Consider the following 461,373-nt stretch of genomic DNA (forward strand, 5'->3'; position numbering starts at 1 on the left):
TAAATAATCAATAGAACAAAAATTTTTTTTTCAAATTTAAAAATGAGATATTTGTCTTCCCACCAAATCTAACCACTGGAGGGAAAATTGCAGTACGAAAATGGATGAAAATTTAACACTTATTTGGGAAAAGTGTCTTCAGTTTATGAGGGATAACCTTAATGCAGCTGAGGATAATACTGATCTAAAAAAACTTGAGAATTCTTTTGATTTATTGTTCGATAATGTTCGCCCAGTTTCCTTGGTAAGCAATAATCTTACCCTTTTGGTTCCGAGTGATTTTTACAAGGAATATATTGAAGATAATTACCTTTCATTACTTTCTGCTGCGCTTAAAAAAAATATTGGAAAAGGAGTAAAACTTTGGTATTCTGTTATGGAAAATAAGCCTTCCGGACAGGAAAAGCCCATTACTTTAAATGTAAAAGGCAAAAGTGTTCCGACGCCAAAAATGCAGGAAACTTTACCACCCTCTTTTTCTGCGAACCTCATTAATCCATTTGTGGTTCCTGGAATGAAGAAAATTAATATTGATTCAAACCTTAAAGCTGATTTTTCTTTTGATAATTATGTTGAAGGTGAAAGCAATAAATTTGCCTCAACGGTTGCAAAATCAATTGCGAAAAGACCGGGCGCAACAGCTTTTAATCCCTTATTTTTATACGGAGGTTATGGTGTTGGAAAAACGCATTTAGGACATGCAGTTGGATTGGAAGTTAAACATGCTTATCCAGAGAAAGTGGTTCTTTATTTATCATCCGAGAAATTCATTCAGCAATTCGTTTCCGCAGCGAAAGCCCATAAGCAGACAGAATTTGCAAATTTCTACCAAATGGTTGATGTTTTAATAATTGATGATATTCAGTTTTTATCCGGCAAAAAATCTACACAAGACAGCTTTTTCCATATTTTCGATTACTTGCATCAAAACGGAAAACAAATTATTCTAACTTCTGATAAAGCACCGGTGGATATTTTAGATATTCAAGACCGAATCGTTTCTCGATTTAAGTGGGGTCTTTCGGCAGAAATTAAATCTCCGGATTTCGATACACGACGAAAAATCATCGTTGATAAATTAAGCCGCGACGGAATTGTGCTGACAGAAGATATGTTAGATTATCTGGCGTCAGAAGTAAAAACAAACGTTCGCGAACTGATCGGGGTAATTAATTCAGTGATTGCATATTCGACAATCTACAAGTCTGATTTATCATTGGAACTCCTGAAAGAAACCATCAGTAAAATTGCCGCTAATCAGAAAAAAGTCATCAACATTCCTTATATTCAGGAAGTGGTTTGTGAGTATTTTGGGATTCAAAGAGAGCAGTTGTTATCAAAAACACGTAAAAGAGAAATTGCTTTACCGAGACAGTTAGCGATGTATTTCGCAAAAGAGTTCACCAATGCAACTTTTAATAAAATTGGAGAGGAAATGGGCGGTAAAGACCATTCTACGGTAATGTATGCGTGCGATACGATAAAAGATGTTTCTAAAATAGACAAAGAAGTTAAGAAATACGTGAAAGAATTAACGGAGAAAATTAAGCAGTAAAATTTTACATATTTAATATATAAAAGGAGTTTTTTTAAAATTCCTTTTTTTATTTGTAATTTGCCCAAAACGAAAGAAAGTAGATGAAAATATTAATGGTTTGTCTTGGGAATATTTGCAGAAGTCCTTTAGCGGAAGGAATTTTACAGTCAAAATTGTCAGACGATTTTACGGTCGATTCGGCGGGGACAATAAACATGCACGAAGGAAAAAGCCCCGATCACCGAGCGGTTTCAATAGCCGATAAATACAATATTGATATTTCTGAGCAGCAATCCAGACCTTTTAGCGCTTCAGATTTTGAAAAGTACGATAAAATCTACTGCATGGATCGAAATAATTTAAAAGATGTTTTATCCTTGGCAAAAACGGACGAAGACCGAAATAAAGTAGCCTTATTTTTGGAAAATGCCGAAGTTCCCGATCCCTATTGGGGTGATATGAAAGATTTTGATGAAGTTTTTCAACTTTTAGAAACTGCTTCTGAAAGGGTCGCAAAAGATTTAAAGTCTCGGGTAAAAAGTAAAGAGAGCCACGTATAGCGTCTTTATGTATTTTTAGCAATCCAACAACATTTATAATCCAAAAATCAAATCGCGCAATGTTATTCCTCATTCCTGCCTATTTATCTGAAAATTCACCCATCGATTATTTCGCACCAGCGGTTAAAGAATATATTTTAAAGACTGATTATTTTTTTGTGGAAAATGAAAAAACTGCCCGAAAAGTGGTTAAATTTTTTGCACCCGAAAAGAAACAAGCCGATTTAAAATTATTTCTCCTGGATAAAAATACAGAAAGAAAAGATCTGCAGGAAGCACAAATGCTCATGAAAAAAGGCCAGGATTTTGGCTTGCTTTCAGAGGCCGGTTTACCTTGTCTCGCTGATCCCGGAAATGTAATGGTAAAGTGGTGTCATGAAAATAATGTGAAAGTAATCCCTATAAATGGACCTTCTTCTATTATTATGGCGTTGATTTCTAGTGGATTTAATGGTCAGGAATTTACTTTCCATGGCTATCTACCTATCGATAAAACGGAAAAGAAAACGAAAATCAAATGGTTAGAAAATCAAATGAATCAAACAGGATATTCCCAAATCTTCATGGAAACACCTTATCGGAATAATCCGCTTTTTGAAGATCTTTGTAAATTTTTAGCGCCGACTACCAAACTATGCATCGCTGCAAATATCAATGACCCGGAAAATGAATTCATCAAAACATTAACCATAAAAGACTGGCAGAAAAATAAGCCGGAACTTCATAAAATTCCTGCGATTTTTGTTTTAGGGAAATAAAGTTTAACAACCGTTAACAGCACGTTTGCACCATTGTTGATTTCAACTTCGAAAATAAATTATTATGTCAGAGAAAAAATTAGCAGGAATCTGGATGGATTCCGAAAATGCAACCGTTGTAAAAAATCACGATATTGAAAGTGCTTATAAATTTTTCGTTTGTGATCCCGTAAAAAGAGACGTTCAGCATGGCAATTCAAGCGAGAAAAATGCGAACAATGTAGAGCAAACCAATACCGCAAAGTTTTTTAAAGATTTGGAGCATTTGATCACCAACACGCAGGAGCTTTATTTAACTGGAACCGGAACGATTCAGGAACAATTCAAAAATCATCTTGCCGAAACTGCTCAATTTAAAAATTTAAAAGTAACACTGGATACGGATCAGAAAATGAGCGACGAACAATTTTTAGAGAAAGTTAAAAGTCACTTTGGTGAATAATAACATTTTAGAAAGATAAAAGGTCAGAAATTTCTGACCTTTTTTTTATTTTGAATAATGATAGGTAAACGCGTCAGAACTGTCATTCGCTAAATACAAATCTGAAGCGGTTATCTGAGAAACGATAAAATTCGAATAATTACTCAGTTTTAAAAACATTCTTTCCGAATGGTCTGTATTGGTCACATCACGACCTAAAGTGTAACTTCCTTCCTTTACAATCTCATTGTTTTCTTTGATGGAATAGGTATAATTATCATTAATGGTAAGGATTCTATCGATTTTAGTATTTTCAGGTGTTTCATGCACGTTCGCGATACCGCCATCCGTAGAAACCCAGTTCCATACACCGACATACTGTTCGTTATCGGATTCGTCTGCTCGCGTTCCACAGGCGATTATAAGCAAGAATAAACCAGCCAAAATTCCTATTTTCTTCAACATTTTTTTTATTTAAAATTTATAATACTCAAAACTAAGATTTAAAATAGAGCTTTCATCAATTTGCTTTGTGTTAAATCAGATACCTGATTCAAATCATTTTAATATTTGATGTTCCATTTTTTCAAAATAAAAGAAAGCAACCATATTGGTCCGATAAGTAAAAACTGTAAATCTTTTAGAAAACTTGGTTTTTTACCTTCTATTTTATGGCCGTAAAATTGTCCGATCCAGGAGAGAACAAAAACGACTACAAAGAAAATCCAGGATTGGTGTTCAAATTTAACATTGACAAAATAAACCAGATGTTCCATCAACATCATTATAAAAATCATGATGACGGCAATTCTCCACGACAGTCTGAAATAAAATATGGTCACCAAAATAACTGCAATGATACTTACAATGCTGATGCAACCGAAATATTGAACACAAAAATGTGGCGTTGGAATTAATGAGATAAAACCTAAAATCGACCAAAATATTAAAGGAACACAAATCCAGTGAATTAATTTATTGGTTTGATTCTGATGACTTTCCGCGTATTCGGCAAAAAGAAGATCTATTTTTCTCATTGTTTTTACATTTTTGGTTAACTAAATTTAATCATTCTTTTGCTAATTAACTGCAATTTTTCATGCCAGATATTCTGATATTTTACTACTGCTCAATATTTACTTATTTTTGCTGAAATTTAAAAGGAATGAAAGATCTAATGGGGCAGGCGATTTGGGATTTTTATCATGACGAAAGTCCTGAAAATTTATTGACCGAAACTTCTATTTCTGAGATGGATGATCTGCCAGTAGACTATCTATTTCGAGATTTTGAGGAGATGAATATGGTGGAACAAAAAGCTTTGGAATTATCGAAAGGTAAAGTTTTAGATGTTGGCGCTGGCGCCGGTTCACACAGTTTATACCTTCAAGATGAAAAAGGTTTGGATGTTTTGGCCTTAGATTTTTCTCCGAAATCAATTGAAGTTTGTAAACTACGTGGTGTTAGAAATACAGTATGTTCAGATATTCTTCAGTTTTCTGGTGAAACTTACGATACAATTTTGTTGTTAATGAATGGAACCGGAATTTTCCAGTCTCTTGATAAAATTGATGTTTACTTAGAAAAATTACATTCACTTTTAAAGGACGACGGTCAAATCTTAATTGACAGTACTGATATTCTCTACATGTACGATCGGTCCGACGATGGCGGAGTTTTAGTCCCGACCGAACATTATTATGGGGAAGTCGATTATTTTGTTCACTATAAATTGGATACAGAAAAACCGATTAAGTGGCTTTATTTAGATTTTGAAACCATGAAAAGAGCCGTTGAAAATAATGGATTTAAAATTGAAAAAATTCTTCAGCAGGAAGATTCATATTTAGCCAGATTAACAAAAAAGACCTGAATTAATTTCAGGTCTGTTTGTCTTCGCTAAGTGCAACGCTTTTGCGTCCTTAAAAGCAGCTCAAAAACATTCGAATTGGAAAAATTTGCGTCTTTGCGTTAAAAAACAAATCATCCATAAATTAATTATCCGATCTCAATACCGTTTTCTACTTGCTTTTCAGGTGTTACAAATACTAATTTTCCTTCTGCATCATTGGTTAAAAGCAACATTCCCTGAGATTCGATTCCTCTGATTTTACGTGGAGCAAGATTTAATAAAATCATGACCTGTTTTCCTACACATTCTTCTGGCGTGAAACTTTCAGCAACTCCCGAAACAACCGTCCTGACATCAACTCCAGTATCGACGGAGAATTTCAATAGTTTATCTGCTTTTTCTACTTTTTCTGCAGTCAGAATTGTAGCAGTTCGTAAATCGATTTTGGTAAAATCATCAAATTGAATTTCTTCTTTCATCGGGTTCGCTTTAGGATTGGTTTTTTTGTTGGATTCTTTCGTGTTCTCTAATTTCTGAATTTGAAATTCAATCGTTTCATCTTCAATTTTAGAAAATAATAATTCTGCCGGATTAATTTGATGTCCAGTTTTGATCAATACTTTTTCGTTTTTAATGTCTGACCAGTTGAGTTGAGAAACATTAAACATTTTCTGTAATTTCTCTGCACTGAATGGCAAGAATGGTTCACAAATCTGTGCTAAACCAACGGCGATTTGAGCGGCGATAAATAAAGAACCTGCGGCTTTTTCCGGATTATCTTTAATGGTTTTCCAAGGTTCTTCAATCTGAAGATATTGATTTCCGAAACGCGCCAGATTCATCATTGCCGTTAAAGCATTTCTGAATTCGTAATGTTCTAAGAAATTTTCAACTTCGGTAGCGGCTTTCGCAATTTCCTCAAGTTCGTCTGCATTTTCATTTCCAGCCGGAACCACGCCGTCGTAATATTTATGAATCAAAACGGCAACTCTATTAATAAAGTTCCCGAAAATCCCCACCAATTCAGAATTGTTTTTGGTTTGGAAATCTTTCCACGTAAAGTTATTGTCTTTGGTTTCCGGCGCGGAAGAAAGTAGGGCATAACGCAAAACATCTTGCTGACCCGGGAATTCCTGAACATATTCGTGGGCCCAAACTGCCCAGTTACGCGAAGTCGAGATTTTGTCGTTTTCTAAATTTAAAAATTCAAAAGCAGGAACATTGGTCGGCATAATGTAATCACCATGCGCTTTCATCATCGCCGGAAAAATTATACAGTGGAAAACAATATTGTCTTTTCCGATAAAATGGACCAAATCTGTATTTTCATTTTGCCAGTAATCTTTCCAGTCTTTGCCGTTTTTCTCTGCCCATTCCTGGGTGAAAGAAATATAGCCAATCGGCGCATCAAACCAAACGTAAAGGACTTTTCCTTCTGCATCAGGAAGAGGAACAGGAACGCCCCAGTTCAAATCCCGAGTCATCGCTCTTGGTTTCAAACCATCGGTGAGCCATGATTTTACTTGGCCGTAAACATTCGGTTTCCAATCATCTTTATGTCCTTCGATAATCCATTCATTCAAGAAATCTTCGTAATCATTTAAAGGAAGATACCAGTTTTTAGTTTCCTTTAAAATGGGAACATTTCCGCTTAACATTGATTTTGGATTAATCAATTCTGAAGGCGAAAGGGTAGAACCACATTTTTCGCACTGATCACCATATGCGTTTTCATTACCGCAATTTGGGCAAGTTCCTACAATATAACGGTCTGCGAGGAATTCATTAGCTTGTTCATCAAAGTATTGTTCGGAAACTTCTTCGATAAACTTTCCTTTATTATATAAGGTCTTGAAAAATTCCTGACTAACATCGTGATGTCTTTTTGAAGTCGTTCTGGAATATTCATCAAAAGAAATTCCCAAATCTTCGAAAGATTGTTTGATGATTTCGTGGTATTTGTCAACGATATCTTGTGGAGTTACGCCTTCTTTTTTAGCACGAATAGTAATTGGAATTCCGTGTTCATCAGATCCGCAAATAAAAGCGACTTCTTTTCCTAATCTTCTGTTGAACCTCGCGTACACATCTGCAGGAATATAAACTCCTGCGAGATGGCCAATATGAACTGGTCCATTAGCATAAGGCAAGGCTGCCGTAATCAACTTTCTTTCTGACATCATATAGTCTAAATTTTTGCAAATATAAGAGTTATGCAACGGAATCGAAAATATGCGTATTTAAATCATTTGTAAGAGAAGAAAATTTTTATTTTTTATGAAAATCAGTCCCTTGATGCCTAAAAAAGGCTAAACATCTGTTTGAATTATTGTTAAAATTTTATAAAAATTTCCATTTTAACGTTTTAATTAAGTTGTTGATAAATAATAACTTATGTAAAATCGGAACTATTAATTCATGATACTTATCATCGATAATTAACAATTTGCATTATAAATTTATGATATCTGAAAAAAGAGTTAAATTGCATCGCTCCTTTTAAAGAGCACATTGTGCATTTTTGAATATAAACCTCAAATTTTATTTTTGTGAGAAACTATACTAAAGTTTTAAAAATTGCTCCCGCATTTTTATTGGCCGGATCAATATTACAGGCACAGACAACAGATTCTGTGAAAACGGCCGAAATCGAGCAGGTCGTGCTTATTGGTTATGGTAAACAGAAGAAAGAAGATCTTACAGGATCAATCGCTTCTATTACATCCAAAGATTTTAACCCGGGTTCTACTTCCGCAGATCAATTGATCCAAGGTAAAGCTCCTGGTGTAACGGTAACGGGGAATGGTGGAAATCCTGGATCTGGAGCAACAATCCGTATTAGAGGTGGTGCTTCTTTAACAGCGAGCAACGATCCATTAATTGTAATCGATGGAATCCCAATGGATTTTGGCGGAATTAATGGAGCGTCGAATGCATTAGCATTAATTAACCCGAATGATATTGAGTCTTTTGACGTTTTGAAAGATGCTTCAGCAGCGGCAATTTATGGTAACAGAGCATCAAACGGTGTTATCTTAATTACCACGAAAAAAGGTTCATCTGGAAGAGTGAAAGTAAATTTCTCTACTTCAGGTTCTGTTTCTACAAAAATGGGGAATCAAGATGTTCTTACAGCGGATCAGTTTAGAGCTTTTGTTCAGGAAAACGCTTCCCAAAATTACGTCGATAAGTTAGGAACTGCGAATACAAACTGGCAAGATCTTATTTATCAGCAAGCTTGGGGTACCGATAATAATGTTGCCATTTCTGGTGGTATTAAAAAGTTACCGTACCGTTTATCTTTAGGCTACAACGAGCAAAATGGTATTGTAAGAACAAATGAATTTAAAAGAACTTCAGCCTCATTAAACCTGACGCCGAAATTTTTTGACAATCATTTAAGTGTTACTGCAAACTTAAAAGGTTCCATGACGGAAAATCGTTTTCCAGCTGGAGTAATTGGAGCAGCTCAGTTTTTTGATCCAACTCAGGATGTTTATGATTACACCGCACAAGGTGATAAAGTAAACAACTATTGGGAGTGGTTTTTAAATCCTGACAATGTGAATGTAAATGCAACTAGAAATCCACTGGCGTCCTTATATGGCAGACGTGATGTTTCTACCGTTTTCCGTGGGATCGGAAACTTGCATTTAGATTATAAATTGCATTTCCTTCCAGATTTACATTTGAATGTAATTGGTGGTTATGACTATCAGAAAGGAAATGGTGCAACTACACAATATCCTGGATATGCAGGAATGTTGGCTTCTGGTGATGTAAGTACAAGAAGAGATTATACGCAAGAAAAAACCAACAAATTATTAGAAACTTATTTAAACTACGTAAAAACAATTACTGCAATTAATACGAAAGTAGATTTATTGGCAGGTTATTCTTACCAGGAGTTTCATAATGATGTTCCATCTGCAACAACTTACTACGGTAATCCAGACCGCGTTTCTACACCAAGTAACCGTTACGAAAGCAATTTGGTTTTATTAGGATTTTATGGTAGAGGTATTTTTTCCATTGCTGATAAATATATCTTAACAGGATCAGTTAGAAGAGATGCTTCTTCTAGATTTTATAATGGAGTTGATTTAAAAAATAACTGGGGAACCTTTTATGCAGCTTCCGGAGCCTGGAAAATTAAAAGTGAAGATTTCCTAAAAGATTCCAATGTGATCTCTGATTTAAAACTTCGTGCAGGTTGGGGAGAAACAGGACAACAGGAAGTAGGAGGTCCTTACAATTCATTTGCATCATATAATGTGTCGGAACCAACTGCACAATATGGTTTTGGTGATCAGTTTTATTTCATGTACCGACCAACTCAGTACAATCCGAATTTAACTTGGGAAACTACAGAGACGGTTAATGCAGGTTTAGATTTCGGTTTCTTTAATAACAGAATTTCTGGATCATTCGATTGGTTTAAGAAAAACACCAGAGACTTATTAGCAGAAGTTCAGGTTCCAGCAGGGGAATTCAGTAATAAGAATATCAAAAACATTGGTCAAATGGAAACTGATGGTCTTGAATTCTTAATTAATGTCACTCCGATCAAAACTGAAAATACGAAATGGGATTTCAGTTTCAACGTTGCCCATTACAACCCGAAAGTAACAGATTTTACAGACGTTGCTGAAGGTTATGTAATTCAACAAGGTGGAATTTCAGGAGGTGTTGGTAATACGATTCAAGCGCACAGTGTAGGTTATACACCGTTCAGCTTTTATGTATTCCAACAAACGTACGATAACAGCGGAAAACCTTTAGAAGGCGTTTACGTTGACAGAAATGGTGATGGTAAAATAACTGCATCTGGTGATAAATATTTTTATCAATCTACCACACCTGATGCAACATTTGGTTTCTCTACAAAATTCGCTTACAAGAACTGGGATTTCTCCACTTCATTACGTGCGGTTTTAGGAAATTACGTGTATAACAACTTTGCATCACAATCAAACATTCAGAGTATTGCTACCAATGAATACTTGCAGAATATTTCTACCACAACAGCCAATTACGGATTCGGAACTCCACAATACTGGAGTGATGCATTTGTCGAAGACGCTTCATTCTTAAGAATGGATAATCTTACTTTGGGATATAATTTCGGTGATGTATTCAGCCAGGGAAGCAATCTAAGAGTGTACGGTATGGCACAAAATGTATTTGTAGTAACAGACTACTCAGGTGTTGATCCAGAAATTTTTGGAAATATTGATAATGGATTTTATCAAAGACCAAAAGTATATTCATTAGGATTAAACTTTCAATTTTAATAAATTACAATAATGAAAAATTTCAGACTAAAAAATATTTCTATAGCTGTAGCTATTTTTGGCGCATCGCTTACGATGAGCTCGTGTATAGATGACTTAAGACAGGAACCGATTACAGAGGTTACTGCTGCAAGTCTCTACAAAGACTTTGGTAATTACAAAGGACTTTTGGCAAAACTTTACGGCGGATTAGCTGTGGGTGGACAATCTGGAGGTGATGGTAACGGTGATATCGCAGATATTGATGGTGGTTTCTCAAACTACATGAGACTTCTTTATATCATGCAGGAAATTACAACCGACGAAGCAGTGATTGGTTGGAATGATGGTACTTTACCAGAATTTCATAAAATGACCTGGACTCCTACAAATGAGTTCAACAACGCCATGTATTACAGATTGTATACAGAAATCGCTTTCTGTAACGAGTTTATTAAAAATACAACTGATGAGATGCTTAGCCAAAATGGTATCGCTGGCGCTGACTTAGATGAAGCGAAAGTGATGAGAGCGGAAGCTAAATTCCTAAGAGCACAATCTTACTACCATTTACTAGACCTTTACGGAAATGTACCGTTTGTTGACGAAACTACTTTTGGAACGTTGCCAAAACAGATTTCTAGAAAAGATCTTTTCACTTATGTTGAAACTGAATTAAAAGCTGCTGTTGAAGGTTTAAAAGCGCCAAAAGCAAACGAATACGGGCGTCTTGACAAAGCTGCTGCGTGGACATTGCTTTCAAGATTATATCTGAATGCTAAAGTGTACACAGGTACAGAAAGAAATGCAGACGTAATTGCAAACACTGAAAAAGTAATCAGTGCGGGTTACCAACTTAATCCAAAATATGCTAATTTATTTTTAGCCGATAATAATCTAAACAATCCAGAAAATATTTTTTCAATTGTTTATGATGGATTGAAAACGCAAACCAACGGAGGTACAACATTTATGGTTCACGCAGCTGTAGGTGGTACAATGAAACCTGCAGAGTTTGGGATCAACGGTGGTTGGGGCGGTATTAGAACGACCAAAGCTTTTGTAAATAAATTTGAAGCGAACGATGTAAGAGGCCGATTCTATACAGACGGACAATCACTTGAAATTAATGACTTAGGTAATTTTAATGATGGTTATGCTTTCATTAAATACAAAAACGTAAAAAGTACAGGTGCTAACGGTGCTCACGATAACTGGGTAGAAGCTGACTTATCAGTTTACCGCTTGGCAGATGTTTACTTAATGTATGCTGAAGCAGTTCTTAGAGGAGGCGGCGGTAGTATGGCGACAGCAGTTTCTTACGTGAATGCAATTCGTACAAGAGCGAAAGCAACGCCAGTTACTTTCATCGATCTAAACTTTATTTTAGACGAAAGATCACGTGAAATGTCTTGGGAAAATACGCGTAGAACTGACTTGATCCGTTTTGGTAAATTTACTTCTGCAACTTATTTGTGGCCTTGGAAAGGTAATGCCAAAGATGGTATTGCTGTAGGTGAGTATCGAAACTTGTTCCCAATTCCGAACAATGACCTGGTCGTTAATCCGAACTTGGTTCAAAATCCTGGTTATTAATATCTAAATATAGAAAACAATGAAAAATAATATCTTTAAAAATATTTTTTTACCGCTAATAATGATCTTAGGTCTGGCTTCATGTCAGGATCGGGACATTGTTACGATCGACAATGAAACGTCGGCAACGGTGATGGACCTTTCGACGAGCAGTCTGTTCTTAGATAAAAACTTTCCGGCAAATCCGGCACTTACAGTATCGTGGAAGCCTGCTTCTTATACAGTGCCTACGGAAATTACGTACAAGATTGAAGCTTCAGGCGACGATAAATTTACAAAACCTGAAACATTAGCTACCGTTTCAAGTTCTGAGAGATCAGCTTCTTTCACGACTCTTCAGATGAATGATGCAGCGGCAGCAATCGGCTTGAAACCAGGTGTGGAAGGTAAAATGTTTATGCGTGTTATTTCCTACGTAGGAACCGCACAATCATTGGCCACCGTATCTAATGTAACTTCATTAAAGATTACACCTTATGTGTTGACGTTCCCGAGCTTCTACATCGTAGGTGCTGCCTCTTATGTAGGTTGGACTCCAGATAAAGCACAGGTTCTCTACAAAAGCGAAAGTCTTTCTTACATTTATACCTATTTAAAAAGTGGTGAAAAATTCAGATTCTTAGGTCAATTGGCTTGGGATGGTAAAAATTACGCGCTGAATAGTCCTTCAACTAAAGCTTCCAATCAATATTTCAATCAGTGGAGTGATAATCTTACTCCCCCGACTGATGATGATGAAAACATCAAGTTTACAGGAGCTACAGGAATTTATAAAATTACGATCAATGCTGCTCAAGGTGTTCAGACAATCGACGTTAAACCATCAGCTATTCCAGCTTTCGATTTCCCTGAAATTTATTTGGTAGGAAACATCGCAGGAAATGGTTGGAGTCCAGAAAATGGAGTGGCAATGACTACGGTTGGAGATGGCGTATATGAATATACGACAAAACTTGCTGGAGACACTGAATTTAAAATTATCGGTCAAAAATCTTGGGGTGATCTTGATTGGGGAAATATCTCTGGAGATGGAAACACTGGTTTCGTTGGTCCGAAGGGAGACAATGGAAATATTAAATTCGTAGGCGATGGTGGTTCTTATAAAATTACCGTGAATTTGAAAGCCGGAATTTATACAATTGTGAAACTATAATTTTTCAAATCCAATCTTTAATTAAAACAAATGAAAAATATTTTTAAATTATTAAGTATGCTTCTCTTGCCATTGCTTTTGGTAAATGCATGTAGAGAAGATGCTGACCGAAACTGGACGTCGCCAGAGCCGTCGTTCAAGTTATACGATACGACCTTGGGAAGTAATGTTCTTTACCCAACGATGGAAAGTAATCCGTTTATCCTGAACTGGGACGATGCTGTTTCTGGTTCTGGATCTTACACGGTTGTGCTTTCGTCAACTGCAGATTTCAAGAATAAAGTTGAATTGGGTAAATCTGATACCAACACGTTGAAAACAAGTATTGGAGCATTGAACAAAGCCATGCTTAAAGCAGGTTTAAATCCTTACTCTTCTCAGACTGCTTTTGTACGAGTTGAAAGAGGAACTGAAGTTTCTAACATGGTCTCTTTTGCAGTAACTACTTACCCAGCTGATGGACCGATGATTACCAATCCAGCTGCAGGATCAACTTTGGTCTTAGATAAAAATAATCCTGACGCAGTTGCAACAACAATTAAATGGAACGATTACACTAAATATGGCGTAAAAGTGACTTATTTAGTAGAAATTGCGGGAGCGAGTGGTGAGGTCTATTTTCCTTTGGGAACTGTAGAAAATGCGAATTCATTAGCAGTTTCTAATGTAGCAATGGATCAGGCAGTACTAAAAGCGGGAGCGGTAGCAAATGTTGCCAGCGACATCAAGATTAGAGTAACTGCAACTTCTTCCTCAATTGGAGGTACGATTGTTAAAGTTTCCGATGTTGTAACATTTAAAGTGACACCTTACCAATTAGAATCATTCCTTTATGTTCCGGGAGCTTACCAAGGTTGGAATCCAGAAACGGCGGTAGCGATTCGTTCTGCAACAACTAATGGAATCTATATCGGTTACATTAATTTTACAGATGCAAATTCTGAATTTAAAGTAAATCCAGCGAGAAATTGGGACAATAGTTATGGGTCCACAGGCGGTAATAATATCACGTACAATTCAGGTGGTAACCTAGTTGCGCCAAATACAGGATACCAAAAACTAACGGTTGATTTAAATGCAATGACTTATGCTTTAACCGCATATTCTTGGGGAATTATTGGTAGCGCATCGCCAGGAGGTTGGGATAGTGATACCGATATGGTATTCAACAGTACCACTCAGAAATGGGAAATTGCAAGCATTGCACTTTCTGTTGGAGAGATTAAATTCAGATTAAACAATGATTGGGGAACCAATTTTGGAGATGATGGAAATAATGGAACTTTAGAGGCAGGAGCAGCTAATATTCCAATTACTGAAGCGGGTAATTATAAAATTACTTTCGACGAAGAAAATTTACTATGGACTAAAACAAAATTGTAGAAGTCACCTAAATATAACTAGTGAAACTGTTGCTTTATAGCAACAGTTTTTTTATTTTTAAGAATTCAAAATATAGATAATGACAAAATTCACAATATCCGCACTTTTCCTGGTGATGGGAAGTTTCGCTATCAACGCACAATCTTTAAAATCTCCCGATGGAAAGTTTGAAATGAATTTTCAGTTAAAAGCTGGAGTTCCGTATTACGATCTTAAATACCAAGGTAAAACAGTCGTTGAAGATTCTAAATTAGGATTAAGATTACTTCGTGATGGTAATATTCAATTCGCCTCCGAAATTGAAAATAAAGATCAGAAAGGAAAAGATCTAGATAACGGCTTCACCAAAACTGCCGAAAAATACGATTCCAAAAAAGAATCTTGGGATCCGATAATGGGTGAGAAGAAATCGTATTTGAATCACTACAATGAATTGGCAGTAACTTTAAACCAAGATGCAAACGACAGACATATCATCGTTAAATTCCGTTTGTTCGATGATGGTTTAGGATTCAGATATGAATTTCCCATGCAGAAAAATCTGAATTATTTCATTATTAAAGAAGAAGATACCGAAATCGATTTGCCAACCGATATGAAAGCTTGGTGGCTCGCCGGAGATTACGATTCTCAGGAATATCAAACTCAAACTACAAAATTGTCAGAAGTTCCCGCAAAGTGGCCAACATCTTACGATGGAAATGCTTCTCAAACTTTAATTAAAAATGCCGTTCAAACGCCATTAATGTTGAAGAAAGAAGGCAAAGATCAATTGTATTTGAATATTGCCGAAGCAGCGGTGATTAATTATCCAGCTTCCAATTTAGAACTCGATGCGGCAAATTTTAAATTCAAAACACATTTAACACCTGACGCTCAAGGTGCCAAAGGTTATATTCAAACCCCAGCAGTTTCTCCCTGGAGAACGATTATAGTTTCTCCAAAAGCAGAAGAAGTGATGGCTTCGAAAATGCTTTTCAATCTGAATGAACCGACTCAATACAAAGACACGTCTTACATCAAACCCACAAAATACATGGGCGTTTGGTGGGAAATGATTATCGGCAAATCACAATGGGCGTATTCAACCGCCAACAACGTTCATATCGGAAAAACAGATTTTTCTAAATTAACGCCGAACGGAAAACACGCCGCCAACAATACCAAAGTAAAAGAATATATCGATTTCGCTTCAGCGAACGGTTTTGACGCTTTACTCATCGAGGGCTGGAACACCGGTTGGGAAGATTGGTTCGGTCACAGCAAAGAATTCGTTTTCGATTTCATCACGCCTTATCCGGATTTTGATATCAAAATGTTGAATGATTACGCCCATTCAAAAAACATGAAATTGATGATGCATCATGAAACTTCTGGTTCCGCCACGAACTACGAAAGATGGGCAGATGAAGCTTTCAAATTGATGAATAAATACGATTACCCAGCAGTGAAAACAGGTTACGTTGGGAACATTATTCCACGTGGCGAACATCATTATTCGCAGTGGACCATCAACCATTATTTAAGAATTGCTGAAAAAGCCAATGATTACAAAATCATGGTCAACTCTCACGAATCGGTGCGTCCATCTGGTCTGTCACGCACCTATCCAAACTGGGTTGCGGCAGAGGCAGCACGTGGAACAGAGTTCGAAGCATTCGGTGGAAATAATCCGGATCATCAAACCATCTTGCCGTTTACCCGTTTTATGGGTGGACCAATGGATTACACACCGGGAATTTTCCAAACCAAGCTTGATTATTATTTCCCGGGCGATACAAGATTCGTGAAAACCACTTTGGTGAAACAATTAGCACTCTATGTGGTGATGTATTCTCCGCTTCAAATGGCGGCCGATTTACCGGAAAATTACGCCAAACACATGGATGCTTTTCAGTTCATCAAGGACGTTGCGGTAGATTGGAATGACACCAAAATTTTATCAGCAGAACCGGGCGATTACATTCATACTGCCAGAAAAGCCAAAGGAAAAGACGAATGGTACGTCGGCGGAATCACCGATGAAAACGCCAGAAATTATACGGTAGATTTCTCATTCCTTCCAAAAGGTAAAAAATACGAAGCGACCATTTACGCAGATGGCGACGATGCCGATTACATCAAGAATCCGCAATCCTATAAAATCTATAAGAAAACGGTGACCAGTAAATCAAAACTTCCAATGAAGTTAGCAAGAAGCGGTGGATACGCAATTTCTGTAAAACCGATAAAATAATTTAAAGGAAACTCCGAAGGAGTTTAACGACAAAAGCCCCGTGTGAAACTCGGGGTTTTATATTCAAGTATATAAGATTTAATGAACATGAAAAAACATTTTACGTTTCTCTTTCTTTTATTCGTAGCGATTTCTTTCGCTCAAATCCAGAAAGTAGAACCCGCCTTTTGGTGGCACGGAATGAAAAATCCTGACCTCCAAATTTTAGTTTACGGAAAAGATATTTCAAAATATCAAGTTGAACTTTCCGATAATATTAAAGTAAAAGACCTAACGAAAACGGAAAACCCAAACTATGTTTTCATCACCATAAATACCGATGAGGTTCAGAAACCTTCTTTTAAAATCAATTTTAAAAACGGAAATAGAACGGTCGATTCTTACACTTACGAACTCAAGAATAGAAAGCCTGGTTCTGCGGACAGAAATTCATTTTCCTCAAAAGACGTCATGTATTTAATTATGCCTGACCGATTTGCAAATGGCGATCCTTCCAACGATTCACAACCGAATCTCACCGAAAAAGCAAACCGCAGTTTACCAAGCGGAAGACATGGCGGCGATTTGCGTGGAATCATTAACAATTTAGATTATCTCCAGAATTTAGGAGTTACAGCACTTTGGCTCACGCCGGCAAATGAAGACAACGAAAAAAATACTTCGTATCACGGTTACGCCCAAACTGATTTATACAAAATCGACGGCCGTTACGGAAGCAATGCAGAATATCTCGAACTTTCCCAAAAACTTAAACAGCGTGGAATGATGTTGATTCAGGATTACGTCACCAATCATTGGGGAATTTCACACTGGCTGATTCAGGATTTACCGACCAAAGACTGGATTCATCAATTCAAAGACGGCGAAGGAAAATTCGGCTTTAAAAGATCGAACTACAGAACAACTTCTCAATTCGATACCAACGTTTCAGAAATCGATAAAAAGGAAGCCCTAAACGGTTGGTTCGATACGACAATGCCGGATCTTAATCAAAGTAATCCTTTGGTCTTAAAGTATTTGACCCAAAATGCAATCTGGTGGATCGAATATGCTGAGCTCGGCGGATTACGCGTTGATACTTATCCGTACAACGATAAAGTGGCCATGGCAAAATGGGCTAAAGCGATTACCGATGAATATCCAAAATTCAATATTGTCGGTGAAGCGTGGATGTATAATCCGGCGCATATTTCTTATTGGCAGAAGGATTCTAAGATTGGAGCCATTGATGGTTACAATTCCAACCTTCCGTCGGTTATGGATTTTACGCTTTTCACAGATTTGCCCAATGCGCTGAAAGAAGAAGAAAGTTGGGACAAAGGAATGATCAAAATTTACAACTCTTTTGGTAACGATTTCCTTTATCCGGACATCAATAATATTTTAGTATTTTTTGAAAACCATGATACCGAAAGATTTAACGAGATTTTTAAAGGTGATGTACGGTATTACAAAATGGCGATGTCTTTAATGGCAACCGTTCGCGGAATTCCACAAATTTATTACGGCTCCGAAATCGGAATGCAAGGTGATAAGAACAAAGGTGGCGACGCCGATATCCGACGAGATTTTCCGGGAGGTTGGAAAGGCGATTCTCAAAATGCGTTCAATCCTGAAACCCAAACTTTAGAACAAAAAGAATTTCATAATTATACCCAGGAATTATTAAACTGGCGAAAAGGAAAAGAAGTCATTCACACTGGAAAAACCAAACATTATATGCCAAAGGAAAAGGTCTATGTTTACTTTAGATATAACGACAATGACAAAGTAATGGTCATTATTAACAACAATGAAAAAGACCAGACCTTAGACCTAAACCGTTTCGCCGAATCATTAAATGGCGTTTCAAACGGTAAAGATGTTATTTCAGGAAAAGAATTTTCTTTTACACCACAAAATAAAGTCACGGTTTCAGGAAAATCTTCATTAATTTTAGAGCTTCAATAATAATACTTTAAAAAATGAAAAAGAATATCGCTTTTACAATATTCGCGTTAACGTTATTTTTCACGACCTCTCTTTTCGCCCAGAAAAAAGGTTTTTACGAAAACGTCCAGAAAAAAAATATCAGCAAAGTTTTAGATGATTTGAATTTATATGCCTCTACGGCAGATTTTACAAATTACTTTAATCTTTACGCAGAAGAATCAACGTTTATCGGAACTGATGCCAATGAAATTTGGAACAAAAAAGAATTCATGGCCTATTCCAAACCGCATTTTGACAAAGGAAAAGCCTGGACTTTTACTTCTCTAAAAAGAAATATCACTTTCAGCGCCGATGGAAAATACGCTTGGTTCGATGAATTACTCGATACTCAAATGAAACTTTGTCGCGGAAGTGGCGTTTTGGAAAAAATCGGGAACCAATGGAAAATCAGACAATATGTTCTATCAATGACTGTCCCTAATGATGTCAGCAAAGAAATCATCAAAATAAAAACACCGATTGAAGATGCTGTAATTTCTGATCTGAAGAAGTAATATTTTCAATTGTCAACTATCAACTATCAACTAAAATTATGGCTCAAAAAATAAAACCAAACCTTTCTATTTCTCAGATTATCAACATGAGTATGGGTTTCCTGGGAATCCAACTGGCATTTGGTTTACAAAATGGAAATGCGAGTAGAATATTTGCAAATCTAGGCGCAAATGTGGAAGATCTTTCTTTGTTTTGGCTAGTTGCGCCCATCATGGGTTTAATTGTACAGCCCTTAATAGGGCATTTTGGTGACAATACGTGGTCTGAAAGGTGGGGAAGGAGAAAACCTTACTTTTTAATCGGTGCAGTTTTGTGTGCAATCGGCTTAGTTTTACTTCCCAATGCTCCCTCGATGTCCCACCTTTTGGCAGGGAATGCGCTAATATTAGCGGTGATTTTCATGGCGATGATGGACGGTTCAATTAATGTGGCGATGGAACCCTTCCGCGCTCTTGTTGGTGATATGTTGCCGAAACACCAAGGAACTTTAGGATTTTCCATCCAAACGATTTTGATCGGTATTGGCGCCGTTATCGGATCTTATCTGCCCAGTGCCCTTACTTACTTTGGTGCTTCAAACGTAGCTCCAGAGGGATTTGTTGCAAATAATGTGATTTACTCCTTTTATGTTGGTGCCGCAGTTTTAATTATATCAATTCTATATACAATATTTACAACCAAAGAATATTCTCCAAAAGACTTCGCAGATTTTGCTGGAGATGATGAAGTAGCAGAGCGGTCAAAGTTCAGCGATATTTTCAAAGATTTTGCCAAGATTCCCTCTAAGATGAAAAAACTTGGAGTAGTTCAATTTTTTTCCTGGTTTGCCTTATTCACAATGTGGGTTTTTACCACAAGTGCTTTGGCAACTCACCATTTTGGCCTTTCGCCGGAAGATACCAATTCAGTAGGATTTAGTAAAGCAGGTGATTTAACCGGTAGACTTTTTGGAATGTACAATTTCTGGGCAATTCCTTTTGCATTTCTGTTAACGCCTATAGCAACAAGGATTGGCAAAAAACAGACGCACGCTCTAGCACTACTTTGTGGAGGATTAGGTTTGATTTCAATGTTTTTTATTAAAGACACCAGCATGCTCTGGATTTCAATGATCGGGCTAGGATTTGCCTGGGCAAGTATTTTAGCAATGCCGTATGCGATGTTAATTGATGCGATTCCACAACGTAAAATGGGAATTTATATGGGAATTTTTAATTTCTTTATTGTAATGCCGCAGATTATCAATGGTCTTTTCGGAGGGATGATCGTTGCTAATGTTTTTGGTAAAATGGCTATTGATTATGTAGTTGTGGGCGGAGTTTGTATGTTGATCGCTGCTGCTGTAACCATGTTTTTAATTAAAAATGATGAAGATGAAACGCCGAAAGAAATAGCGGAAGAGATTAAGCAGGTTCATTTTTAAATTGTAATAAAATGATTAGAAAAGTTTGATTAATCTTTAACATTTTTAGCGCTAAATTTGGTCAAGAGATATTTTTACAAAAGAAACTCAAAACAAAGCCGTCTCTATATTGGGGCGGCTTCGTTCATTTAAATTCTTCTGAAAAGTTTTACTGCGCTTCTTATCTTAAATCAATGTCTATCAATCATTAAGATGGTATTTTTGTTTAGTAATTAAAAGTAAATATTTAAACTTAAAAGAACAGATATGAAAACAGTTTATCACAAAGCAGATTCCCGTGGTTATGCAGATCATGGTTGGCTAAAATCTCACCATACCTTTAGTTTTGCAAATTATCACAACCCTGAAAGAATGAACTTTGGAGTTTTGCGGGTTCTAAATGATGATCAGGTTGCTTCAGGAATGGGTTTTGGAACGCATCCGCACCGCGATATGGAAATTATTTCTATTCCACTCGAAGGTGATTTAGAACACAAAGACTCAATAGGAACAACTTCAGTTATTAGAAAAGGTGAAATTCAGGTGATGAGCGCCGGAACTGGTGTGCACCACAGCGAATACAATAAAAATAAAGAAGAAATCGTGAAGTTTTTGCAGATTTGGATTATTCCAAACAAAATGAATGTTGAACCACGTTACGACCAAATCAGCATTAAAGAAGGTGAGAAAATAAATGATTTTCAGCAAATTCTTTCGCCAAATCCAGATGATGAAGGAGTTTGGATTTATCAGGATGCCTGGTTTAATATGGGAAAATTTGATCAAAAAACCGTCAAAAATTACGATTTACATAAGCCTGGAAATGGTGTTTACCTATTTGTGTTGAACGGTTCCGCAAAAGTTGGCGATCAGATATTAGAAACCAGAGACGGTCTCGGCATTTGGGAGGCCGAAAATTTTACTATCGAAGCTGGCGAAAATTCTGAACTATTATTGATGGAAGTTCCGATGGAATGATAATTAATAATTTCAAAATGTAATCTAGACAATGTCGTTATCGATGAGGAATAAATAAAAAAGCGGACGAAAGCCCGCTTTTTTTTACACTTAAAATTTTATTATTTTTTAATCAATGAAATTGCTTTACTACCCAATTTAAAAATCGGAATTGCAATCAAGCCACCAATAAGTCCTGCTAAAGCTTCCCTTAAAGTTGCATTCAAATTTGGAATAAAATGATGGTGAATCCAATCGATATTATGTACAAAAATGCTTCCGGCAACCAATATCAATGCAATCGTACCTACTACGCCCAAACCTTTAATCACCCAAGGCAAAGCATTTACGAGAAAATTTCCTAAAGTAACCAAAAAGCCACTTTCTGTTTTCGATCTTTTAATGAGTTTGTAGCCGGCGTCGTCCATCCGCACGATGAGTGCGACAATCCCGTAAACTCCTACCGTTGCAATAATTGCTACAATGGAAACGGTCACGATTTCAACGAGCAGCGGATTGAATTGTGATTTCAGCGTCCCGTAACCTACTTTGGCAGAAGCTAATGCAATGATTACGATTTCTAGGGACAGAATAAAATCTGTAGTAATGGCAGATTTAACCCTGGATTTTTCCAGGTCTGCACCATTTTCAGCAGTTTGGGCAGCTTCTTTAATTACTTCATGCCCTTTTTTCCCACGGTGAAATAAATATTCGATTATTTTTTCCATTCCTTCATAAGCGAGATAAAATCCCCCAAATATTAAAATGATCGTAATTGCAGGTTCATAAAGCCATTGTAGCAAAAAAACAATCGGAACAATGATCAGTTTATTGATGAAAGATCCTTTCATAATGTTCATAAGAACAGGAATTTCCCGAGATTCTAAGAAACCAGTAGCTTTCTCGGCATTTACGGCAAGATCATCACCTAAAATCCCGGCAGTTTTTTGGGTAGCTAATTTTGCGGTAACTGCCACATCATCCATTAGCGCTGCGATATCATCTAAAATTGCAAAAAATCCTGAAGCCATAAATTGTATTTAAGGGCAAAAATAGATAATTTAAGAGAATCTCACTTCATTTAATTTCCGAGCATGAATTATTTTACCTTATAAAAATATTAAAAATAGTGGGTCTAAATTTCACCATCATCTTAAAAATCATTATTTTTGCAAAACCAAATTTTTAGAAGTGAAAACGCATCAATTATATTCACCAAAAGAAATATTCCAAAATTTTGGAAATGTAATCGACGCTGAAAAATAATTAAAAAGCCGACGGTCAATATGACGGTCGGCTTTTTTTATTTCCGTAACTTTTAAAACTGTTACTATTGAACAAATTTTTAAAATCCAACAATGAGCAATACCTATAAATCTGCTGGTGTCGATAAGGAAGAAGGTTATAAAACCGTCGATAAAATAAAAACTGCTGTTGCTGAAACGCACAATGCCAATGTTTTAAATAATTTAGGAAGTTTTGGGGCTTTCTATGAAATTGCGGGCTATAAAAATCCGGTTTTGGTGAGTGGAACCGATGGAGTAGGAACAAAGTTGAAAGTTGCGCTCGATTCTAAAAAATATGACTCTATTGGTGTAGATTGTTTTGCAATGTGTGCCAATGATATTATCTGTCACGGCGCAAAACCGTTATTCTTTCTCGATTATTTGGCCTGCGGAAAACTGGATGCTGATATCGCCGCCGAAATTGTGATGGGAATGGTGAAAGCTTGTAAAGACAATAATTGCGCACTCATCGGGGGAGAAACCGCAGAAATGCCGGGAATGTATAAACCTGGAGATTATGATGTTGCTGGTTTTTGTGTAGGAATTGTTGAAAAAGATCAAATCATCGATGGTTCCGCAATTAAAAAAGGCTGTAAAATAATTGCGATTCCAAGTTCTGGATTTCATTCCAATGGTTTTTCATTGGTGAGAAAAATATTTACCGATTTCAATGAAGAGTTTGAAGGAAAACCTTTGTATGAAACACTTTTAGAACCTACGAGATTGTATTACCAACCGATTCACAAAATCTTGGAAGAAGTAAATCTTTGTGGAATTGCGCACATTACAGGGGGCGGAATTATTGAAAATATCCCGCGTATTATTCCCGAAAATCTTTGTGCAACCATTGATACTTCCAAAATTAAAATTCCATCCGTTATGCTGGAATTGGAAAAGCGTGGAAATATCGATCGCCTGGAAATGTATGGTACTTTCAATATGGGCGTAGGAATGGTCGTAATGATTGATGCACAACATGCTGAAAAAGTGATCAACTTAGTGGATGATGCCTATGAAATTGGTGAAATCACAGTTGGCCCTGAGAAAATTAATTTAATTTAGAATAAGATAGCAGAATTTAAAATCAAGAAATAACAACTTGATCTTGCCTTTCATCATGAAAAATATTGTTGTCTTAGTTTCCGGTGGTGGTACTAATCTGCAAAGAATCATCGACTGCATCGAAAGTGGAGAAATTACAAATGCTCAAATTTCTTTAGTTGTGGCTGATCGAGAATGTTTCGGCTTGGAGCGTGCTGCAAAACACGGCATCAAAACTCAGCTAATTCCGAGAGGTACATTATTTTCATCAAAATTAAGCCAAATTCTACCGGAAAATACTGATTTGATCGTGCTTGCTGGATTTTTATCAATTTTAAATAAAGAATTCTGTGAATCATTTAAAGGAAAAATTATTAATATTCATCCGGCGTTATTACCTAAGTTTGGAGGTAAAGGCATGTGGGGACATCACGTTCACGACGCAGTTTTAGAAGCTGGTGAAAAAGAAAGTGGCGCAACGGTTCATTACGTAACATCTGGAATTGATGAAGGAGAAATCATCCTGCAAAAATCTTTTCCAATCACTGAAAATGAAACTGCCGAAACTTTAGCACAAAAAATTCATCAGGTTGAATTTGAAATTTTTCCGAAAGCAATTAATTTAGTTTTAAATAATTATTAAATAAATTGGGAATCTAGATTCTTGATTCTCATATCTAAATAAAACAAAATGTCAAAAAAAAGAGCGCTTATCTCTGTTTCCGATAAATCTGGACTCATTGATTTTGCAAAATTTTTAGAAGCCAACAATTACGAATTAATTTCTACGGGCGGAACTTTTAAACATTTAAAAGATGCTGGATTAAATCCGATTCAAATTGATGAAGTCACCGATTTTCCCGAAATGTTAGATGGTCGCGTGAAAACACTGCATCCAAAAGTACACGGAGGTTTACTGGCCGTTCGGTCCAACGAGCAACATATGAATACGGTCACAGAGCACGAAATTATTTTAATTGATATGGTCGTGGTTAATCTTTATCCATTCTTCGCACATGCAAATACCGACATTTCATTAGATGAAAAAGTAGAATTTATAGACATTGGTGGACCTTCTATGTTACGTTCTGGCGCGAAAAACTTTCAGTCAGTTGCAGTCATAACAAATGTGGAGGACTATGAAATCGTTCAACAGGAAATGGAACAAAATGGCGAAACTACTTTGCAAACCAGAAAAAAATTAGCCGGAAAAGTTTTCAATCTTACTTCGGCATATGATGCTGCAATTGCACAGATGCTTTTAGATGAAGAATATCCACAATATTTAAACGCCTCTTACCAGAAGGTTTCTGATCTGCGATATGGTGAAAATCCGCATCAAAGTGCCGCCTATTATGTTTCAACCACCGAAAATGGTGCGATGAAAGATTTCGAGATTTTAGGAGGAAAGGAATTATCTTTTAACAATCTGCGTGATATGGATTTATGCTGGAAGGTTGTTAACGAGTTCCAGAACGAAATGGCGTGTTGTGCAGTAAAACATTCTACACCTTGTGGAGTAGCAATTGGCACGACGGCGGTAGAAACCTATACCAAAACATTTGAATGTGATCCGGTTTCTATTTTTGGTGGAATTATCGGCATGAACTTCACTGTTGATGTGGCAACAGCGGAAGAACTCAGCAAAACTTTTCTAGAAATTGTAATGGCACCAGATTTCGATGAAGCTGCTCTGGAAGTTTTAAGAAACAAAAAAAATCTGCGGATTATCAAAATAAAAAATCAAGTTTCGGATCACCAAACTTGGGTTAAGATAGACGGCGGAATGCTTGTTCAAGCCAATGATAATCAGTTTTCTGATGATATTAAAACCGTAACAACGTGTCAACCTACGGCTGACCAGGAAAAAGCATTGCTGTTTGCACAACGCGTCGTGAAATATGTGAAGTCAAATGCGATCGTTGTTTCCAACGGGGTTCAGGCTTTAGGAATTGGCGGGGGTCAGGTGAATAGAATCTGGGCCACTCAACATGCTGTAGAAAGAGCAAAAGAAAAATTTGGCGGTGAATTGGTGTTAGCTTCCGATGCATTTTTTCCGTTCCGTGATGTTGTTGATTTTTGTGCAAAAGAAGGCATTAAAGCTATTATTCAGCCCGGCGGCAGCATGCGTGACGAAGATAGTATTCAGGCAGCCGATGAATATGGAATTCCGATGATGTTAACAGGAATGCGCCATTTTCTGCATTGATTTTGCGGTAGACAGAAAAAAACAGTTTTTTTTAAGGTAAATTTGAAATACACTTTTCAAATTAGTAATTTTGTAGAATTCAAAACAATCAAATAAAAATGAAAATATTAATTGTAGGAAACGGCGCCAGAGAATCTGCCATCGCGATGAAGCTAAAAAGCGATCGAAGAATTTCTAAAATGTATTTCGCCAGAGGAAATGCAACCACAGATTTACTGGGGCAAAATGTATATGAAGACAGCATTGAAGGATTACGGGATTTTGCGATTAAAGAAAGAATTGATCTTACCATAGTTGGTCCAGAAGCACCTTTGGTAGCCGGAATCGTAGATGAGTTTAAAAAACACAATCTTAAAATTTTTGGTCCGCGCAAAAGAACAGCAGAATTAGAAGGAAGCAAAGCTTTTTCTAAAAAATTCATGCAAACCCACAACATTAAAACAGCCAGTGCAGTTGTTTTTGAAGCTTATCAGGACGCCATCGATTATGTAAGAACAAAAGATTTCCCTTTGGTAATAAAAGCTAGCGGCTTAGCCGGTGGAAAAGGCGTGGTCATCGCCGATGATTTGGCAGAAGCAGAATCTACCATTCATAAATTTATGATTGAAAGAATTTACGGTGACGCTGGAATTCAGTTGGTAATTGAAGAATATTTGCGAGGTTTCGAGGCTTCCATTATCGCTTTTTCCAACGGTTCAAAACTTTTCCCATGTATTCCTGTAAAGGATTATAAAAAAGCCGGTGCAGGCGATGTCGGTCCAAACACTGGTGGAATGGGAAGCGTGGCACCAAGTCCGGAATTTACGGAAGAGCACCAGCGTGATTTCGAGGAAAATATCTTAAAACCCACTTTAGAAGGTTTGCATTCGTATAAAATTAACTTTAAAGGATTTATATTCTTTGGCTTGATGGTTACTGACAACGGAACTTATCTTCTAGAATACAATATGAGATTGGGAGATCCAGAAACACAAGTGATTATGGCACTTATGGAAAATAATCTCTACGATGTGATCATGGATTGTTTAGATGGAAACGATATTAACCTGAAGTTTAGCGACGAAAAAGCGGTTTGTTTGGTCATGTGTTCCGGTGGTTATCCGCGAAAGATTGAAACAGGTTTCGAAATTAGAAATACAGAAAAAGTGACCAACAGTCAGGTTTTATTTGCCGGTGCTAAAATGCGCGGAAATAAGATGGTGACAAGCGGTGGCCGTGTTTTGAGTTTGGTAGCAACAGGCGCTACATTCGACGAAGCCCGTAAAAAAGTCTACGACGATGCAAGTATCATTCATTACGACTACGAATATTACCGAGAAGATATCGGTAAATTTTAAAGATAAGGCGTGGTTTTTCCACGTCTTTTTTTAAATGATCAGGAGCCGGGAACCTGCTCTCCGGTACAATTCCTCATTTCACCGCGCTCCGCCGCGGCGGAGCGCGCCTCATTCCGGGATTTCCCCTGCGATCAGGGCTAGGGAAACAGCGTGAAATAAAAGAACAATATAAAAATTAAGAAGACGCCCTCGTAAATGTCTCTAGAAATTTAATCATCCAACATCAACAAAATATGCAAAACGGAATTATCATCCTCGACTTTGGATCCCAATACAATCAATTGATCGGCCGACGAATTCGCGAACTCGGTGTATACTCCGAAGTTCTGCCCTTCAATACACCTTTGCAGGAAATTCTCGATCGCGAACCGTCCGGAATCATTCTTTCTGGCGGACCAAGCTCTGTAAATGTAGAAAATGCCAATACGGTTGATAAAGCTTTGTTTGAGAAGAATATTCCAGTCTTGGGAATTTGTTACGGAATGCAGTTGACCACCCATTTATTGGGAGGAAAAGTACAGAAAGGCGTAAAAGGTGAATATGGCAAAGCAAAATTGCAGATCCAAAAATCCAACAGATTACTTTCAGGTGTGGGAAGATTTTCCACTGTATGGATGAGTCATTTTGATGAAGTAGAAACAGTGCCGCCAGGCTTTGTGGTCAATGGAACAACGGATGTAATTTCCGCGATCTCCGACGAATCTAAAAAAATATATTGCGTACAGTTTCACCCTGAAGTATCTCATACCGAAGAAGGGTCGCGAATGATCGAAAACTTTGTTTTCAACGTTTGCGAATCACCAAAAAACTGGAAACTAACCAATTATATTGATACGACAATTGCACATATTAAAGAAACGGTAGGCGATCAGAAAGTAATTCTCGGACTTTCGGGTGGTGTAGATTCTTCTGTCACAGCAGTTTTAATTCACCGCGCTATTGGCGATCAGCTACAATGTATTTTTGTGGATACCGGACTTTTACGAAAAGACGAAGGCAGAAAAGTCATGGAAAATTATGGGGAACATTTCAATTTAAAAATTGATATGGTAGATGCCGGCGAGCGATTTTTGTCTAAACTTGAAGGAATTTCTGATCCCGAAGAAAAACGCAAAGTGATTGGTAATGAATTTGTCGCTGTATTCGACGAGGAATCTCATAAATTCGAAGGTGCACAATTCCTGGCTCAGGGAACTATTTATCCTGATGTTATCGAAAGTCAATCCGTAAAAGGTCCTTCTTCTGTTATCAAATCGCATCATAATGTAGGCGGACTTCCCGAGCATATGAAACTGAAATTGTTGGAACCTTTGCGGGAGCTTTTTAAAGATGAGGTTCGCAAAGTAGGCGAGGAGTTAGGCATTCCCCATCATTTGGTCCACCGTCATCCTTTCCCGGGTCCCGGGTTGGGAATAAGAATTTTAGGCGCTGTCGATGCCGAAAAAGTTCGTATTCTTCAGGAAGCGGATGATATTTTTATCGAAGAATTATATAAAAACAAATTATACGATACAGTTTCGCAGGCTTTTGTAGTGCTACTTCCTGTAAAATCTGTAGGTGTGATGGGCGATGAAAGAACTTACGAATTTACCGCTGTGGTTCGTTCCGCAAATACAACCGATTTTATGACGGCAACATGGAGCAGACTTCCTTACGAATTTTTGGATACCATTTCAAACCGGATTATTAACGAAGTTCGAGGTATTAATCGCGTAACTTATGACATTTCAAGCAAACCACCAGCGACAATTGAGTGGGAGTAAAGCAAACTCAAAATATTAGAAAGTTGAAGGAATTAATTAATTTTAATTCCTTTTTTTTCTAATTTGAATTTGGAGTACGGCTTCTCAAATTTCAACGTATCAGGATATTTGTAGTTTTTTACGCGACCTTTTTTAAAATTGTATTCCATTTTAAACGGCACTTTTTCGTAGGAATTTCCCAGTAAAACAGCAACTGAATCACCTTTCCAATAAGCGTTTTCAATCCAGTAAGAAGGTCCGAAGAATGCGATTTGTTCAGCTTTCTTATTTTTATAGTCAACCAACACTACTTGCTGATCTGCCTCGAAGCTGGCACTTCCGTCCGGACCTAAAAACCATTGGTAGCTGTCGAGATCCAGATAATGATCTTTACTTTCATTAAAAATGAGGAAAGGCTTGTAAATTTCATTAAAGCCTTTTTGGTTTAAAATAATAACAGAGGTTTCTGTATAAGAAATCGGCGAAGTTTGCTGAAGGACAAATTTTTCCGGCGAAAAATCGGGGTTTTCGTTGTGGTAATACTGAAACCAGTCATTTAACACGAGAGAATCTACCGGTTTCGTAGGAGCAGTTCGGTTGACTTCATAATCTCTTGTATCTTTTTCCAGTACAGGATTTTCTTTTTTTTCACAGGAAAAAAGAAGAAGTAAGAGAAGAAAATTGAAACCTTTCATTCTTCCAAATTACAAAATATTCTAATCCTGTCAAAAAAACTATCTTTGCAAAATGGAAAAAATGACTTTTGCCGATTTCGAACTTCCGGAAAAAATTCTTGATGTTTTAGCAGATTCTAATTTATTTGAACCGACACCGATTCAATTGAAAACATTGAGCCCAATTCTTTCAGGTCGCGATGTAATGGGAATTGCTCAAACCGGGACCGGAAAAACTTTGGCCTATCTTCTTCCAGTTTTGAAATCATGGAAATATAATAAAAGTGGAAATCCAACTGTTCTGATTCTTGTTCCAACGCGTGAATTAGTTGTTCAAGTTGCTGGTATTGTGGAGAGTTTAACGCAAAATATTACCACGCGCGTGATCGGAATTTATGGTGGAAAAAACATTAAAACTCAAAAATTACTTTTTGCTGACGGTTGCGATATTTTGGTCGGAACTCCGGGTAGAGTCATGGATTTGGCAATTGATAATGCAATTTCCTTAAAGGAAGTGAACAAATTAATCATCGATGAATTTGATGAAATGCTGAATTTAGGTTTCAAAGCGCAGTTGACTCATATTTTTCAAATGATGAAAGAAAAAAGACAAAATATTCTTTTCTCTGCAACCATGACCGAAGCAGTTGATGCTTTGCTTTATGAATATTTTTCCGGTCCTGTCGAAATTTCTCTGGCCAAATCGGGAACACCATTAGAAAAAATTGAGCAAATTGGGTATAAGGTTGAAAATTTTAATACCAAAATAAATTTACTGCAAAATCTTTTAGAAACCAGTACTGATTTTTCCAAGGTTCTTATCTTTTGTAATAATAAAAAACATGCGGATTATCTTTTCACCAAAATTGATGAATTATTTCCCGATCAGTTTGACGTCATCCATTCTAATAAATCTCAGAATTACCGTTTGAATGCCATGAGAAGCTTCGAAGCTCAGAAAGTTCGAGGCTTAATTACAACCGATATTATGGCGCGAGGTTTAGATATTTCTGATATTACCCACGTAATTAATTTCGAAATTCCAGAAGTTCCGGAACAGTATATTCACAGAATCGGTCGAACGGGGCGTGCGGATAAAAACGGTATTGCCGTTTCTTTCATTACAAAAAAAGAAGAAGATTTGTTGTTGGATATCGAACTTTTGATGGACAAAGCGGTGACGGTTAAAGATTTCCCGATGGAGGTGAAAGTTAATCCTGTCAAAATTGCTTCAGAGAAAGATGAAATCGTGATGAAAAATGCCCACACCGTGAAATTAGAAGAAGGTGGTGGTGCTTTCCACGAGAAAAAAGACAAGAACAAAAAAGAAAACTGGGGTGGTCCACATGCCCGAAAACTTCCTAAAAAAGTAGGAGCAAACCGAGCGCACGAAAAAGCAAAATCTAAAGCCAAGAAAAAAAAGTAGTTCTCTGGCTTTAGCTTTAATTCATTATTATTTCCAGAAAATATCGTCATATTCCGGTTCTTTTAATTCCGGATAATGCTGTTCAAGCAGATTTTGTAACTGTTCATTAGTAGCCTGTTTTTCTATTTCGGGAAAAATCTGTCTTTCTTCCGTGCGGATATGAAGTTCAAGTAATGCCCGAAACGTTTCAATTTGATCTGGCGTAGTAAATCCGTCTTCAATCATTTTCTGAAAAGTTCGGTGTTGCGAAATGGCTTCTTTGATCATAGGATGATCTTCTCCCAAAACTTTAAATATGGTTTCCTCTTCTTCATTAAAATGTGGTTTCAGATTGTGAAGGTAAAAGAGTTTGATATACTTTTCCATTCTTTCTACGGAGACTTCTCTCTTTAAACCTTCTTTTAGTTTCCAACCGAGCAATAATCCAAAATGGTGATCGCGACTGAGTTGTACTAATGCTTCGTGTCTTTTCATAAATATTTTTATTTTTAAATTTTTAATGAGTTACTTTAGATAAGGACGCATCTCTTTTGCCCAGATTTTATAACCGTTCGGTTTCATGTGCAGCATATCTTCTAAGAATAAATCTGTTCGAATAGTGCCCATTTCATCCTTCATTCCGTGAGTAATGTCGATGTAATCTGCATTTTTTTTACGCTTCATAAATCTTTTAATTAAAGCATTTGTTGTGATAAATTGAGGCCACAGACTTTCCCGGCTGGGTGATAATTTAATAGATATGTAATCTACAGGAATCTCCGGATAGTACTTTCTAATTTCAGCATATAAATCTTTGAAGCGATTAAATACTTCTCGCGGTTGCAGGGATTCATTTTCGGCAAAATCATTTTCACCACAATAAATAAGGATTTGCATTGGTGAATAAGGTTCTAAAAGTTCCGCAGAATAAAAATTCAAATCATTAAGACTTGAGCCACCAAAGCCGCGGTTTACAATCGTCTTTTCGGGAAAATAAGCTTGAACATCTTTCCACATGGTAAATGATGAACTTCCCAGGAGCAATATGGCATTTTTCGGCGTTGGATTTACTTTGTCAAGTTCTTTAAAATTTTCAATTTCTTGCCAGAAAGCGGGTTTATTTTGCGCCGTAATACTCTGCAACCAGAAAACCGTAAAAAACAGGAGCAGAATTTTTTTCATTTTTGCTTATTTCCCTAAAAGTACCAAAATTTATATAATTTCAAAACATTCCAAAAAGAAAACTCCTCAACCAGTAAAGGCTGAGGAGCAAAAAACATCATTTGTGTTAAAGAATCGCTTTTTATTTTTCCATGGTTATTTATTATGGGGTTATTTTCTATTATGGCAAAGTGGTATTTACCACTCCGTAATCAATGACAAGAATCGGTTCGTAGAAATACAATGGCTGATTTGAACCACTTCCCAGATAGAGTGCAATACCATAATCAATTATTTCCTGCGTCACTAGAATAGGAGATAAAATGAGTTCATCTCGTACATAACCCGCATCGGAAGTTGAAGTTTTGGTCGTGGTAAACATTATATCTTTTATTTTTGTACCTCCGGTGTAAGTCCCGTCTGATAGATTAACTACTGCATTACCCGTAAAAGCAACAAATCGGGAAGATTCTGAATTAGAAGTTACCTGTTTATACTTTAAGGACAGATTTACTGTGATGGTATAACCAAGCAGTTGCTGTGGAACTTTAATGAGTTTGTTAGTGTAGTCCCACATGATAAAATTGAGTGGATCGCTCTTTACAATGATATCACCCAATGCGGTACTGTAAGTAGCATCAAATCGGATCAAAGCTCCGCCTCCTGGTGCAATAATAGCGTTAACGCCAGGCAGATAATTGTGGCCGTCATTCAGCATAATGTTCATAGGTTTTACAAATGCGCTATAGGAATTTGAGATCGTGGTTAAATTCACCATAGAAACCCATTTTGCACCGTCCCAATAATAAAATCCCTTTCCGGTGAGATTAACACCCACTCCTGTTTGGTTTGTGGCTGCAGACGTTGCATATACGAGGTTAGACTCATTTGTTGTGGTGCCCGAAATAGGCATGCTGAAAATCTCATCACCCGTAAATCTTGGAATTAAGATTCCCTCTACTTTAGTGGCTGGTGATAATCCTACTATATCTAATGTTGTCGTAGGAACTGTGGTATTAATGCCAACCTGTGCGCAGAGCACATTAAAGGCAAATAATAAGCTTAATAAAAATAAATTTCTTTTCATGTTGTGTGTGTGTTTTATTTAAAAGTGCGAATCTTTGATACAAAAGTCCCCAAATAAGTATCTCAATAGCTATCAATTTCACAATTTGTTCCTTCAAATCGTAAAAATTATCAGTCGAATTGACAATTAAACAAGCAAAAAGTAAAATTAAAAATGCTGCGATCAATGCCGATATCTATTAATATTCGATTTCTTTAAATTTCAAACAACTTACCATTTGTTTAAAAAATATTTAACTAAATATGAAGTATTTAGTGAAATTAACATGCAATTTTTAATTTTAAGAAAATATTTGTAACTTGGTTTTATAATTTGATATCGTGTTTTTTGACCAAATTCCATATTTTCTTCAGGGAATGCTTCAGATGTTTTTCATTTTTGCAGCGATATTCTTATGGGTAATTCCGAATAAAACCCGTGCGCAGAAATTGTTATTTTATGCCGTCGCTTACTGGGCATTTGTTCAGTTAAAAGAATTTATATTTTATGACAAGGCAAATGTCTTCGTGGAAGATCGAATATTTATAGACTTGCTTGGTGTTCCGTTCTCTGTATTTTATGGCTTAGAGATCATTTTTCCGGGAAAAGTGACGCCAAAGTATATGATGAAAACATTAACGCCGTTTGTAATTTTCAATATCATTTACTGGGGCCAGAGAATATTTATTTCACCCCTATATTTTGAAACGATTTCTGATGTTTATCATCATATTTCTACCGCTTCTATATTAACCGCTCTTTTTTGCACGTACACTTTAGGATATTCATTGTTTAACTTGCTTTTGGTGATTCGTTCCAGCAATGTCTTTAAAAAATCTAATCGAATTTCCGACATGCATCACGGTTATCAGAAGTGGATTGTAAAGATTATCTACATGTTTATGATCTGGCTCCTTTTGTATTTTGTGTTATTTGTATTCGGTTTTCAGTTCTACCTCAGTAAAGTGCTCTTCTTATTGGCTTCCCTAATTATACAGTCTTACGCTATTGTAAAAATTTTCCGACATGAAAGTCCAAAGATTATTAAGAGTTTTTGGAAGATCGTGCAGCAAGAGAATTCAGCTAAGGAAAAAGAATTGGAGCACTTGAAAGTTAGCAGTCCTGAAAATAAAGTCTACCGTAACATTGCCAAGAGGCTTGAAACAGCTTTTAATGACAAGAAAATGTATTTAAACCCAAAACTTACGATCCTAGATTTGGCAAACGAATGCCAAACGAACCGTACATATATTTCAGATTTTTTAAACACGGAATTGAATACTAATTTTAATGATTATGTAAATTTGGCACGAATTGAACGTGTGAGTCAGCGAATGCTAATGAATAATGATTTGGATTATTCGATAGAAGAAATTGCGGTTGCGTCGGGATTTAACAGTGTTTCTACATTTCGCAGAGCCTTCGAAAAATTTACAGGAGAAACTCCACTTAACTTTAAAAATAGCAATAAAGATGAAAACTGGGTGGTTGGGTAAAAAGAAATTCTAAACTGAATAGTATTAATCTCTCAAACAAAAAAAACGCCCCAAATTAGGGCGTTTACTTATTTTAAAAAAACTTTCGTTTTCTATCTAATATCTATAGTATTCAGGTTTAAAAGGACCTTCAACTGTTACTCCAATATATTTTGCTTGATCTGGAGTTAAAGTTTCCAATTCTACACCTAATTTTTTCAGGTGTAAAGCAGCCACTTTTTCGTCCAAATGTTTTGGTAAAGTGTAGACTTCATTTCCGTATGCTTCATTATTGGTCCACAATTCAATTTGTGCTAATGTTTGGTTGGTAAATGAATTACTCATCACAAAACTAGGGTGACCAGTTGCACAACCTAAGTTGACCAAACGGCCTTCTGCTAAAATGATGATTTCTTTCCCGTCGATATTGTAAACATCAACCTGTGGTTTTACTTCGTATTTTGCATCGCTGTAATTTTTGTTTAACCACGCCATGTCGAGCTCATTATCAAAATGTCCGATATTACACACGATGGTTTTATCTTTCATTTTTTTGAAATGCTCACCTCTAACAATATTAAAGTTCCCAGTTGTGGTAATAATAATATCAGCATTTTCTACGACAGAATCTAGTTTTTTAACTTCAAAACCTTCCATTGCGGCTTGTAAAGCACAGATTGGATCAATTTCCGTCACGGTAACAATTGAGCCAGCGCCTCTGAAAGAAGCGGCAGTCCCTTTACCAACATCACCAAATCCACAAACTACGACTCTTTTCCCTGCCAACATAATATCGGTAGCTCTTCTTATCGCGTCAACAGCAGATTCTCTACAACCGTATTTGTTATCGAATTTTGATTTTGTAACCGAATCATTTACGTTAATTGCAGGCATCACCAATGTTCCATTCTGCATTCTTTCGTATAATCGGTGAACTCCAGTTGTGGTTTCCTCGGAAAGTCCTTTTATTTCAGCGGTTAATTCAGGGTATTTATCGAAAACCAAGTTGGTTAAATCGCCACCATCATCTAAGATGAGGTTTAATGGTTTTCTGTCTTCACCAAAAAATACCGTTTGTTCGATACACCATTCGAATTCCTCTTCAGTCATTCCTTTCCAGGCGTAAACTGGAATTCCAGCAGCAGCAATTGCCGCAGCGGCGTGATCTTGAGTAGAGAAAATATTACAAGACGACCAGGTAACGTCTGCACCAAGGGCAACTAACGTTTCGATTAAAACCGCAGTTTGAATAGTCATGTGAAGACAACCTGCGATTCTTGCTCCTTTTAAAGGTTGAGCGGGACCGTATTCTTCACGAATTGCCATTAATCCTGGCATTTCAGCTTCCGCCAGATTAATTTCTTTTCTGCCGTATTCGGCTAATGAAATGTCCTTAACTTTATAAGGAACGTATTGTGTTTTGGTTTCCATCTAAATTTACAATTTTGGCAAAGGTACCGAAAATAACTAAAATTGATTTTACGTTGTCACAGATATTACCTATGGTCTCGATTAATGTTTAAATATAGATTTAATTTTTTTTGCGGTGTACCGTGCATTATTGATGTACAAGAAAATCTCTAGAAGATATTTCTGCATGAATTTTCTTCTTTCCATTTAGTTTACCGAAAATAACAGAATCTTGATACTTTTACAAATGAAAGCTCTATAAATATGCGTTATTTCGATTTCATCTGCTCTTTCTTGACCGGCATCAAAATCGGAATCATTTTACTAACTCCTTGAAGATAAACTTCGGGGTTAGAATTTCCGCGGTGACAAGTGATACAATAAACGGTAGTAATTTGTTTCGGTTTTGGATCTGGCACGTGAGGCAGAAAATAATTGGCATTGATGTCATTCGTCATCACCAGCATTCCGCGGGCTATTTCCTTATTTAATTTAGAATCAGACGGGAAATCCAGTTTTTCGGGATTGTCTTTTTGTGCACTGTGGCAATGCGCGCAGTCTACACCCAAGGAACTGTTAAATGTATTCATAACAAACATCAAACTGTCTTTCGTTATGTTCTGTGGCAAAACTTTAAGGTTTTTCCACTCGCCTTTGTTTTCATTTATTGGATGATAGGTTTTCGTAGAATTGGTTGTTAAAGTGATAATAACACCAATCATTCCCAAGAATCCTACAAAGGATAAAAAGGATTTTAATTTGTTGGTTTTCATGATATTTTGTGTTTTTAATGGACATCTAAGTTATAAACTATTCATCTATAAACTTGACTAATTTCTAAAAAAGTTTTCAAATCTCTTTGAAATTGAGATGTTTACAGAAATGAAGATCATTTTTTCAAAACTTGCAAATAAATGTAACGGGTGGTAGAATGGTCATAAAAAAGGTGAGCAAAACACAAAAAACTATTCTTTAACGCTCCTGGTATTTTCAGTAAATGAGTATCTTTGTTAAAGTACAAAAGGCAGCTTTTAAGAGCATAGGTTTTATGAAAACATCGCAATCTTCTATTTTGTCTCCCAAACTATAACCGAAATATTCCGATACCAAATATGCCGCTCTACAGAGATTTTTCAGATGATAAGGCCACTATTCTTCTTTGGAAATTTGACGAGACTGAGAACCTTGATCCCAATATTCTTCTTGAAAAGGAAAATTTTGAAAAGGTGAAGGATTATCATCCCATTAAATTAAAGGAGTTACTTTTGGTGCGTAAAATATTGAAGTCCATTTTACCTGATCACCAGATTCTCTATAAAAATCGGGAGCCATTTCTTTCGCCCCGAGATTACGAAATATCGGTTACCCATTCTTTTCCCTACGCCGCATTGGCAATTTCGAAAAATAAAATCGGAATCGATATCGAACCTTTCAATTCTAAGATTGTAAGAATTCAACACAAATTTATCAATGAAGAGGAAACTGAATTTATTGAAAAAAAGAAGGAGATTGCCTATTTGACGGTGATTTGGTCAATCAAAGAAAGTATGTATAAAATTCACCACTCCAATTATTGGTCATTAAAAAAGCATTACGAAGTAAAACCATTTAATCTTAATTTTCCTTATAATATTCAGTGCAGAGTGCATGATGAAAATGTATCCGATCTATTTAAGGCAAGGGTAGAGTTCTTTGAAAATTATTGTTTTACAATCGTTGACTGAAGTTCGGGATCCAAATTTTCTGCAACCTTTCGCTGTTCTTTTGCAACGTCGTAAATGAGTTCCAGAATCTCTTTTAAATTTTTCAGCTCGGTCAGATGACTGATTTTATTCGGATCGCGTCGGTCAAAAAATTCATTTTCCTGAAGCTCTTTTTTACGGTTTTCTAAGAGTTTTTCTACTGAATCGTCGGGTTCCAATTTGCTTTCCAGTAAAATATTCTGGTCTGCACTTTTCTGATTGAGAAGTAAATTCGTACGCTGCAATTCGGCTGAAATCTTAAGATCCCAACTGTTAAAATCAATTTCAGAATAATTTTCTGCATTAACGGAATATTGCGAAAATGACGCGATATAAGCTGTAATAAGGTGCGAGGTAATAACGAACTGATGCAGATGTTCCAGTTTTTTCTGTTGATTTTTCGGATCAGAAAGCATTCGCTGAAAATTATCGGATAAGTTGGCCAAATCGATAATCGCATTTTTTCTACTGAGTTTATAATCCTGCGTTCCCACGGACTCCTTTTTGAAGTACGCCATCGCGGCCGAATAATAACTAAAATTACTTTCTGCAGACCTTTTCATGAAGTCTAAATTTTTGGTATGTTCCCAAACCGGAAGCACAAAATAAGAAACTACGAATGCTACGATTCCCGCAATGACAGTATCTAAGACCCGATCTTTAAAAATGATATTTAAATTCCCAGGTTTTAAAATGTTAAAGGCCAGGAATACGTAAATTGTCATAAAGAAAACGGCCCAGGAATATTTGGTTTTCAGAAAGGTGAAACACAAAATCATGGTCGATAGAAAAAGGAAAAAGAGTACATTTTGATTGTTGATAAAGTAGATCATCGCATAAGCGACCAATGCGCCAGCAACAGTTCCGTACAACCGCAAAAGGTTACGGTGTTTCGTTGTAGCGTATGCAGGTTTCAGGATGGCAACAATGGTAATGAACACCCAGTAGGAGTGCCCGATTCCTAAAAATTCCAGCTGAGAAATAAAGTAACCGACCACCAATGCCACTGTAATTCGGATCGCGTGGCGGAAATGAGACGATTTGAGAGAGAAATTGGTTAATAGAATTTTGCTGTTTAGTTTCTCATCCGCAGTTACAAATTTTTGATAATCAAGACCTGTAGAAAGGCTTTTTGCCAGTTTTTGATCCTGACTGAAAACCTTGTAGATGGTTTTTATTTCATCTGAAATTCCGGTGATCCGGTTTAATATCAATCGAAGCGTCATAAAATCGCCCAAAGTGTCGGAAGTCAGTTTGCTATTTCGAAGGTCAAAATATTCATTATAAATATTCTCCAGCAATTCGTCGATATTTCGCAGGGGTTTTGCTTTGCCTCCACTTTGCAAGGCGATTCCGATATTGGTCATTTCCTCCGAAAGTTTCTGCAGATAATCACCCAGAGAAAAAAGAAAACCAGTCGCGCCGAAATTTTCTTGAACTTTCCGATAATCACTTTCAGAAGTCATTAATTTTTCGTGTAAATCGATGGAATTTAAAAACATCAACATCAATAATCTACTCGTCGTGGTCGACTCATTCACTATTTTACGCGTTTTAAAAACGGTTTCCCGTGTTTCTTCCTGCAAATTTTTAATTGAAATTTGCTGAGAAATCATCTGGGAGTAAAGGTTGTCGAAATTCGGATCTTTAAAATAAAATTTAGATTTTAAAGAAAGATATTTTGCCAGTTCCAAATAGTTCTCGCCAATCATCTGTCCCGCCAGTTTGTACGGTTGAATTTTAGAAACTACCAGAAATATGAGAAAATAGCAGATAGAACCCGCTAAAAATATCAGGGAACTTTTAATAATATTTCCGCCCGTTAAATGTCCGTCGATGAAAATTCCCAGCACGACCAGCGAAAGCGAACCTACTGCAGCAAGTCGCTGACCATAAACACCGATCATGGTGAAAAAGATTCCAAAAATTATTATTTCGGGATAAATTAAAAGGGGATAATTTTTTATAGAACTGGCAACAAGAGCCACGATGAAAAATGAAACGATTGCTAAGATTAGCGCGTTTCTTCGTCGAATGTAAGGTCCGGCCTGATCGGTTAAACCTACAAAACTGGTTGCTAGCGGGAAAAGAAAATATTCCTTCAGCAAACCAAAGTGCGCCAAAATAAGACTTGGTAAAACAATTGCGACTGAAATGCGCACGGCCGAGTAAATAGACTGGCTGGTGGCAAATTTTTTCAATTCAGTAGCGTAATTCATGACACAAAATTAAGCTTTTAAGTCAAAAAAAAGCCTCAAAAAAATTTGAGACCTTTTAATAAATATTTTATAAATTTTAGTAATCCTGCGAATTCGAAGATTCTTCTCCAATGTTCCAGGTTAAACCGAATCTTAATGTATTGTCTAAGGCAGAATTAATTTTAGAAGTGTTTATAAGATACGACATATCTAAGCCAAACGACTGGTATTTCAATCCTACACCAACAGTTGCATATTGTCTGCCACCTTGTTCCGGACTTTCCTGGAAATAACCAGTTCGCAATGCAAAAGCGTTGTCATATTCATATTCCAATGCGCCGCTAATCATGGTGCTTTTTGGATTGCTGAATGACTTACCGATTCCTTCAATTACCGCTACATTGGGAACATTCCCTGTATTATCAGGACCTGGGACCAATAACTTTGACGCTTCAAAATTAATACCCACTCTGTTCAGATCATCAATATATAAATCGTATCCAGCTCCTATTCTAGCCATGGTCGGAAGGTAAGATCTTGATTCTTCGTCACCGGTATAATCCAGTCTAGGACCTAAGTTTTGAATGGCAAATCCTCCACGCGCACGACCTTCATAATCACCAAATGAATCGTGTTTTTCAGACATAAAATATCCAGAAACGTCGACTGCAAATGAGTTTGCTGGTTTTAAAGTATTGTCAGAACCAATCCCGCCTGACAAATCTGATCGGATATATCGACCTGTAACGGCCATAGAGTAGTAGTCAGATAATTTTAGTCCATAAGCAACATCAAATGAAAATTCATTGGGTTTTACTGTGCCTCCTTGTTGAATTTCTCCACCGATAAAACTGGTAAGATCTACAGATCCCATGTTAAAATAGTAAATACTTGCAGAAATGGTAGACCGCTCTTCTTCCCCCAAAAACTGATGATACGCGCCGTACAAAAGAAAAACATCGTTTGTAAGTTTACTCATATAAGGCGTATAAGTAACCCCGATCGCTGAGGTCGTTTTGCTGAAAGGATATTTTGCAGCATTCCAAAACTGAGAAAAAGCATCACTGGTTGTCGCAACTCCCTGATCACCCATTCCACCTGCGCGAGCGTCAGGAGAAATCCGTAGGAAGGGTGCGCCCGTAAGCACAGGCTGAATGTTGCTAATCTGCTGCCCGTAAGCTAACATGCCTATTCCCAGTCCCAATCCTAAAAATACTTTTTTAGTTATTTCCATATACTAGTTTTTAACGTTTATTTTATTTTAATAAAACCATTTTTTCAACTGCGGTGGCGCTTCCTTTACATTTATCCTGATTTTGACTGCGCGCATAAATTTTAAATATATAAGTGCCTTTTCCTACAGCGTCACCAAAATCATCGTTTCCGTCCCATTCTATCGCAGTTCGAGGTGTTCTAAAACCCTGAAAAAACGGTTCAGCAGATACCATTGTACTTATTGTTCTAACCAATTTCCCCGTGATGGTATAAATCTGAACATTGACATCTAGAAGATCGTCACAATTATGTTCAAATTGTACATACGTTTTATCAGTAAAAGGATTCGGCCAATTTAACAATTTATTAACAACTAAATTTTGATTGGTTTCATCCTTAACTATAAAGTTTAACGTGGTCGTGGTAGAATTATTGTTGATGTCCCAAACTTTAAAAGTAATCTGATGTTCACCCGGTGTAAGGTTTCGAAAAGGATAACTTACATTTCCTTTCTGATAATCGGATAAGGCAGGGTTCGTACACCCATTTCCATCACCTGAAAAATAGAAGTCATTGAGGACTACCGTTTCTATAATTTTGCCATCAAGTATCACCGTAACGTCGTGGCCAATTCCGGACCCCGTTGAATTTATTCCCGTATTATCGGTAACACAAGCTAAGAGTAAAGGGTTCTGATCGGTAATTCCGCCATCCGCAAAATTGATATTATTTAGAAATAATCGCACTTTCGGTGGATCCTGATCATTGATTCCTTCGGGATTAATTCCGCCTATTTTTTGTACTTGATTTTCGAAAACATCAAATATTTTATTATCAGCATAAACCAACATTCTACCGTTCCCGTCTTCATAATTAATGTCTTTCGGAACATAAAATTCTACAGTAAATTCGCCATTGGTCGCAATTCCAGATGATTTTACTATTGGGCTGCCTTCTTCAGTGTACGTTAATACAGGATTTAGTCTAGCATCACCATCGTTATTAAGTGTCTTCTTTTGAAGTCTTTTGTCAAAAATATTGATGGCGACTCGGCCGTTGAAATTGGTGTCCACGGTTCCGTTAGCTTTATTGACGTGGCCTTTAACTTTTACAAAATCCAGAGCGCGAAGTTTTCCTTTAATGGGAGAATCTATATCGTCGATGGCGATTAATCTTTGCGGGCGACTTAATTTCATTGCGGGATCACCGAGGTAATTCACTTTTAGGTGATCTGAGGAAGGTCCTTTCTCGATCTTAGCTTGTAAAAAGGAATCACCCAGATTTAAGAAGTCGTCCTGATTCAATTCAAATAAATGTTTTGTAAAAAGGGTAGTAAATTCCTCACCATAGCTTACGCCGATTGCTCTACTAGACGTAATCATCGTAGCAGCGCCACCTTGTTTCAATTTAATGACCTGTTCTCCTGCCGAATAGGTGCCTGGATCATCCCACAACGTAAATTCACAAGTAATGGTAGAAACGAGCGGGAAACGAGAGTACACATTATTATAATTGCTGAAGTTCTGAATTTGATCGATCGTTAAAACCCGTTCCTGCGCCCAACCATTAATTCCGCCGTGTCCGAAATAAAAGAGGTAAAGACTGTTGCCAACATCATTTGAAATGGCTTGGTTAACCTGCGGATAGCGTTGTCCACCAGCCGAAGTTTCTGCCGGGAAAGCATCCAGATATAATTTACGAATGTTGTACTCGCTTCGTGTGCCTTTTTCAAAAACGTTGACTAATGATGCGTTCATGGTGTTGTGAAATGGCGTACCATTATCGGCATCGTCATCAACAACAAAATCTAATTTCATGCGCCATTCACCGAATGGAGTTGACTGTCCATCCAAAGCATTGTAGTAGGCTAAAGTTTTGTCTATGAGGAGTTTCGCTTCTTGAAGGTTTGCGGCCGGCAAGCGTCCGATCGGTAAATCAGGAAGTGTGGAGGAAAGTACAGTTGCAGTTCGCGTCTGCGGACTTGTCATTACAAAATAATCATCGGTAACAAAGGAGTCGGTATAATTGCCACTTTCTTCACTTTGATAACTTGGGACGACATCAGATCCAGGATGATTTTTACCTTTAAAATCGTAAGAGGTATCGCCCAGAAGAAAAACGTATTTTAAATTTTTTCCCGCGTTAAGTTTCGTCACAAAATCTCTAATTCCGGTAATGTCTTTGCTTCCGCTACTGAATTCATTATAAACTTTATTAATATCAACAACCGAAACATTGTATTTTCCTTCATAAAATTTTGCCAGCCTTTGTGCCTGACCCATCATTTCCGGAACAGTTAACATTAAATAATTAATATTTTGAAGACCTGATAAATCCTGATTATCAATCTTTCCGACAAATAAGGGAGTGTACGCTTCAACATTTTTAAAAGCCACAAACTCATTCGTAAATTGCGGATCAGCAGCGAGGTATGAAAAATTAAAAGTTGCGCCACTAGATTTGTTCAGTTTCTTTTTTGCATTTGTAGGATCTGAAACTTCCCAAATCTGATCAATACCGCTGGCATCTGCAAAGCTAAAAGTATATTTCGTGTCGCTACCTTCCGCTATATCATAGCTGCGGAAATTCATCTGAGTATTATTGAATTTTAAATCTTCTTTGTACTGCACTTCCGCATAATCGAAGTAAAATTTGCCATTCGGATTGCTCGAAGTATCTGGAATATAATTAAAGTTAAGCTGATTCCCCTGCAAATTGGTAGCTATTCCTGAGTACACTAAAGGCGTAAATTCTCGACGATCTCCAGCGCCAAGCGTAAAAGTTCTTTCATTTTGATTGTTCAGGTTGACCGTTATTTTATTTCCCTGCGATTGGTAAGCGATGGTTCGGCTTCGAAATTTAATAATATCTGTAGATTGAATTGGCGAGTTGGTAGTGAACGTAAGTGTTTTGTTTCCACTAAAAGGATCGCCAGCCCAAATTCTACCAATTTTCATCAGATTGAATTTCTCCTCATTAATATATTGAAATGCGTCGTATCTCGTGATGAGTGTCGCGTTTATTTCCTGATTATCTTCCTGAACTCTTTTTCCGGGTCCTTTATCAAAATTAATGAAGTAATACGCAAAATCCTCGTAGATATTGATCACATTGGCAGATGCATCTGTTCGCGTTTCTATTCTTTTATTTGCGGTACTATTAGAATTTGTCGCGGTTTTGTACAGATTAAAGCCGTGGGGTCCCTGCGCATAAAAAAGAGCATAGTCATCTTCATTCCAAGCTCCGTCATCTTCACCAATAACTTGTATTGGATTTTCCTGAAGACCATCGTATCGAAAATCTTGGTTATGTTCAGGTAACATGACGCCGCCATTTCCGTACACTCGAAAATTCTTCGGATTTATATTGGTGGGATTTATTCCATTATCGCGAAGAAACTTCGACGTTATTTTAAAAATACCCGATTTATCTACTTTAATTTTATAAAATGTACCCGATTTCAGAGGATTTTCAGAACTGAAATATTTTGCCGAGCTGATCTTTGCCGTTTCTTTATTAGAGTCATCAATTATAGTAAAGGAAATAAGTCGGGAAATTATCCCATTCTCAAATTTTAAAGCTTCAACGCGAAAATTAGTAGTTTTCTCCCCAGAATAAGGATCGGTATAGTAACTAACTTCAAATTTATTTTCCGTTGGTAAATTGTAATATTGAATATCAAAAAGATTTTTTGACGAAATTTTCTCCCAAACTAAATTAGAGATACTTTTTTGTGATCCGGTAAAAGGTTCTTTAAATCTGAATGAAACACTGCCATCTTCATAAGAAAATCCTTTTTCCTTGAAAAAAGGAACGGTATATTTTTCAGTGCCGTAGTCGATAATCGACTTTCCTTCCCAAGTTATTTTAACCGTTTGTGAATAAATTCCAACATTCCACAGAAAGATAAGAAATAGTGTTAAAAAGCGTTTCATCAACAGTTTGTTTACCTGCTACAAATTAAACAAAAAATTATATATAATAATATGATGCAATAAAATAAAATTGTTTGCGTTTTCCAAAAAAAAGCAATTGATAATTTGATTTATTAGATAATTTCTATTTTCTTTGTGCATTGATAAATTTAAAAATGACTATGAACAAAATAAAGTTGTTTTCATTAATGGCGATAACTTCTACAATGTTATTAGTAAGCTGCGGAAGTGGTGGGAATACTAAAAACGGTGGAGGAACAAAGCGCTTTACAAGTAAAACCGGATGGAAACCAAACGATCAGAAAGGGTGGTTTTTTACGGGCAAACAACAAAAACAAAAAGGCTGGCCAGGAATGGTTTACGTTGAAGGTGGAACCTTCACAATGGGCTTGGTGAAAGACGATGTGATGCACGATTGGAATAATACTCCAAAAAGAATGCAGGTAAGTTCTTTCTTTATTGGCGAAACCGAAATCACAAACTACGAATACAGAGAGTATACAACGTGGTTGAAATTTGTTTTTCCACCATCAGATCCTAGCTATAAAGATATTTATGCTGGAGCTTTGCCTGACACTTTGGTGTGGAACAACGAACTTTCCCGAAATGATTTTGCTGAAACGTATTTCCGTTCTCCGGAATTTGATTACTATCCGGTAGTAGGAGTTTCGTGGTTGCAAGCTTCACGTTACTGTGATTGGTTGACTGACCGTGCAGCAGAAAAAACTTTGATGGATCAGGGTGTTATTTCGAAAGATTTGTACGTTAATGATGCTAATAATCAAGGAGCCTCCGCTTTTAATTTAGATAAATTTAAAAGTAGTGATCCTGAGATGGACGCCTATCTGAATCAAGAAAGATTAAAGCAGAAATCCGGTATTAAAACGAGCAATGAGCGAATTTTAGCAGCGAACAGAAACGCCAATGCCAGTGTTGTTACTAAGTTCCGTCTGCCAACTGAAGTTGAGTGGGAATTTGCAGCCTTAGGAATGCAGAAAGAAAGAGAATATAATCTTTATACCAATAAACAACCTGAAATTCAGAAATTGAAAGGTACAAAAGGTAGAAATAAAGGAATGTATCTTGAAAACTTCAAACAAGGACGTGGTGATTACTCAGGCGTTGCTGGTTGGAAAAACGACGGATCTCCTACAACTGCAGATGTGAAGCAATATCCATCAAACAATTTAGGTATTTACGGAATGTTCGGTAACGTATCTGAATGGACCGCCGATGTTTACAGACCGATTATCGATGAAGAAGCAAGTGATTTTAACTATTTTAGAGGAAATGTTACCCGAGAAGTAGTGAGAAATGAAGATGGTTCTATCAAGAAAATTGAAGAAGTAAAATATGACACTTTAGCAGACGGACGATTGATCTACAGAGGATTGCCGGGACAGTTTGAAAGAGAAGTTACAGCAGACAGCAAAAACTTTAGAGATGGAGATTTCCAATCTTCTTTGGATGCCGGTTACGGAAGAGCAGAAGACAGTTCAACGGTTGGATATAACATGTACAACTCTAAGCAGAAAAAATTCTTTGTTGATGACCGCGGTCGTGTAATTGTGGAAAAAGATGACCATATGAGAACGACTCGAGTTTCTAATGAAGTTCGTGTTGTGAAAGGTGGTTCTTGGTTAGATGCAGCTTATTGGCTTGATCCAGGACAAAGAAGATACAGAGATGAAGCGAAAGCTTACGGATGGGTTGGTTTCCGCGTTGCACAAGATGCAAAATCAAATTCTAAAGGAAGAACCAAAAGATAATTAGTTCTAATATTTTTAATAATCCTTCTGTTAATACAGAGGGATTTTTTTATTTTTGTTTTATGAATGCAGCCTCTTTTTATTCGACATTTTTGCAGTGTGATAAAGTAACCATCGACAGTAGAAATATTTCAAAGAATGACATCTTTTTTGCCTTTTCTGGAGAAACATATAATGCCGCATTAAAAGCGGAAGAAAGCATCAAAAATGGGGCTCTTGCTGTAATTGTAGAAGACAAAGAATTCGAGAACGCTGAAAAAAATATATTTTATGTTCCTTCAACACTTCAATTTTTACAGGATTTAGCAGTTCATCATCGCAACCATTTGAAAATTCCCATCATCGGTTTGACGGGAAGTAATGGCAAGACAACAACTAAAGAATTGATTCATGCGGTGCTTTCTCAAAAATACAGTGTACAGTACACTTTTGGGAATCTAAATAACCATATTGGGGTTCCTTTGACGATACTTTCCATCAAACCAGAACATGAAATTGGGGTTATTGAAATGGGTGCAAATCACCAGAGAGAAATTGAGTTTTTATGCACTTTAGCACAACCGAATATAGGATACATTACCAATTTCGGCAAAGCTCATCTTGAAGGTTTTGGGGGTTATGAAGGTGTAATTAAAGGAAAATCAGAAATTTATACGTATTTAAAAACAGAGAATCAAACGATACTCATTAATGAAAATGATGCGTTGCAAGTAGAAAAGATAGAAAGTTATGAGCCAAAAATTACTTTTGGATCAAAAACTTCAGACTATTTTTTCAGTCATTATTCTTCAGATAATTTTGTTGGATTGCAATATGGTGATGAAAAAGTACTTTCTCAGTTAACAGGTGAGTATAATTTTACGAATCTTTGTGCGGCGGTAGCGCTGGGTTTTCACTTCGGATTGAACTTCGACCAGATGAAAACTGCAGTTAAAAGTTATACACCAACCAATATGCGGTCGCAGATTTTAGAAAAGAACGGGAAAGTGTTGGTTTTGGATACCTATAATGCGAATCCCAGTTCGATGGTGGAATCATTGAAGAACTTCGCCCAATTTGAAGGCAGCAAAACAATAATTATCGGTGATATGTTGGAGTTAGGTAAGGAATCGGAAGTTGAACATCAGAAAATAATGGATTTAGCCCAAACCCTTAAGTTTGATGAAATCATAACGGTCGGTCCGATATTCAAGGGAGTAAACAAAAATTTGGGAGCTTACGAATCTTCTGTTCAGTTGGGTGAATATTTAAAAATTAATCCCATTTCCTCAAAAAATATATTGCTCAAAGGGTCGCGCGGGATCGCCTTAGAGAAAGTTTTGGAATTTATTAATTAATTTAAACTCCAATACTGATTCAGAATCAGTTTAATATTTTGAAAAGTCATTCCTAAAACCGAGCTCTTTATTTCTTCTTCATCTTTCCAGCTCACCTCAGAAATTCCCTCTTCAGTTTGAGGAATGGGTTCTGCAGTTCCCACGTATTCCACTTTAAACCAGTAAGTCGTTTTCAAAATCCGGTCCCCATTCCGTTCGGTATAAATATGAAAAGTAGTATTCAGAAACTCTTCCAAAATTAATTCTTTAAGTCCAGTTTCTTCTTCAATTTCACGCAAAGCAGCTTGTTCCAGGGATTCCCCTTTTTCAATTTTTCCTTTCGCTAAATCCCATTTGCCCAATCGTCGTATAAAAAGAATTTCATTTTTGCTATTTCGAACGATGCCGCCAGCAGCTTCAACGACTTTAAACATATGGGTAAAATCTTCCCAAATCTCGTCGATTTCTTCCCCATAAATATTCAGTTCCGGGCAAGAAGTATTTTCTAAAAGGTCTACCGCAATTTCCAGGCTCGCAAAGCCTTCAAATCTTAACTTTTTTTCAATATCTTCGGGATATTTACTAATGGTTAATTTTTTTTCATTCACAAAAACTTTATACATTTGTAAGGCTTTAATTAATACAAAAATATAAAAATGAATTTAGAAGGACGAAAGATTATCGTAAATAAATCGACCAGCGAATTGGTCAAAATGTTAAAAAATCCAGAGGATTATCGGGGATTGATGCCCGACACTCTGCAAAATTTTGAAGCCCGTGATAACGGATTTAAATTTGGACTTAAAGGTATGCCGGAAATTGCTTTAAATATTGATGAAGTTAGCAAAGATCAGGTCGTTTTAAAATCTGCAAGCTCTAGTCTTGATTTTTCTTTAAAAGGAGTGATGAATGCTATCAATGAAAATCAAACCGAGGTTCAGCTTTTGTTTGAAGGAAAATTTAATCCTTTTATTAAAATGATGGTTGAAAAACCTTTGAATACTTTTATAGATAATTTAACGGACAATCTGGAAAAACTTTAATAAAAACTTTTTATAAAGTGAAAGACCTCAAAATTATATTTTGAGGTCTTTTTATTAGTTGGTATATGTGGCAAAAGCTTCTTCTAAACTGGCATATTTTCCTTTAAATTCGTCGATCGATGAATCCTGAATAATATTTCCATGATGAATCAGAATTATCCGTGAACACAGCGCTTCAACTTCCTGCATGATGTGCGTTGATAGAATGACCGTTTTCTCTTTGCCAATTTCTTTAATTACATTTCTAATTTCAATTATTTGGTTCGGATCGAGACCATTTGTTGGCTCATCTAAAATCAATAAATCTGGTGAATGCAGAATTGCCTGCGCCAGACCAACTCTTTGTTTATAACCTTTAGAAAGCTGTGATATCTTTTTTGATTTTTCCGGCGTAATTCCTACCAAATCAATTACTTCATCAATTCGATCGATATTTACATTGTGAATGTCAGCCACGAAAGCCAGGTATTCTCTAATATACATGTCATTGTAAAGCGGATTGTTTTCCGGTAAAAATCCCATCTTTTTTTTAACCTCAATTTGATTTTCTTGAATATCTTTCCCATTGAACAAAATCTGTCCTTCTTCAATTTTTAAAGCGCCAACAATCGATTTCATGAGCGTAGATTTCCCGGCGCCATTTGGACCTAAAAGTCCTATGATTTCGGTGGAATTAATGTCGATATTAATATCGTTCAGCGCTGTTTGGTCGCCAAATTTTTTCGTTAGATTAATGATTTGTAAAGACATGAATGTTGAATAATTTTATGCAAATTTAAGAAATCGCACCCATTAAAAATTGAAGTATAGAAATAAAATTTATAGCCTTTCAATAAAGAATAAATGAAGGTTGATGTTAAGATCACCTCTTTCTAAATCCATCTTCTAACTTTTGATTGGTACATTTTATATTGTTCGCCAAATGCTCTTCGTAGATAAGCTTCCTCTTTTGATATAATATATTTTTGAACGGTAAATATTAAAAACGGAAGCAATATCAGCATCCAAAAATTGCCAAAAAGAAAAGTTGAACCTGTATACATACAAAGTAAACCTAAGTACATTGGATTGCGCGTAATGCTGTAAATTCCTTTCGTTTGTAGCGCAGATGCGGGTTTCATCGGAAGGATTGTCGTCTTATTTTTCAAAAAAGTAAAAATTGCACTCAATAAAAGTAGAATAGCAGCGATCAGGAAAAAAATACCAATAATTTGCGAGGTAGAAGTCTTGAAAAAATGACTTTGAAGAATGATAAATTTCTGTAAAATCATTCCGACCGCAAAAAAAATCAAATAGAATAGCGGCGGTGGAATATGAATTCCTGCATTGTCTTTGGGATTTTTCATAATGTAACTTTATAATGAATTATTAAAACATCTATTAAAGTTACAATATCATATTAAATTGGTATGTATTTATTGGCAAAATTACAAGAATGACTGGACTCATTCTGCTATGTTATCTTCAATAATAGATAGGTGAAAATTTCAAAAAGATTTAAAAAGTAGAATGGGCAACATTAGTTTACGAGCAACATTTTGAAAATTACTGCAATAAAAAAACTTCACAATAAATTGTGAAGTTAAAGTGAGCGCGACAGGATTCGAACCTGTGACCGTCTGCTTAGAAGGCAGATGCTCTATCCAGCTGAGCTACGCACCCTTACATTTTTTTTAGTTCATTCTGTGACCGTTCCGATTTGGATCGGAATGCTCTATCCAGCTGAGCTACGCACCCTTAAGTTTTGGGTTTTGCGAACTTGTCGTTGGGAAGACGAATTCTTTAAAAAAGAAAACTCTCGAAAGAGTTTTCTATAAAGTCGGGGCGGCAGGATTCGAACCTGCGACCTCCTGGTCCCAAACCAGGCGCGATGACCGGACTACGCTACGCCCCGAGTAATTTTTTTGTGGAAGTTGCGGAGAGTAAGGGATTCGAACCCTTGGTACAGTTTCCCGTACGCTTGTTTAGCAAACAAGTCCTTTCGGCCACTCAGGCAACTCTCCTTTGCAATGTTTATAAGAGCTTCTATTCCGTAATTGCGAGTGCAAATATAAAAGAGTTTTACTAATAAACCAAAGATTTTTCCTAAAAAATATTCGTATTTTTACGTCTAAATTTAAATCATACCGAAATTTATGCGTAAATCGTTAGCTATCATATCCTTAGGTTTTTTAATTATTTCCTGCGGAACGCAGAAAATCCCACAAAAAACGGCGCCTCAACCTACAATGTCCAAAGTTGCTTCTGCAAAGCCCGACTCAAAGGAACCAAAACCTAAAATTCACCGCGAAAGTGGAGCTGAATTTTTTACCGATAATATAGCAGATGCTTCAAAAAATGATAATACCATCAGTTATGGTTCTATCGTTACGGCAGATCCCGCGAGATTTAAAGTAGTTAAAACATTTTTCCCTGCAGTAGCTCAGAATTTCCGACAAAAGTATATCATTCTTCATTATACTGCCTTAGATGAAGATAAATCAGTGATGGTGCTCACCCAACAAAGTGTAAGTGCCCATTATCTTGTAAATGATATGGATGATAATGAAATCTATCAGCTTGTCGATGAAAATAAAAGAGCTTATCACGCCGGAATTAGTGCTTGGAGAAAAGATAAAATGCTTAATGATACCTCCATCGGAATTGAAATTGTAAATTCTGGATATGTGACTGATGCTGATGGGACGAAGATATTTCCTGATTTTTCACCAAAACAAGTTCGAAAAATTGCTGCTTTGGTAAAAGACCTTGCGGATCGTTATATGATCGCTCCAACCAATATTTTAGGCCATTCAGATATTGCGCCAACCAGAAAACAGGATCCAGGTCCCAAATTCCCTTGGAAACAGCTTTATGAAGATCATCAAATCGGTATGTGGTACGATGAAGGAACGAAACAGGTGTTTTATGATACCGCAATTTTAGAGGATTATACCATGCAGATGACTGTTCCGTCTTTTGTATTTAAAATTCAGACGGCGCTAAAAGATTTCGGATATGATATATTTCCAAACGGAATCTATGATGACGCGACCATCAAAACAGTAGAAGCTTTTCAGTATCATTTCCGTCCACAAAATTATTCCGGAATGATCGATGCCGAAACTTGGGCAATTTTACAAGCATTAAATCAAAAATACCCGAGCAAGTAATAATCTTTAAAAATATAGTCTGCTGATTTATATAGACTTACGGTCAGTAAATAATCTCAGAAACCAATTTATTAAAATAGTAATAATCTAAACTTTTCAACAATTATAGTTATGGAAAATTTCAGAAATGAAAGTGATTTGTTAGGCCCACTACAAGTGCCGATTAATGCATATTATGGAGTTCAAACTCAGCGTGCCATTGATAATTTCAAAATTTCGGGACAGAAGCTTTCTTCTTATCCACATTTAATTAATGCTTTAGCAGTGGTAAAAAAAGCGGCGGCGAAAACCAATTATGAGCTCGGGCTACTGGACGAAAATTTATACCGACTTATCGCTGAAACCTGTGATGAAATAATTGCAGGCAATTTACACGAGGAATTTCCTATTGATATGATTCAAGGCGGCGCCGGAACCTCTGTAAACATGAATGCAAATGAGGTCATCGCAAACCGTGTTTTAGAAAAATTAGGGAAAGAAAAAGGAGAGTATCAATTCTGTTCTCCCAACGATCACATCAATTTGTCGCAATCAACAAACGATGCTTATCCTACGGCCCTAAAAATGGCATTATTGTCAATGAATGAAGATCTGGTAACGAAACTTGTAAAGATCGTTGCTGCCTTTCGGGAAAAAGGAAAGGAGTTTTCATCGGTCATCAAAATGGGTAGAACACAGCTTCAAGATGCTGTTCCCATGAGCTTAGGTCAGGAATTTGAAGCGTTTGCCGCTACATTAGAAGAAGATATTTCTAAATTAAATAGCAATGCAAATCTTTTTGTTGAGATTAATATGGGCGCCACTGCCATTGGTACTGGCTTAAATGCGCCCGTTGGTTATGCGAATTTGTGTGCTAAAAATTTAGCTCAAATCACCGGTCGTGCTATTATTTCTGCACCGAATTTAGTAGAAGCAACACCTGATACAGGTTCTTATGTAATCTATTCTTCAGCTTTAAAGAGATTAGCCGTAAAACTCTCGAAAATTTGTAATGATTTGAGATTGCTATCTTCTGGTCCAAGAGCTGGTTTTTTTGAAATTAATTTGCCAGCGATGCAGCCCGGCTCCTCCATTATGCCAGGTAAGGTAAATCCAGTGATTCCAGAAGTTGTAAATCAGGTTTGTTATAAAGTTTTTGGGAATGATCTTACGGTAACTTTTGCGGCCGAAGCCGGACAATTACAGTTGAACGTTATGGAGCCCGTACTTTCACATTCCATTATGGAAAGTATTAATTTTTTAGGAAATGCTTTAGATACGTTGCGCGAAAAATGCATTACCGGAATTACGGCAAATAAAGATGTTTGTTTGAATATGGTAAGAAACAGTATCGGTATCGTTACTGCTTTGAACCCTTATATTGGATATAAAAATTCGACCGAAATTGCCAAGGAAGCTTTGGAAACAGGAAGAAGTGTTTACGATTTAGTTCTGGAACGTGGTATTCTGTCGGAAGAACGTTTGAACGAAATTTTAGACCCAGAAAATATGTTGAAGCCTCATCAGCCGATGTAGGTTATCCGTTTTTAAAATAACGCGCCGCATTTGTATCAGTTATTAATTCTGAAACGAATACTGCGCGTTTTCTCATTTTATAGAATAAAAATTTAATTTGTGAAATCACCACTCATCAAATATATCATTTACTTTTGGTGAATATTATTAACGACTTACTTATGATTGAAGAAAGCAGCAGCAAGCAGAAATTTCAAACTTTAACATTGACTGATAATGCAGGTTATCAATATGAGACAGTTGCCAATGATAAAGCTGGAGTCCGAATTTATACCCTTAAAAATGGATTGAAAGTGTTTCTTGCGCAAAATGATGACGCACCAAAAATTCAAACATATATTCCCGTAAAAACAGGCAGTAACAATGATCCAGCCGATAACACGGGACTGGCGCATTACCTGGAACACATGATGTTTAAAGGAACTTCAAAACTTGCGAGTGCTAACTGGGAAAAAGAAAAACCACTTTTGGAGCAACTATCCAATCTTTACGAGAAGCACAAAGCAGAACAAGATCCCGAAAAAAAGAAAGCGATTTATAGAAATATTGATGAACTTTCTCAGGAAGCAAGCAAATTCGCCATCGCCAACGAATATGATAAAGCGATTTCTTCCCTCGGCGCTTCTGGTACCAATGCGCACACTTGGCTGGATGAAACCGTTTATAAAAATAACATTCCAAATAACGAATTGGAAAAATGGCTGAAAGTTGAAAAAGAAAGATTTTCGGAGTTGACTTTAAGGTTATTTCATACTGAATTAGAATCGGTATATGAGGAGTTTAACCGTGCGCAGGACAATGATGCACGCCTCGTAAATTACGAACTTATGGATGCGCTTTTTCCGAACCATCCGAACGGGCAACAAACTACACTCGGAAAAGCAGAGCATTTAAAAAATCCATCGATGCTCGCGATTCATAAATATTTTGATGAATATTATGTTCCCAATAACTATGCAATGGTACTAGTCGGCGACTTAGATTTTGAGAAGACTATTAAATTAGTTGATCAGTATTTCGGAACTTTTGAATATAGAGAATTGCCGAAAAAAACAGCAATTAAAGAACTCCCTCTCACTAAAATTGTCGAAAGAACAGTAAAAAGTCCATCTGCCGAGCGGTTACATCTGGCTTGGCGAAGTTATTCTTACGGAACTCAAAATGCCAGACTTGCCGATATGGTTGCCAATATACTCACCAATTCCGGTGAATCGGGGCTGATTGATATTAACATTAATCAAAGTCAAAAAGCCCTGCGTGCAATGGCTTACGATTCTGCATTTAAAGATTATGGAAGTTTTTCCCTCATCATTGTTCCTAAAAACGATCAGACCTTAGAAGAAGCCAAACAATTATTGCTTGATCAGATTGATTTGTTAAAAAAAGGAGAATTTCAAGATTGGCTGATTCCAGCCATTGTCAATGATATGAAGATACAGCGGATGAAAATGTTTGAAACGGCCGATGGCCTTGCAACAGCTTTGTACGGCACATACATTAACGATATTACGTGGGAGGAAGAACTCAATGAGATTAATGAATATTCGAAAATAACGAAAGCAGATATTGTAGAATTTGCGAATGAATTTTTTCAAGATAATTACGTCGTTCTTAAGAAAGAAAAAGGAGTTAATGATAAATTAGTCCGTGTTGAAAATCCCGGAATTACACCAATTAATCTGAACAGAGAGGAGCAATCTATATTTTTAAAGGAACTTTTAGGGGAAAAATCTTTTGAAATAGAGCCTCATTTTATTGATTATCAAAAATCTATTGCTACTGACAAGATTGGCGATAAAAAAGTAAGTTTCGTAAAAAATAAATATAATGATATCGCGCAGGTTCATTTTATTTTTCCATTTGGTGGTGATCACGATAATAAATTGGGGTTGGCAACCCAGGTTTTACAGTATTTAGGTACAGACCAATTGAGCGCAGAAGACCTGAAAAAAGAATTTTTCAAATTGGGAATTAGCAATGATTTTAGAACTTCGCAAGATCAACTTCGCATTTCCTTGAGTGGTTTAGAAGAAAATATGCCTGCCGGAATTCAGTTATTGAAAAGTTGGATGCAAGATGCAAAACCCGATCAGGATGTTTATGAAAAGAACGTAGAAACCATTTTAGAAAGTAGGGAAGTTGCAAAAAAAGACAAAGGCCGAATTATGGCAGCACTGAGTAACTACGCGAAATATGGTAAGCTTTCCAGATTTTCTGATGTACTTTCAAAAGAAGAATTAGAAGACATCAATTCAGTGGACATGACGGATAAAATTCAGAATTTACTGCAGATGCCTTATGAAATCTTCTTTTATGGCGAAGATTTTAACGCCTTTAAAGAATATGTAAAACCATTTGTGAAAGATGCCGTTTTACCTATTCCTGAGAAGAAAATATACCCGGAACCACCTACAAAAGGTAAGGTGTATTTTACCAATTATGATATGGTTCAAACTGAAATGGGTCGTGTCGCAAAAGGTCCGAATGTAAACATGAAAAATTTTGGGAAAATTAATGTGTTTAATGAGTATTTCGGAAGAGGATTATCTTCAATTGTTTTCCAGGAAATTCGGGAAAGTAAGAGTTTGGCTTATTCCGCGTTTGTTTCCTATGCCGCAAGTGGCGAACTGAATCATCCCGATTATGTTACAACTTACATCGGTACACAAGCGGATAAACTTCCGGAAGCTATTGAGGCGATGGATGAATTAATGGCGAATTTACCACAAATACCCAATCAGTTTCAAAATGCAAAAAATTCGGCTTTGAAGCAAATTGCCGCTGGAAGGATCAACCGAACAAACCTGTTTTTCAACCAATTGAATCTGAAAAAGTTAGGAATTGATTATGATTTGAGAAAAGATATGTATGATGAAATTCAAAATTTGACCTTAAAGGATCTAACCGATTTCTACAATCAAGAAATAAAAACCATGACCTACAACACGGCGATTATGGGGAAAATAGAAAATCTTGATCGATCATCTTTGAAAGGTTTGGGGGATTTTGAGGAAGTGACTTTAGAAGAAATATTCGGTTATTAAATGAAGATTTATTCAATTTAATAATAAGAAAACCACGATCTGTGGTTTTTTTGTTAGGTATAAAAGGGGTGATTTATCTTTAAAAGTTGGGTGATTTACACCGTTGCACATTCACAACTTTCCTCATATTTGCATTGCAATAGATGATGTTATTAAATTTTCTATGGTAGAAAACACAAACTAATAATGGTGAAGACCCCAATTCCGGATTCTCTTCCGGAATTTTTTTCGTCCTATTATTTAATAAAATTAAATCTGTGAAAGATTGCATTATAAAAAAACCTTGAAGCGTAAATTCTTCAAGGTTTAATTTATAAAAGCAAAAAGTGCTTATTTCACAATCTTCATTTCTTTAATCAGCCATTTTGCGTCGGCATATTTATCAACAATAAACAAAATATATTTCGTGTCCACCATAATATTTCTGCTGAATCGCGGATCAAAATTGATATCACTCATCGTTCCTTCCCACTGTCTGTCAAAATTCAAACCGATCAGGTTTCCGTTTGCATCCAATGTTGGACTACCGGAGTTTCCACCAGTGGTATGATTCGTAGCGGTGAAGTTTACCGGAACGTCACCTGTTTTGTCTTTGTACATGCCGTAATCTTTCGCGTTGTGTAAATTCACGAGTTTTTTCGGTACATCAAATTCATAATCTCCCGGTACATATTTTTCCATCACGCCTTCCAAATGCGTCTGATATCCATAATAAACGGCATCTTTAGGATTCGAACCTTTCACTTGACCGTAAGTAACGCGAAGTGTAGAATTCGCATCAGGGAAGAATTTTCGATCTCTATCGGTTGCCATTTGCTGTGCCATAAATTTCTTTTGCAACACGTCAATTTTATCCTGAATTTCAGCATATTTACCTTCAGTTGTGGTTGTATAAGAGTTGCGCAGTGCAGAAGCCCACTGAATAATCGGGTCATTTTTTAGGTTTTTGATGAGTTCTTGTGGATTCTCAAAAACTTTATTAATGTCTGAAATGGTCGTTGCGCCGTTCAGGCTTCCACGTCCTGTTACAACAGAATTTTTTGACCAACCTTCTACGATTTCAATATTTCGGTTTACATCTTTTAACTGACTGAAATTATTAGGAAGGAATTTTTCTGGCGTTTTTGCTACATACAATGCTAGTAATTCTGCGGTCACTTTCGCATCGAGTTCGCCACTGTAGTCTTTGTAAATGTTTGACAATCTGTTTTTAAAGGCAGTTATTGCCTGGTCGTTCATTTTACCAGCTTCATAACTTTGCATAAAGTTGATATAATGATTTGCCAGCGACAACGTTTCTGCATTCCGGAAAACTTCAGAATAATAGGCTCGGTTCAAAGCATAAGGTCCTTGTTCAGTATACAACTGATTCAGTTGGTCTATTGTCGTTTTAATTTGTGGATTTTTAGCGATGAGGCTTTGCTCATACTTTTTCTTCTTCCCTACGGCATCAGATTTCTTTAAACCTTCCACTTCTCCAATCCATTTTTTCCAGTAATTCGCTACACCTGCATATTTGGATGCGTATTTAATTCTGGTTTCACTATCGGTACGCATTTTTTCATTCAGCGTTTTCAGAGCTACTTCCCGTACAGAAATCATTGCTGGATCAATTTCCGTCATGATTTTTTCTACTGCAATTGCAGGTAAGTATTCCGTGGTTCTTCCAGGGAAACCAAAAACAAATGTAAAATCGTTTTCCTGCTTATCTTTAATAGACACAGGTAAGAAATATTTCGGTTTGTAAGGAATATTGTCTTTCGAATATTCTGCTGGTTTATTATTTTTATCCGCATAGATTCGGAACATGGAGAAATCTCCGGTATGTCTTGGCCAAACCCAATTGTCTGTATCTGAACCAAATTTACCAATGGAACTTGGCGGTGCTCCAACCAATCGAATGTCTTTGTAAGTTTCGATAATATAAGCGTAATATTTGTTGCCATAATACACGGGTTTTACAACAACTTTTTGCCAAGGTTCAAGTTTAAAACCTGCTTTTACCTGCTCGATGTTTTTATTAATCAAATCTTCAGAAGCTTTACCTTCCAAATTTTGTGTTCCTGCAAGAACGGGTGCGGTTACTTCTTTAATATCTACAATAAAATCTACTGTTACTCCAGGATTTGGCAGTTCACCGTTCATATCTTTTGCCCAGAAACCATCAGTCAGGTAATCATTTTCTACGGAGGAATGTTTCTGAATCTGTCCATATCCACAGTGGTGATTGGTTAATAATAAACCTTGTGGAGAAATAATTTCTGCCGTACAACCACCGTTAAACTGAACTACAGCATCTTTAATACTTGGTTTAGAAGGATCGAAAATTTCTTTCGCAGATATTTTCATTCCTAAATCTTTCATTTCCTTTTCATTAAGTTCTGTGGGAATCCACATTCCGCCGTATTGTTGGGCAAATGCCATCACGGCTGGAAACAGTATCGCAGAGAGCAAAATATTTTTTCTATTCATTTTTAAAAATTTTCCTAAAAATAAGCAATTTTAATTTTATGGTAATTAATGATATTGAAGGATAACTGTTTTAAATAAAAACGAACTAAAGGATTAATATTTATGTTTTAAGTGTAATTTTATGACCATTTTTAAGAATTGATCACTGTTTTGCACAATAATTGGTTCGGCAAGAAATAAACTATTCATCTAATTTAAATTCTGAGAGAACATGACAGAACATTTGCCTCAAATTGTTTGGCTTTTTATATTGGCAATTCCGATTGCCTGCATCGCCTGGACCGTGACGCACGAAGAGATTTTTCGGGAACCGCGGGAATTTTGCGCGAAAAAATCAAAGGAATGTGATACACTTCTGAAAAGAAAATTCTATTATCTATTTACCTGTGAGTATTGCTTCAGCCATTATGTAACGGTAATTTTTTTATTTATTACCCATTATAAGTTGATGTTTGATGATTGGCGCGGGTATTTAGTTTCACTTTTTACCCTTGTATTTGTGGCTAATATTTACATGACTTTATTTGGTCTTTTACGCCAAAATTTAAAGTCAGAAAAAATAAAAGCAAAACTGAAAGATAACGAGTGGCACGAGGTGAAAGAAGAAAAAGATCGCTAAATTGATGAGGGTTGAAATTTGAAAGGTTTTTTCCCTGTAAACCTGCCTTATTTTAAATATATTTGATGTTACAATTAAAGTTGTAAACCATTAAGCCTCTTTTCAGCAGAAATTAACACCGCCAAACACAAACGAATGGAAAATGTTCTTCCTTATTCCTTATTTACAGAAGACGATATTTATCTTTTTCGCGAAGGAACGCATTATAAATTATATGAAAAATTTGGCTCGCATTCTTTGACTTTAGATGGAGTAGAAGGCGTATACTTTTCGGTTTGGGCACCTTTTGCGAAAGAAGTTTCTGTAATTGGAGATTTTAATGGATGGCATTCTGAAACTCATAAATTATTACCACGCTGGGATCACTCCGGTATTTGGGAAGGTTTTATTGCAAGCCTAAAATGGGGCGATCCTTATAAGTATGGAATTCGTACAAATCAAGATGTTTTGCTGGAAAAAGGCGATCCATTTGCGCTGAGTTGGGAACAGAATGTACAGGCAAGCTCTTTAGTTTCTACTACTTTTTTCGATTGGACGGATGAAAAATGGCTGAAAGGGAGATCTAAAAAAAATTCCTTAAAAGCGCCAATGTCCGTCTACGAAATGCATTTAGCTTCCTGGATGCGAGGTACTGATGATCCTGACCGCTTTTTCAACTACCGCGAAATTGCCGAAAGACTCGTGCCTTATATTAAAGAAATGGGCTTCACGCATGTAGAATTTATGCCCGTCATGGAATATCCGTATGATCCGAGTTGGGGTTATCAGGTGACTGGTTTTTTTGCTGCGACTTCCCGTTTCGGTTCTCCGCAGGATTTGATGTTTTTAATTAATGAACTGCATAAAAATAACATCGGTGTTTTACTGGATTGGGTTCCTTCTCATTTTCCGGGCGACGCAAATGGACTTCACTTTTTCGACGGGACTTTTCTTTACGAACATGAAGATCCCCGAAAAGGTTTTCATCCCGACTGGAAATCATTTATCTTTAATTATGGCAGACCAGAAGTTAAATCCTTCCTAATCAGCAATGCCATGTTTTGGCTTGATCGTTATCATGCAGATGGCTTGCGGGTTGACGCCGTAACATCAATGCTGCATTTGGATTATTCCCGAAATGAAGGTGAATGGGAACCCAACATTTACGGCGGAAATGTAAATCTGGAAGCCAAAGCATTTCTACAGGATTTCAATAGAGCGGTTTATCAAGAATTTCCAGATATTATTACCATTGCGGAGGAAAGTTCAGATTTTCCCTTGCTTACAAAACCGGTACATGAAGGCGGAGTAGGTTTTGGTATGAAGTGGATGATGGGCTGGATGCACGACACGCTGGATTATTTTAAAAATGAAGCTGCCGAGCGGAAATTTGAACATCACAAACTCACTTTTGGGTCCATGTATGTTTTTAATGAAAATTATATGATGCCGCTTTCTCATGACGAAGTCGTTCATGGTAAAGCGAGTTTAATCTACAAGATGCCGGGCGATGAGTGGCAAAAATTCGCCAATCTCCGGGCTCTATATTTTTATATGTTTACGCATCCCGGTGCAAAACTTTTGTTTATGGGAAATGAATTTGCACAGACTGGCGAGTGGAAATTCCGTACTAGTTTAGATTGGCACTTGCTGCAATATCCACTTCATAAAGGAATGCAGACTTTAGTAAAAGATCTTAATCATCTTTACAGAAATGAAACAGCACTGTTTGAAAACAATTATTCACCAGAAGGTTTTGAATGGGTAGAAGCCAATGACGATGATAATTCCATCTATATTTATTTAAGAAAGTCCAAAAAAAATGAAGAAGTGATGATGATCGTTTTGAATTTAACGCCGCGGGTATTTCCGTATAAAATTGGCGTTAATGAAGGAACTAATTGGCAAGTTGTCATGAATTCGGATGATAAAAAATATGGCGGAAGCGGTGTAGAAGCTGCCATTTTAGATGAACAGGATGACGAATGGATGTTCAGGCCAAATTCAATAATTTTAGAATTGCCACCACTTGCAGGTGTTATTTTAAAACAAAAATCTTTTGCAAAACCGAAAATAAAAACGGAATCCAAAAAGAATTTAAAATCTTAATTTTTAAATCTCAAAAATAATTTCTGACGTTACACTATGAAAATTTTCAACCTTTCTATCGAATGTTATCCGGTTGCCAAAGTTGGCGGACTGGCTGATGTAGTAGGAGCTTTGCCAAAATATTTAAATAAAATCGAAGGGGTGGAAGCCAGTGTAATTATGCCGTGGTACAATAAACCTTTTGTGCATGAACATCGTTTTGAAGTTGTATTTGACGGTTGGATTCACCAATTCGATCAGACTTTGCAGGTGATTGTAATGAAGGAACGAACAAAGGTGTTGGGATTTGATTTGTACCTTGTCAAAATTCCAGGGCTTCTTGACCGCGATAATCCTTACGGATATTGGGATGAAAGTCAGCAGTTTATTGCTTTTCAGCATGGTGTTTTGCATTGGCTTTCTGCAATGAAGATTCGGCCGGATATTTTACATTGTCACGATTACCACACTGGTTTAGTTCCCTTTATGGTTGAAAATTGTCCGGAATTTTCCTTTTTGAAAGGCGTAAAAACAATAGGAACAATTCATAACGGAGAATATCAGGGACAGATGAGTTGGCAGATGGCCAAGTATTTACCGTGGTTTGATGGATCAAAAAAAGGGTTGCTGGACTGGGATGGTTTTATCAATCCATTAGCATCAATGATTAAATGTTGCCACGAATTCAACGCTGTTTCTGGAGGATATATGGCAGAACTTTTCGAGAATTTCCGCGGCTTAGAATCTTTGGTTCAGCAGGAACATCAGAAAGCGCACGGAATCATTAATGGAATTGATACTGAAGTTTGGGATCCGATGACAGATTCTTTTTTAGATTTTAATTACGCACAGAAAGATGCTGCAAAAGGAAAATTGAAAAATAAAATAGAATTATGTGAAGAATACGGGCTTGATCCGAAATTACCGCTTTTTTCTTTTATTGGGCGTTTCGCTGTAGAAAAAGGTGCAGATTTTCTACCTGAAATTGTTCGAAAAAGTATTCAAGAAACCTTTGGTGCAATTAATATTATCATTCTTGGTTCGGGTGAAAAAGGTATTGAATATCAACTCTCAGATTTATCTTATCACTTTTCGAACTTTGCTTTAGACTTGGGTTACAAGGAATATTTATCTCACAAAATTTACGCCTCTTCAGATTTTCTTCTAATGCCTTCCCGCGTAGAACCGTGCGGGCTAAATCAAATGTATGCGATGCGATACGGCACAATTCCGATCGTACGTTATACTGGAGGTTTACGGGATACAGTAGAAGATATTTCTACCGGAGGTAATGGTTTGAATTTTACGGAAGCTAGCGCCGATGCAGCGGTTCATGGGATTCATCGTGCACTTCATATTTATTACCAAAAAGATTTAATGAAAGATCTTGTGCAATCAAATATGTCCCTGGATTTTTCCTGGGAGAAATCTGCTGAAACTTATCTGGATTTGTACAAAATGTAATTTGAAAAAATTAATCAGTACTTCTAAATCTCGTTTTGAATTTTTTATTTTATTAAAGTCCCTAACTATTGCAAATAAAGCCTGACTGGTACTATAATTGCAAACCGTAAGCAAATTTTGAAAATGCCTAATATTTCTTCTAAAACTTTCTTCACTTCCTTCTTTTTTATTCTTCTACTTTCTGTCACTTGGCAATGTAAAAAAGATGAAGCTCCGACTCCAGAAGGTAAAGGAATTAATTCTGATTCATTGAAGGCAGCCGAAAAAGCAGCCCGCATAAAAGATTCCCTCGAAAAAAATAAAATCACCTATACTACTTTTCTTTTTCCGCAAAAGAAAAAAGATTCCGCAATGAACGTTTTTACTGAAAAATTTTCAAAAGACGAGCAGTATATTATATTAGCATTGAACAGACTGGATACTAAAAATAAATGGCGTGCGGATACACTTTCTATTCCAGATAAATTCGATAAATCACTAATGATATATTCGCCATTTCCTGGCACATTAGATATATTAAAAAAAGTAGATAAAATAGTACTCTTTTCTTATCCGATACAAGCGTATGCGTTGTATGAGTACGGAAAATTACTAAAATGGGGACCAACAAGCTTAGGTAAGAAAACTGCGCAGACCAAACGTGGGCTTATGTTCGCCAATTGGAAAAAAGAACTCGCAATTTCAACAGTAGACAGCGATTGGAAATTACCTTACAATTTTAATATTCATAATACCTTGGGAATCGGGTGGCACGAATATGATCTTCCGGGATATCCGGCTTCGCACTCTTGTTTACGTTTGTTACGAGAGGACGCCAAATATCTTTATGAATGGGCCGATCAGTGGACGCTTACAAAAGGTGGCGCTGCTGTAAAAACAAACGGAACACCTGTAATTGTTTTTGGAGATTATAATTGGGGCGGGAAAAAACCCTGGAAATACCTGGAAGCTGATTCAAAATCTAACAATATTTCAGCTGAAGCTCTAAATGAAATTATTGAACTTCATCTTGAAAAAATTATGACAGAGCAACAAAAGCGCGAAGATTTAAAAGCGACTCAGGAAACATCCGCTTCCGGAATCTGATAATTTTCAAACTTGCGGATCGAATCTTCTGCAAAGTTTCTCAATTGTTTCATTTCTTTCTTAGCCCGAAATTTCCCGATTCTTGCCGCGAAAAAAGTGAGAGCCAAACAGGCCAACATCACGAAGGAGAATGTGAGTGACCAAGTGAATTCGGTGCTTTTAATCTGTTTTTCCACATACCAAAGCGTAATGGCAATCATCCATAAAATTCCGAATATAAAATTGAGGAACATAAAAAATGTCCACACTGCTGAAGTTGGACCAAATATACCTCTAACTAATGTTTTATTTTCATCTGGATCAATTTCTGTTCGTAAAGCCAAGCAAGGTTTCCAATAGTGATCCTGCTCGCTTTTTACCGTAATTATTGCAGCTTCATTGTTAATATTTCCTTCATACAAGTCGGCGTTTTCTTTTAAAAAACCTTTTAAATAAACGGTATATTCGTCCCGCGTGATATCGGTAAATATTTTAAATCGTGGACGAGAGCGAATATGATCAATGACTGTTTCTTCGATTTTCATTCTTGGTAAGGTATGGGATCGATTAAAATAATTACAAAATTCATTTTCTGACCCTCGCGTTCTATTTCTAAATTCACTTTGGTGCCGTCTTCTTCTTTAAAATAGCTGTTGATTGTTTCTAAATTTAAATCACCCACTTTTCTTTTATTGATGGAGATGAGTTGATCATTTTTCCGAATTCCCGCCGTGTAACAGGGAGATTCCGGTCTGCATCCCGCTACGGAAAACTTGGGCTTCAGTACAAAATTATAACGAAAACCTTCTGATCGATCCAACACGCGAGTTCCTTCTGTCGTAGTTATTGCTCTTTTCGTTTCTACATTAACCAGATCTTTTTGCCATTCCATTCCATTATGCTGAATATCGAGGCCGCTGCTGTTAAAGAGAAAGGGATCATTAAAATGGCTGTTTTTACGGAGAAAGATTTGATTTCCGGGATAATCAAAAATTACCGTGAATCGCCGTATAATATCATTTCCAATAGATCCTTTTCGGTCTGGGACCAACTTTAAACTTTGTATAGAATATTCATCAGGCATGGCAGTCAAAGGTTTTTTAAAAACAAAATCTCCCAGATTAAGTTCATGAATACGGCTGCGTTTTCCAAAAATATCACCATTAAAACCTCTTCCTAAATAATCGTCGATATTTGGTCGGTTGTATTCGAAATTTTTAATCAGTTTGGGAAAAAGCCAAACCGCATCACTATTTCCGAGATCCAAAAGCATTTTTGAACTTACTTTTTCGGAGTTCATTTCCACGTCGGCCATGATGTATGGTTTATTTCCTTCAATGGTAATAGGAAATGCGGTGAATTTTCTTTGACGTTTTTTAAAGAGTTTTTCACTTTTATAAACGGTGATTTTTTTATTGATATAATTGATTTCAATTTTATGATCCTTGAAAAAGTTATACCCTATAATTCCGTTTACAGGAATGCCAACATGAGACGAAAAATTAATGCTTTCATCTAAAATGATAAAGATGGTATGGGTGAAATCAGTGTATTCTTTGCCAATTCGTACGATATTGTTTTCAGCTCTTAAACCTTCAATTTTTGTGGTGCCACCAAGACCGGAAAACTTCATCTTCTCCACGTCATTGAAGTTGATTTCTTTATTATCAAGACTGAAAAGAATGGTTTCATTAACTCCAGAATCCAGTAAAAATGTTAAGTCTATTCCGTTAATGTTAACTGGAATAAAAATTAGATTATTTATTAATTGAAAAGGAATGACTGTTTTTTTTGGATTTGTAACTTCAAATCCAGTTTGCCCAAACGAAAAGGAAAATAGAAACAGAAATATTATCTGGCATAATTTCATCTAATGAAGATACGATTTTCCTACGAAAATGATAATTTTTTACTTTAAATTTTACATTATAACGCGATTTTTTACCCTAAATTTGTTGGATGCTACACGAAGAAAAAAAAGAAAAATTTCGCCAGTTGGTGGAGAATAAGTTTCAGATTTACAATTCACTCTTTATGAGTTTGCCGTACGACAAGATGTCGAATATCGGGATGTTGTTACCTTTTTTATACGAGGAAAGCAAAGCAGGCTACGACGCGGAGAAAAGTCCGGAAGAAATTGTAGAGGAATTTTTCAGCAAGCATACTGATTTGAAAACTGAAGAGCAGAAAACAGAATTACTATTCAAAATTATTCAATATATCGAACGTCAGGTCGTTTTATATGACAGTATTGAGGACGCGGCATTTCCCCAGCTTCATGCGGAAAGTGATGCGGGGACAGTACTGCAACTTCATGAGCGTGCACTTCAGGAACATCAGTTGGAAGCAACGCGTAAAAAACTAAAGGATTTTGCGATTAAATTGGTTTTCACGGCGCATCCGACCCAATTTTACCCCAATTCAGTACAGCGAATTTTACATGATCTCCGATCCGCGATTATGAATGATTCCATTACCGAAATTGATACTCTTTTGCAACAGCTCGGTAAAACACCTTTTCTTAACAAAGAAAAACCTACTCCATTAGACGAAGCATTAAGTATTATTTTTTATTTGCGCTATGTGTATTATGATACCATTGGTGAGCTTTATAAAAAAATTAAAAACTCTTTTGGTACGCCTAATTTCACGCCTGCAGAGGATTTAATTCAAATGGGTTTCTGGCCCGGCGGCGACCGCGATGGAAATCCTTTTGTCACCGCAGAAATTACCCAGCAAGTGGCTCAGGAACTACATCTTTCAATTTTAAAATCTTACTACGCCCATCTGAAAAAAATACGACGAAGATTAAGTTTCCGAGGAGTTTCGGAGATTTTAAATCGTTTGAGCGATGATTTATATGAGGCTATTTTTAAAGAAGAGTCTGATATTTCTGACGTACAAATATTAAATAAAATCAAAGAAGCTGAAAAAATTCTGGTCGAGCAACACAATGGACTTTTTAAAAATATTTTAGATGATTTTAAAGACCGCGTGAAAATTTTCGGAACGCATTTCGCGACGCTGGATATTCGTCAGGACAGTAGAATTCATCAGGAAATTATTGATGAAATTATCGCTAAAAAATCTGATTTAGACTTAGAAAACGCAAGTACTGAAGAGAAGTTAAATTGGTTAATGACTACTGATGTGGTATTGAGTCCAAGTGACTTCGAAGGAATTACAAAAGACACGCTTCAAAACGTATATAATATTAAAGACATTCAGCATAAAAACGGTGAGCGTGGCATGCATCGGTATATTATTTCTAACTCTGAAGCCATAAAAGATGTACTGAATGTTTTTGCATTATTTCGCTTGTGTGGATACCGTGAAGACGAAATCAATATTGATATCGTACCGCTCTTTGAAACCATGGAAGGTTTAGACCGGGCGCAAAAAGTGATGAAAGATCTTTATGAGCTTCCTGTATATAGAAAGCATTTGGATCGCAGAAAAAGTATACAAACTATTATGCTTGGTTTTTCCGACGGTACGAAAGATGGCGGTTACCTGAAAGCCAACTGGGAAATTTATGAAACCAAAGAGCAGCTTACAAAGGTTTCTGCGGATTATAAAGTAAAAGTGGTATTCTTTGATGGCAGGGGCGGTCCGCCCGCGCGAGGTGGTGGTAAAACCCATGATTTCTACGCATCACAAGGAAAGACAATCGCCAACCATCAAATTGAGCTCACGGTTCAGGGACAAACAATTACAAGTGTTTTCGGCAACAAAGATCAAGCAAAATATAACTTTGAACAGCTATTGACCGCCGGAATTGAAAATGATGTTTTTAAAAATTCAAAAAAAGATCTCACTGATAAAGAACGAAAACTCATTGAAGAACTCGCCGAGCTGAGTTTCAAAAAATATTCTGATCTGAAAGCGCATCCGCGGTTTGTACCGTATTTGCAAGAAATGAGTACGCTGGAGTTTTACGGGAAAACCAATATTGGAAGTCGGCCCACAAAAAGAGGCGCAGGTGGTGAGCTGAAATTTGAAGACCTGCGCGCGATTCCATTTGTGGGATCATGGAGTCAACTCAAACAGAATGTGCCGGGATTCTTCGGTTTTGGTTTTGCCCTGAACGAGCTGAAAAATGCAGGAAGATTTGAAGAGGTGAAAAATCTCTACAAAGGTTCAGATTTTTTCAAAACATTAGTCCTTAATTCCATGATGAGCATGAATAAATCCTACTTTCCGCTCACTTCTTACATGAAGAAAAATGAAAAATTTGGAGAATTTTGGACCATCCTTTTTGAAGAATATAACCTCTCAAAAGAATTGATGCTCGAACTTACGGGCTTTCAAACATTAATGGAAGAGGAACCGCTATCACGTTTATCCGTTAAAATCCGGGAAAAAATTGTTCTTCCGCTTTTAAGTATTCAGCAATATGCCTTGATTAAAATTCAGAAGGAAGAAGGAAATCGCAGTGCGTACGAAAAACTCGTCATGCGATCGCTTTTCGGTAATATTAATGCCAGCCGAAATTCAGCGTAAAGTAAAAAGACCTTCAATTGCGAAGGTCTTTTTTAGTAAATATCAATTTTAAATTTATTCCTTAATCAACTTTTCAACATATCGATTTTTTTCAGTTTCGATTTTTAGAAAGTAAACACCGCTCGATAATCGTTCGATATTGTTTGATTTTTCATTGTTAAAAGTTTGGACTTTTCTGCCCAGCATATCATACAATTCTACTGATTTCAGTTTTTCATTTGTTTTAATGGTAAATGATTTGGAAACAGGATTCGGGTAAATTTGAAGTTGTCCTTTTTTCATTCCCTCTGATGTGGAAAGACTGGCATCCAAAGTTTTAGAAAAGTTAAGAATTCCGTATCCCAATTGCGGTGTTGAATCTGGATAAATTGAAGAATTTTCCCGCAAGAGTTGACTGATTTGGTCAACAGATTTTTTCGGTAGGGCCTGAAGGAGACACGCCACCCCTCCAGCTGCCAAAGGTGTGGCGAACGAAGTTCCACTGCTGGAAACCACCGAATTATTATAACCCATATACGCTGCTGTTCCTCTCGCACTTGCATCGGGCTTTACATGTCCCAAAGCATTAGGTCCAAATGAAGAAAAGGTTGAACTTGTCCCTGATTCTGTGACGGCGCCAACCGTAAATACTTTTTCATTATCCGCCGGAGTAATAATATAATGCCAGGGTTTTTGAGCCTCGTTGCCTGCCGCCGCTAACACAAAAATTCCTTTTTCAGTGGCGATTTGTGAAGTTCGTGCGATAAAAGAAGTTTTGCCATCCATATCGGAATAAAGCAAATCATAGCGGGAATCATCAAATTCGTAATATCCGAGCGACGTGCTGATAATATCAACGCCTTTTCGGTCGGCTTCTTCTGCAGCTTCGGTCCAATAAAGTTGTTCTTCGGGGATTTCGTGGGTATCGTCTTCGGTTGCGTAAAGGTAGAAATCTGCGTCTGGAGCAGAACCTACAAACTTATTTTCAACATACGCAGCAATTATTCCTAACACATATGAACCGTGATCATTTAAGGTGTTGCTGTAAATGAAATCATTCTTGCTTACAAAATTATATCCGCCTTTTATCTGACCGTTATTTCGTATTCTCGCGTACACAGAACCGGTATCAACCTGGGGAAAACCCGTGTCGATTACCGCAATAGTAATCCCTTTTCCCGTAAAACCAGCAACGTGCAAAGGACGAAGATTGATCTGATTAATCTGTGCTAAACTTAAACCATAATTGAAATCTGTTTTGGCTGCAGTCTTATTAAACTCTTCGTATTTATTTACTTTTTTATCTATTAATTTCGTGGGGGCTGGATGTTTAATGAATCTTTCAACTGATTGAACGTAACTTTCTGATGCCAAATTTGTAATCTGTTCTGGCGTGGCATGAACCGCAACACCATTCATCCATTTAGAAAAATCGATGACGGTGAAACCTAAATTTTTTACATTTTTTATATAAGTAGTTTCAATAGGTGCGTCTTGATCATTCAGTGCAATGCCCATTCTTGTACGGCGATCTAACGATTTTTGAGAAAGTTCGGCAGTTGGATTGGCATAGAAGGCCGCTTTATTTGGTTTGTCTTTGAAGTAGACAAATACCAATTCGGTCTGCGCGGTTACAAAACTGAATATCAGAAGTATAAAAATGAATAATGCTTTTTTCATAGGTAAAATTTAGGGATTAAAATTAATTAAAAAGTTTGCTTTATTGCTTAATTTTTAATAATTATTTTCAATTTCAAAATATTATTGTCAAATCAATATTTATTTCTCATCAGTTTTATCTTTTCCTTATCGTATTAACTTTGTGTTTTCTACGTAGAAAATCGACTTTCTAATTTTAATATAATTTCGCAAATCATTTATTCGCACACCTTTAAAACTTGATGAGAATAAGAAGGTGTTTGCTTTTTTTGAAAATTTAATTTTGCTAAATTTGAGGAAATATTTTTTATGAAGAAAATACAAATGGTTGACCTTCAAAGTCAATACTATAAAATAAAATCTGAAGTTGATAATGCAGTTTTGAATGTAATCGACTCTGCGGCTTTTATTAATGGTCCTGAAGTAAAATCTTTCCAATCTGAATTAGAAACTTATCTCGATGTAAAACACGTTATTCCTTGCGCAAACGGGACTGATGCTTTACAAATCGCCTTGATGGCTTTAAAACTTGAAGAAGGCGACGAGATTATCACTGCTGATTTTACCTTCGCTGCTACCGTAGAAGTAATTCATTTATTAAAATTAAAAGCCGTTTTAGTAGATGTAGATTACGATACTTTTACGATGGATACTGAGAAATTAAAGGCTGCTATTACCTCAAAAACGAAAGCGATTATTCCTGTTCACTTGTTTGGTCAGTGTTCAAATATGGAAGAAATTCTGAAAATTGCGAAAGAACACAATATTTACGTAATTGAAGATAATGCGCAAGCAATTGGTGCTGAATTTTCCTTTTCTGATGGAACCACGAAGAAATCGGGAACGATGGGTATTTTGGGAACAACCTCATTTTTTCCTTCTAAAAATTTAGGATGTTACGGCGACGGTGGTGCGATTATTACAAATGACAATGATTTAGCGCATCAGATCCGCGGTATCGTAAATCATGGAATGTATGAAAGATATTATCACGATGAAGTTGGCGTAAATTCCCGCCTAGACAGCATTCAGGCTACTGTTTTAAGAAAAAAACTTCCGTTATTGGACAGTTATAATGAAGCCAGACGAAAAGCCGCTGATTTTTATGACGAAGCTTTCGCCGACAGCAAAGATATTTTAACACCGAAACGAGCGGAGAATTCCACGCACGTTTTTCACCAATATACTTTAAGAATTCTGAATGGTAAGCGAAATGAGCTCCAGCAGTTTCTGACTGAAAAAGAGATTCCAGCGATGATTTATTATCCGGTAGCTTTAAGAAAGCAGAAAGCCTATTTCCAGGAAAGTAACGATGCGGATTTTAAAAATACCGATAAGTTGTTGGACGAAGTAATTTCACTGCCGATGCATACCGAATTAGATGAAGAGCAACTGAAATATATTTCGGATGCCGTTTTGGAATTTATGAATAAAGATTAATTACATTTATGAAGACAATACTCGTTACCGGCGGTCTCGGTTATATTGGTTCCCACACGGTGGTAGAACTTTTACAGAATAATTTTGAAGTGATCATTGTTGATGATTTATCAAATTCTGAAAAATTTATTTTAGGAAATATCGAAAAAATTTCTGGGAAGAAACCTATCTTTTATCCATTTGATTTAAAGCGTAGAGAACTGCTTACGCAACTTTTTGATGCACATCAAATCGATGGTTGTATTAATTTTGCAGCTTTTAAGGCAGTTGGTGAAAGCCAGGAAAAACCGTTAGATTACTACGAAAACAATCTGTTTTCTTTAATTAATATTTTGCAGGAATTCAAAGCTCGAAATCTTTCAAACTTTATTTTCAGCTCTTCTTGTACCGTTTACGGCCAGGCAGATGAGCAACCGATTGATGAAAATACTCCGCTGAAAATGCCGGAATCATCTTACGGGAAAACCAAACAGATGGGCGAGGAGATTCTAAAAGATTTTGCAACAGCCTATAAAAAGAAAGTTTCTTTGCTTAGATATTTTAATCCAATTGGGTCGCATCCGACTTCATTACTGGGAGAATTGCCAATCGGTGTTCCTAATAATTTAGTTCCTTATGTTACGCAGACGGCGTCTGGCATCCGGGAAAAACTTTCTATTTGGGGAAATGATTATCCGACGGAAGATGGCACGGCAATTCGCGATTATATTTATGTTGTAGATTTAGCAAAGGCGCACGTAAAAGCTTTGCAGAAATTGATGGCAGATTCAAGAGAAACGGTTATTGATATTTATAATTTAGGAACTGGAAAAGGTTCTTCAGTATTGGAAGTTGTTAACGCTTTTGAAAGTGCAAACGTTGTAAAAGTTCCTTATCAAATTTGCGAAAGAAGACCAGGAGATATTACAATCGCTTATGCAAATGCCGACAAGGCAGAAAGAGAACTGGGTTGGAAAGCAGAAACATCTTTAGAAGAAGCTTTAAGAACAACGTGGGAATGGCAGAAATATCTGGAAACCAGAAAGTAATTAACCTACAAAATAAAAATCCTGAAAATTAATTTTCAGGATTTTTTGTACTTATATAAGTCAACTTCTTACATTGGTGGACCTTGCTCGTCGTCACCACTGGAATTGCTGTTGATATCTTTTTTACGTTTTGGTGCATCTATTTTTTCACCTTGTTTAAATCGGTAAGTCAAAGAAACATTAAAACTTCTTGGGCTCCAACGCATATAGGAATCTCTTTCGTAACCTGGGCCGAAACTGGTGGAGTTTCTCCCTCTGGTTCCCAGAATGTCCTGTATATTAAAAGCGATAGTTCCATTGTTGTTCCAGATGGTTTTATTTGCACCGAAATTTAAAACATACATGTCTTTACTTTCACTTGAAGCGGTTTTTTGTCCACCTCGGTAAAAACCTTGCAATTGCATATTCAATGTTTTGTCAATTTTAAAACTGTTTGTCAATCTCAATCTTGTAGAAAAACCTTCACCGTCAAAAGAAAGTGGTTTTACCATTCTAGTTGGATCAAAATAGGAACCCTCTGATTTGTACCCAAAAACATCGGCGCTTGCCATAATTTTATACCACGGGAAAAGATCAGCAGTCAAATTTAAATCTAAACCGTAACTCGTTTCATTTCCTACGTTATAAGGACTTGTCACCAAAACATCAGATCCAATCGCCTGACTCAGTAAAACAAATTTTACATCGTCTGTCGTTTGTCGGTAGTATAAAGTTGGATTGATGGTAAATTTCTTTTTCTGAATGGCATATCCTAACTCAAATGAATCAATATAAGAAGGATTTAAATCTTCATTACCACGAAATAAGTTCTGACGGTTTGCCAATGAGGTTGGGTAAGGAATTAAGAACCAAGAACGAGGTCTGTTAATCCTTCTGGAGTAATTCAATAACAATTGATTATTAGAACTTCCTAAGTCATAACTTAAAAATACACTTGGAAAAAATCCGGTATATTCTTTCTTTTTGCTCGAAGTATTTCCACTTAAACTTTGATATTCAATATTAATCTGTGAGTTTTCTGCTCTTACGCCCAACTGATAGCCTAATTTATCAATTTTGCTTTTGAACTGAGCGTATGCTGCATTGATGGTTTCGTCATAAACCGTATTTCCACTGTATTCATCTACGACGCCGTAATTCAGATTAAAATCATTTTCACGGTTTAGGAAATCGTAATCATTAACATTGTTATCGATTCGATAGCCTGCTTCGATTTTTGATTTCTCTCCGATAGGCAATTCGTAATCAACCTTTCCGATGACGGATTTGTTCACCGTATTATTATTTCCTAAAGTACCATATCTAAAATATGAATCTTCAAATTCTCTTGAATCTTCGGTTGATTCGTTGTCACTTTTTTGCAGACTTAAAGATAACGCGATGTTGTGCCCCGCATCATTAAATTTATGATCCAAACCAATGTCTCCTTGTAAAGAAAGATTAGAACTTGTTCCTAGAGCCGAAGTTTGCGTGTAATTATTTAAAACTCTTGATGCATCATAATTAATATTATCTACTTTGTTATTGCTTTCGTTAGAAAAGTTTCTAATCATTCCCGATAAATTAAAAGAAGTTTTCTCCGTTAAGTCTACGGCAAAACCTGCAGTTGCATTATAGAATTTACTGTCACTATTGTTTCGGGAATTTTGCTCGAAATATCTTGTTGTTGCACCAGTTGTGGTATCAAAGAAGCGCGTTTCGCTATCGCTTTTTCCTTCACCTTCACGATAACCGCCGCCACCATTCAGAAACCAAGTCCAGCTTCCTTTTTTCCAGCTTAAGTTCGTATTTAAATTTGTGCTTGGTAAATAACCTAAACTTCCGGTAACGCTTCCGTTGAAGCCCATTCCTTTAGATTTCTTTAAAATAATATTTAAAATACCTGCAGTTCCGCTGGCTTCAAATTTTGAAGATGGATTGGTAATCACTTCAATTCTTTCGATTTGATCAGCTGGAATTGATTGCAGTGCATTCGCGCCACTATCGATCCCAAGTAGTGAAGAAGGTTTTCCGTTGATCAAGAATTTTACGTTTGAGTTCCCACGCATAGAAACCGTACCATCTGTTTCTACCGAAACTGAGGGAACATTCGCCAAAACATCTTGTAAGTTTCCACCTTTGCTGATAATGTCAGTTGATGGATCGTACACTTTTTTATCTAATTCAACACGATAAGGTTTTGCCGCAGTTGCAGTAATGACGACGCCTTGAATGTCAGATGTTTTGGTATTGGTTATAGAAGCTTCCGGCTGAACGGTCAAGTTTCCTAAGTTCCCAGCAGTTGCGATTTGCTTGTTTACAGTAGATTTTTTAAAATCAATCGCCTCGATGATGATGTCGTAATTTCCGGGTGTCAGTGCGAGCTTGTATTCTCCTTTTTCATCACTTAAGACTGCGTCACTGAAAAGTTTATTGGCCTTATTGCTAAAAGTTACTGAAGCGTAAGGAACGGCATTGTTTTGTTGATCTACAATTTTCCCGCTCACGTCTACCTTCTGTTGTGCAAAAGCCAAACTGGCTGCACCTAAAACGAAAACAAGTCCTAATGTTCGTTTTTTAATAATGGATGAAATCTCAATCCTGTTCGTCATAATTTTAATTTATCCTGTACTGATTACTTAATTCTTTAAAAGTTAAAATAAATGTTTGTTTAACTTTTTATTCTTCAAAACGATTCTTATAAAGGTATTTTGAATATATTTTTAAATTTTACTTAATGTTTTTCGAATTCAACCATTGCTGATAATCTTTCGCATTTTTTGCGTGTTCAATATCACTTGCGGTGAAGCGGTGAAATCCAAATTTATTAGGGTCTGCTGCCATAAAAATGAAGTCATTTTTTTCTGCATTTAAAACCGCGTCTACCGAATTTTTATCCACCATACAAATCGGTCCTGGGGGAATTCCCGCGGAATAATACGTGTTATATGGCGAGGGTTCACGCAGATGTTTAAAGAAAACTCTTTTGATCGGATCTCCCTGAAAATTATTGGCTTTACTAACGGCATAAATTACCGTTGGATCACTTTGCAGTTTCATGCCTTTTCGGAAACGGTTTAAATATAAACCTGCAACTCTTTTCATTTCATCGGGTTTGCCACCAGTTTCTTTATAAACCAAAGAGGCCAAGGCATAAATTTGATCACGGCTTAAGCCTAATTGTTTTTCCTTACCATTTCTTTCAGCAGTCCAGAAGTCATTATATTCTCCTTCAAATTTCTTGAAGAATTCTTCAGGCGTAACCGTCCAGAAAAAATTGTAGGTGTCGATAAAGAAATATTTCTTGAGTTCTTCCGCATTGCTTAAACCTTTTGTGGTTGCTATTTTATCTAAATCTGTCGCAAAACGCAAAGAATCCAATTCTGTTTTTTTGGCGACTTTCCCAACCATTTGATAAACGGTGAAAAAATCCCCAATTCTAAAGGTATTTTCTGTTTGGTTTCCAGCTTTAATCATATTGACCAAATCTGTATTATTCGTTCCTGATTTAATTCTATATCGTCCGGCGCTGAAAAACTTATCCATATTCTTGCTTTTCGCAACTTCCGCAAACTGCTCCTTATTTTTAACATAAGGTGAAATGGAATCTAAAATAGAATTGAAATTGGCAGAATGCGGAATTAAAACGTAACCTTCTTTAGCAACATTATTCCCATAAAATTTCTTGTAATACTGATATCCAAAAAAACTTCCGACTGCAAAAATCAGAAACACGATTACCAAAACAATTCCGAAGCCTTTTTTCATATCTAAACGATAACTATTTTATAAACTGATTTTTCCTTTGAATATCTGTTTTGCAGGACCTTCTAACCATATGTTTTTGAAAGAATCACCATCCTGTTCTGCGTATACTTTTAGATTGCCACCCAGAACTTTTACTTTTACCGAAGGTTGATTTTTATCTTTCAGGAAAACCAAAGCTGAGGCTGTAGCTCCAGTTCCACAACTGAAAGTTTCATCTTCAACACCACGTTCGTAGGTTCTAATGAAGATTTCATTTTCAGAAATTTCTTCCACAAAATTCACGTTTATTCCTTCCTGACAATAAGACGCCGAATTTCTGATTTTGTTACCATTTTCGAAAACTTTATAATCCTTTAACATTTCTACGAAAGTCACATAATGGGGCGAGCCAGTATTTAATTCAAAATTTCCATCAATGTTTTTAATGGAATCCACGTCGATCATCTTCAGTTTGATAGTACCATTATTAATCGCAGCTTCGTGTAAACCGTCAATGGCGGTAAAGGTTGTTTGATTTTCAAAAATGTCTAGAAAGTGAGCGAAGGCAACAAGACATCTGCCGCCGTTCCCGCACATCGTGCTTTCGTTTCCGTCGGAATTATAATAAACCATTTTGAAATCAGCAGTGATGTCGTTTTCCAAGAGAATAAGGCCATCGCCACCGATTCCAAATCGTCGGTCGCATAGTTTCTCTATGATTTCTTTCTCTTTTGGAAACAGCAAATCACGATTGTCAATGATTACGAAATCATTTCCCGTGCCCTGATATTTAAAAAATTCGATGGTATTCTGCATAAAATAAAAGGTTTTTACCCTCATAATTTTGGGACTGCAAAGATACTCAAATCTTTATCATTAGTTTAAGAGCGCAATAGTTTATATCATTTACGGTGATGGAGTTGATGACCTTTTTTCCACTCAAAATAACCGACAAATGCCATGGCTGTAAACACCATATATTGAATGGAGGTAATTCCTAAACCTTTATAGATCATCATCGGAATGCAAATTAAATCACCGATCATCCAGAAAATCCAGTTCTCGATTTTACGTTTCGCCATTAACCACATTCCAACCAGGAAAATTGCCGTGGTGAAAACGTCTAACCAGTTCGCCCAATCCAAATGATACAAACCGAGTTGTACATTTTTCATTGAGAAATGATTGTCGATAAATGGTTTATAATAATAGACGATAGTGACTAAAATTAAACTAATGAAAAACAGAATCCCGGAAAAAATCCATTCTTTTTTTGTAGCCCAGGAAACTTCTACGTGAATATGGTCTTCGGAACTTTTGGACCATAAAATCCAGCCATAAATGCTCATGACCGTGTAATAAAAATTAATCATCATGTCGCCGAGCAAGCCGAAATTAAATAGAATGTAAACGTACAATGCCGTGGAAACAATTCCTGTCGGGTAAACCCAAATATTCTTTTTAATTGAAAAATAGACACTCAAGATTCCAAAAATAGTAGCAATCGCTTCGAGTGCAATTTGAAAAGTGTCGTAGGATTCGTAAGGTTTAAGGAAGAGTTCGTAGAAATTCATGAGTTCAAAGATAAGTTTTTCTGAAAATAAAAGTGAGTGTAACTTTAGTCACAGATGTTGTTGAAAAGTCGTCCTATCTTTGAATAAAATTAAGACGTATGAAATCGCTATCTACAAAATTGATAATCAATTACAACTAAATATTTGCGATTCCATTTGCCCTTAAAAAAATAAAAATTTACAAATGAAAAAAGTTTTGGTATTAACTAGTTTCGCATTTCTATTTCTGCAGTGCGGAAATAAAATCGTTCATGAGGAAACTTCAACTAAAGAAGTCGCAACAATCAGCTCTGATTCACTTCACAGTTATGCGACCGAAACCAAGAAACTTTTGATGAAAAATGTAGCAGAACAAATGCAGAAAGGCGGACCGGAATCGGCTTTGGAGTTTTGCAATATCGAGGCAATGCCTTTAACAAAATCGATGTCGGATAAACACGGTTTGGTGATTTCCAGAGTATCTGATAAAAGGCGTAATCCGAAAAATGTTGCCAACGCAGAAGAGTTGAAGTTGATTGAACAGTACAAAAAACAATTGTTAGCAGGTGAACTTTTAAAACCAGTTCGCACTGAAACTCATTACTATGAACCTTTGGTTACGAATGCGATGTGTTTGCAATGTCATGGCGAATCAGGAAAAAATGTTCAGCCAAAAGTGGCCGTGAAAATTGCCGAATTATATCCAAACGATTTAGCATTAGGTTATAAAGAAAACGAAGTCCGTGGACTGATCAGTATTAAAACTAAATAGTTTATTTCCATATTTTTATTTGTTAAGATAGACCGTCGCATTTTGTGGCGGTTTGTTTTTTTGCTTTTGGAGAAAGGTTTAGTTTAGTATATTTTCGAAAAAAGTATATAAGATATAATATCAAAATTATTTACATTTTTAATATAAAAAAATGATATACCTTTGTGATATTAATTTTAAGTTTATGAAAACAATATCACTAAAAATAGACGAATCGATTTTTGTAGAAACAGAAAAAATTCTTTCTAAAATAAAAATCTCCAGGAATAGATATATCAATGAAGCTATTGAGTATTACAATAATGCGCAGAAAAGACAAGTTTTAGAAAAACAACTAAAAGCAGAATCGGAATTAGTTAAAAATGAATCGATGTCTGTTTTGAAAGAATTTGAAAAACTGGATTATGCAGATTAATCAATACGAAATTTGGATTGCAGACCTCAATCCTCAAATTGGAACTGAAGCAGGAAAAACACGACCTGTACTTATCGTACAAACCGATTTGATGAATAAAATCCCTCATCCATCTACAATTATTTGTCCTATAACTACAAAAGTTCAATATAATTCCACGATCTTGAGAGTGCATCTTCAGAAAGGAATGGCAAATCTACATGAAGATTGTGATGTAATGATTGATCAAATTAGAGCAATTGACAACAAAAGATTGATTAAAAAAGTAGGTAAACTACCGACAGGTTTGATAGAAAAAATAAAGGAAAATATTGCAATCGTTATCGATTTGTAAAAATACTCTTACCACTTTAGAGTATAAAAAAATCCCCGCAAAATTAATTGCAGGGTTTTTTGCGATTAACCTTGACAAGGTTTACAATAGTTTCTACAAATTTAAACTCCACAAGAATCACCTTTATTGCTAACTCCTAATTTTCCTAAAATCTTATCCAGCAAACACCAATTCGTTATCGATGATTGTAGTAAATTAATTCCCACAAATCCAGTTAGCCACAACCAATTTTGGTTGACATAAATGGATAAAAGGATACTTGCCCAAATCATGGTCCCGGCGAAAGCGTGTATTATTCTAGTTTTCATTTTATTTATTTTAATATTTATTTCTTTAAAATTGCTGTTCCAAGTTGATTAAAGCAATGTGAACTTTGGATAATGTTTCTTGTTCTGAATTAAATTCTTCAATTTTTTTTAGGATTAAAGGCGTGTTTTCTTCCGGTACAAAAACTGTGAATAATAGAGAGTCTGTTTCTGCATATGAAGAAGCAAACCAATTATCGACGACGTTGCTTTGAGCGTCATTTTTAAAACCTTTGACTTCGTTAAAAGTAAAAGATTTAGAGCCAGATTTAACTAAGATATTTTTGACTTCTTTTTCAAATTCCTTGATTGCGGTGATGAGTAATAATTTCATTTGTAATAGTTTTAAAATTCTCCGCCGAAACAATTTCCGGCAGAGAAATAAGTTAATTAGTCCTGAAGATCTTCTTCAATGGAATTGGATTCTGCTTCGATAACTGCAGGTTCGTTGTGAATCCATTTTTTCTTTTCAGACATATAATAAATCAATGGAATCACAATCAATGTTAAGAGCGTCGAAACGATCGCTCCAAATACCAATGAAATTGCCAATCCTTGGAAAATAGGGTCGAATAAAATTACGACAGCTCCAATCACAACCGCTCCGGTTGTTAAAAGAATCGGTGTCGTTCTCACTGCTCCGGCTTCGATGATCGCTCGTTTTATGGGCGCTCCTTCTTTCAATCGAATTGCAATAAAGTCAATCAAAAGTATCGAGTTTCGCACCATAATTCCGGCTAAAGCAATCATTCCAATAAACGATGTTGCGGTAAAGAAAGCGCCTAACAGCCAGTGTCCGAGTACAATCCCAACCAACGAAAGTGGAATAGGGATCATCATCATAATTGGCGTTTTGAAGTTTTGGAACCAACCCACTATCAGCATATAAATAATCAGGATTACCACTAAAAATGCAACACCCAAATCTCGGAAAACTTCCAACGTAATTTGCCATTCACCGTCCCATTTCACGGTGTAATCTGATTCGTCTTTTGGCGCGTTCATATACAATTCGTTCAAGGAATATCCCGCTGGAAGTTTGATGTTTTTTAATTTTTCATCCATTCCGAGAATCGCATACGCCGGACTTTCTAATCCTCCCGCCATATCTGCCAGAATATAAACCACGCGTTTTTGGTCTTTTCTGTAAATTGATTTTTCTAAAGTTTCGCGTTGAACTTTTACAATATCACTCACCGGAACCATTCCTGCCTGACCTTTCACTTTTAAATCAGTAATGTCAGAAATGCTGGTTTTATCACCATCATTCAGTTTCATTACGATGTCAACCGCGTCATTTGATTTTGGGTCAAATAGATTACCGACCGAATGTTCGCCAATCAGATAAGTAAGATTTCCAACAATTTGTTGAGGTGCAATACCGTTCAACATTGCTTTTTCTTTATCGGCTACGATTTTAAATTCTGTCTGTGGAGATTCAACCATCCAGTCTACGTCAACGACATCATCGGTATTGATTAGGATTTTCTTAACTTCATCGGCAATTCGAACTTGCTCGTCATAATCTGGTCCGTAAACTTCCGCAACAATAGTTGATAAAACGGGTGGTCCAGGTGGAACTTCTACGATTTTCACATTTGCGCCATATTTTTTAGCAATCTTGTGAATTTCTGGACGAATAATTTTCGCCACATCGTGACTTTGATTTTCTCGATCTTCTTTATGCAAAAGATTCACCTGAATATCTGCAGTATTGCTGCTTCCACGCATATCGTAATGACGAACCAAACCATTAAAGGTAATCGGCGAAGCGGACCCAATATAAGATTGGTAATTCACTACTTCCGGCACGGTTTTCAGATATTGTGCAATGTCTTGAGTTACTGCAGCAGTCCTTTCTAAAGTCGTTCCTTCCGGTAAATCGATCACAACTTGCACTTCATTTTTATTATCAAATGGAAGCATTTTCACCGCCACCCATTTTGCCGCAAATGCAAACATCGAAATCATCAATAAAACACCCGTAATTCCGAGCATGGTCCATCTTTTTCTTTTATTATCAAGCAAAGGCTGCTCAATCTTTTTGTAAATTTTATAGATGAAACCGGTTTCTAAACCTTGCTCTTCTTTATGTTCCTCGCTGTCTTTTACTTTTAATAAATGGAAACCCAAATAAGGGGTAATCGTTAAGGCCACAAAAAGAGAAAGCAACATCGCAATCGAAGCACCAATCGGCATCGGCGACATATAAGGTCCCATCATTCCGGATACAAATGCCATCGGTAAAATCGCTGCAATTACGGTGAATGTTGCCAATATCGTCGGGTTTCCAACTTCATTAATAGCGAAAATTGCGGCTTGCTTAAACGGTAATTTCTTCATGTGGAAATGCCGGTGCATATTTTCCGCAATAATAATACTGTCGTCGACTACGATTCCCACTACGAAAACAAGGGCGAAAAGTGTAATTCTATTCAGCGTATAACCCAACATGTAATAGGCGAAAAGCGTTAGTGCAAATGTTAATGGTACTGAAAAGAACACAACTAAACCGCCTCTCCATCCCATTGCAAGCATCACCAAGAGCGTCACTGCAACAATCGCAATTCCCAAGTGGCTCATTAATTCAGATACTTTATGAGAAGCCGTTTCACCGTAATTTCGCGTCACTTCTACATGCACATCATCTGGAATCAAAGTTTTCTTTAAAGTTTCAACCTGATCCAAAACTTCCTCCGAAATTTTCATCGCATCGGCACCTTTTACTTTACTAATAGAAAGCGTCACGGCAGGATATTCTGATAAAAAACTCTTGCCTTTTTCAGTTGCGTTTCCGTAACCGAAATTCACGTAATTTTTTGTTGAGGAAGGTCCATCTTCAATTTTTGCCACTTGTTTTAAATAAACCGGCATATTTTGAGAAGTCCCAATGACCAGGTTTCCAACATCTTCCGCAGAATTTAAAAATTCGCCCGTCGTTACCAAATATTCCTGATCGTTGCTCGCGAAACTTCCAGATTGCGAACTACCATTATTGGCCTGAATCATCTGCATAATTCCCAATGCATCAACATTGGATTCTGCCATTTTATCTTTGTCAACGATTACTTGCAACTGTCGACTTCTTCCGCCAATCACGTTGGTTAGGGAAACGTCTTTAATTTTTTTGACTTCTGAAGCAAGTTCTTCGGTCATTTGTCTTAACTGAAAATCGCTGTATTTTTCACTCCAAAGCGTCAATCCCAACATCGGCACATCGTCGATGGAACGGGTTTTAATTAAAGGTTCGTAAACTCCTTTTGGAAAGATGTTTTTATTTTTCATCATCTCATCGTAGAGTTTCACGTAAGAACGCTCGGTGTCTTCACCCACGTAAAACTGCACGATAATCATGGCTTTTCCATTCATCGCCATACTGTGAACGTGCTCGACTCCTTTGATGTTTGAAATGATTTTTTCCAAAGGTTTCACCACGCGATTTTCTACTTCCGTAGGATTTGCGCCGGGATAACCAACCATTACGTCGGCCATCGGAACAATAATTTGTGGTTCCTCTTCTCTCGGTATTAATGTCGAACTGTACATCCCAATCGCCATCAACGCGACCATCAACAGAATTGATAGTTTTGAATTGATGAAGACTTCGGCAATACGTCCTGCTATTCCTTGTTGCATAATTTTAATTTAAATAATTGAGGAGATTATTGTTTTACTTTGGCTCCGTTATAGAGTTTTCCGTTTGCTGAGACGATGTAAGGTTCCTTGGAAGTAAGTCCAGATAAAACTTCGACCTGATCACCAAAATCTTTTCCTATTTTCACCCAGCGAAGAACTGCCGTATTTTTTGAACTTATAGTGTAAACTCCCGTCAACTGACCTTTTTCTACCAATGCAGATTTAGGAATCATCACGCCTTCCTGAAAATCCTGGTTCACTTTTCCAGAATTTTTAAATGGAAATTGAATATTGACAAACATTCCCGGCAATAAATTTTGACTGCCCGAAACATTGACTTTCACCATATATTGTCCACCCGTATTCGTGGAAGATTTGCTGATTTCTGCAACCGTTCCACCCACTTCCTGGTTCGTCGATTTCAAAGTAATTTTTACCGGCATTCCTTGAGTGATTTGGGTAATGTTTTGTTCCGAAACCAAAACTTGTGCTTGTAAAGCAGAAGGTGATTCGATTGTAAGTAAAGGCATTCCCGGACTTGCCATATCGCCTTGTTCTGCATATTTCGCCGTGATTACTCCGGAAATGGGTGCCGTAATATTCGTGTAGCGATACTGAGAATTCACTTCGCTTTTCATCGCTTGTGCGGCTTGCAAACCGGCTTGAGCCATTTCGTAGCGCGCTCTCATATCATCGAGTTCTTTTTGAGAAGCACTTTGATTTTTATATAAATTCGAGAAACGCTCGTAATCTTTTTTAGCAATATTAAAACTTGCCTGTGCTTGAGAAATTTGCGCATTGGCTTGTCCGCCTTTTGCCTGAATATCTGTGGAATTAATGCTTACCAATAATTGTCCCGCACTTACATTTTGTCCAACTTCGGCTTTCATTCCCGTGATGTAACCCATCATTCTGGTGCTTACATTCACGGTGTTCTTCGCGACTAATTTTCCACTTGCGCTTGCATAACCACCTTCGGAATTATTCCCGGATTGATTCACGGTTACTTGAATTGGAGTCTGCTTCAGTGTTGCATCTTTTTCGTCTGCCGAGCAACTCATGGTTAATCCTAAAAGTAGGACGGAGTAAACTAATATTTTCATTTTATAGATTTTTGAGGTTAGATTTTAGAAGTTAGATGTGAGAAAACTATAGGTTAGAATATTGTCTAATGTCTAATTTCTCATATCTAAGTTCTATCGTAAAAATTTAAAGTATTCCAGCGCCGAATTATATTCGAAAATCGCCTGTTGATATTCAAGTTTTTTCTGAGACATTTGAGTTTCTGCAGAAAGTAAATCAGAAGATTTTTCTAAACCTTGATCGTATCTGTTTTTACGGATTCTGTAGGCTTCTGCACTTTGATCCCAAGATAATTTGGTTAAGGAAACCTTGTTGTCCGCATCTAAAACTTGGCGATACGATTTGTTGAGTTCTAACTGATTTTGTTTTTGATATTGCTGAATTTCGGTTTGTGCTTTCGAGAGATCTGCTTTGTAAACTTCTTTTTCGCTTTTGGCTTTATACCCATCGAAAACATTCCAGGATAATTGTAATCCGACCAAGTAGCCATTACCGTTGAATTCGTAGACTTTATTATCATTTAATTCAAAACTTCCAAAGGCATTTAATTTGGGTAAAAACTTTGCATCTGCAGATTTCATCATATAATCGTAGGCTTCCAAAGATTTCTCGTAGGCTTGCAAATCTTTTCTGTTTCCGTTGAGTTTTGGATTTTGCTCTAAGATATTTTCCTGATAAAAAAACTCGTCGATTGGTTTGAACACTTTATTTTCGGAATCTTCATTCAATAAAAAATAGAGATAATCTGAAGCATTTCTCACATTCGATTTTGCATATTGAATTTGACTTTCAATCTCAGAAACTCTTACGTTCATGTACAAAACTTCAGATTTCTGGATCATTCCGTTTTTGTAATAATTATCAATCACTTTTTTGTTGGCAAGCGTTGTATTTTTGGCTTCTTCTAAAACTTTCACAACTTTATATGCCATTTGTAATTGCAGATAGGCTTTATTCAAATCAAACTGGAGATATTCTTTGGTGCGTTCTGCTTTTATTTTCAAAACATCCACTTTCACTTCGCCCGCTTTTTTCTGATAAATGGCATCTTTATTAAAAATCGGTTGCTGCACTTCTAATTTTGTCGCAAAATTGAAAATGTTATCAGGATTATTTAATTGTTCTGGATCGAAATCCATCATCGTAATTCTGGATTGATTGAGTTTTGTTCCGAAAGCCATTAAAGGACTATTCGTCGCAGTTCCCGTGTAAGACGCAGTTACGTTGGGTAAATATATGGCGCGAGTTTGCAACAAACCGGCTTGTGCAGAATTCACTTCATCATTCGCCAATTTCACGGAGAGGTTTTGACCTTCAATTCTGGATTCTAAATCTTTTTTAGAAATCTGAATGGTATCCTGAGCGAAAAATTTTGTTGATATAAATAGTAGAAATAATACTTTTTTCATGTGTCATTTATTTGATGACAAAAGTATTGCAGTAAATTATCGTGCACAGTGACAAATGTTACAGTGAATCTATTAATAGTGAAAATTAGCGGTTATTGTGTCGCACGGATTTCACAGATTTACACGGATGAATCTTTTACTTTAGAAGACAGAATTTTACTGATTATAAAATCTGTGCAAATCCATGTAATCCGTGTGCGTAAATATTTTAAGAATAAATTTTCCCGTTTCGTAGGAAGTGATATCTTTAACATCAATTTAAATCATCTAAACTTTTCACTTTCTTGAACTGTGGAAACTTTTAAAATAGTAAATCTTAAAATGACAAAAAATATCATGAATAGACTCATTAGATCAACGTTCTTATCATTCCTTCTAACGGTTCCTTTCCTTTCTGCAAATGCACAGACTACGGTGAAAGCCGTCCCTGTTTTTGAAAATGGACAGGCTCAAATTGTTCCAGAATTTACCGATGCTGAAAAATGGATCAGAACTGATCTTTGGGTGGAAACTTCATTTGACACCGATGGTGATGGCAAGAAGGATCGGATGTACGTGGATGTGACGCGACCTTATCAAACCGAAACAGAGGGATTGAAACTACCAGTAATATATGAATCGAGTCCTTATTATTCTGGGGTCGCACCAGATGTAGAAGGTGGTTTTTGGGATGTTAATCATGAATTGGGACAAGCTGGAAAAGCGCGTGTTCACGCAGAAGTGGTTCGAACAGGTAAACGTCCAATTATTTCAAACTCCCAAATTGCAACTTGGGTTCCAAGAGGTTTTATTGTGGTTCATTCCTCCTCTCCAGGTACTGGTTTATCGCAAGGTTCACCGACCGTTGGAGGCGAGAACGAATCTTTAGCTCCAAAAGCGGTTATCGACTGGCTCAACGGACGCGCAAACGGATATACCTCTGCGGACGGAAATGAAAAAGTGAAAGCCTACTGGGCGACTGGAAAAGTAGGCATGACGGGAACTTCTTATAATGGAACCATTCCACTTGCCGCAGCGACGACAGGAGTAAAAGGTTTAGAAGTGATCATTCCGATTGCTCCAAACACCTCTTATTATCATTATTACCGGTCCAATGGATTAGTGCGTTCTCCCGGAGGTTATCTAGGTGAAGACATCGATGTTTTGTATGATTTTATTCACAGTGGAGATGAATCGAAACGCGCTTACAGCAACGCGAAAATTCGGGACACCGAAATGAAAAACGGTCAAGATCGGATTACGGGCGACTATAATGATTTTTGGGCTGGACGTGATTATCTTAATCAGATGAAACCCATGAAAGCTGCCATGTTAATGACTCATGGCTTCAACGACTGGAATGTAATGCCGGAGCATAGTTACCGCATTTATAAGAAAGCCAAAGAAATGGGTTTAGAAACCGCAATTTATTACCACCAAAATGGTCACGGCGGACAGCCACCATTGGAAATGATGAATAAATGGTTCACCCATTATTTATTTGGGATTGATAATGGAATCCAAAAGGAAGAAAATAAAGCCTTTATCGTTCGGGAAAATGATGATGTTAATAATCCAACTCCGTACAAAGATTTTCCAAATCCGGAAGCGAAACCAGTTTCTTTTTATTTAACGAAAGGTGCACCAAAAGTTGGTGGTTTAACAACCATCTCATCATCCAATCAAGGGAAAGAAACCTTAGTTGATAATTATTCATTTACGGGTGAAAGTTTAGCCAGAGCAGAAAATACCGATCACCGTTTATTTTATGTTAGTCCAAAACTCACAAAAGATGTTCATCTATCTGGAGTTCCTCAGATCACCATTAATTTAGCCAGTAGCAAACCTGCAGCAAACTTATCGGTTTGGTTGGTTTCACTACCGTGGAATGAAGGAAGACAAACAAAAATTACGGACAATATCATTACCCGTGGTTGGGCTGACCCACAAAACCATGCATCAATTAGAAAAGGGGAACCGTTAATTCCAGGAAAATTCTATAAAGTTTCTTTCGATTTACAACCCGATGATCAAATCATTAAAAAAGGCCAACAAATAGGATTATTGATTTTTTCCAGTGATAAAGAATTCACCTTACACCCAGAGCCAGGAACCAAATTGACAGTTGATTTGGAAGGCACTCAATTAACATTACCAATTGTGGGTGGCCAGAAAGCGTTTTCGGATGCAATCAGTACTAATTAAATTTAGTACGTCTATTAAAACAAATGAAACCTCGAGTAATCGGGGTTTCATTTTTTAATATATGAGGGTTTGTTTTTAAATGGTAACAATCGTTGTATTCATCGTGATTTTCGATTTAATCGAATTCGAAATCAAGCAATGTTGTTCTGATTTTTGCAAAACGCGTTCTGCTTTTTCGCGATCACTTTCATTGATGATTGTAACGGTTGGTTCTAAGATAACTTCTGTCATTAAAAACTTCCCTTCTACCTGTTCCAATTTTCCGCTGGATTTACAAGAGAAACCAGTAAATTCTAATTTAGAGTTTTCCGCGATGGATAAAAAAGTCGTCATCAGACAACTCGCAACTGCTGAAGTAAATAAATGTTCCGGAGACCAAATTCCTTCCACGCCTTTTGGAAATTGTGGCGGAGTTGCAATCTCTACTTTAGTTAACAACTCTGGCGAAGACATTTCTCCTTGTCTGTCTTTCGTCCACGAAATATTTACGTTATAAAAATGTGCATCCATGATTTTATATTTTACCGTTTAAACTTCCCCAACCGCCGCCATTATGAACGTCGGTATAACCGTTATTCAAAAGAATCGTTTTCGCAGATCCACTTCTCATTCCAGAAGCGCAACACGTAATAATGGTTTTGTTTTTATCCTTTAATTTTGAAAGATTATTTTGAAGTTGATCCACCGGAATATTGATGGAACCTTTAATATGTCCACCCGCAAATTCGCCTTTGCTGCGAACATCAAGGATAACTGCGCCTTTTTTTACAAGGTCTGCGTAATCTGTTTTTGTGAAGCCAAAAAATTGATTAATAGTATCTAACATAATTTTGAGTATTTGATTGATTTAATACTGCAAATTTAGGTCAGCAAAGTTCTAGCTACAGTAATCTATATCACAGAAGCTCAATTTTATTTCGGGAAAGAATAAGAAGATGGTCTTTTTCCATTTGTTTCAAAACTCGGCTTGTTGCTTCACGTGTAATTCCAAGTTCATCCGCCAATTGCTGATGAGTTACCGAAATTTCTTTGGAATTGTATAATTGAGATTTCTGTTTGATGAGGTGTAAAAGTCGGGTATCAATTTTTTGAAAAGCCACAGAATTCACCACGTCGAGTAATTCCTCAAAACGTTTTTGATAGAGATCAAAAATAAATTCCGTCCAGTCTGGATATTTTTTTACCCATTTTTTGGCTTTATCAGCGGGAATCAACATGATATCTGCGTCTTCTTCTACGATCGCTTTTATTTTCGAAGTTTCGTTCTTCATTCCTGAAAGAATAGAAACAATGCAGCTTTCGCCAGGCGTTAGATAATAAAGGAGAATTTCGCGACCGTCTTCTTCAGTTCTAATGACTTTAATACTTCCGGAAATAACCACCGGAATATGTTTGATATACGAATCCATATTGACGATGGTTTCGCCGGCTAGAAAATGTTTCAGGTTGCCGGAATCTTCAATTTCTTTAACTAAATCAGACTGGAAAATATCATTTAAAATCATAACTTAAAGGTAATAAAATATACAAAATATATCATGTCAATAAAAGGGACATTGTCATTCCAATTCTATGGCTATAATTATATAATAAAAATGGGAGTTCGTTTTTCTTCTATATTATGAAAGTCAGCTTTTTACCCATTTTAAAAGTGTTTATTGAAAAATTTTTGAACTAAAAACGTTAATAATTACTAAATTTTTATATTTTTGGGAATCTTAAACAAATAAAAAATGTCAAATCTTTGGAAAACGAAATCTCTAAGCCAGCTTTTGGAAACGGCAGAAGACTCCGAAAAGGGGTTGAAAAGAACGCTGAGCGCCACTTCTCTTGTAGCTTTGGGAATTGGAGCGATTATCGGAGCGGGTTTATTTTCTTTAACAGGTATTGCGGCTGCAGATAATGCAGGACCTGCCGTAGTATATTCCTTTATTTTAGCCGCTCTCGGGTGTGCATTTGCAGGTTTGTGTTATGCAGAATTTGCCTCTATGATTCCTGTCGCAGGTAGTGCATATACGTACTCTTATGCGACAATGGGTGAATTTATGGCCTGGATTATCGGGTGGGATTTGGTGTTGGAATATGCGCTTGGAGCCGCTACAGTAGCAGCTTCCTGGTCGCAATATGTGGCTAAGTTTATGTTGAGTTTTGGAATCACTTTGCCAAACGCATTATTACATGGACCTTGGGATGAAACTCCAGGTTATGTTAATTTGCCTGCAATATTAATTATATGTCTACTTTCCTTACTTTTAATTAAGGGAACAAAAGAATCGGCTTTAATAAATAATATTTTAGTAATCCTGAAGGTTACCGTAGTTTTAGTATTTATCGCGCTAGGATGGGGTTTTATCAATCCTGCAAACCATACACCTTTCATCCCAATTAATCAGGGAGAAGTTTTAATGGACCAAGGTAAAATGAGCTTTTTTGAATTTTTCAAAAGTGACTATTTCGGCCATTACGGGTGGAGTGGAATTTTGAGAGGAGCAGGTGTTGTATTCTTTGCGTTCATCGGTTTTGATGCGGTAAGTACCGCAGCCCAAGAAGCGAAAAACCCGCAGAAAGGAATGCCGATCGGTATTATCGGTTCATTGATTATCTGTACCATATTATATGTCCTGTTTTCTTATGTACTCACAGGTTTAGAAAATTATGTAAACTTTAAAGGAGACGCAAGTCCAGTGACTACCGCTTTTGCTAAAACGGGTTATACATTCCTTAACTCCGCTTTAACCATCGCAATTATTGCAGGATATACCTCAGTAATGTTGGTAATGTTAATGGGGCAAAGCCGTGTTTTCTACAGCATGAGTGTTGATGGATTATTGCCAAAATTTTTCAGCGATGTAAGTGAAAAAACGCACACGCCGTGGAAAACCAATATTATCTTTATGATATTTGTAAGTCTTTTCGCAGGATTTGTACCGGTTTCGGATCTGGGTCACATGGTAAGTATCGGGACTTTGTTCGCCTTTTCCCTAGTATGTATCGGTGTGATCGTGATGAGAAAAACAAATCCAGATGCCGTGCGTGGTTTCCGCGTTCCATTGGTTCCGTTTTTACCAATTCTTGGGGTAATCATCTGCGTCGCTTTGATGGCTGGATTACCGATAGAAAGTTGGGAGCGTCTAGGAATTTGGCTCGCGCTTGGATTGCTTATTTATTTCTTCTACAGTAAAAAACATTCTAAAATGAATGACCATAAATAAATTAAATCCCACCTTTATGGTGGGATTTTTATAATAGGTAATACTATGAAAAGATTTCTTCTCTTTAATTTCTTTCTCCTCAGTTTTTGGAATTTTGCCCAAAAAATAGAAATTCAAACTTTATTAAAAGATAATATCTCAATACGCGCTTTGCAGATTGATGATGGTAAAGTTTGGTATTCCGGCACGGAGTCTAAATTTGGGTTCGTCAGTTTAAGTGATTCTGCAGATAAAAAGCAGATGAGATTGTCGGAGAAGAATTTACAGTTTCGAACCTTAGCCCAGAACAATACTGATTTTTACGCTATTAATATAGAAAGTCCTGCTTACTTTTTTAAAATTAATAAGTCCACGCTTCAGTCAGAGATTATGCATACTGATTCTTCTAAAAATGCCTTTTACGATGCCTTATATTTCCACAGAAAATATTTTTACGCGTTTAGCGATCCGGAAGACAATTTAAAATTGAAATTTGCGAGATTCTCGGATTGTAAAAATTTTAAAATCAAATTTCTGGATAAAGAACTTTTAGAATTGAAAAAAGGTGAAGCCGCTTTTGCCGCGAGTAATACCAATATTGCATCCTCTAAAAAAAATATGTGGGTAGCAACGGGTGGAATGGCTTCCAGAATTATTAAAATAAATTTAAGAACTGGGAAAATGAAGTTGATAGACACTCCGTTCATACAAGGAACCTCCTCGCAGGGAATTTATTCCATCGACTTCTATAATGAAAATTTTGGAATCGCAGTTGGCGGTGATTACACCAAACAGGCAGAAAATATTAATAATATTGCTACTACAATTGATGGTGGGAAAACGTGGCAAATTCAGGCGTCCGGAAAAAATGGCGGTTACAAGACCTGCGTCAAATTCAGACCGAGATCCAAAGGAAAAGACATCATCGCAGTTGGTGATCAGAATATAGAATTTTCTAATGATTATGGTAAAACCTGGAAAACGATTTCCGAGGAACAAGGTTTATATGTTTGCGATTGGGTTGATGAAAACACATTGGTTTTCGCGGGAAAAAATAGAATCATCAAAATGAAGATTGATACTACATTTCTGTAAAATTATATCGAAGATCATTTCTTAAAACCTGAGAAAACTCATCATAAGTATTTAGAACTTCTATGTCTTCATTTCAGCACTCCTAACTTATTTCGTATTTTTGCAAAGTGAAATTTCAAAATGAATTTCTGAAATCTTTCTAAAAAATATAATTCGAAATGAATTCTTTGATCGATAAATATAATATTCCCGGACCTCGATATACCTCTTATCCAACCGTTCCTTTTTGGGATGATGCCAGTTTCACGAGCGATCTTTGGCAACAATCTGTTCTCCGTACCTTTAATGAAACCAATGATTCTGAAGGAATTTCCGTTTATATTCATTTGCCATTTTGTGAAAAACTTTGTACGTTTTGTGCTTGTCATAAGAGAATTACGAAACAACATTCCGTAGAAACGCCGTACCTGGAATCTGTTTTAAAAGAATGGGCTTTATACGTGAATTTATTTGGCAGAACTCCGAAGATTAAAGAACTCCATTTAGGTGGCGGAACACCCACTTTTTTTTCGCCGGAAAATTTGCGAATATTATTAGAAGGTATTTTTGCCAAAGCAGAAATTGCCGAAAATCCAGAATTTTCTTTTGAAGGACACCCGAATAACACGACCAGAGAGCATTTGCAGACTTTATATGATTTAGGTTTCCGACGTGCAAGTTTCGGTGTTCAAGATTACGATCCGCAAGTTCAGAAAGCCATCAATAGAATTCAGCCTTTTGAAAATGTAAAGAATGTGACTGAAATGGCGCGTGAAATTGGTTATAAAGGAGTTTCTCACGATTTGGTTTTTGGACTTCCTTTCCATACTTGGGAGAAAATGGAATTTACGATTCGAAAAACTTTAGAATTAAAACCAGACCGATTGGCGTTCTATTCCTACGCGCACGTTCCTTGGATTAAAGGCGTTGGACAAAGAGGTTTCGATGAAAATGATTTACCAAGTGGCGAAGAAAAAAGAAAGCTTTATACCAATGGAAAAAAACTGTTGGAAGAGTTAGGCTATATTGAAGTGGGAATGGATCACTTTGCGTTGCCGCACGACGATCTTTACCAGTCGATGGTTTCGGGCGATATTCACCGTAATTTTATGGGATATTCCTCCAGTAAAACCAAGTTAATGGTTGGTTTGGGAATGTCGGCGATTTCAGATTCCTGGTATGCTTTTGCGCAGAGCCATAAAAGTGTGGAGGAATATCAGAAAATCGTCGAAGAAGGAATTATTCCAGTCGTAAAAGGTCACGTTTTGAATGATGAAGATTTAATCATCAGAAAACATATTTTGAATTTAATGTGCCGTTTAGAAACTTCGTGGGATTTACAAAATAGTTTTCCAGAAATCGAAAATTCCTTAGAATCATTGAAAGAAATGGAAGCTGATGGTTTGGTTGAGATTTCAGACAATACCATAAAAATTACGGATAAAGGTCGTGCGTTCACCCGAAATGTCGCCATGACTTTTGATTTAAGAATGCTGCGAAATAAACCCGAAACGCGAATTTTTTCGATGACGATATAATACAGAAAGCGACTTGAAAAAGTCGCTTTTTTTGTTTAATAATTGATGAAGTTCGTTACCTCATTGATTTATAATTTCTCATCATATTTTACTATCTTTAGGGGAATAAAGTATTTTAAAACTTCCTTTTTATGACCATTTCCAACAGTACGCTCGACGACATTCCAGAAATTTTCCGACTCTACGATCTTGCAACGGATTATCAAAAAACTGCATTTCCCGGAAATGTCTGGCCAGAATTCGACCAGGATTTTATCGCGACAGAAGTCATTGAAAACAGACAGTTCAAAATAGTGATCGACGATAAAATTGCCTGTATTTGGGCGATTACGTATAATGATGAACAAATTTGGGAAGAGCGGGAAAACAATGATGCGATTTACCTTCATCGCATTGCTACAAATCCAGATTTTAGAGGTAATAATTTTGTTCAGCTTATCGCCGACTGGTCTAAAGATTTCGCCAAAAAAGAAAATAAAAAGTTCGTGCGAATGGATACATGCGGACAAAATGATCGCCTGATTAACCATTATAAAAGCTGTGGATTTAATTTTTTAGGAATGAAAAAACTGAAAAATTCTTCTGAATTGCAAGCCCATTATCATGACGCAGATGTCTGCTTCTTTGAGATCGAGATTCACTAATGATCAAACATCGTCTTCTTCAATTTAGAGTGAACATCAGTATAAACTTAAAAATTAATGATTGACTTTATCGGCGACATTCACGGACATGCAGACAAACTCGAAGAATTACTGCTGAAATTGGGATATTCGAAACCCAATAATTTCTACGTGCATTCAGAGCCAGATAGGACCGTTTTGTTCGTTGGTGACTATATCGACAGAGGTCCGAAGATCAGAGAGACTTTAGAAATTGTAAAATCGATGGTTGAAAATGGAAGTGCCATTGCATTAATGGGTAATCACGAATACAACGCAATTTGTTTTCATTTTCAGGAAACTGACGGTGGACATTTAAGAAAGCATCTCATTAAAAATATTGTTCAACATTATGAAACGCTTAAGCAATTTCAAAATCGACAAAAAGAATACGAAGAATATTTAGAGTGGTTTAAAACGTTGCCACTCTTTTATGAAACTGAAAAATTTCGCGCCGTTCATGCTTGTTGGGACAGGAAAATAATTGATTATTTAAAAACCAGATTGGTGAATAATTGTTTGACAGATGAATTAATAATCGAATCGGTAAAACAAGGTACGGAACTGAATGAAGCCATTGACCAAACCTTAAAAGGCAAAGAGATTAAGTTGCCAGAAGGATTATCTTTTACTGATAAAGATGGAACGGAACGAAATGAAATCAGAATAAAATGGTGGGAAGATCCGGCAGAAATGACTTATAAAGAAATCAGCGTTGAGCCTCTGGAAAATCTACCTGACACCAAAGTTGATTTGAATTTTTTAAAAAGTGCGGATTATTACAAACAAGATCAAAGGCCAGTTTTCTTTGGACATTATTGGCTGAAAGGGAAACCTTTATTAAATAAGGAGAATGTTTGCTGCTTAGATTACAGTGTCGCGAAAAACGGCTATTTAGTTTCCTATAGGTTTGCGGGAGAATCTAAATTGAGAAAGGAAAATTTACAGTTTGTCTAAATTTTCTATTTTATAATCGTAAATTTATACGTCATGTTATTAATAAATCAACCATCGGAATTCTCATTATGAAAACAGATATCAACATCGACAATTATCTAGATTCCCATTACATTCACCGCAGCAATTGGTTAAGAGCCGCAGTTTTGGGCGCAAATGACGGAATAATTTCCGTATCCAGTTTAGCCATCGGTGTGGCAGCAGCAAGTACAACAACAGAACCCATTGTTTTGGCAACGGTTGCCGCTTTGGTTGCCGGAGCTTTATCAATGGCAGCCGGCGAATATGTTTCGGTAAGTTCCCAAACTGATATTGAAACTGCAGATATAGAGCGAGAAAAGCAGGAATTAAAAGACATGCCGGAAGAAGAACTGAATATGTTGGCGCAAATCTATGAGCAACGTGGTTTGAAAAAAGAAACTGCGATGCAAGTTGCCTTAGAATTAACGGAATTTGATGCTTTAGGCGCGCACGTTCGGGATGAATTGGGGATCAACGAAATTAGTCAGGCAAATCCAATTCAGGCAGCTTTAGCATCGGGAAGCTCTTTTGTTGCCGGTGGTGTTTTACCGCTTTTGGTCGTACTTTTCGCACCGCTCCAAGGAATGGAATACTGGCTTTACGGTTTCACCATTGTTTCGCTTATTATTTTGGGAGCCCTTGCCGCAAAAACTGGGGGTTCAAGTATATTAAAAGCTATCCTACGAGTGACGGTTTGGGGGACAATTGCCATGGGATTATCTGCATTTGTAGGTTATCTTTTTGGTGTTAATGTTTAATTTTTCCGCACTATAATATTCATTCCTTCTCAAACTTTGCAAGGAACTAATTTATTGAATTGACTTTTTTGTTGAAAAATTAACTGATATTTTTAGACTTCTGTGCGTATTACCATCCCTAAAAAATTAAATCATGAAACAATTTATTCTAATTCTACTTGTTTTTGCAATCAGTTCCTGCACGCAGCAAACCGATGAAAATAAGATTTTACAAGAGCGTGTTAATCCATTAGATAAAAAAGTTGCAGACAGTTATACACCCGGTTTCGGCGAGTTTATGAGTGGGATCCAGATTCATCACAATAAATTGTGGTTTGCAGGTCAAAATGAAAACTGGAAACTGGCTGACTTTGAAATTCATGAAATCATGGAAGCCATCGATAATATTAAAAAATACCAACAGGAAAGAAAAGAAAGCGAAATGATCGACATGATTAATCCCGCGTTAGACAGCGTTAATTTTGCAATTAAGAAAAAGAATCCGGCACTATTTAAACGCAGTTTTATTTCCCTCACACATACCTGCAATCAGTGTCATCGTACTACCAATTTCGAATTTATTGTCGTAAAGATTCCGGATCAGCCACCATTTAGTAATCAAGATTTTATGAATCAAGTGGGAAAATAATGGGCGAATTGTTTTAAATATAATTAATGAGTGAAGAAGGTAACTTAAGGGAAATCGCAAAACTTTTTCTAAAACTCGGAATTATTGGTTTCGGCGGTCCTGCTGCACACATTGCCATGATGCAGGATGAAGTAGTGGTCAAAAGAAAATGGTTAACAGAGCAGCATTTCCTTGATTTGATCGGAGCTACCAATTTAATTCCCGGTCCCAACAGTACCGAAATGGCAATTCATATCGGCCACGAGAAAGGCGGTTGGAAAGGATTAATAATCGCGGGACTTTGTTTTATTCTGCCTGCTGTTTTTCTTACCGGCATTTTTGCCTGGCTGTATAAACTGTACGGGCAACTTCCGGAAGTTCAACCATTTATTTACGGAATAAAGCCAGCGATCATCGCGATTATTTTGGGGGCTGTTTATCCTTTAGCGAAAAGATCTCTAAAATCGATAGAATTAGGAATTATCGGACTCGTAGTTTTACTGGGTTCACTCTTTAATTTCTATGAAATCTACCTCATGTTTGGAGCAGGATTTTTGGCTCTATTTCTGGCGTACATTAGAAATAATAAATTAAAAAATATCCACAATTTCCTTCCATTAACATTTTTAGAAATCGTCAATACAGGTTTTCTATCGGCTACCAATGCAAAACTCTTTTGGATATTTCTAAAAATTGGTGCGATCCTTTACGGCAGCGGATATGTGCTTTTTGCGTTTATTGATACTGAATTGGTTTCGACCGGAATTATTACAAGACAACAACTCATCGATGCCATCGCGGTTGGACAGTTTACGCCGGGACCAGTTTTTTCTTCCGTAACATTTATCGGGTATCAAATCAACGGATTGTCTGGTGCGATAATTTCAACGATTGCTATTTTTCTGCCGTCTTTTGTTTTTGTGGCGTTCCTTAATCCTTTGGTTAAAAAAATGCGAAGTTCTGTATTGTTTTCAGCATTTTTAGATGCGGTAAATGTGGCATCGGTTGCCATAATTATTTCGGTTTGTTTCGCGATGGGAAAAGATTCTATTAATGACTGGCGCACAATTGCAATTGCAATTTTAAGTATTGCAGTTACTTTTCGCTACCGAAAAATAAACAGTGCATTCATTGTTTTAGGCGGTTCATTGATCGGATATTTATTGACATTTACTTAGAATAATAAATCACGATTTATGGAAAAACAGCAATAGATTTTGGTTTTGAATTGGATGTAGAAACATTTTCCTTAAATTTCGCACATTAAAATTTTAATACATTAAAATTTTTATTTTATCGTTTTTAAATGCGTTTGCTCGTCGTTTAAAAAAAAATTAAGAATTAAAATTCCCTCTAATATTTCCCCATAAATTATGTCAGCAGAAAAAAAAACTCCAGAAAAAGTAAGGCTTCATATTCGAAATAAAAACAGAGAAAGATATGATTTGGATGCATTGATAGTTGCTCAACCTGATTTAAAAGATCATATAAAACCCAACAAATTCGGGGAGAATTCCGTTGATTTTGCAAATCCTGAAGCGGTGAAATTATTAAACAAAGCGCTTCTCAGTCATTATTATGGCATTAAAAACTGGGATTTTCCAGATGAAAATTTGTGTCCGCCAATTCCGGGAAGAGCAGATTATATTCATTATATGGCAGATCTGCTGGAGCAGAGTAACTTTGGAACTCTTCCTGAAGGTGCTCAAATTACCTGCCTTGATATTGGTGTTGGGGCGAGCGCCGTTTATCCACTCATCGGAGTTTCCGAATATGATTGGAATTTTATCGGATCAGACGTTGATCCAAAATCGATAGAATCTGCAACAAAAATTGTGGATGCAAATTCAACCTTAAGTGATAAAGTGACGCTGAGAATTCAAGAAAATTCAGATCAAATTTTTAAGGGAATAATTTCTGAGGACGAAAAAATCGATTTATCGATTTGTAATCCACCTTTTCACGCATCGGTTGAAGAAGCCGAAAAAGGATCTCGGCGGAAAGTTCAGAATCTCTCCGGCAAAAAAATTATAAAACCAGAACTTAATTTTGCAGGCCTCAGCAGCGAACTGGTTTATGAAGGCGGCGAATCTGCTTTCATTCACCGAATGATTTCCGAAAGTAAAGATTTCTACCAGAACTGTTATTGGTTTTCAACTTTAGTTTCAAAACAATCAAATTTGAAAGGAATCTACAAAGCACTGAATGATATGGAAGTTACTGGACTTAAAACAATTCCGCTTGGCACAGGCAACAAATCTAGCCGAATTATCGCCTGGACTTTCCTCTCTAAAGAAGACCAAAAAGAGTGGCGGGAATCCCGTTGGAGAAAGAAACAATAATTTAGTCAGGAAACGACAATTTTCCTTTTAACAATTAATATTTCATTAAATGATCATCATAATTGGCGCGGGTTTGTCGGGCCTGTTGACGGCATATCGCTTAAATAAGGCGGGAATTGCCTTTAAAGTTCTTGAAGCACGCTCAAGATTGGGTGGCAGAATAAATACCGTTTTTGGGAGTGAAGATACCCCTGTAGAAATGGGTGCCACATGGTTTAGTTCACCACATACAAATTTGATTTCACTTTTAAACGAGTTGGGTTTAGAATACTTCGAGCAACATATGGATGAAGCCGTGTTTTTACAGCAAAATCCTCAGTTTCCTGTGCAGAAGATGCAAATTCCGAAACAGCAACCGAGTTATAGAATCTCAGGTGGAACGTCGAAACTAATTGAGACGTTGTATAAAAACCTGGAAGTTGAAGATGTACTATTCAATCAAGCGGTAGAACATATTCATTTTCAAAACCATGCAGTTCAGATTATTGCAGATGATACTTTTATAGGAACACATGTTGTGCTCGCAATTCCGCCAAAGTTGTGGGCAAAAATAGATTTTGAACCAAAATTACCTTCGGAATTACTTGCTATTGCAGCGCAAACCCACACGTGGATGGAAGATTCGATAAAAATTGCTTTGACTTATGCGCGACCTTTTTGGCGAGATGAAAATATACCGGCAACTTTCTTCAGCAATTCCGGACCTGTAACCGAATTTTATGATCATTGTAATCATGAGCGTTCTAAATACGCACTTTGTGGTTTCATGAGTTCCAATTTTAAAAATCTCAATTCTGAAGAACGCCGTAATTTGGTGATGAAACAACTAAAAAATGTTTTTGGAATTCAGGCTGAAGGATTTTTAGATTATCAGGAATGCATTTGGAGTCGCGAAGAATATACTTTTTCATCTTCTAGTTATTCAATTTATCCGCATCAAAATAATGGAAACCCGATTTTCTCTCCCTCTTATTTTGAAGATCGAATGGTAATTTCTAGTTCCGAGTCCTCGGCAGAATTTCCTGGATATATGGATGGCGCGGTCTATTCTGGAAATTTAGCGGCAGAAAAATTAATTTCAGCATCCCAAAAATAGATCATGGTTTCAGTAGAATTTGATAACGTAATCTAGAAAAATCCTTTATTAAATTCGATCTACTTAAAAGTTTTTAGGGAATTATTTCAGTAAATTAGTTCCTCGGAATTTTAATCATTTCTTATAAATCAAACTGATAAATCACCTTAAAAATGGAATCCAGAATAAACGTCTCAAAAGTAGATCCCAAAGCCTACGAAGCCATGATTGGTTTAGAAAAATATCTCGCTCAAAGTGGATTGGATAAGAACCTTTATGAACTGATAAAAACCAGAGCGTCGCAGATCAACGGTTGTGCTTATTGCATTAATATGCATACGCGGGATGCCATAGAACTTGGAGAAACACCACAGCGTTTATATTTATTAAATGCCTGGCGGGAAACAGAACTTTTTACCGACAAAGAAAGAGCGGTTTTAGCCTTGACCGAAGCCATGACTTTAATTACAGATGGGAACGTTCCCGACGATATTTATAAAGAGGCTGAAAATCATTTAACTCCAAATGAATTATGCGCTGTTATCATGGCCGTAGTCGCCATCAATGGTTGGAACAGAATTGCGATTACGACCAGAATGCCTTTAGATTAAAGAATTTAATTTCTTGTATTTTAAATTTTTAATAATTTCTAAAAAATACAAATCCTTTCCCGAGTAAAACGTTTCTGCGAACGTAATTTATTGGCATCAATATTAAAACTCTTTGCGCTGTTTTGTGTTTAAATGGATTTTTATTAAAAGTGCAGATGCCTTTATCATAAATAATTAACAATCTTTATTGTGAATACCGACGAAATATTATTAAAACTAACCGAATTAAATAAGACCAGTCAATTACTCGAAACGCCCGAATCCGAACGTTTAGAAATGATTGAAAACGTAACCGATTACGCCAATCAATTTATCGCTGGACTTTCTTCTGTTAAAGCGTTTCAAGATAAAGAGGCCACGTCTTTAGAAATAACAAATCAAAAAAGATCGCTCCCAGAACTTCTCGATTTGTATCAAAAGCAAGTTGCAGAAACCGGCATCAACGCAGCCTCGGGAAAACATCTCGGTTATATTCCGGGCGGTGGCGTTTTTACTGCAGCACTGGCTGATTTTATTGCTGCCATTACCAATCCATATGCCAGCGTTCATTATGCGTCTCCCGGTGCAGCAACGATTGAAAATGAAGTCATTAATTGGCTAAAAAACGTCTTCTCATTTCCCGAAAGTTCCGTCGGTTGCTTGTCTTCTGGAGGTTCCATTTCTACCTTGATTGCATTCACTGCCGCACGAGATCACCATAAAGTGAAGAATGAACTTATACCAAAAAACGTGGTTTATTTAAGTGAACAGGTTCATCATTCCACGCAAAAAGCCTTACGAATTATCGGATTGGAAGATATTGTTATTCGTTATATTTCTCTGGATTCTCATCATAAAATTAAAACAGATTCTCTAGAAGAACTCATTCAAAAAGATATCGCTGCTGGACTTCAACCTTTCATGGTCGTTGCGACCGCGGGAACTACTGATACCGGGGCGATTGATCCTTTAGACGAAATTGCCGACATCGCACAAAATTACAAGATGTGGTTTCATGTAGATGCGGCTTACGGTGGATTTTTCATCCTGACTTCTAAAAAAGAACTCTTCAAAGGAATCGAAAGAGCAGACTCTATGATTATCGATCCGCACAAAGGATTGTTCCTGCCGTACGGTGTTGGGGCGGTTTTGATTAAAAACAGTACTGCCGTTTTACACTCCAATTATTATACGGCGAATTATATGCAAGATGGAGCACAAGAAGAAATGCTGAAGAGTCCCGCCAATGTTTCCCCCGAATTGACCAAACATTTCCGTGGACTTCGCGTTTGGTTGCCTTTGCAAATGCATGGGATTGAGCCTTTTATCGCGTGTTTGGAGGAGAAATTATTACTCGTTCAATATTTTAGAAATCAATTGGCAGAACTCGGTTTTTGTTTAGGACCAGATCCCGATTTGTCGGTCAGTTATTTTTGGTATCCTTTCGAAAATGAGGCTGATGAAAAAAATAAACGACTGATGGATGCAATTCACGCGGACGGTTCTGTCTTTTTATCTTCCTCAATCATCGATAATCGTTTCGTTATTCGGATTGCGATTTTGGCTTTTAGAACGAAGAAAGAGATTATTGACGAAGCTGTAGAAATGATTAAAAATTGTTTGGCGAAAGTAAAATAGTTCAATTTAACACATCTAAATAATACCTCTCTTGAATATTTTTAAGAGACGTTTTTTATAAGTTTTTTGGGCGTGTCTTTTCTTTTTTTTTGCCAGCGCAATCCCCTCAAAAAAAAAGAAAAGTCGGTATCCGGTTCCCACTTTTTTGCTCCACTTCGTTCCGCAAAAAGAGTTCCACCTTCTCCCTCACGCGAGGGATTGTATTTTATCTTAAAGTGAGGTGTAAACCAAGGATCGCTGATCAAATTTGTGTAAGCGGTTAATTAATAATAACTTGTATCTCAAACTTATCATGATGAAAACACAAATTCCGTTTTATGCTTTAATTTTTGCATTGGTTTTATCTTCCTGCAAATCTGTAAATACAGCGTCAACTGTGCCTAAAGATGATGGTAAAATAACCATCACTTTCGTCCAAATCAACGACGTTTATGAAATTGCTCCCATGCAAGGCGGTAAAATTGGTGGAGTAGCGCGCGTAGCCACTTTGAAGAAGCAAGAACTCACCAAAAATCCCAATACGGTGATGGTGATGGCAGGCGATTTTCTAAGTCCGTCTGTTTATAACAGTCTGAAGTATGACGGCAAACGTATTCGCGGAAGACAAATGGTAGAATCCTTAAATGCTGCAGGTTTAGATTTGGCAGTTTTTGGAAATCATGAGTTTGATATTAAGGAAGATGAATTGCAGGACAGAATTAATGAGTCTACATTTAAGTGGATCGCTTCCAATACTTTTCACAAAACAGCTACTGGTGTTTTGCCGTTTGTAAAAATAACTTCCTCGGGCAAAGAACCTTTTCCTGAAACCTATATTATGAATATTCAGGATCAAGATGGTACCAAAGCAAAAATTGGATTTATCGGTTTGACCATTCCGTTTAATAAAGCAGATTACGTAACCTATACCGATAAATTTGCAGCTGCTGAAAAATTGTACAATCAACTCAAGAATTCCTGCGATGCAGTTGTCGCCATCACGCATCTTGCGGTAGCCCAAGATAGTATTTTGGCACGCCGATTACCAGGTTTAGCTTTAATTATGGGCGGGCACGAACACGATATGCAGTTTAAAAAAATAGGTGACATTTATATCACAAAAGCGCACGCCAACGCCAAGTCAGCTTATGTTAATTACCTCACGATTGATGTGAAAAATAAGACCAAATCTGTCATTCCAGAATTACGGATGATTGACACCTCCATTGCAGAAGATCCCGCGACAGCACTGGTGGTGAAAAAATGGATGAATATTGGGGAAACTAATTATGAAGCACTTGGTTTCAATGCGCAAAGAGTAGTCCGAGAAGCGGGCGAACCTTTAGATGGCCGCGAAGAAATGATCCGAAGTGGAAAAACAAACTTAACACGAATTATAGTTTCAGCGATGGAGAAAGCGGTTCCGACTGCTGATGTAGTGCTTCTTAATTCCGGCTCAATTCGCGTGGATGATGTTCTTCAAATGCCGATTACCGAATATGATATTATCCGAACTTTACCTTATGGTGGATCGATTATGGAAGTGGATATGAAAGGAAGTCTCCTCATTAAAGTTTTAGAAGCTGGCCGTAATAATGTTGGTTCCGGCGGTTTTCTTCAATATTCTTCCGCAGTCAATTATAATCCGGCAACGAAAATCTGGACTTTGAAAGACGCGCCAATTGATTTGAAAAAATCTTATCATGTAGGTTTAGCGGATTTCTTAATGACCGGTGGTGAAGCAAATATGGGCTTTTTAAACAAAGACAATCCTGATATTAGTAAAATTTATCCGGCGCCCACAAGTTCTTCTGATATAAGATCTGATTCAAGACTCGCAATCATTAAATATCTATCAGAAATGGGGAAATAATTTTAAGTTATTTTCCAGTTCAAATTCCTATTTTTAAATCGGTCATTCTTCTAAAAAATATTATTATGAAAGCTTTTTTCATTACTAAATATGATAAAAAAACACCTTTAATCTGTGGTGAAATTCCATTGCCTATTTTAGGTGAAAATGATGTTTTAATTGAAATGAAAGCTGCCAGTTTAAATCCTATTGATATTAAAGTAAAGCATGGCGACATGAAAATAATTCTGTCCTATAAATTTCCTTTAATTTTAGGAAATGACGGGGCAGGAATTGTATCTAAAATTGGTTCGAAAGTAACACTTTTTCAACCTGGAGATGAGGTTTATTTCCGTCCGGATAAAAGTAGCGGTATTGGAACACTGGCCGAATTTTTCGCTTTAAACGAAAATGATGTCGCTCTAAAACCAAAGAATTTAACCATGGAAGAAGCTGCCTCAATTCCTTTGGTTGGCCTTACCTGTTGGCAGATTTTTAAAAGAGCGAATCTTCAGAAAGGGCAGAAGGTTTTCATTCAGGCCGGATCAGGCGGTATTGGAACTTTTGCAATTCAGCTTGCAAAATATCTAGGTTTAACGGTTGCTACAACGGCGAGCACCAAAAATTTTGAAATGTTAAAAAACCTCGGAGCTGATATCCTTATCGATTACAAGACTCAAAAGTTTGAAGATATTCTGAAAGATTACGATTTGGTTTTGAATACGCAAGATGAAGAAACATTAATAAAATCGATGAGCGTTTTAAAGCCAGGCGGAAAAATCATCTCTATTTCTGTAACGCCTGATCCCCAATTTGCCAAAGAATGGGGAATGAACTGGATCATGAGAATGGGCGTAAAATTTATGAGTGCTAAGGTTCGGCGACAGGCAAAAAAACATCAGGTTGATTATTCTTTTTTATTGATGGATTCCAGTGGAAGTCAGTTGGAAGAGATAGCGAGATTAATAGAAGCAGACCTTATAAAACCGGTTATTGACAAAATTTTTCCTTTTGAAAAAACCAATGAAGCTCTTGCTTATTTAGAAAGCGGTCACGCCAAGGGAAAAGTCATAGTGAAAGTGAACTAAAATCTCTAAAAACGACCATCTCATTCTATAAAATTGTATTTATGAATTCGTAATGGGTTTGTTACTTAGCCGTAGGGTAATTATAAATCCGATTCCTAAAAATAGCGTTCCTGTAAGATACGTTCTCGACCCAATTAATTCTGGATTCGAGCTGTAAAAATCACGGATAAAAGCGGCTACTTGTGGCCCGACAATTCCACCAAATGACCAAGCGGTTAAAATAACACCATACATTACAGGCATTAATTTCTCATGGAAAACATCAAGGATGTAAGATGGCATTGCGCCGAATGCTCCGCCGTAGCAAAGTAATATATAACATACTAAAGCTCCGAAAATATAAGGATTGTTGATGAAGATTAATAAAATGAAAACCAAAATCTGCGAACCTAAAATCAAGCGGAAAACCTGAATTCTTCCCAGCTTATCAGAAAGGCCGCCCCAGAGAAACCGCCCAATTCCATTAAATAAAGAACTGACCGCAATTAACGATGCACCTGCAACTGCTAAACTTTCTGTAGTCATGGTTGAATCTTTCTGAGCGAACAAATCCTGAATCATCGGTGACTGCATGCTGACAAACATAATTCCTGCTGAGATATTTAAAAAAAAGACGAACCACATGCCGATGAATTTAGAAGAAAATAAACTCTGTTTTAGGGTCAATTCATTCTCAAATTTCTGATTTAAAAGATTATCCGCAGGACTGATATAACCTTTAGGACTGAAATCTACGGGTGGATTTTTCATGGATAAGGCTGCGGGAATCCCAATCACAAAAAGTGCAATTGAAATATAAATAAAAACGTGCACCATATTTCCATCCGTCAATTTTATAAAGATCGGCGCAATCATTTTCGACATGAGCAAAGCGCCAATTCCAAAACCCATTACAACCATTCCGGTAATTAAACCTTTTTTGTCTGGAAACCATTTTGAAACAGTTGCAACTGGAGTCACATAACCTAAGCCCAGACCGATTCCACCTACGACACCGAAGCCAAGATAGAAAAGAGGCAAATTGCTGATGGACATTGCATAAGCGCTGATTAAATAACCGAAACCGTAAAGCATGACGCCGATTGTGGCGAGTTTTTGAGGTCCAAAACGAGGCAGAATTATTCCACCAACCGCAGCAGACAAACCCAGAAAAAGAATAGCGATACTGAAAATCCACATCGTTTGAACATTGGTCCAGCCATATTCGGTCATGATGGGTTTTTGAAAAAAACTCCAGGCGTAAACCGTTCCCAAAACGACTTGCAACAGCGTTCCCGTTATTGCGATGAACCATCGATTAGAGTCTGTTCTATGCATTTTCTAAGCTTTATTTGGCTAATATTTCGAACTTTAAATTTACCCTTATTTATGTCATTCAGTATGAATTTACACCACTATAAAACATGATATTTACCCATTGATTAACAATTCTTCCAACTTTAAATGCGAATGTCATCATTAATAAGATTTAGAGAAATCAACTGCAATATTATTGAGGTAAAAGACAATAAATCGTTAAGAAATAGAAGCTGATAAAATATAGAAAGTTCAATCCCAAATTTTTCTATCTTTACTTCAAAGCAAACCAAATTAATTAATATCCAAACTTTCCTCTATGCAAAAAATAAAAATATTCCTTATTCTTCTTCTCTTTTCAATACTTGGTCAGGCGCAAAATCATCGTTTTATTTATGAATATTCCTATATAATGGATTCTTTAAATCGAGAAAATATTGATAAAGAATTGATGATTTTAGATGTTACCGCTTCCGGTTCAAAATTCTACAGTAAGGAAAAGGTTATTTATGATTCGCTCGTGGAGGCGAAATTTAAGCAGGCAGAAATGATAAAGTCCAGTAATATCAATTTGTCTTCAATTAAAAATAAGTCGAAGGTTGAATACTCGGTTTCTAAAACATATCCCGACCTAAAAGCAATTTTCCATACGAAAGTGGACGGAAGTAGGTACGCTGTAAACGATTCAAAAAAAATGGACTGGAAAATTCTTCCGGATAAGATGGATATTCAAGGTTTAACTACGCAGAAAGCTGTTACTAATTATGGGGGAAGAAAATGGACCGCTTGGTTTACACCCGAAATTCAGGTGCAGGACGGACCTTATAAATTCAGCGGTTTGCCTGGTCTAATATTAAGACTTGAAGATGACAAAGCAGATCATGTTTATCAATTCGTCGGCAGTCAAAAACTTGCCGTTTTGCCTAATTTAACAGCTGATGAAGATGAACCTGAAATAGAAATTTCGCCCGCTCAGTTTACGAAAGTCTGGAAAGCTTATCTGCAGGATCCCGCAAAGAAAATACGGGAAATGTTAATGAGGAGCGATACCACGATAAAAGTAACTGATGCCAGTGGAAAAGAACTTTCGCAAGCGGAAATTATTAGAAGTAGAGAACAGCGGGCGAAGGAAAAAATGAAAAAAATAAATAATTTTCCCGAATTGGATCTTTATCGGTAATAGTAACTCAGTCTCATAATCAATTTGAGAAAGACTTTAATTCAGGAGTAATACCCTTTAAATAAATTTTTGAGAACGAATATAAAAGAGCGCACTAAATTTCATAATGACCGAAATTTACTGAGTGGTGATCGGCCTCTTTTTATATTTTTATTTGCACGGTAATTGCAATATTGCAGATGACTTACCGCTGTAGTGTTTTATTTATTTAAAATTTGAGCGGTTTTTCAATGTAAATATTAACATTTAAAATATATCATTATGAAAAAGCAAAGCTTATTTTTACTCGGATTTATTTCTCTTTTTTTAATGTCTTGTATGGCAACAGTCACAGGAGATCAGAAAAAACTGTATGATAACGCGTGGGAACTTGAATATATTACGGGACCAAGAATTACCTTTCAAGGATTATTTCCCAATGAGAAACCCATGATCATGTTCAATAAAACTCCCGGAACTGTTACCGGAACTAGCGGTTGTAATGTGTACGATACTACCTATACACTGACTGGAAATATGATTAATATTGAGAAACCAACCATGGCAACTACGGCATATTGTGGTGACGGTGAAGTTGTATTTTTGAAAACAATGGAGGAAGTGACCAAATTCAGAATTGAAAGCGATGGAAAATTAACATTGTTAATGAATGATATACCGATGATGAAATTTAAAAAAGCGATGATCAACTAATCATTTTACTGAAAACTTTTTTAGAATTCAATACAAAAAGCAAGAATAATCTTGCTTTTTTTCATTTTGATAGTAAAAGGAAATGTATTTTTTCTGGCTTATTTAATAGCTTTGTTTTTACCTGATTTCTTTTTATTTCCGGAGTTTAGAAAAAGAAATCCAATCGCAAAACCTGTCGCCATCATCATTATTGTTTGCGTTTTTTTCGATGGAACAGGAATCGCAAGTTCACCATAAATCCGGTGGGGTTCTTTTGAGGGATATTTTACATTTCCATCGGTATCAGTTTCTGCATTGGGTTTCATTGCAAATCGAAGCGCCGCAGAAGCCGTATTAATAATGGTTTCGGGAAAAAGACCGTACATGATTTTCATCATTCTCGCATAACCGTCGGTGATAATGCTTTTCTTTGGATTTTTTGCGGCGGCAACCATCTGAGCTGCAAGATCTCTTGGATCCACAGAAAAGGGTGGGATCTTAAAATCAAGACCGCTGTATTTTGCAGAATGCATATTTCCAGTAGATCTTTGAATTCCAGGATAAAGTCCTACGATATGAATATTTGGTTCATCGGAAAGTTCTCCCTGAAGTCCTTCAACCATTCCGCGAATTCCAAACTTGGTACTGGAGTACGCTGTAGAATATGGTGCTGGCATCCAGCCACCAATAGACACATTATTTATTAATATTCCTTCTTTTTGTTTTTTGAAAATAGGTAACGCTGCATAAGCGCCATGCATATAACCTAAGAGATTTGTTTTTACAACTTGATCTGTGGTTTCAATCGGAATATCCTCGAATTTACCGCTTGCCATTACACCTGCATTATTCACCCAAATATCAATTCTGCCGTTGAACTGTAAAGCTTGCTCGGCCAAGTGTTGTACCTGCGCAGCATCGGAAACATCGGTTGGCACGCCGAGGCCGATTACACCTAAATCATGACAAAGGGAAACCGTCTCATCTAATCCGTCCTGACCGCGAGCCGCAATTACAATATTGCATCCTTCCAAGGCAAAAGCTTCTGCTGCTGCTCGACCAACGCCACTTGTTCCACCCGTAATGACAACTGTTTTACCGCGCAAGGCGCCGTATATGATATCTTTATCTTTCATAATAATAGATTTTGTTTGTTTCAAGTGCATCAATTTTTATGCAAGTTTCCATTTTAAAGGTTTTGTGGAAGTTTATTATTCATTAATCCAGTACAACTCAAGATTTATAATTTTTATTTTTAATAATTTTCGATGCCTAAAAAATTTAAGGAGAAATCAACAATTATATAAAAAGTAGTAGCGATTGAATTTAAATGATGTTGTAACTAAATTATTTAACAAGAATTTAGGGACATTATTAATGATCATTCCGACTGAAAATTTAAATATGCTTCCCGGCTTTGTTAAATTTAAAAATGAATTCTTAAAACATTCTTAATTATATTGAAAATCATTATATTTGCCGACTATAATTTTAATGTTGTAAACTATTAACAATGCAAGGAAAAGGACTTATTACGCTGGTTGCGATTATTCTGGGACTTATTTGTCTTAATGAATTGTTACCAACATGGTATGCTGGTAAAATCGAAAAGCAAGCAACTGCACTGGCCGGCGATAACCAAGTAAAATATCAGAAGGAACTCTCGCGCCTTTCAAAAGATACTTTAAATCTAGGATTTACGAAGCTGTATTATTCCAGAGCTAAAGAAAGAGAAATGAAGCTGGGTCTGGATTTGAAAGGAGGTATCAACGTACTTTTAGAAATCAACCAGAGAGATTTGGTTAATGATTTAACGCAATATTCTACAAACCCAATTCTATTGGAAGCTCTTGACCGAACTGATCAGGCGCAGAAAAACTCGACCAGAAATTATATCGATAATTTCTTTATTGAGTTTGACGCTGTAAATAAAGAAAAAGGTACGAGTCTTAAACTGGCTGATCCAGAAATTTTTGGAAATACAAACCTTACTGAAATAAAATATAACACTTCCGATGATCAGGTAAAAGAAATCATCCGTCGTAAAATAAATGCTGCTGAAGGATCTGCTTATGAAGTAATCAGAACCCGTATTGATAAAATGGGAGTTACACAGCCAAATGTGCAGCGTGTTCCCGGAACTGGTCGTATCTCTGTAGAAATGCCTGGTATTAAAGATATTGACCGCGTAAAGAAAATGCTTGCAACTTCTGCAAAATTGCAGTTTTGGGAAGTGCAAACTATTCAAGAAGTTATTCCTTATTTGGAGCAATTATCAACGGTGGTAGCAGTAAAAGCAGATTCAATCGGTGTGCCTAAAAACACAAACCTGATGAATATGTTGCAGTTAAATTCACTGCGTGCAAGTGGTGTTGGTAATATTAAATTATCGGATACTGCTGCGATCAATAAAATTTTAAATTCTAAAATTGCTAAAAATCTTCGTCCCGCAAATATTAAGTATACCCAATTTATGTGGGGTTACAAACCAGAATCTGGTGACGAGAATAATCTTGTACTTTATGCAATTCGCGGGAATATTAACCAAAAAGCACCTGTAGATGGAGCGGTTGAAACTGCGAGAGTAAATTATGATGAGTTAGGAAGAGTAGTGGTTGATATGCAGATGGATTCGAAAGGATCGAAAGACTGGAAAGCATTAACTGCGAAAAACGTAAATAAATCAGTAGCGGTTTCTTTGGATAACGTGGTTTACACTGCGCCAAATGTGGTGAATGAAATTCCGAATGGGAGAACCCAAATTTCTGGAAACTTCTCTCAGGAAGAAGCGCAGGATTTGGTAAATGTTTTAGGAGCCGGTAAACTTCCTGCAAGTGCTAAAATTGTACAGGCAGATGTTGTTGGACCTTCATTAGGACAACAGTCAATTGATGCTGGAATGCTTTCGTTCTTTATCGCTTTCCTTGTAATTGTTGCCTACATCATTTTCTATTATGGTGGAGCTGGAATTTACGCCGTAATCGCGATGGTCATTAACTTATTCTACATCTTTGGAATAATGGATTCTGTGGATGCCACCTTAACTTTGCCTGGTATTGCGGGTATTGTCCTCTCTATGGCGATGGCGGTGGATACCAACGTAATTATATATGAACGAACCAAAGAAGAACTCTTCGCCGGTAAAAATATTCTAGAAGCTTATAAAGACGGTTTCAAACACGCACTTTCTGCGATTATCGACGGTCACTCGACTACCATTCTTACTGCAATTGTTTTGTATATTTTCGGAACAGGACCGATCAAAGGATTTGCTGTAACCTTAATTATTGGTATTTTGATGACGTTCTTTACTTCTGTATTGTTGTCTAGAGTAATGATTTTTGCAAGATTGAACAAAGGAAAAGGACTTTCAGTTTGGACGCCTCCAACAAAGAATTTATTCAGAAATGTTTGGATTGATTTTATTGGAAAAAGAAAATACGCCTACATGATTTCTGCATTCCTTACCGTAGCAAGTTTAATTTCGATTGCGGTTAATGGATTTAAATACGGAATTGACTTTACAGGTGGCCGTAACTTCGTCGTAAAATTCGATAAACCTGTTGATGCCACGAAGACTGAAGAAGCATTAATTAAAATGTTTGCAACTGCAGATGGTAAATTATCAGCGGTAGAAGCGAAAACTTTCGGAACCGGAAACCAGTTAAAAATATCTACGGATTATTTGATTGATGACGAATCTTTGAAAGCAGATCAAACCATTGAACAAAAATTATACGAAGGATTACGACAAGATCTTCCAGCAAATTTAACGTTGCAGGATTTCAAATCTGCCGATAAAGATCACGCGGGGATTGTTTCTTCCACCAAAGTGGGACCGACCGTTGCTGATGATATTAAAACCGGTGGAATGTTTGCGTTGATCGCTGCATTAACTGGTATTTTCCTCTATATTTTGATGAGGTTTAATAAATGGCAGTTCTCCTTAGGAGCCATTGTCGGCCTGGCACATGATGCAATTATTATTCTTGGAGTTTATTCCTTGTTGCATAAATATATGCCGTTTAACATGGAGATTAATCAGGATTTCATTGCCGCCATCTTGACGGTTCTGGGTTATTCCATTAATGATACGGTGATTGTATTTGATAGAATTCGGGAGTATCTAAGAGAGAAGAAATCATTGACATTAGCTGGTCTTTTTGATGATTCAATTTCCAGTACTTTGGGTAGAACGTTTAATACCTCGTTTACAACGATTCTCGTAATCTTAGCCATCTTTATTTTCGGTGGTGAAAACTTAAGAGGATTTATGTTTGCGCTATTATTGGGTATTGCCTTTGGTACGTATTCTTCCATCTTTATCTCTTCCGCGATCGCTTATGATTTCTTAAAAGGAAAAGGAAAAGAAGAAAAACTACACGGCAGAACTTCCGTCGATGTAGAAGTTATTGATAAAAGAACTAAAAAATAAATTTTCACTATAAAATTTTAATGTCCTTCTCACGAGGGACATTTTTTTGGCCAAATTCTAAAGGTAATTTTCCAAAAAAACTATCTTTACTTCCGCAATGAAAAAAAATCAGAAATCTGCCGCTGTTGGTTTTATTTTTATCACCCTGATTATTGATATCACGGGATGGGGAATAGTGATACCTGTGGTTCCAAAACTTATTCAAGAGCTGATTCACACTTCCGATTTAAGCGTTGCTTCTCGCTATGGCGGCTGGCTCAGTTTTGCCTACGCCGGCATGCAATTCATCTTTGCTTCTGTCTTGGGCGGATTAAGTGATAAATTTGGTAGGCGGCCGATTATACTTTTTTCCCTCTTGGGTTTTTCTTTAAACTTTATGATTCAGGCTTTGGCTCCAACGATATTTTGGCTTTTTGTGGGCCGCATACTTTCAGGTGTTACGGGTGCCAGCATTACAACGGCGAGTGCATATATTGCTGATGTATCCACTGATGAAGACCGCGCCAAAAACTTCGGCATGATCGGTGCTGCATTCGGGATCGGATTCATTGTGGGACCTGTTATCGGTGGTTTTTTAGGGCAGTATGGGGCACGAGTTCCATTTTATGCAGCTGCGATACTATGTCTGATTAACTTTCTTTATGGCTGGTTTATTTTACCCGAAAGTTTAGACAAAGAAAATCGACGCGAGTTCAACTGGCGCCGCGCAAATCCTGTCGGCTCGCTTCTTCAATTGAAAAAACATCCTGAAATTTTAGGATTAATCTCAACACTTGTATTTGTTTATATCGCGGGTCACGCGGTACAGACAAACTGGACATTTTTCACCATGTACAAATTTGGATGGAGCGAAAAAATCGTAGGACTTTCCTTAGGAGCTGTCGGATTTATGGCGGCTTTGGTACAAGGATATCTGATCCGTTTTATACAACCAAAATTGGGCAACGAGCGTACAATTATATATGGATTATCGCTCTATGCGGTCGGCATGATTCTCTTTGCATTTGCTAGTGAAAGCTGGATGATGTTTGCGTTTTTAATACCGTACGGTTTAGGTGGAATTGCTGGGCCGGCCTTGCAATCAGTAATATCTGCCCAAGTTCCTAAAAATGAGCAGGGAGAACTTCAAGGTGCACTCGCGAGTTTAATTAGTTTTACGGCGATTATCGGACCACCTTTGATGACCAATACTTTTTATTATTTCACACATGATGATGCTCCCTTTAAATTTCCAGGTGCGCCATTTTTTCTAGGTTTTATTCTAATGTCTATTAGTGTTGTTCTCGTTTATTTTCTTTTTCCACGGAAAAGAAATTTATAAAATGACAATAAAAAAATCGAAATTTAGATCTGAATACCCCAATTTACTCGTAAATCTAATTAAAATTCATCCAGATATTTTTTAACAATAAAATTTAAAAATGAAAACTGATATCATAAACTTTTGTAATTTTACGCCATGGAATTAAGTATAGGTGAAATGCTTATGATTGCTTTGGCGATCGTTGTTTTGTTCGGACCAGATAAATTACCGCAAATTGCGCGTGATTTAGGTCAGGGAGTTCGCAAGATGCGTGGCGCAATGGAAGATGTAAAAACCGAAATCTTAAAAGAAACCGATAATCCCGTTGCTGAAATTAAGCGCGAGATCGACAAAGTTAAAAAAGCAGCTCAGGATTACAATCCAATGGCTGATCTTGAAAAAGATACTTTTGCCCAAAGAGAAGAACCAAAAATAAATCTTGCAGAAGATGATTCTCACGATGGTCCTGTAAGCCGCTAAAATGAACGAGCTTATTCAGGAAGATAGAAGTTTATTTCTGGAACTCAATAATTTGGGTTCATCATCCTTTGATCAGTTCTGGATTATGATTTCCGGAACTTGGATATGGATACCGCTTTACGTGATCTTTCTTTATCTTTTATTCAAAACGTTTTCCCTCCGTAATCTTATTTTTATTTTAATATTTATCGCATTAGGCGTTACCGTTTCCGATCAATTGGCTGGGCTTTTCAAATCAGGAATTGGGCGTTTTCGTCCTTGTCATGATCCTTCGCTTTCTGGGCTGATGCGCGTTGTAAAATGCGGTGGCCAGTTTGGGTTTTATTCCAGCCACGCTTCAAATACATTTTTTATTGCCACATTGATGAGTTTTTTACTTCATCGAAAATTGCGATTTTTGCCGTACATTTTATTTTTATGGGCAGCCGCAGTTTCCTACAGCAGAATTTATTTAGGCGTTCATTTTCCACTTGATATTTTTATGGGAGCCGCTGTAGGTTTTCTTTTAGGTGGGTTTTTCAGTACGCTCTGCCTAAAGGTAATCCATCGTCAGCGCACAGAATCAGCATAAACTCCTGCCTTTTTAATATCAAATTTATCATTTACGTTTTTAAATTTTCTCTGCAAGGTTAGGCGATTCTTTCTTTTTCCTATCTTTGCTTCTATGTCAGAAAATAACGATAAACGACTTTTCCTCATCGATGCCTACGCCATGATTTTTCGTGGATATTACGCTTTAATTCGCAGTCCACGCATCACCAGCACGGGTAAAGATACTTCAGCAATTTTTGGTTTTACCAATTCTTTAATTGAATTGATCCGTCGTGAAAGACCTACACATTTAGCGGTAGTTTTTGATGTCGGTCAGGCGAGTATCAGAACGGCAGATTATGCCGATTACAAAGCCAATCGAAATGAAACGCCCGAAGCTATAAAAATTGCAATTCCGTACATTCACCGGATTTTAGAAGCAATGCATGTTCCTATTCTCGGTTTAGAAGGATATGAGGCTGATGATGTTATTGGAACAATCGCCTGTAAAGCCGAAAAAGAAGGATATCAAATTTTTATGGTAACGCCAGACAAAGATTTTGCGCAGTGTGTTACTGAAAATATTAAGATTTATAAACCCGGTTTAAAAGGAGCGGAATTTGAAATTCTCGGCGTTGAAGAAGTCAAAGCGAAATATGAAATTGAAGATCCAAAACAGGTCATCGATTTTCTCGCAATGATGGGTGACGCTGTAGATAATATTCCCGGCTTGGAAGGCGTTGGTGAAAAAACAGCCAAGAAATTTCTGAAAGAATATGGTAGTATTGAAAATCTTTTGGCCAATACCGCAGATTTAAAAGGAAAGTTAAAGGAAAAAGTAGAAAACTCGGCCGAACGTGGCATTCTTTCTAAAAAGTTAGCCACCATAATTTGCGATGCCCCAATCGAATTTCACCAGGAGCAATATGATTTAGATGAACCTGATTTCGAGAAAGTAAAAGAGGTTTTCGATGAAATTGAATTCCGAAGATTATACGAAAATTTATACCGTGCTTTCGCGCCTAAAGCAGAAGTTGCTTCACCAAATGGCAATTCTACACCACTAAAAAGTCAGGCCGTAAAAAGCGGAGATCAGTCTATGCAGTTGGATTTGTTCGCCAATTTTGAAGAATTGGATCAGGCAATGACCACCAAGGAAACCGTGTCTGATAATGACCATCTTTACCAATATATCGATTCACCGAAAGCACAATATATTTTGGTTAGAAATTTAATGGCTCAAAATGCCGTTGCTTTCGATGTTGAAATGACATCATTAGACGAAATGGAGGCAGAACTCACTGGAATGAGTTTTTCCTATAAAAAAGGTTTGGCATATTATGTTCCTTTGTCAAAAGACCGTGAAGAAGCTCTACAAACCTTAGAAATATTCCGTCCATTTTTTGAAAAGAAAGAAATTGTTAAAATTGCCCATCATCTTAAGGTGGATTATAAAATTTTGAAATTATACGGAATTTCAATTGAAGGAGCCATTTTCGATACCATGATTGCTCATTATTTGTTAAATCCTGACGGAAGACATACGATGGAATATCTGGCAGAAATGTATTTAAATTACAAACCCATTACGCTCGAATCATTAATCGGTAAGAAAGGAAAAAATCAGGGGAGTTTTGAAACATTGTCTGTGGAAGAACAGACCCAGTTTGCCGCGGAAGATGCGGATCTTACTTTTCAGTTGTATCAACTTTTTGCACCGCAGCTGAAAATAGAAAATCTCGAGAATCTATTCTTTACAGTAGAAATGCCTTTGATGAAAGTTCTTGCTAAGATGGAATTGGAAGGAATAGCGCTTGATAAAAAATGGCTGGAGCAGGAAAGTAAAGATTTAGAAAACGATTTGCGCAACCTCGAAAAAACAATTTTTGAAATGTCTGGCGAAGAATTTAATATGAATTCACCGAAACAGTTGGGTGAAGTTTTATTTGAAAAAATGCAACTGGATCCGAAAGCCAAGAAAACAAAATCCGGACAATATGCCACTTCTGAAGACATTTTGCAAAAATTATCTTCAAAGCACGAAATCATTAAACATATTTTAGAATACAGAACATATCAGAAATTGAAGTCAACCTACGTCGATGCTTTGCCTTTACAAATCGATAAAGATGATCATCGCGTTCATACTAGTTTTTCACAAACAACTGCGGCGACAGGGCGCTTAGCAAGTGTAAATCCGAACCTGCAGAACATTCCCATCCGTACATTACGAGGACAGCAGATTCGGGGCGCATTTGTTGCCAATCCAGGTAACAAGATTATCGCAGCAGATTATTCTCAAATTGAATTGCGCTTAATCGCAGCAATTTCTGAGGAAGAAAATATGATTAAAGCGTTCCAGAATGGGGAAGATATTCACGCATCTACAGCCTCAAAATTATTTGATGTTCCTTTAGAAGACGTTACAAAAACCCAACGTTCTCAAGCGAAAACCGTCAATTTCGGAATACTTTATGGCCAAGGCGCATTTGGTTTAGCTGAACAAACTGGCCTTTCCAGAAAGGAAGCTAAGGAAATGATTGAATCTTACTTTCAAACCTATCCAAAGTTAAAAAAGTATATGGCAAATCAGGTGGTGAAAGCGCAAGAAATGGGTTATGTAGAAACGATATTAAACCGTAAGAGACATTTAAAAGATATCAATTCAGCCAATTTTGTGGTGAAAGCTCACGCGGAAAGAAATGCCGTAAATGCACCAATTCAGGGAAGTGCAGCCGATGTCATTAAATTGGCGATGATTAAAATTGACCAGGAATTAACCGAACAAAATTTAAAAACGAAAATGTTATTACAGGTGCATGATGAACTTGTTTTCGAAGCACCCGAAGAAGAACTGGAAATTGTAAAAACTTTAATAAAAAAAGAAATGGAATCTGCTTACGAAACAACTGTTCCTTTATTGGTTGAAGTTGGAGTAGGTGATAACTGGTTGGAAGCGCATTAATTTTACTCAAAATCTTAAATCAATTATTATGAAAACTGTAGTGCTTTATGAAAATCCCGAATCTACAATGGAGCAGTTTATGGATGCATTGCCCAGACATCAGGCAGTGGAAGACCAGTTTGTGAAAGAAGGAAAAGTATTGGGAATAGGTGCATTTGCAAATCCTGGAGAAGGTGCAATGGCGATTTTCATTGATAAAATTTCTGCTGAGGAATTTGTGAAACAGGATCCTTTCGCTTCTGAAAATCTTTACACAAAAGTGACCATCAAAGAATGGAACGATGAAATGAAATAGATAATGAAATTCCTGATCATCATTCCGACGCACAACGAAGAGAAGAATATTCTTTTTACTTTGAAATCGCTGCAACTACAGACCTTTCAGGATTTTTTCTGCGTAGTTGTTAATGATGGTTCTACGGATAAAACACAGCAGATTGTTGAGGAATTTATTAAAAATAATTTAAAATTTAAAATTCAAAATTTAGAATTATCCAAGCATGAGCCAGGTGCTAAAGTAGTTCGTACATTTAACAAAGGTTTGGAATCTGTAGATTTAAGCAAATTTGATATCATATGTAAATTTGATGCAGATATTATTTTTCCACACGATTATTTAAAAAGAGTAAATCAGGTTTATGAAATGCAGCCAAAAGCAGGAATGGTTTCTGGAATTGTTAAAATAAAGAAATCGATCTTTGAAAAATCCTTGGCATTTGATTTTAAAGATGAAAAGCATCAATGGAAATTTGAAAATCTATCTTCTAAAAATCATATCCGTGGCCCTATAAAATCCTATCGTAAAGAATGTTTTCAGGAAATGAATGGTTTGCGCCCCGTTTTGGGTTGGGACAACATCGATGTGATGCTGGCGAATAAAAATGGTTGGGAAACGCTCACCATTAAAGATTTATGGGTGAAACATTTGCGACCAACGGCCTATCAATATCAAAATCAGAAAGCTGAGAAACTTGGCGAGTATTTTTATAATATCGGGTTGAGTTTACCATTAACAATGATTTCTTCGGGAAAATCATCCTTTAAAAATAGATCATTTGCAGAATTTTTCAGCACCATGAAATCATTTTTGAAACAAAAAGGAAAGCGCTCATTATCAAAGGAAGAAATACGATATATCAGAAATTTACGCTGGCAAAAGATGTTCAATAGAAAATAAAAATAATCATGAAAAAATTAATTTCCATTTTAACGGTGTGTTTATCGATCGTTTTGATTGCCCAAAAAAACGCAGATCTCATCATTACCAATGCCAAAATCTACACGGTCAATCAAAATTTTGATACCGCGCAATCGATGGCAATTTCAAACGGAAAAATTATTGCAGTGGGTAAATCTGCTGATATTTTGAAAAATTACAAATCTTCGAAAGTTCAAGATTTACAGGGAAAGACGGTTTTTCCTGGACTGATTGACGCGCATTGTCATTTCACTGGTTACGCGACCGACAAGTGGAAATGTCCACTTTGGGGTACGAAATCTTGGGAAGAGATTATTGCGAAAATTTCAGATTATGCCAAAACTGCACCTAAAGAATGGATTTACGGTCGTGGTTGGGACCAGAATGATTGGGCGATAAAAGAATTCCCAAACAAAGAAAAACTCGACCAATTATTTCCAGACCGCCCGGTTTATTTAAAAAGAATCGATGGTCATGCTGCAGTGGCAAATCAAAAAGCATTAGACATCGCAGGAGTTACCACAAAAACCAAAATTCAAGGTGGAGAAATTGAAGTGAAGAATGGAAAATTAACTGGAATTTTAGTGGATAATGCGATGACTTTGGTTGAAAAACATATTCCGGAAATTGAGGATAACGAGGCTATTCAATATTTTTCAGATTTACAGAAAGAATGTTTTTTCTACGGCTTAACTTCTCTTCACGATTGTGGAATTACCGAAAGAACGTTGGGACTTTTAGAAAAAGCACAATCACAGAATGCCTTACAAATGAAGGTTTTCGCTTTGATGGAAGATAATCCCGATTATTATGACCGTTGGATTAATAAAGGAAGATATACCAATAAGAATATTACTGTAGGCGGATTTAAAGTCTATTCTGATGGAGCGCTCGGTTCGCGTGGAGCTTGCCTTATTCACGATTATTCCGATAAAAAAGATTGGAAAGGTTTCCTTTTAAGCGATCGCAAACATTTTGAGAATTTAGCAAAAAAGTTAAAAAACAGTGATTTGCAAATGTGTACGCACGCCATCGGAGATTCTGCAAACAGAACAATACTTCAAATTTATGGCGATGTTTTAGGCGTTAAAAATGATCGAAGATGGAGAATTGAGCATGCGCAAATTGTTGATAAAAACGATTTCGATCTGTTTGGGAAATATTCGATTATTCCTTCAGTTCAACCTACTCATGCGACTTCGGATATGTATTGGGCAGAAGATCGATTAGGGAAAGAACGTTTGAAATTTTCCTATGCGTACGAAGATTTATTGAAACAAAATGGCTGGCTTCCCTTGGGAACAGATTTTCCCGTTGAAGAAATTAGTCCTTTAAAAACATTTTATTCTGCGGTGGCAAGAAAAGATTCAAAGCATTATCCTGCAAATGGATTTCAGATAGAAAATGCGTTGACCAGAGAACAGGCACTTCGCGGAATGACAATTTGGGCAGCAAAAGCCGCTTTCCAGGAAAATGAAATAGGAAGTTTAGAAGTGGGAAAATCCGCGGATTTTATTATTGTTGATCAAGATTTGATGACCATTCCTGAAATTAAAATTTTAGATACCAAAGTTTTAGAAACTTACAGCAACGGAAAGAAAGTATTTTATAACAAAGAATACTATGATGACTTAGCGAAGAAATTATGAGGAAGATCTTTTGGAATGTAATCTACAAAATAATTTCAAAAATTTCTTAACCTTAACCTCGCCCTTGAAAAAAATCGCCTACATAGAACTCGATACGCATGCTGAAATAGCAGGAAATTTCATGGAGTTAATGAATGGTTCCACAGATTTTCAGGTGGATTATTATTTGTCGGAACGTATTTTTAAACAAATCGGAAAGCATCATTCTAATATTTATCTGAGTGAATATACCGCACTCTTAAACCAGTTAAAAGATCCGAATTACGATCTTATTATCATTGGAACTGTTCATCGGTATTTTAATCTTTTTAATGCAATTGCGGAGAAATACAACACTGCAGTCATTGTGCACAATCTAAACTTTAATACAATATCTAAACTTCAACTCTTCAAAAATATTTTTAAAAAAGACTTTGCATACCGATTGAAATTATGGTTAAAAGAAGATTTACTTTCTGCACCAGAAGTTTTTAAGAAGGCAAAAAATCTCTTGGTCTTAGATCAAAGTTTATCGGATCATCAATTTCAATATTTACCGGTTTTTTATAATCGGTTTCATGAAAATTTTAACTCGGAAAATTTCACCATTGTAATTCCAGGGGAAGTTTCGCAGAAAAGAAGAAATTATAAAAAAGTATTAGAGAAACTAACTGAACGAAATTCTGATCGATTACTCACTATTATTTTTCTCGGAAAAGCACGCGGCAAAGAACTTCGCTGGCTGCAAAATTTTGAAAAAAAGAAATTAGAAAATATTTCCCTGCAATATTTTACGAAGAAAGTTCCACAAAATAGGTTTGATGAATTGATGAATAAAGCTGATGTTTTGTGGTGTCCAATTCAAAACGAAATTGAATTTTTTAGCAATAAAGAAATTTATGGCAAAACTAAAATGAGTGGCAATATTGGCGATGCGATTAAGTATGGAAAATTCGCCTTCTTTCCGCCGAATTATCCATCTAATCTGGAGTTTATTATGAATGAAAAAGAAAATTCCGCACAGGAAATTTTCGATTTTAAATCGGTGGATTCTTATGATTTTCAAAAGGAATATAACCGAAAGAAAGTGTCTGCTGAATTGGAAAAAGTTTTGACTTCTTTACTTTAAAGTTTAAAATTTAAAGAGACTTTTAAAGAATTTTTTATTCAAATAATCTTCAATGGGGAAAATTTTCATGATGTGATTTGCGCCTAAGATAACCAGTAAAACAAATGCTGGTTTGTAAGTCAAATTGAGCAAATTACTCTTCGTTTCTGGCAACATGATGGCGACGTTGATGGCCAAAGTGCAAATGATAAACACGTACATCATTTCGATGGTTAGAGGAAAGACCTTAAATTTTACATAATTAAAGTAAATCTTAATTAAGTTAAATAAGGTGAGAGAAATACCTGTTGCCATTGCAATTCCGATAATTCCAAATTCTGTTTTTGTGAGGAAAAGGTAATTCAAAACAATTGTTGTAATTGCCAAAAATAGCATCACCACAATATTGAAGCGGTAATGTTTAGAAAGGGATATAATATGTCCATTAAAGCCAGTCGCTAAGTCAAAAACCATGGCGAATCCTAAAATCCAAACTACGGGTTCGGCTTGTCGCAGCTGGTCTCCATTCTTGATGAGATTACTCAAATAAGGAAATCCTACCAGAATGCAGGAAAATAAAACCGCACCTAAAAAGAATAGCGTTAATGACGTTTTTTTATGGAAACGGTCCAATTCATCGAAATCACCATCCGCAATATTTTTGTTGATGATCGGCGCAGATATATTAAAAAGGCCCATTTGCGGAATCAGAATAAATGAAAGTATGGACAAAATAATGCTGTAAACTCCATTTTCCTCGAAATTCAAGAATTCTCCGATCATAAAATTATCAACCCGAAAAGCAATATAATTTCCGATATTACCAAGAAATCCGTAAAAACTATAGTTTAAAATTTCCTTCCACAAGTGGTCTTTTTTTACATAATCTGTACTGAAATCGGGCTTTATTTTCTCCAGGTTATTGGCGTAGTAAAAATAGCCGATCAATGATAATATAAACATGCCCATAAAAAACCCGTAAGAGCCTTTTTCCGTAACTCCCAAAAAGAAGAACAAGCAAAACGCTCCTAAATTAGCGATTTTAGGAAAGAGATTATCAAATATATTAGGAACTACAATTCGTTTAAAGTTGGTAATGTATTTATTAAAAATAGCGGAAAGCGCCATTACCAAAATCAGGGGAAGAATTAAAAGTTTCATTTTCCACAGCTGTAAACTTTTGAATTGCGGGAAAAAATGAAAAAAGAGGAAAAATAGGAGGCTAAATAATAAAAAATTGAATACGATTCCTAATAATGAAAGCGATAGTAAATTTTGGTTTTTGCCTGCACTTTGCGCATGATGAAAAAACTTAACATTAGAAAAAGAAAGTCCAAAAACCACGATAGGCAGAAGCATTTCTGCGGTCGGCATAATGTAGCGCAACTTTCCGTAAAATTCCATATCGTACGGAAAAATAAAAATTGCAGAAATTGTTCCGAGTAAAAAACCGAAATATCCTATTAAGGAATACTTAAATCCTTGTCTCGCAATTACACTCATGTTGTTGCTCTAATTTTAATTTGCTGAACAGTATAAATGCAGAAATTCAACCCTTGTGAAAACAATTGTCGTAGAGTTTGAATTGGAATTAAAGAATTAATATTTTTATGGGACATCAAACCATGTTTCAAATAGCGAAAAACAAATATAGTAAAATATGTTAAATAAATGTTAAAATTAACCATATCACCTAAATCATTTCATGGTAAAGGTCATTTGTTTTACATTTAAGCTTTTAAAAAATACATCCCAGATACTGATTTATAGAGGTTTTAAAAAAAGATACGCACATGAAAAAATATATAATTTTATTTTTTGTAGGACTTTTAAGTTCCTGTACCGCGCTTAAAAATGTTAATGAAAAACCATTTCTTTGGGAAGGTGCCAATGTTTATTTCCTCTTGACAGACCGTTTTAAAAATGGCGATACCAAGAACGATATCAATTTCCAGAGAACGGAAAAACCTGCTGTTTTAAGAGGTTTTGAAGGTGGTGACCTACGAGGAATTATTCAAAAAATTGATGATAATTATTTTTCAGATTTAGGAATTAATGCAATTTGGATGACGCCACTGGTGGAGCAAATTCATGGTGCCACTGATGAAGGCACTGGAAAAACATACGGTTTTCACGGCTATTGGGCAAAAGATTGGACCGAACTTGATCCTAATTTCGGGAGAAAAGCAGATTTAGAAGAGCTTGTTGAAAAAGCGCACAAGAAAGGAATTCGAATTGTCTTAGACGCGGTGATTAATCACACGGGACCCGTAACTACTACCGATGCGGTTTATCCAAATTCTTGGGTAAGAACATCGCCAACCTGTACTTATAACAATTACGAAAACACGACTGCCTGTACTTTAGTAGCGAATCTTCCAGATATTTTAACGGAATCAAATGAACCCGCAGCATTGCCGCAAATGCTTGTCGATAAATGGAAAAAAGAAGGGAAATATGAGGCTGAAATGAAATCACTCGACGCTTTCTTCGCCCGAACTGGATACCCAAGAGCGCCGAAATACTATATCATGAAGTGGCTGGCTGATTATGTTGAAAATTATGGCATCGATGGGTATCGCATAGATACCGTAAAACATACAAACGAAGATGTTTGGAAAGATTTTCAGAAAGTATGTCAGGAAGCCTTTGATATTTATAAACTGAAAAATCCGTCAAAAGTACTCGACAATAATTTATTTTTTACGGTTGGTGAAGTCTACGGATATGGAATTTCTCAAAAACAAGATTATGATTTCGGGGATAAAAAAGTGAATTATTATCAAAATGGTTTTAAATCACTCATTAACTTTGATTTTAAAGGAGATGCCAATAAACCGTATGAGGAATTATTCTCTAAATATTCAAATATATTGAACGGTGATTTGAACGGAAAGACGGTGATGAACTATTTGACATCACATGATGACGGTTCACCCTTCGATAAAAACCGAAAAAGAACGTACGAAGCGGGAACTAAATTATTGTTGACACCGGGAATTTCACAGGTTTATTATGGCGATGAAACTTCCAGGACTTTAACCGTTGCAGGCGCAGAAGGTGATGCGAATCTTCGATCGAATATGAATTGGAACGATGAGCAAAATAATCTTGATACTCAAAAACTTTTAAAACATTACCAAAAATTAGGGCAGTTCAGAGCAAATCATCCAGCCGTAGGCGCAGGTGTTCATCAAATGATTTCTGATAAACCTTATTATTTTTCCAGAATTTTAGCGAAGGGGAATTTTACCGATAATGTTATTATTGGACTTGATCTGAAGGATAAGTTGAAAGAAGTAAATGTAGCAGGCGTTTTTGCGGAAGGAACTCAATTAAAAGATTTCTATTCCGGCGCGTCGATTCCTGTTATTAAGGGAAAAGTCTCTTTCTATTCCAATTCTCCAGTGGTATTATTAGAAAAAATCAAATAAAAATTAAAATGAAAAAAATTAGTATATTATTATTGGCATTAATTTCCTTTGGACTTTTCGGTCAAAAGGTTCCGGAAACCAATAAAACCGAATTTTCCAAGGAAGCTTTAGCCCAGAAAATTTCTTCACTTGATGGCAAAAAGCTTCAGATTTCAGAGGTTTTGAAAAAACATGAAGGTCGAATCTTGATTATCGATTTTTGGGCGAGTTGGTGTCAGGATTGTATTTTAGCACTTCCTGCAACAAAGGAATTTAAAGAAAAAAATCCGAATGTAGATTTCGTTTATTTTTCGCTGGATCGCTCGCACGAACAATGGAAAAGGGGTTTAGAGAAATACGATATTACGGCTCAGGAAAACTATTGGTTTGACGAAGGTTGGAAAAATAATTTCAATAATTATATCGATCTAAACTGGGTGCCGCGCTTTATGGTGATTGATCAGACTGGAAAGATTGCTAAATATTACGCGATTCATCCGAATGATCCAGATATTCAGAAGATAATTGACGAATTAAAATAATTAAAAGAGAGGAAAATTGTTCCTCTCTTTTTTTGCTTTACTTCTTTCTGAAATTATATTTCGGACCATCAATGTATGAACGATCTAAAACCAAAGTGGAAGAGGCAGGATAATAAAGGACTGGATATTTTAGGCCAATGGTCTTAACCATATAAAGTTTAGTTTCTGTCGGTGATGGATAACCGCTTAAATAATCCATTTTATATTCGTAGTTATAATTTCCATTTTCAAAACTCGGGGGCTTGGCGCCACTTACGGTAAGCACATTATTTTCTTGAAAATTATAGATGATATTATCAGCAGAAAAATCGTAGATTTTAAGGTAAGATTCTACTTTTACTAAGTGCCAGGATCCCTGAATATTTTCAATGATTTCTGTCTTTTCTGGCGGTTTAATAATTTCTTCCTCTACGTTTTCAGTACGCGAACAGGAAATGGAAACCATTAGAAAAAAAATTAACATAAAATTTTTCATAATTTGTCTTTCAATTATCTAAGTTAATATTTTTTACCTTAGGTTTTATGGGACATTACAAAAAGGGCAGACTTAAAAATTTATTTAAAGGTTGCATGGTCCTATAAATTTTAGCAAAATCTTTCGCTGCGCTTTCCTTCGTCAAATCTTCATCAGAGATTGGGTGACTAACAGTAAAACTCTTTAATTTGAGGTATTCCGCCATCGGATGATCTTTCTCAAAACCATTGGGAACTCTTTGGAGTTTGTATTCAATGCTCAATCCACGGAAATTATTTCTAAAATCTTTCTCTTCTAAAATCTGAAGCAGGTCTTCGCCGCTTGCAACAATCTCTTTTCTAATTTCTTTTAAAGTTGCAGATTCAGGCTGATAAATTCCACCGGCTAAAAAAGATTTTCCAGGTTCGATATGCAGATAATATCCTGCGTTTTTACCTTTCCCCATTCCCAGACTGATTCCAAAGTGGGATTTGTACGGCAGTTTGTTCTTAGAGAAACGCACGTCTCTGTAAATTCTAAAAACCGCTTTTTTGGCGTCGAGCTTTAAAATAGCATCATCGAACTTCCCGATTTCCTGAATTAATTCATCCACGAATTCAACCACGTTTTCCTTCGCGTGCACATAGCGTTCTTTATTTTCATTAAACCACTCGCGGTTATTATTCAGTTTCAAAATATTTAAAAAGCTTAAAGTAGAATTTTCAATTGAATTCATAACAGATTATATTTTACAAAATTAAAGAAAATAAAATGTTAGTCAGAATAGGCGTTTCGGAACTTTATTAAAAATTGAAGAAAAGACCTATAATATTATCAAAAATAAAAAACGTATCTTTGCACCCAATTTATAGACGATCTTTTACATGAATTTATTTACGGAGACCAATTTAAGTCCTGAAATCTTGAAGGCAATTGGCGAACTGGGCTTTGTGAGCCCAACAGAAATCCAAAAACAGACTATTCCTTTTATCTCTACAGAGATACGCGATCTAATCGCACTTGCGCAGACGGGAACAGGCAAAACAGCAGCTTTTACGCTTCCGATTTTGGATATGATTGACGACGGGAGTCGCAAAATCCAATTATTGGTGCTTTGTCCAACCAGAGAACTTTGTTTGCAAATTACCAAAGACATTACTAATTATTCGAAATACATGCGAAACATCAAAACTACAGCAGTTTATGGTGGGAGCAGTATCAGTGATCAAATCAGATCATTACGGGAAAAACCGCAAATTATTGTGGGAACTCCAGGACGTGTTATTGACTTGATTAACAGAAAAGCACTTGATTTCTCTGAAATCAGATGGATGATTCTTGATGAAGCTGATGAAATGTTATCAATGGGTTTCAAAGATGATTTGGAAACTATTTTACGCGAAACACCAGAAATTAAACAAACTTTCTTGTTCTCGGCAACGATGAACAAAGAAGTTGAAAGAATTTCTAAAAATTATTTAACAAATCCGCACCGTATTGTTGTTGGTTCATTAAATGAGGTGAAGAAAAACATCAAACACGAATATTACGTGGTTGGTTACAGAAACAAAAAAGAAGCTTTGAAAAGATTGATCGATGCAAATCCAAATCAATATTCAATTCTTTTCTGTAGAACCCGTATGGAAACGCAGGAAGTCGCCGATTTTTTGATGCAGAACGGGTACGCTGCAGATGCACTTCACGGTGATTTGTCGCAGGCACAACGTGACACGGTAATGAAAAAATTCCGTTTGAAAAACATTGATATTTTGGTTGCGACTGATGTTGCGGCGAGAGGTTTAGATGTTGATTCATTAACACACGTAATTCACTTCTCTTTACCAGATGATCCAGAAGTTTTTGTTCACCGTAGTGGTAGAACTGGACGTGCCGGAAAAGATGGAATTTCAATATCTTTAATTAAACCGGAGGAATCCCGCAAATTGAAGCAGATTAAACAATCTACGAAGATTGAAATCGTTGAGAAGAAAATACCTACTGGAAAGAAAATTATTGAAGCACAGGTTGCTGGCGTATTTGAAAAATTATTTACCGAGCACGAAAACCTTGTTGAATTCGACAATGAGTTGATTCCAGATTTGTCTGCCTTTACCAAAGAAGAATTGGTACACCAAATGTTGCAGTTGCAATTGCGAGATATGGCTCTTTATTATAAAGATAAAGATGATTTGATCGATCAAAAATTCAACAGTGATGACCGCGACCGCGGAGGTGATAGAGGTAGAGATCGTGGCAGAGACCGTGACGGAAGAGGCAGAGACCGCGACAGAGGTGGTGACCGAAGAGATGGTGGAAACAACAGATTCTCCGGCAACAGAGATGGTGGAAGCCGTGATTTCGGGAGAGACCGTGACGGTGGAAACAGAGATTCCAGAGATCGCGATGGTGGCAACAGAGAATTCAAGGAAAGAAAACCAAGAAAAAATAGTGAGGACATGGTCCGATTTTTCTTCAACCTTGGAAAAAGAGATAATTTAAAAAAGATAGATATGTTGGAAATTATCAACAAATCAACTGAAAAATCTAGAAAAAGACCAGATATTGGAAATATCGAGATTTTAGAAAAATTCTCTTTCTTTGAAGTCGAAAAATCATTTAAGGATGAAGTTCTTAAGGGATTAGAAACTCAAAAATTTAAAGGTAAAGATATGAGAGCTGAAGAATCTAATTAATTTTTCATTCTACTCAATTATAGAAACCAGCGATCATCATTCGCTGGTTTTTTTGTGTTTATAATTTTATTTTCAATGTTAATGAAACTTAACATTGAAACGAAAATGGTATCAGTCTTTTTCCGAAATTTGCAGCACTAATCTCTAAATGAATAACAATGGGAATCGGAAATATTTTTAAAATGTTCCAGCCGAAAGACAAAGTGTTTTTTGTACTGTTTGAAAAAGTTGCTGCAGAGCTTGTAGCCATGTCTAAAGAATTTCACGAAAGTTTATTAGACTTCGATATCAACGATGATACGATGTTGCAGCACATGAGTGATTACGAACATAGAATGGATGATTTAACCCACGAAATTTTCGTACAGTTGGGTGAAAATTTCATTACACCATTCGACAGAGAAGACATCAGCCATTTAGCAAGCGGATTGGATGATATTGCAGATTTTATGTATGCTTCTGCGAAGTACATTTATCTGTACAAAGCGCCTCTGGATCCTGCTTATACCGAATTTACACTTTTGATCTATAAGTCTTGTCTTGAAATTCAGGTAGCTCTTAGAAACCTAAATGATTTCAAAGATCCAAAAGCAGTAAAGGAATCTTGTATTAAAATCAACTCTTTCGAAAATATTGCTGATGATGTATTAAGTCAGGCGATTGTAAAATTGTTTGAGAGCAATGATGCCATTAAGATTATGAAAATTAAAGCAGTTTTAGAATATCTGGAAACAGTAACTGATAAAGCTGAAGATGTTGCAAATACGATTGACAGTATTTTGATTAAATACGCATAATCTATTCCCTAATTTATTATAAAAAAAAGAATGGATTTACCAATTCTATTAATCATCATCATTGTATTAGCCTTAATATTTGACTATATCAATGGTTTTCATGATGCCGCAAACTCGATTGCGACCATTGTTTCCACAAAAGTTTTAACCCCATTTCAGGCAGTTCTTTGGGCTGCAGTCTGGAACTTTGCTGCTTTTTTTATCGCTGCTTATGTTATCGGCGAATTTAAGATCGGTAATACCATAGCAAAGTCGGTCAACGAGAATTTCATTAATCTTGAAGTTATATTTTCCGGGTTGATCGCCGCTATTTTATGGAATTTATTAACGTGGTGGTTTGGGATTCCTTCATCCTCATCGCATACCTTAATTGGTGGTTTTTTAGGTGCAGCTTTAATGTATGCACTCGTTTCAGATTTTCACGTTATAGCTCTGGCAAATCCAGACATGGGATTTTTTGATCAGCTGATACTGGCCTTTAAGCAATTATTCACGCAGAATGTAGTGAAGTACGAGAAGGTAATTCCTATTTTCTTGTTCATATTCTTAGCACCTTTAATCGGATCCGTGATTTCAATTATAATCACCTTGTTTATCGTAAATGTTTCGAAAAACTCGAGTCCCCGTAAAGCTGATAATGTTTTCAAGAAATTACAATTGTTTTCTTCTGCTGCATTCAGTTTAGGTCACGGTCTAAATGACGCTCAGAAAGTAATGGGAATTATTGGTGCGGCGATTATATTTCATCACACCAAAACTTTACAGGATCCTGTTTATCTAGCTTTGGACAGTTCGCATCAGTTTAATTATTTCGTAGAACATTACTTTTGGGTGCCCTTTGTATCATTCTTAATGATTTCCTTAGGAACTATGAGTGGTGGCTGGAAAATTGTTAAAACTATGGGAACGCGAATTACGAAAGTAACACCACTTGAAGGAGTTGCTGCTGAGACCGCCGGTGCAATTACGCTCTTCATTTCTGAACATTTCGGTATTCCGGTTTCTACAACACATACCATTACCGGTGCAATTATCGGAGTTGGAGTAACAAAGCGAGTTTCTGCAGTTCGCTGGGGTATTACTGTAAGCTTACTTTGGGCGTGGATTTTAACCATTCCAATTTCTGCCTTTGTGGCGGGAGTAACTTATTTAATAGTTTCTTTCATTAGATAAATTTTCTTAGATATTAATAGAGAGCCATTTCAACCGAAGTGGCTCTTTTGTATTCATTAAAATAGACAAAGAATTATTTTAAATCGTATTTTTGCACAAACAAGAAATTTATGCAGTTTTTAGATGAATATCAGGATATGGTTGCAAAGGGAATCGAGAAATATATTTTCAAAGATAAACCTGAGGAACTTTACGCGCCCATGAATTATATCATTTCGCACGGTGGTAAAAGACTACGTCCGATGATGGTTTTAATGGCGTGTGAAATGTTTGACGGTGATTTGAAAAAAGCCCTAAAACCTGCGTTGGCTATTGAGTTCTTCCATAATTTCACCTTAATTCATGATGATATTATGGATGAGGCACCGCTTCGCCGTGGGAAACCAACTATTCACACTTTACATGGCATCAATGTCGGAATTCTTTCCGGCGATGCTTTAATGTTTAAAGCCATTAAATTTTTCGAAAATTTAGAACCCGAATTGTACAAGGCTTGTATGCGTGTTTACATTCACACCGGATTATTGCTTTGCGAAGGTCAACAATATGATATCAATTTCGAAACACAGGAAGAAGTAACTTTTAACGATTATATCAGAATGATCACCTATAAAACGGGAATTCTGAGTGCATCTTCTTTTGAAATCGGAGCACTAATTGCCGGAGCAGATTTCAAAGATGCGAAAGCCATATTTAATTTCGGAAAACATGTCGGAATTGCCTTCCAGATTATGGATGATTATTTAGATGTTTTTGGGAATCAAGAGCAAATCGGTAAAAAACATGCGGGAGATATTTATGAAAATAAAAAGACCGTTTTATATCTTTTAGCGAAGGAGCACGCAACTGAAGAAGAAAGAAAAGAACTCGAATTCTGGTACTCCAAGAAAACCGATAATGTGGATAAAGTCTACAGTGTAGAAAAGATTTTCCGTCGTACGAAAGTTGATGAAAAAGCATTGCATCTTATTCAGGAACACAATGAAATGGCTCAAAAATATCTCAACAAAATCAGCGTGACCGATGCCAAGAAAAAACCATTTATCGAATTGGCGAATTATTTATTACGTAGAGAAAGCTAAGCGGCGCTTCTGCATTAATCAAGATTCACATTACCAAAACGCCACAGAGAAAAATGAAATTCCGGACCGAAGTAGAAATTCCAAATTCCGTACATAAAATAGAAATTGAAGATTATTTATTTTCGATGGGTTCCTGTTTCTCAACGGAAATGAGCGACTTGTTGCAGACCGGTCAAATGCAAACTTTAAACAATCCTTTCGACACGCTTTTTAACCCTTTCTCCATTAATACTGCCGTAAAACGATTGCATAACGCCCAGTTTTACGAAGAAGTAGATTTAATTAGTTTTAATGAAGAAGTGATTTCTTTGGATCATCATTCATCATTTAATTCACGATTTCTGCATCAGACATTAGAAAAAATTAATTCCCAAATCGAACTGGGAAATCAGTTTTTGCAGAATTCGAATTGGATTGTCATCACCTACGGAACTTCCTTTATTTATGAATTTCTTCCGAAAAAAAAGCTCGTAGCAAACTGTCATAAAATTCCCGGTAAATATTTTGAAAAAAGATTGTTAACGCATTTAGAATTAACGGATTCTATTTATGAAACAATCGTTAATTTAAAAGATATTGCAAAACCGAACGTTCAGATTTTGTTTACCGTTTCTCCCGTTCGACATACGAAAGATGGTTTCGCAGAAAATAATTTGAGTAAATCGAAGTTAATTACGGCACTGCATGAAATTTTACCTCAGTTCGAAAACTGCCATTATTTGCCTGTTTATGAAATTTTAATGGATGATCTGCGGGACTATCGATTTTACAAAGAAGATTTAATTCACCCCAGTAACCAGGCGATTATGTATATCTGGGAAAAGTTTGGAAACGCTTATTTTTCAGATGAAACCATGGATTTCATCGAGGAGAATTTAAAAATAGCAAAATCTCTGGATCATAAAACCGCAGATGAGAAGAACCCAAAATATCAGGAATTTTTAGAGAAATTGAAAGCAAGAATCTCAGTTCAGCAAGCAAAAGTGAAGCATAAAATATTTTAAAAAAATTTGAGCAGATAATTCCGCCTTCCGTTCCCGCTATTTTTTGCCGATGCAGCTGCCACCGCAAAAAAAAATGAGCTCCACTCAAGTCGGGCTGCGATTTATTTTTATCTGGAAAGATAGGTTACAGATGTAAGATTTCAACTATTAACTATCAATTATCAAGAAATATGATCGATACACATACTCATTTATACTCCGAAGAATTCGACCAAGATCGACATGAAATGATCGAAAGAGCCATCAATAAAGGCGTTTCTAAATTTTATCTGCCAGCCATAAATTCGGAAACGCACGAGAAGATGCTCGCTTTAGAAACTGAATATCCCAATCAGATAATTTCAATGATGGGACTTCATCCCTGTTATGTAAAACCGGAATCTTGGGAACAGGAATTGAAATTGGTTGAGAATTATTTAACCAAAAGACCGTTTGCCGCCATCGGAGAAATCGGAATTGATCTTCATTGGGATAAAACCACTTTAGACATCCAGGTCAAAGCTTTCGAGCAGCAAATAGATTGGGCTATTGAAAAAGATCTTCCAATTGTGATTCATACCAGAGAAAGTTTCGATGAAGTTTTTGAAGTTTTAGACCGAAAAAAACATCCGAAATTACGTGGAATTTTCCATTGTTTTTCCGGCAATTTAGACCAGGCAAAACGAGCGATTGATCTGAATTTTATTTTGGGCATCGGTGGAGTAGTCACCTTTAAAAATGGAAAGATCGATCAATTTTTAGGGGAAATTCCTTTAGATAAAATCGTCTTAGAAACCGATTCTCCTTATTTAGCTCCTGTTCCACATCGCGGAAAAACAAACGAAAGTTCTTATTTGGATTTGGTTGTTGGGAAACTTGTAAATATTTACGGAAAGGATTTTACGGAAATCGATAGAATTACAACAGATAACGCTAATCTTATTTTTAATAGGTAAAGAAAGATCATGATAGAGAAATTCGACAGCATAAGATTTTATCATCCTGAAGAAGTGAATCCTGCGATACGCTTTATAATGCGACATCCTATGATGAAGCTTCTTTTGCATTATAGTCTTCCCAATATTTCAGATGAAGAAATACAGCAAATTGTTGGCGATATCCATTCTATCGAAGATTTTCAGAAAGTCATTATTTACCCAAGTATCAAGAATGTTTTAAATGCAAGTTCTGATGGATTTACTATTTCCGGAGCAGAAGATTTGAGTAAAAACGAATCTTATCTTTTTATATCCAATCACCGGGATATTCTTTTAGACACCTGTTTGTTAAATTTTGCTTTGTTAGAGAAAGGTTTAAACCTTACAGCATCGGTTATTGGAGATAATTTGGTGCAAAGAGATTTATACCTTATTTTGGCAAAATTAAACCGGAATTTTTTTGTAAAACGGAGTGCTGCGCCACGGGAGCTTATAGAAAATAGCAAACTTTTATCTGAATATATTTTCCAATTATTAACCAGTGAATATCGCTCGGTTTGGATTGCGCAGCGGGAAGGTCGTGCTAAAGATGGTAATGATTTCACCCAAGCTGGCGTTTTGAAAATGATTTCTATGTTTGATGCGCAAAGTAAACCTTGTCAATATTTTAAAAAATTAAAAGTAGTTCCTGTTTCTATTTCGTATGAGTTAGACCCGACAGACAAACTGAAAGTTGAAAAAATGTGCGCTGATGATCTGAATCAAGAAAAGCACAAAAACGAAGATTTTCTTAATATTATGACGGGAGTTTCTGGCCAAAAGAAAAGAATTCACCTGCATTTTGGCAAGATTGAAGATGAGATTTACACGGATATTGAAAACTCGGTTTCCAATTCTAATAAGCAAATACAGAAGTTGGCAGAGGTTTTAACCAAAAAAATTGTAGAGGGTTACAAACTTTGGCCAAGTAATTATATTGCTGCAGATTTACTGAAAAATAGCACCCTATATTCTAAATATTATACTGAACAGGAAAGGCAATTCTTTATTAAAAGAATGAATTTAAGCATTGGTGAAAATAATCATTGTATGAATCAAGCATTTTTGGAAATGTATGCAAATCCCGTTTTTAACAAAAACAATCTATAAAAAAATTGCCACGAATTCACAAATGATTTATTCGCGAGTTCGTGGCAAATGTTTTTTAGCAACAACCTATTTCCCTCTCGAAAAATTACTCTTATTGTTAGGCTTCTTACTATGACTGTTACTTGCATTCCCTTGGCCTTGAGGTCTTGGTCTGAAAGGTTTGTTATTAGAATCTCTTTTCTCCGCAACTAAATTCTCAGTATGGAAAGGATGTTCTTTTTCAACCGGAATTTTCTTACCGATTAGTTTCTCGGTGTTCTTTAGATTTAATAAATCAAGACCGTCAACGAAAGAAATTGAACTTCCTTCGGCACCGGCTCTTCCTGTTCTACCAATACGGTGAACGTAAGTTTCCGATACATCAGATAATTCAAAATTCACGACATATTTCAATTCATCAATATCGATTCCTCTGGCTGCAATATCGGTGGCAACTAAGATTCGTGTTTTTCCAGATTTGAAATTTGAAAGCGCATTTTGACGTTGATTCTGTGATTTATTTCCATGAATCGCTTCGGCGGATATTTTATGACTCTGTAGCTTTCTTGCGATTTTATCAGCGCCGTGTTTGGTTCTTGAAAATACAAGCACAGATTCTTTAATGTCTTGCTGAAGAATGTGCGTCAAAAGGTCCAGTTTATCGTTTTTATCAACGAAATAAACCTTTTGTTGAATGGTATCTGCAGTTGCAGAAACTGGTGCAACTTCAACCTGAATCGGATTGGTAAGCATTGAGCTCGCCAATTTGTTAATCTCTTCCGGGAACGTTGCCGAGAAGAATAGGGTTTGTCTTTTTGGTGGAAGTAATTTAATAATTCTCTTCACATCGTGGACAAATCCCATATCCAGCATTCTGTCGGCTTCGTCTAAAACGAAAACTTCTAAATGCTTTAATGAAATAATTCCTTGAGATATAAAATCCAGTAATCTTCCTGGTGTTGCTACTAAAATATCTACGCCTCTTCTCAAAGCGTTTTCTTGAGCTGCTTGTTTAACACCACCGAAAACAACTAAATTTCTCAGTTTTAAATGTCTTCCGTAAGATTTAAAACTTTCATCAATTTGAATGGCTAACTCTCTTGTTGGAGTTAAAATCAAAACTTTGATGTGATTATTTTTTTGGTTTTTTACAGCTAGATTTTGAAGAATGGGAATTGCAAATGCTGCAGTTTTTCCGGTTCCTGTTTGGGCAGTTCCTAATAAATCTCTGCCTTGTAAAATATGCGGAATCGATTTTTGTTGAATAGGTGTTGGTTGGGTGTAACCCTCTTCCTTAAGCGCTTTTGCGATAGGATCAATTAAGTTTAAGTCGGTAAAGTTCAAATGAAATGTTTTTAATTAAAATGAAACTCGTGTCATTCTATATATGAAACGAAGAAAATGAAGTAAAAAAACCTTTTAAGTTTTCAGTTCCGCAGGGAAGCGGATTCATCTAGAATGACTACGTCCATAAAAAAACCTTCCGCGAAGAAGGAATTTAGTTCTGCAAATATAGTTTAATTATTTTTAGTAATGTTTATTTGTGAATTATTCAATTTTAGACCAGCTTTGATTGGTCTTAATATCATCAAAAATAATTTATATTCTGTGGATTTTGATCTAGGGAGATCTCACTTCGCTAATTTGATATTTTATCTAAAAAAAATAGACTTACCAAAAGTAAATCTATCATCATTTTATATAAATGAAATACTATCCGTGAAGTTTCTTCCATATTGCATCTTTCAGTTCGACTAAACCTTCTTGGGTTACTGCTGAAAAGAAAAGGGGCTGTCTGTTTTCGGGAAATTCTTTCGCAACTTCAACTTTTAATTCGTCATCCAGCAAATCTGCTTTAGAAACAGAAATTATATAATCTTTATCAACAAGTTCTGGATTGTATTCTTTCAATTCATTCTCTAAAATTTTAAATTCCTGAAAATGATCTTCCGAATCGGCCGGAATCATAAATAATAAGATCGAATTTCTTTCAATATGTCGCAAAAATCGGTGTCCGAGACCTTTTCCTTCTGCAGCACCTTCTATAATTCCTGGAATATCTGCCATTACAAAAGATTTGTAATTTCGATAATCTACAATTCCTAAATTTGGTGTCAGCGTTGTAAATGCATAATCGGCGATTTTTGGTTTTGCAGCAGAAACTGCAGCAAGTAGTGTTGATTTTCCAGCATTTGGAAATCCTACTAAACCAACATCAGCCAATAACTTTAATTCAAAAGTAATATAACCTTCTTCCCCCGGCAATCCCGGTTGTGCATATCTGGGAGTTTGATTCGTTGATGATTTAAAATGCTCATTTCCTTTCCCACCTTTCCCGCCATGCATCAGAATAATTTCCTGACCGTGTTCTAAAATTTCGGCAACAACTTCTCCATCTTCGTTCTTTGCAATAGTTCCTAAGGGAACTTCAATATAAACATCTTCGCCGTACGCGCCGGTTAACTGGTTTTTGCTTCCGTTTACGCCCCGCTCGGCTTTAATGTGTCGTGTATATCTTAGGGGAAGTAAAGTCCACTCGTGTGAATCTCCCTTCAAAATTACGTGACCACCGCGGCCACCGTCTCCACCATCTGGTCCACCTTTAGGAACATATTTTTCCCGGTTAAGGTGCGCTGATCCTGCACCTCCATGTCCACTTTTACAATGGATTTTTACGTAATCTACGAAATTTGACATTTTATTTCTTTGTTTGTTGCTGAATTGGAATTTCTAAAAATTTAAGAAATTTCCTTAATTCTGCAAAGACGATTTGTTATTTAATTTTGCAACTTCCGCAAAAAGTTTCTCGGAGATTTCTTCAATATCGCCAACTCCATTAATTTCTACATATTTGCCCTGCTGCTTATAAAGTTCTGCAACCTCCGCAGTTTTAGCGTAATACTCTTTGATTCGGTGAGTGATGATTTGTTTATTAGAATCATCTGTTCTTCCGCTTGTTTCCCCTCTTTTTAAAAGTCTTTCAACCAACATTTTATCATCAACCACGAGAGAAAGGCAAATGTCGATTGAACTGTTCAAAACTTCCTTCACAATATTTTCCAAAGCTTCAGTTTGATTTGCGGTCCTGGGAAATCCGTCGAAAATAAAGCCTTTTGCATTACATGGTTTTCTAAGTTCATCAGTCAGCATATCAATAGTTACTTGATCTGGAACGAGCTCTCCTTTGTCGATGTATGATTTTGCCAGTTTGCCCAACTCGGTATCATTTTTCATGTTGTAACGAAATAGATCACCAGTTGAAATTTGCTTTAAATTAAATTTTTCAATTAAATTCTGCGCTTGTGTACCTTTTCCGCTTCCGGGAGGACCGAAGAGAACGATGTTTATCATTGTATCAGATTTTTTAGTGATTAATTCTTCCTTCTGCCAGTTGATATAAATCGGGAAGGTTTCTTCCTAATTCATCATAATCAAGGCCATAACCGAGGACGAATTTGTTTGGAATTTCTTTCGCAACATAATCGATCTTGAATTTTTTCTTATAAACATCTGGTTTCAGAAGTAAAGAGGCAATTCGTAACGATTTTGGGCGCTGCGTATTTTTAAAATATTCAAACAGACTTTCTATGGTATTTCCGGTATCCACGATATCTTCCATGAGGATAATGTGACGGCCTTCAACTTCTTTCGTTAAATCCATTTTTTTATAAACTATTCCCGTAGAAGTAGTTCCTGAATAAGAACTCATTTGGATGAAAGCGATTTCGCATTTACCTGGATAGTGCTTCAGAAAGTCAGAGAAAAACATGATAACTCCGTTTAAAACTCCGATGAAAACTGGCGTCTCATCTTTGTAATCTTCATAAACCTTCAGGGCGAGATCTTTTATGATCGATTGAATTTCGTCGTTTTTAAGATAGGGTACGAATTCTTTATCGTGAATTTTAACTACTTTCATATGGTTTTCTAAAGCGCAAATTTACGGAATTTATTCGAAAGTGAAGTTCCTCGAAGGTATTCACTTACAGCTATTATCAGAAATATCATGTTTAAATTTTGTTCACCTTTATTTTTAAATCTATTTTTGTAGAAATCTAATAAAAAAGTAAAATATGGCAACTTATGTTGTGGTTGGTCTTCAATACGGCGATGAAGGCAAAGGTAAAATTACGGATGTTTTATCAGCAAAATCTGATTATGTTGTGCGTTTTCAAGGAGGCGATAACGCGGGACACACTGTTTATGCAGGTGAAGAAAAATTTGTTTTGCATTTGCTCCCTTCGGGCGTTTTGCAATGTAAAGGTAAATGCATTATTGCGAACGGAGTTGTTGTAAACCCTAAAGCATTTTTGAAGGAAATCGGCCAACTCGAAGCAAAAGGAATGCGAACAGATCACGTTTTTATCAGCAGAAGAGCGCACGTGATTATGCCGTATCATATTTTACTCGATACTTATCGTGAGGAAGAAGAGGAGGGAACTTACATTGGCACCACCAAAAAAGGAATCGGCCCATGTTACGAAGATAAAATTGCTAGAGTCGGCATTCGCATGGTTGACTTGCTGAATCCTGAAGTTTTGTCCGAAAAGATTAGAAAGAATCTTAAAAGCAAAAACTCACTTTTTGAGAAGTATTTTGAAAAACCCACTTTAGAATTTGATGAAATTTTTAACGAATTTTTGGAATTGGGGCAAAAACTGAAAGATCGAATTGTTGATACTGAAGTTGAATTAAACCAAGCCATTCACGACGGCAAAAATATTTTATTCGAAGGGGCGCAAGCTGCCATGCTCGATATTGATTTCGGGACTTATCCTTATGTTACTTCATCTTCGCCCACAACTGGTGGCGTTTGTTCCGGAGCAGGTGTTCCGCCCACAAGTTTACAAAATCTGATTGGCGTAGCAAAAGCCTACACCACAAGAGTCGGTGAGGGACCATTCCCAACAGAATTAGATAATGAATTGGGTGAAAAAATTAGAAAGATTGGTTTTGAATTTGGTGCGACAACAGGAAGACCACGAAGAACGGGTTGGTTAGATCTCGTTTCATTAAAACATGCAACTATGATTAATGGAATTAACAATTTAGTTATTACAAAACTCGATGTTCTTTCAGGAATTTCACCGCTAAAAATTGCTACAAAGTACAAAACTGAAGACGGGAAAATAATCGATTACTTTACATCTTCAACTACAAAATTATACAACTACGAACCTATTTATGAAGAGTTGGAAGGTTGGGAAGAAGATATTACCCACGCCCGATCGTACGATGAACTTCCTGTAAATGCTAAAAAATATATAGAATTTATCGAAAACTATTTGGGAATTAATGTGTATTTGGTTTCTGTTGGTCCGGAAAGAAGTCAAAATATTATTAGAAAAGAATTATTTTAACTAAAAAGTAATCTTTTCGAGTTTTTAACAATATTAGCCATTCTGTTTGAGTGGCTTTTTTGCGTTTTAAGTTAAAATTATTTATATGCTATGTTTTGAATTACTTTACTTAATTATTGTTAAAGTAATGGCCTAAATTTTGATAATTTATTAATAAAGTTACATATTTATTAAAAACTAACAATCATAAATTATCAATTTCCTAACCCTTTAAAATAATTTAATGATGAACAATTTACTTCAAAACAAAGAATTCCAACTCGACGAAATCCTCTTCGAGAACCGAAACAAAAATTACGGCGCTTATGTGCTGAGAAATGATGCCGACCGAATATTAACCAAATCCATGTTTTTGGGAATAGGTCTATTTGCACTCTTAGCAATCACGCCTTTGGCAATCAACGCTTTCAAAACTCCCGAGATTGTTAAGACACCAACATTTTTGCCCCCAGGAGATATGCACAATGTTGATCAGTTTGACGAACCACCGGTCATAGTTCAGGTAAAACCACCGGCTCAATCTTTGGTTAATACGATTGATTCAAGAATTGCGACGCCAACAAGAGATGCTAAAGTGGAAACCGTAATGCCGAAGCAAAAAGACTATGAGACCGCGATTGTTGGAACTGAAAATATTGTTGGAACACCGCCAGAAATCAACTATCAACTTCCCACCATTACGACAGTTCCGGGAAAAAGTCCCGATATCGCAGCGCCAAAACCAGTGGATAATACCCCAAAGACACATGTTGATGTGGAAGCTGTTTTTAATGGTGGTATTAACTCTTTTCGGAATAAAGTTGTAAATAATTTTGACACGTCGGTAATGGAAGGAACCGGCGAAGTAGTACGAACCACCGTTATTTTCATTGTGGAAAGAGATGGTACTATCAGTGAAGTTAAAGCGTCCGGTCCAAATGCTGACTTCAATCGTGCAGCTGAAAAAACGATTAAATCGGTGAAAGGAAAATGGGTTCCGGCTAAGATTAATGGCGAAAATGTGAGGAGCTATTTTAAATTCCCCATTTCAATGCAATTTGAATAAGAGAGCAATAAATAATTTTATAAGACTTATCCACAAAAGATTCACTTTTGTGGATAATTTTTTGAGGGGATAAAGCACTATTTAGCAATACTTTAACTTTATATTCACGTTTGTCATCCCTTAAAAAATGATAAAAAAGTGTATTTTTGGAAATTAAATTTTTTATAATGGCGAAAATCATAGGAGTTGCAAATCAAAAGGGCGGCGTAGGAAAAACCACCACGGCTGTAAATCTGGCTGCAGCTCTCGGCGTCTTGGAGAAGAAAATTCTTCTGATAGATGCAGATCCACAGGCAAATGCAACTTCGGGTTTGGGTATCGAACAATCTAAATTCTCAACATATAATTTATTGGAACACAGCGCGGAAGCCGAACGGTGTATTCAAAAAACTGCTTCACCAAATCTGGATATGATCCCTTCTCATATTGATTTGGTCGCTGCAGAAATTGAATTGGTTGACCGCGTGAGTAGAGAATATATGCTCAAAAAAGCATTGGTTTCCATTCGGGATCAATATGACTACATCATTATCGACTGCGCGCCGAGTTTAGGGTTAATTACGATAAATGCTTTAACAGCTGCAGACTCTGTAATTATTCCGATTCAATGTGAATATTTCGCATTGGAAGGTTTAGGTAAATTATTAAATACCATTAAAAATGTACAGAAAATTCACAACAAAGATCTGGATATTGAAGGTTTACTATTGACCATGTTCGATTCGCGATTGCGCTTATCAAATCAGGTTGTAGAAGAGGTACATCTGCATTTCCCGGAAATGGTTTTTGAAACGATTATCAGCCGAAATGTTCGTTTAAGTGAAGCGCCCAGTTTTGGAGAAAGCATCTTAAATTATGATGCCGAAAGCAAAGGTGCCATTCAGTATTTACAATTGGCAGAAGAGGTTTTACTCAAAAATGAAAATTTAATTAATACTTAAAACTATTTTGTACGTTGGATTCTGGTATTATGCAGGAGTTCACAAAATATTATATAATGAAAGACAAAAAAAGAGCAATGGGACGCGGTTTAGGTGCAATTTTAAGTGCAGAATCTAAAGCGTCAGTAAACTCGGCCACAGATGAGGGTGCAGATAAATTTGTGGGAAATATCATGGAGGTTTCTCTGGACGACATTGATCCAAATACGTCGCAGCCACGTACTTATTTTGACGAGAAAGCTTTAAGTGATTTAGCACAGTCTATAAAAAATCTTGGTCTAATACAGCCGATTACTTTGCGAAAAGAAGGCAATCGGTTCATCATTATTTCTGGTGAAAGAAGATACCGCGCAAGTAAATTGGCAGGTCTTTCTAGTGTGCCGGCTTATATTCGGTTGGTTAATGATCAGGAATTGCTCGAAATGGCTTTGGTAGAAAACATACAGAGAGAAGATCTTGATGCCATCGAAATTGCTTTAACTTATCAGCGTTTATTAGAAGAAATTGGGTTAACACAGGAAAATTTAAGTCAAAGGATTGGAAAGGAAAGAAGTACCATTACAAATTCTATCCGATTATTGCGGTTATCACCAGATATTCAGAATGCGATACGAAGTGGAGAAATCTCCGCAGGCCACGGTCGCGCGTTGGTTAGTATTGATGAACTTGCGCTTCAGCAGAATTTATTTAAAAAGATTTTAGCCGATAATTTAAGTGTTCGCCAAACTGAACAAGAAGCGGCAGGACTTAAAAATCCGAAGACCAGTATTCAAAAAAAAGCTTCTGTTTTACCAAATTATTATAAGAAAGCTGAGAAAAACCTTTCTGATATCTTAGAAGTGAAGGTTGAAATTAAAACTGCAGCAAACGGGAAAAAAGGTAAAATTGTGCTGGATTTTAAAAATGAAGAACAGCTGGAACAAATTCTTTCACATTTTAATTGATGCAAAAATCCATTGTCTTTTTTCTCCTTTTATTTTCCACTTTTATTTTCGCGCAAATCAGCCCGAAGGATACAATTCGTGTAGAAAATTATCCTACGGATTCTGTTTCCACAGTGAAAACGCCGTCTGAGATAGAAGTGTATTCAGATATTAAAACTTCGAATGCTCCACAAAAAGCAATGAAATTTAATCCTACACGAGCTGGTTTATATTCGGCAGTTTTACCAGGTTTAGGGCAATATTATAACAAGAAATACTGGAAAATTCCCATCGTTTGGGGAGCAATTGGAACTGGCGTAGGAATCACACTTTGGAACCAGAAACAATATAACAGATACCGAAATGCTTTTATTGCCGAATTAAATGGTCAGCAACACGAGTTTTCCGACATTCCCGGCGTAACAAAAGAAGTTTTAGGCCGCACGCAAGACCGCGTAAAAAGGCAGCGTGATTACGCAATTGCCGTTACGAGTCTGGTTTACATTTTAAATATTGTTGATGCAGTAGTTGATGCTCACCTTTATGAAGGTAGAAAAGATCCAGATCTTGCGGTGAAGCCTACAATTATCTTCGACGAGTTTGGAAAAGCGAGTTCTAAACCAGGTCTTAGTTTAAGTTATAATTTTTAATTGATTAAAATTGAAAAGCATGAAAATAGCATTAGTTGGTTACGGAAAAATGGGAAAAATCATTGATGAAATTGCAACGCAAAAAGGTCATCAAATTGTTGCGCGCCTCAATGAAACACCATCTGCGGAAAATCTAAACAGTCCTGATGTTGTCATCGAATTTTCAAATCCCGAAGTTGCTTTTAATAATATTAAAATTTGCCTTGAAAATCATATTCCTGTGGTGTGTGGCACAACAGGTTGGCTTGATCATAAAACTGAAATCGACGAGATTGCCTTACAAAATAATACCGCATTTTTATACGGTTCGAATTTTTCTTTAGGCGTGAACTTGTTTTTCGCTTTAAATGAGAAACTTGCAAAACTGATGAAAGATTTCCCTGAATATAATATTCAACTAGAGGAAATTCATCACACCCAGAAAAAAGACGCGCCAAGTGGAACGGCCATTACTTTAGCAGAGGGAATTATAAAAAATAATCACCGGTTCGATGCGTGGAAGCTCGATGAAACTCAAAATAAAGAATTGGGAATCTTTGCATTACGCCAGGAAGAGGTTCCGGGAACTCATAGTATTTTTTACCGTAGCAATGTAGATGAACTCGAAATTAAGCACACCGCTTACAACCGAAATGGTTTTGCAGTTGGTGCTGTAATAGCTGCGGAATGGATTATTGAGAAGGCGGGAAGCTTTTCGATGCAGGATGTACTCTTTAATAAATAGTTTACTTCTTAAAATTGGCGAATTGTAACAAAAGTTCTCATTTCTAAACTAATAGCGATAAGCAAAACAATATGAATTACTTTCTTACTTATTTAATTTACGTCATTATCCTGTCAGTTTTGATGGGAATTTCTACGTGGAAACTCTTTAAAAAAATGGGTTATAATCCTATTTTTGCTTTTGTACCTTTTTATAATTATTATCTGATTCAGAAAGAAACTGGTCATCCCAAATGGTGGGTCGCATTGGCTTATCTGCCTATCGTTGGACCAATAATGATGACGGTTTTCCATTTATTCTTAATGAAGCATTTTGGCAAATCAAGTTTTGTGCAAAAACTTCTTACGGTGATTCTGCCATTCATCTATATGGCTTTTGTGAATTATGTAGAGAAAGTTGAGGTTGAGAGTGAAGATGATCTATATCTGACAACCGAAGAAAAAGAATCTAAAAAGAAAGAAACTTTTTTAGGCTCCATTACCTTTGCGGTAGTTTTTGCAACAATTATACATGTTTTTGCCACTCAACCTTTCGGAATCCCGACAGGATCAATGGAAAGGACTTTGATGGTAGGTGATTTCCTTTTTGTAAACAAATGGACATATGGTTTCCGCATGCCCATGCGACCTTTAGCAATACCATTTTTACAGGGAACCATCATGGATACAGGACAGAAAGGCAATCCAAAAGATGATCCTAAATCCTATGTGGAAGCCGTAAAATTACCTTATGAAAGGATTTTGCAGTTTAAAAAACCACAGAAAAATGATATTGTCGTTTTCAACTATCCACAAGATTCTGTGCATACTGCAACAGACCGAAAAGATCCTTACGTAAAAAGATGTGTCGCGGTTGCAGGTGATGTGATGGAGATGCGTGCCGGAAGACTTTTCGTAAACGGAAAGCCAGAGGTTATCTTGGGAGATCAACTAAAACAGCACAAATATATTGCTACGACGGGAAGCCAGCTTGATATTCTAGCCTTGTACAAAACTTATGGGTTCTTACCTGTACAGGAGGTGCAAACGCAATCCGGATTTATTTATGATTTTCAAGGTTTAACAGATCAGACAGCAAAAGAAATTGCTGAATTGCCTCAAATTATAGAATTAAAAGAACATATTTGGCCGAAAGATTCGGCTGCAGTTTCTTATAAAGTTAATGCGGAGCGGGACGCTTACACTAAAAATATAGATACCACTCAATCGATATTTCCCATTAATAAAAAATGGAATCAAGATTGGTATGGTCCGTTGAGGATTCCGAAAAAGGGAGATGTCGTGATTTTAAATCAAGAAACATTGCCAGAATATCAATGGATTATTTCAGAATATGAACATCATCATCTGGAAAATAAGAACGGAAAAATATTTATTGATGGTAAGGAAACGACGCAATATACCATAGAACAGGATTACTACATGATGATTGGTGACAATCGTGATGCTTCTTTGGATGCACGTTTCTTTGGTTTTGTACCAGAAGAGAATATAGTAGGATCACCCATGTTTACGTGGTTAAGTGTTGAAGGTCTTTTTGCCGATAACAGTTCATCTTATCAGCCCGCCGGCAAGACAATTCGCTGGGACCGTATGTTTAAGGCAACCAATACCGGAGAAGCGAACAAAACATCGTACTGGTGGATCGCAGCCTTATTGCTTATTATATTCTTTGGATGGGATTATATTTTAAAACTCTTTAAGAAAAAAGATTCAGAAAACTAAAATAAAGGCGCGGTGATTCGCGCCTTTTCAAATAATTAGATTCCGATATGAAAATTTTACTTCCTATATTTTATCTTCCACCTATTTCCTGGTTCAGTTTTTTTGTGGATCCAGAAAATGAAATTATTTTCGAACAGTATGAGAATTTTCCAAAGCAAACCTACCGCAACCGTACAAATATATATGGTGCAAATGGAAAGTTATCATTAATAATTCCGATGAATCATAACGGAACAAGACTTCTAAAAGATATCGAAGTTTCTACACGGGAAAAATGGCAAAAAATACATTGGAAATCCATTAAAACAGCTTACCAGACAACTCCTTACTTTGAATTTTACGAAGACCAACTGGCAGAAATTTATACTCTTAAGACAAAATCTCTTCTAGAATTTAACTTACATGCAATAAAAGTTATCCAAAAGATTCTGAAAATTGAAAAAAAATTTACATTAACGGAAGAATACATACGAGAACCGGAAAGCTTAAATTACAGAAATCACTTTTCCGCAAAAGAAAAAATTGGAGTGGATCTAGAAGAATACTTTCAGTCTTTTTCTGATAAATATGGTTTTCTTCCAGATCTTTCGATTTTGGATTTAATCTGTAACAAAGGTCCTGAATCCTTGACTTATATTAAGAATATCAAATTTAAATAAATCATATGAAAAAAATACTTATTGCCGCATACTTTATGACAGGTTTTGCAACCTTCGCGCAAAAAGCTGAAACTCCTGTAGATCCAATGAAAGATAAAAACTTGATGACGTGGTATCATCAGGATTTTGGTTCTTCTAATGTTTACGGGGTAAATACTCAAAATGCATATAAATATCTTGAAGCTAAAGGTTTAAAACCACGACCTGTAATTGTAGGTGTTTTAGATAGCGGAGTGGAAGTGGATCATCCAGGTTTAATTAAAAATATGTGGAAAAATCCGAATGAAGTTCCCAATAACGGAAAAGACGATGACGGTAATGGATACATTGATGATGTTTACGGCTGGAATTTTAGCGGCGGAAAAAACGGAGATGTTGATGTAGATAACATGGAGGTAACACGTGTTGTTAAAAAGTTTCAGAATATATTCGAAGGTCCTGATTCAACAAAAAACAAAGCAAACCAGGCAAAAATGCCAACAGAGTTTGATATGTATATGAAGTCGAAAGAGATTTTCACTAAAAAAAGCGTAGAGGCAAAACAAGGCTATGAGACTTACAAAAGAATCAACGAAATGATTCCTTCAATGGTTGCAATGTTGAATGGGCAAAATTTAACTCCGGAAGTTGTATCAACCATTAAACCAAGTACACCAGAGCAGGCAATGGCAATTTCAATTTTAGGTCAAATTTCCCGAGATCCTGCAATCGCTGGCAAATCGCCAGCCGAAGTTCAAACTTTTTTATCTGCTCAGATGAAAGAAGCCTTGGACTATTATGAGCCGCAGGCGATGAAACAGTATAATTTAGATTACGATCCTCGCGCTTCAATTGTTGGTGATAATTATGACAATTATGCTGAGAAAAATTATGGAAATAACCATTTTGAAGGTCCTGATGCAAAACATGGGACACACGTTGCCGGTATTATTGCTGGCTTGCCAAATGGTGATAACGTACAGTACGGCGTAGGATACAAAACTGCTAAAATTATGACTGTTCGTGCAGTGCCAAATGGTGATGAGCGTGATAAAGATGTAGCGAATGCAATTCGATATGCGGTTGATAATGGCGCTAAAATTTTGAATATGAGTTTCGGTAAACCAGTCTCACCAGGTAAAGATGTTGTTTGGGATGCATTTAAATATGCAGAAGATAAAGGCGTTCTTCTTGTAAAAGCTGCCGGAAATGAAAATGAAAATATCGCAGATAATGTTTATTTCCCTACCAATTTTAAGAAAGTAACTGATGAAAAACCGTTCGTAAATAATATGATCGTTGTAGGATCTTCTACCAATGATAATGAGTTTTTAAGATCAGATTTTTCCAATTACAATCAGAAAATGGTTAACGTATTTGCGCCAGGTTCAAAAATTTATTCTACTGTTCCAGACGGAAAGTATGAATATTTGCAAGGAACATCGATGGCTTCTCCTGTAGTTGCGGGTGCAGCTTCTATATTAATGGCTTATATGCCAAATATGACTCCCGCGCAGGTTATTGAATCTCTTGTAAAAACAAGTAACAAATCATCTGTAAACGCAATGATTAATTCGAATGAAAATAACAGATTCGATTTAATTTCTGAATCTGGCGGTGTGATCGATGTAAGAAAGGCCGCAGAATATGCATACACACATTTCTATAAACCTTCACCGACGAAAATCGTTCCTGCAAAAAAGAGAAAAGCAACAGCGAGAAAATAAATCTACCAAGCATATTACTAAAAAATCCGATTCGTCGGATTTTTTTTATTTATATCACAATGGCACGGTTTTTTGTACATAGTAACAAGAAATAAATTTTATACTATGAGAAATTTAATATTAGCCGGAATAATTGGAGCAGCAATGACTGTTTCATGTTCCACCGCAAAAACATCGCAGTCCAATCGTGCAGAGTTTATGAAGTTAAAGGGAGATTGGCAAATTACAAGTGTTAATTACGACAACAATTACAAAGTAAAACCATTTGATGAAAATGCAGATGCTCAATGTTTTGTAGGAAGTCAGTGGACATTAATTCCAAACAACTGGACGGGATCTTACACGATTAATGGTGGCGGAGATTGCCCAAGTGTAATTCAGCCCATCAAATTTGAAGTGGTAAATGGCAGCGAATTTAAATTTAAAAAGTTAGTAGAAGGTTCTAAAGCAAAAGCTGTAATATCAGGTTATTCTTTAAATCTAATCAATCAAACTGCTGATCAATTCAGCTTGGAACAAAACATTCCTGCAGATGGTCAAAATGTGAGAGTGGTTTATAACTTCGAGAGAAGTTCAATGAAATAATTAATTAAAAAATAAAAATATGAATCTTTTTAACAAAACAAATATTGCAGCGTTATTCATTTCAACATCTTTAATGATGACAAGTTGTGATACTGTAAAAAATGCAAATAATCAACAAAAAGGTACTGTAATCGGTACAGCTGCTGGAGCAGTTATTGGTGGAATCCTAGGTAACAATATCGGTAAAGGTAAAAATGCGCCAGTTGGTGCTGTACTAGGTGGTATTGTTGGTGGTGTTGCTGGTAATGTAATCGGTGGCAAAATGGATAAACAAGCGAAAGAAATTAAAGAAACGCTTCCAGGTGCCGAAGTAGAAAGAGTAGGAGAAGGTATTAAAGTGACAATGAAAGAAAACATGGTTAACTTTGGTTTTGATTCTTCAAATCTTACTTCATCAGCGCAGATGAATCTCGACAAATTAGCTGAGGTTCTTAAAAATAATCCTGATACGAACATTAATATTTACGGATATACTGATAGTAAAGGATCAGATAATTACAATCTTTCTCTATCAGATCGGAGAGCAGCTGCTGTAAAAACTTATTTGGTTTCTAAAGGTTTGGCTTCTTCGCGAATGATTACAATGGGAATGGGTGAGCAAGAACCAATTGCTTCTAATGATACCGATGAAGGTAGAGCACAAAACAGACGGGTAGAGTTTGCAATTACAGCAAATGAAAATATGATTAATGATGCTAAAACAGCAGATTAATTTTCAATTCAATATTACTTATAGAAATCCGCTTCGGCGGATTTTTTTATTATAAAATCACTATTTTCGCACCTGATTGTCTATAGATGAATAAATATTTAAAACTGCTGCGTGTAGAGCAATGGGTGAAAAATCTATTTGTTTTTGCACCCTTGTTTTTTTCGGGTAACATTACCAATTCCGAACTTTTTATTAAAAGTGTTTTTGCTTTTATTACATTCTCGTTGGTAGCGAGCAGCATTTACATCATTAATGATTATTCAGATATTGAATCCGACCGTAAACATCCGGAAAAGAAATTCCGTCCGCTTGCAAATGGAACGATTTCTAAATCTTCTGCCCGGATCATTTTAATAGTATTACTCGCTTTGGTTACCGTTTCGGTAGTGATGATGCGAAACCTATTTTCGCAGGATTACTGGCAATTCACGGTGATTATTGCTTTTTATTTTTTAATGAATCTTGCCTATACTTTTAAACTGAAACACGTTGCAATTGTTGATGTTTGCATTATCTCGGTTGGATTCGTATTGCGTGTATTGGCGGGCGGTTATGCAACGGGTATCTTAATTTCGCAGTGGGCGATTTTACTTACGTTTGTTTTAGCTTTGGTTTTAGCCCTCGGAAAGAGACGGGGAGAACTTGTAAATGCACAAATCTCCGGTAGAACACGAAAATCTTTGGATGGGTATAACGTTCAGTTTGCAGATATTGCCCTTTCCATCAGTTGTGCGTTGGCAATTGTTTGTTATTTAATGTTTACCCTTTCGCCAGAAGTGCAGCAAAGATTTCATCCACGGGTTTTTTATACGGTATTTTTTGTTGTTTTTGCCTTTTTAAGGTATCTTCAGCAAACTTTGGTCTACAATAAAACAGAATCTCCCACCAAAATTATATACAAAGACAGATACATTCAAGTGACATTAGTCCTTTGGCTGGCTGCATTTTTATTACAAATTTATTTTAAATAATGAAACCAAATTTTAAGCGAGAAGTATCAAATTGGGGTAATTTTCCGGTAGTGGAGAAAGAAATTCGCAGCGAAGATTCATTAGCAAAAATACAAGAGTTCGTTCGCACCAATCATGAAATTATCGCGCGCGGAAATGGCAGATGTTATGGTGATGCTTCTTTAGCGGAGAATATCTTTTCAACCAAAAGATTAAACAAATTTATAAGTTTTGATCGGCTTAATGGTATTATTGAGTGTGAATCAGGTGTTTTACTTTCCGATGTTTTGGAAGTTATCATTCCACAAGGTTATTTTCTTTTCGTAACGCCCGGAACTAAATTTATTACTGTAGGTGGCGCCATTGCATCAGATGTTCATGGAAAAAACCATCACATGGAAGGCTGTTTTTCTGAATACGTTCTGGAGTTTTCTTTACTCAACGAAAATAGCGAAGTTCTCATTTGTTCTCCCACTCAAAATTCAGAAAAATTTTGGGCGACGATCGGCGGAATGGGACTTTCTGGAATTATTCTTTCAGCGAAATTTAAGTTAAAGAATATTGAAACCTCCTATATTCGACAAGAAAGCATCAAAGCAGAAAATCTAGATGAAATTTTTCAACTTTTTGATGAAAGTGAAACTTGGACGTATAACGTCGCCTGGATAGATTGTTTGCAAAAAGGTGAAAACTTAGGCCGAAGTATATTGATGCGAGGTGAACATGCCTTTAAACATCAATTGCCTAAAAATCTACAGAATAATCCCTTAAATATGGAGAAAAAAATATCGCCGACGGTGCCGTTTTATTTCCCAGGTTTTGTATTGAATAATCTCGCGGTGAAACTTTTTAATTTTTTTTACTTTAAAAAACAGACTAAAAAAGTGGTTAAAAATATTGTTCATTATGAGACTTTCTTTTATCCTTTGGATATCGTAAATCACTGGAACCGTATTTATGGTAAAAAGGGATTTATTCAATATCAAATGGTATTGCCGAAATCTAATGGAAAAGAGGGAATGAAGAAAATTTTAGAAACCATTGCAGAAAGTGGGAACGGCTCTTTCCTCGCGGTTCTGAAACTTTTTGGAAAGCATAATGAAGCGGCTTATAATTCCTTTCCTTTTGAAGGATATACATTAGCGCTTGATTTTAAAATCAATTCAAAATTAAAAAAACTCGTTGAAAGTTTAGATCAAATAGTAGAGCAGTATGGCGGAAGAATTTATTTAACCAAAGATTCGATGAGTAAACCTTCCCTCGTAAATTATCTGAAAAATGTGAATAACTCGAAATTTGTTTCTTTGCAATCGAAAAGAATTCACAATGGCTGACGATCATAAAGTAAATTGTCAATTATCCGCTTAATTTCAAAAATCCCTCAGAAAAGATATGATCGTTTTAGGAAGCAATTCAGAAGTTGCACAGGCCTTTGTAGAAAAATTGTTAAAATCGGGTGAAAAACACTCAAAAATATTCCTTTTCACTTCTAACAGAGAGACTACAGAGAAATTTGCAAAACATCTCGAAGTGAAATATGTTCAGCAATCTGAGATTATTGACTTGGATCTGTTGATATCCATTGACTATTCCAGTCTTGAACATATTAATTCAAATTTACTTTTCTGCGCAACTGGCTTTTTAGGAATGGGCACCGAAGAAGGTTTATATGATAATAGAAATACACAAAATATTATTGATGTAAACTACGCGAAATTAGTGCCCGTACTCAACTATTTTGCAGATAAGATGGAGAGAAAGCGGACGGGAACAATGATCGTACTTTCTTCTGTCGCTGGAGATCGAGGACGCCAAAGTAACTTTATCTACGGCAGTGCAAAAGCGGGATTAACAGCTTACTTGAGTGGGTTGAGGAATTATTTGTTTGATAAAAAAGTTCATGTTTTAACTATCAAACCAGGGTTTATGGCTACAAAGATGACGGAAGGATTTCCTCTCAATCCGAAATTAACCGCAACACCTAAACAAGCCGCAGACGGAATTTATCAAGCCTATAAAAACAAAAGAAATACAGCCTATGTTCTGCCTATATGGGGTTTTATTATGCTGATTATTAGAAATATCCCTGAATTTATATTCAAGAAATTAAAGCTTTAATTTAAAATTTTCCTATAAAATAAAAATGAAAAAATTATACTGTTTTGATTTCGATGGAACATTAACGTACAAAGACACCATGTTTTTGTACTTAAATTTTTATAATTCGACCAAATTCAAATTGCAGTTTATTAAGCATATTCCATTATTTATTTTATTAAAGTTAAAATTAATGGATGCTGAAAAGGTGAAGAAAAGTTTTATTTCATCTCTATTAAAAGGGGAGAGAAAAACCAGGATTCAGGAAAAATCACAGCAATTTTTCGAACAGTATTATCCAAAGGTGATGCGCGAAAATGCCTTGGAATTTATCAACAATATAGATCGGCAGCAGACCGACAGTTTGATCATTACGGCTTCACTTGATATTTGGGTTAAGCCGTTTGCAGATCATTTTGAAATGAAACTTCAGGCGACGCAGGCAGAATTTGTTGATGATCTATTTACAGGTAATTTTATAGGCAAGAATTGCAATGGCCTGGAAAAAGTAAATCGAATAAAAGAAGCGATTTCTTCCACGAAATATGATAAAATTATCGCCTTCGGAGATACCGATGGAGATGGGCCAATGTTGAAATGGGCAGATGAAGGTCAGTTTAAATTTTTTCATTAAATTTAACCTCCGAAAAAAATAATAAAGAAAAAGTGCTCAATGAATAAAATTTATTTGGATAATGCAGCAACAACGCCGCTTTCCGAGGAAGTTATCGATGTTATGGTCGGTGTTTTAAAAACCAATTATGGCAATCCGTCATCCACCCACAGCTTTGGTCAGGAAGCTAAAATTTTACTGGAAAATGTACGCAGAGAAGTAGCAACTTATCTGCATGTTAGTCCAGCAGAAATTATTTTTACTTCATGTGGTACAGAGTCGAATAATATGATCATCAAATCGTGTGTAAATCACTTAGGTGTAGAGCGAATTATAACGTCACCTTTGGAACATAAGTGCGTTGCTGAAACAGTACTCGACATGAAGAAGAGAAAAGGGGTAGAAGTGGTTTATCTTCGTCCAGACACTCACGGCGATATCAATTTGGATCAACTTACAGAGGCGCTTCAGAAATCAGATAAGAAAACTTTGGTTACGTTGATGCACGCTAATAATGAGATTGGCAACTTGCTTGATATTAAGAAAACAGCAGAAATTTGCAAAGCTAATAACGCATTATTCCATTCCGATACTGTACAATCTATGGCACATATGGAAATGGATTTTTCCGACATCAATGTTGATTTTGCGTCATGCAGCGCTCATAAATTTCACGGCCCGAAAGGGAGCGGTTTTGCGTTCGTGAGAAAATCATCTGGTTTAAAAGGAATTATCACAGGCGGACCGCAAGAGAGAAGTCTTCGAGCCGGGACTGAAAATGTTTGTGGAATTGTTGGCCTAGGTAAAGCTTTGGAACTTTCTCTAAATAATATGGAGCAATATTCCAGTCACATTAAAGAAATTAAAAGATACACTGTTGATCAATTGACCCAAAAAATTGATGGGGTGAAATTTAATGGACGAAGTGCAGAAATGGATGCGAGTTTATACACCGTCTTAAGTGTTCTTCTTCCTTTTAAAGATCCTATGATCGGTCTGAAATTGGACATGAAAGGAATTGCAATTTCGCAGGGTAGTGCGTGTTCTTCGGGAGCATCTAAGCCATCAATGGTGATGATGATGATTCTGGAGGAGGAAGAAATGAATACTACAACTCCTTTGCGTGTATCTTTCAGTCATCTTACGACAAAAGAAGAGATTGATTCTTTGGTACAGGCACTTGAAGAGATTGCAGAGACTTTCAAAATAGAAAATTCTGATATCGAACATAGATAACCGATTAAATAAATTAGTAGGAAAATTGTAAATTTGTCCTCTCATACTTAAAATTTAAAAATTATATAAAATGGCATTAGAAATTACAGATCAATCGTTTAAAGAAACAGTATTGAATTCAGATAAACCGGTATTGGTAGATTTTTGGGCAGTATGGTGCGGACCATGCAGAATGCTCGGACCAATTATCGAAGAAGTTGCTGCTGACTTTGAAGGTAGAGCAATCATCGGGAAAGTTGATGTAGATAATAATCAGCAGGTTTCTGTAGATTATGGCATTAGAAATATCCCGACAGTTTTAATCTTTAAAAATGGTGAAGTTGTTGATAAAATCGTAGGAGTTGCATCAAAAGAAGTGATTACCGAAAAATTATCGGCACACTTGTAGAAATAAGAGCCTTGAAAATGAGTGCTTTCCTTCTTGGGAAAGCATTTTCTTTTAAAAAGGTTTGTAGAGTATCATAAAATTTGTATTTTTGCACTCACCAAAAAGAAAGAAGTTCTTTTTATTCTAAAGATCCGGTAGTTCAGCTGGTTAGAATGCCGCCCTGTCACGGCGGAGGTCGCGGGTTCGAATCCCGTCCGGATCGCAAAAAGTTTACAATTACTTTTCAAAAAATTGATCCGGTAGTTCAGCTGGTTAGAATGCCGCCCTGTCACGGCGGAGGTCGCGGGTTCGAATCCCGTCCGGATCGCAGATCTCTCAAATTTTTTTGAGAGATTTTTTTTTGGTGAAATTCTATTTAATTAATTCGTACTTTCCAAACTGAAAGCACTAATTGCTAATTTCTGTTTTGAGAACTCTTACAATCAATTTCTCTACATTTTCTTTATTATTAGATTTGTCTAAAATTAAAAATGATGAAAAATTCCGGCATAACACGTAAAGAATTTTTAAAAAACACTGCATTTGGTGTCGCTGGACTCACTATCGTGTCTGGATTTTTGAATAAGGTTATGGCAGCTTCTGTAGAATTAAATTCAACTATTAAAAATACGCGGAAAAACCTTATTTCTGCCGGCCTAATCAATTTGCTCTGTATAACCCATATCACGAATCTCTCCCATAAAGCACTCATACACAAGGAAATTGTTGTGTATTAAATTAATTAATGATGAAAACGATCACAATTTTATTACTATTACTTCTTAACTGTCACACGTCAAATACCAATGAAATAATGAAAATGGAAACTATAACTAAGTCAGATCTCATTAATCTGGTTCAGAAAAATGATTTGCCAAGTGTCGAAGCAGCATTAAAAAATGGTGCAAATGTTAATACTACAGATTCAAACAAAAATTCATTACTGCTGATTGCCACGACCAAACAGTATGAAGATATGGCGAAATTACTTGTTAAACATGGGGCAGATGTGAATCAACAAGCTGATAATTTAGACAGTCCTTTTCTGTACGCAGGAGCAACGGGACAAACCGAACTTTTAAAATTATTTATAGAAAATGGAGCACGATTTGACATTTTCAACAGATACTATGGATCAGCACTGATACCTGCTTGCGAACGTGGTCATGTAGAAACAGTTCAATTATTGGCCAATACTAAAAATTATCCCATCGATCACATTAATAAATTAGGCTGGACGGCATTAATGGAAGCTGTTATATTAGGAGACGGTAGCATAAAATATCAACAGATCGTAAAAATTCTGAAAGATGCCGGTGCGAAAATGAATATTCCTGATCATGATGGAATTACTCCTTTACAGCACGCAAAATCACGAGGATTCACTGAGATTGTAAATATAATCAAGTCGTAGTCCAATTTTATTGTAAGCGTACGGTATATCATGTATTACTAAAACTGGTGACAAGTTTCAAGTGTTGAAAGTTGCAGCGGCAGACCTTACCAATCTTCAAACATTAAATTAATTTATCGCAGTATTAAAGACTTTTAATTTCTCAAATTATTTTGAGGAATTTTTTTCTACCCTAAATTTCATTTTTGCAATTTTTACAAAATTTCTTTTCGTAAACCAGTTTTAATTTGCTGAAATAAGAACTTTTCAGCCTTTTATATTTTGATTAATTGCAGAAAATCAGTAATATTGTTAGTCAGCATCTTTTCACAAATTATAAAAAAAAATTATATGAAACCCAGTGTTATATCTATAGTTCTCGGAGGAGGGAGAGGAACCAGGTTATTTCCTCTAACTAGTACACGGTCCAAACCTGCGGTTCCGATTGCAGGAAAATATCGACTTGTGGATATTCCCATTTCCAACTGTTTAAATTCGGGGTTTAACAGGATTTTGGTGCTCACGCAGTTCAATTCTGCCTCACTAAATTCACATATTAAAAATTCTTTTCACTTCGATATTTTTAGCAGAGGTTTTGTTGATATTCTAGCAGCGGAGCAAAACGTGGAAAATGATCAATGGTATCAAGGTACTGCTGATGCCGTTCGGCAGTCGATGAAACATTTGGATAAGTATGAATATGATTATATCTTAATTCTCTCCGGTGATCAACTTTATCAAATGGATTTCCGGGAGATGATCGATTTTCATTGCAAAAATAAAGGTGATATTACGATCGCGACGATTCCTGTAAATGCTCATGATGCTACCGGATTTGGTATTTTAAAATCTGATGAGGAAGGAAATATTACTTCCTTCACAGAAAAGCCGACAGGAGATATGCTTCATGACTGGAGATCTGAGGTTTCAGAAAAAAATAAAAATGAAGGCAAAGAATATTTGGCTTCAATGGGAATTTATGTATTCAGTAAAACCGTTTTGAAAAAAATGTTTGAGGAGGATCCAGGTGATGACTTCGGCGGCGAACTTATTCCGAATGGTATTGGAACTTACAAAACCTTGAGCTTTCAATATGAAGGATATTGGACCGATATCGGAACCATTCAGTCATTTTTTGAGGCTAATTTAAATTTAACGACTGATTTTCCTTATTTCAACTTATTTAGCAACCGGCCGATATATACTCGTGCGAGAATGCTGCCACCTTCCAAAATCTTGGGTTCCTACGTAAGTAAAGCGATATTTGGGGACGGATGTATTGTAATGGCCGATAAAATTGAAAATTCGATCGTCGGTAACAGAAGCCGAATTGATAAAGGCAGTACATTGATGAATACCTATATGATGGGTGCCGATTTTTATCAGGATACCAAGGAGATTGTTCAAAATGATCAAGATGGCAGCCCAAATCTGGGCGTAGGAAAATACTGTTATATAGAGCGTGCAATTCTTGATAAAAATTGTCGGATTGGCGATAACGCACGTATAATTGGCGGTCATCATTTGCAAGATGGTGATTTTGACACCCATTCCATTAAAGATGGAATTGTGGTAGTAAAGAAAAACGCTGTAATACGTCCGGGAACTCAAATTCCTTAATATTTTATAACAGAGCATTCACACGGCAGTAATTTCTATTGCCGTGTTTTTTTTGCGTATGTTTTTACGTATTTTTGCGCCATGCGTTGGATAAAAATTGCGGTCTTCCTGTTATTTCTTTTAGGTATTGTGTATGCGATATCGATGATTTTCGTACCAGAAAATAAAAATTTTACGGTAGAAAAAGAAATTAATTATCCTGTAGAAAAAGTTTTTCCACAGTTTAGTAATCTCCAGAATTTCACGCTTTGGAATACGTTTTTCTCGGATAATAAAAACATGTCAATAGAATTTTTTACACCGTATGAAGGAAAGGGAAGTTCGCTGGCTTATGTGGATCACAAAGATGAAGATATATCAGGCGATCTTTTTATCAGGTATGTCAATATTAATAAAACGCTGAAGCTCCAACTTTATGAGGGGAAAAATAATACCCCATATCTTATCGATCTAAAATTTGTTCCACTCGGAGAAAAAACCAAAATTATCTGGTTTATTCAAACGCCAAAACAACCCTATTTGAAACGTTCTTTAAATTTAATTTCAGAAGATGTTTGGCTGGAAACTATTGATAAAAGTATGGTAAACCTCGCCCATTTGCTGAGTAATAAAATTGAAAAAGATAACTTACGGGAAAACCTGAAATTTGATACCCTTTTGGTGGAAAATCAAGATAGTCAAATTTTACTTGGTATTAATGTAAGTGCAAAAAACACCAAGGATGCGCTCTTCAAAAATATTGTAGTTAATCACAACAAGGTTTTGAATTATGCTAAAATGGATTTGGGAAAAAAAGAGGATGAATATGGCGAACCCATTTTGCTGACGACACCAGAATATTTTAAAGAAAAAGAAGTGTCTTATTTTTATGGAGTTCCACTTCCTAAAAAGGAACCGATATCAGATAATAATTTTACTTTTAGAACTTTAAATGCCTCCAAAAACTATGTCATCTTTTATCGCGGTACGTACGCCAGTCGTGTAAAATCAATACAGCAACTTGTAAATCAGGCGAGAAAAGACAGTCTTCGAAGTGGGACCTTGCAGGAAATTTTTTTAGAAGAACCGAATACCGATGCTCAGGTTGTTTTAAAATTATCTTTGCCAGTTTACAAATAAAAGCCTTTGCACGGCTTTTATCTCGCAATTGCCTTTAGTACTTCACTTATTTTTGTTAAATTTGGTGTTTAAATAAAAATCAACAGTTAATCTGTAAATAATGGACAAATTTTCATTCCTAAACGCTGTGCACTCGCAGTTAATAGAAGATTTATATCAACAATATTTAAAATATCCCGATTCGCTCGAGCCTTCCTGGAAAGCATTTTTCCAAGGGTTTGATTTTGCCCTTGAAGGGTACGGTGAGGATTTAATCAATAGTTCTGGCGAGAAATCAGGATCAGCTCCCGTTCAGTTCGCAAATCAAGCTGCTGCAAACGGGCAAATTCCTGATGATATTGAGAAAGAATTTAAAGTTTTAAATTTAATAGAAGCGTACCGCCACCGTGGTCACTTGTTTACACATACCAATCCTGTTCGTGAAAGAAGACATTACGAGCCTTCTTTGGATATCGAAAATTTTGGCTTGTCAAAAGCTGATTTAGGGAAAAAATTTAATTCTGCAAAAGAGACAGGCCTTGCAATGGCAGCTACACTCCAGGAAATTATTGATCATTTGGATCAGATTTACTGTGAATCCATCGGTGTGGAATATATGCACATCAATAATGTTGCTGAGCGAACTTTCATCAGAGAGTGGCTTCAGGTTAATAAGAATCATCCGAAGCTTAACGCTGATGAAAAGACTGAAATTCTTGAAAAACTGAATCAAGCTGTCGCTTTTGAAAATTACCTCCATACGAAATTTGTAGGGCAAAAAAGATTCTCTCTTGAAGGTGGTGAATCTCTTATCCCAGCTTTAGACCAGTTAATTACCAGATCATCACAATTAGGTGTTGATGAGGTAGTTTTGGGAATGGCGCATAGAGGTCGGTTAAATGTACTCACGAATATCTTTGGGAAATCTTACAAACAAATATTTTCTGAATTTGAAGGAAAAGAATTTGAGGAAGATGTATTTTCTGGAGATGTAAAATATCATTTAGGATCATCGAAAAAGATTAAGACTGCAAATGGCGAAGAGGTTTCAATTAACTTAACACCGAATCCATCACATTTAGAAACAGTTTCTGCTTTAGTTGAAGGGATTTGCCGTGCGAAAGTAGATGATAAGTACAAAGATTTCAAAAAAGTGCTTCCAATTATAATCCATGGTGATGGCGCAATAGCCGGACAGGGAATTGTATATGAAGTAGCACAAATGATGACTTTGGAAGGTTACCAAACCGGAGGAACAGTGCATATTGTTGTTAATAATCAGGTTTCTTTTACAACCAATTATCTGGATGCCAGATCTTCAAATTACTGTACGGATATTGCTAAAGTTACTGAATCACCTGTGATGCATGTTAATGCAGACGATGTAGAAGCTGTAGTGCATTCCATCAGATTTGCCGCCGATTTCCGAGCGCAGTTTGGGAAAGATGTTTATATTGACCTTTTGGGTTACCGTAAATATGGTCATAACGAAGGCGATGAGCCTCGTTTTACCCAACCTAATTTATACAAATTAATTTCGAAGCATCCCAATCCTCGCGAAATATATAAAGAACAATTAATAAGTGAAGGAATTGTTTCTAAAGAAATTTTGACGAAGATGGAGTCTGACTTTAAAAAGTTATTAGATTCCAATTACGACGCTTCTAAAGAGATTGAAAAAAATACAATGGATCTTTTCATGGCTGATGATTGGAAACAGTTGCCGATGTCGCCAAAAGGTGCAATGCTCGAAAAAGTTGATACTAAATTTGATCCAGCAAAATTGAAGGAGCTGGCAATTAGAATGTCAACCTTACCTACCGATAAAAAATTCATCAGTAAAATCACCCGTCTTTTCGAAAATAGATTAAAAGCAATTGATGCTGACAATCTCGATTGGGCGCTGGCAGAATGGTTGGCTTATGCAACATTATTAACAGAAGGAAACAATGTAAGGATTTCCGGAGAAGATGTTGAAAGAGGAACATTCTCGCACCGGCATGCTTTGATTAAAACGGAAGATTCAGAAGAAGAATATATTCCGCTTCGTCACATCTCCGAGAATAGATTCGATATCTACAATTCTCACCTTTCTGAGTATGGAGTTTTAGGCTTTGATTATGGGTACGCCATGGCATCACCAAATACCTTGACAATTTGGGAGGCACAGTTTGGAGATTTTATGAATGGAGCGCAAATTATTATTGATCAATATTTAGTTGCTGCAGAAGAAAAGTGGAAAATTCAGTCAGGTCTGGTAATGCTCTTGCCACATGGTTTTGAAGGACAAGGTGCTGAGCACTCTTCCGCACGTTTAGAGCGATTTTTAACGCTTTGTGCAAATGATAATATGGTGGTTGCAAATGCGACAACGCCAGCTAACTATTTCCATTTACTAAGAAGACAAATGAAATGGAATTTTAGAAAACCATTAGTCGTAATGACTCCAAAATCTTTATTGCGTCATCCAAAAGTAATCTCGACAATTGAAGATCTTGCAAATGGACACTTCCAGCCGATCATTGATGATCATACGGTAGAAGCAGCTAAAGTTGATAAATTAGTACTTTGTTCCGGTAAAATTTATTATGAATTATTAGCCAAGAAAGAAGAACTTAACTGCGAAAATATTGCGTTGGTACGATTTGAACAATTGTATCCTTTGCAAAATGATCAGATTGAAGAAATTCTGAATAAATACAGCAATAGAAAGCAATTGCTTTGGGTTCAGGAAGAACCGGAAAATATGGGTGCTTGGAGTTATATTTTGAGAAATTTCCGCAAGACAGGAATCGATGTTATTGCGCCTGTTCAAAGTGGTACACCTGCCCCGGGAAGTCATAAAATGTTTGAAAGAAATCAGAACGATGTTATTAACAGAGTTTTCGATAGAAAAGATGCGCCCGTAAAAAGACCTGTAACCGCATAATTGGCTTAAAATTACTTCAATAAATCATTTAAAATAAACTAAATAAAAAAGATATCCGATGTCAATATTAGAAATGAAAGTCCCATCACCGGGAGAATCCATCACAGAAGTTGAAATCGCGACGTGGTTAGTAAAAGACGGCGATTATGTAGAGAAAGATCAACCCATCGCAGAAGTAGATTCTGATAAAGCTACGCTTGAATTACCCGCGGAAGAAAGCGGTATTATTACCCTTAAAGCAGAAGAAGGTGAAGTTGTAGCAGTTGGTCAAGTCGTTTGTTTAATCGATCGCGAAGGAACGAAACCTGAGGATTCAACATCTGCTAAATCTGAAGAAAAAACTGCCGAGCCAGCGAAAGAATCACCTAAACAGGAAGCTCCGAAAGCAGAAGCTCCAAAAGCTGAACAAAGACCTGCAGCAAATTATGCGACAGGAACTCCTTCGCCAGCGGCAAAGAAGATATTAGATGAAAAAGGCGTACAAGCTGATCAGGTAACTGGTTCTGGTAAAGACGGCCGAATTACGAAACAAGACGCTGCAACAGCAGCTGTACCAGCAATGGGATCAGCAAATTCTACTTCTGGATCTAGAGGGAGTAGCACGACCAAACTTTCTGTTTTAAGAAGAAAAGTAGCTGCGAGATTAGTTACTGTTAAAAATGAAACGGCAATGCTCACCACTTTTAACGAAGTTGACATGTCGGAGATCTTCCGAATCAGAAAACAATATAAAGAAGAATTCGCTCAGAAACATGGCGTTGGTTTAGGATTTATGTCCTTCTTTACAAAAGCGGTTACGAGAGCTTTACAAATGTATCCAGACGTTAATGCATCGATTGACGGAGATTTCAAAATAAATTATGATTTCTGCGATATTTCAATTGCAGTTTCTGGTCCTAAAGGATTAATGGTTCCTGTATTGAGAAATGCAGAAACAATGTCGTTCCGCGGAATAGAAAGTAATATCAAAAGCTTAGCGGAAAAAGTAAGAGACGGGAAAATCACTATTGATGAAATGACGGGTGGTACCTTTACATTAACAAATGGTGGAACTTTCGGTTCTATGATGTCTACACCAATTATCAATCCGCCACAGTCTGCGATTTTAGGAATGCACAATATTCTTCAAAGACCTATGGCAATTGATGGTCAAGTAGTTATTCGCCCAATGATGTATGTTGCTCTCTCTTATGATCACCGAATTATTGACGGTAAAGAATCAGTAGGATTCCTTGTTGCCGTTAAAGAAGCGATCGATAATCCAGTGGAGTTTTTAATGGACGGAGACGAGAAAAAAGGTCTTGAACTTTAAGAGAAAATAAATATTTTTTCTAAATATATAAATCCCGTCTATAAAGGCGGGATTTTTGTATCTACTATTTTTAAATTTTAGCCATGTTTTCAACTATATCTTTTGACATCAAGGTCTCCGTTTTCCCCGTGTACGATATAAAGAACAGTTTTCCCTCTGAAAACCGTTTTGTATTTCGGTATAATATTACCATTGAAAATCTCGGAAAAGAGCCCATACAACTCTTGAGAAGAAAGTGGTTGATCTATGACTTAGGTTTTGGATTTACTGAAGTAGCTGGTGAAGGAGTAATTGGTTTAACGCCCGAAATCTTGCCTGGCGAAGATTTTACCTATTTTTCAAATGTCATGTTACGTTCAGGAGTGGGAAATATGAGTGGAATTTATTATTGTAAAAATCTAGTGAATAACGAAGAGATGGAAATTGAAGTTCCGAAATTTGGTCTTGTCGCCGATGTTCTAACGAATTAAACATTTTATCATTATCAAGGACTATAAAACTTTTAGGTTCTTTTTCATCACATCTTGTACTTCATCATTTCTCGTAAGCATCAATTGGTTAAAAGCCAGCAATGAAATTTTTGCGCAAACTTCTGCATCATCACCTGCTCGGTGGTGATTAAATTTTAAATGGTGATGCTCTGCCAAACTTTTCAGTCCATATTTCGGAAGATTTTTCCAGGATTTTTTTGCTAACGATATGCTGCATAGGTAATTAAGTTTCGGTTTATAAAACCCGTAGTAATCAAGACAACTTCTCAAAACTCCCGCATCAAAGCCAGCGTTGTGCGCGATCATCAAATTTCCATACATTAAATCCTCAGCTTCATGCCAAATATCTTGAAATGTCGGCGCATCTTTCACTTCTTCAGGTCTGATCCCATGAACATCAATATTTCTGGGATGAAAGTAGGGGAAACTTGGCGGCTTGATAAGCCAGGTTTTGGTGGAGACGATTTCGCCATTTTCGACAATGCATATTCCCATTTCGCATGCGGAATTTCTTTCATGTGTAGCGGTTTCAAAGTCAATGGCGCAGAAATCAATCATAACTGGAAAAGAGATTTGTTTGGAATAGAGATTATTAGAAATATTTGGAAAGGTTTTTTAACGGAGTATTTCGCCCAGTTCTTTCAAAAACTCTGGGTAATTTACTAAATCATCGTGAGTTCCGCCATCAATTTCAATAAACTTTTTTGTAATTTCTGGCCTAGACTTTTTAAATAGGTCGAACAGCTTTTTACCAGATTTTAGAGGAACTACAGTGTCTTTCGTGCCGTGAAAATGATAGAGCGGAACAGAAATATTCCTGATATTTTCATTTGATAAAAAGTGATAAGTCATAGTAGGTGCGACGCGATCGGTTACTTTTTTGGGCAGCCATCGGTTTACAATATCCTGTAAATTATAGAAAGTCGCTTCGAGTAGTACTGCTTTTGGATTGTTGTCACCTGCTACTTTCACAGCAAAGGAACCGCCAAGACTTCTTCCGTAGACTACCGTGTTTTCTTCCCCATATTTTTCTTTTGCAAAATTGTAGAAATATTGCGCATCAGAATAGAGAAATTCCTCATTTCTTGGGCCAGAACTTTTACCATAACCTCTGTAATCCATGACCAAAACATCATATTCAAATTGGGTATATTCATTGGCTATTTTTCCCCACCGATGTAAATTATCAGCATTACCATGGAAATATAAAATAACTCCCTTTGGTTTTTTAATTTTGAAATGAAGTACATTAATTTTTCCGTCAAATGGGGTATCCCACAAATATTCTTCAAAATCCTGCTCAAAATCAAATGTGTGATCTGTGGGCAAAAGTACGGGTAAAAAGACGACTTTTTCCTGAAAATATTGAAGTAGTTTTCCCATTAAGTTCTAGATGGTGGAGTATTTCTGGAAATTAAAATTTGAGAAACACGTTGCCTGTCTTTGCTAATAATCTCTAAATCGAGATCTTCAATCTTTATTGTACTCCCGATTTCGGTAGAGCCGCCGTGTTCGCTAAGAAAAAATCCGACGAGTGTGGTGTAATTATCTTTGTTATCAAACTCGTAGTCGAGCTTAAAATACTTGATGAATTCAACGATAGGAAACTGTGCATCAGCGACCCAGGTGTTTTCGGTTTTCTGAACTATTCGGTAATCAAAATTTTCGTTTGTAGCTGTATTTCCTACCAAGGCATCGAGTACATCGTGCATTGTTGCAATTCCCAAAGTATTTCCATATTCATCGATAACGATACCGTGGTGATTTTTTTCTTTTTTAAATATTTCTAATACTTTGTACGCGTAGTAATTTTCATTCAGATAAACGGGTTGGCGCAAAAGTTCTTTTAAATTAAAATTCACCGTATCTTCAATAGGAAAGATATCTTTCATCATCACGACGCCGATAATATCATCTAAATTATTTCCTTTGGTAACAGGATATACATTATGTTTTTCAGTTTTTATTTTTTCTAAAATACTGTTTAAATCCTCTTCGATATTGAAATATGTGATTGCAGTTCTGTGCGTCATTAGCGTATTGATTTTGCGGTCACCGAGTTCAAAAACCCTTTCCACAATACTGTGTTCAATTTGGTCAATTTGCCCTTCCATTGCACTTTCGCGTACGATAGATTTTATTTCTTCTTCCGTAACAATACTATCAGATTTACTATCAATTCCTAATAATTTCAGCAATACATTATTAGAGGTAGTCAGTAATAAAACAAAAGGTGATGTAACTTTCGATAAAATATCCATGGGTTTTGAGAGTATTGTAATAATTCTCTCCGGAAAAGTCATTGCAATTCTCTTCGGTAATAATTCCCCCAATAAAATGGATAAGTAGGTGATAAATATGACTATTCCAACCGTAGCTACTGTTTTCGAATAAGGTTCTATAGCGGCAAACTGGTCCAAAAATCCTTTAAAATCATTAGTAAGAGTATCTCCGGAATACATTCCTAGCAAAATACCGATTAAGGTAATACCGATTTGAACAGTCGACAAAAATTTGGTCGGTTTTTCGGATAATTCTAATGCTTTCTTTGCGCCAGCACTGCCTTTTCTTTCTGCACTTTCCAGTTTAAATTTTCGAGAGGAAACGAGGGACATTTCCGACATTGCAAACACTCCGTTAAGTAGGATGAGTAAAATGATGATGAGTAATTCCATTAAATTCTTTAATTAATGCAAAGATAATTTTTTTGAATTTATCTTTATTTGCGATGAGAATAGCCCAAGCTTGTTTTTTCAGCATCAATAAAAACTTTACGTTCATCGAAAATTTCTTCCATCACACGATGATATTCTTCAAACTGATGGATATTGATATGTCCGGCGCGCAAAATGACGTACAAGCGCGAAAGTTTTGGATTAATTTCTGAAAGATCAATGGCGGTGTTAATGGGAACCAGTCGGTCATCGCTGCCGTGAATGATTTTAATTGGACACCGAACGTTTTTCAGATATTGAAAAGTAGGAATATTGTAGCGCAGAAAAGGTTTAGCGGGCATAAAAGGTAAATATCGATGAATAGTGCGCAACAGGGAATAAAGTGGTGAAGTTAGAATTAATAAACGCGGATTGTTTTTCGAGGCCAGTCTCGCGGCAAAACCCGAACCTAAAGATCGACCGTACAGAACGATTTTATTTTCGCTAAATTCTTCTTTGGCAATGTCATATATAAACTGAGAATCACGTTTCATGGCTTCTACTGTGCGTTTACCGGTACTTTTCCCAAACCCACGATAATCCATCATAATCACTTCGTAACCAAGTCTGGTGAAATCAATGGCAAATTTTCCCCAACCTTTTATACTTTTTGTATTTCCTTTCAGGTAAATAACTACACCTTTCGGCTCATCAACCTGAAAATGAAGATAACTGATTTTTGCGCCAGGTTCTGGTTCTACGAACTTTTCGTCAGCTTTTAAATGATCGTAGGCAAATTTGAAATCAGGTGGAAGTTTTTCAGGCTGAAAAAAAAAGCGGTGCTGAAAAAAATAGATCAGTAACCCAATGACCAGAATGATCACCAGAATGATGGTGCCTACAAGATAGAAATCTACTTTTAACATTACATAAATGTAGATAAATTTTCTAGTATTAAATGGGATAAATAATGAAAATAAATTTATAGGAAATTTTTAAAGACTAACCATTTCGCCTGATAAAAGTCGGTGATCTGATTTTTCTGACGAAGTTTTAATGTTTGGGGAACTTGACCATAAAAAGAAAAGTGCGCTCGGATCACCGCCCAGAAATGCGGAAATCCATCTTTAAAACCAAAATAAAATCCTGCAAAACCGTCTAATATAAATCGGAAAAAAATAAGCCAAATCACTTTCGGAAATGGTAGATTTTTCAAAAGCATCGATAGATTGTTGCGAATATTGAGAAATGTTTTTTGGGGGCTTTGTTTATTTAGCGTTCCACCACCAACGTGAAATACACTTGATTTTCCTGTATAAAATATTTTTTTACCAGAATTCTTTAATCGCCAACACAAATCAATTTCTTCCTGATGAGCAAAGAACCGTTCATCGAAACCATTTTGAGCCCAAAAATCTTTTGATCTTATAAAAAAACAACACCCAGAAGCCCAGAAAATTTCACTTTCATCATCGTATTGACCGTGGTCATCTTCTATGTTTTCAAAAACACGTCCTCTACAAAAAGGAAATCCCAAATTATCAATCATTCCGCCTGCTGCGCCCGCAAACTCGAAATAATTACGTTTGTTATAATCTAAAATTTTTGGCTGAATTGCAGCGATGCGGTCATCTTTCCTAAATAATTCTAAGACAGGTTGTAGCCAGTTTTCGGTTACTTCAACATCAGAATTGAGGAGACAGTAGAATTCGTGGTCAATTTTCTTTAAACCTTCATTATATCCTCCCGCAAAACCGCGGTTATTTTCATTGATAATAATTTTGACTGTCGGAAAATTATGCTGCAGAAAAGAGACTGAATCGTCTGTAGAATTATTATCGATTACGAATAAATCTGCACCTTTGGAGTACTGAATAACATTGGGAAGAAATTTTTCTAACCAAGACCTCCCATTCCAGTTTAAAATGACAATTGCTAAATTCAATTTTTAAAATTTTAATTCTGAAAATCAGATTTTACTTTCCATTACTTTAATTGCGTGCTGATATTTCCAGCGGCGGTGAGACCAAAGATAATTGTCAGGTCTTTTTTGAATCGTATTTTCCAGTAACTGATAGAATTTTTTCACCACTTCATGCTCCACAAATTTCTCTTTTTCAGGATTAATTCGATGATAATTTATTTGATAGTAGCCGCGCTTCACTTTTTTCATTTCGCAGAATACAAATGCTAAATCCATTCTTGTGGAAAGCTTGTCGTAACCAACAAAAGCGGGTGTTTTTTGGTTCAGAAAGTTCAGGCCATACGTCACTTCGGAAACATGTGGAGTCTGATCGGCAACGAACATGTAAATTGAATTTCCATCATTGGGGTTTCGGAAAATATGTCTGATAACTTCTTTGGCTTCTAAGGCATTGTTTCCGAATCGGTTTCTAAGCCCTTTAATTCGATCTTCCCAGAAACCGTTCTGCACTTTACGGTATACGGGAAAGCTGTTTTTTTGCGGGACTAACATTGCGAGAGTATTGTACCATTCCCAGTTAAAAATATGGCCCGCAAGTAAGATTACATTTTTGTTTTCTTGCTTTGCTTCATGAAAAACATCTTGATTTAGATGCTGTACGCGTACACGAAGTTCTGTGGAAGAAATGGTGAAAGATCTAAAAGTTTCTACTATGTAATCACAGAAGTTGATATAAAATTTTTTCTCAATTTTTTTTATTTCTTCTGCCGTCTTTGTAGGGAAGGAATTTTGAAGATTTTCCAGAACTACTTTCCTTCGATAACCTATGATATGATAGCTGAAAAGAAATATTACATCTGAAAAACCGTACAAGATGCGCAGCGGCAATCTGGAAAATAGTAAAATTATTTGGAATAGAAACTTCATAGTTTAATGCAAATTTAATGATAATTAAGTTTATGCTTCAGTCAAATTTCGTTATTTTGCAAAGATTAATAAATCCTTTACTCATGATAAAACAAACTTTATGTAGTCTTTTAATTTCAGGACTTTTAATTTCTGGAGTTTCGTGCTCTCAAAAAAATGAAAATGTTTCTGTAACTGAAACTTCAGTTGATTCTACTGCAGCACCTGTTGATAGTCTTGCGATGAAGGAAGCGAAGAAGAAAGCAGCAGCAGCGGAAATTGCAAAACTTCCGAAACCTTATAATGATAAAGAGGATGCAGAAGCTAAAATTGCGGAACTCGTAAAACAAGCAAAGGTTGAAAATAAAAATGTGATGATTCAGGCTGGTGGAAACTGGTGCATCTGGTGTTTAAGATTTAATAATTACGTGCAGACCACGCCAGAACTAAAACAAATCGTTGACAAAAATTATATCTACTATCATTTAAATTATTCGCCAGAAAATAAAAATGAAAAAGTATTTGCAAAGTATGATAATCCAGGTGAAAAATTTGGATATCCGGTTTTTGTAGTTCTTGATCAAAATGGCAAAATGATTCATACCCAAGACAGTGCGGTACTTGAAGATGGGAAAGGCTACAGCTTAGAAAAGGTAAAAGCATTTTTCGCCGATTGGGCGCCAAAATCTTAAAATAAAAAAAGTCTCGTCAAATGGCGAGACTCTTTTTTTTACAAAAGTTTTTTGATCCAGGTTAGTTTTTTTTCGGTATAGGGCGGATATTTTAAATCGGGTTCTCCCCATGTTGCACGATCTAAAACTGCTTTCTTATGGGAAAATGCCTCGAATCCATATTTACCGTGGTAGTTTCCGATTCCAGAATTTCCTACACCTCCGAAGGGTAAATAATCATTACTCAGATGCATCACCACATCATTGATACAACCACCACCGAAAGATATTTTGGATATAAATTCCTCTTTTTCTTCCGATTTATCAGTAAATAAATAAGCAGAAAGTGGTTTTTCATACGCCGCGATTTGTCGCAAAGCTTCATTAAAACTTTTAAAAGTCAATACGGGTAAAATAGGACCGAAAATTTCTTCCTGCATGACCGCATCATCCCACGTTACATTTTGCAGGATTGTAGGTTCAATATATCTCTTGGCAGCATCAGTTTTTCCACCCATGAAAATCTTTTCCTGATTGATTAATTTCACTAAACGCTCAAAATTTTTATCATTAATTATTTGAGTATAATGTTCTGAATCCGGTTGATAATTAAATTTTTCGATGTACGATTTTAGCGAATCCAAAAAGCTGTCTTTTACTTTTTCATCCACCAAAATATAATCTGGGGCGACACAAGTTTGCCCCGCGTTTAAAAATTTTCCCCACACAATTCTCTTGGCGGCAACTTCAAAATCAGCAGAAGAAGTAACAATTGCAGGACTTTTTCCTCCCAATTCCAGAGTTACTGGTGTCAAATGTTTCGCTGCAGCTTCGTACACAATTTGGCCAACTCGCGGACTTCCTGTAAAAAATATCTTGTCGAATTTTAGTTTTAATATTTCTGTCGTTTCTTCTACACCTCCTTCAGCTACAAATAAATATTCTTTCGGAAAGTTTTCATTGATGATTTTTGCCATGGCTTTCATTGAATTTTCAGCAATTTCACTTGGCTTTAAAATACAGGTATTGCCAGCAGCCAAAGCCCCAACCATCGGCGAAAGTGAAAGTTGGTATGGGTAATTCCATGCTCCAATAACCAAAGTACAGCCCAGCGGTTCAGGATAAACTTTACTGGATCCAAATTGGTTGGCAAGATTTGTTCTTACACTTTTCGGTTTTGATAAAGATGTTACATTATTCAAAAAATAGTCAATATCTTTTATCACGAATGAAATCTCGGTTGTTAAAGTATCGAATTTCGATTTTCCAAAATCGGCATAAATCGCGTCGTACAACAATCCTTCATTTTTCACTAATAAATCTTTGAGTTTTTCCAGATACATTTTTCGAAATTTCAAACTTTTCGTTTTCTGGCTATTAAAAAATTCCTTCTGTTCTTCTAATATTTCTTTAAAAATCATTACTTTTAGTTATTAAATTGGTGGGTATAATATGCATTACATTACGAAACTTGCAGGTTATCTGCTAAATTGTCTTGTAAGTTTTAATCCAAACAAATTTAACTTAAAAATAATTGACATCTTTACAAAATGGATTTTAAAAATAAAATTGTACTCGTTACGGGAGGTTGTTCTGGAATTGGAAAAATTATGAGTCGTAAATCTCTGGAACGAGGTTGCTCTAAATTAATCATTTGGGATATCAATGAAGAAGGTTTGACTCAGACTAAAGAAGAATTTTCAAAATTAGGTGGTGAAATTTTTACTTATAAAATTGATCTTTCAAGTTTAGATGATATTAAAGTTAATGCACAACGTGTTAGAACTGACGTTGGTTCTGTTGATATCCTTATCAATAATGCCGGAATTGTAGTGGGCAAATATTTTCACGAGCATACGCATGAGCAGATTCAAAAAAGTATGGCGATTAATGCAAATGCTTTAATGCATACGACTTTGGAATTTCTTCCAGGAATGATTGCGAAAAATTCTGGTGCGATTTGCAACATCGCCTCTTCTGCGGGTTTAATTTCAAATCCTAAAATGTCGGTATATGCTTCTTCAAAATGGGCCGCAATTGGTTGGGGTGATAGTGTACGTTTGGAAATGGCCCAATTAAAGAAAAATATTTCGGTCACGACCATAATGCCTTTCTTCATTAACACAGGAATGTTTGATGGTGTGAAATCTAAAGTTTTGCCAATTTTAGAACCTGAAAAATCGTCAGAAAGAATTATTTCCGCTATCGAAAAGGAAACAAAAATGTTGGCAATGCCGCTCCCATATTGGTTTATCCGTTTTTCGCAAGGTATTTTGCCAATCCCTGCTTTTGATTGGGTAATGGAAAATGTATTCGGAATATATGACACCATGAAGGAGTTTACTGGCCGGAAATAAATTTTAAGGCTCGGAATTTTTCCTTAAATTTGTGCAAGTAAAAAGTAAAAAGAAAGAATGAATTCCTACAAAAATCCTCTTGAAGAACGCTATTCAAGTGAGGAAATGCTTTATAATTTCTCTCCCAATAATAAGTTTCGAAACTGGCGAAAGTTGTGGATTGCCTTAGCCGAAATTGAAAAAGATTTAGGTCTTGATATTTCTGACGAGCAAATTGCACAGTTGAAAGAAAATTCGGAAGAAATAGATTACGATAAAGCAGCAGAGTATGAAAAAAAATTCCGTCACGACGTGATGGCGCATGTTCACACGTATGGCGACGCTGCTCCTTTGGCAAAAGGAATCATTCATCTTGGAGCCACTTCGGCTTTTGTTGGCGATAATACCGACTTGATTCAAATGCGCGACGGTCTTCTGTTGATCAGAAAACAATTGGTCAATGTGATGAAAAATCTGGCTGATTTCGCTCTTCAATACAATGATTTGCCAACTTTAGGTTTTACGCATTATCAACCTGCACAATTAACAACTGTTGGAAAACGGGCCACTTTATGGTTGCAGTCTTTGGTTTTAGATTTTGAAGAATTAGAATTTTTCATTCAAACTTTGAGATTTAGAGGCGTGAAAGGAACAACCGGAACTGCCGCAAGTTTTTTAGAGTTATTTGATGGTGATTATACGAAAGTAAAACATTTGGATAAAGAACTTTCAAAACGTTTTGGTTTTGATAAAGTCTTTGGTGTTTCCGGACAAACTTACGATCGTAAAATTGATGCGAAAGTCGTTGCATTGCTTTCTAATATTGCACAGTCTGCTCATAAATTTTCAAATGACTTAAGACTTTTACAGAATTTAAAAGAAATTGAAGAACCTTTCGAGAAAAATCAGATTGGTTCATCTGCGATGGCTTACAAACGAAATCCAATGCGTTCAGAAAGAATCGGAGCCTTGGCAAAATTCGTGATGTCATTGTCTACAAGTTCCGCAATGGTGGCTTCTACACAATGGTTTGAAAGAACTTTGGATGATTCTGCTAATAAAAGATTAACTATTCCACAATCTTTTCTAGCCGTCGATGCAATTCTATTAATTTGGAATAATATCATGAACGGAATCGTGGTTTACGAAAATAGAATTCAGAAGCATATTATGGATGAACTTCCATTTATGGCGACCGAATATATCATTATGGAAGAAGTGAAATCTGGCGGTGACCGTCAGGAAATTCATGAGACCATCCGCATTCATTCTATGGAAGCGAGTAAAAAGGTAAAAGAAGAAGGCAAAGAAAATGATTTGATCGCTAGGATCATGAACGACACTTCAATGAAAATGGATAAATCTAAATTAAGAGAAGTCCTCGACCCAAAAAACTTCATTGGATTCGCGCCAATTCAAACTGAAGAGTTTATCGAAAATGAGGTAAATCCAATTCTGCAAAAGTATGCCGACTTAATCGGGTTAAAAGCCGACCTTAAAGTTTAAATTTTTAATGCAGTCTTTTTGGCTGCATTTTTTTTAGTGATTTTTCCCAATAATTTCATATTGACAAAGTCCCAGCGGGACGCTTTACTAAAGAATAGGATAAAATCCTATTTATAAAAATTAAAAATGAAAAAAAGAATCTTCGTAGAAAAAAAAGGAATTTTCGATGTTGAAAGTCCCAAAGTTTTTGATGAAATAAAAAATATCGTTCCGACCATTAAAGATGTAAAAGTTTATAATGTGTACGATGTTTTCGGTGTTAATGATGATGAATTTTCAAAAGTCATCAACAGTACTTTCGTAGATCCGGTGACCGATATTTTGCATGAAGAGAATCCGGCAAAAAGCACTCATTTCGCGACCGAATATTTACCGGGACAATACGATCAGCGTGCAGATTCAGCACAACAGTGTATTGCGTTATTGACTGAAAATGAGAACGGTAAAGTAAGAAGTGGAAAACTCATCGAATTATTCGGAGTTTCTGAATCTGATGTAGAAGTCATTAAAAATCATTTAATTAATAAAGTTGAATCTCAGGTTAAAGATTTATCGAAGTTAGAAATCCCAGCGGAAGAAACGCCTGATCCGGTTATTATTCATGAAGGTTTCACTGATTTTTCTACTGAAGAATTAAAAGCGTTTTACGACAACCATGGTTTTGCTTTAGATATTGATGATTTAGAATTTATTCAAAATTATTTTAAAACTGAAAACAGAAATCCAACCGAAACAGAACTTAAAGTTCTGGATACTTATTGGAGCGACCATTGCCGACATACCACTTTTGAAACTGAATTGACTGATATTCAGTTTAATGATTCTTTTAAATCAACTTTAGAAACGATATTTAATGATTATTTAGACAAGAGAAAATTCTTGGGCCGAGAATCGAAACCAGTTTCTTTGATGGATTTGGCGACGGTTTGTGCAAGATATTTTCATAAGACTGGTAAACTGGAAAACCTTGTGGTTTCAGATGAAATAAATGCCTGTACGATTGAGATAGAAGCAGAATTCGACGGTAAGAAAGAACCATGGTACTTGTTATTTAAAAATGAAACCCATAATCACCCAACCGAAATTGAACCTTTCGGTGGTGCCTCAACTTGTTTAGGCGGTGCAATTCGTGATCCTTTGTCTGGTCGTGCTTTCGTCTATCAGGCGATGCGTTTGTCCGGAGCGGCAAATGTTTTAGAGCCTATTTCTGAAACATTAGCAGGTAAACTTCCACAAAGAACAATTACGAAGCAAGCCGCAAATGGTTATTCATCTTATGGAAATCAAATTGGTTTAGCCACAACTTCAGTCAATGAAATTTACCACGATGGCTACAAAGCAAAACGAATGGAAGTTGGTTTTGTCGTTGGAGCCGTTAAAAAAGATTGGGTGAAAAGAGAGCAACCTCAAAATGGTGATCTCGTCATTTTATTAGGTGGCGCAACTGGTAGAGATGGAGTAGGCGGTGCAAGTGGAAGTTCGAAAGTGCAGGATGAAACCTCGATTCACACGTTGTCAACCGAAGTTCAGAAAGGAAATGCAGTGGAAGAACGTAAAATTCAAAGACTCTTTAGAAATCCGGAAGTAACGACTTTAATTAAAAAATCAAACGATTTTGGTGCGGGCGGAGTTTCGGTTGCAATTGGCGAAATTGCTGATTCACTGGAAATTAACCTAGACATCTTGCCTTTAAAATATGAAGGCTTGAATGGAACTGAACTGGCAATTTCTGAATCACAGGAAAGAATGGCAGTTGTTATTGAAGCGAAAGACAAAGAAAAATTCATCACATTCTGTGAAAAGGAAAATATAAAAGCCGTAGAAGTTGCGAAAGTAACCGATTCGGGCAGAATGCAAATGTTCTGGCAGGGAAATAAAATCGTTGATTTAAGCCGAGCGTTTTTAGATACGAATGGTCGTGCGAAAACCCAGCATGCTGAAGTTTCACACTTGCAACCAATTGAAAATGAGATTATAAAGTTTAATGAAGAGAGTTTCTTCAAAATACTTTCTGATAAAAATGTTGCTTCCCAAAAAGGTTTGGCAGAAATGTTCGATGCATCTGTAGGCGGAACCTCAGTAGCAATGCCATTTGGCGGAAAACATCAGTTAACTGAAATGGAAGGAAGTGTTCAAACCTTGCCAATTTTAAATGCTAAAAACATCGAAACGGTTTCTTTGGCAAGTTGGGGATTTGATGCTGATATATCGTCTCAAAACTCTTTGGTTGGCGCTGCTAATGCCGTAGTTGAAAGTGTGGCTAAGATTGTTGCCATGGGCGGTGATTATAAAAACATCCGTTTGAGTTTCCAAGAGTATTTTGAGAAGTTAGGAAATCAGCCGGAGAAGTGGGGGAAACCGTTGGCTTCTTTGCTTGGAGCGTATGATGCGCAGATGAATTTCGAATTGGCTGCGATTGGTGGTAAGGATTCCATGAGTGGAAGTTTCCAGGATATTCACGTTCCACCGACCTTGATTTCTTTTGCTTGTGCGAACGGAGAAAAGAAACATATCATTTCACCGGAGTTCAAAAAAGCCGGAAATAAACTATACTTATTTAACTATATTTCTCAAGAAAATGGAATGCCGAATTATGGAGATTTGAAACAGATTTTCGAATTTATATTTGAAAATATCAAGTCGAAAAAGATTGTTTCAGTGAAGACGATTAAAGAGGGTGGAATTGCAGTTGCTCTTGCGAAAATGAGTTTTGGTAATCATCTTGGAGCAGAAATTAAAGTAGATGAAGATTTACTATTAACAAAGAATATTGGAAGTTTAATCATAGAAAGTTCAGAGGATTTAGAAAATGATTTACTTCAAGTTATTGGTGAAGTCTCAAATTTTAATAAACTGAAAATCAGAAGTTTTGAATTTAATATTGAAAAATTACTTGAAGTATGGAAAGGAACTTTCGAAGAACTTTTTGCGACGAAAGAAAAACATAAAATGGTTGTTGAAATTGATTCAAAATTGAATTCAATTCAGCCGAGAACGATTCATATTTTAAAACATCAATTGGCAAGACCGAAAGTTTTTGCACCGGTTTTTCCGGGAACAAATTGTGAATATGAAACTCAGAATGCCTTTAGAAAAGAAGGTGCTGAAGTTTCAGGATTGCCACTAATTAATCTCAATCATCAACTTTTAAATGAAAGTTTAGATGCCTGGATTTCGGAAATTAATCAGTCTCAAATTTTAGTTTTATCGGGTGGTTTTTCTGCCGGAGATGAACCCGATGGTTCTGCGAAATTCATCGTCAATGTTTTGAAAAACGAGAAGATGAAAAATGCAGTTCATCAACTATTGGAACGGGACGGAATGATACTCGGAATTTGTAACGGTTTCCAGGCCTTGGTAAAATCTGGATTGTTGCCTTATGGTGAGATTCGGGATTTAAATGCAGATTCGCCGACTTTAGCACATAACGCAATTGGACGCCATATTTCTCAAATGGTTGATGTGAAAGTCATCAATGACGATTCACCTTGGTTAAAAGGAATGAAAGATCAGGTCTTCACAATTCCAATTTCACACGGTGAAGGACGTTTTATGGCTTCGGAAAAGTTGATTCAGGAATTGTACGAAAACGGTCAGATTGCAACGCAATATATCGATCATGATGGAAACATTGCACACGGAATGCCGTTCAATCCAAATAACTCACTGTTCGGAATTGAAGGAATCACTTCAAAATCTGGAAAAATATTTGGAAGAATGGGCCATCCGGAAAGATATGCCGAAGGGTTGATGAAGAATATTCCAACAGCGAATTATCATAATATCTTTAAAAACGGAGTTGAGTATTTTAAATAATATCAATTATAATTTAAAGAAACAAAAGATTTAATTATAAGTCATTTCGCTTATATTGAGCAAATATTAGTAAAATGACTTATATTTTAGTTTAAATTTTAACAAAACATTATAAGGTGTTTGCCTTATATTTTTAATTTATAAGTATTATTGCTTATATTTGCAACATGATTGCGATTATCACTGGAGATATTATTAATTCTCAAAAATCTGATGTTGAAACATGGCTTCCAAAATTGAAAGATTTAATGGGAACGTGGTCAACAACCCCCCAAAATTGGGAAGTATACCGAGGCGATGAGTTTCAATTAAAATGCAGTGTAGATCAGGTGTTCCACAGAGCACTTCTTTTAAAATCGCTCATAAGAAGTTTTGAAAATTTGGACGTTCGTCTTGCCATCGGGATTGGAAATGAAGTTTTTCAATCTGAAAAAATTACCGAATCAAACGGTTCTGCTTACGTGAATTCAGGAAGATTATTGACCGACATCAAATCTCAGGGAAGAACATTGGCCATACAAACGGAAAATGAAAAAGTAAACAGAGATCTGAATATCCTTTTCAAATGGGCTTCCATTGATTTTGATAACTGGACCGTTGCAACCGCAGAAATAATTCATCAGTTATTATGCAATTCAGAATTAACGCAGGACGACCTTGCAAAAGAATTGAATATCACACAATCATCAGTAAGTCAACGGCTTAAGAGAGCAAACTTCGACTTGATACACGAAACCGATCAGTTTTTCAGAAAAAAAATATCAGAATTATAAATGATTTTTATTCCTCTCATATTGGCACATTTATTAGGAGATTTTATTCTTCAGCCTAATTCCTGGGTGGCTGATAAAGAGAAGAAAAAGGGCGGAAGTATCTATTTATATATTCATATTCTTTTACACACCATTCTCGCTTTTGTATTTTTATGGGATCGTAATTTGTGGTGGATTGCTTTAATAATAGGTGTTACCCATTTTTTAATTGATTGGGCAAAACTTCAATTTCAAACTGCTAAGACGAAAAGAACCTGGTTTTTTATTGATCAAATCGCACATCTTTTAGTAATCGGAGTGATGTCAATTATCTATTTTCCTTTTTTCAGATGGGAAGATTTATTTAATCACAGAACGCTGCAACTCATCACCGCTTTGGTTTTTCTCACGGTTCCATCTTCCATTCTAATAAAAACGGTAATCTCAATCTGGACGCCCGTTACGGTAGAACACAGTAAAATACAGACAGAATCCCTAGTCAATGCGGGAAAATACATTGGAATTCTTGAAAGACTTTTAGTTTTCATCTTTATCCTCGTGAATCATTGGGAAGGCGTGGGATTTATGATTGCCGCAAAATCAGTTTTTCGGTTTAGCGATTTAGCCGAAGCAAAACAGAGAAAGCTGACAGAATATGTCTTGATAGGAACTTTGCTAAGTTTTGGAATCGCGGTTCTAACAGGAATTTTAGTTAAAATATAGAAAGTAAAATTTAATAAAAAATTAAAAATGACAAAAGGAGCAATGCTTTATGAAGGAAAAGCAAAGCAGGTTTTTGAAACCGATAATCCAAATGAAGTGATTGTCCGTTTTAAAGATGATGCAACCGCTTTCAATGCACAGAAAAGAGGTAATGTAGACCTCAAAGGTGAAATGAACAATGCGATTACAACATTGATTTTTGAATATCTGAACAAAAAAGGTATTCCAACCCATTTCATCAAGAAAATAGATGAAAGAGAACAGCTCGTTAAAAAAGTGCGTATTATTCCTTTAGAAATGGTTGTTCGAAACTATTCCGCAGGAAGCATGGCGCAACGCCTGGGTGTGGCTGAAGGAATAAAATCTCCCGTTACAATCTTTGATATTTGTTATAAGAGAGATGATCTTGGAGATCCACTCATCAATGATCATCACGCAGTTTTTCTAGGTGCAGCGACTTATGAAGAACTTGATGCAATGTATGAATTGACCTCAGATATTAATGATATCTTAATTGAACTTTTTGATGAAATGAATATCATATTGGTGGATTTTAAAATTGAACTGGGTAAAGATTCAAACGGCAAAATAATTTTGGCGGATGAGATTTCCCCTGATACCTGCAGACTTTGGGACAAAGACACCATGAAAAAACTCGATAAAGACCGATTCAGACGAGATTTAGGTGAAGTTACCGAAGCATATGTAGAAATTTATGAACGGTTAAAAAAAGTTTTAAACAAATAAAAAACCTTACTCCCTTTCCGTTGGAGAGGGTTGGGGTGAGGATAAAAATGAAAGATTTAAATCAACACAGAGAAGATTATTTAAACCATTTTAAAGATAATGTTTACGAGCGCAACATTCTAAAAAAAGACGATCCCTTCGATGCACCGCAGGAAGAATGTGGCATTTTCGGACTTTATTCTGATAATGATTTGGATACATTTTCACTCTCCCAGTTTGGTCTTTTTGCTTTGCAGCATCGTGGTCAGGAAGCTTGTGGAATTTCAGTAATGAATCACGGTAAGATTTTCAACATCAAAGATGAAGGTTTGGTGCTGGATGTGTACAAAGAAATTCGGGAGCCAGAAACCTTTATGGGAAATTCTGCAATCGGACACACGAGATATACCACCGCAGGAGACAAGAAAAAATATAATTTCCAGCCATTTTTTGCCAAAAACGAATACGATCAGATTATTCTATCGATTGCACATAATGGAAATTTAACCAATGCTAAACAGTTAAAAAGGGAATTAGAAGCTGAAGGCGTCGTTTTTAAAGCAACTTCTGACTCCGAAGTTATTTTAAGATTGATTCAAAAAAATCTGGATTTAGGTTTACGCGGCGCCATTAAAACGACCATGGAAAAAATCGAAGGTGCGTATTCTGTTGTAGGAATGACCCGTAATAAATTTTTCGCATTTCGTGATTTTCATGGAATTCGTCCTCTTGTTTTGGGAGCAATCGATGAGAAAACCTATGTTGTTGCTTCGGAATCTGTTGCTTTGGATGCCGTAGGAGCACAATATGTTCGGGACATTTTGCCCGGAGAAATTGTCTACACCAATGAAAATGAAACGGGTTTACATAGCTTTTTGGTAAAAGAAAACTGCGAAAAAAGAATTTGCGCTTTTGAATACATCTATTTTGCGCGCCCGGATTCTATCATGGAAGGAATAAATGTTCACGAAATTCGAGAAAAATCTGGAGCGAAAATCTGGGAACAGGCGCCGGTTGAAGCTGACATTGTAATCGGCGTACCAGATTCTGGCGTGCCTGCAGCAATCGGTTTTTCTATTGCATCTGGAATTCCTTTTCGGCCAGTTTTGATTAAGAACAGATATATCGGCCGAAGCTTTATCGTTCCTACACAGGAAATGCGGGAACGTATTGTAAATCTTAAACTCAATCCTATTGTTTCGGAAATTAAAGGAAAGCGCGTCGTGATTATTGATGATTCTATCGTTCGTGGTACCACTTCAAAACGTTTGGTGAAAATATTAAAAGAGGCGGGCGTGAAGGAAATCCATTTCCGTAGTGTATCTCCGCCAATCATCGCGCCGTGTTATTTGGGAATTGATACACCATCGAAGGACGATTTAATTTCAGCAAATATGAGCGTAGAAGAACTTCGAAAATATTTGGGTGTTGATACGCTTGAATTCCTAAGTATGGATAATCTTAAAGTTATTCTTGGCAGTTCTAATCACTGTTTTGGTTGCTTCACGGAAGAATATCCGGTTCCGAAAGGTGACGATAGAGATTTGTTTGAATAAAAAAAAGGTTGGGAAAAAATTCCCAACCTTTTAACTGATATATATGAAGTGTTTTTTCTTAAAATTTGTAAGCCAATCCAACTTGGAATACATTGTTTTTCACTGCAGAACCAGAATTATTTCCATCTTTGAAAATATCTGTCAAACCTGCAACATATCTAGCTGTAACACCAACTTGTGGCGTAAAATAATAACCGGCACCTAAACCAAGACCAGCATTAAAACTGTTTAAATCGTCTTTGTAGTTTGCAGATTCTCCGATAGTACTGTTACTGCTTTCGTTAGTGTACTTGTTTTTCGCTGTAACTAGCAATCCGAATTCTGGACCTGCTTCTAAATAGAAAGATGGAGTCGCATTATATTGGAACATTACTGGTAATGTGATATAATCTAAATTTCTTGATCTCGCATAAGTTGTTCCAGCGATGTTTTGGTTGTATTTGTCACCCATTTGTGAATATAACAACTCAGGTTGGATACTAAAGTTTTCCGCGATTGGAGCATTCATAAATACACCTGCGTTAAAACCAATTTTTGATCCTTGGTCGCTTAATCCTTCTTCTGTAGATAATGAAGAAACGTTCATACCTGCTTTAACTCCGAATTGTTGTGCAAATGTCAATGTACTCATTGCTACTGCTGCACCTAAAAATAACTTTTTCATAATCTTAAATTTTCTAATTAATTTTTTTGATTTTGATAATGAGGAATTTGTTTTCTAAATTTTAAAATGTTTAAAATTTCCGAGTGTACATTTCTTCAGTATCGCTACGTTTTTTAAATTGTTTTACGCCAGAGTATTGTCAAACGCTGTGCCAAAACTTATGAATTAACTACAAACTTAAACGTATGTTTAAAATAAATGAGATTTAACTTTCTGAATTACAGGTAATTGATATAATAATTTTAACACTTTCGAATAGATTGCGAAAGTGACTTTAGTTGGAGAATTGTATGTTTTCTATGCCAGATTTTGATAAAAATGTAATGCCGTAGCAATATTTTTTAAATCAATTGACTGATCAAATACAGAAATTCCGATTGAGGTTAGTAAAGAAAAATTTATTTTACCACCTTCGTTCTTTTTATCATTGTTCATCAGGCCAAGAATTTCTTCTTCTGTAAAATCACTGATGGTCAATTTTGGAAAAAATCTTCTAATTCCTTCAATAATTTCCTCGGTGTCGTTTGGTGATAGTAAATTTTCCAGGAGGGAAATTTGTGTTTCGCAGATCATTCCCATCGCTACAGCTTCACCATGGAGAATGGGTGTGTTTTTTTTCAGAAATAAGCTTTCAATTGCGTGTCCTACGGTATGTCCGAAATTTAAAGTCTTGCGAATATTTTCTTCCCGGAAGTCTATTTTAACGACATTCTGCTTAATTTTCATCGATGTTTCAATAAAAGGAAAAATATTTTCCGCAGTAAGAGCGGTCATGTTTTGCAAATCTTTCCAGTGTTTTTTATCTGCAATGAGACCATGTTTCAGCATTTCTGCAAAACCACTGCGAAGTTCGCCGAAGGGTAGTGTTTTTAAAAAGTCAGGAAATACAAAGATGTGTTCAGGTTCTGAAAATGTACCGATTATATTCTTTAAATATTGATGATCGATCCCTGTTTTACCACCAATAGAAGCGTCGCACATTCCCAAAAGTGTGGTAGGAATATTAATAAATGGTATTCCTCTTTTATAAGTTGAAGAAATAAATCCGCCCAAATCCGTAATTACTCCGCCGCCAAGATTAATCATCAGCGCTTTTCGATCGGTTTTAAAATCAGTAAGGATTTCCCAAAGTTGTGCAGCAGTTTCCAGTGTTTTCATTTCCTCGCCGGCTTCAATTTCCAGGATCTCGAAAGGAATTTCGGTTTCTAAATTACCCAGTAAAACTGGCAGACAATGTTCATGCGTATTTTCATCAACTAAAATTAAAAGCTGTGTAGGATTGAGTTTTTCAATAAATGTGTTGAGTTGCGAGAAATCATTATCTAAGATGGAAATCATTTTTGCTGAATTTTATCACAAAATTAAACTTTAATTTAGTTTATCAATTCAAGGAGTATCGTTAAATTTGCTTCAATTTAAAATCAAATATGAGCATTTTTGATAATACCCAAATTGCCTTCGCAGACAAGACAGATTCTCAACTGAAAAAGGCGTACTGGATGTTTAAAGCAATTGAACAGCCAGCTGTAACAGGTCTTGGAATATCCGTTCTAAACTTTACGGTGAAAAACAACGTACCCTTTGTAAATACAATCGTGCGGAATACCCTGTTTGAGCAATTTTGTGGAGGTGAAACGCGCGAGCAAAGTATGAAGGTAGTGAAACAGATGTTTAAGCATCATGTGGGAAGTATTTTTGACTATGCAATTGAGGGAAAAGCAGAAGAAGCTTCTTTTGATGAAACATGTGAGGAAATTAAACAAAACATAAAATTTGCAGAAGGAAATCCCGCGATACCGTTTGTGGTTTTTAAACCTACTGGTTTTGGTAGAATTGAAATTTATGAAGAAGTCGGGAAAAATGTCGAATTAACCACGTCTCAGAAGGAAGAGTGGGCGAGAGTTGTGAAGCGGTATGAAGAAGTTTGCCAAATGGCTTTCGATCGGAATGTTGTATTAATGATTGATGCGGAAGACAGCTGGATGCAAGATGCAACAGATATTTTGGTCACAGAAATGATGGAAAAATTCAATAAAGAAAAAGCCATCATCTGGAATACGCTCCAAATGTATAGAACCGGAAGAATGGAATATTTGGCAAAAGATTTAGAAAAAGCAAAAGAGAAAAATTATTTCTTGGGTTATAAATTTGTTCGCGGCGCCTATATGGAAAAAGAGCGCGAACGCGCAGCAGCCATGAATTATCCAGATCCGATACAGCCTACGAAGCAGGCTTCTGATGATAATTATAATGCGTCGATTGATTTCGTTTTAAATAATTTAGATTTCGTTTCAGCCTTTTTCGGTACGCACAATGAAAAATCGACGGAACTTGTAATGGATAAAATGAAAGCGATGGGTTTAGCCAACGATCATCCTCAGATTTATTTTGGGCAGCTCTACGGAATGAGTGACAATATTACTTATTATTTGGGTTCAGAGAAATATAACGTGTGCAAATATCTGCCCTACGGACCTGTGAAAGATGTTGTACCTTATTTAACCAGACGCGCGCAGGAAAATACTTCCGTTGCCGGACAAACTGGTCGAGAATTAGGTCTTATCGCGAAAGAACTAAAAAGAAGAAAAGGTATTTAAGACTTATTCTTTATTATTATTATTTAAAAACATAAGCGGGCTTTTGCCCGTTTTTTTGATTTTCTTTCAATGGTTTTTTGACAGAATAAATTCTTAAATTTGTTGGCCTTCAAAAAATAAATCGCTCAATATTCCCCTGTTATCTTGATTTTTGCTCAGATTATTTTACCCTTAAATTTAAAAGGAACTTTTACCTACAAAGTTCCTGATGAACTTATGGATGCAATACAGCCTGGAATGCGGGTTTTAGTTCCTTTTGGCGGAAAGAAAATTTACACGGGAATTGTTTTTTCTCTTCATTCTACAAAACCGGAAAATTTTCAACCAAAAGACATCATCAATATTTTAGATGACTCCGCAATTTTGCCTTCTGAACAGTTAGAATTTTGGTCGTGGTTATCCGACTATTATTTGAGTAATATTGGGGAAATATACCGTTTTGCTTTTCCCGGTTCTCTAAAACTGGAAAGCGAAACATACTTAAAGTTAAAGCCGAATGTCATTGTAGATTTCCAGCATCTTGATGTTAATGAAATGTATTTAATACAAGCCTTGGAAGTGAGGCAGCTCATTAATTTAACAGAAATTGAAGCTTTTATTGCAAAAAAAGATATCGTAAAGACTATCAAATCGTTGATTGACCTGCAGTATATTGAAATCGATGAAAAAATCGCCGAAAAATATAAGGCAAAAGAAGTTTCTTTTATTAAATTAAATGCAGATAAAGTTGATCCGGCACAATTGCCCCAAATTCTTTTATCATTAAAAAGATCCCCTAAACAGCAGGAACTTTTTCTCCATATTTTAGAAAAAGAAACCGAAAATCCCGAGAAAGCACTTCGTAAATCCGATATTTTTGAAGAAGGAAATTATGCACATGCGCAGTTGAAAGGCCTCATCAATAAAGAACTGGTTACAGAATATATCATGACGAAAGAGCGCCTGCAAACTTTCGAGGGAGAAACCGAAGCTTTGGAAATGCTTTCTGAAACGCAGCTGCGCGCAAAGGTTGAAATTGATGAGGCTTTTGAAGAAGGAAAAAACGTTTTACTTCACGGCGTCACCTCCTCCGGGAAAACGCATATTTATGCGGAAAAAATAGAGGAAATTGTAGCATCTGGAAAAAATGCACTTTTACTTCTTCCAGAAATTTCGCTCACCAAACAAATTGTGCAGCGACTGGAAAAGAAATATGGCCAAAAACTCGGCTTTTACCATCAAAAATTAACCGATTTTGAGCGTGTTGAAGTTTGGCGTAAAGTTAAAAATAACGAGATCAAAATCTTGATCGGCACCAGAAATGCGCTCTTTTTGCCTTTCCAAAATCTCGGTTTAATTATTGTTGATGAGGAACATGATTCCAGTTACAAGCCACGAGAGGTTTCCCCTTATTTCAATGCGAAAGATGCAGCTCAAATTTTAGCCAACTTTTATAAAGCCAATGTTATATTGGGATCCGCCACTCCGTCTGTGGAATCATTTTATGCAGCAAAGAAAGATATTCTAAAGTATGTGCTTTTAGAAGATCGCTTCGGAGATGTTAATGTCCCAACGTTTGAACTCATTAATTTTAAAGAAGCTCAGGATTCTAAAAAAACCGTTGGCAATTTTTCCCTGGCGCTCATTGATGAAATTCGGACTCAAATTGATCATAAGAAACAGACGATGATTCTTCATAACCGGCGCGGTTACGCCAATGTGGTAGAATGTGAAAGTTGTGGTTACGTAAATTATTGCTCAAACTGTGACGTAGTGATGACGTATCATAAATTTTCAAATGAAATGAAATGCCATTATTGTGGGCAGAAAGCAGCAAAACCCCGAAATTGTCCGAAATGTAACTCAGAAAAATTAAATGTTCGCGGCGTTGGTGTTGAACAAATTCATGAAGAAGTTTCCGGAATTTTTCCCGACGCCGAAGTCGATCGCATGGATGTAGATTCTATGAGACGGAAATTTGCCTACGAAAAACTCTACGAAAAATTAGAAGGTGGGGAAACCGATATTTTAGTGGGAACGCAGATGATTTCTAAAGGTTTAGATTTCGACCATATTGAGCTGGTCGCAATACCCAAGGCAGATGCGCTGTTGTATGTACAAGATTTTCGTGCCGAGGAAAGAGCATTCCAGTTAATTACACAGGTATCAGGAAGAGCCGGCAGACTATCTGGCAAAGGGAAAGTTCTCATTCAAACTTATAATCCAGAACATTCTATCTTTCAAATGCTTAAGGAAAATGATACTGCAAATTTATATGAGCATTTGCTTACGGAGCGCAAAAAATTTAACTATCCACCTTTTGTGAAATTAATTATGATTGAACTAAAGCACCGACGCGAGGAAAAGGTAGATCGTGCATCGCAGTTTTTAGGATCGATTTTAAGAAAATATTTACCGGAAGAATGTATTTTGGGTCCCGAAAAAGCACCTATTGGAAAATTAAATCTTTTGTATCAGTATCAAGTTCTTCTTAAACTTCCGAGAGGGAAAAAATATGAAGAATATAAAGCTTTGGTTCTTAAAAGTCTGGAAGAGTTTGGGGAAATAAAAGCTTACCAATCCATAAAAAAGGTGATTTTTGTTGATTTTTAACAAAGTTTAACAGAAATTCCAACCTTTTATAAACCTTAATCAGTTGTTAATCAACAATATTTTATATTTTTGAGCGTTCCTAAAATGGCTTAACGTAAAACTATTACGGAAAATGCCGTTAACAAAAGATAATCAAATAATAAATTTAAATGATTAACATCAAAAAAACTCTGGTCTCTTCTGCAATAGCCATTTCTGCATTGGCTTTTGGTCAGGGAACCTTTACTTCTTCCAATTATCCGCAATCTTACGAAAATCAAAACGCCAATATATCTGCTGAAAAGTTATTAACCGCAAAGGAACTTGTCGATATTAAAATTAATTCGATGATGAGTGATCCCGTTTTGCGAAATGCAGACTGGGGTTTTGTAGTGTATGATCCGAAGACAAAAAAAGTAGTCAGTTCTTACAATGAAAATGCATCTTTAGTCCCAGCATCAACGACCAAACTTTTGACAACAGATACTGCAATGAGTTTGTTGGGCGAGAAATTTCGGTGGGTCACGCAATTAGAATATTCTGGTACAGTTGACGAAGCGGGCATTCTGCAGGGTAACTTGTATATTGTAGGCAGTGGTGATCCATCACTTGGCACCAACAAAGCGGGCGCTTATTCCTATCGCGAGATTGTGGCGGACTTTATTTCGTCGCTTTCAGACAAGGGAATTAAGAAGGTAAATGGCGATATTATTATTCAGACAGCTTTATTCAAATTAAATAAAACACAAAATCTTCCGGAAAATATTGTTTGGTTAGAGAACGGAAGCTATTATCTGCCGGTCGGTACAACGCACGAAATTAATCCTCAAAATGAAAGGTTAATCGCAAAGCAGGCAAATCCTTTCGCAGAAAATAAGAATTATTATTACATTTCTCCCTACATCGGGAAAATGGTTTACGCAGATAAATTTGACGGCGGCTACCTGACGACAAAATTACCGGATGCGCCAGCTTACCTTGCAAACAGTTTACGAACTACAATGCTAAAAAGTGGCTTGCCAGTAACTGGAAAAGTAGTTACCAAAATTACGGATTCAGAACCAGAGAGTCGATCGGTACTTACTTCTTATCAGTCACCAACTTTAGCTGAAATTATTATGTATACGAATCAACATAGTGATAATGCATTGGCAGAAGCAACTTTGCGAATGGTTGGTTTCCAAAAATTTGGTGATCAAACTTTAGAAGGTGGTCGGAATGCCGTGATGGATCATCTGAAAAATGTAAACTTCGATGTTGAAGGATTACGCTATTATGACGGAAGCGGATTGTCGCGCAATAACGTGGTGACGCCAATTTCACAAGTTAAGTTTTTAGCCAATCTTATGAATGAGAAATATTACAAATCATATTTCGATTCTTTACCGATTGGTGGACAAACCGGAACTTTGAAAAAAACATTTTATGATATTGGGAACGGACAAATATTTGCGAAAACCGGAACATTAAATAAAGTAAAAGCCCTTGCAGGTTACATGAAAACATATTCAGGTAAAACACTTGTATTTTCATTATTAATTAATAATTATGCCGGATCAGTGGATCAAGTGAAGGCGAGGATGGAACAAATTCTAGAACCGGCTTTAAGTCTGTAAATCAAAAAATTAAATACAAAACCTTTCAATTTTATTGGAAGGTTTTTTTATCTTTATTCTCAAATTTTTAATGATGAAAAAACTTTATTTCTTTTGTCTGCTTTTCTCTTTTACCTATATTTTCGGCCAGATTCACACCTCAGATCTACAAACTGTTATAAAAAAAGAAAGCGAAAGATATTTAAAGATGATTGATTACAATGTTAATCCCAACACTTTAAATTACGATCTCATCTATCAGCGACTTGAACTGGATTTAAATCCAGCGGTAAAATATGTTGCTGGAACCGTGACCAGTCATTTTGTAACTGCTGACAATTTATCGTCAATTTATTTTGATTTTTCAAATACCCTGATAGTTTCAGAAGTTAAATACCACGGTAGCAATTTAACTTTTACGCAATTGCCAACCAAGGAGTTGGAAATAGAATTTCCTGCTGCTATTTCCGCAAACGTTACAGATTCTTTATCAATTAAATATTCTGGTGTTCCAGATTCATCAGGAAGTGCTGGTGATGCGTTCACCGTTTCAGTTCAGGGAGGAACACCGGTTCTTTATACACTTTCCGAACCTTATGGCGCGCAGGAATGGTTCCCAACAAAGCAAAGCATGAATGATAAAATTAATAAAGTTGATATTAAGATTACAACTTCTGATCAGTACAATGTTGCCTCAAATGGTAAATTGTTTTCGGAAACATTGCTTTCTGGCAATCGAAAAATTACTTTTTGGCAAACAAATTATCCAATTCCTGCTTATCTCGTGGCGTTAGGAATTACCAATTATACCAAATTTAATGACACGATGGGAAATCCTCCATTTGCATTCGTTAACTACGTTTATCCCTCTACGGCCGCCAATTCATCAGCAATGGCGAACATCAACTGGACGAAAGAAATGATGAATGTATTTGAAGAATACTTCGGTGCTTATCCTTATCGTAAAGAAAAATACGGCCATATGCAGTTTGGCTGGGGCGGTGGAATGGAGCATGCTACCATGTCATCAATGGGGTCATTTCCCAAGTCGCTTATCGCGCACGAACTTGCCCACCAATGGTTTGGAGATAAAGTGACGTGCGGCGCGTGGAATGACATTTGGCTAAATGAAGGTTTTGCAACATTTGGCGCACATTTGGCGAATGAAAAGTTATTAATGACAAAAGAGCAATTCCGAACTTTTCTAACCTCTGAAATTAATTATATTACAAATTCTCCGGGCGGGAGTATTTATATTGCAGATTCAGATTTAAACAATATTAATCGGGTCTTTGACAGCCGTTTAAGCTATTCGAAAGGTGCCTATGTTTTGCGCATGTTGAAGTGGATATTGGGCGAAGATGTATTTTATCAGTCGTTAAAGGATTACCATAATCAACCAGATTTAGCATATCAATATGCCATAACATCAGATTTCAAAAATTCATTATTAAAGTCGACTGGAAAAGATTTTACCGCCTTTTTTGATGAATGGATTTACGGTCAGGGATATCCGACCTATCAGATTAAATGGAATCAAACTGGCGATAAAAATGTTCGCTTTAAAGTCGGGCAAATTCAAAGTCATTTTTCTGTAAACTTTTTCGAACTACCATTACCGATAAAGATCACTGGCACATTAGGTGAAATAAATGAAGTCGTCTTAGACCATACAAAAAATGACCAAACCTTCAGCATTCCCGTTACGTTTACTGTTGCGTCGGTGGAATTTAACTATGATAAACAAATTGTCGAAAAAAATTCCACGGTGGTGAAAGATGCTTCTATACTTTCTACCTCAGATGATTTTAAAAAACCACTAATCATTTATCCAAATCCTGTACAACATACACTTTCAATTTCCGGACTATTAAAATCTGAAGAATTCCAGATTTACAGTATTGACGGTAAATTAATAAAATCGGGAACATTGTCTGTTAAACAAAATTTAGATGTATCGCGCTTCTCCAAAGGCGTTTATATCCTGAAAATAGCGGGAGAAAATTTTAAATTTATTAAAAATTAGTATACCCGAACTTTTCCGTTGACTATAATCAAGTTAATTAGAAAAGCCCATCTTAAGAGGGCTTTTTTTCTTAAATTAGCATTTCAAAAAATTCAATTATGATATCTACACATTATCTCGAGACTTTACAGAATGAGTTGCAAAATATTAAAAATGACGGTTTGTTTAAAACAGAGCGCATTATTACCTCGCAGCAATCCGCGGAGATAGAAGCGAATGGAAAAAAGCTTCTCAACTTTTGTGCGAATAATTATTTAGGACTTTCAAATAATCAGGAAGTCATGAAAGCTTCTCAGGATATGATAGAAAGTCATGGTTATGGAATGTCTTCCGTACGTTTCATCTGTGGAACTCAGGATATTCATATAGAATTAGAAGCTAAAATTTCTAAATTTCTTGGCATGGAAGACACCATTTTATACGCCGCATGTTTCGATGCAAACGGTGGGGTTTTCGAGCCTTTGTTTACCGATCAGGATGCCATTATTTCCGATGAATTAAACCATGCTTCGATTATTGATGGTGTTCGTTTGTGTAAAGCAGCGAGATACCGCTACAAGAATAATAATATGGCAGATCTGGAAGAGCAATTAATTGAAGCTTCCAAAAAAGAGCATCGTTTTAGAATTATCGTAACCGACGGAGTTTTCTCAATGGATGGAATTGTAGCAGATTTAAAAGGTCTTTGCGATTTGGCAGACAAGTACGATTGTTTGGTGATGGTTGATGATTCTCACGCTACAGGATTTATCGGGAAAACTGGTCGTGGAACACACGAAGCCAATGACGTTATGGGCAGAGTAGATATTATTACTTCAACTTTAGGAAAAGCATTAGGTGGCGCGTTGGGTGGATTTACTTCTGGTAAAAAAGAAATTATTGATATGCTCAGACAACGTTCTCGCCCTTATTTATTCTCGAATTCACTGGCTCCGGGAATTGTTGGTGCAGCCATTAAAGTTTTAGATATGATTTCTGACGATACTTCGCTTAGAGATCAGGTCATGGAAAATTCTGAATATTTTAGAAAAGAAATGAAAGCCAAAGGATTTGATATTCCTGATGGAGAGGCAGCGATCGTTCCCGTAATGTTATACGACGCGCCATTAGCCCAAAAAATGGCAGAAAAATTAATGGATGAAGGAATTTATGTTATTGGATTTTTCTTCCCTGTGGTGCCAAGAGGAAAAGCGAGAATTCGAGTACAGCTTTCGGCAGCGCATACCAGAGAACAATTAGACAAGGCGATTGCTGCGTTTGAAAAAGTGGGAAAAGAACTGGAAGTTATATAAACTTCAAAATAATTTAAAACCTTCATTATTGAAGGTTTTTTTTGTTTCATTTAGCATCGGAAAGCTCTGTTTTAAATTTTTATTGTCTTTAAAATTTAAGTATGTTCGCACAATAATAATTTCATTTTATGTTCAGTAAGCAGGAAGCTCAACAGTTGCGCAAAGATTTCTGGATTGCTTTTGGAAAAAGTTTTCCTCGCAAATGGATTTTGTATGACACCAAGATTAAGGACTTTTCTTTTAAATTTTATGCAGATCATAAAAAAGCAGAAGTTTCTCTGGATATCGAAATGAAAGACGAACTTTTCCGAAATGCCTATTTCGAAAAAATGTGGTCGCTGGAGGCTTTACTTCAGGAAAGGTTAGGTGAAGTGCAGAAAGACGAATTTTATACGTTAGAAAATGGGAAAGTCATTGCGCGGTTTTGGGTCACCAAAGAAAATGTTTCCGTGTTCAATAAAAATACCTGGCAAAGTATATTCGAATTTTTCGTCGATAAAATGGAAGGTTTTGAAGAAATTTATTACGAATACGAAGATTTTATCAAAGATGTTTGACGAAAATCATTTATTCAAATTTTCTTTTTCGCCACCAATAAAATACGCCGCCCAATACCGCGAGAATTCCAAGAGGTAGAAGTAAATTGAACCATTGCCAATAGGATTTCTCGTCATCGACAAGGTTTCGGTCTAGAAGCCGTGCTTCAATATCGCGGTTTCTCAATTCCATTAAGTTTGAATCATCCAGTAGATAATCCAGTGCATTTCGCAAAAACTGTTCATTACCGTACGTTTGTTTCGTGAGTAAGTCTTCACCTAATGGCAAAGCTTTCCCTTTATACATTTGGTTTCTACCCACGTCACCATCAGCAATAATGATCATTTTATTATCGGTACTTTGCGCTTTAAAATTCGGGTATTTATTTCTTTCACTTCGTTGCGCATAAGCAGATTTAAATTTACCTTCTAAACTTACTGCGAAAATCTTCGGTGACGAAGGACGTTCGAATTCACTTAAAGAATCAGTTCGAACGATTTCTGCTAAAGCCACGTAATTCGGAACTTGCTTTACACTCGTGCGCTCGCTGGATTCAAAAAGGATGTTTGTTTTAATATTTGGGCGACCAAGTGTATCGATTGACGTTGGAAACTCAAATTTTACCGGATTGATGTTTTTCGTAATTGGATTTTTATTTTCAGCAATACCCAAAGCGAAATAAGGCCATATAAAGCTGCTGTATTGTGGGTTTCCCGCGACTTCACCAGAAACAATCCTGATCAAAGACGATTTTTTAAAATCTTTCACCAAAGCAGAATTTAAACGTATTCCATAATTGAAAAAGAAATCGGTGAGATTGATATCGTTTGGATATGCCATAATTTTTTTCGCTTGAAAAAGCGTGTCCATTTCAGCATTTACGGCATCAATCATCCAGAGAGTTTTCCCGCCGTTCATTATGAATTGGTCTATCAGTACTTTTTCGCCTTCTGTGAAAGCTTTCCGAGGTTTGGCAATCACCAGCGCATCCATCTGCCGAAGGTGAGGCATATCAGCGTAAGTAAGTTCAGTTTTATTTTGGGGAATAATTGGGCCAGCATTATAATTTTCCAGAGCCATTTCCATAAAACCAGAAAATTCGTCCGGTCTCAGTTCATCTTGATTAATGAGTATTCCAATGTTTTTTCTGTGCTCAGCCGTCAGTGTTTTAATGGTGGAAACGAAGCTGTATTCCAAATTTTCGATAGAACGGGTTAGTTGTTCATCAGCGTCAATTCCTGTCTGATTAACAATGAGTGGAACCGATGTTCCTTGAGAATTATATTTAAAGGTCGCATACGGAAACATGACAATCTCGGATATTTTCCCATCCTTCATATCAGGGAGAATTGAGGGTTGCATTCCCATTGCAAGCAAGGTATCTTTGGATATTTTTGTTTTGATAGGATCGATAAATCGAAAGTCTATTTTTGGATTAATCTTTCTGAATTCTTCCAGCATAAATCTGGTTTCATTTTGAAGCTGACGAAAACTCGCCGGAAAATCACCTTCCAGATAAACATCAATTTTCAAGGGTTTTTTCACGGATTTTAAAACCTTTACCGTGGCGTCGGAGAGTGTATATCTTTTTTCCTGCGTTAAATCTATTCTTTTACCAAAAACGCCGAAAGCTCCCAAAAATAAAAGGAATGCGAGAATCAGATAAATTATTTGCTTTTTATTCATTTTTAATAGCACTATAAAAATATTATTTCTTCTTTTCTACGATGATTTTCGCTGAAAATAAAAATAGAAAGATGACGAGTAGGAAATAAAAAACATCGCGCGTATCTATTAAACCTCGGGTGAAAGACAGAAAATGTTTGTAGAAACCCAGATTCGATAAGTAGTAATCTGCAGCGCCCAAAAGTTTATAACTTGCCAATTGTTCAATCCCAAAATAAAGGAAAAACGAAATGAGAACGCCCAATAAATAAGCCATGATTTGATTGGAGGAGAGAGAAGACGCAAAAGTTCCGACGGAAGCAAATGCGCCAATCAATAATACAGAACCAAAATAGCTGCCGAAAGTTGCGCCTAAATCGATATTGCCAAAGGTAATTCCTAAAACGTAAACCGTGTAAAGATAAAATAGAGAAGGAATCAAACATAAAATTCCTAAAACCCAAACTGCAAAAAATTTTCCCAGAATGATGTCAGAAATTTTTAAAGGTTGAGAAAAAAGCCAACTTAGGGTTCCAGATTGTTCCTCTTCTGCTAAGGTTTTCATAGAAAGTGCGGGAATTATCAGAAGCATTAGCCACGGAATAAGAACGAAATAACTTTGTAATGTCGCCGTACCAATATCGAAAATATTAAAATCATTCTCAAAGAAAAAAAGAAATAATGTCCCGATAAGACTGAACGCTCCGATAATGATCCAGGCGCTCCAGTTTCCAAAATAAGTCAAAAGTTCTTTTTTAAATAGTGCCAACATACCGCAGTTTCGCTTTTTATTTTTAGGTTTTTCTCTTAAGATTTCTTTTTATTAACCAGTTTAACGGTCAACATAATACTGCCCACTAGAACGATAAATCCGACAATTAATTGCCACCAAAATGCAATAACCATCGATTTTAAAATGACAGTAAATACAACCAGAAAAAGAAGGAATGTCGCAATTTCATTTGCCTGACGTAATTTAATATTTGCCATGGGAAAAGTACCGCCGTGTAATTCTTTCATTTGTCGCAATTTTTTCCAACACCACCAATGGTAGGCTGCTAAACCTAAGAGAAATGTAAGTTTAAGATGAAACCATGGTGTTTTCATTAATCCAAAATTCAAAAAAATTAAAGTGAGTCCAGAAACCAGCATAATTATTCCGGCAGGAACAGTGATGATATTCCATAATCTGGTCGCCATAAAAACGTACTGATTTCGGAGAATTTCTTTTTTCTGCTCTTCAAATTCATCGGTGTCTTTATAATAAACAAAAAGTCGCACCAGATAAAATATCCCGGCAAAATAGCTGACCATAAAAATGATATGTACGGCTTTAAGAATCGTGTATAACATTGAAAAAATTTGAGCACAAAGATAATATATCTCTGTCGATTAATGAACTTCCAGATTTAATAGTGAAGGATAAAATTGAAACGTCTTTTTATACTATAAAACTCGAAAATGGAAGTTAATTTTATAAATGGAAGAAATAAATTTAAACTTTTAAAATCTTATTTACTTTTCGAATTCTACATAAATATTTTCGCCAACCTGTAAGCCAAATAAAGTTTTTGCCCCATTATCACGATTTCCTTTGTAGATGGTAAGTTCTAGCAAATCTGCATCATTAAAAACAGCTGCTGCTTTGCCATGAAATTCATGTTCTTTTGTCCAATCGTAGACGATATCGGTATATTGATTATGAATTCTAGAAAGCGCAAGATTTCTGAATTTTACAATGAATCGGTCATAACCAATACAACATTTTTCGAAAAATTTTCGGTGAATATTTGATACCACGTTACCGAAATTATCAACATACATAATTTCACCAACCAGAAATCGTTCGCTTTCGTTAAATACGGCTCGCGGAAAAGAAAGTTGTTTTGGTTCTTTAAATTTACGACCGATCACTTCTGGCAGACCGCCATTTTGTAAGTGAACTGCAACCGGCGCAAAAATATCGGTGGAAGTAAAGTGTAAATCGTCTTCATAACCGCTGTTGAAGGTAATTTCGTAAACAGCTTCAGGTTTCAAATCGTAAAAAATAAGACTTAAAATTCCGTTATCGGCAGCAATAAAATAGTGGCCGTCAGCCTTATATAGAAGAAATTTTCGCTCTGGCGTATGGAAGCTGTCGACTGAAATAATATGTACGGTACCTTTTGGAAAAAAAGGATAGGCGTTTCTTACAATATAAGCGGTTTGCAGTAAGTTATACGCCTGAATTTCATGGGTAATGTCTACTATTGTTACATCTTCTTTTAGGGTCAATATTTTACCCTTCACCGCTGCAACTCGGTGATCAATTAGTCCGTAATCGGAGGTAAAAGTAATAACTGCCATGTGTTTTTTTAAGAAAGCACAAATTTAGTTTAAATAAAATATTTCGTGCACCATTGTGGAAAAGTAAAGGTATTATTTAAAATAAATTTGATACTTTTAATAAAAAATAAATTCAAAACTTATATTATATGTTTGAACTCAACTATGAAATCGTAGGAATAGATTCTAAAAGTTTTTACGGCGTAAATAATCAATATTTTAATTTATTGAAATCAAAATTCCCTACTCTTAAAATTACAGGAAGAGACCATTCGGTCTTCGCGAAAGGAAATCAGGAAGCGCTGGATGTTTTTCGGGCTAAACTGGAGGATATAATAAATTTTTTATCTGATAATAATTCAATGACATTAAAAGATGTTGAGGGCATCTTAAATTTTAAAGACGATGCGGAAAAACAATTGGTTTTTGATCAGGATATCATTGTTAAAGGCGTAAACGGTAAAATTATTAAAGCGAAAACCACCAACCTCAAAAAGTTGGTTAAAGTTTCTGAAACAAAAGATATGGTCTTCGCGATCGGTCCGGCGGGAACTGGTAAAACATATACCAGCGTTGCTTTGGCAGTTCGGGCTTTGCGCGATAAAGAAGTAAAAAGAATAATTCTTACCCGACCAGCAGTAGAAGCTGGGGAAAGTCTGGGATTTTTGCCGGGCGATTTAAAAGAAAAGTTAGATCCGTATTTACAGCCACTTTACGATGCGTTGCGCGATATGATTCCGCATGAGAAATTAGAAGGTTTTATTGAGAAAAAAGTTATAGAAGTTGCGCCGCTCGCTTTTATGAGAGGCCGTACTTTAGACGAAGCTTTCGTCATTTTAGACGAAGCGCAAAATACAACTCATTCTCAGATGAAAATGTTTCTTACCCGAATGGGAATGAATGCAAAATTTATTATCACGGGCGATCCAAGTCAGGTTGATTTGCCGATGCGCCAGAAATCAGGTCTACAAGAATCGATGCGGATTCTAAAAGACGTCGACGAAATTGGATTTGTACATCTTACTGAAGAAGATGTGGTTCGCCATCCTGTGGTGAGAAAAATTATCAACGCGTACGGCCGCGAAGAAAAAAGACAGCGGGAAGAGTAGTTAAGTAGAAATCTTGCATAAAAAAATCCTGCGAATTATTCCTCAGGATTTTTGTTTTATATTAATGAGTAATTTTATTTTCCAAACAAATTACCACCAGGCATTCCTGCCCCTTTCGGCATTCCTTTGCTCATCATTTCCATCATCTGTTTTCCTTGTGGACCTTGCATCATCTTCATCATTTTGCCCATTTGCTCAAATTGTTTCATCAAAGCATTTACATCTTCGATTTTTCTTCCGGCACCTTTTGCAATTCGGTTTTTTCTTTGAGTATTGATGATAGAAGGTCTTCTTCTTTCTTCTGGTGTCATCGAATGAATGATCGCTTCAATATGTTTGAAAGCGTCATCTTGAATATCTACATCTTTGATGGCTTTCCCAACTCCTGGAATCATTCCCATCAGATCCTTCATATTTCCCATTTTTTTGATCTGATTGATTTGTTTTAAGAAATCATCAAAACCAAATTCATTTTTGGCAATTTTTTTATGAAGTTTTTTGGCCTCTTCTTCGTCAAACTGTTCCTGCGCTCTTTCAACCAAGGAAACAACATCCCCCATTCCAAGAATACGATCCGCCATCCTTTCCGGATAGAAAACATCAAGTGCTTCCATTTTTTCCCCTGTAGAAATAAACTTAATTGGTTTTTCTACTACAGAACGAATGGTCAAAGCAGCTCCACCTCGCGTATCACCATCTAATTTGGTAAGAACAACACCGTCAAAATTCAAAGCATCATTAAAGGCTTTCGCAGTATTTACGGCATCCTGTCCTGTCATGGAGTCAACCACGAAAAGCGTTTCGTCAGGTTTAATAAAATAATGAACAGATTTAATTTCGTTCATCATCGCTTCATCAATCGCCAAACGACCTGCGGTATCTACAATCACAACATCGTGACCATTTTCCTTTGCAAATTTTACCGCGTTTTCCGCAATGGAAGACGGATTTAGTGCGCCTTCTTCTGTATAAACAGGAATACCAACTTGGCCTCCTAAAACTTTCAACTGCTCAATCGCCGCCGGACGGTAAACGTCACAAGCTACTAAAAGGGGTTTTTTACTGCGTTTTTGTTTAAGATAATTTGCTAATTTTCCGGAGAAGGTTGTTTTACCAGAACCTTGCAAACCGGCAATAAGAATAACACTGGGCTTACCAGAGAGATTAATTCCTTCGTGCGTAGAACCCATTAATGCTACCAATTCGGTATGAACGATTTTGGTCATTAATTGTCCCGGCGTTAAACTGGTCAATACATTTTGACCGAGTGCTTCGTCCTGAACTCTTTTGGTTAAATCTTTCGCAACTTTATAATTCACATCGGCATCAACCAACGCGCGGCGAATTTCCTTTACGGTTTCAGCAACGTTAATTTCGGTAATTTTCCCGCGCCCAGAAATATTGTGAAGCGCTTTATCTAATTTATCCTGTAAGCTATTAAACATAATTTATCATTAAGATTTGCAAAAATAAGGATTTTCGTTCAATTATCGTAAAGTTGCTTATTTTTGACGCATGAATATTATACAAATTATGTTTTTAGTCCTTTCTGCTGCAATTCTTAATGTGGCAGTTTTTTATCTTTTTAAAAAATATATCGTCGGAACAGAGAATTCTGCAATGAAATTTTTGGGTTTAAATATTATAAAAGATCTGCTGTGGGTAGGTTTCTGGCTTTACCAGCTGGAAAACAACACCTTTAATTTTTTGGCAGTAATCGGTGTTTTTGTAGTCATGTCGGTTTTCCTTTATTTTAAAGTAATACGGTTGCTGAATAAGTCATAATTTTTTCCTGATAAAAATCAATTTTTTGTATTGGTAAGTTTTAATAAATTCAATATATTTGCAAACCGATAAATTTGACTTATGAACAAGAGAATTTCTTCTTTATTTTTACTTTTATTTCTAACGCTTTCCGGTGTTTTTACTTATGCGCAAGAGCATGTAGAAGCTAATGCACCCAAAAGTTTAGAGCAAAAAATCCAGGAGGATAATCAAAAATTCAATGCGAAAGATATGATCATGAGCCACATTAGCGATGCTAATGAGTGGCATTTGTGGACATTGAACGAAGGAACTCCAGAAGAAAAACACGTTTCTATACCATTGCCTGTTATTATTAAAGACAAAAACGGACTTCATACTTTCATGTCTAGTGCAATTGCGCACGGTCATGAGCACGAAGGTTACACTTTAGATCATGGTATTGTAAAATCAACGCAAGGTTTAGAACAAGCAAAATTATTCTCGGTAATGAGCGGAAAACATAATTCAGATAATGCTTTTTATGATTTCTCGATTACGAAAAATGTAGCAGCAATCTTTATTTCGATATTTTTCATGCTGTTAATTTTCATAGGAATGGCGAGAGGTTATGCTAAATCTTTAGTTCCAAGTGGAGCTGGTAGATTTATGGAGCCTTTAATTCTATTTATTCGTGATGAAGTTGCGATTCCAAATATTGGCGCAAAAAAATATAAGAAATACATGCCTTATTTATTGACTGTATTTTTCTTTATTTGGTTTAACAATATGTTTGGTTTAATTCCCTTTGCACCATTTGGTTATAACTTGACAGGTAATATTGCGACAACAGCGGTTTTGGCAATCATTACTTTGTTGATAACTGTCTTCAGTGCAAACAAAGATTACTGGAAGCATATTTTTATGCCGCCAGTACCATTGTTATTGTACCCAATCATGGTTCCTATTGAAATCATTGGGGTTTTCACGAAGCCATTTGCCTTGATGATGCGACTTTTTGCGAACATCACGGCAGGTCACATCATGATTTTGGCAATTATGTCCTTGATCTTTATTTTTAAAACACCGCTTTTAGGTTTTGCATCGGTTCCATTGGGATTATTTATTTCTGTATTGGAATTATTGGTGGCAGCACTTCAGGCATATATTTTTACCGTTCTTTCCGCTTTGTTTATTGGTATAGCAGTACAGGAGCACGAGCACGAAGGAGCACATTAGTTAATTTAGAACATTTTTAACCTTTATATATTTTTATTATGGAAGTGATTTCACAAGGAGTTGGACTTATTTACGTAGGAATCGGTTTGGCAGTATTAGGCGTAGGTCTAGGTATTGGTCAAATTGGTGCACATGCTATGGATGCTATCGCAAGACAGCCAGAACAAGCAGGTAAAATTCAAGGAGCAATGCTTATTGCTGCTGGACTTATCGAGGGTGCTGGTTTGATCGCGATCATCTTCGGAGCGTTCGTAAAATAAGAGACCTCAAAACAAATTCTTAGCAGCGCGGTTGGCTCTGCTAAGGATTTTTTTAAAATTCCAGATAAAAAAAATTAAAAAAAATTACAATTATGATAGAACCGGGAATAGGCTTATTGTTTTGGATGACTTTAACCTTTGTGATCCTTTTGATTTTATTGGCCAAATTTGCGTGGAAACCAATCTTAGGTGCGATCAATGAAAGAGAAGTTACGATTGTAGACTCTCTAAATCAGGCAAAATTAGCCCGCCAGGAAGTTGAAAACTTGAAAGCTGAAAATGATATTATCATCCGCGAAGCAAAAGTAGAGCGTGATCAAATTTTGAAAGAAGCCAGAGAAATCAAAGACCGTATCGTAGGTGAAGCAAAAGATGCTGCGAGAAATGAAGGTGATAAAATGATTGAAGCGGCAAGACAAACCATTCAGGCAGAAAAATCTGCAGCTGTTTCTGAGATTAAAAGTCAGATTGGAACTTTGTCTGTAAACATCGCAGAATCTATCTTGAAAAAGAATTTAGATAACGATAGCGCACAAGATGCTTTGGTTGCAAATATTCTTAACACTTCTAACTTAAACTAGAATGGTTACCAGTAAAGTAGCAAAAAGATATGCGCAAGGTCTTCTAAATTTCACACAGGAAGCAGGAAGTACATCTTCTGTATTTCCAGAAATGAAAGATCTTGTCAATACGATTGATAAATCCAGGGAATTGCAGAATTTCTTCAGCTCTCCAATTGTAGATTCTAAGAAAAAAGTAAGTATTGCCCATGAAATCTTTAAAGATTTTTCTCCGGTAACACGCAATCTTATTGAGATGGTGATTAAGCATGGCAGAGAATCTCATTTGATCAATATCGGTCAGGAATACATCAACAAAGTTGAAGATATGAACGGAGTACAAAGAATAACTTTGACTTCCGCGACGCCACTTTCAGAAGAAAATATCCAAAATATTTTGAAGTCTACAGATCTTGTAAATCATCAAAATCAATTTGACGTAAAATCAATCATCAATCCTGAAATTTTGGGAGGATATATTTTACGAGTGGGTGACCAGCAAGTTGACGCTTCGGTAAAATCGAAATTAAGCCGACTGAAAAAAGAATTTCAATTAAATTAAGACAAAAAAAACCATAAAATGGCAGAAATAAATCCGGCAGAAGTATCTGCAATTCTTAAACAACAGCTCGCCAACTTCGAGACACAGTCTAATGTAGAAGAAGTAGGTACCGTATTAACAATAGGTGATGGTATCGCATTGGTGTACGGTTTAGAAAACGTACAATACGGGGAATTGGTAAAATTCCAGAGTGGTGTTGAAGGTATCGTTTTGAATCTTGCAGAAGACAATGTAGGGGTAGCTCTTTTGGGTGAATCTAAATTGGTTAAGGAAGGTGATACCGTAAACAGAACCAAAAGAATTTCATCAATTAAAGTAGGTGAAGGAATGTTGGGTAGAGTAGTTGATACTTTAGGAAACCCAATTGATGGTAAAGGACCAATCACTGGTGAAACTTACGAAATGCCTTTGGAAAGAAAAGCTCCGGGAGTAATTTTCCGTCAGCCGGTAACTGAGCCACTTCAAACAGGTATTGTTGCGATTGATTCAATGATTCCAGTAGGAAGAGGACAAAGAGAATTAATCATCGGTGACCGTCAGACAGGTAAAACTGTTGTAGCGATTGACACGATCATTAATCAAAGAGAATTTTATGATGCAGGTGAACCTGTATTCTGTATATATGTAGCCATTGGACAGAAAGGTTCAACGGTTGCTCAAATTGTAAAAACATTAGAAGACAAAGGCGCTTTAGCTTATACCGTAATAGTAGCAGCAAACGCCTCTGATCCAGCTCCGATGCAGGTTTATGCACCAATGGCTGGAGCCGCAATCGGTGAGTTCTTCCGTGATACTGGTCGTCCAGCACTGATCGTTTATGATGATTTATCTAAACAAGCCGTTGCTTACCGTGAACTTTCTCTATTGTTGAGAAGACCACCGGGCCGTGAAGCTTATCCAGGTGACGTTTTCTACCTTCACTCCAGATTGTTGGAACGCGCAGCGAAAGTAATTAAAGATGATAAAATCGCAGCACAAATGAACGATTTACCAGAACCATTGAGACCATTGGTGAAAGGTGGTGGTTCATTAACCGCACTTCCTATTATTGAAACGCAGGCAGGTGACGTTTCGGCATATATTCCAACCAACGTAATTTCGATTACCGACGGTCAGATTTTCTTGGAAACAGATTTATTTAATTCAGGAGTTCGTCCGGCAATTAACGTAGGTATTTCAGTATCGCGTGTTGGAGGTAATGCTCAAATTAAGTCAATGAAAAAAGTTTCTGGAACATTGAAATTAGACCAGGCACAATACAAAGAACTTGAAGCGTTTGCTAAATTTGGTTCTGACTTAGATGCTTCAACGCAAGCGGTTATTTCTAAAGGTGAAAGAAACGTGGAACTTTTGAAACAGCCAGTAAACTCTCCACTTCCGGTGGACAGCCAGGTTGCAATGATTTATGCAGGAACTGAAAATCTATTAAGAAATATTCCGATTAGAAAAGTAAAAGAATTCCAGAAAGAATATGTGGAATTTTTAAGATCAAAACATCCTGAAACAATGGCAGCGATTAAAGCTGGTAAAATCGACAACGATATTACAGGAATTTTGAAACAAGCCGCTACAGAATTGGCGTCTAAATACAACTAAAACACACCATTTTCAGTATTCAAAGATTTTAATATTTGAATACTGAATTTTAAACTTTGACTTCAGAGAATGGCAAACTTAAAGGAAATACGAGGAAGGATTACTTCGATCTCTTCAACAATGCAAATCACGAGTGCGATGAAAATGGTTTCCGCTGCGAAACTAAAGAAAGCCACCGATGCTATTGTGATGTTGAGACCTTACTCAGAAAAATTACAGGAAATCATTGAGAACGTAAGTTCTACAACTGATCTTGAAGGCGTATCAACATACACCGAAGCAAGAGAAGTTAAAAAAGTGCTTTATATTGTAGTGACTTCTAATAAGGGACTTGCAGGTGCATTTAATTCATCGGTGATTAAACAGCTTAATCACGCTTTGGCAAATACTACTGAAGAAATTGAAATTCTGACGGTTGGTAAAAAAGTTTATGATGCCGTTCGTCGCAGTAAAAAAGTATACGACAATCAAAGTGCTATTTTTGATGGAATGAGTTTCGAAGTCGTTTCTAATTTCGTGGAAAACGTAATGAGAGATTACCGCGAAGGCAGCTTCGACAAAGTATATGTGATTTACAATAAATTTGTAAATGCAGCTACACAGGAAGTTAAAACTGAGCAGGTTCTCCCCATAAAAATGCCGGAGAAGAAAGAAGCTTTGAATACCGATTATCTTTTTGAGAAAAGTGCAAAGGAAATATTGGATGTTTTAATGCCAAAATCCATTAAAACTCAAATCTATAAATCGATTTTAGATTCAGTTGCATCGGAGCACGGCGCTCGTATGACTGCCATGCATAAAGCAACAGACAATGCTGAAGCCCTTAGAAATGATTTGAAAATATTTTATAATAAAGCCCGTCAGGCAGCGATTACAAATGAAATTTTAGAAATTGTAGGTGGAGCAGAAGCATTGAAGAATTCTTAAAACACTTAATTTACTTTTAAATACAAAGAACACTGGTAATTATCAGTGTTCTTTTTTATGTAATAAATTTATTTCCAGCATAATATATAAATAATAATTCGTAAATTTATGTATCTTTGTAGCAATATTTTTTAAATTTCTAAATGGATTCGGACATACTCAAGCTTGTACTAGCTGTATTCTTAGTATTACTCAATGGTTTTTTCGTAGCCGCAGAATTCTCAATCGTTAAAGTTCGTTACTCCCAAATCCAGCTGAAAGCAGCAGAAGGTCATTCTATGGCCAAACAGGCAGAGCACATCATCAAACATCTTGATGAATATCTTTCTGCTACGCAATTGGGAATTACGCTAGCATCTTTAGGATTAGGTTTTGTGGGTGAAAGCGCCTTACATCATATTTTCGAAAACTTATTTAAATATTTTGATCTTGCCGTCGCACCTGCGACCGTTACAACAATATCGTTGGTATCTAGTTTTTTACTGATCACCGTAATGCATATCGTTTTCGGAGAACTTATTCCTAAATCTATTGCGATAAGAAAATCTGAATCTACGACAATGTTTATTGCTGCGCCGTTGCGAATTTTTTATACGGTTTTTAAACCATTTATTTGGTCGATGAATCATATGTCGAATGCTTTTTTGCGTTTGATAAAAATTCATCCTGCTTCAGACCAGGAAATTCACTCGACTGAAGAATTACAATTGCTGGTAAAGCAATCTGCAGATTCGGGCGCGATTGAAGAAGAGAATTACGAAATCATAAAAAATGCTTTTGATTTTACAGATCATTCTGCGAAACAAATTATGGTGCCTCGACAGAACATTTCTTCTATTGATTTAGATGAACCTGTTGAAGATATTATATCGGTCATCATGGAAGGTGGTTATTCCAGACTTCCGGTTTACAGAGATTCAATTGATAATATCATCGGGATATTTTATGCGAAAGAAATTATCCGTGAATATGTAAAGCGAAAAGGGGTAATCAATCATGCAGATTTAGAAGACTTAATGCGCGATCCATTTTTTGTGGTCGGCAGCAAAAAGATTTCTGATTTACTGAAAGTTTTTCAACAGAAAAAGCAGCATTTAGCAGTTGTAATTGATGAGTTTGGTGGGACAGAAGGAATTGTAACACTAGAAGATATCTTAGAAGAATTGGTAGGTGAAATTCAGGATGAGGAAGATGATGAAGAGCGAATAGTAGATAAAGTTGGCGAAAATGTTTTTTGGGTAAAGGCCACACAACCTTTAGATGAAATTAATGAAAGCTTACCAAAAATGTTCCCACTTTCAGAAGACGGTGAATACAACACTTTAGCCGGATTTATATTACACGAGTTGCAGGATATTCCAGAAGAAAATCAAGAATTTAATATCAATGATTATCACGTAAAAATTCTGAAAATGCAGAATAAAAGTGTTGATTTAATTGAATTGACTTACGAAGAACCAAGCATCATTAATGATTTTGCGAATGAAATTGGAGAAATTTAATTTAAAGAATATAATTTTTAAAATTAAAGAGAATGGGTTTACATTATAATATTCCAGTAAATATCAAGGATTACGAAAATCCGCAGCGGGAATACGAAGAAGACGTTGCAGTCTTAGAAAAGGAGGACGACGTCTATAAAATAATTTTATGGAATGACGATGTCAATTCCTTTGATTACGTGATCGATGCGCTGGTAGAGATTTGCGAACATACTCTGGAGCAAGCCGAACAATGTACTTTTCTGGTTCATTACAAAGGCAAATGTACCGTAAAAACCGGGAGTTTAGAAAAACTAAAACCCATGCACGAAAAATTATTAGCGCGAAGTTTAACTTCAGAACTAGTTTAAACCAAAGTTTCGGATTTCGAAACTTTTATTTTGTAATAAATTATGAGTCCAGTTTTATTGATCATTATTGCAGCTACGGCGATCATCAGTTATATCGCGTTCAGCAATCAAAGTATTTTCGAGAAGTATAAGTTCAACGTCGGCGCCATTTTGCGCGACAAAGAATATGTACGCTTAATTTCTGCCGGTTTTTTACATGCAGATTTAATGCACTTGTTGTTCAACATGATGACGCTCTACTTCTTCGGACCGATCGTTATTGATGTTTTCGGTACGGTTGGCTTTTTAATCGTGTACTTTGGATCAATTTTATTAGGAAATATTTTTAGTCTTTATCTCTACAAAAATCAATCTTGGTATTCTGCGATTGGCGCGAGTGGCGGCGTTTCCGGGATTTTATTTGCATCTATTGCTATGATTCCTGATCTTGGTTTGTATCTTTTCTTTATTCCCATCGCCATTCCGGGCTATATTTTCGGAACGCTTTATTTCGCCTATTCGGTTTATATGATGTTAAATCCAAGACAGCAAGATAATATCGGCCATGCCGCGCATTTGGGTGGCGCATTTTTCGGATTGGTATATGCGATTGCGGTGCAACCTGAAAGAGCTCTGGAAAACGCTTTATTTTTAGGAATTATGTCGCTGCCGTTGATTTACATGGCGTATATGGTTTTCGTGAAAAAGAAGATCGGTTAATTTTTTAGGAGCCCGGAGATTTTTTCTTCGTCCGAAGATTCTACCCGTTTTCCGCTGCAATCTTTTTTACAATTCTTTATCAAGTATTGTAAAAAAGGATTTCCACTACAACCGGGGCTAAAATTTCAGGCAGTTTTTCTTACAAAGATTTTAAGAAATTCTTTCACTTCTTAGCGTAATTAATTCTACTAACACCATTTTTGTCATTCTGACGAAGAAAGAATCTCTAAGTCAAAGACGTAAAATTGTTGGATAATTTTTTTTCTTGGCAAAAGTTATTTCTAGATTCTTTTGGCGCTCGCTTCGCTCGCGCCAAATTCTCATCTCTAAACTATCACCGCTCAACTAATTTTACTTTCTCCCCCAAACAAACCTTTCATTCCCCGACAAATCCTTTATTAATTCAGCTTCTTTCAAAACATCCGTAAAAAGTTCCAAAGTTTCTTTTCCTAACTTCTGGTTGATTTCCAGAAAAACTAAACCGTTTTCAGCCAGATGGCTTTTGCAATCTTCCGCAATCTTTTCGTAGAAAATCAACGCATTTGAAGTTGGAGAAAACAACGCCATTTTCGGCTCAAACTCTTTTACCGAATCTGCGATTTCACTTTCTTCCTCAATTCCAATATAAGGCGGATTAGAAATTATGACATCGTAAACCTCGGTTAAATTTTCATTCAAATAATCCTGATGAATAAAATTAATTTCCACTTCATGAAAATCTGCATTTCTTTGGGCGGTTTTTAAGGCATCTTTTGAAAAATCTAAAGCCGAAACTTGTGCTTTCGGAAAATATTTCTTTAACACAATCGGAATAATTCCAGATCCAGTTCCAATATCTAAAATCTTGCAGCTTGAATCTTGGCGCTTTAATCTTGCATCTTGAATCTTCGCTATCGCCAGTTCCAATAATTCTTCAGTTTCCGGTCTCGGAATTAAAACATGTTCATCCACAAAAAATTTACTTCCATAAAATTCAGTTTCTCCCAATATCTGCTGGTAGGGCTGGCCCATTTTTAGACGTGAAATTGCCGTTTTAAAATCCGAAATTTGGTCTGAAGTTATTTCAAGTTGCATTTCTTGTCTTTGTTGAAACGAATTTAAGCCCAGTTTATTTTCTCCAAAAATCTCGAATAAGACTTTGCGTTCCTGTTCAGAATATTTGTTTGCTATTTCATTCATGAAGTATGCTTTCAATTCTCCGAGATTCATCTTTGTTATTTTAAATTTTAAATATAATCGCTTTTTAGCACAAAACAAAGAATAATTTAAGATGCGAAGTCCTGCGCATTGCACCATTTTACTAATAAATATGAGGTCTTGAAAAATAATTTCAGTATTTTTGAAAAAATTGGTTAATTGAAAATGAAGAAATATTTGATAATGACTTTCTCCGCCGCAGTTTTACTTTCATGTGGTTCGTCTAAAAAAGTAGTTGTGAAAAGAGAAGCACCTACAAAAACCGTAAAACGTGTTGATAATCTTAAGGTGCTGGAGTCTAATTATTCCGGAAATAATTCTGCTTTGGTGAGCGAGTTAATTAAAGATGCGCATAAATATTTGGGTGCGCCGTATAAGTATGCGGGAAACACATCTTCTGGTTTCGATTGTTCGGGATTGGTGGTAAAAGTTTTTGATGAAAATAAATTCGATTTACCGCGTCGTTCCGAAGATCAGTCGAAAAAAGGAGTAGAAATAAAAATTAAAGAAGCCAAACCCGGTGACCTGATTTTTTTCGCCACTTCAGGCGGAAGCCGCGTCACCCACGTAGGAATCGTAAATGATATCGGCCGCGATGGTGAAGTGAAATTTATACATGCGTCCACTTCTAAAGGAGTTATTATTTCCTCGCTTAACGAAAAATATTGGAACAATGCCTACCTTTTCGCACGAAGAGTTTTGTAAATTTGTGTCTATAGAAATTTAAAATAATACAAAAAACTGATGTTACAGCAAACCATAGAAAATATCTGGGATAACCGGGAATTACTTCAAAACGAAGACAGCAAAAAATCAATCCGCGAAGTGATCCGACAGCTCGATTTGGGCGAACTTCGCGTTGCGGAACCTACCGAGAACGGCTGGAAAGTAAATGAATGGGTGAAGAAAGCAGTCGTCATGTATTTTCCTATTCAAAAAATGGAAACCATTGAAGTCGGTCCTTTTGAATTCCACGATAAAATGCCTTTGAAAAGAGGTTACGCTGAAAAAGGAGTTCGCGTTGTGCCACATGCTGTGGCGAGAGAAGGCGCTTACATTGCTCCAGGAGTAATATTGATGCCTTCTTATGTAAATATCGGCGCGTATGTAGATTCAGGTACAATGGTCGATACCTGGGCAACAGTTGGCAGTTGTGCACAAATAGGAAAAGATGTTCACTTGAGTGGTGGAGTAGGAATTGGTGGCGTTTTAGAACCTTTGCAAGCTGCGCCTGTGATTATTGAAGATAATGTTTTCGTTGGTTCAAGATGTATTGTTGTTGAAGGTGTTCACGTTGAAAGAGAAGCGGTTCTAGGAGCGAATGTAGTGTTAACTGCTTCTACAAAAATTATCGATGTTACAGGTGAAACTCCAGTTGAAATCAAAGGCAGAGTTCCCGCAAGATCGGTTGTAATCCCGGGGAGCTACACGAAAAAATTTCCCGCCGGTGAATTTCAAGTTCCTTGCGCTTTAATCATTGGACAAAGAAAAGAATCAACAGATAAGAAAACATCATTAAACGATGCGTTGAGAGAAAATAATGTAGCGGTTTAATTGCTCGCACAACATCCCCTTGAAAAATAAATTTTTTAAATTCATAGCAAATCCCAAATATATTTTTGGGATTTATTTGCTTGTTTCCATCATTTCCGCGATTACAAAATTCCGTGCCGGTCCCGAGAAGTATAACAATTACATGATTTTTAAAAATGTTTTTACCAATACTTTAGCCGAGAAAAATATTTATCTTTTATATCCAGATGTTCACTTTGATTCAAATCATTATGGCGTCTTCTTCAGCGTTTTAATTGCGCCTTTTGCATTATTACCAGACTGGTTGGGAATAATTTTATGGAATCTCGCAAATACTTCAATTTTTCTTTTCGCCATTCATAAACTACCGTTTTCCAGTGCTAAAAAAGCTTTTTTCGCTTGGCTTTGTTTACAGGAATTTATCACTGCAGCGGTTAGTTTGCAGTTTAATATCGCTTTGACAGGCTTATTAATCTTATCCGCCGTTTATATTTATGAACGCAAAGAAACACAATCAGCCTTTTCAATTTTAGTCGGATTTTTTGTTAAACTATATGGAATTGCTGGACTTTCGGCGTTTTTCTTCATCAAAAATAAATGGAAATTTGGACTATCTTTTTTAGGAATTGGTATTTTATTTTTAATAGTACCGATGTTGATTTCAAGTCCACATTTTGGACTGCAATCTTACGCAGATTGGTTTCAATCTTTATCTGAAAAAAATACGTCTAATCAAATCTTAGGGAATCGTCAGGATTACTCTTTGATGGGAATCGTAAGACGAATTTCTGGAAATGCCGATATTTCTAATCTGACATTTTTACTTCCCGGAATTGTTGTTTTTTGCCTCCCGTATCTGAGAATTAGTCAGTTTAAAACTCTTTCTTTTCAGCTCATGATTTTAGCTTCTACACTTCTGTTTATCGTACTTTTTAGTTCCAGTTCAGAATCGCCTACTTTTATCATTGCTGTTGCAGGCGTCATGATTTGGTTTGTTATGCAGAAAGAAAAATCACCGCTCATAATTGGTTTATTAATCTTTGTAATGATTTTAACCTGTTTTTCATTTTCTGATTTATTTCCAAAATTTCTCAAAGACGAATATATTATGAAATATTCCTTGAAAGCGTTACCTTGTTGTGTCGTTTGGTTCCGCGTGATCTACGAACTGCTGACCAAAGATTTTGAAAATGATTACAAATTAGATTAGAAAAGTGAAGAAAATTTCGATCGTAATTCCAGCACATAATGAAGAAGATAATATTGCCTTAATTCATCATCGAATTAAAGATGTTTTTCGTACGCTTGACAATTACCGCTCCGAAATTATTTTTGTAAATGATGGAAGTCGTGATTTAACGCAGAAAAATATAGAAAAGTTGGCCCTCGAAAATGAGGAAATAAAATTTATTGAATTTTCGCGAAACTTCGGTCATCAACCTGCTGTAAAAGCCGGAATTGATTACTCTACAGGGAATGCCGTAATTTCCATGGATGCCGATTTACAACATCCGCCCGAACTCATTCCAGATTTAATTAAAAAGTGGGAAGAAGGTTTTGACATTGTTTATACGATTCGAAAATATCCAACTGAAATTTCATATTTTAAAAGAAAAACCTCTCATTTTTATTATAAATTGTTGTCCAGCCTTTCAGATGTTAATTTGGTGAAAGGTGGTGGTTCAGATTTCAGATTGATGGATTCTTCCGTTGTTGAAGTGGTTCGCAATATGAATGAATCTGATATTTTCCTTCGTGGTCTATCAACCTGGATGGGTTTTCGTCAAACGGGAGTACATTTTACCGCAGGTGAAAGAACTTCGGGTGAAAGCAGTTATAACCTTCATAAAATGATGAAATTTGCTTTTACAGGAATTACAGCATTTAGTGTTCGCCCATTATATTTGGCAGCATATTTAGGCTTTTTGTTTTCTGCAATTGCAGTTGTAGGATACCTTATTTACGTGATTCACGCATTAACAAAACATACGGAAATATCCGGCTGGGCTTCCCTAATTATGACCGTTGTATTTTTTGGTGGAGTTCAACTCATCATTCTTGGAATCATCGGAATTTATCTGGGAAAAATTTTTAAACAGGTGAAGGAAAGACCCAATTATATCATTCGTTCCAAAAATTTTTGATAATGATTTTACTGAGTTTTGATATTGAAGAATTTGATATGCCATTTGAGTATAAAGGTGATATTTCATTTGAGGAGCAGCTTTCTATATCAAGAAAAGGATTGAAAAATATCTTGGAATTATTAAAAAAGCACGAAGCAAAAGCCACTTTTTTTTCAACCGTTGTTTTTGCTGAAAATAATAAAGGTTTAATCATACAACTTTTAGAAGAAGGTCACGAATTGGCTTCTCACACTTGGTTTCATTCAAAATTTGAAATTGAAGATTTAAAGAGGTCTCGTGAAAAATTGATGGAACTTTTCAACACCAATATCACTGGACTTCGAATGCCGCGAATGATGAAGGTTGATGAAAAAGAAGTTGAAAAAGCCGGGTATTCTTATAATTCATCTGTGAATCCAACTTTTCTTCCCGGAAGATATAATAATTTAAAAGTGTCGAGAACCTATTTTAAAGAAGGAAATGTGATACAAATTCCGGCTTCCGTATCGCCGAATTTCAGAATTCCTTTGTTTTGGTTGAGTTTTCATAATTTCCCTCTAAGTTTCTATAAAAAACTGGCGAAAGATGTTTTGAAGAAAGACAATTATCTGAATGTTTATTTTCATCCGTGGGAATTTGCGGAAATTAAAGATGAAAAATTTAAACTTCCTGCTTTTACAACCAAAAACTCCGGAAAGGAAATGGTCGAAAGATTTGATCAGTTTTTATTGTTCTTAAAGAAATCCGGATATCAATTCAGAACTTTTCAGGAATTTCAAAATAGTATAAAGTCATGAAAATTGCTTTTGACGGGAAACGCTTCTTCAATAACAACTCAGGTTTAGGAAACTATTCTCGCGATTTGGTCCGGATTTTAGCGACTTATTTTCCGGAGAATGAGTATGTTCTTCTAAATAAAGACCAGTCCCAAAAAGGGAAAGACGTAGTGAAAATGCCCAATGTGTCTTTTGTGGAAACTTCGAAAGGAACAATGTCCCGACAGTTCAAAATGGGTAAAGATGCACAGCAAATCACTGCTGATATTTTCCATGGACTTTCCGGCGAATTGCCTTTAAAATGGAAAGATAAACCCATTAAAAAGATTGTCACCATTCATGATTTAATCTTCTTTAGATTTCCTCAATATTATTCTTTCTTTGATCGAAAAGTTCATTTCTGGAAATTTAAAAAAGCCGCGGAAAAAGCCGATTTAATCATCGCAATTTCAGAACAGACTAAGCGGGATATTATTCATTTTTTAAAAGTTCCGGAAGAAAAGATAAGAGTTGTTTATCAAGGTTGTCATCATGCTTTTAAGGAAATTCAAAGTGAAGACTTTTTAATTAAAATAAAAGAAAAATACAATTTACCCGAAAGATTTATTTTAAATGTAGGAACTATTGAAGCCAGAAAAAACCTTTTAAACATCGTAAAAGCCATTGATGGAACTGGAATTCCATTGGTTGTAATTGGTAAAAAGACTAAATATTTTAATAAAGTAGAAAAGGTTCTAAAGAAAAATAAATTAGAAAATCAGGTTCAGTTCCTGGAAAATGTTTCAATGGAAGAATTGGCCGCCATTTATAAACTGGCCGATATTTTCGTTTACCCAAGTTTTTTCGAAGGTTTCGGAATTCCTGTTATTGAATCTCTTTTCTCTGGAACGGTAGTGATTACAAGTAACCTAAGTTGTCTCCCAGAAGCAGGTGGCGAGAATTCAGCTTACATAAATCCGCACAATTTCGAAGACATTAAAGCCAAGATCATTTTTCTCTGGAATAACGAATCTGAAAGAAATCGAAGAGCAGAAAAAAGTTTAGGTTTTGTTCAGAAATTTAATGATCAAGAAATTGCTAAAAATTTGTACGCTGTTTATCAGGAAGTTATGTTAAAATAAAAATAATTTCTTGCAGGTTAAATTTTTTATCAGTTATATTTGCACCGTTAAAACAACATGAAAAGTACATTCGCTTTATTCCATCATCATCATCTCATCTAAAGACGAGTTGATTTAATGTGGTCCAAAGTGACTTAAAATAATAAAAACCGTCTGAACAGAGACGGTTTTTTTTGTATCCAAAATTAAAGCATTTGTTCAGGCACCAATTTGAAATTGAACATGAACAAATTAAAAATTGCCCTTCAAAAAAGCGGACGGTTAAGCGAAAAGTCCCTCGAACTTGTAAAAGAATGTGGAATTAAAATTCCCGATTTTAAAAGCAAACTGAAAAATTCAGCGACCAATTTTCCTTTAGAAATTCTTTTTCTTCGTGATGATGATATTCCGAAATATGTAGAACAAGGCATTGTCGATATTGGGATTATCGGTGAAAACGAAGTTTTGGAACAAAATAAAAATGTTGACTTAGTAAGAAAGCTGGGTTTTGCGAATTGTCGTTTATCACTGGCAATTCCGAAAGATCAAGAATATACGGATTTAAGTTTTTTCGATCAGAAGAAAATTGCAACATCTTATCCATCTATCCTTAAAAATTATTTCGATAAGAATAATATCAATGCCGAAATTGTTGAAATTTCCGGTAGTGTGGAAATCGCGCCAAGTATTGGTTTAGCAGACTCCATTGCTGATTTGGTAAGTTCCGGAAGTACTTTATTACACAACGGATTGAAAGAAGTGGAGCAGGTTTTAAAAAGTGAAGCCGTTTTAATTTCCAGCCAAAATCTTCCTGATGATATTTCAATTATTCTGGAATCTTTTCTTTTCCGAATTCAAGCTGTGATTAATTCCCGTGAGAACAAATATATTTTGCTCAATGCTCCAAACGATTCTATCGAAAAAATAATTGAAATTTTGCCAGGCATGAAATCTCCAACGGTTTTACCTTTAGCAGAATCTGGATGGAGTAGTATCCACTCTGTCGTTCGCGAAAATGAATTCTGGAAAATTATCGATGAGTTGAAAAAGTTTGGAGCCGAAGGTATCTTGGTGATTCCAATCGAAAAAATGGTTTTGTAATTTAATTGATCATGAAAAATATAATTAAATATCCGGCGCAAAATACGTGGGAAAGTTTGCTACAAAGACCAACTCTTGAAAAGAAAGATTTAAGAAATACGGTTGAGGAAATTTTCTTAAACGTTAAAAATGCAAGAGATTCTGCCTTAAAAGAATTCTCGGAAAAATTTGATCAGGTTAATATTGAAAACTTATTGGTTTCTGAAGAAGAAATAGAATTAGCAATCAATTCAGTTTCAGATGAATTAAAGTCTGCAATTAATCAGGCTAAAGAAAACATCTATAAATTTCACGTTGCTCAAAAAGGAAGTACTGAAGAAATTGAAACCACAGAAGGAGTTCTTTGTTGGCGTGAATCTCGAGCGATTGAAAAAGTTGGATTATATATTCCAGGCGGAACAGCGCCACTTTTTTCAACGGTCTTAATGTTGGCTGTTCCCGCTCAAATTGCAGGTTGTAAAGAAGTGGTTCTTTGTACGCCACCACAAAAAGATGGTTCGATTAATCCGGCAATTTTATACACCGCGCAGTTGTGTGGAATTACAAAAATTTTTAAAGTTGGAGGTGCGCAAGCCATTGCAGCTTTAACTTTTGGAACAAAAAGTATTCCCAAAGTTGACAAGATTTTCGGTCCCGGAAATCAATATGTGACGCAAGCGAAACAATTGGCGATGGAATATAATGTCGCCATCGATTTACCAGCAGGACCAAGCGAAGTTTTGGTGATCGCTGATCAATCCGCAAATCCTGAATTTTGTGCCGCAGATTTATTGTCTCAAGCGGAACACGGATCTGATTCACAAGTCATTTTTATTTCGACCGACGAAATCATTTTTAATGAAACTTTAAAAGAAATTGAAAAACAGTTAGCTGAACTTCCAAGAAATGAAATTGCAAAATTAGCCTTAGAAAATAGCAGCTTTATTTTATTGAAATCTGTGGATGAAGCGCTTGAAATCAGTAATTTCTATGCACCTGAACATTTGATATTAGCAGTAGAAAATCCGAGAAGTTATATTTCGAAAATTACAAACGCAGGTTCTATTTTCGTTGGAAATTACACGCCGGAATCAGCCGGAGATTATGCAAGCGGAACCAATCATACTTTGCCAACAAACGGTTTTGCTAAAAATTATAGTGGCGTTTCCCTCGACAGTTTTGTGAAGAAAATAACCATTCAGGAAATTTCAAAAATAGGACTGAAGAATATGGGAAAAACTATAGAAGTTATGGCAGAAGCGGAAGGTTTGAACGCTCACAAAAATGCAGTTTCACTTCGCTTAAAATCTTTAGAAAATGGAATTTAATTTAAACAAAATGATTCGTACGCATTTGGCTGGAGTGAAATCTTACCAAACTTTGCGCGATTCTTATATTGATAAACAAGCGGTTTATTTGGATGCGAATGAAAGTCCGTTTGGTGAATTTAACCGATATCCGGACGGTGATCCAATTCAGTTAAAAAAGAAATTGGCCGAAATTAATCTAGCAAAAACCGAAAATTTATTCTTAGGAAATGGAAGCGATGAATTGATCGATTTGACCATGCGTATTTTCTGCGAACCAGCGGAAGATTCCATTCTTATTATGAATCCGAGTTTTGTGATGTACGAAATTTACGCAAAAATGAATAATGTAAAGGTTGAAAAACTAGAGCTGAATTCAGATTTTGAATTAGAGAAAGATAAGTTTTTAGATACAATTTCTACAAGTCAAGCTAAAGTTTTATTTCTATGTTCACCTAATAATCCAACCGGAAATTCGATTGACGATTTAGAATTTTATATTCAAAATTTTAATGGAATAGTAGTCGTTGATGAAGCGTATATTGAGTTTTCTCCAGAAGATTCTGCGGTCAAATTATTAAATAAATATCCAAACTTAATTGTTTTAAAAACTTTATCAAAAGCTTTTGGAATGGCAGGTTTACGAATTGGAGTTGGATTTGCCTCAGTAGAAATTTCTAGTTTGTTCATAAAGTTAAAACCGCCTTATAACATCAGTTCGGAAAGTCAGAGATTGGCTTTGGAGCAATTGAATCAAGTGGAAGAAATCGAAAATAACATCGCTTTCATTCTGGAAGAAAAGGAAAAATTGAAAAAAGGATTAAAGCAAATTAAAGAGATCGTAAAAATATATCCTTCCGATGCTAATTTTTTCCTCATTGAATTTAAGGATGCACAATTGATCTATCAGAAATTATTAGAAAAAAGTGTTTTGACAAGTTTAAGACATCCAAGTTTAAAAAACTGCCTTCGAATAAGTGTTGGAACAGCTGAAGAAAATTCAGAACTATTAAAGGTACTATCAGAAATAAACTAATCATGCAAAAAGTATTATTCATTGACCGCGACGGAACTATAATTATTGAACCGCCGACAGATTTACAGGTAGATTCTTTAGAAAAATTAGAATTTTATCCAAAAGTGATTCAGAATTTAGCCAAGATTGTGAAAGAGTTGGATTACGAATTGGTTATGGTTACGAATCAAGATGGTTTGAGTACAGATTCTTTTCCGGAAAAAGATTTCAGAATCCCACAGGAGAAAATGTTGAAAACTTTAGCCAATGAAAATATTATTTTTTCAGATATTTTAATTGATAATAGTTTTGAATCTGAAAATTCGCCCAACAGAAAACCACGGACCGGATTGCTTCAAAAATATATTTATGGACATTACGATTTGAAAAACTCCTTTGTTATCGGTGATCGAAAAACAGATGTCGAGTTGGCAAAAAATCTCGGAACACAATCAATTTTCATTTCTGATGAGAATTTTGATAATGCGACTTTAACTACTAAAAATTGGGACGAAATTTATCAATATTTAAAGCAGATTCCTCGCAAAGCGAAAGTCAATCGAAAAACCAAAGAAACGGAGATTTCAATTGAATTGAATCTGGATGGAAGTGGAAAATCGAATATCAACACCGGTTTAGCTTTCTTTGATCACATGCTGGAACAGATTTCAAAACACGGAAATTTCGATTTAGAAGTTAATGTTAATGGTGATTTAGAAGTCGATGAGCATCACACGATTGAAGATACGGCTTTGGTTTTGGGAACTTGTTTTGAGCAAGCTCTGGGATCGAAAAAAGGTATTGAAAGATATGCTTTTGCTTTACCAATGGACGATTGTTTAGCGCAAGTCGCTCTCGATTTCGGGGGAAGAAATTGGTTAGTTTGGAATGTAGATTTTAAAAGAGAAAAAATTGGTGATGTTCCAACAGAATTGTTTTATCACTTCTTTAAATCATTTACAGATACGGGAAAATGTAATCTCAACATTCAATGTGAAGGCGAGAATGAACACCACAAAATTGAATCGATCTTTAAAGCATTTGCAAAGGTTTTACGGGATGCAGTGAAGCGAGACGATAATAATTTCTCCATCCCAAGTACCAAAGGAATATTATGATAGCGATTATTGATTATGTGGCGGGAAATGTGAAATCCGTTGAAAATGCCGTGAGAAAGTTGGGTTATGAAACCTTAATAACTTCAAATCCTGAAGAAATTAGAAATGCGGAAAAAGTTATTTTTCCTGGAGTTGGTGAAGCTTCAACGGCGATGATTTATTTGAAATCTTTAAAACTGGACGAATTAATTCCAACTTTACAACAACCTTTTTTAGGAATTTGTTTAGGACAACAATTATTGTGTGATTTTTCGGAAGAAGGAAATATAAAATGTCTCGGAATATTCGATTTGAAAGTAGAACAATTTCCCGCCACAGATATTGTTCCGCATATGGGTTGGAACAATTTGCAAAAGATGAGTGGTCAACTTTTAGACGGAATTTCTGAAGAAGATGATTTCTATTTTGTTCACAGTTATTATTGCGAAGTTGGAGAATATACGACTTCAGAATGTGATTATATTTTACCTTTCAGTGCGACTTTACAGAAAGATAATTTTTACGGAACTCAATTTCACCCGGAGAAATCAGGCGATTTTGGCTCAAAAATTCTCGAAAACTTTTTAAAACTAAAATAAAATTCATTAACCACAAAGTCACAAAAGGGAAAAGTGAAATTTGGTCATATTAAAGTGCGCAAAAGGTATAGCTGTTAAACTTTATACTTTTATGAACTTTTCTGTTGCTTTAAGAATTAAAAAACTTTTGTGCCTTTTGTGGTTTAAAAAATAATATAAAATGAAAATAATTCCAGCCATAGATATTATCGACGGAAAATGCGTTCGTCTTTCTAAAGGTGATTACGATACGAAAAAAATCTATCACGAAAACCCTCTGGATATTGCGAAAGAATATGAAACCAACGGAATCCAATATTTGCATTTGGTCGATCTGGATGGTGCAAAAACGAAAACCATTAAAAATTTAAAAACGTTAGAACTTCTCGCTTCTCAGACTAATTTAATTATTGATTTTGGTGGTGGAATCAAAACCCGTGAAAGTCTAGAAAGCGCTTTCAATGCAGGAGCAAATCAAGTGACGATTGGCAGTATCGCGGTGGAAAATCGGGAATTGTGCGAGGAATGGATCAAAGAATTTGGCGCAGAAAAACTAATTTTAGGCGCAGATTGTTTAGACCGAAAAGTGAAAACTTCAGGTTGGTTAGAAAATTCAGATCTTGATGTAATTGACTTTATTCAATCGTATCAAAAGAAGGGAATAAAAGACGTGATTTGCACCGATATTTCAAAAGATGGAATGCTGGAAGGACCTTCGATCGAACTATATCAAGAGATTTTAAATCAAAGCCAAGTTTCTTTAATCGCAAGTGGCGGAATTTCTACCCTGAAAGATTTAGATGATTTAAAAGAACAAGGTTGTTCCGGGGCCATCATCGGAAAAGCTTTATACGAAGGGAAAATTACTTTGAAAGAACTTCAAAAATTTTTATAAAATGTTGAAAAAAAGAATCATTCCGTGTTTGGATATCAAAGATGGAAAAACGGTAAAAGGAATTCAGTTTGAAGATTTACGAATTGCCGGAGATCCTGTAGAATTGGCGAAAAAGTATGTAAAAGATGGAGCTGATGAATTGGTTTTCCTGGATATTACGGCAACTTTAGAAGGAAGAAAAACTCTAATTGAATTGGTTGAAAAACTCAGTTTAGAAATCAATATTCCTTTTACAATTGGTGGAGGAATCTCTTCCGTTCAAGATGTTGCAGCTTTGTTAAAAGCGGGCGCTGATAAAGTTTCTATTAATTCTGCTGCAGTTCGACGTCCGGAATTAGTTCGGGAAATCGCCCAACAATTCGGAAATCAATGTGTTGTGGTTGCGATTGATACAAAGCAAAGTGACGGTGAAGACTACGTTTTCATCAACGGTGGAAAAATTAAAACCGAATTGAAAACTTTAGATTGGGTGAAAACCGTCACCGATTTAGGAGCCGGAGAAATTTTGCTGACTTCCATGGATTTTGACGGAACGAAAAATGGTTTCGATATCCGAATGCTGCAGAACGTTTCAGAAGTTTGTCAACTTCCAATCATCGCTTCTGGTGGTGCCGGAAAGATGGAAGATTTCACCGAAGTCTTTACTAAAACCAATGTTACAGGAGCTTTGGCTGCGAGTATCTTTCACTTTAATGAAATAAAAATATCGGACTTAAAAGAAAATTTAAAACAAAACAAAATATCCATACGATGAAATCGCTTTCAATAACTTTACAAATAAATACCAGTAAAGTGTAATGAGATTGCATATGACATTTGAAAATAATAAAAAATTTACCTATGAAATTAGATTTTGAAAAAGGAAACGGTTTAATTCCTGTAATTATCCAGGACAATCGAACACAACAGGTTTTAATGTTGGGTTATATGAATGAAGAAGCTTTAGAATTAACTCAAAAAGACGGACGAGTTCACTTTTTCAGCCGCACCAAAAACAGAATTTGGCTTAAAGGAGAAACCTCTGAAAATTATCTTTATGTAAAAAGTATTAAACAAGATTGTGATTCAGATGCTTTATTAATTCAAGCAAAACCGGCCGGAAATGTTTGTCACACTGGAAGTTTCAGCTGTTTTGAGGAGAAAAATTCAAAAGGTTTTTTATATGAATTAGAAGAAACCATTGCAGAGCGAATTGATCAAAAAGTGGAGAAATCGTACACCTATGATTTGTATCAAAGAGGCATCAATAAAATGGCGCAGAAAGTAGGAGAGGAAGCCGTAGAATTGGTCATTGAAGCCAAAGATGATAACGCCGACTTATTTAAAAATGAAGCCGCGGATTTGTTGTATCACTTCTTAATTTTACTAAAAGCAAAATCCTTTACTTTAAATGATATTGAAGAAGTTTTACAATCCCGAAATACCAAATCAAAAAAATAGTGTGGATCAATTTACAGCTGTAAAAAAGAAATCTCGCACCATTCCGTACGAGATCTATAATTGATAACAAAAAATTTTACATTTATTTTAATGAATCTACAATTGCTTTGAACGCTTCAGGATGATTCATCGCTAAATCAGCTAAAACTTTTCTGTTCAACTCAATGTTGTTCGTTTTTAGAGCGCCCATAAACTGGGAGTAAGACATTCCGTGTTCTCTCGCACCCGCGTTAATACGCATGATCCAAAGGCTTCGGAAACTTCTTTTCTTTTCTTTTCTACCGCGGTAAGCATATTGCATTGCTTTTTGCACGGCGTTTTTAGCTACGGTCCAAACGTTTTTTCTTCTACCGAAAAAACCTTTCGCCAGCTTAATTACTTTTTTTCTGCGAGCTCTGGAAGCTACGGCATTTACTGATCTTGGCATAATTAAATTTGTTTTTTTGAAAAGGGCGGTAAATTATTTCATTACACTTTTCTGCACCGTTTCAGGGTTAAATTTTCTGAATTTGTTAATTCTTATAAACCGATTGATTTATAAAAACTATCTTAAAGCTAATTGACGTAAAACGCTCTTTTTGTCCACTTCTGCAACGTAAGAAGTTTGCGTAAGATTTCTCTTTTGCTTTGTTTCTTTTTTAGTCAAGATGTGGCTTTTGAAAGCACCTTTTCTTTTAATCTTTCCGGTTCCGGTAAGCTTAAAACGCTTTTTAGCACCTGATTTAGTTTTTAATTTTGGCATTACTTGCTGCTTTTATATTTGTTATCAATATCTTTCCGAATCGCGTGGGCGAATCTTCAACAGACTGTTCCACGATTTTCAGACTGCAAAAGTACGAAATTTCAGTGAATTATAAAAAGATAATTTCTTCTATTATTCCAAAAGTTTTGGGCGTGTCCTTCAGTCGATCATTATTGCGCTCGCTTCGCTCGCGCAACCATTCACTCCTTCAGGTCGGGCTATCCACTCATACTCCTCGCGCCAAAGCTTTTCCCAACGCTTGCTCCGGGGTAACCGTTTCTATCCCTCACACAGAGGGAACGTAAGCGGTCAAGGTTTATCTTTAACTCAAATTATTCTACTTTAATTCTCGTTGTAGCATTCTATTTTAACAAATTCATATTTGGAATTGCTGTTTATTTTCCTTATATTACTGATGTTTATGATCTGACTATCAAACTTTTGACTTGGTTATTTTTTTTAAAAATTACAGGTAAATTAATAGACAGATCAAAAAAGAGATTCATCTGAAACATTAAAATGATCTAATATGAAAAAGAAATTTTTTAATGCGAAAATTTATCGCAATCCCGATGCTACAGAGATTATCGTAGAAAATGGCAAAATTACGCACATCGGAACTCACCTTCCATCTTGTGAAGAGGAAATCGATTTGAACGGTAAACTTGTTTTGCCGCCTTATGTAGATCCTCATCTGCATTTGGATTATGTATATACTTTATCTAAATTGGGCCAGGAAGGCGCGGGTTCCGGAACGCTCTTCGAAGCGATTGAACTTTGGCCAAAATTTAAAGAAACGCTGACTGTAGAAAGTGTGAAAAAACTTGCGATGAAAGGAATTAAGGACGAAGTTTCGCAGGGAGTTCAGCATATCCGAACGCATATTGATGTTACAGATCCAAATTTCACAGCGCTTAAAGCGATGCTAGAAATGAAACAGGACCTGAAAGATACCGTCGATATTCAAATCGTTGCTTTTCCGCAGCAGGGAATGTACACCTACAAAGGCGGACGGGATCTAGTGGAAGAAGCCCTAAAAATGGGCGCTGATGTCGTGGGTGGAATTCCGCATTATGAGCCTGCCCGGGAATTTGGCGAAAAATCAATTCATGACATTGTAGACTTGGCTTTAAAATATGACAAACAGATCGACGTGCACTGTGATGAAACCGATGATCCAAATTCACGTTTCGTAGAGCTGCTCAATGCGCTGGTGCTCATGGAAGATTATGGAACCATAACAACCGCGAGTCATACCTGCTCCTTTGGTTCAGCCGATAATTCCTACGCTTTCCGAATGATGGATCTTTTCAAGAAAAGTAAGATGAATTTTATTTCCTGCCCAACCGAGAATGCCTATCTACAAGGACGTCAGGATACCTATCCGAAACGTCGAGGTCTGACGCGAGTGAAGGAATTTATTGAAGAAGGAATTAATGTAGCTTTCGCCCAGGATTCCATCAACGATCCTTGGTACCCGATGGGAAATGGAAATATGATGAACATTCTGGACAATGGAATTCACCTGGCGCAGATTATGTCACCAGTTGAGATAGCAACCAATTTTGATTTGATTACTTATAACGGTGCAACGTGTTTAAACATTCAGGATCATTATGGTTTAGAGGTTGGTAAACCTGCGAACTTTATTGTTCTTAATGAAACTTCGGTATATGAAGCCATTCGAAAAAGAGTAGACGTGCTGGCTTCCGTTAGAAACGGAAACTTCCTTTTCCGCAAAAAAGAACAGGAATTCGACATTGCTTTAGATCTTTAATAAGTAGACTTGTTGCAGTTCCGGAAAGCGCTATATCTGCGATAGAATCTTTAGAAAATAGAATTATTGCTTCAAAAAAAATCTAAAACTAGCGATTCTTACATCAACAAAAACTTAAATAAAAAAGACTGTTATCAAATAGATAGCAGTCTTTTTTGTTTTGAGTCGAATAAAATTACAAGGCAGAACCTAAACTTCTCTTAGATAAATAAGAAATGACCAAGCCCGGCACTGATAATCCGATGGCTAAATAAATTAAACTCATCGGTGAAAACTGGCCAAGTAAGATTCCTCCCAGTGAAGTGGCAATCATAATCGATAAATTAAATACCGAAGACTGCACGGAAGTCGCAACATCTTTTGCGCTTTCTACCTGTCTGCTTACGGCAGCCTGTAATAAAGTGACCAACGGCCCAAAGGAAAGTCCCCATAAAAAGAAAGCGATATGACCGATTCCAGTAATATTTCCGAACATCAGAAACAAGCCCATAGAAATTATCAGCAAACCAAACATAGCGACAGTCAGCAGTCTTAAATGTTGGTCAGTGTATTTGATGGAGAGCAGGACAGAAATTAAAGAACCGATGCCGAAAAGAAGCAAAGCACTTTCTATTCCGCCCGCAAGTTGAATTTCATCTACAAGGCCTGTAATATATACATACACGCCGTAATGAGCGACCACTGCCAGCAACGTTAGCAAAAGTACGATTAAAACTTCAGGTATTTTGAGAAGCGAAAAAGGTGAGGAACCTTTCGTCAGTTTTTCGCCAGGAGTTGAGGGCAAAGCGAAGAAACTAATCAGAGCGATTCCTAAAATGACAGCTCCTAATCCAATGAATTCTGTTCGCCAGCCGTATTCATTTCCGATGAAAGTCATGACTGGCATTCCGACGCTGACCCCTAAAGTATTTCCAGCCATAATTACAGCGATGGCTTTTCCGTGATGGTTCTCTTTTACGAGCCGCATTCCATACGCGGCAATCATAGGCCACATCACACCCGCACAGATTCCACCGATTACTCTTAAAATAATAATCAGGGAATAATCATGCAGCAGTCCAGCAATAATATTCGACACCGAAAAACCGCCGAGTAAAATCAGCAAAAGCATTTTACGGTTGAACTGCATCGTCATAGAAATAAGTGGAATCGCAAAAATAGCAGAGGCGATGGCATAATAGCCGACGAGATTGCCGGTTTGCCCCTCCGTTATTTTTAAATCATCCATCATTTGAGGAAGAACGCCCGAAGGCATTAACTCCGAAAGTATTCCTACAAAAGTTACCGACGACATCAGCAACATGATCAGCCACGGGAAATTTTCTGAGGATTTCCGCGATAAATTTAGTTTACTCATCCTATCTATTTTGTGTTTAATATAAGGATTTTTTGTGATATTCGCAATTAGAGACTTTTGTATATTTTATAAAATCTTAAGAAAATAATAAAGTGGTCAATCTTAGAAATCTTTATTAAATAAGGGAAATAGATTTGATCGTGAAATATTTTTCTCATTTTTGCACTTTTAAACGTAGAAGGATGAAAGTAGATAAAAGAATATTACCGCTGGCTCTCGGAGGTTTAGGCATTGGAACCACGGAATTTGCGGTCATGGGTTTACTGCCTGATATTGCAAAAACTTTAGCGATTACCATTCCACAGGCGGGCCATTTAATTTCAGCATATGCTTTGGGAGTAGTTATTGGCGCACCTTTAATTATAGGATATGCCGTAAAATTTCCGCCCAAAAAAGTGCTGATCGCTTTGATGATAATATTTACTTTATTCAACGGACTTTCAGCACTCGCGCCGGATTATTCCACCATGTTGTTTATTAGATTTCTTTCCGGTTTGCCACATGGTGCTTTCTTCGGAGTGGGGACAGTGGTCGCAGCAAGAATGGCAAAAAAAGGGAATGAAGCCTTTAATATTTCACTGATGTTTACTGGACTCACCGTTGCCAATCTCGCGATGGTTCCTTTTGTTACGTATATTGGCCACACATTTAGCTGGCGCTGGTATTTTGTAATAGTCGGAATTATTGGAGTTGTAACCTTAATTTCACTAAAATTTTGGATGCCGGACATTGAAAGAAAAGGGGAAACTCATTTTCTGGAAGAATTAAAATTTTTGAAACACAGACAGTCCTGGTTGGTACTCCTGATTACCGCAATTGGCTTTGGCGGATTATTTACGTGGTTCAGTTATATCACGCCATTGATGACCGAAGTTTCAAAAATAGACAGCGGTTACATGGCTTATGTAATGGTCCTTGCGGGTGCGGGTATGGTCGTAGGAAACCTCGCTGGCGGATTTTTATCCGATCGTTTAGGACCTGAAAAAACCTGTTCTCTTTTATTGTTTTTAATGATGATTTCGCTGGTCGGTGTGTTCTTCCTGTCTGAGAACCAACCTGTTTCTTTAATCCTTACTTTTATATGTGGCGCGCTTTCGATGGCGGTGGCGGCACCGATTAATATTATGATGATGAAAGCCGCGCCGAATAGTGAAATGATGGCAGCCGCTTTTATGCAGGCCGGCTTCAACGGGGCAAATGCGCTCGGTGCTTTTTTGGGCGGAATCCCGTTGGAAAAAGGATATGCCTTCAATTATCCCGCACTTGTCGGTGTAGGTATGACGTTTATCGGATTACTATTCAGTTTGAGGTATTGGTATCTGCATGAAAAAGGCAGTTTTAGTACGGATACTCTGGTCCTTTGATTCTGGATTGATTTTTACGTTGATAAAACAAGACTTCGAAAAGTATCCTTCCTATATATAAGTCAAAGTAGCGCGATTTCGAAATCATAACTTCCGCTGTCGCACGACTCTTTTGTTGGACTATAAAAATTTAAAAAGCAACTTTTAATATGATGTATTCATAATGTTTACTCGGCTGCGTAAAATCTCCCTCCTTGGAGAATCTGATCAATTTTTTAAAAGATCGAGACAACTAAGGTATAAATTTACGATGCTTAGAATTACTTGTTGAAAAAAGAATAATATTCTGCCAGGTTTTTTTGTATTTTTAAACATCAAAAATTCTAAATATTATCCTTTTGAAATCTTAAATACTCATGAAAAGAAGCGATTTTTTAAAGAACACAGCCTTGGCCGCGATTGGCATCCCAACATTATTTGCTACCAATTCGTTTACCGAAAAAAATACAGATTCTAAATTAGAATATATCTCGGAAGATTTCGATAATAATTTTGAATTAGATGAAATGACTGTTTCAGAACTTCAAGACAAAATGGAGAAGGGAACTTACACTTCGGCGCAAATTACCCAACTTTACTTGGACCGAATTGAACCCATTGACAAAAATGGACCGAAACTCAATTCAATAATAGAAGTGAATCCAGACGCTTTAAGCATTGCAAAAGCCATGGATAAAGAAAGAAAAGATGCTAAAATCAGAGGTCCTTTACACGGAATTCCTGTGGTCATAAAAGATAATATTGATACAGCAGATCAAATGATGACCACAGCGGGATCACTCGCTTTGGTCGGCAACATAGCGAAAAAAGATGCCTTTATTGTGACGCAACTCAGAAATGCGGGTGCAGTAATTTTGGGAAAAACCAATTTAAGTGAATGGGCAAATTTTCGTTCAACAAATTCCTCTTCAGGGTGGAGCAGTCGTGGTTTGCAAACAAAAAATCCTTATATCTTAGATCATTCGCCGTGTGGTTCAAGTGCTGGTTCTGGCTCAGCGGTTTCGGCAAATTTATGTGCGATTGCAGTAGGTACAGAAACCGATGGTTCGATAACTTGTCCGGCGTCTATTAATGGCGCAGTCGGTATAAAACCGACGGTTGGTTTGGTGAGCCGTTCAGGAATAATCCCAATTTCAAGTACGCAGGATACCGCAGGGCCGTTGACGAGAACTGTTACTGATGCGGCGCTGCTTTTGGAAGTTCTAGCAGGCGGTGACAGTGCAGATCCTGTGACATTAGGAAGTAATGGGCAAAACACGAGTTATACCAAATTTTTAGATAAGGAAGGTTTAAAAGGAAAGAGAATTGGTGTGGAAAAGAAAAAATATACCAATCAATTCCTAAATGAATTACAAGAAAAAGCGTTGGATGTTCTAAAAAAACGCGGTGCCACAATCGTAGAACTTGATTATTTAGACAGCATTAATGCATTGGGAAGTGATGAATTCGAAGTATTAAAATATGAATTTAAAGATGGTGTAAATTCTTATCTCTCGAACGCGAACACTAAGATGAAAAGTTTGGCAGCAGTGATAAAATACAACAAAGAGAACGAAGACGTTGTAATGCCAACTTTTAAGCAAGAACTCTTAGAACAAAGTGAAGCCAAAAAAGGTTTAAAGGACGCTGCTTATCTTAAAGCTTTAAAAAATAGTCATAACGGATCGAAGAAAATTATTGACAGCATCATGAAAAAAAATAATCTCGATGCGATTACGGGCTTAACAATGGGACCAGCTTGTAGTATCGACGTTATTTATGGGGATAAATGGGGCGAGGTTTCTCTTACTGCGCCCGCTGCAATGAGTGGTTATCCGCATATTTCTGTGCCTTGTGGTAAAGTTTACGATTTACCAATTGGTTTGTCTTTTTTCAGCGGTGCCTATCGTGAAGGTGAAATTATTACATTAGCCTATGCATTTGAACAAGCCACAAAACACAGGGTGAAACCAGATTTTAAAAAGTCTTTTTTGGCTTGATGATTTATTTATTTTCCCACCAAGAATAAAAAAAGAGACTCCACAAGAGTCTCTTTTATATTTTATCATACAAAGCGATGTAATGATTAAATCACCACATCACGAAATCTGTAAATTACTTAGCCGGTTTTTTCGGGCTCATCATCATAATCATTCTCTTACCTTCTAATTTAGGCAATTGATCAACTTTTCCAACGTGCTCTAATTCCTGCGCTAATTTTAAAAGAAGAATTTCTCCCTGATCTTTAAATATAATTGAACGCCCCTTAAAGAAAACATATGTTTTCAATTTTGAACCTTCTTCTAAAAATTTTTCAGCGTGTTTCTTTTTGAAATCGTAATCGTGCTCATCGGTCTGAGGACCGAATCTGATTTCTTTTACGACAACCTTAACTTGTTTCGCTTTTAGCTCTTTTTGTTTTTTCTTTTGCTCATAAAGAAACTTTTTATAATCCAGAATTCTGGAAATAAAAGGTTCTGCTTTATCTGAAATAACCACCAAATCCAAATCCTGATCTTTTGCTATTTCTAGAGCTTTTTCTAGCGGATAAACTCCGGGTTCCACATTATCACCTACTAAACGTACTTCTCTTGCCCGAATCTTTTGATTAATCTGGTGCAAATCTTCTTGAACACGTCTCTGTGGACCTCTACCTCTGTAATGAAATTTTTGTGCTATGGTGTCTTTTTTTAATTGGTTAAATTCTAAATTTTCTAAATTTTTGCTTCTTTTTTGAAGTAGTTGATAAAGTCCTCAACGCTCATGGCTCCTAAATCGCCTTCACCTCTTCGTCTGACAGAAACAGTGCCGTTAAGTTCTTCACTTTCACCAACGATAAGCATGAAAGGCAGTTTGTTTATTTCTGCGTCCCGGATTTTTTTACCCGTTTTCTCGTTGCGTTCGTCAATCAATCCACAAATATCGTGATTTTCCAGCAATTGTGAAACTTTTTTTGCATAATCCACATATTTTTCGCTGATCGGTAAAATGGTAAACTGATCAGGAGCCAACCAAAGCGGGAAATCTCCTGCAGTATTCTCCAGAAGTATGGCAATAAATCGTTCCATGGAACCAAAAGGTGCTCTGTGAATCATGACAGGACGATGTTTCTCATTATCGCTGCCGTTGTACCATAAATCAAATCTTTCCGGTAAATTATAATCCACCTGAATAGTTCCTAACTGCCATTTTCGACCCAAGGCATCTTTCACCATAAAGTCTAGTTTCGGGCCGTAGAAAGCTGCTTCGCCTGTTTCGATTACATAGTTTAAGCCTTTCTTTTGAGCGGCCTGAATAATAGCATCTTCGGCTTTTTTCCAGTTCTCATCAGAGCCGATATATTTTTCTTTGTTCTCTGGATCTCTCAAGGAAACCTGAGTTACAAAATCTTCAAATCCTAAGGATTTAAAAACGTAAAGCGTTAAATCTATTACATTTTCAAATTCCGCCATCAATTGATCTGGTGTACAGAAAATGTGTGCGTCATCTTGTGTAAAACCGCGAACTCTGGTCAAGCCATGAAGTTCTCCAGACTGTTCATATCTGTAAACTGTTCCAAATTCTGCAAAGCGTTTTGGTAAATCTTTGTAAGACCATTGTCCAACTTTGTAAATTTCGCAGTGATGCGGGCAGTTCATGGGTTTTAACATAAACTCTTCACCTTCGTTTGGAGTCTTGATGGGTTGAAAACTATCAGCTCCATATTTATCCCAGTGTCCTGAAGTTACATATAATTCTTTCGCTCCAATATGTGGAGTCATCACAAATTCGTAACCTGATTTCTTCTGCGCCGCAGAGAGAAATTCTTCTAATTTTTTCCGTAAAGCAGTTCCTTTTGGAAGCCACAAAGGTAGACCTGCGCCTACTTTGTCAGAGAAAGCAAAAATGCCGAGTTCTTTGCCTAATTTTCTGTGGTCGCGTCTTTTGGCTTCTTCTAAACGCTCTAAATATTCGGTTAAATCTTTTTGTTTAGGAAAAGTAATTCCGTAAACCCTTGTTAATTGTTTGTTTTTTTCGTCACCGCGCCAGTAAGCGCCCGCAGCGTTTAATACTTTTACTGCTTTTACTATTCCAGTGGCGGGAATGTGACCACCGCGACACAAATCTGTAAAATTATCGTGTGTACAGAAAGTTATTTCGCCATCGTTTAGATTGGTGATTAATTCTGTTTTATACGGATTGTCGGCATATTCTTTCAAAGCGTCTGCTTTTGAAACGGCATACAAACTGAAAGTTGAATTCTTCTTCGCGTTTTCGAGCATTTTTTTCTCGATTTTCTCGAAGTCTTTTTCCGATAAAGTTTCGTCGCCGAAATCTACATCGTAATAGAAACCTTGCGCAATTGCGGGTCCAATAGTCAGTTTTGCCTCCGGATAAAATTCCATAATTGCTTGCGCCAAAAGGTGAGCGGAGGAATGCCAAAATGCTTTTTTACCTAAATCATCATTCCACGTAAGAAGTTGAATTGTAGAATCGGTAGATATTGGCGTGGTGATTTCAACCTGCGTACCATTTACCATTGCGGAAATCGTATTTCTGGCCAAACCTTCGCTAATTGATTTTGCTACATCGAGCGGAGTTACCGCGCTTTCAAATTCTTTGATGCTTCCATCGGGAAGAGTAATTTTTATCATTATGAATACAAAATTTAAGTTGCAAAAATACAAATTTTCTGTGAGTAATATCGAGGGTGATTTCCACCTTGTTTAAGAAGCGGGAAATTATATTTTAGTCCCGATTGAACGGCATGTTTGAGCTCTCCCGATTTATCGGGAAGCGAGTAGTGAAAGCGGGTTTGCTTTTTGGACCGTGCAAAATTTTCGGACTTCTAAAAATAATGGCCTCAAAAAAATTTGAAGCCATTAATAATGAATATTTATAAAGTCCTAATTTTCTGATCCCTGAGAATCCATGTCGTTTTCCATTCCATTATCTTTTACATTGTAAAACCGCTCTTCATTGGTAAAATAAAGATTATTTTTGGCTTTACTGATAATTCGCGCGCGTTTCTCCTCACTTAAATCTGTGGACTTCGTGGTCTTATGCGTACCTTCATAACGGTCTTTCGTAAAATCATTTACGTTGATCGCACCTTCGGCATTCATAATATCCCGTGCTTTTTCTGCCTGGCTCATATCGTCGGCATATACGGTTACCAGATTAGATTTTGTTCCAGCATAGCTGTATTTATTTTTTTCATCTTCATCATCGCCGAAGAGCCAGTTCCAAAACCCAGAAGTTTTCTCATCTTCATCGAATTGATAGTTGGCAGAAGTTTTATCGTAATCTCCAGTGGTAGAATAGCGGGAAACTTTGTAATCATCTTTCGAGAAACCTGAATGGTCTAATTGATTTGCAGCTTTATCTGCATCTTCATTGGTTGGGAACATTCCCACAACGGTGTACGACATAATTTTAATTTTAAATGTTTAATAAATTGTGATTTGGCTGGTTAACTTCCATCAAAAATCATGACAACGAGGGCGTATTTCACAAAATTTAGAAATCTTTAACACCAATAATTTTCGTGAGAGAATGGTTTATCTTTATAATATAGATAGGAAGATTTATAAATCTACACTGTAATAAAACGGATGATGCCACGAATCAAGCGCAACAAATTATATTACTTTACAAAATTACCGCAACCTCTTGGTGTCCGCGAGGTGTTTAGACGATACAGCAAAGAGCTCAATTTAATGACAAAAAATAGTTATTTTCCAGCTCAAAATATCTTAGCCTGTCGTCCTTATATTAGTAAACCGGGATTTCTTATTTGTTTTTGGGTGCGCAGAATAGGGGAGAAGAAGCATTGTCGTTGTCGAAATAATTGTTCGAAGTTTTAGTCCTTCTGCTTTTAACCGAATTGCGCCTGCTTTCAATAGAATATTTTTTGCTTGATGCGCTCGGTTGATGTTCGGCGTATAAACGTCTACTTTGGTTTTTTCAACAAAATGATCTTCTGAAAGTACTTCAGGGCGCACGTTTGCATTTTGTGTATATCCGAGAAATTCCTGAATGAAACCGCAGGATTCTAACTGATTTGAGGCCGAAATCGCATCGTGTTCCGTTTCAAAAATTCCGGCAATAGTATAAGTCATGATTTTGGGTGTTTAATTCGAAAATTAGAATGGTTTGCATAGGAGATGCAAATGTTGTGACTTTCGTGACCTTTTTGCAAACTTTAATTTTTTTTAACAGTTCACAAAAAAAGCGAAAATTAATTTTCGCTGTTATGATCGGTGTTATCTGTCTTACCTTCGGGGTTGAGTTTGGAACTTTCTTTAACTTCCTTCTTCATCGTTTTCTCTGATTTTACTTTTTCGGAAGCTGCAGGAACATTTGGGAAGTCCTGATTTTGTTTGATGACTTCTGCTTCTTCTGTTTTTTTATTCTTTTCGTTATGCATGATTTGTTTTTTTAAATTTTGGTGAGGTCGAGTTGACCGGTTTGGTCTTCGATGGTGTAATTCAAAGCCTTTGCCAAAACAAAGATTTGTTCTAAATTTTCTAAAAGTTGCTTTCGCCCTTCATTTCTCAACCGATTTTGATTTACAGTTTTGTAGGCATTTTCCTTTGCGGTTTTTGTCACTTTCTGAAAGTCCTTGTCCGTAAATCGGTCGAAGAATGAATCGTCCATCGACTGAATTTCTACGCTGGGAATAATTCGAATATCTGCATTTGGAAGTTCCTGAATAATTAATTTTTTATTAATAGAATCTACCTTCACTTTCATTTTACTTAAATCGTAAGAAACCTGGGCATTTGTCTTCGTAAAAGTAATGAGTTCTTTTTCTGCCGAAGGAAATAACGAACTTCCAAGAATCTGCGACGTAATTTTTGTCTTCTGCATGCTGGAAAAATCTTGTTCCATGACGACCATTTTATTCATTTTCCGAATTTGATTCGTAATAATATAATAATCGCTTTGTACTTTGTCCTCGACTTTTTTAGTCAATGCATTCCACATTAGAAAGAGAAGCAGCATCAATGCGGCGCCTCCGATGAAGTAGAATAGGGGCTGGTTTTTTTTCAATTTATTTTAGAATATCTTTTAGAGAAGAATTGTCTTTTTTAATAATTTCGAGTAAATCTCTTTCGAGATAACCTGAAGTAGGACTTTCAATAATCCGACCAATTTCTTTTCCGTATTTCTGAACGATAATGGTAGGAACTCTCCGAATATTATAAGGTCCTTCTTCGCCACCTGGCGCTTCGTATTTTCTATTGACCGCGATCATAGTTAGTTTTGCATCAGGAAAATTGGTCGCTTCCAAAATCTTAAAAAAGCGTGGAACTTCGCGGTGGCTGTCGCTACACCAAGTTCCCATGACAAGAATGAGATTATAAGAATTTAGCTTTTCTTTTTTCAATTCTGCAACTGATTTTTCGTCAAGTGTGTATTCATCGTGCTCTGACACATACCATTGGCTGTAAGGTTCTTTTAATAATTGATCTTTTGATTGATGTCCTAAAAGCATTTTTCCGTCGTTTGTTGTTTCTACTTCACGATTGATGACCACTTTCTGCGATTCGCAAGATTGAAGGGTTAAAAATAAAGTAGCGGTGGTTAATATAAATTTCGTTAAATTTTTCATTGATCGGGTAACTGTATAATTTGAAGCAGGTATTTATTAATTTTCTAAGATAGACGTTAAATCTGCTGGTGAATAATATTTATTTTTCAGCACTTTATGATCAGAAGCCCGGTGAACATTAATTTTTTCTCCAGATTCCTGAGAGTAAGCATCTTCTCCTTTTTCATTGTAAAATGAAATCGTTTCGTCAGCTTCCGATTGTGAATTACAAGCTTTTGACATGTTTGAACGGTGAACTTCGTTAAAAAGAGAAACAAATTTTTCACCTAAACCAAATTCCAGAACTGCACCGCTTAGAACATATTGTAAGTCACACAGCGCATCTGCAATTTCTACCATATCATGATCAGCAATGGCGTCTTTTAACTCGTTTAATTCTTCCTGCAAAAGAGAGATTCTTAATGTACATCGCTCTGCACTCGGGATTGTGGGTGTTTCTAAAACAGGAGCGTTGAAAGTACGATGAAATTCGGCTACTTGATTCAATGAATCTATTTTTTCCATTCAGTTTTAAATTTAAACAAATATAAACATTCACATTAATAAACATAAAAACTGAACTTTATATTTGAAAGCTTAATAAGTCAATCAGTATTCCATTCTAGATGGTCAGTTTTGAAAAATTAAAAAGACAACAAAAAAGCACCGATAAATCGATGCTTTGTGTATGTTAAATAAAGAAATTATTTAGAAATTTCTCTACCGATAACAAGTCTTTGAATTTCAGAAGTTCCCTCTCCAATTGTACATAATTTTGAGTCTCTGTAATATTTCTCAGCGGGGAAATCTTTGGTGTAGCCATATCCTCCGAATATTTGCACCGCATTGTTCGCAATTCTTACGCAAGCTTCCGATGCATATAATTTTGCCATTGCACCTTCTTTGGTCATCGGCTGTTTTGCGTTTTTAAGATTTGAAGCTCTTTGAATTAAAAGTTCTGCTGCATCAATTTCTGTAGCCATATCGGCAAGCATAAAATTAATGGCCTGGAACTGATTAATGGCTTTGCCAAATTGATGTCTCTCTAATGAATATTTCAAAGCAGCTTTATAGGCGCCTTTCGCAATTCCTAAACTTAAAGCAGCAATAGAAATTCTGCCACCATCTAAGATTTTCATGGCTTGCTTGAAACCTGAACCTACTTCTCCTAAACGATTTGCATCTGAAACCCGAACATTGTCGAAGATTAGTTCTGCAGTTTCTGAGGCACGCATTCCTAATTTATTTTCTTTTTTCCCGGAAGTAAATCCTGCCATTCCTTTTTCTAAAACAAAAGCAGTGGAATTATTTCTTGCACCAATTTCTCCCGTTCTTGTCATCACCACGGCAATATCGCCAGAAATAGCGTGAGTAATAAAGTTTTTTGCACCATTGATGATCCAATCTTCGCCATCTTTAACCGCAGTCGTACTCATACCGCCAGAATCAGAACCCGTGTTGTGCTCAGTTAAACCCCAAGCACCAATTACTTTACCTGATGCTAATTGTGGTAACCACTTGTGTCTTTGCTCTTCATTACCAAATTCATAAATATGATTTGTACAAAGTGAATTATGTGCTGCGACAGAAAGACCGATTGAAGGATCAACCTGCGAAATTTCATCTAATATAGTTACGTATTCATGATAGCCTAAACCGGAACCACCATACTCTTCAGGCACTACAATTCCCATAAAACCCATGTCACCCAACTGGTGAAATAAGTCGACAGGAAAGGTTTGGCTTTCATCCCATTCCATAATATTAGGACGGATATTTTTTTCTGCAAAATCCCTTGCGGTTTCTGCAATCATATTAAGGTTTTGAGTAGTCTCGCTGTTCATAAATTATATTTGTTCCAAAGATAAAGAAAATGAACAAATCGATAAAATATTTTGGTAAATCAATGTAATTGCTTTCTTCAATAGTTTAAAATGGTAATTATCTTACTGAAAGTTATCTACTATTTTGGTAAGATTTAATAAACATTATCTTTAATTTTGTTTAAAATTAAGATATGAATAGATTTTTATTTGCTCTTGTATTTATTCCAACCATTTTATTTTCTCAGGCTCCCGATGGTTATTATGCAGGAACTGAACTTCTATCTGGATATACTCTTAAATCGAAACTTCATGATATTATTTCTAAAAAAAATATCACCTGGCATTACGGAGATTTACCAAGTTTCTACGCTCAAACTGACATCGATCATCACTACGATTACGATGCTTCTAATAGGATTTACTTACTGGATCTTTACAGCAATAATCCGACGGGAACCACCGCCTATCATTACACGGTTGATCAACTGATAAGTTCTGCTTCTGGGGAAGGACAAGGTTACAATCGCGAACATATGATGCCGCAAAGTACTTTCTACAGTAATTATCCCATGTATTCCGATTTATATTTTGTGATTCCTACGGATGCAAAAATTAATCAGCTTCGCAGTAATTTCCCTTATGGAATTGCGGGAAGTACATTATATTATACGTTCACAAACGGATCTAAAATCGCAAACAACGCAACGCCAAGCTCTGGTTACACAGGAAGAGTATATGAACCAGTTGATGAATTCAAAGGTGATATTGCCCGAAGTTTGCTCTATTTTTCTGTGCGGTATGAAGGAAAATTAGGCTCGTTCAAATTTTATAATGGTAGTTCCCCCGCAAATGATACCAGTCCTTTGGATGGAACCGAAGAAAAAGCTTTTGAAGATTGGTATATCAATATGCTTTTGAAATGGAGTAAAGAGGATCCTGTTTCCCCGCGGGAAATCGAGCGAAATAACAGTGTTTTTTTGATCCAGAAAAACAGGAACCCATTTATCGATCATCCGGAATGGGTTGATTTGATATGGACTCAAACTTCTTCTGTAACTGCACCAGAAACTCCTGCTGAACTGAAAGTGGAGAAAACAAGCGCTTATTTTGTAACATTAAATTGGTCAACTTCTAGTGATCAAAACATATTGGGTTATTCTATTTATCAAAACGGAGTTTTAATAGGGAAAACCAAAGAAAATAATTTTGCTGCAGACCATTTGAACCCTTCAACAGCGTATCAATTTACGGTAAGATCTTATAACAGAAATTATGTAGAATCGATGGATAGTGAATTAATTAATGTTACAACCCTCGAAAATGATACGTATGCAAAAGATCTCTTCATCACAAAATATCTCGAAGGAACGGAACGCAACAACGCGCTGGAAATTACTAATAAAACGGGACACCCAGTAAATCTCAATAAGTATCGATTAAGTATACAATTTTATAGCGGCAGTAATTATTATTTTCCGGCGCCTTATGAACTGGAAGGAATTGTTGCAGATAATGAAATATTTGTGATTCTGAATCCCAATTCAAATTTTTCCTGCGTGACGAATGAAGATGCAAAATTTGTATCTGCTGCGCCACAAATGACTTTTAATGGGAGCAATTATTTGGAACTTCGGTATAACTCAACCACCATTGATGCTATGGGAAGCCGGGATCTAGACAATAGACCAACTCTAGAAGATACCTCCTTATACCGACTTTCCACTGTGAATGATCCCAATTCTACTTTTACGCTGTCAGAATGGACCGCTTTTCCCGTAGATTATTGCGAGCAATTGGGAGTTCTGGGTGTAAAAGGTATTATTTCTGGTTCGAATTCTGAGATATATGTTTATCCAAATCCTGTAAAAAATATGTTATCTATAAAAGGACCGGCGTTGTATCAAATTAAAAATGCTGTCATTTTTGATATTTCGGGCAAACAGATTTTGAAAATAGCGGAACCTTTTAAAACTGGTAATTCTATAAATGTCGAAAAACTATCGCCCGGAGTGTTTTTTTTACAAGTTGATAATCAAACATTAAAATTTATTAAAGAGTAGAAATGTGAACATCAGCAAGAATTTGAGGCTTCGAAAAGTACTTTTATTTTAGATAAAGTTTCATTCTTTTTTCGGCTTCAGGTTTAATTTTCATTGTTCGGAAAAATTTACTTTCATCAGAATAGGAAATTCTGTAGTAGATTACCTTATCAGCATAATATTTAAAATATGGATGATTTTTCAACCATTCTTCGGGAGCATCAATTAAAGAATATTTTGGAACTTTGTCTGTAAATAAAGGTGCGATATCGACTAATTTCTGTGCAAGATCTTTATCAATATTGTAGGTTTCCATAATTTGAGTTTTTGTGATAAAACCGACCAGTTTATTACGGAAGCCAATATAACTGGCAGCACTCCTTTCATCAAAACCAAATTCTATTAATTGTTTAAATGTAATTTCGTTTAAATCTGTTTTGCTAAAATCGGTGGGATTTAAAATCGCACCTGTTTTCATAGAATTGTCTGTAGATCCAGATGAAATAGAATTAATGTAGGAAGTTTTCTTTTCCTTAATGTTTTCGGGATTTAAAACAATGAATGGTTTTAAAGATTCAAATTTCTCTGGGGAGATCACAAAACATCGTGAGATATCGTCTAAACTTTTAAAACTTCCTTTTAAATTTCGATCGCGGTAGTTTAGGATGACTTGCGCCTGCTTTTCCGAAAATCCTAAGTTTTTCCAGCCTTCAAAATCGGTAAGATTTGGATCAAAAGGTTCATAAGCGAGTTCTTTTTTCTCCGTCTTCAGATTTTGCGGTTGATAATTTTTCTGGGTGGTGAATCCCTCCGGAGTCTTTTCTGGTAACAAGAGAAAAGGTGCGAGTCGCCGATAGTTTTCTTCGCTGATAACAAAACAATCTTTAAATTTTTCTTTGCTTACAAAACTTCCACCTAAGTAACCTTTATACTTTAAAATGGAAAGTGCTTGTTTTTCGCTGAATCCCAAATTCATAAAGTCAGTCACAGAATAAGTGTCAGGATTAAATTTACCGCTTATTGTAAGTTCTTTTTTATTTTGATAAGAAGATTTCGAATAATAGGAGTTTTGGCGACCGCTTCCATAATTACTTACGAAACGCGGAGTACTTGACGTTGAAGTAGTGTGATCTGGCAGAAGAATCCAGGGCTCTAATTCATTAAATTTTTCTTCTGAAATAACATAACATTTCTGTATTTGCTCTTTAGAATCAAATTTTCCACCCAGAATAGATTTATATTTTAAAATTGTCTGAACCTGGCGTTCAGAAAATCCCAATTCTTTCCATTGTACTTCTGTCAGGTCGTTCGGATTAAATTCTGTAAGATTCGATTTTTCTTCAGATGTGTTCCCGGTAAAAGTAGTAGGTGCATTTTCCGGTGCTTTCGTGCTGTTAAAATAGTACAGACCGGAGATAAGAAATAAACCTGAAGTTGCAAATCCAAGAAAATAATTCTTAGCTGACGATAGTTGAATTTGGAATCTCATAACATATATTTCATGTAAAAATATTATGTTAAATCCGTAACAATTGAACTACAATCACCTATTTTTTTAGGGTGTAATCACCCAAATCATTCGGGTTTTTCCACCAGTGATTCTTTCAGTTTTTGCAGTTCAGATTTTACAAATTCCAAGCGGTCAATCATAGACACGGTTTCAGATATTTTGGAATTCGTGGTTAGTGCAATTCGAGCACCATCGAGCGTATATCCCTTTTGTTTTACCAAATGATAAATAATCTGAAGATTTTTTATATCCTCGGGAGTAAAATATCGGTTGCCTTTTTTATTCTTTTTAGGTTTAATAATGGGGAATTCCTGCTCCCAATATCGAATAAGGGAAGCGTTCACATCAAATGCCTTTGACACTTCGCCTATGGAATAATACAGCTTATCAGGTAAATTTAGTTTCATTTTCTAAAGGATGACAAAGGCAAATTTACATAAAATATAATTTTGAAATTACTGGGCTAGAACAATATTTAATAGGCAATTTCAATTTTCAATTTTTTGTTCTTTAATCTTTGATTTTCCAATGTTTTTAAAAGAGCAACCATCTTCGGGCGGTTGATTGCGACGTAAGAGGTAGTGTCTTTTACTTCAATCAAACCGATGTCATCTTTTTCTAAACCTCCTTTTTTAATCAGAAATCCAACAATATCAACTTTATTTACTTTGTCTTTTTTTCCCGCACTTATATAAAGCGTTAGAAAGGGAGTTCGTGCCGGCATTTTATAATCCTGCGTGAGTTTTTCTTCCGGTGTATTGTTTTTTATGAAAGGGAAATTTTCATCTTCGGTCATAATTAGATATACAAAACCTTTTGCATTCATTCTCGCAGTTCTTCCATTGCGGTGAATGAACGCGTCTTCTTTCGGCGGCAATTGGTAATGAACAATCGATTCAACTTCAGGAATATCTAAACCGCGGGAAGCTAAATCGGTCGTGATTAAAATTCGGGAAGAATCATTTTTAAATTTTAGTAGTGCGCGTTCTCTTTCATCCTGTTCCATTCCACCGTGAAAAGTTTCGCGCGAAATTCCTTTGTCTTTTAACAAATCCGAAATTCGGTCTACTGCATCTCTGTGGTTACAGAAAATTAGCGTTCGCTTATTTCCTATTTTACACAATAAATGGAATAAAGTATCGAGTTTTTCTTCAGAAGTGGTCATCACTTTTCGCAATTGGAAATCAGGTTTCGATTCCAGTACTTTTAGAAAATCTATTGTTTCCGCATTATTAATTCCTGTAAATTTTGGGATGTCCGCCATTGCGGTGGCTGAAGTGAGCATGCGTTGACCGAGATTCGGCATTGATTCAATAATGAAAGTCATGTCATCATGAAAACCGAATTCCAATGCTTTGTCAAATTCGTCCAGCACCAAAGTTTCAATGGTTGTCGGATCAAAATTTTCATTTTTTAAATGGTAAGCAATTCTACCTGGTGTACCAATTAAAACTGCTGGTGACTCTACAAGATTATTAACTTCAATCTTTTTATCGTGTCCGCCGTAGCATACAGTAACTTTAAAATCTGTTCCCATGCTTTTGAAAACCTGTTCAATCTGTAAAGCCAATTCGCGAGAAGGAACCAAAATCATGGCTTGAATTTCAGAATTATTTTTATTTAACTTTCTGACTGTTGGCAATAGAAATGCAAGTGTTTTTCCGGATCCTGTAGGTGAAAGTAAAATAATATCTTTTCCTGTTTCTGCGGCTTTATACGTAGATTTCTGCATTTGATTCATATCCTGAATCTGCACGTTTTGGTAGATTTTCTGTAAGTCCATTTTGCAAAGTTAAGGGAAAGCAGTACTATATGCTCCATTAATTGTAAAAATGATGAAGAATTTTACTTAATAATATGCTGACTTATCAATAAATATCGTAATTTTGCACCACTTTTTGTGGAAGCCTTTGGCGAAGTTAAAACATTAACAACTAACATCTTCTGTATTTTTCAATATCCCACATTAAGCCATTGATTGAATAGTATAGGATACAAATTTTTTTTAATATGTCAGAAACGACAACAAAAGAAGAGGTTCTAATGAACCAAAACGTAGCTCCAGAACAGTTTGACTGGGATTCATTTGAATCAGGTCTTGACGCTGAGTCTAGACAAGAAAAAAGCGATTTAGAAGAAATCTATAATGGATCTCTTAAAAATCTTCAAGACAATGACGTTCTTGTTGGTAGAGTTGTAAGACTTACCGATAAAGAAGCGATTGTTGACATTAACTTCAAGTCTGAAGGAGTTATTTCTTTAAACGAATTCCGTTACAACCAAGGTCTAGCAGTAGGTGATGAAGTTGAGGTAATGGTTGACAGAAGAGAAGACAAATCAGGTCAGTTACAATTATCTCACAAAAAAGCTAGAACGCTTAAAGCTTGGGATCGAGTAAACGAACTTCACGAAACTGGAGAAATCGTAAACGGTTTTGTAAAATCAAGAACAAAAGGTGGTATGATCGTAGATGTTTTAGGCATCGAAGCGTTCTTACCAGGTTCACAAATTGACGTGAAGCCAATTAAAGATTATGATCAGTTCGTAGGAAAAACAATGGAATTCAAAGTGGTGAAAATCAACCCAGAATTTAAAAACGTTGTAGTTTCTCACAAAGCATTGATCGAAGCAGATATTGAAGGTCAGAAAAAAGAAATCATCGCACAACTAGAAAAAGGTCAGGTACTAGAAGGTACTGTTAAGAATATTACGTCTTACGGTGTATTTGTTGACTTAGGTGGTGTTGATGGATTAATCCACATTACAGATCTTTCTTGGAGTAGAGTTAATCACCCATCAGAAATCTTAGAGGACGGACAAGTTGTAAAAGTTGTAATCCTTGATTTCGATGACGAGAAAACGAGAATCCAGTTAGGTATGAAGCAATTAGAAGCTCATCCTTGGGATGCTCTTTCTGCTGATATGAAAGTGGGTGACAGATTAAAAGGTAAAGTAGTAGTACTTGCTGATTACGGTGCATTTGTAGAAGTTGCGCCAGGTGTTGAAGGTCTAATTCACGTTTCAGAAATGTCTTGGTCAACTCACTTAAGAAGTGCAGGTGATTTCGTAAAAGTAGGAGACGAAGTTGAGGCAGAAGTTTTAACTTTAGATAGAGAAGACCGTAAAATTTCTTTGGGTATGAAGCAATTAAGCCAAGATCCATGGTCTAACATCGAAGCTAAATATCCAGTAGGTTCTGAGCACACAGGAATTGTAAGAAACTTTACAAACTTCGGTGTATTCGTAGAATTGGAAGAAGGTATCGACGGATTAATTTACATCTCTGATCTATCTTGGACTAAAAAAATCAAGCATCCATCAGAATTCTGTGCAGTTGGAGATCAATTAAAAGTTGTAGTTCTAGAATTAGATACAGCAGCAAGAAGATTATCTTTAGGTCACAAACAATTACAAGAAAATCCTTGGGATAAATTTGAAACTAAATATGCTGAAGGAACTGTACACGCAGGAACAGCAACTGAAGTATTCGACAAAGGAGCTCAGGTTCAATTTGAAGACGCAGAAGTTGAAGCATTCTGTCCATCAAGATTATTAGAGAAGGAAGACGGATCTAAAATCAAGAAAGGCGACAGCGCAGATTTCAAAGTAATCGAATTCAACAAAGAATTCAAAAGAGTAGTAGTTTCTCATACAGGAATTTTCAGAGACGAAGAAAAGAAAAATGTAAGAGAGCAATCTTCAAACTCTTCATCTAACAAATCAACAGGTTCTTCAAACAACGAAGAAAAATCTACCTTAGGTGATTTAGATGTATTAGCAGAATTGAAAAAGAAAATGGAAGGTAAATAACCAACCGTTTTTATACCATAGAACGCCTCATTTTAAATGAGGCGTTTTTTTATATTAAAAATTCAAAACTTGAAGTTATTTTTTATAAATTCGGCGACAATTAAATGTTATATATGAAGAATAGAAATTTACCTTTGAAAATAGCTACCGTATGCTTTTTGATTTCATTTGGTAACGCAAAATCCCAAGACTTTAAGACCCTCATTCAAGAGCATATTTCAGCAAAAGGTGATTTTCTGAAAAGAAATTTAAACAGTTTTGAAATTATTAATGAAGATTTCTCCAAATCCATGGGCGGAGATGTCATAAAAATTCAACAATCCTATAACGGACTTCCTGTTTTTAATTCGTTCGGAACTGCGTTAATTAAAAATAATAAAATTGCCTACCTCCAGGAAAGCTTTGTTAAGAATTTTGTTAATGATAACCCTGTTTCAACTGCCAAATTCAATAAATCTGTTTTTGAAAATGTTGCAAATCAACTTTCATTGAAGGATTCATCTCAATATCAGGTTGTTGGTTTCGGCGAGAAAAAAGTTAGCGGCGTTCAAAATGTGAAAAGCAGATTGTGTTATTATCAAACTGAAAGCAGCGACTTAACTTTGTCTTATGAATTTGTTTTCCCGGAAAAAGGAACCTCGAATTATTGGAATATTGTTGCAGACGCTACAACCGGCGAAATATTAAGTAAACAAAACTTGACCCTTTCCTGCAATTTTAGTCACGATGCTCCAAAGCATGATTATTCTGCGCATGATCCTGCGGGATTTGATTTAAAATTTAGTGCAGAAAATAGCGCTACTCAAAGTTTGGCTTTAGCATCGCAAAGCGCAACTTATAATGTATTTGCCTTGCCAATTGAAAGTCCGAGTCACGGTTCTCGATCCATAGTTTCTAATCCCTGGTTTACGGATGCTTCGCCAGATGGTTGGCATCGTGTTTCTGGCAGTGAACCAAAAGATTATACAGTCACGCGAGGAAATAACGTGTATGCATACGACGACATTGCAGACGCTGATGCGCCAGGAGCTTCGCCAGACGGTGGTCCTAACCTCAAATTCGATTTTCCTTTCGTTTTGAATGCGAACATCGTAAATTTTCCCGCAGCCACAACCAATTTATTTTATATTAATAATAAGGTACACGATATTTTTTACCGTTTAGGTTTTACAGAAAAAGCCCGTAATTTCCAAGCATATAATTTTGGTAAAGGTGGCGCCCAAGGTGATTATGTTTTAGCAGAAGCACAAGATGGTGCAGGTCGAAATAATGCAAACTTTGCAACTCCGCCAGATGGTACCATGCCCATTATGCAGATGTATCTGTGGGATCCATCTTTAGTTGAAAGGGTTTTCTACAATTTACCTACTGAAGCGGTGAACCGGACAGTGCAAAATAGAACTGCGGCATTCGGCTCACAATTAACCCCTTCAGGTGTAACTGCGGATGTGGTATTATCTCCTGTTATTGATGCTTGTACAGCTCTACCCAAAGAATCACTTGCGGGTAAAATCGGTTTGATCGAAAGAGGAAGTTGTGATTTTGTTACCAAAGTGAAAAATGCCCAGGTTGCTGGCGCCAGAGCAGTAATTATTTATAATTTACCGGGATCTGCTCTTGTAAATATGGGTGGTGAAGATATTTCTATTTATATTTCTACTGTTTTGATTAAAAATGAAGAAGGTGAATATATTAAAGGTTTATTGCAGAATAATAAAAAAGTAAATATTACTTTAAAATATGATCCCGCTGCGCAGGCGACAATCGACGGCAGTTTTGATAATGGTATTGTCATTCATGAATATGGCCACGGAATTTCAAATAGAAATACTGGTAATGGATACAGTTGTTTAAATCCTGATGTTTCTAGCGAGCAAATGGGCGAGGGATGGTCTGATTTCTTTACCTTGATGCTAACTAATAAACCGGGCGATACTAAAAACGTACCGCGTGGTATCGGGACGTTTGCATCCTCCCAAGCAATTACGGGAACAGGTATTCGACCAGCTTTATATTCACCAGATATAGGGATCAACAATTTTAAATACGGCGCAACAAAAGGAATGGAATACACCAATGATAAAGGTGTTTTGGTACCAGATGTTCACTCCATCGGATTTATATGGGCAACAATGCTTTGGGATCTCCATTGGAAATATGCGGAAAAATATGGCTATTCAGCTGATGTAATGGCGAACTCTACGAATGGCAGTACAAGAATCCTGCAATTGGTGACGGACGCATTAAAACTACAGGTTTGTAACCCAACATTTATCGAAGGGCGCGATGCAATTTTACAGGCGGAACTAAACACCACGAAAGGTGAGGATAAATGCATGATTTGGAGTGTATTTGCAAAAAGAGGTTTAGGAGTTAAAGCTTCAGCCGGACTCAAAGGAAAGATTACCGATCAGGTTCAAGATTCAACAATGCCGGACGAGTGTGCAAAATATGGTTTGGCAACTGATGAATCTGCGATCAGCGCAGCGATCAGCCTTTATCCTAATCCTGCAAAGAATGAATTCTTCTTGAAATCGTCAAAAAATACTTTAGGTAAAATTAATGTTGAAATATATGATGCCTCAGGAAAGTTGGTTTCTGGTCAGAAAATTTCTGCCTCAGAAGCTGTGAATACCCAAAAACTTCCGAACGGACTTTATCTTGTAAAAGTAGAAGGATTGGGAGTACAATATTCTTCAAAATTAATTATCAAAAAATAATCTTAATAAATACCTTTGAACCGTCTTGTTTAATCAGGACGGTTTTTTTATGCAAACTCCCTTCAATTTTCCCCTTAGGTCACAAGAGATTATTTGCCACTAAAAAACCCATCAAATTAAATTGATGGGTTTTCCTAATATCGTAATCCGAATTACTTTTTGTAAGAAGCGTCTTTAATTCTCGCTTTTTTACCTCTAAGTTGTTTAAAGTAGTAGATTCTAGCTCTTCTAACTTTACCTCTTCTATCAATTTCAATTTTTTGCAAAGCGGGCAAATTCATTGGGAAAACTCTTTGTACTCCAACATCACCACTCATTTTTCTGATGGTAAAAGTTTTTGTAGCTCCAGTTCCTCTAATTTGAAGTACTACACCTTTAAAGAATTGAGTTCTTGTTTTGGCACCCTCTTTAATCTCGTAATACACAGTGATGGTGTCACCGGCTTTGAATTTTGGAAATTCTTTTTTTGCAATGTACTTGTCTTGTACGTACTGTAATAAATCCATTTTTTTTATAAAAAAATTTGTTTTTGTCAAGCTAGCCAACGTTCACGCCCTTCGTCAGAGGTTGATTAACAGGTTGCAAAAATACTACAAAAAATACTTTCTGCCAACACTTTAGCAAAAAAAAGCAAAGCACGATAAATGTGGCGCATTTCAGTCATATACAGTCAATTATTATACAGACATTTTTTTTCCTTCATCCTTCATCCTCCAACCTTCATCCTCATCCTCCAACCTTCGTCCTCCATTCTTCGGGCGTGCCTCTCACTTGGTCATTGCGCGCTCGCTTTGCTCGCGCTCCATTTCCTCTTTCAAGTCGGGCTGTCCGCTATATCTTTTTTTTCCACCCTTTTTCCATGCCAAAAAAAGGATGTCGCTTCCAACCCTCACGCAAAAAATCGGTCTCACTAACCAATAATTTATTTATGCGAACTGCCACAGTATATTTTATTGCCGATAATTATAAGTTTGTATAGCCATATCGCCGCGCCCGCTTTTTAAATTAGAGAATTATTGCATGAAAATGAAAGCTCTCGCGTACAAAGAAAATAATATTTTGTAATCAAAATTAACCGTTAATCACAGATCCCAAAATAATTCGTAAATTCAAACTTTAAAATTATAGGGTAAAGATGATTGATAAAAGAGTAAAAAATGCCAAAGAAGCCATTGCTGGAATTAGTGATGGAATGACATTAATCGTAGGCGGATTCGGCCTTTGCGGAATTCCCGAAAATTCAATTAATGCTTTGGTAGAAAGTAATGTCACCGATTTAACTTGTATTTCGAATAATGCCGGAGTTGATGATTTTGGATTAGGTTTACTTTTAAAAAAGAAACAAATAAAGAAAATGATTGCTTCTTACGTGGGTGAAAATGCAGAATTCGAAAGACAGATGCTTTCCGGTGAACTCGATGTAGAATTAACTCCACAAGGAACTTTAGCCGAAAAATGTCGCGCTGCACAACATGGAATTCCGGCTTTTTATACGCCTGCAGGCTACGGAACCGAAGTCGCTGAAGGAAAAGAAACAAAAGATTTCGAGGGTAAAATGCATATTTTAGAACACGCTTTCAAAGCTGATTATTCCATCGTAAAAGCCTGGAAAGGTGACCACGCCGGAAATTTAATTTTCAAAGGAACGGCAAGAAACTTCAACGCGCCCATGGCCGGAGCTGGAAAAATCACGATCGCCGAAGTGGAAGAATTGGTAGAACCAGGACAACTCGATCCTAATGAAATTCACATTCCTGGAATTATGGTTCAGAGAATTTTCCAGGGTGAGAAATTTGAGAAAAGAATTGAGCAGAGGACAGTTCGAAAAAGACCTTAGAAATTTTTAGAAATATAGGTTAATAATGATAAAAAACATTTCTCTTGAGGGAAATGTTTTTTTTTTACTTTAAAAGTATAATTTCGCAGTTATCCCATTTATCCCATTTATCATTTCCTAAATCTTCCGCTCTCCAATCTGCTGACGCCACATCGCATAATACAATCCTTTATCGTCCAGCAGATCATTATGAGAACCCATTTCAATTACCTTTCCGCGCTCCAAAACGTAGATTCGATCGGCATGCATAATGGTACTTAACCGGTGTGCAATCAATATGGTAATCTGGGCTTTTTCGGCTGAAATTTCTCTAATCGTTGTCGTAATAGCTTCTTCCGTAATGCTGTCCAAAGCCGAAGTTGCTTCATCAAAAATAAGTAAATGGGGTTTTCTTAACAAGGCTCGGGCAATCGCAATTCTTTGTTTTTCTCCACCACTTAATTTAAATCCACCTTCACCAATGACCGTATCTAAACCTTCTTCAGCTCGTTCAATTAATGCCGTAGCGCTCGACTTTCTTAACGCCATACTCAGGTCCTGATCCGTTGCTTCGGGATTTACAAAAAGCAGATTTTCTTTAATGGTTCCTGCAAAAAGTTGCGTATCCTGGGTCACAAATCCAATCTGATTTCTCAGTTCGTCAATATCGAATTCATTTCCATTAATATTGTTATAATAGATTGAACCTTCATTCGGACGATACAAACCAACAAGTAATTTTACTAACGTACTTTTTCCCGCGCCACTCGGTCCCACAAATGCGATCGTTTCGCCATTTTTTACTTCAAAAGAAATATTGTTCAAGGCTTTGTAACTCGCCGATTGGTGTTTAAAATCAACATTCGTGAATTTTAAACTGTTGATCGCGCCAATTTTCTTTGGATTACTTGGCTTTTCTTCCGTCTTTTTTTTCATCAAATTATCGAAGTTAAACAAAGAAGCTTCCGCTTCGCGATAGGAGATGATGATATTTCCGATTTCCTGCATCGGGCCAAAAATAAAAAATCCATAAAACATCAGCGATAAATATTGTCCGGGCGTAACGATGTTTTTGAAGATTAGAAAAAGCAAAGTCAAGGTGATCATTTGTTGCAGAAAATTCACCAACGTTCCCTGAATAAAACTTAAAGAACGAATACTTTTCACCTTTCTCAATTCCAATCCTAAGATTTTGTACGTATTGGTATTGAGTCTTTTGACTTCCTGCTGAGTCAGACCCAAACTTTTTACAATTTCAATATTTCGCAAACTTTCAGTGGTGCTTCCTGCTAAACTTGTGGTCTGGGCGACGATATTTTTCTGAATTTTTTTAATACGTTTACTTAATAAATTAGTAATAAACGCGATTAAAAAAATTCCCACCACATAAACCGGCATGATTGCCCAGTGGAGCTGAATTGCGTAAACAGAAACGAAAATAATACTTACTAAAATCCCAAAGAAGATATTGATAAAGTTGTTGATGAATTTCACCGAATCTTCTCTTACTTTAGTCAGAATCGATAAGGTTTCTCCACTTCTTTGATCTTCAAATTCCTGAAAAGGTAATGCCATGGAATGTTGTAAACCATCTGTGAAAATATTGGCTCCAAATTTTTGAGTAATGACGCTCGATGTGTAATCTTGAAAAGCTTTTGCAATCCTACTTACCATTGCGACACCAATTAATAGTCCTATAAAATAAAAGGCGCCGTGATACATTGTGGTACCGTATAAATATTCCTCCAGGCTTCTGCTTAAGAGTTTTTCTTTGTCGAAAAAGTTGGGATTAGTGACCAATTGATCCAGAATTTTTCCAGTAATCGCTGGCCCAAATAAAGAAAAAACCTGATTAATCGTTGCCAGTAATAAAGATAAAATAAGCAACCATTTATGCGGTTTTAAATATCGGAGAAGTGTTTTCATTCGTATAAAAATAGGTGGATGCAAAATTAAAGATATTAATCGGTTTGTTTAGGTCATACTATAGATTGTCTCGATAGTATTTGTATAGGAAATGAAAATTGAATAAATTGCAGTTCAAGTTTACATTATGCTTACAAAAGAACAAATCGCGCAGCGCATCTCCAAAGAAGTAAAAGATGGCTATTACGTAAACCTCGGAATCGGCATTCCGACTTTGGTTGCTAACTTCGTTTCTCACGATCTTTCCGTTGAATTTCAAAGTGAAAATGGAGTGCTCGGTATGGGACCTTTTCCTTTTGAAGGAGAAGAGGACGCCGACCTTATTAATGCGGGAAAACAAACCATCACCACACTTCCGGGCGCATCGTTTTTTGATTCTGCTTTTAGTTTTGGAATGATTCGAAGTAAGAAAGTTGATCTCACTATTCTCGGTGCCATGGAAGTTTCCGAAAAAGGCGATATCGCCAACTGGAAAATTCCCGGTAAAATGGTGAAAGGAATGGGTGGAGCCATGGACTTAGTGGCTTCGGCTGAGAATATTATCGTCGCGATGATGCACGTAAATAAAGCGGGTGAAAGTAAAATTTTGAAAAATTGTACGCTGCCTTTAACTGGAGTAGGATGCGTGAAAAAAGTAGTCACCGAAATGGCCGTGTTAGAAGTCACACCCAACGGTTTTAAACTTTTGGAAAGAGCACCTGGCGTTTCAGTTGAAGATATTGTGAAATCTACAGAAGCCGATTTAATCATCGAAGGTGAAATTCCTGAAATGCAGTTTTAGAATCAAATCACTCATTATGTAAAAAAATCCTTTTCAGTTTTGAAAAGGATTTATTTTTTTAAATTTTTCCAAAAAGATCTAACTAAGAATTTGCAATATCAACTGGCATAGGAAGCGTAGGCGTTATGAAAATTTATTTTGAAACCGTTAAAAAATCTCCATGTTTGAAGCGCGACAATATTTTAATACTCATGAAGTAATTTTGATTCGCGCAAGTTTTGGAGATTTTAGGTTTGAAAATAAAATTTTAGCTGGAGTTTCCAAGCCTTGAACTTTTGATTCTTTTGTTTCAAGACAAAAGAATAAGAAAAACATTACTTCAAAATCTCTTTTAAAAACATCAACGTATGATCCCAAGCTCTTTTTGCCATTACTGGATTATAATCTTTCGATTCTGGATTTGTAAAAGTATGTTTTGAATTTGCGTACGTAATAATTTGCCAATCTGCTTTCCCATCATTCATTTCGTTCACCAATTGAACATAATCTTCTGGCTTCACACTTTCATCATCTGCTGGATGTTCGACTAAAATCTTCGCAGAAATTGCATCATTCACTCGTGCCGGATCTTTCGCTAAACCACCATGAATAGAAACCACACCAACTACAGGGAGTTTTCCTCTCGCAGCTTCCAAGGCGCCACTACCGCCAAAGCAATAACCGATCACTGCAATTTTTTCTGGATTAGCACCGTTTTTTTTCAATTCTTCTAGCGCCAAAGAAATTCTTTTTTGATATGCTTCGAAATTTTGCTTGTAAGATCCTGCCGCTTTTCCGGCAGACGGATAATCAGTTGGAATATTTCCTTCACCATAAATATCGGCGATAAAAGCGATGTACCCCTGTTTCTCCAGCTCAATAGCTGCTGCTTTTGCTTCATCGTCAATTCCCATCCAGGCGGGTAAAATTAAAACTCCTGGGAGTTTTTTTCCTGCGTTGGAAGTCACTAATCCATTGAGTTTTTGAACGCCGTCCTTGTACGAAACTTTTTTAAGATTCTGACTGAAAAGGGTCCCTGAGACCATAAATAATCCTGCTAATAATAGTGAACGTATCATAAGTGTAAATTTTGTTGAGGGTAAAAATACGGACAAATCTACTTAAGTGTAGTGAGAAATTAAAAATTATTCCGATTGATTTTGTTAATGATAAAACCATTGAAGTGATTCTTTGGTTCGAACTAAAAATTGAAAACGACTCTTGTAATTATTTGCCTCAAAGTAAAGTCGTCCAAAATTTAAATTTGTAATTTTATGCCTCTTAAAAAAGTAGCATGTCAAAATATAAAATTCAAAAATCACCATTCCTTGTTCCTACAACCGACGGAAAACTTATCGAGGAAATCTGGGGAAACTCCACCGGAAATCCGGGTATTTCTATCGCACATATGGTTGCACCGCCGAATTGGAGCGAACCTTTTCAAACACCAGAGTTCGACGAATTCACTTATATTATTAAAGGAAAAAAACAATTTGAAATCGACGGAGAAATTGTCATTTTGGAAACCGGACAAAGTATTAAGATTGAGAAAGGAGCAAGAGTCCGTTACAGCAATCCGTTTGAAAATCCTTGTGATTATTTAGCAATTTGCCTGCCCGCTTTTTCTATGGATTTAGTAAATCGCGAAGAACTATAAATCACAAAGTCACAAAAGAGTAAGTGATGAAATATGCATGAAAGTTCGCAAAAGTCAAGATCTATATCTTGAAAATTTTGTGAACTTTAACAATGTATTGTTAAACTTTTTAAAAAATAAAACTTTTGTGACTTTGTGATTAAAAATTGATTCTTAAATCTTTCAGTTCCTATCATTAGCAAAACTTCACAGAAGTAAAATCTTTACAATTCAAAATTTTGTGAACTTTAACAATGTATTATTAACCTTTTTAAAAATAAAACTTTTGTGACTTTGTGGTTAAAAATTGATTCCTAAATTTTTCAGTTTCTTTTCCAGATCAGTGTCTTCTTTAACATGAATACAAATAAATCCTAAATCTTTTGCAACTTCAATATTCTTGGCGTTGTCATCAATAAACACCGATTCTTCAGCTTTAATATCATAACGTTGAAGTAAAACTTCCCAAATCGTTCGATCGGGTTTAATGAGTTTCTCCGTTCCTGAAACCACGATTTTTCCCTCAAATATTTGAAAGAAATCATAATTTTCTAAAGCATACGGGAAAGTTTCCGCCGACCAATTCGTCAATCCAAATATTTCATATTTCGAATGTTCAAGTTTTCGTAAAACATCGACGTTGTGCGGAATATCCGACTTTAACATCTTCGTCCAGTTATCATAGTAAGCCCGAATTTCCTTTTCCCATTCCGGATGTTTTGCCACCTGAATTTCTGTTCCTTCTGCTAATGTTCGGCCGCGATCCTGCTCTCCATTCCAATCATCGGTTACGATGTTTTTTAGAAAATGTTCCATCTTTTCATCATCTTTAAAATGATCTTTGAAAAAATAACGCGGATTCCAATCCATCAGCACGCCGCCGAAATCAAAAATTATATTTTTAATCATATTACTTTTTAAAGTATTATTAATGCCATAAATTAATTGTAACCTTCTTTGAAAAATTAAAACTCACTCTTGTAGAATTCGTAATTTCCGTTCATAAAGCGAGCAGAAATATGGTGTAATCCATTGCTTAAAATAATTTCTTCTGCACCGAGAATCGAATTATATCTGGCCGTTTGTTCAAATGTTTTCTCCGTAATTTTAATGTGTGGCGCTTTACATTCTACTAAAATTTTAGCCTTTGTTTTTTCAGTAACCAAAAGATCAATTCTTTTTGTTGTACCGTTTAAAACTAATTTTTTTTCAAGGATTAATGAAGACAGATTGCGATCTTTAATTTTGTAAAAATACCAGACCCAATGCTGTCTTACCCACTCTTCGGGAGTCAGCAGCAACCAGGATTTACGAACCAAATCATAAATAAAAAACTTATCTTTGTCTCTCTTGATTTCAAAGTCAAAAGTTTCTTTAAAATTCAGTTTCGGCAGTTCCATTTATGAAAGAATTAGATTTAATCCTCAAAAATATCAAAAATAAAGAGCTTTTGCCGATTTATTTTTTTCATGGCGAAGAACCTTATTATATTGATGTAGCCTTAAAAGCATTTGAAAACGAAGTGCTCACCGAGGATGAAAAGGCATTCAATCAAACGGTCGTATACGGAAAAGATACCACATTTGCTGACGTTCTTTCTCTCGCCCGACAGTTTCCCATGATGGGCGACAAACAGGTGATTATTGTGAAAGAAGCACAGGAAATTGCGCTGAATGATAACGATGTAAAAGCTTTAAAATTATACGCTGAAAATCCGGTCGAATCTACACTACTGGTAATTGGTTACAAATATAAGAAAGTAGATTCCCGGAAAGTTTTTACGAAAATCCTCAGTCAGAAAAAGATGCTTTTCTTAAGTGAAAAAATCAAAGATTACAACATTCCAAAGTGGATTGAAGGGGAATTGCGAATATTAAATCTTAAAACAAAACCCAATATTCCACCGTTGCTTTCCCAGTATTTAGGAACCGATTTATCGCGGATTTCAAACGAACTTCAAAAACTCAAAATGATTTTGAAAGACGGCGAAATCTTAGATGAAAAGATGATCGAAACGCATATTGGCATCAGTAAAGATTTCAATATTTTTGAACTTATTAAATCTTTAGGAAAAAAAGATGCGACTCAAGCCTTTAAAATAGCGCATTATTTAGGCAAATCACCCAAACAAAATTCTTTTCCGATGATGATTGGGAATTTGTATAATTTCTTTTCAAATTTAATAATTTTCCATACCATGAAGGGCGATTCCCCTCAAAATCAAGCTGCTGCCATGGGAATTAATCCCTATTTTATTAAAGATTATGGAGAAGCTGCTCGGTTTTACAACCTTAAAAATACGACAAGAATAATTTCAATTTTAAGAGAAATGGACCTTAAAAGTAAAGGTTTGGGCGCTATTAACATGACCGAAAGTGAATTATTGAAAGAGATGGTTTATAAAATTATGCATGTGGACCAATACAAAGTGCAAACTTAAAAATATACTTTTAAAGAGTAAATTCTACTAAAAAAATTATATGGAAAATATCGAGGATCGTTTAAGAAATATTGAGCTTATGCTTGAAGAAACTTCAAGAATTTTTAAAAATCACAATGAACTGCTCCAAAAGATTTCGGAAAAGTTTGAACAGCATGATGAGATGTTTGTTGATACCATAAATAAAGTTGCGGAAATTGGTAAAAGTTCTTTAATTAATGCGGAAATGACGAGAGATCAAATGAATAGCATTTTGAATCTTTACAAAGAAATAGGAGAATTGCACGAAAGTGATACTGAAATTTATAGATACATCGCGTCGCAGTAAAGTTTATGAGGTTAGTAATAATATTCAAATTTTGAGATTTTTAGTAAATCTATGTAGACAATAATTTTATATTTTCTTCAGCGTACATAACTATCAGTCATTGACAAAATTCATCGTCAAATAATTCGGTAACCCAAAATAAATCCCGATTTTTGAAAACTTATAATTTTTATCTCAACCTTAACATTAATTAATGGAAGAAAATATTTTAGATTGCGTAATTGTGGGATCCGGACCATCCGGTTTTACCGCAGCAATTTACGCTGCCAGAGCTGATTTAAAACCTGAATTATATACCGGATTAGAGCCAGGCGGACAATTAACCACAACCACCGAAGTTGATAATTTTCCCGGTTATCCCGACGGCGTTACCGGTCCACAGATGATGATGGACTTGCAAAAACAAGCCGAAAGATTCGAGACGAAAGTTCATTACGAAATGATCACAAAAGCCGAATTTTCTCCGGAAGTGGGCGGCGTACATAAAATTTGGGCCGGAAACAAAGAAATTCTGGCAAAATCCGTAATTATTTCTACGGGTGCAACGGCAAAATATCTTGGTTTAGACGACGAGAAAAAATACATGGGCGGCGGCGTTTCTGCATGTGCGACGTGTGACGGATTTTTTTACAAAGGAAAAGATGTAATTGTTGTTGGCGGCGGTGATACTGCGGCAGAAGAAGCAACTTATCTTGCAAAACTTACAAATAAAGTAACGATTTTGGTACGAAAAGATCATTTCCGAGCTTCAAAAGCGATGATTCACAGGGTGAGTAATACGCCAAATATTGAAGTAAAATTTAATCATGAATTGATCGGTATTGAAGGTGAAAACAATTTGGTAGAAAGGGGAGTAGTCCTTAATAATCTTACTAATGAAACTTTTACGATTGATGTTCACGGTATTTTTATCGCAATTGGACACAAGCCAAACACTGAAATTTTCGCCGGTCAGATCAATTTGGGAGAGAATGGATATATTAACACGATTCCAGGTTCTACCAAAACAAATCTTCCGGGAGTTTTTGCGGCGGGCGATGTGCAAGATAGCCATTACAGACAAGCAATTACTGCTGCCGGAAGCGGATGTATGGCGGCAATGGACGCTGAAAAATATTTAGGAGAATTGCAGTAATTGCAAGATTCTGTTTGAAATATTGAGCAATAAAAATTAAATGAGAAACCTATTTTATATATTCGTAGGTGGCGGATTAGGAAGCGTATTGCGCTTCCTAATTTCGAATTATACCCAAAAGCTCTGGAATATCAATTCATTTCCAATGGGGACTTTTGTGGTGAATATTGTGGGTTGCTTTCTCATAGGCGTTCTTACTTCTTATTTTCTTCGGGTAGATAATTATTTAAAGTTTCTGTTGATCACGGGATTTTGTGGAGGTTTTACTACTTTCTCTACTTTCTCGGCAGAAAACTACTCTTTATGGGAAAGTGGAAATTATATGGTTCTACTATCTTATATTTTGTTGAGTATAATAGTAGGATTTGTGGCTGTTTATGTTGGTTTACAAGTATCAAAAAATTAATTTTCCTACTGATAATGAACTCTCTAAGACTTTTTTAAGAAATAATTTGGTCAATATATAAAAGGTCTTTATATTTGCACCACTGAAAAAGAGAAATCTATTTCATTGGAGAACTGGCAGAGTGGTCGATTGCGGCAGTCTTGAAAACTGTTGACTGTAACAGGTCCTGGGGTTCGAATCCCTAGTTCTCCGCCCAACAAGTCTGTAAATCATTTATTTACAGTAAATTTAAAAAACAGAGACTTTGGTCTCTGTTTTTTTGTTTTATTTAATCTATTGATAAGAGATTTTTATAAAATTCCTGCATTGAGATAACCTCACAAATTTGCTTTTAAAAATTTGGACTAATGATGAATTGGGATTCTTTTATAATTTTCGATATTCTTTTGATCGAAAAATGATGAACTTTTTTAGGGTGATTTTTAATTAAAAAAAATAATCACTCTTAAAATATATATCTATTCATTAATGAATTGAAATAAGTCTCAATACTCTATGTTTATAAAATAAAGTGCGAAATATTTTCATTTATTGCATACACTGTTAATAAATAATTATAAGTTTTCGAAATCATATATCACGTTACAAATCAACGTCTTGAAACTGAAACTTAAATTCTAATTAATTGGAATTATGCGTATATTTGATAGATAGCCACAATTTTATAAAAATACGTGAAAAGTGAAAATAAAGATATTTTTTTTCTCTCTCTTATTAAATTTAATTTTTAATTGTTCAAGTCAAGTGAATAATGAATTATCTGACTTTATATTTACAACGGAACAAATTAACGAAGGTAAAATTGATTTAATTTTCACAAATGATTCTGGTAGGAAAATATTAGTTCCCAATACAATACATAATGATGCGTTAATTATTACACATTTTCAAAAAGTTATAAAAGAAGGAAGTAAGTACACAAATGTAAGTCACAGAATTGTTAATTTCGATTGTTTTGGTAAACACGAAAGTTGCTTTCCTAAAAATGAAATTTTAAATCCGAAATCTCATAAAAGATATACTTTTAAACTATTCAATGCTGGAAATTTAGAAATTAATAATATTTACAGAATTAGACTTGCAATGGAAAATTTTATTTCAAAAAAACCTAATTTCATACGAAGTGAGTGGCTATATTTTGAAAGGCGCTGAATAAAAACTGCGGTTAACACAAAGTATTTTTATTAGCGTGGCGGAAATTTCTATCATAAAGATTTTTACTAACAGTTCAATACGTTATATTTACGAAGACTTGTTATAAAAGTTCCTGCTAACAGAAATGCCCAAACATTATTTGTAGTTGAATGAAAATTATGGTTTTAAAATGAAGTATAAAATAACTCTTGCTTTAATATTTATAAATTTTCTTGTCTATTCTCAAGTCATCGAATGGTCAATTAATCATAAAATTAATCGATCTGATTTTCAAGGCAAAATCCCCGACAAAACTATTAATCACGCTGGAACTTCTTACAACGTTAGTTACGAAATTATTTCGACTTCAATTTGGACAGGGAAAATTCAAACAAGAACTTTTGCAATATTCGATAAAGCAGAATCGTGGTTAAATGAAAGTTTTTATACTGATGAATTGTTAAATCATGAACAAAAACATTTCGATATTGCACAAATTTTTGCATATAAATTACAAAAACTGATAAATAAGGAAATCAAAAATTCGAAAGATTTTAACTCCAAAATTTCCTACTTAAGTAAAATAATTGGTGATGAATGTACAGCATTTCAGGAAAAATATGACTTACAAACAGATCACGGAACTATTTTAGAAAAGCAAAAGGAATATGACAAAATAATTGAAAACGAATTACTCAACTACAGATAACAAGATATTTCTATTAGCTGGGTTGAATTCCCCTATCGGAAAGATTTTGTTAATTGTTCAATTTGTTATATAAAAAAGATTTGTTATAAAAGTCCACGTTAACAGTAGCACCCAAACGTTATACGGGACGTATGACAATTTTTTGCAGAATATATAAACGAAATGTAAAAGAGCATTAATAAAATTAAGAATCTACATATTCAAATGAACGAATAACTATATGAAAAAAATCATCTTAATAATTGGGATTTTAGCAATAACAATTTCAATTTATAATACAATTTCTGGTGACGCTTTAAAATCAAACCTTGTAGGATTTATTTTAGGAATTGGATTTATTATTTATTATTTTGAATCTGATATAATAGAAAAATAAAGCAACTTCAAAAAATTCTGTTAAACTAATTGTTTTACTTTATCTGTAGAAATTCCAACAAAAATAAGCCCATTCACCACTACAGGATGATCTGGATGCTCTCAACTTTTAAAAATAAAAGAATTGGAACAGCAATTTTTTAACGGTAAAAAGATTGTTACTGAGCAAACTTTAAAGATTCTCGTTTTAAGTGTCATCGCAAATAAGCGCTAAATAAAGGGTTGTCAGAAGTGTAAGTGTTCTAAGGAGCTTCCCAAGCTTAGTTTACGGAAGATGTGTAAAGTTTTTAGCAGAGGAATTTCAGTTTTTTATTTTTAGTTGAGCGTGTGTATCAGTTTTTTTAAGGCGATTGCGGCTTGTTCCGGGGTAATGTCGCGCTGAGGGGAACCAAACATCTCATAACCTACCATAAATTTTTTAACGGTTGCACTTCGCAATAAAGGCGGATAAAAACTCATATGCCAATGCCAATAGTCATTGGATTTTCCGTTTGTTGGCGCTTGATGAATACCGCTGGAGTACGGAAAAGAACACGCAAACAATTTATCATAAGCGCGGGTAATTTTGGATATTGCATCGGCAAATTCAAAACTTTCTGAATCTTTCATCTTTGAAATATCAGAAGAGTGCTTTCTAGGAATAATCATCGTTTCAAATGGCCAAATGGCCCAAAAGGGGACGAGTACAACAAAACTATCATTCTGATAAATAATGCGCTCATCTTTTCGAAGTTCCTGACTTAAATAATCACCCAGCAAACTGGATTGATTTTCATTAAAATAAGTTTTTTGATGACCATCTTTTTTATAAACTTCGTTGGGCAATGTGGACTGACACCAGATTTGTCCATGTGGATGTGGATTGCTACAGCCCATAACCGCTCCTTTATTTTCGAAGATTTGCACGTAATTGATATTCTCCTGCGCCCCTAAACTAGCGTATTCTTTTTGCCAGACTTTCACGACTTTATCAATATCTTCAACCGCCATACTTGCCAAACTTTTCGAATGGTCAGGACTAAAACAGATGACCTTGCAGATGCCCTGTTCGCTTTCCGCCTTAAATAAACCTTCATTGAAAGAGAATTCCGGTGACGTTGCTTGTAGTGCGGGAAAATCATTAGGAAAAGCATATACTTCCTTATAATCTGGATTTTTTTCGCCGTTCATCCTGGTGTTTCCTGCACATAAATAACAGTCGGGATCGTGGGAAGGACTTACATCAGCAAAAATGGTTTCTTCCTGCCCTTGCCAAGGGCGTTTAGATCGATGAGGCGACACTAAAACCCATTCTCCAGTGAGGATATTGAAACGTTTATGAGAATAATCCGATAAATTTGATTTCATTTTAGTTGGTTAAAAACTGTTATTTTAAAATTCGTGTACCCGATGCTAATTTTACATTATAGACGGAACATGCTCGGTCATATTCCTGTAAGTAACTTTTATTGATTTCTTTTATGAAATCCTCGGCTCCGTCCTTTTTGACCAGGTTGAGTGTGCAGCCTCCAAATCCGCCGCCCATCATTCTGGCTCCTAAAACATCATTATTTTCTTTTGCCTTATCCACCAAAAAATCCAGTTCTGAGCAACTTACTTGATATTGTTTCCGTAGTCCTTCATGAGATTTGTATAATAAGTCACCCAAAGTATTCAAGTTATTTTCAACTATAGCCTGCGAGAACTTTTTCACACGCTCATTTTCTTCGATTACATAGAGCGCTTTTTGATAATCTTCTTCGGAAAGCTCATCTTTGATACCATCCAGCATTTCTTTTGAAGCGTCCCGCAGGGTCTTTATCTTTAGCACAGCGGCCACATTCTCACAAACCGCACGTCTATCATTATAAGCACTTTCTGCCAAATTGTGTTTAACGTTGGTGTTAATAAGTAGGAGTTTATAATTTTTAAAGTCAATTTTATAAGTTGTTGATTCTAATGTTCTACAATCCAATAAAAGGACGCTATCTTTCACACCGAACATGCTTGCGTATTGATCCATTATACCGCATTTAACGCCCGTAAAATGGTGTTCGGCTTGTTGGGAGATTAAGATCATTTCACTTTTGGAAAGTCCTAAATTGAAAAGTTTATTGAGTCCAAACACAAAAGCATTTTCTAGGGCAGCTGAAGATGACATGCCTGCGCCTTCTGGAATGTTACCGCCAAAGACGGCATTAAAATTCCCAACTGTAAGACCTTTTTTCTGGATTTCTGCTACTACACCTAAAATGTAATTTCGCCATCCGCCATTAGGCAATTTTTTGATTCCATCTAAATTAAAATCGAGCAGTTCATCTTTGTTAAGGGCATAAACTTTAGAATTTTTGGAGGAACTTTTAACCATAGCCACCGCAATACCCTTATTTATTGCGGCGGGAAGTACAAATCCTTCGCTATAATCGACATGTTCACCTATAAGATTTATTCTCCCAGGTGAAAATATCATCAGAGGTTTTTCACGAAAGTGTTTTTTGAAACTCTCCTCAACCTCATTTCGTAATTTTTTATTCATGTTTAAGAGAAATAAATATAAATGACAACAACAATAATACAGATAGAAATCCCAACGACTTTCAAATATTTCCAAGGTGTGATGTCGACCTTATTGGTATATTCGAGCACAAATGGAACTGACCTTGGTCTGAATTTACCGATAATCAGCATGATGACAATATTAAGTACAAACAAAATAGCCATGACATGTAGAAAATGTGGGTAGTTTTCATCGCCAATTACATAAGGTTTTAAAACAAATTGACTGAAACTATATAAAACGACACCCGAAATAATGGCTATTTTCGCCGCTATTGCAGGCACAAATTTAGTAAGGTAACCCACGACGATAATGGTCAGAATAGGAATGCTGTAACAGCCATTTACTTCCTGCAAATATCCAAAAAGTCCATCAGGAGCGTTTGCAATCAGTGGTGCAATACACATTGATAATACCGCCAAACCGGTACCGAATAATTTTCCGGCCTTTACGGTTTCTTTTTCTGTAGCATCTTTCTTGAAATGTGATTTATAAATATCAATTCCAAACAAGGTTACGGAACTGTTCAATGCTGAATTAAAGGAACTTAAAATGGCACCAAAAAGAACTGCGGCAAAGAAGCCTACTAAAGTTGCAGGTAGCACCTTTGTAACCAACATTGCATAAGCTTCATCAGGATTTTCAAGTTCCGCTCCGAATATATGAAATGCAATTATCCCTGGCAAAACTACAATCAATGGTCCCAAAATCTTAAAAAAAGAAGCTAACAATAATCCCTTCTGACCCTCTTTTAAATTTTTTGCTCCCAGTGCTCTCTGAATAATGGCTTGGTTGGTTCCCCAATAAAATAAATTTACCAACATCATTCCTGTAAAAATAGTAGAAAAAGGAACTGAGGCATCTGGTCCTCCCATAGATTCGAATTTCTCGGGATGGCTATCGATAAGCACTGAAATACCATCAGAAATACTGCCATCACCAACTGCCAAAAGCCCAAAAAACGGAATCATCAAACCTCCTACCAAGAGTCCCACAGCATTGATGGTATCGGAAATTGCAACCGCTCTTAATCCCCCAAAAATAGCGTAGATGGAACCGATGATGCCAATACCCCAAACGGTTATCCAAAGCGCAGTATTCTTGGTGACACCCAATAATTCCGGCACGTTGAACATGGAATTAATAGCTAATGCACCTGAATATAAAACGATGGGTAGCAATACCACAACATAACCGCTTAAAAATAAACCTGATGTAATGGTTTTGGTCATTTTATCATACCTCTCCTCAAGAAATTGTGGAACCGTAGTGATGCCACCTTTTAGATATCTTGGCAACAAAAAAACCGCTGTAATCACCATGGCAATTGCCGCCAGTGTTTCCCATGCCATGACAAGAATACCTTCTCGGTATGCAGCTCCATTGAGACCTACGATCTGTTCGGTTGAAAGATTCGTCAATAAAAGGGAGCCCGCAATAACAGCACCTGTTAAACTTCTGCCTCCAAGAAAATAACCGTCTGATGTGCTCTCATCCGTTTTACGGGTCTTCCAATAAGATATTATGGCTACGAGTAAGGTAAAACCGACAAATGTTATGAATTGCATCTTATAGTGATTTAGGCTGTATAGTGAATGAATATTGATAGGGTTTAGTACCTGGAATAGTATATTCAAGATGAACCAATCGTCCCCAAGAAGTATCGCCACCTACACCCATTTGCATATAATCAATGTTCCACTGTACCGTTTCACCAATTTTGATGTCGGCACCGTGTCGCGTGGTGACGGGAATTAATCCAGAAGCAGATTTCCCTGCATCTTCAGGATTAAAATCGATTTCTGGCATGGCGAACGGCCACACACTTGCGTTAAGCAATATGTTACTTGAAGCTTTTAAATTAAGATTATCTGAAGATACAGTCATCCAACGAACATCTGTTTTATTTCCCGTCTCTTGTGGACGTAAATAGCGTTCAAACTGGTCAGTTATTTTTCCTGAATAAAGACCTGTTTTAACACCCGTTTTCCTATCCCAATAACTTTCCGTTGCGCCTTTTCCGTACCATGCAACATCAGTAAATGTTCTAGGTAGGGTCATATACATTCCTAAACGGGGGAGGTTTGGAAGGTCTTTTTGATTAGGTTTAAAACTATAGTCAATCACTAAACTTCCATCCGTTTTTAGAGTGTATTTAACTTCAACTTTTGCCTCATCTTTAGGTAAAATATAAGCAACTTTGTAAGTGACTCTATTATTGGACAGCGTAGGTTTTTCAACTAATTTTGCAGTATAATTATAGGTTGCATCCTGCCAAACTTTAGCCCATTGAAACATGTTATTTCCCAGATCATTGTCCGTAGGTGGTCTCCAAAAATTAGGGCGAAGCGCTTCATTGGTTATGAGCTTTCCTTGGTAATTCCATGATTGAATTTCTCCGGAAGTGGCATCAATACGCAAATCGACCAACTCACTACTAATTTTGTAAGAATCACTATTCTCTATAATTTTAAGATTGTTTCCTTTAGAAGAAGATATTTTTTCAGATTGCCCTTTTTGCAGAACAAATTCATCCCAGCCAACCTCATAACCTTTCGGAACTAGATTGTTATCATCTTTTTGAATTAAACTTACTTGAAGAATATATTCATTTTCAGAAGGAAAAACTTTCGGGAATTTGTCTAATTTGATATTTTTTGACTCTTGAGGCTTTACCTCTAAAGCGATGTTTTCGTCGTGGAATTCTTCTTTCCCATCCTTTAAAATTTTCCAGGAAATGGTTTTATCAGAAAAATCAGCAAAAAAATTCTTATTTGTAATTTCTACCACACCATTACCTAAATAATTGAATTGCACAGGCTCATACACCTTTTTCACTTCGGTCAAATGCGGATGCGGAACTCTGTGAGGATTGACCAAGCCATTATTCAAGAAATTTCCGTCTGTTGGTAAATCGGGATGATAATCGTGCCCATACGCAAAATAGGATTGACCATTTTTATCTTTATATTCTAATGCCTGATCGACCCAATCCCAAATATAACCACCTTGAAGGTTAGGATACTTTTCGATAATGTCCCAATAATCCTGGAGATTGCCGACCGAATTACCCATGGCATGGGCATATTCAATCATAATTGATGGTTTATCAGAATTGGACTTACCATGATTAATCAAATATTCGGGTTTTGGATACATTGGACAATAAATATCAGTATAGTCTTCATTTCCTGCTGGTTCATACTGTACAATGCGATTATCGTCGTGTGCCTTTAACCATTTGTAGGTAGTTTTAAAAATCTCCCCTTTTCCTGCTTCATTTCCTAATGACCAGGAATAAATGGACGCATGGTTTCTATCGCGGTAATACATCCTTTGGGTACGCATTTCATGGGCTGGTAACCAACTCATTTCGTTACCTAATTGTGTTTTTTCATCAATGGCTAGGGGATGACTCTCAATATTTGCTTCATCAACGACATATAAACCATAGGTATCACACAACTCCAACCAATATGGATCGTTGGGGTAATGTGATGAACGCACCGCGTTGATGTTATTTTGTTTCATCAATTTAATGTCCAGTTCCATAGAGGCTTTTGAAACTACATGACCCGTAATTGGATCCGTTTCGTGTCTATTAACGCCACGAATGTAAATCGGCTTTCCATTAATCAACACTTGAGCATTTTTGATTTCAACAGTTTTGAAACCTATTTTTCGAGTGATATATTGATTGTTTTTAGAATTGCTTTCATCTTCTAAAACTATTTTTAAAGTGTATAAATTTGGTTGTTCCGCAGACCATTTTTTTACATTTTCAAGAATACTTTCAGATACCAATTGAGTCGTTTTGTTCGCAGAAATGTTTAAGATTTTGGAGTCTTTGTATTTCGAAGTCACGCCGTCAAAAATTTCTACAGAAACCTTTCTTTTAACAGCATCATTAGAGTGATTGACCACTGATACTGTATTTTTCAAAATTCCATTTTGATAATTTTCATCCAAATTGGTATAAGCGTAATAATCTGAAACTGAAACTTTCGGTTGCGTATATAAATAGACCTCGCGTTCGATACCGCTCATGCGCAGAAAGTCCTGGCTTTCCAGATAACTGGCATCACTCCAACGAAACATTTGCAAGGCCAATATATTTTTTCCTTCTTTTAAATACTTGGTAATATTAAATTCTGCTGGGGTTTTGCTGCCTTGGGAATAGCCAGCATAGTTTCCATTGATGTAAACGTACATCGCTGATTTGGCACCAGCGAAATGCAAGATGGTTTCTTGAGATAAAAATTCTTTAGTTAAATTAATCTCTTTTCGATATGTTCCAACAGGATTATAATCGGTTGGTGCATCCGGCCATTTTGTGGTGAATGGATAGCGCTCGTCTAAGTAGATGGGATAATCATAACCTTCCACTTCCCAATTTGCAGGAACAGGAATGGTTTTCCAATCGGTGTCATCAAAATTAATATTTTGAAATGTGGTGGGTCTTGTTTTCGGGTCGTTGACAAAATTAAACTTCCAAGGTCCATTTAAACTTAAAAACCGTTTTGACAGGTTTTTGTCTTTGATATCAGCAGTTTCAAAACCGAAATAAGTGGCGCGTGGTGCGAGTTTATTATCTTCAAAAATTTCGTGATTAAAATGAGAAGTTTGTTTAGGAACTTCGATCAGTGACGCCGTTTTGCAACCCATTGTTAATAGTAATGGGATGAACGTTAAAAGTCTTAATTTCATTATCTATAATTTAAAGTTGCATAAAATCTTCGGCGAAAATTTTTCGTAAATAAAATATAAGTTGAGAGGCATTTTCCAGGTTAAATACTAAAGGAGGTTTTATTTTTAAAACGTTATGATCTGGACCATCTGTGCTCATTAAGATGCCATGGTCTTTCATTCTATCAGCCAAATATTCAGTTTGCGCTGCCAGTGGGTTCATATTTTTATCCACCAGTTCAATACCTAAAAATAAACCTTGCCCGCGTACATCACCAATAATCGGATAATCTTGAGCCAAACTTTTCAGTTCCTCTTTTAAATAGGTACCGATTTTTTGTGCATTTTCTTGCAATTTTTCCCGCTTTACAGTTCGAATCACTTCTGTTCCAATAGCACAAGAAACAGGATTTCCGCCGAAAGTGTTAAAATATTCCATACCATTGGCAAATTTTTCTGCCACTTCCAGCGTACATGCAACTGCTGCAATGGGATGTCCGTTACCCAACGGTTTACCAATTGTTACAATATCTGGGATCACATCATGAAGCTGAAATCCCCAGAATTTACTGCCCATTCTTCCGCAACCTGTTTGAACTTCATCTGAAATACAAAGGCCTCCCGCTGCTCTAACATATTGATATGCTTTGGTCAAAAATCCATCTGGCAATTCAACCTGTCCACCACAACTAATAATCGGTTCTAAAATTAATGCACCCACGCCTCTTCCTTTGGCATGAATCAATTCAATCTGATTTTGAACTTCTCCAGCATACAAATCTGCTGCATTCTCTCCTCGATATTTTCCTCTAAAGGCATCTGGTAATGGGAAAATATGGGTGTGTTCGGGCGCACCTTTTCCGCCTTTTCCATCAAATTTGTAAGAGCTGATGTCGATACACATATTGCTATTGCCATGATAGCCCACTTCACTTGCGATAATATCACGTTGGCCAGTTGCAGCTTTTACCATTCGAATAGCCAGTTCATTGGCTTCACTTCCAGAATTAACAAAATGCATTACACTCAATTCTAGCGGTAAGGTTTCCAAAAGCTCTGCAGCAAGTTGATTAATATTATCATGCAGGTAGCGCGAATTGGTGTTGATCAATGCCATTTGTTGCTGACCGGCTTTTACTACATTGTAATTTTCGTGGCCAACATGTGCCACATTATTTACAGTATCCAAATACTTTTTCCCGTAAGTATCCATAAGATACTGGCCAGCACCACGAACCATTTTGATCGGTTTATTATATTGAAGACTTAAACTTTTGCCTAAATGATGTTTTCGGTACGTGATCAACTCAGCATTAGATTTTGTCATTCCTGTTTTTAGGTGTTCTGATTTGAACATAAAATTTGGATCGGGACAAATACTTCGCCATACTTCTAATTGATTATGATACGCAACACCCGGAAAATCATTATCATAATCTAAAAGCGACAACATCATCTGAAAATGAAGGTGGGGCACCCAATTTCCGTTTTCATTTGAGGTTCCCAATTCTCCAATTTTTTCGCCTTTATCTACGTAATTACCGATTTTATGCATTCTTGCACTCGCTGCAGATAAGTGGCCGTACAGCGTATAAAATATAAAATTTTCAACCTGATGTTTTAAAATCACCAAGCCTCCATATTCTTTGTATGCAGCATTATTTACAGAAACCACCACTTCACCACCTAATAAACTGTGAACAGGAGTTAAGCTGGGTGCCCAAAAGTCAACACCAAGATGGATGGTTCTACTTTCTCTACCAGAATTCCCTATTTTATCATAGGATGTCGAGGTATAAATGGCACGTGGCTCTAAATAGCCGCCAGCAATTAACTGATTTGGAACTTTCTTTTGAAGTTGATCTATTTTGAACTGGAATACATCTAAATCATTAAACTCCTCTTGATGCCCAAGCCACAAACTTGATACACTTAAATCCAGTTTATAAACGTGTTCTTTCTGCAAAGAAGGAAAAAGGTCCGCAAAAGTAAAAACCTGTTTATCTGCCCAAACTTTAAAAGCTGAAGAATTAGGATGAGCTTCAAAATTGCAGACATTTCTAAAACTAAAATAGGCAAAATCTGAATTGATGTGACGCCATTTTTTAAGCACTTCCCAAGCTTGTTTTTCGCTTATTAATAAATAGGTATTATCAGGCTCTTTTTCTTTATTTAATGCAGATTTTGTAACCGAAATAACCAATCTCATAGCAATGGCATCGTATAAATGTAAAAGTTCACCTTCTTGTAACGGAAAAGCAGAATGATAGCCTTTAATAATCGGTAGAGCAGCTTCTAATGGGTCATTATGATCCATGATTGCATATGCGCAAGCTACGGCGACGTCATTGATAATTTGCGTGTGTATCGCATCTCCATAATCTATAACCGCTTCAACTTTAGGATTAATCAAATCTGAGGAGACAATTATATTATTATCGTTCGCATCATTATGAACAACCGCTTTTCTTAAATATTCAAAGGTTTCCTGGGATTCTTCGAAGTTGTTTTGGAAATATATAATGATTTCTTTTTCCTCCTTTTGGAAAAGATTAACGTGCGCTTTTGTCCACAGAGATTGCGCGATATCCCATAAAAATTCCCGATGTGCTTCTGGATGATCAAAGCCCTGCAAAGCTTCTGTTAATGAGCCACACTGTTGGCCCAAACTAAACCGTAAATCATCTAACTGTGGATTTACATCACTCCAAATACGACCAGGAACCCAACTTAATAATCGCACGTTACGACTCTGTAAATTCTCATCACTAATTTTTGAAATACTATTGCCAAGTCGATCTTTTATAATTCTCGGCGCTATTAAGTTTGGATTTTTAGTTTCAACAAATTGTAATAATTTCTGTTGAAAATCAAGATAATTTTCGCTTTCATCCGGACGCGAAATTTTCAGTATAAAATCCGTCGATTTTCCAACTTTAATCTTAAAATTAAAGTCGACTTCGCCAGGTAATTCTTTTGCTTCACCTTTTAAATTATACAGCTTTAGTAAAATTGCTTCGGCTTCCTGGGTTGATATTTTTAAGTTCTTGTACGTCATTTAATTATTTTCTAACAACATGATAAGATGTGCAGCGCTCCAACTGAAATTTTTTGCATTCAGGCCTTCGCCCGTTAATGGATGATAATTTTCGCGGATAGGAAGTCCTTTCCCCAATATTCCTTGCGCGCCCTCAATAATCTGCACAGTGGCCTTATCCGCTTCCGTATCAAAGCCATAATTGCGCAAACCTCTAACCGCAAAATAAGCCTGATCCAGCCAATTTGGACCTCTCCAATAGCCTTCGAGAGGATTAAATTTTTCATGGTCAGCACTCATCGTTTGAAACGGCACTTTAGTATAGAATTTTTTTGGATCCATTAATTTATTCTTCACTGCAATTGCTTGTTCCTGTGTAGCTGCATTCGCCCAAAGTGCGGTCCAGCCTTCACTTCCTTCACCTTTGATAAATTTCTTTCCATCAAGAGAAGTGTCATAAAACCATCCATCTTCTGGATCATAGAATTGGTTTTGAATTTTCACTTTCAATAGTTTAGCTTCAGAGGTATATTGATTGGCATCGTCGAGATTATTTATAATTTTAGCCAATCGGCTTAAAAATATTTTTTCCGCAAATAAATAAGCATTTAAATCTACACTTTCTTGATCAAGAGAGTAGGCGCCTTCACTATTTTTTAGAATTTTAGAATTGTCAAAACGAATGGCGTTGTCCATTCCGCTTTCCCATTTTGCCGCGATCAGGGTGCCATCTGTAGAACCGTATTCGCATAAGCCATCTTTGTCATGGTCACGTTTTTCATACCACCATTCGTGATACTTTTTTAGTTTGGGGTAGAACTCCTTTACAAATTCGATATCTTGATCCTGCTCATAAATTTTGGATACGGCCCACGCTGAAAGTGGCGGTTTGGTATCGCGGTAATTTGGCATCTCAATAGTAGTGTCTCGGAAAATACAATCTACGATAAAACCATCTTCACTTTGAAAATCAAACATGGCTCTCATTTGATTTTTTGCCAAATTTAGGTCATAATAAGACAGACCAACCGCGTGCTTCCACGAATCCCAAGACCAAAATCCATTAAACCACTCGTAATGATAGCTTGGAAACAGGCCTTCGTGCATAATTTCGCCGGCTGCAATACGCCAATTATTCTGCATCGTCAAGTGCGCTTTTGCCAAAACTTCAGCATATTTCTCATTTTTAAATTGGGGTTTTCTATTTTCGATTAGCTTCTTAAGCTGCTGATCTTTTTCTTGCTTTCGAGCTTTCAAAATTGAGTCAAAATCGACTTTATTGATGCTTTTCCTTTCCTCTTCCCAAGAATATTCTGGAAATATAAAAGTCTGCGCTACTACAATCTCTTTGGTTTCCTGTGGTTTAAGTTTAAAATTGTGTTTTGCTTTATACTGTAAATCATTCACTAATTCAACCTGAGTATCTTTTGGGAAGGTGATATAGCCGTTGGCGTTGGATTTTGTAGAATTTATTTTGATGGTTTCATCATTTTGTGAAAACGAGATTCCATCAATTAAAACAGATGAATTGCCCCAAAGTAGTTCTAAATTAATTGTTTTATTTCCAATATTTTTTACGATGGTTTGAACTAAAGCAGTATTTCCGTTTTTAAACACCAAGGTTTCGTTTACGTGAATATGATTCCCGTATGCGTCCATCTCTAAATGACTGGAATAACTTTTCTTGTTGTCGTATTTTAGAGATTGAAACTTGCCATTGACTTTTACGGAAGCATTCATTAAAGAGGAGGTTAGCCAAACGCCATTCTGCTGCGTCATTAAAAAAGGTCCGGAAAATCCCAATCCCTCATTTGCGTTTTTATGTAGACCATAAGCAAACCACGCACCCTGATCTGAAAACATTAAACCTGATTTGTCAACATCACTTTTAGGGCTGACTTGGTAATCCAGAATATTTTTACTGTATTCAAGATAAGGAAAAATCGTCGTATCTCTGGTAAATTGTGCTGGTGTGCAACTGCAAATTAGTAGGCCCAAAACCAAAGTAAGTGCTTTCATTTTATTAGTCATAAGCTTGTATTTCAATGTTCCATTTCACACTATAGGTTTTTCCAGGCTCTAATATCTGCAGGTCTATTTTATTATTAAAACTATTTGCGGGACCCGTAATAGGTTCAATCGCAAGAATATTTTTAATATTTGGGGTATGGATTTGCAAATAATTGTCTTCGGAATCAGAACTTAACTTCACAAAATATACTGGTGTTTTAAAGATGATACTGCTTTTATTCAATTTAAAACAATCATCAAAGTAACGTTCGCCTATAGAGAAAGGTTTTTTAACAACACTATCTTCAACTCCGGTAGCAATCATTTCCAAATCAAAAATTAGCTTTGTGGTGCTGTCCATTTCCAGATTGCTCTCTTTCAAATTACTACTAAAAAAATAAGGATGCCAACCCAAATTAAAAGGAAAGGCCTTATTATCTTCATTTTTTACATCTACCTTTAAATTAATTCCTTCGGTGGTAAGTGTATAAGTTAAGAAAATTGAAAACTTAAAAGGAAATCCGCTGACAATATCTTTTTCCTGATAGGCAATTGTGACAGAGGCGTAAGATTCTGATTCTTCCGATTCCACAAAGTGGAAAATCTTATTGTAAACAAGTCCGTGCAATGCATTATTGCCATCATTTTTTTCTAAATTAAATTGCTTTTCCTTGAAAGTGTATTTTCCAAGTTTGATCCTATTTGCAAAAGGAAATAATATCGCTGACGCATATATATCAGAATAGCCAGATGATTCAAGATCACTTATTATTGTAATTCCGTTAAAAATTAACTCTTGTAAACTTCCACCAGCATTCAAATTGATCTTCGCAGAAGTGTGTTGAGTCTCATTTACAAGCTCTATTTCCTGTAAAAGATTTTCGAAATTCTTTATTTTATTAACTTTAAACACTTTTAGGTTTTTTAGATCGATTTTCTAACTATTAAATAATTAGGATTCTCTATTTTTAAATTTTCATTTCCCATCACCATTTCTGCCAATCGCTCACCCATTTTATTAAAATCTGTGGAAATAGTTGTAATTCCACCTTCAACTATTTCTTTTAGTAAGGTGTCATTATAAGAAATAATGCCAACATCTTCAATTAAAACCAAGTCTAGCTCCTTAAATTTTTTAATTATTTTGATAAGGTTCCGGTCATCTGGAATTAAATAGACGTCCCCTTTATTCGGCACATAATCTTTCAAGGTTCCAATTATTTCATGTTTAATATCATGTTCTAAACAAAACTTTTGAAAGCCTGCTAACATCCCTAAAGGCTGTTTATCAGATTCAAACAGTAAAATCATTTTTTGATAGGATTTCATCAAATGAAGTCCCTCACTCAATGCTTTGTATATATCTTTTTCAAAGTTCTGATAGATGGCTGGGTATTTTCGCAATTCTTTATGCATTTGGTCAAGAATGTAAACGCGGTCTTGTGGCAGCTTATCTATAACCGAATGAGTATCCTTAAGATTTGCGGGCATTATGATATAAGCATTATAAATTCCCATGTTGTCATATAATAATTTACTGAAAACAGAGTAATTAAAATGATGAAAGAAAATATCCACTTGTACGCCTTCATCCAAATTATTTAAAAATGAATTATAAAGATCTTCTTTGAAAGCATTTAGTTCATCAAATAATAAAAAGATTTTTTTAACGGTACTGATATTTTCACTTTTCACGTAATATCCTTTCCCCGGAACAGACTGAATAATACCCCGTAATTTCAAATCATTGTAAGCTAATAAAACGGTATCTCTGGAGATTGAAAACCGATTTCTGATACTATTAATTGAGGGCAGTTTATCTCCGCGCTTATAAATTCCAGTAAGTATAGCATTTTCAATAGATGAGATAATCTGTTTATATTTTGGAGAACCTGCACTATTATCGATACTTATAATACTCATAAGCACAAATGTATAGAATTAACTGCTGAATTGACAAACTAGTAGGGACTGGTATGTTCAATCCAATTTTTCATTTTAAATTCGCTAAACGTTCGTATGAACAATTGTTGTAATTAAATGTAATTAGTAAAATCCGTATTATGAATTTAAAAATTAGCGAAGTTATTAAGCAACTTAGCACCAAACTGCCACTTCTGGTTGCGATATTTGTTTTAGTTGGGTTATTAAGTGCTTTTCAAGCCCAAACCAAACAAATTTCCGGTACTGTACGTGCTAATGGCATGTCAGGTTTGCCCGATGTTACTGTTGCTGTTAAAGGTGAAGAAAGTACATCTACAAAGACAGATAGTGATGGAGCTTATACTATCAAAATTCCAAATGACAAATCTGTTTTAATCTTCAGATATCTGGGATATGTAAGTCAAGAAGTGCCCGTTAATGGTCTTAGCATCATAGACGTCAATTTAGAAGGTAAATCTCAGGATTTGGATGAGATTGTACTGGTAGGCTATGGAACTCAAAAGAAAAGTGATGTTACTGGAGCCATCAGTTCGGTAAAAAGTGAAGACCTTAATAAGGTTGTCACTACGAATCCTGTTGATGCGTTGCAGGGTAGAGTTGCCGGAGTTACCGTTACTTCTTCCTCTGGAAGCCCGGGAGCGGCAGCTGATATTACCATTAGAGGTATTGGCAGTTTTGGAAACAATCAGCCGTTGTATATTATAGATGGTGTGCAGGCTGATCCTTATTTTATTAATTCTAATGATATTGCATCTATTGAAGTCTTAAAAGATGCAGCTTCAGGTGCTATTTATGGGACAAGGGCGGCTAATGGTGTTATTATCATTACAACCAAAAAAGGTAAAAGAGGTGAGGCAAAAATAGAGATTGATAATTCTATAAGTTTCAATACTGCACGGCAGAAAATGAAACTATTGGATGCTAATGGCTACCTTTCTGTGCATAGACAAATGTATGAGAATGCAGGAGAAGCTTTACCGCAGTATATTCTAAATCCGCCCAATGTAAATACAAATTGGTACGATCAAACCCATAGAAATGGACAATTAAATCTAATGAATGTAAGGGTTAGTGGTGCCTCTGATAATATAAATTATAGTGTGGCGGGCAGTTATGCCGACGAATTGGGTATTCTTATAGGATCTGGTTTTACAAAAAAAGGCATTAATGCCAATATGGGAATCACCAAAGGAAAATTAAAGATAAATACTACTCTAAACTACAGTGAAACGAAACGGGAAGATTACAAATTTTCTTTGCGAGAAACTTACTTTATATCACCGTTGATTCCTGTATATGATCCTACCAAACCTTCCGGATTTGGTTACAGAAATGGAGACTTGCCTGATCATAGAAATCCCGTAGGTGAGGATGCTCTGATTAAAGGCTCAACAAAGTTGAAATATTTTCTAGGAAATGTAGGGCTGAGTTATAATATTACAAAAGGTTTGGACGCCAACGCCAATTTTGCGCTGGCCAATAGAGATACTTACACGTTCGCTTTTCATCCTGCTTATAAAGTACGTGATATTGATGATAATCCTCAAAATGAGTATGCATTTATATCGGAATACAGTAGTGAATTCAGAAGATTTAATCAAGAATATACCCTGAATTACAAGTTTGACCTCAGTAAGCATTCTTTTAATTTATTGGCGGGTTACCAAAGAATTTCTGAACCATTTAAGGAGACCTACATTCAGGCAGAAGGGTATAAAATAGATGCTGAAGGCAATAAGGTACCTGCAACTATTTTGGATCCAAGTTTTCAAACCCTCAATGCATTCTCGGATGGAACATATTCTGCTGAAGGCACCAACGCAAATTACGCGTTAGTATCTCAGTTTGGTAGATTAAATTATGCTTTTAACGATCGCTATTTGCTACAAGCCAGCGTTCGTAGGGATGGAAGTTCAAAATTCGGCATAAATAATCAGTATGGTGTTTTTCCATCATTTGCTTTAGGCTGGAAGGTAACGGATGAAGCATTTATGCAGAATCAAAATTTATTTAATTTTTTAAAACTGCGTTACAGTTGGGGCCAAGCAGGTAATGATAGTGCCTTAGGCTACTATGATTATGTGGCACTTATCTCTCGTGGTAAAGATCAAGATACGGGAGGCTACGTTTTTGGGAATCCACAAACTTCCTATTTAGGCAGTATTGCACGTGATTTACAAAATGATGATCTGAAGTGGGAGACAAATACTTCTTCTAATTTCGGAGCTGATTTTACAACTTTAAAAAATAAGCTAAAAGGTTCTGTAAATTATTATAAAACCACTACCGCAGATTTGCTGATAACCAAAGAAGTTCCTCCTTCAAGTGGTGTAAATAATCCGATTGTAAATGTTGGAGAATTTGAAAATAAAGGGTTAGAATTTGAATTAGGTTATACTAATAAGGATCATAAAGTTAATTATTCGGCATTTGCTACATTCACAACCGTAAATAGCGAAGTCACAAAATTGAGTAATGCGGGACAAAAATTATATGGAATAGGACTATTGTTTGGATCAGATCATTTTGTAAACCAAACTCAAGTTGGTTACGAGCCAGGGGCCTATTTTCTGCCAGTCGCAGACGGTATTTTTCAAAACCAGGCAGAAATCGATTCTCATAAAGCACAGCCAAACGCCTCGCCCGGAGATATCAGATTTGTAGATCAGAATAAAGACGGTAAAATTGATTCCGAAGATGATACTTATCAAGGCACAGCGATTCCTAAATTTGAATATAGCTTGAGTTTATCTGCAGATTATAAAAATTTTGATGTCAGTGTCTTTTTTCAAGGTGTAGGAGGCAACAAAATCTACAATGGTAATGACTTTAGACTTTTAAGTCTGGATACAGGTAGAAATTTCAGAGTGGAAGCCGAAAATGCCTGGACACCCACTAATACCAATACAAATATACCAAGAGCAGTATTAGGTGATCCGAATAGAAATAGCAGGGCGTCTACCAGATTTTTGGAGGATGGCGATTATTTGAGAATAAAAACTATTCAGCTTGGATATTCCCTAACAGGTTCGGTATTAGAAGCCTTAAAAATATCAAAATTTAGACTTTATGTCACAGGACAAAATCTCTTTACTTTTACCAATTACAGTGGGTTAGATCCCGAAGTAGGTGGAAATGTTTTATCCAGAGGGATTGATAATAATTTATATCCAAAATATAAGTCAGTGATTTTAGGTGTTCAGTTAGCATTTTAAATTATTAATAAAAACGAAAAAAAATGAAATATCTAAACAAAATAGTTGTGGCTGCTTTTTTAACAGTTTCTCTGATTTCCTGCCGTGACGATGATTATTTAGTACAGAAATCACCAGATCAGTTAACCTCTAGTAATTTCTGGCGAAACGCCGCAGATGCACAGTCAGGTTTGGTCGCAGCCTATTCAGAATTAGAGTCAAGAAGTAATTTCTGGGATGGTTGGCAGGAAGGAAGACCGGTAATAGAATATTTTAGATCAGACTATGCTTTACCTGGTCCAGATGCCAGCAATTACGCACATTGGATGTCGATATTCAATTTCAATTATACCAATGGACATACCTTTGTAGATGTTTTATGGACTACTAATTACAAAGGTCTCAACTTTGCCAATCAAGTCATTGCAAAGGTAGGAGAAATGACTTCTGATCAAATATCAGACGCTGAAAAAAAACAGATTATTGCTGAAGCTACGTTTTTAAGAGCCTATTATCATTTTAAACTTTTAACGCTTTATGAAAAAATTATCATCAGAGATGAATTGATAACAAATGAAACTTTGGATAAAGGTTTATCCTCGCGCCCTGACGCGTGGAGCATTATTATCAGTGACTTTAAACATGCTGCTGAAAATTTAAAAACTGTTTCCGAAACTGATCCGGGACGGGCTACCAAAGGAGCAGCATTGGCATATTTAGGAAAAGCTTTTATGTATAAAGCTGGAGACGCAACATCGGCAGAAAGCAGTGATTTTAATAATGCAAAAATGGCTTTCAGCTCTATTGTAGATGGATCTGCTGGTAACTATGCTTTAGAGCCGAATTTTTCCAGTTTGTTTAACGGCGAAAATGAAAATAATAAAGAGTCTATTTTTGAACTTCAATTTAAAACCAGTGATGCCACCTCTTGGAATGCCACAATATTACATGCATTTGTGGGCGATTGGTCTATAGGAGGGTGGGGAGGCATCGCTGCAAGCCCGGGTGTAGTTAACGAAATGAAAGGGGAAGGCATGATAGCTAGCAATGGTTTGTATGATAACCGACTCTATGGTTCATTGTACTTTAGAGACCCCTTCTACAATAATACTTCCACTAAAGAAATGCAAGGTAGTACTTGGGATGTCTTAATGAATGAAACTTATGGAAATACCAATGAGAACGCTGCATATTTTAGAAAATGGTTACCTAACTATGTTAGCAATAATAGCTATGTTGGAGTAAATGTTGTGCTAATGCGCTATGCTGATGTCCTTCTAATGTATGCTGAAGCGCTAAATGAAACGGGTGCTACAGCTCAGGCCATTCCATACATCAATCAGGTGAGAAAAATTCATGGATTTATGCCTGCAATTAAGGTTACTTCTCAAGCCGATGTTAAAAAGCAGATCATTCATGAACGAACAATGGAGTTGACACTTGAATCTGTACGGTTTTTTGATTTAAGAAGATGGGGAATGTTGGATCAAGCAATGAAAGCAGCGGGTAGAACAAATTTTAATTCTGCAACGCATGCCTACTTGCCAATTCCTTTATCTGAAATACAATCGAATTCCCAAATTGATTAGTTAATTTTTTCATCAAATTTTCAATAGAGCTGTCACTTATTGTGTGACAGCTCTTTTTTATGCTCAACAAGTATAATTTTTTGGAAAAATTCTCGCTCTGTGAATTTTGAAAAAATTCGAAACATTGACGTGAACCTTGTAGCTAGACATCTCAATTGTCCGGTGGTTTTCCTTGCAATTCATGTTGCGTATGACAATACTTTACACTTCCATAAACACAGAACACGAATGCTTATAAAAAACGAATAAAAATCACGATAGTTAAAGGGTTCTTGTAAGATTTTAAATAATACCTCCTGTCCAAAAGCGCCAAGCGGCAACGGCCCCCACGGCTCATGTTTCGCGCTCCACTTCGTTCACCTCATCATATTTCATCGAGTAGGATGCTTCTTTTTGGCAGAGGAAAAGCATTCAATTGCAAAAACTTCTTTACGAAGATTGCTACTGGAAAAGCGATGGTGGCGCTCATTATAATACAGCTGGATATTTTTAGACAGGCAAAATTTCTTTCCCGTAAATTCTTTGTACTGATATTCCACTCCTATTATTCTGACATCAATATTATACAGTTTTAGAATATCTTCTAAATCGGTTTCAGTCGTGTAGGGAATTATCTCGTCTACATATTTGCAACCCTGCAGTTGGATATAGCGTTCAACAATAGTTTGGGTGGGTTTGTTTTTTTCTGGTCGGTCTATATTTGGATCAGTCTGCAATCCTACAATAAGATAATCACATTGCTCTTTTGCTTCTGCTAACATGCGAATATTTCCTGCGTGCAGAAGATCAAAGGCACTAAACGCAATGCCTACTTTTTTAGATAATGTTGTTTCTATATAGATGATTGTATTAGGCTAATTTAATTGATGCATCTTTAAAATTAAGTTGTTGAATTTTTAGTTCTAAGATATATTCGAAGTGAGGTATTCGATTGCCTTCCTCATCGAGATCGAAAATACCGCAATTGCTGTATTCAGAAAGGTCATCCCAATTCGGTCGGTCTGTTACGGGATAAATGCAAACTCCCCAAAACGGAATCCCTGCTTTCATCACAGCTTGACATTCTGCTGCAATTTCCTGCAGCCATTCTACACGCCCTTCTCCGAAATGACCGGTTTCTGAAATAAAGATGGGTTTCTCATATCGTAGAAAAGCACCAAATAATAGTTTTCTTAGTGGCACTCTTGCTTGGGCGGAATCGGGCCAGTAAATAGTTTCTCCACCTTCGATCCATTGACAGTTCCAGTAATAATTGACTCCTAGGATATCAAATAAATCATTACTCCCGCCCAATTCCGGACAAATTCTGCCCGTAATCATATCGGCAGCCTCAAACTGGTATTCGTTAATTTTAAAAAGTTTTTCGTCAGATATTTTCTCATTTTGGTGAACTTTTACCAAAGGTTCCACTAAAATGATCACTGCAGTAGGATCTTCTTCTTTGATGACTTTAATACCGAGGATCGCTGCTTTACAGAGATGATATTTAATATCCCAACCGCTTTTTTCAAGGAAGGGAACTGTTCCTCTTGCGTCACCGGAAAACCATGACAGAAAACTGATTTCATTTACAGGGACAATCAAAAGTCTTTGTGTTGTATTTTTTTTGTAAAATTTTACAAATGCTGAGCACAATTTGGTAAAACGTTCGCCGAATTTCGGATGTGTTGGAAACAAGTCAGCAGGATATCCGAAATGAATTAGATCCCAAACCTGCTGAATCCCTAATTTTTCTGCGATCTCTATTCTATCTAATACCTCGCTGAAATCAAATTGACCAGGACTTACTTCTACGGAACTCCAACAGATACCTTCTCTCACTGAAAATATTCCTATATCTATTAAAAGTTGATAATCTTCTTCTGCCCTTAAATGATGTTGCGTAGTTTCCAAAAGATTAATCCGCTCACCAGAACGATTGATGTGGTCAGCACATTCAAAACCGCCTAAGAAAAAAGAACTAAATGGATTTTGCACGATAATATTCTTTAGGAATTTTTAATTCTAAAGTTTCAAAAAGATCTAAAGCATTTCTAAAAGCCTGATCCATGTTGAAGTATTTATAGTTCGCCAATCTTCCTACAAAATGAACATCAAGCAATTGATCGGCTTCATTTTTATATTTGGCATATATTTCCTCATTTTTTTGGTTCGGCACAGGGTAATAAGGTTCACCATGATCTACCGTAAATTCTTTGACGATACTGGTTGTTGGTGATTTCTGATTTCCGAAATGCTTATATTCTACGATTCGTGTGTACTTGACTTCTTTTCCAGGATAATTAACCACAGAATTTTCTTGAAAATATTCCTGATCGATGTCTTCTCTAACAAAATTAATGGAGCGATATTCTAATTTCTCCGTGAGATTTTTATTAAATGTAAAGAAGCGGTCGATTGGTCCGGTGTAGAATAGTTTCTCATATCCTGATATTTGGTCTTTAACTTCAAAATAGTCAGTATTAAGCAAGACCGTAATATTGGGATGATCTAAGATATTTTGGAACATTTTAGTATATCCACCTTTAGGTAATGCTTGATGAATGTCAGAGAAGTAACGATCATCATAATTGTCTCTTACGGGAATACGCTCCAAAACTGATGCGTGAAGTTCAGCCGGATATTTGTCCCACTGTTTTTTTGTATAATGTTTAAACATTTTATCATATAAAACCTCACCAACTCTGTTTAAAACTGCTTCTTCACCATTTTTAGGTTGATCATATTTAATTCTGTTCTTACATAACCATTCCTGCATTTCTTTCTCTGAGGAGATTTGTTCCTTAAATAATATATTGACCGTAGTAATGTTGACCGGAATGGGGACCAAATGCTCATCAACTTTAGCAATAACTTTATGTTCCCACGTGTACCAATCCGCAAACTGATTCACATAATCCCAAACTCCCTCGTCGTTGGTGTGAAACAGGTGAGCTCCATATCTTGAGGTTAATATTCCATTTTGATCATAATAATCGAAACAGTTTCCCGCAATATGATCTCTCTTTTCAATGATGAGAACTTGTTTTCCAGCAGATGCGTATCGTTCTGCAAGTACAGCACCAGAAATTCCGGCACCTATTATTAAAATATCAAATTCCGTCATGCTATTTCTTTTATTATGTTAGTCATTTTTGAGGCAGTAATATCCCAAGAAGTCTGTTCTAAAATTTGATTATATAAATGTTTAAAATCCTTTTTAGGATTCAGTACTGCATTATGGAAATCTTCCTCATTTTCAATCAAATTGATACAATCACTGTAATCCCTAACAACATCTTTAATTTTCGTGGAAATGATAGGTTTCCCCGCACACATATATTCTAAAGTCTTAGTTGGACTGATAAATTTCGTAGAATCATTTAAGGCAAAAGGCATCATAGCAAAATCGAAGACATTAAGGTATGTTGGAAGTTCTTCGTACTTCTTCATTCCCAGATAAAAAATATTCTTCGCTTTCGGAAGATCCTCTTCACCAATTTTACAGATAGGACCGATCATTACGAAAGAAACATCAGGCATTTTTAAAGCGCTCATTTCTAACAAATCAAGATCGATACGTTCATCTATTACGCCGTAATATCCAACAATGGGTTTTGGTATTAACTCTAAATCCGCTGGAAGTTTGGCAATTTCGCCTTTTTGGTCAAAGTGATCCTGATCGACCGAACTGGGAAAGCAATACACGTTATGATGTCTTTCTTTTTTTGCTTCATAAAGAGATTTGCCTCCCGTATAAACCACGTCGGCGGCGGATAATAAATATTTTTCCTGCTCGATTAATTCAGATGATGCGCCTTTAAAAAGGGAAAGTTCATCCATACAATCGTATACAATAACACCAAAGTCTAAATAATTTAAAACATCTATAAATGCGGCCGAATAAAACCATCCTACTTGCAAAGCCTGGTATTTTATTATTTTCTTTAGGAAGATTCCCAACTCTTGCATGTGATCAACAGTGGGTTTTAAAATATGAATCGATTCGCTAACTGCTAGGCCTACTAAATCATTATTATCTACATTCCCTATAGGCTCTTCGACTACTAAAATTTTAAAATTCTTAGACATTCTAGTGATTAGATGCTGTGGACGCTGATACACAAAATCCCATCTCAAATGACAAAAAACTATCATGTCATATTGAGAGTGGAAATCAGTATTTTTTAGTAATTTCATATCTTAAATTCTTTATAATAGGACAAAATTAGAATTTAATCAAAAGAAAAATGCCCCTAAAACAATTATTAAAGATGCAAATAAATTTATATCAATTTATAGGCCGATTATGCAAGTAAAAAGTATTTACTTTAAATAATAAATGCGAATTTGATATTTTTGAGAGTAAAATATCTTCATATTGGAATTCTATTTGCATTTGGGAAGACCTAAATATGATAATGCATAATTATGGAAACTACAGATAAAAAGGCGGGTTCACAAGGAAAATCTAAAGGATTATACAACCATAAACACTTTAATATCGATGGATTTAAAGTTATATGTTATGCAGAAAATTTTTTGTTAAAACATTATCAAAAATGTTCAATCACTCGACCTGCACTTTTCAATGACAATGTCTAGTTAAATTAAGATTTTTAAAATTTAACTCCAATAGAATTACTGCGAGATCAATTTTACGTCGCTCTTTCAAATCAATACCAACATATCCATGCATACAGATTATCAGACAAAATTATTTTCGAATGCTCCCATGTTGCCTTCAACAAAAGTAACGATCGTAATTCCTGTAAAGGATGAAGAAACCTATATTGAAGATTTACTGAAATCACTTAAAGATCAGGTAGATTTAGCTGGAAATAAAATAAATTATGATCTCTACGAAGTTTTGGTTCTAGCTAATAATTGTTCAGATGGCACCGTTGATTTGATCAAGAAGTTTAAGCTAAAAAATAAAAAAATAAATCTTCATTTAGAGGAAGTTGCTCTTGAAGCTGAGCAAGCGAATATTGGTTTTGTACGCAAAACTTTGATGGATGTAGCGTATACCAGATTAAGTATTAATTGCAGTGGTCTAATTTTAACAACGGATGGTGACACGATAGTTTCGCAGGATTGGATCGCACAAAATAGTGCAGAAATAAGAAACGGAGCTGAGGCAGTTGGCGGCAGAATTTTACTGAAGGAAGAGGAGTTTCAATGCTTGGATAACGGTATTGTCTTTTTTCATCAAAAAGATGAAGAATATCAACTTCTGGTTGCAGAAGTAGAAGCGGAAGTTTTAGAAAATTTTGATCACCGAAAAGGTTGCCATCATCAGCATTTCAATGGAAGTTTTGCTGTAACTAGTGAGTGTTACCATAAGTCTGGCGGCATTCCCGTGGTTAAACATTTGGAAGATTGCGCTTTTTATGATCGCTTACTGGCTGTTGATGCAAAGGTGCGACATAGCAATAACGTCATCGTCAAAACTTCTGCGAGATGTATTGGTAGAACGGATATTGGATTATCACACCAGTTGAACATCTGGAAGAATATCGATAATCAAAAAGACCAATTTTTAGTGGAGTCCAGCGAATCGATCTTATATAGATTGAAAATCAAAAAACACCTGAAAGACTTGTGGCACCTACGAAATTCAGAAAATATTGTAGTCGAGCATGAGTTGAAAACCTTCGATAATCAAATCAAATTTGATGAGAATCTCCTAGCAAATTTCACTACCAGCAATTATTTCGGTGAATGGTTTCAAGAAATTAAGCATTTAAACGAACATACGTGGAGAGAGCAATTTCAACCTGTTGACATTGATGAAGCGATCACAAATTTAAAAGCAACTCTACAAAATAAATTCTTTAAAATTTTCGCCAGACATCAATCCGGTACTGATCTGTTCTGGTTTTAAATACGTTTTCCATTTTCGATTCCATTTCTTTTTCAAAAGTATCATGTACCTCATCGCCAGTCTGTGGATAATCAAGAACAATTGGAAGCCAATGAACCAGAACGATTTCGCCTTTAGCTGGCAACAGGTCGAATATTTTATGAATGGCTTTTTTCCAGTCTTCTGCTGATAAATAGTACGCAACTTCTGAAATCAGAATTAAATTAAATTGATCATTGGGAAGTTCATCAGGAAAATGGAGTAATTGAAAGTTCACATTCTCTAAATCTTTACATCTTATTTTTGCAGAATCTAAAGCCTTTTCTGAAATATCAGTCGCTAAAAGATTGAGGCATTTCTCAGCCAGCATTTTGGTTAGGACACCGATGGAACAACCGATTTCCAAAGCATTCCTATACTGATTTTTAGGTAAAGCCTGTAGGGTAGCGCTATATTTCTGATCTTCGTACGGACTGGTTTCGAAATTCCAGGGATCATCGTTTGCGGCATAAACATCAGCGAAATATTCAGCTTTTAGGGTTTCTTTTTTTTCCATTATATTGAAATATAAAATAGTTCGTAGGGTTTCTTAAAATGTTCCAACATTTCTGGAGACAGCCTAAATCCGTCTGGGTCATCTTGAATCAAATCTGAAATCTGAGATTGGTGAGACGAAATGGCAGTTTGCTTTTTAGCTAAGACACTGGAAATATCTAATTTAAAGGGAATGATTTCATCCGAAGACGGGAAATCTTCGGCAGATCCTATTTGATCGAGCCAAACCGAATATTCATAAATTATCGCACCACCTGTATTTGAATTTTTCATTAGTTCAGAAGCGGCAATATGATCAGGATGCGGGTCTTTTCGCCACGGCACAAAAATACTTTGAGGGCTGATAATACTAATAATCTTATTCATATTCGAGACGGCCTTGTTAAAATCAGGGTTTTGAAGTCCTGGTACGTGGCGATCTTTATACCTGCAAAAAATAACATTTTCAACAGAAACACCTAACGCTCGCGCAGCGGTCAGCAATTCATTCTCCCGAAGATTTCTCAATTTTTCGGGCGGATATTCTAAGCTGTTGGGATGAGAAAGCGTTCCATCACTGAGCAGCAGAATATAAACGGCTTGATTGTATTGTCGCAATAAAGAAATAACGCCACCGCAAGCCAGACTTTCATCATCTGCATGTGGCGCTACTATTAAGGTTGTGCCTAATCCCATGACACAATGTTCTGGCGCTAAGGGAATATTTTCTATCTTAAATTGATCCATTTTTTTAAAGTTTTTATTAAGGAACGTTTTTCCTGAGGTTGATCTCCCAGTGCAAATCTTCCGACTTCCAATAAACAATGATCAGGTGCAGGCTGGCGTAAATAGGTTGTTAAATCTCGTATAATTCTCTCGAAATGATGAGGTTTATTAAGTCCTCTTGCGCCAATACATTGTTGACAAAGTTTCATTATTTCGGTACAAATTTCATCAATAGCAGTTCTAACCATATTGCTCTGATCTAATAGTAAGGCAGAATTTTGAGCCGAAGGGTCGCCCATAAAAAGATCCATATTATCTGCAGCCGATTTCAGCCATTGATTTCCTGAATTGATTAAAATTCTCATTTGTCCGATTCTTACTTTTTGGAAATGGTCTTCGGTTCTTTTCAATTTTTGCAGATAAAGTATAGTTTCTGCCAATAGAATTTCCGCGGCGCCTAACTGAACCGCCGAAAAACGAACTGAACCGCCGCTAAACATGGGCTGTTTATAATAATCGCCATTTTTTCCTAACAAATTATTTTCGGCAACAGGAGTGTTTTTGAAAGTCACTTTAAAACTTCGGGTCGCTTTCATACCCATGGGATTCCACCATTCAGATTCAGTTAGCGCAGCAACTTCATCAAGGTTGACGACGCACATTTGCCACGTTCCTTTTTTTTGAGTTGCCGTAACAATCGGCCGGAACACATAATCGCTGCCGGTCGCAAAAGTTTTCGACCCGTTTAAATAGTATCGACCTTTTTCAAATTTCAAGGTAACACCATCTTCAGCCTGTGTGTTCCAGACGCCAAATAACTGTCCTTCTAAACTGTCCTTTGCGAATCTTTTCTTCTGTTCCAAAGTGCCGAATCGGTCAATGAGAAACTGGGCATTATAATGACCTTCTATAATTCTCCCAACAACTAAATTGCCAGACCCAATCAATTTTAAGATAATCAGTAATGCGTGATTAGATCCCACCTTTAAGCCTAAATTTTTACCCCCGAAATCAGAAGAAATACAGGCAGTAAGTAGATTTGAATTTTTCAAATTTTGCAAAGTCTTTTCAGGAAACGAGTTTGCTGAATCGGTTTCAGATGCTTCTTTCAAGGCATGGGGTATCTCTTCTTTTACAGCGTTTGCTAATTCAGAATATTCAGAAGGTATTTTGTAAATCAAGATCCGTATTTTGATGATGATTAAAATTACAAATAAAATTGATTTGACCACCAATAGCAATCTATTGGGCTAAAAAATAATTGGATAGCGATTATTTAATAAAAAATTGACCCTTATGAATTCACTTTTTTATATTGTTTAGGCGTAATGCCATACTTTTTCTTAAAAATTTTAGAAAAATAACTACTGCTCTCCAAACCAATTGCCGCGACTACAGCATTTACATTATATTCGTTATTTTGCAGAAGTATTCTTGCCTCTTCGAGTCGAATATTAGTCACATACTCATTTAAGGTCGTAGAAAACAAATACTTAAATCCAATTTGTAATTTATTAGGATTTAATGCTGTAGTGCGTGAAATATTTTTTACGGAGAGATCACCATTGATGTTTTCCCTGATATAATTTCCTGCTTCTTCAACTCGTTTCAGTTCATGAATTCTAAGAATACTGCGATCTTCTGATGTTAAACGATCGTCATCAAACTGAACAACTTGCTGCACAAACATTTCTAAAGTAATCGCCTGGAGATTTAGCTTACGAGCAATCACCAAATCTTTGTAATCATCGATATTCTGTAAGATATTTTTATAAAAAATGCCACAATTGTCTACGTGATAAAACTGGTTGATTCCTTTCACGTCAGTGATAACATTTTTAAGTTCTGAGGTCCAGGTGGCAAGTTCGCAGTTTTCTTTTGCACTAAAAACACTGCGGTCAATCTCTACACTTACAACTTCATGCAAAATATTCTTTTCAAACTGAATAATGTGACCATTGTTGCGTTCGCTCGCGACGATGGCACACCTAAACTCGTCTATTGTATTCTTATTAGGATTGTTTGCGAATTCATGAGAAACCGAACCGTGAAGAGAATACACAAACTTTACCGGGTGAACTTCATCCAAAGTAAACTCCAGACGAATGTCCTCGTTAAATTTTGCTTTATATATAATTAAACCCAAACCGTTCTCAAAATTAATGCCTCTAATTTCCCCCTCCCCAATATGCTTGGGAATAGATACAAAATACTCGCCGCACCGATGTTGATGTTTTACCTCAAAGGAATCCGCCAAACTAATGATGACGTCTTTTAGGGGAATTGAATTTACTGGGAAAACTAACATGGTTTTTTATGTAAACTTAGTGAATCCTTTTATAATTTACACATTAAAAATTTCAGATGGACCTTACGCTATAACCAAGATTTTTGTTAATTTATAACATATAACTTGTATTGTAATAATTTCATAATTTTATCGCTTTCTTGGCTATCATTTCTTCCCCATCTATCAGTTTTTGAGAGTCTAGATTCAAATTTTTTATTCTTTTATTATTTAAAAGCTATAAAATTTTTTGTGCAAATTATAAATTGCAACGTAATTCTTAATTGATCTGGGCATATTTTCGATTTTGAATACTTTCTAATTTTTACATTTTTTTATTAAATTTTCAAAAAGGTTGTCATGAATTTTATGAAAGCTCTTTTTTTAATCAGGAAAAGTAAACTCACCCATCTTTTCTATAATGTGCTTTAAAGGTCAGCGGTGTTGTTTATTTACAGCCTTCTTAGCTGTTAATTGTTGGGCAAAGTTTATCTTAAAAAAAAATATAAGTTTTTTAAAAACTAGTGGAATTTGATAAATTTGATATATTTGCAATGAGTACACTATTTCAGTAGGCATCTTATATTGGAGACTTACATACCCAACTTAGCAGGATGCATTGCAAAGAACACCACTTTAAAAGTTAAGAATGGTAGGAAAGGTAAAGGGCAGCGCCAAATGGATATATTCAGAACTTGAAATCTAATTAAAGCCTCAAACTTTTGTTTGAGGCTTTTTAATTTCTTAAAAAAGTTTGCAGTTTTAGACGCAGTTTTATTCATTCCCATTCCCCCAAATTTACCTAAATTCGTATTTTACTCTTAAACATGAATGAAAATATTTTAGGCCTAGTTGCAGGTGGGATTACGTCTGTAGCCATGCTGCCTCAATTGATTAAAGTATTAAAAGAAAAAAATGTGGAAGATCTTTCGTTGATGATGATCGCCGTGCTGATTGTAGGTCTCTCGCTTTGGGTTTGGTATGGGATTTTGAAAGACGAACTGCCGATCATTCTTTCCAACGCATTTGCAGTTTTGGTGAATATAGGATTGCTCTTGGCTTATTTTAAATATCGACAGAAATAAAGAATAATTATCATCTGATCTATTACACTAAATTCTTGTAAAACATAAGGATTTTCCAATCCACGTCCATTTCCAGAATCCCCGGACGCAGAGGTGATTGCCATCTTTAACTTCTACATTGGCATCCCAAGTTCTTCCGCTTGATGCATCATAAATTTTGCCGTGTTCCCAACGTTGCTTTTCGGGATTGAAAGTTAAATTACTGAGGATTTCCATTCCAATAACTTTTCGATGCCGCAATTCCGGATTTGGATTATGCGAATCTATACTTGCATGAATGGGCTTTCCGCTTCCACGGCTTTTGTCGAACCATAAAATTTTGGCTTGGTAAGAATTCCCTTCTCTGTATACATTTACACTTACACTTTTGTCTACAGCCATCCATTTACCCAAAATATCATCTTTTTTAACTTGGCTCATTAATAATAGCGAAGAGGAAATAAATAAAATAAAAGAAAGTCTGGTAATCATATTTGTGTTTCTGAAAATTTATAATAAATAGAATATTCGTTAAGTTTAGTTAATGAACATTTTTAGTCTAAAGTAAAATTGCAATTCGTCATATTTTACAATAAAAAAGTGTTTTAATTTAATGAAAATTATTTTACAAAGTCATTTTCCTGATTTTGTAGTGGTTTCGGAAGATAAAGCTGATATTTATCTTTGGAGTTTTCAACTTCTTCAATATAAAAAGTTTGTGAATTATATAACATTATGGCATTCATAGAGTCGCGTCTTAAAGATAATGAAATCGTACGCTGCCCGTCTGCAGATGAGCCACGAAATGTGTAGAATCCAGGCACTCGCTTTTCTCCCACATTTGATTCCAATAATGTAAATTCCTCTTCACCAATTGGGGTCGGTAGAATTATTTTGAAGTTTCTGATTTGAGAAGTTTTCGCAGCTTCTTTTTGAATTTCTTTGTAGAAACGCCCCGTCGAAAATGTAAATTCTTTAATAATCTGCATGTTTTTTTGATTTTGTGCAGGCGCACAAGAAGTTAACAGAAATAGAAAAAAATTGATAAAGAGTATTTTCATCTTATTTTGTAAACAAAAAAAGAGCCACTTACTGTGGCTCTTCTTCATTTTATTGTTTTATTATTTTTTGAACTTTGACCACTTCGTTTTTATTAAATATTTTAAAGATAAATATTCCATTTTGTAAACCGGTTAAAGAAATTGATTTAGATGTAATCGGCTGTCTTTTAATGAGTCTGCCAGAGATATCATAAATTTCAATTCGGTCCGCCGATTTGGTAGTTTTAATATTTAAAATATCTTTAACAGGATTCGGATAAAGGATGAACTCCTCCGCTTCGTCAGGATCAATTGTTCCCAGCACTGTAGCGGTAAGTTTTACGGTGACCGATGTTATGCTGCACGATCCATTAGAAATCACAACATAATAAGATCCTTCGTCAGCTTTTTGAACACTGTTGATCGTCAATGTATTTTGTGTTTGGTTTGCAATTGCAACTCCATCTTTAAACCATTGATAAGTCGCCGGTCCATTAGCAATATTTACAGTGAAAATTTGTTTTGTTCCAATCTTCACGGAGGCAGCAACGGGTTGAAGGGTAATAACTGGTGTTACACAACTCAATATTAAAGTTCTGGTATTATCGCTGGTTAAAGCGCAGTTTAAAACCACTTCATCTTTCGTTTTTCCAACAAATGTATTAGGGTCATTTGTTTTAAGATAAGACAATCCATAAATAGTATACGTTCCGCCGACTAAACTTCTAAAGTCTGCAGTAGGACTTTGCGCCACAATCATGTTGTTTGAATCTACAGCGATAAAAATATAGTTACTGTTTGTTGTTGCTAAGTTAGTAACCTCATAGAATGAGCCGTCTCCTGTAAAAGTTAAATTATAGGATTTTGCGGGATCACCATTGGAGAAATTATTAAAGTTGATGTAATAGTCTACCCCTTCAGTGAGGGTAACATTCAAGCTTCCATACGCACTATATGTTCCAGGTGTTGAAGATTCAAAAGCATTAGAGGTTACAAAACTTGCCACCGCCTCAGCTTCAGTTCTGATTGCTGTAGTGGGATCTGCGGTATAGATTGATATGATGAGGAATGCGCCGGTATTTGCGATGGTATAAGACCCTGTTTTTGTAACGCGGACTCTTTTCAAAACTGAGTTCGCACTTCCTAAATATTTGGGTGTTGTCAAAGATTCATCGGCGTAAGTAACCAATCTGGTACGGTTAACATTTGTGGTATTAATATCAACGGTTGCAGTAGTGAAATATCCTAAATTACCTACCGTAGGAGCAGTCATATTTAGGTTAGCCAAAGCATTTCCAGCAACAGTACTCACAGAAGAGGTAGGACTGATGATTGTTGATTGCGCGTTGCAACTTGCATTGGTAATACTGAAATTAGTTTCTGAGATGTCAAAAAATTCCGCACCGCCACTTAGAAGAGCGGTTACTTTAATTCTTGCTTTAGTAGTTCCAGGAACATTGGGTACTGTTACTGTTGCGACTCCATTATTTGGTGCATCCTGTTTTAGGACGTACGGGAAAGTATAACCACCATCAACAGATAATAAAATAGTTACCTTGTCTTTTATAGTTTGTGTGTTATTAACAGCCCAGGTAATATTCAGGTTTGTATTTGCGGCTGCGGTTATTCCTGTTGTATTTTGAGAGGTTACTTTTAGAGGTCCGGAATCATCAACTCTGATGACCATTTCATCAGAATCAACACCACCGCCACCAATTTTATTATCCCGTACTGTAAACCGGAATTTCATATTTCTTGCGACTTGAGGTAATGCCTCAGCATCGATATCCGGTGCAATATTGTTATTATTTAAAATATATTGTAGTTTAGGAAATATGCGTTCTGTATTTTCTCGGGTTTGCTCGCTTCTAAAAAGTGGCGCGGTCGTACTGTTTACTGCGGTATAACCACCAACTCCTACGACATTATATCCGAAGGCCCCTTTGTCAGATGCTGTAGCCACATCTGCTTGCTCCCACGTGTAACTTAAGGAGTTTCCGTCTTTATCGGTTGCGATACCTTTCAATTTAAAAGGAGTATTTTTTGGAATAACAATATCTGCACCTGCATTAGAAGATGGAGGAGTATTCCCTGTAGCAGCATTGGTAAAACAAGTTGCTCTGACAGCTAAGGAGTAGAGGATTTGATCTAAACTCTTCGCATTAAAATAATTTAATTGATTTTTTCCTGAATTGGTTTGGTCTACGGGAACCTTGCAATTATTGGCATAACTCATAATGGTGGTGCCTGAACCGGGTTCTACCGCAGAGGTGTCATCCCAGCCATTTGTACAGAATGTTTCTGATCCTACACTTCCGCCAACTGCGTTATACGTATGCCAAGCTGAAAATTGGTGTCCCATTTCATGGATGATGAGATTAGCAGTTGCACCACGCGGCATAGAAGCGGTCCATTGACTCCATGCTCTTGCGCTGGATCCTGCGGTACAAGGGTTCGGGCCGGCCTGACCTTGTGCAGTTGAACCCGTACCTGGCATAATGTGGAAGGTGTGGGCAATATCATATTTTGAATAAGGCAAAGTCCCATTCGTATTTAAAGTGTTAAAACCTGCTTGTGAATTTGTAGCACTCGCGAAAGTAGAACTTACCGTAAAAGGATCAGTAGTTGGATTGGAGAAAATTAAAGTTTTATTTAATGTTTCATTAATGGCTACAAAACTTACCGATAATTCCGTTTCAAATACCAAATTTATGAGGTTAAGCATATTTAAGGCTTCTGCTAATGCATTATCTTGATTGCCAAAATTTTGGGTAAATTCTCCCGTAGTAGCAATAGCCATCCGGAATTTTCTTAAATTATTACCATACGGAAAGTAGGTTGCTGAAGCTAATTTTAAAGCACTGGCTTGTTTTTTAATATCTGCAAATTCGCTTTTTAGTGCCAAATTTTTATCAATGCCGCAACTTACATTGGCACCCATATCATCAAACATATTATATAATCTGTAATCTTTACCTTGGGTTTGATAAGGCTCAAACATGTAATAACCACTTTCTGATTTTATAATAGCATTTATTTTATTGCTAAAGATTGATAATTTTAATGAAGTTTTTCCATCTTTAGATAGTCCGTCATAAGTTTTGATGGAGAGATTTCTGTTTTTCGTCAAATCATTTTCGGTGAGGGAAAAAGATTCCAAACGTCCATCGCCCAGAGGCAACTTCAGCAGATGATCACCTTTAGCAGTAATGCTTACACTATTTAATTTTTGAGAAAACTCTTTTGCGTCAAAAGGAAATATTTTACCTGGAATTCCTTTTTCAGCCACATTCTGACCAAAAAGAAATAATACATAACATACTAGTAATGTTGAAAGTAATTTTTTCTTCATGATTATTTGGTTTGCAATCAAAATTACTAAATAATTTAATTAGTATGTAATTTATTACATAATTTTTAACCAAATGAGATGAGTTTTACTAAATAAATGGGGTATGAGTCCTATTTTAATGAATATAAAATTCCACAAAAAATAATTTTTCAAACTTAATTATTCTTCTGAAAACTTCTAATTTAATTACTTTTTTATCCGCTTCAAGTCCGTAATTTCCTTTTTCATCAGTAAAAGAATTTCTTTTATACCAATCATATCTAAAGGACTTTGATCAGGCTCTTCCGTATTGATACTGCACGCATATTCCCAGATTTCTAAAATTTGAGAAAGCTTAATTTCGTACGGCTCATAAAAATCATTATCCGAACTCACTGTAATATTTTTTAAAGTTTTCTTTTCCAATCTTTTATAAACCACGCCTTCATTTCGGGTGATAAAAATATAGGTTTTGTTACTTTTTAATTCACTCACATTTTCCACATATTTCCCCACGATGAATGTTCCATTTTTAAAAGGCGGCATCGAATCTCCACTCGCCGGAAAAGCTCGAAATTTCCCGTTTCGCAAAAAAGGTAGAGAAATGGTTTGCAGTTTTTCAATATATTCTGGATCGCTATAGCCTTGTAGATAACCCATTTGGGCTTTTTCGGGAATAATTTCTATTTTATTTTCCCCTTTTTCATCCACCGTAATGGGAAGAATGGTGCGGTTATCGGGGAGTTTCATCATCTTTTCTAATGGATATTTACTTAAGTCCAGTGCAACCAGTAAATCGATAGTTATTCTGTAGTATTTCGAGATTCGAAGCAAGATTTCGATAGGGGGCTCACTAGAACCATCTTCGTATTTGGCATACCGTCCGCGGGTAATTAAAAGGTCATCGGCGATTTTCTGTTGCGAGTACTTTTGCTGACCTCTCAGATACCGCATGTTTTCTGATAAAATTGACATTGCTATAAATTATAGCAACAAATATACAAATATTTGTTATAAATCATACTAAGTTTGTACCCATGAATCGAGCAATTGCACATATGGATTTAGACACTTTTTTTGTGTCTTGTGAAAGGTTACAGGAATCAAAACTCGAAGGTATTCCTATAATCATTGGCGGTGGTGATCGTGGAGTAGTGGCATCGTGTTCCTATGAAGCACGTCGTTTTGGAGTACGATCAGCGATGCCGATTAAAATGGCTTTAAGGTTATGTCCAGAAGCTAAAGTAATCCGTGGTGATTACGAACGGTATTCAAAATTATCAAAAGAAGTTACCGAAATTATTCAGGAAAAAGTTCCCGTTTTAGAAAAAGCCAGCATCGATGAATTTTATATGGATTTATCCGGCATGGATCAGTTTTTTGGGTGTTATCAATGGACCAAGGAAATTGCAGAATCGGTCACTCAAAATACGGGTTTACCCATCAGTTTTGCTTTATCCACGAATAAGACGGTTTCTAAAATTGGAACGGGAGAATCTAAACCCGTCGGAAGATTAGATATTCCGGCTCAAAATATAAAGCCATTCCTCAATCCTTTATCCGTTCGAAAAATCCCAATGGTTGGCGATGTTACTTTTCAATTGCTTTCCCGCGTTGGAATCCGGACCATTCAAACTTTAGCAGATATGCCCGTTTTGGTTTTGCAGCAAATGATTGGTAAAAATGGTAGCGAACTGTGGAAAAAAGCCAATGGAATTGATTTGACTCCAGTCATTCCGTATGCTGAAAGAAAATCCCTCTCCAGCGAACATACTTTCACGAATGACACCATGGATATTTTCGAATTAAAAAGATTGATTTCAGGAATGGCAGAATCTCTCGCTTATCAGTTAAGACAAGAAAAGTGGCTGACTTCCACCGTGGTTTTAAAAATCCGATATGCTAATTTTGATACGGAAACGAAACAGTGTAAAATCTCTTATACTTCTATTGATCATACTTTAGCCAGAGTCGCTTTGGATTTATTTGAAAAATTATACACCCGAAGAATGAGGTTACGTTTAGTGGGTTTGCGGTTTACCAATCTCGTTCACGGAACGTATCAGATGAATTTATTTGAAGACAGTGAACAGCTCATCAATCTCTATCAAGCCATGGATCGCATGAAAAACCGTTTCGGCAAAAATGCTTTAGGAAGAGCGTCTGGATTTGACTTGGTTGCTGTTTAACCACAAAAGTCACAAAAGTTTTTTCTGTATAAGTTTTTCAAAAGATCAAAAAAGTGTTGCGTATTTTAATTTCCAAAAATCTATTAGTTAAAAATCTCTTTTTTTGACTTAGGAAACGGAAGCGTTAAGAAAATTGAAGTTAAATACGTTAAAAAATCCCCACTGTTTGAGCGCGCAAAAATATTGATTCGAAGACAAATCTCATATCGCGCGAGTTTTGGGAATTTTAGTATTTAACTTCAATTTTTAAGGTGAGTTTCCAGTCTTGAACTTTTGGTTCTTTTGTTTCAAGACAAAAGAATGAAGAAGAATATTTTCAAATTTTAGTTTAATCAATTTTCTCGAGCTCTTAAGCCAAAAAAATGTTTCTCAATTCCCACACTTTCCACAGCCTTCGTTACGGCACTTTATCAGTTGAAGAACTGGTGAAGCAAGCTGTCGATTCCGGTGCGAAAGAATTGGTTTTGACTGATATAAATACCGTAACAGCGATTTATGATTTTAAAAAAGAATGTGAAAAGTTCGATATTAAACCTATTGTTGGCGTAGAGGTCCGAAAGGAAAATCAACTCCTCTATATTACCATCGCAAAAGACGAAACCGGAATTGCAGAGATCAACAGGTTGCTCACGAATCATAATTGTGACGGCGCAGAACTTCCGCAAGTTTCTCCAAATTTTCAAAAAGTGTTTGTCATTTATCCGCTTCAAAATATTCCCGAAGTTTTAAAGGAAAATGAATTTATCGGAGTTCGCGCAGAAGAATTAAATCTTTTAATTCGTCCAGAGTGGAAACCATTTTTAGACAAAATGGTCGTGTTGCACCCCATTACTTTTAAGACAAAAAAGGAATCTAATCTTCATAAAATTTTACGTGCGATTGATCAAAATACATTGATTTCGAAATTGTTAAAAAATGATTGTTGTTCGCCTCAGGAAGTTTTTCAATCAGTGGAAATTATTGCAGAACAATTTAAAAATCACCCGAAAATCATTGAAAATACCCAATTTATTTTGGATGAATGTTCCTTTAATTTTGATTTTAAGACGCCAAAAAATAAAATCCATTTTACCCGAAATAAAAAAAACGACGATGCGCTTTTAAGAAAATTCGCGTATGATGGATTGGAAAAAAGATATCCGGAAAAATCTAAAATCGTTCTTGACCGTATTGAAAAAGAATTGAAAGTTATTACGGAAATGAATTTTTCGGGCTATTTTCTCATCACTTTGGATATTGTGAAATACAGTGTCAGTCGAGGTTTTCTACATGTCGGACGGGGAAGTGGCGCAAACAGTATCGTGAGTTATTTGCTCGGAATTACGGAAATTTGTCCCATCGAACTCAATCTTTATTTTGAGCGTTTCCTCAATAAAAACCGAAATAATCCACCTGATTTTGATATTGACTGGAGTTGGCGCGAACGTGACGAAATTCTGAAATATATTTTTGAACGTTACGGAAAAGAACACGTTGCTTTTTGCGGAACAAATGTCGAGTTTAAATACCGTTCGATTTTTCGGGAAGTGGGAAAAGCGTTTGGTTTGCCGAAAGAAGAACTCGATGTTTTGGCGAAAAACCCTATGGAAACTCATGATGAAAATAAAGTCGTCAAACTCGTGCAGAAATACGGAATGTTGCTAGAAAAATTCCCGAATCAACGCAGCATGCATTCTTGTGGAATTATTATTTCTCAGGAACCGATCACCAATTATACTGCTTTGGAAATGCCACCAAAAGGTTTTCCTATCGTGCAATTTGACATGAATGTTGCGGAAGATATCGGTTTTGAAAAATTCGATATTCTTTCTCAGCGCGGTTTAGGAACCATTAAAGATACTTTGGATCTCGTGAAGAGAAATCAGGGAATTTCCATCGATATCCAGAATACGACGCTTTTTAAAAATGATAAAAACTGCAATGATTATTTAAGCATCGGAAAAACCATTGGGTGTTTTTATATTGAAAGTCCCGCGATGAGAGGTTTGCTTCGGCGTTTGAAATGTGAAGATTACAAAACTCTGGTTGCGGCTTCTTCGATTATTCGTCCGGGAGTGGCGAAAAGTGGCATGATGAAGGAATATATTTTTCGACATAATAATCCCACGAAGTTTGAATATTTCCACGATGTTTTTAAAGAGCAACTCGGTGAAACGTATGGAATTATGGTCTATCAGGAAGATGTGATTAAAATTGCGCTACATTTTGGCGGTGTTTCTGCAGATGATGGCGATGTTTTGCGACGCGCAATGAGCGGAAAAAGTCGGTCGATTCAAAAATTGCAGGAAGTTCGCGACAATTTCTTCAATTCCTGTGCGAAAAAAGGTCATCCAGAACAATTATCCAAAGAAGTGTATCGCCAAATTGAATCGTTTGCGGGTTATTCTTTTTGTAAGGCTCACTCGGCATCTTATGCCGTAGAAAGTTACCAGAGTTTATATTTAAAGGTGTATTATCCCATTGAGTTTATGGTTTCGGCCATCAATAATGGAGGCGGTTTTTACCGAACCGAAGTGTACGTTCACGAGTGCAGAATGGCGGGTGGAAAAATTCATAATCCGTGTGTGAATCGAAGTTTATTTGAAACCACGGTTTATGGTGAAGATGTTTTTTTAGGCTTCATGCATATCGAAAAGTTAGAAAGCAGAATCGCGAATTTTATCCCAGAAGAGAGAAAAAAAAATGGAGATTATTTTTCCTTAGAAAACTTTATCAAACGCGTTCCAGTAGGAATTGAAACTTTGCAAACCTTAATTTTTGTGGGTGCTTTTCGTTTTACGGGAAAACCTAAAAATGAACTCTTGATTGAAGCCAGATTATTGATGATTCATTTCAAACCGGAATATCGGTTACCGACTTTTTTTGAAACGCCCGTTCAGGAATATGAACTTCCGGTATTAAACAGAAACCGGTTTGAAGATGCTTTTGATGAAATAGAAATTCTCGGATTTTCCGTTTCCTGCAGTCCGTTTGATTTATTACAAACTAAATATCGCGGTATCATCATGGCGAGACATTTACCGCAACATCATAAACGACAGGTACGAATGTTGGCCTATTTAATTTCCCGAAAACACGTTCCGACCAAGAAAGGAACTATGTTTTTCGGAACCTGGATCGATCAAGAAGGAAACTTTTTCGACACGGCGCATTTTCCAGATAATTTGCAAAAATATCCTTTTCAGGGTGGCGGTTGTTATTTGCTATTGGGAATGGTTGAAGTTGATTTTCATTTCCCCACAATCACGATTTTCAAGATGGCAAAAATGCCTTTTATTCCCGATCCAAGATATGCCGAAGATCAGCAGAAAAGTTATGAAGTCCACAAAAAAATCAATGAAGATGTAAGCATGACGACGAGAAATCCTTATCCGCAGGAACATGAAATTGGTTTGCCCCGGAATAAAATGGTGCTGAAATAAATTTTGAAGCTGAGGGTTTTTAAACGCAAAAACGCAAAGAAATTGGGCAAAAATGCTTTTGAGATTATGGACGCAATGGCATTTCACTTAGAAAAGATCGTTTCTAATTTTTTTTAAAAGTTAATTTTCACCAATCTCAATGAGTTTATAAAATATTGAAATTTGCATCTCGCTGTATCCATTTTCAATTTTGGTAATTGGGCTCTTTGTTTTTTTCAATGGGATTATTATTTCTCAAAATTTCTTCCTGAATTATTTTTCGAAGCTCATCCAGATCTTGCACGGTTTTTATTTCTCTGTCATACGCACTGAAAGAGTAATCTTCACCTTTCGCCAACTTATTTCTAATTTCAGAATACGGATTGTGAAAAGCATTTAAGAGCAGTTTTTGATATTTATTAAAGGTTATTGGTAGGGCTTTCTTACCAAAATTTGTTTCTAAAAATCTTTCTGTATTTGTACTTTCAAATACTTTTTTTATCTCGATTAAATTAAAACTAAAGTAGTGTTGTTCATCTTCGATCTGAAAAATTAATCCCGGTAAACCGTGAAATTTATAAGGACCTTCATTGATCGGAATATCTTTTGAAAACCAGGCGATCCATTTTCTTCCACCAAAGTTTGTAGTGGCTTTTTGCAAAATGAAATTTTTATAACTCTTAAGGTCTGGTAAAATTTTCCATTGTAGAATATCTGTAGATTCATAATTGAAATAATCGGTGTCAACAGAAACAAAATTTGAATTTTTGAAACTGTTCACTTTTCTTTTCAACATGATACTTTTTGAAAATGAAATGCTTCCTGCAGAATTTTTGGTTGCTTTCTGAACCGAATCTAATTCGTATAATTCCTGATAATAAAATTTCGCAGTTTCCCCATCAGTATCCAAATGTAAAATATTGGTAAAGCTGTTCTTCGAAATCGTATCTCGCACGAATTTAAACTCATACACAAACCTATTAAATTGAGCATTTATGATTGTAAAAGCAGTAAAAAAACCTAATAAAATTATCTTTTTCATTTCTCTTAAAATACTTGATGGATTTTGTAAGGCTTATTAACATCCACAATAATTATTTCCTTATTTGTAAATATAATTAAAAACACAGAATGAAAATTGATTTCTTGCTAGGAAAAAATTGATTTAAAAATTAAACATATATTTAGACTTCAAAAAATAAACGAATGAAAAACTCTAAGTATTTTTTACTTCCGCTGGCTTTTGCACTTTTGCAAAGTTGTGCCGCCAATCTTTCTTATTCGGGCTCACCGTTTAAAAAGTCAATGGAATCAATAACTTCGGATGAATTAAAAACGCATCTCTATATAGTTGCAGGCGACGAAATGGAAGGAAGAGACACCGGAAGTGAAGGTCAGAAAAAAGCGGGTCGTTACCTCATCGAACAGTACGAAAAAATGGGAGTTTCTCACCCAAAAGCGATGACTTCTTATTACCAGACGATTCCATCGGAATCATTAAAAGGGAGACGAGGCAATTTACCCCAATCTGAAAACATTTTAGCATTTATAGAAGGTACAGAAAAACCCAATGAAGTGATCGTGGTTTCCGCGCATTATGACCATGTCGGAATGAAAGATGGTGAAATTTATAATGGTGCCGATGACGACGGAAGCGGAACGGTCGCCCTTTTAGAAATGGCAGAGGCTTTCCAAATGGCGAAAAAAGATGGAAATGGTCCAAGACGGTCTATTTTATTTTTGCATGTTACTGGTGAAGAGCACGGACTTTTAGGTTCAAAATATTATGCGGATAATCCTATTTTTCCAATGGCAAATACCGTAGCGGATTTGAATATCGATATGATTGGCAGATGCGATGCGGCAAACTGCGGAAAAGATTATGTATATGTTATTGGTTCAGAAATGTTGAGTTCAGAACTCAAAAAAATTAATGAGCATGCCAATAACGAAACCGTTAAGCTGGAATTGAATTACAAATACGATGATCCAAACGATAAGGACAGACTTTATTACAGATCAGATCATTACAACTTCGCAAAAAACGGAATTCCGGTTGCGTTTTTCTTTGATGGAATTCACGAAGATTATCACAAACCAACCGATACGCCAGATAAAATCGATTACGTTGCTTTAAAAAAACGTACACAATTGGTATTCGCAACGGCGTGGGAACTGGCAAATAGAAAAGATCGAATTGTAGTTGATAAAACAGTGAAATAATACAATTTTTTATTTTGCAATTATTAAAAAGAATCAAGTTAAACCTTGGTTCTTTTTACTTTTACCTGATTCTTTACTATCGTAGCTTCACCGGGAATCGAACCCGGATCTAAAGTTTAGGAAACTTTTGTTCTATCCGTTGAACTATGAAGCTGAAATTAAAATTTTGTAAATTTTATTATTGATCTAAATTATTTAAAAAATCATTGGCATTTTTCAAGTGTTTGTCTTTCTTTTCAGCATCCATTTTTTGTAAAGAATAATACATCATCGATACTCGTGGATTTGTTTTAAAGAATTCTTTTTGCGTATCAACGAATCGCCAAAACAAACCATCCCAAATTTTTTCCCAGTCACCACCTTCATAATCACTCATTTTTTTGATATAGTTGGAGCCACTGAGATAAGGTTTCGTAGCAAATGTTCCCCCATCTGCAAACTGACTCATACCATAAATATTCGGTACCATCACCCAATCGTAGGCATCGATGAACAGTTCCATAAACCAGCGATAAACGTCGTTGGGATCAAACTCGCAAAGCAACATGAAATTTCCCACGATCATCAACCGTTCGATATGGTGACAGTAGGCGTTTTTTAAAACCTTTTTGATGGTCTCGTCGATTGGTGTAATTCCAGTAGTTCCATCGTAAAAACTTTTCGGAATTTTTCGCTTGAAATTGAAGAAGTTTTGCGTGCGCGAAAATTGACCTTTATGCAAATACATTCCGTGCATAAATTCCCGCCAACCGATAATCTGGCGAACAAAACCTTCCACAGAATTAAGCGGGATTTTATTTTTTGTCGCGAATTTTAAAGTCTGATTAATAACGTCGATCGGTTGTAAAAGTCCAGAATTAAGCAACGGCGAAAGAATGCTGTGATTAAGATGGGCTTCTTTTTTAACAATCGCATCTTCATAAATTCCAAAATCGTGAAACCGATAATCGAAAAATTGATCGAGCCAGTCTTGTGCCTCTTTATGCGTAATCGGGTACAGTGGATTGGTGGGAAGTTCGCCTGGATTATTTTTAAAGTAGGTTTCTGTATAATCGATAGCTTCTTTCCAAAAGTCTGAATTTTCGGGAAAGTGAATTGGCGGCGGCGTTTTGGCTTTCGGATATTTCTTACGGTTTTCAGAATCGAACGTCCATTTTTCTCCTTCTGGTTTTCCGTCCTTCGTCATTAAAATGTTTAGACGAATTCGTTCCTGTTTGTAAAAAGCAGTTTGAAAATAGAATTTTTTATTCGGATCAAAGAAGTCAGCGAGATCATTTTTACTATTGATGAATTGAGGTGAATCGAGAATATTGAGTTTAATATTTTCGCAAACTTTTTTCAATCTTCTTTCCAACCAATCGTCGGTCGGATTAACGACATTAATTTCAGCAATGTTCTTTTTTTTAATCTCACTTGTAAAATTTCTGATATCTGCCAAATCGCTAGCACTTTCAATATAGGTTACTTTTCGTCTATTTTCTTTAAGATAAGATTCAAAAGATTTCATCGAAGCGCGATGGAATGCTAATTTCTGCTTGTGAAATTTGAATTCTTTAAAAAATAAATGCTCCTCGATCAAATAAAAATCGCCCTCATTTTTTAACAAAGTATTATTTTCAAAGAGTTGATTGGGAAATATTAAATTAACTGTTATCGACATAAATAACTTTGATTTTTATCGCATTTCAAATTCTTGTTGCAAATCTTTTTTAATCTTCTTCCAATAGCTAAAAAAAGACTTAAAATCTCCGTCCAGGTTTGAAAGTACGGAACGCTTTTCTATAATTCCCTCAAAATGAGAATTGGTTGGATGTTCTTTAAACGTTATATTTTTTGTTGAAATTATTTGATTTAACACTGAAAATTCTCCAACGTAAATTTTTAAACCGCGAATATTTTTAGACAATTCTACAGCGAAATTGAGCACTTTTTTGGTGACAGGATATTTTTCAAATAAAGAAGGTTCCAGTAAAAATACTCTTTGGAAATCTTCACTTTGGTGCCAAGTCGGATCTAAATTATAGTAGGTATAAATTAATGTTTTTTCGTCAACCAACTTTGGAATTTCAAAACCTGTGAGATCTGTTTGGAGCGAAAAGTTCTCTGTTTCTCTTAAAATATCTGGAGTTTTCAAACTTTCAAAGTCAGAATAATCGACATCTAAAAAAGTGTTCTTTTGAGTTCCGCCAAAATATTTATTCAGGTTGTCCTGATTGGCAAAATATTTTTTAGTGGAGAAACTTCCGGCGATCCATTGCCAGCTGAGATGGTTGCTCGCCAAATCACCGTCCAACAAATTACTGTAAAGCCATTTCGCGGGTTCGGACCAATGACAATGCGCAATATTACAACAAACTGTAGCCAGATACATTCGCAGATGATTATGAAGATAACTTGTTTCGTACAGTGTTTTCACCGCATCATCTAAGATCTGAATTCCAGTTTTGCCCTTTAAAATTGCGGTGGGAATTTCATGATTTTCAACATTTTCTTGGCGTTGTTTGAGATTAGAAAATATTTGATCGCCTTTTTCTTTCCAGACATTTTGAAAAAAGTCGCGCCAGGCTAACTCCTGAACCAAGCGTTCTACTTGAAGCCAGTTCAAATCTAAAGTTTTCAAATGATTGAAAACTTCTCGCGTAGAAATCACGCCTCTAGAAATATAAGGACTTAATTTAGTTACGGCTCCATCTCCAAAATTTCTGGTTGAACCATATTTTATCGGATCGATGACAGTGATTCTGTTTTTGATCAATTTAAAGTCAGTGGGAAATTCCATAGGAACTATTTTTAGCGGAAATGGAACAACGATTTCGGAAGTAGAAATTTAAGAAAAATTATTAAGTTGATAGGATATTAATCAAAAAAGCCAACTTCCAAAAGTTGACTTTAATTTTATTACAAATATTTTATATTTCCAACTTCCAACTTCCAACTTCCGACTTCCGACTTCCGACTTCCGACCTCCAACTTCCGACCTCCAACTTCTGCCTTCCAACTTCTTACAACTTCTCAATCAAATATTTTCCGGTATAAGATTTCTCGTTTTTCACAAGTTCTTCCGGAGTTCCTGCGAAAACGATTTCGCCGCCATGTTTTCCGGCACCTGGCCCGATATCGATGATATAATCGGCAGTTTTAATAATGTCCGGTTGATGTTCAATTACAATTACAGAATGTCCGAGTTCTATCAATGCCTGCAGGGATTTCAGCAATTTATTTATATCGTGAAAGTGAAGTCCAGTCGACGGTTCATCGAAAATAAACAATGACTTATCGGTAGTAACTCCTTTCACTAAAAACGAGGCCAACTTAACCCTTTGCGCTTCTCCGCCGGAAAGGGTAGAGGAACTTTGACCCAACTGAAGATATCCCAACCCAACTTCCTGTAAAGGTTTTAATTTGGTGACGATTTTATTTTGGTCATTATCTTTAAAAAACGCCAAAGCTTCGTCCACCGTCATGTGCAGAATATCTGAAATATTTTTTTCGTCAAATTTAATTTCCAGGATTTCATTTTTAAATCTCGTGCCGTGACAAGTTTCACATTCCAAATCAATATCTGCCATAAACTGCATTGAAACTGTAATTACACCTTCACCTTTGCAATCTTCACATCGTCCACCATCTACATTAAAAGAAAAATGTTTGGGCATTAAACCCTGCATTTTTGCCAGTTTCTGTTTCGAATATAAATCCCGAATATCATCGTAGGCTTTCAAATAAGTAACCGGATTTGAGCGTGATGATTTTCCAATGGGATTCTGATCGATGAGTTCTATATTTTTAATGAGTTTTGTGGGGAAATCTACCGAATCGTAATCTCCTTTTTTACCGCCCATTCCCAACTGAATTTGAATATCAGTAGTCAGAATTTCTTTCATTAAAGTTGATTTACCGCTACCCGAAACACCAGTAATTACGACCAAACATTCCAGTGGAATATCAACATCTATATTTTTCAGGTTATTCTGGCGGGCTCCTTTAATGTGAATCCACTCTTTTGGTTTGCGACGTTTTTCCGGAACTTTAATTTCCAATTTTCCGGTAAGATATTTTGATGTTAAGGTATCGGCATTTTCCAGCTCAGAAAAATCACCTGCAAATACGAGTTCTCCTCCTAAATAGCCGGCTTCGGGGCCGATGTCAATAATATAATCTGCAGCTTTCATGACGTCTTCATCGTGTTCTACGACAATTACCGTATTTCCTAAATCTCGTAAACTTTTTAAAACTTGAATTAAATTTTCGGTATCTCGGGAATGCAAACCTATCGAAGGTTCATCTAAAATATAAATCGATCCAACCAGCGAACTTCCAAGGGAAGTCGCTAAATTAATTCGTTGACTTTCCCCACCTGAAAGCGTGTTGGAGGTTCTGTTAATGGTCAGATATCCCAAACCAACTTTATCCAGAAACTCTAAACGAGTCGTGATTTCGTAGAGCAGCCGTTTTGCAATTTCAGCATCGTGTTTATTAAGTTTTAATGATTTTATTAAAGGTAAGAATTCATCCAAAGGCAGATCGATCACAGATTGAATATTATGACCATCGATTTTTACCCATTTTGTTTCTTCCCGAAGACGTAAACCTTCACATGTCGGGCAAAGTGTTTTCCCGCGGTATCGAGAAATCATCACTCGATATTGAATTTTATAAAGGTTTTCCTCCAGCATTTTGAAGAAATTATTAATGCAGGGGAAACTTCGTGTATTATCGCCTTTCCATAAAAAATTCTTTTGCTCTTTTGTCAGCTGATGATACGGTTTATGAACAGGGAAATCCTTGGCAGATTTGATGAAATTACGTTTCCATTCGCTCATGCTTTCCCCTTTCCAGCAGGCAACAGCTTCTTCGAAAACGGATAGGTTTTTATTGGGAATCACCAAGTCTTCATCAATTCCGATCACTTTTCCGTAGCCTTCACATTCGGGACAAGCGCCGTAAGGATTATTAAAACTAAAAAAATGAACATTAGGTTCCATAAATTCAATTCCGTCGAGTTCAAATTTATTAGAAAATTCGGTGATTTTTCCGGTTTCAATATTTTTCAAAGAACAGTAGCCGTGACCTTCATAAAACGCCATTTGTATAGAATCTGCCAATCTTTGAAGAAAACTTTCATCATCTTGATAACTGAATCGATCGATGACCAGTTGAATTTCCATGTCTTTTTCCGGCACAAAACCGAAACTTTCTAAATCTTCAATTCCGGCAACATTTCCGTTAACTTCTAATCTGGTAAAACCAGAAAGTTTTAAAGTATTGACTTGCTCGGTGAATTTTTCGACTTCAAATTTTAAAGGCGTTCGCAAAAGAAAAGTTTGGTTTTCATTTTTCTGAATGAAATTGATAACGTCGGTTACTGAATCCTTTTTGACTTCATTTCCCGAAACGGGCGAAAAAGTTCGTCCAACACGAGCAAATAGTAATTTTAAGTAATCATAAACTTCTGTAGAAGTCCCTACAGTAGATCGTGGATTGCTGGAAATTACTTTTTGTTGAATAGCAATTGAGGGCGCTAAACCTTTAATATCATCTACTTTCGGTTTCTCTAATTTACCCAGAAACTGGCGCGCGTAGGAGCTTAAACTTTCTACGTAGCGGCGCTGTCCTTCGGCATAAATGGTATCGAAAGCCAGAGACGATTTCCCACTCCCGGAAACTCCCGTGATGACCACGAGTTTGTTTTTAGGAATCAGAACGTCAATGTGTTTCAGATTATTAAGGTGCGCGTTCTTTACGAACAGTTGTTTTTTTATATCGATATCTGCAGGTGCAATCATGTCTTGAATTAAGGCTTACAAAATTACGGATTTTTTGAGAGAAAATTTCTGCAGGAGATTTGGTCATTTAATTTTTTTTTGCAACCTTTGCTTAACAAATAAAGTAATACTATCATGAGAAGAATTTTGAATGATCTGATTACACATTTGATGAAAAAAAGATAAGGTTAACAAACTAAAAGATGCAATGCCAGCGCGTTGCATTTTTTTGTGCAAAAAAGTTAAAATATAATTGATAAAATACTTGTTTAATTATGTTTTTGTGAAATATATTTGCCCTCGAAAAATTTGATGAAGTACTGCTGATAAACATAAATCGTACTTTTCTCTAATTTTTGATTTTGAAAAAATAACGGCAATAAAATTTCTAAATGAAAAAACTCACTACAAGTCTTTTGGTTTTTGCGACAATGATTCATTTCTCAGCGCAGGAAAAAGAAAGTAACATCGCAGAAGTTACTGTTCAAGGCAAATTTCTAGAACTTCCGATTACGAAAGTCAATGAAAATATCACTGTAATTTCTAAAGCTGAAATAAGTGCTTCGCCCGCAAAAAGCGTTGAAGAACTTTTAGCAACCGTCACTGGATTTGATATTCGCCGCCGAGGCGGAAATGGCGTACAGGCTGATATTTCTTTGCGTGGAAGTACTTTTGAGCAAGTTTTGATTTTGGTAAATGGTGTGCGAATCAATGACTCCCAAACAGGCCATAATTCAATGAGTCTTCCTTTTGATCTTTCAGCGGTTGAGAAAATCGAAATTATAAAAGGTCCTGCTGCAAGGCGCTTCGGCCAAAATGCGTACGCAGGCGTTGTAAATATTATCACGAAACCGAGTGCTGAAGATGTAATTAATATTTCTGGAAGTGGCGGTGATTTCGAAACTTACAATTTAGGTTTAAGTGCGCAGTTCGGAACTGAAAAATTTTCTAACTTTTTTCAGGCAAATACTTCTTCCTCCGAAGGTTATCGCTACAATACCGATTATAAGATTAATAATATTTTTTACCAAAATCAGTTTCAGATTGCCGAAGGAAAACTGAAATTTCAGGCGGGATTTCAGGAAAAAAAGTTTGGTGCAAACGGATTCTACTCGTCGCCTGCAGCAACTGAACAATATGAAGAAACGCAAGCTTCACTTGTAAGTCTTGGATTTGAAAAAAAGTACAATCGAATTAATTTAAATTCAAATTTATACTGGCGTAGAGGGCAAGATCTTTATCTTTTCAATCGGGAGAAACCAGAAATTTACCGGAATATGCATATCGGAAATAATGTTGGGGCTGAACTTAATGGTTCATTTTCTTCAAATCTTGGAACGACAGGTTTGGGCGTTGAATTTCGAAAGGAATTTTTGGCGAGTAATAATTTGGGACACCGCGAACGATTTTTAACGCAGGTTTTTTTCGAACATCATTTTTCTTTACTTCAAAATAAATTACAGATTTCACCTGGGATCTCTTGGGCAAATTATGACAACGTGGGCGATTTTTTCTATCCCGGTTTAGATATCGGATTTGATTTTAATGAAAATCACAAGATTTATGGAAATATCGCAAAAGTTAACCGAATTCCTTCCTTCACCGACTTGTATTATGTAAGTAAGACTGAAAGAGGAAATCCAGATTTAAAACCCGAAAATGCGCTTTCTTCAGAAATTGGCTATCGTTTTCAGAAAAATAATTTCCTTGGAAAAGTAAGTGTTTTTAACCGAAATTCTGAAAATTCAATAGATTGGGTAAAAGAAAATGCGAATGATATTTGGCGAGCAGAAAATATTGGTGAAATTACCACAAATGGGTTGGAAGTAGAAGTGAGTCAGAGATTTAATGCCTTCATTTCTTCTTATTCATTAGGTTACACTTTTATTGATAGTAAAGCCAAAGAGCCGCAGAACTTAATTTCAAGATACGTCATGGAAAATCTGAAACACCAATTCGTGGCAAAGGTAGAAAACCGGTTTCTAGGAAAATTTACGAACCAATTAATTTATAGATATAACGAAAGGGTTACAACGGGAAGTTATCAGGTGCTGGATGAGAAATTGAGTTATGACTATAAAAATTTAAATCTTTACGTTTTGGTAAATAATATCACCAATACAAAGTACACGGAAACGTTTGGTGTGCCGATGCCCAGTCGATGGTTTCATATTGGATTCACCTATAAAATCGGCCTTTAGCTAAAATTAAATTTATTAATTTTGCACGCACAAAATTTAATTTCCCAATGTTAAAAAGGATTTTCATTCTTATAGGTTTTTTATTTCTACTGAAAGTTTCTGCCCAGAAGGAAAATCTCTCCAGTTACAATGTCATCACCATTGAATATAAAATTAATCCAAAATGGTTCGTATATGGTGAAGGGCAACTTCGTGGAATATCTGATTTCGCCTATCCTGATTATTATGAATTAAAAGGTGGTTTAGGATATAAAATCACTCCGAATCACAAACCATTAATTGGAATAGGACGCTATGTAAATTATCAAAATCACTCTTTAGAAAAAGAAGAATTTCGCGTTTGGCTGCAAGATGTTTATGCTTTAAGATCCGGGCGCTTCAAATTTGAAAATAGAGTAAGAGCGGAGAAAAGTTGGTTTTATTCCCCAAAAACGGATGAGCATTCGGATCGCATTCGTTTGCGTTATCGTTTAAATATTTCTGCACCGTTAAATTCAGAAAAAGTAGAACCTGGAACAATATCTGCCAATATTTATGATGAAGTTTTCTTTATTACAACTTATGATCCCTTGTTTGCAAGGAACCGGGTTTTCGGGGGTTTTAGTTACCAAATCGATCCCATTTTTTCAATAAGTACAGGATACCTTTGGCAAAGAGAATTTGCGCAAAAAGGTAATAAAAATTTACATTTCCTTTACCTCGGATTATCAGTAAATATCGATCCAGCAGCAAATGATAAAAATGAGATTTCCCTTCCGAAATAATGTTAGTAACTTTTTGTGACTTCTACTTTTTAGACGCCGGAATATTGCATTTTTCGGGCTTTAATTTATATATTTGTGAAATTAATAATAATTGAGTTTTATGAAATTTATTGTTTCCAGTAGTGAATTGCAAAAAGCCTTGCAAACCGTAAGCGGAGTTATTTCTAACTCGCAGTCACGGCCCATTCTCGAGAACTTTTTATTTGAAATCGAAAAAGATATTCTTAAAGTTACGGCCTCAGATGGTGAGACAACTTTGATCACTTCACTAGAAGTAAAATCGGATGCTGAAGGTAAAATAGCTGTTCCCGCGAAAATATTTCAGGAATTTGTAAAAACCTACGGAGAGCAACCGCTTACTCTTTCAGTAAAAGATGCAGAAGACGGAAACGGTAAATTACTTGAGATTTTAGATGAGAAAGATAACTTCGCAGTAGCTTTAGACCACGCGGAAGATTATCCGGAAATTCCAGAATTTGATGCAGCACAGAAAGTGGTAATTTCTGCCGGAATTCTTTCTGAAGCTTTGAACAATACGCTATTCGCGACGAGCAATGATTCGCTAAGACCAGTAATGACAGGAGTTCTTTTCCAATTTAAGGAAGATGAAACTAACTTCGTTTCTACAGATTCACATCGTTTGGTCGTTTATAAAAGAACGGATCTGATCAATGCTGAGCCAGTAGAATTCATTATGCCGAAAAAGCCTTTATCCATTTTCAAAAGTATTTTGGCGTCTTCAAATGAAGATGTTTCAATTGAATTCAATGAGAATATGGCAAAATTTACCTTCGGAAATAATATTTGGATCTGTCGATTGATAGACGGAAAATATCCGAATTATTCTGCTGTAATTCCAAAAGAAAATCCAAATACATTAACAATAAACCGAAACCTTTTGTTGAGCTCCATCAGAAGAGCTTCCATTATGTCTAATAAATCGACAAACCAAGTTCGTTTTAAACTGTCGGGAAATATTTTACATCTTCATGCTGAAGATACCGAATTTGCAAACAAAGCAGACATGCAGATTCCTTGTGATTACAACGGTGAAGATATTAACATCGGTTTCAGCTCTAAATTTTTGACGGAAATGTTATCTGTTTTATCAGCAGATGATATTACGATGAAAATGTCGCAGCCGAACAGACCTGGAATTATTGAACCTGTTGATGGTCTTGAAAAAGAAGAAAAAATCTTGATGCTTTCAATGCCTGTCATTGGAATGTAAAACATCAAACTTTAAAGTTTTTAAAATAACCTAATTGAGATTCAATATTTTTTGAATCTCAATTTTTTTTTAACCTTCAGAATCACGATATTTGCACCTTTCATATTTCAACCATATTATTTGAAATCTGAATATTAATCTCTACAATCTACAACAGAAATGAAAATCTCTAATAACTGGCTGAAAGAATATATAAAGACGGATATTAAAACCGAAAAAATTGGCGAATTTCTCACCGATATCGGTTTAGAAGTCGAAGGAATTGAGCTGGTTGAATCTGTAAAAGGCAGTCTGGAAGGTATTGTAGTTGGTAAAGTGTTAAGCTGTGAAAAGCATCCGAATGCGGACAAACTAAAAGTTACAACAGTTGATGTTGGGTCTGCAAAACCGTTACATATTGTATGCGGTGCGCCCAATGTGGAAGCCGGCCAAATTGTGCCCGTCGCGACGGTTGGAACTACGATTTATAAAGAGGGAAATGCACTCGTGATGAAAGAAGCCAAAATCCGTGGCGAAATTTCTCAGGGAATGATCTGTGCTGAAGATGAGTTGGGACTTAGTGAGGACCATGGTGGGATAATGATTTTAGACGAAAATAAGCATGAAGTTGGAAAAAATTTCGCTGATTATTTTGAATTGAATAACGATCAGGTTTACGAAATCGGACTTACTCCGAACCGAACCGACGCCATGTCACATTATGGAGTTGCAAGAGATTTAAATGCCTACCTGACGACGCACCAAATGCCGGTTGAATTTCAAAAAGTTTCTGAAAAACCATTGACTATAGAAGGCAGTCATCACTTTCAAATTGAGATTGAAGATACAGAATTGTGTCCAAAATATTTAGGTGCAATCATCGAAAATGTAAAAGTGGAGACTTCACCAGAGTGGCTGAAGACACGCATGAAAGCCATTGGATTAAGCCCGATTAATAATATCGTAGACATCACGAATTATATTTTACATTCTTACGGCCAGCCTTTGCACGCTTTCGACGCTGAAAAAATTTCTGGAAATAAAGTAAAAGTAGGTGTAAATGCTGCCGGAACAAAATTTACCACTTTAGATGGAATAGAACGTACACTGAATGGTACTGAAATCATGATTAAAGATGGCGACGATAAGCCGATGTGTATCGCTGGTGTTTTTGGCGGAGCAACTTCGGGCGTTGCGGAAGCTACAAAAACGATTTTCCTGGAAAGTGCTTATTTTAATCCGGTCGGCGTGAGGAAAGGAGCAAAACTTCATGCTTTAAATACCGATGCTTCTTTTCGTTTTGAACGTGGTGTTGATCCTAAAATGACCAGAATTGCGCTGACGCATGCCGTAAAAATGATTGAAGAAATAGCGGGCGGAAAAATGGTAGGTGAACTTTTAGAACATTATCCGACGAAGATTGAAGATCACTATATTATTTTAAGGTTTTCTAAAGTGGAGCAAATTCTGGGAACAAAAATTCATAAAGAAAAAATTAAGGAAATTTTAAAATCGCTAGAAATCGTTGTTTTAAACGAAATTCAAAATGGTTTAGAAATCTCTGTGCCAGCATATCGCGCTGATGTTACGCGAGAAATTGATGTGATCGAGGAAATTCTTCGTATTTATGGCTACAATAAAATAGAATCTCCTCAAAAACTTTCATTTACACCTGTGAAATTAAGTTTTGACGATCAAGATGCATTAGAAAATTCCTGGGCGAGAACCTTGCAGAGTAATGGTTTTTATGAAGCCATGAATAATTCGTTGACTTCCGTAAAAGAGGAAACCAACGCGGTTAAAATCCTGAATCCTTTAAGTGGAGATTTACAATTTATGCGTAAATCTTTATTGGAAGGTCTTTTGGAAAATGCCGATTACAACATCAAACGTAAAAACCCGAACATCAAGTTTTTTGAACTGGGTAAAATTTACTTTAAAAAAGAAAAATACGAAGAACGCAAGCAGCTAGCAATTTTAGTTTCCGGACGCGATGAAGAAGAAAACTGGCTCCAACCCAAATCATCTACGGATTTCTATCATTTAAAATCTTATGTAAAAGTACTCTTGGATTCTCTTCCAGTTTCTTTGGAGGAAAAAGAATTGGAAGATGTTCGATTCTCAGATGCCGTAGAATTTGTAGCAGACGGTAAAACAGTTGCGAGATTGGGTAAAGTTTCTCCAGAACTTTTGAAAGATGCCGACATAGAACAGGATTGTTTCTACGCTGAAATCGAGTTGGAATTAAGTCAGCAGCTTCGAGCCAAAACTGATTTGAAATTTAAAGAGATTCCTAAATTCAACAAAACGCGAAAAGACTTGGCGTTATTGGTTGATAAACATGTTTCGTACGCTGATCTCTACAAAGCAGCCCGTAAAAACCCTTCGAAATATCTGAAGAATATCAATCTTTTTGATGTTTATGAAGGCAAGAATTTACCAGAAGGAAAAAAATCGTATGCCATGAGTTTTGATTTGCTCAACGAAGAAAAAACACTGGAAGAAAAAGATATTTCTGAAGTGATGAATTCTTTAATTAAAACATTTAAGAAAGAGTTTTCCGCGGAATTAAGATCCTAAGAATATTTCGATATAAATTTTAAAGCATCTCTAACAAGATGCTTTTTTTGTTGAGATTAAAAGTCAGGAGTTTCGGTCAGCTCGATATTATTACTTAAATTTGAATCACAAAATTTAAAGAATGAAAGCATTTCAAAATTTCTCCGCAATCCAGGTTGTTCGAAATATTTCTTTGGCTATAGTTGTTTCTGCAACGATCGCGTCGTGTTCTACCGTTGCAACCTCAAAATCTAAAGTGGGAACTACGCAGGCAAATATTACCAATACCAAATGGACTTTGGCTGATAATGTGAAAGGTAAGAAACCAACTTTGGTGGTTGAGTCCGGAAAAATAACAGGAAACGGCGGCTGTAATAATTATTTTGCTGATTTGATGTTGGATCCTACAGTTGGCAACTTTTCTACAAATAATATTGGTGCTACAAAAATGGCTTGCGAAAATATGAGTGAAGAAACCAATTTCTTCAGCATGTTATCTGCGACAACTAAATATGTAGTTACGGGAAATACGCTGGAATTGTATAAAGATAATCTGTTGCTTTTGAAATTTACCAAATTGTAATTTTTAAAGAAATATCATAAAAAAAAAGGAACTCAATTTTGAGTTCCTTTTTTGTCTTATTTATTCTTCGTCTTCGTCTTCCTCATCATATTTAGCGAGTTCTTCGTCGCACCATTTGAAAGCGGCTTCTACAACCTTAGTAGCTTCGTCAGCTACAGTTTCTTCGTCGTCACCTTCCAGGTCGTCGAACCATTCAACTTCTTCTTCTTCAACATTCAAAACAAATCTTGGGTACTCTGTGTGCACCACAAATAAATCTTCAGGAAAATCTGAATTGTCTGCTAATAAAAACTTTGGTAATTTCATTTTTCTTATGTTTAAAACTGGTTCAAAGGTAAACAATTTTATTGAAATTGATTCTTCTGAATTTCTTATTATTACTAAAATTACAGCGAGCGAGGTCAGAATTTAATTTCTATTATTAAATTTAAATAATGCTGAAAATCGACGTCATTACTTCTAAAATCCAACTTTTTTTATTTCACAAACCTTTTAGAAACCTTCTCCGCTTTTCTACTTTCTGAATAATCATAAAAACCTTCCCCAGATTTCACGCCTAATTTTCCAGCTGTAACCATATTCACTAACAACGGATTTGGGGCGTATTTAGGATTTTTGAAACCATCGTGCATAACATTTAAAATGGCTAAACAAACATCTAAACCAATGAAATCTGCCAATTGCAAAGGTCCCATGGGATGAGCCATGCCCAATTTCATTACCGTGTCTATTTCTTCAACTCCAGCCACGCCATTGTATAAAGTTTCAATTGCTTCGTTGATCATCGGCATTAAAATTCTGTTTGCCACAAAACCTGGATAATCATTCACTTCTGTCGGAACTTTACCTAAAGTTTTACTCATTTCATAAATCTCATCGAAAGTTTCTTTGGAAGTAGAGTAGCCTTTGATGATTTCCACCAATTTCATAATAGGAACCGGATTCATAAAATGCATACCAATAACCTTTTCCGGACGATTCGTAACCGAAGCAATTTTAGTAATAGAAATAGATGAAGTATTGGTTGCCAGAATGCAATTTTCTGGCGCCAACTCATCCATCTGTTTAAATATTTTTAACTTAAAATCTAGATTTTCGGTGGCAGCTTCTACGATTAAATCAGCTTTTGGTGCACAATCTCCTAATTTGGTGAAAGTTGAAATATTATTTAATGTTCCTTCTTTCTGATCCGCAGTCATATTTCCTTTCGCGATAATTCGGTCAAGATTTTTTGTAATCGTTGCAATCCCTTTATCCAATGCGTCCTGCGAAACATCAACTAAACTAACCTTAAACCCTTTTTGGGCGAAAGTATGTGCGATCCCATTTCCCATGGTTCCTGCGCCAATTACTACAATGTTTTTATTCATTTTTAAATTCTTTAATAATTTTTAGTATAACTTTTTTTTTCTTCCAAAAATGTTGCGTCACTTTCAGAAGTTTTAAATTTTGTTTTTATAAATGTTCTCTTACCGTCAATCCTATTGATGAACACTGCAAAATGCAAATGAGGACCGCTTGCAAATCCGGTGCTTCCACTGTAGCCGATAAGTTGATTTTTTGTTACTATATCACCCTTTTTCACGACTGCACCTTGGTATTTCAAATGAGAATAGTCGGCAAAAGTTCCGTCGCTGTGCATAATGAGAATTCTGTTGTTGTATTTTGCGCAAGAAATATCTGGACAATTCCGAGTGTTATGATCAATCATTTCTACTACAATTCCTTCGCGGGCAGCCGTAATCTCACTTCCCATTTTTAAATCAAAATCTAATGCAAATTCATTCTTGTGCGAGAACTTTCCATCGTATCCCTGAAAAATCATTTGTGTTTTACCCTTCTCAAAAGGTAACGAGTAGATGTAATCATTATCGAAATCTTCTTGCAAGTCATTTCCGAAATTAACAGTCACTGCGTACGAAAAACTGTTAGCTGAATTTGAGTTAATTTCACACAGTTTTGCAATGAGTAGTTTCGTTTGTTTTGCCGGAATTACAATAATCTGATTATCTATAAGACTTGAAGTAAAATTTTTGAGTGTAAAGTTGAATTTCGCCGACATTGGCATTTCTTCATTATTGTCTGCATAAATAAAAAGTTGTCGATTAACAATTTCATTATAAAATTGAAGATCCCATTTTTTTTGCGAAAATAGTAAGGTCTGAATCAAGAGAAATATCAGTAAAACTATTCTTTTCATTCCATCTGTTTTTTGCTAAAATAATCAAAAACAGTTTTAGAAATATCAGCGATAATCTTCGTGTTCGTTTCTTCACTTTCCATGGAATCGGAAATTAAAACGCTGATCGCATAATGCGTTCCATCTGGTAAAATAACAATTCCGATATCATTTTCGGCGGCGGTTAAACCGTTATCATTTTTTCCTGACGATCCGGTCCTGTGCGCTACAGGAATGTATTTTGGCAGTTGTGAAACTAATTTATTAGCGCCAGTCGTAGTTTCCAACATGGTCTGCATTAGGAAATCGGTAGAGGCTTTTGACAGCAATTTTCCGTGATATAATTTTTGAAGAGCATCATTTAGAGAATTGGTGGAACTCTTATTCAAATATAAATTCTCCCAACCTTCATGCATTTTCGCTTCATCGGCTTCAATATGAAAGTTTTTAATTCCTTTTAAATTGATATAATTTTGAACGGTTTCTGTTCCGCCTATTAAATTTATTAAAACATCTGTAATGTTATTATCACTTTTCGAAACCATATATTGTAGAAGTTCTCTTAAGGTTTTCGCTACATTTCCGTCCGGAAATTCATTCCTAAAAGGACTGTACGTATTTTCTAAAAGTTCGGCTTTTTTTATGAAAATATTTTGATCTAAACTCAACTTTCCCTGATCAAATAGATCCAAGACTGCCAAGGCAATATGGAATTTAAAAACACTCAACATTGGAAGTTTCTTATTTCCGTTGATGTTAATGGATTGGTTGTTTTCTAAATTTAAAACTGAAACCGCAACCGTGGCATTTTTATGTTTAATAATTTGTTTGATTTCTTTTTTTAGTTCAGAATTTTGTGCAAAACTAAAAATTGAAATAGCGATAAAAAGTAGCGTGGTAATTTTAGACATTTTGCAGAGGTTCTTTAATTTTTGGATATCAATCTTACAATTTCCAAAGCCACTTTCAAGGCTTCCGTTCCGTCTTCCAAAGAAACTTCTACATTTTTATTTTCTGTAATGGCATCTGCAAAACTTTCAAGCTCATCCAAAATCGCATTGTTGGGCTGAATGTTTGGATATTCAAATATAATTTGATTCTTTTCGCCTTCTGCATTTTCAATAATCATATCATACGCTGATGGTGACTCCGGCGCAGGTTTCATGCGAATAACTTCAGATTTTTTTTCCAGAAAATCAACTGAAATATAGGCGTCTTGCTGGAAAAATCGTGATTTTCGCATGGCTTTCATAGAAATTCTAGAAGTGGTAAGATTTGCCACGCAACCGTTTTCGAATTCTATTCTGGCATTACAGATATCGGGAGATTTCGAAACCACAGAAACGCCACTTGCGTGAATCGCTTTCACTTTTGATTTTACGATGGATAGTAAAATATCCAGATCGTGAATCATTAAATCTAAAACTACAGAAACATCAGTTCCGCGCGGATTAAATTCTGCGAGTCGGTGAATCTCGATAAACATTGGGTTTTTTATAAAATCTTTAGAACCTATAAATGCCGGATTGTATCTTTCTACATGTCCAACTTGCGCGCTAATACCATATTCCCGACACTTGTAAAGGATTTCTTCTGCTTGTTTTAATGTCTGGGTTACCGGTTTTTCAATGAAAAATGGAATTCTTTTTTCAATAGCTTTCATCGCGTAAGCGTAATGATATAAAGTAGGCGTAACAATATCAAGCATCTCGATCTGTCCCAGTAAGTCGTCAAAATTTTCAAAAAAAGAATATCCCAATTCCTTTTCCAGCTTCTTCCCATTTTCTGAATCAGCATCGTGAAAACCGATCAATTCGTATTTTTCGGACTGTTGCAATAACTTTAAATGAATTTTTCCCAAATGACCTGCGCCAACTAACCCTGCTTTTAGCATAAAAAATTAATTTTTGTAAAGATATTAAAATAGACGAAAAGTCAGGAAATTAAGAGACACGAGATTAAGAGACAGTAGAAAATTATGGAAACATAGAAAATTTTAAAATCTCTAATCTCAAGTCTTTGAATCTCGAGTCTATTCCCTATTTTTGTGACATGCAGGATTCTTACGTTCATAAAGGAAAACGAAAAATTTTAGTCGATTATCTTCGTCATAAAATTGGGATTCAGGACGAAAAAGTTTTAGCGGCCCTCAATCAGGTTCCAAGACACCTCTTTCTGGAAAGTGTTTTCGAGGATTACGCCTACGAAGATCGCGCTTTTCCCATTTTAGCGCATCAAACCATTTCGCATCCTTCAACTGTAGCGGAGCAAACTGCACTTCTGGAATTAAAAGACAAGGACAAAGTTTTGGAAATCGGTACAGGATGTGGCTATCAAACTGCTGTTTTAGTTGCTCTAAATGTATTGGTGTTTACGATTGAGCGCCAGAAAGATCTGCATGAATTTTCTCAGAAAAAGCTTCGAGAACTTCATCTTCGGCCGAAATTTCAGAGTTTTGGAGATGGATTTTTAGGATTACCCACTTTTGCACCTTTCGATAAAATCTTGGTAACTTGTGGCGCAGAAGTTTTGCCCACAGAACTTCTTCACCAATTAAAAGTGGGCGGAAAAATGGTTATTCCTTTGGGTAAGACGGACGAACAGATTTTAATGCGATTTACGAAAAAATCTGAGCGGGAATTTGAAAGAGAAGAATTTGGCTCCTATAAATTTGTGCCCATGTTAAATAATACCAATCATTGATTACCTAAAGAAAGTAGGAGTTCAGCTAAGAAATAATAAAATTTTTATTCATCTTTCTAGAGGTAAATTCAATTTAAATTGAAACATAAAAAATCATAAATCAATAATCTTGTTTCAAAATTCTTTGTGATTACAGCTATCTATATGTTTATCAAACTCTTTTAGCATTATTTTCCCAATATTTATCATCTTATTTTAACTTAAAAAAGACGGGGCAAATTCGTGTTTTCAAATTATACGTTGTATTTTTGCAAGCGTTCGAATTTATTCTAAATTAAAATAAGCTGACGTAAGGAATTATCTTTTTCAGCTAAAAACAAAATTTTTAGGTTCTCATGAAAAAACTTCAAGATATTCTTATTTCCACCAGAACCATGGCGGTTCTCCTTTTAGTTTATGCTTTCTCTATGGCTCGCGCCACTTTCCTCGAAAATGATTACGGAACTCCAACTGCTAAGGCTTTAATTTATGAAGCGAAATGGTTTGAAGTCTTAATGATATTGTTGATCCTGAATTTTATTGCGAATATATCGCGATATCGTCTTTGGCGTAAAGAAAAATGGCCAGTATTGGTTTTTCACCTTTCATTTGTTTTAATATTTCTGGGTGGAGCTGTAACGCGGTATATTAGTTTTGAAGGAATTATGCATATCCGCGAAGGGGAAACTACAAATGAAATTGTTACGGATAAAAACTTTTTTAAGATTCAAATAGAAGAAAAAGGTGATGTCTTAAATTATCAGGATATTCCGTACCTGATGTCGCCTTTGCATAAAAACTTCAGTGCGAATTATGAATATCACGGAAAACAAATTTCTGTAAAAGCGCTCGATTATATTCAAAGAAAAAAAGACAGTTTAATTGTTGATCCTGCCGGAACAGAATACCTACATCTGGTTTCTACAGGACAATCGGGTCGCGAAAATATTTACATTAAACCTGGTGATTCTAAACTTGTGAACGGAACTTTGGTTTCCTTTAACAGAGCAATTGACGGCGCCGTAGAATTTAATAATACGAACGGAACAATGCTCATTAAAACTCCCGTAGAATCTGAGTATATGACCATGGCGACCCAGGCAAAAGGGTTGACCAAAAAAGATGAGTATGAACCTTTGGTTTTAAGAAGCCTTTACACCATAAATGATTTAAAATTAGTGGTGCCAGAAGGTTTAATGAAAGGAAAACTTATTGCTTACGAAGGAGATCGTAAAAAAGATAAAGATGTTTCTGATAATTTAAGTGTTGAATTGCAGGGACCAAAATCAAAATTAATCGTTGATCTTCCTGTAGAAAAAGGTAATCCTAACGCTTTTAAACAGGTGACTTTAGATGGCATGAATGTTATTTTGGGCTTCGGACCCAAAGTGTATACCACGCCGTTCTCCTTAAAATTAGAAAAATTTGTGATGGAAACTTATCCTGGAAGTTCTTCGCCAAGTGCGTACGAAAGTCACGTTCAGATTATAGATAAAGGCAAGCAAACTCCTTATAAAATATATATGAATCACGTACTGAACCACGGTGGTTACCGGTTTTTCCAGGCGAGTTTTGATCCCGATCGTAAAGGAACAGTTCTTTCTGTAAATCATGATTTCTGGGGAACATTGATTACCTATATTGGATACTTTTTCTTATTTACCGGCATGTTTGTGATCTTCTTCTGGAAAGGAACACACTTCTGGAAACTTAATGCCATGCTGAAAAATGTGAGCAAAAGAAAAGCGGCAACATTGCTTCTAATTCTTATGACCTTAAATTACAATGCTCAGTATATTGAAACCCACGGTAATACGGATGGTTCGAAAGAGCAGGTTCATTCCGCGGATGACGGTCATGATCATGGCGCAGCAGATTTATTGACCGCTGAACCAACGCCTAAGAAAGAACAAAATTCTTTAGCATTAAGATCTCCTACGCCGATAACGGCCGATGAAATCATCTCGAAAAATAAAATCGATAAAGACCACGCAGATAAATTTGCTTATCTACTTGTACAAAATTACGACGGACGAATTGTCCCGATGAATACGCAGGCATTAGATGTTTTAAGAAAATTATACAAAAAAGATGCATTCCGTGGCACTGATGGGAAAAAGCTTTCAGCGAATCAGTGGTTTTTGTCCATTAATACTGATACTGCAAGTTGGACTATGGTTCCATTGATTAGCGTAGGAGCTAAAGGTGGTGAAGAATTGAAGAAAAAAACAAAGGCCAATGACGATGGTTACACAGCCTTAATGTCTCTTTTCCCCGCTGATGAAACCGGTGCTTTGCACTACGTTTTAGAAGAAGATTATCAGGAAGCTTTCAGAAAAAAACCTGCTGAACAGACAAATTATGATAAAGAGGTAATTAAAGTTAATGATCGTGTTCAGGCATTCAACGAGTTTTTCAGTGGCCAGTTCATGAGAATTGTACCGGTGAAAAATGATCCAAACAATACTTGGCATTCCTGGTTAGATCAGAATTTTGAACCAGACATGGAATCTCAGAAGGTTATGGGACCCTATTTCTCCGAAGTTTTAGCCGCCCAAAAATCTGGCGACTGGTCAAAAGCTGATGCTGAACTTGCAAAATTAGAACAGTATCAAAAGACCTGGGGTAAGAACGTAGTTCCTACAGAGGCGAAGATAAAATTGGAAGTTTTCATGAACAAAGCAAATGTGAACTTTTATTTATTGATGTTTTACAGCGTAATCGGTGGTTTACTTCTGTTATTAGGATTCGTGGAATTGTTTAAACCAAACAAGACCTTGAACAAAATCATCAAAGCTTTAATTCTTATTGGAGTAGTCGGTTATATTATTCAATTCTTAGGATTGGTGGCGAGATGGTTTATTTCTGGCCACGCTCCCTGGAGTAACGGTTACGAAGCGATTATCTTTATTTCATGGATTGGTATTTCTGCAGGATTAATGTTGTACAGGAATTCAAATGCGCTTATTCCTGCTGCAGGATTTATGGTGGCGGTAATCATGATGGGATTTGCACATGGTGGATCTGCACTTGATCCACAAATTACACCTTTGGTTCCCGTGCTGAAGTCTTATTGGTTAATTGTACACGTTGCAATTATTACCGCGAGTTATGGCTTCTTCGGACTGTCCATGGTGATTGCGATGATTGTATTATTCTTCTACATATTTTCGGATAAAAGAATTTTCAAGATTCATCACGATACAACCATTAAAGAATTAACGATTGTATCTGAAATGTCCCTCACATTGGGCTTATATTTCCTGACCATCGGTACTTTCCTCGGGGGAATTTGGGCAAATGAATCATGGGGTCGTTATTGGAGCTGGGATCCAAAAGAAACGTGGGCATTTATCTCGGTGATGGTGTATGCTTTCGTCTTGCATATGCGTTTAGTTCCAGGACTTCGTGGCAGATGGGCGTTTCACGTCGCGGCTTTATTCGCCATAAGCACAATTGTAATGACCTATTTTGGAGTGAATTATTATCTTACCGGTTTACATTCCTATGCAGCTGGTGATCCTATTCCAGTTCCTGCTTGGGTCTACATCGGCACAGCTTTTATGTTTGCTTTAGCAATAGCGTCTTATATTAGATTTAGAAAATTGAAAAACTAAAAATAGAAATCCCGAAGTAAACTTTCGGGATTTTTCTTTTCTCCTAAAAACGAGATTTAAACTCATTAATATTCCCTAATTTTGCAAAAATAAAAATTCACTCACTATATTTTGAGCACTTTTCTTACCATACTGGGTTTTAATTCAGCCATTCCAACCATTAATTCTGCGCCTACTGCGCAGTTTCTGGAAATGGACGAGCGCAGTTTTCTTATTGATTGCGGTGAGGGAACTCAAGTCCAGTTGAGAAAAGCGAAAGCACGGTTTTCGAAAATTAACCATATTTTTATTTCGCACCTTCACGGTGACCACTGTTTTGGATTACCTGGTTTAATCGCCTCATTTCGACTTTTAGGAAGAGAAACACCGCTTCATGTGTACGGCCCACAAGGCATAAAAGATATGCTAGAAACCATCTTTCGGTTGAGCGAAACGCATAGAAGTTTTGAAGTCGTGTATCATGAACTTCAAAGTAAAGAATCCGAGAAAATTTACGAGGATCATAAACTGGAAGTTTTCACAATTCCTTTAAATCACCGCATTTATTGCAATGGTTATCTTTTCCGGGAAAAGCCGAAAGAGCGCCATTTAAATATGGAAGAAGTTTCTAAATATGCGGAGATAGAAACGTGTGATTATCAAAATTTGAAAAACGGAAAAGATTTTATTTTAAGCGATGGCTACGTTTTGAAGAATGAAGTATTGACGACAGATCCATCAAAATCTGTTTCCTATGCATTTTGTAGTGATACGCGATATTCTGAAACCATTCTGCCTTTAATTAAGGAAGTTGATGTTTTGTATCATGAATCTACCTTCCTACACGAATTGAAGGAAATGGCAGATTATACAGGTCATACTACAGCGCTGGAAGCAGCACGAATCGCGAGAAAAGCCAATGTTGGAAAGTTAATTCTGGGTCATTTCTCCAACCGTTACGGCGACTTATCGGTTTTCACAGATGAAGCCAGAGAAGTTTTTCCCAACAGTTTTCTACCAACTGCGTTAATTCCTGTGAAGATTGGTTAGAATATAGAAATTTTTAATTAGGATAGAATAATTCCCAGTCATAACTATTGATATTGTCACGGAAAAGCACTTCAATTTTACAAAAGCTAAAATTCAACTTTTTTGTCAATTTAGAAAAATCAAAAAGATTAATGAAAAATTTACTACTTGTCTTACTTTTAATTATTGCGATTGCCATGATAGTTCTTGGGATTAAGGGAAAAATTCTTCCTCCAACGCTTACAGGAATTGGATTTATAATTATAGGGGTTTTATTTTATCAAAAAAAGATCTAAAAAAATTATTATATTTAAAAATGACGCTTTCCGAACTTAAAGATTTCCTTGATGAGAAGGCAGATTTCTACAATAATATAGAATTTATAGAGAACGATCCCATTTCAATTCCTCATCGGTTTTCTTTAAAGCAGGATATTGAAATTGCAGGATTTCTTACTGCTACAATTTCGTGGGGAAACCGAAAGTCTATTATCAACGATGCTGAAAAAATGATGAATTTCATGGGAAATTCACCGTTTGATTTTATTCAAAATATACAGGAAAGTGACTTGAAAAATTTAGAAAAAATAAGTATACATCGTACTTTTAATGGAGAAGATTTTCGAGAATTTATTTTAAATTTGAAAAGAGTTTATTTGGAAAACGAAAGTTTAGAGAATCACTTTTTAATAAAACATAAAGAGGAAAATTTCTACCATTCATTTCATCGATTTCGGGAAAATTTTATTGGAGAAAATATTCATAGAAGTAAAAAACACGTGAGTTCAACGTATAGAAATTCATCTGCAAAAAGACTGATGATGTTTCTTCGCTGGATGGTTCGGCAGGATCGAAAAGGCGTGGATTTTGGGATTTGGAAGAATATTGATCAGAAATATTTATCTGTTCCGCTGGATGTGCATACGGGAAATATTTCGCGGAAACTAAATCTTATTCAGCGCAAACAGAACGACTGGAAGACAGTTGAGGAAATGGATCTCATCTTACGGAAATTTAATTCTAAAGACCCTGCGAAATATGACTTTGCACTTTTTGGTTTGGGAGTTACAAAGGAATTTTAAAAAAAATGTAAAAAAATGACGAAGAGAGAAGAAGAAACTAAAGAGAAAATAGATTTTCTGGTGCGCGTGACCGATGGCGTAATGTGGTGGATTGGCTCTATACCGTCGCTTATTGTGCATTCGCTCCTTTTTATTACCGCCTTTTCTCTGCCATTTTTTGGCCTGGTTGATTTTGATAAGATGCTTCTTGTTCTTACGACCGTTTTGTCTTTAGAAGCGATTTATCTGGCTATTTTCATTCAGATGTCGGTGAATAGAAGTCAGGAACATATTGAGGATTTGAAAGAAGATGTGAACGAAATTCAAGAAGACATCGAAGATATTCAGGAAGATATTGAAGAAATTAGTGAAGATATCGATGATATTCAGGAAGACATTGAAGATATTGCGGAAGATGAAGAAGACGAAGATCACAACGAGCGCGCGAGAAATGTAATGTTGAAAAGCAATGTTGCCACCAATAAAACACAGATTACTTCTTTAAAAGGAAAAATTTCTGAGCTCGAACATTTGTTGGAAGAATTGAAAAAAGAAGATAAATAGAAATTCAGAAAATAGCAAACAAAAACCATTTCAAAGCTGAAATGGTTTTTTATTTTATAAATAGGATTTCCAAAGTTTTGTAAAACCAATAAAATCAGCGACCGATAATTCCTCGGCGCGCTTGCTCATAAATTCGTGTGTTTGTAATTTTTCTGGAATATTTAAAACTTTCAAAGAATTAGAAAGTTTTTTACGTCTTTGTCCAAAACCTGCCTTTACGATTTGTTTAAATAAAACTTCATTTCCGGTTAAACCTTCTTTTGGATTTCTGGTCAGCCGAATAACACCTGATTTAACTTTCGGTGGTGGATTAAAAACGTTTTCGTGTACGGTGAAAAGATATTTTACATCGTAAAGTGCCTGCACCAATACAGACAAAATTCCATAATCCTTTGTGCGGGGAACTGCGGCTGTTCTTTCGGCAACTTCTTTTTGAAACATACCGACCATCTCCGGAATATTCTGGTAATAATCTATAATTTTAAATAATATCTGAGACGAAATATTATAAGGGAAATTTCCGATAATTGAGATCTCATCTGCGAATGTTTCTGCAATATTAAGTTTCAGAAAATCTCCTACAAAATGCTCCTCATCAAGTGTTGCATAATTTGTTTTCAAATACTGAATAGACTCTGTATCGATTTCCGCGAGAAATAGTTCAGTGTCTTTTTCTAAAATATATTTGGTGAGTACGCCCATTCCGGGACCGATTTCTAATACTTTTCCTCCTGGATTATAAGTCAGGCCATCGACAATATTTTTGGCAATATTTTCATCAGTCAGAAAATGCTGACCTAAATGTTTCTTCGCTCTTACGCTCATGCAAGATTATTTTTGTAAATTAAAAACACGCGGAAATCCCTATTTTAAAGGTTTCACCGATTTGCTTTTAAGTTTTTTTTAACACCGATTTTCCGCGTTTCTCCGCAAATTACGGAAGTTTTTTTCTATTTTAGCAGAAATTTTTTATTTAATGGCTAAGACAGTTGAGGATTTTAACAAAAGAAGACTTCGGTCCAGTAATATAACGGTAGTAATCAGTATTGCGCTGGTATTATTTTTATTGGGATTGATGGGACTTATTCTAATTAACGCTCAGAAATATTCTGATTATATCAAAGAGCAGTTGGTGGTGAATGCTTACTTCGACGAAAACTATGAAGTAAAAGATTCCGTAAAAATTGCCAAACTTGAACAGGAAACTTTTAATAAAATACAGACCTTAGCGCCCGTAAAAAGAGCCACCTATATTTCCCGCGAAATGGCAGCTGAAGAGGCTCGAAAAAGCATGGGAATTGAAAGCAGCGCACTTTTTGAAGAAAATATTTTCCCGTCCTCCGTAGAAATTGCATTGAAACCTGAATATGTAGATCCCGCAAAGATCGATGAAGCCATCAAACAAATTAAATCTACCAAAGGCATTACCGATGTTAAAAATAACAGTACGCTGATGGTGGAAGTTTACAACAATCTGAATAACATTTTGAAATGGATTTTAGGATTTTCTGTTTTGTTTTTAATTCTTGCCGTGGTTTTAATTAATAATTCCATCCGTCTAAAAATATTCTCTAAACGATTTATTATAAAAACAATGCAGCTTGTTGGTGCAAAACGTCGTTTCATTTTAAAACCATTTATTAAAGAAGCAATCATACTTGGAGTAGTCGGAGCTTTACTTGGCCTCGCTGTTTTGTTCGGCGCTTGGTACTATTTTATCACCCAAATCGGAACACCATTTGCGCAAGACAATAATCAACTTATCATTCTGGTCGTAGGTATATTTTTCGGTGGTATTTTAATCACTGTTTTGAGTACTATTTTTGCCACATGGCGTTTCTTACGTACAAATGTAGACGATCTTTATTATTCTTAAAATGAGCAAAAAAGTTAAAAATACTGCGACAAAATCCTACAATTTACCTGTTGAAGAAAAAGGTGGATTTTATTTTGGCAGAGAAAATTACAAATGGATGTTGATTGGTTTGGCTTTAATTTTCCTCGGATTTGTGTTGATGATGGGCGCTGATGCCAATACAGTCGACGGGAAATACGATCCAAATGTTTGGAATGAAGGAATCTTCTCCATCCGTCGCATCAGAATTGCACCGCTTCTTGTGGTGATCGGCTTTGCAGTTGAAGTATATGCTATTCTGAAAAGAAATAAGGCCTAAGTGATCATATAAAAAATTAGACTTGTCAGAACATGAACCTTTGGCAAATTTTTTTTAATCTTAAAAATAAAAATGGATTTAATCAAAGCAATTATTATTGCAATTATTGAAGGTCTTACCGAATTTCTTCCAGTATCTTCCACGGCGCACATGATTTTCACGAGTTCCCTTTTTGGAATTCAAGAAGATGAATTTGTGAAAATGTTTCAGGTTTCCATTCAATTTGGAGCGATTCTCGCCGTTGTATTTCTTTATTGGAAAAAATTCTTCGATTTCAAAAACTTTGATTTTTATCTAAAACTCGCACTTGCCGTGATTCCGGCGCTTGTGTTGGGTAAATTGTTCGATGATAAAATAGAAGCGGTTTTAGGTGATCCTGTTCCCATCGCAATCGTCTTGATTTTGGGCGGAGTGGTTTTACTTTTCGTGGATAAATTTTTTAAAAATCCAGTCATTGATGACGAGAAAGATGTTTCCTACAAAAGCGCATTAATCATTGGTTTTTGGCAATGTTTGGCCATGATGCCTGGAACGAGTAGGAGTGCGGCTTCCATTATTGGAGGAATGCAACAAAAGTTGACTCGAAAAGCGGCCGCAGAATTTTCCTTTTTCTTGGCAGTTCCGACCATGTTGGCGGTTACGGTTTACTCTTTGGTTTTAAAGGATTGGAATCACGCCGGAAACACCCAGAAAGGATACGAATTATTAATGCAAGGCAACAATATGATGCTGTTTTTAGTGGGAAATGTCGTCGCCTTTGTGGTGGCGGTTTTGGCAATTAAATTTTTTATCGGTGTTCTTACGAAATATGGATTTAGACCTTGGGGTTGGTACCGGATAATCGTGGGGATTGTATTATTAATTTATTTCACACAGTTTCAGTAATTTTATTTGGGCAGACATTTCCGCCCTCCGTTCCCTCCCGATTTTACATCGGGATCCACTCAGGTCGGGCTGCAGCGCAGAAATTTTAACCAATTTAGTTTTTAAAAATGACTGATACCGATCTTTTAGAAGGCCAAATAATTCTCCTCGATAAACCTTTGGACTGGACAAGTTTTCAGGCAGTTAACAAGCTTAAATTTAAACTGAAAAGTGAATTTAACCTTCCTAAAAAATTTAAAATCGGACATGCTGGGACTTTAGATCCGCGCGCGACAGGATTATTAATTGTCTGTACCGGAAAATTCACTAAAATAATCCCGGAAATTCAAGATGCGCCGAAAGAATATTTCACTGAAGTAAAAATTGGCGCACAAACAGAATCTTACGACACGGAGAAACCGGAGATTCTCCACCAGGATATTTCGGAAATCAGCGAAGAACAGATTAAGGAAACTTTAGAAAAATTTATCGGAGAAATAGATCAAAAACCGCCTATTTTTTCGGCCATCAAAATTGAGGGAAACCGCGCTTATGATTTAGCCAGAAAAGGAAAAGACGTCGAAATGAAATCCCGCAAAACAACCATTAATTATATCAAGGATGTTGAGATTGAATTGCCGTTTATTAGATTTACAGTGGGTTGCTCCAAAGGTACTTATATAAGAAGCTTAGCGCACGATATCGGTCAGGATTTAGGAGTTGGAGCTTACCTTACGAATCTCAGACGTACGAAAATCGGAGATTATCTTATTGAGAATGCAAGTTCAGATTATCTGGAAAACGACTATCGTTTTCAGAATTTTGCTCATTAACATAATTTTTCCAGCTCTTAATTATTCAACAGGATTTCATTAAAAATATAAAAATGGATTCAGAAAAAACAAGAATTAATAAATACCTTTCGGAAGTTGGTTTTTGCTCCCGCAGAGAAGCCGACCGTTTATTGGAACAAGGCAGAATTACCATCAACGGCGTTGTGCCGGAAATGGGAACCAAAGTTTCTGATGAAGACGAAATCTTTGTCGATGGAAATTCGATTCGGAAAACGGAAGAAAAGCACGTTTATATCGTTTTAAATAAACCGGTTGGAATTGTCTGTACAACCGATACCAAAAGAGAGCGCGATAATATTGTAGAGTTTGTTAATCATCCGAAAAGAATTTTCCCGATCGGCCGATTAGATAAACCGAGCGAAGGTTTGATTATGCTCACATCTGATGGCGATATCGTAAATAAAATCCTGCGCGCAAGAAATAACCACGAAAAAGAGTATATCGTGCGTGTTGACAAGCCGATTACGCCCAAATTCTTAATGCAAATGCGTGGTGGAATTCCGATTTTAGATACCATGACGAACAAATGTGTTGTGGAGCAAATCGATAATTTGTCGTTCCGGATTGTTTTAACGCAAGGTCTTAATCGCCAGATTCGCCGAATGTGTGAATTCTGCGGTTATGAGGTAAAAAAACTGAAACGCATTAGAATCATGAACATCAAACTTGATCTTCCGGTAGGAAAATGGCGAGATATTACGGTCGAGGAAATGCGTGAACTGGAAAAATTACTGAGTGATTCCGATAAAACCGTTGATTAATATTTCTGCTTCAAGTAGAGATATGCGGTTAAATATTTATTGAGCCGTTTCATATCTCTTTCCGTCAGCGTTTGCGTAAATCGCTTCAAATCCATATTATCTTCCAAATCGTTCAATTTCACTCGAACTGCAAGTGGTGATTTTTCCGTCTGTTGTACAAATTCGGTATAATCCTGATCGGGTGGAGATTTTGTTAAGCATTCGATGGCAACAACAATATCATTTGGAAACCCTTCTGCTAAAAGATAATCCAGTGTTATCTCCGGACAATCTTCAATGACGTCATGTAGAACTCCCACAATTTTTTCGTCATAAGTTTTTCCCGAGTTCATCACGCGAATAACGTGTCCGATGTAAGGCGTTCCAAATTTATCAGTTTGCCCTTTATGGGCTTTTTGTGCAATTTTGATTGCTTTATTCAGCAGTTCATCTTTTGTCATTCGAGCATTTTAAGTTTTTAAAAATAGTATCTTTTTGACCTCTACAAAAATAAAAAAATGTTTTTAAAGTATTTTTTTTAATTTCACTCCAATTGTTCTTCCATAATTATCGCGTTGGCAGAATTCATTTTTACCGATTCAATTCCATTTTCCATACCGCTCAGGGATTCGTACAATTCACTCGTCCCAATTACCTGTCCGTTAGTAGCTTTGAGGTTGAAATAGCATTTTCCGTTAGAAGATGTGTGTTTCTCGTAACGGGAATCATCAGCGGCATTTTTCCTTACCGATTCAATTCCGTTGTTGCAGGCAGTTTTTGATTTGTATCCCTCGCTGGAGAGAATAACATGTCCGTTCCCGGCTTTCAAATTAAATTGAAGATCGCCGTTTTTTCTCGTCGAAATAATAAATTTTCCCATGATTGTGTGTTTTGTTCTATAAAATTACGGATAATAGATACAGCAATCAATAATAATTTTTTATGTTAAATGCATAAATATTTATGTAAAGACAAATATGTTTTATCAATCGGGGAATTTTTACAATGTTAATGCTTCTTTTTTAAAGATTTAATAAATTATAGTTTTGTCATTAAGCGCAGTTTTTTATTCACCTCTTCTAAAAGTTCAAGTTGTTTCTGTTGAATATCGCAAAGGTGTTTGTATTGATCAATGATTGATAAATCTACTTTTTCATGCAGATTTCTAATTTCGATTTCAGATTTTAAATTGATCATATAATCGTTGATGGATCTTTTTCGGTCTTTCACTTCTTTTCTGTTTTGGCTCATCATAATGATCGGTGCCTGAATGGCCGCGATACAGGACAAGATCAAATTGAGTAAAATATACGGATAAGGATCAAAACTTTTATTGCGCATGATTTCAGTATTGTAAAAAATCCAGATCATGAGCAATACGCCGAAGATGATAATGAACTTCCAACTGCCACCAAGTTCTGCCACTTTGTCGGACAGTTTTTCCCCATAACTCCGCGCTTCGTCAGTTTCTTGAATTGTAGTGGTGATAAGTGTTTCTTCTGTTATGGCTTTTTCAATAATTCCGTGTATTTTCTGAAGCTGGTCATTTTCACTTTTCAAAAGATCGAGGACATATTTTTTATTTCTCATGATTTCTATTTTGAATGTTTATAAAATATTTATGTTTTTATTGAAGCCAGAATCTTTTTAAGATCACCAAAACAATCAAGCCGATTCCGAGAATGGATAGACCAAAAAGAAGTTCTGCAATAATTTCCCACCGCTTTATCCAAATTTTTGTTCTAGTTTTTATTGATGCAAAGGAGGAGATTACGGAGACGCACAGCAACAGCGCTACAATACTTGCAAACTCATCTAAAAGGGAATTATTCGTGGCTGAACTGATGTGCAGCGATGTAATTACGATCAGACAAAATCTCAGTAAATTTGCTGCCGTCGGAAGAATATGTTGTGAAGTTTTGTTAGACATCTTAATTAATTTCAAAAATATTTGACAACGGCGTCTGCAAGCATCTTTGTATTTCCAGAAAAATGATGGTTTCCCGCCAGATGTAAAAACTTATAGTTTTTCAAAGTAATGTCCTGGCGCGGAAAATATTTATTTTCAAAATCACTGACTACCAATGTGAACGTCACATTTTTAAGACGATTTATTTCACTGGTAACACTGTAGCCGTACTGCAGCGGACCGGTAATATATTCCTGCAGATGAATTTCAAAATCGTTTACTTTTGAGGGTCCAATGATGATTAAATCTTTAATATTTCCCTGAAATTCTAGATCAAATCGATTGTAAATAAAAGGTGCCACATCTGCTCCGTAAGAATAGCCGATGAGGATAATTTTTTTGTTTTTACGGTTTTTGATAATTTTTTTAAGATAATTCTCAGTGTCATTTGCGGCTTGTACAGGTGTTTTTTTATTCCAGAAATATTTTTTGGTATTTAAGGCAAAAACGTCATAATTATATCGATGAAGTTCCATCGCAAAAGTTTTGGAAAAAGTATTAAAACCTGCATCACCACTGATATAAAATATGATAGGTTTATCACTATTTCTGTTCCACTCTGCGACGGGGAAATATTCGCTTTTTTGACAAGAAAGAAGGGTCAGAACAGCGATGATCGTTAGGAATCTGAGGAGCTTTTTCATGTCGGTTTCGTTATTTTATTTAAAGCTGCGGGAATTTGCAGCAAATCGAAATCACTTCCATAAATCAAATATTTATTTTCCCATTGATCGGCATATTTTTCTTTGAATTCTCGTAAAGTTTGATAATGTTTAAAGCTTCCCACGCGGTTATAAACAAATTTCAAAATGTCCTCTGCTGTATTATCTGGTTCTTTTGTTCCGCCCAGTGGAGTTAACCCTAGATTGATGGCATTTAAATTTTTAAGTTTTGCATATTCTACCAGTTTTACAATCATGGCATCCATACTTCCATTTGGCGCATTTACCGTTTTCCGAATTAAATCGTACGTGCATTCACCGGGCGCGTAATCTGGGATTATATTTAAAAAGGCTTCAATTTTTCCCTCGTTATTTTTTACAGTGATTAAATTTTGATTTTTAATTTCAGAACGGTCGAACATTCCTTGGGAAAAAACCATTTCCTGTTTTTCGAATTCCATTAGCCATTCCTCGGAAATACATTGAATTTCGCTTAGAATTTCTTCATTTTGTGGCGCATATAAAATTTCCGTAGAGAATCCTTTTTTTGATAATGAACTTAAACCATTCCGGAGAGATTTTCGTGCTTTTCCTTCTAACTTGAAATTTTCAATATTCAGGATCGCTTCCTGACCAATAAAAAGTTTTTGTTTTTTAAATGGTTTAAAAAGAAATAAACTTTGTTCATCAATTCGATAATAAACAGATTTAAGTCCGTTTTTTTTACAGAAATTTTCAAATTCTGTAATCATCTGTTCTTTGGTGTTTAAGTCGCAAACCGGGTCTTCCAGCACAAATGCAAAATGGTTTGCGATACTGTAAGAAATAAAACCTTCGGTTTTTTCAGAAAAATAGAATTGCTTTTCAGCCGATATTTTGAAGAAATCGAGAGATGAACTGCCATAAAGTTCTACTAAATTTTTAGCTTCCTCAAAATCGTTGAAGGTTTCTTCGGCATTGACCAATCTCTTAACATTAAAAACGGAAAAAATAAACAAGAGCCAAGAAGCGATTCCAATGAAGTAGTTGATAAATTGGAAATCTTTAGCAAATCCCGTTTTTGGCGTTAGACCGCTATCTTGAAAGAGTAGAAAACTGTGAAGCGTATAAAAGAGAGATTCTCGCCAGGTGAAGTCCATCCCAAAATGCCGCTTATCGATAAAATAAAAACTGAGGAAATTGAAAATAATGATCAGGAGTAAAAGGCCTATTAACCAAGAAAATCCAACCCGTAAATATTTTCTGTTCGTTTTTAAAATATATTCCTTGCGACTGATCAGCAGGAGGGAAATAATTAATAAGGCAAAAAGGGCTTCCTCGTAGTCAAGCGCTTTGAAAAGATTTCCAAAAAAAGAAATGACCGCCAGAATTAAAGCAAAATACCACCCACGTTTTAAACCTCGCAAAAGATAGGCAGCACTCACTACTAAAAGAATTCCGGCAATTAAAGTCAGGATTTTAGAGAAATGCATCGCTTCATCAGAAAGGTACATTTTACCTATTTTTAACCGGTTTAAAAGCGGAGGCGTTATAACTGAAATAATATTAATTAACCCTAAAATAAATATGGAAAGTGCGGGTAAAATTCGGGCAATAATTTTTCTCCCATTCCATATGAAAGCCAGAAGTCCCAGTAAAAGGGGAAGCCAAAATTCAAAAACTCTGTAAAGCAACGTAATTCCTAATCCCTGACTGTGAGAAAATCCAAAGTTTGCTAAAATATAAATTAAAGTAAATTCCACGGCGCCTAAACCCCGTAAAAAAGGCGATACCAACATGAGCAAAACAGAAATTGTATATCCAATTGCAGCGGCGGAAAAAGATCCGGGCGTTCCAAAAGCGAACATCGCAATCAACAAATGAAAAATACCGCAAAATTCAATTAGAACTGAAATTAATACGGTTTCGTAAAATGAAATCTTGTTTATTTCCCCGCCAAAAAACTCATCAACACTGTTTATTTGTTTTGGAAATTTCTTTTCGATGAGTTGATAAACCATTCCTTTACTTCGAAGGGAATTCACCATCCAAAAAACTAAACCGATGAAAATACCAATTCCCAGAAGCCATATTCCAGAGTTCCCGAAATTTTTATTGACAAAAGCTGCGTACGCAACAACTGGAATTCCGACAAGGAAAACAGTAAGAATACCAACAAAGCCGTAAATCGCACTGGCTTTATGAATGCTTTTCTGGATGTAATTTTTACGCTGTAATTGTCGCGGCGTAAAAGCCAAAGAACTGATTCCACCCGCCGGCAGAAAAACACTGAGAAAGTTTCTTTTTAGAAATAATTCTAAGGCTTCCGTAATTTTTATTTTCACTCCTACAGCCCGGAAACTGGTGACGTACATAAGCGCTTGTAAAAAAACGTAAAAGATAGTGAGCAAAAGGCCAGCAACAATCCAAAATGTTTTAGCCAGTTTGATCTGGGGAATAATAGAAGACATTTCTTCTCTTTCGCTTCTGAAAAAAACGAAAGCAAGAAAAAGAATTAAAACCGCAAGAAGTTCCTGCCATTTAATTTTTAGAAATATTTTTTTTAAAAAATTAAACTTTTCATCCATTATCCTTATAATTATTTAACAATAAAAAAAGAAATCGTCGGTTCTTATAATCAAAGGTAAACACTTTATAAAACGATTTGTTTTTTATTGGGTTTTTTGATTAAAAATTTTTAAAAAATGATGTAGTTTATGCTGGACTTTTTTTAGAAATCTACCATTTCAGAATTTTTAATTTAAATCAAATTAATTAAATTAAAGAATTCAAAAGAATTTCCCTTTTGTTTTAGGATCTATTTATATTTGTTTTTATTAATTTTACAAGGTCAAAATTTTAGCAATGAATTTATCTCCGGAGGGACAAAAACTCTTTAACCGATTGATTTCTGAGATGTTGGAAGACGGTTTTGTAAGAATAAGTGATTATACTTTCTATAAAAAAGTGGGAAGTATGACCGTGTCTTTGGGAGATCATGCGCTAAATATTATGCATCAAGGGAAGTGTTACGGCATCATACCAGAGCGGGAATTTCTGAAACTTTCGAACGGATTTGAACCCATTCTGTCTCAAGTAAAGTATCTGCTGGCTTTTTCAATGCGTCAGGATATGAATCGTTTGGTCAACTTCTTTTCGACCTACTTTCTGAACTAAAAGATTAATTCGAATATTTGCGCTCTGTAATTAACCTTATTACCGTAGAATTATTTCAAAATCCGCCACCCAAGTAAAAATTACTTTTCAACTGCAACCAAATATTCTGGGTCTTTCATAATGTTCACATCAATTACTGCTTCAGCATTATTAAGAAGTCGAATACAATCTGTGCTTAAATTTTTAAGATGAACATGTTTTCCCGCTGCGCTGTATTTTTTAGTTAAGTTGTTGAGCGCGTCGATCGCTGACATATCTGCCACACGCGAATCCTTGAAATTAATAATGACCTGATCAGGATCTTCTGTAATTTTGAATTTTTCAGAAAAAGTCATCACCGAGCCGAAAAATAGCGGTCCGTAAATGTCATAATGTTTGGCACCATTTTCATCAATGTAAGTTCGGGCCCGAATTCTTTTCGCACTTTCCCAGGCAAAAACCAACGCCGAAATAATTACGCCGATCAGTACCGCTAACGCCAAATTATGAAGCATTACCGTAATTACTGCAACGAGAATTCCCACGAAAATATCATGCTTCGGCATTTTATTCAGTATTTTAAAACTTGCCCATTCAAACGTTCCGAGGGCTACCATAATCATCACTCCAACTAGTGCGGCCATCGGTAATCGACCGATTACAGGTGCACCAAAAAGAATAATGAGTAAAATGGTAATGGCCGCGACAATTCCCGAAAGTCTTGCTCTGGAACCGGCGGATAAATTAACAAGGGTTTGTGCAATCATAGGACAACCACCCATTCCAAAAAAGAATCCATTGGCAATATTAGAACTTCCTTGTGCAATACATTCGCGGTTTCCATTGCCTCTTGTTCCGGTCATTTCATCAACCAAATTTAAGGTTAGCAGGCCTTCTGTTAAACCAACTGCAGCAAAGATTAAAGAGTAGGGAAGTATTGTCTGAAATGCTTCCCAGGTAAATGGAATATTGGGAATATGAAAAGGCGGGAAACCACCTTCAATAGAAGCAATATCCTGTACAGTTTTGGTATTGATTCCAAAAATTACCACCAGCGCAAACACTACGATAATTGCGACGAGTGAAGAAGGAATTTTTTTTGTAATCTTTGGGAATAAAATGACAATAGCCACGGTTAATGCGACCAGACCAATCATCACAAAAAGTGCCTCGCCCTGAAGCCAGGAAAATGTTCCGTTGGCCATTACCTTAAATTGATCAAGCTGCGACATAAAGATAATTACCGCAAGTCCGTTGACGAACCCATACATAACAGGTTGCGGAACGAGGCGAATAAACTTGCTGAATTTAAAGACACCAATTAAAATTTGGATAACGCCTGCAAGCGCAACTGCGGCAAAAACATATTCCAGACCGTTGGAACGCATCAGCGCGATTAGAACAATTACTGTCGCACCGGCACCTCCGGAAACCATTCCTGGTCTTCCACCGAAAATTGCAGTAATTAATCCGGCAATAAATGCAGCGTAAAGACCGACGAGTGGAGGGAATCCGGCTAAAATTGCGAAGGACAAGGATTCGGGAATCATCGTCATCGCGACCGTTAGACCTGCCAATATTTCAGTTCTATAATCTACTTTTTGGGTGAAGTCGAAAAGGTTAAGTGCTATTTTCATGTATTTTTAAGCAAAAGATAGGTACTGATCTTGCTTTGTCAAAGTTTTTAAACTTCTTGCAAGACAGAATTGTGATGTAAAATTTAGATGATGATTATTCCAATATAGAAAAATCATCCCTCAATTTTTGAAGATTGCAAAAATACTAAAATAAAAAAAAGCGTTGCGAATGGAACTCAAATTGGCAAAAATTATCCTTTTAAATTTCCTTTAGAGCAAGAAGAAACTGTACCATGATACAAAGACTAATTTTCGGTGTAGTGTCGTAATGTTGCTAACCTAATAAGTCTTTTCCAAGTTATTAAGTATAAAAAATAAGATGTCGCTGGTAAATTTTAGGATGAAATTTTATTTAAATACGTTTTTAATACTACGGCTTGATTAAAGGCTTCACCTTTTGCGGAGTATAAAAGGGTCAGCGGTTTATCTTTGGCAATATTTTTAATCCTTTTCATTTCTTCACTCTGCAAATCTAATTCAGCCTCGTATCGTTCAGAGAACTTAGGAAAATTTTCTTCCTGATGGTTAAACCATTTTCGAAGGTCGGTTGATGGTGCGATATTCTTATTCCATTCATCAAGTTTTGCTTCTTCTTTTGAAACGCCACGCGGCCAAATACGATCTACAAGCATTCTATAACCGTCGTTTTCTGAAGCTTCTTCATAAATTCTTTTGATAAGTATTTCCCTCATGGTTTACTTTTTTTATGAAATTAGAAAACCTTAGTAAATATCGACGACTTTGATCCTGTGATAGAGAAATCTTTTTAATGAAAATTAAATATATTACAACTTGATTTTCATTCCCAACCCCATTTTTTAAAGATGTCATGTCCTTCTTTAGATTTCATAAAAGTTATAAACTTTTCAGACATCTTTTTATGCTTAGATATCGCAGTCAACGCAATTGGAGTTCCGCGATATACATTTATAGCAGCGGGCAATATTACAACTTGTGTAATGTCTTTTAGGCGGTAATGCCAAGACTGGTAGTTAATCCAGGCGTCGAAACTTTTGTCTGTTTTCCAGGCTTCTATTCCGAGCGCAGTATTCCCAAAAGATTCTTTTATATTTTTCTGGATACCGCCAATTGCATCCTGTTTTCCGGCGATATCTTCCCATAATCCCAATTGACCGGCGCCATTAACATCTAAAATTGCAATATCTTTTTTAATAAGATCTCGCAAGGAATTGATTTGCTTCGGATTTCCAGGCCTTACTAATATTGATGCGCCTCTTTTGTAAAGTTCAGTTCGGGTTGTATTATCGAGGAAATCTTTGTGTTTCATGGAAAAAGCGGTCAGCATATATTCGGCACCACCATAAATAAGATCTGCATTTTGTTTCGCTTTTTCGATCCATCGGTCTTCGGGACCAGCCATAACTTTAACAACGATGTCATTTTTCTCTCCGAATAATTGTGCGCATTCGTCAATTGGTGCGAAAGGCCCACCGGGACCGTAAACATATAGTGTGTCCTTCTGCGCATGAAGCAGATTTGGCAAGATTAAAAATAGGGTCAGCGCAAATAGTAATTTTTTCATCTTTAATTTTTGAAGGTGTAAAATCGGTCCTATAATTACACTAAATCGCTATTTTCGAGTGGAATTTCAGGTTGAAGCTGCTGCACAAAATCCTGAAGAAAAGGGAAGGTTTGTATATCTTCGTCGATGATAAATCCATTAAAAGTGGTGACATCTAAATCAATTTGTCGTGGGGCATTTTTGTTTTCAGTACGAACTCTTCCTAAAATTGCTTCGATTTGCTTGAGATGCATTTTCAGCTCCGACAAACTTTTTTTAGTATGTAGCAGCACTGCGCCGTTAAGAAACTCTGGCTGGGATTCAAATTTCAGCGGTTTTGTTTTTTTAAATTCGGTACGTTGCATCAGGAATCCAACTTCCTGCAAATATTTCAAAGCCTGAGCAAAATTTTCCTCGCGATTAATATTTGAGCCGAGGGCGATTATTGCGGTATTATATCTGTCTCTTCCATCAATTTGAACCATCACAGAATCTGTAAAACGTAAAGCATTTGGTTTTTCAACCTTTACATTGATCTCCTCCAGTCCAGCATTTGAGTTTTGTATGTGTACATATATCTTCTCCGCTAAGGCTTCGATGAGAAAAAAACTTTTATTATCCACGAAATCGATAATCTCTTTCGTGATCTTTTTATAATCTACAGCATTTTGAATATCATCTGTTTCTGACGCAAGTGCGGTATCATATTTAAAGGAAAAAGAAATGATTAGATCCTGCAGTTTTTCAGTTTCCCAGTCCATAAAACCTATAAATGCACGGAGACGAAGATTCTCTATCTTCACGATTGATAATTTCGGATTAAAGGTTGTACCCATATTTTTCTTAATTTTATTTAGCTTACTTTCTTAAGTGTAATTCGTGTTTTATTTTTATTTTCTGATAAGTTTTCTTTAAACAAGATGTTCCCCACCATCGATAAACAGGGTTTGTCCCGTAAAAAAATGACTATCTAAGATATACTGAACTGCTTTTGTAATTTCTTCCAAATTACCAATTGTTTTTAATGGAATTTTTTGTGCGAGATTCAATAAATAACTTTCGTCTTCACCTTCTGGCGGTAAAATGAGTCCAGGCGCAATACCATTTACCCTAAAATTTGGTGCTAATTCTACGGCAGAGATTTTTGTGAATTCTTGTAGCAACTTCTTACTCAGAATATAATCAAGATGAACGGTTTTATTTTTCGTGACTTTCGTGTCAATAAAGTTAATAATATTTCCTTTTCCATACACTCTTGCAAAAGCTTTTGTCAGTAAATATGCATTCTTGAAATTGATGTCTAACTCTTTATCTAAAAGTTTACTCCCTATCATCTCAAAATTTGAAGGAACAAAATCTGAGGCGCAGTTCACTAAAATATCCAGCGTAACGTTTTCCCGTTTTAAGTCTTCAAACATTTCATCAAAATCATTTTCCTCCAGAAAATTAAACTGAAGAAGTTTTGCGTTAACTCCATTTCCCAGGCTGTCAATTTCATCTTTAACCTTCTGCGCTTTTTCCGCTGAAGAATTATAGTGAAGAAGCAAACTATAACCTTGTTCTGCAAGATGCAGGGCGACGGCTTTGCCAATTCGGTCGGCGCTGCCAGTGACTAATGCGTAGTTTTTCATATTATTTTTACTAATAAATACCCAAGTTCAAAGAAGATAACTTGAGCTTACCTATTTCATTTAAAGTTGATATAAATAAATTAAAATCCCTCTCGAACGACAAATTCCTTTTCAACACCTAAAGATTCTAATTGACTTTCCACGGCATTCATCATTGCATCTGGACCGCAGAGATAGTAATATTTTAAATCATCTGCACTGTGCTTTTTAATTAAATCAGCAGTGATATAACCGTGTTCATATCCTTCAATTTGTTCATCCGATAAAATATTAATAAAATTTTCGCCAAGAAGAGCATCAAATTTATCTTCCAAAATAATGTCTTCCTTTTTTTTATTTGCGAAGATTAATTTATTACCGCTAATCTTTCCTTGTTTTTCTAAATCTTTAAAGATCGCAATAAAGGGAGTTATACCGGCACCACCAGCGATGAAAATCCCTTGACCTTTAAAATAGATATCTCCGAATGGCTCATAATATAATACTTCATCGCCGGGTTTTGCAGAGCGTAGTTCATTGGTCATGCCGTGATGGCTGGGATAGGTTTTAATTACAAATTCAATATTCTCTTCATCAGGCAGAGAGGTAAATGTAAAGCAGTTTTTCTTTTCATTCCACCCCGGTTTATCGAGTGCGATATCGACTGCCTGACCAGGAATGTAGCTCAGGCCTGCAGGTTTATCAAGAGTAATTCCCAAAACATCGTGGGTCACTTTTTCAATTGATTTAATTTTGGTTATTTCGGGCATGACAAGTAATTTTGAATTATAAATATACGACATAAATTTCCGCGAAGATTCTTTAAGAATGTTTCCTAAGCTATAGATTAGGAACACTGTTTAGATATAGAGTAGATAAGTGCGCAAAAGGTTACAATTTGTAAGACTGATTTCGCCCCTAAAAATCATTCCTTAAAAATTCCGTATTTTAAGAGCTTTAGGATTTTCAAATTATTAATATATAACATCGCTATATGACCGATATTCTCGCGCTTCGCAAAAACCTTCACCAAAACCCCGAACTTTCAGGACTTGAATTTGAAACAGCAAAGACAATTGTTCAATTTCTAAAAGATTATTCACCTGACGAACTATTAGAAAATCTAGGGAACGGCACCGGAATAATTGCGGTATATGATCCCGAAAAAGAAGTGAAGCAGACGATTATGTTCCGCTGTGAACTTGATGCTCTGCCGATTCAGGAAATCAATGATTTCGAACACCAATCCATTACCAAGGATGTTTCCCACAAATGCGGCCATGATGGTCATATGAGCATCATGTGTTCGCTTGCAAAAAGATTAGCAGGAAAAAAAATGCAGCACACCAAAGTATTGTTGCTATTTCAGCCGGCAGAAGAAAATGGGGATGGAGCAATTGCCATTTATAATGATGAAAGATTTAGAAAACTAAACCCAGACAAAGTTTTTGCACTGCACAACCTACCAGGTTATGAATACCATGATATTGTCGTAAAAGATCATACTTTTACGTGTGCTGTGAATTCTATTATTGTGAAACTTCATGGCAGAACTGCCCATGCTGGTGAACCCGCAAATGGTGAAAACCCGGCTTTGGCAATTTCAGAAATCATTAATGAATTTACTAAGCAAATTCAGCCAGATCCTAAAAAAGAAAAGTTTTCAATATTAACTCCAATTTATATTACTATGGGAACGCAAGATTATGGAATATCTGCGGGTTATGGCGAAGTTCATTATACCTTTAGGCGTGCAGCAAACACAGCGATGAAAGAGCTGGAGCTTGAATTAGAAAATATTGCAGTTAAAGCTGCCGAGAAATATGATTTAAAGCCGGAAATTTCGTGGACTCAGCGATTTAGTGCCAACGAAAACGATCCAGAAGTTGCTGATTTTGTGCGCCAGGCGGCAACAGCATGTAATTTCAATTTAATCGAAAGAGAGGTTCCCTTTCAGTGGGGCGAAGATTTTGGTATTTTTACTGAACATTTTAAAGGCGCGATGTTTGGTTTAGGAAGTGGGAAAAACACCCCAAATCTGCATAATCCGGATTACGACTGGCCTGATGAAATTACAGAAACGGGCGCCGAAATATTTTACAAAATTAGCGAATTAATAGATGCACAATAATTCTTATCTGGAACTTGATCCCAAATCCTACAAAACCAATATCGATTTTTTACGAAAACATTTTCACAAAGGAGTTCTAATTTCCTCTGTGGTCAAAGGAAATGCTTACGGACATTCCATTAAGCAATTTGTGAAAATAGCTTTAGAGGAACGAGTAAGTCATTTTTCAGTTTTCGATAGTAATGAAGCGAGACGTGTAAAAGCAGTGGTTGAGGATAAAGCAACCGTCATGATCATGGGTTGGTTGAGTAATGACGAAGACCTCGACTGGATTATACAAAATGATATTGAGTTTTTTGTTTTTGAAAAAAGCCGTCTTACCGCTGCTTTAGCTTTGGCAAAAAAAATAAGAAAGAAAGCAATTGTTCATATAGAAGTTGAAACGGGTATGAATCGGACAGGTTTTAACTCCACCGAACTGAAATGGGTTCAGGATTTTCTAAAAAAGAATTCCGAATTTATTTACTTTAAAGGACTTTGTACTCATTTCGCGGGAGCTGAAAGTATTGCCAATTATTTCCGTATTAAAAAACAAATCGACCGTTATGATGAAATTTATAAACAGTTTTGTGATAAAGGTCTAACACCAAAACTGAGACATGCAGCCTGTTCTGCCGCGGCTATGATGTATCCGGAAACGCAGATGGATATGGTGAGAATTGGTATTATGCAATATGGTTTTTGGCCGAGTCCCGAAGTTTTAGTTAATTTCTACAATGCGAAAAGGAAAAATGAAAATCCGCTAAAACGCGTAATCAGCTGGAAAAGTGAGGTGATGAGCGTAAAAAAGGTAAAACGCGGCGAATTCGTAGGTTATGGAACCAGTTTTATGGCTGATGAGAATATGAAAATTGCCTGCGTTCCCGTTGGCTATGCACACGGCTATGGCCGAAGTCTGAGTAATGTTGGAAGGGTTTTAATTAATGGAGAGCGTTGCGTCGTCATCGGCAGTATTAACATGAATATGATGGTCATCGATGTTACCCTGTTGGAAAATGTAAAACGAAAAGATGAGGTCGTGTTGATCGGTGATCAGGCAGATAAGCAACTTTCAGTTTCCTCGTTCAGTGATTACAGCAATCTTTTAAATTATGAATTACTGACCAGACTGTCTCCGGATATTCCGCGGATTATTAAAGTTTAATTTTAAAAAACTCCATTTTTAAGTAAGCTGTAATTGATCTGGCTTTGAGACTTTACTCATCTATTTACCAATGTTTTTACCAGTAAAGTGACCGAAAAATGGCGCAGAAATATTTTCAAATCTTTCGATGAGGTTTTCTATGCCAATTCAAATTCCCGTCTTTAATTAAATTCAGATTACGAAACAATTTTATCAACTGCTTTCGCGAGTTTATGGTCTTTTTCCGTAATCTTATCACCCGCATCGTGTGTACACAAACTGATGGTTACTTTATTGTAAGAATTTGACCAATCAGGATGATGTTGTTGACTTTCAGCTGCAAAAGCCACTCGGGTCATAAAAGCAAATGCTTCGGAAAAATCTTTAAACTTAAAAGTCTGTTGCAATTTTCCATCGGTTTCTTTCCACATGATATTGTATTTTTTAATTAATAAGGATACAAGGTAATATCACAATGATTTAAATATCAATTGCAATTTTCCATTTCAATGATATAGTAGCCATTTTGGTTAATTTCATCTTCAAACTTTTGCTGAAGAGTTTCGATGTGGCAGAAACTGCATTCTTTAGAAGTTAAAAGTTGCTTTGGCTGGTCTTTTGACTTTAAATATTCTTTTCCATATTCCTGAATAATGGTTTCATCCTTTACTGCAGACGGCGCAATAATATCAAAGTGCATCACGCTTCCGTTTTTTTTTGTTACATACGTGTCCCAGACTGCTACCTGCATTTTATTTATTTTTTAATCAGATTAAATAGATCTTTTTTAAATCTATTCAAATTTAATGAATATTTCTTATAATAATTATGGCGATCTCACATTTGAATGGCATTGCTTGAATTTATGTTCTCCTTTTCTCTCCTTGTTCTTATACTGAGATATAAAACTGAGCCGATAATTATCAAGAAAAAAACCAGGTTAATGACACCGACGGAAATTCCGAACCCACCATCTTTTGGCGCTTGAATTAATAAATCACCTAAGGAGGCACCAATTGGTCTTGTCACGATAAATGCAATCCAAAAGGCCAAAACACCAGAGACTACTTTGAAATAATACAAAATGCCGGCAAGCAGAAAAATAGCGCCAAATAGAAGTAAGGAATAAACATATCCTACATTTAAAAATTCTGATACTGTATCACCAACGCCTGTTCCTAAAGCAAATGTGGTTAAAACGATAATCCAGTAGAATTTCTCCCGGCGGTCGTTATTAATATCGTGAATCGACAAAGTGCCTTCTTTTTTAAACCAAAAATAAAATACCAAAGCCATCGCGACCGCAAAAACGACATCTAAAATTAGTAAGGAGACACCGAACTGATCCACCAGAAGATCGGTAATTAAAGTTCCTTCAATACTCATCATGACAATCAATGCCCAATAGGACGGTGGGAAATATTTTTTCTGTTTGAAATTCCAAATCGTCACACCAATGGTGATGATGAGCATTAAAATGGTGGTGTTTACCAGGCCTAAATTTAAGTTAGAAGAAACATAATCCGCGGCAGTTTCGCCGACGGTTGTTGAAACAATTTTAATAATCCAAAATAATAATCCCAAGCTTGCGACTCTGTTAATCGTGTCAGTTTTCATAATTGTATAAATTTAATTAGGAACTAAATACATACAAATATGAATGGCAATTCTGAGTAAAAATTGAATTTTAAAGAAAATAGAAAGTTTTTATTTTTTCAAAGCCTCAATTAAAGCAAGCGCTGAACTTTCCCCCGAAAGCATTGCCGCATTCAAAGAACCATTAAGCAAGGTGTCACCAGCAAGGAAAATTTTTGAGGAATACTGCGTTTCAGCTGGGCTTAGACCGTATTTTAAATTTCGTAAATCGGGTAAAGCTTTTGGGATTTCATAGATTTTTATCAACCTAAGCACTTCAATATGGAAGTGGTCTTTTAATTCGCTTATTACCTGCTCCGTAAGTTGCTCGCCTCTTAAATTTTGATGATCAACTACAGTTACAGAAAGTAACTCTTTGCCAGCATTTACGGAAGTTTCTAAACTGGTATGATAAAAAATGTTGTTAATGATTGCTTTCTTCTTGGGTAAAAGTCCAATCAGTGGTTTTTCGATTACTCTTTTTTTAGCTTCAAAGTAAAAGGTAAAACAGGATTTCCAGGTCAGCGCTTCTCTTTTAAAGGCTGGAATTAAATGACTGGCATCGGTGGCAATAATGGTATAATCGCTTTCTAAAACCTTTCCATTTTCTAAAATTATTGTTCCATCTTGAACAGAACTGACTTTGGTATTAAACAGAATTTCTGTCGTTTCTAATTTTGTGGCCAACTGATTTGGTATGGCTTGAATTCCAGCTTTAGGTAAAGCTGCATTTCCAGTTCCGAACATCTTATAGACGAACTCAAACATTCTGCTCGAAGTTTCCAGTTTCGTTTCTAAAAATATTCCGCTGAAAAAAGGTTTAAAAAATTGGGTTATCACTTGAGCAGAAAATCCAAAATCCTTCAAATATTGAAATGTAGTTTTTTCGGTTTCTGCAAAAATGTCAGAGATACTTTTAGCCTTTAACTTCAAATTCAATTGAAGAATTTTTATCTTATCACGCAATGGAATCAGACTTGAAAATACAGTCGGAATTAAAAGAGAAAAATCCCGCAGCGGATCGCCGATTTGGTTTTCTTTCCCATCTTCAAAAATGGCAGCGCCGGGCAAGAAATTTTGTAATTCTAAAGCATTATAATCCAGAAATTTTTGCGCCGCAGGATAGGACGTGAGCAAGACTTGAAAACCATGATCAAGTTGATAACCTTCAACAATATCAGTTTTCACACGACCACCTACAGAAGCTAAAGCTTCGATTAGAGTAGGAGAGTAACCGTGATTTTCCAACGTTTGTGCGGCAATTAAGCCCGCAACTCCAGCTCCGATGATGTGTATTTTGTAATCCTGTTTTTCCATAGTAAGTTCTCGTGCTCACAAAATTAATGATTATAGTTTGAAATTCTAGAAGTAGATTATATAACCAGATTAATAATGATTTAACATTTAAAAATGTTAAAAAACGCCCCGATTTCTCAGAGCGTTTTACTATTTCTAACAAAATTTTTTCAAATATTAAAAAGGTTTATCCGGCGATGTTGTTCTGATCAATTTAATATTCACAAATTCCAGCAAACCTTCTTTTGCCTGTTCTCTTCCGTATCCAGAACTTTTTGTTCCACCAAACGGAAGTTGAGGCGCAACTCCCGTCGCATGATTGATGTAAACCATTCCGGAATCTATTTTCCGTGCCACTTCTACGGCTTTTTTGGTATCGGTTCCGAAAACTGTTCCACCCAAACCGAACTCAGTTCCATTCGCGATTTCCAATGCATCTTCAATAGTTTCATATCGGTACAACATCATTACTGGTCCGAAAACTTCTTCGAAATAAAGATCCATTTCTGGAGTAATATCTGTTATTAAAGTCGGCTCTAGAAAAGCTCCAGGTCGATTCATTCTTTTGCCACCGAGCGCAATATTGGCGCCTTGTTCAGCCGCATTTTTGATTTGTGCAAGCACATCTTCCGCAGCTTTTTCGGAACTTAGAGGTCCTAAAGTCGTTGCTTTTTCCATCGGATCACCCACGACGATTTTTCCAAAAGCTTCTTTTGTTTTTTCTAAAAATTCATCATAAATTTTTCCAGCCACGATGATTCTTTTCGGCGAAGTACAAACTTGCCCACCATTTGCCATTCTACCCTGAACCGCAGTTTCCACGGCTAATTGGACATCGGCATCTTCCAAAACAATAAAAGGATCACTTCCACCCAATTCCAGCGTAGATTTTTTCACCACTTTTGCAGCTGCTTCCGCGATACTTGCACCTGCAGGTTTGCTTCCAGTTAACGTCACTCCTTTAATTTTTGGATTCGCAACAATAGGCTCAATATCTTTTCCAGAAACATACAAATTCGTATAAACTCCATCTGGTAAACCGGCTTCTTTAAAAATATCTTCCATCATTTGCGCGCATTGTGGCACATTCGACGCGTGTTTTAAAACCATCGTATTTCCCGCGGTTAGGTGCGCTGCAGCAGATCTGGTCATTTGGTAAAAAGGAAAATTCCAAGGTTGAACGCTCAAAATAACGCCAATGGGTTCATAGGTTAAAAACGCATCACCATCTGGAACTTTTAAAGGTTTATCTGCAAGAAGTTCTGTTGCATTAGTTGCATAATATTCAAAAATTGCTGCACAAATTTTCACTTCTCCAATAGCTTGACCTAAAACTTTTCCCATTTCCAAGGTCGCCAGTTTTCCCAGTTCTACTTTCTTGTCCAGCATAATGGCGGAAACTTTGTGCATAATTTCCGAACGTTCTTTTATGGAAGAATTTTTCCAGGTTTTAAAAGCTTCATCCGCTTTATCAATGATGGACGCGACTTGCTCTGAAGACATTGCTTCAAATTCTTTTACGACTTCATTATTAAAAGGATTTACACTTTTTATCGTTGAGGTTTCTTTCGTAGTGCTCATAAAATTTATTTTGAGGAAAAGTGACCCAAAATTATTCCAAAACGCAGTGGAAACTTGACTTAAATCAAATCGCAGTCATTAATAAAAATGATGAGACAAAATTTAAATAGGATTGGACGATCAATCGCAAATGTCAAAAATTCTTTGAAGCCACAAAAACCTAAACTTATTATTGAAGAAATTTCTTCTACAATAATTTTAAAAATGTTATCTGAACTGCTGCTCATAAATTGAAAACTAATACGTCATTATTTTCTTTTTACAAAAATCATCTTATAAATCTCCAGCGTTACCAAAGGAATAAGACCCAGCAATAATGCCATAATCCACCCTTTGGAATCTGGCATATGAAGTTTGAAAGCGCTTCTTAAAACAGGAACAAAAAGCAACATTAACTGCAGGAAAAGTCCCAGCAAAACAGCCCCGTTTAAATAGTAGTTTCCAAAAATTTTGATTTGATAAAAAGGTTTTTTGATGTTTCTTAATCCGAAAGAATAGAAAAGCTGTGCACATACCAAGACCAAAAAAGCCAGCGTTCTCGCATTTTTAACGACTTCCTCTGGAATGTTTTTTTCAAATGGAGTATAATCGAGTTCGTAAAAGCCGTACCAAAAAGCAAAAATAGTGATCAAACCGATAAGGATTCCGCCGATTACCACCTGAGTTCCGGCGCCGTGGGAAAAGAAATTTTCATTGGCAGACCGGGGTTTTTCCTGCATCACGTCCGGATCATCACCATCCATTCCGAGGGCGATTGCGGGCAGAGAATCCGTAAGCAGGTTGATCCACAAAAGTTGGGTCGCAATAAGTGGAGCCGGCCAACCAAAAACGAGTGGCAGAAACATAGCCAAAACTTCGCCCAGATTACAGGTCAATAAAAAGACCACCGATTTTTTAATATTCTGAAAAATATTTCTGCCCTGTTCTATGGCAACAACAATCGTCGAGAAATTGTCATCGGTGAGGATCATATCGGCGGCGTTTTTGGCCACATCGGTACCGGTAATTCCCATTGCCACTCCAATATCTGCAATATGCAGAGAAGGTCCGTCATTCACTCCATCACCGGTCATCGAAACAATGTTTCCATTGGCCTGCAGAGCTTGTACGATCTGCACTTTGTGTTGGGGAGAAACGCGGGCAAAAACCCGGTAGTTATTTACTTTTTTGATGAATTCATCCTCGCTGATTTCCTCCAGTTCCGGTCCTGTGAGAACCTGGTCGATATTTTCCGCAACTTCCAGGTCTTTTGCGATGGCGAAAGCGGTATTTTTGTGATCTCCAGTAATGATAATGGTTTTGATACCCGCATTTGCGGCAAGTCTTATGGAAGGTTTCACTTCTTCCCGCGCAGGATCGATCATTCCCACCAAACCGACGAGTACCAGATCTTTTTCCATTTCCTCCGGGGCTAAATTTTCATCTGCAGGTTTGTAGGCTAAAACGAGGGTTCGTAAAGCATTGTCAGACATTATTCTCGCTGCCTCACTGAAATTCTGAAGGTCTTCTTCAGTAATGGCTCTGATCTCTCCTTTATCAAAAATCTGGGTTGCCACTGTTCGCAGACTTCCTAATGCACCTTTCGTAAAAACGCTGCAGCCGCTATCAGATTTTACCAGAACCGACATCATTTTACGGTTGCTGTCGAATGGATTTTCTCCGATACGCGTATTTTTCTGACCTAAATTTTTGCGGTCGAGTCCGAGTTGATCACCCAGAACAAGCAGGGCAATTTCTGTAGGATCTCCTGTTGCTTCTTCGTTTTCAAGCGTTGCGTCGGAGCAGAGAATCATTCCTTCAGACAGTAATTTTGCCGATTCCGAGATGGTTGTGTTTTCTGCATCTTCCAATACCATCAAACCGTCTGAGGTAAAGATCTGAGTCACGGTCATTTTATTCATTGTTAAAGTTCCGGTTTTATCGGAGCAGATGATGTTGACCGAACCTAAAGTTTCTACAGCAGGAAGTTTTCGGATAATTGCATTTTTGCGGGACATGGCGGTAACTCCTATGGAAAGGACAACGGCGACAATCGCAGCCAGACCTTCCGGAATAGATGCAACGGCGAGTGAGACTGAAATCAGGAACATTTCTGCCAGATCGCGTCCCTGAAGCCAGGAAACTCCGAAGATCACAATACAGATTCCGACCGCGATTTTTCCGAGAGATTTTCCGAGTTCGCTAAGTTTCTTTTCTAAAGGTGTTTTAATGTTGGAGTCTGTATCCAGTAAATCTGCAATCTTTCCGACTTCGGTGGTCATTCCGGTATTGACTACAATTCCTAAACCTCTTCCCGCAGTGACGATGGTAGACATAAAGGCCATGTTTTCAATTTCAGCCACCGTCATTTTAGTATTGTCAAAAACGCTTTCCGCTTTTTTATGAACGGGCAGAGATTCTCCGGTTAAAGAAGATTCTTCGATCTGCATGTTTACGGTTTCAAGAAGACGTAAATCTGCCGGAATGATTCGGCCTGCGTCTAAAATAACCAGGTCGCCCGGTACCAATTCGGCACTGTCGATTTCTTTTGTCTTCCCCGAACGTTTTACGACGGCTTTCGGGGAAGACATTTTCAGAAGCGCATCGATCGCCTTTCCGGCTTTCACTTCCTGATAAGTTCCAATGGCGGCATTAAGAAAAATCACGAGCGTAATAATCACGGAATCGATATATTCTCCCATGAAAGCGGTGATGATTACGGCAGCAAAAAGTACGTAGATGAGCCAGTCATTTAATTGCGAAAAGACAATTTTTAAAAGAGACTTTTTCTTTTTCCCTTCCAAAACATTTGCGCCAAAATGTTCTTTTCTTTTCCGCGCTTCATCTTCAGAAAGTCCTGTGTCAGCCTCCACGGAAAGCAGCGTTAAAGTTTCGGGAACAGACTTGGTAAACCAGTGTTTTATTTCTTTATCCATGAGTAGAATGATCTTTAGAAATGGGTAAGTGCAAATTACCGATTTAAAGGGAAATTTCATAGAAATATCGTGGTGAAATTTATAAGAAAGCGGTAATGGAAAGAGAGGGGAAAAGGAATTAGATTTTGGACTATTTTATAATCATTTGAACAGTTGGCAAGTTAGTGGAATTGATAACCTTGTCAAGGTTTGGAACCTTGACAAGGTTTTTTAATCCAGTGACAAAAATAGGTGAGAAAAGCAGTGAATTAGAAGTTCAGAAATGCCAGAAATTATAGTTTGTTTTTTTTGTTATTTAGTTTTAGGAATGTCGTGACGTATTGCAGTTCCGCGAAATCGTTTTTTTTTATATACCTCAAGTTTTGGTTTAACAGAAATAAAAAATTCTTTAAAATTATCACGAATATCAGTTTTCGTTAAATTCTCAAGTAAACTATTTTTAACATTTTATTTTAGTAATTTATCTTTATTTAAAGTCTTCTCAATATTAACAATTGCATTTATATTCTCATCATATCCTAACTCATAACCTGCTTTCTTTATTTGAAATTATAAATATTTTTGTGTGAAAAAATCTTCCGTTGTCGAATTCGATAATAGTAAGAGAGAAACCCTGATTTATCAAAGTTTGCGCAGCAATTTAAATTGAGTAACATAAATTACCGAAGAAATACGGCAAATAATTGACAGAAATTGTAATTTTGAATAGAATTAACGATATAAATTAAAAAATTGAAAGAAATAAATTTAAAGTAGTCGGATAAAAAAAGTCTTCTCGATCTGCCTATTTTAAAACAAAAGTTTGAGAAGACAAAAATTGTGATGAGCACTCAATCCTATTATTACATTTTTCTATTTCTGTTTATTCCAGTGTTAATTTTTAGCATTTTGGAAATTTTAAAAAGCCCTTATTCGAGCCCGCGAAAACTCATGTGGTTTTTTATGTGTTTGCTAATGCCTTTTTTGGGCTCCATTTTATTTCACTGGTATAGAAAAGGGTAGTGCAAGTTATTTTGGATATTTTATAAAAATTGCTAAATCTGGAATTACTATTTTAGAACGGTTAGAAATTATGCTGATTTAGAAAGTCATTTGAATTTTTTTGTACTTTTATGGGTAATTGAAGTTTCTGTATTGTCGTCACGAATTGCAGATCTGCGACATCAGTTAAATTATGCCGATTTAGAAAATCCTTTTAAAGTTTTTTTTGTGGTTTTTATGGGGTAATTGTGGTTGTAATATTGTCGTTACGGTTATTTTAAAAGTCCTGTATTGCGTTGCAAATCACGCTATCTGTGTAACGTGTAAAATTTATTCTTTCTCATAATAGTAAAATTAAGATTATTTTTATTAAAAATAAAATCGATGAAAAAATTTATAATAATATCTGTACTTATCTGTTTTACTTCAACTGTAATTGTGAAATCACAAAATTTAAGTGCTTTAAAATTAAAAAAGGAAACAATCCAGAATCAAATTAAAACACTGAATGATTCTTTAAATATAGTTGATAAAAATATTTCGATATTAAATAGTAAGAATGTACTATCGCAAATTCAGAATGTAAAAATTAATGCAATAATAAAAAATGGCGGGAAAATAAAAGATGCGCCAAATCCACTTGCAAAAGATATTTTTATTGTAAATGGTGAAAAGAACGTTTTCATTCTTGATTACGTTGACGAATACTTTAAAATTTGTTATGATGAAAACTGTGGTTATGCCAGTACATTATGGATTGAAAGTACTCCTGAAATCGCAAATTATATTGAGAACAAAAAATTTATTGAAAATGAAATTCGTTTAGAGAATGCTAGTAGAATAGCAAAACAAAATGAACTTCAGGATAATAAGAAGGAGGAATTATTAATTAAAAAATATGGCCTTAACACATATAATTCACTGCGTGAAGGTCACTATTGGATAGGTATGACAACTGAAATGGCATTAATAGCATTTGGTCAGCCGACCGAAATTAATGAGACTGTTGGATCTTGGGGAAATCATCAACAATGGGTTTATAACAGTACTTATCTTTATTTTGAAAATGGGAAACTAGCGTCTTATCAAAGATAAAGAAAGCCTAGAAATATAATCTTTAATCCAACTATTGTGGTTTCAATTTCCTATAGATTTGCCTTAATAAATTATTTCAAAAATTCTATTATATCATTTTGTCGAACTCTAACCGTCCTAGGTCCCATATCGACTGAATTAAAATTTGATTCGTAATTGTGTTTTTCTAAAAATATTTTAGAATTGAATCTATTGTCAATTTTAATTTGTGGAAATTGAGCATTACCGAAATGACTATAATTCTGTATCATCAATAAGGATTTTGATAATTCTGCAGAGTAAGGCATTTTGAAATTAATTTGCTTTACAGATTCAAACCCTTCTTGAAGTTGAGGTGTAATTATATTGCCTATACTTACTTTTGTTTCATTCATAGCCGCAATTAGTTTTGTTAAATCGGGCGCAACTAGATTTACTGTTTGCTGTACACTAGTAGATATCTGTTTCATTTCCATACTATTTATTTTATGTTTAATCTCTAATATAACGAAAGGAATTTAAAACAACAAAACTTTATAAAACTTTTAATAAGTGGATGTTGATTAATACTATACGTACAAGTTTTCATTTTAAATAACAGAACCCTAAAAACTAAAAGAATGATAAGATCACTTGGATAGCGCTGATTTACAATCCGTGCTTATAATCAACAAAAAAGAACGCCCCGATTTCTCAGAGCGTTCAAACCACATATCAAACTATTTCTAGTAAGATCCTTTTTCCACGAAATGGGCTGCAACTTTTTCAGTTAAGGCAACTACATTTGGCATATTGGTGTACTTTGTAAATCTTCTTAGGCCTGAAAGCATCATGCGCTGTTCGTCGCCTTCTGCAAAGGATACGATTCCTTCTTTCGCTGCGGTGGTAATTGCTTCCACGGCTTTGTAAAGATTTAATCTCGCCATTGAGGCTTGTACTGAATCGGTATCGAAATGTTTTTCTGCTCTTAAAACTGCAGATTCTGCCATATAGATCTGGTTCAGAATTTCAGAGGCATTTAGTAAAAGATGTTGCTGTTTTTCGATGTCCATCATGTATTTCTGAAGCGCTGCTCCGGCAACCATTAAGAATACTTTCTTCAAGTTGTGAAGAATTGCTTTTTCTTCAGACATATATTCTGAATAATCAGGAACTTCGAAAGAGGGAATTCCCATCAATTCTTTTCCGATGGCCATGGCTGGTTTCAACAAATCAAGTTCGCCTTTCATGGTTTTCTTGATCAACATTCCTACGGCAAGTAGTCTATTAATTTCGTTTGTTCCTTCGTAAATTCTACCAATTCTGGAATCTCGCCAAGCTGCTTCCATAGGTGCATCCTCAGAGAAACCCATTCCACCGTAAATCTGAATTCCTTCGTCTGCAATATGTTGCGTCAGATCCGAAACATACACTTTAAGAATAGAGCATTCTACCGCATATTCTGCCAAAGCGCTTAATTCTGCTTCTGCGTGAGACATTCCACCTGCAATGAATTCCGTAATTTTATCTTCTACATTTTTCGCTGCTCTGTAAGATCCAGCTTCAGAAACGAAAATTCCTGTGGACATTTCTGCAATTTTCTTACGGATCGCTCCAAAAGTAGAAATCGCCACGCCAAATTGTTTTCTTTCATTGGCATATTTAATGGCTAAACCTGTAATTCTTCTTTGTCCATCAATGTTTGCGGCGGCTAATTTAATTCGGCCCGCATTTAGAGCGTTGATCGCTATTTTAAAACCATTGTTTCTTTCTCCCAATAAATTTCCTACGGGAATTTTCATATCATTAAAGAAAACCTGACGGGTAGAAGAGGAGCGAATTCCTAATTTGTGTTCTTCCTCGCCCATGGTCATGCTGTTTGGATCTTCCAGTTCAGAACGGTTGATCACGAAACCGGTAATGTTTTTATCATCTTCAATTCTGGCGAATAAGGTGAATGTATCAGCAAAACCTGCATTCGAGATCCACATTTTCTGTCCGTTGATGATGTAATGTTTCCCATCTTCTGAAAGAACAGCTTTTGTTTTTCCGGAGTTCGCATCGGAACCTGCATCAGGCTCTGTCAAGCAATAGGCTCCAAATTTTTCACCTGTTGCTAAAGCAGGAAGGTATTTTTGTTTCAATTCTTCCGTTCCATAAAGAAGGATAGGAAGTGTTCCGATTCCGGTGTGCGCTCCGTAAGCAGTTGCCAGGGAGCCATTGGCTCCAGAAACCATGTCGCAGGCAAGCATGGTACTCACAAATCCCATTCCGAGACCGCCGTATTGTTCTGGAACTGCAATTCCCAAAGTTCCCATTTCGCCCAATTTGCGCATGGTTTCTTCGGTTAATGCATAATCTTTTTTCTCGAAACGCTCTCTGTGTGGGATGACGTCTCTTTCCATAAATTCAGATACCGAATCACGAAGCATTTTTTGCTCATCGGATAATTCTTCTAAACTGAATAATTCTGCTGCAGGAATATCTTTGATGATGAATTCACCGCCTTTTAAAGTATTGCTCATTATTTTGATTTTAAATTTTAGATTATAGATTTTAAATTAGATTCGCTGTTATAAATTTTCAGATGATGTTTTGATGATTTTAGTTAAGATATTAAGGATGCTTTCTATTTCCTTTAAATGAGATTCAATTTCAATTTGAACCAAATTCGAAGATTGATAAAGTCGCAACCAATATTTCGTTTCTCTTGCTTCTTTATTTGCAATTGAAAGTTTTGAAATAAAATCTTTTTTTGACTGAGCAGCAATTGCTTCTTCAACATTTGCTCCTATTGAAGTTCCGGAACGAAGAATTTGCTTTGATAAAACATATTCATTTTGGGATTTGCATTCAAGATAAAATTTAATAATCTCTAAAGCAAAATCAAATGTTTTAATCTGAATCAAATTGTCTTGTTTGAAACTCATTTCATCTAAAATTTATAATTTAAAATCTAAAATTTCTAGAGAAGCTCGAAAATACTCGCTGCTCCCTGTCCCGTTCCTACGCACATCGTTACCATTCCGTATTTCATGTTGCCACGCTTGCGCATTTCATCGAGAAGTTGAACGGTTAGTTTTGTTCCGGTACACCCGAGTGGATGTCCGAGTGCGATGGCGCCGCCGTTTACGTTTAAGATGTCTGGATTAAGATTCAATTCTTTTTTCAAAGCCACGGATTGGGAAGCGAAGGCCTCGTTCAATTCAATTAAATCGATGTCTTTTAATTCTAAACCTGCTTGTTTTAAAGCTTTTGGAATAGCGTATAATGGACCCATTCCCATAATTCTTGGTTCCAAACCTGCGGCTGCATAAGCAACCAATCTTGCTTCCGGTTCCAACCCTAATTCTTTCACCATTTCCTCCGACATTACAATGACGAACGCTGCACCGTCGCTCATTTGAGAGGAGTTTCCTGCAGTTACACTTCCCCCATTTGCAAAGACCGGACGTAATTTTGCCAAACCTTCCAAACTTGTTCCCTTTCTTGGACCTTCATCCACAGAAAAATCATATTTTTTGGTTTGCATTTTTTGATTCTCATCCAAGTAGTTGTATTCAACCGGAATTGGAACAATCTGATCTTTAAATCTTCCAGTCTCATTCGCTTTTAAAGCCTTGTTGTGAGAATCGAAAGAAAATTCATCTTGTTCTTCACGGGAAATATTGAACTGTTTCGCCACTTCTTCCGCCGTGTAACCCATTCCCCAATAATAATCGGGATTGGTTTTTGCCATATCGCTTTCTGGCACTGGTTTGTAACCGCCCATCGGGATATACGACATTGATTCTGTTCCACCTGCGATGATGCAATCCGCCATTCCTGCCTGAATTTTTGCAGAGGCAATTGCAATTGCTTCAGATCCGGAAGCGCAGTATCTATTAACCGTAACACCGGGAACTTGATCCGTCTTTAATCCCATCAAAGAGATTAAACGCGCGACGTTCAAACCTTGTTCTGCTTCTGGCATTGCGTTACCAACGATCAAATCGTCGATTCTGTTTTTATCTAACTGCGGCACTGCAGCCATTAGCTTTTCGATAACGGTTACTGCCATGACATCGGGACGCGTGAATCGAAGTGATCCTTTCGGAGCCTTTCCGACTGCGGTTCTAAAACCCTTTATTATATATGCTTGTTTTGACATAATTCTTTTATTTGAAATTAGAAATGAGATGTTAGAAATTAGATCTAACTGCTCATTAAATTAGTTTTGAATTTATAAATCATCTTCTGAATTTCTGTTAAAATGTTGAGTAGAGGCTGAATTTCGTCTTCGCTTTTAAAATTTAAATCAACTAATAAAATTAATTGTGTTTCTAATTCATAGCTTGAACCATTTGCGATTCCTAAAAATTGATTGAATTCTTTCGGATTATTTCTTCCAGCGCCTTCTGCAATATTAGAAGGAATAGAAACTGCACATCTTCTGATTTGTGAAATCAATCCAAATTTTTCGGTGACAGGGATGTTCTCAGTCAAAAGATAAATATCTTTAACCAAAACCATTGACTTCTGCCAAATAATTAAATCTCTTAATCGGTGCGTTTTCATCTACCCTCTAATGTCTAAATTCTAACTTCTAATTCCTAAGTGGTTTCCCTTTCGTTAACATAAACTGGATTCTTTCCAAAGTTTTTCTTTCACCACATAATTGTAAGAAAGTTTCTCTTTCCAGATTCAATAAATATTGTTCTGTGACAACTGTTGGTTCAGAAAGATTTCCACCTACCAAAACGTTGGCTAATTTGTCCGCAATCAACTTATCGTGCTCAGAAATATATTTTCCGGTTAACATTTGATCAGTTCCAACGAGGAACATTCCCAATGCATCACGCCCTAAAACTTTCACTTTTTGCTCGATCGGTTGTGTGTAACCATGTTCCGCTAAACTTAAAGCGAGCATTTTTGCAGTCTTGATCTGACGGTTTTTATTCACGACCACAATGTCTTTATGGTTTTCTAAAATTCCCATATCGTAGGCTTCGTAAGCAGAAGTTGCCACTTTTCCCATTGCGATATTCATGAACATATCCCGAAGTCTGTTATTTTTAACATCATCAGAATGGAATTCACGGGAAACTCTCAAGGCCATTTCCTTTGTTCCACCACCGCCAGGAATTACACCGACACCAGTTTCTACCAAGCCGATATACGTTTCTGCTGCTGCAACAACGCGGTCAGCGTGCATCGTCATTTCGCAACCACCTCCTAAAGTCATTCCGTGTGGAGCAACTACAACAGGAATTGATGAATAACGAACGCGCATCATTGATTTTTGGAAATAAGCAATCGCCATATTTAAATCATCCCAATCCTGATCAATTGCCATCATTAAAATCATTGCTAAATTGGCTCCAACAGAGAAATTCGCGCCTTGATTTCCTACAACCAAACCGTCATACTCTTTTTCGGCTAAATCGATGGCTCGGTTCAAACCATCTAACACTTCGCCTCCTAAAGAGTTCATTTTAGAATGGATTTCAAAGTTGATAATTCCATCGCCCAAATCCTGAATTGAGGAACCTGAATTGCTCCAAAGTGTTTTGTTTTTTCTAATATTGTCCAGAATGATAAAGTCTTCTTGACCTGGAATACTGTTGTAGTCTCCAGAGTTTTTATCGAAATAAATGCTTTGTCCTTCGTCATTTACTTTGTAGAATGAGTCGACATTTTTCACCCAATCAGAAACTTGATAGCCCGCATCTTTGGCTAATTCAATTCCTTTCTGAACGCCAATCGCATCCCAAATTTCAAAAGGTCCATTTTCCCAACCGAAACCTGCACGCATTGCGTCATCGATCTTATACAGTTCATCAGAAATTTCCGGAACTTTATGCGAAACATAAGCGAATAAAGCGCCAAAAGATTTGCGATATAACTCTGCGGCTTTATCTTTTCCGCCAATTAAAACCTTGAAACGGTCGATTGGTTTATCGATCGCTTTGGTTAAAGCTAGAGTAGGGAATTCAGTTTTGCCTTGAAGTTCATATTCCATGGTATCTAAATTCAGCCCGTGAATTTCAGATTTACCTTCTGCATTTTTAATTTTCTTGTAAAAACCTTGTTCAGATTTAGATCCCAACCATTTGTTGTCGACCATTTTCTGAACGTAATCTGGCAATTTGAAAACGTCGTTAAAATCGTTCGCTTCCATTTTACTGTTTCGAACGCCATCCGCAACCATGACCAAAGTATCGAGACCAACAACATCCGCAGTTCGGAATGTTGCAGATTTTGGTCGGCCGATAATTGGACCGGTTAATTTATCAATATCAGAAACATTCAAACCTAAACCTTTGATCTCATGGAGCAAGTTCATCATCGAGAAAACGCCAATTCTATTCGCGATAAAAGCGGGAGTATCTTTCGCTAAAACCGTGGTTTTGCCTAAAAACTTCGCGCCGAAATCCATATAGAATTGAATAACTTCAGGATCGGTTTCAGGTGTTGGAATAATTTCTAAAAGTGGTAAATATCTTACCGGATTAAAGAAATGCGTTCCAGCGAAATACTTTTTGAAATCATCACTTCTTCCTTCAATCAAGAAATGAATAGGAATTCCAGAAGTGTTTGATGAAACTAAAGTTCCCGGTTTTCTAAACTGTTCTATCTTTTCGTAAACCGATTTTTTAATGTCGAGTCTTTCAACCACAACCTCAATAATCCAGTCTGTTTTTTTGATTTTTTCTAAATCATCATCAAAGTTTCCAACCGTAATTCTCTCCGCAAATTTGGGAGAGTATAAAAGCGCTGGACTTGACTTCTGTAACTTCACAAAGTTTTCTGCAGCGATTCTGTTTCGAACCACTCTATCTTCTTTGGTCAGACCTTTTTTCTGTTCAGCTTCTGTCAGTTCAAAAGGCACGATATCTAATAAAAGCACTTGTACGCCGATGTTGGCGAAGTGTGCTGCGATACCGGAACCCATAATTCCTGAACCAAGAACCGTTACGTGTTTAATTCGTCGTTTCATTGATATTTATTTTTTGTTATTTAATTCGTTTGCAATTTTCAAAATGTCTGTCATCACTTCTTTGAAGATTTCCATTTTTTCGTGAGGAATTTTCTCTACGACTTTTTTATTGAAATTGACGACAACCTCTTTCGATAGGTTTCTTGAATTCAAACCTTTTTCAGTTAGTTTAATGATTACTTCCCGCTTATCGTTTGTGGTTTTTTCTTTATAGATGTAACCATTGTCTTCTAAAAGTTTAATAATTCTCGTTAAAGATGTTGGTTCTATGGCCATTTTCGGACCGAGATTCGTACTTCTGGTGCCATCTTTTGGATCTATTTTTAATAGCGTAAGTGCCTGTACGGCAGTGGCATCATGATCTTGGGCGAGTTCGGAATACATTTTCGAAACTGCGAGCCAGGTAGATTTCAAAATGAGATCTACATTTTCAACTTTTTCTGCGTGTGATTTATTCATAATATTTAGTATACCTGGTTGAATTCAAATATAGAAAATATTATGCATGCATAGTATATCTCGTAGGTTAAAATTTTGTTAAATGTTGAGCATCAACCTATTAAAAGATATGAAAAGCATAGTACTATGCATGCATAGTACTTTAGGAAACAGTCTGAAAATCACGTATCAATAAGGTTTTGCGAGGAAATTAGCGATTTCTGTAAAAGATGAGCATTTTATTTGTTTATCTGCCTCGAAAATCACCCAAAAACCATCCTGGAATGTAAATTTCAGAAAAGAGAGATCTTTTGTGAAATTTTTTTGAAGAAATGAGTACAGCATTTCCTTATGAAAATCGGGCGCTGAAATTTTTGGTGGAACAAAACTTTCCGTGAAATCGAAGAGCTCAGGATTAAGTAATTCATTATGCTTCAAGAGAATTTCTTCCGCAATTCCTGCATCGATTTTTTGATCATGTATCAGCCAAATTTTATCCGCGAATTCTTTTGCTAATCGCCAATCATGAGATGAAAAGAGGATGAGTTTTTTGTGAACTTTGGCTAAGTTGCGGAGGAGTTTTAAAATAATAATTTTATTCTCTTCATCTAAATGCGTAGTGGGTTCGTCCAGAATTATCATCGGCGAATTTTGTGCTAAAGCTCGTCCGATAAATGCTTTTTGAAGATTACCATCTGACAATTCAGTCAACTGAAAATCGCGATACTGCGTCAAATTTAGACTTTTAATAATTTCTTCAACTTCCTGTTGATCCGATTCTTTCAGTTCAAAATAATAAGGATAATGAATATATTTTCCGAAAGAAATGAGATCCCGTAAGGTATAATTCGCCGGAATTTGAGACTTTGAAAAAACGACAGCAATTTGTTCTGCCATTTCTTTGGATGAAAGCGTTTTGGTTTTTATTCCATTGAGTAAAACTTCACCGTTTAATAAGTCAGTTTGATTAAGAATACTTTTAATTAAGGTTGTTTTTCCAACGCCATTGTTTCCGATTAAAAGGCAAATATCACCCAAAGCCAAACCAGTATTAACTTCTTTTATTAAAGGAGTTTTGTAACCAATTGATGTGTTATTTAGTTCTAGAAACATTTTTTCACTAAGTTTTGTTTAACGCAAAGGCGAAAAGGTTTTAAAATGCAAATTTTACGAAGGCGCAAGTTCGGCTTCGCCGATGGGAACAGAATTATAACTAAATATCTTTTACTGCGGTAAACCGTTGACGACTCGTTTAACTCCATTTTTAAAGACGTCGGTTCTGAAATTTATTAATAGACCTAATCTGCATCCTGTCATTTTTAAATACGTTAAAAGTTGAGCCTTGTGTGTATCGTTCAGAAATTCTACGGCTTTAATTTCCAGAATTAATTTATTTTCCACAACGATATCAATTCTGAATGCGTTTTCAATTTTCAATTCATCATAAATCATTGGGTAAACTTTTTGCTTTTCTGCTTTAAGACCAGATTTCTGTAACTCGTAAAAAAGACATTCTTCATAAACGTTTTCAAAAAGACCTGCGCCTAATCTTCTATGAATTTTTAAACCCAATTCAAATACAATTTTTGAAAGTTCGTTTTCAGTCATCTTATTTGTTTTTTAATTCTAAAGTTTAATAATTTTAGAAGTTGGTAACATCATCTTTAGATGATTCGCGCCTTAAAAACAGCAGTAAGAATAAAATTTTTTTTGCGACTTTGCGTTAAAAAAAACATTAAACTTTTTTCTCTCTTAGCATCATCGTCAATATTACAGGTATTCCAAATAGCGAAGTGATTACATTCAAAGGAAACTGTGTGGATTCCGATATAATTGAGAAAAATTCCATAATGAATATTCCTAATAACATGTTCAAAATCCATTGTTGCCAGAGTTTTGCAGGATTAAAAAGCATTCTGCAGAAATGGGGAACCACAATGCCGATAAACAAAATTGGACCTAAAAAAGCAGTAACCGAGGCAGAAAGTAAAGAAGATGAAATTATGATTAAAAACTTTAATTTATTTAAATCAACTCCAAGACTTTGCGCGTAAGCGGTTCCTAAAGAATTACCAATGAGCGGTTTTATAGTTTTAAAACTTAAAACTAGTCCGAAGATTACTATTCCTAATAAGATAAATATTTGATTGGTGGAGACCTGATTATTTGCGCCAAAACTCCAGAGAATATAATTTTTTAAACTTTGATTTTCTGCATAAAACTGCAATATAGAAACTACGGCTCCCGCTAAAGCTGAGATGAGAAATCCGAATATTATTAAAAATGATCTGTCTTGAAACTTGCCTGAAAATGCAAGCAGTATGAACATCAAAACCATACTTCCTGCGATCGCCGAAAAGCTGAGGAAACTATTTTGGAGAAATTCTGGCAGCACCAAATCCTGGGAGAACAAAATATAAAATGCGACACTCAAACTGGCAACTGAAGTAATTCCTAAAACAGAAGGTCCAGCCAAGGGATTTTGAAAATATTCCTGCAATAAAAATCCAGACGTTGGAATGGCAATGCCAGCCAACATCATAACGATAATTCGGTTGACCCGAAGTTTTGCAATCTGTGCGTTTTCAGCAGTTGAAGAAAGAAAATCAGAAAAATTTAAATTAAGAAAACCAATATTTAAATTCACTACAATCGAAACAATAATTCCGATAATAATCAATAAAGTGATGATTTTAAAATTTTTCGTCATTTCGGTTAGGTCACAAATTTTAAAAAATAAAAATCGCAAAGTAGCCTTTTGGTAAGGTATTACTTTGCGACTATTTTAAACTTTTTTAATTGAATGAATTAAGCTTTTGGCTGAGCATTTCTTCACTCATTGAACCTAAAGTTTCATCAGTTTTATCCCCTTTTCTTATCAAAGTAAAAGGAATTGCGCCACCGTCCCATTTTTTAAAATTCTTCGGAAAAAATTCTGGAGTTAGCTTGGAACCGTCTAAAAGAACAACATTTGGAGATAAGTCGAATTTCTCTACAAACTTCGGTACAACTTCGTCCCAATCGGAGCGCTCGTCTAAACTGACAAATGTAAATTTAACTTTTTGCCCTTTCATTTCCGCCATCTTTGCTTTGAAATGCGGTATTTCCTTAACGCACGGGCCACACCAGGTTGCAAAGAAATTGGTTACATATAACGTATCATTATTTTGATTTCCTAGCATTTTCGATGTTTCTTCAGGAGTCCATTCTACTTTTTTAAAGGGAACAACGGCCTCATTCGTCTCAATAACCGGCGTGACAATAGAATCTGCTGTTGCCATATCACTTGTTTCCGTAACCTTTGATTCTTTGTTACAGGCAACGACAGCGGTTAGAAGTATCGTACTTAGAATTAATTTTTTCATTTTATTTTTATTATTTTTGAGTCATTAAAATTTATGGAAAATCTCTCATCTAAAGCCCGACAAATAGAATTTCACCCGCTAAAATTAACGAAAAAGCAACAACTGACCAAAACCATCTATGCTCTTGAATTCGAAATTCCTTCTAATTTAAAACCGAAATACACTTTTAAGGCTGGTCAATATGTAACGTTGCAATTTTACTGGGATGGTGAGTGGGTTCAAAAAGATTTTTCAATGACATCGGCACCGTTTGAAAAGAAGATTTCATTAGGAATAAAAGTTAACAGCGACCGAAGTCCAGTTAATTCTTTAATTCAAAATGTGGAAGTTGGTGCAGAAGTATCAGTTTCAACACCTCGCGGAAGATTTACTTTGGTTTCTAAACCACACGAATTTCGAACAATAGTTGGATTTGCAGGCGGAATAGGGATCACACCGATTTTAAGCCATTTTAAAAACATCTTATTTACGGAACCTCGTACGCGGCTATTTCTTTTTTATGGCAACAAAACTTTTACCGATGTCGCTTTTAGGAAAGAATTAGATGAACTCAAATCCCAATATGAAGATCGTTTAGAGATTTATCATTTTTATTCCCGGGAGAAAGTCGGTAACGGAATTTATGAAGGCCGATTAGATGAAAAGAAGGTGGCTCTGATAATCAATCAATTCTTATTACTTGATGATACTGATGAAGAAAGTACGATTTGGGATGCGGTTGACGAAGTTTTAATTTGCGGAAAAGGCGAGATGATCAAATCATTGGCGAACGCATGTTACAAACATGGAATCCCAAAAAAGAATATTCATTTTGAACTTTTTGAAGAATTTAATGAAGATATTTATCCTGTTGAAAAAGAGTTTCCTTTGCAGAAAGATATAGCGGTTGATTTTAAACTCTTAGGACAAAATCATCACACTACTTTAGCAAACAATAAGATGCGCCTCTTGCAACAACTTTTAATCCAGAAATTCCCCGTTCCTTATTCATGTAAATCTGGAATTTGTGGCAGTTGTGAATGCATTTTGGAAGAAGGCGAAGTAGAGTTGCTGGAAAATGAATATTTAACGGATAAAGAAGCCGCAGCAGGGAAGATATTAGCATGCATGTCGGTCGTTTTAAGTAAAAAAATTAAAGTTAATTTTGATTTGGTATAACACAATTTGAAGAAAATTTTAGACATAGTAAAGTCATTTTTCAGTTTAGTAGAAATTGGAATTTTGTTGATGATTCTTGCCAATATTTGGGTATATGCAGTCACCAATGGAAAAACTTATACCAAAATTTCTAAAATTCCGCCCCGTGAAACGGCTTTGGTTTTGGGAACTTCGCCTAAAATGCGATCGGGACTTTCTAATCCTTATTTTACGTCGAGGATGAATGCGACAGCACTATTATACCATCACGGAAAAATCGCCAAAATAATTGTGAGTGGGGAAAAAAGCGAAGGTTATGACGAACCCGCAGCAATGAAAAATTATTTGGTTTATCAAGAAGGTGTGCCCGAAAATATCATCACCGAAGATCCAAAAGGCTTTCAGACACAGGCAAGTATTAAAAATTGTTTAGAGGTTTACGACCAGAAAAATGTAATCATTGTTTCTCAGGGATTTCACAATTTACGGGCATTGTTTTATGCGCGAAACAGCGGCATGAACGCTCTAGGTTTTGATGCGCAGGATGTTTTGGCAAACAATAGTTATTATCGGAATCAGTCCAGAGAATTTCTGGCGCGTGTAGTTGCGGTTATTTATTATATCTTTAATATCGAAAAAAGAGCCTAAAATCAACTTTAAATTGACTTGAATTTACCTACAAAATTTAACGCAAAAACCTATATTTGTAAAAATAAAATTATGCTCGTTATTGGAATTGCTGGCGGAACCGGCTCCGGAAAAACCACTGTAGTTAACAAAATTCTACAGCAACTTAACACAGAAGGAGTGAATGTGCTGTCGCAGGATAACTACTATCATGATAATCAGAATCTTACTTTATCGGAGCGTGAAATGTTAAATTACGATCATCCGAAATCGATTGATTTTGAATTGTTGATAAAGCACGTGAAAGCCCTTAAAATGGGTGAAAGTATTGAGCAACCTTTGTATTCCTTTGTCACGCATTCCAGAACTGGAGATCATGTTTCCGTAGAACCAAAAAATGTGTTAATTGTCGAAGGGATTTTGGTCCTGACGAATTCTGATTTATTGAAAGAATATGATTTAAAAGTCTTTGTTCATGCAGATTCCGATGAACGGTTAATTCGCCGTATTCGCCGTGATACACAGGAACGAGGACGAGATTTGCAGGAAGTTTTGCACCGTTATCAAACCACTTTGAAACCGATGCATCAGGAATTTATTGAACCTTCTAAAAACGAGGCCGATTTAATTGTTCCCAATATGAAGCAAAATACGGTGGCGATTGATTTTCTCTCTACTGTCATAAATAATACGTTGAAAAAAACCCTTTAACATGGAAGATCTGATCAAAGAAATAAAGCCAAAATCTCCCGCGGTAAAGTTTTTGCAAAAATATGTGATCACAAAATATTTTGTGACCATTTTCCTTTTTTTGGTTTGGATGATTTTCTTTGATAGTACGTCTTTTTTGGTTGTTAATGAATTGAATGGCGAGATCAATAAATACGAAGATCAATTGGCATATTACCAGTCAGAATACCAGAAAAACGACGATTTTTATAAAAAGTTGATGAACAATAAGGAAGAAAAAGAAAAGTACGCTCGGGAAAATTATTTCATGAAAAAACCAAATGAGGAAATTTTTATCCTTGTGGTTGACAGTACCAAAGCTGTTAAAAAGGAATAAATTGCCTTTAGAAATATAGTTTTTACAGACTTTCATAAATTATTTGAGTAAGCCTTTTAGTAAAATAACATTCATAATATGTTTAAAAAAACATCACTGCAAGATTGGGAAACTCTCGTGCAGAAACAGTTAAAAACAGAAGATATCTACACCATTTTATCTGAAGATAATCTTGAAAACCTTTCTGTAAAACCTTATTATGATTCCGTTAAAAGTTCTTTGGCAAATTTGCCAAAAGTAGAAGAATCCACACATTTGGTTTCATCTTATCATGAAAGCGCAGAGGAAAACGTCTTTGCTTTTTTGCTCAATAATAATGTGGAAGATTTAACCGAAAAAGTGATTTTCGTAAATGATGCAAATTTGTCAGAACACATTTCCTTAGACGAAAACAATCGATATTTTTCTTTGGTAGATATTTTTTCAGACAACGAAAAAGGCAAAATTAATGTGCAACTGGGTAAAGAATTATTGTCTAAAAATTTTGAGAGAAATTTGTGCGTAGATATTTCTTTACATCAAAATGCAGGTGCATCCATGATTCAGCAATTGTCGATCGGTTTGGCAAAAGCTAAAGAACTTACTGAAATTTTCGGCGCTGAAATCATCAATAAAATAATTTTCAAAGTATCGTTAGGTAGCAATTACTTCTTTGAAATTTCCAAAATTAGAGCGCTGAAACTACTTTTCAATCAATTTTCGAAAGAATTTGGTTTAGATGAAACTCCTTTTATTTTTGCAGAAACTACTTTCCGAAATAAATCCAAAAACGATCCTGAAAATAATTTAATACGTTCCACTTTGGAACTTTCTGCAGCAATGATTGGCGGTGCGGACGCTGTTTTTAGCAATGATTATAAAATGGAAAATTCTGATTCGGTTTCAGAGGAGATTTCTTTTAAGCAACAGATTGTTTTGGCGTATGAAAGTATTATCAATGTTTTTAACGATGCCGGAAACGGCAGTTATTACGTAGAAGATTTAACGCAACAACTGGCTGAAAAATCCTGGAAACTATTCCGGGAAATGGAAGAAAAAGGAGGTTATTGCGAACTTTTAAAAATTGGTACCATTCAAACGGAAATTAATGAGCAGGCCATGAAAGAGCAAAATTGGGTGGAAGAAGGCAAAACTAAAATTATTGGTGTAAACCTTTATCCGAAACTTGAAAAGGTAAAATCCTCGGAAGAAATGTACGCGGGAAATGAAATTAAAGCTGTTCGGTTAGCCGAAATGTTTGAATAAATTCTGTAACGAAAGTAGTTCGTGCTTTCGTGGCTTTTTTTAAATTAATAGTGAAAAATATTCTTAATAAAGAAGTTCAAAAATACATCAATGCAAATCTCACCACAGATTTGCATTCTTTATTGTTGAAAAAATCTCCCTTTCCAGAAGTCACTATGCAACAAATTGTACAACAGATCAAAGGAAAAAAAGTAGCACAAAAAAAATTTCCCTTTTTAATGAAAGAAGGGATTATTTTTCCGCCAAATCTGAATTTGGAACAGGCTTCTTCAGAAACCACAGCAAAATTTAAAGGTCAAAATTTGCAGGGAAAAACCTTTCTAGATTTAACGTCAGGTTTTGGAATTGATGCTTATTTTCTGTCTCAAAATTTTGCAGAAATTACTTTGGTTGAACAGAATTTCGAACTGTTAGAAATTGTGAAACATAACTGGAAAATTTTAGGAAGGCACGCAAATTTTATAAATGATAATCTGGAGCATTTTTTAGCTGAAAATCGAGAAAAATTTGATTTGGTTTATTTAGATCCCGCACGAAGAGATGTTCAAAAAAACAAGAAATTCCTTCTCGAAGATTTATCACCGGATATTTTGGAAATTAAGGACAGATTAGCGAAGATATCCGGAAAGATTCTTATTAAACTGTCACCGCTTATTGATATTACTTATTTGATATCTTCGGTGGAGAATATTTCGGAAATTCAGATTATTGCCGTGCGAAATGAAGTAAAGGAACTTCTTATCTTAATTGAACCAGGCAAAAATTTAAATTCACCAAAGATCATCTGTACCAACCTGGAAAGTGATGATCCTACTTTTACTTTCTATTATGATGAAGAGAAATCGACAACTTCCAATTTTTCAGAACCCTCGTCATTTCTATTTATTCCCAATAATTCAATTTTAAAATCAGGAGCTTTCAATACTTTGTCTGAAAAATTTGAACTTCAAAAATTAGCACCGAATACCCATTTATATACGTCGACCAGTAGAAAGGAAAATTTCCCGGGAAGAATTCTAGAAGTTGTAATTACTGATTCTAAACAAATTAAGAAAGGGGAGAAATATAATATCATTTCTAAAAACCATCCATTAACGCCTGATGAAATCAAGAATAAATATAAAATTTTGGATGGTGGAAACCGCTATTTAATATTCACCCAAACGCTGAAAAATAAAATTATTTTAAGATCTCTTTAGAAATCGTCTAAAATCCTTGGGAAAAATGGTAATATTTCATACTTTTGGAGCTGTGAAATTTTAAAGATTCATCTTAATCATAAAGTAGATATGAAAAAAGTTATTTTAGGCGTTGCGATCGCAGGATTGGTAATCAGTTGCCAGAAAATTCAGGCAGGCTCTAACAAAGGAGTTTTGCAATTGACTCCAGGAGTAGAGCGTTATAGCGAAGATATGGTTACAAATACGCCTTCAACAGCGGTTACTGGCTCAAAAACTTCAGCAGAAATGCCAATGAATGACTCTTTGAAAACAACTACGCTTACCGAAGTTCAAATTAAAAAAGACAGCGTGCAGGAAATGAATACCGCACCACAGCCTGCTGCTTCGGAAAATAAATAAGACCTTTTGGAATATATTAGGTAAATGTCTTGCTTCTGCAGGACATTTTTTTTATTTTTACAAGATTCGTCAATCTATTAATTTAATTAAAATATAATGCAAGAAACATTAAATTACATTCAAGAAAACAAACAGCGCTATGTTGATGAGCTTTTTGAATTGTTGAAAATCGCTTCTATAAGCGCAGATCCAGCCTATAAAGATGAAGTTTTGAAATGTGCTGATGAAGTTGCCAATTTCTTAAAGGAAGCTGGTGCCGATGCTGTCGAAGTTTGTTCAACAAAAGGCTATCCCATAGTCTACGGAGAAAAAATGGTTGATAAAGCGCTTCCAACTGTACTTGTTTACGGTCATTACGATGTGCAGCCACCTGATCCATTAGATCTTTGGAAAAAACCTCCGTTCGAACCTTATATAGAAAAGACTGAAATTCATCCTGAGGGAGCGATTTTTGCGCGTGGGTCGGCAGATGATAAAGGACAGTTTTTCATGCACATAAAAGCATTTGAAGCGATGATGAAAACGAACACTTTGCCTTGTAATGTGAAATTTATTTTTGAGGGCGAAGAAGAAGTAGGTTCTAAAAGTCTAGAGGATTTTGTGAAAGAAAATAAAGAGAAATTATCTTGCGATGTTATTTTAATTTCCGATACGCATATTTATTCCAACGAGCAACCTACGGTAACAACGGGTTTAAGAGGTTTAAGCTATGTAGAAGTTGAAGTAGAAGGACCGAACCGCGATTTACATTCTGGTCTGTACGGTGGTGCAGTTCCTAATCCAATTCACGTTTTGTCTCGAATGATTGCAGATTTAATCGATGAAAATGGACACATTAAAATTGACGGATTTTATGATAATGTAGAAGCAGTTTCTGATGAAGAAAGAGCTGACATGAACAAGTTGAAAGATGATCCGGAACACTTTAAAAAATCAATTGGATTAAGTGGAGTAGAAGGTGAGAAAGGATACACGACTTTAGAACGAACTTCAATTCGTCCGACCTTAGACTGCAATGGGATTTGGGGCGGTTATATCGGCGAAGGTGCAAAAACCGTAATTCCCTCAAAAGCTTTTGCTAAAATTTCAATGCGCCTGGTTCCTTATCAAACACCCGATGAAATCACAGAGAAATTTACCAAATACTTCGAGAAGATCGCGCCGGCAAATGTTAAAGTGAAGGTAACTCCGCATCATGGTGGAATGCCGTACGTTTTGCCGAGCGATACCAAAGAATTTGCAGCCGCTAAAAAAGCGATGGAAACTGCTTTCGGTAAAGAAGTTCTTCCCTACCGAAGTGGTGGAAGTATTCCTATTACCGCCATGTTCGAAGAAGTTTTAGGTTCGAAATCAGTTTTAATGGGCTTTGGATTAGATTCCGACGCAATTCATTCCCCGAACGAACATTACGGACTATATAATTTTTATAAAGGAATTGAAAGTATTCCGTTGTTCTTTGAAAATTATGCGAAAGGATAATTGCACAATATTAAAAGGCGCCTAAAAATAGGCGCTTTTTTTAGGTCTATGAATCATCTGTATGATTTTAATAGAAGGTAAACATGACAATAACAGGTATTTGAAAAATCTTTTTTTTATCTTTAAACAAATTAAAAATAATGGAAAATAAAGTCGCTTACATCACCGGCGGAACAAAAGGAATAGGCCTTGGCATCGCACAGGTTTTATATGATCAGGGAATAACAGTTGCCATTTCAGGACGAAACAAAGAAGATGCTTTATCAGTAGCCAAAAAATTATCAACGGATACCGCACCAGTTTTCGGTTTGTCATCTGATGTTCAAAGTTACGAGGATGAAAAAAACGCAGTTGAAGAAATTACCAAAAAATTCGGTAAAATAGATTACGTGATAGCAAATGCCGGCGTTGGAATCTTTAAACCTGTAGATGAACTCTCCCTAGAAGATTGGTCCGCAATGATTGATACCAATTTGAATGGTATTTTTCACACCCTGAAAGCTTCTGTTGAAGAATTAAAGAAATCAGAAGGTTATTTTATCACCATTTCGAGTCTTGCCGGTACAAACTTTTTCGAAAAAGGAGCCGGTTATAACGCATCGAAATTTGGTGCAGTTGGTTTTACACAAGCAGCCATGATTGATCTTCGAAAATATAATATTAAAGTTTCTACGATAATGCCAGGCTCTGTTGCAACACATTTTAACGGACATACGCCCTCTGAAGCAGACAGCTGGAAAATTCAGCCGGAAGATATTGGCCAACTTGTTTTGGATATTCTAAAAATGAATCCACGAACATTACCGAGTAAAATAGAAATTAGACCTTCTAAACCAAATAGTTAATTATGTAATCAATATTAATTATTAAATGTACTATGCATGCATAATATATTTTTTATTTATCTTAGCAAAAATTAAAACAATAAATATTCGCAGATGAAAATATTAGTTTGTATCAGTAGTGTACCAGATACTACGTCTAAAATTAATTTTACAGCAGATAAGACTGCTTTTGACAAAAATGGAATTCAATGGGTAATCAATCCATTAGATGAATTTGCGCTTACTAAAGCAATTAAATTACAGGCACAAGGTGCTACTGTTACAGTGATAAACGTAGGAGAAGCTACTACTGATCCAGTAATTAGAAAAGCTTTAGCGATCGGTGCAAATGATGCCATCAGAATTAATACAGAGCCCAAAGACAGTTTTTCTGTAGCTAAAGAAATTGCAAATGTTGCCAAAGATGGTAACTATGATTTAATCCTTTGCGGAAAAGAATCTATTGATTATAACGGTGGTGCAGTTCCAGGAATGGTTGCTCAGTTATTAAATCAACCTTTTGTAAATGCTTGTGTCGGTTTAGAAATTAATGGTACGGAAGCCACTGCAGTTCGAGAAATTGAAGGCGGTAAAGAAACCATCTCAGTTAAACTTCCAGCGATCATTGCTGGACAAAAAGGAATGGTGGACGAAAAAGACCTGATTATTCCTAACATGCGCGGCATTATGTCGGCAAGAACAAAACCTTTACAAGTTTCAGAACCTGTAAGCAGTGAAGTGAGAGTAGAAGCAGTTTCTTATGATTCTGTTCCGGCGAGAGCTGCGGTAAAAATGATTTCGCCAGATAATCTTGACGAATTGGTAAGATTACTTCACGAAGAGGCGAAAGTAATTTAATTTTAATTTTAAAACACATTTAAAAAATGGCAATATTCGTATACGCAGAAAATATAAATGGTATTTACAAAAAGGCAGCATTTGAGGCAGTTTCCTATGCAAAATCAATTGCTGAGAAAAATGGTGATACAGTCACTGCCGTTTCTGTAAATCCTACTGACTCTTCTGATCTTCTATATAAATATGGAGCAGATAAGGTAATCAATATAAAAGATGAAGGATTGAAAAACTTCAGTGCGAAAGCTTTTTCTCAGGCAATGAATGAAGTTGCAGACGGCAATATCATCGTTTTCCCACATACAACCGATGCTTCTTCTGTAGCGCCAATGTTGGCAGTTATGAAAGATTATTCTTTGATCACCAACGCTTTAGAAACACCAGAAAGCATTACGCCATTTCAGGTTAAAAGACGAGCATTCTCTGGGAAAGGAATAATGCACGCAAAAGCTGACGCGGCAGGAGTAATTGTTACTGTTTCTCAAAACGCATTCGGCGTGAAAGAAAACCCAGTTTCCGGTTCTGAAGAAGTGAAAGATTTAGCGGTAGCTAATGAAGATACCAAAGTTTTGTCCCATGAACAGAGTTCAGGTCAGCTGGACTTGAAAGAAGCGGAAATAGTTGTTTCTGCAGGTCGTGGTATGAAAGGTCCAGAAAATTGGGGAATGATTGAAGATCTGGCAAATACTTTAGGAGCAGCAACAGCTTGTTCTAAACCTGTTTCAGATATTGGTTGGAGACCTCACTCCGAACACGTAGGACAAACTGGAAAAGCAATTTCTCCGAATCTTTATGTGGCGGTTGGTATTTCTGGCGCTATTCAACATTTAGCGGGAGTGAATTCTTCTAAAACCATCGTAGTAATCAATAGTGATCCAGAAGCGCCGTTCTTTAAGTCTGCTGATTATGGAGTAGTAGGCGATGCATTCCAGATCGTTCCGGAACTTAATCAGAAAATCAAAGCTTTGAAAGGGTAAATTTCTCTTTTAAACTGAATATAAAACGCCGAATTTATTCGGTGTTTTTTTTTGGGCAGAATTTGCTAACTTAAAAAAAGGAATTTTATTCTCTAATTCCTAAATAAAAATACTAATTTTACTTTAGAAGCAATTTTTAACTAATAAATTTTATTAATGGGAATGTTTGTATGGAACATGGCAATTTCATTCCAATTCCTATTTATTATTGTAAGTAGTGTTATTTTTCTATATCTACGGGATAAAAGCTTTAAATATTATATGCTGTATAATATCTTTCTGCTTATTTATTTACTAAGTAGAGATGATATTTTTTATAACAAATTTGAAAATTCGGTTGCTTACATTATTGGAACTTCTAACTCGGAAGTTTTATTACATATTATCAATTTCTTCATTCAAATAGTTTTCTATCATTTTTACTCTCTTTTTGCACTCTACTTTTTAGATCTTGAAAAATTAAAAAAGAAGTATTTTCGAAGTGTTACAAAAATTCTAAATATTTTAGTTGCCGCATTTTTTATTTTTGGAATTATTACTTATTTGCTTAAAAATTCCGATTTATATGTGACGCTGTATACTTTTGTTTATTTACCGGTGATGCTTACCATATTTTTTGTGACGGTAGTGAAAGCCAGTAAATACTCCGATAAACACAAGCACTTTTTTCTATTTGGAGTATCCTTCTATGTCATTTGCGCTTTAACAGCGTTTGCGGGAACATTTCTACCTTCTTTACATTTACATAATCCGATTGGCTTTTTTTATGTCGGAATAGTAATTGAAACCATATTTTTCAGTTTGGGACTTGCTTATAAAGTGAAATTAATAAACGATGAAAAAAACAGAGTTTATAAGGTTGTTACGAGACATAAACATCAGCAACAAATCACAAAGCTTCAAGGTTTACTGGAAGGTGAAGAAAATGAAAGAAAGAGAATTGCCGAGGAACTTCATGATGGCATCGCCGGAGATTTAGCCGCCATTAAATTAAATTTAAATCATTTAAACAGTACAAATCAAATAAATAGAAATGATGATGTTTTGGATGATGTCTTAGAGACGATTGATAAATCTTGTCAACAAATTCGGGAAATTTCCCATAATCTTTCTCCTTCTTCAATAACCAATTACGGATTAGTAGGTGCGATCCAGCTTTTTTGTAGAAATGTGGAAGAATTATACAATCTGAAAATAAACCTGACTTTTCCCGAAGATTATTTAGATTTGTCGAAAACTACTGAAACCCATATTTATAGGATTATTCAGGAACTTATTAATAATGTTGTAAAACATTCTGAAGCTAAGGTCGCCGATGTTCACATTACGTACAACAATCCGTACGTTTTAATTTCAGTTAAAGATGATGGGAAGGGCTTCGATACAAAATCGCCGTCAAATGGTATCGGTTTAAGTAATATTTATTCCAGGATTAGATTCATGAATGGCCGAATAAAACGAGAAAGTGATTCCACCGGAAGCCGATTTGCCATCACCATCAATTTAAATCAAATTCCAGAAATGGCCTAAGCGGTGAAAAAATACGTAAAATTCAATAAAAGCTTTGAAAAGAAATCCCTAATCTAAAAAATCAATTATATTTGTACTTATGGATTATAAAAAATTAACCATTCGCGGAATTTCCTACAGCCAGACTCAATCTGGTGCTTATGCTTTGCTTTTGGAACATGAAGAAAGCAATGTAAAACTTCCAGTGGTCATTGGTAATTTTGAAGCGCAGGCAATTTCGCTCGGATTAGAAAAAGATATTCATCCGCCGCGACCTCTTACGCATGATTTATTCTCAAAGTTTATAACATCTGCTCATTTTGAAATTACTTCTGTAATCATTTATCAAATTATTGATGGTGTTTTTTTCTCCAACATCAATTTTAAAAATAAGGATTCTCAGGAAGAATTAATTATGGACGCTCGAACTTCTGATGCAGTTGCGATGGCTGTTCGCTTTGAAGCACCGATTTATACAACCCAGCAGGTATTAAGTGAAGCGGGAATTCTCTTGGAATTGGATGATGTTTCGAAACAAGATACACCCTACGAAGAAGTTATTGAAGGAAATTTATCAAGTCTCACGATTGAAGATTTGCATAAATTACTGGAAGATGCAGTAAAAGATGAGGATTTTGATGCAGCATTAGAAATTCAGGAAGAGATCAAGCGCAGAAAAAAGAAAATAGATTAATATCACTACGATTATATGAGTTTAAAATTACGACTTACCATACTTTCTTTCCTGCAGTTTTTTGTTTGGGGAGCCTGGTTAATTACAATAGGAGTTTACTGGTTTGGTACAAAACAATGGGGTGGAGAGGAGTTTGGAAAAGTTTTTGCGACTTTAGGAATTGCGTCTTTAATTATGCCTGCTTTAACAGGAATTATCGCCGACCGTTGGATGAATGCGGAGAAATTATTTGGTATTCTCCATATTTTCTACGGAATTACCCTCTTATTTTTACCTTCAGTCACAACGCCGGAAAATTTCTTTTGGGTCATGCTTCTAGCCATGATGTTTTACATGCCGACCATTTCCCTATCAAATTCAATTGCCTATTATATTCTGAAAAATAATAATTACGATGTTGTTAAAGTTTTTCCACCGATTCGGGTATGGGGAACGATTGGTTTCATCGCTGCAATGTGGATCACGAATCTGACAGGTAATAAAGATTCGGGAAATCAATTTTACATCGCTGCGGCAATTGCTATTGTTTTAGGGATTTATGCATTCACTTTACCGAAATGTCCGCCACAAAATTTAATTCCTGCAAATGCAACTTTGTCTGAAAAATTGGGCTTGAATGCATTTTCATTATTAAAGGATTATAAAATGGCACTGTTCTTTTTATTTTCCATGTTTTTAGGGGCAGCACTTCAGTTAACAAATATGTACGGCGACACTTATCTATCTGATTTTGGTAAAATTCCCGAATATGCAGAAAGCTTCGTGGTAAAACGTTCAACTTTAATAATGTCTATTTCGCAGATTTCCGAAACCCTCTTTATTTTGGCGATTCCTTTCTTTTTAAAGAGATATGGAATTAAAAACGTAATGCTTATTTCCATGTTTGCCTGGGTTTTACGTTTCGGATTTTTCGCTTTTGGAGGACCAGAAGGCCTAGGTTTGGGATTAATTATATTGTCTTGTGTAGTCTACGGAATGGCCTTCGATTTCTTCAATATTTCGGGATCTCTTTTTGTAGAAACTACAACTGATTATAAAATCCGTTCCTCTGCACAAGGTCTTTTCATGATGATGACCAATGGATTTGGTGCTATCATGGGAAGCTTATTAAGTGGTTGGCTTATTCAGAAATACTTCACGCTAGAAAATGGCGATAAAATGTGGCAGGAAATCTGGCTTGGTTTTGCGGCCTATGCTTTAGTAATTGCACTTTTATTCAGTGTCATGTTCAAACACAAACACGATCCGGAAGTTGTTGCAGACTTAACACACTAAATTTCAAAATACCAAAACACACTTTTTTCAGAGTGTGTTTTTTTTTGTAATTTGGCGTACTCTTAAAATTAAAAAAATAGTCATAATGAAAGAAGTATATATCGTATCCGCAGTGCGAACTCCAATGGGAAGTTTCCTAGGAAGTTTAGCCAGTGTTCCGGCTACAAAATTGGGTTCAACTGCAATCAAAGGTGCTTTAGATAAAATAAATCTGGATCCGAAAATGGTGCAGGAAGTTTATATGGGAAATGTTTTGCAAGCTGGTGAAGGCCAGGCTCCGGCACGTCAGGCGGCAATGGGCGCAGGACTATCTAATCAAACTCCCGCAACAACCATTAATAAAGTTTGTGCTTCCGGTATGAAAGCTGTAATGATGGCTGCACAATCCATTAAAGCAGGTGATCAAGACGTAATCGTGGCTGGTGGAATGGAAAATATGTCTTCAGTTCCCCATTATTACAACGCCAGAAAATCTACAAAATTAGGTGATGTTAAGATGCAAGATGGAATGGTACTCGATGGTTTAACCGATGTTTATGGTAAAGTTCACATGGGCGTTTGTGCAGAAAAGTGCGCTTCAGAAAACGGTTTCTCGAGAGAAGATCAAGACAACTTTGCAATTGAATCTTATAAAAGGTCTGCGAAAGCGTGGAGTGATGGAAAATTTAACGAAGAAATAGTTCCGGTAGAAATTCCACAAAGAAAGGGAGAGCCAGTGATCTTCAATGAAGATGAAGAATATAAAGCGGTTAATTTCGACCGTATTGGGACATTACCCACTGTATTTCAGAAAGACAATGGAACAGTAACAGCTGCAAACGCTTCTACGCTTAATGATGGCGCTTCTGCTTTGGTTTTAATGTCGAAAGAAAAAATGGAGGAATTAGGATTAAAACCACTTGCTAAAATCTTAGGTTACGGCGACGCAGCCCACGAACCTGAATGGTTTACGACGGCACCTTCCAAAGCATTGCCAATTGCGCTGAAAAAAGCAAATCTGGAACTTGCAGATATTGATTTTTTTGAATTTAATGAAGCATTTTCCGTTGTTGGGTTGGCGAATAACAAAATTTTAGGCCTTGATGCTTCAAAGGTAAATGTAAATGGTGGAGCTGTATCTTTAGGACATCCGCTCGGGAGTTCAGGTTCACGAATTATCGTAACACTCATAAATGTATTGAAACAAAATAACGGAAAATACGGAGCAGCAGCAATCTGCAACGGTGGAGGCGGAGCTTCTGCAATCGTTATTGAGAATTTATAAACAATAAGACTTTAAAAATCAAACCATTAAGAATTACTGCGTATTTTTTCAGCAGAATCTTAATGGTTTTGTTATTTTTGTTCCATTAATAATAAAAAAATGTCGGAAAACGAAGCTTTACCTCCTCAAAATATAAAGAACAATCCCAAAATCATGAAAGCTTGGGCTTTATATGACTGGGCGAACTCGGTATATTCCTTGGTTATTACATCTACAATTTTTCCGATTTATTATTCTATCCTTACCACTGCTTCAGAGAAAAGTGAGTACGTAAAAGAAACAGGACAATGGATTAAAGTTCCCGTTCGGCACATGATTACCATTTTTGGTAAAGAATATCAACCCGATGCGATTTATGGATACTCACTAACCATTTCATTTTTGATCGTAGTATTACTTTCACCTTTCCTTTCTTCTTTGGCTGATACCATTGGTAATAAAAAATCTTTTCTGCAGTTCTTTTGTTATCTTGGTGCAACTTCCTGTATGGGATTGGCTATGTTTACGGGAATGGAAAACGTATTTTTAGGGCTGTTGTTCAGTATTACAGCGAGCGTTGGATTTTGGGGAAGTTTAGTCTTTTACAATTCATTTCTACCCGATATTGCGACCCCTGATAAACAAGATGCGCTTTCTGCGAAAGGTTATGTGTATGGTTATTTAGGATCTGTAGTTTTAGTAATTATCTGCTTACTTCTCATTCAGGTTTTTGCAAAAGATGCAGAGCAAGCTAAAATGTATACACGAATCTCTTTCCTCTTAACTGGAGCCTGGTGGTTTGCGTTTGCGCAGTATACTTTTAAACATTTGCCTCAATTTGGAAATATAAAAGAACAATTACCCAAGGATTTGGTACTACTGAATTACAAAAATATTTTTAAAAAGCATGAAGAGCAAGGTGGTGTTTGGGAAGTATTAAAAGACAATGTTTACTTTTATGTCGAAATCGGGCGTCAAAGTTTCCGCGAGTTATTTAAAGTGGGTAAAACTTTATTTGCAGACCGAAATTTAAAGTTTTTCCTATCCAGCTTTTTCTTTTACAGCGTAGGAATGCAGACTATTTTCCTCATGGCGACTCTTTTTGGTAAAAGCGAAATTAATTTAGAACAAGACAGACTAATTTTAACTTTGTTGCTTATACAAATCGAAGCGATTATCGGGGCATTGGTATTTTCGAGATTATCCCGTAGAATTGGGAATAAGAATGTTATTTCGATCGCAATTGTTTTGTGGATTGTTGCATGTCTTTCTGCCTATTTTCTAAACAAAGAAAATCCGAATGTTGAATATCAGTTTTACGGAATTGCCGCAATTATCGGTTTGGTGATGGGTGGTTTACAAGCCATGTCACGCTCAACTTATTCTAAACTGTTACCAGAAAACAGCATGGATAATACCACGTTTTTCAGTTTCTATGATGTTTTAGAGAAAATTGCGATCATCATTGGAACATTTATTTTTGCCACGATGATTGAAAAATATCACAACATGCGTTATGCTGCACTTTCCATGACTTTATTTTTTACGATTGGATTAATTTTAATTCGATTTTTAAAATTAAAAGTTACCACAGAAAATAAAGCAGTTTAATTCCTGAGAAACAGACTATTGGCGTAAATATTGATAATATAATGGAATGTTGTAACTAATTTTTCATAAATTTGCAACGGTAAACAATAGTTTAACAATATTTAATGGCAAATCCCCTTTTTTACGCGAAAATCCTCCTTTTTGGAGAATACGGTATCATCGAAGATTCTCACGGATTGACTTTACCGTATAGTTTCTATAAGGGAACCCTTAAATTTTCTGAATTAAACAGTGATTTTGAAAAGAAATCTAACCTGTCTCTTCAGAAATATGCCGAGTATCTTAAGAACTTAGTACTTCCAAAAACGTTTTCTCTTAAAATCACAGCTTTTCAAAAAGATATCAACAAAGGACTTTTTTTTGACTCCAATATTCCGCAAGGTTATGGAATCGGAAGTTCGGGTGCTTTAGTAGCTGCTATTTTCGAACGTTACTCTCAAAAAAACTTTTCTCCAGAAAATATTGCTAAAAATGAATTGATGGAGTTAAAGCAGGTTTTTGCAGAAATGGAAAGTTATTTTCATGGTAAAAGCTCTGGAATTGATCCTTTGATTTGTTACATGAATTTGCCAATTCTAATTGAAAGCAAAGAAAATGTAGATAAAGTTTCTATTCCTGCAAGTCAGGAAGGGAAAGGAGCAATTTTCCTTATCGATTCTGGAATGAGTGGTGAAACAGGTCCAATGGTGCAGATCTTCTTTGAGAAAATGAAAACAGAAGGTTTCCGTAAAACAATGAAAGAGGAATTTATTCGGTATAACAATGCTTGTATTGATGCTTTTCTGAAAAAAGAAATGACACCGCTTTTTAAAAATTTAAAAAGTCTATCGGTTTGGGCTTATGAGCACTTTAAACCGATGATTCCTGAAAGTATTTACAAAGCCTGGAAAAACGGTCTTGATACCAACGCTTATTATCTTAAACTTTGTGGTAGCGGCGGCGGTGGCTATATTCTTGGTTTTACAAAAGATTACAAGAAAGCCGAAAAAATGCTGGACGGTTTTCATAAGGAAGTAATTTACCGATTCTAACAGGATTAAAGTCTGATATAAGCCACGAATAAGTTTTTACATCGTACCAAGTGACTTTACGGCTCATGAGAAACCCTTTTCTTTATCGCTTATCTCAGTTTGTTGCCTTTCTTATGGGCGCAAAAGTTTTCTTAACAATATTGCTAACCTTTGCCTTATACGTTTCTACCTTTTTCCTTTTTAATCAGGACGAAAGTTTGCGGGAATTTGTATTTGATGTGCGGGTTCACGGCATTATTTTCTGCACGATCTTAAGTGTTTTGGCGGGCGGAATTATCAACCAGTTTTATGACCGCGAGAAGGATCAGATCACGAAACCATTCCGAACTAAACTGCAGAGTTTCCTGAAACAGAAATATTTTCTCTACGCTTATCTCGTTTTAAATTTATTTTCCCTTACCATCGCCGCTATTATTTCGGAGCGTGTTTTTCTGTTTTTTCTGGTTTATCAGTTTCTGATGTGGTTTTACAGTCATAAGCTGAGCAAAAAACTCATTTTAAACAATATCACTTTTGTAGGACTTTCACTTTATCCATTTTTTGGAATGTTGGTCTATTATCGAACACTTTCGTGGTATATCATTTTAATGTCCGTATTTATTTTCTTAATGCTCCTAATCATCGACATTATTAAAGATACGCTCACCAAAAATGCAGATAAAATTTTCGGTTATGCTACAATACCGAATTCATTTTCATCAAAAACTACCAATTTGCTTTTGATTATCTTTTTGATATTTGCTCAGGTCACGTCTGGATTAATCATCTTTGTAAAAGGACTAAGTTCAATTATGAGCTACTATTTTGCAGGGAGTATTCTCATTCAAATTTTAGGAGTAATTTTCATGATAAATAAAGTAAAGAATTGGAAATTTATTAACTTAAACATGTTAAGAATATGGATTTTCATCGGTATTTTTGCCATGTTGGCCAATGGTATAAAAAGCTACTTCTACTAAATTCCCCATCTTTAAGAATTAGAATTTGAAAATATTTTAATTAGATGTATGATGTAAACCACCACTGCTGAGCAAAAAATAAATTCAAGCAAAAAATAACTTATCTTTGCAGATAAATTTTTCAGAACATGAGCAGAGATAATAATGGTAACAAGAAGCCACGTATAAGCAAAATTTCTAATAAAGGAACTTCCGCTAAACCACGTGCAACGAAATCTGCACGTCCACGTGATGAAAATCCAGAGGAAAGAAAAGCACCAAAAGAACCGAAAGCGCCAAGAGAACCAAGATTATTGTCACAATCGGAGGCGAAATCTTACGAGAAAACATTCGACAAACCAGCTTCTCGTAAAATGGGTAAAAGAATTGGAAAATCTTTTAGTAGCAGCAGTAAATTCGACAAAGGCGCGGCGAATTCTGGAGTAAAAAAACCGTATAAGAAACCTTTCGTTCCAATGGATGAGGCTGAAAAAACCCGATCTTTTGTTCAAAAAAGAAGATTTGATAAATTAGCGAAAGAAACTCCAAAAGAATCAATTCGACTAAATAAATATATTGCAAATTCAGGTATTTGTTCCCGTCGTGAAGCTGATGAACTAATAACACAAGGTCTTGTTCAGGTAAACGGACAAGTTGTAACAGAAATGGGTTATCAGGTTCAAAAGATTGATAAAGTTATTTTTGATGGGCAGGGAATTACACCTGAAAAACCGGTTTATGTACTTTTAAATAAACCAAAAGGTTATATTTCTACTACGAAAGATGAAAAAGCCAGAAAGACCGTAATGGATTTGGTGGCAAATGCTTCACCGTACAGAGTTTTTCCGGTGGGCAGATTAGACCGTTCCACAACTGGTGTTATTTTATTGACCAACGATGGTCACATGACGAAAAAATTAACACATCCTTCATTTAGCATGAAGAAAATTTACCATGTAAGTTTAGACCGAAAGTTAGATCGAGCAGATTTAAATGCAATCGCGGAAGGAATTCGTTTAGAAGAAGGAATTGCCGAAGTTGACAGTATTTCCTATATCGAAGGAAAACCAAAGAATGAAGTTGGAATTGAGCTTCACATTGGGTGGAACAGAGTAGTGCGCCGAATCTTTCAAAAATTAGGATACGAGGTAGAATTGCTGGACCGCGTAATGTTTGCTGGTTTGACCAAGAAAAATATCAAACGTGGACACTGGAGAATCTTAACAGATCTTGAAGTTAATACTTTGAAAATGCTTTAATGTTTTCAGCTTAAAAATTGTAAATATCTTTAAAACCCTTTCTGCTCATTTGCAGAGAGGGTTTTTTTAATAAAAAGAGTTACATTTTCTGTAACAAATATTCCAGGATGCTACTAACCTTTTAGATTACCGAAATATGTCTTCACTAGAAAAAGAGTTTTTAGAAAAAATTGAAAAGCACAAAGGTGTGATTTTTAAGATTTCTAAAATGTACATGGATAATTCCGATGACCAGAAAGATCTCTTCCAGGAAATTACGTTTCAGGTCTGGAAAGCATATCCAACTTTCGAAGGAAAAAGTAAATTTTCAACTTGGCTGTATCGGGTCGCTTTAAATACTGCGATTATATTTTTAAAATCTGAAAAGCGGCGTAGTTTCATTAATAATGAAGAAGTTGAAAATTTTACAATGCACGTAGAGGATTATGATGATCAGGATGAAAAAAATATTTCGCTTATGTATAAAGCCATTCAGCAACTTAATGAGATTGACAAAGCATTGATATTTTATTATCTACAAAATTATTCGGGAAAGGAAATTGCAGAAAATCTGGGGATTTCAGAAGTAAATGCAAGGGTGAAACTCAATCGTGCGAAAGATAAGCTCAAAAATCTTATTCAATATAAATAAATACAAAAATCATGGAAATAGATCAATTAAAAAATATTTGGGATAAAGATGAAGTTTCCGAAACTCCTGAGATCGCAATGGAAAAACAAAAGGAAATTCACCTTCCACTGGAAAGAATTCGTAAAAATATGCGCTTCGAGTTTTGGTCAACCGCAGTGCTGTTTCTATTAATAATCATTTTCTTTTTGTTTAAGGATATGTATATTTTTAAGTTTAAAGTTTACGTAATTACATTGGTTTCTGCGCAGATGTTGGTTACGAGTTTTTACTTTTTCAAGTTTTTTAATTTATACAAAAATTTAACCGCAGTAGATTTTAACACGGCTGATAGTTTACGGGATCTTAGACATCAATTCGAGTTGAATGAGCAGTATTATCTCTCATTTTACATTTCTTTTGTACCATTTGTTATTTGTGAAATGTTGTTGATTTTTGAGTTTACACCAAACCTAAAAAGTATTGAAGGAATAGAATTTATTCTCACATTTCTTGGATTATCCATTTTTACATTGGGCTTGCTTTACTTTGTGGGAAAATGGTGGTTCAAGAGATATTACGGAAAATATATTTCGCAAATTAAAGCGATATCAGATAACTTAATATAAATCACTTATTTCAAATTATGTATTTAGCCTTGCTTTGAAGAAGTCTTCTATACATTAACATTTATACAATAAAAAACTTCCCGATTATTTCGGGAAGTTTTTGTTCACTTAAAACTCGTTTCAAGTATATTTAATATTAATTAAATTCTGTTGATGATATCGTTCAAAGTTGATGACGGTCTCATTGCATTATCCGTTTTAGCAAAATCTGGTTGATAATATCCACCAATATCTTGCGGTTTTCCCTGAGCACCTATTAATTCATTATTAATTTTTTCCTCGTTGTCTTCCATCGCTTTTGCCAAAGGAGCAAATAACGCCGCCATTTCAGTATTCTTGGTCTGATTTGCTAAAGCTTCAGCCCAATACATTGCCAAATAAAAGTGCGAACCTCTGTTGTCAATTGAACCGATTTTTCGGGAAGGTGATTTATCATTTGCCAAGAATTTCTCATTAGCAACATCCAAAGCATCTGCTAAAATTTGAGCTTTCTCATTATTTTGAGTTTGTGCCAAATGTTCTAAACTCGCCTGCAACGCCATGAATTCTCCTAATGAGTCCCAACGCAAATATCCCTCTTTGATAAATTGTTCGATATGTTTGGGTGCAGATCCCCCAGCTCCTGTTTCGAAAAGCCCACCGCCATTCATAAGCGGAACAATAGACAGCATTTTTGCAGAAGTTCCTAATTCTAAAATAGGAAATAAATCTGTTAAATAATCTCTTAGTACATTACCGGAAACTGAAATCGTGTCTAGACCTTCTCTGATTCTTCCTAAAGTAAAAGTCATTGCATCTTCGATATTCATAATTCTGATATCGAGACCTTCTGTATCGTAATCTTTCAGATATTTTTCTACCTTCTTGATCATTTCACGGTCATGTGCCCGCTGGTCATCCAGCCAGAAAATTGCTGGAGTATCTGATAATCTCGCTCTGTTTACCGCTAATTTTACCCAATCCTGAATTGGAGCATCTTTCGCTTGACACATTCTGAAAACATCACCTTTTTCAACAGATTGTTCCATATATACATTTCCGCTACCATCGGAAACTTTTACAGTACCATCTGCTGTAAGTTGGAATGTTTTATCATGTGATCCGTATTCTTCAGCTTTTTGAGCCATCAAACCAACGTTCGGAACTGAACCCATTGTTCGGGGATCAAGCGCGCCGTTTTTCTTCATGTCATCAATTGCGGCTTGGTAAAAACCTGCATAACAACGGTCTGGAATCATCGCTACCGTATCTTCTTCGTTTCCTTCTGCATTCCACATCTTTCCGCCATTTCTTATCAAGGCTGCCATAGAAGCATCAACAATAATATCCGATGAAACATGGAAATTTGTAATTCCTTTATCAGAATTTACCATTGCGATTCTCGGTCCGTTTTCAATTGTTTTAGCAATTGCTGCTTTAATTTCAGCTTCTTGCGGATGACCAGAAATTTTTTCAAAAAGCGTAGCCAGTCCGAAATTAGGATCGATATCTAGTGCGTTAAAGGTTTCTTTATATTTTTCAAAAACATCTTTAAAATATGTTTCAACGATTGCTCCAAAAATGATAGGATCAGAAACCTTCATCATGGTCGCTTTTAAATGTCCGGAAAGTAGAACATCGGCTAATTTTGCTTCTGCCATTGCATCTGCTACAAATCGTTTCAATGCAGAAAGACTCATTACAGAAGTGTCGATAATTTCACCAGCTTTTAATGGTGCCAAGCCTTTCAATTCTTTAACAGATCCATCGTTTCCAACGAACTCTATTTTATATTGAGCATCATTTTCTACTGTAACTGATTTTTCAGTTCCGTAGAAATCGCCTTTCTTCATATTTGCAACCGTGGTTTTAGAATCTTCAGCCCAAGTTCCCATTTTATGTGGATTTGCTTTTGCATAATTTTTCACAGCGCGCGGCGCTCTTCGGTCAGAGTTTCCTTCTCTTAATACTGGATTTACAGCACTACCCAATACTTTTGCATAAGTATTTTTTATTTTTTCTTCTTCGGCATTTTTAGGCTCAGCAGGGTAATTGGGGACGGCATAACCATTTTTCTGTAATTCTGCAATGGCTTCATTTAATTGCGGAACAGAAGCAGATATATTGGGTAATTTAATAATATTAGCTTCAGGTGTAGTTGCAAGCTGCCCCAATTCTGCCAAAGCATCTTCAACTTTCTGATCATCATTTAAGTAATCGGAAAAATTTGCCAGTATGCGACCTGCTAAGGAAATATCTTTTGGAACGATTTCTATATCTGCGGATTTAGCAAAAGCTTCAACCACGGGTAAAAAAGAGTGCGTCGCCAACATGGGTGCTTCGTCTGTCCACGTATAAAAGATTTTAGATTTTTCTGCCATTATAATTATTTTTTTAAGTAAAATTAAAGATGCACAAAAGTAATGAATTTTGCCCAATTTTCTGAGGATTAGTTCGAATTTTACCACGAACAGTGGGATGTTGATTGCAATAGAAAATTATAATATTCTGCATCGATATTAATGAAGCTTTAGGTCCACCATACAATGCTCCATTTATGTATTTTCGTGCTCAGTTCTTGAAATTATTTAATTTTTCCAGAATTTTAAGAAATAAAATGAGGTGTAGATAACACTTCTAAAAACTTTAAATATTAATTATGATTTTTATTAAACGAAATTTTTTACTTGCTTTCTTTCTATGTTTTGCTGGATATTTATCTGCCCAGTTCACTGACAAAGTAATTTCTTTAAACCAAGCAGGTGCAGTAAAACTAGCTCAGGAAGCCAACCTCGAAGCTGCTAAACTTGGCAAAAATGTATCCGTCGCAGTACTGAACAATTCAGGAGTAACTTTATTATTACTAAAAGGAGATCAAGTGGGACCTCATAATACGGAAGCATCACGCAGAAAAGCTTTTACAGCAATGTCTACAAAGAATGCGACCTGGGATTTAATGTTTAAAGCTGCAGAAAGCAAAGACGCTCAAAACTTAAACACTTTACCCGAATTGCTGTTACTTGGGGGCGGAATGCCGATCTGGAAAGATGGTGAATTAGTAGGGAGTATTGGTGTTTCAGGAGGTGGAAGCGGAGAGAACGATCATAATATTGCGAAGAAAACCGTTGAAAATCTAGGATTTAAAATTTCGAAATAAAGCATAAATTTGTTCTTGATTTCGGGGATTGGGAAATAAAAGAAAAAAATGAATTTTGACAGAAAGAAACATTGGGAAACTGTTTACAACACAAAAAGTCCGAACGAAGTAAGCTGGACGCAGGAAATTCCGCAAACTTCCTTAGATTTTATACAGTCGTTCGCATTAGATAAAAATGCGAGTATTATCGATATCGGTGGTGGCGACAGCAAACTTGTTGATTACTTATTAGACAAAGGTTTTAAAAATATTACGGTTCTTGATATTTCTGAAAAAGCCCTGGAAAAAGCAAAAATTCGTTTGGGTGAAAATGCAAAAAATGTCACTTGGATTGTGAGCGATATTCTGGATTTTGAACCAACCAAAATTTATAATTTATGGCACGATCGAGCTGCTTTCCACTTTTTAAAAACTGAAGACGAAATCGCGAAGTACAAAGCGATCGTTGAAAAATCTGTTGATGGGTTTTTGATTATGGTTACCTTTTCGGAGAACGGACCTTTAAAATGCAGCGGCTTAGAAATCAGTCAATACAGTGAAGAGAAACTGACTTCAACTTTCAAAAATTATTTTGAAAAAATTGATTCTGTTCTAGAAGATCATGAAACACCATTTGGCACAACGCAAAACTTTCTATTTTGTAGTTTCAAAATTCGAAAAAATTTCTAATCGATTATAAAGAAATTTATTAAGAGGTGAATTTTTATTATTAATCAACAATTATTGTTAGATTCTCATGTGTTGTTTTAACAAAAACTCAAATAGAGACTTAATTCATGTTCATTTATAAGAAAGTGTACAGGAACTTTAATTAATTTAGTAAGTGTAAAAATTCCTTATTAATTAAAAAAAGACTCAAAATGAATTCTCAAAATGAAGTTATTGTAATTACCGGCGGTGCAGGTGGAATTGGTTCAGCATGTGCAAAGACCTTTAAAAATAAAAAAGTAATTATTACCGACTATTCTCAGGAATTGGTCGATCGAGAAGTGGCAAGATTAAAAGGAGAAGGATATAATGCCGTTGGTATAGCCTGCGATATTACCGATAAAAACGATGTTGAAAAATTGGTAAAGTTTACCTCTGAAAGTGGTGATTTTAAAGCACTCGTTCATACTGCAGGAGTGAGTGGAACTGTACAGGATGTCAAGAAAATATATACCATCGATTTGGTTGCTTCAGAAATATTGGTTGATGCTTTTTATGATCTAGCTGCTGAAAATTCTGTTGCTGTATTGTTGTCGTCGATGATGGGACACGATGTTCCGGAAAATATCGCATATGATTTGGCATTACAAAATCCACAGGATTCTGGATCTTTCGAAACAGTGAATCAGTTCGTTGATGGAAGTTCTGATCTGATGTACAATTTTGCAAAACGTGGCGTTCTGTTACTCACGCAAAAAAATGTGAATAAATGGGGGGAGAAAGGAGCGAGGATTGTAAGTGTTTCTCCTGGAGTTATCGAAACAGCAATGGCCTTAAAAGCCGCCGAAGAGCATCCTGAAAAAATGGAAATGATTAAAAAAGCAACGCCCTTGCAAAGAAATGGAAAACCCGAAGATATCGCCGATGTCGTTCATTTTTTAGTAAGTGATCAGGCACGATTTATTACTGGAACAGATATTCTTGTGGATGGAGGTGTAATGGTAAATATAAAGTCTAAAAAATCCTAATAAAATCAGAACAAAATAAAAAAAGAGATTCCTTTCGAAATCTCTTTTTTTATTTTAATCGAACAAGTCTCTTACTTTTTCGAAAAATGTCTTTTCTTTCCCCGAGGGTTCTGCCAACATATCCCCGTTTGAAATTTGTTTCTCAAAAAATTCTTTTTGTTCTTTTGATAAATTTTGCGGTGTCCAAACATTAATATGAACAAACATATCGCCGGTTCCGTAACTATCGATACTCGGTAAACCTTTTTTAGAAAGTCTCAAAATTTTTCCAGATTGCGTTCCGGCATCTACTTTTATTTTGACTTTTCCACCAACGGTTGGGATTTCTTTATGAGTTCCCAATGCAGCTTCCGCAAAGGAAATATATAATTCCTGGTGAAGATTATCGCCTTCTCTTTTTATTGAAGAATCTATTTCTTCTTCCACGACAACTAGTAAATCTCCAGGGGTGCCACCGAACGGTGCATCATTTCCTTTTCCGCGAACATTTAACTGAATTCCTTCTCTTGCACCTGCCGGAATATTGATGGTCACTTCTTCATCTTCTTTAATCAAACCTTGCGAATTTGCACCGGCGGGTATTTTATCAGCAACTTTACCGATTCCCTGACACGTTGCACAATGCGCCTGAGTTTGCATTTGACCAAACATGGTATTCATGACTTTGACCTGCACTCCAGACCCATTACAAGTGGTACAAGTTTTTGAAGTTGCGCCGGGTGCAAGCTTCATTTTTTTTACTTTAATGGTTTTTTGCGTTCCATTAACCATTTCTTCCAAATTCAACTTTATCCGGACACGCAAATTACTTCCGCGCAACTGTTGTCTTTGTTGGCCGCCACCGCCGCTGAAATGTCCACCGAAAATATCTCCAAACTGAGAGAAAATATCGTCCATATTCATTCCGCCGCCACCAAAGCCGCCACCGCCAAATCCGCCGTTACCGTTCATTCCGGCGTGACCATATTGATCGTACCGCGCTTTTTTATTTCCGTCGCTCAGAACTTCATAAGCTTCTGCCGCTTCTTTAAATTTCTCTTCAGCGGTCTTATCTCCAGGGTTTTTATCTGGATGGAATTTAATAGCCATCTTTCGGTAGGCTTTTTTAATTTCTTCAGCCGAAGCACTTTTAGATATTTCTAAAACTTCGTAGTAATCTCTTTTTGACATAATTTATTAGGTGAATTTCTTCCAGTTATTTCAATAACCGATTCAAATTTTTCGTTTCATTTAGGTGAAGGATTTCACCAGGGAATTTAGTTTCCGGTTACCACTTTTGCAAATCTGATGACACGATCAGCAAGTTGATAACCTGTTTCGATTACATCTACGATTTTTCCTTTTAATTCTTCAGTGGGAGCAGGGATTTGTGTAATAGCTTCATGAAAATCAACATTAAAACTATCTCCTGGCTGAACCTCAATTGGCTTTAACCCTTTATCTGAAAGCTTATTTTTCAACTTGTTGTAGATTAATTCAACACCTTTCAAATCCTCCTCGTTGCCATTTTTTTGAATTTCTTTTAATGCTCTCTCAAAATCATCCAACACATCGAGCATCGATATCATCATATCTTGATTTGCATATTGAAAAAACTCCATTTTTTCTTTGGTAGTTCTTTTTTTATAATTTTCAAATTCAGCAAACAGTCTGATATAACGGTCTTTTTCTTCTGCCAAAAGGTCTTGATTCGAAACTGAAGTTTCTGCATTTTCTGGCATCTCCGTCTGGTTATTATCAAGTTGTTCGTCTGTAAAATCTAAATTTTCGTCCTGAATATCTTTGTTGTCTGACATAATATTAATTTTTAATACGGAACGTTTCACAAAGATTTTGCCAAATAGGACTTTGAGACAATTCGGCAGAAATAAAGAATAATATTTCGTTAATGATTAAAAAATGTCTGAATTAATAAGATGATAATAAGAAGAATGATAAGTAGTCTAACTGTCCGAATTAAATCTTGAGCCATTATTCATTCAAGAATTTACTATTTTAAGTGTGAACTGGTAAATAAACAATTTGAACCACGCCAAAAGAAAACTTCAGATAACAGGTCGGAATATTTGCTCTGGGATAGGCCTATTTTACCTTAGTAAAAATGGTGCGTTGACCTATCGAAAATCAGTAAAAATTAATGATCTGAATTTTGATACAAAAAAAATCCCGAATATTTCGGGATTCTTATTATAATATATGGGCGGTGATTATTTGGTAAATCGAACTGCCATTTTTCTATCAACTGCTCTTTCAGCATCTGAAGCGTCTGCAGCCACAGTTGCAAACTCGCTACCATACCCTTCAGCACCAGCAACTTGAGCACCAACGCCCATTCTTGCTAATTCTGATTTAATGAAATCAGCTCTTTTTTGCGACAAGGCTTTGTTTACTGTTGCGTCACCAGTTTTATCGGTGTATCCACCAATTTTAATTTTAGCATCTGGATACGCTTTCAAAATCTCAGATAAATTTTGAATCTGACCTTCAGAACCAGGTTCTAATTCTGTTGAAGAGCCCATTTTAAAGTTTACATTATCGAAACTGTACCAGTTGTCTTTAAGTGCCGCGTCGTCAGCAGCATTTTTATATCCATCAGATTTCAAGAATCCGATCATCGAAGCTTCTAAACCATTTTCATAACCTTTAAGTTTAGTACCATTTAGATCAATATCAGTCATTGTCCGGTCTGTTCCAACCATAGCAGTGTCATTCATTGTAGTTGCGGTGTCAGATTCAACGTAGGTCGAGTCTGTAGTTGCTACTGTTTGTTCTGCTGGTTTATTACACTGTTTCCACAAGAACCATCCTGCTAAAAGCAAAAGTAAAAGTGGCAATAACCATTTCCAGATTGACCCGCCGTCTTCCGGTGTTGTTGGGTCCGTAGTTACGTGAGTTTCCCCACCTCTGTTTACTTCTACTTTAGGCTGATCGTAAGTTGTTGTGGTTACTTTTTCAGCACCAGTTGTATCATACGCATCACCTATTCCCAAAGACGCTAGTGATAGACCAGCTGGTAAAAGAGAGGATACAATTCCTTTTTGGTCATGAAGTAAACTTGTGATTCCGGAAGCTCCTAAATTGTTGTCGCTTGCATATTTTCCGATCGAACCTAGTGCCGCACCGGTAACCATATTTAAAAGTGAGCTTGATGTCGAGTTGCTGACACCAGAATAGGTAGAAATTGCATTTACAATACCACCGATTTTATCACCAAAAATTGTTGTCAATACATTGGTAATTGTAGAATTTCCGGTTGAAGTCCCAAGAAGATTTCCAAGTAAACCACTTGAAGATGATCCTGTGATTGCTTCAAGTACGCCTGGTTTTTCAGCATTGTTTGCCATTCCTCCAACTACTGCCGGAAGTAATCCGCTAATTGCTTTTGAAATTCCAGATTCACTTTCTCCAAATTGAGATGAAGCTTGAGAAACAAGCGACGGACCCAATTGTCCTTTGATAAGGTCAATAATGTTTAGTGCCATAATAGTTTATTTTTATGTTAATTGCTTTTTACATGCAAATTCTAATCCACTAGTTCCTTTTTTATTGTTAATTATATAAAAATTAACATATTATTCTCCTTTACCCATTAATTCTAATAAGCTTTAGCAAAAATAACACGTTGTTTTGAAGTTTTTCCAGAAATCATTGAAATGCCTTTTTCCAAAACGTTATCTAAAGGAATACAACGGATGGTGGCTTTTGTTTCATTTTTGATCTGTTCCTCTTCTTCGGCAGTTCCGTCCCAATGCGCAGTTATAAAACCACCTTTATCCTCCAAAACTTTTTTGAATTCATCATAGGAATTAACTTCAGTGATGTGGGCTTCTCTAAAATCGAAGGCTTTTTTGTAGATTTCAGCCTGAATGATTTTTAATAATTCTTCAATATGATTTTCGATGTTTTCGATCGGCTGAACTTCTTTGGTTAAATTATCACGACGTGCAATTTCAACTGTTTTGTTTTCCAAATCTCTGGCACCCATCGCAATTCGAATTGGTACCCCTTTCAATTCATATTCCGCAAATTTCCAACCTGGTTTATTATCGGTTCGGTTGTCGTATTTTACTGAAATTCCTTTAGCTTTTAATTTATCCTGAATTTCAAAAGCGACTTCATTAATTTGATTTAATTGATCTTCTCCTTTAAAAATAGGAACGATAACGACCTGAATAGGCGCTAAACTTGGCGGAAGTACCAACCCCAAATCATCAGAATGTGTCATGATCAAAGCACCCATGAGTCGGGTAGAGGTTCCCCAAGAAGTTCCCCAGGCATGTTCGATTTTTCCTTCTTTGGTTGTGAACTTTACATCAAAAGCCTTCCCGAAATTCTGTCCTAAAAAGTGAGAAGTTCCGGCTTGCAAAGCTTTCCCATCTTGCATTAAAGCCTCAATACAATAGGTTTCATCAGCACCTGCAAATCTTTCGGAAGCTGTTTTTATGCCTTTAATTACAGGGATGCACATAAATTCTTCAACGAATTCCGCATAAACTTCTAGCATTTTTTCAGTTTCTACGATGGCTTCATTTTTTGTTGCGTGAGCAGTATGACCTTCTTGCCATAAGAATTCGGCGGTCCTTAAAAAGAAACGTGTTCTCATTTCCCAACGTACAACATTAGCCCACTGATTAATAAGAATGGGTAAATCGCGGTAGGACTGAATCCATTTTTTGTAAGTACTCCAAATAATCGCTTCTGAAGTTGGACGAACAATGAGTTCTTCTTCTAACTTCGCTTCTGGATCTACGATTAATTTTTTAGGATTGTTGGGATCTGTTTTTAAACGATAATGGGTAACAACTGCACATTCTTTCGCAAATCCTTCTGCATTTTGTTCTTCTGCTTCGAAATAACTTTTTGGAATAAATAGCGGAAAGTATGCATTTTGATGACCTGTTTCCTTGAACTTTTTGTCCAATTCATCCCGCATTTTCTCCCAAATTGCATAGCCATAAGGTTTTATAACCATACAACCTCGAACCCCAGAATTTTCTGCCAGATCTGCTTTTACGACCAATTCATTATACCACTTGCTATAGTCTTCAGCTCTAGAAGTAAGTTTTGCCATTATATTTTTATCTTTTTATTTAACTTATGCGTGCTTTTTATATCTAATATTTGAAGCGTATATTTACTCCAAATCGTGTCCTATAAATTGGTACACTTTTGGTGCAAAATGCAAATATAAATTAATTAAAACTTTTTCACATTATCATGAAAAACATTACCTATAAAAATTTAAGATTTCTACTTCCGAAAAGTGCCCTGTTGGCAGTAGTTGGAAGTTTATTTCTCGCCTCTTGCGTTTCACCTCTGGGAGGCTATACAGAAACAGATGGCGTATATTACGATCCATCTACTGATACATTACCGGAAGGTGTTATGAACAATAACGGAAATCGCATCGGAGATTATTATGATTATCAAGCAAATGATGATCAAAATAAGTATCTTAATAATGAAAATCGAAATCAAAACTGGCAGGATTCGCAAGAATCAGATTGGGGCATTTTCACAGGTACTGACACCTATTATTCTAATAACAGTTGGGGTTACCCTTATGGAATGTACTCTGGATTCGGTTTTGGTATGAGCTACGGCTTTGGTTATGGAGGATACTATAATCCTTGGGGATTTGGTTATAATCCATTCGGAAACTACTACAATCCTTATTATGGATATTACTCTCCTTATTATGGTTATTATAATCCATATTCTTACTATGGCGGCTATAATCCGTATTATTCAAATTACGGATACGGATATGGTTACAACAGCTACAACGCGCCAAGATTTGAATATAAAAGAAGTGGTTCTAATAATGGGTTTCAGCAAAATAATTCTGATGTAAGAAGAAACAGCAATCAGAATAATGGTTTCAGAAATGATAATCAGCGTTATCAGCAAAATAATCAACAACAAAATAATCAACAGCGTAATTCGCAACAACCTAGATACCGAACTTCTCCAAGAATTGATAATACACCTAATACTCCAAGAAGGCAATCCGTTCCACAAACTTATGAACCATCTTCCCGAAGTAATTCTAATGATTCGTACAGATCTTCAGGACGTCAAGGAGGTTTCGATTCTGGTGTAAGTAGATCAAATTCATCCAGCAATTCAAGTTCTTCTAGCAGCTCAAGCTCTACTAGATCATCTGGTGGCTTTAGAAGATAATAAGTAAAACAAGTATATAATTTAAATATGATTAAAAAGTCTTTAATAGTATTTGGTATTTCGGCAGCTTACTTTGTAAATGCCCAAGATATATCAACCTTACGCAATACAGTAGATGTATATTCTAATTCAGCGTTAAACGGCTCAGCGAAATATAATTCAATGGCTGGCTCGATGGGAGCTTTAGGCGGCGACGTGTCTGTTTTAAATTCCAATCCTGCTGGTATTGGAGTAAGTATAGCAAGTGAATTTTCAGGAACTTTAGCAATAGAAAGTAATAAGAACAACACAGCTTTAGCCGGAAAGTCTATCGATTATAAAATGAATAATACCGATCTAGGAAATGTAGGTGGAATTGCGTCATTTCGTATAGAATCTGCATCTCCTTGGAAATTTGTTAATGTGGGTGTGAATTATTCCAACCAGTCTTTAGAAGATTATTCAGAAACCCCCGGAGGAAATAACGTGAATTTTGATATCTACGATGGAGATGATCAATTTATAGATAATGTAAAATATGGTGGTCATGCGTACAACCGCTATGGAAACTTATCTAAAATGAGCATTGCGGTCGGCGGTAATTACGATAATAGAATTTACGTAGGTGCAGGTTTGAATTTTCATTCAGCAGCATTAGATCAATATGATTCCGCAGCATTTACTTCTAATCAAAACACATCAGCTGAAGTTTATAATAAACAGTATACGCCATTTTCAGAAACATCAAGCGGTTTTTCTGCTTCGGTGGGTGTTATCGGAAAAATTAATCCGCAGTTCAGATTAGGGGCGGCATTAGAATCACCAACATGGTGGAATATTGCAAGAGTTTATAATGAATATGAAAATCCGACAGACGGAACGTACACCGAAGATCGTAATCTGTCCACACCATTCAAAGCAACATTGAGTGCGGCATTTGTTCCGAGCAAAAATTTAGCTTTAAATGTTGATTATTCATTAGGTTTAACGAAAGCAAAATATAAAGTGTACGGCGATGCCGAAACAGAATTGAATAATTTCTTCAATGATAATGCTAAAAATCTTTCTGAAATTAAAGCGGGTGCAGAATATCGCTATGCCGGATTAAGAGTGCGCGCAGGATATGGTTTTGCGTCCAGTCCCTTTGAATCTATGAGCTTTTCTGCCTTTAATGACAATGGTGCAGCTTCAAATTCTTCTTTTGATAATCTTGTTGTAGGAAAGAGAACCACGATCGGTGCAGGACTTGGTTATGATTTTAAATCATTTTACATTGATGCAGCATATCAAAATGTAAATTCTGATTATAAAAGTCCGTTTTTAGCCGGATCATCAGCTGCAAATACAGGTTATTTTTCAAATAATTATATTATAGAATCTGACGCAGCAATTGTTTCAAATGTAAAAAATACCAGAGATAATTTCTTTATTACGTTGGGTTGGAAATTTTAAACCCCAGTAATTAAATTTTAGAAGACTCCATAATTGGAGTCTTTTTTTATTTAGTGATTGTGAAAAAGATGACCGGTCATCGCCAATAAAACTCCCAAGGTCACCAAACCAATTTTCCGCCAATCTACATTGTGATTTTTACTGCTTTCGAAAATAATTACCGACGATATATGAAGAAATATCCCACCAACTAAAGCTAAAAAGTAGACTTCAAATTTTGGATTAAAATATCTTCCCAGCAGTAAACCTAAAGGTGAAGCCAAAGCGAATATTGAAATTATTAAAAATGCCGAGGCCGAAAACTTTTTATTCTTAACTAAAAAAGCACCCAATATAAATGAGATTGGAATGTTGTGAACCAAGATACCCGTGAGATAAGGACTGAGGATTACTTTTTCATTTGCCAAAGGAATTCCTTCTAAAAAAGCATGAATAAACATTCCAATCATCAGAGCCAGTGGTAATATGTTTTTACCTTCGGAATGATGGTGGAAGTGACCATGTTCAAATCCTTTGGTTAAGTTTTCCAGAAGCATTTGCAGTAAAACTCCAGCAATAACCCAAAGGCCAATATTGCTGTGTTCGTCGGCATAAACTTGAGGGAAAACCTCATTTAAACAAATGGTAATTAGAAATCCGGCACTTACAATCAACAGGTTTTTAGCAAACTTTTCCTGATCTCCAAAGATTTTTCCGAGAAATACACCAATTAAAACGCTCAGAATTAATAATACGATAATCATCTGCTTTATATTTTAAATTGATTTTTTCTTTTGAAAAACGTTAATACATCTTGGAGATAATTCCACCTCAAAATTATTTAATTTATAATCGCCGAAAATTTCAGTGCGTTCAAAACCAAACTGGTTTGCATAATTATTAATTTCTTCTAAAGTATGAAGCTTCACTTTTTCAAAAAAATGAAATTCTTTTCCTTCGTGAGTAAAAGTAATATCTTTAATGACATGCTGATCTTCAATTTTCTTCTTTACATGAAAATAGATTCCACCTTTACAGATTCTTTCTTCGGGAACTAAAGTATTCTCAACCCATTTCGAATTAAGAAAATCCAAAACAAAATATCCTTCTTCAATCAAGACATTGCTGATCGATTTAAAAACTTTTTGATCATCCAGAGGATCTTCAAAATATCCAAAACTCGTAAAAAGATTGAAAACTGCATCTGCTTTTACGGCGGATATTTGTGGAATTATTTCGTTTCGCATATCATGAACATTGAACTTTAATGTTAAATTTTCAAATTCTTGATTGTGTTCAATGCTTTTTTTAGACAAATCTAAACCCAAAACTTGAAATCCCATTTTATTCAGTAATACCGAATGCCTGCCTTTTCCGCAAGCAAGATCAATAATTTTAGAAGGTGGGTTTATTTTTAAGTAATTGACTAACAGTGTTATAAAGTTTTCAGCTTCTGTAAAATCTCTGTCGTTATATAGAATATGATAATAAGGAGTATCAAACCAAGTTTCGAACCATGCCATTCTGCAAAAATAACTAAATTTGCGGAAATAAATCAGCGACAGAATAAGCACTTTCCCAAATTAGCAGCTAAAATTAAACTATGGACACAGAAAACTTAAAAATACAAATCAAAACTTTTTTCGGACTCGAAGAAATTTTAGCAGAAGAAATCAAAAAGCTCGGCGGAACAAACGTTGAAGTGAAAAACCGCGCGGTTAATTGCGAAGGCGACCTAGGTTTTCTCTACAAAGTAAATTATTCAGCCAGAACCGCACTAAAAGTTTTGGTACCAGTTCTAACTTTTAAGGCCTGGGATGAAAATAGATTTTACGATAAACTTTTTGATTTTCCCTGGGAAGAATATATGACTGTTGATCAAACTTTTGCGATTGACACGACTATTTATTCTGAGCGATTTTCACATTCTCAGTTCATGGCGCAGAAAATGAAAGATGCGATCGTTGATTATTTTAAATTCAAGTACAATAAACGGCCGAGTGTTGATACGCAAGATCCAAATATTAAAATCCATCTTCATATCGATCGAGAACTGGTTACGGTTTCTTTAGATTCTTCTGGCGATGCCTTATTCAAAAGAGGATACCGAAAAGAACAAGGTGAAGCGCCTTTAAATGAGGTGCTTGCGTCAGGAATGTTGCAGTTGGCAGGTTGGGATGGAAAAGGAAATTTTCTTGATCCGATGTGTGGTTCTGGAACATTGTTGATAGAAGCAGCGATGATTGCAATGGATTTACCTGCACAGACGTTCCGACGAAGATTCGGCTTTCAAAACTGGTTAAATTATGATGCAGAATTATTTACAACCATTAAAGAAGTTCGCCTTAATCGGGTGAGAGAATTTACCGGAAAAATTGTGGGGTACGATATCGATTCAGACATGCTGCATGCCGCACGAGTAAATATCGAATCCGCAGAAATGGACGATGTGATTGAAGTAAAACACCAAGACTTCTTTGAATCTAAAAAAGATTTATTTCCTTTGATGATGGTTTTCAATCCGCCGTATGACGAAAGAATTGTAATTAATGATGACGAATTTTACAGTAAAATTGGTGATACTTTCAAGAAAAATTATCCTAATACCTTGGCTTGGTTAATTTCTTCAGATCTAGATTCTTTGAAGAGAGTAGGATTGCGTCCTTCAAGAAAAATTAAACTATACAACGGAAAATTAGAATGTCGTTTTATGCAGTACGAGATGTATGAAGGAACGAAGAAAATTCACAAATTAGAAGGTAGGGAAGGAGACAGCGAGCCAGATCAAACACCACAAAATTAGATTTTAAAATTTTTGACCTGAATGGTTAAATATGACAGCATCAATCTCTATTATCATCGCCATTTACAACCGAAAAGACGAACTTTTTGAGTTGCTCAATTCCTTATCGCATCAAACCGATAAACAGTTTGAGGTGATTATTGTTGATGACGGTTCAATTCTTAATTTGCGTCCCACTGCCGAATTACTCCACGAAAGTTTAACCATAGAATATTTCCGAAAAGAAAATTCCGGTCCTGGTCTTTCCCGAAATTACGGCGCCCGGAGAGCCAAAAATGATTGGCTTGTTTTCGTCGATTCCGACGTGATTGTCGAAACGGATTACATCGAAAATATAAAGAAGAATCTTGCCGAAATTACATGCGACGCTTTTGGTGGTGCTGATAAGGCTCACAAAGGCTTTAATCTCATGCAAAAAGCGATTTCCTATTCCATGACTTCCGTTTTTACAACGGGAGGAATTCGGGGGAATAAAAACGCAGTCACTAAGTTTCAACCGCGAAGTTTTAATATGGGCGTTCGAAAAGCCGCCTTTGAAGAAGTGGGTGGTTTTTCCGAAATGCGCATTGGCGAAGATCCCGATCTTTCTATGAAACTTTGGGAAAACGGCTTTACAACAGCTTTTTTCGATAATATCGGAGTATTTCATAAACGCAGAGTAGATTTTGGCAAATTCTCCAAACAAGTGTATCAGTTCGGTTGTGCGCGCCCGATCCTGAATCAGCGTCACCCAAAATATGTAAAGATATCTTTTGCCTTTCCGTCTTTATTTTTGATCGGCTACGTTTTAGGATTTATCCAGTATTTTTTCTTCCGAAATGGCCTCATCTTGGGATTTTATGGGCTCTACACCTTTTTAATTTTTTTCCACGCAATGTATAAAACCAGGAATATCAGCATTGCTGCGATGGCCATTATGGCGACTTATATTCAAATGTTTTCTTACGGTTACGGATTTTTGAAATCATGGATTTTACTGAATGTTTTCCGTCAAAAACCCGAAGACGCATTTCCGTCGCATTTCCATAAACAGTAAAACGAAAATTTAAAATACGTCGAAAGTCTTTAATTACAAGTTTTTTTGGGCGCCTTTTCCGGCTTTCACTACTCGCTTTTTTTCGCTGCCGCATTTCCCCCGTCAGAAAAAAGAGCTCAAACATGCCGTTCAATCCGGGGCGCAATATCAGCGTAAAATCACTATTTTTGCAAAAAGATAAGCATGCAAAATTACCTGGAATTTAATTTTAAAATAAAACCCCTTCAGCCCTGGAACGAAATTCTAATGGCAGAACTCATCGAAATCGGTTTTGATAGTTTTACTGAAGAATACGACGGAATTTTAGGTTACATCCAAAAAGATTTATTTAAAGAAGAAGACCTGAAAGAAGTGCAACTGCTTCACAATCCTGAAATCAACATTTCGTATACTTTTCAAGAAATGCCCAATATCAACTGGAATGAAGAATGGGAAAAGAATTTTTCACCTATAAATATTGAAAAGCAGGTTTCGATCCGTGCAGAATTTCATCCGAATCAAAACTTGCCACACGAGATTATTATTCAACCTAAAATGTCTTTCGGAACGGGTCATCATGCTACAACGTATTTAATGATACAGCAAATGCTGGACATGAATTTCGAAAATAAAACAGTTTTGGATATGGGTTGCGGAACTTCTGTTTTAGCTATTTTCGCCAAACAGCAAGGTGCCGGCAGAACGGTTGCAATTGATATTGATGAATGGTCTGTTGAAAATTCAATTGAAAACGCAGCAAGAAATAACGTAAAACTTGAAATCTCGCAAGGAACTGCTGAGAATTTGGGCTCCGAAACTTTTGATATCATTTTAGCGAACATCAATAGAAACATTTTGATTTCCGATATTCCGAGTTACGTTTCAGTTTTAAATAGTGGTGGCCAACTCTTACTTTCAGGATTGTGCTTCTTCGACGTAGATGATATTTTAGAAGTATGTACACAACAAAATTTAACCTTACAAAAGAAAATTCAGCGTGAAGAATGGGTTTCTTTACTTCTAGAAAAATAAAAAACCTAGCGAACTGCTAGGTTTTTAGTGACCTCGACTGGATTCAAACCAGTAACCTCCTGAGCCGTAATCAGGTGCGCTATTCAGTTGCGCCACGAGGCCTTTTTTTAGGTCTGCAAATATAACACTTTTTTATTCCTTTCAAAAAATGAAACAGCTTTTTTTATCATTTTTAATACTTTTCTTCTTATTTTCCTGTAAAAAAGAGAAACCGACTTCCCGACAAGATTGGCAAATCATCTCAAAAAATGTTCAAATTAAAAAAGAAGATCAAAATTTTCATTTAAAATCAGGAAAATTTGATTACAAAATTTCCAACGTAAATCTGCCTTATAAAAAAGTCATTTTATTAAATGCGAGTTTGGTTGGATATTTTACAGCACTTGATTTAGAAAACACGATCATCGGAATTTCAAGTCCGGAATATGTGTTTTCAGAAAAAATTCATCAACTTATTACAGCAGGTAAAATTCAAAATGTTGGCAACGAGCAGAAATACAACCTTGAAAAAATAATAGCGCTAAAACCTGATGCTATTTTCACAAATTATATCGCGAGTTTTCAAAATACGTACGATCTAATTCAGAAAAATGATATCGAAATTATTTTTATGGATGAATATTTGGAACAAAATCCGGTAGAAAAATCCCGCTATTTAGTAGTTTTTGGGGAATTTTTTAATAAACAAAAGGAAGCAGTTGCTTATGTTGACATGATTCAGAAGAATTACGATTCTCTTAAAAATTTAGCAAAATCTTCTCCCAATAAGCCTTTTGTACTTGCGAATGAAATGTATGGAAATCAATGGTTTTTACCAGGTGGTCAATCAAATCTCGCTCAATTTATATCAGATGCAAATGCTACTTACATTAATGCAGACAATACTGAAACAAAAGCGATCCCAATGAGTTTCGAAGAGGTTTTTGTGAAAGGTCAAAATGCTCAATATTGGGTAAATATCGGAAATCACCAAACGAAGAAAGAACTGCTTCAGATTAATCCAAATTACACCCAACTTCCCGTTTATAATTCGGGTAAACTGTATACCCTTACCGGGAAGGCGGTCGGTAAAGCCAACGATTATTTTGAAAGTGGAGTAGTACGCGCTGATTTGGTGTTGAAAGATTATATCAAAATATTTCATGCAGATTTATTGCCTGATTATAAATTGACTTATTTAAAAGAGCTTAAGTAAATAATATTTCTATTTTTGCACCTCGAAATAATGATGCACCAACTATGTGGAAGAAAATTAAAAGACTTATTTACATTCTAATTTTAGCGAATATTCTCTTCATCGTGTGGGGAAAATTTTTTAATCCGCCGATTACGCTGACCCAAATTGGTGGACTGATGGAATACGGGAAACTGAACAGAGATTACGTATCCTACGATGAGATGGGAAATAATGTAAAAAAAGCAGTCATAGCGGCAGAAGATCAAAGTTTTTTTGACCACAGTGGTTTTGATTACAAGGCGATTCAGAAAGCAATGGCACATAATGAGCAAGGAAAAAAATTACGTGGCGGAAGTACAATTTCTCAGCAAACCGCAAAAAATATTTTCCTTTGGCAAGGAAGAAGCTGGGTTAGAAAAGGGTTTGAGGCTGTTTATACTTTTATCATTGAGTTGGTTTGGGGAAAAGAGGTGATTTTAGAAAGATACCTAAATTCCATCGAGATGGGACGTGGCGTATTTGGTGTAGAATCGGCCTCGCGCTATTATTTCCATAAAAGTGCGAAAGATCTGACAAAAAGTGAAGCCGCATGGATTGCCACTATTTTGCCTAACCCAAGAAAATATGACCCAAAAAATCCCTCAGCGTATCTTAATAAAAAGCATAATTGGATCATGCGTCAGATGAATAATATCACGCTGAAATAAATTATCTTTGCGGGACTATTATGGCATTCGCATTTCCACATAAAGAGGGTTTCAGTACAATTCTGATCAAATATTTTAGTTTCAAAAATGAAACGAAATCTTTGGAGCCTCTGACTGAAATTTTACGAAGTGTTCGGAAAGTGAATTTCCAGGAAGTTCTTCAGTTTTTGCGGGAGCACCAAGATGTTACTGAGAATTTTTCTTATTATATTCAAAGCTTATTTAAAGGAAAACCCTTTAACCTTTCCCTTACCGAAGCCAATATTTTATCTGAAAATGCCTTTTATCCGGAACTTAAAAAGAGATTGCTGGATAAGTTTTTACCTAGCGTAGAAAATGAAGATACCGTCTGGTATTTGGTAGATACAATTTCAGTGCGCCCAAAAGCCGATCTGGAATTTTTTAAAAGTTTAGATCAGGAAAGCTTCAGCGAGCTTTTTAAGATTTTAAAAATTGATCAGCTGATTCTTAAAAAAAGTGTAAAAACAGAGTTGCTATTTTCTTTGAATATTCTTTCCTGGCGAATTATTGGTAATGCGCTCGACGTGCAAGTCGTGAATATGGCTCCCGAATATCGAAATTTTGATAACCCATTTTTAGCGCTTCAGAATGAAATTGATTTGCTTAATGTAAGTTATAAAGAAGATCCGGCCTTTTATCTTACCTCGAAAAGTGTTAATTATAAGCAGATCAAAATCTATATGAAACAATGCCTGGATTTTGTTTCCCTGGCATTTAAAAATTCCTCGAAGTATGGGATTTCAGGTAAAATTAATCAGGCTTTATTAAAGATTCGTCAGCAACTTCAGCGGATGTCAGATATTTTATCGGTGATGGTTTTTGATAAGGATGAAGATGTCATACACAATTCTAAAAAACTCATTTTTAAAATTTTAGAATACAAATCGCACAAGAATAATTTGCGCGAACTTTTCCTCGACAGCACGACTTTAAAATCTCATTTAATTACCAATCACACCGCAGAAACGGGCACGCATTATATTGCTTCCACAGGCAAAGATTACATGAAAATGTTTTGGAAGGCAAGTGGTGGTGGCGTAATTGTAGGGGCACTTTGCGTTTTAAAGTTGTTGTACAGCTATATTCCCGGCAGCGATTTTTCACATGCTTTTTTATATTCATTCAATTACGCCATGGGTTTCATTATGATTTATCTGATGAAATATACTTTAGCAACCAAACAACCTGCAATGACTGCTGCCACAATGGCAAAGGTGCTTTCTGAAGGTCAGAACACCCGTAAGAATTATGTGGATTTCGCACATTTGGTTTCAAAGCTTTTCCGCACGCAGTTTATCGCTTTTATGGGTAATGTTTTGTTGGCTTTTCCTATAGCGCTCGCCATTATTTACGGAATGGATGTTTTTTTTAAGCAGAATTTTGCCATTGATAAATCTGCGACATTGCTTCGTGATTTAGATCCAATTCAATCGAAAGCTATTTTACACGCTTGTATTGCCGGTTTTTTTCTTTTCCTGTCAGGAATTATTTCTGGTAATATTGGCAACAGTTCCGTTTTTTATCACATTCCAAAACGGATCGAGAAAAATCCTTTTCTGAACTACTTTCTGGGGAAATCTTCAGCAAAAGGACTATCAGAATATTACGCGAAAAACTGGGCAGGAATTATATCTAATTTTTGGTTCGGAATATTTCTGGGTGCAACCGGTCCGATCGGTCTATTTCTGGGACTCGATCTGGATATTCGGCACATTACTTTTGCTTCCGGAAATTTTGCCTTGGGTCTTTACGGCGCCGATTTTTCTGTAAGCAGCGCAACTTTCTGGATTTCATTTGTTACCGTTTTTCTAATCGGTTTTTTCAACTTTGCAGTAAGTTTCGGGCTATCAACAATTTTAGCATTTAGATCGCGTCAGGTAAACTTTGGAGAACTGAAAGAAATTTATCGGGAAATTTTCCGGTATTTTATGAAGAATCCACTGCGTTTTTTCCTGCCGATTCGTTCTCGTTTAGATGGCAGTGCCAAAGAGATGGTTGAAAATACCGTGGTTACAAAACCAGAAGATCGCTAAAATGTTCAGCACCAAATTTCTCCTGAAATTTGGTGAGATAAAAAGTTTTGCGCAGACGAAAATCATTTTTAAGCAAAGGAGATTTTACACGAATTTCGAGGATTTTACGGTTTAGATTAACGGATTCAATTTCATTAAAAAGATCGTCGTTCAAGTATTCATGCAGTAAATCCTTCACTTCGAAAGCTAATAATTTATCTTCAAAGCCGTAGAGTCTGGCAAAAGATTTTACAAGTTCGGAAGATTGATATTCACGTTTCTTCTTTTTCATAAAATTTCAAAAATTTTATTTTCTTCATTAATCCTTTTCACCACATTTTCAGTCCTTTCTTTACTGGTATCCGTAATAAAGATTTGCCCAAAATGTTCCTGATTAACCAATTCTATTAATTGCGTAACGCGAGAATCATCAAGTTTATCGAAAATATCATCCAATAAAAGAATGGGTGTCTTTCCCGTTAGTTCTTTTATTCTGTTCATTTGTGAAAGTTTCAAGGCGATCAAAAATGATTTCTGTTGTCCTTGGCTTGCTGTTTTACGCATAGCAGAACCGTTCATCTCAAAGGCCAGATCGTCTTTGTGAATTCCTTTTGAAGTATAAGTTAAAACGCGGTCTTTTTCCAAATTCTGGGCAAGCAGGTTCGAGAAGTTCGTATCCAAAAGGTCCGATTTATATTGAACTGAAACCTCTTCATTATCGTGAGAAATTATACGGTAATAATTTTGAATAAAAGGAATCATCAAATTTGTAAAATGTCTTCTTTTCTCAAAAATACGTGTTCCAAATTTGGTTAAGGGTTCGTCGTAAATTTCCAGACTTTCACTATCGAAATATCTGTTTTTAGCAAAATTTTTCAAGAGTGCATTTCGCTGCTGTACCGTTTTTTGATATTGAATTAAATTGAAAAGATAATCAGAATCAGTTTGCGAAATCATGGAGTCCAGAAACTTGCGGCGACTTTCGCCCGCATCTGAAATTAAATTTGAGTCGTAGGGAGAAATGATAACGCTGGGCAGAAATCCGATATGGTCAGCAATACGGTTATAAGATTTGTCATTTTTCTTTACTAATTTTTTTGCGTCTTTTGGTTGCTGAATTTTAATGATTATATCTTTTTCATCATCGAAAATTTCTCCTTCAATTGCAAAGAAATCTTCATTTGTTTTAATGTTATTCAAATCGGTATTTCCTAAAAAACTTTTTGCGACCGAGAGATAGTGAAGTGCATCTAGAATATTTGTTTTTCCCACGCCATTATTGCCCACGAAGCAATTGATCTGGGCGGAAAACTCGAAATGTTGCTCTGGGTGATTTTTGAAATTGATTAACGAAAGTTTACGGATGATCATTTGTCAAAAATACTTCATTAAAATGATAATTAAAAACGGCAGTCCCGAACAACTTTCTATCCAGAAAGAATAGTAGGAATCTTTGTTTGTTTTTTCGGAATAATAAATGAGCAAAAATGTACAGATAGAAGTGATTAAAAAAGCAAAACTGTACATTGCTTCCAAGTAAAAAATGGCGATAATTAAGCTTAAAAACACCAATAGGTAAGCAAAATATTTTGTATTCTGTACGCCAATTAATCTGGGAAAAGTCACTATAGTATCCGAGTCCATATCGCGAATATCAAAGGGTAAAACCAAAGCAGTGATGAAGAGCCAGCTGATCCAAAAAATTTCCGAGTTAAATTCTGGTAAAATCAGCCATGAATTGATGAGTGCCCAGGTTAAACCCACATAAAATATTTTAAAAAGTGGAATTTTTCTGACAAAAAACTTTAGAAAAGTACTGTCGTATAAAAGACCCAACACCACGATAATAAACCATTTTACCAATCGGTTTTCATTGTGATTATATAAAATTAATATGGCTGAAACAATCCCACAAACCACGTTAAATGCTAGGATTTTATAAAAAAGTTTTCCGGTATTTTGATATTTTGTGTAGAGATAACCACTAAAAAAAGTAATAAAAATAAGTGCGATCGTCGGTGCTTTGATGATGTTCTGTTCTAACATAAAAAAGGCAGCAAAAAAAGTTCCCATGAGCGAGACAAAAATTTGACTGTCAATAAGGTATTTTTTTAGTAAATTTAAGCTGTTCATATTCGGAAACCTGCGACGTTTTCTGCGGAAAACAAATCTATGAAAAATAAGTAATTAATGTATTTTTTAGTTTGTTTAGCACCGACGAAAATACCAACAACTCCGAATCAGAACCAACTTTTCAGTTATAATTCCATCAAAGGAAATAAATCATCTCTTCCTAGTTAAAAATAAATTTATGAAATATCAACTATATGCAATCCTGTTTTTTTTGTTTTCCTTTTCGGTTCTTACTGCTCAGAAAAAGTATGACGATCAATGGAAAATAATTGCTGGAAATTACAAAACAGGAAAGTATAAATCTAATCTTCCCTTAATTTTAGACATTCAAAATCAAGCAATGAAAGAAGACAACGCCGTGCAACTCATCCGTTCTTTGAAAGCCGAATTCAGTATTGTCAATCAAACCAAAGACGATACTCAAAATGATACTTCGAGCCAGTTCTTCACAAAATTGAAGGGTTTAGATCAGAAATTGAAAGGTGACGATAAGTTATTGTACGAAGTTTTATTAGGGGAGTTTTTTAGTGACTATTACAATCAAAACCAATGGCAAATTAATCAAAGAACGAATTTTAACAATCAGGATTTTGCCCAAATCGAAACGTGGTCGAAACTCGATTTTAAAAATTATCTCACGCAGCATTTCATTAAATTGGAAGCGAATAAAATCGAGTTGCAAAAAATTGCGATGTCCAAATATAAAGGGATTTTTGAGCGGACCGAAGATTTAGAATACTTTCCAACTTTGTTTGACTGGAATGCGATGAACGAAATCAAGTTCTATAATAATTCACAACTCTTCACGCCGAATGAACTGAAAGTTAATCAACTAAAAATTTCAAATCTATTTTCGGAATTAATTCAGAAAAACGCTGGAAATTCAAAACTCTATTTTCAACATCAAAAATTAAATGATGACTGCGCATTTATCAATTGTAAAAATAAAACTCAACAACTTCAAAATTTGGTAAAATCTTCCACAGAAGGAGATTATAAAGTATTAATTATTGCTGAAATAGTTGATCTGTTAACGGCTGACCAGAAATATACTGAAGCGCTTGCTTTGATTAAAAATACGAAAGAGCAATATGCAAAATCTAAATTTATAAGCAATATTCTTAATCGGGAAAATAGTATTCTTCAACCGAACTTAACCATTCATTACGAAACGCATACGCAAGCAAATTTGCCGATTCATTTGGTTGCGGACGCAAAGAATGTTTCTAAGTTTTCTTTGAATATTTACGAAGTTAATGACGATCAGCAGAATTTTCTGAAATATGTTGCCAATCAATATGAGAAAGATCGATTTGCTGCTGTTAAAAAAACTTTGGTGAAAAAAGAAAGTTTCGATTTACAGGATTTAAAAGATTATAAAAATCATAAAACTTCTTTAGAGATAAAACCACTTCCATCCGGAATTTATCTTGTGGAATATGTGGTTGAAAATTCAATTCAGGAAAATTTTTATTTCATCGCTACAAATTCCAGAATCATCTATAACAAAAAAGATGAACGTAAACTGATCGCTGACCAATTACAACTCGTCAATCGCGAAAATGGGAAATCAGTCTCTCAGGAAAATCTGAAAATATTTGAATTTACGAACGGTCAAAAAGCAAATGTTCTTACGGCGAAAACCGACCAATCTGCGATTTTCAAATTTCCTGTATCTAAAGACAATCAGTATTATCGATATTATCTGGTTCAACAACCTTCGACAAATGATTATAATTTGATGCAGGTTTATGGCAATCAATATTATAAAGAACCGAAAAAAGTAGAAGAGCAAAATCTTGCGCAGATATTTATCGATCGTGGAATTTATCGACCTGGACAGATTGTTTATTTCAAAGTCATTAATACAAAATTGATAATGGACAAAGAATCCGTTGCAATCGGTGTTAAACAAGAAATAACGCTAAACGATGCCAATGGGGAAGAAATTTCTACTCAAAATTTTACAACCAATGAATTCGGTTCTTACCATGGAAGTTTTACTTTGCCTAATGAAAAACTCAATGGTGAATTTTCGTTGGAAGTAGATTCTGATGATTTAAACGATACAGCATACAAATCTTTTAAAGTTGAGGAATACAAACGTCCGAAGTTTGAAGTCACTTTTGAACCCATTAAAGAAGAATATAAATATGGGCAAACCATCGAACTGAAAGGAAAAGCGATGATGTTTTCCGGCGTTGCTTTAAGCAATGCAACCGTAAATTATGAGATTAAAAAACAGAACATTCGCTGGAGATATTTCTGGTGGTATCCACGTGGAAATGATAATCAAAATTCTATTCTTGGCGAAGTAAAAACCAATGAGAAAGGAGAATTTGTAATTAAAATCGATCTAAAAAAAGATGAAACTTTAGACGGAATTCAGGTTGATAATTATGAAATTACTGCTTCTGTGACGGATATTAATGGAGAAACACAATCTTCTACAGAAAATTTAAAAGTTGCGTCTGTTTCACATTACATTAACGCTTCGACTCCGCTCAGCGACCTTAATTTTTTCACAGATGAAAGTGTGAAATTTAAAGTTGAAACTAAAAATTACAATGATCAAAATTTAAAGAAATCGTATCAGGTAAAACTCTCTAAACTTCATCCGAAAGAGAGAGTTTTCCGGACTAATTTTGAAAATCAAATTCAGGATTTGCCGAAGTTTTCAAAACCAGAATTCATCCAAAAATTCCCGCACGATTATTTCTCCAAAGAAGAGAAAGAATGGAAAGTGGAGAAAGTTGTAATTGAAAAAACTCAAGAACCTAGAACCGAGAATCAAGATAAAGGCAAAGAAAATCTTGATTCTAATATCTTGAATCTTGGTTCTTTAAAAGCTGGAAATTACAAACTCGAACTCTATAACATCGAAGGAAAAGATACGATTAAAACAGAAAAAACTTTCCAAGTTTTCGATAAACGATTTCTGACAGATTCCCAAAAACCTTATTTAAAAGTCATCCAACCAAAAGCAGAGTTCAAGCGAACTGAAAAAGCGAAAATCTTTGTTTATTCCGCAATTCCAGATGCTTTGGTAAATGTGTATGTTCAAAACGGAAATGGCGAGACTTCAACCGAACAGAAGAAATTTAAAAATGGACTGTTAGAATATGTAGTTGCTTTTCCAAAAGATGAAAGTATTGATCAAATCAATGTTCAGTTTCAGTTGGTTGCTTTTAATGATGTGAAAACCGAATCTGTAAATCTAAATATTGCTTCCGACAAAAAACCTTTGCGAATTGAAACCGTAACCTTCCGCGATAAATTGCAGCCTGGACAAAAAGAAAAGTGGACGGTTAAAGTTCTCGGTGACACTTCGACGGGGCTCAGTGCAAGTTCAGAGAAAGTCAACGCTGAAGTTTTGGCAAATATGTATGATAAATCTTTGGATCAGTTTGCGAGCAATACTTATTCTTGGCAAGAAATGTATCAGAAATATTTCAGGATGACTTCTTATGGAATCAATGAGAATTTGACGCAAAAAAGTTTCAGCAAAAGAGTTCCTTATTTCAATCAAAAAAATGTAAATATTCCAGATTTCAATTGGTTTAATAGCGGAATTTACGGTAATGAAATGTACGATGCTGTTTCTTCGCCAATGGCATCTGCAAAGGAAATGAAAAGTACTTCACAAGATATTGAAGGTGTTGTAATAACTGCTTTAGGTGTCAAAAGAGAAAAAATGAGTCTTGGTTATGCAACTGATTCTGCTAAAACTCAAGAAATTAAAGATGTTAAAGGAAATCTAGATAAAATTCCAGTTCGTCAAAACCTGAACGAAACCGCCTTTTTCTATCCGAATTTAATGACAGACAAAGACGGAAATGTCACTTTTGAATTTACTTCTCCAGAAGCATTAACACAATGGAAATTGATGTTTTTGGCACATACAAAAGATGCACGTTCTGCAACTTTAGAAGAATCAGTGATTACGCAAAAAGAGTTTTCTGTAACTCCAAATTATCCACGCTTTTTACGTGAAGGTGACGAATTGAATTTGCAGTCAAAACTTTCAAGTTTGGTCGATAAAAAATTGAGTGGAACTGCGCAACTGCAAATATTAGATGCTTTTTCAAATGAAGACATTTCCAGTAAATTCAATTTAAATGAAACTCAAAAATCCTTCGAATTAAAGGAAAACGGTAATGAAGTCGTGACCTGGAAAGTGAAAGTTCCAAATGATGTTTCTTCCATGGTTATTAAAGTTGTCGCCAAAGCGGGGAATTTTTCTGATGGTGAACAAAAAGCAATCGCCGTTTTACCAAATAGAATGTTGGTTACGGATGCCGTTCCAATTTTTGTGAAAGAAGGACAAACCAAAACTTTTACTTTAGAAAATTTAGCCAAAAATACTTCGACTACCGCAACTAATTTTTCCAATACTTTGGAGTTAACGACGAATCCGATTTGGGAAATTATGTTCGCTTTGCCAAGTTTAAAAAATGACACGAACAATTCTGCGGATGTCGTCTTCAATAAATGGTTTGCTGATGTTTTGGCTTCCGAAATTTTTAAAGCGAATCCGAAATTAAAAACGGTGTTTGAAGAATATCAAAGCAAAGGTTTATTGGTTTCTAACTTGGAGAAAAATCAGGAACTGAAGCAATTGTTGTTGGAAGAAACTCCATGGGTTTTAGAATCGAAAAATGAAACCGAACAAATGGAAAAACTCGCCAGGTTATTTGATGCAAATAATATGCGAAATTCCATCAATGAAGATTGGAGCGAATTACAGAAATTGCAAAATCCAGATGGTGGATTTTCCTGGTATCAAGGTTATCCGAGTTCTTATTACAACTCGCTCTACATCTTGAAAAACTTAGGTAAAATCAATCAATGGCTGAAAGGAAATACGGGGGATTATCAAAGTTCTGATCAAAAAGAAATGGTTGCAAAACTCATTAATTATGTAGATTCCGAAATTTCGCGATACTTTAAAATTCCGGTCGCTGAGCCTGGTCGAAGTGATGTTTGGAATAATTATGTTCTGGACTATCTCGACACTCGAAATTACTGGGAAAAAGACTTTCCGTTAAAAGGAAAAGGAGCGCAATTGAAAACTTTGGTTATTAAAAAAGCGCCAACTGCGAAAATCACTGATTTTACGTTCTTCGGTTTGCATCGTGCGGCTTTACTTTTCAATGATTATAAACTTCCAGCAGTTTCTAAAAAATTGTTGACTTATTTAAAAGAAACTTCAACCGAATCTGAAACTCAGGGAATTTATTGGAAACAAAACCTGAATGATTGGGGATGGTATAATTCCAAAACCGTAAATCACGCCGGAGCGTTGGAAGCGTTTAATAAGTTGACGCCGACGGATGAAACTTTCATTGAGGAAATGAAAATTTGGTTAATTACGCAGAAAGAAGTCAACTCTTGGGGAAGTTCGCGCGGAACGGCAGAAGTTATTTTCACGATTTTGAATTCTGGTAAATCCTGGACAAGTTCTGAAAGCGATAAAGCCACGATAATTTGGGGAGGAAAAGAATTGATAAATTCTGATACAAAAGCGACTGGTTATGTCAAATCTACTTTAGAAGGAGAAAATATCGACAAAAAGTTAGGAACAGTTACCGTGACAAAACCTGGTCCTGGAATTGTGCAAGGTGGTTTATTCTGGCAATATTATGAGGATCTGGATAAAATAAAATCTTCCGAATCTTACCTTTCCATCACCAAAGAATTGTACAAGAAAGTGAAAACGGTCAATGGCGAAGAATTGGTAAAAATTGCAGAAAATTCTCCATTAAAAGTTGGTGATAAAGTCACCGTAAGAATGATTTTGAACACTGACCGAAATATGGAATTCATTCACTTGAAAGACATGAGAGCGGCAGGATTTGAACCTTTAAATGTCATTTCCGGTTACGAATGGAAAAACGGTTTTGGTTATTATCAAAGTACAAAAGATGCTTCCACGAATTTCTATATCGAATATATGCCGAAAGGAAAATACGTTTTCGAGTACGACTATATTTGTAATGCGTCGGGAATCTTCAGTAATGGAATTACGACTTTGCAGAATTATTATGCACCGCAAATGAATGCGCATACAAAAGGCACGAAAGTTACGATTACCGAATAATCTACTTTGACAAATCGCAGATTCCTCGTAGTGAAAGTTTAAAATCTTTGTCAAACTTTGAAAACAAAGATTATCTGTGAAAATCTGTGGTATCTGTGTGCATTTTTGGCGCACAGATTTTCACAGATAAAATCTTGAAACGCATACCTTTTGTCATTCTGACGAAGGAAGAATCTTAATAAACTTTGTCATAGACTTTAAGAAATCCGTTTCAATTTTGAAGCGGATTTTTTCGTTTCCATCAGTATGATCACACTGCTTTTTTCAATACTGAATAACTATTCAATGAATCCAAAGGATTCAACAAAAATAACCGTGGATGAAATCCATGGAAATGATACGACAATTATTTTCAGATAAATTTCAGCGTATAATGCGCTTTTTGACAAATGTCAAAGGAATTGATCCCCACTCTTCGCAACTTTGTACCCACAAACAAACAGAAAACGAATATGAAAACACTTAAAAATAATTTGGCCAGATTGCTGGTCTTTTTTCCGCTGGTTTTTTCTGCCCAACAAGCGCCAACTTTACAGGAACTGATCGATAGCGCGCTAGTCAACGATGGAACATTGACTCAACAAACGCTCGAAAATAAATATACCCAACTCGATGATCAAAAACTGAAAGATATTTTTCTTCCTAAAGTTGAAGTGACTGGTAAAGCTGGTTATCTCTACACTTCTGCGCGTCTTAATTCGCCGGAAATTAATCTTCCCGCACTTCCACCCATTTTTCCGGGCGCTGTAATTCCAGAAGGTCAACTTTCAAATAATCTGAATATTTCCGGGATTTCAACCATGGCAAAAGCCGAAGCGAGTGTTTTGCTCTATTCTGGTGGAAAAGTGAAATATCTGAAAAAAGCCAACAGAGAAAAAAATATTTCTGAAAATTTATTGATGCAGAAAAGCCGGGATGAAATCATTACCGAAATTTCTAAAGCATACGATCAAATGGCCTTGGTTCAGGAATCGAAGAAAGTTTTAGATGAAGCAAAAAAACGTTTAGATATTAACAAAAAAACGGCTGATAAAGCATTAGGTTACGGATTAATAACTCCTTATGACCACAAAAAAATTGAATTGGCGCAAGCAACTTTGGATTCGAAATTAGTAGAGTACGAAGGAAAAAAAGAATTGCTGATTACCCAGATCGAAATTTTAACCGGAATCGAAAGAGACAGAATTGCTTTAATTCAGCCACAATTGCAAACTATTTCTTATGAAGTTCTTGATCAGAATATTGAGAATAGAGTAGAGATTCAAGCCTTGGATCACGGCATCAAAGCCACCGATTATAAAATTAAAGCCGAGGAAAGATGGTGGATTCCGAAAGTTCAGGCGCAAACGTCCGTAAGTTATATTGGGTTGTTTAATGGGAACATTTCAACGTCAAAAGAATTGTTACCCAACTCTGGGAAGAAACTGGATTTTAATCCCTCGAATTTAAATGTGTTGCCTTTGGTTCAAGCTGGAGTTGGTTTTAAATGGGATGTTTTTGATGGTAATGAAGGAAAGCATTTGGTTGAAAAAGCCAAAATTGAAAAAGAGATTTTAGAAAATAAAAAGCGCGATGCTTCTAAAAAACTGAATCTGAATTTAGCCAACAATCAAACGAATTACACTATTGCGACTTCTCAAATCAAATTAAAAGAGAAATCCCGCGAAATTGCAAAACAAGGTTTAGAGCAAGTGGAAAAAGAATTCCGATATGGAACCAAAACTTCCGCCGCTTTAATTGAAGCCGAAAATGATTTACAAAATGCAGAACTGGAATATCAGAACGCTATTTTTAATCAAAGAAGAAGCGCCATCGAACTTATGAAATCCACGCAGAATCTACAGATCGAAAAACTTTAAATTAAAGAGGATAGACTTAAAGATAAAAGATAATAGACTTTTAGATAAAAGACGGAAGGATATTTCTTCAAAATTACAACAACAAACAAACAATAGACATGAAAAATACTGTATTAACTTCTTTGGCTTTGGCAAGTGTTCTCGCACTTTCGGGCTGTAAAGAATCAAAACCTGAAAGAGAAATTGTAGGCAAAACGAAAAAGGAAATTGTTTCATTCGCACCAAAATTAACCGGAAGAATTCTCACCATTAAAGTGGAAGAAGGACAAACTGTGAAAGTTGGTGATACGCTTGCAGTTTTAGATGTTCCGGAAGTTTCCGCGAAAATTGCACAGGCAAAAGGAGCAACTTCTGCAGCCAGAGCGCAAGTTCAAATGGCGAAAAATGGTGCAACCATCGATCAACTTCGTCAGTTAAAAGCCAAACAAAAAGGTTTACAAGAGCAGTTTCAATATGCTCAAAAATCTTTCAACAGAGCAAAAAACATGTATGATGACAGTTTGCTTTCGCCCCAAAATTACGACGAATATTTTGCAAAATACCAAGGTGCAAAAGCGCAATTGGACGCGGTAAATGCTGAACTTCATGATGTACAGTCCGGAACGCGCTACGAAAAAATTGAAATGGCGCAAGGACAAGCAAATCAGGCAGCCGGTGCATTGCAGGAAGCAAATATTGCGAATTCTGAAAAATACATCATCGCTACAAATGACATGGAAATTGAAACCATCGCGTTGAACAAAGGAGAATTGGCGACTGCCGGTTATCCGCTTTTTACAGGTTATATTCCGGAAACTTCTTATTTCCGATTTACGATTCCCGAAAGTAAAATTTCGAAATATCAAAAAGGGATGACCGTCAAAATGTTGGTGAACTACAACAAAAAAGAATTTACCGGAAAAATTGTCGCCATCAAACAACTGGCAAAATATGCAGATATTACGACCGCTTTCCCTGATTACGAACCGGAAGAAGCGATTTACGAAATCAAAGTAGTACCGGAAAATCAGAAGGCAGCGAAAGATATTTTGGTAAATTCTAATGTGACTTTAAAGTAATCGTTTAATTAAAAGTCACAAAATGAAACAAATTAAATATTTATTAAAAAGGGAATTCCGCCTGTTCTTAACGAACAAGACCTTGATCTCGGTTTTCTTTTTAGCGCCGGTTTTCTATGCATTATTAATCGGATTTACGTATCAATCCGGGAAAGTAGAAAACATTCCAGTGATCGTGGTGAATCACGACAACACGCCTTTGTCAGACCAACTTTTGGAAATGCTTCAGGACAGCAAAGCGATAAAAGTGCTGAGTTACATCAACGAACCGGCAAACCTGAAAGATGAAACCATAAAAACGGAAGCCGCCGCGGTAATCATCATTCCCGAACGTTTCGAAGCCATGATGCTGCAGAAGAAATATCCGGAAGTGAATGTTTATGTGAACACTTCCAACGTGTTAACCGCGAATTTCGCCACCAAAGCCATTCAACAAACCCTGGGAACTTTTTCGGCCGGAGCAGAAATAAAAGCATTGCAAAAAAAAGGAATGAACGCAGATTTGGCGAAAACCCAGTTCGAACCTTTCAAAGCTAATTATATTACGCTCTTCAACACGACCAGCAATTACCTAGTTTTTATGTGGCCCGCAATGATGGCGGTCGTTTTACAGCAGGTGATTTTACTCGCGATGGCTGTTTCATTTTCCGAAGAATTTAAAAGAGAATCCTTCATTAAAGATTTTGCAGGCAAGGAAAAATATGCAGTTGCCGTGATGGCGATAAAATGTCTTCCAATCTGGGTTTTTGCGAATTTCAATATTCTTTTCTTCTATCTGTGCAGTCTCTATTTCAAAATTCCCGTCCCAGATAATGTCTGGAATTTCTTCCTAATCACCGCAGTTTTTGTCGTCGCAGCAACCAATCTCGGCGTTTTGGTCAGTATCGTAATTCCTGATGCGCTGAAAGCAACTCAGTATTTAATGGTTATTGCGTCGCCTGCATTTATCATCAGTGGATTTACATGGCCGACTTACGCTATGCCGGAATTTATCAAAAATTTCACTGCGATTATTCCTTTAACGCCTTATTTAGAAGCGCTGAAGATTATGGTTGTTCAAAACGGATCTGCAATTTTGACTAAAAAATATCTGGTTCACTTGCTGATTTTAGGTTGGGTTTATTTCATTATCGGCTGGATCGCTTTGAAAATTAAAATCCATTTCCTATTCAAAAAATATAATATTTCAGAAGATTACGAGGAGGAAATTCCTAGCCAAGAAAATCCGAATTTAATCATCGACGATGAAAATTTTCTGAATTAAAAAATAACAGTTTTCATACTGTTTGTTTGTTGAGAACGTCTGGACTTCGGTTCGGACGTTTTTTTTTGGCAGACAATTGGCAAAGCTGAATCTTTTTTATTTTTATATTGTTTTATGGCAGCGATTTCCGCCCTCCGTTCCCGCTTTTTTGTTTCACTTCGTTCCACAAAAAGAGCTCTACTCAAGTCGGGCTGCAGATTTCACTTCTTTCACCTGTAATTTTAAATAGGAAATCTCTCCGTATTTACCAGATTCTTTTCATTATTTTTGTGGAAACTCCATTACGTGAAACTTCTCGATCAAATTTCAAAATATATAAAAGTAGACGCTGTTACCGAAGATTTCTTTCGGAACGAAACCCAAACCAAAACTTTCGCAAAAGGCGAATTATTAAGCCATCAAAATACCTACAACCGAAACGTCTATTACATGGAAGAAGGTTTGGCAAGAACGTATTATTTTGAAAAAGGAAGAGACATTACCACCAACTTTTATTCTGAAGGAAAATCTTTTGGTAGCATTGATACCATTTTCGCAAACGTTCCCACCATTTATAATATCGAAACTTTAGAAGAAAGCACCATCACTTTTTGTGATTATAAGAAACTCGAAGAATTATGTTCCGTTTCTTTGACCTCTGCAAATTTCAGTCGGTTTCTTTTGGGGAATTTAATGACCCAAATGTCTAAACGGGTCAACTCTTTGCAACACATGACTGCGAAAGAAAAGTACGTTCAACTTTTGGAGGAAAATCCGAATATAATTTTGAGAGCACCTTTGGGAATGATTGCCACTTACCTTGGGATTTCCCAGGAAACATTAAGTAGAATCAGAAGTGAAATTTAAAATATAATAATCTGCGTAAATAATTATATTTTTGTTAATCTAAATTTAAATTATGCAAGACGTTTTCAACGCCAAAGAATCACAAATTTACATCGACAGAATCAACAATCTTACTCCTTTTGCGGTACCGCTTTGGGGAAAAATGTCTGTAGATCAGATGTTGGCGCACTGCAATGTTACTTATGAGATGGTTTATGAACCTCAAAAACATAAATCTCCGGGCGGTCTTGCAAAATTTATATTGAAAAAATTTGTAAAACCGAAGGTTGTGGGGGAAAAAGCTTATTCTAAAAATTCGCCGACTTCACCGCAATTTTTAATTAAAGAACGTCAGGATTTTATTCTGGAAAAAAAGCGTCTCATTGGCTTTATTCAGAAAACACAACAGTTAGGTAGAGAGGCTTTCGACGGTAAAGAATCTTTTTCTTTCGGAAAACTGAAAGCCCAGGAATGGAATAACATGTTCGCGAAACATTTGAATCATCATCTGGATCAATTTGGCGTTTAGGCAGAACTAATATCACAAATGTAAAACCACAAAGTCACAAAGTTAAGTTGAAGATAAGTTTAAAATCATGCTTCCTAAAAGAACACAAAACCTTTGAAAATCTATAGATTTTCATTTTGTGAACTTCTATTAATAATTTTTTAAAGTATGCTTTGTGATTTTATGTTTGAAAAAATAAGTGCTTACTTTTATTGTTATTTACCGACTTAAATTTTTTTAGAAAAACACAAATCATGAAACAATTAACTCTTTTATTTTTGGTGATCAGCACTTTTACTTTCGCGCAAATGCCGAATATTTCCAGCGTTTGGATGAACAATTCACAACCTTATACAGGAACGATCGGCGCAGAAAAAACACCGCTTAAACTGAAAATAAATATTTCTGAGCAGGATAAGTTGAAAGATCAGGAGTATTATCTCGCGGGCTTTTCAATCGTGGAAAACAACAGCAGCAAGTTTGAAGGCAAACTTAAAATCATAAATTATAAAGCGGGCAAAAAGAGAAACAGTGTTTTTGGCGAATACGAATTTGCAGAGGAAAATAAGGGAAAACATTCCGGAATTTTCGCAGGGAAATTTGTCTATACTTTTATGTGGAATAAAAAGACCGAAAAAATCGAGAGACAATTTATAGAATTTTTCGGTACGTGGAAAAGTTACGATGGAACATTAAATTTTCCAACGCGCTGGAGCAATCAAGTTTCAAATTAATCTCGAAAAATAAAATAATTATGGCTTCTATTCATCCTTATCTTACGTTTGACGGTACTTGCGAAGAAGCATTCAATTTCTATAAATCTGTATTTGGCGGTGAATTTCCTATGGTTGGTCGGTTTGGCGAAATGCCCGCGCCGGAAGGAATGCCCCCTTTGCCTGAGGAATTAAAAAATCGAATCATGCACATTTCGCTTCCTATTTCCGATGAAACTATTTTAATGGGCAGCGACACCATGCCCGGTATTCACGATCACCAAATTGGGAACAATGTATCATTGTCGGTTAATACCACTTCGAAAGAAGAAGCAGACCATATTTTTAACGGACTTTCTGCAGAAGGAACGGTCACAATGCCTCTAGAGGAAACCTTCTGGGGCGCTTATTTTGGGATGTGGACCGATAAGTTTGGTATTCTCTGGATGGTGAATTATGATGATCCTACTAAAGTTCAACCACATTAATTTTTAGGAGCTTGAAGATTTTCGCACAGTTCGAAGATCAAACCCGCTTTCCACTTTATCCCCGACCAGTCGAGGGATGCCGTTTCAATCGGGGCTAAAATAAAGATTCATTTTTTCTTTATAAATCGCGAAATATTTTAGAAGAAAACCTATGTATAAGAGCCGAAAATTATTTCGGCTCTTGCTAATTTAGTTATAAAGTAAATTTACAAATTCACATTCTCCAAAATTACGGCGTAACCTTGTCCGACACCAATACACATTGTTGCCAAGGCATATCTTTTTCCAGTTTTGCTGAGTTCCAAAGCAGCAGAATACGTAATTCTGGTTCCGCTCATCCCAAGTGGATGACCTAATGCGATCGCGCCACCATTCACATTTACGCGAGGATCGTCGTTTTTCAGTCCAAGTTCTTTTAGTACTGCAATACTTTGTGCGGCGAAAGCTTCATTTAATTCGATAATATCAATCTGATCCAATGTTAAACCCGCTCTTTTTAAGGCTAATTTTGTGGCGTCAACGGGACCAATTCCCATGATTTTGGGTTCCACACCCACAACAGCAGAACAAACAATTTTCGCCAAAGGTTTCAATCCATACTTTTTTACCGCCTCATCCGACGCCATGATTACAGCCGCTGCACCGTCATTTAATCCGGAGGCGTTTCCGGCGGTGACGCTGCCATTTTCTTTTACAAAAGCAGGTCTAAGTTTGCCTAAAACTTCTAAAGTTGAATTGGGTTTTATAAATTCATCTTTATTGATTATAATTGCATCTCCTTTTCGTTGCGGAATGACAATTTCAGAAATTTCTTCTCCCAACCGACCGTTTTCCTGGGCTTTTGCAGCTTTCATTTGAGAGTTCAAAGCAAAATCATCCTGTTCTTCACGTGTAATATGATACATTTCCGCGAGATTCTCCGCTGTTTTTCCCATGGCATCAATTCCATAGGTTTTTTCCATTTCTGGATTGATGAAACGCCACCCAAAACTGGAATCGAACATTTTAGAATCTGTCCCAAATGCGGATGCTGATTTTGATAAAACATAAGGCGCTCTCGACATTCCTTCAACGCCGCCCGCAATAAATAAATCTCCCTCATCTGATTTTATAGCTCGCATCGCCTGAACAATAGAACTCATTCCTGAGGCACACAATCTGTTTACGGTTTCTCCGGGAACATTAATGGGAATTCCAGCTAACAGCAAAGCCATTCTTGCAATATTTCGATTGTCTTCTCCCGCTTGATTGGCGCAACCGATAATGACATCGTCAATTTTATCTAGTGGTAATCCAGGATTTTTTTTAATTAAACTTTTCAATACCGAAGCCATTAAATCATCAGTTCTGACCGGTGCCAAACTTCCTTTAAAATTCCCGATGGCAGAGCGGGTTCCATCGATGATATATGCGTTTTTCATTCTTTATTTTTAGTGATCGTAAATTTAAGAAAAATTGTGGAGTGGGAAATTGGGCTTCAATTCAACAATATTAAAGCAATTTTCGAATAATTATGCATTCGATTTTTTAAAAAATATTTTAATAAAACTGCTGACGAATAAAATTCCGGCAGCAACGAGTGCCATTAAATAAATTTGTTGGCTTACTGCTTTATTAGCAATCGCGATCGCAACCAATGCCCAAACTGCAACCAAGGAAAAAACAGGTGCATTTTTTTTCCAAGTCATGTACAAATGTATGATTAAGGCAATAATTATTAAAATAATAGTCCAGGATATTTCAGATAATCCCCAACCGTTCCACGCTATTTTAGTCAGCCATGCCGACGCTGCTGCAATCAATGCAACACTTACCCAACCAGCGTAAATTTGAAAAGGAAAATTAATAAACCATTTTTCCGCGGCTCCTGAATTATATTTTAAAGCTTGCATTAAAATCATCAAAAGAGAAAAGAAAGTGATTAATAGAACAAGTACAGAAATACCCGTAAAACCGTATAACCACGTCAAAATCCAGACACAGTTCACGACACACGAAATCACAAACCACCAGCCAATTTTTTCTACAAAATCATCAGCTTCATTTTTAGATGGATTAAATAAACTTCTACCCGTATAAAATACGAATCCGATTAAAAGCAAATAGATAAGCCCCCAAATTGAAAAGGCATAACCCGCCGGTGTAAACAAATTGTGATATTGATTTGAAACATTCGCGATCGTTTTTCCATTAAAAATTCCGGTGTTGCTTAAATAATTAAAGACAATGGTGAAGACTAAAAAGAAGCCATTCGCAATTTGTAGTATTTTTCTCATCGGTACATTATTTTGTTTAATTTTTTTCGGTTCTAAAATATAGAATTAATCTGCGATTTTCATCTACTTAATCGATATAGATACTTACTCGTACGATTCCCACCACTTTTCGTAGACCTTTTGTTCATTTTCCCAATTCACTTTTTCGCCGATTTTTGGGGTAATAAAACGCAGATTCTCTCTTTCATTAAGCGCTGTAACTTTTTGCAAAGGTTCTTTCCAGTCATGCAAAGACAGGGCGAATTTGGAATTGTGCACGGGAATAATTCTTTTTGCTTTTAGATTTTTTGATGCAACTAGGAATTCTTCGGGTAGCATGTGAATGTAGCGCCAATCTTCGTTGTATTGTCCAAGTTCTAAAATCGCTAAATCAAAGCCACCAAAACGATTTCCTATTTTTTCGAAATGATCATCAAATCCAGAATCTCCACCGATATAGATTTTCCGCTCTGAAGTTTCAAAAATAAAACTCGCCCAAATTGCCTGATTTCGTTTTAAACCGCGCCCAGAAAAGTGGCGCGCAGTTTCAACATAGACTTTAAAACCGTTACCTAAATCGAAATTTTCGCCCCAATCTAATTCAATAATTTTTTTAGGGTCATATTTCCAATATTCTAAATGTTCGCCCGTTCCTAGGCCTGTAATGACTTGCTTTGCTTTTGGATTGAGTTTCTTTACCGTTTTATAATCCAGATGATCCCAGTGATCGTGCGTGATTATTAAATAATCCAATTCTGGGATATCGTCCGTAGAATATAGGTCTGTTCCTTCAAATGCCTTGGTTGTGAAATTTACTGGTGAGGCATTTCCACTAAAAACCGGATCTACAAGAATTCTCTTACCCTCAATTTGAATGTAATAAGAAGAATGACCCATCCACACGTAAACATTTTCTGTCGGGTCTAAATTTATTAAATCTGTTTTGGTAAATTTAAATTTCTGCTGTGGTTTTAGGTTTTTATTTTTTTCGAATATAAACCGAAAAATTACACCGGTAATGGAAGTTCCTTCCGCAAGTTGAGGCGTAACCTTAATATTATCAAATTTATCTTTTTTATAGTGCGGCGATTTGATAATTCTTTCCAAGCGCTTTCCCGACGGTGCTTTCCCAAATTGTGGCTGTTGAAGAAAGAGAAATACGGCGGCCACAGCGAGTGCCGCAAAACTAAAGAATGGAATCATAAATTTTCTGATTTTCAAAAAAATGTTTTCTAAAAAGTGTATGTGTAAATGATTATCTCATTGAAATTTTTCAATGAAAATATTTTCAAATTTAGTTTAAAGTAGTGGATGCTAAATATCATGACTATATTTTTTATTTCTCGCTGAAATACTATTAACTTTAGTATAATCAAAAATTAAAATATTATGCACGAAAATGTAGTTATTAAACAAAGAGTTAATGCGCCGGTTGAAAAGGTTTGGAACGCTTTGACCGATAAAGCGCAGATGAAAGAATGGTATTTTGATATTCCGGATTTTGAACTGGGTGTTCATAATGAGTTCAACTTTTATGAACCAGGGGAAGAGAAAAAATTCCATCATCATGGTCAAATTCTGGAAGTAATTCCTCAGGAAAAATTTAAACACACGTGGTCGTATCCAGAATTTTCTAAAGATAAATCTATTGTAAAATGGCGACTTGAAGAAGATCAAGATGGTACAGTAATAACTCTTACCCACAAAGGTCTGGAGTATTTCGACCATTTGGGCAGCGATTTTCAAAAAGAAAGTTTTGAGAGCGGATGGAATACATTAATCGGTGAAAATCTGAAAAAATACGTGGAAAAATAAAAATTAAAGAAGGGCTCGAAAAAGCCCTTCTTGATTAATTTAAAATCGAGTTTTATAGATCTTCTAGTTTTCTCTTCTGTACTTTTTTGAAAGTGTAACTGCTCATCATAATACTGAATTCATAGAGCAGAAGAAGCGGTAATGCTGCCATCATCATACTTAAAACGTCTGCCGGCGTGATAATCGCAGCGACAACCATAATCAATACAATCGCGTGTTTACGATACTTGCGCATAAATTGCGGCGTAAGAATTCCAATTGATGTCATGAAATATACAATCACAGGAAAAAGGAAAACCAATCCCATTCCCAGGACAATTTGCAAAAATAATGTGGTGTAATCTGTAAGATCAAAAAGTTGGGTGATGGTATCAGATACTTTAAATAATAGTCCAAAATTAATGGCAAATGGCAGAATAAGGAAATATCCACATAAGATTCCTAAAGCGAATAAAATCCAAATAAAATTGATCACAAATACTGAGTTTTTCCGTTCTTTTGGATGTAAAGCAGGAGAAATAAAACGCCATAATTCCCAGATCAGGTAGGGGAAAGCAGCAACCAGACCACCAAATATAGAAACAGCCATCATGACATTAAACTGTTCAAAAAGTTTTTTCTGCTGCACTGCAAAATTTCCGGGTAATGTGATGCTGTCTTCACCGATAATTTCGCGGGAAAAATGATTCACCACTCGGAAAGTGAAAAAATCATTTCTCGTGGGACCGAAAAAAATATGATCCATTATCCAATTTACATTAAACCCAATGACGATGGCGCATACCACTACGGCAATCAAAGAACGGATTAAATGTCCTCTTAATTCACCTATATGTCCTAAAAAGGACATTTCTTTTCCTTCGATCACGAAAATTATTTTTAATATTGTACTAGACGACCGATCAATAGAAACCGATTTCTTTGTGAAGATGCGAAATTAAAAAATAAATGGCTAAATATCTTTATAATGTTTAGAATAATTAAAATCTTGATATAATCCTACAAATCTAAGTGCCTTTAGAAAATATCATTAATAATTATCTAAATATTAATTTATTCCTTCATCTAAAAGTCTGTGAATATCAATGATACCAAAGTATTTATTTTCTTCCGTGACGATCAGTTGACCAATGTTCTTATCTTTTAAAATCTGCATCGCTTCTTTTGCTAACATACGCTTGTCAATGCTTTTTGGATTTTTACTCATGATATCTTTGGCGGTAAGTTTTGAAAAATCCTGATCGCTCATGAGCATTCTCCTTAAATCTCCATCAGTAATGACGCCGATGATTTCGTCGTGATCCGTCACCACCGTAATTCCATGCTTTGAACCGCTCACGGAAATGATAATGTCTCGAACACTGGAATTTTCTGAAACCTGCGGTTTTTGAGGAGATAGAAACTGTTCCACTTTCGCAGTTAGATTTTTTCCTAAACTGCCACCAGGATGAAATTTGGCGAAATCATTCTCTTTGAAGCCATTTAATTCCATCAGACATACTGCGAGAGCATCGCCCAAAGCCATTTGTAATGTTGTAGAACTTGTAGGTGCAAGTTTTATTGGGCAGGCTTCTTTTTCAACATAAGTATCCAGAATAACATCAGCAGATTCCGCAAGTCTACTTTTAGAATTTCCGGTCATCCCAATAAGCGCAGATGAATATTCTTTTAAAAAGGGCAGGAGCGTCACAATCTCTGGGGAATTGCCCGAATTTGAAATACAAAGTACAACGTCGGATTTTTGAATGACTCCTAAATCACCGTGAATAGCTTCTGACGCATGTAAAAATTGAGAGGGTGTTCCAGTCGAGTTCAAGGTAGCAACCATTTTATTGCCCACGTGCGCAGATTTACCAATTCCGACAACAATCAGTTTTCCTGAGCTTTTATTAATAATTTCTACCGCTCGCACAAATTCTGAATCGAGTCGGTTTTTTAGGTTTTCAAGCTCTGCGATTTCAATGGCAAGTGCTTGTTTAGCTAGGTTTAGAATTTCCTGAGTATTCATTAAATTTCGATAGAATTAAAAATTTTAGGTCGCTTTTTTGTCTTAAATAAAATCGTACACGAAGTAATTCTCAGCAAATTACCTAGAATGGTGATTATTATAAAATCGCAATGCAAAGACTAATTTGTAATTTTAATTTTTTAACTTTGGTTAATATGCAAATTTAGGAAACAAAATCAATCCATTTGAATTCTTTCTAAATTTTCAGACGGCGATGTTATAGAAATAAGAAAGTGACGCCGCTATTAAAAAATGAAATTGAAAATGAAAACCTCCCATACCGATTTATCTAAAGAACTCAAAAAATATTTCGGATTTTCTACATTTAAAGGTCATCAGGAGACCATTATAAATACTTTGTTAAGCGGTCAAGACGTTTTTGTTTTGATGCCAACTGGCGGCGGAAAGTCGCTCTGCTATCAATTACCCGCATTAATGTGCGAGGGAACTGCAATTGTCGTTTCACCGCTGATCGCATTAATGAAAAATCAAGTTGACGCAATTAATGGTCTTTCTTCGGTCGAAGGTATTGCACATGTACTAAATTCTTCCCTGAATAAAACCCAGACGAAGCAAGTTTTTGATGATATCCGATCTGGTGTAACCAAATTACTGTATGTCGCCCCAGAATCTTTAATAAAGGAAGAATATCTGGAGTTTTTGCGAGAAGTTCAAATCTCATTTGTAGCAATTGATGAAGCGCATTGCATTTCTGAATGGGGGCATGATTTCCGTCCCGAATACCGTAATCTCAAAACCATTATTGATAAAATTGCTGATGTTCCTGTGATCGCTTTAACCGCAACTGCCACACCGAAAGTTCAGGATGATATTCAGAAAACTTTGGGAATGACCAATGCGGTGGTTTTTAAAGAAAGTTTTAACCGTCCGAATTTATTTTACGAAGTACGACCCAAGGTAAATATTGACCGTGAAATTGTCAAATTCATCAATGCTAGGAAAGGGAAATCTGGTATCGTGTATTGCCTGAGTCGTCGGAAAGTTGAGGAGTTTGCGCAAGTTCTTCAGGTAAACGGAATTAATGCGCTCCCTTATCATGCTGGTTTAGACCAAAAAACAAGAGTCATGAATCAGGATAAGTTCCTGATGGAAGATGCCGACGTCATTGTTGCTACCATCGCTTTCGGAATGGGAATCGATAAACCGGATGTGCGCTTTGTGATTCATTATGATATTCCAAAATCGTTAGAAAGCTATTACCAGGAAACCGGACGTGCCGGAAGAGATGGTGGAGAAGGATATTGTCTGGCTTTTTATGATCCAAAAGATATTGAAAAACTAGAGAAATTTTTGGCGCAAAAGCCGGTTTCGGAAAGAGAAATTGGATTACAGCTTTTAAATGAAGTTGTTGGTTATGTAGAAACATCCATGAGTCGCCGACAATATATCTTGTACTATTTTGGCGAGCAATTCGATCCCAAAACGGGACTAGGCTGGGAAATGTGCGACAATGCTACCAATCCTCCGACTCTAAAAGATGCTTCTAAAGAGCTGGCAATCGTTTTAAAGCTGGTTAAAGATTTGGAGGAAAAATTTAAGACCAAAGATTTAATTGCAGTCATTGTCGGTAAAGAAAATCCTGTTACAAAATCATACAAATTAGAAAACACAAAGCATTTTGGTATTGGTAAAGGAGAATCAGAAAATTTCTGGAAATCCATTATTCGTCAAGCTACGGTGCAGAATTTCCTTCAGAAAGATATTGAAACCTATGGTGTTCTTAAATTAACTGAAAAAGGACAAAAAGCATTAGCTGAGAAAAAAGATCATGTTTTCTTTATTGCTGAAGATCGTGAATATAATTTGGAACAGACCAAAGCAGATTCTGACAAAGTGCAGACGCAAGCTGGCGGCGGACTCGATCAAGCATTATTTGTTCAGTTGAAAGAGTTGCGTAAAACTATTGCCAAGAAGCAGGGAAAGCCACCTTACACCATTTTCATGGACCCAAGCTTGGAAGATATGACGGTACAATACCCGATTACGGTAGAAGAGATTGGAAATATTTACGGAGTTGGAGATGGTAAGGCGAAAAAATATGGAAAAGATTTCGCAGATTTTATAAAGAAATATGTAGAAGAAAATAATATCGAGCGAACTCAGGATATGGTGATGAAAACCGTCGCCAATAAATCCAGTCATAAAGTCTTTATCATCCAAAGCACTGACAAAAAAATCGATCTGGAAGATATAGCGAAGGCTAAAAATCTTTCGATGGACGATTTGCTGAAAGAGATGGAGCGAATTGTATATCAGGGAACGAAGCTCAATATTAATTATTATATCGACGAAAATTTCGATGAAGATGTTGTTGAAGAATTTATGGAATTTATGGGAGATAGCGAAAGTGACAGCATGAAAATTCTTCTTGCGGAATTCGGTGACGATCTAAGTGATGAAGAAGTAAGGATGTTGCGAATTAAATTTATTTCGGATGTAGCAAATTAATTATACCATGGATAATTCAATGATAGAAATCAAAAACAATTTAATTGAGTGGATTGAAAACACCTACGATTTAGAAGTCCTCCAAAAAATGCTCGATTTAAAAAATGTTCATGAATCCTCTTCCTTAATTTCAGATATAAATTCTGAGACGATTGTAAAAGATGGTTTTGATGAACAGTTCGCAGCAGGAATGACTTCTGAAGAGCTCATGGAGAACGTTGCAGCTCATCTTGAAACGATGGCTTCCGAAGAACCTTCTTCCGTGGTTTCTGATAATCAATCAGAATATACGGTTAAAGATGATTTTGATGAAAGATTTGCAAAGGGAATCTCGAGTCAAGAAATGAGAAGAAGAACAAGCGAACACATTAGAAGTTTGCCTTGGAAAAAATAATTGTTTACAGGGAAATATTTGAGATTCAGATAAATGATTTAATAGATATTCTAATCTTTAAAGAGTATTTTAGTTTTGAGGAAAGTGCAGTGCATTATGCTGAGAAAATTTATCATTTTATAGACGCTAATATAGATTCTCCACTCGTTAAAACCTCACCTGAAAAATTTCAAAAATACGGTAAGAAATATCTTCGCTACAAAGCCAACAATCAAACTTCTTGGTACATTTTCTTCGATCATAAAAATCACCGGTTTCTCGTCAATCATATTTTAAATAACCATTCCCAAGACTTTCCCGAATTGTTGTAATTTAGCAATCAACCTTGTCAAGGCTTCAAACCTTGACAAGGTTTTTATAAACGCATGAAAAAAATCTCTATTCTATTTATTCTTCCCGATTTAGAAACTGGCGGTGCTGAAAGAATTGTAACCACAATTGCGAATCATTTGCCACGCTCCACGTTTGAACCCAAAATTATGCTGTTGCGTAAGGAAGGTGGTTATCTTGAATTTTTAAAAGATGATGTTGAAGTTATTGATTTAAAAACACCCAGAATTCGCCATTCTTTAAAACCTATTTTAAAGGAGATCCGCAAGAGAAAACCCGACATTGTTCTCAGTGGTTTTGGAGAAGTCAATGCTTATTTGGCTTTGTTTATTAAATTTTTCCCGAAGATAAAATTTATAGCGCGTGAAACCAATGTTGTTTCGCAACATGTTACCAGAAAAGAAATCCGATTTTTTTATAATTTCTACAATAACTACGATAAGATTATTTGTCAGAGCGATGACATGCAAAATGATCTGATTGAGAATTTTAAAATCAGAAAAGAGAATTTAATTAAGATTAATAATCCCGTGGATTTTGATTTTATTAATGAAAAACTTGCTAATTCAGAAAAGCCGGAAACGTTCAAAGATGATTTCAAAAATACCGTTGCGATCGGGAATCTGTCTTCCAGAAAGGGTTTTGATAATTTATTAAAAGTTTTCAGTCATTTAAAAAATGAAAATATTCTGCTTCACATTTTAGGAGATGGACGAGATAAAGATTTTCTTCATCAAATGAAAAAAGATTTGGGATTAGAAAACGTCATCTTCCACGGGCAGCATAAAAATCCTTATCAGTTTTTGAAGTTCGCAGATTTGTTCATTCTTTCTTCCCGTTACGAAGGTTTTCCAAATGTTTTGTTGGAGGCAGGAGCATGCGGTACTTATTCTCTTGCAAATAATTGTCCGGGTGGAATTACGGAAATTATCCAGCCTGGAATTAACGGTGAAATTTATATTATTGAAAACCATCAGGAATTTTCCAGTAAGATTTTGAGTATTCTTAAAGAAACTCATGATTCTGAAGCCATCAAAAATTCCATTTCTTCCCGGTTTTCAAAAGATTTTATTTTAAAAAAATACGAAGATCTTTTTGAGAATATTTGCAATTAAATTTACTTCAATGGAAAATATTACCCAATCTGTAAATAAAAATTTACTTGTACTTTCAGCGAGTGCAATTTTCTTTTTCCTATCTGTGACAATGATTTCGGAGTTTACAAGCAGGTTAGTTCGAGATCTATTGTTACATTTCAATGTAGATTTTTGGCTCATTTTTGTTATATCAACGATCATAAACTTTGCGCTAATCATATTTGGAATTTTATCTTTGAAAAATTTACTTTTAAATAGTAAAATTCTAGATAAGAACCTTTTTAAATTTTCAATTTTTATATTAATTTTCGGTCAACTTCTATATGTGGCAAATCCATTTTTATATCATTTAATTGATATTGAATATATGAATACACAATGGGTTAGATATTCGAGATTCACTTCAGAACATTTAATTTTATCTATGCTCAACTTTTCAGTAACTATTTTCTCCTATCTTTTCCTAGGTATTATATTTTTCAAAAACCGAAATAATTTAACTTTTTAATTTTTTAGTACATCTATGACTTTAATCATACATTAAATTTTATTTTTTGTAAACTTTCCATCTTTTATAAATATTTATTACACTGTTAATTAATGGTTTAAGTTAAATTATTTGTAAACAATTTTTTATTAAAAGATAGTTCTGTATATTTATTTCGTCAAAAAAATAATTATGGAAGCAACTGCCTTAGCAAAAAAAAGAAAAACTTATACGTACGATGAAGCAATTCAATCTTCATTACAATATTTCGAAGGTGACGATTTAGCAGCCAAAGTTTGGGTGAGTAAATATGCCTTAAAAGATTCAGAAGGTAATATTTACGAGCAAAATCCAGACGATATGCATCACCGGATTGCGTCAGAAATTGCCAGAGTTGAAGCGAAATATCCAAATGCCCTTTCGGAAGAAAAGGTTTTTGATCTCATTAAAAAATTTAAATATATTATTCCACAAGGAAGTCCAATGACGGGAATTGGAAATGATTTCCAAATCGCTTCTCTTTCAAACTGTTTTGTAATCGGCAGCGGAACTCAAAGTGATTCTTACGGAAGCATCATGAAAATTGATGAAGAGCAAGTCCAGTTAATGAAACGCCGTGGTGGAGTTGGTCACGACTTGTCACACATTCGTCCGGAAGGTTCTGCGGTAAAGAATTCTGCTTTGACTTCAACTGGTTTGGTTCCGTTTATGGAAAGATATTCTAATTCGACGCGGGAAGTTGCCCAAGATGGTAGGAGAGGAGCGTTGATGCTTTCTGTTTCTGTAAATCATCCGGATTCCGAAGATTTCGTAGATGCGAAATTGGAGCAGGGAAAAATTACGGGTGCCAATATTTCCGTTAGAATCGATGATGAGTTTATGAAAGCCGTTGTCAATAAGGAAAATTACATTCAGAAATATCCGATTCACAGTGCAAATCCGAAGTTTCAGAAAGAAATAAAAGCAACTGATCTTTGGGATAAAATTATTCATAACGCCTGGAAATCTGCAGAACCGGGAATTCTTTTCTGGGATACGATTATTAATGAATCTCTGCCAGATTGTTATGCTGATCTCGGCTACGAAACAGTTTCCACAAATCCGTGTGGTGAGATTCCTTTGTGTCCGTATGATTCTTGCCGATTGTTGGCGGTGAATCTTTTCTCTTATGTTGAAAATCCGTTTACAAAAAAAGCGAAATTTAATTTTGAATTATTCAAAGAGCACGTTGGTTATGCGCAAAGAATGATGGATGATATCATCGATTTAGAAATTGAAAAAATTGATGCAATTCTTCTTAAAATTGAATCCGATCCGGAAGGTGATGAAATAAAAGCAACAGAGAAAAATCTTTGGACAAAAATCCGTCACAAAACTATTGAAGGAAGAAGAACCGGCGTTGGAATTACAGCAGAAGGCGATATGTTGGCTGCTTTAGGAATTCAATATGGAAGTAAAGAAGGAAATGAGTTTTCAACTTTGGTTCATAAAACATTGGCTTTGGCTGCGTATCGTTCATCGGTAGAAATGGCGAAAGAAAGAGGAGCATTTGCAATTTATGATGCTAAGAGAGAAGCGAAGAATCCATTCATTTTAAGAATGAAAGAAGCCGATCCGGATTTGTATGAAGATTTAAAAAAATACGGACGAAGAAATATTGCTTTATTGACGATCGCACCAACTGGAAGTACGTCGTTAATGTCGCAAACTTCATCTGGAATTGAACCTGTGTTTATGCCGGTTTATAAAAGACGCAGAAAAGTTAATCCAAATGATCAGGATATTCGCGTGGATTTTGTGGATGAAGTGGGCGATTCCTGGGAAGAGTATTTGGTTTTCCACCACCGTTTTAAAGAATGGATGGAAGTCAATGGAATCGACACCGACAGAAATTATTCTCAAGAAGAATTAAATAAAATTATTGAGCAATCGCCTTATTACAAAGCAACTTCAAATGATGTTGACTGGTTGAGTAAAGTAGAAATGCAGGGTTCGATTCAGAAATGGGTGGATCATTCGATTTCGGTGACGATTAATGTTCCGAATGATGCGACGGAAGAATTGGTGAACCAACTCTACATCAAAGCGTGGGAAGTTGGTTGCAAAGGTGTGACGGTTTATCGCGACGGTTCACGTTCCGGAGTGTTGATTTCCGCAGATGAGAAAAAAGATGATAATGCAGAAATGATTACGTCAGTTTTCCCGACTAAAAGACCACATATTTTAGAAGCCGATGTCGTTCGTTTTCAGAATAATAAAGAAAAATGGATTGCTTTTGTTGGTTTAATTGAAGGTAAACCTTACGAAATTTTCACTGGTTTAGCCGACGATGAAGAAGGGATTTCAGTTCCTCGTTGGGTGAATGATGGCGTGATTATTAAAAATCAGGATGAGAATGGAAAATCGCGTTATGATTTCCAGTTTAAAAATCAGCGCGGTTACAAAACGACGATTGAAGGACTTTCTCACAAGTTCAAACCGGAATTCTGGAATTATGCAAAACTGATTTCAGGAACTTTAAGACACGGAATGCCGATTGAAAATGCCGTCGAATTAATCAACCGATTAGAACTCGATTCTGAATCCATCAACAACTGGAAAGCCGGAGTTGCGCGTGCTTTAAAACGCTACATCGCCGATGGAACCGAAGCCACTGGAAAATGTTCAAGTTGTGGTTCTGATCAAGTGGTTTATCAGGAAGGTTGCCTGACCTGCAAGAATTGCGGGAATAGTAAGTGTGGGTAAAACTTTGTTTTGATGTAAATAATAAGGAGCTGTTTCATTTTTGAGACAGCCTTTTTTTGTTATCCTTAACTTATTAATTGTTCCTTATTTTATTAAAAGGAATTCTGCGGTAAAAGCATCTAACGCAGTATTTTGTCATTCCGAAGGAATCTAAAACGCTGAGATTTCTTCGGAATGACAATCTGCGGTTTTTTGAACATAGATTAGTAGATTCTGTAGTGTGAATTGAATTTCGCTCCGGAGGAGTGATATATGTGTAGAAATATAAATAATAAAAATGTTGCGCTCCAGCGGAGCGCTATCTTTTCTCAGATTATAACATTCGATTTAAGATAAAATCATAAGCAATCATTTCTCATCCTCGCTTTTCCATTCATGTTCAATATTGCTCATCAATAAAGCATTGTCAAAAGTTACAGAACCTTTTGGAAAGATTTCTTCATTTTCAAAAAAACTTGATTTAACATTTGAAACTTCAAGCGGTTGAACTTCCCATTTGTAAGCTTTCAATCTTAAACCATCGAACTTATCTTTGTTAGGAGAATATCCAAGGTCGCAATTTTCAAAAAAGTCAGAAGCATTTTCTAATGTTTTGAAGATTGAGTTCTCATTAAAAAAATTGGTTTCAGTTGCATCAATGGATGTTACGGTATCGTCTGAACTTTTAAAGTCGATGTGATAATTTCCGTTTGCTTCTTGTATGTTGAATTTTGCTAGATAATGTTTGCCAGGAAATAGTCGACCGCCTACAAAGGCATTCAATTTTAGAGAGGTGTCTCGGCGTGGAATGTAAACGCCCGATTTTGTTTCCCCATTTTCGTCCCATTCAACGGCAATTCTGTGCGCTCCGTTTTCTGAATTTACGCCCACGAAATCTGGAAATCCTTTTGGTTTAATATCTTTTAGTCTGATCAAACAAATTCCGACGATGGCTTTGTCTTTATAAATTTTTGGTCGAAAAGGAAATGGGATTATTTTCTCTACCGATTTTGGATCCGCGGTGAAGTTGATTAAAATTCTTCTGTCGATGTAGCCGTGGATTGTGGGAATTTTCATCTAAATCAAAAGTTTTTATTATTTATTGCAAGAAACGATTAGCGCGGCAGCGGAGGATATATTTTTTTTTATTAAAATTTTTTAAATTTATAAAATTGAAATAAATCAAATAAATTGATAACGATCAATAATGTACTATTCAGGAGCAGTGGGTAAAGTAGCCGTCCAGCTCCTCTTATTTTGGTGAAATTAAAAATATCATTTCCAGTAATTGCGACCAAAATTCCAATGAAAAATAAAACAGATGATAAAGAAATTATAACCATCAACCAATTATGATTCAAAACACGATGATCAATTAATTTTATTTTTTTATTTAGATTGAGTATTCTATGAAAAACCGAGAATTTGGAAGATTTTGATTTGTAAACAACTGAAAAATTTATAAAATCTTCAGATTTTAATATGTCTGTTATAAATTCGATAGAATTATTATTTGTTTTAGACTTGCAATTTAAAAGAAAAGTGTGTCCATCAATTCGATGTTGCAATACTTCAGTGTTAGTTCCTTCAAATTTTAGCGTTATAGGATGATAAATATCTGTGGGCGGGATATCCTCATCTCCATATAACACAAGCGTGGCATTTAGGTGAAAAATTTGCTCTTGCTCACCTTCTATTTGGGAAAAGATATTTCTACGATCTAATGTTAAATTATCGAGCGTACCTCCTGAACAATGATCTCTAATTATCATAATAATTCTTTTCCTTCGTACTTTTTGATAAAAAATAAAAGTATAAGCGAGAGTCATAATAAAAATTAAAATATTTATCCAGTCGGATGGTGCTATATTTTGCGGCATAAATAGAATTGTTTTCTCATTAAAATAATTAGACGATTGGTTATGCAGTTAATTTTGTATGAAAATTATACTTTACATACTGCATAACTAGAATAAAGATAATATTAAAATACGTAAACCTGCTGCAATTGTTATAATGTGAATAGTAAAAGAAAAAAGTCTTAGTAAGCTTTTCAAGCTCTCCCAACAATATTTGATTCTCCATTTTTTTGCAGAACGAAGTGGCGCAAAAGATATAGTCCTTCGACAAGTTCAGGATAAACTGCAAGCATCTCGTTTTTTGGACGAGACGGCTCCTAAAAAAGTCTCGAAAATCTCTCCAAATCCACACCATCCAAAGTGAAAATATTTCGTAAATTTGCCCTACTTTTAATTAAATCATAAAAAGATAAATATGAGTCAATTCGATGTTACTGTAATCGGTTCCGGTCCTGGTGGTTATGTTGCGGCAATTAGATGTGCGCAATTGGGTTTCAAAACAGCATTAATCGAGAAATATTCGGTTCTTGGCGGTACTTGCCTGAATGTAGGTTGTATTCCGAGTAAAGCGCTTTTGGACACTTCCGAGCATTTTTACAACGCTAAACACGATTTCGCCAATCACGGAATTATCATCAATGATCCGGTGGCAGATTTGTCAAGAATGATTGCGCGCAAAAGTGAAGTCGTCGATCAAACCACGAAAGGAATCCAGTTTTTGATGGATAAAAACAAGGTTACTGTTTTCGAAGGAGTTGGAAGTTTCGAATCTGCAACTCAGATTAAAGTGACGAAAAACGATGGTTCTACGGAAACAGTCGATTCTAAATATACGATTATCGCGACGGGTTCTAAACCAACGGCGCTTCCTTTTATTACTTTGGATAAGGAAAGAATTATTACTTCTACGGAAGCTTTGGAACTGAAAGAAATTCCGAAACACCTGATCGTTATCGGTGGTGGTGTGATTGGTTTGGAATTGGGTTCTGTTTACAAAAGATTAGGTTCTGAAGTAACGGTGGTAGAATTTATGGATAAAATTATTCCAACCATGGACGGTGCTTTGTCGAAAGAATTGAACAAAGTTTTGCGTAAACAAGGAATGAAGTTCAACCTTTCTACGGGAGTTCAGTCTGTTGAAAGAAATGGCGATACCGTAAAAGTTACGGCGAAAGATAAAAAAGGTGAAGAAGTAGTTTTCGAAGGGGATTACGTTTTGGTTGCTGTGGGTAGAAGTCCATACACGAAAGGACTTGGACTGGAAAAAGCAGGTGTTGACTTAGACGAAAGAGGAAGAGTAAAAACAAATGAGCATTTACAAACCAATGTTTCGAATATCTACGCCATCGGTGATGTTGTAGCAGGAGCAATGTTGGCTCACAAAGCGTCTGAAGAAGGAACTTTGGTCGCTGAATTAATCGCTGGACAAAAACCTCATATCAATTATAATTTGATTCCAGGTGTTGTTTACACTTGGCCGGAAGTTGCTGCTGTTGGTAAAACAGAAGAGCAATTGAAAGCAGAAGGTGTTGCCATTAAAGTGGGTAATTTCCCGATGCGTGCTTTGGGAAGAAGCCGTGCTTCCGGTGATGTTGATGGTTTCATCAAAGTAATCGCTGACGAAAAAACGGACGAAATTCTTGGAGTTCACATGATCGGAGCGAGAGCGGCAGATTTAATCGCAGAAGCGGTTGTGGCAATGGAATACAGAGCAAGTGCTGAAGATATTTCGAGAATGTCTCACGCGCACCCGACGTATGCTGAAGCCATGAAAGAAGCTGCTTTGGATGCGACTGGAAAGAGAGCGTTGCATTTTTAAGAGCAAAGGTAAAAGTAAAAAGAGCCAAGGTTCGATTTTGAAGAGCCAAGGTAAAAGTAAAAAGAGCCAAGGAGAGATTCAAGAATTGATCGGCGGTTCGGTTTATTATCATATTAAAAGAGAAGTTTAGGCTTCTCTTTTTTTGTGTCTATAATTGGATTCATTGTTCATTTAATCGATTTCGTGTGGAGATCGACGCTTCGTAAACTTTCTTTCGGATCTGCTGAATCTTTCCTACAGGCTGCAAATTTTCTGCATTTGCAAAGGGATCAAAATTAAGATTTTCAATTTCAGGATCATCTGAATTAACTAATGAGGCTTTGGGAATGGTAATTTTTCCCAGGCAATATTTAGGGGCATTTTTCCAGTCTTTCATCAAATCATTCACGGGCTGATCTTCGATATTTTCACACAGCTCTATCATTAAATGATATGTGGATTCTTGCGTTGATAAAAACCAGTTGATAGAATCTTTCTGAGGTTCACCCCTGCCGATTTTTGGATTGATATTTTCTGGTGTTAAACTCAATTTCATAATATTATTCCCAAGTCGATAACATCCAATTCCGGCATAGTTAAAGGAGAAAAAGAAATCTTTTTGATGGGACAAAAATTTGATGATCTTCTTTGTAACATCAACGGAAAACATCGAACTTATAAGAGAAAAACCATTTTTTAGTAAGTGTGGTACATCGAAAAAAGATACTACGAAATTATCTTGTTTGGTAATTAAAAAAGTATTGACTGACGTAAAAAACTTTAGAAAAACTGAAGGTGAATTGGTCGGAAATAGCGGAAAATTAACCAACGGAAAATTAGCCTCCTGACCGTTAACATTTTTAATTTTTAAAGAAAATCCGTAGAGTGGATTATCCCGACCTTTTTTATTAATTACCAAATTACCATTAGAGAATCTAGCTAAAATATCATAGTGTTTTTGATCAAAAATTTCAGTTATAAAGTTGGGTAAATCTTCCGATATTTTTAAAAAAGCTTTCACGGTTGCATAGGTTTTGGAGTGTGCATCGCGTGTAGCGTAATCAACTTCGCTAATTTTAGAGGAACTCTCAATATATTTTTCTACTGATTGTACAGCTTTGTCTAAATCCAGGTTTTCCTGCGGAGAAAGTTGGTCAAATTCTGGATTATATTTTACAAGTGAATTCATGTTTTTTTTCTTTAAGCGAAGCAACAACCATTCCCGAAAATTCCTCAGAAAATACCTTATCTTTGCACCTTATTAACATTCACTTTTAGGTACGCTCAATATGAACATCGGAAAAACCCAGACTTTAAAGATTGCAGAAAAAAATTATTCAGGATTATTTCTGGAAGATGATGAGGGTGAAAGAGCTTTTCTTCCCAAAATTTTCGCCTCGGAAGATGCAGAAGTTGGAGATGAAATGGAAGTTTTTGTTTACCAGGATGATGACAAATTAAAAGCGACGACAGAAAGGCCGTACGCAGAAATTGGTGAATATGCGATCATGACTTGTGTGCAAAGTATGCCCAGCGGTGCATTTATGGACTGGGGAATTATTAAGGATTTATTTGTTCCGTACAAACAGCAGCGCGCAAAAATCGTGGAAGGAAAGCGATATTTGGTTTATGTTTACATCGATGAGTTTTTAGAATTGATTACCGGAACTACGAGATTTAAAAAAAATCCAAGTTATGATAATCTGCCTTTTCAACGAGGCGAGAAGGTGAATTTGATTGTGGCGGGCGAAAGTGAATTAGGCTGGAATGTTGTTATTAATAAAGAATATATCGGACTCATTTATACTTCAGACGTTTACAAAAGACTTTTCCCTCTTTCCGAAGAAGTTGGCTTTATCAAAACCATTCGCGAAGACGGAAAAATAGATGTGACTTTACAACCCGAAGGTTACGATAATATTGATGAATTTCAAAAAGTAATCTTAGATAAATTAGAGTTGAATTACGGTCTTATTTATTTATCGGACAAGTCGACGCCAGAAGAAATTAAGGAAGAACTTCAAATGAGTAAAAAAAACTTTAAGAAAGCAATCGGAGGTTTGTACCGGGATAAAAAGATTGAAATCTTGGAGGATAAAATCCGTTTAATCAAAGAAGAATAATTTATTCTTTTCGCACCAGTAAAATCCAGTCTTCTTCCAGGAGTTTATAGCCGATATCATATACAAATCGGTATTCAGCACCGTTTTTATAAATTTTTAAGTTGGTAAAATATTCAAAATCAAATCCTTCGGAAACCAATTTGTTTCTTGTAGTTTTGGCTTTCCCTTCTATAAATCGCTGCTCGGACAGAACACGGTGATTTTTGCGCAGTTTATTATTAATGTTACGCATCAAATTCGACGAATCTTTATTATGCTTATTATTATAGGCATTCCTACAACCGTCATTACAGAATTTTTTATCGCTTCTGCCGATTATTTTTTCGCCACATTCCAGACAGTTTTGCATAAGAATCAATTGATAATCAAATATATAAAAAATATCCGTTTGAAAACGGATATAAATTTGAAAGTGATCATTTTGATTTGAATTGGTAAATTACACTTAATCTATTCCCATTTTTTCTAAAAATTTGCCGTATTTTTTTGATTTTCCGTAGTCGGTTACAAACTCTTCGTTTTCAAAAATTGTTTTTCCGCCAACTAAAACTTGAGAAATAACACCCTGATTTCTATTGACTAATCGTTCATAATTCCCGAATTCTTCGATGACATCTAATTCAACATTTTCTGTGACATTGTCAAACTTTGTTGGATCAATAATCACCAAATCAGCCATTTTCCCTTTGGTTAAAAATCCTCGATCCAAATCAAACCAATTTCCCTGTTCTTTCGTTAATCTCCAAATACATTTTTCCATACTCATTATTGGAGTGCCTTTATCAATGGATTCCTGAACGATTTTTATCATTTTTAAAGGGAAATTATAGAACGCCATATTGTTTAAATGCGCCCCAGCATCTGAAAAACTAATTAAATTGTATTTAAAATTGTACAGATCTTTGTACTTTTCTTTTCGATCATTTGCGATTGTGGTCGTCCATCTGATTTTTTTATCATATTGAATGATGGTATCTAAAAATACATCAACGGGATGCTGTTTTTTCTCCGCTGCAATTTCGAAGAAGTTTTTACCTATTAAACTTTTATCAGGACAATCGATAATTACTGCTTTACTTAAGTCTTTATGCCAGACTTTAGGCGCAAACTTTTTCTTGATTTCTTTTTTAAAATTATCTCGAAAATGCGGGTCAGAAATGAGCTCGTCTCTTTGATCCAATTCTTTTGCCAGATGCCGCAGCGCTTCTCCACTTGGAAACTCTTCAAACATCACCGAATCTACGCCATCATAATAAACCGTAAACGGACAAGGCGGAGATTGCATTCTGAAATTCGCATTTCCTAAAACATTTATACCTGTGGAAGCTGTTGCAATTATGGGATAAATATACCGGTCACCAATTAAATCCATCATGGCGATCATCGTCGTTTTTAATGGCTTTCTGAAAATTCCGGTGCTTGATAACATATAATTAAAAGCGTTCACTCTTGTCACCAAATTTGGTGCACCTTGAAGAACTGCATTTCTTTTTCGAAGCAGTTCAATTAAGCTTTTCCTTTCTTTCCAGGAAGAGTAGAAGGACGGGGTTTTATGAGACCAGTATCGATCTCCATCCATTTTATCCCACGGATTATCCATTGTTGACAAACCAATAAAACCTTCATCTAAAGCATCGTTCAGCATTTTGAGCATTTGATCTTTTTCTTCTTCGGTCGCCGAAACATTATCGGTTAAAGAACGCTTAATTCCCAACGCTTTCATTCGAATATCAGAATGACCAACGAATGAGGCAATGTTGATTCCTAATGGCAAGGTATTGATGTAAGCTTTCCATTCTTTCGGCGCGTTCCATGTTTTCTCTTTTTCCAGCAAAGGCAACATCACTTCCCTCGGAATCGCCTCAACTCTGGTGAAAGAATCGGCTGTATCTTCCGGATTATTAAAAACGGCAGAAACAGAGCAACTTCCCAAAATGATAGTGGTAACACCATGTCGAGCAGATTCTTTTAGTCCAGGTGAAGCGAGAACTTCCGCGTCATAATGGGTGTGAGAATCTATAAATCCTGGAACAATCCATTTTCCTGCTGCCTCAACAATTTTCACTTCTTCATCTGATGTTGAAAGATTAAGGCCAATTTCCAGTATTTTTCCAGATTCATCAATAAGTACATCTTGCTTTATTGCTTTTTCATCCGCGTCTCCCGAGAAAAATAGTCCGTCTTTGATCAGTGTTTTCATGTGTTTTCTATTACGTTTTTACAAAACCAGATGGCGATCATTTTATTTTGTTTTTGTACTCGTAGATTTGAGTCGAAAAGGAATTCTCACGATATCAATTACATTTTTGCCCTCTCTATTTTTAGCAGGTTCCCATTTAATATTTTCTGTGGTCTTCTTTACGGCTGCTTTTACATGATCATTAAATCTGTCATCCGATCCGTAGACCGAAATATGAAGTACATTCCCGGTGACATCAATTTTTAAAATAATTTGAGTCTCTAAATTATGATCAACATTTTTGAAATAATCCTCACTTATATTTGCCGTTACCATATTTAAAAAATCCTTATTTCCTGTCGGAAAGTAGGCAGGAAATGTGGTGATTGGAGGCGGTGGAACCGAGAAATCATGAGGTTGAGTTGCTTCATATTTGGATACTATTTTTCCTCCGTTTTTATCTTTCGTTTTTTGCGCCCCTAAAAAATTGAGAACAAGAATTGCGGCGAATAACAGTGTTTTTTTCATCAGCTGGTATTTTTCATAAGAAGAAATTTATAATAAAGATAAATGTTTCGCTTACAATTAATTGCATTTTATTGCTACTAAAATTTACGTATTACTTCCCTTTATTATTAAATGTTCATTTCAAAATAAATTATCAGTGCGTTTTTGTGTTTTCCATTTCATCCATCGCAATTGTTGCATGAGCGTAAGCGGCCCCGGCACGCATTTCTGCAGCGACCCAAATTGCTTCCATAATTTCTTCTTTTGATGCTCCTTTTCTCATCGCCTGTTTAGAATGTGATCTGATGCAATATGGACATTGGGTGACATGTGCCACTGCAACTGCTATAAGTTGTTTTGTTTTTTCATCCAAAGCGCCTGCTTCAAATACTGTTTTGCTGAAGTTGCGCCAGGCTTCTACATTCTTTGGAGCTAAAGCGGCTTTTTTATCATTCAACTCTTTCGTCGTTACTGGATATAAATCTTGATTTTCCATGAAATACTATTTTAGTTAATGATTAAGGTATATTTCTAATTTTTTTAAAACCACAAAAGACACAAAAGTTATTTTTTATAATTTATAAGCTAAGCAAAATCTGAGTTTTACTTTTTGGATAACTGTTTTTTAGTATGGTTTATTTGTCTCTTTTGTGGTTGAAAAATTAAAGATTTTATTTTTTTGTCACCCATTTTGGTAACTTTTAAAAAGGATAGTTTTTACTTTAATAACACTAAAAGCTTTTTTAACTTTAGTGGTCACCTGTATTTATTTTTCCAAAAACTGACGCAAAACATATTGTAAAATACCGCCATTTCGGTAATATTCAATTTCAATCAACGAATCCAGACGGGCGATGACCGTAAATTTAATTTCATTGCCATTTTCTGTTTTGGCGGTTATTTGAATTTCTTTTAAAGGTTTGATATCGTTTGCAATTCCCGTAATAGAAAAAACTTCTCTACCTGTAAGTCCGAGTTTTTCTGCAGTATCGCCTTCTTTGTATTGAAGAGGTAAAACTCCTAATCCAACGAGATTACTTCTATGAATACGCTCGTAACTTTCTGCCAAGACTGCTTTTATTCCTAAGAGAAAAGTTCCTTTTGCTGCCCAATCTCTAGATGAACCGCTTCCGTATTCTTTGCCTGTTAAAACGATGAGTGGTGTTTGCGCTTCTTTGTATTTTACCGAAGCTTCATAAACGGACATTTCTTCACCAGTTGGTAAAAAAGACGTAAAACCTCCTTCTTTCTGGGCTAATTTATTTTTGATTCTCACATTGGCAAATGTTCCGCGAACCATCACTTCATCATTTCCACGGCGAGATCCATAAGAATTAAAATCCTCTTTATTTACGCCTTTACTCAAAAGATATTTACCGGCCGCAGAAGTCTCGCTAAAGGCACCTGCCGGAGAAATATGGTCAGTTGTTACGCTGTCCCCTAAAACCAACAAAGCTCTGCCATTTTCAATGTCTTGTAAAGGTTCAGTTTGAGTTGGAAGATCGTGAAAGAACGGGATCTCTTTAATATAGGTGGAATCTTCATCCCAATCATACAGTTTACCGGTAGGAACTTCCAGATTTCTCCAGATTTCATTTCCGTCAAAAATTTCATCGTAGTTTTTCGCGAAATCTTTTGGAGATAATACACGGCTTAAAATTTCATTTATTTCGTCATCAGTAGGCCATATATCTTTCAGATAAACGAGTTCCTGATTAGAGTCATAACTGATCGGTTCGGTCGTTAAATCAATGTCAACACGTCCCGCAATTGCGTATGCAACAACCAACATTGGTGACATCAGAAAGTTCATTTTTACTTGCGGATGAATTCTGGCTTCAAAATTTCGGTTTCCTGATAAAACAGAGGTAACAATTAAATTATTATCATCTACCGCTTTTGCGATTTTAGGTAATAACGGTCCTGAATTTCCAATACAAGAGGTGCAACCATAACCAACCAAATGGAAATGAAGCGCTTCCAAATCTTTCATCAAATCTGCTTTCTCAAGATAATCGGTCACCACCTTTGACCCTGGTGCGAGTGAAGTTTTCACCCAAGGTTTTACATCAATCCCGTGTTCTCGCGCTTTTCGTGCGACTAAGCCCGCCCCAATCATTACAAATGGATTGGAAGTATTTGTACAGGAAGTAATTGCTGCAATTGCTACGGACCCATCAGAGAGCATAAATTTCTGGTCGCCGCGCGTAATCCAAACCGTTTGTAAGCCGTCTTTCGTTTTCGTTTCTATTTCTTCATTCATCACTTTTGCTTCGGCTTCAGGAACAGGTAAATCACCGCCTTCGTTATCAAATCGGGTAATAGATTTTTCAATTTCACGATCTTGATAATTGATGTATTTTCGATTAAAAGAATTGTGCAAAAGATCAATAAATGTATTTTTAAAATCCTTTAGAAGAATTTTATCCTGTGGACGTTTTGGTCCTGCAACAGTTGGTTCAATGGTAGAAAGATCAAGTTCCAAAACACTGGTGTAATTGATTTTATCTTCATTTTCCCGCCAAAGCATATTGGTTTTACAATAGTTTTCTACCAAATTGATTTGCGTTTCGGAGCGGTTGCTTTTACGCATATACTCCAAAGTTTTATCATCAATAGGGAAGTAGGTAATGGTGCAACCAAATTCCGGCGACATATTTCCAATCGTGGCGCGATCTGGCACAGAAAGGTTGGATAAACCGGGACCAAATACTTCGACAAATTTTCCTACGACTCCAAATTTTCGGAGAAGATTCGCAATGGTCAATACCAAATCTGTTGCAGTAGAACCTAACGGAAGTTTACCACTTAATTTTAAACCAATTACTTCTGGCATAATAAAATAGAGTGGTTGACCCAATATCGCTGCTTCAGCTTCGATACCGCCAACTCCCCAGGCGACGACACCAATGCCGTTTACCATCGGCGTGTGACTATCTGTTCCGACCAAAGTATCCGGAAAAACTTCTCCATTTCGCGCGATGACTCCTTTGGAGAGATACTCTAAATTAATTTGATGACAAATACCCATTCCTGGCGGAACAACACTAAAATTGTCAAAAGAATTTTGCGCCCATTTCAGAAATTGATAGCGTTCCTGGTTTCTTTTATATTCCTCATCCATGTTCCGTGCGTAGGACTCTTCTGTTCCAAAATAATCAACTTGTACAGAATGATCGATAATCAGATCAACGGGAACGAGCGGGTTGATGGTATCTGGATCTTTTCCTTTTCTGGCTACTTCGGCACGAAGCGCCGCAATATCTACCACGGCAGGTACTCCCGTGAAATCCTGCATTAAAACACGTGCTGGTTTAAAGGGAATATCTTTATCTGAACCTTGCGGAGTCCAGTGTAATATAGTGTCAATATTTTCTCTGGTAATTGAAAAGCCATCATAATTACGTAACGCATTTTCTAAGAGAATCCTAATCGAAAAAGGCAGCTTATCAATTTCGTATCCCTGATTTTGTAGCTCAGAAAGGCTGTAGTAATTGAAATCTCCTTCCGTTGTATTTAGAGTTTTTTTAATCTGAAAAATATCTTTTTCCATAATTCTGATTTTTTAATGGTGAATGATTTAAAACTTTGAACCGCGGATTATTAATGTTGTCTCAAAACGTAACATGAAAATTATTTTTACGAATCGTCTGAGAGATTTTAAAAGTAGAAGCTTTGTAAGAGCGATGGGTCATTTCCTTTATTAATGATTTTAAACAGGTTATAAAATTCTTAATATCTCAACCTTTTCTATTTTGAATATAAATTCACGATTATTTTGCTTCTACCAAAGTTAACAAATAAAGGAAAGCAAAAGGGTTCAATTTAATTTTTATATGATTTGGTGAGCTATTTTCTGCGTCTATTCAAGCAGATATTCAAGAAATCTAAAATAAAAATATCCGCCTTTTAGCGGATATTTTTTTTAGAGTATTTCGAAATAACCCTAATTTAGATAAAGACTGTACTTTATTCGGTATGTCCGTAAAGCTCATTATACAACTTGATATATCTCTCTTTTACGGCTTTTCTTTTCAGCTTCAAAGTAGGCGTGAGGAGACCTAATTCGATAGACCAAACATCTGGCGTTAACTCAAATTTCTTGATTTGTTCCCAATTTCCTAATTTGGTGTTGAGATAATCGATTTCTTTTTTAATTCGCTCTTTTAATTCTGGACTTTTTGCCATTTCTGCGGGAGTTGTACCAATTTGCAACTGCTTTCTTTTTGCCCAGTTTTTAATGAAATTGAAATCTGGTTGAACCAAGGCGCACGGCATTTTTTCGCCATCCCCAACAACCATGATCTGCTCGATGAATTTCGATGCTTTTGCTAAATTTTCAATCACCTGCGGTGCGATATATTTTCCACCAGAAGTTTTGAACATTTCTTTTTTACGATCGGTAATATGCAAATATCCTTCTTCGTCAATGTGCCCGATATCTCCGGTTTTGAAATAACCTTCATTATCAAAAGCTTCTTTGCTCATTTCTTCATTCTTGAAATATCCTTTGAATACAGAAGGACCTTTTACCGTAATTTCTCCATCTTCCTGGATCTTAACATCCAAATTATCTAAAACATGACCAACTGTTCCAATTTTAATTTTACCAAAACTGTTCACTGAAATTACCGGCGAAGTTTCTGTTAAACCATAACCTTCCAAAATAGGAATTCCGGCATTTTGAAACATTTTATTTAACCTTGCAGAAAGAGCCGCAGAGCCAGAAACAAGCGTAATGATATTGCCGCCAAGACCTTCTCTCCATTTTGAAAATACGAGTTTGTCTGCAATAATCTCTTTCAAACCTGAAGGTTTTCCGAGCTTTTCCTTCGCTTTATTTACGCCAAGAGCCCACAAGAAGATTTTAGATTTTAAACCGCCTGCACTTGTTCCTTTATCGTAAATTTTATCATAAACTTTCTCGATAAGTCGCGGAACGACGGACATAATATGTGGCTGAACTTCCTTAATATTGTCGCCCATTTTTTCGATGCTTTCTGCAAAATAGACCGCATATCCATTATATTGATAAAGATAAAAAAGCATGCGCTCGAAAATATGACAGATTGGTAAAAAGCTTAGGATTTTAATATCACTAAACTCCAGACCTTTTACACGGGGAATTCTTGGGTTCGAAGAAAGTACGTTTGAAACGATGTTCTGGTGAGTTAGCATAACGCCTTTCGGTTTTCCTGTCGTCCCAGAAGTATAGATTAAAGTAGCCAAATCCTCAGAATTAATTGATTTTGCAAGATCATCTACTTCACTTTGTGTCGCTTCGTCTTTTCCCAAGTCAATAATTTCGCGCCAATTCGCAGCGCCATCAACTTGTTCAAATGTAAACACGCCCTGTAAAGTAGCAACATTTGATTTTATTTTAAGAACCTTGTCATACAATTCTTTGTCGGACACAAAACAGTATTTTACTTCTGCATTATTGAAGATGAAATCATAATCTTCTGGAGAAATACTTGGGTAGACTGGCACTGAAATAGCCCCAATCTGGGAAATACCCAAATCCATAATTGCCCACTCAGTGCGTGTTGCAGAGGTGATAAGTGCAATTTTATCTCCAGGCTGAATTCCTAGTTTTAAAAGGCCACGTGACACTTTATTACCTTGGTTAATAAATTCAGTTGTCGACGTTTTTTCCCATTTTCCATTGTATTTGGTTACAAACATATCTTCTCTGGAATACTTTTCCAGAGCATTATGCGCGAAATCAAAAGTTCTTTTTATTGACATATCAAATAGTTAATTAATGATAAATTACGAAATTACCAAAATCGTCTTGGTAAATGTAAAAATATCAAATTTATTTCAACTCACAAGAAGTATTTTAGAGTAAATTTTAAATTAATTTTTTACTTTTTAGAAATATTGTAAATTTACCACCAAACAATTTTTATTTTATGGATTTTAATTTATCTGAAGAACAGTTAATGATTCAGCAAGCTGCAAGAGATTTTGCGCAAACTGAACTTTTACCCGGAGTTATAGAAAGAGACAACGCACAGAAGTTTCCACACGAACAGGTAAAGAAAATGGGCGAACTAGGACTGCTCGGAATGATGGTTGATCCTAAATATGGTGGTGCTGGAATGGACAGTATTTCTTACGTTCTTGCTGTTGAAGAAATTGCGAAAATAGATGCTTCTGCAGCCGTAGTGATGTCGGTAAACAACTCTTTGGTTTGTGCAGGATTGGAGAAATTTGCGAGTGAAGAGCAAAAAATGAAATACTTGAAACCACTTGCAAGTGGAGAAGTAATTGGAGCATTTGCTTTATCAGAGCCAGAAGCTGGATCAGATGCGACTTCGCAGCAAACGACAGCAGTTGATAAAGGAGATCATTATATTTTGAACGGCACCAAAAACTGGATTACCAATGGTGGTACAGCAACTTACTATATTGTAATTGCACAAACTGATCCTGAAAAAAAACATAAAGGAATCAATGCCTTCATCGTTGAGAAAGGATGGAAAGGTTTCGAAATCGGTCCGAAAGAAGACAAATTGGGAATTCGCGGAAGCGATACGCATTCATTGCTTTTCACGGACGTAGTCGTTCCAAAGGAAAACAGAATCGGTGAAGATGGTTTTGGTTTTAATTTCGCCATGGCAGTTTTAAACGGTGGTAGAATTGGGATCGCTTCTCAAGCTTTAGGAATTGCTTCAGGCGCTTATGAACTTTCTTTAAAATATGCGCAAACCAGAAAAGCTTTTAAAACTGAGATTATCAATCATCAGGCAATTGCTTTTAAATTAGCAGATATGGCAACGTCCATTATGGCTGCCAGAATGTTATGCTACAAAGCGGCTGTTGAAAAAGATGAAGGAAAAGATATTTCTGAGATCGGTGCAATGGCAAAATTATATTCTTCACAAGTGGCAATGGACACTTCAATTGAAGCAGTTCAGATTCACGGCGGTTACGGGTATGTGAAAGAATATCACGTAGAAAGAATGATGCGTGATGCGAAAATAACCCAAATTTATGAAGGTACTTCTGAGATTCAGAAAATCGTGATCTCACGAAGCATCGTTAAAAATAGTAAATAGTAAAAAAACACGCGATGAAAAAAGTTTGGATTATTGTAATTGCCGTTATTCTCGTTTTGGGAAGTTTTATGTGGTATAAATATTATTTTGTTTTTGCCGAAGGAGTAAAATCTGGTTACCTGAATTATGCAAATAAGAAAGGGTATATTTTTAAAACTTATGAAGGAAAATTAATTCAGGAAGGTTTCGGTCGCGGAAAAACCGGCGCATTGACCAGTTATGAATTTGAATTCTCTGTAGAGAACGAAGCGATCTTTAAACAACTTGAAGAAAACAGCGGAAAGCAGTTTGATTTACATTACAAAGAATACAACGGTGCACTTCCATGGCGTGGAAATACAAAATATGTGGTTGATAAAGTTGTCAACATGAAATAAAAAGAAAATCCTTTCAGCAATCTGAAAGGATTTCTTATTTTTAAAAAATGAAAGAATACATACTACAGAAAGAAAGAATTTTCCATTTTCTGGCTTTGGCATTAATTGCGGGTTCCCTTTTTCTAGAAGATCCTATTCAGAAAATGGTGGTTTTGGTGACCGGAATTTTGGGATTATTGGTTTTATCAGCTTTAAAGAAGCAAAAAATACTGGTCATCATTTACTTGGTTTTGTTTTTTGCAGCTGGAATTTTCTACTATTTGGTGAGCGAAGGAAAGCTCAATTTTTAATAAATTTAAGATTAGACTCTTACAAATGAAGCACATTTTACTCTTGGCTCTTTTCCTTGCCATTCCACTTCAAAGCCAGGTTTTACCAAAATTGACCGATGAAATCGCGATGAAGTTGGCTGAAAAACCTTTGAAATGTATCAATCAGGAATTTCCCAACAAAACAGCGCATATTATCAATAATGCGAATGAAGTATTACTATCGCCGAGTGCATTGCACCCGAGTTTTTATGGATGTTTTGACTGGCATTCTTCTGTTCATGGTCACTGGATGCTGGTACGGCTGCTGAAAACAAAACCGCATTTGGCGAACGCCGACCAGATCTTTAAAATTCTGGAAAATTCATTTTTGGAAAATAATATAGAGGCAGAATCAAAATATTTTACCAAATATGACATTGCCGCTAATTTTGAAAGAACCTACGGGTGGGCTTGGTTGCTTAAACTAGATGAGGAACTTTCTACTTGGGATCATCCGAAAGCGAAGCTTTGGCACAAAAATTTAAAACCTTTAACGGAGGAAATCCTTCGCCTCTGGAAAATCTATTTGCCCAAACAAACATATCCCAACAGAACAGGAGTTCATCCCAATTCAGCCTTCGCAATGGCGTTTGCAATCGATTGGGCGAGAGCTTCTAAAGATGAAATTTTCGAAAACCAACTTATAGAAAAGTCAAAATATTTCTATTTAAATGATCAGAAAATACCGGCTTATCTGGAGCCAGATGGAAGTGATTTCTTTTCTCCAAGTTTAGAAATCGCAGATTTAATGCGGCGAATTCTTCCTCAGAAAGATTTTGTTAAATGGCTCAATAAATTTTACGATAAAAGAAGCATTGCAAATATTTCCGAAATTCCTGTGATTAGTGATATTAATGATTTTCAAACCGTACATCTTGTTGGACTTTCATTTAGCAGAGCTTGGTGCATGAAAGGAATAGCAAAATCATTACCCAAAAATCATCCGCTTAAAAAACAGTTCGAAACAACATCTAATAAGTTTTTAGCCAATGCATTACCTCTTTTATTTCAGGGGAATTACGGCGGCGATCATTGGTTAGCGAGTTTTGCCGTCTACGCGCTGGAAGAAGAAAAATAAGTCAGATTGATTATTCTTTTGGAAGATATCTTGAATAATCTGGTTCATTATCTTCCACGGGCTTATCGGGTTTAATTTGTGGATTTTGGCTTATTTCTTCAGAATCTTCAACGTGATTCGTGCGTTCTAAATTTATTATTTGTTTCTTTTTTCTATTTCTCGATATAAAGAATAAAATGATCGCAACGATCAGAAATACTGGCCAAAAGGGTAGTAATGCGAGAAAAACTTTACCAAGAATATCAAAACCACTTTTAAAAGCGCTGGACGATTTGGTTCCGAATGTTTCGCCATCTGTATTTGCAGTTGATTCTTTTGATACTTCTGCAGGCATCGCAGTCACAATATTTTGATGTTTTTGCACCAAAATAATCTCAACAGAACCGTTGCTGCCGCTCATTAAATCCGTTCCTCTAGCTGTCGTATTTTTTGTTTTGATATCGCCCAATTGCGCAGAAATGCTCTGTACAAAATAGTCGAAATCGCGCATCGGAATTTTCGTCATGATTTCCTCCTTACGAATTCCTTCAGATGTGGTATAATTTTCAGAAATTACGCTTCCGTTACTGTCACGCAACTGCTGTCGCAAAAGGGCTTTCGCATCAGAAAGATCTTCAACTTCTATTTCGAGAAAAGATGTTTTTATTAATGGATCTTTTGGTCGCGGATTTTCAGTGACCGTATTTTCCTCTCTCTGAGCTGATGGAGCAGCTGGAATATCATTTTTCGGTTTTGCGGACTTGTCGTCCGTTTGCTGCGTTTGTTTTAAAATTCGATTGGCAGTTTGTGATAAAACGGCGATTGCATTTTCCCCGTTTTTAAGAAGTTGACTTGCAGAATCCAGCGTTTTTGCAACGTCAGTTCCTGTTTTTACATGCTTTGTAATCTTCGCAATTTCTTTGTTGATAGAATCAATTTGCCAACTTCCTGATTTTAAAGTACTGTCGATTCTTTTCGTTTGTTTTTCAATTTGAGGAATAATTACTTTTTTAGCGATTCCGTTAGAATCATTAACTCTTTTAGAAATAGAATCCAAAGTCTTTAGACCGTCGTTCGCTTTTGTAAAAAGACTGTCTGCTCTTTTAAAAGTATCGGTGGTTTGCGTAAATTCCTGTTTTGTGCAGGAAATTATAGAAAATAGAAGCAATATTGCTCCGAATATATTTTTCATATTATATTAATAATTTTATCGGTGCAAGGTAATCAAATAACATTCCTTTAAAAATAAAAACAGACCCCTAAAATATTTAAGAGTCTGTATATGAGTGTTTTGCAAATTAATTTACAACAAGTTTACAATTTATTCCTTTTGAAATTCACTGATGAAATGCAGTTTGATATTCGGAAATTTCTCCTGCGTCATGTGAATTGTGAAAGCGGAATCTGCTAGAAAGACCATTTGTCCATATTTATCTCTTGCCATGAATCTTTGTTTTAGCCGTGCAAACTCTTTAAACTCTTCAGATTTTTCGTCCGCCTCGATCCAACATGCTTTGTGAATGGAAAGGGGTTCGTACGTACATTTTGCACCATATTCGTGCTCCAAACGATACTGGATCACTTCGTACTGCAACGCGCCCACCGTACCAATTACTTTTCGGTTGTTCATTTCTAAGATAAAAAGCTGTGCTACACCTTCATCCATCAACTGATCGATGCCTTTAGCAAGCTGTTTCGCTTTTAATGGATCATCATTATTGATGTATCTAAAATGTTCCGGAGAGAAATTTGGAATTCCTTTGAAACTCAGTTTTTCGCCGGCGGTTAAAGTGTCACCAATCCGAAAATTTCCGGTGTCATGAAGTCCCACGATATCTCCGGGGAAACTTTCATCTACAACTTCTTTTTTATCCGCGAAAAATGCGTTCGGTGACGAGAATTTCATTTTCTTATTTTCCCTAACCAACAGGTAATTTTCATTTCTCTTAAAAGTACCGGAAACGATTTTCACAAACGCTAATCGATCGCGGTGTTTTGGGTCCATATTGGCGTGAATTTTAAAGATGAATCCTGTAAAATCTTTTTCTTCTGGTTTTACAATTCGGGTATCGCTCTCTTTCGGCTGCGGATTTGGTGCAATTTCAATAAAGGCATCCAGCAGTTCTCGAACTCCAAAATTATTCAACGCTGAACCGAAGAAAACAGGTTGTAAATCTCCATTCATATAATCCTCACGGTTAAACTTTGGGTAAACCTCCTGTATTAATTCCAGCTCTTCACGCAAAGTTGCAGCTGCTTTGGCACCAATTGCTTCATCAATTTTTGGATCATTAATGTCATCAAATTTGACCGCATTTCCTACCTTTTGTTTCTTTTCCTCTAAAAACAACTGAATGTTATTTTCCCAAAGATTATAGATTCCCTGGAAATCGCTTCCCATTCCAATTGGCAATGAAAGCGGAACGACAGATAATCCTAATTTTTGCTCGACTTCGTCCAATAAATCAAAAGCGTCTTTTCCTTCACGATCCAATTTATTAATGAAAACAATCATTGGTATATTTCGCATTCTACAAACCTGCACCAGTTTTTCAGTTTGCTCTTCAACTCCTTTTGCAACGTCTACTACTACGATTACAGAATCAACGGCGGTTAAAGTTCGGTACGTATCTTCAGCAAAATCTTTGTGACCAGGTGTATCTAAAATATTAATTTTATGACCTTTATACTCAAATGCTAATACAGAAGTTGCTACAGAAATTCCCCGTTGTCTCTCAATTTCCATGAAATCGGAAGTCGCGCCTTTTTTAATTTTATTTGATTTTACAGCACCAGCTTCCTGAATTGCACCACCAAAAAGCAACAGCTTTTCGGTAAGCGTTGTTTTTCCGGCATCGGGATGGGCAATAATTCCGAAGGTTTTTCTTTTTCCTATTTCCTTGAGTAGATCTGACATAATTATTTTTGAGACTGCAAAAATCGGTTTTTTTTATGGAAAATGAAAATGAGACGACTTCACGTTTACCTTCAAATTTAGAGGACTTTCTGTTTCTCTTTTGTTTAATACAATTATCTTTGCTCAAAATACATTTGATGGAGGATAAAAGGAATATTAAGAAATACATATTCGATTTTAAAGGTGCCGTGGCTCTCGTGGCTGGTATGATTGCTGGAGTTACGTTGGTTTCCATCCTGAATGTAGCAAGCATGTTCTTTTTTAATGTTAATTTTCAGTACGCTGATTTTTATTTATTACTTTCAAATGCAGCCCTTTTTCTTGGTGCGATTTTCTTCTTTGATTTTTTTATTTGTCGACCTTCAACAGGCAGAAAATTAAATTTTAATTTTTCTACGACCAACCTGATGACTTATGTCTTGATTTTTCCCATGATGCTGGGAATGATGTTTATCGCTGAATTTATTACTGCACAGATTCCGACTACAGGTCCGTTCTTCGGGAAATATTATGAATACTTCAGCAAATTGATGGAACAGATGACTTCCAATCCTGCCACTTTAATTGTGCTTGCGGTTTTTATGGCTCCTATTTTTGAGGAAATTGTGTTCCGCGGAATCATAATGAAAGGTTTATTGAACAAAGGAGTTCGGCCCGCATTTGCAATCGTTATCTCCTCTGTGGTTTTTGGAATCGTTCACGGAAATCCTTGGCAGTTTGTAGGTGCCGTATTTCTTGGCTGTGTTTTAGGATTGGTATATTATAAAACGAAGTCCTTGCTTTTACCCATTTTACTGCACGCTTTTAATAATTTATGTTCGAGTATTTTAATATTTTACACTAAAAGCGAAAGTTTTGCAGACGCAGCAAAAATTTCAGAATGGATTATTCTTGGTCTTGGAATCGTACTTTTTACCACTTTTTACATTTTGTTTACTCGGAAATATCGGGTTCATTATAAAGACATTTAACCATTATTTAAATTGTATTCATGAAAAAGGAAATCCTTATTGCCACTCATAACCAACATAAGAAAGAAGAAATTCAACAGATTTTAGGAGACCAATTTCTGGTCACTTCGCTCACAGATTATTACATTCACGATGAAATTGTTGAAGATGGTAAAACATTTCACGAAAATGCACTCATCAAGGCGCGATACTGTTTTAATACAACTGGAAAGGCGAGTTTGGGAGACGATTCAGGTCTGGTTGTAGAAGCGCTTGACGGACGTCCGGGAATTTATTCCGCGCGCTATGCGGGCAATCACGATTTTGGTAAAAATATGACTAAAGTTCTGGAAGAATTGGAGCAAAATGAAAACAGGAAAGCGTATTTCGTCACCGTGATGTGTTTGGTTGATGAAAATGGGATTAATTATTTTGAAGGACGAATTTACGGTCACCTTACCACAGAAATATGTGGGTCAAAAGGGTTTGGCTATGATCCTATATTTGTTCCTGAAAATCACGAAATCACCTTTGCGGAAATGGATGCTGGAGAGAAAAACAAAATTAGTCACCGCCGGAAAGCAATCGATCTGTTTCTGGAATTTATTGGAAAATAGTTTTCAGGTGTCTTTAAATTTCACAATTAATCGGTAAGTTTTTTTCATCTAAAAACCGTATTTTTGCACTCACTTATATTATAGAAGATGTTAGAAAAAATTGATGAGCTGTTAGTAGAAGTTGGTAATTTCAGTTCAGCCAACAAAGATGAAATTGAGCAATTCCGTATCAAATACAGTGGTAAGAAAGGGATTTTAAATGATATTTTTTCTAAATTTAAAGACGTTCCAAACGAGCAGAAAAAAGAATTTGGTCAGAAGATAAATACTCTTAAACAGGCCGTTGAAACGAAACTTGTCGACCTAAAGAATGCAACAGCTTCCAACATAATTTTGGAAAAAGATGACCTCACTAAACCAGGTTATCCGGCGGAGCTAGGAACGCGTCACCCCATTAATTTAGTGAAAAACAGAATTATCGAAATTTTTCGGTCAATTGGTTTTGCCGTTGCAGATGGTCCCGAAATAGAAGACGACTGGCACAATTTTACGGCGCTTAACCTGCCAGAATATCATCCAGCGCGTGACATGCAGGATACTTTCTTTGTCGAAACCAATCCAGATATTTTGCTGAGAACCCATACTTCATCAGTTCAGATCCGATACATGGAAAATAACGAACCACCGATGAGAATTCTGTCCCCAGGTCGGGTTTTTCGGAATGAAGCCATTTCCTCGCGCTCTCACTGTATATTTCATCAGATAGAAGGTCTTTATATCGATCAGAGCGTAAGCTTTGCAGATTTAAAACAAACCATTCAATATTTTACAACTGAACTTTTTGGAAAATCAAAAATTAGATTGCGACCGTCCTATTTTCCGTTCACCGAACCAAGCGCCGAAGTTGACGTTTATTGGGGTTTAAATTCTGAAACAGATTATAGAATTACCAAAGGAACAGGTTGGCTAGAAATTATGGGCTGTGGAATGGTTGATCCTGCCGTTTTAACGAATGTAAATATCGATCCTGATAAGTTCTCTGGTTACGCCTTTGGGATGGGAATCGAAAGAATTACAATGCTCCTTTACCAAATAAATGACATTCGTATGTTTTACGAAAATGATAAAAGAATGTTGGAGCAATTTAAAAGTCTTTAAATAAATATTAAATTAATCCTTCAAATTAGACTTTAAATAAAATTAAAAAACTTCCAGATTTTTCTGGAAGTTTTTCGTTTGAGACTATTTCGGAAAAATTTAATTCTTCTTTTTAAACCAATTCTTTGCCTGATTGTAATCGATATAATAAGTGACTTTTAAGCTCAGCGTATTATTCATTGGCTCATTAAATAAATTATTAAAGTTTTTATTAAAATTAATTTTAGAATAATCCAGATAATTTTGAGCAGCATTTTGATAGAGTAGCGTCAACTGACTTCCGGGCGCAAACCACCAAGAATAGCGTAAATCTACATTCCAGGAATTATAGGTTTGGTTGTTGATGGAGTAAGTATTCGTTGGTGAAACACTACCATCATCTTGTAAAGTTCCGAAACTTTTATAATTAACTTCGGTGTAATAATGTCGTAAACTGAAACTGAGCGCCATTTTATTATTGATCGTATATTTTGAGGTAAGTCCATTAATCACCGTATTTCTATTTCTGGTTCCGATGTAGATATTATTGATGTTTTTTCCGGCAAATCCCTGTTCCTGGTTACTTACGTTGTATTTTCCATCGTAGCTTAAAGAGAAATGATCGGAAATTCTATAACTTAGATCGAGTTGATTATTAAATCGGTTTCGTCCTTTTTGGTCGTACGCATAATAATCGGTGCTGAAGTTGTACGTAAATTTTTTGCGGTTGTCTGAGTTAAACCATATCCACGGATTGATGTAAGCCGGAACTGATAAGTATTTGCCAAATACGCGTGGCTCATACAAATCATTTTCTTTTCTATACTGTAAACCACCGCCAAAATTTCTGAATTTTTTATCCTGAAAATTTACATTCGTACTTATTTCGAACGCTTTAAACAAATCAGTATCTAATCTTCTTTCGTAATTAACATTAAAATTCCAGTTGATATTATTGAAATTTTTGGTCGGCTGTAAAATCCGATAGCCGTAATTTCCGTTGAAATGAATTTTGTTGGTTTCACCAGTGTAACCCAAATCATCAATATTATAATCTTTTGAAATCGCTTCTACACCAACTTGATAATTACTTTTACCAAATATTTTTTTAATTCCTGCATTGATGTTGGTGCCGAAATCGCTTGTGCCATCTTTTACATAACTTCCTCGGTAACCACCATAAACATTGTATTTATTTTTCTTATCGGTTAAATCGAGCAAAATTGCAGTCGCATTAGCATCACGGAAATCGCCGGCTCGGGTTACATTGGTATTGATTAACGACACGGACGAATTTCCATTAAAACGTTGATCAAAAACCAAAACATTATAATTGGCTAAAGGTTCTATGGTTTCAAAACGAGTTTCTCCCGTAAAATCATTTTTAATTTCGACTTCTGTTTTTTTGGTAACAGCATTAAAGAAACCGATTCCCAAACCTTTATTGGTTCGTCCGGAAATTTTGGTGGCGTTGAACAATTTTACTTTCTGAATATTTCCTACCAAAGATTCATCTTCCCCAATATTGGGATCTCTTGAAGGATAATCGCCGACACGACGAGAATAAAATAAATCCCCTTTACTGAAGAGTTCTGTGCCTTCCGTAAAAAAAGACCGTTTCTCGGAAAATTGCTGTTCAAAAGGGCCAAGATTTAAAATATTATCATCAAAAGCAGTTTGGCCAAAATCTGGAATCAAGGTAGTGTCTAAGGTAAAAGCATCATTAATACCATATTTCACATCCATTCCACCATTTACGCTTGTTGAAGTTTTACCATCATAATTATTAACATAAGTTGAAAAGTAAGGCAAAAAAGACAATCTTACAGGCGGTTTAATGTTTTCTATTCCGCTTAAAACACCGTCGTATAATAGGAATGATCCTTTTTTATTATCGATAAAATTCCAGGTAGATTTTACCTTTGTCCGTTGAACTAAGCGTACAAAGTTTAAACCCCATTCCTGAATATCTTTTTTCGGAAAACGTAATTCTGAATACGGAATCTTCATTTCAACGGTCCAACCATCATTATCAATTTTTGCAGCACTAAACCAAACGGCGCTCCAGTTGGAATCTTCACCGTAATCGTTCGTCATTTTTGCATCGAACTGAACGCCATTTGGCAATACCATAAATTCTGAGCTTTGCTGCTTGTCATTATAACCATTGATGACGACGTCAAAAAAATCATCATTTCCTACGTTATCACGTTCAACCAGTTCTTTAGAAATTTTATCTGGTTCCGGATCATACATTTTTGCGCCAAAATAAATTCCAGTATCATCGTATAAAATTTTCACTTCAGTTCTAAATTCAGGAGCTTCTGCTTTCCCATTTTGTGGTTGAAATTCTACGAAATTTTTTGCGACAGACGCATTTTTCCAAACTTCTTCATCTAAAATTCCATCAATTTTTGGAGCGATATTAATTTTAGTAATGGTAATTTTCTTTCGGGAAATGCTATCTTTTTCAACAGTTTGTGCGTACGACTTTACCGATAAAAACGAAAGTAGGAGTGTAGTGAAAATGAATTTCATGTAATAGTTTAAGAATAAGACAACGAAAACCTAAAAAGTGTTACATCGTTGTGAAATAAAAACAAAAAAAACGGACGATCGTCCGTTTTTAAAAGTAGTGCTAAACTTTCTATTTACTGAAATTTAAGGGGTATTTCACTTTATAAAAAGAATCGATATCGGCCACCAATGAACCAACCGCTAACTCCGCTTTAATCGAAAGTGGAATGTGATTGCGGTCATTACTTACATATAAAATAACGCCTTCTTTATCTTTAAATACACGCCCGCTAATAACTTGCGGAACAATTTTCAAACTGTTGATATAGCCAAATTTTGTTTTAATGTTTTCCGTTCCTACTACTTTCAGCTGGAAAGGAAACATTTCATCATCAATCCAAATGTTCATCTTTTTGATGGTTCCTACTTTTAATTCATCTTCATCTAAACTTCTTAAATAGTAAAATGCAGACAACATATCCTGAATTCCTTTAACGGATTTTACAACGGTTGTTGAATTTTTTTCCTTGTCGGTGAGCAAAAGAGTTTGATTGTTGTGATTAAATACGGTTTCAAAATGTTGCGTATAATTCCCTTCTTTTACATTTCGTACATAAAAACTGGGTAATCCAGTGGAGTAATTGATAAAACTTTCGTAGTTATCTTCTACTTTAAAAAATGCGCGCACCGCTCCTGTTGTTCTACCATAGCCTTTCACATAAAAGTGAGGTTGCCCTTTATATGTCGTTTTCAATGTCGTTAAACTTGCGGTACCG

The 461,373-nt window shown here is 36.0% G+C and carries 396 protein-coding genes and 8 tRNA genes (1 of these 404 only partly in view); 236 read left to right on the forward strand and 168 right to left on the reverse strand.

Annotated elements, in window-relative coordinates; all coding sequences use genetic code 11:
* Positions 1-100: 100 nt before the first annotated feature.
* The 4 genes from dnaA (at position 101) to LC814_RS00020 (ending at position 3,297) form a co-directional block, all read left to right on the forward strand.
* A complete protein-coding gene (gene dnaA, locus LC814_RS00005; RefSeq protein WP_226064306.1) occupies positions 101-1,555 on the forward strand; it encodes a chromosomal replication initiator protein DnaA in 1,455 nt (484 codons plus the stop codon).
* Between the two features lie 83 nt (positions 1,556-1,638).
* Positions 1,639-2,097, forward strand: a complete 459-nt coding sequence (locus LC814_RS00010) for a low molecular weight protein-tyrosine-phosphatase (protein ID WP_226064307.1) — start codon at positions 1,639-1,641, stop codon at positions 2,095-2,097.
* A gap of 59 nt (positions 2,098-2,156) precedes the next feature.
* A complete protein-coding gene (locus LC814_RS00015; RefSeq protein WP_226064308.1) occupies positions 2,157-2,855 on the forward strand; it encodes an SAM-dependent methyltransferase in 699 nt (232 codons plus the stop codon).
* A 64-nt stretch (positions 2,856-2,919) separates the two neighbouring features.
* On the forward strand, positions 2,920-3,297 hold the full coding sequence (locus LC814_RS00020) for a hypothetical protein (protein WP_143853269.1): 378 nt from the start codon (positions 2,920-2,922) through the stop codon (positions 3,295-3,297).
* A gap of 45 nt (positions 3,298-3,342) precedes the next feature.
* Here LC814_RS00020 and LC814_RS00025 read toward each other — a convergent pair whose 3' ends face one another.
* Together LC814_RS00025 and LC814_RS00030 are read right to left on the reverse strand one after the other, a co-directional pair.
* The gene (locus tag LC814_RS00025; protein ID WP_226064309.1) at positions 3,343-3,741 is read right to left on the reverse strand and encodes a hypothetical protein; all 399 of its coding nucleotides are present in this window, start codon (positions 3,739-3,741) and stop codon (positions 3,343-3,345) included.
* A gap of 98 nt (positions 3,742-3,839) precedes the next feature.
* Complete coding sequence (locus LC814_RS00030) at positions 3,840-4,313, reverse strand: Mpo1 family 2-hydroxy fatty acid dioxygenase (RefSeq protein WP_226064310.1); 474 nt, start codon at positions 4,311-4,313, stop codon at positions 3,840-3,842.
* A 128-nt stretch (positions 4,314-4,441) separates the two neighbouring features.
* Between LC814_RS00030 and LC814_RS00035 the strand changes: the two genes are divergently transcribed.
* Positions 4,442-5,149, forward strand: coding sequence for a class I SAM-dependent methyltransferase (locus LC814_RS00035; protein WP_226064311.1), 708 nt, complete (start codon positions 4,442-4,444; stop codon positions 5,147-5,149).
* A gap of 125 nt (positions 5,150-5,274) precedes the next feature.
* On the opposite strand, the gene metG is transcribed toward LC814_RS00035, so the two are convergent.
* Positions 5,275-7,308 (reverse strand): methionine--tRNA ligase, encoded by a 2,034-nt coding sequence (gene metG, locus LC814_RS00040; RefSeq protein WP_226065829.1) that lies wholly within the window; start codon positions 7,306-7,308, stop codon positions 5,275-5,277.
* A 369-nt stretch (positions 7,309-7,677) separates the two neighbouring features.
* On the opposite strand from metG, the gene LC814_RS00045 reads away from it, so the two are divergent.
* The 9 genes from LC814_RS00045 to LC814_RS00085 all read left to right on the forward strand — a co-directional run bounded on the left by LC814_RS00045 (position 7,678) and on the right by LC814_RS00085 (position 21,636).
* Entirely contained in the window at positions 7,678-10,422 is a 2,745-nt protein-coding gene (locus tag LC814_RS00045; protein WP_226064312.1) for a SusC/RagA family TonB-linked outer membrane protein, read from the forward strand.
* Positions 10,423-10,434: 12 nt separating this feature from the next.
* Positions 10,435-11,997, forward strand: coding sequence for a RagB/SusD family nutrient uptake outer membrane protein (locus tag LC814_RS00050; protein WP_226064313.1), 1,563 nt, complete (start codon positions 10,435-10,437; stop codon positions 11,995-11,997).
* A gap of 19 nt (positions 11,998-12,016) precedes the next feature.
* The gene (locus LC814_RS00055; RefSeq protein ID WP_226064314.1) at positions 12,017-13,150 is read left to right on the forward strand and encodes a SusE domain-containing protein; all 1,134 of its coding nucleotides are present in this window, start codon (positions 12,017-12,019) and stop codon (positions 13,148-13,150) included.
* Between the two features lie 30 nt (positions 13,151-13,180).
* Positions 13,181-14,533, forward strand: a complete 1,353-nt coding sequence (locus LC814_RS00060) for a SusE domain-containing protein (RefSeq protein WP_226064315.1) — start codon at positions 13,181-13,183, stop codon at positions 14,531-14,533.
* A gap of 79 nt (positions 14,534-14,612) precedes the next feature.
* Complete coding sequence (locus LC814_RS00065; RefSeq protein ID WP_226064316.1) at positions 14,613-16,769, forward strand: glycoside hydrolase family 97 protein; 2,157 nt, start codon at positions 14,613-14,615, stop codon at positions 16,767-16,769.
* 87 nt (positions 16,770-16,856) lie between these two features.
* On the forward strand, positions 16,857-18,719 hold the full coding sequence (locus LC814_RS00070; RefSeq protein WP_226064317.1) for a glycoside hydrolase family 13 protein: 1,863 nt from the start codon (positions 16,857-16,859) through the stop codon (positions 18,717-18,719).
* Between the two features lie 14 nt (positions 18,720-18,733).
* Positions 18,734-19,255: a nuclear transport factor 2 family protein gene (locus tag LC814_RS00075; protein WP_226064318.1), complete on the forward strand. Its 522-nt coding sequence runs from the start codon at positions 18,734-18,736 to the stop codon at positions 19,253-19,255.
* Positions 19,256-19,293: 38 nt separating this feature from the next.
* On the forward strand, positions 19,294-20,679 hold the full coding sequence (locus LC814_RS00080) for an MFS transporter (RefSeq protein WP_226064319.1): 1,386 nt from the start codon (positions 19,294-19,296) through the stop codon (positions 20,677-20,679).
* Positions 20,680-20,925: 246 nt separating this feature from the next.
* Positions 20,926-21,636, forward strand: a complete 711-nt coding sequence (locus LC814_RS00085) for a pirin family protein (protein ID WP_226064320.1) — start codon at positions 20,926-20,928, stop codon at positions 21,634-21,636.
* Between the two features lie 101 nt (positions 21,637-21,737).
* Here the strand turns inward: LC814_RS00085 and LC814_RS00090 are convergent, their stop codons facing one another.
* The gene (locus LC814_RS00090) at positions 21,738-22,646 is read right to left on the reverse strand and encodes a DUF808 family protein (RefSeq protein ID WP_226064321.1); all 909 of its coding nucleotides are present in this window, start codon (positions 22,644-22,646) and stop codon (positions 21,738-21,740) included.
* 327 nt (positions 22,647-22,973) lie between these two features.
* On the opposite strand from LC814_RS00090, the gene purM reads away from it, so the two are divergent.
* From purM to guaA, 5 genes are all read left to right on the forward strand, one after another.
* On the forward strand, positions 22,974-23,963 hold the full coding sequence (gene purM, locus LC814_RS00095; RefSeq protein WP_226064322.1) for a phosphoribosylformylglycinamidine cyclo-ligase: 990 nt from the start codon (positions 22,974-22,976) through the stop codon (positions 23,961-23,963).
* Between the two features lie 55 nt (positions 23,964-24,018).
* A complete protein-coding gene (purN, locus tag LC814_RS00100; protein WP_226064323.1) occupies positions 24,019-24,585 on the forward strand; it encodes a phosphoribosylglycinamide formyltransferase in 567 nt (188 codons plus the stop codon).
* A gap of 48 nt (positions 24,586-24,633) precedes the next feature.
* The gene (gene purH / locus LC814_RS00105; protein WP_226064324.1) at positions 24,634-26,151 is read left to right on the forward strand and encodes a bifunctional phosphoribosylaminoimidazolecarboxamide formyltransferase/IMP cyclohydrolase; all 1,518 of its coding nucleotides are present in this window, start codon (positions 24,634-24,636) and stop codon (positions 26,149-26,151) included.
* 98 nt (positions 26,152-26,249) lie between these two features.
* Positions 26,250-27,488 (forward strand): phosphoribosylamine--glycine ligase, encoded by a 1,239-nt coding sequence (purD, locus tag LC814_RS00110; protein WP_226064325.1) that lies wholly within the window; start codon positions 26,250-26,252, stop codon positions 27,486-27,488.
* Between the two features lie 233 nt (positions 27,489-27,721).
* The gene (gene guaA, locus LC814_RS00115) at positions 27,722-29,251 is read left to right on the forward strand and encodes a glutamine-hydrolyzing GMP synthase (protein WP_226064326.1); all 1,530 of its coding nucleotides are present in this window, start codon (positions 27,722-27,724) and stop codon (positions 29,249-29,251) included.
* Between the two features lie 32 nt (positions 29,252-29,283).
* Here guaA and LC814_RS00120 read toward each other — a convergent pair whose 3' ends face one another.
* The gene (locus LC814_RS00120) at positions 29,284-29,925 is read right to left on the reverse strand and encodes a hypothetical protein (RefSeq protein ID WP_226064327.1); all 642 of its coding nucleotides are present in this window, start codon (positions 29,923-29,925) and stop codon (positions 29,284-29,286) included.
* A gap of 52 nt (positions 29,926-29,977) precedes the next feature.
* On the opposite strand from LC814_RS00120, the gene LC814_RS00125 reads away from it, so the two are divergent.
* Entirely contained in the window at positions 29,978-31,330 is a 1,353-nt protein-coding gene (locus LC814_RS00125; protein ID WP_226064328.1) for a DEAD/DEAH box helicase, read from the forward strand.
* A gap of 27 nt (positions 31,331-31,357) precedes the next feature.
* Here LC814_RS00125 and LC814_RS00130 read toward each other — a convergent pair whose 3' ends face one another.
* The 3 genes from LC814_RS00130 to LC814_RS00140 all read right to left on the reverse strand — a co-directional run bounded on the left by LC814_RS00130 (position 31,358) and on the right by LC814_RS00140 (position 33,557).
* Positions 31,358-31,804 (reverse strand): hemerythrin domain-containing protein, encoded by a 447-nt coding sequence (locus tag LC814_RS00130; RefSeq protein ID WP_226064329.1) that lies wholly within the window; start codon positions 31,802-31,804, stop codon positions 31,358-31,360.
* A gap of 30 nt (positions 31,805-31,834) precedes the next feature.
* Positions 31,835-32,491 (reverse strand): SGNH/GDSL hydrolase family protein, encoded by a 657-nt coding sequence (locus LC814_RS00135; RefSeq protein ID WP_226064330.1) that lies wholly within the window; start codon positions 32,489-32,491, stop codon positions 31,835-31,837.
* 160 nt (positions 32,492-32,651) lie between these two features.
* Positions 32,652-33,557, reverse strand: coding sequence for a phage tail-like protein (locus tag LC814_RS00140; protein ID WP_226064331.1), 906 nt, complete (start codon positions 33,555-33,557; stop codon positions 32,652-32,654).
* A gap of 320 nt (positions 33,558-33,877) precedes the next feature.
* Between LC814_RS00140 and LC814_RS00145 the strand changes: the two genes are divergently transcribed.
* A complete protein-coding gene (locus tag LC814_RS00145; protein ID WP_226064332.1) occupies positions 33,878-35,032 on the forward strand; it encodes a helix-turn-helix domain-containing protein in 1,155 nt (384 codons plus the stop codon).
* A 96-nt stretch (positions 35,033-35,128) separates the two neighbouring features.
* Here the strand turns inward: LC814_RS00145 and ahcY are convergent, their stop codons facing one another.
* Together ahcY and LC814_RS00155 are read right to left on the reverse strand one after the other, a co-directional pair.
* A complete protein-coding gene (ahcY, locus tag LC814_RS00150) occupies positions 35,129-36,442 on the reverse strand; it encodes an adenosylhomocysteinase (RefSeq protein WP_226064333.1) in 1,314 nt (437 codons plus the stop codon).
* Positions 36,443-36,690: 248 nt separating this feature from the next.
* Entirely contained in the window at positions 36,691-37,194 is a 504-nt protein-coding gene (locus LC814_RS00155) for a c-type cytochrome (RefSeq protein ID WP_226064334.1), read from the reverse strand.
* A 339-nt stretch (positions 37,195-37,533) separates the two neighbouring features.
* Here LC814_RS00155 and LC814_RS00160 point away from each other — a divergent pair, with 339 nt between their 5' ends.
* The gene (locus tag LC814_RS00160) at positions 37,534-38,145 is read left to right on the forward strand and encodes a 4'-phosphopantetheinyl transferase family protein (protein WP_226064335.1); all 612 of its coding nucleotides are present in this window, start codon (positions 37,534-37,536) and stop codon (positions 38,143-38,145) included.
* Here LC814_RS00160 and LC814_RS00165 read toward each other — a convergent pair.
* The 3 genes from LC814_RS00165 to porU form a co-directional block, all read right to left on the reverse strand.
* Positions 38,121-40,382 carry an FUSC family protein gene (locus tag LC814_RS00165; RefSeq protein ID WP_226064336.1) on the reverse strand — a complete coding sequence of 754 codons (2,262 nt, stop codon included), beginning with the start codon at positions 40,380-40,382 and terminating at the stop codon, positions 38,121-38,123. The genes LC814_RS00160 and LC814_RS00165 overlap by 25 nt on opposite strands.
* Before the next feature lie 76 nt (positions 40,383-40,458).
* Positions 40,459-41,595, reverse strand: a complete 1,137-nt coding sequence (gene porV / locus LC814_RS00170) for a type IX secretion system outer membrane channel protein PorV (protein ID WP_226064337.1) — start codon at positions 41,593-41,595, stop codon at positions 40,459-40,461.
* Between the two features lie 22 nt (positions 41,596-41,617).
* Positions 41,618-45,511, reverse strand: a complete 3,894-nt coding sequence (gene porU / locus LC814_RS00175; protein ID WP_226064338.1) for a type IX secretion system sortase PorU — start codon at positions 45,509-45,511, stop codon at positions 41,618-41,620.
* A gap of 161 nt (positions 45,512-45,672) precedes the next feature.
* Here porU and gldJ point away from each other — a divergent pair, with 161 nt between their 5' ends.
* Both gldJ and LC814_RS00185 read left to right on the forward strand, forming a co-directional pair.
* Complete coding sequence (gldJ, locus tag LC814_RS00180) at positions 45,673-47,280, forward strand: gliding motility lipoprotein GldJ (RefSeq protein ID WP_226064339.1); 1,608 nt, start codon at positions 45,673-45,675, stop codon at positions 47,278-47,280.
* 62 nt (positions 47,281-47,342) lie between these two features.
* Positions 47,343-48,617 (forward strand): UDP-N-acetylmuramoyl-tripeptide--D-alanyl-D-alanine ligase, encoded by a 1,275-nt coding sequence (locus LC814_RS00185; RefSeq protein ID WP_226064340.1) that lies wholly within the window; start codon positions 47,343-47,345, stop codon positions 48,615-48,617.
* On the opposite strand, the gene LC814_RS00190 is transcribed toward LC814_RS00185, so the two are convergent.
* Positions 48,614-49,219 (reverse strand): NUDIX hydrolase, encoded by a 606-nt coding sequence (locus tag LC814_RS00190; RefSeq protein WP_226064341.1) that lies wholly within the window; start codon positions 49,217-49,219, stop codon positions 48,614-48,616. The two genes, LC814_RS00185 and LC814_RS00190, sit on opposite strands and share 4 nt — an antisense overlap.
* Positions 49,220-49,252: 33 nt before the next feature.
* Between LC814_RS00190 and LC814_RS00195 the strand changes: the two genes are divergently transcribed.
* Positions 49,253-49,639 carry an SRPBCC family protein gene (locus tag LC814_RS00195; RefSeq protein ID WP_226064342.1) on the forward strand — a complete coding sequence of 129 codons (387 nt, stop codon included), beginning with the start codon at positions 49,253-49,255 and terminating at the stop codon, positions 49,637-49,639.
* A gap of 54 nt (positions 49,640-49,693) precedes the next feature.
* On the opposite strand, the gene LC814_RS00200 is transcribed toward LC814_RS00195, so the two are convergent.
* The 5 genes from LC814_RS00200 to LC814_RS00220 form a co-directional block, all read right to left on the reverse strand.
* The gene (locus LC814_RS00200; protein ID WP_226064343.1) at positions 49,694-50,389 is read right to left on the reverse strand and encodes an ABC transporter ATP-binding protein; all 696 of its coding nucleotides are present in this window, start codon (positions 50,387-50,389) and stop codon (positions 49,694-49,696) included.
* Between the two features lie 122 nt (positions 50,390-50,511).
* Positions 50,512-50,985: a methyltransferase family protein gene (locus LC814_RS00205; RefSeq protein ID WP_226064344.1), complete on the reverse strand. Its 474-nt coding sequence runs from the start codon at positions 50,983-50,985 to the stop codon at positions 50,512-50,514.
* A gap of 242 nt (positions 50,986-51,227) precedes the next feature.
* Positions 51,228-51,301: transfer RNA gene (locus tag LC814_RS00210), tRNA-Arg, on the reverse strand.
* 157 nt (positions 51,302-51,458) lie between these two features.
* A tRNA-Pro gene (locus tag LC814_RS00215) sits at positions 51,459-51,533 on the reverse strand.
* A 22-nt stretch (positions 51,534-51,555) separates the two neighbouring features.
* Positions 51,556-51,642: transfer RNA gene (locus LC814_RS00220), tRNA-Ser, on the reverse strand.
* Between the two features lie 132 nt (positions 51,643-51,774).
* On the opposite strand from LC814_RS00220, the gene LC814_RS00225 reads away from it, so the two are divergent.
* From LC814_RS00225 to LC814_RS00235, 3 genes are all read left to right on the forward strand, one after another.
* Positions 51,775-52,791 carry an N-acetylmuramoyl-L-alanine amidase gene (locus tag LC814_RS00225; protein ID WP_226064345.1) on the forward strand — a complete coding sequence of 339 codons (1,017 nt, stop codon included), beginning with the start codon at positions 51,775-51,777 and terminating at the stop codon, positions 52,789-52,791.
* Positions 52,792-52,902: 111 nt separating this feature from the next.
* Positions 52,903-54,306, forward strand: coding sequence for an aspartate ammonia-lyase (aspA, locus tag LC814_RS00230; RefSeq protein ID WP_226064346.1), 1,404 nt, complete (start codon positions 52,903-52,905; stop codon positions 54,304-54,306).
* A 161-nt stretch (positions 54,307-54,467) separates the two neighbouring features.
* Positions 54,468-57,350 (forward strand): M16 family metallopeptidase, encoded by a 2,883-nt coding sequence (locus LC814_RS00235; protein WP_226065831.1) that lies wholly within the window; start codon positions 54,468-54,470, stop codon positions 57,348-57,350.
* A 330-nt stretch (positions 57,351-57,680) separates the two neighbouring features.
* Here LC814_RS00235 and LC814_RS00240 read toward each other — a convergent pair whose 3' ends face one another.
* Entirely contained in the window at positions 57,681-59,822 is a 2,142-nt protein-coding gene (locus tag LC814_RS00240) for a S46 family peptidase (protein WP_226064347.1), read from the reverse strand.
* 211 nt (positions 59,823-60,033) lie between these two features.
* On the opposite strand from LC814_RS00240, the gene LC814_RS00245 reads away from it, so the two are divergent.
* From LC814_RS00245 to LC814_RS00260, 4 genes are all read left to right on the forward strand, one after another.
* Positions 60,034-60,441, forward strand: coding sequence for a hypothetical protein (locus tag LC814_RS00245; RefSeq protein ID WP_226064348.1), 408 nt, complete (start codon positions 60,034-60,036; stop codon positions 60,439-60,441).
* Positions 60,442-60,576: 135 nt separating this feature from the next.
* On the forward strand, positions 60,577-62,529 hold the full coding sequence (gene glgB / locus LC814_RS00250; protein ID WP_226064349.1) for a 1,4-alpha-glucan branching protein GlgB: 1,953 nt from the start codon (positions 60,577-60,579) through the stop codon (positions 62,527-62,529).
* 36 nt (positions 62,530-62,565) lie between these two features.
* Positions 62,566-63,972 (forward strand): glycogen synthase, encoded by a 1,407-nt coding sequence (locus LC814_RS00255; RefSeq protein WP_226064350.1) that lies wholly within the window; start codon positions 62,566-62,568, stop codon positions 63,970-63,972.
* A gap of 123 nt (positions 63,973-64,095) precedes the next feature.
* Entirely contained in the window at positions 64,096-65,058 is a 963-nt protein-coding gene (locus LC814_RS00260; RefSeq protein WP_226064351.1) for a L,D-transpeptidase, read from the forward strand.
* Here LC814_RS00260 and LC814_RS00265 read toward each other — a convergent pair.
* Both LC814_RS00265 and LC814_RS00270 read right to left on the reverse strand, forming a co-directional pair.
* Positions 65,031-65,582, reverse strand: a complete 552-nt coding sequence (locus tag LC814_RS00265) for a hypothetical protein (protein ID WP_226064352.1) — start codon at positions 65,580-65,582, stop codon at positions 65,031-65,033. The two genes, LC814_RS00260 and LC814_RS00265, sit on opposite strands and share 28 nt — an antisense overlap.
* Entirely contained in the window at positions 65,579-66,907 is a 1,329-nt protein-coding gene (locus tag LC814_RS00270; protein WP_226064353.1) for an aspartyl protease family protein, read from the reverse strand. Before LC814_RS00270 ends, LC814_RS00265 begins: the two co-directional genes overlap by 4 nt.
* 89 nt (positions 66,908-66,996) lie before the next feature.
* On the opposite strand from LC814_RS00270, the gene LC814_RS00275 reads away from it, so the two are divergent.
* Positions 66,997-69,540, forward strand: a complete 2,544-nt coding sequence (locus LC814_RS00275) for a phosphoenolpyruvate carboxylase (RefSeq protein WP_226064354.1) — start codon at positions 66,997-66,999, stop codon at positions 69,538-69,540.
* A gap of 54 nt (positions 69,541-69,594) precedes the next feature.
* Here LC814_RS00275 and LC814_RS00280 read toward each other — a convergent pair whose 3' ends face one another.
* Complete coding sequence (locus LC814_RS00280; protein WP_226064355.1) at positions 69,595-71,199, reverse strand: S8/S53 family peptidase; 1,605 nt, start codon at positions 71,197-71,199, stop codon at positions 69,595-69,597.
* Between the two features lie 288 nt (positions 71,200-71,487).
* Between LC814_RS00280 and LC814_RS00285 the strand changes: the two genes are divergently transcribed.
* Positions 71,488-72,618 carry a DegT/DnrJ/EryC1/StrS family aminotransferase gene (locus LC814_RS00285; protein WP_226064356.1) on the forward strand — a complete coding sequence of 377 codons (1,131 nt, stop codon included), beginning with the start codon at positions 71,488-71,490 and terminating at the stop codon, positions 72,616-72,618.
* 8 nt (positions 72,619-72,626) lie between these two features.
* A complete protein-coding gene (galE, locus tag LC814_RS00290; protein WP_226064357.1) occupies positions 72,627-73,646 on the forward strand; it encodes a UDP-glucose 4-epimerase GalE in 1,020 nt (339 codons plus the stop codon).
* Between the two features lie 68 nt (positions 73,647-73,714).
* On the opposite strand, the gene LC814_RS00295 is transcribed toward galE, so the two are convergent.
* The 4 genes from LC814_RS00295 to pnuC form a co-directional block, all read right to left on the reverse strand.
* Positions 73,715-76,237: a TonB-dependent receptor gene (locus LC814_RS00295; RefSeq protein ID WP_226064358.1), complete on the reverse strand. Its 2,523-nt coding sequence runs from the start codon at positions 76,235-76,237 to the stop codon at positions 73,715-73,717.
* Positions 76,238-76,355: 118 nt separating this feature from the next.
* A complete protein-coding gene (gene mltG / locus LC814_RS00300; protein ID WP_226064359.1) occupies positions 76,356-77,393 on the reverse strand; it encodes an endolytic transglycosylase MltG in 1,038 nt (345 codons plus the stop codon).
* A gap of 18 nt (positions 77,394-77,411) precedes the next feature.
* On the reverse strand, positions 77,412-78,188 hold the full coding sequence (gene dapF / locus LC814_RS00305) for a diaminopimelate epimerase (protein ID WP_226064360.1): 777 nt from the start codon (positions 78,186-78,188) through the stop codon (positions 77,412-77,414).
* Between the two features lie 86 nt (positions 78,189-78,274).
* Positions 78,275-78,946, reverse strand: coding sequence for a nicotinamide riboside transporter PnuC (pnuC, locus tag LC814_RS00310; RefSeq protein WP_226064361.1), 672 nt, complete (start codon positions 78,944-78,946; stop codon positions 78,275-78,277).
* A gap of 184 nt (positions 78,947-79,130) precedes the next feature.
* On the opposite strand from pnuC, the gene LC814_RS00315 reads away from it, so the two are divergent.
* From LC814_RS00315 to LC814_RS00325, 3 genes are all read left to right on the forward strand, one after another.
* On the forward strand, positions 79,131-79,697 hold the full coding sequence (locus tag LC814_RS00315; protein ID WP_226064362.1) for a Tll0287-like domain-containing protein: 567 nt from the start codon (positions 79,131-79,133) through the stop codon (positions 79,695-79,697).
* Positions 79,698-79,881: 184 nt separating this feature from the next.
* On the forward strand, positions 79,882-80,112 hold the full coding sequence (locus LC814_RS00320; protein WP_226064363.1) for a hypothetical protein: 231 nt from the start codon (positions 79,882-79,884) through the stop codon (positions 80,110-80,112).
* On the forward strand, positions 80,102-80,446 hold the full coding sequence (locus LC814_RS00325) for a type II toxin-antitoxin system PemK/MazF family toxin (RefSeq protein ID WP_226064364.1): 345 nt from the start codon (positions 80,102-80,104) through the stop codon (positions 80,444-80,446). Before LC814_RS00320 ends, LC814_RS00325 begins: the two co-directional genes overlap by 11 nt.
* 101 nt (positions 80,447-80,547) lie before the next feature.
* On the opposite strand, the gene LC814_RS00330 is transcribed toward LC814_RS00325, so the two are convergent.
* The 5 genes from LC814_RS00330 to LC814_RS00350 all read right to left on the reverse strand — a co-directional run bounded on the left by LC814_RS00330 (position 80,548) and on the right by LC814_RS00350 (position 86,879).
* Positions 80,548-80,754, reverse strand: a complete 207-nt coding sequence (locus tag LC814_RS00330) for a YgaP family membrane protein (RefSeq protein ID WP_226064365.1) — start codon at positions 80,752-80,754, stop codon at positions 80,548-80,550.
* Positions 80,755-80,779: 25 nt separating this feature from the next.
* On the reverse strand, positions 80,780-81,085 hold the full coding sequence (locus LC814_RS00335) for a P-II family nitrogen regulator (RefSeq protein ID WP_226064366.1): 306 nt from the start codon (positions 81,083-81,085) through the stop codon (positions 80,780-80,782).
* 56 nt (positions 81,086-81,141) lie between these two features.
* The gene (locus tag LC814_RS00340) at positions 81,142-84,387 is read right to left on the reverse strand and encodes an efflux RND transporter permease subunit (protein ID WP_226064367.1); all 3,246 of its coding nucleotides are present in this window, start codon (positions 84,385-84,387) and stop codon (positions 81,142-81,144) included.
* A gap of 26 nt (positions 84,388-84,413) precedes the next feature.
* Positions 84,414-85,490, reverse strand: coding sequence for an efflux RND transporter periplasmic adaptor subunit (locus tag LC814_RS00345; protein WP_226064368.1), 1,077 nt, complete (start codon positions 85,488-85,490; stop codon positions 84,414-84,416).
* A 93-nt stretch (positions 85,491-85,583) separates the two neighbouring features.
* Positions 85,584-86,879, reverse strand: a complete 1,296-nt coding sequence (locus LC814_RS00350; protein ID WP_226064369.1) for a TolC family protein — start codon at positions 86,877-86,879, stop codon at positions 85,584-85,586.
* Positions 86,880-87,215: 336 nt separating this feature from the next.
* Here LC814_RS00350 and LC814_RS00355 point away from each other — a divergent pair, with 336 nt between their 5' ends.
* Positions 87,216-89,063: a Xaa-Pro dipeptidyl-peptidase gene (locus LC814_RS00355; RefSeq protein ID WP_226064370.1), complete on the forward strand. Its 1,848-nt coding sequence runs from the start codon at positions 87,216-87,218 to the stop codon at positions 89,061-89,063.
* A 75-nt stretch (positions 89,064-89,138) separates the two neighbouring features.
* Here the strand turns inward: LC814_RS00355 and LC814_RS00360 are convergent, their stop codons facing one another.
* The 3 genes from LC814_RS00360 to LC814_RS00370 form a co-directional block, all read right to left on the reverse strand.
* Positions 89,139-89,573 (reverse strand): OsmC family protein, encoded by a 435-nt coding sequence (locus tag LC814_RS00360; RefSeq protein WP_226064371.1) that lies wholly within the window; start codon positions 89,571-89,573, stop codon positions 89,139-89,141.
* A 4-nt stretch (positions 89,574-89,577) separates the two neighbouring features.
* Positions 89,578-89,889, reverse strand: coding sequence for a rhodanese-like domain-containing protein (locus LC814_RS00365; protein WP_226064372.1), 312 nt, complete (start codon positions 89,887-89,889; stop codon positions 89,578-89,580).
* A gap of 70 nt (positions 89,890-89,959) precedes the next feature.
* A complete protein-coding gene (locus tag LC814_RS00370; RefSeq protein WP_226064373.1) occupies positions 89,960-90,568 on the reverse strand; it encodes a Crp/Fnr family transcriptional regulator in 609 nt (202 codons plus the stop codon).
* 228 nt (positions 90,569-90,796) lie between these two features.
* Between LC814_RS00370 and LC814_RS00375 the strand changes: the two genes are divergently transcribed.
* From LC814_RS00375 to LC814_RS00440, 14 genes are all read left to right on the forward strand, one after another.
* The gene (locus LC814_RS00375) at positions 90,797-92,275 is read left to right on the forward strand and encodes an amino acid permease (protein WP_226064374.1); all 1,479 of its coding nucleotides are present in this window, start codon (positions 90,797-90,799) and stop codon (positions 92,273-92,275) included.
* A gap of 45 nt (positions 92,276-92,320) precedes the next feature.
* Positions 92,321-93,349, forward strand: coding sequence for a WD40/YVTN/BNR-like repeat-containing protein (locus LC814_RS00380; RefSeq protein ID WP_226064375.1), 1,029 nt, complete (start codon positions 92,321-92,323; stop codon positions 93,347-93,349).
* A 158-nt stretch (positions 93,350-93,507) separates the two neighbouring features.
* A complete protein-coding gene (hemN, locus tag LC814_RS00385) occupies positions 93,508-94,866 on the forward strand; it encodes an oxygen-independent coproporphyrinogen III oxidase (RefSeq protein WP_226064376.1) in 1,359 nt (452 codons plus the stop codon).
* Positions 94,867-94,997: 131 nt separating this feature from the next.
* Positions 94,998-95,510: a GNAT family N-acetyltransferase gene (locus LC814_RS00390; RefSeq protein WP_226064377.1), complete on the forward strand. Its 513-nt coding sequence runs from the start codon at positions 94,998-95,000 to the stop codon at positions 95,508-95,510.
* Positions 95,511-95,567: 57 nt separating this feature from the next.
* On the forward strand, positions 95,568-96,485 hold the full coding sequence (locus tag LC814_RS00395; RefSeq protein ID WP_226064378.1) for a metallophosphoesterase: 918 nt from the start codon (positions 95,568-95,570) through the stop codon (positions 96,483-96,485).
* A 68-nt stretch (positions 96,486-96,553) separates the two neighbouring features.
* Entirely contained in the window at positions 96,554-97,264 is a 711-nt protein-coding gene (locus tag LC814_RS00400) for a VIT1/CCC1 transporter family protein (protein ID WP_226064379.1), read from the forward strand.
* Positions 97,265-97,397: 133 nt separating this feature from the next.
* Positions 97,398-97,892 carry a hypothetical protein gene (locus LC814_RS00405; protein WP_226064380.1) on the forward strand — a complete coding sequence of 165 codons (495 nt, stop codon included), beginning with the start codon at positions 97,398-97,400 and terminating at the stop codon, positions 97,890-97,892.
* Between the two features lie 26 nt (positions 97,893-97,918).
* Positions 97,919-99,049 carry a chromate efflux transporter gene (chrA, locus tag LC814_RS00410; protein WP_226064381.1) on the forward strand — a complete coding sequence of 377 codons (1,131 nt, stop codon included), beginning with the start codon at positions 97,919-97,921 and terminating at the stop codon, positions 99,047-99,049.
* Positions 99,050-99,244: 195 nt separating this feature from the next.
* The gene (rlmF, locus tag LC814_RS00415) at positions 99,245-100,213 is read left to right on the forward strand and encodes a 23S rRNA (adenine(1618)-N(6))-methyltransferase RlmF (RefSeq protein WP_226064382.1); all 969 of its coding nucleotides are present in this window, start codon (positions 99,245-99,247) and stop codon (positions 100,211-100,213) included.
* A gap of 49 nt (positions 100,214-100,262) precedes the next feature.
* On the forward strand, positions 100,263-101,309 hold the full coding sequence (locus tag LC814_RS00420; protein WP_226064383.1) for a flavin monoamine oxidase family protein: 1,047 nt from the start codon (positions 100,263-100,265) through the stop codon (positions 101,307-101,309).
* Positions 101,310-101,461: 152 nt separating this feature from the next.
* A complete protein-coding gene (locus LC814_RS00425) occupies positions 101,462-101,899 on the forward strand; it encodes a carboxymuconolactone decarboxylase family protein (protein ID WP_226064384.1) in 438 nt (145 codons plus the stop codon).
* Positions 101,900-102,088: 189 nt separating this feature from the next.
* Positions 102,089-103,516 carry a pyridoxal phosphate-dependent decarboxylase family protein gene (locus tag LC814_RS00430; RefSeq protein ID WP_226064385.1) on the forward strand — a complete coding sequence of 476 codons (1,428 nt, stop codon included), beginning with the start codon at positions 102,089-102,091 and terminating at the stop codon, positions 103,514-103,516.
* Positions 103,517-103,808: 292 nt separating this feature from the next.
* Entirely contained in the window at positions 103,809-105,368 is a 1,560-nt protein-coding gene (locus LC814_RS00435) for a bifunctional metallophosphatase/5'-nucleotidase (protein WP_226064386.1), read from the forward strand.
* Between the two features lie 65 nt (positions 105,369-105,433).
* On the forward strand, positions 105,434-106,435 hold the full coding sequence (locus LC814_RS00440) for an NADP-dependent oxidoreductase (RefSeq protein WP_226064387.1): 1,002 nt from the start codon (positions 105,434-105,436) through the stop codon (positions 106,433-106,435).
* A 39-nt stretch (positions 106,436-106,474) separates the two neighbouring features.
* Here the strand turns inward: LC814_RS00440 and LC814_RS00445 are convergent, their stop codons facing one another.
* On the reverse strand, positions 106,475-107,752 hold the full coding sequence (locus LC814_RS00445) for an L-lactate MFS transporter (protein WP_226064388.1): 1,278 nt from the start codon (positions 107,750-107,752) through the stop codon (positions 106,475-106,477).
* Between the two features lie 298 nt (positions 107,753-108,050).
* Here LC814_RS00445 and LC814_RS00450 point away from each other — a divergent pair, with 298 nt between their 5' ends.
* Positions 108,051-108,911, forward strand: coding sequence for a GLPGLI family protein (locus LC814_RS00450; protein WP_226064389.1), 861 nt, complete (start codon positions 108,051-108,053; stop codon positions 108,909-108,911).
* Positions 108,912-109,172: 261 nt separating this feature from the next.
* Positions 109,173-109,604, forward strand: coding sequence for an META domain-containing protein (locus LC814_RS00455; protein ID WP_226064390.1), 432 nt, complete (start codon positions 109,173-109,175; stop codon positions 109,602-109,604).
* Between the two features lie 98 nt (positions 109,605-109,702).
* Here the strand turns inward: LC814_RS00455 and LC814_RS00460 are convergent, their stop codons facing one another.
* Positions 109,703-110,719, reverse strand: coding sequence for an SDR family oxidoreductase (locus LC814_RS00460; protein WP_226064391.1), 1,017 nt, complete (start codon positions 110,717-110,719; stop codon positions 109,703-109,705).
* Positions 110,720-111,096: 377 nt separating this feature from the next.
* Here LC814_RS00460 and secD point away from each other — a divergent pair, with 377 nt between their 5' ends.
* The 9 genes from secD (at position 111,097) to LC814_RS00510 (ending at position 123,252) form a co-directional block, all read left to right on the forward strand.
* Positions 111,097-114,018: a protein translocase subunit SecD gene (gene secD / locus LC814_RS00470; RefSeq protein WP_262903716.1), complete on the forward strand. Its 2,922-nt coding sequence runs from the start codon at positions 111,097-111,099 to the stop codon at positions 114,016-114,018.
* Between the two features lie 97 nt (positions 114,019-114,115).
* The gene (locus tag LC814_RS00475) at positions 114,116-115,339 is read left to right on the forward strand and encodes a TCR/Tet family MFS transporter (protein WP_226064392.1); all 1,224 of its coding nucleotides are present in this window, start codon (positions 114,116-114,118) and stop codon (positions 115,337-115,339) included.
* Positions 115,340-115,477: 138 nt separating this feature from the next.
* Positions 115,478-115,801 (forward strand): Sec-independent protein translocase subunit TatA/TatB, encoded by a 324-nt coding sequence (locus LC814_RS00480; RefSeq protein ID WP_226064393.1) that lies wholly within the window; start codon positions 115,478-115,480, stop codon positions 115,799-115,801.
* A 1-nt stretch (position 115,802) separates the two neighbouring features.
* The gene (locus tag LC814_RS00485) at positions 115,803-116,372 is read left to right on the forward strand and encodes a phosphatase PAP2 family protein (protein ID WP_226064394.1); all 570 of its coding nucleotides are present in this window, start codon (positions 115,803-115,805) and stop codon (positions 116,370-116,372) included.
* 93 nt (positions 116,373-116,465) lie between these two features.
* Complete coding sequence (polA, locus tag LC814_RS00490) at positions 116,466-119,297, forward strand: DNA polymerase I (protein ID WP_226064395.1); 2,832 nt, start codon at positions 116,466-116,468, stop codon at positions 119,295-119,297.
* A 28-nt stretch (positions 119,298-119,325) separates the two neighbouring features.
* On the forward strand, positions 119,326-119,592 hold the full coding sequence (locus LC814_RS00495) for a YciI family protein (RefSeq protein WP_226064396.1): 267 nt from the start codon (positions 119,326-119,328) through the stop codon (positions 119,590-119,592).
* A 3-nt stretch (positions 119,593-119,595) separates the two neighbouring features.
* Positions 119,596-120,474 (forward strand): glycosyltransferase family 2 protein, encoded by an 879-nt coding sequence (locus LC814_RS00500; RefSeq protein WP_226064397.1) that lies wholly within the window; start codon positions 119,596-119,598, stop codon positions 120,472-120,474.
* Between the two features lie 8 nt (positions 120,475-120,482).
* Positions 120,483-122,144, forward strand: coding sequence for an amidohydrolase (locus LC814_RS00505; protein ID WP_226064398.1), 1,662 nt, complete (start codon positions 120,483-120,485; stop codon positions 122,142-122,144).
* A gap of 64 nt (positions 122,145-122,208) precedes the next feature.
* Complete coding sequence (locus LC814_RS00510) at positions 122,209-123,252, forward strand: hypothetical protein (RefSeq protein WP_226064399.1); 1,044 nt, start codon at positions 122,209-122,211, stop codon at positions 123,250-123,252.
* 3 nt (positions 123,253-123,255) lie between these two features.
* Here the strand turns inward: LC814_RS00510 and LC814_RS00515 are convergent, their stop codons facing one another.
* Positions 123,256-124,734 (reverse strand): lipopolysaccharide biosynthesis protein, encoded by a 1,479-nt coding sequence (locus LC814_RS00515; protein ID WP_226064400.1) that lies wholly within the window; start codon positions 124,732-124,734, stop codon positions 123,256-123,258.
* Positions 124,735-125,024: 290 nt separating this feature from the next.
* Here LC814_RS00515 and LC814_RS00520 point away from each other — a divergent pair, with 290 nt between their 5' ends.
* Positions 125,025-126,665, forward strand: a complete 1,641-nt coding sequence (locus LC814_RS00520) for an alpha-amylase family glycosyl hydrolase (protein WP_226064401.1) — start codon at positions 125,025-125,027, stop codon at positions 126,663-126,665.
* Positions 126,666-126,673: 8 nt separating this feature from the next.
* Positions 126,674-127,186 (forward strand): TlpA family protein disulfide reductase, encoded by a 513-nt coding sequence (locus LC814_RS00525; protein ID WP_226064402.1) that lies wholly within the window; start codon positions 126,674-126,676, stop codon positions 127,184-127,186.
* A gap of 37 nt (positions 127,187-127,223) precedes the next feature.
* Here the strand turns inward: LC814_RS00525 and LC814_RS00530 are convergent, their stop codons facing one another.
* Positions 127,224-127,661: a hypothetical protein gene (locus tag LC814_RS00530; protein WP_226064403.1), complete on the reverse strand. Its 438-nt coding sequence runs from the start codon at positions 127,659-127,661 to the stop codon at positions 127,224-127,226.
* A gap of 55 nt (positions 127,662-127,716) precedes the next feature.
* Positions 127,717-128,376 (reverse strand): DUF2461 domain-containing protein, encoded by a 660-nt coding sequence (locus LC814_RS00535; protein ID WP_226064404.1) that lies wholly within the window; start codon positions 128,374-128,376, stop codon positions 127,717-127,719.
* A 148-nt stretch (positions 128,377-128,524) separates the two neighbouring features.
* Here LC814_RS00535 and LC814_RS00540 point away from each other — a divergent pair, with 148 nt between their 5' ends.
* The 7 genes from LC814_RS00540 to LC814_RS00570 all read left to right on the forward strand — a co-directional run bounded on the left by LC814_RS00540 (position 128,525) and on the right by LC814_RS00570 (position 136,455).
* Positions 128,525-130,333, forward strand: a complete 1,809-nt coding sequence (locus LC814_RS00540) for a DEAD/DEAH box helicase (protein ID WP_226064405.1) — start codon at positions 128,525-128,527, stop codon at positions 130,331-130,333.
* Positions 130,334-130,491: 158 nt separating this feature from the next.
* The gene (locus LC814_RS00545; RefSeq protein ID WP_226064406.1) at positions 130,492-131,130 is read left to right on the forward strand and encodes a DUF47 domain-containing protein; all 639 of its coding nucleotides are present in this window, start codon (positions 130,492-130,494) and stop codon (positions 131,128-131,130) included.
* Positions 131,131-131,160: 30 nt separating this feature from the next.
* On the forward strand, positions 131,161-132,303 hold the full coding sequence (locus LC814_RS00550; protein ID WP_226064407.1) for an inorganic phosphate transporter: 1,143 nt from the start codon (positions 131,161-131,163) through the stop codon (positions 132,301-132,303).
* A 110-nt stretch (positions 132,304-132,413) separates the two neighbouring features.
* Positions 132,414-133,385 (forward strand): polyprenyl synthetase family protein, encoded by a 972-nt coding sequence (locus tag LC814_RS00555; RefSeq protein ID WP_226064408.1) that lies wholly within the window; start codon positions 132,414-132,416, stop codon positions 133,383-133,385.
* Between the two features lie 53 nt (positions 133,386-133,438).
* Positions 133,439-134,389 (forward strand): GSCFA domain-containing protein, encoded by a 951-nt coding sequence (locus tag LC814_RS00560; protein ID WP_226064409.1) that lies wholly within the window; start codon positions 133,439-133,441, stop codon positions 134,387-134,389.
* A 170-nt stretch (positions 134,390-134,559) separates the two neighbouring features.
* A complete protein-coding gene (locus LC814_RS00565) occupies positions 134,560-135,324 on the forward strand; it encodes a TatD family hydrolase (protein ID WP_226064410.1) in 765 nt (254 codons plus the stop codon).
* Positions 135,325-135,333: 9 nt separating this feature from the next.
* Positions 135,334-136,455, forward strand: a complete 1,122-nt coding sequence (locus tag LC814_RS00570; RefSeq protein ID WP_311135714.1) for a 1-acyl-sn-glycerol-3-phosphate acyltransferase — start codon at positions 135,334-135,336, stop codon at positions 136,453-136,455.
* A 66-nt stretch (positions 136,456-136,521) separates the two neighbouring features.
* On the opposite strand, the gene LC814_RS00575 is transcribed toward LC814_RS00570, so the two are convergent.
* From LC814_RS00575 to LC814_RS00590, 4 genes are all read right to left on the reverse strand, one after another.
* Positions 136,522-137,778 (reverse strand): DEAD/DEAH box helicase, encoded by a 1,257-nt coding sequence (locus LC814_RS00575; protein ID WP_226064411.1) that lies wholly within the window; start codon positions 137,776-137,778, stop codon positions 136,522-136,524.
* A 369-nt stretch (positions 137,779-138,147) separates the two neighbouring features.
* Positions 138,148-139,131, reverse strand: coding sequence for a GTPase ObgE (obgE, locus tag LC814_RS00580; RefSeq protein WP_226064412.1), 984 nt, complete (start codon positions 139,129-139,131; stop codon positions 138,148-138,150).
* 54 nt (positions 139,132-139,185) lie between these two features.
* Complete coding sequence (locus LC814_RS00585) at positions 139,186-139,785, reverse strand: adenylate kinase (RefSeq protein ID WP_226064413.1); 600 nt, start codon at positions 139,783-139,785, stop codon at positions 139,186-139,188.
* 13 nt (positions 139,786-139,798) lie between these two features.
* A complete protein-coding gene (locus LC814_RS00590; RefSeq protein WP_226064414.1) occupies positions 139,799-140,353 on the reverse strand; it encodes a phosphoribosyltransferase in 555 nt (184 codons plus the stop codon).
* A 154-nt stretch (positions 140,354-140,507) separates the two neighbouring features.
* Between LC814_RS00590 and LC814_RS00595 the strand changes: the two genes are divergently transcribed.
* The 25 genes from LC814_RS00595 (at position 140,508) to apaG (ending at position 165,548) form a co-directional block, all read left to right on the forward strand.
* Positions 140,508-141,794: an adenylosuccinate synthase gene (locus tag LC814_RS00595; protein ID WP_226064415.1), complete on the forward strand. Its 1,287-nt coding sequence runs from the start codon at positions 140,508-140,510 to the stop codon at positions 141,792-141,794.
* Positions 141,795-142,017: 223 nt separating this feature from the next.
* Positions 142,018-142,839: an energy transducer TonB gene (locus LC814_RS00600; protein WP_226064416.1), complete on the forward strand. Its 822-nt coding sequence runs from the start codon at positions 142,018-142,020 to the stop codon at positions 142,837-142,839.
* Positions 142,840-143,006: 167 nt separating this feature from the next.
* A complete protein-coding gene (locus tag LC814_RS00605; RefSeq protein WP_226064417.1) occupies positions 143,007-143,780 on the forward strand; it encodes a ParA family protein in 774 nt (257 codons plus the stop codon).
* 56 nt (positions 143,781-143,836) lie between these two features.
* A complete protein-coding gene (locus LC814_RS00610; RefSeq protein WP_226064418.1) occupies positions 143,837-144,724 on the forward strand; it encodes a ParB/RepB/Spo0J family partition protein in 888 nt (295 codons plus the stop codon).
* Complete coding sequence (locus LC814_RS00615; protein WP_226064419.1) at positions 144,724-145,353, forward strand: DUF5683 domain-containing protein; 630 nt, start codon at positions 144,724-144,726, stop codon at positions 145,351-145,353. Before LC814_RS00610 ends, LC814_RS00615 begins: the two co-directional genes overlap by 1 nt.
* 19 nt (positions 145,354-145,372) lie before the next feature.
* On the forward strand, positions 145,373-146,077 hold the full coding sequence (gene dapB / locus LC814_RS00620; RefSeq protein ID WP_226064420.1) for a 4-hydroxy-tetrahydrodipicolinate reductase: 705 nt from the start codon (positions 145,373-145,375) through the stop codon (positions 146,075-146,077).
* 71 nt (positions 146,078-146,148) lie between these two features.
* Positions 146,149-147,801: a signal peptidase I gene (gene lepB / locus LC814_RS00625; RefSeq protein WP_226064421.1), complete on the forward strand. Its 1,653-nt coding sequence runs from the start codon at positions 146,149-146,151 to the stop codon at positions 147,799-147,801.
* A gap of 47 nt (positions 147,802-147,848) precedes the next feature.
* Complete coding sequence (locus tag LC814_RS00630; protein ID WP_226064422.1) at positions 147,849-148,460, forward strand: WbqC family protein; 612 nt, start codon at positions 147,849-147,851, stop codon at positions 148,458-148,460.
* Between the two features lie 5 nt (positions 148,461-148,465).
* Positions 148,466-150,166: a S8 family serine peptidase gene (locus tag LC814_RS00635; protein ID WP_226064423.1), complete on the forward strand. Its 1,701-nt coding sequence runs from the start codon at positions 148,466-148,468 to the stop codon at positions 150,164-150,166.
* 105 nt (positions 150,167-150,271) lie between these two features.
* A complete protein-coding gene (locus tag LC814_RS00640) occupies positions 150,272-150,751 on the forward strand; it encodes a lipocalin family protein (RefSeq protein ID WP_226064424.1) in 480 nt (159 codons plus the stop codon).
* A gap of 19 nt (positions 150,752-150,770) precedes the next feature.
* Entirely contained in the window at positions 150,771-151,463 is a 693-nt protein-coding gene (locus LC814_RS00645) for a YiaD family glycine zipper/OmpA-like lipoprotein (RefSeq protein ID WP_226064425.1), read from the forward strand.
* Positions 151,464-151,549: 86 nt separating this feature from the next.
* Positions 151,550-152,434 (forward strand): decaprenyl-phosphate phosphoribosyltransferase, encoded by an 885-nt coding sequence (locus LC814_RS00650; protein ID WP_226064426.1) that lies wholly within the window; start codon positions 151,550-151,552, stop codon positions 152,432-152,434.
* On the forward strand, positions 152,434-153,747 hold the full coding sequence (locus LC814_RS00655) for an FAD-binding oxidoreductase (protein ID WP_226064427.1): 1,314 nt from the start codon (positions 152,434-152,436) through the stop codon (positions 153,745-153,747). Before LC814_RS00650 ends, LC814_RS00655 begins: the two co-directional genes overlap by 1 nt.
* A gap of 58 nt (positions 153,748-153,805) precedes the next feature.
* On the forward strand, positions 153,806-154,531 hold the full coding sequence (locus LC814_RS00660; protein ID WP_226064428.1) for an SDR family NAD(P)-dependent oxidoreductase: 726 nt from the start codon (positions 153,806-153,808) through the stop codon (positions 154,529-154,531).
* Between the two features lie 25 nt (positions 154,532-154,556).
* Positions 154,557-155,144: an HAD family hydrolase gene (locus LC814_RS00665; RefSeq protein WP_226064429.1), complete on the forward strand. Its 588-nt coding sequence runs from the start codon at positions 154,557-154,559 to the stop codon at positions 155,142-155,144.
* A 39-nt stretch (positions 155,145-155,183) separates the two neighbouring features.
* Positions 155,184-156,359, forward strand: a complete 1,176-nt coding sequence (locus LC814_RS00670) for a cysteine desulfurase family protein (protein ID WP_226064430.1) — start codon at positions 155,184-155,186, stop codon at positions 156,357-156,359.
* A 70-nt stretch (positions 156,360-156,429) separates the two neighbouring features.
* Positions 156,430-156,747 carry a thioredoxin gene (gene trxA / locus LC814_RS00675; RefSeq protein WP_226064431.1) on the forward strand — a complete coding sequence of 106 codons (318 nt, stop codon included), beginning with the start codon at positions 156,430-156,432 and terminating at the stop codon, positions 156,745-156,747.
* A 128-nt stretch (positions 156,748-156,875) separates the two neighbouring features.
* Positions 156,876-156,949, forward strand: a tRNA-Asp gene (locus LC814_RS00680).
* 31 nt (positions 156,950-156,980) lie between these two features.
* A tRNA-Asp gene (locus LC814_RS00685) sits at positions 156,981-157,054 on the forward strand.
* A 492-nt stretch (positions 157,055-157,546) separates the two neighbouring features.
* A complete protein-coding gene (locus LC814_RS00690; protein ID WP_226064432.1) occupies positions 157,547-158,140 on the forward strand; it encodes an ankyrin repeat domain-containing protein in 594 nt (197 codons plus the stop codon).
* Between the two features lie 330 nt (positions 158,141-158,470).
* Positions 158,471-159,739, forward strand: coding sequence for a glucose-1-phosphate adenylyltransferase (locus tag LC814_RS00695; protein WP_226064433.1), 1,269 nt, complete (start codon positions 158,471-158,473; stop codon positions 159,737-159,739).
* 81 nt (positions 159,740-159,820) lie between these two features.
* Positions 159,821-160,858 carry an SRPBCC family protein gene (locus LC814_RS00700; RefSeq protein ID WP_226064434.1) on the forward strand — a complete coding sequence of 346 codons (1,038 nt, stop codon included), beginning with the start codon at positions 159,821-159,823 and terminating at the stop codon, positions 160,856-160,858.
* Between the two features lie 100 nt (positions 160,859-160,958).
* Positions 160,959-163,766 carry a 2-oxoglutarate dehydrogenase E1 component gene (locus LC814_RS00705; protein WP_226064435.1) on the forward strand — a complete coding sequence of 936 codons (2,808 nt, stop codon included), beginning with the start codon at positions 160,959-160,961 and terminating at the stop codon, positions 163,764-163,766.
* A 58-nt stretch (positions 163,767-163,824) separates the two neighbouring features.
* Positions 163,825-165,078 carry a 2-oxoglutarate dehydrogenase complex dihydrolipoyllysine-residue succinyltransferase gene (odhB, locus tag LC814_RS00710; RefSeq protein ID WP_226064436.1) on the forward strand — a complete coding sequence of 418 codons (1,254 nt, stop codon included), beginning with the start codon at positions 163,825-163,827 and terminating at the stop codon, positions 165,076-165,078.
* Positions 165,079-165,161: 83 nt separating this feature from the next.
* A complete protein-coding gene (gene apaG, locus LC814_RS00715) occupies positions 165,162-165,548 on the forward strand; it encodes a Co2+/Mg2+ efflux facilitator ApaG/CorD (protein ID WP_226064437.1) in 387 nt (128 codons plus the stop codon).
* 21 nt (positions 165,549-165,569) lie between these two features.
* On the opposite strand, the gene LC814_RS00720 is transcribed toward apaG, so the two are convergent.
* Genes LC814_RS00720 through LC814_RS00745 form a run of 6 tightly spaced genes read right to left on the reverse strand, consistent with a single transcriptional unit; the run spans position 165,570 to position 171,074 of the window.
* Positions 165,570-166,127 carry a 3'-5' exonuclease gene (locus LC814_RS00720; protein WP_226064438.1) on the reverse strand — a complete coding sequence of 186 codons (558 nt, stop codon included), beginning with the start codon at positions 166,125-166,127 and terminating at the stop codon, positions 165,570-165,572.
* Between the two features lie 57 nt (positions 166,128-166,184).
* Positions 166,185-166,952 (reverse strand): alpha/beta hydrolase, encoded by a 768-nt coding sequence (locus LC814_RS00725; protein ID WP_226064439.1) that lies wholly within the window; start codon positions 166,950-166,952, stop codon positions 166,185-166,187.
* Complete coding sequence (locus LC814_RS00730; RefSeq protein WP_226064440.1) at positions 166,952-168,244, reverse strand: hemolysin family protein; 1,293 nt, start codon at positions 168,242-168,244, stop codon at positions 166,952-166,954. Before LC814_RS00730 ends, LC814_RS00725 begins: the two co-directional genes overlap by 1 nt.
* Positions 168,245-168,288: 44 nt before the next feature.
* The gene (locus LC814_RS00735) at positions 168,289-169,149 is read right to left on the reverse strand and encodes an alpha/beta hydrolase (RefSeq protein ID WP_226064441.1); all 861 of its coding nucleotides are present in this window, start codon (positions 169,147-169,149) and stop codon (positions 168,289-168,291) included.
* A 56-nt stretch (positions 169,150-169,205) separates the two neighbouring features.
* Positions 169,206-170,168 carry a glycosyltransferase family 2 protein gene (locus tag LC814_RS00740; RefSeq protein ID WP_226064442.1) on the reverse strand — a complete coding sequence of 321 codons (963 nt, stop codon included), beginning with the start codon at positions 170,166-170,168 and terminating at the stop codon, positions 169,206-169,208.
* Positions 170,169-170,192: 24 nt separating this feature from the next.
* Positions 170,193-171,074 carry a lysophospholipid acyltransferase family protein gene (locus LC814_RS00745; protein WP_226064443.1) on the reverse strand — a complete coding sequence of 294 codons (882 nt, stop codon included), beginning with the start codon at positions 171,072-171,074 and terminating at the stop codon, positions 170,193-170,195.
* A gap of 83 nt (positions 171,075-171,157) precedes the next feature.
* Here LC814_RS00745 and LC814_RS00750 point away from each other — a divergent pair, with 83 nt between their 5' ends.
* Positions 171,158-171,745, forward strand: coding sequence for a thioredoxin family protein (locus LC814_RS00750; RefSeq protein ID WP_226064444.1), 588 nt, complete (start codon positions 171,158-171,160; stop codon positions 171,743-171,745).
* Positions 171,746-171,783: 38 nt separating this feature from the next.
* Here LC814_RS00750 and LC814_RS00755 read toward each other — a convergent pair whose 3' ends face one another.
* A complete protein-coding gene (locus LC814_RS00755) occupies positions 171,784-173,145 on the reverse strand; it encodes an aldehyde dehydrogenase (RefSeq protein WP_226064445.1) in 1,362 nt (453 codons plus the stop codon).
* A 129-nt stretch (positions 173,146-173,274) separates the two neighbouring features.
* Here LC814_RS00755 and LC814_RS00760 point away from each other — a divergent pair, with 129 nt between their 5' ends.
* The 7 genes from LC814_RS00760 to purF all read left to right on the forward strand — a co-directional run bounded on the left by LC814_RS00760 (position 173,275) and on the right by purF (position 183,139).
* Positions 173,275-174,081: an SDR family oxidoreductase gene (locus tag LC814_RS00760; protein ID WP_226064446.1), complete on the forward strand. Its 807-nt coding sequence runs from the start codon at positions 173,275-173,277 to the stop codon at positions 174,079-174,081.
* 57 nt (positions 174,082-174,138) lie between these two features.
* A complete protein-coding gene (gene purB, locus LC814_RS00765; RefSeq protein WP_226064447.1) occupies positions 174,139-175,566 on the forward strand; it encodes an adenylosuccinate lyase in 1,428 nt (475 codons plus the stop codon).
* Between the two features lie 126 nt (positions 175,567-175,692).
* A complete protein-coding gene (locus LC814_RS00770) occupies positions 175,693-179,382 on the forward strand; it encodes a phosphoribosylformylglycinamidine synthase (protein WP_226064448.1) in 3,690 nt (1,229 codons plus the stop codon).
* Between the two features lie 167 nt (positions 179,383-179,549).
* Positions 179,550-180,155 carry a SatD family protein gene (locus LC814_RS00775; RefSeq protein WP_193813265.1) on the forward strand — a complete coding sequence of 202 codons (606 nt, stop codon included), beginning with the start codon at positions 179,550-179,552 and terminating at the stop codon, positions 180,153-180,155.
* Complete coding sequence (locus LC814_RS00780) at positions 180,156-180,857, forward strand: DUF3307 domain-containing protein (protein WP_226064449.1); 702 nt, start codon at positions 180,156-180,158, stop codon at positions 180,855-180,857.
* A 27-nt stretch (positions 180,858-180,884) separates the two neighbouring features.
* Complete coding sequence (gene purC, locus LC814_RS00785; RefSeq protein ID WP_226064450.1) at positions 180,885-181,604, forward strand: phosphoribosylaminoimidazolesuccinocarboxamide synthase; 720 nt, start codon at positions 180,885-180,887, stop codon at positions 181,602-181,604.
* A 47-nt stretch (positions 181,605-181,651) separates the two neighbouring features.
* Positions 181,652-183,139 carry an amidophosphoribosyltransferase gene (purF, locus tag LC814_RS00790; RefSeq protein ID WP_226064451.1) on the forward strand — a complete coding sequence of 496 codons (1,488 nt, stop codon included), beginning with the start codon at positions 181,652-181,654 and terminating at the stop codon, positions 183,137-183,139.
* 58 nt (positions 183,140-183,197) lie between these two features.
* On the opposite strand, the gene LC814_RS00795 is transcribed toward purF, so the two are convergent.
* Both LC814_RS00795 and aroB read right to left on the reverse strand, forming a co-directional pair.
* Positions 183,198-183,803 (reverse strand): porin family protein, encoded by a 606-nt coding sequence (locus tag LC814_RS00795; protein ID WP_226064452.1) that lies wholly within the window; start codon positions 183,801-183,803, stop codon positions 183,198-183,200.
* Between the two features lie 297 nt (positions 183,804-184,100).
* Entirely contained in the window at positions 184,101-185,141 is a 1,041-nt protein-coding gene (aroB, locus tag LC814_RS00800) for a 3-dehydroquinate synthase (protein ID WP_226064453.1), read from the reverse strand.
* Between the two features lie 89 nt (positions 185,142-185,230).
* On the opposite strand from aroB, the gene LC814_RS00805 reads away from it, so the two are divergent.
* The 6 genes from LC814_RS00805 (at position 185,231) to LC814_RS00830 (ending at position 194,441) form a co-directional block, all read left to right on the forward strand.
* A complete protein-coding gene (locus LC814_RS00805; protein ID WP_226064454.1) occupies positions 185,231-186,400 on the forward strand; it encodes a proline dehydrogenase family protein in 1,170 nt (389 codons plus the stop codon).
* A gap of 144 nt (positions 186,401-186,544) precedes the next feature.
* A complete protein-coding gene (gene priA, locus LC814_RS00810) occupies positions 186,545-188,992 on the forward strand; it encodes a replication restart helicase PriA (protein ID WP_226064455.1) in 2,448 nt (815 codons plus the stop codon).
* 149 nt (positions 188,993-189,141) lie between these two features.
* Entirely contained in the window at positions 189,142-190,587 is a 1,446-nt protein-coding gene (gene dacB, locus LC814_RS00815) for a D-alanyl-D-alanine carboxypeptidase/D-alanyl-D-alanine endopeptidase (protein WP_226064456.1), read from the forward strand.
* A 70-nt stretch (positions 190,588-190,657) separates the two neighbouring features.
* Complete coding sequence (locus LC814_RS00820; protein WP_226064457.1) at positions 190,658-192,592, forward strand: M1 family metallopeptidase; 1,935 nt, start codon at positions 190,658-190,660, stop codon at positions 192,590-192,592.
* Positions 192,593-192,690: 98 nt separating this feature from the next.
* Positions 192,691-193,884 (forward strand): glycine C-acetyltransferase, encoded by a 1,194-nt coding sequence (locus tag LC814_RS00825; RefSeq protein WP_226064458.1) that lies wholly within the window; start codon positions 192,691-192,693, stop codon positions 193,882-193,884.
* A 128-nt stretch (positions 193,885-194,012) separates the two neighbouring features.
* Positions 194,013-194,441, forward strand: coding sequence for a DUF4268 domain-containing protein (locus LC814_RS00830; protein ID WP_226064459.1), 429 nt, complete (start codon positions 194,013-194,015; stop codon positions 194,439-194,441).
* Positions 194,442-194,451: 10 nt separating this feature from the next.
* On the opposite strand, the gene gldG is transcribed toward LC814_RS00830, so the two are convergent.
* The 4 genes from gldG to LC814_RS00850 form a co-directional block, all read right to left on the reverse strand.
* The gene (gldG, locus tag LC814_RS00835) at positions 194,452-196,107 is read right to left on the reverse strand and encodes a gliding motility-associated ABC transporter substrate-binding protein GldG (protein ID WP_226064460.1); all 1,656 of its coding nucleotides are present in this window, start codon (positions 196,105-196,107) and stop codon (positions 194,452-194,454) included.
* Positions 196,108-196,129: 22 nt separating this feature from the next.
* Positions 196,130-196,858, reverse strand: coding sequence for an ABC transporter permease (locus LC814_RS00840; protein WP_226064461.1), 729 nt, complete (start codon positions 196,856-196,858; stop codon positions 196,130-196,132).
* Between the two features lie 35 nt (positions 196,859-196,893).
* Positions 196,894-197,439, reverse strand: a complete 546-nt coding sequence (locus tag LC814_RS00845) for a CopD family protein (protein WP_226064462.1) — start codon at positions 197,437-197,439, stop codon at positions 196,894-196,896.
* Between the two features lie 162 nt (positions 197,440-197,601).
* Positions 197,602-198,432 (reverse strand): SAM hydrolase/SAM-dependent halogenase family protein, encoded by an 831-nt coding sequence (locus LC814_RS00850; RefSeq protein WP_226064463.1) that lies wholly within the window; start codon positions 198,430-198,432, stop codon positions 197,602-197,604.
* A gap of 128 nt (positions 198,433-198,560) precedes the next feature.
* On the opposite strand from LC814_RS00850, the gene LC814_RS00855 reads away from it, so the two are divergent.
* A complete protein-coding gene (locus LC814_RS00855; RefSeq protein ID WP_226064464.1) occupies positions 198,561-199,520 on the forward strand; it encodes a PhoH family protein in 960 nt (319 codons plus the stop codon).
* Positions 199,521-199,594: 74 nt separating this feature from the next.
* Here LC814_RS00855 and ffh read toward each other — a convergent pair whose 3' ends face one another.
* Entirely contained in the window at positions 199,595-200,965 is a 1,371-nt protein-coding gene (gene ffh / locus LC814_RS00860; RefSeq protein ID WP_226064465.1) for a signal recognition particle protein, read from the reverse strand.
* A 70-nt stretch (positions 200,966-201,035) separates the two neighbouring features.
* Here ffh and LC814_RS00865 point away from each other — a divergent pair, with 70 nt between their 5' ends.
* The 10 genes from LC814_RS00865 (at position 201,036) to LC814_RS00910 (ending at position 208,958) form a co-directional block, all read left to right on the forward strand.
* Complete coding sequence (locus tag LC814_RS00865) at positions 201,036-201,305, forward strand: hypothetical protein (RefSeq protein ID WP_226064466.1); 270 nt, start codon at positions 201,036-201,038, stop codon at positions 201,303-201,305.
* A gap of 81 nt (positions 201,306-201,386) precedes the next feature.
* Complete coding sequence (gene atpB / locus LC814_RS00870) at positions 201,387-202,502, forward strand: F0F1 ATP synthase subunit A (RefSeq protein ID WP_226064467.1); 1,116 nt, start codon at positions 201,387-201,389, stop codon at positions 202,500-202,502.
* Positions 202,503-202,540: 38 nt separating this feature from the next.
* Positions 202,541-202,762, forward strand: coding sequence for an ATP synthase F0 subunit c (locus LC814_RS00875; protein ID WP_226064468.1), 222 nt, complete (start codon positions 202,541-202,543; stop codon positions 202,760-202,762).
* A 92-nt stretch (positions 202,763-202,854) separates the two neighbouring features.
* Complete coding sequence (gene atpF / locus LC814_RS00880; RefSeq protein ID WP_226064469.1) at positions 202,855-203,343, forward strand: F0F1 ATP synthase subunit B; 489 nt, start codon at positions 202,855-202,857, stop codon at positions 203,341-203,343.
* Position 203,344: 1 nt separating this feature from the next.
* Positions 203,345-203,884, forward strand: a complete 540-nt coding sequence (gene atpH / locus LC814_RS00885; protein ID WP_226064470.1) for an ATP synthase F1 subunit delta — start codon at positions 203,345-203,347, stop codon at positions 203,882-203,884.
* An 18-nt stretch (positions 203,885-203,902) separates the two neighbouring features.
* The gene (gene atpA / locus LC814_RS00890) at positions 203,903-205,480 is read left to right on the forward strand and encodes a F0F1 ATP synthase subunit alpha (protein ID WP_226064471.1); all 1,578 of its coding nucleotides are present in this window, start codon (positions 203,903-203,905) and stop codon (positions 205,478-205,480) included.
* A gap of 69 nt (positions 205,481-205,549) precedes the next feature.
* Positions 205,550-206,407: an ATP synthase F1 subunit gamma gene (atpG, locus tag LC814_RS00895; RefSeq protein ID WP_226064472.1), complete on the forward strand. Its 858-nt coding sequence runs from the start codon at positions 205,550-205,552 to the stop codon at positions 206,405-206,407.
* A 143-nt stretch (positions 206,408-206,550) separates the two neighbouring features.
* The gene (locus LC814_RS00900) at positions 206,551-207,909 is read left to right on the forward strand and encodes a hemolysin family protein (RefSeq protein WP_226064473.1); all 1,359 of its coding nucleotides are present in this window, start codon (positions 206,551-206,553) and stop codon (positions 207,907-207,909) included.
* A gap of 32 nt (positions 207,910-207,941) precedes the next feature.
* Positions 207,942-208,259, forward strand: a complete 318-nt coding sequence (locus tag LC814_RS00905; protein WP_226064474.1) for an ATP-dependent Clp protease adaptor ClpS — start codon at positions 207,942-207,944, stop codon at positions 208,257-208,259.
* 42 nt (positions 208,260-208,301) lie between these two features.
* Entirely contained in the window at positions 208,302-208,958 is a 657-nt protein-coding gene (locus LC814_RS00910; RefSeq protein ID WP_226064475.1) for a rhomboid family intramembrane serine protease, read from the forward strand.
* A 351-nt stretch (positions 208,959-209,309) separates the two neighbouring features.
* Here the strand turns inward: LC814_RS00910 and prmC are convergent, their stop codons facing one another.
* Positions 209,310-210,167 carry a peptide chain release factor N(5)-glutamine methyltransferase gene (gene prmC, locus LC814_RS00915; protein WP_226064476.1) on the reverse strand — a complete coding sequence of 286 codons (858 nt, stop codon included), beginning with the start codon at positions 210,165-210,167 and terminating at the stop codon, positions 209,310-209,312.
* Positions 210,168-210,320: 153 nt separating this feature from the next.
* On the opposite strand from prmC, the gene LC814_RS00920 reads away from it, so the two are divergent.
* The 14 genes from LC814_RS00920 (at position 210,321) to hisIE (ending at position 223,102) form a co-directional block, all read left to right on the forward strand.
* The gene (locus LC814_RS00920; RefSeq protein ID WP_226064477.1) at positions 210,321-210,860 is read left to right on the forward strand and encodes a C40 family peptidase; all 540 of its coding nucleotides are present in this window, start codon (positions 210,321-210,323) and stop codon (positions 210,858-210,860) included.
* Between the two features lie 36 nt (positions 210,861-210,896).
* The gene (locus LC814_RS00925) at positions 210,897-211,709 is read left to right on the forward strand and encodes a 2,3,4,5-tetrahydropyridine-2,6-dicarboxylate N-succinyltransferase (RefSeq protein WP_226065839.1); all 813 of its coding nucleotides are present in this window, start codon (positions 210,897-210,899) and stop codon (positions 211,707-211,709) included.
* 13 nt (positions 211,710-211,722) lie between these two features.
* On the forward strand, positions 211,723-212,898 hold the full coding sequence (locus tag LC814_RS00930; RefSeq protein WP_226065841.1) for a glycosyltransferase family 87 protein: 1,176 nt from the start codon (positions 211,723-211,725) through the stop codon (positions 212,896-212,898).
* A gap of 4 nt (positions 212,899-212,902) precedes the next feature.
* A complete protein-coding gene (locus tag LC814_RS00935) occupies positions 212,903-213,832 on the forward strand; it encodes a glycosyltransferase family 2 protein (protein WP_226064478.1) in 930 nt (309 codons plus the stop codon).
* 2 nt (positions 213,833-213,834) lie between these two features.
* Positions 213,835-214,611 carry a polysaccharide deacetylase family protein gene (locus tag LC814_RS00940; RefSeq protein WP_226064479.1) on the forward strand — a complete coding sequence of 259 codons (777 nt, stop codon included), beginning with the start codon at positions 213,835-213,837 and terminating at the stop codon, positions 214,609-214,611.
* Positions 214,608-215,711, forward strand: coding sequence for a glycosyltransferase family 4 protein (locus tag LC814_RS00945; protein WP_226064480.1), 1,104 nt, complete (start codon positions 214,608-214,610; stop codon positions 215,709-215,711). The genes LC814_RS00940 and LC814_RS00945 overlap by 4 nt, the downstream gene beginning before the upstream one ends.
* A gap of 222 nt (positions 215,712-215,933) precedes the next feature.
* The gene (gene hisG / locus LC814_RS00950) at positions 215,934-216,791 is read left to right on the forward strand and encodes an ATP phosphoribosyltransferase (RefSeq protein ID WP_226064481.1); all 858 of its coding nucleotides are present in this window, start codon (positions 215,934-215,936) and stop codon (positions 216,789-216,791) included.
* Between the two features lie 11 nt (positions 216,792-216,802).
* Complete coding sequence (gene hisD, locus LC814_RS00955; RefSeq protein ID WP_226064482.1) at positions 216,803-218,098, forward strand: histidinol dehydrogenase; 1,296 nt, start codon at positions 216,803-216,805, stop codon at positions 218,096-218,098.
* The gene (hisC, locus tag LC814_RS00960; protein ID WP_226064483.1) at positions 218,088-219,113 is read left to right on the forward strand and encodes a histidinol-phosphate transaminase; all 1,026 of its coding nucleotides are present in this window, start codon (positions 218,088-218,090) and stop codon (positions 219,111-219,113) included. The genes hisD and hisC overlap by 11 nt, the downstream gene beginning before the upstream one ends.
* Positions 219,114-219,115: 2 nt before the next feature.
* Positions 219,116-220,210, forward strand: coding sequence for a bifunctional histidinol-phosphatase/imidazoleglycerol-phosphate dehydratase HisB (gene hisB, locus LC814_RS00965; RefSeq protein ID WP_226064484.1), 1,095 nt, complete (start codon positions 219,116-219,118; stop codon positions 220,208-220,210).
* Positions 220,207-220,788 (forward strand): imidazole glycerol phosphate synthase subunit HisH, encoded by a 582-nt coding sequence (gene hisH, locus LC814_RS00970; protein WP_226064485.1) that lies wholly within the window; start codon positions 220,207-220,209, stop codon positions 220,786-220,788. The genes hisB and hisH overlap by 4 nt, the downstream gene beginning before the upstream one ends.
* Positions 220,789-220,948: 160 nt before the next feature.
* Positions 220,949-221,662, forward strand: coding sequence for a 1-(5-phosphoribosyl)-5-[(5-phosphoribosylamino)methylideneamino]imidazole-4-carboxamide isomerase (gene hisA, locus LC814_RS00975; RefSeq protein ID WP_226064486.1), 714 nt, complete (start codon positions 220,949-220,951; stop codon positions 221,660-221,662).
* A gap of 1 nt (position 221,663) precedes the next feature.
* The gene (gene hisF, locus LC814_RS00980) at positions 221,664-222,416 is read left to right on the forward strand and encodes an imidazole glycerol phosphate synthase subunit HisF (protein ID WP_226064487.1); all 753 of its coding nucleotides are present in this window, start codon (positions 221,664-221,666) and stop codon (positions 222,414-222,416) included.
* Positions 222,417-222,502: 86 nt separating this feature from the next.
* A complete protein-coding gene (gene hisIE / locus LC814_RS00985) occupies positions 222,503-223,102 on the forward strand; it encodes a bifunctional phosphoribosyl-AMP cyclohydrolase/phosphoribosyl-ATP diphosphatase HisIE (RefSeq protein WP_226064488.1) in 600 nt (199 codons plus the stop codon).
* Between the two features lie 82 nt (positions 223,103-223,184).
* Here the strand turns inward: hisIE and rplT are convergent, their stop codons facing one another.
* Together rplT and rpmI are read right to left on the reverse strand one after the other, a co-directional pair.
* Positions 223,185-223,529, reverse strand: coding sequence for a 50S ribosomal protein L20 (rplT, locus tag LC814_RS00990; RefSeq protein WP_226064489.1), 345 nt, complete (start codon positions 223,527-223,529; stop codon positions 223,185-223,187).
* A 117-nt stretch (positions 223,530-223,646) separates the two neighbouring features.
* Positions 223,647-223,844: a 50S ribosomal protein L35 gene (rpmI, locus tag LC814_RS00995; protein WP_012782450.1), complete on the reverse strand. Its 198-nt coding sequence runs from the start codon at positions 223,842-223,844 to the stop codon at positions 223,647-223,649.
* 529 nt (positions 223,845-224,373) lie between these two features.
* Here rpmI and LC814_RS01000 point away from each other — a divergent pair.
* Positions 224,374-225,621, forward strand: a complete 1,248-nt coding sequence (locus tag LC814_RS01000) for an amidohydrolase family protein (RefSeq protein ID WP_226064490.1) — start codon at positions 224,374-224,376, stop codon at positions 225,619-225,621.
* A 175-nt stretch (positions 225,622-225,796) separates the two neighbouring features.
* Here LC814_RS01000 and LC814_RS01005 read toward each other — a convergent pair whose 3' ends face one another.
* A complete protein-coding gene (locus LC814_RS01005) occupies positions 225,797-226,978 on the reverse strand; it encodes an MFS transporter (RefSeq protein ID WP_226064491.1) in 1,182 nt (393 codons plus the stop codon).
* A 182-nt stretch (positions 226,979-227,160) separates the two neighbouring features.
* On the opposite strand from LC814_RS01005, the gene LC814_RS01010 reads away from it, so the two are divergent.
* On the forward strand, positions 227,161-228,342 hold the full coding sequence (locus LC814_RS01010; RefSeq protein WP_226064492.1) for an MFS transporter: 1,182 nt from the start codon (positions 227,161-227,163) through the stop codon (positions 228,340-228,342).
* 356 nt (positions 228,343-228,698) lie between these two features.
* On the forward strand, positions 228,699-230,321 hold the full coding sequence (locus LC814_RS01015; protein ID WP_226064493.1) for an amidase: 1,623 nt from the start codon (positions 228,699-228,701) through the stop codon (positions 230,319-230,321).
* A 115-nt stretch (positions 230,322-230,436) separates the two neighbouring features.
* Here LC814_RS01015 and infC read toward each other — a convergent pair whose 3' ends face one another.
* The 9 genes from infC to LC814_RS01060 form a co-directional block, all read right to left on the reverse strand.
* Positions 230,437-230,943 carry a translation initiation factor IF-3 gene (gene infC / locus LC814_RS01020; RefSeq protein WP_226064494.1) on the reverse strand — a complete coding sequence of 169 codons (507 nt, stop codon included), beginning with the start codon at positions 230,941-230,943 and terminating at the stop codon, positions 230,437-230,439.
* Between the two features lie 92 nt (positions 230,944-231,035).
* Positions 231,036-232,955 carry a threonine--tRNA ligase gene (thrS, locus tag LC814_RS01025; RefSeq protein ID WP_226064495.1) on the reverse strand — a complete coding sequence of 640 codons (1,920 nt, stop codon included), beginning with the start codon at positions 232,953-232,955 and terminating at the stop codon, positions 231,036-231,038.
* A 252-nt stretch (positions 232,956-233,207) separates the two neighbouring features.
* Positions 233,208-233,732: a hypothetical protein gene (locus LC814_RS01030; RefSeq protein ID WP_226064496.1), complete on the reverse strand. Its 525-nt coding sequence runs from the start codon at positions 233,730-233,732 to the stop codon at positions 233,208-233,210.
* A 324-nt stretch (positions 233,733-234,056) separates the two neighbouring features.
* Positions 234,057-234,422, reverse strand: coding sequence for a hypothetical protein (locus tag LC814_RS01035; RefSeq protein ID WP_226064497.1), 366 nt, complete (start codon positions 234,420-234,422; stop codon positions 234,057-234,059).
* Between the two features lie 119 nt (positions 234,423-234,541).
* Entirely contained in the window at positions 234,542-234,730 is a 189-nt protein-coding gene (locus LC814_RS01040; RefSeq protein WP_226064498.1) for a hypothetical protein, read from the reverse strand.
* Positions 234,731-234,741: 11 nt separating this feature from the next.
* Entirely contained in the window at positions 234,742-235,356 is a 615-nt protein-coding gene (locus LC814_RS01045) for a DUF4230 domain-containing protein (RefSeq protein WP_375373398.1), read from the reverse strand.
* 1 nt (position 235,357) lies between these two features.
* A complete protein-coding gene (locus LC814_RS01050) occupies positions 235,358-235,918 on the reverse strand; it encodes a TlpA family protein disulfide reductase (protein WP_226064499.1) in 561 nt (186 codons plus the stop codon).
* 36 nt (positions 235,919-235,954) lie between these two features.
* Complete coding sequence (locus tag LC814_RS01055; protein WP_226064500.1) at positions 235,955-236,422, reverse strand: pyrophosphohydrolase domain-containing protein; 468 nt, start codon at positions 236,420-236,422, stop codon at positions 235,955-235,957.
* Positions 236,423-236,601: 179 nt separating this feature from the next.
* Positions 236,602-237,741: an acyl-CoA dehydrogenase family protein gene (locus LC814_RS01060; protein ID WP_226064501.1), complete on the reverse strand. Its 1,140-nt coding sequence runs from the start codon at positions 237,739-237,741 to the stop codon at positions 236,602-236,604.
* A 173-nt stretch (positions 237,742-237,914) separates the two neighbouring features.
* Between LC814_RS01060 and LC814_RS01065 the strand changes: the two genes are divergently transcribed.
* A complete protein-coding gene (locus LC814_RS01065; RefSeq protein ID WP_226064502.1) occupies positions 237,915-239,783 on the forward strand; it encodes an endonuclease in 1,869 nt (622 codons plus the stop codon).
* A gap of 43 nt (positions 239,784-239,826) precedes the next feature.
* Here the strand turns inward: LC814_RS01065 and LC814_RS01070 are convergent, their stop codons facing one another.
* From LC814_RS01070 to LC814_RS01080, 3 genes are all read right to left on the reverse strand, one after another.
* A complete protein-coding gene (locus LC814_RS01070) occupies positions 239,827-241,251 on the reverse strand; it encodes a helix-hairpin-helix domain-containing protein (RefSeq protein ID WP_226064503.1) in 1,425 nt (474 codons plus the stop codon).
* Between the two features lie 86 nt (positions 241,252-241,337).
* Positions 241,338-241,679 carry a MerR family transcriptional regulator gene (locus LC814_RS01075; RefSeq protein WP_226064504.1) on the reverse strand — a complete coding sequence of 114 codons (342 nt, stop codon included), beginning with the start codon at positions 241,677-241,679 and terminating at the stop codon, positions 241,338-241,340.
* Positions 241,680-241,747: 68 nt separating this feature from the next.
* Complete coding sequence (locus LC814_RS01080) at positions 241,748-243,055, reverse strand: DEAD/DEAH box helicase (protein ID WP_226064505.1); 1,308 nt, start codon at positions 243,053-243,055, stop codon at positions 241,748-241,750.
* Between the two features lie 227 nt (positions 243,056-243,282).
* On the opposite strand from LC814_RS01080, the gene rpsA reads away from it, so the two are divergent.
* Entirely contained in the window at positions 243,283-245,082 is a 1,800-nt protein-coding gene (gene rpsA / locus LC814_RS01085) for a 30S ribosomal protein S1 (RefSeq protein WP_226064506.1), read from the forward strand.
* A gap of 113 nt (positions 245,083-245,195) precedes the next feature.
* Positions 245,196-247,802, forward strand: coding sequence for a T9SS-dependent M36 family metallopeptidase (locus LC814_RS01090; protein WP_226064507.1), 2,607 nt, complete (start codon positions 245,196-245,198; stop codon positions 247,800-247,802).
* A 152-nt stretch (positions 247,803-247,954) separates the two neighbouring features.
* On the opposite strand, the gene rplS is transcribed toward LC814_RS01090, so the two are convergent.
* A complete protein-coding gene (gene rplS, locus LC814_RS01095) occupies positions 247,955-248,308 on the reverse strand; it encodes a 50S ribosomal protein L19 (RefSeq protein ID WP_226064508.1) in 354 nt (117 codons plus the stop codon).
* Positions 248,309-248,937: 629 nt separating this feature from the next.
* Here rplS and LC814_RS01100 point away from each other — a divergent pair.
* Positions 248,938-249,639, forward strand: a complete 702-nt coding sequence (locus LC814_RS01100) for a CoA transferase subunit A (RefSeq protein ID WP_226064509.1) — start codon at positions 248,938-248,940, stop codon at positions 249,637-249,639.
* Positions 249,640-249,756: 117 nt separating this feature from the next.
* Here LC814_RS01100 and LC814_RS01105 read toward each other — a convergent pair whose 3' ends face one another.
* Complete coding sequence (locus LC814_RS01105; RefSeq protein ID WP_226064510.1) at positions 249,757-251,544, reverse strand: ABC transporter ATP-binding protein; 1,788 nt, start codon at positions 251,542-251,544, stop codon at positions 249,757-249,759.
* Positions 251,545-251,671: 127 nt separating this feature from the next.
* Here LC814_RS01105 and LC814_RS01110 point away from each other — a divergent pair, with 127 nt between their 5' ends.
* Positions 251,672-252,325 carry a CoA transferase subunit B gene (locus LC814_RS01110; protein WP_226064511.1) on the forward strand — a complete coding sequence of 218 codons (654 nt, stop codon included), beginning with the start codon at positions 251,672-251,674 and terminating at the stop codon, positions 252,323-252,325.
* A gap of 314 nt (positions 252,326-252,639) precedes the next feature.
* Here LC814_RS01110 and LC814_RS01115 read toward each other — a convergent pair whose 3' ends face one another.
* Complete coding sequence (locus LC814_RS01115; protein ID WP_226064512.1) at positions 252,640-253,383, reverse strand: dienelactone hydrolase family protein; 744 nt, start codon at positions 253,381-253,383, stop codon at positions 252,640-252,642.
* A gap of 215 nt (positions 253,384-253,598) precedes the next feature.
* Between LC814_RS01115 and LC814_RS01120 the strand changes: the two genes are divergently transcribed.
* Positions 253,599-253,961: a cupin domain-containing protein gene (locus tag LC814_RS01120; RefSeq protein ID WP_226064513.1), complete on the forward strand. Its 363-nt coding sequence runs from the start codon at positions 253,599-253,601 to the stop codon at positions 253,959-253,961.
* 279 nt (positions 253,962-254,240) lie between these two features.
* Here LC814_RS01120 and LC814_RS01125 read toward each other — a convergent pair whose 3' ends face one another.
* Both LC814_RS01125 and LC814_RS01130 read right to left on the reverse strand, forming a co-directional pair.
* Positions 254,241-254,849, reverse strand: a complete 609-nt coding sequence (locus LC814_RS01125) for an HAD family hydrolase (protein ID WP_226064514.1) — start codon at positions 254,847-254,849, stop codon at positions 254,241-254,243.
* A 56-nt stretch (positions 254,850-254,905) separates the two neighbouring features.
* Positions 254,906-255,340, reverse strand: coding sequence for a type I restriction enzyme HsdR N-terminal domain-containing protein (locus LC814_RS01130; protein WP_226064515.1), 435 nt, complete (start codon positions 255,338-255,340; stop codon positions 254,906-254,908).
* 2 nt (positions 255,341-255,342) lie between these two features.
* Between LC814_RS01130 and holA the strand changes: the two genes are divergently transcribed.
* The 8 genes from holA (at position 255,343) to LC814_RS01170 (ending at position 260,468) form a co-directional block, all read left to right on the forward strand.
* The gene (holA, locus tag LC814_RS01135; RefSeq protein WP_226064516.1) at positions 255,343-256,380 is read left to right on the forward strand and encodes a DNA polymerase III subunit delta; all 1,038 of its coding nucleotides are present in this window, start codon (positions 255,343-255,345) and stop codon (positions 256,378-256,380) included.
* A 40-nt stretch (positions 256,381-256,420) separates the two neighbouring features.
* A complete protein-coding gene (locus tag LC814_RS01140; RefSeq protein ID WP_226064517.1) occupies positions 256,421-256,708 on the forward strand; it encodes a hypothetical protein in 288 nt (95 codons plus the stop codon).
* A gap of 193 nt (positions 256,709-256,901) precedes the next feature.
* Positions 256,902-257,843 carry a thioredoxin-disulfide reductase gene (trxB, locus tag LC814_RS01145; RefSeq protein WP_226064518.1) on the forward strand — a complete coding sequence of 314 codons (942 nt, stop codon included), beginning with the start codon at positions 256,902-256,904 and terminating at the stop codon, positions 257,841-257,843.
* A 40-nt stretch (positions 257,844-257,883) separates the two neighbouring features.
* A complete protein-coding gene (gene crcB, locus LC814_RS01150; RefSeq protein WP_226064519.1) occupies positions 257,884-258,249 on the forward strand; it encodes a fluoride efflux transporter CrcB in 366 nt (121 codons plus the stop codon).
* Positions 258,250-258,356: 107 nt separating this feature from the next.
* A tRNA-Ser gene (locus tag LC814_RS01155) sits at positions 258,357-258,441 on the forward strand.
* 489 nt (positions 258,442-258,930) lie between these two features.
* Positions 258,931-259,401: a hypothetical protein gene (locus LC814_RS01160; protein WP_226064520.1), complete on the forward strand. Its 471-nt coding sequence runs from the start codon at positions 258,931-258,933 to the stop codon at positions 259,399-259,401.
* 172 nt (positions 259,402-259,573) lie between these two features.
* A complete protein-coding gene (locus LC814_RS01165; protein ID WP_226064521.1) occupies positions 259,574-260,092 on the forward strand; it encodes a DUF922 domain-containing protein in 519 nt (172 codons plus the stop codon).
* 220 nt (positions 260,093-260,312) lie between these two features.
* On the forward strand, positions 260,313-260,468 hold the full coding sequence (locus LC814_RS01170) for a hypothetical protein (RefSeq protein WP_226064522.1): 156 nt from the start codon (positions 260,313-260,315) through the stop codon (positions 260,466-260,468).
* 314 nt (positions 260,469-260,782) lie between these two features.
* On the opposite strand, the gene LC814_RS01175 is transcribed toward LC814_RS01170, so the two are convergent.
* Genes LC814_RS01175 through LC814_RS01210 form a run of 8 tightly spaced genes read right to left on the reverse strand, consistent with a single transcriptional unit; the run spans position 260,783 to position 274,659 of the window.
* The gene (locus tag LC814_RS01175; RefSeq protein WP_226064523.1) at positions 260,783-261,814 is read right to left on the reverse strand and encodes a UDP-glucose--hexose-1-phosphate uridylyltransferase; all 1,032 of its coding nucleotides are present in this window, start codon (positions 261,812-261,814) and stop codon (positions 260,783-260,785) included.
* A gap of 19 nt (positions 261,815-261,833) precedes the next feature.
* A complete protein-coding gene (gene galK, locus LC814_RS01180; protein WP_226064524.1) occupies positions 261,834-262,982 on the reverse strand; it encodes a galactokinase in 1,149 nt (382 codons plus the stop codon).
* A gap of 2 nt (positions 262,983-262,984) precedes the next feature.
* The gene (locus tag LC814_RS01185; RefSeq protein ID WP_226064525.1) at positions 262,985-264,571 is read right to left on the reverse strand and encodes a solute:sodium symporter family transporter; all 1,587 of its coding nucleotides are present in this window, start codon (positions 264,569-264,571) and stop codon (positions 262,985-262,987) included.
* Between the two features lies 1 nt (position 264,572).
* Positions 264,573-267,710, reverse strand: a complete 3,138-nt coding sequence (locus LC814_RS01190; RefSeq protein ID WP_226064526.1) for a glycoside hydrolase family 2 TIM barrel-domain containing protein — start codon at positions 267,708-267,710, stop codon at positions 264,573-264,575.
* Between the two features lie 10 nt (positions 267,711-267,720).
* Complete coding sequence (locus tag LC814_RS01195) at positions 267,721-270,747, reverse strand: aminotransferase class III-fold pyridoxal phosphate-dependent enzyme (protein WP_226064527.1); 3,027 nt, start codon at positions 270,745-270,747, stop codon at positions 267,721-267,723.
* A complete protein-coding gene (locus tag LC814_RS01200) occupies positions 270,748-272,757 on the reverse strand; it encodes an MGH1-like glycoside hydrolase domain-containing protein (RefSeq protein WP_226064528.1) in 2,010 nt (669 codons plus the stop codon).
* Positions 272,750-273,649: an aldose 1-epimerase gene (locus tag LC814_RS01205; protein WP_226064529.1), complete on the reverse strand. Its 900-nt coding sequence runs from the start codon at positions 273,647-273,649 to the stop codon at positions 272,750-272,752. The genes LC814_RS01200 and LC814_RS01205 overlap by 8 nt, the downstream gene beginning before the upstream one ends.
* A gap of 11 nt (positions 273,650-273,660) precedes the next feature.
* The gene (locus LC814_RS01210; protein WP_226064530.1) at positions 273,661-274,659 is read right to left on the reverse strand and encodes a GntR family transcriptional regulator; all 999 of its coding nucleotides are present in this window, start codon (positions 274,657-274,659) and stop codon (positions 273,661-273,663) included.
* 140 nt (positions 274,660-274,799) lie between these two features.
* Between LC814_RS01210 and LC814_RS01215 the strand changes: the two genes are divergently transcribed.
* Together LC814_RS01215 and LC814_RS01220 are read left to right on the forward strand one after the other, a co-directional pair.
* The gene (locus LC814_RS01215) at positions 274,800-277,895 is read left to right on the forward strand and encodes a SusC/RagA family TonB-linked outer membrane protein (protein WP_226064531.1); all 3,096 of its coding nucleotides are present in this window, start codon (positions 274,800-274,802) and stop codon (positions 277,893-277,895) included.
* 23 nt (positions 277,896-277,918) lie between these two features.
* On the forward strand, positions 277,919-279,463 hold the full coding sequence (locus LC814_RS01220; protein ID WP_226064532.1) for a RagB/SusD family nutrient uptake outer membrane protein: 1,545 nt from the start codon (positions 277,919-277,921) through the stop codon (positions 279,461-279,463).
* A 371-nt stretch (positions 279,464-279,834) separates the two neighbouring features.
* Here the strand turns inward: LC814_RS01220 and LC814_RS01225 are convergent, their stop codons facing one another.
* From LC814_RS01225 to LC814_RS01240, 4 genes are read right to left on the reverse strand one after another with little or no spacing between them, the layout of a single operon-like run.
* On the reverse strand, positions 279,835-280,299 hold the full coding sequence (locus tag LC814_RS01225; RefSeq protein ID WP_226065845.1) for an adenylyltransferase/cytidyltransferase family protein: 465 nt from the start codon (positions 280,297-280,299) through the stop codon (positions 279,835-279,837).
* Between the two features lie 13 nt (positions 280,300-280,312).
* Positions 280,313-281,440 (reverse strand): hypothetical protein, encoded by a 1,128-nt coding sequence (locus tag LC814_RS01230; protein WP_226064533.1) that lies wholly within the window; start codon positions 281,438-281,440, stop codon positions 280,313-280,315.
* On the reverse strand, positions 281,424-282,569 hold the full coding sequence (gene glf, locus LC814_RS01235) for a UDP-galactopyranose mutase (protein ID WP_226064534.1): 1,146 nt from the start codon (positions 282,567-282,569) through the stop codon (positions 281,424-281,426). Before glf ends, LC814_RS01230 begins: the two co-directional genes overlap by 17 nt.
* Positions 282,566-283,534, reverse strand: coding sequence for a glycosyltransferase (locus LC814_RS01240; protein WP_226064535.1), 969 nt, complete (start codon positions 283,532-283,534; stop codon positions 282,566-282,568). Before LC814_RS01240 ends, glf begins: the two co-directional genes overlap by 4 nt.
* Positions 283,535-284,135: 601 nt before the next feature.
* Between LC814_RS01240 and LC814_RS01245 the strand changes: the two genes are divergently transcribed.
* Positions 284,136-285,329, forward strand: coding sequence for a glycosyltransferase family 2 protein (locus LC814_RS01245; RefSeq protein WP_226064536.1), 1,194 nt, complete (start codon positions 284,136-284,138; stop codon positions 285,327-285,329).
* Here LC814_RS01245 and LC814_RS01250 read toward each other — a convergent pair.
* The 4 genes from LC814_RS01250 to LC814_RS01265 form a co-directional block, all read right to left on the reverse strand.
* Complete coding sequence (locus LC814_RS01250; protein WP_226064537.1) at positions 285,280-285,864, reverse strand: class I SAM-dependent DNA methyltransferase; 585 nt, start codon at positions 285,862-285,864, stop codon at positions 285,280-285,282. The genes LC814_RS01245 and LC814_RS01250 overlap by 50 nt on opposite strands.
* A complete protein-coding gene (locus LC814_RS01255) occupies positions 285,864-286,589 on the reverse strand; it encodes a PIG-L deacetylase family protein (protein WP_226064538.1) in 726 nt (241 codons plus the stop codon). Before LC814_RS01255 ends, LC814_RS01250 begins: the two co-directional genes overlap by 1 nt.
* Entirely contained in the window at positions 286,571-287,749 is a 1,179-nt protein-coding gene (locus LC814_RS01260) for an acyl-CoA dehydrogenase family protein (protein WP_226064539.1), read from the reverse strand. The genes LC814_RS01255 and LC814_RS01260 overlap by 19 nt, the downstream gene beginning before the upstream one ends.
* Positions 287,750-287,862: 113 nt before the next feature.
* Entirely contained in the window at positions 287,863-288,876 is a 1,014-nt protein-coding gene (locus tag LC814_RS01265) for a helix-turn-helix domain-containing protein (protein WP_226064540.1), read from the reverse strand.
* 806 nt (positions 288,877-289,682) lie between these two features.
* Between LC814_RS01265 and LC814_RS01270 the strand changes: the two genes are divergently transcribed.
* Complete coding sequence (locus LC814_RS01270) at positions 289,683-289,940, forward strand: SWEET family sugar transporter (protein WP_226064541.1); 258 nt, start codon at positions 289,683-289,685, stop codon at positions 289,938-289,940.
* Between the two features lie 27 nt (positions 289,941-289,967).
* Here LC814_RS01270 and LC814_RS01275 read toward each other — a convergent pair whose 3' ends face one another.
* The 4 genes from LC814_RS01275 to LC814_RS01290 form a co-directional block, all read right to left on the reverse strand.
* On the reverse strand, positions 289,968-290,411 hold the full coding sequence (locus LC814_RS01275) for a DUF2147 domain-containing protein (RefSeq protein WP_226064542.1): 444 nt from the start codon (positions 290,409-290,411) through the stop codon (positions 289,968-289,970).
* Positions 290,412-290,539: 128 nt separating this feature from the next.
* Positions 290,540-290,908, reverse strand: a complete 369-nt coding sequence (locus LC814_RS01280; protein ID WP_226064543.1) for a hypothetical protein — start codon at positions 290,906-290,908, stop codon at positions 290,540-290,542.
* Between the two features lie 121 nt (positions 290,909-291,029).
* Entirely contained in the window at positions 291,030-294,311 is a 3,282-nt protein-coding gene (locus LC814_RS01285) for a reprolysin-like metallopeptidase (protein ID WP_226064544.1), read from the reverse strand.
* Between the two features lie 186 nt (positions 294,312-294,497).
* Entirely contained in the window at positions 294,498-295,265 is a 768-nt protein-coding gene (locus tag LC814_RS01290) for an XRE family transcriptional regulator (protein ID WP_226064545.1), read from the reverse strand.
* 62 nt (positions 295,266-295,327) lie between these two features.
* Here LC814_RS01290 and dinB point away from each other — a divergent pair, with 62 nt between their 5' ends.
* Positions 295,328-296,479 carry a DNA polymerase IV gene (gene dinB, locus LC814_RS01295; RefSeq protein ID WP_226064546.1) on the forward strand — a complete coding sequence of 384 codons (1,152 nt, stop codon included), beginning with the start codon at positions 295,328-295,330 and terminating at the stop codon, positions 296,477-296,479.
* A 362-nt stretch (positions 296,480-296,841) separates the two neighbouring features.
* Positions 296,842-299,901, forward strand: a complete 3,060-nt coding sequence (locus LC814_RS01300) for a DNA polymerase III subunit alpha (protein WP_226064547.1) — start codon at positions 296,842-296,844, stop codon at positions 299,899-299,901.
* A 184-nt stretch (positions 299,902-300,085) separates the two neighbouring features.
* Here the strand turns inward: LC814_RS01300 and LC814_RS01305 are convergent, their stop codons facing one another.
* Positions 300,086-300,922 carry a GLPGLI family protein gene (locus LC814_RS01305; protein ID WP_226064548.1) on the reverse strand — a complete coding sequence of 279 codons (837 nt, stop codon included), beginning with the start codon at positions 300,920-300,922 and terminating at the stop codon, positions 300,086-300,088.
* Positions 300,923-301,086: 164 nt separating this feature from the next.
* Here LC814_RS01305 and LC814_RS01310 point away from each other — a divergent pair, with 164 nt between their 5' ends.
* The gene (locus LC814_RS01310) at positions 301,087-302,103 is read left to right on the forward strand and encodes a M28 family metallopeptidase (RefSeq protein ID WP_226064549.1); all 1,017 of its coding nucleotides are present in this window, start codon (positions 301,087-301,089) and stop codon (positions 302,101-302,103) included.
* An 82-nt stretch (positions 302,104-302,185) separates the two neighbouring features.
* Here LC814_RS01310 and LC814_RS01315 read toward each other — a convergent pair.
* The 4 genes from LC814_RS01315 to uvrA all read right to left on the reverse strand — a co-directional run bounded on the left by LC814_RS01315 (position 302,186) and on the right by uvrA (position 307,889).
* Positions 302,186-302,257: transfer RNA gene (locus LC814_RS01315), tRNA-Arg, on the reverse strand.
* 24 nt (positions 302,258-302,281) lie between these two features.
* The gene (locus LC814_RS01320) at positions 302,282-303,763 is read right to left on the reverse strand and encodes a cryptochrome/photolyase family protein (RefSeq protein ID WP_226064550.1); all 1,482 of its coding nucleotides are present in this window, start codon (positions 303,761-303,763) and stop codon (positions 302,282-302,284) included.
* 15 nt (positions 303,764-303,778) lie between these two features.
* On the reverse strand, positions 303,779-304,882 hold the full coding sequence (locus LC814_RS01325) for an FAD-binding domain-containing protein (RefSeq protein WP_226064551.1): 1,104 nt from the start codon (positions 304,880-304,882) through the stop codon (positions 303,779-303,781).
* 223 nt (positions 304,883-305,105) lie between these two features.
* Positions 305,106-307,889: an excinuclease ABC subunit UvrA gene (uvrA, locus tag LC814_RS01330; RefSeq protein WP_226064552.1), complete on the reverse strand. Its 2,784-nt coding sequence runs from the start codon at positions 307,887-307,889 to the stop codon at positions 305,106-305,108.
* Positions 307,890-308,260: 371 nt separating this feature from the next.
* Between uvrA and LC814_RS01335 the strand changes: the two genes are divergently transcribed.
* The 5 genes from LC814_RS01335 (at position 308,261) to LC814_RS01355 (ending at position 315,185) form a co-directional block, all read left to right on the forward strand.
* A complete protein-coding gene (locus LC814_RS01335; RefSeq protein WP_226064553.1) occupies positions 308,261-310,069 on the forward strand; it encodes a TonB-dependent receptor plug domain-containing protein in 1,809 nt (602 codons plus the stop codon).
* 47 nt (positions 310,070-310,116) lie between these two features.
* Positions 310,117-310,833 (forward strand): DUF2490 domain-containing protein, encoded by a 717-nt coding sequence (locus tag LC814_RS01340; protein WP_226064554.1) that lies wholly within the window; start codon positions 310,117-310,119, stop codon positions 310,831-310,833.
* A 100-nt stretch (positions 310,834-310,933) separates the two neighbouring features.
* A complete protein-coding gene (gene dnaN, locus LC814_RS01345) occupies positions 310,934-312,064 on the forward strand; it encodes a DNA polymerase III subunit beta (protein ID WP_226064555.1) in 1,131 nt (376 codons plus the stop codon).
* A gap of 159 nt (positions 312,065-312,223) precedes the next feature.
* Entirely contained in the window at positions 312,224-314,623 is a 2,400-nt protein-coding gene (gene pheT / locus LC814_RS01350; RefSeq protein ID WP_226064556.1) for a phenylalanine--tRNA ligase subunit beta, read from the forward strand.
* Between the two features lie 121 nt (positions 314,624-314,744).
* Positions 314,745-315,185 (forward strand): META domain-containing protein, encoded by a 441-nt coding sequence (locus tag LC814_RS01355; RefSeq protein ID WP_226064557.1) that lies wholly within the window; start codon positions 314,745-314,747, stop codon positions 315,183-315,185.
* A gap of 60 nt (positions 315,186-315,245) precedes the next feature.
* On the opposite strand, the gene LC814_RS01360 is transcribed toward LC814_RS01355, so the two are convergent.
* From LC814_RS01360 to LC814_RS01380, 5 genes are all read right to left on the reverse strand, one after another.
* Positions 315,246-315,491 carry a DUF8828 family protein gene (locus LC814_RS01360; protein WP_034716155.1) on the reverse strand — a complete coding sequence of 82 codons (246 nt, stop codon included), beginning with the start codon at positions 315,489-315,491 and terminating at the stop codon, positions 315,246-315,248.
* A 170-nt stretch (positions 315,492-315,661) separates the two neighbouring features.
* Positions 315,662-316,555, reverse strand: a complete 894-nt coding sequence (locus LC814_RS01365) for a 3-hydroxybutyryl-CoA dehydrogenase (RefSeq protein WP_226064558.1) — start codon at positions 316,553-316,555, stop codon at positions 315,662-315,664.
* An 11-nt stretch (positions 316,556-316,566) separates the two neighbouring features.
* Entirely contained in the window at positions 316,567-317,385 is an 819-nt protein-coding gene (locus LC814_RS12510) for a M23 family metallopeptidase (protein ID WP_311135715.1), read from the reverse strand.
* Entirely contained in the window at positions 317,382-318,275 is an 894-nt protein-coding gene (gene bla, locus LC814_RS01375; RefSeq protein WP_226064559.1) for a class A beta-lactamase, subclass A2, read from the reverse strand. The genes LC814_RS12510 and bla overlap by 4 nt, the downstream gene beginning before the upstream one ends.
* A 14-nt stretch (positions 318,276-318,289) precedes the next feature.
* Positions 318,290-319,258: a Gfo/Idh/MocA family protein gene (locus LC814_RS01380; RefSeq protein ID WP_226064560.1), complete on the reverse strand. Its 969-nt coding sequence runs from the start codon at positions 319,256-319,258 to the stop codon at positions 318,290-318,292.
* Positions 319,259-319,416: 158 nt separating this feature from the next.
* Between LC814_RS01380 and LC814_RS01385 the strand changes: the two genes are divergently transcribed.
* From LC814_RS01385 to LC814_RS01410, 6 genes are all read left to right on the forward strand, one after another.
* Positions 319,417-320,067: a protein-L-isoaspartate(D-aspartate) O-methyltransferase gene (locus LC814_RS01385; protein ID WP_226065849.1), complete on the forward strand. Its 651-nt coding sequence runs from the start codon at positions 319,417-319,419 to the stop codon at positions 320,065-320,067.
* A gap of 335 nt (positions 320,068-320,402) precedes the next feature.
* On the forward strand, positions 320,403-323,663 hold the full coding sequence (locus tag LC814_RS01390) for a cytochrome c biogenesis protein CcsA (protein ID WP_226064561.1): 3,261 nt from the start codon (positions 320,403-320,405) through the stop codon (positions 323,661-323,663).
* A 111-nt stretch (positions 323,664-323,774) separates the two neighbouring features.
* Positions 323,775-324,692: a ribonuclease Z gene (locus LC814_RS01395; protein ID WP_226064562.1), complete on the forward strand. Its 918-nt coding sequence runs from the start codon at positions 323,775-323,777 to the stop codon at positions 324,690-324,692.
* A 131-nt stretch (positions 324,693-324,823) separates the two neighbouring features.
* Positions 324,824-324,967 (forward strand): hypothetical protein, encoded by a 144-nt coding sequence (locus LC814_RS01400; RefSeq protein WP_226064563.1) that lies wholly within the window; start codon positions 324,824-324,826, stop codon positions 324,965-324,967.
* 20 nt (positions 324,968-324,987) lie between these two features.
* On the forward strand, positions 324,988-325,752 hold the full coding sequence (locus LC814_RS01405) for a TIGR02757 family protein (RefSeq protein WP_226064564.1): 765 nt from the start codon (positions 324,988-324,990) through the stop codon (positions 325,750-325,752).
* Between the two features lie 15 nt (positions 325,753-325,767).
* Positions 325,768-326,295 (forward strand): DUF1003 domain-containing protein, encoded by a 528-nt coding sequence (locus LC814_RS01410; RefSeq protein ID WP_226064565.1) that lies wholly within the window; start codon positions 325,768-325,770, stop codon positions 326,293-326,295.
* 54 nt (positions 326,296-326,349) lie between these two features.
* Here LC814_RS01410 and rsmA read toward each other — a convergent pair whose 3' ends face one another.
* Entirely contained in the window at positions 326,350-327,120 is a 771-nt protein-coding gene (gene rsmA / locus LC814_RS01415; RefSeq protein WP_226064566.1) for a 16S rRNA (adenine(1518)-N(6)/adenine(1519)-N(6))-dimethyltransferase RsmA, read from the reverse strand.
* Between the two features lie 151 nt (positions 327,121-327,271).
* Here rsmA and LC814_RS01420 point away from each other — a divergent pair, with 151 nt between their 5' ends.
* From LC814_RS01420 to rluF, 5 genes are all read left to right on the forward strand, one after another.
* Positions 327,272-328,171 carry a cell division protein FtsX gene (locus LC814_RS01420; protein WP_226064567.1) on the forward strand — a complete coding sequence of 300 codons (900 nt, stop codon included), beginning with the start codon at positions 327,272-327,274 and terminating at the stop codon, positions 328,169-328,171.
* Between the two features lies 1 nt (position 328,172).
* Positions 328,173-328,469: a DUF3098 domain-containing protein gene (locus LC814_RS01425; protein ID WP_226064568.1), complete on the forward strand. Its 297-nt coding sequence runs from the start codon at positions 328,173-328,175 to the stop codon at positions 328,467-328,469.
* A 72-nt stretch (positions 328,470-328,541) separates the two neighbouring features.
* Positions 328,542-329,354, forward strand: coding sequence for an undecaprenyl-diphosphate phosphatase (locus tag LC814_RS01430; RefSeq protein WP_226064569.1), 813 nt, complete (start codon positions 328,542-328,544; stop codon positions 329,352-329,354).
* A gap of 107 nt (positions 329,355-329,461) precedes the next feature.
* Positions 329,462-330,166 carry a tRNA pseudouridine(55) synthase TruB gene (truB, locus tag LC814_RS01435; protein WP_226064570.1) on the forward strand — a complete coding sequence of 235 codons (705 nt, stop codon included), beginning with the start codon at positions 329,462-329,464 and terminating at the stop codon, positions 330,164-330,166.
* A 53-nt stretch (positions 330,167-330,219) separates the two neighbouring features.
* Positions 330,220-330,948 (forward strand): 23S rRNA pseudouridine(2604) synthase RluF, encoded by a 729-nt coding sequence (rluF, locus tag LC814_RS01440; protein WP_226064571.1) that lies wholly within the window; start codon positions 330,220-330,222, stop codon positions 330,946-330,948.
* On the opposite strand, the gene LC814_RS01445 is transcribed toward rluF, so the two are convergent.
* The 6 genes from LC814_RS01445 to LC814_RS01470 all read right to left on the reverse strand — a co-directional run bounded on the left by LC814_RS01445 (position 330,945) and on the right by LC814_RS01470 (position 336,125).
* Positions 330,945-331,388: a phosphohydrolase gene (locus tag LC814_RS01445; RefSeq protein ID WP_226064572.1), complete on the reverse strand. Its 444-nt coding sequence runs from the start codon at positions 331,386-331,388 to the stop codon at positions 330,945-330,947. The two genes, rluF and LC814_RS01445, sit on opposite strands and share 4 nt — an antisense overlap.
* Before the next feature lie 83 nt (positions 331,389-331,471).
* On the reverse strand, positions 331,472-331,807 hold the full coding sequence (locus tag LC814_RS01450; protein ID WP_226064573.1) for a YegP family protein: 336 nt from the start codon (positions 331,805-331,807) through the stop codon (positions 331,472-331,474).
* Between the two features lie 158 nt (positions 331,808-331,965).
* Complete coding sequence (locus LC814_RS01455; protein ID WP_226064574.1) at positions 331,966-332,517, reverse strand: DUF1003 domain-containing protein; 552 nt, start codon at positions 332,515-332,517, stop codon at positions 331,966-331,968.
* Between the two features lie 37 nt (positions 332,518-332,554).
* Positions 332,555-332,857, reverse strand: a complete 303-nt coding sequence (locus LC814_RS01460) for a hypothetical protein (RefSeq protein ID WP_226064575.1) — start codon at positions 332,855-332,857, stop codon at positions 332,555-332,557.
* Positions 332,858-332,868: 11 nt separating this feature from the next.
* Complete coding sequence (locus tag LC814_RS01465; protein ID WP_226064576.1) at positions 332,869-333,540, reverse strand: AcvB/VirJ family lysyl-phosphatidylglycerol hydrolase; 672 nt, start codon at positions 333,538-333,540, stop codon at positions 332,869-332,871.
* Complete coding sequence (locus tag LC814_RS01470) at positions 333,537-336,125, reverse strand: phosphatidylglycerol lysyltransferase domain-containing protein (RefSeq protein ID WP_226064577.1); 2,589 nt, start codon at positions 336,123-336,125, stop codon at positions 333,537-333,539. Before LC814_RS01470 ends, LC814_RS01465 begins: the two co-directional genes overlap by 4 nt.
* A 277-nt stretch (positions 336,126-336,402) precedes the next feature.
* Between LC814_RS01470 and LC814_RS01475 the strand changes: the two genes are divergently transcribed.
* Positions 336,403-336,714: a hypothetical protein gene (locus tag LC814_RS01475; protein WP_226064578.1), complete on the forward strand. Its 312-nt coding sequence runs from the start codon at positions 336,403-336,405 to the stop codon at positions 336,712-336,714.
* Between the two features lie 80 nt (positions 336,715-336,794).
* Here LC814_RS01475 and LC814_RS01480 read toward each other — a convergent pair whose 3' ends face one another.
* The 6 genes from LC814_RS01480 to LC814_RS01505 form a co-directional block, all read right to left on the reverse strand.
* Positions 336,795-338,330: a SulP family inorganic anion transporter gene (locus LC814_RS01480; protein WP_226064579.1), complete on the reverse strand. Its 1,536-nt coding sequence runs from the start codon at positions 338,328-338,330 to the stop codon at positions 336,795-336,797.
* 335 nt (positions 338,331-338,665) lie between these two features.
* Positions 338,666-339,022, reverse strand: coding sequence for a DUF488 domain-containing protein (locus LC814_RS01485; RefSeq protein ID WP_226064580.1), 357 nt, complete (start codon positions 339,020-339,022; stop codon positions 338,666-338,668).
* A 107-nt stretch (positions 339,023-339,129) separates the two neighbouring features.
* The gene (locus tag LC814_RS01490; protein WP_226064581.1) at positions 339,130-339,873 is read right to left on the reverse strand and encodes a substrate-binding domain-containing protein; all 744 of its coding nucleotides are present in this window, start codon (positions 339,871-339,873) and stop codon (positions 339,130-339,132) included.
* A 35-nt stretch (positions 339,874-339,908) separates the two neighbouring features.
* The gene (gene folK, locus LC814_RS01495; RefSeq protein ID WP_226064582.1) at positions 339,909-340,688 is read right to left on the reverse strand and encodes a 2-amino-4-hydroxy-6-hydroxymethyldihydropteridine diphosphokinase; all 780 of its coding nucleotides are present in this window, start codon (positions 340,686-340,688) and stop codon (positions 339,909-339,911) included.
* Positions 340,689-340,763: 75 nt separating this feature from the next.
* Positions 340,764-341,483, reverse strand: coding sequence for an SDR family oxidoreductase (locus LC814_RS01500; RefSeq protein WP_226064583.1), 720 nt, complete (start codon positions 341,481-341,483; stop codon positions 340,764-340,766).
* 80 nt (positions 341,484-341,563) lie between these two features.
* Positions 341,564-342,232: an FAD-binding oxidoreductase gene (locus LC814_RS01505; RefSeq protein WP_226064584.1), complete on the reverse strand. Its 669-nt coding sequence runs from the start codon at positions 342,230-342,232 to the stop codon at positions 341,564-341,566.
* Between the two features lie 224 nt (positions 342,233-342,456).
* On the opposite strand from LC814_RS01505, the gene LC814_RS01510 reads away from it, so the two are divergent.
* Both LC814_RS01510 and alr read left to right on the forward strand, forming a co-directional pair.
* Entirely contained in the window at positions 342,457-343,593 is a 1,137-nt protein-coding gene (locus tag LC814_RS01510; protein ID WP_226064585.1) for an amidohydrolase, read from the forward strand.
* A complete protein-coding gene (alr, locus tag LC814_RS01515; RefSeq protein ID WP_226064586.1) occupies positions 343,583-344,737 on the forward strand; it encodes an alanine racemase in 1,155 nt (384 codons plus the stop codon). Before LC814_RS01510 ends, alr begins: the two co-directional genes overlap by 11 nt.
* 176 nt (positions 344,738-344,913) lie before the next feature.
* Here alr and LC814_RS01520 read toward each other — a convergent pair whose 3' ends face one another.
* The 6 genes from LC814_RS01520 to LC814_RS01545 all read right to left on the reverse strand — a co-directional run bounded on the left by LC814_RS01520 (position 344,914) and on the right by LC814_RS01545 (position 352,143).
* Entirely contained in the window at positions 344,914-345,147 is a 234-nt protein-coding gene (locus LC814_RS01520) for a 4a-hydroxytetrahydrobiopterin dehydratase (protein WP_226064587.1), read from the reverse strand.
* 56 nt (positions 345,148-345,203) lie between these two features.
* Positions 345,204-345,467 (reverse strand): DUF2024 family protein, encoded by a 264-nt coding sequence (locus LC814_RS01525; RefSeq protein ID WP_226064588.1) that lies wholly within the window; start codon positions 345,465-345,467, stop codon positions 345,204-345,206.
* Between the two features lie 86 nt (positions 345,468-345,553).
* Complete coding sequence (locus tag LC814_RS01530; protein WP_226064589.1) at positions 345,554-346,333, reverse strand: COG4705 family protein; 780 nt, start codon at positions 346,331-346,333, stop codon at positions 345,554-345,556.
* A 90-nt stretch (positions 346,334-346,423) separates the two neighbouring features.
* Entirely contained in the window at positions 346,424-347,668 is a 1,245-nt protein-coding gene (locus tag LC814_RS01535; RefSeq protein WP_226064590.1) for an NAD(P)/FAD-dependent oxidoreductase, read from the reverse strand.
* 156 nt (positions 347,669-347,824) lie between these two features.
* Positions 347,825-349,228, reverse strand: a complete 1,404-nt coding sequence (locus tag LC814_RS01540) for an NAD-dependent succinate-semialdehyde dehydrogenase (RefSeq protein WP_226064591.1) — start codon at positions 349,226-349,228, stop codon at positions 347,825-347,827.
* 248 nt (positions 349,229-349,476) lie between these two features.
* A complete protein-coding gene (locus LC814_RS01545) occupies positions 349,477-352,143 on the reverse strand; it encodes a cation-translocating P-type ATPase (protein ID WP_226064592.1) in 2,667 nt (888 codons plus the stop codon).
* 1,365 nt (positions 352,144-353,508) lie between these two features.
* Here LC814_RS01545 and LC814_RS01550 point away from each other — a divergent pair.
* Positions 353,509-354,219, forward strand: a complete 711-nt coding sequence (locus LC814_RS01550) for a hypothetical protein (protein WP_226064593.1) — start codon at positions 353,509-353,511, stop codon at positions 354,217-354,219.
* A 71-nt stretch (positions 354,220-354,290) separates the two neighbouring features.
* Here LC814_RS01550 and LC814_RS01555 read toward each other — a convergent pair whose 3' ends face one another.
* From LC814_RS01555 to LC814_RS01605, 11 genes are all read right to left on the reverse strand, one after another.
* On the reverse strand, positions 354,291-354,674 hold the full coding sequence (locus LC814_RS01555) for a hypothetical protein (protein WP_226064594.1): 384 nt from the start codon (positions 354,672-354,674) through the stop codon (positions 354,291-354,293).
* Between the two features lie 249 nt (positions 354,675-354,923).
* Complete coding sequence (locus LC814_RS01560; RefSeq protein WP_226064595.1) at positions 354,924-356,702, reverse strand: acyl-CoA dehydrogenase FadE; 1,779 nt, start codon at positions 356,700-356,702, stop codon at positions 354,924-354,926.
* A 48-nt stretch (positions 356,703-356,750) separates the two neighbouring features.
* A complete protein-coding gene (locus LC814_RS01565; RefSeq protein ID WP_226064596.1) occupies positions 356,751-357,107 on the reverse strand; it encodes a four helix bundle protein in 357 nt (118 codons plus the stop codon).
* Between the two features lie 35 nt (positions 357,108-357,142).
* Complete coding sequence (locus LC814_RS01570) at positions 357,143-358,327, reverse strand: acetyl-CoA C-acyltransferase (protein ID WP_226064597.1); 1,185 nt, start codon at positions 358,325-358,327, stop codon at positions 357,143-357,145.
* A gap of 44 nt (positions 358,328-358,371) precedes the next feature.
* Entirely contained in the window at positions 358,372-358,734 is a 363-nt protein-coding gene (locus tag LC814_RS01575) for a four helix bundle protein (protein WP_226064598.1), read from the reverse strand.
* A 28-nt stretch (positions 358,735-358,762) separates the two neighbouring features.
* The gene (locus tag LC814_RS01580; protein ID WP_226064599.1) at positions 358,763-361,156 is read right to left on the reverse strand and encodes a 3-hydroxyacyl-CoA dehydrogenase/enoyl-CoA hydratase family protein; all 2,394 of its coding nucleotides are present in this window, start codon (positions 361,154-361,156) and stop codon (positions 358,763-358,765) included.
* 6 nt (positions 361,157-361,162) lie between these two features.
* Entirely contained in the window at positions 361,163-361,615 is a 453-nt protein-coding gene (locus tag LC814_RS01585; protein ID WP_226064600.1) for a MarR family winged helix-turn-helix transcriptional regulator, read from the reverse strand.
* Between the two features lie 168 nt (positions 361,616-361,783).
* Positions 361,784-362,707: an ABC transporter ATP-binding protein gene (locus LC814_RS01590; RefSeq protein WP_226064601.1), complete on the reverse strand. Its 924-nt coding sequence runs from the start codon at positions 362,705-362,707 to the stop codon at positions 361,784-361,786.
* Between the two features lie 111 nt (positions 362,708-362,818).
* A complete protein-coding gene (locus LC814_RS01595) occupies positions 362,819-363,202 on the reverse strand; it encodes a GxxExxY protein (protein ID WP_226064602.1) in 384 nt (127 codons plus the stop codon).
* A gap of 127 nt (positions 363,203-363,329) precedes the next feature.
* A complete protein-coding gene (locus LC814_RS01600; RefSeq protein WP_226064603.1) occupies positions 363,330-364,304 on the reverse strand; it encodes an iron chelate uptake ABC transporter family permease subunit in 975 nt (324 codons plus the stop codon).
* Positions 364,305-364,389: 85 nt separating this feature from the next.
* Positions 364,390-364,959: a TlpA family protein disulfide reductase gene (locus LC814_RS01605; protein WP_226064604.1), complete on the reverse strand. Its 570-nt coding sequence runs from the start codon at positions 364,957-364,959 to the stop codon at positions 364,390-364,392.
* A 33-nt stretch (positions 364,960-364,992) separates the two neighbouring features.
* On the opposite strand from LC814_RS01605, the gene LC814_RS01610 reads away from it, so the two are divergent.
* From LC814_RS01610 to LC814_RS01710, 21 genes are all read left to right on the forward strand, one after another.
* A complete protein-coding gene (locus LC814_RS01610) occupies positions 364,993-366,117 on the forward strand; it encodes a 2Fe-2S iron-sulfur cluster-binding protein (protein WP_226064605.1) in 1,125 nt (374 codons plus the stop codon).
* Between the two features lie 69 nt (positions 366,118-366,186).
* Positions 366,187-366,744: a SanA/YdcF family protein gene (locus tag LC814_RS01615; protein WP_226065850.1), complete on the forward strand. Its 558-nt coding sequence runs from the start codon at positions 366,187-366,189 to the stop codon at positions 366,742-366,744.
* A 72-nt stretch (positions 366,745-366,816) separates the two neighbouring features.
* Entirely contained in the window at positions 366,817-367,434 is a 618-nt protein-coding gene (gene udk / locus LC814_RS01620) for a uridine kinase (RefSeq protein ID WP_226064606.1), read from the forward strand.
* A gap of 1 nt (position 367,435) precedes the next feature.
* The gene (locus tag LC814_RS01625; protein ID WP_226064607.1) at positions 367,436-367,789 is read left to right on the forward strand and encodes an FtsB family cell division protein; all 354 of its coding nucleotides are present in this window, start codon (positions 367,436-367,438) and stop codon (positions 367,787-367,789) included.
* Between the two features lie 78 nt (positions 367,790-367,867).
* Entirely contained in the window at positions 367,868-369,034 is a 1,167-nt protein-coding gene (locus LC814_RS01630) for a methylmalonyl-CoA mutase family protein (protein ID WP_226064608.1), read from the forward strand.
* Between the two features lie 50 nt (positions 369,035-369,084).
* A complete protein-coding gene (locus tag LC814_RS01635; RefSeq protein ID WP_226064609.1) occupies positions 369,085-370,233 on the forward strand; it encodes a class I SAM-dependent methyltransferase in 1,149 nt (382 codons plus the stop codon).
* Positions 370,234-370,323: 90 nt separating this feature from the next.
* Entirely contained in the window at positions 370,324-370,614 is a 291-nt protein-coding gene (locus tag LC814_RS01640; protein WP_226064610.1) for a hypothetical protein, read from the forward strand.
* Between the two features lie 96 nt (positions 370,615-370,710).
* Positions 370,711-372,093, forward strand: coding sequence for a dipeptidase (locus tag LC814_RS01645; RefSeq protein ID WP_226064611.1), 1,383 nt, complete (start codon positions 370,711-370,713; stop codon positions 372,091-372,093).
* Positions 372,094-372,233: 140 nt separating this feature from the next.
* Entirely contained in the window at positions 372,234-372,938 is a 705-nt protein-coding gene (locus tag LC814_RS01650) for an SDR family oxidoreductase (RefSeq protein ID WP_226064612.1), read from the forward strand.
* A gap of 93 nt (positions 372,939-373,031) precedes the next feature.
* The gene (locus LC814_RS01655) at positions 373,032-373,775 is read left to right on the forward strand and encodes an electron transfer flavoprotein subunit beta/FixA family protein (RefSeq protein ID WP_226064613.1); all 744 of its coding nucleotides are present in this window, start codon (positions 373,032-373,034) and stop codon (positions 373,773-373,775) included.
* Between the two features lie 26 nt (positions 373,776-373,801).
* Positions 373,802-374,749 (forward strand): electron transfer flavoprotein subunit alpha/FixB family protein, encoded by a 948-nt coding sequence (locus LC814_RS01660; protein ID WP_226064614.1) that lies wholly within the window; start codon positions 373,802-373,804, stop codon positions 374,747-374,749.
* A gap of 177 nt (positions 374,750-374,926) precedes the next feature.
* On the forward strand, positions 374,927-376,279 hold the full coding sequence (locus LC814_RS01665) for a sensor histidine kinase (RefSeq protein WP_226065851.1): 1,353 nt from the start codon (positions 374,927-374,929) through the stop codon (positions 376,277-376,279).
* Positions 376,280-376,358: 79 nt separating this feature from the next.
* Entirely contained in the window at positions 376,359-376,952 is a 594-nt protein-coding gene (locus LC814_RS01670) for a bifunctional nuclease family protein (protein ID WP_226064615.1), read from the forward strand.
* Between the two features lie 15 nt (positions 376,953-376,967).
* A complete protein-coding gene (locus LC814_RS01675; RefSeq protein WP_226064616.1) occupies positions 376,968-378,227 on the forward strand; it encodes a nucleoside permease in 1,260 nt (419 codons plus the stop codon).
* Between the two features lie 85 nt (positions 378,228-378,312).
* Positions 378,313-379,491 (forward strand): acetyl-CoA C-acyltransferase, encoded by a 1,179-nt coding sequence (locus tag LC814_RS01680; protein ID WP_226064617.1) that lies wholly within the window; start codon positions 378,313-378,315, stop codon positions 379,489-379,491.
* Positions 379,492-379,590: 99 nt separating this feature from the next.
* Complete coding sequence (locus LC814_RS01685; RefSeq protein ID WP_226064618.1) at positions 379,591-381,081, forward strand: MFS transporter; 1,491 nt, start codon at positions 379,591-379,593, stop codon at positions 381,079-381,081.
* A gap of 104 nt (positions 381,082-381,185) precedes the next feature.
* The gene (locus LC814_RS01690) at positions 381,186-382,112 is read left to right on the forward strand and encodes a mevalonate kinase family protein (RefSeq protein ID WP_226064619.1); all 927 of its coding nucleotides are present in this window, start codon (positions 381,186-381,188) and stop codon (positions 382,110-382,112) included.
* A 65-nt stretch (positions 382,113-382,177) separates the two neighbouring features.
* Positions 382,178-383,071 carry a UbiA family prenyltransferase gene (locus LC814_RS01695; RefSeq protein WP_226064620.1) on the forward strand — a complete coding sequence of 298 codons (894 nt, stop codon included), beginning with the start codon at positions 382,178-382,180 and terminating at the stop codon, positions 383,069-383,071.
* A gap of 353 nt (positions 383,072-383,424) precedes the next feature.
* Positions 383,425-384,309 carry a pseudouridine synthase gene (locus LC814_RS01700; protein WP_375373411.1) on the forward strand — a complete coding sequence of 295 codons (885 nt, stop codon included), beginning with the start codon at positions 383,425-383,427 and terminating at the stop codon, positions 384,307-384,309.
* Between the two features lie 136 nt (positions 384,310-384,445).
* On the forward strand, positions 384,446-384,940 hold the full coding sequence (locus tag LC814_RS01705; RefSeq protein WP_226064622.1) for an RNA polymerase sigma factor: 495 nt from the start codon (positions 384,446-384,448) through the stop codon (positions 384,938-384,940).
* 11 nt (positions 384,941-384,951) lie between these two features.
* On the forward strand, positions 384,952-385,545 hold the full coding sequence (locus tag LC814_RS01710) for a hypothetical protein (RefSeq protein ID WP_226064623.1): 594 nt from the start codon (positions 384,952-384,954) through the stop codon (positions 385,543-385,545).
* A 140-nt stretch (positions 385,546-385,685) separates the two neighbouring features.
* Here the strand turns inward: LC814_RS01710 and LC814_RS01715 are convergent, their stop codons facing one another.
* The gene (locus LC814_RS01715; RefSeq protein ID WP_226064624.1) at positions 385,686-387,905 is read right to left on the reverse strand and encodes an NADP-dependent isocitrate dehydrogenase; all 2,220 of its coding nucleotides are present in this window, start codon (positions 387,903-387,905) and stop codon (positions 385,686-385,688) included.
* 278 nt (positions 387,906-388,183) lie between these two features.
* Between LC814_RS01715 and LC814_RS01720 the strand changes: the two genes are divergently transcribed.
* The 3 genes from LC814_RS01720 (at position 388,184) to LC814_RS01730 (ending at position 390,357) form a co-directional block, all read left to right on the forward strand.
* Entirely contained in the window at positions 388,184-388,681 is a 498-nt protein-coding gene (locus LC814_RS01720; protein ID WP_226064625.1) for a heme-binding protein, read from the forward strand.
* A 48-nt stretch (positions 388,682-388,729) separates the two neighbouring features.
* Entirely contained in the window at positions 388,730-389,350 is a 621-nt protein-coding gene (locus LC814_RS01725; RefSeq protein WP_226064626.1) for a class I SAM-dependent methyltransferase, read from the forward strand.
* 191 nt (positions 389,351-389,541) lie between these two features.
* On the forward strand, positions 389,542-390,357 hold the full coding sequence (locus LC814_RS01730) for an SDR family oxidoreductase (RefSeq protein WP_226064627.1): 816 nt from the start codon (positions 389,542-389,544) through the stop codon (positions 390,355-390,357).
* A gap of 54 nt (positions 390,358-390,411) precedes the next feature.
* Here LC814_RS01730 and dnaJ read toward each other — a convergent pair whose 3' ends face one another.
* The 4 genes from dnaJ to proS all read right to left on the reverse strand — a co-directional run bounded on the left by dnaJ (position 390,412) and on the right by proS (position 395,428).
* Entirely contained in the window at positions 390,412-391,527 is a 1,116-nt protein-coding gene (dnaJ, locus tag LC814_RS01735; RefSeq protein WP_226064628.1) for a molecular chaperone DnaJ, read from the reverse strand.
* A gap of 86 nt (positions 391,528-391,613) precedes the next feature.
* Positions 391,614-392,153: a nucleotide exchange factor GrpE gene (locus tag LC814_RS01740; RefSeq protein ID WP_226064629.1), complete on the reverse strand. Its 540-nt coding sequence runs from the start codon at positions 392,151-392,153 to the stop codon at positions 391,614-391,616.
* Between the two features lie 411 nt (positions 392,154-392,564).
* Positions 392,565-393,839: an OmpA family protein gene (locus tag LC814_RS01745; RefSeq protein WP_226064630.1), complete on the reverse strand. Its 1,275-nt coding sequence runs from the start codon at positions 393,837-393,839 to the stop codon at positions 392,565-392,567.
* 113 nt (positions 393,840-393,952) lie between these two features.
* Positions 393,953-395,428: a proline--tRNA ligase gene (proS, locus tag LC814_RS01750; protein WP_226064631.1), complete on the reverse strand. Its 1,476-nt coding sequence runs from the start codon at positions 395,426-395,428 to the stop codon at positions 393,953-393,955.
* Positions 395,429-395,574: 146 nt separating this feature from the next.
* Between proS and LC814_RS01755 the strand changes: the two genes are divergently transcribed.
* Both LC814_RS01755 and LC814_RS01760 read left to right on the forward strand, forming a co-directional pair.
* Positions 395,575-396,540 carry a hypothetical protein gene (locus LC814_RS01755; protein ID WP_226064632.1) on the forward strand — a complete coding sequence of 322 codons (966 nt, stop codon included), beginning with the start codon at positions 395,575-395,577 and terminating at the stop codon, positions 396,538-396,540.
* A gap of 27 nt (positions 396,541-396,567) precedes the next feature.
* The gene (locus LC814_RS01760; RefSeq protein WP_226064633.1) at positions 396,568-397,971 is read left to right on the forward strand and encodes an OmpP1/FadL family transporter; all 1,404 of its coding nucleotides are present in this window, start codon (positions 396,568-396,570) and stop codon (positions 397,969-397,971) included.
* A gap of 50 nt (positions 397,972-398,021) precedes the next feature.
* Here the strand turns inward: LC814_RS01760 and LC814_RS01765 are convergent, their stop codons facing one another.
* Together LC814_RS01765 and LC814_RS01770 are read right to left on the reverse strand one after the other, a co-directional pair.
* Positions 398,022-398,714, reverse strand: a complete 693-nt coding sequence (locus tag LC814_RS01765; RefSeq protein ID WP_226064634.1) for a ZIP family metal transporter — start codon at positions 398,712-398,714, stop codon at positions 398,022-398,024.
* Between the two features lie 12 nt (positions 398,715-398,726).
* Positions 398,727-399,473 carry a class I SAM-dependent methyltransferase gene (locus LC814_RS01770; RefSeq protein WP_226064635.1) on the reverse strand — a complete coding sequence of 249 codons (747 nt, stop codon included), beginning with the start codon at positions 399,471-399,473 and terminating at the stop codon, positions 398,727-398,729.
* An 80-nt stretch (positions 399,474-399,553) separates the two neighbouring features.
* Here LC814_RS01770 and LC814_RS01775 point away from each other — a divergent pair, with 80 nt between their 5' ends.
* From LC814_RS01775 to prmA, 3 genes are all read left to right on the forward strand, one after another.
* Positions 399,554-400,753, forward strand: coding sequence for a THUMP domain-containing class I SAM-dependent RNA methyltransferase (locus LC814_RS01775; protein ID WP_226064636.1), 1,200 nt, complete (start codon positions 399,554-399,556; stop codon positions 400,751-400,753).
* A gap of 31 nt (positions 400,754-400,784) precedes the next feature.
* A complete protein-coding gene (locus LC814_RS01780; protein WP_226064637.1) occupies positions 400,785-401,789 on the forward strand; it encodes a glycosyltransferase family 2 protein in 1,005 nt (334 codons plus the stop codon).
* A gap of 183 nt (positions 401,790-401,972) precedes the next feature.
* Positions 401,973-402,800, forward strand: coding sequence for a 50S ribosomal protein L11 methyltransferase (gene prmA / locus LC814_RS01785; RefSeq protein WP_226064638.1), 828 nt, complete (start codon positions 401,973-401,975; stop codon positions 402,798-402,800).
* 28 nt (positions 402,801-402,828) lie between these two features.
* Here prmA and LC814_RS01790 read toward each other — a convergent pair.
* Positions 402,829-402,902: transfer RNA gene (locus LC814_RS01790), tRNA-Arg, on the reverse strand.
* 46 nt (positions 402,903-402,948) lie between these two features.
* Here LC814_RS01790 and LC814_RS01795 point away from each other — a divergent pair.
* Genes LC814_RS01795 through LC814_RS01805 form a run of 3 tightly spaced genes read left to right on the forward strand, consistent with a single transcriptional unit; the run spans position 402,949 to position 406,738 of the window.
* Positions 402,949-403,995, forward strand: a complete 1,047-nt coding sequence (locus LC814_RS01795) for an ABC transporter substrate-binding protein (RefSeq protein WP_226064639.1) — start codon at positions 402,949-402,951, stop codon at positions 403,993-403,995.
* Positions 403,996-404,039: 44 nt separating this feature from the next.
* Positions 404,040-404,684 carry a monofunctional biosynthetic peptidoglycan transglycosylase gene (gene mtgA / locus LC814_RS01800; RefSeq protein ID WP_226064640.1) on the forward strand — a complete coding sequence of 215 codons (645 nt, stop codon included), beginning with the start codon at positions 404,040-404,042 and terminating at the stop codon, positions 404,682-404,684.
* A gap of 20 nt (positions 404,685-404,704) precedes the next feature.
* Positions 404,705-406,738, forward strand: a complete 2,034-nt coding sequence (locus LC814_RS01805) for a transporter-like protein (protein WP_226064641.1) — start codon at positions 404,705-404,707, stop codon at positions 406,736-406,738.
* Here the strand turns inward: LC814_RS01805 and LC814_RS01810 are convergent.
* From LC814_RS01810 to LC814_RS01820, 3 genes are read right to left on the reverse strand one after another with little or no spacing between them, the layout of a single operon-like run.
* Complete coding sequence (locus tag LC814_RS01810) at positions 406,716-407,009, reverse strand: hypothetical protein (protein WP_226064642.1); 294 nt, start codon at positions 407,007-407,009, stop codon at positions 406,716-406,718. The genes LC814_RS01805 and LC814_RS01810 overlap by 23 nt on opposite strands.
* On the reverse strand, positions 407,006-408,088 hold the full coding sequence (gene recF, locus LC814_RS01815) for a DNA replication/repair protein RecF (RefSeq protein ID WP_226064643.1): 1,083 nt from the start codon (positions 408,086-408,088) through the stop codon (positions 407,006-407,008). The genes LC814_RS01810 and recF overlap by 4 nt, the downstream gene beginning before the upstream one ends.
* A gap of 3 nt (positions 408,089-408,091) precedes the next feature.
* Positions 408,092-408,790: a UbiA prenyltransferase family protein gene (locus tag LC814_RS01820; RefSeq protein WP_226064644.1), complete on the reverse strand. Its 699-nt coding sequence runs from the start codon at positions 408,788-408,790 to the stop codon at positions 408,092-408,094.
* A 238-nt stretch (positions 408,791-409,028) separates the two neighbouring features.
* Here LC814_RS01820 and LC814_RS01825 point away from each other — a divergent pair, with 238 nt between their 5' ends.
* The 8 genes from LC814_RS01825 to LC814_RS01860 all read left to right on the forward strand — a co-directional run bounded on the left by LC814_RS01825 (position 409,029) and on the right by LC814_RS01860 (position 421,665).
* Positions 409,029-414,950 carry an alpha-2-macroglobulin family protein gene (locus tag LC814_RS01825; RefSeq protein ID WP_226064645.1) on the forward strand — a complete coding sequence of 1,974 codons (5,922 nt, stop codon included), beginning with the start codon at positions 409,029-409,031 and terminating at the stop codon, positions 414,948-414,950.
* Positions 414,951-415,402: 452 nt separating this feature from the next.
* A complete protein-coding gene (locus LC814_RS01830) occupies positions 415,403-416,809 on the forward strand; it encodes a TolC family protein (RefSeq protein ID WP_226064646.1) in 1,407 nt (468 codons plus the stop codon).
* Positions 416,810-416,907: 98 nt separating this feature from the next.
* On the forward strand, positions 416,908-417,867 hold the full coding sequence (locus tag LC814_RS01835; protein WP_226064647.1) for an HlyD family secretion protein: 960 nt from the start codon (positions 416,908-416,910) through the stop codon (positions 417,865-417,867).
* Between the two features lie 22 nt (positions 417,868-417,889).
* The gene (locus LC814_RS01840; RefSeq protein WP_226064648.1) at positions 417,890-419,131 is read left to right on the forward strand and encodes an ABC transporter permease; all 1,242 of its coding nucleotides are present in this window, start codon (positions 417,890-417,892) and stop codon (positions 419,129-419,131) included.
* A 285-nt stretch (positions 419,132-419,416) separates the two neighbouring features.
* A complete protein-coding gene (locus LC814_RS01845) occupies positions 419,417-419,977 on the forward strand; it encodes a Crp/Fnr family transcriptional regulator (protein WP_226064649.1) in 561 nt (186 codons plus the stop codon).
* Positions 419,978-420,029: 52 nt separating this feature from the next.
* Entirely contained in the window at positions 420,030-420,485 is a 456-nt protein-coding gene (locus tag LC814_RS01850; RefSeq protein WP_226064650.1) for a DUF1569 domain-containing protein, read from the forward strand.
* A gap of 233 nt (positions 420,486-420,718) precedes the next feature.
* Positions 420,719-421,198, forward strand: a complete 480-nt coding sequence (locus LC814_RS01855; protein ID WP_226064651.1) for a hypothetical protein — start codon at positions 420,719-420,721, stop codon at positions 421,196-421,198.
* A 20-nt stretch (positions 421,199-421,218) separates the two neighbouring features.
* Complete coding sequence (locus LC814_RS01860) at positions 421,219-421,665, forward strand: VOC family protein (protein WP_226064652.1); 447 nt, start codon at positions 421,219-421,221, stop codon at positions 421,663-421,665.
* 206 nt (positions 421,666-421,871) lie between these two features.
* On the opposite strand, the gene LC814_RS01865 is transcribed toward LC814_RS01860, so the two are convergent.
* The 3 genes from LC814_RS01865 to LC814_RS01875 all read right to left on the reverse strand — a co-directional run bounded on the left by LC814_RS01865 (position 421,872) and on the right by LC814_RS01875 (position 425,123).
* Entirely contained in the window at positions 421,872-423,086 is a 1,215-nt protein-coding gene (locus tag LC814_RS01865) for a 3-oxoadipyl-CoA thiolase (RefSeq protein ID WP_226064653.1), read from the reverse strand.
* A 90-nt stretch (positions 423,087-423,176) separates the two neighbouring features.
* Positions 423,177-423,941 carry a TspO-related membrane protein gene (locus LC814_RS01870; protein WP_226064654.1) on the reverse strand — a complete coding sequence of 255 codons (765 nt, stop codon included), beginning with the start codon at positions 423,939-423,941 and terminating at the stop codon, positions 423,177-423,179.
* Positions 423,942-424,025: 84 nt separating this feature from the next.
* Complete coding sequence (locus LC814_RS01875; RefSeq protein WP_226064655.1) at positions 424,026-425,123, reverse strand: MBL fold metallo-hydrolase; 1,098 nt, start codon at positions 425,121-425,123, stop codon at positions 424,026-424,028.
* A 186-nt stretch (positions 425,124-425,309) separates the two neighbouring features.
* Here LC814_RS01875 and LC814_RS01880 point away from each other — a divergent pair, with 186 nt between their 5' ends.
* Positions 425,310-425,735 carry an SRPBCC family protein gene (locus LC814_RS01880; protein WP_226064656.1) on the forward strand — a complete coding sequence of 142 codons (426 nt, stop codon included), beginning with the start codon at positions 425,310-425,312 and terminating at the stop codon, positions 425,733-425,735.
* Positions 425,736-425,787: 52 nt separating this feature from the next.
* On the opposite strand, the gene tatC is transcribed toward LC814_RS01880, so the two are convergent.
* Positions 425,788-426,603 (reverse strand): twin-arginine translocase subunit TatC, encoded by an 816-nt coding sequence (tatC, locus tag LC814_RS01885; protein ID WP_226064657.1) that lies wholly within the window; start codon positions 426,601-426,603, stop codon positions 425,788-425,790.
* Between the two features lie 180 nt (positions 426,604-426,783).
* Complete coding sequence (locus LC814_RS01890) at positions 426,784-427,743, reverse strand: KpsF/GutQ family sugar-phosphate isomerase (RefSeq protein WP_226064658.1); 960 nt, start codon at positions 427,741-427,743, stop codon at positions 426,784-426,786.
* A 264-nt stretch (positions 427,744-428,007) separates the two neighbouring features.
* Here LC814_RS01890 and recQ point away from each other — a divergent pair, with 264 nt between their 5' ends.
* From recQ to LC814_RS01915, 5 genes are all read left to right on the forward strand, one after another.
* The gene (gene recQ, locus LC814_RS01895) at positions 428,008-430,212 is read left to right on the forward strand and encodes a DNA helicase RecQ (RefSeq protein WP_226064659.1); all 2,205 of its coding nucleotides are present in this window, start codon (positions 428,008-428,010) and stop codon (positions 430,210-430,212) included.
* A gap of 7 nt (positions 430,213-430,219) precedes the next feature.
* The gene (locus tag LC814_RS01900) at positions 430,220-430,606 is read left to right on the forward strand and encodes a hypothetical protein (RefSeq protein ID WP_226064660.1); all 387 of its coding nucleotides are present in this window, start codon (positions 430,220-430,222) and stop codon (positions 430,604-430,606) included.
* On the forward strand, positions 430,594-430,917 hold the full coding sequence (locus LC814_RS01905) for a hypothetical protein (protein ID WP_226064661.1): 324 nt from the start codon (positions 430,594-430,596) through the stop codon (positions 430,915-430,917). The genes LC814_RS01900 and LC814_RS01905 overlap by 13 nt, the downstream gene beginning before the upstream one ends.
* Before the next feature lie 54 nt (positions 430,918-430,971).
* Positions 430,972-432,051, forward strand: coding sequence for a glycosyltransferase (locus tag LC814_RS01910; protein WP_226064662.1), 1,080 nt, complete (start codon positions 430,972-430,974; stop codon positions 432,049-432,051).
* 661 nt (positions 432,052-432,712) lie between these two features.
* Positions 432,713-435,265 carry an adenosylcobalamin-dependent ribonucleoside-diphosphate reductase gene (locus LC814_RS01915; protein WP_226064663.1) on the forward strand — a complete coding sequence of 851 codons (2,553 nt, stop codon included), beginning with the start codon at positions 432,713-432,715 and terminating at the stop codon, positions 435,263-435,265.
* Between the two features lie 348 nt (positions 435,266-435,613).
* Here LC814_RS01915 and LC814_RS01920 read toward each other — a convergent pair whose 3' ends face one another.
* Entirely contained in the window at positions 435,614-436,321 is a 708-nt protein-coding gene (locus LC814_RS01920) for a DUF2071 domain-containing protein (protein WP_226064664.1), read from the reverse strand.
* Between the two features lie 71 nt (positions 436,322-436,392).
* Positions 436,393-437,124, reverse strand: a complete 732-nt coding sequence (locus tag LC814_RS01925; protein WP_226064665.1) for a hypothetical protein — start codon at positions 437,122-437,124, stop codon at positions 436,393-436,395.
* A 394-nt stretch (positions 437,125-437,518) separates the two neighbouring features.
* Here LC814_RS01925 and lpdA point away from each other — a divergent pair, with 394 nt between their 5' ends.
* The gene (gene lpdA / locus LC814_RS01930) at positions 437,519-438,922 is read left to right on the forward strand and encodes a dihydrolipoyl dehydrogenase (protein WP_226064666.1); all 1,404 of its coding nucleotides are present in this window, start codon (positions 437,519-437,521) and stop codon (positions 438,920-438,922) included.
* Positions 438,923-439,082: 160 nt separating this feature from the next.
* Here the strand turns inward: lpdA and LC814_RS01935 are convergent, their stop codons facing one another.
* Positions 439,083-440,090: a catalase family protein gene (locus LC814_RS01935; protein ID WP_226064667.1), complete on the reverse strand. Its 1,008-nt coding sequence runs from the start codon at positions 440,088-440,090 to the stop codon at positions 439,083-439,085.
* Between the two features lie 100 nt (positions 440,091-440,190).
* Between LC814_RS01935 and LC814_RS01940 the strand changes: the two genes are divergently transcribed.
* Complete coding sequence (locus LC814_RS01940; RefSeq protein WP_226064668.1) at positions 440,191-441,024, forward strand: CvfB family protein; 834 nt, start codon at positions 440,191-440,193, stop codon at positions 441,022-441,024.
* A gap of 1 nt (position 441,025) precedes the next feature.
* On the opposite strand, the gene LC814_RS01945 is transcribed toward LC814_RS01940, so the two are convergent.
* From LC814_RS01945 to LC814_RS01970, 6 genes are all read right to left on the reverse strand, one after another.
* Entirely contained in the window at positions 441,026-441,373 is a 348-nt protein-coding gene (locus LC814_RS01945) for a hypothetical protein (RefSeq protein WP_226064669.1), read from the reverse strand.
* Positions 441,374-441,469: 96 nt separating this feature from the next.
* A complete protein-coding gene (locus LC814_RS01950) occupies positions 441,470-443,224 on the reverse strand; it encodes an N-acyl-D-amino-acid deacylase family protein (RefSeq protein ID WP_226064670.1) in 1,755 nt (584 codons plus the stop codon).
* 42 nt (positions 443,225-443,266) lie between these two features.
* On the reverse strand, positions 443,267-443,731 hold the full coding sequence (locus LC814_RS01955) for a hypothetical protein (RefSeq protein ID WP_226064671.1): 465 nt from the start codon (positions 443,729-443,731) through the stop codon (positions 443,267-443,269).
* 133 nt (positions 443,732-443,864) lie between these two features.
* On the reverse strand, positions 443,865-444,206 hold the full coding sequence (locus LC814_RS01960; protein WP_226064672.1) for a carboxymuconolactone decarboxylase family protein: 342 nt from the start codon (positions 444,204-444,206) through the stop codon (positions 443,865-443,867).
* 270 nt (positions 444,207-444,476) lie between these two features.
* On the reverse strand, positions 444,477-447,263 hold the full coding sequence (gene acnA / locus LC814_RS01965) for an aconitate hydratase AcnA (RefSeq protein WP_226064673.1): 2,787 nt from the start codon (positions 447,261-447,263) through the stop codon (positions 444,477-444,479).
* 416 nt (positions 447,264-447,679) lie between these two features.
* Entirely contained in the window at positions 447,680-449,458 is a 1,779-nt protein-coding gene (locus LC814_RS01970; protein ID WP_226064674.1) for an AMP-dependent synthetase/ligase, read from the reverse strand.
* A 167-nt stretch (positions 449,459-449,625) separates the two neighbouring features.
* Between LC814_RS01970 and LC814_RS01975 the strand changes: the two genes are divergently transcribed.
* From LC814_RS01975 to LC814_RS01990, 4 genes are read left to right on the forward strand one after another with little or no spacing between them, the layout of a single operon-like run.
* On the forward strand, positions 449,626-450,774 hold the full coding sequence (locus LC814_RS01975; protein WP_226064675.1) for an acyl-CoA dehydrogenase: 1,149 nt from the start codon (positions 449,626-449,628) through the stop codon (positions 450,772-450,774).
* A 14-nt stretch (positions 450,775-450,788) separates the two neighbouring features.
* Positions 450,789-451,151 carry a hypothetical protein gene (locus LC814_RS01980; RefSeq protein WP_226064676.1) on the forward strand — a complete coding sequence of 121 codons (363 nt, stop codon included), beginning with the start codon at positions 450,789-450,791 and terminating at the stop codon, positions 451,149-451,151.
* A 47-nt stretch (positions 451,152-451,198) separates the two neighbouring features.
* Positions 451,199-451,441: a hypothetical protein gene (locus LC814_RS01985; RefSeq protein WP_226064677.1), complete on the forward strand. Its 243-nt coding sequence runs from the start codon at positions 451,199-451,201 to the stop codon at positions 451,439-451,441.
* Positions 451,442-451,466: 25 nt separating this feature from the next.
* A complete protein-coding gene (locus LC814_RS01990; protein ID WP_226064678.1) occupies positions 451,467-452,540 on the forward strand; it encodes a DUF2891 domain-containing protein in 1,074 nt (357 codons plus the stop codon).
* A gap of 10 nt (positions 452,541-452,550) precedes the next feature.
* Here LC814_RS01990 and LC814_RS01995 read toward each other — a convergent pair whose 3' ends face one another.
* Together LC814_RS01995 and LC814_RS02000 are read right to left on the reverse strand one after the other, a co-directional pair.
* The gene (locus LC814_RS01995) at positions 452,551-453,711 is read right to left on the reverse strand and encodes a DUF4349 domain-containing protein (RefSeq protein WP_226064679.1); all 1,161 of its coding nucleotides are present in this window, start codon (positions 453,709-453,711) and stop codon (positions 452,551-452,553) included.
* Between the two features lie 129 nt (positions 453,712-453,840).
* Positions 453,841-455,436, reverse strand: a complete 1,596-nt coding sequence (locus LC814_RS02000) for a peptide chain release factor 3 (protein WP_226064680.1) — start codon at positions 455,434-455,436, stop codon at positions 453,841-453,843.
* Between the two features lie 137 nt (positions 455,437-455,573).
* Between LC814_RS02000 and LC814_RS02005 the strand changes: the two genes are divergently transcribed.
* The 3 genes from LC814_RS02005 to pheS all read left to right on the forward strand — a co-directional run bounded on the left by LC814_RS02005 (position 455,574) and on the right by pheS (position 458,101).
* Positions 455,574-456,407, forward strand: a complete 834-nt coding sequence (locus LC814_RS02005; RefSeq protein WP_226064681.1) for a CPBP family intramembrane glutamic endopeptidase — start codon at positions 455,574-455,576, stop codon at positions 456,405-456,407.
* Positions 456,408-456,427: 20 nt separating this feature from the next.
* Positions 456,428-457,003, forward strand: a complete 576-nt coding sequence (gene rdgB / locus LC814_RS02010) for an RdgB/HAM1 family non-canonical purine NTP pyrophosphatase (RefSeq protein WP_226064682.1) — start codon at positions 456,428-456,430, stop codon at positions 457,001-457,003.
* A gap of 87 nt (positions 457,004-457,090) precedes the next feature.
* Positions 457,091-458,101 carry a phenylalanine--tRNA ligase subunit alpha gene (pheS, locus tag LC814_RS02015; RefSeq protein ID WP_226064683.1) on the forward strand — a complete coding sequence of 337 codons (1,011 nt, stop codon included), beginning with the start codon at positions 457,091-457,093 and terminating at the stop codon, positions 458,099-458,101.
* Positions 458,102-458,200: 99 nt separating this feature from the next.
* On the opposite strand, the gene LC814_RS02020 is transcribed toward pheS, so the two are convergent.
* Both LC814_RS02020 and LC814_RS02025 read right to left on the reverse strand, forming a co-directional pair.
* Positions 458,201-460,618, reverse strand: coding sequence for a DUF5916 domain-containing protein (locus LC814_RS02020; RefSeq protein WP_226064684.1), 2,418 nt, complete (start codon positions 460,616-460,618; stop codon positions 458,201-458,203).
* A 109-nt stretch (positions 460,619-460,727) separates the two neighbouring features.
* A protein-coding gene (locus tag LC814_RS02025) for a DUF3108 domain-containing protein (RefSeq protein WP_226064685.1) crosses the window boundary here: on the reverse strand, positions 460,728-461,373 show its 3' portion. Its footprint extends 122 nt past the window's final position; 646 of the gene's 768 nt are visible here — the last part of the coding sequence; its start codon lies beyond the right edge, outside the window; its stop codon occupies positions 460,728-460,730.

The sequence above is a fragment of the Kaistella polysaccharea genome (assembly GCF_020410745.1).
In the GTDB taxonomy this organism is placed as follows: Bacteria; Bacteroidota; Bacteroidia; order Flavobacteriales; family Weeksellaceae; genus Kaistella; species Kaistella polysaccharea.

Excerpts from the sequence above, each read along its gene's own strand:
- LC814_RS01605 (WP_226064604.1), bottom strand. The coding sequence starts at position 364,959 with ATGAAAAAATTAATTCTAAGTACGATACTTCTAACCGCTGTCGTTGCC.
- atpA (WP_226064471.1), top strand. The coding sequence starts at position 203,903 with ATGGCAGAAATAAATCCGGCAGAAGTATCTGCAATTCTTAAACAACAG.
- LC814_RS01935 (WP_226064667.1), bottom strand. The coding sequence starts at position 440,090 with ATGAATTCACTTGTAAAATATAATCCAGAATTTGACCAACTTTCTCCG.
- LC814_RS00060 (WP_226064315.1), top strand. The coding sequence starts at position 13,181 with ATGAAAAATATTTTTAAATTATTAAGTATGCTTCTCTTGCCATTGCTT.
- LC814_RS00120 (WP_226064327.1), bottom strand. The coding sequence starts at position 29,925 with ATGAAAGGTTTCAATTTTCTTCTCTTACTTCTTCTTTTTTCCTGTGAA.
- LC814_RS01875 (WP_226064655.1), bottom strand. The coding sequence starts at position 425,123 with ATGATTCCATTCTTTAGTTTTGCGGCACTCGCTGTGGCCGCCGTATTT.
- odhB (WP_226064436.1), top strand. The coding sequence starts at position 163,825 with ATGTCAATATTAGAAATGAAAGTCCCATCACCGGGAGAATCCATCACA.
- LC814_RS01075 (WP_226064504.1), bottom strand. The coding sequence starts at position 241,679 with ATGAAACTAAATTTACCTGATAAGCTGTATTATTCCATAGGCGAAGTG.
- hisG (WP_226064481.1), top strand. The coding sequence starts at position 215,934 with ATGAACAAATTAAAAATTGCCCTTCAAAAAAGCGGACGGTTAAGCGAA.
- LC814_RS00690 (WP_226064432.1), top strand. The coding sequence starts at position 157,547 with ATGGAAACTATAACTAAGTCAGATCTCATTAATCTGGTTCAGAAAAAT.
- LC814_RS01765 (WP_226064634.1), bottom strand. The coding sequence starts at position 398,714 with ATGATTATCGTATTATTAATTCTGAGCGTTTTAATTGGTGTATTTCTC.
- LC814_RS00795 (WP_226064452.1), bottom strand. The coding sequence starts at position 183,803 with ATGAAAAAGTTATTTTTAGGTGCAGCAGTAGCAATGAGTACATTGACA.
- prmA (WP_226064638.1), top strand. The coding sequence starts at position 401,973 with ATGCAAAATTACCTGGAATTTAATTTTAAAATAAAACCCCTTCAGCCC.
- LC814_RS00750 (WP_226064444.1), top strand. The coding sequence starts at position 171,158 with ATGATAAAACAAACTTTATGTAGTCTTTTAATTTCAGGACTTTTAATT.
- LC814_RS01715 (WP_226064624.1), bottom strand. The coding sequence starts at position 387,905 with ATGGCAGAAAAATCTAAAATCTTTTATACGTGGACAGACGAAGCACCC.
- LC814_RS01690 (WP_226064619.1), top strand. The coding sequence starts at position 381,186 with ATGGCAAATCCCCTTTTTTACGCGAAAATCCTCCTTTTTGGAGAATAC.
- LC814_RS01520 (WP_226064587.1), bottom strand. The coding sequence starts at position 345,147 with ATGTGGAAAGAAACCGATGGAAAATTGCAACAGACTTTTAAGTTTAAA.
- LC814_RS01460 (WP_226064575.1), bottom strand. The coding sequence starts at position 332,857 with ATGTCTAACAAAACTTCACAACATATTCTTCCGACGGCAGCAAATTTA.
- LC814_RS01830 (WP_226064646.1), top strand. The coding sequence starts at position 415,403 with ATGAAAACACTTAAAAATAATTTGGCCAGATTGCTGGTCTTTTTTCCG.
- LC814_RS00050 (WP_226064313.1), top strand. The coding sequence starts at position 10,435 with ATGAAAAATTTCAGACTAAAAAATATTTCTATAGCTGTAGCTATTTTT.
- prmC (WP_226064476.1), bottom strand. The coding sequence starts at position 210,167 with ATGAATCTCGGAGAATTGAAAGCATACTTCATGAATGAAATAGCAAAC.
- LC814_RS01840 (WP_226064648.1), top strand. The coding sequence starts at position 417,890 with ATGAAACAAATTAAATATTTATTAAAAAGGGAATTCCGCCTGTTCTTA.
- truB (WP_226064570.1), top strand. The coding sequence starts at position 329,462 with ATGACTGATACCGATCTTTTAGAAGGCCAAATAATTCTCCTCGATAAA.
- gldJ (WP_226064339.1), top strand. The coding sequence starts at position 45,673 with ATGAACAAAATAAAGTTGTTTTCATTAATGGCGATAACTTCTACAATG.
- LC814_RS01215 (WP_226064531.1), top strand. The coding sequence starts at position 274,800 with ATGAATTTAAAAATTAGCGAAGTTATTAAGCAACTTAGCACCAAACTG.
- LC814_RS00500 (WP_226064397.1), top strand. The coding sequence starts at position 119,596 with ATGAAATTCCTGATCATCATTCCGACGCACAACGAAGAGAAGAATATT.
- rlmF (WP_226064382.1), top strand. The coding sequence starts at position 99,245 with ATGTCAGCAGAAAAAAAAACTCCAGAAAAAGTAAGGCTTCATATTCGA.
- LC814_RS00600 (WP_226064416.1), top strand. The coding sequence starts at position 142,018 with ATGATGAACAATTTACTTCAAAACAAAGAATTCCAACTCGACGAAATC.
- LC814_RS00845 (WP_226064462.1), bottom strand. The coding sequence starts at position 197,439 with ATGTTATACACGATTCTTAAAGCCGTACATATCATTTTTATGGTCAGC.
- LC814_RS00700 (WP_226064434.1), top strand. The coding sequence starts at position 159,821 with ATGCGTTGGATAAAAATTGCGGTCTTCCTGTTATTTCTTTTAGGTATT.
- LC814_RS01995 (WP_226064679.1), bottom strand. The coding sequence starts at position 453,711 with ATGAAAAATATATTCGGAGCAATATTGCTTCTATTTTCTATAATTTCC.
- LC814_RS01360 (WP_034716155.1), bottom strand. The coding sequence starts at position 315,491 with ATGAAATTACCAAAGTTTTTATTAGCAGACAATTCAGATTTTCCTGAA.
- recQ (WP_226064659.1), top strand. The coding sequence starts at position 428,008 with ATGAAAACCTCCCATACCGATTTATCTAAAGAACTCAAAAAATATTTC.
- acnA (WP_226064673.1), bottom strand. The coding sequence starts at position 447,263 with ATGGAAAAAGATATTTTTCAGATTAAAAAAACTCTAAATACAACGGAA.
- LC814_RS01510 (WP_226064585.1), top strand. The coding sequence starts at position 342,457 with ATGACCGATATTCTCGCGCTTCGCAAAAACCTTCACCAAAACCCCGAA.
- LC814_RS01390 (WP_226064561.1), top strand. The coding sequence starts at position 320,403 with ATGAAAAAACTTCAAGATATTCTTATTTCCACCAGAACCATGGCGGTT.
- LC814_RS01585 (WP_226064600.1), bottom strand. The coding sequence starts at position 361,615 with ATGAATAAATCACACGCAGAAAAAGTTGAAAATGTAGATCTCATTTTG.
- LC814_RS01210 (WP_226064530.1), bottom strand. The coding sequence starts at position 274,659 with ATGAGTATTATAAGTATCGATAATAGTGCAGGTTCTCCAAAATATAAA.
- LC814_RS01775 (WP_226064636.1), top strand. The coding sequence starts at position 399,554 with ATGGACACAGAAAACTTAAAAATACAAATCAAAACTTTTTTCGGACTC.
- LC814_RS00555 (WP_226064408.1), top strand. The coding sequence starts at position 132,414 with ATGCAGTTTTTAGATGAATATCAGGATATGGTTGCAAAGGGAATCGAG.
- LC814_RS01625 (WP_226064607.1), top strand. The coding sequence starts at position 367,436 with ATGGAAGATCTGATCAAAGAAATAAAGCCAAAATCTCCCGCGGTAAAG.
- LC814_RS12510 (WP_311135715.1), bottom strand. The coding sequence starts at position 317,385 with ATGAAAAGAATAGTTTTACTGATATTTCTCTTGATTCAGACCTTACTA.
- purM (WP_226064322.1), top strand. The coding sequence starts at position 22,974 with ATGAGCAATACCTATAAATCTGCTGGTGTCGATAAGGAAGAAGGTTAT.
- LC814_RS00265 (WP_226064352.1), bottom strand. The coding sequence starts at position 65,582 with ATGAAAATCGAAGAAACAGTCATTGATCATATTCGCTCTCGTCCACGA.
- LC814_RS01535 (WP_226064590.1), bottom strand. The coding sequence starts at position 347,668 with ATGGAAAAACAGGATTACAAAATACACATCATCGGAGCTGGAGTTGCG.
- LC814_RS00455 (WP_226064390.1), top strand. The coding sequence starts at position 109,173 with ATGAAAAAGCAAAGCTTATTTTTACTCGGATTTATTTCTCTTTTTTTA.
- LC814_RS01450 (WP_226064573.1), bottom strand. The coding sequence starts at position 331,807 with ATGGGAAAATTTATTATTTCGACGAGAAAAAACGGCGATCTTCAATTT.
- LC814_RS00505 (WP_226064398.1), top strand. The coding sequence starts at position 120,483 with ATGAAAAAATTAATTTCCATTTTAACGGTGTGTTTATCGATCGTTTTG.
- LC814_RS01320 (WP_226064550.1), bottom strand. The coding sequence starts at position 303,763 with ATGTCGATAACAGTTAATTTAATATTTCCCAATCAACTCTTTGAAAAT.
- dnaN (WP_226064555.1), top strand. The coding sequence starts at position 310,934 with ATGAAATTTATTGTTTCCAGTAGTGAATTGCAAAAAGCCTTGCAAACC.
- metG (WP_226065829.1), bottom strand. The coding sequence starts at position 7,308 with ATGTCAGAAAGAAAGTTGATTACGGCAGCCTTGCCTTATGCTAATGGA.
- LC814_RS01270 (WP_226064541.1), top strand. The coding sequence starts at position 289,683 with ATGAATGAAAATATTTTAGGCCTAGTTGCAGGTGGGATTACGTCTGTA.
- LC814_RS00205 (WP_226064344.1), bottom strand. The coding sequence starts at position 50,985 with ATGAAAAATCCCAAAGACAATGCAGGAATTCATATTCCACCGCCGCTA.
- LC814_RS00370 (WP_226064373.1), bottom strand. The coding sequence starts at position 90,568 with ATGATTTTAAATGATATTTTCCAGTCTGATTTAGTTAAAGAAATTGAA.
- LC814_RS01015 (WP_226064493.1), top strand. The coding sequence starts at position 228,699 with ATGAAAAGAAGCGATTTTTTAAAGAACACAGCCTTGGCCGCGATTGGC.
- LC814_RS00850 (WP_226064463.1), bottom strand. The coding sequence starts at position 198,432 with ATGGCAGTTATTACTTTTACCTCCGATTACGGACTAATTGATCACCGA.
- LC814_RS02005 (WP_226064681.1), top strand. The coding sequence starts at position 455,574 with ATGGAGGATAAAAGGAATATTAAGAAATACATATTCGATTTTAAAGGT.
- hisC (WP_226064483.1), top strand. The coding sequence starts at position 218,088 with ATGGAATTTAATTTAAACAAAATGATTCGTACGCATTTGGCTGGAGTG.
- LC814_RS00655 (WP_226064427.1), top strand. The coding sequence starts at position 152,434 with ATGAAACCAAATTTTAAGCGAGAAGTATCAAATTGGGGTAATTTTCCG.
- thrS (WP_226064495.1), bottom strand. The coding sequence starts at position 232,955 with ATGATAAAAATTACTCTTCCCGATGGAAGCATCAAAGAATTTGAAAGC.
- LC814_RS01220 (WP_226064532.1), top strand. The coding sequence starts at position 277,919 with ATGAAATATCTAAACAAAATAGTTGTGGCTGCTTTTTTAACAGTTTCT.
- LC814_RS01325 (WP_226064551.1), bottom strand. The coding sequence starts at position 304,882 with ATGGAATTTCCCACTGACTTTAAATTGATCAAAAACAGAATCACTGTC.
- LC814_RS00365 (WP_226064372.1), bottom strand. The coding sequence starts at position 89,889 with ATGTTAGATACTATTAATCAATTTTTTGGCTTCACAAAAACAGATTAC.
- LC814_RS00725 (WP_226064439.1), bottom strand. The coding sequence starts at position 166,952 with ATGGGAAAACTACTTCAATATTTTCAGGAAAAAGTCGTCTTTTTACCC.
- LC814_RS01035 (WP_226064497.1), bottom strand. The coding sequence starts at position 234,422 with ATGACTTATACTATTGCCGGAATTTTTGAAACGGAACACGATGCGATT.
- LC814_RS00475 (WP_226064392.1), top strand. The coding sequence starts at position 114,116 with ATGAAAAAAAATCAGAAATCTGCCGCTGTTGGTTTTATTTTTATCACC.
- LC814_RS00155 (WP_226064334.1), bottom strand. The coding sequence starts at position 37,194 with ATGAAAACCAACAAATTAAAATCCTTTTTATCCTTTGTAGGATTCTTG.
- LC814_RS01900 (WP_226064660.1), top strand. The coding sequence starts at position 430,220 with ATGGATAATTCAATGATAGAAATCAAAAACAATTTAATTGAGTGGATT.
- LC814_RS01110 (WP_226064511.1), top strand. The coding sequence starts at position 251,672 with ATGCTTACAAAAGAACAAATCGCGCAGCGCATCTCCAAAGAAGTAAAA.
- LC814_RS01500 (WP_226064583.1), bottom strand. The coding sequence starts at position 341,483 with ATGAAAAACTACGCATTAGTCACTGGCAGCGCCGACCGAATTGGCAAA.
- LC814_RS01975 (WP_226064675.1), top strand. The coding sequence starts at position 449,626 with ATGGATTTTAATTTATCTGAAGAACAGTTAATGATTCAGCAAGCTGCA.
- LC814_RS01285 (WP_226064544.1), bottom strand. The coding sequence starts at position 294,311 with ATGAAGAAAAAATTACTTTCAACATTACTAGTATGTTATGTATTATTT.
- LC814_RS00445 (WP_226064388.1), bottom strand. The coding sequence starts at position 107,752 with ATGCATAGAACAGACTCTAATCGATGGTTCATCGCAATAACGGGAACG.
- LC814_RS01485 (WP_226064580.1), bottom strand. The coding sequence starts at position 339,022 with ATGAGGGAAATACTTATCAAAAGAATTTATGAAGAAGCTTCAGAAAAC.
- secD (WP_262903716.1), top strand. The coding sequence starts at position 111,097 with ATGCAAGGAAAAGGACTTATTACGCTGGTTGCGATTATTCTGGGACTT.
- LC814_RS00735 (WP_226064441.1), bottom strand. The coding sequence starts at position 169,149 with ATGTTAAAAGTAGATTTCTATCTTGTAGGCACCATCATTCTGGTGATC.
- LC814_RS00520 (WP_226064401.1), top strand. The coding sequence starts at position 125,025 with ATGAAAAAATATATAATTTTATTTTTTGTAGGACTTTTAAGTTCCTGT.
- dnaJ (WP_226064628.1), bottom strand. The coding sequence starts at position 391,527 with ATGTCAAAAAGAGATTACTACGAAGTTTTAGAAATATCTAAAAGTGCT.
- atpH (WP_226064470.1), top strand. The coding sequence starts at position 203,345 with ATGGTTACCAGTAAAGTAGCAAAAAGATATGCGCAAGGTCTTCTAAAT.
- LC814_RS01100 (WP_226064509.1), top strand. The coding sequence starts at position 248,938 with ATGATTGATAAAAGAGTAAAAAATGCCAAAGAAGCCATTGCTGGAATT.
- LC814_RS01030 (WP_226064496.1), bottom strand. The coding sequence starts at position 233,732 with ATGTCGTACACCGTTGTGGGAATGTTCCCAACCAATGAAGATGCAGAT.
- LC814_RS01950 (WP_226064670.1), bottom strand. The coding sequence starts at position 443,224 with ATGAAAACACTGATCAAAGACGGACTATTTTTCTCGGGAGACGCGGAT.
- LC814_RS01720 (WP_226064625.1), top strand. The coding sequence starts at position 388,184 with ATGATTTTTATTAAACGAAATTTTTTACTTGCTTTCTTTCTATGTTTT.
- LC814_RS01890 (WP_226064658.1), bottom strand. The coding sequence starts at position 427,743 with ATGAATACTCAGGAAATTCTAAACCTAGCTAAACAAGCACTTGCCATT.
- LC814_RS01130 (WP_226064515.1), bottom strand. The coding sequence starts at position 255,340 with ATGGAACTGCCGAAACTGAATTTTAAAGAAACTTTTGACTTTGAAATC.
- LC814_RS01855 (WP_226064651.1), top strand. The coding sequence starts at position 420,719 with ATGAAACAATTAACTCTTTTATTTTTGGTGATCAGCACTTTTACTTTC.
- LC814_RS02020 (WP_226064684.1), bottom strand. The coding sequence starts at position 460,618 with ATGAAATTCATTTTCACTACACTCCTACTTTCGTTTTTATCGGTAAAG.
- LC814_RS01960 (WP_226064672.1), bottom strand. The coding sequence starts at position 444,206 with ATGGAAAATCAAGATTTATATCCAGTAACGACGAAAGAGTTGAATGAT.
- LC814_RS00270 (WP_226064353.1), bottom strand. The coding sequence starts at position 66,907 with ATGAAATTATGCCAGATAATATTTCTGTTTCTATTTTCCTTTTCGTTT.
- LC814_RS01865 (WP_226064653.1), bottom strand. The coding sequence starts at position 423,086 with ATGAAAAACGCATATATCATCGATGGAACCCGCTCTGCCATCGGGAAT.
- LC814_RS00900 (WP_226064473.1), top strand. The coding sequence starts at position 206,551 with ATGGATTCGGACATACTCAAGCTTGTACTAGCTGTATTCTTAGTATTA.
- LC814_RS00460 (WP_226064391.1), bottom strand. The coding sequence starts at position 110,719 with ATGAAAGATAAAGATATCATATACGGCGCCTTGCGCGGTAAAACAGTT.
- LC814_RS01455 (WP_226064574.1), bottom strand. The coding sequence starts at position 332,517 with ATGAGAAATAAAAAATATGTCCTCGATCTTTTGAAAAGTGAAAATGAC.
- LC814_RS01185 (WP_226064525.1), bottom strand. The coding sequence starts at position 264,571 with ATGCAATTCATAACATTTGTCGGTTTTACCTTACTCGTAGCCATAATA.
- LC814_RS00390 (WP_226064377.1), top strand. The coding sequence starts at position 94,998 with ATGACCATTTCCAACAGTACGCTCGACGACATTCCAGAAATTTTCCGA.
- LC814_RS01650 (WP_226064612.1), top strand. The coding sequence starts at position 372,234 with ATGGAAAATAAAGTCGCTTACATCACCGGCGGAACAAAAGGAATAGGC.
- LC814_RS01405 (WP_226064564.1), top strand. The coding sequence starts at position 324,988 with ATGACGCTTTCCGAACTTAAAGATTTCCTTGATGAGAAGGCAGATTTC.
- LC814_RS01835 (WP_226064647.1), top strand. The coding sequence starts at position 416,908 with ATGAAAAATACTGTATTAACTTCTTTGGCTTTGGCAAGTGTTCTCGCA.
- purD (WP_226064325.1), top strand. The coding sequence starts at position 26,250 with ATGAAAATATTAATTGTAGGAAACGGCGCCAGAGAATCTGCCATCGCG.
- LC814_RS00325 (WP_226064364.1), top strand. The coding sequence starts at position 80,102 with ATGCAGATTAATCAATACGAAATTTGGATTGCAGACCTCAATCCTCAA.
- LC814_RS00135 (WP_226064330.1), bottom strand. The coding sequence starts at position 32,491 with ATGAAAAAAATTCTGCTCCTGTTTTTTACGGTTTTCTGGTTGCAGAGT.
- LC814_RS01125 (WP_226064514.1), bottom strand. The coding sequence starts at position 254,849 with ATGATTAAAAATATAATTTTTGATTTCGGCGGCGTGCTGATGGATTGG.
- LC814_RS01005 (WP_226064491.1), bottom strand. The coding sequence starts at position 226,978 with ATGAGTAAACTAAATTTATCGCGGAAATCCTCAGAAAATTTCCCGTGG.
- LC814_RS00820 (WP_226064457.1), top strand. The coding sequence starts at position 190,658 with ATGATGAAAAAACTTTATTTCTTTTGTCTGCTTTTCTCTTTTACCTAT.
- LC814_RS01970 (WP_226064674.1), bottom strand. The coding sequence starts at position 449,458 with ATGTCAATAAAAAGAACTTTTGATTTCGCGCATAATGCTCTGGAAAAG.
- LC814_RS01795 (WP_226064639.1), top strand. The coding sequence starts at position 402,949 with ATGAAACAGCTTTTTTTATCATTTTTAATACTTTTCTTCTTATTTTCC.
- LC814_RS01380 (WP_226064560.1), bottom strand. The coding sequence starts at position 319,258 with ATGCTAAAAGCAGGGTTAGTTGGCGCAGGTCATTTGGGAAAAATTCAT.
- atpB (WP_226064467.1), top strand. The coding sequence starts at position 201,387 with ATGAACAAGAGAATTTCTTCTTTATTTTTACTTTTATTTCTAACGCTT.
- LC814_RS01550 (WP_226064593.1), top strand. The coding sequence starts at position 353,509 with ATGAAAAAATTTATAATAATATCTGTACTTATCTGTTTTACTTCAACT.
- LC814_RS00610 (WP_226064418.1), top strand. The coding sequence starts at position 143,837 with ATGAAAGACAAAAAAAGAGCAATGGGACGCGGTTTAGGTGCAATTTTA.
- LC814_RS01190 (WP_226064526.1), bottom strand. The coding sequence starts at position 267,710 with ATGAAATTAAGACTTTTAACGTTCATCCCATTACTATTAACAATGGGT.
- LC814_RS01985 (WP_226064677.1), top strand. The coding sequence starts at position 451,199 with ATGAAAGAATACATACTACAGAAAGAAAGAATTTTCCATTTTCTGGCT.
- LC814_RS00920 (WP_226064477.1), top strand. The coding sequence starts at position 210,321 with ATGAAGAAATATTTGATAATGACTTTCTCCGCCGCAGTTTTACTTTCA.
- LC814_RS00480 (WP_226064393.1), top strand. The coding sequence starts at position 115,478 with ATGGAATTAAGTATAGGTGAAATGCTTATGATTGCTTTGGCGATCGTT.
- LC814_RS00405 (WP_226064380.1), top strand. The coding sequence starts at position 97,398 with ATGAAACAATTTATTCTAATTCTACTTGTTTTTGCAATCAGTTCCTGC.
- trxB (WP_226064518.1), top strand. The coding sequence starts at position 256,902 with ATGGAAGAAAATATTTTAGATTGCGTAATTGTGGGATCCGGACCATCC.
- LC814_RS01700 (WP_375373411.1), top strand. The coding sequence starts at position 383,425 with ATGGGTAAAAGAATTGGAAAATCTTTTAGTAGCAGCAGTAAATTCGAC.
- LC814_RS00640 (WP_226064424.1), top strand. The coding sequence starts at position 150,272 with ATGAGAAATTTAATATTAGCCGGAATAATTGGAGCAGCAATGACTGTT.
- LC814_RS01645 (WP_226064611.1), top strand. The coding sequence starts at position 370,711 with ATGCAAGAAACATTAAATTACATTCAAGAAAACAAACAGCGCTATGTT.
- LC814_RS01565 (WP_226064596.1), bottom strand. The coding sequence starts at position 357,107 with ATGAGTTTCAAACAAGACAATTTGATTCAGATTAAAACATTTGATTTT.
- LC814_RS01680 (WP_226064617.1), top strand. The coding sequence starts at position 378,313 with ATGAAAGAAGTATATATCGTATCCGCAGTGCGAACTCCAATGGGAAGT.
- LC814_RS00760 (WP_226064446.1), top strand. The coding sequence starts at position 173,275 with ATGGATTTTAAAAATAAAATTGTACTCGTTACGGGAGGTTGTTCTGGA.
- glf (WP_226064534.1), bottom strand. The coding sequence starts at position 282,569 with ATGACGGAATTTGATATTTTAATAATAGGTGCCGGAATTTCTGGTGCT.
- LC814_RS01050 (WP_226064499.1), bottom strand. The coding sequence starts at position 235,918 with ATGAAAAATTTAACGAAATTTATATTAACCACCGCTACTTTATTTTTA.
- galK (WP_226064524.1), bottom strand. The coding sequence starts at position 262,982 with ATGAATAAAAAATTACGAAATGAGGTTGAGGAGAGTTTCAAAAAACAC.
- LC814_RS00720 (WP_226064438.1), bottom strand. The coding sequence starts at position 166,127 with ATGATTGATTTCTGCGCCATTGACTTTGAAACCGCTACACATGAAAGA.
- rdgB (WP_226064682.1), top strand. The coding sequence starts at position 456,428 with ATGAAAAAGGAAATCCTTATTGCCACTCATAACCAACATAAGAAAGAA.
- LC814_RS00295 (WP_226064358.1), bottom strand. The coding sequence starts at position 76,237 with ATGACGAACAGGATTGAGATTTCATCCATTATTAAAAAACGAACATTA.
- LC814_RS00855 (WP_226064464.1), top strand. The coding sequence starts at position 198,561 with ATGTTTGAACTCAACTATGAAATCGTAGGAATAGATTCTAAAAGTTTT.
- LC814_RS00025 (WP_226064309.1), bottom strand. The coding sequence starts at position 3,741 with ATGTTGAAGAAAATAGGAATTTTGGCTGGTTTATTCTTGCTTATAATC.
- hisD (WP_226064482.1), top strand. The coding sequence starts at position 216,803 with ATGAAAAATATAATTAAATATCCGGCGCAAAATACGTGGGAAAGTTTG.
- LC814_RS01870 (WP_226064654.1), bottom strand. The coding sequence starts at position 423,941 with ATGAGAAAAATACTACAAATTGCGAATGGCTTCTTTTTAGTCTTCACC.
- LC814_RS00595 (WP_226064415.1), top strand. The coding sequence starts at position 140,508 with ATGGCAACTTATGTTGTGGTTGGTCTTCAATACGGCGATGAAGGCAAA.
- LC814_RS00910 (WP_226064475.1), top strand. The coding sequence starts at position 208,302 with ATGAGTCCAGTTTTATTGATCATTATTGCAGCTACGGCGATCATCAGT.
- LC814_RS00560 (WP_226064409.1), top strand. The coding sequence starts at position 133,439 with ATGAAATTCCGGACCGAAGTAGAAATTCCAAATTCCGTACATAAAATA.
- LC814_RS00550 (WP_226064407.1), top strand. The coding sequence starts at position 131,161 with ATGGATTTACCAATTCTATTAATCATCATCATTGTATTAGCCTTAATA.
- LC814_RS00670 (WP_226064430.1), top strand. The coding sequence starts at position 155,184 with ATGAATAAAATTTATTTGGATAATGCAGCAACAACGCCGCTTTCCGAG.
- LC814_RS01065 (WP_226064502.1), top strand. The coding sequence starts at position 237,915 with ATGAATAGATTTTTATTTGCTCTTGTATTTATTCCAACCATTTTATTT.
- LC814_RS00830 (WP_226064459.1), top strand. The coding sequence starts at position 194,013 with ATGTTCAGTAAGCAGGAAGCTCAACAGTTGCGCAAAGATTTCTGGATT.
- LC814_RS00545 (WP_226064406.1), top strand. The coding sequence starts at position 130,492 with ATGGGAATCGGAAATATTTTTAAAATGTTCCAGCCGAAAGACAAAGTG.
- LC814_RS00605 (WP_226064417.1), top strand. The coding sequence starts at position 143,007 with ATGGCGAAAATCATAGGAGTTGCAAATCAAAAGGGCGGCGTAGGAAAA.
- purN (WP_226064323.1), top strand. The coding sequence starts at position 24,019 with ATGAAAAATATTGTTGTCTTAGTTTCCGGTGGTGGTACTAATCTGCAA.
- LC814_RS00780 (WP_226064449.1), top strand. The coding sequence starts at position 180,156 with ATGATTTTTATTCCTCTCATATTGGCACATTTATTAGGAGATTTTATT.
- LC814_RS00565 (WP_226064410.1), top strand. The coding sequence starts at position 134,560 with ATGATCGATACACATACTCATTTATACTCCGAAGAATTCGACCAAGAT.
- LC814_RS01805 (WP_226064641.1), top strand. The coding sequence starts at position 404,705 with ATGGCATTCGCATTTCCACATAAAGAGGGTTTCAGTACAATTCTGATC.
- LC814_RS01540 (WP_226064591.1), bottom strand. The coding sequence starts at position 349,228 with ATGAGCACTACGAAAGAAACCTCAACGATAAAAAGTGTAAATCCTTTT.
- LC814_RS01660 (WP_226064614.1), top strand. The coding sequence starts at position 373,802 with ATGGCAATATTCGTATACGCAGAAAATATAAATGGTATTTACAAAAAG.
- LC814_RS00165 (WP_226064336.1), bottom strand. The coding sequence starts at position 40,382 with ATGAATTACGCTACTGAATTGAAAAAATTTGCCACCAGCCAGTCTATT.
- dapB (WP_226064420.1), top strand. The coding sequence starts at position 145,373 with ATGAAAATAGCATTAGTTGGTTACGGAAAAATGGGAAAAATCATTGAT.
- uvrA (WP_226064552.1), bottom strand. The coding sequence starts at position 307,889 with ATGATTGCACCTGCAGATATCGATATAAAAAAACAACTGTTCGTAAAG.
- LC814_RS00010 (WP_226064307.1), top strand. The coding sequence starts at position 1,639 with ATGAAAATATTAATGGTTTGTCTTGGGAATATTTGCAGAAGTCCTTTA.
- LC814_RS00280 (WP_226064355.1), bottom strand. The coding sequence starts at position 71,199 with ATGAAAAAAGCATTATTCATTTTTATACTTCTGATATTCAGTTTTGTA.
- LC814_RS01070 (WP_226064503.1), bottom strand. The coding sequence starts at position 241,251 with ATGAGATTCCAAATTCAACTATCGTCAGCTAAGAATTATTTTCTTGGA.
- LC814_RS01570 (WP_226064597.1), bottom strand. The coding sequence starts at position 358,327 with ATGTCAAAACAAGCATATATAATAAAGGGTTTTAGAACCGCAGTCGGA.
- LC814_RS01275 (WP_226064542.1), bottom strand. The coding sequence starts at position 290,411 with ATGATTACCAGACTTTCTTTTATTTTATTTATTTCCTCTTCGCTATTA.
- LC814_RS00650 (WP_226064426.1), top strand. The coding sequence starts at position 151,550 with ATGAATAAATATTTAAAACTGCTGCGTGTAGAGCAATGGGTGAAAAAT.
- LC814_RS01090 (WP_226064507.1), top strand. The coding sequence starts at position 245,196 with ATGAAGAATAGAAATTTACCTTTGAAAATAGCTACCGTATGCTTTTTG.
- LC814_RS01310 (WP_226064549.1), top strand. The coding sequence starts at position 301,087 with ATGAAAAACTCTAAGTATTTTTTACTTCCGCTGGCTTTTGCACTTTTG.
- LC814_RS00770 (WP_226064448.1), top strand. The coding sequence starts at position 175,693 with ATGAAAAAAAGAATCTTCGTAGAAAAAAAAGGAATTTTCGATGTTGAA.
- LC814_RS00260 (WP_226064351.1), top strand. The coding sequence starts at position 64,096 with ATGCCTAATATTTCTTCTAAAACTTTCTTCACTTCCTTCTTTTTTATT.
- LC814_RS01000 (WP_226064490.1), top strand. The coding sequence starts at position 224,374 with ATGAAAAAGAAATTTTTTAATGCGAAAATTTATCGCAATCCCGATGCT.
- LC814_RS00755 (WP_226064445.1), bottom strand. The coding sequence starts at position 173,145 with ATGATTTTTAAAGAAATATTAGAAGAACAGAAGGAATTTTTTAATAGC.
- LC814_RS00130 (WP_226064329.1), bottom strand. The coding sequence starts at position 31,804 with ATGAAAAGACACGAAGCATTAGTACAACTCAGTCGCGATCACCATTTT.
- LC814_RS00335 (WP_226064366.1), bottom strand. The coding sequence starts at position 81,085 with ATGAAATTATTACTCATCACCGCAATCAAGGAATTTGAAAAAGAAGTC.
- mtgA (WP_226064640.1), top strand. The coding sequence starts at position 404,040 with ATGTGGAAGAAAATTAAAAGACTTATTTACATTCTAATTTTAGCGAAT.
- LC814_RS01695 (WP_226064620.1), top strand. The coding sequence starts at position 382,178 with ATGAGAAACCCTTTTCTTTATCGCTTATCTCAGTTTGTTGCCTTTCTT.
- LC814_RS01685 (WP_226064618.1), top strand. The coding sequence starts at position 379,591 with ATGTCGGAAAACGAAGCTTTACCTCCTCAAAATATAAAGAACAATCCC.
- LC814_RS00395 (WP_226064378.1), top strand. The coding sequence starts at position 95,568 with ATGATTGACTTTATCGGCGACATTCACGGACATGCAGACAAACTCGAA.
- LC814_RS00775 (WP_193813265.1), top strand. The coding sequence starts at position 179,550 with ATGATTGCGATTATCACTGGAGATATTATTAATTCTCAAAAATCTGAT.
- LC814_RS00495 (WP_226064396.1), top strand. The coding sequence starts at position 119,326 with ATGAAAACTGTAGTGCTTTATGAAAATCCCGAATCTACAATGGAGCAG.
- atpF (WP_226064469.1), top strand. The coding sequence starts at position 202,855 with ATGATAGAACCGGGAATAGGCTTATTGTTTTGGATGACTTTAACCTTT.
- LC814_RS00235 (WP_226065831.1), top strand. The coding sequence starts at position 54,468 with ATGATTGAAGAAAGCAGCAGCAAGCAGAAATTTCAAACTTTAACATTG.
- rplT (WP_226064489.1), bottom strand. The coding sequence starts at position 223,529 with ATGCCAAGATCAGTAAATGCCGTAGCTTCCAGAGCTCGCAGAAAAAAA.
- LC814_RS01980 (WP_226064676.1), top strand. The coding sequence starts at position 450,789 with ATGAAAAAAGTTTGGATTATTGTAATTGCCGTTATTCTCGTTTTGGGA.
- LC814_RS01305 (WP_226064548.1), bottom strand. The coding sequence starts at position 300,922 with ATGAAAAAGATAATTTTATTAGGTTTTTTTACTGCTTTTACAATCATA.
- LC814_RS00195 (WP_226064342.1), top strand. The coding sequence starts at position 49,253 with ATGAATTTAGAAGGACGAAAGATTATCGTAAATAAATCGACCAGCGAA.
- galE (WP_226064357.1), top strand. The coding sequence starts at position 72,627 with ATGAAGACAATACTCGTTACCGGCGGTCTCGGTTATATTGGTTCCCAC.
- LC814_RS00695 (WP_226064433.1), top strand. The coding sequence starts at position 158,471 with ATGAAACCCAGTGTTATATCTATAGTTCTCGGAGGAGGGAGAGGAACC.
- udk (WP_226064606.1), top strand. The coding sequence starts at position 366,817 with ATGCTCGTTATTGGAATTGCTGGCGGAACCGGCTCCGGAAAAACCACT.
- LC814_RS01280 (WP_226064543.1), bottom strand. The coding sequence starts at position 290,908 with ATGCAGATTATTAAAGAATTTACATTTTCGACGGGGCGTTTCTACAAA.
- LC814_RS01010 (WP_226064492.1), top strand. The coding sequence starts at position 227,161 with ATGAAAGTAGATAAAAGAATATTACCGCTGGCTCTCGGAGGTTTAGGC.
- LC814_RS00825 (WP_226064458.1), top strand. The coding sequence starts at position 192,691 with ATGATATCTACACATTATCTCGAGACTTTACAGAATGAGTTGCAAAAT.
- trxA (WP_226064431.1), top strand. The coding sequence starts at position 156,430 with ATGGCATTAGAAATTACAGATCAATCGTTTAAAGAAACAGTATTGAAT.
- LC814_RS00285 (WP_226064356.1), top strand. The coding sequence starts at position 71,488 with ATGAAGAAAATACAAATGGTTGACCTTCAAAGTCAATACTATAAAATA.
- LC814_RS00940 (WP_226064479.1), top strand. The coding sequence starts at position 213,835 with ATGATTTTACTGAGTTTTGATATTGAAGAATTTGATATGCCATTTGAG.
- LC814_RS00805 (WP_226064454.1), top strand. The coding sequence starts at position 185,231 with ATGAGCATTTTTGATAATACCCAAATTGCCTTCGCAGACAAGACAGAT.
- LC814_RS00030 (WP_226064310.1), bottom strand. The coding sequence starts at position 4,313 with ATGAGAAAAATAGATCTTCTTTTTGCCGAATACGCGGAAAGTCATCAG.
- LC814_RS00535 (WP_226064404.1), bottom strand. The coding sequence starts at position 128,376 with ATGAATTCAATTGAAAATTCTACTTTAAGCTTTTTAAATATTTTGAAA.
- alr (WP_226064586.1), top strand. The coding sequence starts at position 343,583 with ATGCACAATAATTCTTATCTGGAACTTGATCCCAAATCCTACAAAACC.
- LC814_RS00200 (WP_226064343.1), bottom strand. The coding sequence starts at position 50,389 with ATGTCTTTACAAATCATTAATCTAACGAAAAAATTTGGCGACCAAACA.
- LC814_RS00485 (WP_226064394.1), top strand. The coding sequence starts at position 115,803 with ATGAACGAGCTTATTCAGGAAGATAGAAGTTTATTTCTGGAACTCAAT.
- porU (WP_226064338.1), bottom strand. The coding sequence starts at position 45,511 with ATGAAACGCTTTTTAACACTATTTCTTATCTTTCTGTGGAATGTTGGA.
- LC814_RS01670 (WP_226064615.1), top strand. The coding sequence starts at position 376,359 with ATGGATTATAAAAAATTAACCATTCGCGGAATTTCCTACAGCCAGACT.
- LC814_RS00055 (WP_226064314.1), top strand. The coding sequence starts at position 12,017 with ATGAAAAATAATATCTTTAAAAATATTTTTTTACCGCTAATAATGATC.
- LC814_RS01600 (WP_226064603.1), bottom strand. The coding sequence starts at position 364,304 with ATGACGAAAAATTTTAAAATCATCACTTTATTGATTATTATCGGAATT.
- LC814_RS01545 (WP_226064592.1), bottom strand. The coding sequence starts at position 352,143 with ATGGATAAAGAAATAAAACACTGGTTTACCAAGTCTGTTCCCGAAACT.
- folK (WP_226064582.1), bottom strand. The coding sequence starts at position 340,688 with ATGGGTACAACCTTTAATCCGAAATTATCAATCGTGAAGATAGAGAAT.
- LC814_RS00340 (WP_226064367.1), bottom strand. The coding sequence starts at position 84,387 with ATGCAACAAGGAATAGCAGGACGTATTGCCGAAGTCTTCATCAATTCA.
- LC814_RS00730 (WP_226064440.1), bottom strand. The coding sequence starts at position 168,244 with ATGGAATTACTCATCATCATTTTACTCATCCTACTTAACGGAGTGTTT.
- LC814_RS00450 (WP_226064389.1), top strand. The coding sequence starts at position 108,051 with ATGCAAAAAATAAAAATATTCCTTATTCTTCTTCTCTTTTCAATACTT.
- LC814_RS00315 (WP_226064362.1), top strand. The coding sequence starts at position 79,131 with ATGAAAAAAGTTTTGGTATTAACTAGTTTCGCATTTCTATTTCTGCAG.
- hisA (WP_226064486.1), top strand. The coding sequence starts at position 220,949 with ATGAAAATAATTCCAGCCATAGATATTATCGACGGAAAATGCGTTCGT.
- LC814_RS00590 (WP_226064414.1), bottom strand. The coding sequence starts at position 140,353 with ATGAAAGTAGTTAAAATTCACGATAAAGAATTCGTACCCTATCTTAAA.
- LC814_RS00705 (WP_226064435.1), top strand. The coding sequence starts at position 160,959 with ATGGACAAATTTTCATTCCTAAACGCTGTGCACTCGCAGTTAATAGAA.
- rsmA (WP_226064566.1), bottom strand. The coding sequence starts at position 327,120 with ATGAGCGTAAGAGCGAAGAAACATTTAGGTCAGCATTTTCTGACTGAT.
- LC814_RS00065 (WP_226064316.1), top strand. The coding sequence starts at position 14,613 with ATGACAAAATTCACAATATCCGCACTTTTCCTGGTGATGGGAAGTTTC.
- LC814_RS00190 (WP_226064341.1), bottom strand. The coding sequence starts at position 49,219 with ATGTATAAAGTTTTTGTGAATGAAAAAAAATTAACCATTAGTAAATAT.
- LC814_RS00015 (WP_226064308.1), top strand. The coding sequence starts at position 2,157 with ATGTTATTCCTCATTCCTGCCTATTTATCTGAAAATTCACCCATCGAT.
- LC814_RS00425 (WP_226064384.1), top strand. The coding sequence starts at position 101,462 with ATGGAATCCAGAATAAACGTCTCAAAAGTAGATCCCAAAGCCTACGAA.
- LC814_RS01175 (WP_226064523.1), bottom strand. The coding sequence starts at position 261,814 with ATGAAATCAAATTTATCGGATTATTCTCATAAACGTTTCAATATCCTC.
- LC814_RS01430 (WP_226064569.1), top strand. The coding sequence starts at position 328,542 with ATGGATTTAATCAAAGCAATTATTATTGCAATTATTGAAGGTCTTACC.
- LC814_RS01825 (WP_226064645.1), top strand. The coding sequence starts at position 409,029 with ATGAAATATCAACTATATGCAATCCTGTTTTTTTTGTTTTCCTTTTCG.
- LC814_RS01355 (WP_226064557.1), top strand. The coding sequence starts at position 314,745 with ATGAAAGCATTTCAAAATTTCTCCGCAATCCAGGTTGTTCGAAATATT.
- LC814_RS00240 (WP_226064347.1), bottom strand. The coding sequence starts at position 59,822 with ATGAATAGAAAAAATATTTTGCTCTCTGCGATACTGTTTCCAGCCGTG.
- porV (WP_226064337.1), bottom strand. The coding sequence starts at position 41,595 with ATGGAAATAACTAAAAAAGTATTTTTAGGATTGGGACTGGGAATAGGC.
- LC814_RS01755 (WP_226064632.1), top strand. The coding sequence starts at position 395,575 with ATGAAAAACATTACCTATAAAAATTTAAGATTTCTACTTCCGAAAAGT.
- LC814_RS00530 (WP_226064403.1), bottom strand. The coding sequence starts at position 127,661 with ATGAAAAATTTTATGTTAATTTTTTTTCTAATGGTTTCCATTTCCTGT.
- LC814_RS02000 (WP_226064680.1), bottom strand. The coding sequence starts at position 455,436 with ATGTCAGATCTACTCAAGGAAATAGGAAAAAGAAAAACCTTCGGAATT.
- LC814_RS00225 (WP_226064345.1), top strand. The coding sequence starts at position 51,775 with ATGCGTAAATCGTTAGCTATCATATCCTTAGGTTTTTTAATTATTTCC.
- LC814_RS01490 (WP_226064581.1), bottom strand. The coding sequence starts at position 339,873 with ATGAAAAAATTACTATTTGCGCTGACCCTATTTTTAATCTTGCCAAAT.
- LC814_RS00840 (WP_226064461.1), bottom strand. The coding sequence starts at position 196,858 with ATGTTGGCACTATTTAAAAAAGAACTTTTGACTTATTTTGGAAACTGG.
- LC814_RS01365 (WP_226064558.1), bottom strand. The coding sequence starts at position 316,555 with ATGAATAAAAACATTGTAGTAATTGGCGCAGGAACCATGGGAAATGGG.
- LC814_RS00945 (WP_226064480.1), top strand. The coding sequence starts at position 214,608 with ATGAAAATTGCTTTTGACGGGAAACGCTTCTTCAATAACAACTCAGGT.
- mltG (WP_226064359.1), bottom strand. The coding sequence starts at position 77,393 with ATGAAAAAAGGCTTCGGAATTGTTTTGGTAATCGTGTTTCTGATTTTT.
- LC814_RS01820 (WP_226064644.1), bottom strand. The coding sequence starts at position 408,790 with ATGGGAACTTTTTTTGCTGCCTTTTTTATGTTAGAACAGAACATCATC.
- LC814_RS01530 (WP_226064589.1), bottom strand. The coding sequence starts at position 346,333 with ATGAAAACTGACACGATTAACAGAGTCGCAAGCTTGGGATTATTATTT.
- LC814_RS01140 (WP_226064517.1), top strand. The coding sequence starts at position 256,421 with ATGGAAAATATCGAGGATCGTTTAAGAAATATTGAGCTTATGCTTGAA.
- LC814_RS01385 (WP_226065849.1), top strand. The coding sequence starts at position 319,417 with ATGCAGGATTCTTACGTTCATAAAGGAAAACGAAAAATTTTAGTCGAT.
- LC814_RS01990 (WP_226064678.1), top strand. The coding sequence starts at position 451,467 with ATGAAGCACATTTTACTCTTGGCTCTTTTCCTTGCCATTCCACTTCAA.
- hemN (WP_226064376.1), top strand. The coding sequence starts at position 93,508 with ATGAATTCTTTGATCGATAAATATAATATTCCCGGACCTCGATATACC.
- LC814_RS00085 (WP_226064320.1), top strand. The coding sequence starts at position 20,926 with ATGAAAACAGTTTATCACAAAGCAGATTCCCGTGGTTATGCAGATCAT.
- LC814_RS00660 (WP_226064428.1), top strand. The coding sequence starts at position 153,806 with ATGATCGTTTTAGGAAGCAATTCAGAAGTTGCACAGGCCTTTGTAGAA.
- ffh (WP_226064465.1), bottom strand. The coding sequence starts at position 200,965 with ATGTTTAATAGCTTACAGGATAAATTAGATAAAGCGCTTCACAATATT.
- obgE (WP_226064412.1), bottom strand. The coding sequence starts at position 139,131 with ATGTCAAATTTCGTAGATTACGTAAAAATCCATTGTAAAAGTGGACAT.
- LC814_RS01265 (WP_226064540.1), bottom strand. The coding sequence starts at position 288,876 with ATGTTAGTTTTCCCAGTAAATTCAATTCCCCTAAAAGACGTCATCATT.
- LC814_RS00635 (WP_226064423.1), top strand. The coding sequence starts at position 148,466 with ATGAAAAAAATACTTATTGCCGCATACTTTATGACAGGTTTTGCAACC.
- apaG (WP_226064437.1), top strand. The coding sequence starts at position 165,162 with ATGTTTTCAACTATATCTTTTGACATCAAGGTCTCCGTTTTCCCCGTG.
- pheT (WP_226064556.1), top strand. The coding sequence starts at position 312,224 with ATGAAAATCTCTAATAACTGGCTGAAAGAATATATAAAGACGGATATT.
- LC814_RS01655 (WP_226064613.1), top strand. The coding sequence starts at position 373,032 with ATGAAAATATTAGTTTGTATCAGTAGTGTACCAGATACTACGTCTAAA.
- LC814_RS01340 (WP_226064554.1), top strand. The coding sequence starts at position 310,117 with ATGTTAAAAAGGATTTTCATTCTTATAGGTTTTTTATTTCTACTGAAA.
- lpdA (WP_226064666.1), top strand. The coding sequence starts at position 437,519 with ATGAGTCAATTCGATGTTACTGTAATCGGTTCCGGTCCTGGTGGTTAT.
- LC814_RS00080 (WP_226064319.1), top strand. The coding sequence starts at position 19,294 with ATGGCTCAAAAAATAAAACCAAACCTTTCTATTTCTCAGATTATCAAC.
- LC814_RS01250 (WP_226064537.1), bottom strand. The coding sequence starts at position 285,864 with ATGGAAAAAAAAGAAACCCTAAAAGCTGAATATTTCGCTGATGTTTAT.
- LC814_RS01675 (WP_226064616.1), top strand. The coding sequence starts at position 376,968 with ATGAGTTTAAAATTACGACTTACCATACTTTCTTTCCTGCAGTTTTTT.
- LC814_RS01745 (WP_226064630.1), bottom strand. The coding sequence starts at position 393,839 with ATGGCACTAAACATTATTGACCTTATCAAAGGACAATTGGGTCCGTCG.
- LC814_RS01505 (WP_226064584.1), bottom strand. The coding sequence starts at position 342,232 with ATGCCCGAAATAACCAAAATTAAATCAATTGAAAAAGTGACCCACGAT.
- LC814_RS00140 (WP_226064331.1), bottom strand. The coding sequence starts at position 33,557 with ATGAAAAGAAATTTATTTTTATTAAGCTTATTATTTGCCTTTAATGTG.
- LC814_RS01880 (WP_226064656.1), top strand. The coding sequence starts at position 425,310 with ATGCACGAAAATGTAGTTATTAAACAAAGAGTTAATGCGCCGGTTGAA.
- LC814_RS01080 (WP_226064505.1), bottom strand. The coding sequence starts at position 243,055 with ATGGACTTACAGAAAATCTACCAAAACGTGCAGATTCAGGATATGAAT.
- bla (WP_226064559.1), bottom strand. The coding sequence starts at position 318,275 with ATGTCTAAAATTACCACGCTACTTTTTATCGCTATTTCAATTTTTAGT.
- chrA (WP_226064381.1), top strand. The coding sequence starts at position 97,919 with ATGAGTGAAGAAGGTAACTTAAGGGAAATCGCAAAACTTTTTCTAAAA.
- LC814_RS00330 (WP_226064365.1), bottom strand. The coding sequence starts at position 80,754 with ATGAAAACTAGAATAATACACGCTTTCGCCGGGACCATGATTTGGGCA.
- LC814_RS00350 (WP_226064369.1), bottom strand. The coding sequence starts at position 86,879 with ATGAAAAAAGTATTATTTCTACTATTTATATCAACAAAATTTTTCGCT.
- LC814_RS01335 (WP_226064553.1), top strand. The coding sequence starts at position 308,261 with ATGAAAAAACTCACTACAAGTCTTTTGGTTTTTGCGACAATGATTCAT.
- LC814_RS01300 (WP_226064547.1), top strand. The coding sequence starts at position 296,842 with ATGTTTCTCAATTCCCACACTTTCCACAGCCTTCGTTACGGCACTTTA.
- glgB (WP_226064349.1), top strand. The coding sequence starts at position 60,577 with ATGGAAAATGTTCTTCCTTATTCCTTATTTACAGAAGACGATATTTAT.
- LC814_RS01705 (WP_226064622.1), top strand. The coding sequence starts at position 384,446 with ATGTCTTCACTAGAAAAAGAGTTTTTAGAAAAAATTGAAAAGCACAAA.
- LC814_RS00125 (WP_226064328.1), top strand. The coding sequence starts at position 29,978 with ATGGAAAAAATGACTTTTGCCGATTTCGAACTTCCGGAAAAAATTCTT.
- LC814_RS01245 (WP_226064536.1), top strand. The coding sequence starts at position 284,136 with ATGCATACAGATTATCAGACAAAATTATTTTCGAATGCTCCCATGTTG.
- LC814_RS00515 (WP_226064400.1), bottom strand. The coding sequence starts at position 124,734 with ATGAGTGTAATTGCGAGACAAGGATTTAAGTATTCCTTAATAGGATAT.
- LC814_RS00020 (WP_143853269.1), top strand. The coding sequence starts at position 2,920 with ATGTCAGAGAAAAAATTAGCAGGAATCTGGATGGATTCCGAAAATGCA.
- LC814_RS01040 (WP_226064498.1), bottom strand. The coding sequence starts at position 234,730 with ATGCATAACGAAAAGAATAAAAAAACAGAAGAAGCAGAAGTCATCAAA.
- LC814_RS01255 (WP_226064538.1), bottom strand. The coding sequence starts at position 286,589 with ATGGATCAATTTAAGATAGAAAATATTCCCTTAGCGCCAGAACATTGT.
- LC814_RS00645 (WP_226064425.1), top strand. The coding sequence starts at position 150,771 with ATGAATCTTTTTAACAAAACAAATATTGCAGCGTTATTCATTTCAACA.
- LC814_RS01055 (WP_226064500.1), bottom strand. The coding sequence starts at position 236,422 with ATGGAAAAAATAGATTCATTGAATCAAGTAGCCGAATTTCATCGTACT.
- LC814_RS00540 (WP_226064405.1), top strand. The coding sequence starts at position 128,525 with ATGAATTTATTTACGGAGACCAATTTAAGTCCTGAAATCTTGAAGGCA.
- LC814_RS01200 (WP_226064528.1), bottom strand. The coding sequence starts at position 272,757 with ATGACTAATAAAATGAAAGCACTTACTTTGGTTTTGGGCCTACTAATT.
- LC814_RS00615 (WP_226064419.1), top strand. The coding sequence starts at position 144,724 with ATGCAAAAATCCATTGTCTTTTTTCTCCTTTTATTTTCCACTTTTATT.
- LC814_RS00400 (WP_226064379.1), top strand. The coding sequence starts at position 96,554 with ATGAAAACAGATATCAACATCGACAATTATCTAGATTCCCATTACATT.
- dacB (WP_226064456.1), top strand. The coding sequence starts at position 189,142 with ATGATTAACATCAAAAAAACTCTGGTCTCTTCTGCAATAGCCATTTCT.
- LC814_RS01640 (WP_226064610.1), top strand. The coding sequence starts at position 370,324 with ATGAAAAAAGTTATTTTAGGCGTTGCGATCGCAGGATTGGTAATCAGT.
- LC814_RS01810 (WP_226064642.1), bottom strand. The coding sequence starts at position 407,009 with ATGAAAAAGAAGAAACGTGAATATCAATCTTCCGAACTTGTAAAATCT.
- LC814_RS00245 (WP_226064348.1), top strand. The coding sequence starts at position 60,034 with ATGACAGAACATTTGCCTCAAATTGTTTGGCTTTTTATATTGGCAATT.
- pheS (WP_226064683.1), top strand. The coding sequence starts at position 457,091 with ATGTTAGAAAAAATTGATGAGCTGTTAGTAGAAGTTGGTAATTTCAGT.
- LC814_RS00360 (WP_226064371.1), bottom strand. The coding sequence starts at position 89,573 with ATGGATGCACATTTTTATAACGTAAATATTTCGTGGACGAAAGACAGA.
- LC814_RS01725 (WP_226064626.1), top strand. The coding sequence starts at position 388,730 with ATGAATTTTGACAGAAAGAAACATTGGGAAACTGTTTACAACACAAAA.
- dinB (WP_226064546.1), top strand. The coding sequence starts at position 295,328 with ATGAATCGAGCAATTGCACATATGGATTTAGACACTTTTTTTGTGTCT.
- LC814_RS01630 (WP_226064608.1), top strand. The coding sequence starts at position 367,868 with ATGTTTAAAAAAACATCACTGCAAGATTGGGAAACTCTCGTGCAGAAA.
- LC814_RS00070 (WP_226064317.1), top strand. The coding sequence starts at position 16,857 with ATGAAAAAACATTTTACGTTTCTCTTTCTTTTATTCGTAGCGATTTCT.
- LC814_RS01730 (WP_226064627.1), top strand. The coding sequence starts at position 389,542 with ATGAATTCTCAAAATGAAGTTATTGTAATTACCGGCGGTGCAGGTGGA.
- aroB (WP_226064453.1), bottom strand. The coding sequence starts at position 185,141 with ATGATTTCCATCTTAGATAATGATTTCTCGCAACTCAACACATTTATT.
- LC814_RS00075 (WP_226064318.1), top strand. The coding sequence starts at position 18,734 with ATGAAAAAGAATATCGCTTTTACAATATTCGCGTTAACGTTATTTTTC.
- LC814_RS01465 (WP_226064576.1), bottom strand. The coding sequence starts at position 333,540 with ATGAAAAAGCTCCTCAGATTCCTAACGATCATCGCTGTTCTGACCCTT.
- LC814_RS00440 (WP_226064387.1), top strand. The coding sequence starts at position 105,434 with ATGAAAGCTTTTTTCATTACTAAATATGATAAAAAAACACCTTTAATC.
- LC814_RS01780 (WP_226064637.1), top strand. The coding sequence starts at position 400,785 with ATGACAGCATCAATCTCTATTATCATCGCCATTTACAACCGAAAAGAC.
- LC814_RS01560 (WP_226064595.1), bottom strand. The coding sequence starts at position 356,702 with ATGAGCAATACTTTAAAAGGCGGTGAATTCATCATCAAAGATATTCCT.
- LC814_RS01925 (WP_226064665.1), bottom strand. The coding sequence starts at position 437,124 with ATGCCGCAAAATATAGCACCATCCGACTGGATAAATATTTTAATTTTT.
- dnaA (WP_226064306.1), top strand. The coding sequence starts at position 101 with ATGGATGAAAATTTAACACTTATTTGGGAAAAGTGTCTTCAGTTTATG.
- LC814_RS01580 (WP_226064599.1), bottom strand. The coding sequence starts at position 361,156 with ATGAAACGACGAATTAAACACGTAACGGTTCTTGGTTCAGGAATTATG.
- LC814_RS01115 (WP_226064512.1), bottom strand. The coding sequence starts at position 253,383 with ATGATACGTTCACTATTATTAGCAGGATTATTTATGGTCTCAGGGACC.
- LC814_RS01120 (WP_226064513.1), top strand. The coding sequence starts at position 253,599 with ATGTCAAAATATAAAATTCAAAAATCACCATTCCTTGTTCCTACAACC.
- LC814_RS00435 (WP_226064386.1), top strand. The coding sequence starts at position 103,809 with ATGATGAAAACACAAATTCCGTTTTATGCTTTAATTTTTGCATTGGTT.
- polA (WP_226064395.1), top strand. The coding sequence starts at position 116,466 with ATGTCAGAAAATAACGATAAACGACTTTTCCTCATCGATGCCTACGCC.
- LC814_RS01940 (WP_226064668.1), top strand. The coding sequence starts at position 440,191 with ATGAACATCGGAAAAACCCAGACTTTAAAGATTGCAGAAAAAAATTAT.
- LC814_RS00630 (WP_226064422.1), top strand. The coding sequence starts at position 147,849 with ATGAAAATTTTACTTCCTATATTTTATCTTCCACCTATTTCCTGGTTC.
- dapF (WP_226064360.1), bottom strand. The coding sequence starts at position 78,188 with ATGCAGAATACCATCGAATTTTTTAAATATCAGGGCACGGGAAATGAT.
- LC814_RS00585 (WP_226064413.1), bottom strand. The coding sequence starts at position 139,785 with ATGATAAACATCGTTCTCTTCGGTCCTCCCGGAAGCGGAAAAGGTACA.
- LC814_RS00380 (WP_226064375.1), top strand. The coding sequence starts at position 92,321 with ATGAAAAGATTTCTTCTCTTTAATTTCTTTCTCCTCAGTTTTTGGAAT.
- LC814_RS01480 (WP_226064579.1), bottom strand. The coding sequence starts at position 338,330 with ATGAAAATAGCACTTAACCTTTTCGACTTCACCCAAAAAGTAGATTAT.
- LC814_RS00275 (WP_226064354.1), top strand. The coding sequence starts at position 66,997 with ATGCTACACGAAGAAAAAAAAGAAAAATTTCGCCAGTTGGTGGAGAAT.
- LC814_RS01410 (WP_226064565.1), top strand. The coding sequence starts at position 325,768 with ATGACGAAGAGAGAAGAAGAAACTAAAGAGAAAATAGATTTTCTGGTG.
- guaA (WP_226064326.1), top strand. The coding sequence starts at position 27,722 with ATGCAAAACGGAATTATCATCCTCGACTTTGGATCCCAATACAATCAA.
- rpmI (WP_012782450.1), bottom strand. The coding sequence starts at position 223,844 with ATGCCAAAATTAAAAACTAAATCAGGTGCTAAAAAGCGTTTTAAGCTT.
- purB (WP_226064447.1), top strand. The coding sequence starts at position 174,139 with ATGAATTCCTACAAAAATCCTCTTGAAGAACGCTATTCAAGTGAGGAA.
- LC814_RS01420 (WP_226064567.1), top strand. The coding sequence starts at position 327,272 with ATGGCTAAGACAGTTGAGGATTTTAACAAAAGAAGACTTCGGTCCAGT.
- LC814_RS01860 (WP_226064652.1), top strand. The coding sequence starts at position 421,219 with ATGGCTTCTATTCATCCTTATCTTACGTTTGACGGTACTTGCGAAGAA.
- pnuC (WP_226064361.1), bottom strand. The coding sequence starts at position 78,946 with ATGAATTTCTACGAACTCTTCCTTAAACCTTACGAATCCTACGACACT.
- LC814_RS01850 (WP_226064650.1), top strand. The coding sequence starts at position 420,030 with ATGCAAGACGTTTTCAACGCCAAAGAATCACAAATTTACATCGACAGA.
- holA (WP_226064516.1), top strand. The coding sequence starts at position 255,343 with ATGAAAGAATTAGATTTAATCCTCAAAAATATCAAAAATAAAGAGCTT.
- recF (WP_226064643.1), bottom strand. The coding sequence starts at position 408,088 with ATGATCATCCGTAAACTTTCGTTAATCAATTTCAAAAATCACCCAGAG.
- purC (WP_226064450.1), top strand. The coding sequence starts at position 180,885 with ATGACAAAAGGAGCAATGCTTTATGAAGGAAAAGCAAAGCAGGTTTTT.
- LC814_RS01555 (WP_226064594.1), bottom strand. The coding sequence starts at position 354,674 with ATGGAAATGAAACAGATATCTACTAGTGTACAGCAAACAGTAAATCTA.
- purH (WP_226064324.1), top strand. The coding sequence starts at position 24,634 with ATGTCAAAAAAAAGAGCGCTTATCTCTGTTTCCGATAAATCTGGACTC.
- LC814_RS01470 (WP_226064577.1), bottom strand. The coding sequence starts at position 336,125 with ATGGATGAAAAGTTTAATTTTTTAAAAAAAATATTTCTAAAAATTAAA.
- LC814_RS00345 (WP_226064368.1), bottom strand. The coding sequence starts at position 85,490 with ATGAAAATATTAGTTTACTCCGTCCTACTTTTAGGATTAACCATGAGT.
- LC814_RS00875 (WP_226064468.1), top strand. The coding sequence starts at position 202,541 with ATGGAAGTGATTTCACAAGGAGTTGGACTTATTTACGTAGGAATCGGT.
- LC814_RS00320 (WP_226064363.1), top strand. The coding sequence starts at position 79,882 with ATGAAAACAATATCACTAAAAATAGACGAATCGATTTTTGTAGAAACA.
- rplS (WP_226064508.1), bottom strand. The coding sequence starts at position 248,308 with ATGGATTTATTACAGTACGTACAAGACAAGTACATTGCAAAAAAAGAA.
- LC814_RS01445 (WP_226064572.1), bottom strand. The coding sequence starts at position 331,388 with ATGACAAAAGATGAACTGCTGAATAAAGCAATCAAAATTGCACAAAAA.
- LC814_RS01910 (WP_226064662.1), top strand. The coding sequence starts at position 430,972 with ATGAAAAAAATCTCTATTCTATTTATTCTTCCCGATTTAGAAACTGGC.
- hisH (WP_226064485.1), top strand. The coding sequence starts at position 220,207 with ATGATAGCGATTATTGATTATGTGGCGGGAAATGTGAAATCCGTTGAA.
- LC814_RS00255 (WP_226064350.1), top strand. The coding sequence starts at position 62,566 with ATGAAAATTTTCAACCTTTCTATCGAATGTTATCCGGTTGCCAAAGTT.
- proS (WP_226064631.1), bottom strand. The coding sequence starts at position 395,428 with ATGGCAAAACTTACTTCTAGAGCTGAAGACTATAGCAAGTGGTATAAT.
- LC814_RS00090 (WP_226064321.1), bottom strand. The coding sequence starts at position 22,646 with ATGGCTTCAGGATTTTTTGCAATTTTAGATGATATCGCAGCGCTAATG.
- LC814_RS01665 (WP_226065851.1), top strand. The coding sequence starts at position 374,927 with ATGGCAATTTCATTCCAATTCCTATTTATTATTGTAAGTAGTGTTATT.
- gldG (WP_226064460.1), bottom strand. The coding sequence starts at position 196,107 with ATGAATAAAAAGCAAATAATTTATCTGATTCTCGCATTCCTTTTATTT.
- rluF (WP_226064571.1), top strand. The coding sequence starts at position 330,220 with ATGGATTCAGAAAAAACAAGAATTAATAAATACCTTTCGGAAGTTGGT.
- hisF (WP_226064487.1), top strand. The coding sequence starts at position 221,664 with ATGTTGAAAAAAAGAATCATTCCGTGTTTGGATATCAAAGATGGAAAA.
- LC814_RS01195 (WP_226064527.1), bottom strand. The coding sequence starts at position 270,747 with ATGACGTACAAGAACTTAAAAATATCAACCCAGGAAGCCGAAGCAATT.
- LC814_RS00375 (WP_226064374.1), top strand. The coding sequence starts at position 90,797 with ATGTCAAATCTTTGGAAAACGAAATCTCTAAGCCAGCTTTTGGAAACG.
- aspA (WP_226064346.1), top strand. The coding sequence starts at position 52,903 with ATGGAAAATTTCAGAAATGAAAGTGATTTGTTAGGCCCACTACAAGTG.
- LC814_RS01290 (WP_226064545.1), bottom strand. The coding sequence starts at position 295,265 with ATGTCAATTTTATCAGAAAACATGCGGTATCTGAGAGGTCAGCAAAAG.
- ahcY (WP_226064333.1), bottom strand. The coding sequence starts at position 36,442 with ATGGAAACCAAAACACAATACGTTCCTTATAAAGTTAAGGACATTTCA.
- LC814_RS01610 (WP_226064605.1), top strand. The coding sequence starts at position 364,993 with ATGGAAAATCTCTCATCTAAAGCCCGACAAATAGAATTTCACCCGCTA.
- LC814_RS00570 (WP_311135714.1), top strand. The coding sequence starts at position 135,334 with ATGATAGAGAAATTCGACAGCATAAGATTTTATCATCCTGAAGAAGTG.
- LC814_RS01740 (WP_226064629.1), bottom strand. The coding sequence starts at position 392,153 with ATGTCAGACAACAAAGATATTCAGGACGAAAATTTAGATTTTACAGAC.
- LC814_RS00420 (WP_226064383.1), top strand. The coding sequence starts at position 100,263 with ATGATCATCATAATTGGCGCGGGTTTGTCGGGCCTGTTGACGGCATAT.
- LC814_RS01425 (WP_226064568.1), top strand. The coding sequence starts at position 328,173 with ATGAGCAAAAAAGTTAAAAATACTGCGACAAAATCCTACAATTTACCT.
- LC814_RS00745 (WP_226064443.1), bottom strand. The coding sequence starts at position 171,074 with ATGAAGTTTCTATTCCAAATAATTTTACTATTTTCCAGATTGCCGCTG.
- LC814_RS00035 (WP_226064311.1), top strand. The coding sequence starts at position 4,442 with ATGAAAGATCTAATGGGGCAGGCGATTTGGGATTTTTATCATGACGAA.
- LC814_RS00905 (WP_226064474.1), top strand. The coding sequence starts at position 207,942 with ATGGGTTTACATTATAATATTCCAGTAAATATCAAGGATTACGAAAAT.
- atpG (WP_226064472.1), top strand. The coding sequence starts at position 205,550 with ATGGCAAACTTAAAGGAAATACGAGGAAGGATTACTTCGATCTCTTCA.
- LC814_RS00160 (WP_226064335.1), top strand. The coding sequence starts at position 37,534 with ATGCCGCTCTACAGAGATTTTTCAGATGATAAGGCCACTATTCTTCTT.
- LC814_RS01915 (WP_226064663.1), top strand. The coding sequence starts at position 432,713 with ATGGAAGCAACTGCCTTAGCAAAAAAAAGAAAAACTTATACGTACGAT.
- LC814_RS01590 (WP_226064601.1), bottom strand. The coding sequence starts at position 362,707 with ATGTTTCTAGAACTAAATAACACATCAATTGGTTACAAAACTCCTTTA.
- LC814_RS01525 (WP_226064588.1), bottom strand. The coding sequence starts at position 345,467 with ATGCAGGTAGCAGTCTGGGACACGTATGTAACAAAAAAAAACGGAAGC.
- LC814_RS00665 (WP_226064429.1), top strand. The coding sequence starts at position 154,557 with ATGAAAAAATTATACTGTTTTGATTTCGATGGAACATTAACGTACAAA.
- LC814_RS00185 (WP_226064340.1), top strand. The coding sequence starts at position 47,343 with ATGAATGCAGCCTCTTTTTATTCGACATTTTTGCAGTGTGATAAAGTA.
- LC814_RS01105 (WP_226064510.1), bottom strand. The coding sequence starts at position 251,544 with ATGAAAACACTTCTCCGATATTTAAAACCGCATAAATGGTTGCTTATT.
- LC814_RS01770 (WP_226064635.1), bottom strand. The coding sequence starts at position 399,473 with ATGGCATGGTTCGAAACTTGGTTTGATACTCCTTATTATCATATTCTA.
- LC814_RS01170 (WP_226064522.1), top strand. The coding sequence starts at position 260,313 with ATGAAAAAAATCATCTTAATAATTGGGATTTTAGCAATAACAATTTCA.
- LC814_RS00525 (WP_226064402.1), top strand. The coding sequence starts at position 126,674 with ATGAAAAAAATTAGTATATTATTATTGGCATTAATTTCCTTTGGACTT.
- crcB (WP_226064519.1), top strand. The coding sequence starts at position 257,884 with ATGAGAAACCTATTTTATATATTCGTAGGTGGCGGATTAGGAAGCGTA.
- LC814_RS01710 (WP_226064623.1), top strand. The coding sequence starts at position 384,952 with ATGGAAATAGATCAATTAAAAAATATTTGGGATAAAGATGAAGTTTCC.
- LC814_RS01400 (WP_226064563.1), top strand. The coding sequence starts at position 324,824 with ATGAAAAATTTACTACTTGTCTTACTTTTAATTATTGCGATTGCCATG.
- LC814_RS01240 (WP_226064535.1), bottom strand. The coding sequence starts at position 283,534 with ATGTCTAAGAATTTTAAAATTTTAGTAGTCGAAGAGCCTATAGGGAAT.
- LC814_RS01615 (WP_226065850.1), top strand. The coding sequence starts at position 366,187 with ATGATTCTTGCCAATATTTGGGTATATGCAGTCACCAATGGAAAAACT.
- LC814_RS00355 (WP_226064370.1), top strand. The coding sequence starts at position 87,216 with ATGAATAGACTCATTAGATCAACGTTCTTATCATTCCTTCTAACGGTT.
- hisB (WP_226064484.1), top strand. The coding sequence starts at position 219,116 with ATGCAAAAAGTATTATTCATTGACCGCGACGGAACTATAATTATTGAA.
- LC814_RS01575 (WP_226064598.1), bottom strand. The coding sequence starts at position 358,734 with ATGAAAACGCACCGATTAAGAGATTTAATTATTTGGCAGAAGTCAATG.
- LC814_RS01920 (WP_226064664.1), bottom strand. The coding sequence starts at position 436,321 with ATGAAAATTCCCACAATCCACGGCTACATCGACAGAAGAATTTTAATC.
- rpsA (WP_226064506.1), top strand. The coding sequence starts at position 243,283 with ATGTCAGAAACGACAACAAAAGAAGAGGTTCTAATGAACCAAAACGTA.
- LC814_RS01475 (WP_226064578.1), top strand. The coding sequence starts at position 336,403 with ATGAATTTATCTCCGGAGGGACAAAAACTCTTTAACCGATTGATTTCT.
- LC814_RS01945 (WP_226064669.1), bottom strand. The coding sequence starts at position 441,373 with ATGCAAAACTGTCTGGAATGTGGCGAAAAAATAATCGGCAGAAGCGAT.
- purF (WP_226064451.1), top strand. The coding sequence starts at position 181,652 with ATGAAAGATTTAAATCAACACAGAGAAGATTATTTAAACCATTTTAAA.
- LC814_RS00865 (WP_226064466.1), top strand. The coding sequence starts at position 201,036 with ATGAATATTATACAAATTATGTTTTTAGTCCTTTCTGCTGCAATTCTT.
- lepB (WP_226064421.1), top strand. The coding sequence starts at position 146,149 with ATGAATTACTTTCTTACTTATTTAATTTACGTCATTATCCTGTCAGTT.
- LC814_RS01955 (WP_226064671.1), bottom strand. The coding sequence starts at position 443,731 with ATGAAAAAAACACTGTTATTCGCCGCAATTCTTGTTCTCAATTTTTTA.
- LC814_RS01760 (WP_226064633.1), top strand. The coding sequence starts at position 396,568 with ATGATTAAAAAGTCTTTAATAGTATTTGGTATTTCGGCAGCTTACTTT.
- hisIE (WP_226064488.1), top strand. The coding sequence starts at position 222,503 with ATGAAATTAGATTTTGAAAAAGGAAACGGTTTAATTCCTGTAATTATC.
- LC814_RS01165 (WP_226064521.1), top strand. The coding sequence starts at position 259,574 with ATGAAGTATAAAATAACTCTTGCTTTAATATTTATAAATTTTCTTGTC.
- LC814_RS01060 (WP_226064501.1), bottom strand. The coding sequence starts at position 237,741 with ATGAACAGCGAGACTACTCAAAACCTTAATATGATTGCAGAAACCGCA.
- LC814_RS01595 (WP_226064602.1), bottom strand. The coding sequence starts at position 363,202 with ATGACTGAAAACGAACTTTCAAAAATTGTATTTGAATTGGGTTTAAAA.